Below are 461,373 nucleotides of genomic sequence, written 5' to 3'. Positions count from 1 at the left end.
CTCCCTCGTACAGGTCTGCGGTCACGGGGTTGCGACTGATCGCCTCGAGCGTCGGCAACCCGATGAACTCGAGGGCGGATGCCGTCGGCACGACGTGCACGTCATGCCCGGCCAGCACCAGCGAACGCACCACCTGCACGGCCTTGTAGGCCGCGATCCCCCCGGTGATCCCGACGACGACGCGAAGCGCGCGTCGATCAGTGCTGCTCGTCACGCGACCTCCCCCGCCCGCGCCGGTGGATGACTCAGACGACGGGCTTGAGGACCAGCTTGTCCTCATTGATCTCGTGAAGCGCCACCGAGAGCGGCTTGTCGTCGATCGTCGAGTCGACGAGCGGGCCGACGTTGTCGAAGAGCGAGCCTTCGTGCAGGTCGGCGTAGTAGTCGTTGATCTGGCGCGCGCGCTTCGCGGCGAAGATCACGAGCTGGTACTTCGAGTCGACGCGCGAGAGCAGTTCGTCGATCGGCGGGTCGATGATTCCGGTCTGTCGGTCAGCCAACGGGGTACTCCTTGATCGATGGATCCGCGATCGGCTGAGCCGATCATTCGAGCGGTGGTTGCCGGACGGTGGCCCGGTTCCCCGCGAGAAAAACGGACGCGCTCACACGCCGAGACGGCGCTCAGTCGCGAGGCGCTGCCAACAAGTCTACGACCTCCTGCGCGGCGCGGCCCACCTCGTCGTTCACGACCCGGTAGTCGAACTCATCCTGCGCCGCCAGTTCGATCTTCGCGGTCTCGAGCCGGCGAGCCTGTTCCTCGCTCGTCTCGGTGCCGCGGCCGATCAGGCGGCGGACGAGTTCCTCCCAGCTGGGCGGCAGCAGGAAGACGAGCTGTGCCTGCGGCATGGCCTGCCGCACCTGTCGCGCGCCCTGCAGGTCGATCTCGAGCAGCACATCGCGTCCCGAGTCGAGCGCAGCGTCGATCGGCGGGCGCGGGGTGCCGTAGCGGTAGGCATTGTGCACGGTCGCCCACTCGAGGAACTCGTGCCGTTCCAGCATCCGATCGAACTCTTCATCGCTCACGAAGTAGTAGTGCCGGCCGTGCTCCTCGCCCGGGCGCGGCGGACGAGTCGTGGCGGAGATGCTCAGCAGCACATCGGGGTGGTACTCGCGGATGTGCGCGGAAACGGTGCCCTTGCCGACGGCCGTGGGGCCGGCGAGCACCAGCAGGTTGCCGCGCCGTGCCGAGCGGTCCTCGCGCGCCTCGAGGAAGTTCCGGAGACGGACGCGCTGTCGCACGCCGAGACCCCCCAGCCGCTTCGATTCGGCGATCCCAAGGCGCTCCATGATGCGGGCGGTACGGGTCGGCCCGAGCGTCGGGATGCTGGAGAGCAGTTCACGCACGCGAAGGCTGGCCTCTGCGGTGGCGGCAGGGTCGTTCCAGGCCTTCTCGGCGACCTCGAGCGGGCTGCGGGCGCGCGTCGCGATTGCCCGCTTCACCTCTGCACGCGCACGCCTCGCCGCCACTGCGGCGCGCGACGCGGCGGCACGGTCGACATCGGGCGGCGTCATGCGAGGCATTCGGACACCTCCGCCGAGTGCCTGCGCACCGCTTCCGCGAGACGCTCCGGCCCGACCTGCAGCACGCTGCGCGAGACCGACACGAGCGCGGTGTCGGCAAGCGGACCGAAGAGGCGGCGGATGTCGCTGAACCGCGCGCCCTGATGACCGAACCCCGGCGCGAGCACCGGAGTACCGGCCAGCCGGTGCGGGTCGATCCCATAGGCGCCCAGCTCGACGGTCGCTCCGAGCACGAGCCCGAACGAGCCGGGGATGCGCGCATGATTCCAGCCCGAGACCTCATGCGCGATGGCGGCCGCTACGGTCTCTCCCGTGCCCGGCACGATCGCCTGCTGCAACCCGAACGACTCGGGGTTCGAGGTCGCGGCGAGCACGAAGAGACCCTTGCCCTGAGCGGTTGCCAGAGCCCGCACGGCGTCGAGCGACCCCGCTCCTTGGTACGCGCTCACCGTCATGGCGTCGGCTTCGAGGGGCGAGCCGATGGAGAGCCAGGCCCGCCCGTACGCCTCAACCGTCGACCCGACGTCGCCGCGCTTCGCATCGGCGATGACGATGAGCCCGGCGTCCCGCGCCTCGGCCAGCACGGCCTCCAGCGCGCTGTACCCGGTTGCGCCGTGACGTTCGAAGAACGCCACCTGCGGCTTGATCGCGCACGCCTGACCCGCTGCTGCCTCGACCGCACGCAGACCGAAGTCGCGGACGCCGCGCGCGTCGTCGGGCAGTTCCCACGCCTCGAGCAGCCACGGGTGCGGATCGATCCCGACGCAGAGGTGCCCACGCTCGGCGAACGCGGCGGCGAGCCTGTCGCCGAACGGCGTCACGCCGAGTTGCTGCACGTCGGGCCGGTGCTGGAGCGGGTCAAGCACTGGCCACCTGCTTCTGGCGACGCTGTTCGTAGTCCTGCAGGCTGGTGACCTCGAACGGCTCATTCGCCGTCTCGAGCGAGGCGACCGCCGCGTTGAACTGGGCGATCGTGGTGAAGATCGGCTTGTCGGCCGCCACAGTCGCCATCCGGATCTCGTAGCCGTCGGCACGAGCGCTCCGACCGCTCGGGGTGTTGACCACGATGTCGATCTCGCCGTTGTTGATGAGGTCGACCACTGTCGGGTGGCCGTCTGCGCTGGTCTGCCCCTCGAAATGCTTGCGCACGATGTCGGCATGGATTCCGTGTCGGCTGAGAACCTCCGCCGTGCCTGCGGTCGCGACGATCCGGTAGCCCATCTGCTGCAGGCGCAGCACAGGCAGTGTGACGCCTCGCTTGTCGCGGTCGGCGACGGATACGAAGACGGTGCCGGATGCGGGGAGCCCTCCATAGGCCGCCTCCTGGCTCTTCGCGAACGCCCGCGGGAAGTCGGCGTCGATCCCCATCACCTCGCCGGTCGAGCGCATCTCCGGACCGAGCACCGAGTCGACGATGCGGCCCTCCGGAGTACGGAAGCGCTTGAACGGCAGCACGGCCTCCTTCACCGACACCGGGGTGTCGAGCGGAACGTCGGAGCCGTCCTGAGTCGGAAGCAGGCCCTCAGCGATCAGTGAGTCGATGCTCTCTCCGGCCATGACTCGGGCCGCGGCCTTCGCGAGCGGAATGCCGAGCGCCTTCGAGACGAACGGCACCGTGCGTGAGGCGCGAGGGTTGGCCTCGAGCACGTAGAGCACGTCTTGGCCGATCGCGAATTGCACGTTGAGGAGGCCGTTCACGCCGACGCCTTCGGCGATGCGCTCGGTCGCCTCCCGCACGCGTCGCACCACGTCGCGTCCGAGGGTCACCGGCGGCAGCGTGCACGCGGAGTCGCCGGAGTGGATGCCGGCCTCCTCGATGTGCTCCATGATGCCGCCGACGTACAGCCGCTCGCCGTCGTAGAGCGCGTCGACGTCGATCTCGATGGCGTCGTCGAGGAAGCGGTCGACGAGCAGCGGCTGACCGGGCCCGATGATCGCCTGATCGCCGACACGATCGAAGTAGCCGCGCAGCGAATCACTGTCGTACACGATCTCCATGCCGCGACCGCCGAGCACATAGCTGGGGCGCACGAGCACCGGGTAGCCGATCTCCTCGGCGACCGCGACGGCCGTGTCGACGTCGATGGCGGTGCCGTTGCGCGGGGCGAGGAGCCCGCCTTCATCGAGGATGCGGGAGAACTCGCCGCGCTCCTCGGCCAGGTCGATCGCTTCGGGCTGCGTGCCGAGAATCGGCACGCCCGCGGCCTTCAGCCCCTTCGCGAGCCCGAGCGCGGTCTGGCCGCCGAGTTGCACGATCACACCGAGCAGTTCGCCCGAGCGGCTCTCGGCGTGGATCACCTCGAGCACGTCCTCCAGCGTGAGCGGCTCGAAGTAGAGCCTGTCGCTCGTGTCGTAGTCGGTCGAGACGGTCTCGGGGTTGCAGTTGATCATGATCGACTCGAAGCCGGCGTCGTGCAGTGCGAACGACGCGTGCACGCAGCTGTAGTCGAACTCGACGCCCTGGCCGATGCGGTTGGGCCCTGAGCCGAGGATGACGACCTTCTTGCGCTCGCTCGGCATCACCTCGGTCTCGAGGTCATAGCTCGAGTAGTGGTACGGCGTGAGCGCCGGGAACTCGCCCGCGCACGTGTCGACCGTCTTGTACACGGGACGGATGCCGAGCTCGTGGCGGATCGCTCGCGCCTCGCTCTCGGTGAGCCCGCGCAGCTCGCCCACCTGGGCGTCGCTGAATCCGTGGTCCTTGGCGAGCATGATGGTCGCCTCGTCGAGCTCTGCAGCCTGGCGCACCTGCTCGGCGACCTCATTGATGAGCACGATCTGGTCGATGAACCAGGGGTCGATGGCGGTGGCCTCGAACACCTCGTCGATCGTGGCGCCGGCGCGAAGCGCCTGCTGCACCGTGACGATGCGCCCATCGGTCGGGGTGCGAGCGATGTCGAGCAGCTCGCGCTTGTCGCCGGGTTCGCCGCGCCAGTGGAAGCTCGATCCGCGCTTCTCGAGCGAGCGCAGCGCCTTCTGCAGTGCGGTGGCGTAGTTGCGGCCGATCGCCATGGCCTCGCCGACCGACTTCATGGTGGTCGTCAGGGTCGGGTCGGCGAGCGGGAACTTCTCGAATGCGAAGCGCGGCACCTTGACGACGATGTAGTCGAGTGTCGGCTCGAAGGATGCGGGTGTGACGCGGGTGATGTCGTTGGGGATCTCGTCGAGGCGGTAGCCGATGGCGAGCTTCGCCGCGATCTTCGCGATCGGGAAGCCGGTCGCCTTCGAGGCCAGGGCGCTGGAACGCGAGACGCGAGGGTTCATCTCGATGACGATGACGCGGCCGGTCGCCGGGTCGACCGCGAACTGGATGTTGCATCCGCCGGTGTCGACACCGACGAGCCGGATGATCTCGATGCCGATGTCGCGCAGGTTCTGGAACTCGCGGTCGGTGAGCGTGAGCGCCGGGGCGACGGTGATCGAGTCGCCGGTGTGCACGCCCACGGGGTCGACGTTCTCGATAGAGCAGACGACGACCGTGTTGTCGGCCGTGTCGCGCATGAGCTCGAGCTCGTACTCCTTCCAGCCGAGGATCGACTCCTCGAGCAGCACCTCGGTGGTGGGGCTCTGGTGCAGCCCGTCGGCCACCATGCGCTCGAGCTCCTCGCGGTTGTACGCGAAGCCGGAACCGAGCCCGCCCATGGTGAACGAGGGCCGGATCACGAGCGGGTAGCCGAGGTCCTCGGCGAACTCCACGGCCTGCTCCACCGTGTGCGCGATGTGGCTGCGTGCGACATCCGCGCCCGCCTCGATCACGAGGTCCTTGAAGAGCTGGCGGTCCTCGCCCTTCCGGATGGCTTCGACGCGCGCGCCGATCAACTCGACCCCGTGCTTGTCGAGGATCCCCTCCTCATGCAGCGAGATCGCCGCGTTGAGGGCGGTCTGCCCGCCGAGCGTCGGGAGCACGGCATCCGGCCGCTCCTTCTCGATGATGCGCTCGAGCACCTCCGAGGTGATGGGCTCGATGTACGTGGCGTCGGCGAAGTCCGGGTCGGTCATGATGGTGGCCGGGTTCGGGTTCACCAGGATGACTCGCACGCCCTCCTCGCGCAGCACACGGCACGCCTGGGTGCCCGAGTAGTCGAACTCAGCGGCCTGGCCGATGACGATCGGGCCGGACCCGATCACGAGGACGCTGCGGATGTCGTCGCGCTTTGGCATTACTGGTTGTCCTTCTGGTCGTCGTCCGACGCGGTGCGGTGCACGCGGCTCGCGACGAGGTCGCGGAAGCGGTCGAAGAGGTAGTTGCTGTCGTGGGGGCCGCTCGCGGCCTCAGGGTGGTACTGCACGCTGAACGCCGGGATGTCGAGCGCCTGCAGCCCTTCTACGACGCGGTCGTTGAGTCCGAAGTGGCTCACCTCGACGCGGCCGAACCCGGCCGGGGATTCGACGGTCTCACCGATCGGTGCGTCGACGGCGAAGCCGTGGTTGTGGCTCGTGATCTCGACTCGTCCGGTCTGCTGATCGAGCACGGGCTGGTTGATGCCGCGGTGCCCGAACGGCAGCTTGTACGTTCCGAAACCGAGGGCGCGCCCAAGCAGCTGGTTGCCGAAGCAGATGCCGAAGAACGGCAGCCCGGCGCGCAGCACCCCCTGCAGCACCTCCACCTGGTCGTCGGCGGCGGCCGGGTCGCCGGGGCCGTTCGAGTAGAAGACTGCAACCGGGTCGATGGCCAGGATGTCATCGAGCGTGGAGTCCTGCGGCATGACGTGCACCTCGAAGCCGCGAGCGGTCAAGTAGTGCAGCGTGGAAGCCTTCACGCCCAGGTCGAGCACGGCGAGTCGGCCGAGCTGCTCCCCCTCTGCGGGCAGCACGTAGGTCTCGCGCGTCGAGACCAGCGCCGAGAGGTTCTGGCCGGCCATGCTCTCCGAGCTGGTGACCGCTGCGAGCTGCTCGGCCGGGTCGAGCGCTGCTTCCTCGCCGCTGAAGATGCCGGCGCGCATCGCGCCCACATCGCGCAGGCGTCGCGTGATCGCGCGGGTGTCGACCCCGCGGATGCCGATGATGCCGTGCGCGACCAGGTCGTCGTCGAGCGTGCGTTCGGCGCGGAAGTTCGACACGACGCGGGAGGGCTCGCGCACGACGAACCCGCTGACCCAGATGCGGTTCGACTCCGGGTCTTCGTCGTTCATGCCGGTGTTCCCGATGTGCGGCGCGGTCATCACGACGATCTGGCCGGCGTAGCTCGGATCGGTGAGCGTCTCCTGGTATCCGCTCATGCCGGTGGCGAATACGGCTTCACCGAGCACGCGACCGGTCGCGCCCCAGGCCTGGCCGGTGAAGCGGCTGCCGTCTTCGAGGACGAGTACTGCGGTGTTGGTGGTTTCGATGGTCACTGGGGTCGACTCTCTTGTGCGTCGGATCGTGTGTCCGGGATCAGGGTTCGGATATCGGCGACCACATCGTCGAGGTCGGTGCGGTCGGTGAGGCGGAGGTAGCTCTCCACCGGTGCGCCGCCGAGCAGCCACCCGATGAGCAGCAGGCCTCCCGGCTCGACCACTCGATCGATGGTCCACGTCGCGCGGCCAGCGCCGACGAGGTGGTCAGCGGGGATGAAGACGGGTGCGCTCCCCGCGAGATCCAGCGTGATGCCGGTCTCGAGCACCTCGAGCGCGCCGCGGGCGCGGAACCCGAGGCCGCGGACCGCCACGCGCTCGAGCGGCTTGCTGGCGGCGGTCGTCGCGACATACAGCACGGGCACGGAGCGGAGCGATCGCCCCGGCTCGCTGGGCGCCTCCAGCGGAGCTCCGAGCGCACCCTGCCGGCGCACCCGGTTGCGCCAGCCGAGCGCCATGAGGCCGAGCAGCACCGCGCCGAAGGCGAGTGCGATCCACGCGTACACCCACTTGTCCACGGTTCAGCGCCCCCTCGTGGCAGCAGCCGAGGCCGCGACCCGCTCGACGTCGACGAGCTCGCCGTCGAGCACGGTGGGGTACCCCTGGTGCACCGTCGCCACCACCCGTCCCGGCAAATTGCGGCCGAGGTACGGCGTGTTCACGCTCTTGCCCCGGAGATCGCTCGCATCGAAGACGCGTGACGCTTTCGGGTCGTACAGCGTGAACTCTGCGGCACTCCCCGGCGAGAACGGGCTGTCGTACCCGCTGAGCCGGCCGATGCGAGCGGGCGCCGACGAAAGGACTCGCGCGACATCGCTCCAGTCGAGCAGCCCGGTGTCGACCAGCGACGACTGCACCACAGGCAGGGCCGACTCCAGGCCGACCATGCCGAAGGCGGCCTCATCCCAGGCGCACTCCTTCGCCTCCGCGGGGTGCGGCGCGTGATCGGTGGCGACGATGTCGATGGTGCCATCGGCGACGCCGGAGCGAAGCGCTTGCACATCGTCGTCACTGCGCAGCGGTGGATTCACCTTGTACCGGGTGTCGTAACCGGAGACGAGCTGGTCGGTCAGCAGCAGGTGGTGCGGCGTGACCTCGGCTGTCACCTGAACTCCGCGAGTCTTGAACCAGCGGATGAGCTCGACCGAGCCGGCCGTCGAGACATGGCAGATGTGGATGCGCGCGCCGACGTGCTGCGCCAGGAGCAGGTCGCGGGCGATGATCGCCTCCTCGGCCATCGCCGGCCACCCGACCAGGCCGAGTTCGCTCGAGAGCGCGCTCTCGTTCATGGTCGCGTTCTCGGTCAGCCTCGGTTCTTGCGCGTGCTGCGCGATGACCCCACCGAAGCCCTTGACGTACTCGAGCGCGCGTCGCATCAGCAGCGCGTCTGAGACGCACTTGCCGTCATCCGAGAATACGGTCACGCCGGCTCGGCTGCGGGCCATAGCGCCGATCTCGGCGAGCTGCCGGCCCTCGAGCCCGACCGTCACGGCGCCGATGGGCCGGACGGTCGCGTAGCCGTGCTCGACCCCGAGCGAATGCACCTGTTCCACGACGCCCGCCGTGTCGGCCACCGGGTGGGTGTTGGCCATGGCGAAGACCGCAGTGAAGCCTCCGATCGCGGCCGCGCGCGTGCCCGTCAGCACGGTCTCGCTCTGCTCCGAACCGGGTTCTCGCAAGTGGGTGTGCAGGTCGACGAGCCCGGGCAGCGCCTGCAGGCCGTCGGCATCGATGACGTGCTCGACTGGGGAGCTGAGCAATGAACCGAGTTCGGCGATGACGCCGTCGCGCACCAGCATGTCGGTTCGTGTGCCGTCGGGGAGGGTAGCGGCCTTCACGAGAATCGTCATGAACGCACCTCTCGTTCGCCTGAGAGCACGAGGTAGAGCACTGCCATCCTTACCGCGACCCCGTTGGTGACTTGTTCGAGCACGGTCGACCGAGGAGAGTCGGCAGCGGCGGCGGAGATCTCCAGGCCGCGGTTCATCGGGCCGGGGTGCATCACAATCGTACCGGCAGGCAATCGGGCGGCTCGTTCGTCGTCGAGACCCCACTCCCTCGCGTACTCACGAGCGTTCGGGAAGAACGCGGCGTGCATGCGTTCGGCCTGCACGCGCAGCATCATGACGACATCGGGGCCGTCCTCGATTGCGGCATCGAGGTCGTAGCCGATCTCGACCGGCCAGGACTCCACGCCGATCGGCACGAGGCTCGCCGGTGCGACGAACCGCACGCTCGCGCCCAGTGTGGTCAACAGCCAGAGGTTCGACCTCGCGACCCTCGAGTGAAGGATGTCGCCGACGATCGTCACGGTCAGCCCGTCGAGTCCCTTGCCTCTCGCGGCGGCACCGTGCACCCGGCGCCTCATGGTGAAGGCGTCGAGGAGCGCCTGGGTCGGGTGCTCGTGCGTGCCATCGCCCGCGCTGACGACGCCAGCGTCGATCCAGCCGCTGCGGGCAAGCGTCTGCGGAGCGCCGGAGGCACTGTGGCGGATCACCACTCCGTCAGCGCCCATGGCGGCGAGCGTCTGAGCGGTGTCCTTCAGGCTCTCGCCCTTCGAGACGCTCGATCCCTTCGCACTGAAGTTGATGACATCGGCGCTCAGCCGCTTCGCGGCGGCTTCGAACGACATCCTCGTCCGTGTGGAGTCCTCAAAGAACAGATTCACGACCGTCTTCCCGCGCAGGGTCGGCAGCTTCTTCATCTCACGGTGGGCGACCCCGGCCATGTCCTCTGCGACGTCGAGGATCCCGATCGCTTCGTCACGGGTCAGTTCCCGGGTGGATACGAGGTGTCTCATGATTCGATCACCACCTCGTCGATGCCGTCGGTCTCTTCGAGGCGCACCATGATGCGCTCACTCTTCGAGGTCGGCAGGTTCTTGCCGATGAAGTCAGCGCGGATGGGGAGTTCGCGATGCCCGCGGTCGACGAGCGCTGCCAGCCGTACCGCGCGAGGGCGGCCGTGGTCGCTGAGCGCGTCGAGCGCTGCCCGCACGGTGCGGCCGGAGAACAGCACATCGTCGACGAGCACGACCGTCTTGCCGTCGATGCCTTCCGCGGGGATGTCGGTGGGCGCCGGCACGCGGGTCGGCTGCGATGCGAGGTCGTCGCGGTAGAGCGTCACATCGATCGAGCCGACGCCGAACGGAACGGCTTCGATGCTCGAGATGTTCTGCGCGATACGGCGAGCGAGGGCGACTCCGCGAGTCGGGATCCCGAGGATGACGAGGTCGGCGGCACCCCGATTCGATTCGAGGATCTCGTGGGCGATGCGGGTGAGAGCCCTGGTGATATCGGCGTGCTGAAGCACAGTGCGCGCAGCCATGCCGACCTCCTTCCCCGCCTCACAGGACGGACTTAAAGGACGTCAAATGTTCCGTCGGCCAGTCTACAGGTCTGCTCGAGGCAGCCGATCGGGGCGGACCAGCCGATGGGGCTATTCCGAGTCGACCGCCCCGGAGCTGCGAGCGGGTGCGAGCTGGGCGATTCGCGCCAGCAGCCCGTTGACGAACCCGGGTGAGTCATCGGTGCTCAGCAGCGTCGCCGCCTCGACGGCTTCGGCGATGGCCGCCGTGGTGGGCACCTCGGTGTTGTGCATGAGCTCCCAGACGCCGATGCGGATGATGGCTCGGTCGAGCGCCGGCATCCGGTTCAGGGTCCAGCCGTGGGCGTACGTCTCGATGAGCTCATCGATCTCGGCTTGACGCTCGACGACTCCTGTGACCAGCCGGGTCACATAGCCCCACTCGGCGAGCCGCTCGCGGTGCGCATCGGCTCGGCGCGCGGCGTCGTCGTACGCTTCCGAGATGCTGCGCCCCCGCACATCGGCTTCGAAGAGGATCTCGAGCGCGCGACGGCGCGCTTTCGTGCGAGCTCTCACTAGTCGTTGACGCGGCCGAGGTACTCGCCCGACCGGGTGTCGACCTTCACCTTGGTGCCGGCTTCGAGGAACAGCGGTACCTGGATCTCGTACCCCGTCTCGACGGTGGCGGGCTTGGTACCGCCGGTCGAGCGGTCGCCCTGCAGGCCGGGCTCGGTGTAGGTGATCTCGAGCACGACGGATGCCGGAAGGTCGACGTACAGCGGCAGGCCGTTGTTCATGGCGATGACCACGCTCTGGTTCTCGAGCATGAAGTTCTTCGCGTCGCCGACCACCTCTGCCGGCACCGTGATCTGGTCGTAGTCGGTGGAGTCCATGAACACGAAGCCGTCGCCGTCGCTGTAGAGGTAGCTGAAGTCGCGGCGGTCGACGTTCTCGAGCTCGATCTTCGTGCCGGCGTTGTAGGTCTTGTCGACGGTCTTCCCCGTCACGACGTTCTTCAGCTTGGTGCGCACGAAGGCACCGCCCTTGCCGGGCTTCACGTGCTGGAACTCGACCACGCTCCAGAGCTGGCCGTCGATCTTGATGACGACGCCGTTCTTGATGTCAGCGGTAGTTGCCATGAGTGTTCCGTTCGTGGTCGTGTGATGGGTCGTTGGCCCGCGCGAAGGATCGGTCCGCGCCTCGAGGCCGCGTGCGGAGCCCGGTGGCCGCGCCTGCCGTTGCCCGCATAGCAGTGTAGTGGCAGATCAGGAGCCGATCTCCTGGTAGGCCGCGAACAGCAGCGCTTCCTCGGGCCCAGCGAGCACGCGAGGTCGCCCGATGTCGTCGAGCACGATGAAGCGCAGCATGCCGCCACGAGCCTTCTTGTCTCGCTGCATGGTGGCGAGGAGCGTGCGCCACCTGCCGACCGGGTAGGTGGTGGGCAGGCTCAGCAGATCGAGGATCCGGCGATGCCGGTCGACCACGGCGTCGCTGAGTGAACCGGCGATGCGGCCGAGCTCAGCGGCGAAGACCATTCCGATCGCGACCGCCGCGCCGTGGCGCCACTGGTAGCGCTCGGCATGCTCGATCGCATGCCCGAGCGTGTGGCCGTAGTTGAGGATCTCGCGCACTGATTGCTCGGTGAAGTCTTCGCCGACCACTCGGGCCTTGAGCTCGATCGAGAGCTCCAGCACCCGCCGGAACTGGGGCGCGGCCGGATTCGTCGCAGGTTCAGGGTCGGCCTCGATGATGTCGAGGATCTCGGGGGCGCCGATGAATCCGGCCTTGACCACCTCGGCCATACCGGCCAGCACCTCGTTCCGAGGCAGCGTGTCGAGAAGTTCGAGGTCGACGATGACAGCAGCCGGGGCGTAGAAGGCGCCGACGAGGTTCTTGCCCTCGTTGGTGTTGATCCCCGTCTTCCCCCCGATCGCCGCGTCGACCGCGCCGAGCACTGTGGTCGGGATGTGCACGAGCTTCACACCGCGCAGCCAGGTCGCCGCCACGAAACCACCCAGATCGGTGGTCGCGCCCCCGCCGAGCGTGATCACGACGTCGCTTCTGGTGAAGTCGGTCTGGCCCATGATCTGCCAGCAGAACGCGGCGACCTCGATGCGCTTCGCGCCCTCGGCATCCGGAATCTCGGCGAGCAGCACCTCATATCGCTCGCGCAGGCGCTCGCGCAGGGCCTCCGCTCTCGCACCTAGCGTCGGGGCGTGCACGACGAGGATCTTCTTCACCTGTTGACCGAGGGCTGCGACGAGCTGCTCGTCGAGGATGCCGCGGCCGACCGTGACACGATACGGGTTCGCGCCGCCGACCTCGATCACCGAAGTCGTCTCGGCATTGGCGTCTCCGGCAGTCTCCGGGCGCTCTTCTCCAGGTGCGGTCATCGGGTCTCCTCCTGCTGGAGCCATTCGGCGATCTCGGCAGCGATCTCATCAATCGGTCGCTTCGAGGTGTCCCACGAGCGGGTCGCGAGCGACTCGTACACGGGCGTGCGCTGTTCGACGAGCCGTTTCCACGCCTCGACACCACCGTCCTTGAGCAACGGTCGGTTGCCGCCCTTGAGCCGAGACGCCACGGCCTCCGCCGTCGTCGTCAGCAGCACGACGCGGTGCCCGGCGAGAGCCGCACGGGTCGCGGGATGCATCACCGCTCCCCCTCCGACCGACACGACCGCATGCTCGATGAGCGCCCGGGCCACCTCTTCGCGCTCGAGCTCGCGGAAATGCGGCTCGCCCATGCTCGCGAATATCTCGGTGATCGGCCCATGCACCGCGACGATCCGCTTGTCGGTGTCGACGAAGTCGGAGCCCAGCAGTCGGGCGACGCGCTTGCCGATCTTCGACTTGCCGGAACTCGGTGCGCCGATGAAGATCGCGATCGGGCGCGGGGCCGCCTCACTCACCGGAGACGACATCGGTGCGAAGCGACGCTGGGATCGATTCGAGGTAGGCATGCAGGTTGCGACGCGTCTCAGCGACCGAGTCGCCTCCGAACTTCTCGAGCACGGCCTCAGCGAGCACGAGCGCGACCATGGCCTCGGCCACGACGCCGGCAGCGGGCACCGCGCACACGTCGGAGCGCTGGTGATGCGCGGGGGCCGGGCCGCCTGTCGCCACGTCGATCGTGCGAAGGGCCCGCGGCACCGTCGCGATGGGCTTCATGCCGGCGCGCACACGCAGCACTGTGCCGGTGCTCATTCCGCCTTCGGTGCCCCCGGCGCGATCGCTCACGCGACTGATGAGGCCGCTGTCGTGCACCAGTTCGTCATGCGCGGCGGAGCCTCGACGCGTGGTCGTCAGGAAGCCGTCGCCCACTTCGACGCCCTTGATCGCCTGAATGCCCATGAGGGCTCCCGCGAGGCGCGAGTCGAGTCGGCGGTCCCAATGCGTGAACGATCCGAGCCCCGGCGGTACGCCGTAGGCCAGCACCTCGACGATTCCGCCGAGCGTGTCACCTGCCTTGTGGGCGTCATCGACCTCGGCAACCATTCGCTCGCTGGTCTCAGGGTCGAAGCAGCGCAGCGGGTCGGCGTCGAGTGCTTGGACGTCATCCGGCAACGGCAGAGCGCTTCCTTCAGGAACCCGCACCGGGCCGATCGAGAGCGTGTGGCTCACCAGACGGATGCCGAGCTCTCCCAAGAAGCTCTTGGCCACGGCGCCGAGCGACACCCGTGCAGCGGTCTCGCGCGCGCTCGCGCGCTCGAGCACGGGGCGGGCCTCGTCGAAGCCGTACTTCTGCATGCCGACGAGGTCGGCGTGGCCGGGGCGAGGACGCGTGAGGGGCGCCCCGCGGCCGCCGGTCAGCTTCTCGGGGTCGACCGGCTCGGGGCTCATGACGTCGACCCACTTGGGCCACTCGGTGTTCCCGATGCGAAGAGCGACGGGGCCGCCGAGCGTCTTGCCATGGCGCACGCCACCAGAGATGCTGAGCGCATCCTCCTCGAACTTCATGCGCGCGCCGCGGCCATAGCCCAGCTTGCGACGCGCGAGATCCGCGCGGATCATGGCCGAACTCACCGGTACATCTGCGGGGAGTCCTTCGAGCACGGCGATGAGCTCGGGGCCGTGCGATTCCCCGGCGGTCAACCAACGAAGCATGATCTCAATCCTCCCACAGGCCAGCAGCGCGCCCGGCCGGGCCGCGATGCGCCGCCACTATGACGACAGATGCGGTGCGGTGATCACTGCTCGAGGCCGACGGCCTCGCGCATCTTGGCGAAGACGGCCGGCTCATCCGGAAGAGGCGCCTCGGCATCCCCCTGCACGAAGATGCGCACCTGCACGAGCGCTTGGTACGCGAGCATCTCGAGTCCGTGCAGCACACGACCACCTGCTGCGAGCCACACAGCCGCGATGGAGGTCGGCCACGGCTTGTACGCCACCTCGAACAGGGTCGCCTCGTGGGTCAGCCGCTCGTGCAGTTGCAGGTCGACCGTGGAACCGTTCGGAATGGTGCTGACGACGACATCGCTCTGCACATCGTCGAGCTCCGCGAGCGAGCGCACTTCGAGTTCGACGCGCTGCGCCTCTGCGAGGGGTCGCAGCCAGTCGGCGCGAGCTGGGGTGCGCACGGCGACGGTCACCCGGTCGGCGCCGAGGCGGTGCACCGCCGCGATTGCGCAGGCAGCGGTCGCACCGCCCCCGAGCACGAGTGCGCGGTCGATGTGAGTGAGGCCTGCGTTTCGCAGGGGCTCAGTGATGCCGAACACGTCGGTGTTCCACCCACGCCGCCGCCCGCGGTCGAAGAGCAGGGTGTTGGCCGCACCGGTCAGGTCGACGAGCGGGTCCCTCTCATCGAACAGCGGAATGACCGCCTGCTTCAACGGCATGGTGATCGAGAAGCCGCGCCACTCAGGACCCCGGCTGTCGATGAACTCCTGCAGTGTCTGCTCAGTGATCTCCTGCCGCTCGTACTCCCAATCGAGTCCGAGGGCTCGGTATGCCGCGCCGTGCAGCGCCGGTGACTGCGAATGCGAGATGGGCGAGCCGAGCACGGCGAGCCGTCGTTGTGCCGCGTCCATCAGCATCCCGATCCCGGATTGGCGCGGCACCAGCCACGCAATTGCTCAACCGCGGCTTCGTGCTCGGCGAGCGTCGTGCTGAACACGGTCTCTCCGGTGTTCAGGTCGACCGTGACGAAGTAGAGCCACGAGCCGTCAGCCGGATGCAGGGCGGCCTCGAGCGCGAGATCGCCGGGTGCCGAGATCGGACCGATCGGCAGTCCCGCGTGCACGTACGTGTTGTACGGGTTGTCGTCGGAACGCTCCTCGTCGGTGGTCCAGACGCTCTCACCGGCTGTGCTCTCCCCCGTGCGCCACTCGATGCCGTAGTGCGAGGTCGAGTCGAACTGCAGCGGCATCCCCTCGGCGAGCCGATTCTCGATGACCCGCGAAACCCTCGCGAAGTCCTCTGGCTGTCGCGCCTCGCGCTGCAGCAGCGACGCGATCGTCAGCACACGGTGGCGATCGCCGGGAGCCACTCCGAGCGCGTCGAGGCGTTCGGTCATGGTGCTCACCAGCTGCGCGAGCTGCTCCTGCGCGCCCACACCCGGGTTGAACGTGTAGGTGGCGGGGAACAGGTACCCCTCGAGGCTCGGCAGCGACGCGGGAAGACCGTAGAGCGCGGGGTCTGCGACAGCCTCGTAGTCAGCGACTGGCACGCCTGTGGCTGCGCTGAGCTCGGCGAAGACCTGCCACTGGGTGATGCCCTCGCGAATCGTGGCCCTCGCCTCGACGCGGTTCGCGGGATCTTGCAGCGCCTGAAGGGCGGATGCCGCACTCATCTGCTTCTCGAGCTGGTAGGCGCCGGGAGTGAACGTCGGCTGCTCCTGCAGCAGCAGGCGGTAGAACGCCTCGAACGTCATCGTCACGCCCGCCTCGTGCAGGGTGCGCGCGACATCCTCTCCGATCTCGCCCTCTGCGATCACGACTGTGACGGGTTCGCCGTTGCCATCGCCCTCGTAGTCGATGGGCAGTTCCCAGCCCATCACCTTGCGGACCTGGTCCTCGAACATCACCCAGGTCGCGGCCGCCCCGATCGATCCGACGGCGAGCAGTCCGATGAGCACCCAGAGCCAGGTCAGGCGCCGCCTTCGCGGAGACTTCTGCTGCTGGGCAGGCTCGACGGCGTCGACAGTGCGAGGCGTCCAGAACTCCTCGGGAAGCACAGGCGCAGTGCCATCCGGCTCGGCGGCCGCTGCCGCTGCCGTGGCTGGTGCCGCCGTCGGCACGTCATCGCTGGCGGGCGGCGAACTCGCTTGCTGCGGATGCTCGGGCAAGGGCTCGGGCAGCTCGGAGGCCTCCTGCGGCGGCGCGGAGGGGCTCGCTGGTGTGACGATCTCCGGTCGCTTCGCCCTCAACTCGCCCTGGCGCTCGCGCTCGAGGTCGCGCGCCTCACGTCTGGTCAACGGCTGCGATCGACCATGATCGCGCCCGTGTTCGTCTGTCACTGCTGCTGATCCTCTTCTGGAACCACGACGGTGCCCGGTGGAGCCGGATTCGAGGCCTCGGCGTCCAGTGCGTGCTGCAAAATTATCACTGCGGCGGCCTGGTCGATCACACTGCGCGACTTCTTCGTGTTCTTGCCGACGGTGCGCATGACGGAATGGGCCGAAACGGTCGAGAGGCGCTCGTCGACCAGGCGGACCGGGATGCCCGACTTCGCCAGCGCCAGGGCGAAGCCGCGAGCGTCCGCCGTGGAGGGCGTGTCTCCCCCGCCCAGCGCGATCGGCAGCCCGACCACGATCTCGATCGCGTCTGCATCCCGGGCATGATGCAGCACCGCGTCGATCGCGTTGTCGTCGCGGGGCACGGTCTCGACGGGAGTGGCCAGCATCCCGTGGGGGTCGCTCATCGCCACCCCCACTCGGGCTTTGCCGACGTCGACGCCGAGGCGCCTGCCTGCACGCATCAGACCGGTGCGAGGCCGGCGCGCACGGCATCGAGCGCGGCGGGAACGGCGGACGCGTCGGCGCCGCCGCCCTGGGCCAGGTCGTCCTTGCCGCCACCGCCACCGCCGAGCGCGCCCGCGGCGGCCTTTGCGAGCACACCGGCCTTGATCCCGCGCTCGCGCGCCGCCTCATTGGTTGCGACGATCACGAGCGGCTTGCCGCCGGCGATTCCCGAAAGCGCGACCACCGCGGGCTCACTGCCCAACCGCGAGCGCACGGCCGTCACCAGACCGCGGATGTCATCGCCTGACGACACCGAGCCGAGATGGTCGATCACCGTTGTGACGCCGTCGCTCTTCAGAGCGGATGCCGCGAGCTCTGGCACGCGCGACTGCAGTGCCTGCGCTTCGAACTGCGCGATTCGCTTCTCGGCTGCCTTGAGGCCCGCGACGAGTTCGGCGATGCGGTCGGGCAACTGCTCTCGCGGCGTCTTGAGCGTCGAGGTGAGCTGGGAGACGATCGCGCGCTCGGCCGCCAGTTCGCGGAACGCGTCATGGCCCACCAGCGCTTCGACGCGGCGGTTGCTCGACCCGACGCTGCTCTCGCTTGTGAGGCTGATGAGTCCGACCTGTGCAGAGCTCGAGACGTGGGTGCCGGCGCAGAGCTCTCGTGACCAGGGCCCGCCGATGTCGACCATGCGCACGGTGTCGCCGTACTTCTCGCCGAAGAGCGCCATGGCACCCATCGAACGGGCTTCGTCGAGGGGCATGATCCTGGTGACGACCTCGAGGTCGTCGTGGATCGCAGCGTTGGCGATCTCCTCGATCTCGCTGCGCGTCTCGAGCGAGAGCGCCTGGTTCCAGCCGAAGTCGAGACGCATGTAGCCGGCCTTGTTGTACGAGCCGGACTGGTGCGCCTCATGTCCGAGCGTCTGGCGGAGCGCCGCGTGCACCAGGTGCGTGGCAGAGTGCGCCTGCGCCGCGGCGTGCCGGTAGGCCGGGTCGACGACCGTGGTGGCCGCAGCGCCGACCGAGACCTCTCCAGCGCGCACCTGTACCTTGTGGCTGATCAGCCCCTTCACCGGGCGCTGCACGTCGAGCACCTCGAGGTCGAAGCCGTCGCCGACGATGCTGCCGGCATCCGCATCCTGACCACCGGACTCGGCGTAGAGCGAGGTCTCGCCCAGGATCACCTCGGCGATCTGACCCACCGTCGCCTGGTGCACCGGCGCTCCATCCACGATGAGCCCGAGCACGGAGGACTCCGTCTGCAGGTACTCATAGCCGGTGAAGACGGTCTCTCCCTTGGCGCGGAACTCGCGATACACGGAGAGATCCGCGAGCGACTGCTTCTTTGCTCGCGCATCGGCCTTGGCGCGGGCGCGCTGCTCGGACATGAGCGAATCGAAGGCAGCGCGATCGACGCTGAGACCTGCCTCCTCAGCCATCTCGAGGGTGAGGTCGATCGGGAAGCCGAAGGTGTCGTGCAGAAGGAACGCGGTGTCGCCCGCGAGCCCGCTGCTGCCCTTCTGCTTGGCGTCTGCGACGGCGAGGTCGAGAATGGTGGTTCCGCTGCTGAGCGTGCGGAGGAAGGTCTCTTCCTCGCCGAGCGCGAGCCGGCTCACGCGGTCGTATTCGCGAGCCACCTCGGGATACGCCGTCTGCATCGCGTCTCGTGACGCGGAGAAGAGCTCGGCGAACGTCGGCTCTTCGACGCCGAGCAGGCGCATGGCCCGAATCGATCGGCGGAGCAGACGGCGGAGGATGTAGCCGCGACCCTCGTTGCCAGGCGTGACGCCGTCGGTCATGAGCATGAGCGACGAGCGCACGTGGTCTGCGATCACGCGCATGCGCACGTCATCCTCGTGATCCGCGCCGTAGCGGCGCCCCGACAGCTCGGCGGCGCGATCGAGCACAGGCCTCACCTGGTCGATCTCGTACATGTTCTCGACGCCCTGCTTCAGGAACGCGACGCGCTCCATGCCCATGCCGGTGTCGATGTTCTTCTTGGGCAGTTCGCTCACGATGCGGAACTCGGTCTTCGAGCGCACATCGTCGATGAGGTACTGCATGAACACGAGGTTCCAGATCTCGAGATACCTCGAGTCGTCGACGGCCGGCCCGCCGTCCGGTCCGTACTTCGGACCGCGGTCGAAGTAGATCTCGGAGCAGGGGCCCGCGGGGCCCGGCTGGCCCGTCGACCAGTAGTTGTCCTCTTTGCCGAGCCGCTGAATGCGCTCGAGGGGAAGGCCGGCAACGCGTCGCCAGTAGTCGATCGCCTCGTCGTCGTCCTCGTAGACCGTGACCCAGAGGTCCTTCTCGTCGAACCCCAGCCCGCCATCGCGCTCTGAGGTGGTGAGCAGCTCCCACGCGTAGGCGATCGCCTGCTCCTTGAAGTAGTCGCCGAACGAGAAGTTGCCGTTCATCTGGAAGAACGTGCCGTGGCGGGTGGTCTTGCCGACCTCTTCGATGTCGAGCGTGCGGATGCACTTCTGCACGCTCGTCGCCCGGGGGTACGGTGCCGGCACCAGACCTGTCAGGTACGGGATGAAGGGCACCATGCCGGCGATCGTGAACATCACGGTGGGGTCGTCGGCGATGAGGGAGGCGGAGGGAACGACGGTGTGGCCGCGCTGCCCGAAGAAATCGAGCCAGCGGCGCTGAATTTCAGCGGTCTGCATGGGGTCCTGAGCTGTGGTGTCGAGCGCGCCGGAAGGCCCGGCGTCGGCTCAGCGGCGGGTGAGGTCGGCGATAGCTGCTTCAGCGTCGGAGACGGCGGATCGCAGCTCGGCCTCGCGGGCCTTGTAGCCGTCGACGACGGCGTTGCCGAACGAGCGTGCCTTGGCGTCGACGTCCTCGAAGAAGCGGCGCCCCTCCGGGGTCTTGTTCACTTGGTGTGCGATCACGAACCCGGCTGCGGCGCCGGTGAGCAGCCAGAGAAGCTTGTTCATTTCGGTCTCCCTCGTTCTACGTGGCCGGTTACTCAGCTTACTTCCCGCGGATGCCGGGGAAATGGCGAAGGGGCGATGCGCACGCTGCGCACCGCCCCTTCGGCGTCTGGGTCAGCGACCCGAGTAGTACTCGACCACGAGCTGCACTTCAGCGGTGATCGGCACCTCGGCGCGCTTGGGGCGACGCACGAGGCGCGCCTGGAGCTTGTCGAGCTCGACCTCGAGGTAGCCCGGAACCTTCGGGAGCACCTCGGCGTGTCCACCGGCCGCAGCCACCTGGAACATCTCGAGGCTCTCGCTGCGCTCCTTGACGTGGATGAGCTGGCCCGGCTTCACGCGGAACGACGGGCGGTCGACCAGCTTGCCGTCGACGAGGATGTGGCGGTGCACGACGAGCTGACGCGCCTGCGACGTGGTGCGCGCGAACCCTGCGCGGAGCACGAGGGCGTCGAGGCGCATCTCGAGCAGCTCGACGAGGTTCTCACCGGTCAGGCCGGGGGCGCGGCGAGCTTCGTTGAAGACGAGCCGAAGCTGTGCCTCGCGGATGCCGTACTGGGCGCGGAGGCGCTGCTTCTCGCGCAGACGAACGGCGTAGTCGCTGTCGGTCTTGCGGCGGGTGCGGCCGTGCTCACCCGGGGCGTAGGGGCGCTTCTCGAGGTAGCGCGCCGCCTTCGGGGTGAGCGCAACGCCGAGCGCGCGCGAAAGGCGGGTCTTGCTGCGGTTGCGTGTTGACACGTATTCCTTCTTCTATCGAATCCTGTTGAACACCGGACGGCGGCGGGCACGCCGCGACACCAGTCCGGAACGATGAGGGATTCGCCATGGACGCCGGTCGGCTACAGACCAGCTCCTTCGATCAGGTGTCAGCGCAGCCGCACGCAGAACACCGATTCAGGCAGCGACAATCCTAACAGACACGGCGCACCGCTTCGTGTCGGCGCACGACTGCGCGCGCTCGAGCCGTTCGGCCGCTGTGTCGCGCCTCACCGGCCCCGGATGATGCGGCGCAGCTTCTCCCAACGGGTCGAGAGGTCGCGCTCATTGCCGTGGCTCGTCGGCCGATAGTACTGGCGATCCTTCAGCGGGTCGGGCAGGTACTGCTGTGCGACGACGCCGATCTCAGAGTCGTGCGCGTACAGGTAGCCCTTTCCATGGCCGAGCCGCTTGGCGCCCGGGTAGTGCGCGTCGCGAAGATGCTTGGGCACCCGGCCGAACTCGCCGCGACGAACGTCGGCGATCGCCGCGTCGATGCCCACGTACGCGGCATTCGACTTCGGGGCGGTTGCGAGATAGACGACGGCTTCGGCGAGCGGAATGCGGCCCTCCGGCATGCCGATCAACTGCACCGCATCCGCTGCGGCAACGGCGATCACGAGCGCCTGGGGGTCGGCGAGTCCGATGTCTTCGGCAGCGCTGATGATGACCCGGCGGGCGATGAACCGCGGATCCTCCCCGGCTTCGATCATTCGCGCGAGGTAATGCAGCGCCGCGTCAGCGTCGGAGCCTCGGATCGATTTGATGAACGCGCTGATGACGTCGTAATGCTCGTCGCCCTGCTTGTCGTAGCGGAGCAGCGCGCGGTCGACGGCGGTGGAGACGATCTCAGGGGTGATGACCGGCAACGTGGAGTGCTCGGCATCCTCACCGTCGTCATCCTGACCATCGTCATCCTGACCGTCGTCATCCTCAGCGTCGCTGTCGGAATCCTCGCGGGTCGTCGCGCCCGTGCTGGCCGCGAGAGCGGACGCCTCGAGTGCCGTGAGCGCGCGTCGGGCATCCCCCGATGCGAGACGGATGATTGCGGCACGCGCGTCTGGGTCGAGCTGCACCCTTCCGCCGAGTCCTCGCTCGTCGGCGACGGCGCGGTCGACGAGCACACCGAGGTCGTCGTCGCTCAGCGGTTCGAGCGTGAGCAGCAACGAGCGAGAGAGCAGCGGCGCGATGACGGAGAACGAGGGGTTCTCGGTGGTCGCGGCGATCAGAATGACCCAGCCGTTCTCGACTCCCGGGAGCAGCGCATCTTGCTGCGCCTTCGTGAACCGGTGGATCTCATCGAGGAAGAGCACCGTCGAGACTCCGTAGAGGTCTCGATTGGCGAGTGCCTCCTCCATCACCTGCCGGACATCCTTGACTCCGGCGGTGACGGCCGAGAGTTCGACGAAGCGCCGGCCAGAGCTCTGCGCGACGGCCTGGGCGAGCGTCGTCTTGCCGGTGCCCGGAGGGCCCCAGAGGATCACGGAGACGTTGCCCCGAGCCCCGGTCGAGTCTTCGGCCAGGCTCACGATCGGTGATCCCTGTCCGAGCAGATGACGCTGCCCCGCCACCTCCGACAGTTGCCGCGGTCGCATGCGCACTGCCAATGGCGTCGAACCGGCGCGGATGCCGGGGTGCTGCGTCATATCCGCCATGCTAGCCAGCGGCGCTGACACTCCACGGCGAGCGTGACGCGCGATCGTGCTCACCACTGGCGGTACAGTGCTGCAGGACGAAAGGCGGAGGTGTCATGGCGCGGATCACGAAGGCCGATCGCGAGGCGCGTGAGCGACTTCGCCGGTATCAGGCGCGCAAGCAGTTCCACGCCGGTGTTCAGTCGCGTCTGCGGCGAGACAACCTCATCGCCCTCGTCGGCGGAACCCTCGCCATGGCGGCTCTCGCAGCGCTGCAGGTGCTGTACTTCGCCACGCGCTGACCGACTCCGGGATTCGCCGGGCACTCGTGGCGGATCCGTTGGCGCGCGGCCGCGGTAGCGGCATCATGCTGCAATAGGCTGGGTGCCTGCCGCATAGGCGGCGCAGCAATGAACGATCTTCTAGAGGGTGAACCAGTGGCGAACGAACAGCAGCCGTGGGGGCGCGTCGACGATGACGGCACCGTGTACGTGCGCGAGGGCGACGGGGAACGCGCCGTCGGTCAGTATCCCGACGGCACTCCGGAAGAGGCACTCGCGTACTTCGAGCGCAAGTACACCGATCTCGCGGGCCAGGTAGGACTGCTCGAGCAGCGTGCGCGTCGGGGAGCGCCGGCATCCGACATCGCCAAGGCGGTCAACGCACTGCGTGCGACGCTCGCCGATGCGAATGCCGTCGGCGACCTCGAGGCGCTGCGCAACCGCCTCGCGGCACTCACCGGCACGGTCGACGAACTGACCGAGCAGCAGAGCGAAGCTGCGCGTGCCGCGATGGCCGAGGCGCTCGCGTATCGGGAAGCGCTCGTCGTGGAGGCCGAGCAGCTCGCGGCGTCCGATCCCGCCAAGATGCAGTGGAAGCAGGTGACCGCGCAGCTCGACGACATCTTCGCGCGCTGGCAGAAGCACCAGCAGGAGGGCCCGCGTCTTCGCCGCAACGAGGCCAACGAACTGTGGAAGCGGTTCCGCGCGGCACGCAGCACCCTGGAGCAGCACCGCAAGGCATTCTTCGCAGAGCTGGACGCGGCGCACAAGGACGCGCGGTCGAAGAAGCAGGCTCTGGTCGAGCGTGCGGAGGCTCTGACGTCGAAGGGCGCCGACGGCATCCCGGAGTACCGCCGTCTGCTCGAGGATTGGAAGCGCGCCGGGCGAGCAGGCAAGAAGCTCGATGATGCTCTGTGGGCCAAGTTCAAGGCCGCGGGCGACCAGCTGTACCAGGCGAAGAGCGAGATCGACGCACGCGACGACGAGGAGTACCGGCAGAATCTGGAGCAGAAGCTCGCTCTGCTCGACGGCGCAGAGCCGATCCTCGCGGAGACCGACCGGATCAAGGCTCGCGAGGCGCTCTCTGGCATCCAGCGCAAGTGGGACGAGATCGGCCGGGTGCCGCGCGATCAGATGAAGCAGGTCGAGGAGCGGCTGCGCAAGATCGAGCAGCATGTGCGAAAGCTCGACGACGAGCACTGGGAGCGCAACAACCCGGAGCGCAAGGCGCGGTCGGAGGGTCTCGCCAGTCAGTTGGAGGAGTCGATCGCCTCGCTCCAGGCCGACATTGCGAAGGCAGAGGCGGCCGGCGACGCGAAGAAGGCTGAGGAAGCCCGCGCAGCGCTCGAGACGCAGCGCGCCTGGCTCGCCGCGATCGGCTGAGCCCTCTCCACAGCGGTTCGCTCTCCACCGACTCGTCGGCGACGCCGGGGGGCGGCGCGTGGTCGTTCACACTGGGCGGATGCTGTCACCCGCCCGGTCGCCTCTGCTGCTCCGTTCCGCCTCGATCGCATCGGCTCACGCCATGCCGTTGGCAGAACTCAGCGCCATGTCGCTCGATGGCGAGTTGTATCCCCTTGCCGAGGCATACGCGAGCATCGCCGAGCCCGACACTCCGGCGCTGCGAGCACTGGCGCTCCACGGCATCCTCGGGAATGAGCGGATCATCGCCGATCGGTGGTCGGCGGCGTGGGTCTGGGGAGCACTCCCCCGTCCACCCCGCGTGCACACCTTCTGCACTCGCTCTGAAGCGCGCGTGCAGCATGAACTGCGCCTCGACGTCGCGATCCGCGAGGTCGTCATCGATGACGGCGAGATCGTCCCGTTCGGCAGGGCTCGCGCCACCTCACCGTTGAGGACGGTCCTTGATCTGGCTCGCTCGCAGGAGGCGTACTCGGAATCCCATTACCGAGGCGTGCTCGCCCGGCTCATGCACGAAGCGGGGCTCGGCCTCGAGGCGTGCCTCGCCGCGCTCGATTCGCGTCCGCTGCCATTCACCCGTCTCGCCCGAGAGCGACTGCGGCGGGCTCAGCCCGCGGTCACGCGGTAGACGTCGTACACGGCCTCGATGCGGCGTACCGCGTTGAGCACGCGATCAAGGTGGGTCGTATCACCCATCTCGAAGAGGAACCTGCTGATGGCGAGGCGATCGCTCGAGGTGCTGACGGTCGCGGAGAGGATGTTGACATGGTGTTCGCTCAGCACACGCGTGACGTCTGAGAGCAGCCCTGACCGGTCCAATGCCTCGACCTGGATCTGCACCAGGAACACGCTTCTCGAAGTCGGCGCCCACTCCACGTCGATCATCCTGTCGGGATGCTCGAGCAGCGATTTCACGTTCGTGCAGTCGTCGCGGTGCACCGAGACGCCCTGACCGCGCGTGACGAAGCCGAGAATCGCATCTCCCGGTACGGGCGTGCAGCACTTGGCGAGCTTGACCAGGATGTCTGGGGCTCCGCGCACGAGCACCCCGGAATCGCTATTGCGCTGCGGGCGCACGCGCGACGGCGCGGCGAACGGCAGGTCGACGTCATCGGCGTCGTCCGCCGTCTGCACCGAGGCCAGTACCTTCTCGATCACCGACTGCGTAGAGACGTGCCCCTCGCCGACCGCTGCGTAGAGCGCGCTCACGTCGTCGTAGTGCATCGCCGACGCGACCTCGGTGAACGCGTCCTGGCTCATGAGCTTCTGCAAGGGAAGGTTCTGCTTGCGCATGGCTCGCGCGATTGCATCCTTGCCGTGCTCGATCGCCTCTTCTCGGCGCTCCTTGGTGAACCACTGGCGGATCTTGTTGCGCGCGCGAGGGCTCTTGACGAAATTCAGCCAGTCCTGGCTCGGCCCTGCGTCCGGGTTCTTCGAAGTGAAGACCTCGACGATGTCGCCGCTGTTCAACGTCGACTCGAGCGGTACGAGTCGACCGTTGACCTTCGCCCCCATGGTGCGGTGCCCGACCTCGGTGTGCACGGCGTAGGCGAAGTCGACCGGCGTGGCACCGGCGGGCAAACCGATCACCTTGCCCTGTGGGGTGAAGACGTAGGTCTCTTTCGCCCCGATCTCGAAGCGCAGCGAGTCGAGGAACTCGGATGGGTCTGCGGTTTCGGCCTGCCAGTCGGAGATATGCGCCAGCCACGCCATGTCGGCGCCGGCGCGGCTCGGCTCGTCGCGGCCGCCGTGCATGCGCTCTTTGTACTTCCAGTGCGCTGCAACACCGTACTCGGCGCGCTGATGCATGTCGTGCGTGCGGATCTGGATCTCGACCGCACGACCCTTAGGGCCGATCACCGTGGTGTGCAACGACTGATAGAGGTTGAACTTGGGCGTCGCGATGTAGTCCTTGAACCGACCGGGCATCGGTGTCCAGCGGGCGTGGATCGCACCCAGGACGGCGTAGCAGTCGCGCACCGTGGAGACGAGCACGCGGATGCCGACCAGGTCGTAGATCTCGTCGAACTCGCGCCCTCGCAGAATCATCTTCTGATAGATCGAGTAGTACTGCTTCGGACGGCCGACCACCTGGCCCTTGATCTTCGCGGCCTTGAGGTCGGCGTTCACGGCGTTGATGACCTGGTGCAGGAACTCCTCGCGCTGAGGGCTGCGATTCTTCACGAGGTTGTCGATCTCGAGGTAGATCTTGGGGTGAAGCACTGCGAACGAGAGGTCTTCGAGCTCCCACTTGATCGCCTGGATGCCGAGCCGGTGAGCGAGGGGCGCGTAGATCTCGAGCGTCTCCTGCGCCTTTCGGCGGGCCGACTCGTTCTCGACGAAGCCCCAGGTGCGCGCGTTGTGCAGGCGGTCCGCGAGCTTGATGACGAGCACGCGGATGTCCTTCGACATCGCGACGACCATCTTTCGCACGGTCTCGGCCTGTGCGCTGTCGCCGTACTTGAGCTTGTCGAGCTTCGTCACGCCGTCGACGAGCATTGCGATCTCGTCGCCGAAGTCTCGGCGCAGTGAATCGAGCGTGTACTCGGTGTCCTCGACCGTGTCGTGCAGCAGCGCCGCAGCGATCGTGATCGCGCCGATGCCGAGGTCGGCGAGGATCTGCGCCACGGCGATCGGGTGGGTGATGTAGGGCTCGCCGCTCTTGCGCTTCTGGCCCTCGTGGGCCTTCGCAGCGACCTGGTACGCGCGCTCGATCAGCGCGACATCCGCCTTGGGATTGTGAAGCCGCACCGTCTTGTACAGACGGTCGACCGCGCCTGTGGGCTGGGCGCGGGAGAACAGACGCGGCAGGCGCGCTCGAAGCGTCGCCGTCGTCGTGGTCTCGGTCATTCGCACCTCCGCCACTAATGGTAGACGCGGTGCGCGCGCGGGAGCCTGAGGCCCGCGCTCAGCGGACTGCGCCTTGAACGACCTTCTTCTTCGCCTTGCTGCCCATCTTCTTCACCTCGGGCTCATTCTCGCGCAGGTGCACATAGACCGGTGCGGCGATGAAGATCGTCGAGTAGGCGCCCACGAGGATGCCGATGAACAGCGCGAGCGCGATATCGCGCAGCGTGCCCGCACCCAGCACGACCGCCCCGATGAAGAGGATGGAGGCGACCGGGAGCGCGGCGACGACCGAGGTGTTGATCGAGCGCACGAGGGTCTGGTTCACCGCCAGGTTCACGGCCTGTGCGAAGGTACGGTTCGACCCTTCGGTCGTCTCCCCTGTGTTCTCGCGGATCTTGTCGAAGACCACCACGGTGTCGTACAGCGAGTAGCCGAGGATCGTGAGGAAGCCAATCACCGCCGCGGGCGTGATCTCGAAGCCGAGCATGCCGTACACACCGACGGTGATGATGAGGTCGTGCGCGAGCGCCGACAGAGCGGCGAGCGACATCTTCCAGGTACGGAAGTAGAGCGCCATGAAGGCGGCAGCGAGCACGATGAAGATGATGAGGCCGCGGATGGCCTGCTGGGTGATGTCCTGGCCCCAGCTCGGTCCGATGAAGTTCGCCGTGACCTGGCTCGGATCGACGTCGAAGGCAGCCGCCAGCGAGTCGCGCACTTGATCGCTCTCGGTGCGTTCGAGCTGGTCGGTCTGCACGCGGATGCCGTCGGCGCCCACGATCGTCACGCGCGGCTCGGCAGCGGGCACGGCCTCGGTGACAGCATCCTGCGCACGCTGCTCGTCGGGCTGGGCGACGTTGCTCAGCTGGAACTCGGATCCACCAGTGAACTCGATGCCGAAGACGAATCCGCCGCGCAGGATGGGCACGAGGATCGACAGCAGAATCGCGACGCCGGCGATCGTGTACCAGAGCTTGCGCCGACCGACGAAGTCGATCGACCGCGCGCCGGTGTAGAGGTCATTGCCGAAATCGGTGAGCTTCGCCATCAGGCGTCCTTCCCGCTCGAATCGCGTTCGCCCGCGCCGACGCCGGCTTGCTCAGCGGCCTTGCGCTCGGCGATCGTCTGGCGGCGCTGGGCCTCGCGCGACGATCGTGCGCCGCGGCCGGTGGCTGCCACCGGTGCCCGGAACTGCGCCCGCCCGCGGTACACCGCGCCGAGAGCCTGAGGGTCGAGCCCGCTCCACGGGTGCCCACCGCCGAAGAAGCGCGTTCGAGCGAGCAGCTGCAGCATCGGGTGCGTGAAGAGGGAGACCACGATGAGGTCGATGATCGTCGTGATTCCGAGCGTGAACGCGAAGCCCTGCACATTGCCCACGGCAACCAGGAACAGCACCACCGCGGCGAGGAAGTTGATGGTGTCTGAGGCAAGGACGGTGCGGATCGCCCGCTTCCATCCGGCCTCGACAGCACCCTCGAGGCTGCGTCCGTCGCGCAACTCATCGCGGATGCGCTCGAAGTACACGATGAACGAGTCGGCGATGATGCCGATCGCGACGATCAGACCGGCGACACCGGCGAGCGAGAGCCGGTATCCCTCACGCCACGACAGCAGAGTGATCACCAGGTAGGTGATGATCGCGGCGACGATCAGCGAGGCGACTGTGACGAGGCCGAGGGTGCGGTACTGGAACAGCGAGTAGACGACGACGAGGATCATGCCGATCACGCCGGCGATGAGCCCGCTGTGCAACTGGTTGGCACCGAGAGTGGCGGAGATCGTGTTCGTGCTCTCGACCTGGAATCCGATGGGGAGGGCACCGAACTTGAGCTGGTCGGCGAGTCGCTTCGCTGACTCCTGGGTGAAGTTCCCGCTGATCATCGGCTTGCCGTCGGTGATCACCGCTTGCGTGGTCGGCGCCGAGATCACCTTGCCGTCGAGCACGATGGCGAATTGGTTCTGGGTGCCGGAGAGACCGATGAGCCGCTCGGTGACCGCGCGGAACTCCCGCGTACCGGTCTCGTTGAACGTGATGAACACGCCCCACTCGTTGGTGGTGAACCCGCGAGAGTCAGGAACGAGGCCAGAAGTGGCGTCGGTGATGGTCTCGCCCGAGACCTCGACCGGGCCGAGGATGTACTTGACCGAGCCGTCCTCCTCGCAGGAGATGAACGGCTTGTCGCTCGGCGGCACCTGGGTCAGCTCATCGAGGCTCGAGCAGTCGAAGTTCGCGAATTGCGACTCGAGCTCGGGAGTGATCCAGGCCAGGTCGGAGGCGTTGGTCGGCTGCGGCGAGGGAGTCTCGCCAGCGGCCGGGGTCTCTGGAGCCGCCGACTCGGCGGGCGCGGTCGAGTCCGGGGCCGCTGTGGAGTCGCCGCCGCCGTCGGGCGCGGGTGTCGGCTCGACAGACGCGCCTCCCTGCGGTGTCGGCACGTCGGCGCGCAGCACCGGGCGGAACTCGAGCTTCGCCGATGCCTGGATCCGCTCCATCGTGTCGTTGTCCGGGGTCCCCGGAATCGCGACGATGATGTTGCGGCCGCCCTGGGTCGTGATCTCGGACTCGGAGACGCCCGTCGCATCGACACGCTGCCGAATGATCGCGACCGCCTGGTCGAGCTGTTCCTGCGAGACGGTCTGACCGCTCTCGAGCTGAGGCTCGAGGATGATCTGGGTGCCGCCCTCGAGGTCGAGCGCCAGCTTCGGCGTGAGGCTGTTGTTGCTCCACAGCATGCTGCCGACGTTGAGTGCGACGAGGCCGACGACGATGACGATCAGCCAGATCAGCGACCGCCACGCTTTGCGCACCGGCGAAGTGGTTGCCACGTGAGGAGACTCAGCTTTCTGTGGAAGGTCGCGGGCGGTTCTTCACCCGTCGAAGCGGCGAGCGGTCGCCTCAGCGCTTGTCGGCAGGGCCCTCGCCGGTCTCGCCGAGGTCATTGCCCGGCCGGCGGTCGTCCGAGTCGGCACCGAGCGTCTCATCGAGCGGAGTCGGCTCGGCATCCGCATCGATGTCAGTCTCGACATCCGTGTGCTCGGTGGGCTCGACGACCCGGGCAAGGGTCTGGCGGTGCACCGTGACGACGGTGCCGTCGGCGATGCGGACCTCCGCGGTGTTCGCAGTTTCGTCAACCGACACGAGCGTGCCGTAGAGCCCGAAGCTCAGCATCACGTCAGCGCCGGGAACCATCTTGGTAGCCAGTTCGGCCTGGTCCTTCTGCCGCTTCCGAGAGTTGCGGAACATGAAGAACACGAGGACGGCCAGAACGGCCAGCATCACGAGAGTGAATGGATCCATGGGGTCTGGAGATCGCCTTCCGAGATCGGGATCAGCGGCGCGGAGCGCGCGGCGTCACGGCCGAGGCCTCGACAATCATAGTTCATCGTCCAGGAGCGTCGGCTGTGGCGCGCGCCCCCCGAACTGACGCCATGCGGCCTTCGTCGCCACGCGTCCCCTCGGGGTGCGGCTGAGCAGCCCGATGCGCACCAGGAACGGCTCGACGACCGACTCGATGGTCTCGGCCTCCTCGCCCACGGAGACGGCGAGGGTGTTCAGCCCCACGGGTCCACCGTCGAAGCGATCGATGATCGCGCGCAGGACGGCGCGGTCAAGCCGATCTAGACCGAGCGGGTCGACGTCGTAGAGGTCGAGCGCTGCCCTGACCGACGTCAGATCGGCGTCCTTCGCGTTGACGAGCGCGTAGTCGCGCACGCGGCGCAGCAGCCGGTTGGCGATCCGCGGAGTCCCCCGGCTGCGCCCTGCGATTTCCGTGAGCGCGGCTTCGTCGATCGGCATGCCCAGCAGGCGCGCGGCGCGGCGGAGCACCTCGGTGAGCTCCGCGTCATCGTAGAACTCCAGGTGAGCCGTGAAGCCGAACCGATCTCGGAGAGGATTCGGCAGCAGTCCCGAGCGCGTAGTCGCACCGACGAGCGTGAACGGCGCGAGTTCGAGCGGGATCGACGTGGCGCCCGCCCCTTTGCCGACCATGATGTCGATGCGGAAGTCCTCCATGGCGAGGTACAACATCTCTTCTGCCGATCTCGCCATGCGGTGAATCTCGTCGATGAAGAGCACTTCGCCGGGTAGCAGCGACGACAGCAGCGCGGCGAGGTCGCCTGCGTGCTGAATGGCGGGGCCGCTCGACATCCGCAGCGATCGGCCGTTCTCGTGCGCCACGATCATGGCGAGCGTCGTCTTGCCGAGCCCGGGCGGTCCGGCGAGCAGGATGTGATCGGCTGAGCGTCCCTGCATCGCCGCGGCCTGCAGCAGCAGTTCGAGCTGGCCTCGCACCTTGGTCTGACCGACGAACTCGCCGAGGCTCTTCGGTCGCAATGCGCCCTCGAAGGCGAGCTCGGCGTCTGACTCGGAGCCGGCGTCGAGGATGCCTGCTCCTGCGACGGCGCCGGGGTCGCGGTCCGCGCTCATCGCTGCTCCCTCGCCACTGGCCCGAGCCGGGAGAGCGCGATCCGAAGCAGGGATTGCACGCCGGCACGCTCCGCATCGTCGGCGTGATCCGCGGCATCGGCGACGGCCTGTGCCGCCACCCGCTCGGGCCAGCCCAGCCCGATCAGTGCTGAGATGACGCTGGCGGCGATGGTGCCGTCGAGCGCCGGCACCTGTTCGGGCGCCGTGGGTGCCACGAAGGCGTCGAGCTTGCCCGCGAGCGTCACGGTGATCAGCTTGGCGGTCTTGGGCCCGATGCCGCTGACCTTCCGGAAGGCGCTGTGGTCGTCGTCTGCCACAGCCTGCGCGATCTGGGCCGGAGTCATCGCCGACAGCACGCCCATCGCCGACTTCGGTCCGACACCGCTCACGGTGCGCAACTGATCGAAGACCGCTCGCGAGTCTGCGTCTTCGAATCCGAAGAGACTGAACTCGTCATCGCGCACGATCAGCGCGGTGCGGATGCTCGTCTCGTGGCCGACGCGGAGCGAGTGAGCGTGCTGCGGGGTCAATTGCACGGCGTAGCCGACGCCGGCGACGTCGAGGATCGCAATGGAACCGTCGATGCCGAGCACGGCACCGCGAAGGGAAGCGATCATGCATCGAGCCTACGTGCGGCCGCCGACTTCTCGGCGTCCCGCCACGCGCGCTGGGCCGGCGTCAATGCGCCGCCACCGCCGGGCACCGAGGCTGTGGTCTGCACAGCGGCATCCGCCGCTGGTCCGGCCACTGCGTTGCCGATGCCCCCTGCAGAGCGCCAGGCATGGCAGATCGCCAGGGCGAGCGCGTCGGCGGCGTCGGCCGGTCGCGGAACCTCGGCGAGTCCGAGCAGCCTTGCGACCATCGCACCGACCTGTGCCTTGTCCGCATTGCCGTAGCCGGTCACCGCGGCCTTCACCTCGCTCGGGGTGTGCATACCCACCGCTATGCCGCTGCGAGCGGCTTGATGAAGCACGACCCCGCTCACCTGCGCCGTGCCCATGACCGTGCGCAGGTTGTGCTGCGCGAACACGCGTTCGAGCGCCATGGCATCCGGCCGCCACTGCTCGATCACTTCGCCCAACCGTTCGGCGATGACGAGCAGCCTGCGCTCGAGTGCGAGCTCGGCGGGCGTTGTGACGACCTCGACGTGGGTGAACCCGACTCGCCTGCCCGGGGCGACATCGATGATGCCGATCCCGCAGCGGGTCAGCCCGGGGTCGACTCCGAGCACGCGATGGGTCACGGTCACTCGTCGGAGTCGAGTTCCGCCTGCACCTCGGCAGAGAGCTGGAAATTGGCGAAGACGTTCTGCACGTCGTCGCTGTCCTCCAGCGCATCGATCAGCTTGAACACCTTGCGAGCCGTGTCGGCGTCGAGGTCGACGCTCAGGTTCGGCACGAACTCCGCCTCAGCGGAGTCGTAGTCGATGCCGGCCTCTTGCAGCGCGGTGCGCACGGCCACGAGGTCGGTGGGCTCGGTGAGCACCTCGAAGCCCGCTCCCCTGTCGAGCACTTCTTCGGCGCCGGCGTCGAGCACGGCCAGCAGGATGTCGTCCTCGCTCACCCCGTCGGTCTTGGTGATCGACACCACGCCCTTGCGGTTGAAGTTGTACGCGACGCTGCCCGGGTCGGCCATGTTGCCGCCGTTGCGAGTCATCGCGGTGCGCACCTCGGCAGCGGCTCGGTTCTTGTTGTCGGTGAGGCACTCGATCAGCAGGGCTACGCCGCCCTGTGCGTACCCCTCATACATGATCGTCTGGTACTCCACTGCATCGCCGGTGAGACCCGCACCGCGCTTGATGGCACGATCGATGTTGTCGTTCGGCACCGACGACTTCTTCGCCTTCTGGACGGCGTCGACCAGCGTCGGGTTGCCGGAGAGGTCGGCGCCGCCCTGGCGAGCTGCGACCTCGATGTTCTTGATGAGTTTGGCGAACGACTTGGCACGGCGCGCATCGATCACGGCCTTCTTGTGCTTGGTCGTCGCCCACTTGGAGTGACCTGCCATGCAGTGATTCTATCGAGCGGATGCAGAGCGCCCATTGGCGCGCCGCATCCCGCGCGGCCGGCACCTCGTGGAGGTCTGGGCGATCAGTCCGCTTCGGCTGCGGGCCACGCCGCAGCGAGCTCGGCCCGCACCTCACCGAGAAGCCGCGGCACGGCCTTCGTGCCTGCGATGATCGGGAAGAAGTTCGAGTCGTGCTTCCACCGCGGCACGATGTGCTGGTGAAGATGCGCTGCGATGCCGGCGCCGGCGATCTCGCCCTGGTTCATGCCGATGTTGAATCCATCGTTCCCGCCGGTGCGCCGAAGCACCCGCATGGCGGTCTGCGTGAGCAGCGCCATCTCGTTGGCCTCTTCCGAGTTGGCCTCGTCGTAGCCGGCGACGTGACGGTAGGGGCAGACGAGAAGATGACCCGCGTTGTAGGGGAACAGGTTGAGCAGCACGAAGGCGTGCTGGCCGCGGGCCACGATGAGCGCTTCCTCATCGGACTTCGCGGGTGCGGCGCAGAACGGGCAGTCATGCTCGCTTGGCTGGTGCGAGTCCTTGACGTACGCGAGCCGGTGTGGCGTCCAGAGGCGTTGGAACGCATCCGGCGAGGCCGCGAACTGCTCCCCCGGCTCCGCGTCGGGATACTCAGTGCCGTCGTAGTCCCGCGGAGCGCCCTTCATCAGACCTGAGCCTTCGTGCGAATCGCTTCGAGGATGCGCTCGACGGCGGCATCCACAGACACACCGTTCTCCTGACTGCCATCGCGGAACCTGAAGCTCACGGATCCGCTCGATCGGTCCTCATCACCCGCGATGAGCATGAAGGGCACCTTGAGCTTGGTATGCGTGCGGATCTTCTTCTGCATGCGCTCATCGGACGAATCGAGCTCGGCGCGCACCCCCGCCTTGCGCAAGCGCTGAATGACTTCGTCGAGGTAGTCGTTGTGCTGCTCGGAAACCGGGATGCCGACGACCTGCACCGGCGACAGCCATGCGGGAAACGCGCCGGCGTAGTGCTCGAGCAAAATCGCGAAGAAGCGTTCGATCGACCCGAGCAGCGCCCGGTGGATCATGGCCGGCTGCTTCCGCGTGCCGTCAGCCGCCGTGTACTCCAACTCGAACAGCGCGGGCTGGTTGAAGTCGAGCTGCACGGTCGAGAGCTGCCAGGTGCGGCCGATCGCGTCGCGCGCCTGCACTGAGATCTTCGGACCGTAGAAGGCTGCCCCACCCGGGTCGTCGACGAGTTCGAGACCCGACTCGACCGCCACAGCGCGCAGGGTCTCCGTGGCCTGCTCCCAAAGCTCGTCGGAGCCGACCGACTTCTCCGGGTCCTTGGTCGACAACTCCAGGTAGAAGTCGTCGAGCCCGTATCCGCGGAGCGTCTCGAGCACGAAGTCGAGCTGCCGCGCGACCTCGTCCTTGACCTGCTCTTCAGTCACGTAGATGTGCGCGTCGTCCTGGGTGAGCCCGCGCACTCGCGTGAGTCCGGAGAGCGTGCCGCTCTTTTCGTATCGGTACACGGTGCCGAACTCCGCGAGGCGCAGCGGAAGCTCCCGGTAGCTGCGTCCCCGTGCCCGGTAGATGAGGTTGTGCATGGGGCAGTTCATCGGCTTCAGGTAGTAGTCCTGGCCGGGTTTGGTGACGTTGCCCTCCGCATCGTGCTCCTCGTCGAGGTGCATCGGCGGATACATCCCGTCCTTGTACCAGCTCAGGTGCTGGCTGATCTCGTAGAGGTGCCCCTTGGTGATGTGCGGCGTGTTCACGAGCTCGTAGTCGTGGGCGAGCAGTTGCTCGCGCATGTAGTTCTCGATCTCGTTGCGGATGATGCCGCCCTTGGGGTGGAACACCGCGAGGCCCGGTCCGATCTCGTCTGGGAACGAGAAGAGGTCGAGTTCGGTCCCCAGCTTCCGATGGTCACGCTTGGCGGCTTCCTCGAGGCGGGTCTGGTAAGCGCGGAGCTCGTCCTTCGTTGGCCACGCCGTGCCGTAGATGCGCTGCAGTTGCTTGTTCTTCTCCGAACCGCGCCAATACGCCGCCGCGTTCCGCATGAGCGCATAGGCGTTGCCGATCATGCGGGTGTTCGGAAGGTGCGGACCCCGGCACAGGTCCTTCCACAGGGTCTCGCCGGTCTTGGGATCGATGTTGTCGTAGATGGTGAGCTCGGCGCCGCCGACCTCGACCGACGCGTTCTCGCCGTCGGCATCCGCTGAGCCCTTGAGGCCGATCAGCTCGAGCTTGTACGGCTCGTCGGCGAGTTCGGTACGTGCTTCGTCCTCAGTGACGACGCGGCGCGTGAAGCGTTGCCCCTGACGGATGATGCGGTCCATCTCCTTCTGGATGATCTTGAAGTCATCGGGAGTGAATGGCACTTCGACGTCGAAGTCGTAGTAGAAGCCGTCGGTGATGGGCGGGCCGATGCCGAGCTTCGCTTCAGGGTTGATGCGCTGCACCGCTTGAGCCAGCACGTGCGCCGCGGAGTGGCGGAGGATGTTCAGCCCGTCCTGCGACTCGATCGACACCGGGACCGCATCGTCTGCGGGAGCCACTGTGGCAGCGAGGTCCTTGAGCTCGCCGTTCACCCGCATCGCAACGATCGAACGGTCGGTGAAGAGGTCGAATCCGGTCTTCAGGTCGCTCATTGCACCAATGCTAGTGCGGCGGCGAGACCACTCAGGAACGGGCGAGGCGGATGCCGAGGGCAGCCGCGGCTGGGCATCGCCACTGGCCTCGGAACCGCGAAGGCCCGCCATTCAGGCGGGCCTTCGATGGAGCGGATGACGAGATTCGAACTCGCGACCCTCACCTTGGCAAGGTGATGCGCTACCACTGCGCCACATCCGCATTCGCTTCCCTGGAGAGTTTACGGCATCGGCTCCCTCGCTCGTGCAACCGAGGGTTGGACCGATCGGGAGCGTCCGCTTTGCGTTGCTTTCCAAGCGCTCCAGGGCCATGCTGTGGGCACTCGCGATGCTGATCCGGACCTGCTGGTTCGGAGTCGGGTCGACGTGCCCTCTCCGGATCGAGCACTGGATAGGCGGTGCACATGAGTTTCCAGGAGCTCATCGACGCGGTCGGCAGAGCAATCGATGCTGCCGGGGTGGCCGCCATCGTGGTCGGCGCCGTCGCGGCCTCGCTCTTCGCCTTCGGGCGGCTCGTGCGCCGTGAGCAGTCGATCTACAGCAGATACCGGCGTTCGCTGGGACGCGCGATTCTGCTGGGCTTGGAATTGCTCGTCGCGGCCGACATCATCCGGACTGTCGCGGTGTCCCCCACCCTCGAGAGCATCGCGGTGCTCGCCGGCATCGTGCTGATCCGGACGTTCCTGAGCTTCTCGCTCGAACTCGAGATCACTGGGCGGTGGCCCTGGCAGAAGCGACCCGACCCCGATGCGGAGGAAACCACGCGGGCGTGAACTCGCTGCTCGTGAACCGTGACCGTTGGTTCGGCACTACTTGTGGTGGGCGATACTGGGATCGAACCAGCGTGTCCGCGATGCATGCGGGCACGAGGTCACTGGTTCGGCAGTATTTGTGGTGGGCGATACTGGGATCGAACCAGCGTGTCCGCGATGCATGCGGGCACGAGGTCACTGGTTCGGCAGTATTTGTGGTGGGCGATACTGGGATCGAACCAGCGTGTCCGCGATGCATGCGGGCACGAGGTCACTGGTTCGGCAGTATTTGTGGTGGGCGATACTGGGATCGAACCAGTGACCTCTTCCGTGTCAGGGAAGCGCGCTACCGCTGCGCCAATCGCCCAGGTCAGATCTTTCGGACCTGGAGGTGGAGACGGGATTCGAACCCGCGTATACGGCTTTGCAGGCCGCTGCCTCGCCTCTCGGCCACCCCACCGCGTGCGGACGAACCGCCGGTCCTGGCAGCGGCACCGAAGTGTCGTTACCAGCATCCGGGCTTCTGCCCCACTCGAGCGGATGACGAGATTCGAACTCGCGACCCTCACCTTGGCAAGGTGATGCGCTACCACTGCGCCACATCCGCGTTGGCTCACATTTCTGTGCGCCTTGAAAACCTTAGCGGATGATTCCGCCCAGTACCAAAATGACAGGCCTGTGTTTCAGTCGCTGGCCGCCCTGTCATCCGAGCGCTCCGACATGTGGCAATATTGTTCACGCCGCGGGCGATTGGCGCAGTTGGTAGCGCGCTTCCTTCACACGGAAGAGGTCATCAGTTCGAGTCTGGTATCGCCCACCACTCTCTCATCGACGCACTGGCGTCGGCTCCCCCCTGACCCGCGCCGGCGAGGTCGACGCGCAGTGACTGAAGTCACCGCGGCGGCGGCTCAGAGGCACGTCGAAGGATCGTGAGTCTCAGTGCCCACGCCACGCCGAGCGCCCATGCAAGCGCGAGTGCGACGCCCGTGGCCTGGTCGATGAACCAAGCGGGAGATCCCGTGTGCACCAGCCCAGAGCCGAGCCCGAATAGGCCCAGCAGGAGCGCTGCGACTGCGGGACCGGCGACGAGTGCCGATCCGAGCCGTGCGCTCTCGGCATCCGTGCGCCTCCGACTGATCGCCTTGCCGAGCAGGTGACCGATCGCGCCGCCCGCGACGCCGATCACGATCGCCCATTGCCAGGTGAGCCAGGCAGTCGCGGTTGCAGCCCCGCAGGCACCGGCCAGCACTCCGATGGCGATACCTCTTGCCGTGACGCGGCGATCGGCGATGAGCTCGGCGATCGCCGCTCCAACTCCCCCAGACACCGCGGTGAGCGCACCGCCGACCAGTAACCAGAGGAGCGCGGGGGTGATCACGAGCTCGGCCGCTGCGGTCATAGTCAACACGACGATCGCCCCGTAGGCGGCACCCCACCACGGCACGGAGGTGCGTGTGCGCGAGCGTCGGGAGAAGACGAGCAATGCAGCCCCGAGCGGCAGGGCGAAGATCAGGCCCCCGGCAAAATCACTCGGCGGGCTCAGGGCGGAAAGGCTCGAGAGCTCGACGTCAAGGCTCGGGACGTCGATTGTTCCGAGCAGCCCCAAGAGCTCTGCGCTGAGGCCGAAGAACTCCCACGCGAGCGGCAGACACACTGCGAGCGTCCACACGATCGCGCAGGTGACCGCTTTTCGCCTGCTGAAGCGCCGTTGAAGCCACCGCTCGAGCGCGATTGCGCACGCCGCGGCGACCGCGAGGGTGTAGAGAAGCACCACACCCTCCTGCCCGGTCATCGGCCGATCTCGCACAAGGGTACCGACCGCGCCGCTGGTGCGGCGCGATCGGCACCCGGTGAATCGCGATCAGTGCGCCATCGAGATCACCGCGTCTCGAGCACGTATCCGCTCTCGCCATGGATGGCGAGGTCGATCCCGGCGATCTCTTCGCTGTGGCGAACGCGGAATCCCAGGGTCTTGTCGATGGCGAAGCCGATCACCAGTGCCATCACGAAGGAGTACGCAGCGACCGCGAGCACGCTGATGCCCTGCACGATGAGCTGTCCCGTGTCGCCGCCGGTGAAGAGGCCGGTGCCGTTGGCGAAGAGGCCCAGATAGAGCGTTCCGATGACCCCTGCCACGAGGTGCAGCCCGACGACGTCGAGCGAGTCGTCGTACCCGAGGCGGTACTTGAGGTCGATCGCGAAGGCGCACGCCGCTCCCGAGAGCAGGCCGAGCAGTATCGCAAGCCCCGGTGTGAGGTCAGCACAGGCCGGCGTGATCGCGACGAGGCCGGCGACAGCGCCCGACGCGGCACCGATCGACGTCGGTTTGCCCGACCGCACTCGTTCGACGATCAGCCAGCCAAGGATGCCGGCGGCTGGCGCGCCGATCGTGTTCAGGAAGATGAGCCCGGCCGATGCGGCATCCACCGATCCGTCTCCCACAGCCGCTCCGGCGTTGAACCCGAACCAGCCGAACCACAGCAGCCCGGCGCCCAGGAGCACCAGCGGCACGTTGTGAGGGCGGTGCGATCCCTTCGCGAAGCCACGACGAGGTCCGAGCACCAGGGCAAGCGCGAGCGCAGCGGCACCGGCGTTGATGTGCACCGCGGTGCCTCCCGCGTAGTCGATGACTGCCGGCAGTCCGCCGAGCGAATCACCGAGGTTCTGCAGCCAGCCCCCTCCCCAGACCCAGGCGGCGACCGGAAAGTAGACGAGCGTGCTCCAGAGGCCGGCGAACACCAGCCACGCGCCGAACCGGGCACGATCGGCGATCGCACCTGAGATGAGTGCGGTCGTGAGGATGGCGAACGTCGCGCCGAACGCGATGCCGACCAGGTCCTCACCTGCCATACCGGTCTGTGCGAATCCGTCGAAGGGATTGCCCGCGAAGGCCCACACGCTGTCGACGCTGCTCATCGCGGCGCCGTACAGGATCCACAGCACGGCTACGAGCCCGAGCGCCCCGAAGCTCATCATCATCATGCTCACGACGCTCTGCGCCTTCACCAGCCCTCCGTAGAAGAAGGCCAGCCCCGGAGTCATCAGCAGCACGAGTGCCGCACTGACCAGCATCCAGGCGATTCCACCTGTGTCCATCAGGTTCACCTCTCTGTCGCGACCAGTCCCGGCGGAGAAGCCGCCGGGTGGGTCGTACAGAGACGTTCTCGCGTCAGTGTTTCAGTGAAGAGCGCGATGCGTTTCGCGGTTGTTACGAAGCTGGGCTGCGCGTGAACAGGGTGTTTCGCCGCTTCTGCGACGCCCACAGGCGCCGTGGCGCACGGTTCAGACCCCGCTTCGCAGGTCTCGCTCGAAGTAGTCCGGCACACCGTCGTCGTCGGCGTCGACGCTCTCGGCCTCCCGTTGGGCGCGATAGTGGCGATTGCGCATGCCGAGCATCACCGCCGCGAGGATGGCCGCTGCGAACGATCCGGTGAGCACTCCGATCTTCGCCTCGTCGGCGAGGATGCCGCTGATGCCGAAGCTGAGCTCGGTGATGAGCAGCGACACGGTGAAGCCCATGCCGCCGAGCACCGCGAGTCCGAGTACGTCGACCCACTTCATGCCGGCGCTGACGCCCGGGAGCCGCGTGATGAGCCACGTAGCTCCTGTGATGCCGATCGCCTTTCCTACCACGAGCGCGAGAATCACGCCGAGAGTGAGCGGACTCGCCAGCGCCTCGAGATAGCCCTCGAAGCCGCCGATCGCGACTCCAGCTGAGAAGAATGCGAAGACCGGCAGGGCCACTCCCGTGGAAACCGGACGGAACCGGTGCTCGAATACCTCGGCGAGGCTCGGGCGCTGCGCGAACGAGAGCGAGATCGCGCCGGTCTCCACGCCGATGCGCTCCTTGCGTGTCAGCCGAACGGGAATGGTGAAGCCGAGAAGCACTCCTGCCACGGTCGCGTGGATGCCGGACTGATACATCATCGCCCACACCGCGATGCCGAGCGGCAGCAGCAGCAGCCATGCCGCGGTCGGCCGGTTGCGGAAGAACTCACGGTTCTTCTGCGCGATCAGCGCGTAGAGGGCGATACCGACCATGGCCGCGATGAAGTAGCCCAGCTCGAATCCGCTGGGGTAGAACACCGCGATGATCGCAATGCCGATGAGGTCGTCGACGACCGCGAGCGTGAGCAGGAAGGTGCGCATCGCCGCCGGCAGCCACGTGCCGACGACCGCGAGTACGGCAAGCGCGAACGCGATGTCGGTGGCGACCGGGATCGCCCATCCCCGCATGACTTCGGGATGGCTTCCGGCGTTGAGCAGCGTGAAGATGAGCGCCGGCGCGATCACGCCGCCACAGGCCGCCACGATCGGCACGAGTGCGGCCCGCGGACTCCGAAGGTCGCCGGCGACGAACTCACGCTTGAGCTCGAGCCCGACGAGGAAGAAGAAGATCGCGAGCAGGCCGTCAGCGGCGAGGTGCCCGAGGCTGATCTCCCATTCCCAGTCGCCCACGAGGATGCCGACATGGATGTCACGCAGCCCGAAATAGAAGTCCGCGAGACCGGTGTTCGCCATGACGAGGGCGACGACCGCTGCGATCATCAGCAGCACACCGCCGACCGTCTCCTTGCGGAGGACCTCCTCGATGCGGAGCGATTCATTGAATCGCTCCATCGACGCTGCGGATGCGGTCGGCTTCTGTTCGGTCACCATCGACTCCCGGGACGAAAATTACAACGTGAGAACCCGCCCTGCTGACGGGAACAGGGCAGAGCCGACCAGACTTCCCGGCACACCAGGGAGCGACTCTAGTCGATGGCGACCAGCTGCGCCGCGACCCCTCGCGACATCGGCCGCTGGACGGTACGCCGACCGGGCCTACTGATCCTGGCCGATGGTGAGGGCGATCATGCGAGAGATCGCCCGCAGGTACTTCTTGCGGTAGCCGCCGCTCATCATCTCCGGCGCGAACACCTGATCGAGGGGCACACCGCTCGAGAAGATGGGCACCTGCGCGTCGTAGAGCCGATCCACGAACGCGACGAGCCGTAGCGCGTCGGTCTGGGAGTGGATGACGCTCACGTCGCGCCAGATGACGCCGTCGAGCCCGTCGACGAGTTTCACGTAGCGCGAGGGGTGAATGGTCGCAAGGTGCCGCAACACCTCCGTGAACGAGTCGTCGGTGACGACGCCTGGCTGCTGCGACGGGATGCCGTCGAGCTCGCTGTCGCTGTAGCCGCGCGCGCTGCCCTGCACATCTCGTCGGCGGTAGTCGTGCCCGTCGATCCGGAGCGTGCGGAACCGGTCGGCGAGGCTCTGGATCTCGCGCAGGAAGTCGGAGGCCGCGAAGCGCCCCTCACCGAGCGCGTTCGGCGGCGTGTTGGAGGTCGCCGCGATGCGGCTGCCGCTCTCGACGAGCTCCCCGAGGAGCCTCGTCATCATCATGGTGTCGCCCGGATCGTCGAGTTCGAACTCGTCGATGGCGATGAGCGTTGCACCCCGAAGGAGCTGAACGGCATCCCGGTAGCCGAGGGCTCCGATGAGCGCGGTGTACTCGATGAACGTGCCGAAGTACTTCCTCCCCGGCGCGTTGTGCCACAACGCGGCCAGCAAGTGGGTCTTGCCGACCCCGAAGCCGCCGTCGAGGTAGATGCCCGGCTTCGGAGGCGCCGCCTTTCGACGCGAGAACAGCCCTCCGGAGGGCTTCCACGACGTCAGGAAGCCCCGTACCGCATCGACCGCTTCCGCCTGCGACGGGAATTCGCTATCAGGCCGGTAGTTGTCGAGCGTCGCATGAGAGAACTGCCGCGGTGGCACCAACTGCGCCGCCATCTCAGCGCCGGAGAGCTCCGGCGCTCGATCGATGAGACGTGGCGAGGTGGTCGTGCGGTCGAGTGTCATGCGTCGCCTAGCGTGTGTCAGAGTCTTACGGGAGCCCTGCGACGAGTACGCCGAAGCGCGTAGCGTAGAGCGGCAGGGCTGCACCAGCCTACTCGCCTGTCTTGCGTCACATCTGTGATGACGATCTCCAGGAGGATCCATGTCCATCGGTCACGACCCCGCTCCCAAGTTCGCCGAGTACGCGCACCCTGATCGCCTTGTGAGCACGGAGTGGCTCGCGGAGCACCTCGGTGAGGACGGGCTTGTGGTCGTCGAGTCGAACGAGGACGTGCTGCTCTATGAGACGGGCCACATCCCTGGGGCGGTCAAGCTCGACTGGCACACGGAGTTGAACGATCCGGTGGTCCGCGACTTCGTCGACGGCGCACGCTTCGCCAGCCTTCTGGGATCCAAGGGCATCAGCCGCGACAGCACCGTCGTCATCTACGGCGACAAGAGCAACTGGTGGGCGGCGTACGCGTTGTGGGTCTTCACCCTCTTCGGACATGAAGACGTGCGACTCCTCGACGGAGGGCGCGACAAGTGGATCGCGGAGGGCCGTGAGCTGACCACCGAGGTGCCCGCTGTGACGCCCGTGGACTACCCCGTCGTCGAGCGCGACGACAGCCGCATCCGTGCGTACAAAGAAGATGTGCTCGCCCATTTCGGCAAGCCGCTGATCGACGTGCGCTCGCCGGAGGAGTACACGGGCGAGCGCACCACGATGCCTGCCTACCCCGAGGAGGGCGCGCTGCGCGGCGGTCACATCCCGACCGCGGTGAGCGTCCCATGGGCGCGAGCCGCGGCCGAGGACGGCACGTTCAAGCCCGCTCACGAGCTCGACGCGCTCTACCGCGAGCAAGCAGGCATCCAGGACGCGGATGACGTCATCGCCTACTGTCGCATCGGAGAGCGCTCCAGCCACAGCTGGTTCGTGCTGAAGTACCTGCTGGGCATCGAGAACGTGCGCAACTACGACGGGTCCTGGACCGAGTGGGGCAGCGCCGTGCGCGTTCCGATCGTGACGGGGTCCGAGCCGGGAGAGGCACCCACCTCGCGCTGAGCCGGGAACGTTAGGCTGGGCGGGTCATGACCGCCTTGCCTGATGCTCTCGAAACGATCCGAGGCGACTTCCACGCGCTCGAAGAGCGCGACCGGTTGCAATTGCTTCTCGAGTTCTCGAACGAGCTTCCCGAATTGCCGGAGCGCTACCGCGACCACCCTGACCTCTTCGAGCGCGTCGTGGAGTGCCAATCACCGGTGTACATCTTCGTCGAGGTGACGTCGGGTGATGTGCACGTGCACGCGACCGCCCCGGCCGAGGCGCCCACGACCCGCGGGTTCGCATCGATCCTCGCGCAGGGTCTCGATGGACTCAGCGCCGACGAGGTGCTGGCCGTGCCTGACGACTTCCCGCTCGATCTCGGCCTGACGCGCGTGGTGAGTCCCCTTCGCATGCGCGGCATGGTCGCGATGCTCGGTCGCATCAAGCGTCAGGTCACTGAGAAGAGGACTCCAGCCCCCGCAACCAGTCACTGACCTGCTGCTCCCAGCGGTTTCGGTCGAGGTTCCAGAGCCGCGTGTGCCTGGCTGTGCGCCAGCGACGGTAGGTGACGAGGTCGGGGCGCGATCGGGCCAGTGCCCGTGACGGTGCTGGTGGAACGAAGCCGTCCTCGTCGCTGTGCAGGAGCAACGTCGGCGTGCGGAGCTCCCCTGCCCGCGCCACGAAGTCGAGTGAGTCGAAGTCGATCGGTGCGCTGACACCCGTGAGCCGCGGGGCGAGAGGCGAAGTCAGCAGACGCACTGCGGCGGTGGTGACTGGACGGGGCATTCGCACGAGATCGCCCTGCAGCCGAATGGTGTCGACCCAATCGATCACCGGAGACTCGAGCACAAGGCCATCCACGTAGGAAGCGGCGGGTGAGCGGGTCACGGTCTGAAGGGCGATCGCGCCGCCCATCGACCAGCCCATGATGACGACGCTCCGGGCACCTCGGTCGATGGCAAGGCGCAGTGCAGCGTCGACATCGAGCCACTCCTCAGCGCCGAGCCGCAGTCGATGGTCCCGGCTCTGCGGAGCCTCACCATCGTTGCGATACGAGACGACCAGCGAGTGGTATCCGTGCTCGTGAAAGACCGGCACCGCGCGCAGGCACTCCTGCCGTTGCACTCCGCGGCCGTGCACGTGGATCACCCAGCGTCCCGCGTCGTGCGGCGCGGGGATCAACCACGCCGGCGCCTCCCCCAACTCGGTCGCTACGGCGAGCTCTTCGAAGGGCAGTCCCAATTCGCTCGGATGCCGGTACACCCACGCTCCGAGACGGGCCAGGTCTCCGGGCCGTGGGAGCCGGCCGTGCTCGGCAGACACGGAGCGCGTCACCGAATCCGCGTCGCGCTCGACGATCGGCCCGGCCAAGGCGTGCCTGCGGTCGTCATCGAACCACAGGCTGTACTGGCCGTCGACCGCTGAATCCGGTGTGATCGACAGCCGCACCGTGCCCGCGTCCGCATCCACGCCGAGCACTCGCACATCGGCCCGCCGTCGCTGCGGCGGCAGCACGATCATTCGCGCCATGGTGATCGCAGCCGCGCCGAGGATGCTCAAACCAACCGCGAGCAATGACGCCGCGAAGATCGAGACTGCGGTCAACGCGGCCGAAGGAACCCGACGGCTGCCCCGTTCACGGGTGCTCGCGCTGCGACCGCTCCCCAATCGCCGTCCCCCTTCGTGCTCACGGCGCTGACGGCGGCGAGTCTCTGCTCGAATCGCCGTCGACAACCCTAGTCTGCAAAGCGTGCCTGACTCCCCCGCCGAAGCGCCACTGCCGGACGAGTTCCGCGCAGCGCTCGACGCGGTTCGCGCGGTGTCGGTGCGCAGCGAGGTGACGATCGGCGAGATCCCCTCGCCACCCAGGCTCGCGCCGTATTCCACGGCCCTCGCCGCCGACATCGCCGCACACGGCGTGGAGGATCTCGGCACGGGCCGGTTCGTGCTCCTGTACGACCCGGACGAGCCCGAGGCCTGGGGAAGCCCATTCCGGGTAGTGTGCTTCGCTCAGGCGCCTCTTGAGCTCGAGATCGCGCTCGACCCGCTGACCGCCGACGTCACATGGTCATGGCTCGTCGACGCGCTCGACTCACGCCATGCCCGCTACCACTCGGCATCCGGCACTGCCACGAAGACGCTGTCGACCGGCTATGGGGAGCTGGCTGGAGAGGGCAGCGGCGCGATGATCGAATTGCGCGCATCCTGGTCGCCTATGGACCATGAGCTCACCGCACATGTGGAAGGCTGGTGCGAGTTGTTGTGCATGCTCGCCGGGCTCCCTCCCGGTGACGGAGATGGAGTCAGCCTGTTGGCAGCACGCCGGATGAACCGCGGTGAACGCTGAGCCGCACGCGCGGCCTTACTTGGTGATCGACACCGAGGACGGGTACCGCGCCGCGCTCGAACGCATCGTCGCCGCTACGGGTCCCGTCGCGATCGATGCGGAGCGGGCTTCCGGTTTCAAGTACTCGCAGAGGGCATATCTGATCCAGCTGTACCGGCGGGATGCAGGCACGTTCTTGTTCGATCCACCGGCCATCGGCGACTTCTCGGAGCTCAACCGCCTGCTGGCCGGCGAGGAATGGGTGCTGCACGCCGCCACGCAAGATCTGCCGTGCCTGCGTGAGGTCGGCATCGACCCGCAGCGCCTCTTCGACACTGAGCTCGCGGCGCGTCTGCTCGGGATGCCGCGGGTCGGCCTCGCCACCGTCGTCGAGCAGTTGCTCGGCATCCACCTCAAGAAGGAGCACTCGGCCGCCGACTGGTCGACTCGCCCTCTGCCGCAGCCCTGGCTCGAGTACGCGGCGCTCGACGTCGAACTGCTCCTCGACCTCCGCGACGAACTGGAGAAGCTGCTGACCGAGCAGCGCAAGCGAGGAATCGCCGACCAGGAGTTCGCGTCGACGCTCGCGCGTGATCTTCGCACGCAACGCGCCGAGCCTTGGCGCAGGCTGTCGGGAGTGCACGCCGTCCGGTCGCCACGGAACCTGGCCGTCGCCCGCTCCCTCTGGACAGCGCGCGACGAGTACGCGCGAGAGATCGATATCGCGCCGGGTCGCCTCGTACCCGACGCATCGATCGTCGCTGTCGCACGCGCGCTGCCGAAGACTCGGCAGGAACTCGCCGCGCTCAAGGAGTTCTCCGGCCGAGCGAGTCGCAGCCAGCTCGATCGGTGGTGGGAAGCCGTGCAGGCGGGTCTTCAGACGCAGGAGCTTCCGGCGCAGCGCGCCAATGGCGATTCGCTGCCTCCGCCGCGTGCCTGGAGCGATCGCAACCCTGAGGCGGACCGGCGTCTGAAACGGGCGCGGAACCGCCTCACCGAGATCGCCGAAGCCCTCGGGCTGCCGCTCGAGAACCTCCTCACCCCCGAGACGCTGCGGCGCTTGGCATGGCAACCGCCGGAGCCCCTGACAGCGGAGGCGATCGCGTCGGCTCTCGCAGTATTGGACGCGAGGCCCTGGCAGGTCGCAGCCACCCACGAGGCGATCTTCACAGCCTTTGTTGAAGCGAACCAAGGCGCCGAGGACGCAGAGAGCGACGCGTCGTAGGTTCCGGCAACGGATGCTGGCGGGTCATACGCGTTCTCTACAATCGGCAGATCGACTGATGCAGGAGGCAAAGTGGCCGAGAGAACCGATGTCGTCTTCGTAGACGGGATGCGAACGCCCTTCGGCAGGGCCGGCGAAAAGGGCATGTACTGGCAAACGCGTGCCGATGACCTGGTGGTCAAAGCCATGATCGCCATGCTGGAGCGCAACTCGCAGTTGCCGAAGGACCGCATTGACGAGGTCGCGATCGCGGCGACGACGCAACAAGGCGATCAGGGCCTCACCATCGGGCGCAGTGCGGCGATCCTCGCTGGACTGCCTCGCTCTGTGCCGGGGTACGCGATCGATCGCATGTGCGCGGGCGCCATGACCGCAGTGACTGCGGTGGCCGGAGGAATCTCGTTCGGCGCCTACGACATCGCGATCGCGGGCGGGGTGGAGCATATGGGGCACCACCCGATGGGCAGCGGCGCAGACCCGAACCCGCGCTTCGTCGCCGAGCGAATGGTGAGCCCTGAAGCGCTGAACATGGGCGTCACCGCCGAGCGCATCCATGACCGCTATCCGCACCTCACGAAGGAACGGGCCGACCGCTACGCGGCAGCGAGCCAGCACAAGACCGCAGCGGCGTACGACGCCGGCAAGATCCAGCCCGACCTGGTCCCCGTCGCCATCCGCACCTCAGAGGGATGGGGGCTCGCGACGCGCGACGAGGCCATGCGACCTGAGACGACCCTTGAAGGCCTCGGGGACCTTCGTACCCCGTTCCGGCCGCACGGCCGCGTCACGGCAGGCAACGCCTCGGGGCTCAATGACGGCGCGACCGTGTCGCTCATCGCCAGCTCGGAGGCGGCGCGAGAGCTCGGCCTGGCCGCGAAGATGCGCATGGTGAGCTTCGCCTTCGCGGGTGTGGACCCCGAGATCATGGGTTTGGGGCCGGTGCCGAGCACGGAGAAGGCGCTGCGCAAGGCGGGTCTCTCGATCGACGACATCGGGCTGTTCGAGCTCAACGAGGCGTTCGCCGTGCAAGTTCTCGCCTTCCTCGATCACTTCGGTCTCGACGATGATGACGCACGCGTCAACCCGTGGGGTGGCGCGATCGCGGTCGGACATCCGCTCGCCTCCTCGGGCGTGCGCCTCATGATCCAGTTGGCGCGTCAGTTCGAGGAGCGCCCCGACGTGCGCTACGGCCTCACAGCGATGTGTGTGGGCCTTGGGCAGGGCGGCACGGTGATCTGGGAGAACCCCCACTACAACGGACGGAAGAAGCGATGACGCAGACCATGACCGCTGAGTACGACCGGCTCTCGGGCCTCGGTGAGGACGAGGTCGTGACTCACTCGTTCGTTCGCGATGTGGCGCTGGCGAGCGGAAAGACACTCGCGCTCATCACGCTCGACAACGGACGCGACCACACACGGCCGAACACACTGGGGCCCGCGACCCTCTTCGAGCTCGCCTCGGTGCTCGACACCCTCAGGGAGCGCGCCGACGCCGGCGAGATCCACGGGGTGGCCCTGACCGGCAAGCCGTACATCCTCGCGGCGGGCGCCGACCTTTCGAAGGTGCAGGAGATTCCCGATCTGGAGACCGGGCGCCAGATGGCGCGGCTCGGCCACGCCACGTTCGGTCGCCTCAGCGAGCTGGGAGTTCCATCGTTCGCCTTCATCAACGGTCTCGCCCTCGGCGGCGGACTCGAGATCGCACTGAACGCCGACTACCGCACCATCGACAGCAGCGCTCCTGCGGTCGGGCAGCCCGAGGTCTTCATCGGCCTCATTCCCGGCTGGGGCGGGGCGTGGTTGCTGCCGAATCTCATCGGTATCGAGAACGCGCTGAAGGTCGTGGTCGAGAACCCTTTGAAGAACAACCGGCTTCTTCGCGGTCCCCAAGCACTCGAACTCGGCATTGCCGATGCGATGTTCCCTCCGGCGACCTTCCTCGAGGATTCGATCGCCTGGGCCGACCGGGTGCTCTCGGGCGAGCTCAAGGTGAAGCGCCCCAACGAGCCAGGCATGGTCGAGCGCACCGTGAAATGGGATGCCGCGATCTCCATCGCGCGCAAGACCCTCGAATCGCGCATCGGCACCGTAGCGAAGGCGCCGTACAAGGCCCTCGAGTTGATGAAAGCGGCGAAGAACAGCGACAAGGCGACCGGCTTCGCCGCGGAGGACGAGGCTCTTGCCGAGCTCATCGCGAGCGACCAGTTCCGCGCGAGCATCTACGCGTTCAATCTCGTGCAGAAGCGTGCCAAGCGCCCGGCCGGCGCTCCCGATCCCGCGATCGCGCGTCCCGTCACCAAGATCGGGATCATCGGAGCGGGCCTCATGGCGAGTCAGTTCGCCCTGCTCTTCCTCCGCCGCATGCAGGTTCCGGTGGTGATCACCGACCTCGACCAGCAACGCGTCGACCAGGCCGTGGAGCGGATCAAGGGCGAGCTCGCTGAACTCCGGGAGAAGGGCAAGATCAACCCCGATGAGCTGAACCGCCTCGAGGCGCTGATCACCGGCACGGTGAACAAGGCCGACTTCGCTGACTGCGACTGGGTGATCGAGGCTGTCTTCGAAGAGCTCGAAGTGAAGCAGGCAGTGTTCGAGCAGGTCGAGCCGTTCCTCTCGCCGGAGGCCGTACTCGCTACGAATACGTCATCGCTCTCGGTCGAGCAGATCGGCACCAAGCTCAAGCACCCGGAGCGCCTTGTCGGGTTCCACTTCTTCAATCCGGTGGCCGTGATGCCCCTGATCGAAGTCGTGAAGACTCCTCAGACCGATGACGCCGTGCTCGCGACGGCCATGGCCGCGGCCAAGTCCTTGAAGAAGACCGCTGTGATCACCGCCGACACGCCGGGGTTCGTGGTGAACCGGTTGCTCGCCAAACTGCTCGGCGAGGCCATGCATGCGGTCGATACCGGCACACCGTTCGAGACCGTCGACGAGGCAGTCGCGCCGTTCGGGCTGCCCATGACAGCGTTCGAGCTGCTGGAACTCGTCGGGCTGAAGGTCGGCGCGCATGTACTCGACACCCACCACGCTGCGTTCCCTGATCGCTTCTACGAGAGCGAGAACCTGCACAGGCTAGCGGAGCACGGTCGGATCTTCGAACGCGATTCGAAGGGCAGGATCAAGGGCATCGACAAGGCAGCCCGCAAGATCGTCTCGGGCGGCAAGAGCGCCATGTCGGCTGACGAATTGCGCAGACGCATCGAAGACGGCCTCGCCGACGAGATCAAGCGCATGGTCGACGACAAGGTCGTTTCGGCGGTCGAGGACATCGACTTGTGCCTGCTGCTCGGCGCCGGTTGGCCGTTCCAGATGGGTGGCGCGACTCCCTACCTCGACCGTGTCGGTGCTTCGCAACGCGCGTTCGGCGACACCTTCCACCACCCGCCGATCCGCGGGGTGGCGGGAGACGATAACGCCGACTGAGCCGGCGGCTCCCGCCGGGCGTTGTCAGTCATGCTGGTGCTGCTGCACCGGTTCGACGATCACCGGCGGGAGCGGCCGCGCGAACGGCACCTTGGTGCCGAGCACCTGCGCGACGATATCGCGTGAGATGCGCTGCGCGGTGAGGCCAGCCCGCTCGAGGATCTCCTCGCGCGAGGCGTGCTCGATGAACTCGTCGGGCAGACCGAGCTCGTCCACGGCTGTGTCGACGCCGGCGGCGCGGAGATCTTGACGGATGCGAGTGCCCACGCCCCCGACTCGAATGCCGTCTTCGATCGATACGAGCAGGCGGTGCTCACGAGCGAACTCGATCACACTCTTGGGTACCGGCACGACCCAGCGCGGGTCGAGCACCGTGACACCGATCCCCTGCGCCGCGACGCGTTGCGCGACATCCATCGCCAGCGCAGCCATCGGGCCGATCGCGACGATGAGCACGTCCTTCTGGCTCGCCTCACGGAGCACATCGACCCCGTCGTGCGTACGACGCTCGGCCGAGCTCTCGCCGCCGACGCTGCCCTTGGAGAAGCGCACCACGGTCGGACCATCATCGATGGCGACGGCTTCGCGCAGCTGCTCACGAAGCTGTTCGGCATCTCTCGGCGCCGCGATCCGGATGCCGGGAACGACCTGCAGCAGGGCGAGATCCCAGATGCCGTGATGGCTCGGCCCGTCGGGCCCCGTGACACCGGCGCGGTCGAGCACGAATGTGACTCCCGCGCGGTGCAGCGCGACATCCATGAGCACCTGGTCCAAGGCCCTGTTGGCGAAGGTCGAGTACATGGCGACGATCGGATGGAGCCCGCCGAACGCCAACCCGGCGGCCGACGTCACGGCGTGCTGCTCTGCGATGCCCACATCGAACACTCGGTCGGGGAACCGGGCGGCGAATTTGTGGAGGCCCGTCGGCCGGAGCATCGCCGCGGTGATGCCCACGATGCGCGGGTTCCGTTCGGCGAGGGCCAGCACCTCATCGGCGAACACCGAGGTCCACGACGGGTTGCTCGCCTGCTCGACCGGCTCGCCCGTGATCGGATCGATCTGACCGACAGCGTGGAACTGGTCGGCGGCGTCGGCGAGAGCCGGCTCGTAGCCCCTGCCCTTCTGCGTGATCGCGTGCACGATGACCGGTGCGCGATAGTTGCGCGCTTGCCGGAGCGCCTCCTGCATCGCGCGGAGGTCATGCCCATCGACGGGACCGATGTACTTGATGTCGAGGTTGGAGTAGAGCGCCTTGTTGTTGGTGAATCGCGCGAGGAAGCCGTGCGTGCCGCCGCGGATGCCTCGGTAGAGCGCGCGAGCGGGCTTTCCGAGCTTCGCGACGAGCCGCTCGGACTTCAGGTGCAGCTCGCGGTACGTGGGCTGTGTGCGCACGCTGGAGAGGAACCTGCCGATCCCGCCGATGGTGGGCGCATACGAACGGCCGTTGTCATTGACGACGATGACGAGATTGCGGCTGTTGTCGTCGCTGATGTTGTTGAGCGCCTCCCACGTCATGCCGCCGGTGAGCGCACCGTCGCCGACGACGGCGACGACCCAGCGGCCGTCCTGCCCGGTCATCTCGTAGGCGCGAGAGATGCCGTCGGCCCAGCTCAGCGAGCTCGACGCGTGGGAGCTCTCGACGATGTCGTGCTCCGACTCTGAGCGCTGCGGGTAGCCGGCCAGTCCGCCTGCCTGCCGCAGTCTGCTGAAGTCCTGACGGCCCGTGAGCAGCTTGTGCACGTAGCTCTGGTGGCCGGTGTCGAAGACGATGGCGTCATCCGGGGAGTGGAACACGCGATGGATGGCGATCGTCAGTTCCACGACGCCGAGGTTCGGGCCGAGGTGTCCCCCGGTCTTGGACACCTCGGCGACGAGGAACCGGCGGATCTCTCCCGCGAGCTGTGTGAGCTGCGCGGGAGAGAGTCCGTCGAGATCACGAGGACCGTTGATGGTCTCGAGAAGGGTCATTCGAGAAACCCTAGACGAGGCTCCTGAGCACGTACTGCAGGATGCCGCCGTTGCGGTAGTAGTCGGCTTCACCAGGAGTGTCGATGCGCACGACGGCGTCGAACTCCACGGTCTGCTTGCCGGCCGGTGAGAACTCGCTCGGCTCTGCGACGACGCGCACCGTCTTCGGGGTGACGCCCTCGTTCAGCGCCTCCAGCCCCGAGATCGAGATGATCTCGGTGCCGTCGAGACCCAGCGACTGGACGCTCTCGCCTGCAGGGAACTGCAGCGGCACGACGCCCATTCCGATCAGGTTCGAACGGTGGATGCGCTCGAAGCTCTCGGTGATGACCGCCTTCACGCCCAGCAGGCTGGTGCCCTTGGCCGCCCAGTCGCGAGAGGATCCCGAACCGTACTCCTTGCCGCCGAGCACCACGAGCGGAATGCCCCGCTCCTGGTAGTTGACCGAAGCGTCGTAGATCGACGACTGCGGACCGTCGGCCTGCGTGAAGTCACGCGTGTAGCCGCCCTCGACGCCGTCGAGCAGCAGGTTCTTCAGGCGGATGTTCGCGAATGTGCCTCGGATCATGACCTCATGGTTGCCGCGGCGCGAGCCGTAGGAGTTAAAGTCCTTGCGGTCGACTCCGTGCTCGGTGAGGTAGCGACCGGCCGGGCTGTCGGCCTTGATCGACCCAGCGGGGCTGATGTGGTCGGTCGTCACCGAGTCGCCGAGCTTCGCCAGCACCCGTGCGCCGGTGATGTCCCGCACAGGAGTGGGCTCGAGGGTCATGCCGTCGAAGTACGGAGGCTTTCGAACATAGGTCGACTCCGCGTCCCACTCGAACACTGAGCCCGCCGGCGTGGGCAGCGACCGCCAACGCTCGTCGCCGTCGAACACCGAGGCGTACTGGGTGCGGAACATGTCGGTGTCGATCGACTCGTCGATCGTGCGCTGCACCTCGGAGGCGTCGGGCCAGATGTCCTTGAGGTACACCTCATTGCCATCGGCATCCGTGCCGAGCGCATCACGCTCGAAGTCGAAGTTCATCGAACCGGCGAGTGCGTACGCGATCACCAGCGGCGGGCTGGCGAGATAGTTCATCTTCACATCGGGGTTGATGCGCCCCTCGAAGTTGCGGTTGCCCGACAGCACTGCGGTGACGGCGAGATCGTGCTCGTTCACCGCAGCCGAGATCTCGTCGGCCAGCGGGCCCGAGTTGCCGATGCAGGTGGTGCAGCCGTACCCGACCGTGTAGAAGCCGAGGGCCTCGAGGTCGTCGGTCAGTCCCGCCTTCTCGTAGTAGTCGGTGACGACCTTCGAGCCCGGCGCGAGCGTCGTCTTCACCCAGGGCTTGGCCTTCAGGCCCTTGTTCACCGCGTTCCGTGCGAGCAGGCCAGCCGCGAGCATCACGGAAGGGTTCGAGGTGTTCGTGCACGAGGTGATCGCCGCAATGGTGACCGCCCCATGGTCGATGACGAACTGCTCGCCCGTCGCCAGGTGCACGTCAACCGGTTGCGACACCGTCTTCGGGGCGTGGCTGCGATGCGTGTGCACGTGCTCGCTGTGCTCGTTCTCGGGCGTGTTTCCGGGCGGGTCGGATGCCGGGAACGACTCCGCCACCTCGAGGTCGACGAGATCGTGAACGACGGTCGTGTAGTTGGTGAGGTCGTGCTCGAACTGCGTCTTCGCGTTCGTGAGCTCGATGCGGTCCTGTGGACGCTTCGGGCCCGCGATCGACGGCACCACGGTGCCGAGATCGAGCTCGAGGTACTCGCTGAAGACCGGCTCGACCGCGGGGTCGTGCCAGAGGGTCTGGAGCTTCGAGTACGCCTCGACGAGCTGGACCTGCTCCTCGCTCCGCCCGGTGAGCCGCAGGTAGTCGAGCGTGACGTCGTCGATGGGGAACATCGCCGCAGTCGAACCGAACTCGGGGCTCATGTTTCCGATCGTCGCGCGGTTCGCGAGGGGCACCTGGGCCACGCCCTCGCCGTAGAACTCCACGAACTTGCCCACCACACCGTGCCGGCGAAGCATGTCTGTGATCGTGAGCACGACGTCGGTCGCGGTCACGCCGGCCGGGATAGAACCCTTGAGCTTGAACCCGACGACCTTGGGAATGAGCATCGACACGGGCTGGCCGAGCATCGCCGCCTCTGCCTCGATGCCGCCCACGCCCCAGCCCAGCACGCCGAGCCCGTTCACCATGGTGGTGTGCGAGTCGGTGCCCACGCAGGTGTCGGGGTACGCGCGCAGCGCGCCGTCGACAGTGCGCGTGTAGGTCACCTTGGCCAGATGCTCGATGTTGACCTGGTGCACGATGCCGGTGCCCGGGGGGACGACCTTGAAGTCGTCGAACGCGGTCTGACCCCACCGGAGGAACTGGTAGCGCTCGCCATTGCGCTGGTACTCGATCTCGACGTTGCGCTCGAGCGCGTCGGGAGTGCCGAAGAGATCGGCGATGACCGAGTGGTCGATCACCAGCTCAGCAGGTGCCAGCGGGTTGATCTTCTCGGGGTCGCCCCCCAGGGCCACCATCGCCTCGCGCATGGTGGCGAGGTCGACGATGCAGGGAACACCGGTGAAGTCCTGCATGACCACACGGGCGGGGGTGAACTGGATCTCGGTGTCAGGCTCGGCCGCGGCATCCCACGAGCCGAGAGCCTGGATCTGCTCCTTGGTGACGTTCTTGCCGTCTTCGGTGCGGAGGAGGTTCTCCAGCAGCACCTTCAGGCTGAACGGCAGCCGCTCGTAGCCGGCGACCTTGTCGAGCCGGTACACCTCGTAGTCGGTGGAACCGACGCGCAGGGTGTCCTTCGCGCCGAAACTGTTGATTGCGGACACTGATGTCTCCCTTGCTGACGTAGTCCCGATGGCACCTGCAGCCCTGCCGGCTCAGCACCCTCAAGCCTATTCCCGCGAATGCCGACGCGCCCAGGAGCCGGACGGCATCCATCGATGAAATATCTTGATGTCGAGATAAATCTTAGCAGCCGAGCACGTCAGTCGGCCGCCGCCACACGCTCGTACGCGCGGCGCACGAGCAGCCACGTGATCCACAGCGTCGCCGCGTAGAGCGGCACGCCCATCACGAGCTTGGTGACCGCAAGCGCTTCGGTCTGCGATGTGAAGTAGAGCGGCAGCTGCACCATCAAGCGAGCGGCGAAGACGCACGTCCAGAGCAGAGTCGTCACGGCAGCGACCCGGTACTTCGCCTTCTGCTCACGCCACTGGAGTGCATCGCCGGACAGTGCTCCCATGATCAGTCCGATCAGCGGCCACCGCACCAGCAGGCTCCCGAGCAGCAGCACGATCGCGCCGCCGTTGACGAAGAACCCCAGCACGAAGTTGTCCTCTGCGCGGCCCGACATGAGCGCAACGCCGGCAGAGAGCGCGATACCGACCGCGCCTGCGATAGCGCTGCTCACCGGTGTGCGGGTCACGAGGCGGATGCCGACGAAGATGAGCGCCACGACGAACGGAGCGACGACCGACGGCACCAGTTCCGAGTTCAGCGTGTACACGACGAGGAACATCGCGCCGGGAACGATCGTCTCGATCAGTCCCCGCACTCCGCCTACAGCCGCGAGCAGAGCCCGCGCCGAAGGGGCCTCGCCCGGCTCCACCTTGGCGATGCCGGACTTGCGCGCAGCCGTCTCCAGCGCGGCGGCGACCTGTTCCGGCGTGCTCGCTTCGCTACCGGTGCCTTGGGGCTCGGCGGTCATGCTGGAACGCTCACTCCGTCTCGCCCACCGCGCCGGGAGTCGTCGCCGGCATGTGCAGTGGGATGAGGTCGCGGGGAGGCATGGGGCTGTTGCCGCGCACGACGACGATGCTGCGGAAGAGGTCTTCGATCTTCTCGGCAGCCTGCTCGTCGACCGCGCCTTCTCCCGCGATGACACCGCGGAGGAACCATCGAGGTCCGTCGACACCGATGAAGCGGGCGATGCGCCGGCCGGTCTCGCTGCCGCCGGCGACGATGGGGATCTCGGCGAGCAGTTCCGGGCCGAAGGTGCCCTCGCGCTCGGTCGCCTTGCCGCCCTGCTTCGCGATCTGATCTGCGATCTGCGCACGGATCTCGTGCCAGAGCCCGCTCGACCGGGGTGCGGCGAAGGGCTGCACCTGAAGAGTGGAGCCCGCGTAGTCCAGCCCCACGGCGACCACTCGCTTGGTGCCCTCTTCGACCTCGAGCCTCAACTGCAACTCGGGCCGCGGCACGATCTTCACGCCGCCAAGGTCGACGTAGGGTCGGACCGCGTTGGCCTCGTCGGCGTCGAGCGGGCCCGCGACGCTGCGGTCCTCCGGCGCCGACTTCGAGTGCTCGACGGGAAGGTCCTCGTGCTCGAGCGCCTGCTCCGGGGTGTCGTTCATGCAGTGTCTCCAGTCTGTGCCGAGGCCGCCGAGGCGTAGCCGGTCGAGCCGAACCCTCCCGCGCCTCGCACGCTCTCGGGCAACTCATCGACCCCGACGAAGCGCACGCGCGGCACCGGCATGACGATCAGCTGCGCGATGCGGTCGCCGGGCTCTACCGTGTAGGGCTCGGAGGAGTCGGTGTTCAGCAGTGTCACCTTGATCTCGCCTCGGTAGCCGGCGTCGACGGTGCCTGGACTGTTGACCACCGTGATGCCATGCCGCGCCGCGAGTCCACTGCGCGGCACGACGAACGCGGCGAAGCCCTCGGGAAGTGCGATCGACAAGCCTGTCGGCACGAGCGCCCGCTGCCCGGGCGCGAGCACGAGCCGCTCGGTCGAGATGAGGTCGGCGCCGGCATCGCCCGGGTGGGCGTATTCCGGCATGTGCGAGCCCTTGAAGAGCACATCGACGATTTCTGTCACGCATCGAGGCTAGTGCAGGAGGGGCTTGGCGCACTGCCGAGCAGCGTTCAGCTAGATCTGGTCGAATACCCGTATGACGCTCTACCGAGAACGCCTGTGGCCAAGCGCCTGGATCTACTTGGCCTGCGCGCTCGTCATCCCAGCCACGATCCTGCTCTTCATGCCGATCAACGTTGGTGTCGGTGTGGCGACTGCCGTGGTGCTCTATGCCGGATGCGTCGTGCTGCTCATCGCCGCCTCCCCCACCATCGAGGTCGCCCCAGACGAACTCCGGGCCGGCAGCGCAAGGATCCCCATCTCGCTCACGGGCGAGGTGCGCTCGTTCTACGGTGACGAAGCGACACACGAGCGCGGTCCCGGCTTGGATGCACGGGCCTGGCTGATGGTGCGGGGCTGGGTGTCGCCCGTCGTGCGCGTCGAGGTGCTCGACGAGCACGACCCCGTGCCGTACTGGCTGCTGTCGACCCGGCGTCCGGAGGAAGTGGCCGCGGCGATCGCCGGAGCGAAGACCGCGGCCTGAACGAGCGGCCTGGGATCAGGCCGCGCACTCCTTGCAAATCGGTCCGAGGTCGGTCTCGTGGTCGAGCTGCGAACGGTGCTTCACGAGGAAGCAGTTCACGCAGGTGAACTCATCGGCCTGCGGCGGCAGAACGACGACGTCGAGCTCGACGTCGGAGAGGTCTTGGCCCGCGAGTTCGAAGCTGCCCGGGTTGTCGGCGTCATCGACATCCACAACCCCCGACATCTTGTCGGGCACGCGTTCCTTCAACGCCTCGATCGACTCGGATTCGTCGTCGCTCTTGCGCGGGGCGTCGTAGTCGGTTGCCATTCCCATCCACTTCTTGATCACTGGCCTGCAATAGGGCGGGCACAGTCTGCATCACTTCGCATGCATTTGCAAAACGGCCTGACGGCGCGTTCTGCTGCAGGGGTGAACTCACGGCGCGCCCGCCGTATTCCCGGGTCTGAGGCGGATCGCATGCGATCCTTTCGGGGACGATCCCAGCCGGAGGACACGCCAGCATGCAAGACCTCAGAGTCATCGGAGCCGAAGACGGCTCACTCCTGCTCACCTCGCAGGAAGGCACCCGATTCCGTCTCGCGGTCGATGAAACGCTGCGTTCGCGCCTGAAGCAGGCTTCACCGATTCCACGCCCGTCGCATAACGTCTCGCCACGGGAGATCCAAGCCCACATCCGCAGCGGGCTCTCGGGCCAAGAGGTCGCGGACCTCACCGGTGCGCCGATCGAGTACGTGCAGCGCTTCGAGACGCCCGTCATCGCTGAGCGTCAGTACATCGTCGAGTCCGCCCTGGCCGTGCCGGTTCATACTGCGGAGGACTCGGAGCCCCTCGGCGAAGGGCCGACGTTCGGGAGCGTCATCGCGGAGCGTCTCAACCACATGTCTGCGGAGCAGCCGCGCTGGTCGAGTTGGAAGGAACCAGAGGGCTGGGTCGTCAAGCTGTCATTCACGGTCAAAACGATCGAGCACGACGCGCGTTGGCGTTTCGAGCCCCGGAAGTCGGCGCTCGCTCCGCTGAACAGCGACGCCACAGCTCTCTCGCAGCAGGGCCCGGCACCCGACATGCTCATCCCCCGACTGCGGGCGGTCGGCGCGGACGATCGTGGAACCGACCAGACCCGGTTCGATAGCGCCGCGTTCGCGGTCACACGCCACGAGAGCGACGGCGCCGTCACGATCGAGCCGGTAGCACTGCCCCCGGAGCCGACGCGCCCGCAGCACGCTGCGGTCGCACGGCTCGGAGAACGTCGGGAGGTGCCAAGCGCCTCGACCGCGACTCCCGGCCAAACCGCGGATCTGCTCGAAGCGCTCCGCCGACGTCGCGGAGAGCGAGAGGCAGCACAGTACGAGCCGGAGCCGAGCGAATCGTCGCCCGGCCGCGGCATCCGTCTCGTCGAAGTCGCTCTCGATCAATTCGGAGCGAGCGAAGGCGTCACTGAACCGGCCGACGCCCGGGAAACGCCCTCCGCGAGCGCTTCAGACCCCAATGTGCGCACTCAGACCCAGCCGCTGCCGCAACAGACCGAGGCGGAGCCTTCTGCCCCGCAGCGTCCTCGCAAGGGCCGCGCCGCCATGCCGAGCTGGGACGAGATCGTGTTCGGCGCACGATCCGACGACGATCCCGCCTGACCTCCGGCCGGGAGTCGCCTGCGATCGCTGCCCACCGTCAGCCGGCGAAGGCTCCGAAACGAGCGAGCGGCACCTCGAGCTCCTCCTTGGTGAGCGATCCGTGCTGACCGATCATCGAGCGGCCCCGCATCGAGCGCTCATCGCGTGAGTCGTAGTACGCGACACGCTTTCGTGCTGCGACGAGCACATCTCCGATTCTCGGCAGCACCTCGGCATCCGTCTCTCCGAACCAGCCGGCCCGCACGATCTCCTCGCGTGTGACGACCCAGGCGCGGTCGCCTTCCGCGCTTCGCCACCGTTCGGCCACGGCGGTCGCGTCCTCCCACGGCTCGAGGTAGAGCTGCAGGCATCGGGGCTCTCCCCCGACATGGCGCACGCCGTCGACGAGTGCTGCCTCGGCGTCGAAGAGCACATGCGAGGAGGCGGGCACGTCGATCATCCCGTGATCGGCGGTCACGAGCATTCCCTCGTCCGCGCGAAGCAGCCGCGAGAATCCGTCGAGCTCCGCATCCACCGTTTCGAGCTGCTCCAGCCAGGCGGAGGACTCCCACCCCGACGAATGCCCCAGTTGGTCGAGCTCGGGAATGTAGAGGTAGACGAGGGCTCGGTCGTGGCGATCGAAGAGTTCGCGTGCAGCGTCGAAGCGGCCTCGCAGCGAATCGGAAGCCGCATACTGCGCCCCACGAAGGACCGCCCGGGTGAAGGCGCTCGAGGCGAACTTCCGCGCCCCGATCGCGAACGGCGCGACATGGTGATCGGATGCCGCGGCGAACACTGTGCGGCGGCGCTGCCACGTCGACGGGTCGACCTGGTCGAGGTCGTTGAGCTGGTTCAGCATCCTGTCGTGCTGCGGGTCGAGCACCCGATAGCCGACCATGCCGTGCTGGCCGGCGGGAGAGCCGGTCGTGAGCGAGGCGAGGGCTGCGGCCGTCGTGGTCGGGAAACCGCTCTCGGCGCGCTCGAGCCGCGGCGCACGCGACAGGGTGCGCGCGTGACCCGCCCTCGCTTGCAGCGCCTCGGCGCCCAGCCCATCGATGACGACGACGACCGCTTTGCGCACCGGGAGTGCCGCCAGGGGGCCGGTTCCATCGACGATGGCGGTGAGACACGCCGGAAGGAGATCGGCCAGACGCAGCCGCTCGGAATGCCGCGCCGGTAACATGTTGGCAATCCTATGACTGCCGCCGAAACACCCGAATCCGCCGTGCTCGGCGAACGCATCGAAGACATCGACGTAGCGACGGAGATGCAGACCTCCTTCTTGGAGTACGCATACTCGGTCATCTACTCGCGAGCACTGCCCGACGCTCGCGACGGGCTGAAGCCCGTGCAGCGCCGCATTCTCTACCAGATGAGCGAGATGGGCCTGCGGCCCGACCGCGGCCACGTGAAGTCGGCGCGAGTCGTCGGCGAGGTGATGGGCAAGCTCCACCCGCACGGCGACAGCGCCATCTACGACGCGCTCGTGCGGCTTGCTCAGGGCTTCACCATGCGAGTGCCGCTGGTCGACGGGCACGGCAACTTCGGGTCGCTCGACGATGGTGCTGCCGCCTCCCGGTACACCGAAGCTCGCTTGAATGCGGCTGCACTCCTGATGACCGACGGACTCGACGAGGATGTCGTCGACTTCGTACCGAACTACGACAACCAGCTCACGCAGCCCGATGTCCTGCCCGCGGCGTTCCCCAACCTCCTGGTCAACGGGGCGAGCGGCATCGCTGTCGGCATGGCCACCAATATGGCCCCTCACAACCTCGCCGAGGTGATCGCGGCCGCCCGGCATCTGCTCGAGAACCCCGAAGCCGGGCTCGAGGAGCTCATGGCGTTCGTGCCCGCGCCCGACCTGCCGAGCGGTGGCACCATCGTCGGACTGGAGGGTGTGCGCGAGGCCTACGCTTCGGGCCGCGGCGCGTTCCGAACGCGAGCCCGAGTGTCGATCGAGAAACTCACCGCGCGGAAGACCGGTCTCGTCGTGACGGAGCTTCCCTATCTCGTCGGTCCAGAGCGCGTCATCGAGAAGATCAAGGACGGCGTCAACAGCAAGAAGATCGCCGGCGTCAGCGATGTCACCGACCTCACCGACCGCAAGCACGGGCTCCGTCTCGTGATCGGCATCAAGACCGGCTTCGATCCCGAGGCCGTGCTCGAACAGCTCTACCGCCACACGCCGCTCGAAGACGGGTTCAGCATCAACAACGTCGCACTGGTCGGCGGCCAGCCGCGCACCATGGGGCTCAAGGAACTGCTGCAGGTCTACCTCGACCACCGTCTCGAGGTCGTGGTGCGACGCAGCAAGTTCCGTCTGGCACGGCGGCAGGAGCGCCTGCACCTCGTCGAGGGCCTGCTCATCGCGATCCTCGACATCGACGAGGTCATCCAGGTCATCCGGGGCAGCGACGAGGCGGAACAGGCCCGCGCGCGACTCATGGAGGTCTTCGACCTCAGCCAACTGCAGGCCGAGTACATCCTCGAGCTGCGGCTGCGGCGCCTCACGAAGTTCTCCCGAATCGAGCTGGAGAACGAGCGCGACCGCCTCGCCGCCGAGATCGAGGAGCTCCAGGCGCTGCTCGGGAGCCCGGCACTGATCCGCGAGCGGGTATCCGCGGAGCTCGAAGAGGTCGCCGAAAAGTTCGGCACTCCCCGTCGCACGCTGCTCGCTGAGGCGCCCGCAAAGGCCTCGACGCGCGCCGGCAAGAACGCCCCCTCGGTGCAGATCGCCGACGAACCGTGCCGTGTGTTCCTGTCCACCACGGGAAGGGCGGTTCGGGTCTCGACCGCCGAAGGCGCGCCCGGCATCGTGGTACCCACACGACGCGGCAGGCACGACGCCGTGCTCTCGAGCATCGACACGACCACTCGTGGCGAGATCGCCGCGGTCACGAGCGCGGGGCGCATCATTCGGTTCTCCCCCATCGGGCTCACGGCGGTCCCCGGCAATTCCGTGTCTCTCGCAGGCGGCGACAAGATCGCTGAGTACCTCGCGCTGACCGACAAGCGGGAACGAGTCCTGGCACTGGTCTCGCTCGAGCGCGAAGAGCCGGTCGTGCTGGGCACCGCCCAAGGCGTCGTGAAGCGCATCGCTCCTGGCGGCTTCCCCAACAAGCCTGCGTTCGAGTGCATCTCGCTCAAGGACGGCGATCAGATCGTCGGTGCAGGTCATGCCGCCGACAGCGATGAACTCGTATTCGTCACATCCGACGCTCAGCTCCTTCGCTTCCCGGCCTCGACCGTGCGACCACAGGGCGCGGCCGCAGGCGGCATGGCCGGCATCAAGCTCGCTCCAGACGCAAGCGTCCTCCACTTCGCTTCGATTCCCGCAGAGAGCGCCGCTGACACTGTCGTGGTCACGGTCTCGGACTCCGCCACGACCCTCGATGGCACGGATGCCGGGCGCGCGAAGGTGAGCGCGTTCGACCAGTTCCCGGCGAAGGGACGTGCGACCGGTGGCGTACGAGCACAGTCGCTCCTGAAGGGCGAGAGCGGGCTGCGGCTCGCATGGGTCGGCATCGCTCCCCCGCGTGCGCTGGGCGCTGATGGTGCGACTCGGGCGCTTCCGGAGGCCGGAGCACGTCGAGACGCTTCGGGCACCTCGCTGGATGCCGTGGTCGACTCGGTCGGACGCGCGATCGGCTAGAGCAACGCTCGTGCAAGCGACCGCGAGCTGTGCCCTGCCGGGTCGCTCGACCCCGCGGTTCTTGCCGCTCCGGCGTTGACCGCGGCGCGCTCACTGGGGCCCGCTTCACCGGGGCCCGCTTCAGTGGGGCCCGCTTCACTGGGGCCGCAGAGCAACCTCAGACGTCGATGCGTTCTTTCGAGACGCCGGCGCCGTCGATGATGAACTCCTTGCGCGGAGCGACGTCGTTGCCCATGAGCAGTTCGAAGATCCGGGCGGCTTCTTCGGCATCCGACAGCTGCACTCGACGCAGCGTGCGGTAACGGCGGTCCATCGTCGTGCTCGCGAGCTGTTCTGCGTCCATCTCGCCGAGCCCCTTGTATCGCTGGATGGGGTCCTGATACCGACGCCCGCGGCGTTCGAGATCGGCGAGCACACCCCGGAGCTCCTGCTCCGAGTAGGTGTAGATGGTCTCGTTCGGCTTCGAGCCGGGGTTGATCGCGACGACGCGGTGCAGAGGCGGCACGGCCGCGAAGACCCTGCCGGCCTCGATCATGGGGCGCATGTAGCGGAAGAACAGCGTGAGCAGCAGAGTGCGGATATGCGCACCGTCGACATCGGCGTCGCTCATGATGATGACCTTGCCGTACCGCGCCTGGTCGAGTTCGAAGGTGCGACCCGAGCCCGCACCGATCACCTGGATGATCGACGCGCATTCGGCATTGCCGAGCATGTCTGAGACGGACGCCTTCTGGACGTTCAGGATCTTGCCGCGGATTGGCAGGAGCGCCTGGTACTCGCTGTCGCGGGCGAGCTTCGCGGTGCCGAGTGCGGAGTCGCCCTCGACGATGAACAGCTCGCTCGATGCGGTGTCAGTGGAGCGGCAGTCGACGAGCTTCGCAGGCAGGGTCGAGTTCTCGAGGGCGTTCTTGCGGCGCTGAGTCTCCTTGTGCGCGCGCGCCGAGAGCCGCGACTTCATCTCGGCGACGATCTTGTCGAGCAGCAGCGACGTCTGGGCCTTGTCGTCGCGCTTGGTGGACGAGAAGCGCTCCTTCAGCCCTCGCGAGATCGCGTTGGAGACGATGCTCCGCACGGCCGGGGTGCCGAGAACCTCCTTCGTCTGGCCTTCGAACTGCGGCTCGGGCAGACGAACCGTCAGCACGGCTGTCAACCCGGCCAGCACGTCCTCCTTCTCGAGCTTGTCGTTGCCCACCTTGAGTCGGCGTGCGTTCGCCTCGACGTGAGCGCGCAAGGTCCGGAGCAGCCCTGCCTCGAATCCGGCCTGGTGCGTGCCGCCCTTCGGCGTCGAGATGATGTTCACAAAGCTCTTGGTGACCGTCTCATAGCCGGTGCCCCATCGGAGTGCGATATCGACGTGGGCCTCGCGTTCCACCTCGGTTGGGACCATATGCCCGTTCTCCTGCAGCACGGGCACGACCTCGGTGAACGTGCCGACATCGACGATGCGCCAGGTGTCGGTGAGCGGAGCGTCGATCGCGAGATGCTCGACGAACTCGGAGATGCCCCCTTCGAACAGGAACGTGTGCGTCTCCGGTGCCCCTCCGCGCTCGTCGGTGATGACGATCTCGAGGCCCGGCACCAGGAACGCGGTCTGCCGGGCACGCGCGATCAGCTCGTCGAGCTGGAAGGCTGCCCCCTTGGTGAACACTTGGGGGTCGGCCCAGTACCGCACGCGCGACCCGCTCACACCCTTCTTCACCTTGCCGACGACCCGCAACTCGCTCTTCGAGACGAAGGGCGTGAAGGCGGATGCCGGATCGGGTGCGACGCGGTCTGCGAACACGCCCGGCTCGCCCCGGTGGAACGACATCGCCCACGTCTTGCCGTCGCGGTCGACCTCGACGTCCAGCCGCTCCGAGAGCGCGTTCACGACCGAGGCGCCGACGCCATGCAGGCCCCCTGAGGCCGCGTACGATGTCGAGCCGAACTTGCCGCCCGCGTGCAGCTTCGTGAAGACGACCTCGACACCCGAGAGCCCCGTCTTGGGCTCGATGTCGACGGGGATGCCGCGAGCTCGATCCCGCACCTCGACGCTGCCGTCAGCGTGCAGCACGATGTCGATCCGGTTGCCGTGCCCCGCGAGGGCTTCGTCGACAGAGTTGTCGATGATCTCCCAGAGGCAGTGCATCAGCCCACGCGAGTCAGTGGAGCCGATGTACATGCCGGGGCGCTTCCTGACTGCTTCCAACCCCTCAAGCACTGAGAGGTGTCGTGCGGAATAGTCGGAACTCGCCACTGGCTCTCCTCGGGTCGTGTGGTCGCCCCAGTCGGACTTGGAGTCCGCCGGGTGTCCGCGGTTTCCCGCGGTGACCGAACCAGCGTAATCACCACTCGGCTCGGCATTCGCTCGACACCCTGGACCACGCGCTACGCGGTCAGCGAAACAGCCCCCGTTGAGGCAGGTTCCCAGGGCGCGGCGTGTTTACACTGGTGAACCAAGTTTCCCCGAGTCGTAAGGAGCAGAGGATGTCTCGGATCACCACCGGCGACGCCATCGCGGAGCTGCCTGCCCGGCCGGAACTCACCGCGCTCGATCGCTGCGACAGTTGCGGGGCGCAGGCGTATGTGCGGGTCACGCTCGAGAGCGGAGAACTCTCGTTCTGCGCTCACCACGCTGCGAAGTTCGAGCAGAAGCTCCGTCCTGTGGCGCTCGAGTGGCATGACGAGACCGATCGTCTGCTCGCCGAGGTCGAACAGGAGCGCTGACATTCAGGTCGCTGAACCCGACGTTCACCGACCAGCCGTTCACAGACCAACCGGGATCGAGTCGACGACCGGCCGCGCGGATCACCGCCGGCCGGTCGTCGCGTTCTCGGGCTGGTCGAGCTTGAGGCGTGCGAGTATGACGCGGCGGGCATCAGCAGCGATGGCATCAGCGCGTCGCGCGTGCTCATTGGTCGCGGTATAGCCGTCACCCAGGACCGAGGCGAGCACGTGGTCGGCCACGCCCGGGTTCTTGGCGAGCAGCGGCCCATGCATCGTCGTTGCGATCAGTCTGTCGTTGAGCACGCCTTCAGTGCCGTCGGCGCTGCCCGTCCCGTGCACCACTGCGCCGAGCGCACGCTCGCCAGTGGCCCTCCGGTACGCCCTGCCGTGGTTCTCGAAGCCCACGAGGCGGCCGAACCTCTCAGAGTCGATGACCAGGTCGTCGGTCACACGCTGCTCCAGCGCGGTCGCGCGTCCCGAGAGGATGCCGAGGCCTTCCACCTCGTGACCGGCAACCGTCACTGCTTCTCCGAGCGCATCCAGGCCCGCACCGGCCGCGATGATGAAACAACCGTCTTCGTGCCAGTCGGTGAGCGCCTGCGCCCATTGGCGAAGACGCTCGATGACCTCCGCTGCGGCGGGGTCGCCGAAGGTGCCGATCACCACCGCGTCGGGGCGGCCCTTCGGGAGGTCCTCACCGAGAGCCACCGGAATCAGCTCTGCCGCGAAGCCGGCCCATCGGGCGCGCTGGGCCAGGACCACCGCGTTGCCCGCGTCGCCGTTCACGTTGAGCGGCTCGCCGCCGAGTGCGAGGAAGCGTGCAGACCCGATTGAAGTCTCGCGGCTCATCGCAGCCCCAGGTGAGCGCGGGTGCGCCGCATCGAATCGGCTGTGAAGATCACCGTCTTGATTCCGTTCTCCGGGTCGGGCAGCGCGAGGAACTCGTCGAGCGCGCGACCGAGATCGGGTTCGACACGATCGACTGCGACGCCTTGATACACCAGTTGAAGCGCGATCTCCGCGGCTTTCGATCCTGTGGCGTACTGCACTCGGCCGATGCGGGACGCGTCGACCGGCCAGAAGTATGAGGGGTCGCGCACATCAGACCCCATGGCGATCAGCACCTGGTCGAGCCGCTCGGGCAACTCGTCGACATTCAGCTGGAAGCTCGCCGGGTTCTGCACGAGCACGAACTCCACCTCCCGGCCTCGCACCGTGACGATCTCGCCGCGCCCGAAGACCGGCTGGATGTCGCTCAGCGTCTCAGCCGCCAATTCGGCGTCGAAGCGCTCTCCGAGCAGTGCGCGGGCTGCGGCGATCGCGCCCGCAGCGTCAACGGCGAAATGCACGCCACGGGCCGGCATGGTCGCCATGATCGCCTCGGCGGGCGTGCCGATCGTGGTGTGGCGTCCGTTGACCGCCTCAACGATGGTCCCCTGCTCGATGCGGGCCGGGGTGGTGCGCGTGTAGCCGAGTCCGCGCGGGAGACTCTCGAACACGCGCCGACTCACACCGAAGCGATCGATGCGAGCGCGGATGCCGGGAAGGACCTCCGCCTCGAGCATCTCGTCGTCGCCGTTCGTCACGACGACTTCGGTAGCGCGCTCTGCGATGCGCCGCAGCATCCCGGCCACCTTCTCGGAATCGTGGAACCGGTCGATCTGGTCGGTCATCACGTTCGTCAGGAGCACGAGCCGGGCCTCCAACTGCGGCGCGATGAGCGCCCCGTGGCCCTCGTCCATCTCCAGGACCGCCATGTCGGCGTCGACACGACCGCGCAGATCCGCGCGTTCGAGCAGCGCCGATGTGAGGCCCTGGGTGATGTTCGCCGTGGAGGGATTCGTGAAGACGCGAACGCCGTGCGACTCCAGCAGGGCGACGAGCATCTTTGTGGTCGTCGACTTGCCGCTCGAGCCGCTCACGATCACAAGGCCTTCGGGAAAGCCCTTCAGCGCACTGCGCAGGAATCCCGGTGCGATCCGGTTGACGACGAGGCCGGGCACGGCGGAGCCGCCCCCCGGCTTTCTCAGCCGGGCGAGCGTCCGCACCACGCGACCGATTGCGATCGCGGCGCCATAGCGCACGAAGGCCTACTCCAGGTAGTCGCGCAGCGACTGAGAACGCGACGGGTGGCGCAGCTTCGCCATGGTCTTCGACTCGATCTGGCGGATCCGCTCGCGGGTGACGCCGAACGTGTCGCCGATCTGGTCGAGGGTCTTCGGCTGGCCGTCGCCGAGCCCGAAGCGCATGCGGATCACTCCGGCCTCGCGCTCACTGAGCGAGTCGAGGAGGCTCTCGAGCTGACGCTGGAGCATGGTGAAGCCCACCGCGTCCGCCGGCACGACCGCCTCGGTGTCCTCGATGAGGTCACCGAACTCGCTGTCTCCGTCTTCGCCGAGCGGGGTGTGCAGCGAGATGGGCTCGCGGCCGTACTTCTGCACCTCGACGACCTTCTCGGGCGTCATGTCGAGCTCGCGCGCCAGCTCTTCCGGAGTGGGCTCTCGGCCGAGGTCCTGCAGCATCTGCCGCTGAACTCGAGCCAGCTTGTTGATCACCTCGACCATGTGCACGGGAATGCGGATGGTGCGAGCCTGGTCGGCCATGGCACGCGTGATCGCCTGGCGGATCCACCAGGTCGCGTACGTCGAGAACTTGAAGCCCTTCGTGTAGTCGAACTTCTCCACCGCACGGATGAGGCCCAGGTTGCCCTCTTGGATGAGATCGAGGAACTGCATGCCGCGGCCGGTGTACCGCTTCGCCAACGACACCACGAGGCGCAGGTTGGCGCCGAGCAGGTGGCTCTTCGCGCGCTGTCCGTCGCGGGCGACCCACTCCAGCTCTCGCTTGAGCTTCTTGTCGATGCTGGGCGTGTTCGCCAGCTTGTCCTCGGCGAACAAGCCCGCTTCGATGCGCATGGCGAGCTCGACCTCTTCGGCGGCGTTCAGCAGCGCCACCTTGCCGATCTGCTTGAGGTAGTCCTTCACCGGGTCAGCCGTGGCGCCCGTGATCGCCGCGGAGTAGATGGGGATCTCGTCCTCATCGTCCTTCATCGACAGCACGATGGCGCCGCTGGGGAGCTCCTCGTCCTTGCCGGTCGAGACGGTCTCCTCCGACTCTTCAGCGGCCTCGTCGGTGGTGTCCTCGGCTGCTTCGGCCTCGTCCTCGACCTCGACGGGCTCGATCTCCTCGTCTTCCGCAGGCTCCTCGGAGGCAGCCTTGCCCCGCTTGGCGGCGGGCTTGCGGGTCGCCTTCTTCGGGGTCTTCGCGGCTTCCGTCGCAGCCTTCGCCTTGGGCTTCGCCGCTGCGCGCTTCTTGGGCGCCTCAGCCGTTTCCTCACCTGCGGCGTCGTCGGACGCCGCCTTGGCGGTTCGCTTGGCCGGAGCCTTCGCCTTCGCGGCGGAGGCGCTCTTCGGTGCGGCATCCGCCTGAACCGCGCCCTCAACCGACGCCGCGGCCTCGATCGGCTCCTCGGTCGCCTTGACGGTGGGTTTGGTCTTGCTGGTTGCCATTCGAGCACCTTTCCGGCGTATCAGGGCAGTACTAAGACCCATGTCAAGTCGGCCGCGTTCACGCAGAACACAGGCGCCGGATGACCGGGTCTTCCTTCGATTATTGCACGTTCGGCGGCGCTGCCCCTCCCGCGCCTCCCGCTAGGAGCGGCGGCGACGCCAACGCTCACGAAGTACAACCGGCAAAGGGGTCACGTCTATTCCTTGCCGCCTCAGCTCGGCGCGGGTGCGACGCCTGGTGATCAGCATGAAGACGACGCCGGTGCCCACCACGAGATACTGCACGGCGAACGCCAGTCTGAAGCGCTCGTGGGCATAGAGCTCGCTCGGGATGCCGGTGCCTCCGCTGAGTCGATCGAGCAGGTCGAGCACCAGGCCCACGAGGAACATCGTGGTGAACGTGGCGATGAATCCGCCCACGTTCACCACGCCGTTCGCGGAGCCGAGGCTTCTCGTGGGGTTGAACATGCGCGCGAAGTCGAACCCGATGAGCGAGGCGGGGCCAGCAGCTGCGAGGACCATGACCGCGACCATCACGACCCAGAACGGCGGACTCCCCCAAGGCCAATAGAGCATCACCGACTGCGCTAGCACCATGAGCGCGATCACACCGAAGACCAAGGTGCTTCGGCGCATCGGGTATCGACCGCTCAGGGCACCGAGCACCGGTCCAGAGACCACCGTGGCGGCGACCATGAGGACGAGCAGGGTGGACGCGAGAGTGGGCCCGAACCCGAACCCGACCGAGAAGAGCGGAAAACCCCAGAGCAGCGTGAGCACGTTACCGGGTGACTGCGTTGTGAAGTGCGTCCAGAATCCCAGCTGCGTCCCGGGCCTCCCAAGCGCCTGCACGAGGCGCTTGACGTTGCCGGTGGGCACGCCGATCGAGCCGGTGTCGACCGGCAGCCCCTCGGGCGCGTCCTTGATGACGATCAGCACGAGCACGATGGCGATCACGGACATCGCCGCGGCAGATAGGAATGCAGGGGTCCAGCCCGCTTCCCGCAGCACGATCGCCAGCGGGAACGCAGAGAGAATCTGCCCCGCCGCACCGAGCGAACCGAGCCACTGCGTCGCCTGCGACACCCGGCGCGGGCTGAACCACGACACCAGCAGGCGCGTCACTGAGATGAATGCGCTCGCATCGCCGGCTCCGACGAGCAGTCGGCCGCCCACCGCCAGGGGCAGCGTCTCCGAGACCGCGAGCACCAGCTGCCCGGCGATCATGAGCAGGCCCCCGGCGAGCAGCAACCGCTTCGGCCCGAAGCGGTCGATGAGCACACCGACAGGGATCTGCAGCGCTGCGTACACGATGAGCTGCACGACCGCGAGCATCGATAGTGCTGCTGCGGCGGCCGAGTAGCGCTCGGTCGCCTCGACCCCGGCGACCCCGAGCGAGCTGCGTTGCAGCACAGCGACCATGTAGGCGAAGACTCCTACGGCGAACACTGCCCAGGAACGCCGCGAATCCACCCGGTCAGTCTAGGCCGCGGGCGAGGCGCTCACCCGCTGAGCGGACGCTGCGGCGGTCCCGCCGGCGCCTTCAGCGACCGTGACGGCCCCGGCTCAGCGACCCGACGACTTGCCGCCGTTCTGGTCGTCGCGGCGGCCGGCGAGGAAGCGCTCGAGCTCCGCGGCGATCGTCTCCGCCGACGGAAGCTCACCGGACTCGTCCATGAGCGGCGACGGCAGCGGATTGTCTTCCATATAGCTGTCGTGGCGCACCTCGAGCGTGTGCACGAGTCGCTCGAGCTCGGCGTTGCCGCGCACCTGCTCCTCGATCTTCGACACGAATTCGCGTCCCTCTTCACGCAGGCTGTCGGTGGGGAAGATCAAGCCGGTGCCGGCGCTGATGTTGTCGAGCGCCGCGAGCGCGGCCATGGGGAACTCGGTGTCGGCGAGGTAGTGGGGCACGAGCAGCACGAACCCCGCCACGGAACTGCCGCGCTGGTGGAGCCGGTGCTCGAGCAGGTGCAGCGCCGTCGCCGGCAACTGCGTATGCGGCCGCCAGATCGACAGCGACTCGATGAGATCGGCACGGTTGCCGCTGACGGTCACGCCGATCGGACGCGTGTGCGGCACGGGCATGGGGATGGCGTGCACCCACACCGTCGTGCTGACCTCGAAGCGGTCGGTGAGCTCGAGCACAGCAGCGACGAACGCCTCCCAGTGGAAGTCGGGTTCGAAGCCGGTGAGCAGCAGGAAGGGCGTGTCGAGATCGTCGCGCGCAAGCGACAGGCGCAGCTTCGGCGGGCGGTACGCCGTGAGGTGGTCCTGATCGAAGTACATCGTGGGGCGCCGCGCGCGGTAATCGAGCAACTCGTCGGTGTCGAACTCGGCGATGACATCCGACCGGAGTTCGTTGGTGAGGTAGTCGGTGAAGCCGCTCACCGCTCCCCCTGCGTCGGCGAACCCGGTGAGACCGGCGACCAGCGGCAGACCGGACGGCACATCGCGCGCGCCGTTCGTCAGCTGGTACAGGGTGCCGGGTTCACGCATGCCTCCAGCGTACTGGGCGATGACGCAGCGGCCGGGTGGGGGCGGAGGTTCACAGCATCCGCTCGCCTCGTGTTGATGATTACCATGACTGCCATGACGCTCCCTCGACTTCGCATTGTCTCGGCACCCCTCGAAGACGCCCACGGCGACCTGCTCGTGATCGGCGTGCGCAAGACGCCCGACGGGCCGGTGCTCGCTGCGCCGGCCGGCACCGTGCCGAGCCTCGAGGGCTCGCTGTCGAAGCTCGGGGTCACCGGCGCATCCGATGAGCTCGCGCGGGTCCTGCCATTGCGCGACGGCGGGCCGGCAGTCGCGCTGGTCGGACTCGGCGAGGGACTCGACGAGCCCGCCCTCCGGAACGCGGCCGGCGCCGTGACCCGCCAGGTGCGCGGTCTCGATTCGATCGTGTTCGCTCTGCCGGTGACGGATGCCGCGAGTGCCGAAGCCGTGCTGGAGGGCGCAGCGCTCGGCTCCTACCGCTTCACCGAGTACCGCAGCACCGCCACTGAACCGACCTCGCGCCCCGCGAGTGAGATCACCGTGCTGGCGACGCTCGCCGACGAGGAGGCGGCAGCGGTCGTCGAGGCGGCCGAGACAAGCGCGTCCGCGATCGAACTCGTGCGCGACCTCGTCAACACTCCTCCCTCTGACCTCTACCCCGCGAGCTTCGCTGACCGTGCGGTGCGCGAAGCCGAGGCACTGGGACTCGAGGTCGAAGTGCTCGACGAGGCGGCCCTCGCCGAAGGCGGCTATGGCGGTCTGCTCGGCGTCGGTCGAGGCTCGAGCCGCGGCCCGCGACTCGTGCGAGTTCGGTACGCGCCCGAAGGCGCCCAGCGCCACCTCGCGCTCGTTGGCAAGGGGATCACCTTCGACACGGGCGGCCTGTCACTGAAGCCCGCGGCGTCGATGGTTGGAATGAAGTACGACATGACGGGGGCGGCGACGGCGCTCGCAGTGCTGCTCGCCGTCGCGCGCCGCGAGCTCCCGGTGCGTCTCACGGCGTGGCTCTGCCTTGCCGAGAACATGCCGTCCGGCGATGCGATCCGGCCGAACGACGTGCTCACGATGCTCGGCGGAACGACTGTCGAGGTGCTGAACACGGATGCCGAGGGGCGGCTCGTTCTCGCGGATGGACTCGTCGCGGCATCCGAGGAGCGCCCTGACGCCATCATCGACATCGCCACGCTGACCGGTGCAGCGAAGGTCGCGCTCGGCGACCGCTACACCGCGATCATGGGCGATGACACGCTCGCGTCCGAGCTCGTGGCGGCCGGTGAGGGCTCGGGCGAGTTCTTCTGGCAGCTCCCCCTGCCCGGCTACCTGCGCGAGGTGCTTCGCTCGGACGTCGCCGACATCGCGAATGCCAAGCCTGGGAACACTGCGGCAGGCACGATGCTCGCCGGCGTCTTCCTGCAGGAGTTCGTAGGCGACCAGGGCGAGAACGGCGAGAGGATCCCCTGGCTGCACCTCGACATCGCGAGCACCGCCAACAACGAGGGTTCGCCGCGAGGTCACCTCGGCGCCGGACCGACCGGTGTCGGCGTCCTCTCACTCATCGCACTCGCGGAGCAGGTATCTCAGGCGTAGTAGTGTCGAGTGGGCGACAAACCGCCAACTCTAGACCGCCCGTCGACGCCGGCGAGGCGCTGCAATCCTGACCTCGAGGGAGTGACTGGGTGTCGGAACAGAACTTTGATCTTGTAGTTCTCGGCGGAGGAAGCGGTGGTTACGCCGCCGCGCTCCGGGCGAGCCAGCTCGGCATGAGCGTCGCGCTGATCGAGAAGGACAAAGTCGGCGGCACCTGCCTTCACGTCGGTTGCATTCCCACGAAGGCGCTGCTCCACGCGGCGGAGGTCGCGGACTCGGCCCGCGACGCCGCGAAGATCGGTATCAACGCGACGCTCGAGGGCGTCGACATCAACGCGGTGAACTCGTACCGCGAAGGCATCATCGCGAGCAAGTTCAAGGGCCTGCAGGGCCTGATCAAGGCGCGCGGCATCACGACGATCGACGGCTTCGGCACCCTCACCTCGCCGACCACAGTGCAGGTGGGCGACCAGACCATCACGGGCAAGAATGTCGTGCTCGCCACGGGTTCGTACTCGCGGACGCTGCCGGGCCTCGAGATCGGCGGCCGCGTCATCACGTCGGAGACGGCGCTGAAGCTCGACTGGATCCCTCGCCGCGCGGTGATCCTCGGCGGCGGCGTGATCGGTGTGGAGTTCGCGAGCGTCTGGCGTTCGTTCGGCGCTGAGGTGACGATCGTCGAGGGCCTGCCGCACCTGGTGCCCAACGAAGACGAGTCGATCAGCAAGCAGCTCGAGCGCCAGTTCCGCAAGCGCGGCATCGAGTTCTCCACGGGCGTGCGCTTCCAGTCCGTCACGCAGAGCGACCAGGGAGTGGTGGTGACGCTCGAGAACGGCAAGACGTTCGACGGCGACATCCTTCTGGTCGCGGTCGGCCGTGGACCCGCGACCTCCGGTCTCGGCTTCGAGGAGGTCGGCATCGAGATGGAGCGCGGTTTCGTCAAGACCGATGCGCGCCTGCAGACCTCGGTGCCGGGGGTCTACGCCGTCGGCGACATCGTGCCCGGCCTGCAGCTCGCGCACCGCGGCTTCCAGCAGGGAATCTTCGTCGCCGAGGAGCTCGCCGGTTTGAACCCGGTGGTCATCGAGGATGTCAACATCCCGAAGGTCACCTACTGCGACCCTGAGGTCGCTTCGATCGGCCTCAGCGAGGCGAAGGCGAACGAGCAGTACGGCGCCGACAAGGTCGCCACCTACGACTACAACCTGGCGGGCAACGGCAGGAGCAGCATCCTGGGCACGGCCGGTTCCGTCAAGGTCGTGCGGGTGGTGGACGGCCCCGTCGTGGGCGTGCACATGATCGGCGCGCGGGTCGGCGAGTTGATCGGTGAAGCGCAGCTCGCCGTCAACTGGGAGGCGTACCCCGAAGACATCGCGCCGCTCATCCACGCGCACCCGACTCAGAACGAGGCCCTTGGGGAAGCATTCCTCGCCATCGCGGGCAAACCGCTGCACGCACTCTGACCTCGCGTTCACAGCGCGAACTAAGCTAAGAGCCACTCGAGGGCTAGAAGGAGCATCATGAGCCAATCCGTCAACCTCCCGGCGCTCGGTGAGAGCGTCACTGAAGGCACGGTCACACGCTGGCTGAAGAACGTCGGCGATCGCGTCGAGGTCGATGAGCCGCTGCTCGAAGTGTCGACCGACAAGGTCGACACCGAGATTCCGTCGCCGGTGGCGGGCGTCATCGAGGAGATCCTCGTGCCAGAGGACGAGACCGTCGAGGTCGGCGCACCGCTCGTGCGGATCGGTGACGGATCCGGTGGTGGCGAGAACGCCGCACCGTCTGCTGGCGAGGAGGCTGCAGAGCCGCAGCAGGCGGAGCAGCCCGAGCAGAGCGCGCCGGTCGAGGACCAGCAGCAGACGCAGGAGCAGCCCGCGCAAGCCGAGACCCAGGCCGAGGAGGAGCAGGCACAGGCTGCGCCCGCGCCGACCGCGGAGCCCAGCACCGAGCGCGAGGAGCCGCTTGCGGCTCCGCAGGCCGAGCAGCGCTCTGAGCCGCAGCCCGCCGTTCAGGCAGAGCAGCCGGCCGCACCCGCCCCGCCGGCTCCCCCGGCCCCGCCGGCTCCGCCCGCTCCGTCGGCGGCAGCCCCGGAAGCTCCTTCCGCCGACGAGGGCCAGGCTGAAGAGGTCGTCGCGCCGTCCGGCTCGAACGCGGGCTACGTCACTCCGATCGTTCGCAAGCTCGCGAACGAGCGGGGCGTCGACCTCAACTCGATCACCGGCACCGGCGTAGGCGGCCGCATCCGCAAGCAGGACGTGCTCGATGCAGCGGAGTCTGGCAAGGGCGCGAAGGCCGCAGCGCCGACGAAGCTCGAGGTGTCGCCCTTGCGCGGCACGTCGGCACCGATGTCGCGCCTTCGCAAGGTCGTGGCGGAGCGCGCTGTGCAATCCATGCAGTCCACTGCGCAGCTCACCACGGTTGTGGAGGTCGACGTCACCAAGGTCGCTGCGCTTCGCGACCGCGTGAAGGGCGAGTTCCAGCAGAAGACCGGGAACAAGCTCTCGTTCATGCCGTTCTTCGCGAAGGCGGCCAGCGAAGCGCTGCAGGCGTACCCGATCATCAACGCCACGGTCGACGGTGACAACATCGTCTACCCCGAGACTGAGAACCTCAGCATCGCGGTCGACACCGAGCGCGGTCTGCTGACGCCCGTGGTCCGTGACGCGGCGACGCTGAACATCGCCGAACTCGCCGACCAGATCGCCGACCTCGCGGATCGCACCCGGTCGAACAAGCTGCGGCCGGACGAGCTCGCAGGCGGAACGTTCACGCTCACCAACACCGGCTCGCGCGGAGCGCTCTTCGACACGCCGGTCGTGTTCCTGCCGCAGTCGGCGATCCTCGGCACGGGGATCGTCACGAAGCGGCCGGTGGTGGTCGGCACCGATTCCGGCGATGCGATCGCCGTTCGCTCGACCGTCTACCTGGCTCTGTCGTACGACCACCGCATCATCGACGGGGCGGATGCCGCCCGGTTCCTCGTCGCGGTGAAGAACCGACTCGAAGAGGGAGCGTTCGAGGGCGACCTCGGCATCTGATCCGCTCGGGATCTGATGCAGCTCGGCAGCTGATCCACTCATTCGGACGCGTCGAAGTACGCCCTGAACCGCCATCCGGCCTCGGTCCGCACCATCAGGACCGAGGCCGTTGGTGTTTTCGCGGCGGCTGGCGGCTCCACTGCCTTCAACACATTTCCCGCCCGAAGCGCGACGAGCGCGCTGTCGCCGTAGTCGTCGACCAGCTCGAGTCGTGCCTCCGGAAGCAGTTCCGGCTCGGGCCTGCCGCCGTTGATCACCTGGTCCATCCCGAGCGCGTCTGAGCGTTCGGCCGACGAGCCAGGCTCCACGACGGCGCGCAGGCATGAGCGCTGCGCTTCCCGAAAGCACTCCTGCCGAGCAGCCAGCAGGAGTGCCGCAGCAGCCACGGGGTCGTCTCCCCCGATGATGGGATCCCCCTCGGGCGCCGACGGGACCGGGCTGGAATGAGCATCCGGACCAAGGGATTCGACCGACTGCCCAGCAGAGCTCATGCGCTCTCCGCCCTCGTCGCCAGGTTGCAGCAGAAGAACAGCGGCCGCGAGCGTTGCCGCCGCGCCCGCGACCCCCAAGATGCGAGAACGGCCGGAGAGGGCCATCCAGCGCGCCCGAACGTCGTAGAGCCGCGCCGCGAAGAGCGAGCGGGCGTCGGTGCCACTGGTTTCTCCGCCCTCCCGGTTCGATCGTCGAAACCCGGCGATCGAGTTCCACGCGCGATCCGGCCATTCGAGCAGCGCCCCCAGCAACGACGCCCGTGCACGCGCTTCCTCGCTCTGTGGGGGCGGCACGAAGCTCACTCTCTCGCGCAGCACGGGCTCTACGGGTTGCTGCGCCCGCGACTGCGCCGAGGCGCTGAACGCGGTACGCATCAAGGCGGCAGCCCCGCCGGCATCCGCTCGTTCCGCCATGCCCGCGCCGCCGGGTGCGAACTGCCCGCTGAGCAGGGGATGAGGATGGTGCCCAGCAGCCGACGCATCGACGCCTGGTGCGTGTCGCTCGAAGTCGACGGGCGCCGCCAAGGCTGCCCGGTGGAGCCATGCCCCGAAATCGCCGAGGCTGCGAGGTGGTGGTGAGAGAGACGCGGCCGACTCGGCGTCGATCGACTCCAAGAGGAGAGTGAGGAGCGCATCGCGGTCGGCGAAGCTGCGGTCGCGGTGGTCGATGGCAGCGGCACGGCCGGAAACGACCGTCTGACGACTGCTCCCCCAGCCGAGCAAGTACGGTGCTCCGTGCCGGTCTAACCCGATATGCGTCGCGTCGATGGCGCCGTGGGAGATGCCCAACTCGTGCAGTTCGGCCAGCGCCGCCGCGATCGGAGCGAACACGGTCACCGCTTCACCGAGCGTCAGGTGGCCTCGCACGGCGAGCAGGCCGCTGAGCGTGCCGCGTTCGAGTCGATCGAACACGAGGACCGGTACCCCGTAGTCCAGAGAGCTCACGTCGAGCAGTGGCACGGCGCGCGTGAGAGGTCCATGCCCGAGCACGGCCAGTTCGGCCTCTGCCGCAGCAGCAGCGGCGCGCGTGCGTGGCACCTTCAATGCGACCGGTGCTTCTCCGGGAGCGATGCCCAGGAGCACTTGGCACCGAAGCCCCATGCCCAGCTCGCCGACGACGCGGTAGCCGCCGATGGTGCGAAGCGGCCCGCCAGCAGGCGCACTGAGGTCGAGCACTCCAGGGTTCCCATCCGGCGATCGCATGGAGGCAGTGTGCAGCGAGCGATCGTCGCCTGGACTCACCCCGCTGCGCGAGGCCGCGCTCGGAGGCGGTGACGAACTGGGGAGGAGCCGACCCTGCGGCATTGGAGCCTTCGCGCGCGGCTATCCTTGAAGTCATGGCACGAGCCTCCAAGACTCCGAAAGAACCCGGCCGCATGAAGCAGATGTGGCAGGTCTTCCAGATGACCCGCCGCTACGACTCGAAGGCCGTCTGGTACATGTTGGCGGCGTTCCTGCTGCCGGTCGCCGCCGGCGTCGTCGCGGCGTTCCTGCTGGCGCCGGGCAACGTCGTGGGGTTCATCCTCTACGTCGTCGCAGGCGTTCTCGCGGGTGTGCTGGGTCTGCTCATCGTGCTGGGACGGCGCGCCGAGCGAGCTGCCTACGGGCAGATCGCCGGGCAGCCGGGTGCGGTCGGCGCAGTGCTCAAGAGCTCGCTCCGCCGAGGCTGGCAGGCGAGCGAGATGCCAGTGCATGTCAGTCCACGCACCCAGGATGCCGTCTACCGCGCTGTCGGGCGCGGCGGCGTCGTGCTCATCGGCGAGGGCCCGCGCTCGCGCACCACGCGCATGCTCGAGGACGAGCGCAGGAACATCGCACGCGTCATTCCCAATGTGCCGATCAACTTCCTCTACGTCGGTCCCGATGAGGACTCGGTCCCGCTGCACAAGATCGTGCGCTCTCTCAACCAGTTCAAGCGCGTGCTGAACAAGCCCGAGATCCTTGCGGTCTCCAACCGTCTCAACTCCCTCGGCAAGGGCGGGCTGCCCATCCCGAAGGGCGTCGACCCGTTCAAGGTCCGCGCGCAGCGCCCACGCTGATCGAGCGCTATGCGGTCCGGAACGCAGCGCTCGTCAGACCCGCACCAGCACGGTGCCGGCAAGTCTGTCGTGCATGCCGCGCTGGTCGGAATCCCAGATGACCGCTGGGATGACAACGCAGATGAGCAGCGTTCGAAGCGCCGGCCGGAGCACGCCGTTGTACCGTCCATCGAGTCGCACGACCCTCATCCGCATGATGAGATGGCCGATGCTCCCACCCGCGGTCGCGATCATCGCGATCTGCATGACGGCGTAGATGCTCATCATCACGAAACCATCGCCCTCGAAGAAGGCCATCGCGATCACGTAGGCGAGTGCCCAGTCGATGGCGAACGCCGCGAGGCGCACACCCACCCTGGCGATCGAACGGGACCCGCTTTCGGGAAGCCCCAGGCGTTTTCCGGGCCAATCGGTCGAAGAGAGCATTGCGTCGGACACCGTCTGATCCTAACCGCGGCTCCCCGCGTAACATCGCGGAAACATCTGCGATACGCCGGTGCAACACCGGCTGTCTACCGTCATCAAAGGCCGCGCACGTAGCCACCCCTCCCAGCATCCAGGCAGGAGCAACACCACCATGTTCAGCGACGCATCCGAAGTACTCGCGTTCATCAAGGAGACCGACGTCAAGTTCGTCGACATCCGTTTCACCGACCTCCCGGGGGTGCAGCAGCACTTCAACATCCCCGCTTCGACGGTGGACGAGGAGTTCTTCGAATCCGGTCAGCTGTTCGACGGGTCATCCATCCGCGGCTTCGCGTCGATCCACGAGTCCGACATGCAGCTCATCCCCGATGTGACGACCGCCTACATCGATCCCTTCCGTGCGCAGCGCACGCTCGTGATGGTGTTCGACATCCACAACCCCCGCAGCGGAGAGATCTACTCGCGCGACCCCCGTCAGGTGGCGAAGAAGGCCGAGAAGTACCTGGCATCGACCGGGATCGCCGACACCGCGTTCTTCGCCCCCGAGGCGGAGTTCTACATCTTCGACGACGTGCGCTACGAGGTGAACCAGCACTCGAGCTTCTACGCGGTCGACTCGAGCGAGGGCGCATGGAACTCGGGGCGGGTCGAAGAGGGCGGCAACCTCGCGAACAAGACGCCCTTCAAGGGCGGCTACTTCCCCGTCAGCCCGGTCGACCAGCACGCTGACCTGCGCGACGACATCGTGCTGCACCTCGAGGATGCGGGTCTCCAGGTCGAACGCAGCCACCACGAGGTCGGCACCGCCGGCCAGGGCGAGATCAACTACCGCTTCGACACCATGGTGCGCGCGGCAGACGACATCCTGAAGTTCAAGTACATCGTCAAGAACACCGCCCTCGAGTGGGGCAAGACCGCGACGTTCATGCCGAAGCCCATCTTCGGCGACAACGGCTCCGGCATGCACACGCACCAGTCGCTCTGGAACGGCGGCGAGCCTCTCTTCTACGATGAGGCCGGCTATGGCGGCCTGAGCGATCTCGCACGCTGGTACATCGGCGGGCTCCTGAAGCACGCGCCAGCGGTGCTCGCGTTCACCAACCCAAGCATCAACAGCTATCACCGCCTGGTTCCCGGCTTCGAGGCGCCGGTCAACCTCGTGTACTCGGCCGGCAACCGCTCGGCTGCGATCCGCATCCCGATCACCGGCACGAACCCGAAGGCGAAGCGCATCGAGTTCCGTGCTCCGGATGCCGCTGCGAACCCGTACCTCGCATTCGCCGCGCAGCTGATGGCGGGGCTCGACGGCATCAAGAACCGCATCGAGCCGCACGAGCCGATCGACAAGGACCTGTACGAGCTTCCCGCGGAAGAGGCGAAGAACATTCCGCAGGTACCCGCATCACTCGACGATGCCCTGCGCGCGCTCGAAGCGGATCACGAGTTCCTGCTCGCCGGCGGCGTCTTCACCAAGGATCTGATCGACACCTGGATCGCCTACAAGCGCGAACACGAGATCCTGCCGCTCGCCCAGCGCCCCCACCCCTACGAGTACGAGCTGTACTACGGCGTGTAGCTAGAGTCCGCGGATGTTCGGGCGCTAGTCCGCAATCAGTCCGCAAGAGAGTTCTATGAGAGCCCTTCAGGAGTGACCTGACGGGCTCTCATGCTCGCTAGGCTCCCGCCATGGCGAGCGTAGAGATCCTGATTAGTGACCAGAAGATCCTCGAGTATGTGCGCGAGAAGTACGGGCTCCACGAAGGCGAGAACGTCGGAGTGGAGGTCAGCGTTGAAACTCAGCTGCCCGTTCACAACAGCGTCGTGTCGCACCTCGTGAAGGTGGAGCTGACCTATCCAATGGAGTTCGGCGAGCTAGAACGCCTGGCCGAGTTCTGAAGCGTGAACGCTGCTGCAACTGCAGCGCGAGAGGACTCGTCGCGGTCCGGCCAAAGGTGGCCGTAGGTATCGAGCGTCGTCTTTGCCGACGAGTGCCGGAGCCTTGCTTGCACTGTCTTGATGTCAAGGCCGGAGGCGATCAGGAGGGATGCGAAGTAGTGGCGCAAGTCGTGGATGCGAAACCCCTCCGGGAGCCCTTCCACGGCCGCCCTCGCTTCCCTGAACGCCGTCTCGATCGTGTAAGGAGCGACAGGTCGGCCGAACGCGCCTACAACGAGCGTGTCGCTCCCCCACAGGGTCGGAACCCGGTTGAGCTCCAGCGCCAATTCCTGAGGGATCGGTATGGCGTTTCTCGATGCATCTGTCTTCAACGGCTGATTGGGAAACTGGATCGCCGGCGTGATGATGCCACGCATGAAGTCGACGTCGCTGACGCGCAGCGCCGCGATCTCGGCCACACGCAAGCCCGCGAACGCACCCAGCAGCACCACGGGGCGAAAGTGCTCCGGGAGCGCGTCGTGAAGAGCCCATACTTGCTCTGTGGTGGCCACGTAGGCCCGCTGCTTCGGTGCGCCTGGTGAAGTGCGCCGGCTGACCGGGGACCGAGCGAGGATCCCATCATGAACCGCGTCGGACAGAATCTGCCCCAGGCGACCGTGTAGCGCATAGATCGTGGAGTCCGCCAGCCCCTCCGTCTTGAGGGCGGCCATCCACGCTCTTACGTGAGACGGCTTGATAGCTGATAGTCGACGATCGCCGAAGTGTGCCTTGATGCGCACCAGATGAGTGCGCGCCTGCCGTACCGTACTCGCGCGGTGCACCGAGTACCCTTCGAGCCAGGTGTCGCACCACTCCCCGACCGTGATCCGGCTGGTCTTGGGGTCGACATGGGTGCCGGTGACGAGCTTCGCCGTCTCTTGATCAAGCCAACGCTGCGCGTCAGTCTTACGTTCGAAGTGTGCGGCGTATTCCTTACCACTGTGGTCGCGGTAGCGGGCCCGCCAGCGGCCGTTAGGGCGCTTCTGAATGCTCGCCACGTTCGAACCGATCTAGGACGCGTTTCGAAAACTCATCGTCGGGGAGTGTGGTGAGGTCCCTAAGTTGGAGAGGTCTCCACGAGTTCGCCATAGCCTCACTGAGCAGATCGAGAACACGCGAGTTCTCAAACGGTGTCACACGGCGGTGAAGATGAGCTCGAAGGTCTTCATAGACCTGCCCAATCACCCACGAAAGGTCGGAATTGGTTGACAACAGCTCGTCGAGCATGTCGTAGACGATCGGGTTCACCTTGATGTACTCAGCGGTCGCGATCGCGGCATCTTGAGTGAGTGGCATCTTCATGTCGAGATCCGTGGCAAGCACGAGCTTCTCATGCAGGAGGTCGCCCGCGAGAGTCTTCACAGAGTGCACGAGCTTCTGAAGCCGCTCGTAGCTCTCTCGCAACGCTGCCGAGCGTGAGGACTCTGCGAGGTCTTCCACGCGGTATTCGAGGATGCGCGCAATGGCCAGCGCCTCGGCCAAGCGCAGCTTGCGATCTCCCTTCTCGATTCGCGCGATCGTGGTCTGATGTATCGCCGGAACACCTGCGTCTGTCAACAGCCGCGCAACCTCGGCCTGCGAGAGGCCGGCGCGCTCGCGAGCCTGCTTTATGTTCCGTGCGACCGCCTTATCCACGTCGCTGACGAAGTCTGATTCCTCCATAGTCGCTAACACTCTCACAAACTGGCATTGACACTCAACACGTGACTGCATATGCTCAGACGTGTTCACCAGTAAACACAATGAGAGGAGCTGACGATGGCAACACGCCAAGGCGTGCCCCCACTAGACCGCCTGCTTACCGTTCGGGAGGCAGCCGCTCGTCTGAACCGAACCGAGGCGGCGCTTCGCTTCCAGATCTATCAGGGCACCGCTCCAAGATCCGCGAAAATCGGCGGCCGCCGAATGTTCCGTGAGTCCGATATCGAGTCCTGGATCATCGCCGCGTTCGAAGGACGTGAGGCTCACTGATGCAGCTTCTGAAGTTCAGCCAGAAAGAAGCCGGGGCGGCAACCCCGGCTCCGTGCCCGAAATCCCTGTGAAGGAAACAGACGTGTCAATTCAAGCAGAAACCCCTGACGGATCCCAGGGGGCAGCGGTGAAGCTCGACCCCAGCCATCCGCTGTACAGGCCGGTGAAGCGGCGCTTCACGATGCCGGCTGACCAGCTAGACCTTGAGAAGAGCGTCCACGCGTTCGTTGGCTCGTACGACGCAGGGGGCAACTACGTTGAGGCGGGCAAGGTACCGGCCCCGGCCAGCGCGAATGCCAACTACGCGTACGAAGAGAACGGCATCACGTGGCTCGGTTTCGGAAGGTACTACGTCGAGTCTGTCGAGAACGGCAGAGCCGCCCTTTGCTTGCTCGACAACCTTGCGTGCTCGGCCCACGAATGGTGCACGGGTCACTCAGTGCAAGAGGTGGAGCGTTTCGAGCGGGGCGAACCCGTCAGTGAGATTCACCTGGGCCAGGTTGAGACCCTTCACGAGTTCACTGCGGGGGAAGGCCACCGTGACGGACAGGCGTCCATGCAGAAGGTCGAGAGTCAATCACTTACCGACGCTTTGGCGGTACTGATCGAGATCGATCGCGAATACCGGATGCCACAACTGGCAGACCTCGCGGGTGAGCTCAGGGCGCTCGCCGACAAGCTCGACGCCCTGGCACACGGTGAGGCGGTGAACTGATGCGCACAACCGTTGATGCCCGGTTCGCCGGAGGGCCCATCTTCGTCGACACGGGCGAACTATCACACGCCCCAGAACAGACGATCGTCAGCGTCGATGTCCCCGGGTATGCCTTCCAGATGTTCCCGCACGAGGCGCGGGCGCTCGCTGACGCGCTCCGTGCCGCCGCTGACCATGCGGATGCACCGAAGGTGCTGCGCCGACCGCAACAGATCGATGACGAGCTCCGTGCGCTTGACGAGTGACGACCGGGGCCGACTCGTTCGGGTCGGCCCCTCATACCGAAAGGGGGTGATGCTGTGAGCGACTTCAGGTTCACAGGTCGGTGGTTGAACGACCGCCGCGTTATGACCCTCACAGGCGACGCGTTCAAGACGTTCGTCACGGCCGGCACGTGGATGGTTGAGAACCGCACGGACGGGTTCCTCACCGCAGACGACCTCGAGTTCATCCCCCGCGTGAGCCGTAGCAGCATCGCTCCGCTCGTTGCAGCAGGCCTGTGGGCCGAGGTGCCGGGTGGGTGGCAGATGGTCGACTATCAGGCCACACAAACGACTAGGTCAGAGTTCGAGGCGCTCGAGAATGTCAGGCGTCGAGAGCGGGAGAAGAAGGCCCGGCAACGCGCAAAGAACGACGGCGCTGAGCCCGCGGGCTTCTCACCTAGTCCCGGGGACAATCCCGGGGACGTGTCCCGGGGGTCTACACAGGCAAGGACAGGACAGGAAGGCCAGGCAAGGACAAGCACGGGTTCAGGTTCGGCGCTGACGTGGGATGTCGCACCGATTCCGGGTTCTGCTGCTGCGTGGGGTTGCTCGGTGTGTGGTGATCCTCTGCCTTGTGAGAAGGCGGATCGTGCTCATGCTGCGGTGAGGGCTGCGTGATGGCCCATAGAGACAATCGCGAACTGTGCGATCGGCATGTCGGTGAAGCCTTCGTGCCGCGCTGCTACGACTGCATGTCGCTTGAGCCTCGACGTACCCCGACGGTGAACGGGCGCTGTGCACTGCATCCCGACTACCCGGCGAATGACAAGTTCGAGTGCGCGCGCTGCGCCCGTGACCGGGAGGCAGCATGACCACCTCAAGCGCTATGACCGACCTCCCGCTCGAGGTGCATCTGATCGGTGTGAAGGGCGGCCGTAACCGTGCCGCGTTCATCGCACTACCCGGCGCGGTCCTCATCGTCCGAGTGCGCTACGCCGCATCCGGGGGCATCCGTTGGCGCTGCGACGCGTGCGGACGGTTCCCCACACCTGAATGCGGGCACGCTGCCGCGATGCTCGCCGAACTAGAGAAAGAGAGATCCCACGATGGCTACGGACAACGACCTCGACAGATCCGCTGACACAGACGACGCCGGCACCGTGTCCGGGAACCGTGAAGCGGCGAAATACCGAACCCAGTTGCGTGAAGTCGAGAAGGAGCGCGACCAGCTGCGCGACGAGCTCAGCAACATGCGGCGCGGGCTCGTCGACGACATGGTTCAGCAGGCCAACCTCAAGCCCGCGGCAGTGTGGGCGACTGGTGTGGAGCTCGAGTCGCTCCTGAACGATGACGGCACGATCAACCGTGACGCTGTGCACGCCGCGATCGGCGCGACCCGGGACATGCTCGGTATCCCCAAGCTCCCCGCCGCGCCCTCCGCTGACGGCCAAGGCACCACCGGTGACGTGATCGCCGTCGAGCCAGCCGAAGAGCTGTCATGGAGTGCCGCGATCACGGCGCGGGAAGCCTGAGAATGTCGCACCTGGCCGGTAAACTGCTGATGAGCAGTAACACCGGCCAGGTGCCGGCACAGCTCAGCAAGAAGCTCCAGGTGAGCACGCACGGTTGAGGCAGGGCCTCCCGAGCAGCGCAAGCAGCCACCTCACCCAAGGAGCGTCCCTCATGTCAATGTCAACCGCATCCGCTGCGCTGGCGTTCAAGCCCGAGCAGATCGGCCAACTCATCACCGTCCCGGTCCAGAAGGGATCGATCGCGCTGCAAGTCGCGACCGTGATCCACACCGACCCAAGCCACAAGTTCCGAGTCCCCATCGTCGCCGCCGATCCCGCCGCGGCATGGACCGCCGAAGGAGCCGACATCACCGCGAGCGACGCGGTTCTCGACGAAGCGGTCGCCGAGTACAAGAAGCTCGCCGGGCTCACCATCATCACCAGCGAACTCGCCGACGACTCCAGCCCCGAAGCCGCAGGCATCGTCGGCGCAGGACTCGCCCGCGACATCGCCCGCAAGATCGACGCCGCATTCTTCGGCACCAACGTCACCGACGAAGGCCCCCCGCCCGTGGTCAACGCGAACCAGCCCGCAGGGCTCGAGGATCTCGCGAACGTGAACGCCATCACTGGCCCAGCAGACTGGGCGAACGTGGACCCGTTCACCGAAGCGGTCTACGAGGCCGAATCAGTCGGCGCTACCGTCAACGCGTTCATCGCCCACCCGGCCGACGCTCTCGCCCTTGCCCAGGTGAAGGAGACCACTGGCTCCAACCGGGACCTCCTCCAGCCCGACCCCACGCTCCCCGGGGTCCGCAGGGTCGCTGGCGTCCCGCTGCTCGTCTCACCCGCCGTCACCGAAGGCACCATCTGGGGCATCCCAACCGCGCTCTCACTCGTGGCACTCCGCAAGGACGTGACCCTCGACGTCGACCGATCCGCGTACTTCGCCAGTGATCGTGTCGGCATCCGCGCCACGCTCCGTGTCGGCTGGGTGTTCCCGCACGAAGCCGCGATCCAGAAGATCTCCCTCACACCAGCCGGCTGACCGGTGCCAAAGCTGTCGCGGTCACTGCTTGGGGGCCCTCCTCCCCAAGTGGCAAGCAGTGGCCGCGACTCATTCACCGCAGAGCACCCCCGGTACCCCCTCCCCCCGGGGGTCCTGGAGCGCGGGGAGTTGCTGTGATTCGAGTTATGTACGGGTCTGGGGGATTTCACCTCACGGGCCCCAAAGACGAAAGGAACCATCCGAATGAACCCGTGGGACATCGTCTCCTGGATCGGAGCGATCGCAGTCGGACTGTTGATCATCGCCTTGAGTGTCACGATGCTCACCTCGCTCGTGCGAGGACCTCAGAAGCGAGAAGACCAGTTCGATCGACTCGCAAGGCGACTCGGGAAGGAATGAGTCGTTGGTGACTGTCGATGACGTACTCACCGAGATGACCGCTCGACATGCCGCTGTGGTCACGGCGCTCGCGAAGGCCGAAGAGCGGCCAGCCATCCTCGACCAGATCGATGACCCAGCGACCTTGCGCGCCTGCACGCTCGCGCTGCTCGACATGGTCGACGCGGTCTTCGCAGGAAAGCAGAACACCGCTGCTCGAGCGCGGTTCACGAAGGCTCTGAAGGTCTACCAGCGCCAGTTCGTCGGACTGTAACCGCGCCGCTAACTCAACACATCACCAAGCCCCAGTTGCCGTGGGGCACTCCTCAGGAGGAACCCCATGGCACAAGCGACTCTGTTTGTCGAGATCGTCCCAACGACGACTGGCGTCAAGCGGAACATCGAGAAGGATCTCGACGGCAGCTTCTCGACTGCGGAGAAGAAGGGCACGTCGGTCTTCGGGAAGATCGGCAAGCTGGCCAAGGGAGCCGCTCTCGCGGCGGCTGGCGCAGCGGCCGCGCTCACCGGGCTCGCCATCAAGGGCGGGTTCGAGCGGATGCTCAAGATCGAGGACGCCACCAAGAAGCTGGAAGGCCTCGGTCACTCGACGGCGAACGTCGAAACGATCATGGGCTCCGCCCTTGCCGCGGTGAAGGGCACCGCGTTCGGTCTCGACACCGCCGCGACGGTCGCCGCGTCCGCTGTCGCCGCTGGGATCAAGCCGGGGCAGGAACTCGAGAAGTACCTCCGTCTCACCGCTGATGCAGCAACGATCGCCGGCGTCTCGATGGATGAGATGGGCTCCATCATGAACAAGGTGCAGGCCAACGGCCGCGCCATGACGGAGAACCTCAACCAACTCCAAGACCGCGGCATACCGATCCTGCAGTGGCTCGCTGACGAGTACGGCGTCACAGCGGCAGAGATGTCGAAGATGGTGTCGCAGGGGAAGGTCGACGCCGAGACCTTCAACCGGGTCATCGAAGAGAACATTGGCGGGGCCGCGCTCAAGGCTGGTGAATCCACTCGCGGCGCGTTCGCCAACATGATGGCCGCGATCAACAGGCTCGGCGAGCGAGTCCTACAGGACATCTTCCCGCTCGTGCAGCCGGCGCTCTCCGCGATCACCCGAGCGCTCGACACGATGACCGACAAGGTCGGCCCTGTGATCGAACGCTTGTCCACGGGGTTCCGGGCGCTCAAGGAAGGCATGACGTTCGACGGCGATGTCGACACGCTCGCGCTTGGCCCGTTCCTCAGCACGTTCGTGAAGATCGGCCAGGCCGTCTCCGAGGTCACCGGCGGGTTCCGCGCCATGTTCGAGGCATTCAAAGCCGGAGGACGCGACGTCACGTCGTCTGGCCTTGCCGGGTTCATGGAGACCGTGGGTCTGGGCGCGCGGGCTCTCTTCGACGCGTTCAAGCCCCTGTTCAGCGGTGGCCTGGGGGAACTCCTCGGATACCTGACACCGCTCGGTGCGGTCTTCAAACTGCTCGGCCCGCTGCTGCCGCAACTGGTGGCCCCGCTCGGGCAGATCGCGGAGGTCTTCGCGGGTGCCCTCGCCTCTTACCTGCCCATCGTCGCTGAGGTGTTCGCGAAGATCGGTGAAGTCCTCGGCGGGGTGCTGCTGGCTGTTATCCCGGTCGTGGCCGACATCCTCGGACGGCTGGCAGGCGTTTTCGAACGGATGATGCCGGTCGTGCTCGTCATCGCGGGGATCATTGCCGACGTGCTGGTGTCCGCACTGGATCTGCTGATGCCGGTGGTCAGTGTGGTGCTGTCCTTGCTGGACCCGCTGTTCTCGATTTTCGAGGCGATCATCCCGCCGATCCTCGCGATCGCGCAGGCCCTGCTGCCCGTGGTGGGGATCCTGATGGACGCGTTCGCCCCGATCCTGATCACGGTCGTGCAGATCATCGGTACCGCGCTCGCCCCCGTCCTCGAAACCATCGCCGCGATCCTGACGTTCGTCGGCGGGGTCATCACCTGGCTGGTGCAGAACATTGTGGTGCCGTACTTCACGAAGATCATGGCCCCCGCGATCCGCGTTGTGGGTGACATTTTCACGACCGTGTTCGGTGGGTTGGGGGATTTCTTCGCCGGTATTTGGCGGGGTATCGAGACCGGGTTCAAGGCGTTCGTGAACTTCATCATCGACGGGATCAACGGGTTCATCGACGGACTGAACGGGATGGGCGGGTTCCTTTCCGACATCACGGGCGGGGCGATCGATTTCCGTATCGGGAAGCTGCCCCGCCTCGCCCTCGGCGGTGTCGTTGAGGCTACCCCTGGCGGTGTGGCGGCCGTCGTCGGTGAAGGCCGCTACGACGAAGCGGTCCTCCCGCTCGGTGGTCCTCAACTGGAACGCGTGCGCGCGGCTCTCGGCCGAGGGAGCAGCGACCGCCCGATCTACATGGACGGCACGTTGTTCGGCTGGGTGCAAGAGATCGCCAACAGCGAAGCGAAGTTGGTCGTCAACAAGGACAACCGCGACCAGGCTCGGCGGCTCGACATGGGATGGCAGTTCTAGACCGAGCAAGCCGCGCAGCGGACGGGCGCCAGGAATCCCGATTGACTGGATCGGGTGATTATTCAGTACCAGTTTCCGCCCGCACTGATGACCCGGGAGATCGCGGCGTACTACATCAGCGGTTCCCTCCGCGACGTCGACGAGCTCCGCGCCATGGGCGAGATCACCCCAGTCGGGAATCAGAAGCGCGTGAAGTTCCGCAAAGACGACCTCGACGCGTACATTGCGGCCCTACCGGAGAAGCATTCCCGTCGTTGATGTCTCGAATCGAGTCCGCAAAGAGTCCGCAAGAGCGTCGAAACAGCGCTATCACCCGCAATTACCCACAACCGCGAAACCCGCGGAATCTCGCGGAAGTCAGTCACGCACAACACGCGACAATCACGCGCGAGGAGTACGAGCTGTACTACGGCGTGTGACGACCGAGCTCCTCGGAGCCGCGTCGAGCTGACCGCAACAGCGCGGTCCGCGGAATCAACGACAGAGCCCGCCCGGCGATCGCCCGGGCGGGCTCTGTCGTCGGCAGGGTGCCGAGGAGGATTCGACCGGCGCCGGGAAGATCGATCCTTGCGGCACCGGCCGTTCCCTGAGAGGGTCGCCGCTACTCGCAGGCGATGCCGTCGCCGTCCCGGTCGAGGTGCTTGCCGTACCCAGGATCGCCTGAATAGACGGGTGCAGCGCCCGCCGCACGAGCTGCGGAACAGTTCTTGTAGTAGACGTCGGCGGGAGCCGGGGCGGGTGCTGGCGCCGGCGCGGGAGCCGGGGCGGGTGCAGGCTCGGCAGGGGCCGGGGAAGGTGGGGGCTCCGCGGGAGCCGGCGCTGCCACGACGGGGACCGGTGCGAACGTGGAGGTGACGCCAGGCTCGTTCGGGCACGCGCTGAGCACGCGTGCCATGGCGTCCTTCTCCGCTTGCGTCACCCAGAGCCCGTAGGTCGCCTTGACCGAGATCTGACGCGCCACGTACGCGCAGCGGAACGACTTGTTCGCGGGAAGCCAGGTAGCAGCATCACCGTCGCGCTTCTGGGCATTCGATGCGCCGTCGACCGCGAGGAGGTTCAGGGGGTCGTTCGCGAACGAGACGCGCTGCGCCTGCGTGAGCTGCTGGGCGCCCTTCTGCCAGGCGTCCGACAACGCCACTACATGGTCGATCTGCACGAGGGTCGAGGTGGTGTTCCCCCTCACGAACGACACCGTCTGCGCGGTGTACGGCGAGACGAGCGTGCCCGCCATTACCTTGCACGGCCCCTCCCGGACTACATCGGTCAGATCCCGCGCGAGCATGTCGTTGCGCGTGTCGCAGCCATTGCGATCGACGTCGAGCCAACCGTCACCGAACCGGGCCTCGCGGTCGTACCCGGTCTTCGGCGCGCGGCCCTTCACCGGCAACGACGCCAGCAGTTCGAGCGCAGTACCGTTCGTAACGGATGCATCGGCGACGGTCTGCGCCTCTTCGGCCGGGCTCTTCGCCGTGGCGGGGTCGGCAGGCGCCTCGTCGGTGAACTCGAGTCCGGGGTCGGCTTGCTCTGCGGGCTCGACATCCGGTTCGGTTTCGACGACCGGAGCTGCCTGAGGCGTCGGCGCGCGAGGATGAGTCGCCGCGTACACCGAGCTTCCGAGACCTGTCACGAAGAAGGCACCGACGAGCGCGCCGGCGGCGAGCTTCCTCGACGGCAAGCGCAGCCAAGTCTTGCGCCCCGTCACGAGTGCATAGACCGCGAAGCCTGCGCCGATCAGGCCCAGCATGATCAGAAGGCCGCCGACCCCTGTGGATAACGCTGCTGTCAGCAGGAGAAGCCCTACGATCGGAAGCGTCACCCACTGGATGGTGGTGAGCTTGACTCGGGTGCGGGGTCGCGGGTCTGTCATTCGTCCTCAATCGGGTTTTCGGGAACCTTTCAACGATACGGATCGCAATCGCCCCCGCACGGCCCCCACATCGAGGGTCCCAATCGCGCGCCTTGGAGAGCGGTCGCGCGCGCCGGCATGACCAGTAGGGGCGCGTAGCATTCGCGCATGAGCGACGCACAGCGGCGCACCGTGCCAGCCAGGCCCGATCCGCTGCGCCCGCTCCGCCGCCTCAGTGGCGGGGCCGGCATGCCCTTGGTCGTCGCATCGATCGCCGGAATCGCCGTCGTGGTGTGGTTCGGGATCGCTGTGGCGACGAGTTCAGAGTGGAGCCGGGCGGAGAGCCGAGTTCTCGGGGCGCTGATTCCCCAGCATCGGCCCGTGCCCGATGCCGTTGCCTTGGCGATCGACGCCGTGTTCGATCCAGCACCCGCACTCGCGATCACGATTGCCGTCGCGACCGCCGTCGCGGCAGCGACGCGCGACATCGCTCGCGCTGCCACCTTCGCGCTCACCGTGCTCGTCTCCTGGCGGACCGGTGAACTGGTGAAGCTCCTCGTGCAGCGCGCCCGTCCTGACGTGCTCGACAACTGGCACTCGCATGCCGACCTCGTGAGCTCCACCGCGTATCCGAGCGGACACGTGGGGTTCGCCACGGCGCTCAGCATCGGCATCCTGGTGCTTGCACGCGACCACCGTCGGCGATCGACGATCGTCTCGCCCGCGTGCGTTCTGTTCGTCGCGGTCGTCGCCTACTCGCGCATGTATCTGGGGCTGCACTACCCCACGGATGTGCTCGCGGGCGCAGTGCTCGCCATGTGCGTCGCCGGCGTGTTCCTGGCCTGGTGGCTGAATCGCGCACTCCCGGTGCTCACGATGGCGGCAGGGTGGCTCCGGCCGCCGTCATGGCGACCCTGACCGCTGAACCGCGGACCAGTCACTCGCCGTAGAACTCCCGCTCGAAGACGCGGCGGGCGAGCCGGGTGGCGCGCAGATAGTCGTGCTCGAGCTCTGCCGCGTGGCCAGGCGGGTACCCCATGACGCGAGCCACACCCTCGAGCTCATTCCAGTCGATGGGCAGGATGTCGGATGCGGCCCCGCTCCAGAGGGTCGTGGCCGACCGCGCGCGGGTGGCGATCATCCAGGCATCACGGAGCACGTCGGCATCGGCGTGCTGCACGAGACGCGCGTCAAGAGCCGCGCTGAGGGCATCGAGCGTGCTGGTCGTGCGAAGCGCGGGGAGCCCGTGCCCGTACTGGAGTTGCAGCAACTGCACGAACCATTCCACATCGCTGAGCGATCCGCGGCCGAGCTTCAAGTGACGCGACGGGTCTGCCGCCTGCGGAAGGCGCTCCGCCTCCACACGAGCCTTCACGCGCTTCACCTCGCGCACCTCGTGCTCCGTCAGTCGCGCCGGGTAGCGAACCTCGTCTGCGAGAGCCTCGAAGTCGTCGATCAACTCCTGGTCTCCTGCGACGCCACGGGCGCGCAGCAGCGCCTGAGCCTCCCAGGTGAGCGACCAGCGCGCGTAGTACGCACGATACGAGTCGAGCGAGCGGACGATGGGGCCGTTCTTCCCTTCTGGTCGCAGTGATGCGTCGAGGTCGAGCGGCAAGCGCAAGTCGTCGCTCGCCTCGACAAGCGCGCGCACCAGTCGCTCCGCCATTCGGCGGCTGCCGGGGCCGTCCGCTCCGTCACCGCTGCCGGAGACTTCCGAGCGATACACGTACATCACATCGGCGTCCGACCCGAAGCCCAGCTCTGCCCCGCCGAACCGACCCATGGCGATCACCGCGAACTGGATGCCGTCGACACCGCGCCTGGCGCTCGCGAGTGCGCCCTGCAAGAACGCGGTGTTGATGTCAGCGATCGCGCGGCCCACCTCCTTCGTGCTGATCACGCCGAGCAACGAGGCCAGGGCCACCCTGAGCATCTCTCTTCGTCGAGCGGCGCGAAGGGCGTTCACGGCCGCCCCAGACGACTCGTGCCTCGCGGTGGTGGCCAGCGCTTCGTCGAGCAGCGACTGCGCGGCGCGGGGGCGAAGCTCGCTGTCGTTCTCGAGCCATGCGGCGGCATCCGGCGTTCGCTCGAGCAGTCTCGTGGCGTAGCGCGACCCTGAGAGCACCTGCGCGAGGCGGTGCGCCGCGGCGGTCGAATCGCGCAGCATCCGCAGGTACCAGTACGCCTCGCCGAGGTCTTCGCTGATCCTGCGGAAGGCGAGCAGTCCGTGGTCTGGGTCGGCGCCCTCAGAGAGCCACTCGAGCATGACCGGCAGGAGCGTGCGTTGGATCGCGGCGCGTCGCGAGACGCCGGCCGTGAGCGCCGCGATGTGGCGCAACGCCCCGACCGGGTCAACGAACCCGATCACCGCGAGACGAGCTGCCGCCTGCTCGCCGGAGAGCGCCGCGCCTTCCTCCGGCAGCGCGGCCACGGCCGACAGCAGCGGTCGATAGAACAGCCGAAGATGCAACGAGCGCACCGCTCGCTTCACCCGTTCCCACGCGGCGATCAGCTCGTCGGCATTGGCGAACACGCCGGTGGCCCGTGCGAGCACGCGGAGCGCCTCGGCATCGGTCGGCATGAGGTGCGTGCGCTGCAGCTTCGCCAACTGCAGTCTGTGCTCCAGCAGTCGGAGCAGCCGGTAGTCCTCGGAGAACTCCACTGCCTCCGCCCGCCCCACGTACCCACCCTCCGCAAGCGCCGCGAGGGCCGAGAGCGTCGAGCCCTGGCGGATGCCGCCGTCGTACTGCCCGTGCACCAACTGCAGCAACTGCACGGTGAACTCGATATCGCGAAGCCCACCCGGGCCGAGCTTCAACTGCACATCGCGCTGCTCGCTCGGCACATGCTCGGTCACGCGCTCCCGCATGCCCTGTACCGAAGCCACAAAGCCCTCACGACCAGCACTCGCCCAGACGAGGGGCGCGAGGGTCTCGACGTAGCGCCTGCCGAGGTCGGCATCCCCTGCCAGCGGCCGCGCCTTCAGCAGCGCCTGGAACTCCCAGATCTTGGCCCAGCGCTCGTAGTACGCCAGGTGCGATTCGAGGGTCCGCACGAGCGCGCCGTCCTTGCCCTCGGGACGGAGGTTCGCGTCGACCTCCCACAGCGGCGGTTCGACCGATGGCTCGCTGATGATGGCGATGGCGGATCGTGCGAGCGACGTCGCGATCGACAGCATCCGCGTGTCGTCGATCGCGTCATCGCGGCGCTCGGCGACGAAGATCACATCGACGTCGCTCAGGTAGTTGAGCTCCCGGCCGCCCGCCTTGCCCATGCCGATGATCGCCAGGGAGGTTGCCGCGAGGGCTTCGGGTGCCGCCCGCGAATCGCGCCGGGCCAGCTGCAGTGCGACGTGCAGCGCCGCTCCGGCGAGATCGGCCAGCGCGGCTGCGACGGGCTCTACGGCATCTCTCGGATCTGCCTGCTCGAGGTCCCACGCTGCGAGCGAGAGAACCGCACGTCGATAGGCGACCCTCAGCGCATCCTGTGCCGCGATGCCCGTCGCCTCGGCAGCGGCTGCGGTGAACTCGGTCTCGTATTCGATCTGGCTGCGGGGGCCATGGGCGTCGAACAGCACTTCGGCATGCTCGGGATGCCGCATGAGGAACTGCGCGAGCCCGCTGGAGGCGCCGAGCACTCGGATGAGCCTCGCCGCTGCCTGCTCATCGGCGAGCAGCCGGTCGAACGTCTCAGGGTCCTTGTCGCGCAGCTGCTCCAGTTCGCGGAGCGCCTGATCGGGGTCTGCAGCGCCCGCGAACAGCGGCACCGATTCGTGTGGCAACTCGTGCAGGCGGTCGCGCGCAGCAGAGAGCTCGGTGAACCCCAGCCGCGCGAGTTCAGCGAGCGTGCTCGGGGTGCGAGACATCGTGCTGGGGCTCCGAATCGACTCGGCTCAGAGCAGCGACAGGTTCTTCTCGAGCTCGTACGGCGTCACCTGGTCGCGGTAGTCGGCCCAGTCCTTGCGCTTGTTGAGCAGCACGTAGTTGAAGACCCGCTCGCCGAGCGTCTCGGCGACGAGTTCGGATTCCTCCATCAGCGCGACGGCACGGTCGAGGCTCGCCGGCAGCGGCTTGTAGCCGAGGGCGCGGCGCTCGGCATCCGTCATGCTCCACACGTCTTCGACCGCCTCAGGCGGCAGCTCGTAGCCCTCCTCGATGCCCTTGAGCCCCGCGGCAAGCAGCAGCGCATAGGCGAGGTAGGGATTCGCTGCAGAGTCGATGGCGCGGTACTCGACCCGCGCACTGGTGCCCTTGCCCGGCTTGTAGAGCGGAACGCGCACGAGCGCCGACCGGTTGTTGTGCCCCCACACGACATAGCTGGGGGCCTCATCGCCGCCCCAGAGCCGCTTGTACGAGTTCACGAACTGGTTCGTGACCGCCGTGATCTCGGGAGCGTGCGTGAGCAGGCCCGCGATGAACTGCCGCCCGATGCGGGAGAGCTGGTACTGCGCGCCGGGTTCGTGGAATGCGTTGGTGTCGCCTTCGAAGAGCGACATGTGCGTGTGCATGCCGGAGCCGGGGTGACCGGCGAGCGGCTTCGGCATGAACGTGGCGTACACGCCCTGCTCGATGGCCACCTCCTTGATCACGGCTCGGAACGTCATGATGTTGTCGGCGGTGGTCAGCGCGTCGGCGTAGCGCAGATCGATCTCGTTCTGCCCGGGGCCGACCTCGTGGTGGCTGAACTCGACCGAGATGCCGAGATCCTCCAGCATCCGCACCGACTGGCGACGGAAGTCGTGCGCTGTGCCGCCCGGCACATTGTCGAAGTAGCCGGCCTGGTCCACCGGCACGGGCCGTCCGTCGACGAGTTCGCTCGACTTCAGCAGATAGAACTCGATCTCCGGATGCGTGTAGAAGCTGAAGCCCTGATCGGCCGCCTTCGCGAGCACTCGCTTGAGCACGTTGCGCGGGTCGGCGACGGCGGGCTGCCCGTCAGGCGTGAGCACGTCGCAGAACATGCGCGCGGTGGCGTCGACTTCGCCGCGCCAGGGCAGGATCTGGAACGTCGCAGGGTCGGGCTGCACGAGCACATCGGCCTCGTACGACCTGGTGAGCCCCTCGATGGCTGACCCGTCGATGCCGATGCCCTCGTTGAAGGCGCCCTCCACCTCGGCCGGTGCGATCGCGACGCTCTTCAAGGTGCCGAGCACGTCGGTGAACCAGAGCCGGACGAACTTCACACCACGTTCCTCGATCGTTCGAAGCACGAAGTCGCGTTGCTTGTCCATCTGGCTCCTCGTCGACCACCCCTGGGGAGCCCTCCCCAGCGCTATTAGGGTACTTCGTATGCCCCGCCTGCGCGTCGCACTAGCCCAGTTGAACCCGGTGCTCGGAGACCTCGAAGGGAATTCCGACCGCATCCTCGATGCCGCCCAGCGAGCGGCTGAACAGGGCGCGCAGGTGCTCGCCGTCGGCGAGTGCGCGCTCTCCGGCTATCCGATCGAGGATCTCGCCGGCCGCGCCTCCTTCTTGCGTGCGTGTCGGCAGCAGGTGGAGGAACTCGCCGTGCGGCTGACGGAGCGCGGTCTCGGTGAGCTGATCGTCATTGTCGGGCACCCTGACGGCCCCCACGAAGCGTCAGGGCTCGCGGGCGACCGCACGCCGAGCGCAATCGCACAGAATGCCGCGAGCGTGCTGCAGCACGGCCGAGTGCAGGCGCGCTACGCCAAGCATCACCTTCCGAACTACGCGGTCTTCGACGAGTACCGCACGTTCATTCCTGGCCGCGACCACGTCGTGCTCGACATCGGCGGATGCCGCGTCGCCGTGCTGATCTGCGAGGACCTCTGGCGTGACGCCGGACCGGTGGCGGAACTCAAGAACGCCAAGCCCGGGTTGGTCCTGACCATCAATGCGTCGCCCTTCGAACGCGACAAGCAGCAGGTGCGGCTACCGCTCGTGCAGCAGCGCGCGAGGGAGGCGAACGCGTCGCTGGCGTACGTGAACATCGTCGGCGGTCAAGACGACCTGGTCTTCGACGGCGACAGCCTGGTGGTCGACGCCTCGGGCACCGTCGTCGCCCGTGCGCCCCAGTTCGAGGAGCACGTGCTCGTCACCGATATCGACGTCGTCGAAGCGGCCGCAGACGCTCCCCCGGCGACCGTCACGCTCGAACCGCGTACCGTCGGCGGCGACGTCCTCGAGCCGACGATCAACGAGCCGGGGCCGGTCGAGCAGCAGGTCTGGAACGCGCTCGTGCTCGGCACACGCGACTACGTGAACAAGAACCGGTTCCCCTCGGTGGTGCTGGGGCTGTCGGGCGGCATCGACTCAGCCGTCTGTGCCGTAATCGCGGCCGACGCCATCGGGGCCGACCGCGTCCACGCCATCTCGCTGCCCAGCCGGTACTCGAGCGAGCACTCTCGAACGGATGCCGACGAGCTGGCCGAACGCGTCGGCATCCGGTACTCGGTCGAGCCCATCGCCGACCTGGTCTCCCCCATCGAGCAGCAGCTGAAGCTCAGCGGGGTGGCCGCCGAGAACCTGCAGGCGCGGGTGCGCGCGATCGTGCTGATGGCTGCGTCGAACATGCACGGTCATCTCCTGCTGACGACCGGGAACAAGAGCGAGATCTCTGTGGGCTACTCGACCATCTACGGAGACTCCGCCGGCGGATTCGCCCCGATCCGCGACGTGCCGAAGAGCCTGGTCTGGAAGCTCGCCACCTGGCGCAACGAGCACGCCGCCGCGCACGGCCGCACACCGCCCATCCCGGAGAACAGCATCACGAAACCGCCGAGCGCCGAGTTGCGGCCCGACCAGACTGATCAGGACTCTCTGCCGCCGTATGAGGTGCTCGACCCGATCCTCGACGCATACGTGACCCGCAATCTCGGCGTGGATGAGATCGTCGCGCTCGGATACGACGCCGGGGTCGTCTCGGATGTGGTGCGGCTCGTCGACCACAGCGAGTGGAAGCGTCGACAGGGCGCGATCGGCCCCAAGATCAGCGCCGTCGCCTTCGGTAGGGATCGCAGGCTTCCGATCACGTATCGTCCGTCGCAGTAGGGTGTGCTGCATGACCCAGCAGCCGCCCAAGCGGGTACGAACGCGCCATTTCCAGAACGCCAAGCGCGAAGGGATCAAGATCACCGGGCTCACGAGCTACGACCAGCTCACCGCCCAGATCTTCGACGCCGCCGGCATCGACTTCATCCTGGTGGGCGATTCCGCGGGCAATAACGTGCTCGGGTTCGACACCACGCTGCCGGTCACGGTCGATGAGCTCATTCCGCTGACCCGCGCCGTCGCGAATGCCGTGCAGCGCGCGTTCGTCATCGCCGACCTTCCCTTCGGCAGCTATGAGACGAGCGCGGACGAGGCGCTGCACACCGCCTTCCGATTCATGAAGGAGACCCAGGCTCACGCCGTCAAGCTCGAGGGCGGCGAACGCAGCGCGGAGCAGATCCGGCGCATCGTTCAAGCAGGCATCCCCGTCATGGCTCACATCGGTTTCACTCCGCAGAGCGAGCACGGCCTCGGAGGGCACCTCGTGCAAGGCCGGGGCGAGCAGGTGGAGCAACTGCTGCGAGACGCGCGTGCCGTTGAGCAGGCGGGTGCGTTTGCGGTGGTCCTCGAGATGGTAAGTTCGGATGCGGCTCGCCGCGTGACCGAAGAGCTGCGTATCCCCACCATCAGTGTCGGAGCCGGCCCTCACGCAGACGGGCAGCTCCTGGTCTGGACCGATTGGGCAGGGCTGTCTACGGGGCGCATCCCGAAGTTCGTCAAGCAGTACGCCGATCTCAAAGGCATCTTGACCGACGCGGTGCACGCCTTTCGCGAAGATGTGGCGACCGGGGCGTACCCCGGCCCCGAGCATTCCTACGACGACTGACCAGCGCTCCTCGCGCCGCTGAAGTAAGGCAGATCATGTCCTTGACCCATCCCGCACTGCTCGACGTCTACGAGACTGCCTACTCGCGCAACCCCGGCGAACCGGAATTCCACCAGGCCCTGTACGAAGTGCTCGAATCGCTCGGGCCCGTCATCGACCAGCACCCCGAATACACCGAGGCGGGCGTGCTCGAAGCGCTCGTCGAGCCGGAGCGGCAGGTGATCTTCCGCGTGCCGTGGGTCGACGACAACGGCAAGGTGCAGGTCAACCGCGGATTCCGGGTGCAGTTCAACTCGGCGCTCGGTCCCTACAAGGGCGGCCTGCGGTTCCACCCCAGCGTGAACCTCAGCGTCATCAAGTTCCTCGGGTTCGAGCAGATCTTCAAGAACGCACTCACCGGCCAGGGCATCGGCGGCGCGAAGGGCGGCTCCGACTTCGACCCCCACGGCCGCAGCGAACGCGAAGTGATGCGGTTCTGCCAGAGCTTCATGACGGAGCTCTACCGGCACCTCGGAGAGCACACCGACGTTCCGGCAGGCGACATCGGGGTCGGAACCCGCGAGATCGGCTACCTGTTCGGCCAGTATCGCAAGATCACCAACCGTCACGAGTCGGGCATGTTCACCGGCAAGGGCGTGCTGTGGGGCGGCGCCCAGGTGCGCACCGAAGCGACCGGCTACGGCGCGGTCTACTTCGCGAAGGAGATGCTCGCCACTCGCGGCATGCAGCTCGATGGGATGACCTCGGTCGTCTCGGGTTCGGGCAACGTCGCGATCTACACGATCAAGAAGCTGCAGGAGCTCGGAGCTCGCCCGATCACGGCATCCGACTCCTCCGGCTTCGTCATCGACGAGGCGGGCATCGACCTCGAACTGCTTCGGCAGATCAAGGAGGTCGAGCGCGGCCGGATCTCCGAGTACGCGACCCGTAACCCTCGCGCCGAATTCGTCAAGGGCGGCAATGTGTGGGAAGTTCCGGCACAACTCGCCTTTCCGAGCGCGACTCAGAACGAACTGGATGCCGACAGCGCCTCGTCGCTCGTCGAGAACGGCGTCATCGCAGTCGCAGAGGGCGCGAATATGCCGTCGACACCGGGCGCCGTGCGCGTGTTCCAGTCGAACGACGTGCTCTTCGCACCTGGCAAGGCGGCCAACGCTGGCGGCGTTGCGACGTCAGCGCTCGAGATGAGCCAGAACGCCTCGCGGCAGCGGTGGGGCTTCAACGAGAGCGAAGACCGCCTGCACGAGATCATGGTCGACGTGCACCAGGCCGCCTTCGAGGCCGCTGAGCGCTACGGGAGCCCGGGCGACTACGTGGTGGGCGCGAACTGCGCCGCCTTCGTGCGCGTCGCCGACGCGATGCTCGCACAGGGCGTCATCTAGACGGCTCCTCCCCGCTCGGAGCGCCGCGGAGCGTCACTCGGCGTCTTCCGCGGCCTCCTCGGCGGCCCAGCGGCGAGAGCGCTCAGCGATGATCTCCGGAGCACGGGCCGCTTCCTCGGCTGTCTCGAACGGTCCCGCCCGATCCACCGACGGCGAGAGCTTGCCCTCCTCGACTTCGTGGGTGCGGGTGTTGTACCAGAACTCAGCCATCGTGCTTCTCCTTGCTCGGTAGACTCGATCGTATGCCCAGGGATAAGAACGGACACCTCATCCCCGGGCGGATCTCCCCCCGGCGGACCGTACCATCGTCGATCGACCGCCCGAGCTATGTCGGGAGGCCTGCACCTGAGGCCTACGGCGGCGGCGACCGCTACAGCTCGGAGGAGATCGAACTCGTTCGTGAGTCAGGCCGCATCGCCGCCCAGGCGATCGAGGCCGTCGCTGCCGCGATCAGGCCCGGCGTGACCACCGACGAGCTCGACGAGATCGGCCACGAGTTCGTGGTGGGCCAGGACGCCTACCCGTCGTGCCTCGGCTATCGCGGGTTCCCCAAGAGCATCTGCACCTCAGTGAACGAGGTCATCTGCCACGGCATCCCCGATGACACCGTCCTCGAAGAGGGCGACATCATCAATATCGACATCACGGCCTACAAGAACGGTGTCCATGGCGATCTCAATGCGACGTTCACGGTCGGCGAGCCGAAGGCTGAGGTCGGCGAACTCGTAGAGCGCACGCGCACCGCCCTGCAGCGGGGCATGAAGGCGGTCGCGCCCGGACGCCAGATCAACGTGATCGGGCGGGCGATCGAGAGCTACGCCAAACGCTTCGGCTACGGCGTGGTGCGCGACTTCACCGGGCACGGTGTGGGGCGCGCATTCCACACCGGACTCGTGATTCCGCACTACGACGCAGCTCCGGCATTCGACACGGTGATCGAACCCGGCATGATCTTCACGATCGAGCCGATGCTCACGCTCGGCACCCATGAATGGGATATGTGGGACGACGGCTGGACCGTCGTCACTCGAGACAAGAGCATCACCGCGCAGTTCGAGCACACACTGGTTGTCGGGGAACGAGGCGTCGAGGTGCTGACGCTCCCCTGACGCGGAGCACTCCGCTGAGAGCGCAGCGCTCGACGACAGAAGGAGCGAGGGGATGACCAGAGCGATCGGTGTCGACGTCGGCGGCACGGGGATCAAGGCTGCGTCGGTCGACCTCGAGACCGGCGAACTGGTCTCGGAGCGTCTCAAGGTCGCAACCCCGGAGGGCGGATCCCCCGGAGCGATCGTGCGCGAGGTGGTCGGACTCGTCGAACAGCTCGAGGCGGATCGCGCCACCCCGCTCGGGGTCTGCTTCCCAGCGGTCGTGGTGCATGGTCGCACCATGTCGGCAGCGAACGTGAGCCACGAGTGGATCGGTCTCGAGGCTGAACGCCTCTTCGAAGACCACCTGGGCCGCGACATCCATTTCGTGAACGATGCGGATGCTGCTGGGTTCGCCGAGGTCAAGTACGGCGTCGCGAACCACCCCGGCCTCGTCATCGTGACCACCCTCGGCACCGGCATCGGGTCAGCGATGATCTACAACGGCGTTCTCGTGCCGAACTCGGAGCTGGGGCACCTCGAACTCGATGGTCACGACGCCGAGAAGCGCGCCTCCAACCGCGCACGGGAGAGCGAAGGCCTCAGCTGGGAGGAGTGGGCAGTGCGGCTGCAGCGCTACTACGACCATCTCGAGATGCTCTTCTCCCCCGAGCTCTTCGTGGTGGGAGGCGGCGTGTCCAAGCAGGCCGAGGAGTTCCTGCCATTGCTCACCCTTCGCACTCCCATCGTCGCAGCGAGCCTGCGCAACAACGCCGGCATCATGGGTTCCGCCGCCCTTGCTGCCGGATGGACCGTGCCGCTGAGCTCGGGCCGGACCGGGTGACAGCCCCATCTGAAGCGACGTCACTAGACTGGGTCCGCGAATGGGTCGGCAAGACGGCCGCGTCGATCGAGAGATCGCCGAGGAACGTCCGGGCTCCGTAGAGCAGGGCGGTGGGTAACACCCACCCGGAGCAATCCGCGAGAAAGTGCAACAGAGAGCAGACCGCCTCCGGCCCCGGCCGGCGGTAAGGGTGAAACGGTGGTGTAAGAGACCACCAGGGGCCCGAGTGATCGGGCTCGCTGGGTAAACCTCGCCCGGAGCAAGGTCAGACAGGGGACGATGAGGCGGCTCGCCGAGTCCCCGGGTAGACCGCTAGAGGGCTGCGGCAACGCAGTTCCGAGAGAGATGGCCGTCCAGCATCCGCCTCACGGCTGATGTGAACAGAACCCGGCGTATCAGCCGGCCCATTCGCTTCTCAGGCCCGGCTTCCGGCGCTCTCTGTGCGCGGCACAAGCGGCGGCGCACCCGCGAAGGCGCCGTACACGCCGCCGCCTTCGCTGGCGGCCCATTCGCTTCGCCCCAGCCGTCAGAACCGACTGCCCGTTGAGGCGCGGTGTTGCGGAGTGCAAAAGAATCGGGATTCTTTCGTGTTGGGCCACACGGAAGTCGTAGCATGCCGGCAGTTACGCTTGACGGCAGGCACAACGACGGATGCTTCCACACCCTGAGATCATCCGTCTCGCGACCAGGCGTGACCCCATCCCGTCCTGTCCTCCGAGTCAAGCCGCCGAACAAGGCGCCATCTCGTGAGAGCTCCCGCCTCGCTGTCGCTTCAGCCGCACGACGACGATCGTCGCCGTCCGTCGACGACCCCTTATCGGAGAGGCTTCCCATGCCCCAGACCACGACTTCCGGCCCAGCCACGCGACCCTCGCTCGAGGAGGTGTTCGAAGCGCACGAGGGCGGCAAGCTCACTGCGCTCAGCCGTGTCGAACTGAACTCGATCCGCGACCTGTCGATCGCCTACACCCCTGGCGTGGCCGAGGTCAGCCGAGCCATTGCGGCCGAGCCCGGACTCGCGAAGCGGTACACCTGGACGGGGCGCCTCGTCGCGGTGGTCAGCGACGGCAGCGCCGTGCTCGGCCTCGGAGACATCGGCCCAGCCGCGTCGCTGCCCGTCATGGAGGGAAAGGCGGCGTTGTTCAAGGCGTTCTCGGGCCTCGACTCGATTCCGATCGTGCTCGACACACACGATGTCGATGAGATCGTCGACACGGTCGTTCGCCTGCGACACACCTTCGGCGCAGTGAACCTCGAGGACATCTCGGCTCCTCGCTGCTTCGAGATCGAACGGCGCCTGATCGAAGCACTCGACATGCCGGTCATGCATGACGACCAGCACGGCACCGCGGTCGTGGTGCTTGCCGCGCTGTTCGGGGCCACGAAGGTCGTCGAACGCGAGCTCAGCAGCCTCCGTGTCGTGATCTCGGGCGCCGGCGCCGCCGGCATCGCGTGCGCGAACATCCTTCTTGCTGCGGGCGTCGAGCACGTGGTTCTGGTCGACTCGCGTGGAATCATCCACCGCGACCGACCCGGACTCGATGGCATCAAGGCCGACTACGCCGCGCTCACGAACCCCGACGGGCGCACTGGCACGCTGCAAGACGCACTCGTCGGTGCCGACGTCTTCATCGGTGTGTCCTCCGCCCAGGTGCCGACAGAGTGGCTCGAAGGCATGTCGGACGACGCCATCGTGTTCGCTCTCTCGAACCCGACGCCAGAGGTCGACCCGGATGTCGCGGCGGACTACGCGCGCGTCGTGGCGACCGGTCGCAGCGACTACCCCAACCAGATCAACAATGTGCTCGCGTTCCCGGGCATCTTCCGGGGAGCGCTCGATTCAGGGGCCACGCGCATCACGCTCGAGATGAAGATCGCGGCGGCTCGTGCGCTGGCAGACCTCGCGGAGCCGGATCTGAGCCCCGAGTATGTCATCCCCAGCCCTCTCGACCCCCGAGTGGCCGACGCGGTGGCTGCAGCGGTCGCTGATGCCGCTATCGGTCTTGACTGATCGATCACTTCCACGCGAAAGGGCGGGTCGGATCACTCCGGGCCGCCCTTTCGCATCGATAGTCGAACACTGATCAGTCAGGCGCTGATCAGTCGAGCACTGATGAGCGAAACGCTGATCAGTCGAACGAGGCTCTGAGGTCCATTGCGCGATTGGCGAGCTTGTCGGCGCGAGAGTTCTGCTCTCGCGGGATCCACTCGAAGCGCACGGGTGTGCCGATGAGCAGTGCTCGGGCCTGTGCAGCCAATTCCGCCATGTCCGGATGCTTGATCTTCCAGCGCCCGCTCATCTGCTCGACCACGAGCTTCGAATCCATCCGCACGTGCAACTCGGCATCCGGGTCGATGGCGAGGGCGCGCGTCACTCCGGCGATCATGCCCTTGTACTCGGCGACGTTGTTCGAGGCGACACCCACATAGAGCCCGAGCTCTGCGAGGATCTCGCCGGATGAACCGTCAATGACCACCGCGCCCGAGCCCGCCTCCCCGGGGTTCCCTCGCGAGCCGCCGTCGGCCTCGATGATGAGCGTGCGGCTCACAGCCCTGACTCCGCAGTGCGCACGAGGACCGCGTTCGAGTCCGGGCAGAGCAGCACGTCGTCGGGTGCAGCATTGCGGATCTGCGCCATGTCGGATTCGTTGAGCCGTACACCGCTGGCCGTGGTCACGCCGCCCTGCAGGAGGCTGGCACCGAAGCCGTACCGTTCACGCTGACGCTCGTAGAGCGCGAGCAGCTCAGCAGGCACACGACTCGCGATGGTGGCTCGGTTGGCTGCCGCGTGCTGCAGTTCGCTCTGAAGGCGCGCGGTCTCGGCATCACGGGCCGCGCGCACCTCGGCCGCACGCGCATCAACCGCCGCCAGCTCGGTCGCCACGGCATCCCGCTCCGCTCGCAGCGCGTCGACCCGCTCCATGAGCTCGAGCTCAATGTCCTCGAGGTCGGAACGGCGCTTGCGCAGCGACACCAGTTCATGCTCGAGCCCTTGGGCGTCCTTGGCCGACTGGGTCTGCTGGAGCCGATCCTCATCACGCTTGATCCGGGCCTCCACGAGTTCCACATCCGACTCGGATCGACGCAGTTCCGCCTCGGCGTCTTCGAGCGCGCCGGCGCGCTCGGCGAGAGTTCTGCGCACCGCGTCGCCCTGCTTCGTCACCTCGGCGAGTTCGGCGTGCTCGGGCAGGGTCTTGAGGCGATGGTTGAGCTGCTGCGCTCGCGTGTCGCTCGCCTGCAGGTCGAGCAGCAGCGCCTGCTCATCGGGGCTCGCCTTGATCGTCATCGGGTCTCCTCCTGGTCGGTTGCTTCAGCGGTGACGCGTCAGTGACGCGGCCGGGTGGCGTTCAGTGCTCGGTCGAGCCGACGACGAAATCCCATGGATCGGTGCTCAGCTCGCTGATCGTGACGGTGATTCGCGGGAGTTCGGCCCTCAGTTGTTCGGCTGCGGCAGGCAGCCACAGCCACTCGCTCGCCCAGTGCGAGAGATCGATCAGCGCCGGTCCGCCGCCGATCATCGCCTGCTCCCGTGCCTCTGACGCCGGGTGATGTCGCAGATCGGCCGTGATGTACACGTCGGCTGCGGTGACAGCCGGGTGCGAGAGCAGCGAATCGCCGGCACCGCCGCAGAGCGCGACGGTGCGCACCGGCTGCGTCGCGTCGCCTGCGACACGGATGCCCGCACGAGTGACGGGGATCGCCGAGGCCACACGCTGCGCCAGCTCGCGCAGCGCAATGGGCGCAGGCAGCGTGCCAACACGCCCCAGTCCGGTGTCCTGGCTCCCCGCTGACGGGACGATGGGACGCGTATCGACGAGCCCGAGGGCCTCGGCGAGCATCGCCGATGTACCGCGCTCGACGATGTCGGCGTTCGTGTGCGCGGCGGTGAGCGCGCAACCACCTCGGATGAGTCGAGCAAGGAGAGCGCCCTTGTAGCGGTCCTCGCTGACTGAGGTCACGCCCCGGAGCAGCAGCGGGTGATGCACGAGCAACAGATCGGCGCCCAGCTCAAGCGCTTCGTCGACGGTTGCCGAGACCGCATCGACCGCAAGGTGAACGTGCTCGACCCGCTCGTCGGGTGACCCTGCCAGGAAGCCCGGGGCGTCCCACGCCTCAGCCGTCTCGAGCGGCCACAGCCGATGGATCACTGCGTTCACTTCGGCGGCGGTATAGGGCACCCGCCCAGTCTACGAGCGAGGCTCGAGCTCACCGGCAGCATCCACCTCGGTGAAGGGATCCATGTCGTCTCGGCGCGCCGTCAGTCGAGCGAACAGCGATGCGTAGTCGGACGCCATGCGTCGCCCGCTGAAGCGGACGCGAGCATCCGCCCTGCAGCTACTTCTCGCCAGCGAGGAAGCGCGCTGCAAGGCCTCTGCGAGCTCGTCCGGGTCGCCTCTGATGAACCCGGTTTCGCCCTCGACGACGATCTCGGGTGCCGACCCGCGGCCAGTGGCGACCACAGGCGTTCCGGTGGCGAGCGATTCGATCATTGCGAGACCGAACGGCTCGTCCCACTGAATGGGGTTGAGCAGGGCGCACGAGGAGCCCATCAGCTCGAACTTCTCCGAGGCGCTCAGTTCACCCAGGTACTCCACGCGCGGGCCGAGCAACGGCCGCACGGCACTCTCGAAGTACTCGCACTCAGACGCCTCCCGCATCTTGGCCGCAATACGAAGGCGGATGCCGGCGGACCTCGCTGCGCTGATCGCTTGCACCACGCCCTTGTCCGGGCTCATCCGTCCCACGAAGCAGGCTTCTTCCCCGCCGGGGCCGACGGGCACAGCGTCGACATCGATGCCGTGATGGATCACCTCGGCGAAACGAAACTGTCGTGCTGTGGACGCCTGGTGATGCGAGATCGCGACGAAGGACATGGTGGTTCCGGCCGCGGCGAAGATCTCCTGCAGCCGGGGCACAAGCGCGCCATGAGCAACCGTCACCCCGGCTCTGAGCCGCACGCTCCGCGCGATCACCGGGCCGGCGATCGTGTTGTCGACGACGACATCGACATGTGCCACGGCCTCATATGCCCGAAGCACATGCGAGAGCTCATGGGCCGTATGGCCCATTCCGGCAGCGTCGGCCGCCGGAAAGCCGGGCAGGCGCCGAACAGGACAGGTGCTGTCACCCGATGCCGCGAGCACCACGTCGTGACCTGCTGCGGCGAGTTCCCGTGCCAGCAGGTCGATGAAGTACTCGATGCCCCCGTAGGCGGGCGGAGGGATCGGAATCCAGGGCGGCGCGATGATGCCGATCTTCATGATCGCGTGCCACCTGCCATGCCGAACGCACGTGGACGAGGCTCGCGGCGCAGGGTCAAACCATCCGGCACGCCGGTGATCGATACGCCGCGGCCGGACACCTCAAGCGACACGCGAGACCCCGCCAGAGGGATATCCCGCAACTGCACCGCGCCCAGAGTCTCCTGCACGGTCGGTGCAAGCCAGACCTCCTTCCGCGGCAGGCAGGGATCGAACCGGAGCAGCGTGCGCATCATCATGATGGGTGCTGCCGCGGCCCAAGCCTGTGGCGAGCAGGATGCCGGATAGGGCACCGGCTCGGCATACTCGCTGCGATCGAACCCGCAGAACAGCTCGGGCAGACGGGAGTCGAACCGCTCCGCTGCCTCGAACAGCGCGTAGATGACGCGCTGTGCTTCTTCGACGAACCCGTAGCGCATGAGGCCGGCCGCGATGATCGCGTTGTCGTGCGGCCAAACGGAGCCGTTGTGGTAGCTGGCGGGGTTGTAGGCACCCATGTCGGAGGCGAGTGTTCGGATCCCCCACCCGGTGAACATCTCCCGCGACAGCAGCCTCTCTGCCACTTGCGCTGCCTTATCGTCGTCGACGATGCCGCTCCAAAGACAATGGCCCATGTTTGAAGCGCACGCGTCGACCGGACGCTTGTCGTTGTCGAGCGCGATCGCGAAGTATCCCCGGTCTGGAAGCCAGAATCGGGCGTTGAACTCTGCCTTGAGTGCGGCAGCTCGCTGCTCGAGGTCGCGAGCCTGGGACAACTGTCCGGCGAAGCTCGCGAGTTCCGCCCGCGAGCGGTACGCCGAGTAGACATAGCCCTGCACCTCGCAGAGGGCGATCGGTGCCTCGGCCAGGGAGCCATCCGCGAAGTTGATGCCGTCCCAGGAGTCCTTCCAGCCCTGGTTGATCAGACCGTGCTCGTTGAGCCTCGCGTACTCGACGAAGCCGTCACCATCGCGGTCACCGAATTTCTCCACCCAGTCGATCGCCCGATCCGCCGCAGCCAGAAGGTCGGCGTGCTCCTCCGGGAGCCCACCCCATCGAGCCAGTTCGGCGAGGGTCTCGACAAAGAGTGGAGTCGCATCAATCGAACCGAAGTAGACCGAGCGGCCGCCGAGTGCGAGATTCGTGGTGGCGCCCAGACGCACTTCATGCAGGATGCGGCCGGGCTGCTCTTCTGACGCAGGTTCGGTCTCAGTGCCTTGCAGCTCCGCGAGCGTGCGCAGTGTCCCGAGCGCTAGCGATGGATCGAGCGGAAGAGACATAAGGGACGTGAGCAGTGAATCCCTCCCGAAGAGCGCCATGAACCACGGCACCCCCGCTGCGACTACCTGCCGCTCCCTGTGTAGGGGGTCTTCGATCCGCAGTGCGCCGAGGTCGCGATGGCTTTGCAGGAGAACCTTCTCGATCGCTCCATCTTCGAGCGTGGGCCGCGGAATTCTGGCGTGCCAATCCAAGTATTTTTCAGAGGAGGAGAGCATGTCCGCGATCCCCTCCTGGTGCGGCCGGAACGTGATCTCCTCGCCCGATCGGGTCGGGTTGAGCCGTATCTCCTCCGACCAAACGCCGTGGGGCGGAAGCGTGACGTCGAAGACCACCCGATCTGCGGCGAAGGTCGAGCGTGCCGCCGACACCTCGAGGCCCAACCGCTCGGGGTGGGACGTCGACTCGATCAGCATCCGTCCTCGTGGCCCATGGACCCTCGGCTGTGCGACTCCCGCTGCGCGGCCTTCTTTCACCTCGAAGATGTCGGCGAAGTCAGCCTCCAAGAGGACTTCGACACGACACCTCAGTTCGGTTCTCGAGAAGCTGCGGAGTGTCACGAGTTCATTGAGGTGCCCGTCCAAGCGCCGGTCGCGTTCAACGATGATCGGCGTGTCGGCCTGCCCTGGGACATGTGCCGCTCGGCCTACCATGACCGCGCGGTGCGGGTCGGGCGTCATCGCGGCGAGCGACTCCACAGGCATCCCGTCGACTAACAGGGTCCAGCGCGAGACGAGGCGGGTGTCGCGCACGAACACTCCGTGCGGCAGCGTCGGAACCATGTCGCCATTCGCCGCCGAGATGCAGAACGACGACCCCTCGACGATCGTCACTGCGCCCTTGCCTGCCGGGCGTGCAAGCGTGTCCGCGTTCCATCCAGCCATGAGCGTCCCTTCGGGATTCGCCTCGGCATCGACCGCACACCGCGATCGGTGTGGCACCACGGTAACCACTTCACCGCTCGCGCAGTAGGGGGCTTCCGGCGAACTCGCATCAAGGCGTCACGCGGCGCACACCGCATGAGTGGGAGCGCAAAGAAGACGCGGGTGCCAACCGGAACCCCGCTTGCGATCGAACGGCGACAGGCGTGTGACCCCGCGTCTCTTGTGGGCCCTGAGGGACTCGAACCCCCGACATCCACGGTGTAAGCGTGGCGCTCTAACCAACTGAGCTAAAGGCCCCAGCCGGCGGCGGTGGCCGGCGGCACAATGTTACGGCAGAGCGGAACGGGCTACCGTCCGGGGCGACAAGGCGATCAACTGCCGAGCAGCGCGAGCGCCGCCTGGTACTCCTCGAAGCTCCGTGCTTGGCCCGGTTCGTTGACGAACGATGAGACGATCCGGCCGTCCTGCCCGATGACGAAGCTCCCGCGGGTCGCGATCCCCCTGTCATCGCGGAACACGCCGTACTGCCTCGCCACCTCGCCGTGCGGCCAGAAGTCAGCGAGCAGCGAGAACTCGTACCCCTCGCGGTCGGCGAAGGCGCGCAGTGTCGCCTTCGAATCGACCGAGACGCCGAGAAGGGTGGCACCCGCGTGCTCGAAGAGGGCGAGGTTGTCGCGCAGTTCGCAGAGCTCTTGCGTGCAGATGCCGGTGAACGCCAAGGGGAAGAACACGAGCACAACAGGCGTCTTCTCTAGGACCTCCGCAAGGCTCACCACCTCGCCGAACTGGTTCTCAAGCGAGAAGTCGGGTGCCGTAGACCCGGGAACCGGCACGGTCGAGACGGAAGCGGATGCCGAAGAGATCGTCATGGAGGTCCTTATCGAAGGGGCGGCGTGCAGCGGCAGCCACTCTAGTGCGATGCTGCTGACCGCCGCAGGAGCGGCAACTAGACTCGGCTCTGGGTCGTCTGGCCGCCTTGCGTGAGCGAACCTCCGTGCGGCCACCCGGTTATCCGTCAGCTCCAGAAAGAGGAAGACGTGGCTGTACACGATCAGGATCCGTATTCGAGCAACTACGTCGACTCGGATCCGGAGGAGACCGCAGAGTGGCGGGAGTCGCTCGACGCGGTGGCCGCAAGCCACGGGCGTGGACGCGCCCGCGAGGTGATGCTGAACCTGCTGAAGCGCTCGAAAGAGCTGCAGCTCGGTGTCCCGATGGTGCCGGTCACCGACTACATCAACACCATCGCGCCCGAGAACGAGGCTCAGTTCCCCGGCGATGAGGAGATCGAACGCCGCTACCGCCGGTGGATCCGCTGGAACGCTGCGATCACCGTGCACCGGGCACAGCGGCCCGGAATCTCGGTGGGTGGCCACATCTCGACGTATGCCTCGTCGGCATCCCTCTATGAAGTCGGGCTCAACCACTTCTTCCGCGGCCAGGACCACCCCGGCGGCGGCGACCAGATCTTCTACCAGGGTCACGCCTCGCCGGGCATGTACGCCCGCGCCTTCCTCGAGGGCCGGATGACGGAGGAAGACCTCGACGGCTTCCGCCAGGAGAAGTCGCACTTCGGCGGCGGAATCAGCTCATACCCGCATCCGCGGATGATGCCCGAGTTCTGGCAGTTCCCGACCGTGTCGATGGGCATCGGCCCGATCAACGCGATCTGGCAGGCACAGATCAACCGGTACCTCCACAACCGCGGCATCAAGGACACCTCGCAGCAGCACGTGTGGGCGTTCCTCGGTGATGGCGAGATGGATGAGGTCGAGAGCCGTGGCGCGCTGCAGTGGGCAGCGAACGAGGGACTCGACAACCTCACGTTCGTCGTCAACTGCAACCTGCAGCGGCTCGACGGCCCGGTGCGCGGCAATGGCAAGATCATCCAGGAGCTCGAGAGCTTCTTCCGCGGTGCCGGCTGGAACGTCATCAAGGTCATCTGGGGCCGGGAGTGGGACGAGCTCCTCGCCCGCGACGACGACGGCGCCCTGGTGAACCTGATGAACGTGACGCCCGACGGCGACTACCAGACGTACAAGGCCGAGAGCGGCGCCTTCGTGCGCGAGAACTTCTTCGGCCGAGACCCGCGCACGCTCGAGCTCGTCAAGGACTACAGCGACGACGAGATCTGGGGATTGCGGCGCGGCGGCCACGACTATCGCAAGGTCTATGCCGCGTTCAAGGCCGCCATGGAGCAGACCGGCAAGCCGACCGTGATCCTCGCCAAGACGATCAAGGGCTACGGGCTCGGCGCCTCGTTCGAGGGCCGGAACGCGACGCACCAGATGAAGAAGCTCACACTTCCCGACCTCAAGCGGTTCCGCGACGAGATGCGAGTGCCGATCACTGACGCGCAGCTCGAGGAGAACCCCTACCTGGCCCCGTTCTACCACCCGGGACCCGACGACGAGGCGATCGATTACCTGCGTGAGCGCCGCCGCCAGTTGGGCGGCTTCACGCCGGAGCGTCGTTCGAAGTACACGCACATCACCCTGCCGGAGGTGGCGACCTACGACTCCGCTCGAAAGGGATCGGGCAAGCACGAGGCGGCCACCACCATGGCCTTCGCGCGACTGCTGAAGGACCTGCTGCGCTCGAAGGACTTCGGTCACCGAATCGTGCCGATCATCCCTGACGAGGCACGGACCTTCGGGATGGATGCGTACTTCCCGACGTCGAAGATCTACAACCCGCACGGCCAGAACTACACCTCGGTCGACCGCGAACTGCTGCTCGCCTACAAGGAGAGCCCGCAGGGGCAGATCATGCATGTCGGCATCAACGAGGCCGGCGCGGTGGCAGCGATGACCGCGGTCGGGTCGTCGTACTCGACGCACGGCGAGCCGCTCATTCCCATCTACGTGTTCTATTCCATGTTCGGATTCCAGCGCACCGGCGACGCCATCTGGGCTGCTGCTGACCAGTTGACGCGCGGGTTCCTCATCGGTGCGACCGCCGGCAAGACCACGCTGACAGGCGAAGGCACCCAGCACGCGGACGGCCACTCGCCGCTGCTCGCGTCGACGAACCCTGCGGTGGTCTGGTACGACCCCGCCTACGGCTACGAGATCGCTCACGTCATGCGCGCGGGGCTCGAGCGGATGTACGGCGGCGCCCACCCGGACCCGAACGTCATCTACTACCTCACGGTCTACAACGAGCCGATCGTGCAGCCGTCCGAACCGGACGGGCTCGACGTCGACGGCCTGCTCCGCGGCATCTACCTGCTGAAGAAGAACGACGCGGAAGGCCCGAAGGCTCAGCTGCTCGCCTCCGGGGTCTCGGTGCCGTGGGCTCTCGAAGCGCAACAACTGCTCCAGGACGACTGGGGCGTGTCGGCGGATGTCTGGTCGGTGACCTCGTGGACGGAACTGCGCCGCGATGGTCTGGCAGCCGAGGAGCACAACTTCCTCAAGCCCGAAGCGGAGCCGAAGGTGCCGTACATCACCGCGAAGCTGAAGGGCGCCGAGGGACCGTTCATCGCAACGACGGATTACATGCACGCCGTTCCCGACCAGATCCGACAGTTCGTACCGGGCGACTTCGCCACGCTGGGCGCTGACGGGTTCGGATTCGCGGACACCCGCGCTGCGGCTCGACGGTTCTTCAAGATCGACGGCCCCTCGATGGTCGTCCGCGCCCTCGAACTGCTCGCGCGACGCGGCGAGATCGACGCTTCAGTGCCGGCACGGGCGATCGAGAAGTACCGCCTGCACGACGTCACCGCCGGCACAACCGGGAACACGGGCGGCGAGAGCTGACGGTGACGCCGGCGAAGTCGAAGGAGCAGACGCTCTCCTGGCTCCGGGCGATCTCCGGCGAGCTCGCGACCGCGACGTTGAAACGCCTCGACGAGACGCTGCCCTGGTATGGCGACATGCCTCCAGGGCGGCGCTCGGCCGTCGGGCTCGTCGCCCAGGCGGGAATCACCTCGTTCATCTCCTGGTACGACGATCCGTCGACCACGCCATGGATCGCGGCCGATGTATTCGGAGTGGCTCCGCGCGAGCTGTTGCGTTCCGTCAGTCTTCAACAGACTCTGCAACTGATCCGCGTCGTGGTCGAAGTCGTTGAGGAACGCGTCAACGACAGCCCGTATGAACTGCGAGAGGCGGTGCTCCTCTACTCGCGCGAGATCGCCTTCTCGGCGGCAGACGTCTACGCTCGCGCGGCCGAGGCGCGTGGGCTCTGGGACGCACGCCTCGAGGCGCTCGTCGTCGACTCGATCTTGAGCGGCGAGTACGACAATGAGTTGCCGAGCCGCATCGCCGCGCTCGGCTGGAATGGCCACGGCGAGGTGAGCGTGCTCGTCGGCACGGCGCCGCGCATGCTGGATGTCGACCAGCTGAGGCGCACAGCGCGGCACCTCGACGCCGACCTGCTGATCGGTGTACAAGGCAATCGGCTGGTGGTCGTGATCGGGCGGGCGCAACCCGCGAGCGAAGAGCGCGACGACAGCCAACTCGTGGCGTTCATCGACATCGCCCGCCAGTTGGAGCCGAGCTTCGGCGAAGGGTACCTCGTGCTGGGGCCCGAGGTCGACGGACTCGTCGACGCTTCGAAGAGCGCCAAGGCCGCGCTCGCAGGGTTCGCGGTCGCGCGCGCGTGGCGAAACGCACAGCGCCCGACGCATGCGGACGACCTTCTGCCGGAGCGAGCGCTCGCCGGCGACCCGATCGCACGGTCGGCCCTCGTCGGGCGCATCTATCGCCCACTCAAGAACCACTCGACGGAGCTGCTCACCACGCTCTGGTGCTACCTCGACAACGGCCGCTCGCTCGAGGCAACCGCGCGAGAGCTGTTCGTGCACCCCAACACTGTGCGGTACCGGCTGAAGCGCATCAGCGAGGTGATCGGGTGGGACGCGACCGGGTCGCGAGAGGCGCTCATCCTGCAGACCGCGCTCGTGCTCGGTTCGATCGCCGAGCCTGACGGCCCTCGCGCCGAGCCCGGTAAGCGCGCCGCACAGCGAGGACCTTCGGGCCGCGGGTAGTCGACAAACGACAAACGTTTCGGCGCTATTTTGTGGAACGTTCACCGAGGACACCACGGCTCGATTGCAAGACTGGTTCGGTGATTGTCGTCCTCGCGCCCGGACAGGGCTCTCAGACCCCCGGTTTTCTCGAGCCCTGGCTCTCCGATCCCCGATTCGAAGAGCAGTTGCGGCGCCTTTCGGATGCTGCGGGCCTCGACCTCGTCGAGCACGGCACGGTGTCGGACGCCGAGACGATCAAAGACACGGCCGTAGCCCAACCCCTCATCGTGGCCGCGGGTGTCCTGACCCTGACGGCGCTGCTCCGTGATGGCCGCGACTCGAGGATCGGCGGCATCGCCGGACACTCGGTGGGCGAGATCACTGCGGCGATCGGCGCCGGCGTGCTCGGCGAAGCCGACGGGATGCGGTTCGTCGCCGAGCGGGGCCGCGCAATGGCGCAGGCTGCAGCAGCCGTGCCGACAGGCATGAGCGCCGTGCTCGGGGGTGACCAGGACGTCGTCACGTCGCGTCTCGACGAGCTGGGACTCGAACCCGCCAACTACAACGGCGGCGGCCAGATCGTCGCTGCAGGCGAGCTCGGCGCGCTGGAGACGCTGAAGGCCGAGCCTCCGGCCGGCGCGCGGATCATTCCCCTGCAAGTGGCGGGCGCGTTCCACACCCGGTACATGGCCCCCGCCGTCGAACGACTCACTCAGGTGGCAGAGACGCTGACCCCGGCTGACCCCCGAATCACGCTGTGGACGAACCGCGACGGCAGCCCCGTGGCATCCGGTGCCCGGTTCCTCGATCTCCTCGTGGGGCAGGTGTCGTCTCCTGTGCGCTGGGACCTCGTCATGGAGCAGTTCTCGAACGATGGCGTGACAGGGATCATCGAGCTTGCGCCGGCTGGTGCGCTTGTCGGCCTGGCGAAGCGGGGGCTCAAGGGAGTGCCGTCGGTGGCGATCAAGACGCCGGACGACCTCGCAGCGGCCTACGAGATGATTGACGCATGAATTCCCCGACGCTCATACAGTCCACCGGCGTGCCATTCACGCGCATCTACGCGTACGGAGCGGCCCGCGGCGACCAGATCGTTCCGAACGACGACCTGATCGGCCCCATCGACTCCAGCGACGAGTGGATCAGACAGCGCACGGGCATCGTGACGCGCACACGCGCGTCGGAAGGCATCCTCGCTCTCGACCTCGCGACCGACGCAGCGCGAGAGGCGATCGAACGGTCGGGCGTGCCCGCCGAGAAGATCGATCTCGTGATCGTGGCCACCATCAGCAACGTGCAGCAGACCCCGTCCATGGCGGCGGTGGTCGCCGACCGCGTGGGCGCCAACCCCGCCGCCGCGTACGACACGAACGCGGCGTGCGCCGGGTACAGCTACGCGGTCACCCAGGCCGATGCGCTCATCCGCAGCGGTGCCGCCCACTACGCGCTCGTGATCGGCGCTGAGAAGCTCTCGGACATCGTCGACCCCGCCGATCGCTCGATCTCGTTCCTGCTCGGCGACGGCGCGGGCGCCGCAGTGATCGGTCCGAGCGAGTTCCCCGGGATCGCAGCGCCGGTCTGGGGCTCGGACGGTTCCAAAGCGCACGCCGTGGGCATGAACGCGACGCTGGTCGACTACCGCGACGGCGACGCCCAGTGGCCCACGCTTCGCCAGGAGGGCCAGACGGTCTTCCGCTGGGCGGTGTGGGACATGGCGAAGGTAGCCAAGCGCGCGCTCGAGGTGGCCGGGGTGACAGCCGATGACCTCGCGGCATTCATCCCCCACCAGGCGAACATGCGCATCATCGACGAGTTCGCGAAGCAGTTGAAGCTGCCGGAGAGCGTCGTGATCGCCCGTGACATCGAGACGACCGGCAATACGTCGGCCGCGTCGATCCCCCTGGCCACGCACCGGTTGCTCGACGAGCATCCCGAGCTCAGCGGCGGCCTTGCGCTGCAGATCGGCTTCGGTGCAGGCCTCGTGTTCGGCGCTCAGGTCGTCGTTCTTCCGTAAACTGTCCCTCGGTCACAACGACACCCCCAAGGAGATAACCAATGGCATTGTCCAAGGATGAAGTTCTCGCCGGTCTGGCGGAACTCGTGAACGACGAGACTGGCATCGCCGTCGAGACCGTCGAGCTCGACAAGTCGTTCACCGACGACCTCGACATCGACTCGATCTCGATGATGACCATCGTCGTCAACGCTGAAGAGAAGTTCGACGTCAAGATCCCCGACGAAGAGGTGAAGAACCTCAAGACCGTCGGCGATGCCGTGGACTTCATCGTCAACGCGCAGGGCTGATGTTTCGACCGGTGGGGGCGCGAGCCCCCATCGGCCCCGTCCGGTTCCCCCTTGTTGTGACCACCTGGAGTCGTTGAAATGACCTCGAAGAAGATCGTCGTGACCGGTATCGGCGCGACTACTCCGCTGGGCGGCACCTCGCCCGACAGTTGGCGCGCGCTGCTCGCTGGCGAGTCCGGCATCCGCGCCATCGAAGCGGAGTGGGTCGAGCGGTACGAGCTCCCTGTAACGTTCGCCGGCCAGGCGCGCGTTCCCGCGGCCGAAGTGCTCGAGCGCCCAGAGGCGAAGCGCCTCGATCCTTCGAGCCAATTCGCGCTCGTGGCAGCGCGGGAGGCCTGGGCGGATGCCGGGGCGCCTGACGTCGACCCTGTGCGCGTCGGTGTCGACTACTCGACGGGCATCGGCGGTCTCTGGACCCTCCTCGACGCGTATGACACGCTCAAGGAGAAGGGGCCTCGTCGCGTCATGCCGATGACGATCCCGATGCTGATGCCGAACGCCGCGGCCGCCGCGATCAGCATGAGCATTCCCTCACGGGCATATGCCCGAACCGTGGTGTCCGCGTGCGCCTCAGGCACCGAGGCGCTCGTCAACGCGTATGAGCACTTGCAGGCGGGTCTCGCCGACGTCGTCATCGCCGGCGGCACGGAAGCTGTCGTGCACCCCCTGCCGATCGCTGCCTTCGCGTCGATGCAGGCTCTCTCGCGCCGCAACGACGATCCAGCATCCGCATCACGGCCCTACGACGTGAACCGCGACGGTTTCGTGCTCAGCGAAGGTGCCGGTGCGCTCGTGCTCGAGACCGAAGAGCACGCTCTCGCCCGAGGAGCCCGCATCTACGCGGAGCTCGCAGGCGGCAGCGTCACCAGTGACTCGTACCACATCACCGCGCCTGACCCCGAGGGGTCGGCCGCTGCTCGCGCGATGAAGGCTGCAATCGAGGTCGCCGGTGCAAAGCCCAGCGATGTGACGCACATCAACGCGCACGCGACCAGCACCCCGGTCGGCGACATCGCCGAGTACAACGCCATCCGTCGCATCTTCGGCGATCACACCTCGAACATTGCGGTGTCGGCAACCAAGGCTGCTACCGGGCACCTGCTCGGCGGCACCGGAGCGCTCGAAGCCATCTTCACCGTGCTCGCCCTGAAGGAGCGCACCGCTCCCCCGACGATCAACCTCGACGACCAGGACCCGGAGATCCCGCTCGAGGTGGTGACCTCGCCTCGGGCGCTCGGTGACGGGCCGCAGCTCGCGCTCAGCAATTCCTTCGGCTTCGGCGGTCACAACGCCGTGGTGGCGTTCCGCGACTACCGCTGACCGATCGCTCGCGAAGGCGGCGGGTGGTCAGCCACCCGCCGCTGCACCGGGCAGCCAGCGTCCAGCGGTTACGGTCCGCGCAGGCCAAGCGATCAGCCGCCGGGCTATAGGCCGGATTCAACCGACCTTGTGCAACCAGACCACGGGGCTGCCTTCACCCGCGTGGCGGAACGGCTCCAGCTCGTCGTCCCACGCCTGCCCCAGGGCGAGCCGCAGTTCGCGGTGCAGTTCGAGCGCGTTCGAGCCGGCGACCTCCATCGCCGCGCGAACGCGGTCCTCGGGCACGACCACATTGCCTGCTGAGTCGAGCTGCGCGTGGAAGATGCCGAGATCAGGGGTGTGCATCCATCGCCCACCGTCCGCTCCGTGACTGGCATCCTCGGTTACCTCGTAGCGCAGGTGCTCCCATCCGCGTAGCGCCGAGGCGAGCCGGGCGCCGGTGCCGGCGGCGCCCTCCCAGCTGAACTCGGTGCGAAGGGCGCGCTTCAGCGCCGGCTGATCTATCCAGTCGAAGTTGATGGCACGACCAAGGGCGCGCCCTGCGGCCCACTCGATGTGCGGGCAGAGCGCGCGAGGCGCAGAGTGAACGTAAATCACTCCGCGTGCGGTTGCAGCAGCCACTTTCACTCCATTTCCTCCGATGCGACTTCCCCATCGACCGGTAGAGCCGGAGTTATTGCGACTGACGAGCATTATCGCTGATCTCAGAGCGAATCACAAGCATGTCATTCCCTCGGTCTCAATGCGCTGGCGTGTGTCACACGCTGTGCCGTGCGGCATTGGCGCGATACAGTCTGCTCATGTCCACGCGTTCCGCGCTGCTCGCCGTGCTGAGTCTCGGCCCTGCCTACGGCCACCAGTTGCAGGCCGAGTTGATGGAGCGAACCGGCCGCGATCGCCCGATCAACTCAGGTCAGATCTATGCGACGCTCGACCGGCTGCGCCGCGATGAGCTGGTGAAGGATGCCGGCACGACCGACGACGGCCTGCCGCTGTATGAGCTCACCGAGCTCGGCCAGATCGAGGCAGCCACGTGGCTGACCTCGCCGGATGGTCCCTCCTGGGACTCGATGGTGCAGCAGGTGCTGCTCGCCCGCTCGATCCCTGGCGCTGATTGGCCCGCGCTGGTGCGCGGCTATCGAACGCTCTGGATCACGCAGGGCGCAGAGGCGAGCGGCCTCGCATCAGGGGCGACACGGATCCTCGGTGAAGCGGCGTTGCGCTGGCTGAGCGAACTGCCTCCCGCCAAGGCGTGGGAGTTCCGTGCCGACCGGCCGAAGCGTGGACGGCGCCGGGCTCACTTCGCCTCGTCGTAGCCGTCGACCACCACCGCATTCACTGGGAACGCCACCGCTGATTCTCCGAACAGGAGCCTCCCGGCATCCGCAGCGGTTCGATGCATGAGCTCGCGCACATCCTCCGCGTGGTGTGCGGGAGCGTGCACGATCAACTCGTCGTGCACGAAGAAGACCAGGTGCGGCGACGTCGTGTGATCGGCACCGTACCGCTGGCGCAAGGCACCGCGCAGGAGCGCGATCCATGCGAGCGCCCATTCCGCCGCAGTCGCCTGCACGACGAAATTCCTCGTGAACCGCCCCTGCGAGCGCGCCGCGGAGCGCGCGCGTCTCACCGTGACCGGATCGGGCGACTCGGCGGATGCCGCAGCCTGCAACTCGCGCCACGCCTCGCTCGGCTCGGGCGAACCGCGGCCGAGGAGGCTGCTCACCGGCATCCCTCGCTCTCCGCGCTGAGCCGCCGCCTCGACGAAACCGATGGCGCGGGGAAACGCACGGGCAATTCGCGGAAGAACCTTCGCGCTCTCCCCCGTAGTGCCGCCGTACATGGCGCCGAGCATCCCGTACTTCGCCTGCGCTCTTGTCTCAACAGCTCCGACGTCGACCATGCCCTGGTAGAGGTCTCCACTGGAAGAGGCGCGAGCCATGGCGGAGTCGCCTGACATCGCCGCCAGTACACGTGGCTCGAGTTGCGCGGCGTCGGCGACTATGAGTTTCCAACCCTCGTCCGCTCGCACCGCGGAACGCACCACGGCGGGCAGTTGCAGCGCGCCCCCGCCCTCGCTGGACCAGCGGCCCGAGACGACTCCCGCGGGAACGAAGACGGGGTGGAAGCGGCCCTGGTGCACCCACTGATCGAGCCAGTGCCAACCGTTGGCCGACCAGAGACGCGAGAGCGTCTTGTACTCGAGCAGTGGCGCGATGGCGGGATGCCGCAATCGCTGCAGCTCATGCGAGCGCGTGGTCTCGACCGCGAGTCCAGCAGAGCGCAGGGTGCGAAGCAGTTCTGCCGGCGAATCCAGGTTGATGGTCGGCGCGCCGAGCGCATCAGCCACCGCGAGAGCGAGTCGCTCGAGGCGCTCGGGGCGGTAGCCCTCGGCAGGGCGGGCGCCCAGCATCGACGCAAGCAGTCGTTCGTGCTCGTCGCGCCGCCAGGGAAGACCCGCGTGACCCATCTCCGCCGCTGCCAGCGCGCCGGCGGACTCGGCTGCCACCAGCAGGCGCAGACCGGCAGGCGATGTCTCGAGCGCGCTCTGCTGGCGCTGGAGTGCGGCTACGGGCGCCATGGACGGCGGTGCCGGTTGCTCGAGGTGGAAGAGCGCGGCATCCGCGCTGTCGTGGTGACGTCGTTGCTGCACCGCAGGCAGTGCCGAGTAGCCCGCGGCGGTGTGCGGGCTGTTGCGAAGCAGCGCGTCGGTGAGGCGCAGATCGAAACAGCGCTCGATCGTCACGCCGGCCCGCAGCAACTCGGGGTACCAGACGGCGGTGTCGTCCCAGACCCACCGTGGCGGTTGGGCGTCTGCTCGTTGCTCGGATACCACTGGCTCGGATGCCGCTTCCCCGCGCCCCGCGTGCTCGCGCGCCGCCACGAAGGCGGGCAGTTGCTCGCGGGCCACCCTCTCGATGGCCTTCTCGTTGCCCGTGCCGTCGATCTCGGTCGCCCCGATCGCGCCGCCGTCGAGTTGTTCGAGCACGATCTGCACCAGACAAGTCTGCCGTGGGCCGCCGACATCCACTCCGCAGACGCTCCTCTCAGGTGGGGCTCCTCTCGCAGGCTGCCCCAGGGCGTCGCATGAGACCATGGACTCCATGCCCGCCCAAGCCCTTCCGAGCACGACGGCGCCGCGCCCGCAGGTGCGCCCAACCCCCGAGGGATGGGTGCAGCCGATGGGGCCCGATGGCCGCCCCATGCTGCGCTTCGCCTCTCCGCGCGTGAAGCAGCCGCCGCAGCACTTCGCCGACCTGTCACTCGAGGAACGCCAGGCGAAGGTCTCTGAGTTGGGCCTGCCGGGATTCCGTGCGAAGCAGCTGTCGAAGCACTACTTCGAGCACTACACGGCCGACGCGGAACGCATGACCGACCTGCCGAAAGACGGACGGTCGGAACTCGTCGGCGAACTGTTCCCGACTCTGCTCACCGAAGTGAAGCGGCTCAGCACCGATCGCGGCGACACCATCAAGTTCCTGTGGCGCCTGTTCGATGGAGCGCTCGTCGAGTCGGTGCTCATGCGCTACCCCGGCCGGATCACCCTGTGCGTCTCTTCACAGGCAGGATGCGGCATGAATTGCCCATTCTGCGCTACCGGTCAGGCCGGGCTCACCCGGAACCTCTCGACCGCCGAGATCGTCGACCAGGTGGTGCAGGCGAACCGCGTGATCGCTGCCGGCGAGCTGGGCGGTGGCCGCGGCACGGACGGACCGACCCGCGTCGGCAACATCGTGTTCATGGGAATGGGCGAACCGCTTGCCAACTACAAGCGAGTGATGGCGGCCGTGCACCGTATGGTCGACCCCGCGCCCGCGGGCCTCGGCATGTCGGCGCGCAACATCACGGTGTCGACGGTCGGCCTGGTGCCCGCGATCCGAAAGCTGACCGACGAGTCGCTTCCCGTCACGTTCGCCCTCTCCCTGCATGCGCCCGACGATGAACTGCGCGATGAGCTGATTCCGGTCAACACTCGCTGGAAGGTCGACGAAGCTCTGGATGCGGCCCGCGAGTACTTCGAGAAGACCGGCCGCCGCGTGAGCATCGAGTACGCGCTCATCAAAGACATGAACGACCATGCCTGGCGCGCGCAACTTCTCGCCGACAAGCTCAACGCCCGCGGCCGCGGGTGGGTGCATGTGAACCCGATTCCGCTGAACCCCACGCCCGGGTCGATCTGGACCTCGTCAGAGCGCGAGGTCGAACAGCAGTTCGTCGAGACCCTGCTGGCCAACGGCATCCCCACCACTCTTCGAGACACCCGCGGCAAAGAGATCGACGGCGCCTGCGGCCAGCTCGCCGCCGCCGAGTAGCAGGGCCGAACGGCTCAGTCGCCTGCCGACTCCGATCGGCGCACGACCTCTCGCTCCGACGGCATCCGGAATGCGGCGTAGCCGGCCGTCACGAGCAGGAACAGCACTGCCGTGGCGAACGCCGCCGGGAACGAGACCGCGTCGGCGAGAACCCCGACGACGAGCGGGCCGAGGATCGAACCGATGTCGGATGTCGCCGAGAACACCGCGACAGGCTGACCGCCGCGTCCGCCGGCAGCGTCGCCCACCGCTGCCGCAGGCGCTGTACCCATGAAGGCTGCTGCCGCACCGTAGACGCACAGCAGGGCGATGAACTGCCAGATCTCGCTGGCGAAGGGCATGAATGCCATGCACAGAGCACCCACTGCGAAGGCCATGGCGATCGCAGGGCGCCTGCCGACCTTGTCGACGAACCTTCCCGCAGGCCACAGCATCGCGGTCTGCGCGACAGCGGCGACCGCGAGCGCGATGCCTGTCCAGAGCTCGGTCTTGTGCAGCACCTCGACCACCAGCACCGGGATGAGCGCCGAACGCACGCCGAGGCTCGCCCAGCCCGATGAGAAGTTGGCGATGAGCGCAGCCCGATAGCGCTGATCGCGGAGCACGACTCGCATCGGCAGGATGCCGCTGGCAGCCCCACCGCGACCGGCTCCGTCGCCGCGGTGAAGCAGTACGAGCCCGACGGCACCAGCGACCACGAGAGTGCCCGCGTAGAAGAAGAACGGCGCTCGGATCGAGATCGCCGCGAGCAAACCGCCCACGGCGGGCCCCGCCATCCCTCCGATGAGGAAGCCGCCCTGATACATGCCCACCGCCCTGCCGCGCATGCTGGGCGGCGATGCAGAGATCAGCAGAGACATCGCCGAGATGGAGAACATGGCCGAACCGATGCCGCCAGCGCCCCGCATGAGCAGCACTTCCAGATAGGAGTTGGCGAGCCCGGTCAAGGCCGTCGAGATGGCGACGATACCGATTCCCAGCGACAGGATGATCCGCTCCCCCGTCCGGTCGATCATGCGACCGACGAAGGGACTCGCGAGGAGGCGCATGAGCGCGAACGCCGAGACGACCATGCCGACCTCGAGGTAGCCCACCTCGAACGTCCGCACGAACACGGGGAGCACAGGGATCACGACGCCGAAACCGACCATCACGAAGAACGCGATCATCGCGAGCACGTACACGTCACGGCTGAAGCGCGGCACCGTCTCGCGTTCATGGGTCGGAATCGTCACCACCCCAGGTTAGGCGCGTGCGATGCGACGTCGTTTCCGAGTCGTTACCGAGACATGCGGCATTTGTTCATGATTCGGCCAAGAACGTCTGGTTCCATGTTCGTCATGTCCCTGCGTGAGGCCGAATATCCGCGGCCCGATCACACACTGGTACACATCAGCGACACCCATCTGCTGGGTGGCGATCGAAAGCTCTACGGCTCGGTCGACAGCGAGGAGCACCTTCGCGAGTTGCTGGAGGCGCTCGAGTCGACCGGGCGAAGACCCGATGCGCTGATCTTCACGGGCGACCTCGCCGACCTCGGTGAACCGGAAGCCTACGAGCGCCTCCGCGCGCTCGTCGACCCGGTGGCGGAGCGCCTGGGAGCGAAGGTCATCTGGGCGATGGGCAACCATGACGAGCGCGTCGCGTTCCGGGTGGGCCTGCTCGGCGAAGACCTCAACAGTGAGTCGGCGGATGCCGCGAGTTCGCCCGTCTACCGGGTCGACCACCTGGATGGGCTCCGCGTGATCACGCTCGACAGCACGGTGCCCGACTACCATCACGGCGAGCTCTCGGACGAGCAACTGGAGTGGCTTGCGGAGGAGCTCCGCACTCCTGCCATCGACGGCACGATCCTCGTGATGCACCACCCGCCGGTACCGAGCTTGCTCGACCTCGCGGTCTCGGTCGAGTTGAGGGATCAGGCCCGACTGGCCGAAGTGGTCCAAGGGACGGACGTGCGGACGATCCTCGCCGGGCATCTGCACTACTCGTCGACTGCGACGTTCGCAGGCATCCCGGTCTCCGTCGCTTCAGCGAGCTGCTACACCCAGGATCTTCTCGTGCCCGAAGGCGGCACTCGCAGCCGGGCTGGCGCGAGGTCGTTCAACCTCGTGCAGGTCTACCCTCAGACTGTGCTCCACGCGGTCGTGCCCCTTGAGCAGACCGAGGCCCTTGCCTACGTCGATGCGGAGGAGAGCGAGCGCCGGCTGCGTGAACTGGGCCTGCGCATTCCCGAGTCCGCCACGGCACGGTCGCGCGCCGCTACCCGGCACGGTGGCGAAGACACCATGACTCGACCGCTCGACCTGGTCGGCGCGGGCACCTGACGTAGGCGCTGCCCAGTATCGCCTGCACCAGCCTTCATGCCGGGTTCGAGACAAGCGCAGCACCGCCGACCTGGTGGTCAGGCAGTTGTGGCGGTCGAGGCTTCGAGCTGCCGTTCCCACGGTCCGGGGACTGGAAAGTACCGGTCCAGGAAGCTGGTCACGAGCTCCACGCGCGTCGATTCGTCGAGTTCGGGCTCGCTGCCGTCGTTCAGACAGAACATATCGAAGCGTCGCCCTCTGCGTAGCCCGTTCAAGGCAGACGGGGTCGAGGCGAGCGTCGTCTCCACGTATCGGACCCGTGCGTCGGGCTGCTGCAGCGCGCGCCCGGTGAGCAGGGCGTAGTACGGGTAGAGGGAGTTCGTCACGGAGATATCGGTGGGCGAACGAAAGCGTGAGGCGGCTGTTCGAGCGAAGTCCTGAGGAAACGCCGTCTCGAGTTCGCGCATCACGCTCCTGCGCATCGGTACTGCGCAGTGCTCGAGGTGCCGGGTGATGGTTCTGCCGAAGCGTTTGCGCAGCAGCGCTCGATTCACCCGCATCGCGTTGTCGTGCCCGGTTCGGTCAGGGTGCGTGTCTCCGAGGCCGATGCGGACCGTCGCCTCGACGAACCGCGTGATGCCACCTGGCGAGAAGAACATGGAGGGCGAGACAGGGCGCCCGAAGAACATGTCGTCATTCGAGTAGAGGAAATGCTCTGAGAGCCCGGGGATGCGGTGCAGCTGAGACTCGACCGCATGCGAGTTGTAGGTCGGCAGCACGCTCGTATCGGCGAAGAACTCCTCGCTTCGCACGACGGTGACGTCCGGGTGCTCGGTGTCGAGCCAGGCCGGCGGCTTCGAGTCGGTGGCGATGAAGATGCGCCGAACCCATGGCGCGAAGGCCTTCACGCTTCGAAGGGCGTACTTCAATTCATCGATCTGGCGGTACCGGGTCGCGCCGGCATCCGCCGGGTTCAGTTGGTGCTGTGCAAGGTATCGAGACCGCTCGGCAAGGTATTCGGGATCGGAGCCGTCGACCCAAGAGAACACGATGTCGATCGGAAAATCGACGTCATCGACGTGGTCGTCGAACATACCGGCGAAGGTCGGCCAGGCGTACCCGTCCCGGTCGACGGTGGTCATGACCGCATCCCGACGATCGATGCGACGCCGGGTGAGAGCGTTCGGCCGTGGAGCAAGGATCTCGGTCTCACTGAACGACCACAGCTCTAGGCGCACCGCGGCTTCGCCGATTCGCCAGGCCGCGCGGGACGATCTGGTGCGCCTGCGGTACAACAGGAACAGCTCGTCTTCCTCGTCGCCGGGCAGTCGGCCGAGCGCAAGCAATCGCTCCGACCGCTTGTCGCCATCGAGCCGTGCATAGAACGGCTCGGCCGCGAACTCGCTCGCCAACTGCCGCTCCAGCTCCTGCCTCCTGGAGCGGTCGACCGCGATGATTGGCCGATCGTCATCGCCTCGGACGAGGAGATAGTCGATCGAGACCCGCTCGAGAGCGCCTCGGACGAGCGCGAGATCTGCCACCATCGCGTCATGGCGGTTGATCGGCGGCCCCGCCAACGCCAGTCTGCGCCCTTCGCGAACGATGTCGGTGCGCTGCGCGAGTGCGACTGGCGCTTCGGAGCGCGGCATCGGGCCGCCGTTGAGCGCGCTTCGCAGCGAGTCTTCGATCTCTTGGTACAAATGGCCCCCTTGAACATCGTGTGCGGTTGACGTCGATGAACGAGCAGGCGAGCGACGCCGGGATAGCCGCTGGATGAGCGGGTCGGCGTTGCGCCAGCTGACGCGCCGAGTGACGCGCCTTGCGTCCGAGAGTAGCAGCGCCGGTTCAGAGTTCCCTGTTGTCGTGCGTCAGTCATCAACTACCGCTGCAGGCGAGAAACGTCGCGGCTCGAGACGGCCAATCGGCCTGTTCGCAGCCCGCCTCTGAGCGTAGGGTGCGCTCAATGACGGCCCACCGGGCGTGGTTCAGCGCTACGAGGCCGACCCGATCAGGAAGAAGAACCGATGAAACGAATGGCCATCAGCTGCTTAGTCGCGCTCGGACTTGCCCTCGGCGGTGCGGCAGCAGCACAAGCAGGAGAGATCAACGGCAACGGTGACCCGATCCCGGGCGCCCACAAGGCGAGTTCAGCGTGTGCGTTCTCAGGGCGTGACTTGCCTGACGACCAGGAGAACCAGCCCAACATCCCGGATGACTTCGTCACGGGCGGACACGTGCAGAACTACGGGATGTACGTGAAGGCGGGGCTGAAAGCGATGGTGCCGAGCCCCGGAATGGCGTGCCGAGGCAACGTCTCTTTCGAGGGCTGACGGCAGCGCTTGGCGGGCGCTCTCGCTGCGGGTCTGTCGGTTCTAATCACTGATTCAGTAGAGCGCCCGAACCGCCGACACGTGGAAGGCAGTAGAGCCGATGCTCTCGCCGACCCCGGTCTAGGCAAGAGCAAGCAGCCCTCCGACCTCGCGAGAGTCGGAGGGCTTCTCGCAGTCACGCGCGAAGCATTCAGCCCTCACGAATCTGGCGGCCGACCATCGACTTCTCGACGTCGGAGCCCCAACCCTTGCCGCGCTCACCGAGGATGCCGTGCTTACCAGCGAGCGCGACGATGTCCCACCAACGTTCGATCGACGCTGCCAGGCGCGCCTCCAACTCGTGCACGAAGGCGTCGAATACCTTCGGGTCAGGATTGCCGGACGCGGCCTCGAACTTCGCCTTCATGGCAGGGTCGAGCCGCAGCGCGATGTTCTCTGCCTCGCTCCACATGTGACCGGGGTCTTCGCCGGTCTGCGGACTTAGCGCAAGTTCATCGAGATGATAGAAACGCCCGTTCTGCCCATAGCGCGACAGCGCCGCCATTAGCGCAGGAAGCACCGGGTCGTTCTCGACTCTAAGCAGTTGTGACTCGACGGAGGCACGATGGGTGGCTTTCGGCAGTCGTCGCCGTATGGTCTGCATGAGCGAGTCATGCATGGTGACGATGTTGTGCCGCCAAGTGTCCCGAAAGGTCGCGAGTGGAGGCCACTCGCCCTCCTCCGCAACGTGTGTCAGCCCGAGCGACATCTTCAGCAACTTCTCGACGCCGATAGAAAGCATCGTGAGGATTGGATCGCGCGTCGTCTCCCAGAAACGCGCATTCCGAAGCGCCCAGAGACCGTATCCGAGCAAGTTCCGCGTTGAGGTCGTCTCGAAAATGAGCGCGAAGGCCTGTGTCTGATTGAGCCCGTCCTGAACCTGCGCCATGGGCCGATCCTGTCGCGACCCGCCGACACTTGGAGTGTTTTCGCTTCTGCGACTATCCAGCAAGACACCCTAACTCGCCCGCAATCATTGGTAGGGCGGACGGGACTTGAACCCGTGACCGACGGATTATGAGTCCGCTGCTCTAACCAGCTGAGCTACCGCCCCGCTCCGGCCTCGTCGCTCTCGCGCTCCGGTGCCAGATCGGTGACCGGGTCGGTCACCGTTTCACCACGATACAGTCTCTCGAACGTGTCGATCGTGCGGTCGATGTCGTGCGCGGCGACGATTCTGAGGCTGTGCTTCTGCATGCGCTCACGCTCGCGATCACTGGCGGTGAGCACATCGGTGAGGCGTTGTGCGAACTCTTCGATGTTGCCCGGCTGGTACAGGTAACCGTTCTCGCCATCGTGCACGAGATGGGGCAGCGCCATGGCGTCCGCCGCCACGACGGGCAGCCCGGAAGCCATCGCCTCCATGGTCGCGATGCTCTGGAGCTCGGCGATCGACGGCATTGCGAAGACGCTCGCGCGGCGCAACTGCTCCTTCAGGTACTCCTCGGAGACCCGTCCGGCGAGGTGCACGCGATCTCGGATTCCCAGGCTCACCGCGAGGTCTTCCAAGTGCTTCACCTGGTCGCCGTGACCGACGAGCTCGAGCTTGGCCCCGATCGAGGGGTCCATCGACGCGAACGCCTTGAGCAACTCGTCGAGGTTCTTCTCTGCCTCGATCCGGCCGACGAAGAGCACGACCTTCTCGTCTCGAGGCTCGAGGTTCGGCGTGTAGTTCGAGACCTGCAGACCGCACGAGATGGCATGAACGCCGGTGAACCCGGTCGACTGCTCGAAGAAGTCGGCGGCACGACGAGTAGGGGTCGTGATCGCATCCGCGCGCTCGAAGGTGTTCCGCACTGCCGACCACGCGGCCTTCAGGAAGATTTTGTGGAAGATCTTCGGCACCAGCGTGAACTGCATCATGTTCTCGGGCATCGTGTGGTTGGTGCCGATCACCCGGATGTGCCGTTCGCGCGCCTCGATCGACAACCCGCGGCCGACAACGAAGTGCGACTGGAAGTGAACCACGTCGGGCTTCACCTCGTCGAGCACTCGCGCACTGTTCTTGACGATCCTCCAAGGCAGGGCGAACCGCAGCCACGGGTGCGGATACCAGCGCCAGCTCTTCAGCCGGTGCATGACGAGCGTCGCACCCTCGTGCTCTTCGGTCCACGTCCCTGACCGGGAGTCGGCCGAAGGCGCCATCACATGCACCTCGTGACCGCGGGCCACGAGACCGGCAGCGAGGCGCTCCGCGAACTTGGCGGCACCGTTCACGTCTGGGCCGAATGTGTCGGCGCCGATCAGGATGCGCATCGGTTTCGTATCGGTATCGTCAGGCAACTCAGGCAATTCCTGTTCGTCTGGGCGTGGTGGTGAACAACCCTCCGCAAGGCTACCGCAGGCCGCGTCAACGGTGCGTTTGAGGATGGTGTTTCGCGAGCCTGAATACTCCGATGATGGCGGTCACCGCCGCACTCACGAATAGTGCGGAGGCCCACAGTGGCGCGGTTGCGGCCTCGCCGAGCACGATCACACCGATCGCCACGGCGACCATGGGGTCGATCACGGTGAGCCCGGCGATCACGAGGTCGGGCGATCCGACGGCATACGCGTTCTGCACGAAATATGCCCCGAGGGCCGTGCCGCCGATCAGGATCGCGACGGCGAACAGCGTGAGTCCTTCGAAGTTTCCGTTGACCAGCCGGTTGAGCACGACCTTCGCCAAGGTAGCGACGAAGCCATAGATCACGCCGGCGGCGATGATGTACGAGACCGCCCGCATCCGCCGGCGCAAGACGACGAACACAATCGAGTACACAACGATCACTCCCGCGAGGATCGCGAGGATCGTCGTGAGCTGACCAGCCGTGATGGGGCGCTCAGTGGCAGTGAGCGCGGCCACGGTCACGAACAGACCGATCCCGCCGACGCACAGTGCGATCGCGACGATCGACTTGTGATCGAGTTTGAGGCGACTGATGCGTGCGTTCACCACCGCAGTGATGACGAGCGCGATGACGCCGAGGGGCTGCACGACGATCAGGGGCGCGAATACGAGGCTCACCAACTGCAGCACGATTGCGAGCCCGAGCATGACGGTGCCCACCACCCACGAAGGACGCATGAGCAGCGCCCGCACCTGGGCGATCGACAGTCCCGCCTTCTGCCCCGAGCCGAGGCGGTCCTCGACCTTGTGCACGCCGCGATGCTGGAACTGGGCCCCGAGTGCCAAGAACACGCCGCCGAGCAGCGCGATTGGGATTCCGAGCGCTTGATACGGCGTGAGCGTCACCACCTCGAGCTGCCCGATCACCCTAGAAATCTACCCGCTGCGCCGCCGATATCCTTGACGGATGGCCGTTCTCCCGATCGTGATCACCGGAAATCCAGTCCTGCACACGCCCGCAAAGCCCGTCGAACGGTTCGATGACGAGCTCCGCCGGCTGGTCGACGACATGTTCGAGACGATGGATGAGGCGCCGGGTGTCGGGCTGGCCGCGCCGCAGGTCGGCGTCGGTCTTCGCCTGTTCGTCTACGGCTGGGAAGACGAAGACGGCTACCTGCGCCGCGGCGTTGCGATCAACCCCGAGCTCTGGCAGAGTCCGCTCGACCTAGGGCCCGCCGATGATGACGAGGAGAGCGAAGGATGCCTGTCGATCCCAGGCGAGCGCTTTCCGCTTCGTCGCGCGGAACGGGTGATTCTGCGAGCGGTGGATCTTGATCAGGAACCGTTCGAGATCGTCGCCGAGGGATGGCTGGCGCGCATCTTCCAGCACGAATACGACCACCTCGACGGAGTGCTCTACGCCGACCGGCTCGAGCACGTGCACGCCAAGGCGATCCAGAAGGCCATCAAGAAGAGCGGATGGGGGAAGCCGGACGACTCATGGATGCCTGGCATCGATCACCTGGAGGGCGAGCACCCCGCGCGGGGCTGAGCCCTAGAAAGTCGGCCAGCGGCAGCTCGCCCCTCAGACGGCGCCACCGGCCGCAGGCGGAGCACTCGCATCCTCGCCGTCGTCTCCGACCGCCTCTCGCGCCATGAAGTTCTCGAGGTCGAAGAGGTTGTCGGCCCGTTCCGCGACATTCAGCAGCGTCGTCATGGCGGCGACCTCTTCGACCTGCTCCTTCAGGAACCAGAGCATGAACTGCTCACCCAGCGCGTCGGTCTCTGCGCGTGCCGCCGCGAACAGCGCCTCGATCTGACGCGTGACCGCTCGTTCCTGCTCCAGAGCCAGCGCGATCGGCTCGCGCACATCTACAAAGTCGTTCCGCACTGCCGGAATGCCCGGGATCTCGACACGGACGTCGCGGTCGAGCCGGTATTGCACCAGCATCATCGCGTGGTTGCGCTCTTCGAGCGATTGCCGATAGAAGTGCTTGGCCAACTGCGGCAGATCATGGTCGTCGAACCAGACGGCGATCGCGATGTACTGCTGGGATGCCGCGAACTCGTGCCCGATCTGCTCAGCGAGAAGGGTGTCGAACGTGCTGGTCATGGCTCCTCCGATCGTGCCCGACACAGGATGCCCCGGCCGGTGTGACCAGCGTAGCGAGCACCAGTGACAGGCCGACCGCAAAAACTTTGGTAGAGTTGACTCCGCTGTTCCAGCGATCCTCGATAGCTCAATTGGCAGAGCAGCCGGCTGTTAACCGGCAGGTTGTTGGTTCGAGTCCAACTCGGGGAGCAGCACCGGCCCGGTCTCTTCGGAGACCGGGCCGTTTCCGTTTCGCAGGCTCGGATGCTCGCGACGTCAGTACCCCGTCGCGTGCCGACTCAGTAGCCGTGCTCGGGATCAACCACGCCGATGAAGTCGCCGTCGCCGAGGAACGCGCGTACGTTGTGCTCGATCCGTGCTGCGAGCAACGGCCTGGTCATCTCAGGCGTGTCAGCCGAGTGCATGGTGACAACGGTGTTCGGGGCACTGAACAACGGATGCCCGTGGGGCAGCGGTTCGGGGTCGGTGACGTCGATGCCGGCGCCCGCGATAGCGCCGCGCTCGAGCGCAGCGACAAGTGCGTCAGTGTCGATGAGCGGGCCCCGCGCGATGTTCACGACGACAGCGCTGGGCTTGAGGAGGCCCAGCTCGTGCTCGCCCAGCATCCCGCTCGTGCGCTCCGATTGCGCTGCGGCGAGAACCACCACGTCGGCATCGGGCAAGACATCAGCGAGGTGCTCCCCCGTCACGGTGCGCTCGGCGCCCTCGACAGGTGCATCACGCCGGCGCACCACCGTCACCCGGGTATCGAACGGCGCGAGCAGCCGGAGCAGCTCTTGAGCGATGCCGCCGGCGCCGACGATGACCACATTGCGGCCGTACAGCGAGGTGCCCCGGCGAACCGGATCCCACTCGCTCGCGCGGCTCTTCTGCGGTATGAAGCGCAGCGTGGCCAGCGTCAGCGCGAGGGCGTGCTCAGCGACCGGTTCTGAGTAGGCACCCTTCGCGCTCGTCCAGAGCGGCCACTCCTCCCCCGCGCGCGCCTTGAAGAGTTCAAGGAACGCATCGACGCCGGCCCAGGGCAACTGCACCCAATGGATGTCGGGATGCTCATCGAGCGCCGCGGCCAGGCCACTGCTCTCGCGCGCTGAGAGCCACACGACACCCCGCGTGCGCTCGCTCAGCGGTTCCACGGTGCCGCCTGCCGCCTCGATCGCCTCGACGAAGACCGGATCGGCGTGGGGCAGGACAGCGATCGGTCCGGGTTCGGGGCGACGTCGCGTGTGGTCGCCTTCAACGGGCACGGTGCGGTCGATGTGACCCCTGGCGTTCAACGAGCGACCTCTCCTAGCTTGCGCACGTAGGGGTGCAGAGGCTGGTCGAGCACCTCATCGATATTGCCGAGACCCACGATCGCGCCGCCCTGCATGATGGCGACGCGGCTGGTGAACCGGCGAACCTCCGGCAGATCATGGGCGATGACCACCGCAGTGAACTCGCGGTCGAGCCGAAGCTCGCGAATGGAGTCGAGCAGCGGGCCGCGCACGATCGCGTCGACGCCCATCGTCGGGTCGTCGGCGACAAGCACCTTGGGCTCGAGCACCAGTGCGCGAGCAAGCGCCACCCGTTGCCGCTGTCCGCGGCTGAGCTCATGCGGGAACCGGTCCATGAACCCCAGCGGCAGGTGCAACCGATCGAGCAGCCCTGCGACTGCGGCGCCCGCCTCGCGTCGGTCGAACTTCTGGTCGCGCAAGTAGATCGGCTCGGCGACGTTCTCGGCGATGGTGAGTCGTGGGTGAAGTCGTTCGCCGGCGTCTTGCGCGAGGTATCCGACATCGAACTGCCAGCGTGCGCGTTCGCGCCGGCCGGGCTTCGGGCGGCTGTGGCCGGCCACCCGAAGCGAGCCGCCGTCGACCAGCGGGCTGCTGCTCTTGCGGAGCCCCGCGCGGCCGGCGAGGGCGCGGGCGAGCGTCGTCTTGCCGCACCCGGCTTCTCCGACGATGGCGAGGGTCTGTCCGCGCGGCACCGAGAAGGTGACGCCGGTCACCGCGAGGGTCGACTGGCCCGGATAGCGCAATGCGAGATCGGTGACCTCGATCACTGGCGGGGCAGGGGCGGGGGCGGGGGCGGGGAGTGCTGACGGCTGCGGCATCCGCTCAATCCTCCCTCAATCGACGGCGTTCCTGTTCGAGCTGCACGAGGTCGCGGTTCAACTGCGAGAACCGTTCCGGCTCCGCGGCAGCGTCGGTGCGCTGCAGTGCCCCGAGCAATTCCGTCTTGCGGCGCAGCAGGTCGCGCTCGATCAACCCCGCGGTGACCCCATTGCAGTATGCGACGAGTTGCTCCGCGTGACCGGGCAGCGGTGCCACGCTCAACTGCTGCACCAGCGCGGAGAACGCTCGCGGCGCCTCCTCGCCCACCGCGCCGACCCAGTCCGGTTCTCCGAACCGGTCGAGCGACGCCGCGATGGCGTCGCGCACCACGGCCAGTACCGGGTTGTGGAAGACGCTCGCAACGGTTCTGCTCACGCGCTCGAGACCCAGCTCACCAGGATGCTGCAGCACCGCCATGAGCGCATCCCGCTCAACGCGCGTGACGGGGTCGGCGGGCAGTTGCACGAGGGTGGGCACGGGTGCCGCCTGCGGCATGGCCTGAGCACCGCCCGCGGCTGGTGCGCTCGGCACATCGCGCGACCCGAGCTCCCTTCGCCCGTGCACGCCTCGCGCGGCCTGGTCGGGCCCTTGCCGAGACTGGCTCGGATCGCGGCGCGGGCCGGCGCTTACGCTTCGCTGATCGCCTGCTGCGGCCCGTGCCTCGCTGGCTCGCCCGGCGGCGCTCACGGCTCGGTTGATCTCACCGGGGTCCATGCCCAGCCACTTGGCAAGCGTTCGGGCATACCCGACGGCAAGCGCCCGGTCGCGGATGCCGGCGACGATCGGTGCCGACTGGCGCAGCGCCGCGACGCGCCCCTCGACGGTGTCGAGGTCGTGTTCGCCGAGCGCGCGACGGAGCATGAACTCGAACATCGGCCGCCGGCCAGCGATGAGCTGACGCACGGCATCATCGCCGCGCTCGAGGCGGAGGTCGCACGGGTCGAGACCTTCAGGGGGCGTGGCCACGTAGGTGCGAGCAGCGAACCGCTGCTCTTCGGCGAACGCGCGGCTCGCCGCCTTCTGCCCCGCTTCGTCGGGATCGAAGGTGAAGACGACCTCTCCGGTGCTGCCCGTGTCGGCGGTGTCGTAGTCACCGAGGACGCGGCGGATGATCTTGATGTGGTCGACGCCGAACGCGGTACCGCAGGTCGCGACGGCAGTGGTCACGCCCGCGAGGTGACAGGCCATCACATCCGTGTAGCCCTCGACGATGACCACCTGCTTGCCGCGCGCGATGTCGCGCTTGGCCAGATCGAGGCCGTACAGCACCTGGCTCTTGTGGTAGACGGCAGTATCGGGGGTGTTGAGGTACTTCGGACCTTGGTCGTCATCGAAGAGACGCCTCGCGCCGAAGCCGAGTGTCTGCCCGGTGACGTCTCTGATCGGCCAGACCACACGCCCTCGGAACCGGTCGTAGCTGCCCCGCTCCCCCGAGCTGAGCAGCCCCGCTGCGACGAGCTCGTTCTCGGTGAACCCCTGGGCCATGAGCGCCTTGCTGAGCGCCGAGAACGACTTCGGCGCGTAGCCGACGCCGAAGCGCTCGGCCGCTGCCGGATCGAACCCGCGCTGGCCGAGGAACTGCCTGGCGGGCGCGGCGTCTGCTGTGAGCAATTGCTCGATGAAGAACTGCTCAGCCGCACGGTTGGCGGCCAGCAGGCGCGCCCGGTTCCCGTGGTCGCGAGCCGGACCGCCGCCGTCTTCGTAGTGCAGCTCATAGCCGATCCTGGCCGCCAGTCGCTCGACCGCCTCGCTGAAGGTCGTGTGGTCCATGCGCTGCAGGAAGGTGAAGACATCGCCGCCTTCGCCGCAGCCGAAGCAGTGGTAGAAGCCCACCTGCGGCCGGACGTGGAAGCTCGGGGTGCGCTCGTCGTGGAACGGGCAGAGACCCTTCATCGATCCGACGCCGGCAGACTTCAGCGTGACGTAATCGCCGACGATGTCGGCGATGTTCGTACGAGACCTCACCTCATCGATGTCTGATCGTCGGATGAGGCCTGCCATGACAGCATCCTAGGAGCACCCGCCGTGCCGCAGCCCGCGAGCGGTGATGGCTGTCAGCCCGTGATCCCGCCGTGGAGCACCAACGCCGACTGATCGGTGAGGCTCGCGACCTGATCGACGATGACTCGCCGGCGCTCGGCATCCGTCTGGGCGCGCGCGAAGTCTGCGGCGAAGCCCGTGTCGAGCGAGCCCGGGCCGGCACGCCAGAGACCGTCAGCGAGCTCGGTGAGCACTTCGCGCTGTTGCACGTAGATCGGCTGACGCTGATCGTTGGCCATCACGAAGGCCGCGACGATGCCCTTCAGCACGGCGATCTCGGCCTCGATCTCGCGCGGCACCACCACGCTCGCGGCGAACCGCACCAGGCTGCCCGAGGGGTAGTGCTCACGGGTCGCGCGTGTTGCGGCCTGCGCGAAACGACCGATGAGCTGGCTCGTCAGGTCTTTGAGCTTCGCGAGCGACTTCCGGCTGCCGTCCCACTCGTCGAGCCATTCGTCGAGCGAGTCGAGCCGGTCGAACGCCGCGATCAGCTCGTCATGGCTGAACGCGCCTCCCACCCAAGCCGACATCTGGTCGACAAGCGCGTCGTGGTCGACCCGCGCTCCGAGTGCGTACACGTCGACGTAGCCCGACACGATCGCGTCTTCGAAGTCGTGCACCGAGTATGCGATGTCGTCGCTCAGGTCCATGACCTGCGCCTCGATGCACCGCTGCCTCTCTGGGGCACCCTGTCGCAGCCACTCGAATGCGGGCGTGTCGTCGAGGTAGAACCCGAACTTGCTGCGGCCGCTCGGGTCGGGCACGCCGTACTGCTCGGGCCACGGATACTTGCAGCTCGCGTCGAGGCTCGCCCGGGTGAGGTTCAGCCCGTAGCTCGCGCCGTCGGGTCCGATGACCTTCGGCTCGAGCCGGGTCAGCAGTCGCAGCGTCTGCGCGTTCCCCTCGAAGCCGCCGATGTCGGCCGCCCAGTCATTCAGCGCGCGCTCGCCGTTGTGACCGAACGGCGGGTGGCCGAGGTCATGTGCGAGGCAAGCGGTATCGACCACATCCGGGTCGAGACCGAGGCTAGCGGCGAGCTCACGGCCCACCTGCGCTACCTCGAGGGAGTGCGTGAGTCGGTTCCTGGCGAAGTCCGTGCCGGCCGTCGGGCTCAGCACCTGAGTCTTCGCCGCGAGCCTGCGCAGCGCGCTCGAATGCAGAAGCCGGGCGCGATCGCGCGCGAAGTCACTGCGGCGATGCTCGTGCGTCTCTGGGAACCAGCGCTCGGTATCTGCGGGACCGTACCCGGGGTTGTCAACCACCCGTCGTGTCCGCTTCGGTCTCGGTGAGGTGCGCACGCTGCGCCTCGCCCAGCGAACGGTCGTCGAGCCATCCCTCGGGCAGCGCGGGACGCTTGGGTGACCCTGCACGACCACGGGGGCCTTCGACCGCCTCGCCCGGGTAGGGCATCGACCAATCGAGCGTCGCGAGGAGTTCGTCGATGCGTTCCAAGCTCTCGACCATCGCCAGGCTCGAGCGGAACTCTCCACCGACTGGGTACCCCTTGAAGTACCAGGCGACGTGCTTTCGGATGTCGCGGCAGGCGCGGTCCTCGTCATCGAAGAACTCCACGAGCAGCTCGGCGTGCCGTTTGAAGGCTGACGCCACTTCTCCGAGCGTTGGCTGCGCCTTGCGCTGCTCTCCACGGAACGCCGCGGCGAGATCGCCGAAGAGCCACGGGCGGCCAAGGCAACCCCGACCCACCACGACGCCGTCGCAGCCGGTCTCGGCCACCATCCGGATGGCATCGTCCGCGCTCCAGATGTCGCCATTGCCGAGCACGGGAACGCTCGACACCGCGTTCTTCAGCTCGGCGATCGCGGACCAGTCGGCGTTCCCCGAGTAGAACTGAGCGGCGGTGCGCGCATGCAGCGCGATCGAGGCGACTCCCGCGTCTTCCGCCGACTTCGCCGCGTCGAGGAACGTGATGTGATCGTCGTCGATGCCCTTGCGCATCTTCACTGTGAGGGGCACGCGCCCCGCTGCCTTGACGGCCGACTGCACGATCGACCGGAAGAGGTCGGCCTTCCAGGGAAGCGCCGCGCCGCCCCCCTTGCGCGTCACCTTCGGGACGGGGCATCCGAAGTTCAGGTCGATGTGATCGGCCCGGTCCTCGGCCACGAGGATCGTGATGGCCTCGCTGATCGTCTTCGGGTCCACACCGTAGAGCTGGATGCTGCGCGGGGTCTCCGACTCGTGATGCGTGATGAGCCGCATCGTCTCCGGCGTGCGCTCCACGAGGGCACGGCTCGTGATCATCTCGCTGACGTAGAGCCCCGCACCGTACTCTCGGCACAGGCGACGGAATGCCGTATTCGTGATGCCGGCCATGGGCGCGAGCACGACGGGCGCATCGAGCTCGATCGAGCCGATGCGAAGTGTCGGGGCAGCCGTGAGCGTTGTCATCGTCTCTGATTCTTCCAGATCGGCGTTGCGCTCCTGCTGGACGGGCGCCACTCGGCGTCAGTGGGTCGTGAAGGTGTCAGTCGGTGACGACAGCATCGATGACGGATGCGGTCGCCTGGGCGTCGTCCGCGTCGCGCATGGGCACGGCGCACACGCCGCCCTCACAAGCAGCCGCGTCGGCAGCGCCCAGCATGGTGAAGCCGCCGCTCATCGGGAAGCCCCGTCCGCTGTCTCCGGTGCTGCTGCGATACCGGTCTTCTCGGCCCGCACCTGGTCGAGCACCTGCTTGAACGTCAGGCTCTCCTGCGCACCCGAGACTCCGTACTTGTCTTCGAAGACGAAGAACGGGACCCCGTTGATGCCGTACTGACGAGCCTGATCGATATCGGCCTGCACGGCCGGCAGATACCGCTCATCGCTCAGCGCCTCGAGCACTTCGGCGCGGTCGAGCCCTACCTCAGCCGCAAGTTCGGCGAGCTCCTCGTCGTGGCCGATGTGACGCCCCTGCTCGAAGTACGCCTTGAGCAGTCGCTCCTTCACCTGTGGCTGCACACCGCGTTCCTTGGCGAGGTGCAGCACCTGGTGGGCCTTCAGCGTCTTGGTGTGCCGGAGCGCATCCCAGTCGTAGTCGAGTCCCTCGGATGCCGCGATGCCGCCGACCCGCTCGAGCATGCCTCGCACCTGGTCGGGCGCCATCCCCTTGTGTCCCGCCAGGAAGTCAACCTCGCTGCCCTCGAAGTCGACCGGCGTATCGGGCGCGAGCTCGAACGAGTGGTACTCGATCTCGACCTCGCCGCCGAACTCCGCGACGGCCTTCTCGAAGCGCCGTTTGCCGATGTAGCACCATGGGCACGCGATATCCGACCAGATGTCGACCTTGATCGGGCCGCTGGAGGCGCTCTGAGGAGTGTTGTCGGGCAAGTGCTGTTGATCGCTCACGATCGCTTCAACCTTCCGACCCCCCTGTGTATTCCGCTGGACGCGCTGGATACCACTGGAGGCATGATCGAGCCGGTGACCCGGCGTTCCCCGAGGCCTGCTCAGGCGCCGACGAGCCGCTCAGCGAGGTAGCCGCGCAGCTTGTCGAGCGACACCCGCTGCTGCTGCATCGTGTCGCGCTCGCGCACTGTGACGGCTTGATCCTCGAGAGTGTCGAAGTCGACGGTGACGCAGAACGGCGTGCCAATCTCGTCTTGGCGACGGTACCGGCGTCCGATGGCGCCCGCGTCGTCGAAGTCGATGTTCCAGAACCCGCGCAGCTCGGCGGCGAGGTTGCGTGCCACCGGCGAGAGCTGCTCGTTGCGCGAGAGCGGCAGCACTGCCGCCTTGACCGGGGCGAGCCTGCGGTCGAGACGAAGCACCGTGCGCTTGTCGACGCCGCCCTTGGTGTTGGGCGCCTCGTCCTCGGCGTACGCATCGACGAGGAAGGCCATCACCGACCTCGTGAGGCCTGCGGCCGGCTCGATCACGTACGGCACCCAGCGCTCCTGCTTGTTCTGGTCGAAGTACGAGAGATCGGTGCCAGAGTGCTGCGAGTGCGTGGTCAGATCGAAGTCGGTGCGGTTCGCGATGCCCTCGAGCTCGCCGAACTCGCTGCCCGAGAAGCCGAAGCGGTACTCGATGTCGACAGTGCGCTTCGCGTAGTGCGACAGCTTCTCCTTCGGGTGCTCGAAGAGGCGCAGGTTGTCGGCGTCGATGCCAAGATCGACGTACCAGTTGAATCGCTGATCGATCCAGTACTGGTGCCATTCCTCATCGGTGCCCGGCTCGACGAAGAACTCCATCTCCATCTGCTCGAACTCGCGTGTGCGGAAGATGAAGTTGCCCGGGGTGATCTCGTTGCGGAAGCTCTTGCCGATCTGACCGATGCCGAACGGCGGGCGCATGCGCGCGGCCGAGAGCACATTCGCGAAGTTGACGAAGATGCCCTGCGCGGTCTCGGGTCGCAGGTAGTGCAGCCCCGCTTCGTCGTCGACGGGGCCGAGGAAGGTCTTGAGCAGGCCTGAGAACTCCTTGGGCTCCGTCCACTTGCCCTTGGTGCCGCAGTTCACGCAGACGATATCGGCGAGCCCGTTCTCCGGCGCCCGGCCCTTCTTCTCCTCGTATTCCTCTTCGAGGTGATCTGCGCGATACCGCTTGTGGCAGTTCAGGCACTCGACGAGCGGATCGCTGAAGACCTCGACGTGGCCGGATGCCTCCCACACGCGACGCGGCAGGATCACCGACGAGTCGAGTCCGACGACGTCTTCACGGCCGGTGACCATGGTGCGCCACCACTGCCGCTTGATGTTCTCCTTGAGCTCGACGCCCAGCGGCCCGTAGTCCCAAGCGGAACGCGACCCGCCGTAGATCTCACCCGCCTGGAACACGAATCCGCGGCGCTTGGCCAGCGAGATGACGGAATCGAGACGAGACGGTGCGGCCACGAAAGAGCTCCCTGGGTCAGCCGAGCTGGGTGCCCGGTCGATCGAATACAAACCACGATCCTACCGGCGCTCGCCTTGCATGAGGATTCCTCGCGATTAGATGCCCCCGACTAGGGGCGCAGGGCATGGACCACTGCCTCCACGTCGTCCTCGGTATTCCAGAGATGAAAGGAGGCGCGCAGTCGGCCTGCTCTGCTTGACACTCGGATGCCAACGGCGATGAGCCGATGCAGATCGTCACCCTCGGCATCCGGCCAGGTCACGATCGCCTGATGCTGTTCGGGCAGTTCGAGCGCCTCGCAGAGGGCGGACCCGAGGCTCGCGGTTCGCTGCCACACCTCGTCGAGGTCGAGACCGGCGAACATTCCGATCGACTGCTCGGCGCCGATCCATGCCTGCCAGGCAGGCGACACATCGAAGCGGTGCGCGTCGGCTGCGAGTTCCACTCGCGGCCAGTAGCAGCTCTCCCACACATCAGCACCCGCGTACCATCCGGCCTGCACCGGTGTGAGCAGGTCGGCGAAGCGCTCGCGAAGCGTCATGAAGGCGACGCCGCGCGGACTGCACAGCCACTTGTAGGCATGGCAGATGGTCGCGTCGAACAGCGCGGCGTCGACCGGCATTACCCCTGCCGCCTGAGTCGTGTCGCACAGCGTGTACGCGCCCATCATGCGCGCGGCGCTCAGGACCGATGGCACGTCGGCGATGGCACCCGTCGCCGATTGCACCAGCGAGAACGCCACGAGCCAGGTGCGGTCGCCGATGGCGTCCGCGAGCGCCTCGAGGGGCACGGCTCTGAGGTGAATATCGCTGCGCATGCTGAACGGGGCGACGAGCGAACTGAAGTCGCCCTGGACGCACAGCACCTCGGCCCCCGGCGGCACGGCCGCTGCGATGACGCTCGCCATGACCGAGGTCTGAGAGCCGATCGCCACTCGGCTGGGCGCCACTCCCACGAGCCTTGCGTAATGCTCGCGCGTGCGTCCTACTGCCTCGTCGTAGCCTTGAGGGTCGCGGTCGGCCCTCGCCCACGCATCGAGATCGCGGCGCATCGCGCTGACGGCGTGTCTCGGAGGAATGCCGATCGACGCGACAGCCAGATAGCCGGCGGTGTCTTCGAACTGAGCGATCGCTGACTCGAGCGACGGGGAGAGCTGCAAGGCCGGCATGTCCCCATCGTGGCGCATCGCATAGCCGTTGGCACCGGCGTCGATCGCACGTTCATTGCGCTCGGGCGACATGCACGCCGATCTCTTGCACCGAAGCGACGGCTTGGTGCAGCAGCGCCGCGGCGCGGTCGAGCTCGCGCTCGGTGGTCTCGGCCGAGAACGTGAAGCGCACAGCGGTGTGGGCGATCTCGGCAGGGATGCCCATCGCGGTGAGCACCGAAGACGGTTCCGTGCTGCCGGCCGCGCACGCGGAGCCGCTGGAGCAGATGACCGCCCTGCGCTCGAGCTCGAGCAGCACCGCCTCGCCCGCGGTCCCCTCGAAGCAGAATGAGGCGTTGTTCGGCAGCCGCTGGGAAGGGTGACCGGTCAGTCGGGCGCCGGGCACTGTGTCGAGCACGGTGCGGATGAACCGGTCGCGCGCGCCCGCCAAGCGCTCCGCGTGCTCGACTCGCTCGGCGGTGGCGAGCCGAAGCGCCATGGCGAGCCCGACCGCGGCTGCCACGTCTTCCGTGCCAGAGCGACGGTCTCGCTGCTGGCCGCCGCCGTGCATCAGCGGCTCCAGGCGGATGCCGCGACGAACGAACAGCAGGCCGGCGCCCCGTGGCGTGCCGAGCTTGTGACCTGCGATGGAGAGGGCGTCGACGCCGAGCTCAGGCATGTGGAGAGGCAGCATCCCGGCGGCCTGGACGGCATCCGTGTGCAGGGGGACGCCAAGACGCCTGGTGATCTCTGCCAGCTCAGCGAGGGGCTGCACGGTGCCGACCTCGTTGTTCGCCAACATCACCGAGACGAGGGTGGTTCCGCGAGTCGCAACCTCGCGCAGCCTCTCGGCATCGACGAGCGCATGCTCATCGACCTCCAGTAGCGCGAGGTCGAACCCGTGCATGCGCTGCAGGTAGCGGGCGCTCTCGAGCACCGCGGGATGCTCGATCGCCGTGGTGACGATCCTGCGCTTGCGCGGAGCGGCGAGCGCGATGCCCTTGATCGCCAGATTGTCTGCCTCTGTGCCGCCCGAGGTGACGATGAGTTCGGAGGGGCGGCAGCCGAGCAGCGCTGCGAGCTCTTCGAGTGCCGCGTCCAGGGCACGACGCGCGCGCTCCCCCACGCCATGACGACTCGCCGGATTGCCGAACACCGAAGTGAGGTACGGCCACATGGCTTCGACGACCTCACGACGTGGAGGTGCGGTCGCGGCGGCATCGAGGTACAGCGGACGAGTCTCCGCATCTCGAAGAGCTGACATCGTGCTCCTAGCCGCGGTCGGCGCCTGGCTCGAGCTCGATGTCGAGCCCGAGGTCGATCGCGGGCGCGCTGTGCGTGAGCGCACCGACCGAGATCACGTCGACGCCCGTGGCGGCGATATCGGCCACGGTCTGAAGGCTCACGCCGCCGCTCGCCTCGACCACCGCTCGTCCGCCGATGAGTGCGACACCGCGTCGCAGTTCGTCGAGCGTGAAGTTATCGAGCATGATCGTGTCGGCACCGCCGGCGAGCACCGGCTGGATCTGATCCAGTCGGTCGACCTCGACTTCGAGGTGCGTCGTGTGTCCGAGACGGGAGCGAGCATCGCGCAGCGCTTCGGTGAGGTCACGACCGCCGGCTGTGAGCACGGCAAGGTGGTTGTCTTTCGCGAGCACGGCGTCCGACAGCGAGTAGCGGTGGTTGTGGCCGCCGCCGCAGCGCACCGCGTGGCGCTCGAGCAGGCGAAGCCCGGGGGTGGTCTTCCGGGTGTCGACGATGCGGGCTGAAGTGCCCGACACCGCCTCCACATACTGAGCGGTGAGCGTCGCGATGCCGCTCATTCGCTGCACGAGGTTGAGCGCGATGCGCTCTGCGCGCAGAATCGCCCGCGCGTCGCCCTCGACCGAGGCGACCGCCATCCCGGCGTCGAAGCGATCACCGTCACGGAGGGCGTGCTCCACGACGGCCAGCGGGTCTGTGGCTCGCATCGTCGAGTCGAACACCTGCATGCCGGCGAGTACCCCGGGCTGTCGCGCGGCGAACACGGCACGAGCGCGAGTGCCCGGCGGGATGAGCGTCTCGCTCGTGATGTCTCCCCACGGAGCGTCTTCCGCGAGGGCCATTCGCACGATGCCCTCCACGGCGTGCGGGTCGAGCGGCTGCAGGTGACGGAGCCCGGCCGACTCGGAGCCGGACGCGCTCGGCATGCTCGTGGTGGTGGTTGTCATCAGGCTGCCTCTTGTGGATTGTCGCGTGGGTGGTCTTGAGGGTCGTTTCGCGGTCGACTGCGCCGCTCTTCTTGCCGTGAGCCGCTCGGGTCGTGTCGCGATCCGTCTGCGGTGGCGGACGCGTCGGTGCGGAAATGCGCCCCCAGCGAGCCCTTCCTCGCCATGGCAGCAGCGGTCATCGCCCGCGCCAGTTGCAGCAGGTTTGCGTCTTCCCGCTCCGCGAAGGAGCTCGGCGCCGGGGGCGCAGTCCATGCCGAGAACAGCTCGGCCGCCGACTCGAGGCCGACGACATTCCGATGAAGGCCGACCAACTCCCACATGGCTCGGCGCAGTGCGAGTCGGTCGACCGGTGTGGCAGCGACGCCGGCCGCTGCATCCCCGAGGCTGTCGTGCGGCGGGAGCGGCGTCGCATTCACGGAGGACGGGCTGCCGTGCGGCCATGGTGCGTCGACGGCCGTGGCAGCGCGGCGTGCGAAGACGAGCGCCTCGAGCAGCGAGTTCGATGCGAGCCGGTTCGCTCCGTGCACTCCCGTGCACGCTGCCTCGCCCACCGCGAAGAGCCCCTGGACGCTCGAGCGCCCGTCGAGGTCGGTGTGCACGCCTCCCATGAGGTAGTGGGCGGCCGGGGTCACGGGCACCGGTTCGGACGTCCAATCGAACCCGTGACGCGCGCATGCGGCGGTGAGCCCAGGGAAGCGTTCGACAAGACGATCAGCACCGATCGATGTGGCATCGAGCATCACCGGCACGTCGGGCTGGCGTCGCTGGCACTCGGCGATCGCGCGGGCGACGACGTCTCGCGGTGCGAGTTCCGCGTCGGGGTGCACCTCCATCATGAAGCGACGTCCCGCGCGATCGAGGAGCACGGCGCCTTCGCCACGCACGGCCTCTGAGATGAGCGGCGTGCCCGGCACCGCGAGGGCAGTGGGGTGGAACTGCATGAACTCCAGGTCGGCGAGGACGGCGCCGGCCCGTGCAGCGGCCGCGATGCCATCCCCCGTCGCCCCAGATGGATTGGTCGTGTGCTCGAACAGCATGCCCGCGCCGCCGGTGGCGATGATCACCGCATCGCCCTCCACAGAGTGCTCACTGCCGTCGGGCACAGCGAGCCGGACGCCGCGGGTACGACCGTTCTCGATCTCGATGTCGACGAGGAAGCGCTCCTCGACGAGTTCGATGTTCCTGGCGCGCACAGCAGCGACCAGGGTCTGCACCATCACGCGGCCGGTCGCGTCGCCGCTCGCATGCAGGATCCGTGGGCGCGAATGCGCGCCTTCCTGCGCCCGCGCTAGATCGTCACCGGCTCCCGAGCCGGTGTCGCCCTCGATGGCACGGTCGAACGGCATTCCGAGCTCGATGAGGCGTCGGATGCTGTCGGCGCCCTCCCGGCAGAGCACCTCGACCGCAGCCGAGTGGCACCCGCCGTCGCCGGCCGCGAGCGTGTCAGCGATGTGCGCCGCCGCACTGTCGTCGTGGCCGAGCGCGACAGCGACCCCTCCCTGGGCGAACCAGGAGTTGCTGTCGCCGATGCGCTGCTTCGTGACGAGGGTGACCCTGTGGTGCGCCGCCGCGGTGAGTGCAGCGGTGAGGCCGGCGACGCCGCTGCCGACCACGATGACGTGCCCCATCTCAAGCACGACCGACGGCGAAGGCGACCACGGCAACGGCCGCGCCGCGAGGAGTGCTGCGTACTGCCCCGGCGCGACCAGCCTGTTCGAAGATCATCCGCGGCATCAGCCTTGGGGCAGCGCGGCGAGCATGCGCTCGAGCGCCAGCCGCGCCGGCTCGGCGACTGATTCTTCCACCGTGATGCGGTTGAGCACCTCGCCCCGTTCGAACGCCTCCATGACCCAGGCGAGGTAGCCGGGGTGAATGCGGTACATGGTCGAGCACGGGCAGATGACGGGGTCGAGGCAGAAGATCCTGTGCTGGGGGAATTCGGCGGCGAGTCGGTTCACGAGGTTGATCTCGGTGCCGATCGCGAACGTCGTTGGCTCGGTCGCGGAGGCCACGGCGCGCCGGATGAAGTCGGTCGAGCCGATCTCATCGGCGGCGTCGACGACGGGCATGGGGCATTCGGGGTGCACGAGCACCCGCACTCCTGGGTACTCGGCGCGCGCCTTTTCGATCTGCTCGACGGTGAAGCGGCGATGCACCGAGCAGAAGCCGTGCCACAGCAGTACCTGCGCGTCGAGCAGTTCCTGGGGCGAGTTGCCGCCCAGCGGGAGCCGAGGGTTCCACATGGGCATGCGCTCCAGCGGCACCCCCATTCGCTTGGCCGTGTTGCGCCCGAGGTGCTGGTCGGGGAAGAACAGCACGCGCTGGCCGCGCTCGAACGCCCACTCGAGCACCGTCGATGCGTTCGAGGAGGTGCAGACGATGCCACCGCGTTCGCCGACGAAGCCTTTGAGCGCGGCCGAGCAGTTCATGTAGGTGACGGGAAGGATCGGCATCCGCCCGCGCTCGTCGGTCTCGGTGCCGTACAACTCCTCGAGCTGCTCCCAGCACTCGGTGACCGAGTCGATGTCGGCCATATCCGCCATGGAGCAACCGGCCGCAAGATTCGGCAGGATGACCGCTTGATCGTCGCGGGTGAGGATGTCGGCGGTCTCGGCCATGAAGTGCACGCCGCAGAAGAAGATCGCCTCGGCGTCCGGCTTCGTGAGCGCCGCGTTCGCCAGCTGGTAGGAATCGCCGATGAAGTCGGCGTGCTCCACGATCTCGTCGCGCTGGTAGTAGTGCCCGAGCACCACGGCGCGGTCTCCGAGCCGCTGCTTCACAGCACGGATGCGCTGGTCGAGCTCCTCGGCGGAGGCGGAGCGGTACTCCTCAGGAAGCTGCCCCTGACGCGGGGAGCCGACCGGGATGACATCCCCCATCGAGGCGCCGGGACCGTAGCCCGGTGCCGGGTCGAAGGTCCAAGTGGGCATCGCGAGCTCGGGCGTGCACGACTCGGCTTCGCCGTCGCGCGTCAGCAGAGTGTCGATCGAGGTCACAGGTTGCTCCTGTCGGTCGGGTCATTGAGAGCTGTCGGATCGGTTGGATCGGGGAGGTCTGCGGAGTCGGCGGCGTGCGGCGGCGGATGCTGCGGGATGTCCGTGAGCGGACCGTTGTCGGTCATGTCGACCGCGTCGTTGTAGCGGTAGAGGCGTGGGGGGCGGTGGCGACCGCCGGTCACCACTGAGTCGGTTGCGACCAGAGCACCCGATGCCTCGACCTGTCGCCGGAAGTTCGCAGGGTCGAGAGGCTTGCGCAGCACGGCCTCGTACACCTGTCGGAGTTCGGAGAGCGTGAACGTCTCACCGAGCATCGCGTGCGCGATGCGGCTGTATTCCATCTTGTTTCGCAGGCGCCAGAGCGCGTACTCGACGATCAGGTTGTGATCGAAGGCGAGGCTCGGGAGGTCATCGGCCGCGAACCACCGCACGTTATCATCGCTCGACGTGTCGGTGACGGCATCTGCGTGCACCAGCGCCCAATAGACGACGGAGACCATCCGCCCGGCGGAGGGAGAACGATCCGGGTCACCGAATGCGTAAAGCTGCTCGAGGTAGCCGGGGCGAAGCCCCGTCGTCTGCTGCAGATTGCGGGCGGCGGCGGCACTGAGGCCCTCCTGCGGCAGAAGAGGGCCACCGGGCAGCGCCCAACGCCCCGCGAAGGGCTCCCGGATGCGGCGGACCAGCGGGAGGTGCAGCGACGGGCGCGCTTGAGGTGCTTCGGCGTGCAGCGCGAAGATCACGGTCGACACCGCGAGCGCGATGTCTTCGCTCTTGCCTGCCGCCATGGAAAGCCTCTCCTGGAGTGTCACGGCAAGCAGTCGGACGCTGCTGGATCGAAGCTGTAAAGGTCACCGTGACCATAAGACATTCTAGAGGACGATCACGGCCGCGGTGAACGCCGGCGCGCGGGCCGCTCAGCTTGCGGTGGGCGCGTCGACGGCGCCACCGAATCTGCGGCTGCGTCCGGTGTAGATGTCGATCGCGTTCCACAGATCGACCCGCGTGAAGTCGGGCCACAGCGTGTCGAGGAACACGAATTCGGCGTATGCGCTCTGCCACAGCATGAAGTTGCTGGTGCGCTGTTCGCCTGAACTCCGCACGAAGAGGTCCACGTCGGGAAGCTCCGGAACGTACAGGTGGCGGGCGATGGTCTGCTCCGTGATGCCGCTCGGTTTGATCCGCCCGGACTGCGCGTCGGCCGCGATCCTTCGAACAGCGTCGACGAGTTCGACCCGCCCGCCGTAGTTGATGCACATGGTCAGCGTGAGCACGTCGTTGCCGGCGGTCAGCCGCTCGGCGTACTCCAGCTCGCTGATCACCGAGCGCCACAGGCGTGGCCGTCGGCCCGCCCACCGGATGCGCACTCCCCAGGCGTTCAACTGGTCGCGTCGGCGGTGCAGCACGGAGCGATTGAACCCCATGAGGAATCGAACCTCATCGGGAGAGCGGCGCCAGTTCTCGGTCGAGAACGCGTACACACTGAGGTGCCTCACACCGGCCTGGATGGCACCCGCCACGACGTCGAGCAGCGCCGACTCGCCCGCCTTGTGCCCCTCGACACGGGTGAGGCCACGGAGATTCGCCCAGCGGCCGTTGCCGTCCATGACGAGGGCGACGTGCTCCGGCACCGCACCGGCCGGGTAGGGAGGAGGAGTCAGGCCCGTCCAGTCGAGGGGGCGGTAGTCCACTGCATCCGGATGCGTCTTCTTCATGCCCCGCTCTCGCTCTGCGCTGGGTCGTGCCGAGCCGCCGGGTCGACGTGCTGGAGTGAGCGCAGCCCGCGCTCGAGGTGGTACTGCGTGTAGGCCGCGATCACGCCGCCCGCCTGGGCGCGCGTGCCCTCGGCCGACGCCTCAGCCGTGACCCAATCGCCGGTGAGCAGCGCGCCGAGCAGGGTGAGCGTCTGCTCATCGAGCCGCGGCGTGCCCGGCGGCGCGACCTCGTCGGCGACGACTCCCCCGAGTTGCACGACGAACGCCCGGTGCGGTCCCGGGGCACCGGTCACCGCGCAATCGACGAAGCTCGGGGCCCAACCTGCGATCGACAGGGCGCGCAGCAGATAGGAATCGAGGATCAGCCCCGGGGGGCGCTCGTGGCGAGACAACGATCGCAGCGCGCCGACGAGGAGCAGATACTGCTGCACACTGCTGTCGGCATCCGAGAGCCGATCAGCGGTCTCGACAATGGCGCATGCTGCGGTGTAGCCGGCATAGTCGGTGGCGATCTCGGCACCGTACGAGGCGAGCGATTCCGCTTGCGTCACGGTGTCGAGCGACCGCCCTTCGTAGAGCTGCACATCGGCCACCATGAAGGGCTCGAGTCGTGCCCCGAACTTCGAGGCGGTGCGGCGAACGCCTTTGGCGACGGCCCGGATCTTGCCGTGACGGCGGCTGAGCATGGTGACGATGCGGTCCGCCTCACCCAGCTTGTGGGTGCGCAGCACGACGGCTTCATCACGATAGAGCGGCACACTCGATTATCGCCCGCCGGCCAGCCTGAGGCCTGTGAACCACTCCGTGCGAGCCGCGTCGCGAGAGCCGAGCGGTCAGCCGAGAACAGCCGCCCGCTCGGCGCCCGCGTCAGGCTGTGGCGAGGACCTTGTGCTCGTGCTCGGCCCGGACCGCCCGGTTGACTCCCGACACGATCGCCTTGAGCGATGCGGTCGAGATGTCGGCGTCGATGCCGACGCCCCAGAGCGTGCGCCCGTTCACGTTGAGCTCGACATACGCGGCCGCGAGAGCGTCACCGCTCGCGCTGAGCGCGTGCTCGACGTAGTCGTAGAGCTGCACGTCGACGCCCTGCGCGCGCATGACCTTCAGGAAGGCCGCGATCGGACCATTGCCCACTCCGGAAGCGGACTCGAGCTCGTCACCCACGCGCAGCTGCACGTCGAGCGAGACCTCGCCCGACAGGTCGCTGGCTGTGCGCGTCGACAGGAGCTCGAAGCGGCCCCACTTCTCGTCGGGGCGCTCGGCGGGAGCCGGCAGGTACTCGTCGCTGAAGATCTCCCAGATCTCCTCGCTCGTGACCTCGCCGCCCTCGGCATCCGTCTTCATCTGCACCACACCGGAGAACTCGATCTGCAGCTTGCGCGGCAGGTCGAGGGCGTGGTCGGCCTTCAGCAGATAGGCGACACCGCCCTTGCCCGATTGCGAGTTCACTCGGATGACGGCCTCATAGGTGCGCCCGACGTCCTTGGGATCGATCGGCAGGTACGGAACCGCCCATACCAAATCGTCGACGGTCACGCCGCGTTCCTCGGCCTCGGCGGCCATGGCCTCGAAGCCCTTCTTGATCGCGTCCTGATGCGATCCACTGAACGCGGTGTACACCAGATCGCCTGCCCAGGGGCTGCGCTCTGGAACACGCAGCTGGGTGCAGTACTCGGCAGTGCGGCGCACCTCGTCGATGTCGCTGAAGTCGATCTCGGGATCGATCCCCTGGGTGAAGAGATTCAGCCCCAGCGCGACCAGGTCGACGTTGCCGGTGCGCTCTCCATTGCCGAACAGGCAGCCCTCGATGCGATCGGCGCCGGCCATGTACCCGAGCTCCGCAGCGGCGACAGCCGTGCCGCGGTCGTTGTGCGGATGCAGCGACAGGATGACGTTCTCACGGTGGTTGAGGTGACGGTTCATCCACTCGATGGAGTCGGCGTAGACGTTTGGGGTCGCCATCTCCACCGTCGCGGGCAGATTGATGATGACCTTGCGCTCGGGCGTCGGCTCGAGCACCTCGAGCACCTGATTGCACACTTCGGCCGCGAACTCGAGCTCGGTGCCGGTGAAGCTCTCGGGCGAGTACTCGTAGAACACCTGAGTCTCAGGGATCGTCTTCTCGTACTCACGGCACAGTCTCGCTCCGTGGAGGGCGATGTCGATGATGCCCTGCTTGTCGGAGCGGAACACGACCTCGCGCTGCAGCACGCTTGTCGAGTTGTACAGGTGCACGACCGCCTGCTTCGCGCCGCGGATCGATTCGTAGGTGCGCTCGATGAGGTGGTCGCGCGACTGCGTGAGGACCTGGATCGTCACATCGTCGGGGATCGCCTGCTCCTCGATGAGGGAGCGCACGAAGTCGAAGTCGGTCTGGCTCGCCGAGGGGAATCCGACCTCGATCTCCTTGTAGCCCATGCGCACGAGCAGGTCGAACATGATGCGCTTGCGCTCGGGGCTCATCGGATCGATCAGCGCCTGGTTGCCATCGCGCAGATCGACGGCGCACCAACGCGGCGCCTTCTCGATGCGCTTCGACGGCCATGTGCGATCCGGCAGATCGACCACGATCTGCTCGTGGAACGGGCGGTACTTGTGCACCGGCATGCCTGAGGGCTGCTGGGTGTTCTTCATCGGTCTCTATCTCCTCAAGTCGTGTGTGTCAGCCATCGACGAACTCCGCGACGAGGGAGGCCTTGAATCAAGACTCGTCGCGGCAGCTAAGGAGGAGCAGACCGTGCACCCATCGAGCGTAACACCCGTGACCGCGCATGCGAAGACGAAGCGAACAGGATGCGGGGTGAGGATGCTCGGTGGCCGCGCTCGGTGGTGCGACGTGCAAGACGCGCAGAACGTTGGGTAGCGGTACGCCGTCACGATCGCGCACACTCGTGCCATGAATGATGGCGCAGCTCTTCCCCGTTGGCGCGGCGCGCTCGTCGCCGTCGGCGCACTCGCCCTTGCTCTGGGCATGACTGGATGCCTCGGCGCCTCCGCCCCCGGAGGCCCCGCAGCCGACGGTGGCACGCCGTCGGGTCCGCCCGCGACGATTCCCGCAGCAGATGGTGAGGTGATGGGGCAAGGCACTGTGCTGCAACGCGATGGCGAGACCGCCATGCTCTGCCTCGGCGCCGTCATGGAGTCGTATCCTCCGCAGTGCTCCGGTCCGGAGATCGCCGGCTGGGACTGGTCGAGCGTCGAGGGTGCCGAGAGCGCCTCGGGGGTCACCTGGGGCGCGTACGCCGTGCAGGGCACGTGGGACGGCGTGACGTTCACGTCGACTGCCGAACCGATCATGCTCGCGCTGTACGACCCGATGGTGGAGCCCGATCCCTTCCTCGACCCGGCCAACACGGGGGCATCGAGCGACGATGAGCTCGCCGCGGTCCAGGCCGAGCTCGACAACGCTGAACTCAGCGGACTGCTGAGCTCGTGGCCCCAGAACGGCTACCTGTTCGTGCACGTGGTGTACGACGACGGGTCGCTGCAGCAGTGGGTCGACGGCGCGTACGGCGCGGATGTCGTGCAGGTGCGTTCGGCGCTTCGACCGATCGCAGGATAGCCCGCCGCCGCGTCCGCGGCATCCGGTCAGAAGCCGAGGCGCCCGAGCTGCTTGGGGTCCCTCTGCCAGTCCTTTGCGAGCTTGACGCGGATGCTGAGGTAGACCTGCTGCCCGACGAGCGGCTCGATCTCGGCCCTCGCCCGGGCGCCGATCTGCTGGAGCCGCTGGCCACCCTTGCCGATGATGATGCCCTTCTGGCTCTCACGCTCGACGAACAGGTTGATGTAGACCTCGGTGAGCGCCTTGTCGTCGCGTCGCACGATGTCGTCCACGGTCACCGCGACCGAATGCGGGAGTTCCTCGCTGACCCCTTCGAGGGCTGCCTCGCGCACCAGCTCGGCGATGCGATCCTCCAACTGCTCGTCGGTCACCGCGTCGTCCGGGTAGAGCTGCGGCGATTCCGGCATCAACGCGATCAACTCGCTCACCACCACATCGAGTTGCTCGCCCGTGAGCGCCGAGACGGGGATGATCGCTGACCAGTCGCGCAGCGCGTCGACCGCGAGCAGTTGCGCCGCGACCGCCGCCCGGTCAGTCGTATCGACCTTTGTCACGAGAGCGACCTTCTTGGCCTTCGGGTACGCGTCGAGCTGGTCGTTGATGTAGCGGTCGCCGGGGCCGATCTTCTCCCCCGCCGGAACGCAGAAGCCGATGACGTCCACTTCGCCGAGCGTGGTCTGAACCACATCGTTGAGCCGCTCGCCGAGGAGCGTTCGAGGCCGATGGACCCCGGGAGTGTCGACGATGATCAGCTGCCCCTCCGGACGGTGCACGATGCCGCGGATCGCGCGGCGCGTGGTCTGGGGCTTCGAGCTCGTGATCGCGATCTTCTCTCCGACGAGAGCATTGGTCAGCGTCGACTTGCCGACGTTCGGACGGCCGACAAACGTGACAAAGCCCGCGCGATGGGTCATTCCCGTTCCTCCTCGAGTGACGACAGGCGCTCCGGCGCGAAGGCCGCTTGAGCGTCGATGAGCGCCTGGTCGCGCTCGACACGCACGGTGACAAGCGTCTTGCGCCGTCCCTCGGTGCGGTCGGCGGTCAGCACCAGACCGTTGGTGGTGGCGACAGAGCCCGCTACGGGCAACCGCCCGAGCGTCTTGGTGAGCAGACCGCCGACCGTATCGACGTCATCGTCATCGAGGTCCAAGCCGAACAGGTCTCCGAGCTCATCGATGGGCAGTCGGGCGCTCACCCGGTATGCGCCGCCCTCGAGCTCGGTGATCTCGGCGACCGTGCGGTCGTACTCGTCGGCGATGTCGCCCACCAGTTCCTCGATGAGGTCCTCGAGCGTGACGAGCCCAGCGATCCCGCCGTACTCGTCGACCACGAGCGCGAGATGGTTGCTCTCGAGCTGCATCTGGCGCAGTGCCGCGTCAGCGGGCTTCGATTCGGGCATGAAGAGCGCAGGTCTGAGCAGGTCGGCTGCGGTGACGCCCTCGTGGTCGCGCGGCTGCTCGTAGGCGAGCCGGGCGGCATCCCGAAGGTAGAGCACTCCGAGCACTTCGTCGGCGTCCTTGCCGACGACCGGGATGCGAGAGACGCCCTTGCCGAGGAACACGCTCATCGCGCTGATCACAGGGGTGTCGGCCTCGATCGTGACCATGTCGGTTCGCGGGATCATGACCTCGCGCACAAGCGTCTCGCTGAACTCGAACACCGAGTGGATGAGGGCCCGGTCGTCCTCTTCGAGCACGTCGAGCTCGGTCGCCTCGTCGACCATGCTCAGCAGTTGCTCCTCCGTGGAGAACTGCACGGTACGAGGCCTGCCAGGCGTGACCCGATCGCCGAGCAGCACGAGCACGCGGGCCAATGGCCCGGTGAGCACGCGGATGCCGCGCACCAGCGCCGCTGTGCGACGCACCAGTGCGCGCGGGTGGTCGCGACCGACGCTGCGAGGGCTCGACCCGACGAGCACGAACGACACAGCCGTCATGATGAGGGCCGCGACGAGGAGCACCAGCCACCATGGCTGGAACAACTGGGCGAGCGCGAGCGTGACGAGCACTGCAGCAGTCGTCTCAGCGACGACACGGGTGAAGTTCACCGCATTGACGTGGGCCCCGGCATCGCGCGCAATGGCCTCGATCGACTTTCGAGCCCGCGAGTGCGCTGCGACCTCCTGGAGGTCGTTACGGCTCAAGACCGACAGGGCCGCGTCGACGGCGGCCATGAGTCCACCGAGTGCGACGAGCAGCGCGGCGATGCCGAGGAGCAGTGCGGGCATCATCACCTTCGCCGTTCGGCCAGAGCGAAGCCGACCAGCAGATCGCGCTGCAGGCCGAACATCTCCTTCTCCTCATCGGGTTCGGCGTGGTCGAATCCCAGCAGATGCAGCAGGCCGTGCACGGTGAGCATGAGCATCTCGTCGAGCATGCTGTGGCCGGCCGCTTCGGCCTGCGCCTTGGCCACCTGCGGGCACACCACGATGTCGCCGAGCAGCCCGGGCGGAGTGACCATGTCTTCGGTGCCGGGGCGCAACTCGTCCATGGGAAAGCTCAGCACGTCGGTCGGGCCCGGCTCGTCCATCCACTGCACGTGCAATTGCTCCATGGCGCCCTCGTCGACGAGGACGATCGCGACCTCGGCGTCGGGGTGCACGTGCAACTGGTCGAGCGAGTAGGCGACGACACGCTGAAGGGCGCCCTCGTCGAACTCCACCGACGATTCGTTGTTCACTTCGATGCTCATCGGTGACCTCCACGGGAGTCGTCGCGGTTGTACTGGCGATCTCGCTGCTGGCCCCCGCGCTGCTGGCGATCGCGCGGCTGCCGTCCGGGATGCTGAGGCTCTCGCATCCCCTGCTCGCGCTCGAAGCGCTGCGCTTGCTGCCCCGCGTCGTACTTGGTGTACGCGTCGACGATGCGCCCCACCAGGGTGTGGCGCACCACATCATCGCTGGTGAGGCGAGCGAAGTGGATGTCGTCGATGTCGCCCAGGATCTTCGTCACCAACTGCAGCCCGCTCGCGCCGGTGGGGAGGTCGACCTGGGTGATGTCGCCGGTGACGACCATGCGAGAGCCGAACCCGAGGCGCGTGAGGAACATCTTCATCTGCTCGGGCGTCGTGTTCTGCGCCTCATCGAGCACCACGAAGGAATCGTTGAGCGTGCGGCCGCGCATATACGCGAGCGGCGCCACCTCGACCGTTCCGGTTGCGAGCAACTTCGGCACGAGTTCCGGATCCATCATCTCGTTGAGCGCATCGTAGAGCGGCCTCAGGTATGGGTCGATCTTGTCGGTCAGCGTGCCCGGCAGGAAGCCCAGCCTCTCGCCGGCCTCCACCGCGGGCCGCGTGAGGATGATGCGGTCGACCTCTTTGCGCTGCAGCGCCTGCACCGCCTTGGCCATCGCCAAGTAGGTCTTCCCCGTACCGGCCGGGCCGATGCCGAAGACGATGGTGTTGAGATCGATCGCGTCGACATAGGCCTTCTGGCCCAGCGTCTTCGGGCGGATGCTGCGGCCCCGCGTCGTGATGATCGCCTGCCCGAACAGGTCTGCAGGGCTGCCCTCGCCTCGGTTCAGCACGCGAGCAGAGCTCGCGACATCCGAAGGATCGAGGTCGACGCCCTCCTGCACGAGCCGAACCAGCTCGCTCACGAGGCGCCGCGCTCCAGCGACTTGCGCGGGATCGCCGTCGAGCGTGATCTCATTGCCGCGAACATGCAGCCGGACGTCCGGGTACTCGCGCTCGAGCGTGGTCAGCAGACGATCCTGCGGGCCGAGCAGCCGCACCATGGCGACGCCGTCGATGGTGATCGCCTCGTGTGCCGGGCTCGGTTGACGCCCGGTCTCTTCGCTATCCGGCAAGGGATCCTTCCTCGAGGCCGCCGCCGAGTACGTGCGCGTGCACGTGGAAGACGGTCTGGCCAGCGCGTTCGCCCGTGTTGAATACGAGACGGTACTGCCCGTCCATGTGCTCGTCCGCGACCGCCTGCGCTGTGGTGACGAGCTCCGCGAGCAGATCCGCGTCGCCCGTGGCGAGCTCGGTCACGTTCGCGTACTCCTCGGTCTTCGGCACGACGAGGATATGCACGGGCGCCTTGGGGGCGATGTCGCGAAAGGCGATGAAACGGTCGTTCTCGAGCACGATGTCAGCGGGCAGTTCGCGGGCGACGATGCGGGAGAAGATCGAGGCGGTCATGCTCTCATCTTAAGCCGCGCGCCGTGGCGGACACGGCCGAGATCACCGAGGTCACCATCGCCCCAGGCGTCCGCTCAGCGCTGCGATCGCCGCCGGTCCTGCGGTCGAAGTGCGAAGCACATGCCGTCCGAGCCGTGCGAACTCGGCGCCGGCCTCGGCCAGCGTGCGGAGCTCATCAGGGCTGATTCCGCCTTCAGGGCCCACCACGAGCGCGAGATCGCGACCGTCGGGCTGGACGTCGTCGATCGATGCGGATGCCGTGGGCTCGAGCACCACCAGGCGCTCGGTGCGCCGACTCACGGCGCGGGTGTCGTGCACCGGGTGGATCTCAGGAACCCACGCGCGAAGCGACTGCTTGCTCGCCTCACGCGCGATCGTTCGCCAGCGCGTGACGCCCTTCTCTGCCTTTGGCCCCGCCCAGCGGCTGATCGACCGGGCCGCCTGCCATGGGATGACCGCGTCGACGCCGAGTTCGGTCGCCGCCTGCACAGCCAGTTCGTCACGGTCGCCCTTGGCGAGCGCCTGCACGAGCAGCAGCTTCGGAGCCGGGGCGGGCTCCACGACGACCTCGTCGACCTCGAGCAGCAGCGAAGCGGCATCCGCCTGCATCACCGCACCATGCGCGATGAGACCACGACCGTTGCCGATCTGCAAACGCTCACCGACGCGCACCCGACCGACTGTGACCGCATGACGAGCCTCGGCACCGGTTATCGCAACGTGATCGCCGACGGCAGCGGTGTCGAGCGACTCCGAGAGGTAGAGGTGCGCCACGGCTCAGAGGTTGAGGAAGCGGTCGCGCAGCTTGGCGAAGAGCCCCTGCTGGAAGTGGGCCAACTGGGGCGGGTCGTCCTTGCGCTTGGCTGCGAACTGCTTGATGAGCTCTTCTTCCTTGCGGCTGAGCTTCGTGGGGGTGACGACGTGCACGCCGATGCGGAGGTCGCCGCGGCCAGCGCCTCGGAGTCGGGTGATGCCACGGTCTTTCACTGTGATCACCTCGCCGCTCTGAGTGCCGGGCTTCAGCTCGACGTCCACCGGCCCGTCGAGGCTATTGAGGGTGACGTGCTTGCCCAGGATGGCATCAGCCATGTGCACTTGCAGCGTCGCGAGCAGATCATCGCCGTTGCGGCTGAAGACGTCGTGGTGACGCACCTTGATCTCGAGGTACAGGTCGCCGGCGGGGCCTCCCGCTTGACCGACCTCGCCCTGGCCCGGCAGCTGGATGCGAAGTCCGGTGTCGACGCCGGCTGGGATGTCGACGGGAATGGTGCGACGGGCGCGCACCCGGCCCTGTCCGGCGCACGTGGGGCACGGGTCGGTGATGATCGTGCCGTAGCCGCGGCAGCTGCCGCACGGGTTCGACGTGACGACGTTGCCGAGGAGGCTTCGCACGGTGCGCTGGATGCTACCCGTGCCGTGGCAGATGTCGCAGGTGACCGGCGAGGTGCCCGGTGCGCAGCAGCTGCCGGCGCAGGTATCGCAGAGGACGGCCGTGTCGACCTCGAGATCGCGCTTCGTGCCGAACACGACCTCGTCGAGGTCGACTTCGACGCGGAGCAGCGCGTCTTGTCCGCGCTCGCGGCGGGATCGCGGACCGCGAGCGCCCGCTGCTGCTCCCCCGAAGAACGTTTCGAAGATGTCGCCGAAGCCGCCGAAACCGCCGAACCCCTGTTGCGGGCCGGCGTCGTACTGCTGGCGCTGCTGCGGGTCGCTGAGCACGTCATACGCGTGCGTCACCAGCTTGAACCGCTCGGCCGCGTCGGCGCTCGGATTCACGTCGGGGTGCAATTCACGTGCCAGTCGCCGATAGGCCCGCTTGATGTCGTCCGCGGATGCGTTCCGGTCGACGCCGAGCACGTCGTAATGATCTGCCACTACCTGGTTTCCTCACCGAGCAGCCGCGAGAGGTAGCGGGCGACCGCCCGCACAGCTGCCATGTTGTTCGAATAGTCCATGCGAGTCGGACCGAGTACCCCGAGCCGCGCACTCGACGCCCCCGAGGCCTGATACCCGCTGCTGAGCACCGAGGCATCCGAAAGGCCGAATTCGGCGTTCTCGCGTCCGATGCTGACAGCGACCGCGTTGGGGTCGAGTTCCATCTCGTGGAAGAGCTTCAGCAAGGTGACCTGCTCCTCGATCGCGTCGAGCACCGGGTAGAGGTTACCCGCGAAGTCGTGCTCGGTGCGCAACAGGTTCGCCGCGCCCGACATGACGAGCCGATCCTGCCGGCCGGCAGTGAGTTGCTCACCGATCGCCGACGCGACGGCGCTGACGAGGGCCGCGCGCTCAGGCGTGAAGCGCCCGCCGATGGATGCCAGCTCGGCCTGGGCGTCTGCGAACGACTGACCGGCGAGAGCGGCGTTGAACTTCGCGCGCAGCTCCCCCAGCAGAACCTCATCGACACCGTCGCCGTGCTCGATCACGCGCTGATCGACTCGTCCGCTATCGGTGATGAGCACCGCGAGCAGCCTCGTGGTGCCCATCGGCACCAGTTCGACGTGCTGAACCCGGCGGCCGCCGAAGCTCGGGTACTGCAGGAGGGCGATCTGATTGGTGAGCTGACTGAGCAATCTGACCGCACGGCCCAGCACGTCATCGAGGTCATTCGACGCCCCGAGGAACGTCTCGATCGCGGCGCGTTGCGCTGCGGAGAGCGGCTTGAGATCGGCGAGTTGATCGACGAAGAGCCTGTAGCCCTTATCGGTGGGCACGCGCCCCGATGAGGTGTGGGGAGCGGCGATGAGCTCTTCATCTTCGAGCATCGCCATGTCGTTGCGGATCGTCGCCGCCGAGACGCCGAAGTTGTGCCGCTCGACGATGGACTTCGATCCGACGGGTTCGCGCGATGCGACATAGTCCTGCACGATCACCCGAAGCACTTCGAGCCCGCGTTCCGAGACCATGGTTCACCGCCTTCCGCTTGGTGCTGCGATTGCCGTCGCGCTGCCGCTTGCGACACGGCTGGCACTCCAGCAGCACGACTGCCAATTCTAACGCGCTCCGCCCGATTCGACCTGTGGCTGGGATCGGGTCGTCGCCGTGTCGCCGGTTGACCCCCGAGCCCGCCCTGCTGCGCCCCGAACGCGGGCGGCGCCAGGCGGCGTGTTCGTTGTGCCACGACGGACCCAAGCGATAATTTGTCGCCATCGGCCCGATGTCCGTGCCGGTCGAACCGGGGTGCCCGCACCGCGGCGAAGCGATCGTTACTGAAAGGCTCACCATGACTGATCCGAACGCATACCCGGCCGCTCCGCAGCCGGCCGCTCCGCTGACAGAGTCAGAGGACCGCCAATGGGCATCGTTCGCTCACCTCGGCGGCATCCTGAGCTTCCTGCCCGCGCTCATCATCTACCTGGTCTTCAAGGATCGAGGCGCGTTCACCAGGCAGGAGAGCAAGGAGGCTCTGAACTTCCAGATCACGCTCGTGATCGCCTACGTCGCGATCTGGGTTCTCACTGCCATCATCACTGTGGTCACGTTCGGGCTCGGCGCCTTCTTCGGGCTGCTCACCTGGCTCGTGTGGATCGCGGGCGTCGTCTTCTCGATCCTCGGGTTCGTCTCGGCGAAGGACGGCAAGGCGTACCGCTACCCGGTGAACATCCGCTTCATCAAGTGAGCGTCGTGAGCGAAAGCAGCAGTCGACGCTGATCGCTGCGTAGAACGCACGACGCGCGGGATGCCGGGTAGAGAATTGCCCGGCATCCCCCATTTAATGGAGCCATGACCAACGAATTCCAGCAGCCTCAGCCACTCTCGCCCGCCGACGAGAAGCTCTGGGCCACGCTGGTTCACCTGGGTGGCATCTTCTTCGGCTTCGTACCGGCCCTCATCGGCTACCTCGTGCTCCGCGACCGCGGGCCGTTCGTGCGGGAGCACACGCGTCAGGCGCTCAACTTCCAGATCTCGCTCGCGATCTACGCGGCCGGTCTCTTCGTGCTGACGCTCATCACGCTCGGGATCGGCGGGCTGCTCTTCATCCCCTTCGGCATTGCGGCGCTGGTGCTGATGGTCATCGCAGCGGTCGCCGCCAACAAGGGCGAGTGGTACAAGTACCCCCTCACCATCGAGTTCATCAAGCAGTGAGCGTCAGCACGGTGGGGTTCAGTCCGGGCGCTGCTTCAGTCTGAGAGCAGCGCCCGCACCACCGCATCCGCAAGCAGCCTGCCGCGAAGCGTCAGCACGATCGACCCCTGAAAGGCCGCGCGGGCGTCGATGAGTTCATCGGCGATGAGCGAGGCGACGCTCGTGCGCGCGGCTGCCGTGAGCATCGCGCTCGGCACTCCTTCACGAAGCCGCGACCGCAGCAGTACCTCCTCGACGCGCCGCGTCTCGTCATCGAGTGTCTCGCGGCCCACAGCCGGCGATTCGCCCGCCGCCAGTCGCTGCGCGTATGCCGCAGGGTGCTTGGCGTTCCACCAGCGGACACCGCCGACGTGGCTGTGAGCCCCTGGACCGATACCCCACCAGTCCTGGCCACGCCAGTACGAGAGGTTGTGCCGTGACCGTGAGCTCTCGTCGCGTGACCAGTTGCTCAGCTCATACCACGCGTACCCCGCAGCAGCGAGGGCGGTGTCGGCGAGCTCGTACATCTCCGCTTGCAGGTCGTCCGAGGGCGACGCGACCTCGCCCCTTCTGATCTGCCGTGCGAGTCGGGTGCCGTCTTCCACGATGAGCGCGTAGGCGGAGATGTGGTCGGGCGCCTGCTCGATCGCGGCGTCGAGCGAACGCTTCCAGTCATCGATCGACTCGCCGGGGGTGCCGTAGATGAGATCGAGGCTCACTTGCAGCCCGGCGGCGCGAGCGGCCGCGACGACCTCTGGGATGCGGGCGGGATCGTGCGTTCTGTCGAGTGTCGCGAGCACGTGCGGCACCGCCGACTGCATGCCGAACGAGACGCGCGTGAAGCCTGCGTCGCGCAACTCGTGCAGATAGCGCTCGTCGACCGAGTCCGGATTGGCCTCGGTCGTGACCTCGGCACCGGGTGCGAGGCCGAATCGCTCGTCGACGGCCTTGAGCAGGCCTGCCAGCTGTGCGGCGGGGAGCATGGTGGGGGTTCCACCGCCGAAGAACACGGTGGATGCAGGGCGCCGCTGCACTCGGGCCTCGTGGAGCACTCGTGAGGCCAGGGCCAACTCGCCGACCGCTTGCGATGCGTAGTCTTCGCGCCGTGCACCCCGGAGTTCCTCCGCGGTGTACGTGTTGAAATCGCAATAGCCACAGCGCACCCGGCAGAAGGGCACGTGCACGTAGACGCCGAAGTCGCGTTGCTCCGCTCCTGCGGCGACAGAGGCGGGCAGTGCGCCGTCACGCGGTGCTGGATCGGCGAGCGGAAGAGCGCTCGGCATGGTCACTGGTCTTTCGGGTCGGACGCCGGGCCGGATGCCGAGTCGGAGCCCTCGTCGCCAGCGTTCGCGGCAGCATCCGCCGATTGGTCGGATTCGGCGGCGTCGGTCTCGGCGGTCCTCTGAACCGGCTGATCGCCCGGAGCGGCGGTGGCCCCTCCACCGCTCCGAAGGCCGGCGTTGCGGAGCAGCCCAAGTGTTGGCAGTCCGTCGAGAAGCGGCCGATCGAGCGGCCGGCCGAGCAGGCTGATTCCACCGGTGAGCGGTGAGCCCGTGCGGGGCGCGTCGCCGGATACCTGGTGCTCGGCCTCTGCCGTGGTCTCGGCGGTATTGGCGGTCTCAGCGCTGAAAGGTTCGGCTGCAGCGGCCTCGCGAGTGGCTGCAAGTGCGGCCGCTGCGTCTGCGGCTTCTGGGCCTGGCTCAGGCTGGGGCTCTATTGCGGGCTCCTCCGCGGGCTGCCGCTCAGAATACGGCACCGACTCCGACACCGACACCGACTCCGGCTCCTGCTCCGCAAACTCCGACTCAGCAGGCTCAGGCTCGACGAGCGGCTCGCTCGTCGACTCAGCGAGCGCCACCGGCTCAGCCACGGGCGCAGCAGGCTCGGTCACCGGCTCAGTGAGCACGACCTCCGGCTGAACGACCTCCGCCTCCGCGTGCTCGGCATCCACCGAACCCACAGGCTCGTCTACCGGTTCGATGTCGCGCACCACCACCGGCTCGAACGGAGCTTCGATGGCCGACGGCACGGCGTCGTGCAGCTCGTCGTCTGCGCGGTCGACCATCGGCGCTGCGTCGAAGACGATCGCCGTGAAGTCATCCGTCACGCCGGAAGCAGCGAGCGATTGCGGCTCGATCTCAGGCTCGGCCGGCGGCGACTCCACGAGCACCGGCTCGGGCTCCACCACATCGCCTCGCCGCTCCGCTTCGACCCTCGCGACCTCTGGCTCGGCCGAGTCGAACGGAAGCTCCGAGTATGGAGAAGGCGCCTGCTCGAGTTCCGCTTCCCCGAGACCGGCACCGACACCGGCACCGGCGTCGAGCGACGACGCTGCTGCCACCTCCCGCTCGCCGACGGCCTCTGCGACAGGCGCCTGGGCCGGTGTGCCCTCGGCGCCCTGCTCCGGCTCCGCGGCCTGCACCGCGGCATCCGTCGCCGCCTGCAATGCCCTCAAGTACCGGGCGATGTACCGCTTTCGCAGCAGCGCGATCAGCGGGTAGAACGGCCGCCAGAGCGCACTGCCGGGGCGCCAGAACATTCGCAGGTGAATCCACACCGCGCCGTCTTCACCCTGCTCGATGACGAAACTCTCTTCGCCGGAGAGCGGATGGCCCCGCATGGTGCCGGTTGCGAACCCTTTGCGGTTGGGCTCGTCGATCAGGAAGACCACGCGGGTCGGCAATGAGAACGGGATGCCGAGCACCGGCACGACCAGCGTCGCGGTGGTGCCAGCCACCAGCAGCGGCTCACCCTCTGCCGAGTACTCGACCTCATGGCGCATCGCGCGTTCGCTCGGCGGGATGGGAGCCCCGTCGGCGTCGAAGCTCACCGGCACGTACGAGGTCTCATCGCGCGGAGGCACATCGAGCACTCGCACGCGGATGCCGCTGCGCTGCTGGATCTGCCAGGTCAGCGCCTGCTCGACGGCCGCCCTGAAGCGCTGCTCACCGTGCCCGATGCGAGTGCGGAACTCGGCAGCGTGGAAGCCCTTCGGAGGGTAGGCGAGGAGGTCAGGCGCCTGCGAGGCGCCGATGGCGCCGTAGCTGACGTTCGAGACCTGCCAGGTGGAGCGGGGCACGCTTACTTCTTATCCTTCGCTTTCTCGGTATCACCCGAGAGTGCGGCGATGAACGCTTCCTGCGGCACCTCGACGCGGCCCACCATCTTCATGCGCTTCTTGCCCTCTTTCTGCTTCTCGAGCAGTTTGCGCTTGCGGGTGATGTCACCGCCGTAGCACTTGGCGAGAACGTCCTTGCGGATCGCGCGGATGTTCTCGCGAGCGATCACGCGCGCGCCGATGGCCGCCTGGATCGGCACCTCGAACTGCTGGCGAGGGATCAGCTCCCTGAGGCGCCCCGTCATCATGACGCCGTAGTTGTACGCCTTGTCACGGTGCACGATCGCGCTGAAGGCGTCGACCTGTTCGCCCTGCAGCAGGATGTCGACCTTGACCAGATCGGCCTCCTGCTCCCCCATCGGCTCATAATCGAGGCTCGCGTACCCCGCTGTCTTGCTCTTCAACTGGTCGAAGAAGTCGAAGACGATCTCACCGAGCGGGATCGAGTACTTGATCTCGACGCGGTCTTCGCCCAGGTAGTCCATGCCGAGCAGGCTGCCGCGACGGCCCTGGCACAGCTCCATGATCACGCCGACATAGTCCTTGGGAGCGAGGATGGCGGCGCGCACCATCGGCTCCGTGACGCTGTGGATCTTGCCCGCCGGGAACTCGCTCGGGTTCGTCACGGTCACAGTGTTACGATCTTCGGTCGTGACCTCGTACACCACGCTCGGGGCGGTGGTGATGATGTCGAGGTCGAACTCGCGGCGCAGCCGCTCGGTGACGATCTCGAGGTGGAGGAGCCCGAGGAACCCGCAGCGGAATCCGAAGCCGAGGGCGACCGAGGTCTCTGGCTCGTAGTTGAGGGCGGCGTCGGACAGCTTGAGCTTGTCGAGCGCCTCACGAAGGTCGGGGTAGTCGCTGCCGTCGATCGGGTACAACCCGGAGAAGACCATCGGCTTCGGGTCGGTGTAACCGGGCAGCGGTTCGGATGCCGGCTTCACAGCGTTCGTGACGGTGTCGCCGACCTTCGACTGGCGCACGTCCTTCACGCCGGTGATCAGGTAGCCCACCTCGCCGACGCCAAGCCCCTTCGTCGGGATCGGCTCTGGCGACGAGACGCCGATCTCGAGGAGTTCGTGCGTGGCACGCGTCGACATCATCTGCAAGCGCTCGCGCGGAGTCAACTGACCGTCGACCATTCGCACATAAGTGACCACGCCGCGGTACGAGTCGTACACGGAGTCGAAGATCATGGCGCGCGCGGGCGCGTCGGCGTCTCCCACCGGGTTCGGTACGCGCTGCACCACGCGATCGAGCAGTTCCTCGACCCCCACACCCGTCTTGCCACTCACCCGGAGCACATCGTCGGGGCTGCCTCCGATGAGCCCAGCGAGCTCCTTGGCGTATTTCTCCGGGTCTGCCGCGGGAAGATCGATCTTGTTGAGCACAGGAATGATCTCGAGATCGTTCTCGAGCGCCAGGTAGAGGTTCGCGAGCGTCTGCGCCTCGATCCCCTGTGCCGCGTCGACCAGCAGAATCGCGCCCTCACAGGCGGCCAGCGACCGCGACACCTCGTAGCTGAAGTCGACGTGACCGGGGGTGTCGATCATGTTCAGCGCGTATGCCTGCCCGTCGACCGCCCACGGCATCCGCACGGCCTGGCTCTTGATGGTGATGCCGCGCTCGCGCTCGATGTCCATGCGGTCGAGGTACTGGGCGCGCATGGCGCGCTCTTCGACCACGCCGGTCATCTGCAGCATCCGGTCGGCCAGGGTCGACTTGCCGTGGTCGATATGGGCGATGATGCAGAAGTTGCGGATGAACTCGGGGTCGGTCGACGCCGGCTCAAGGGCGGTCACTGCTCGTGGGCTCAACGGTCCTCAATCGGGGCTGACTCGGGGGATGTCTGACGGGCGGATGCCGCGGCATCCGCATCAGTCGATTGTCCCATGCCGCGCGAGCACCCGTTCCGCCGCGGCGATTATCGCCTCGGCAGTGAAGCCGCGTCTGCGCATGAGTTCGGCGCCGGAGCCGGATTCACCGAACCGGTCGACGCCCAGCACCTCTCCGTCGAGTCCCGCGAAGCGGTACCACCCCTCCGGCGAGGAGGCCTCGATCGTGACCCTGGCCCTCAGCGCGTCGGGAAGCACCCGCTCGCGCCACTCGGGTGACGCCTGCTCGAACCACTCGACGCACGGCATCGACACGACGCGCACGGCGATGCCCCGGTCGGCCAGGGTGCGGGCAGCGTCGACCGCGAGGGACACCTCACTGCCCGTAGCGATCAGGGCGACCGCGTCGCCGTCGCCGTGCTGCCACGCGACGTAACCGCCCTGCTTCACTCCAGCGTCGAGGCCTTGCCGCTCGGGCAGCACAGGAACGTCCTGACGAGAGAGCACGAGCGCGGCCGGCATGCGACGGTCGGTCAGGATGCGGCGCCAGGCGGCCACGGTCTCGGGACCGTCTGCCGGGCGCACCACGGCGAGCCCGGGCATCGATCGCAGCGACGGCACTTGCTCGACGGGTTGGTGGGTGGGGCCGTCTTCGCCGACGGCGAGCGAATCGTGGGTGTAGACGAACACCACGGGAAGCTCCATGAGCGCGGCGAGCCGCACTGCGGGCCGCATGTAGTCACTGAATACGAGATAGGTCGAACCGAAGGGCCGCCAGCATCCGTGCAGCGCGATACCGTTCAGTACCCCGGCCATGGCGTGCTCGCGGATGCCGAAGCGAATGAACTCCCCTGCCGGACGGTCGGCCGAGACAGCCTGCCCCGGCACAGCGACGTTGGTCGACGACGCCAGGTCGGCGGAGCCGCCCCAGAGCGTGCCGCTCGATTGCATGGCCTTGATCACGGCGCCGCTCGCCTTGCGGGTGGCCTGCGGCTCGCCGACTCCTGGGAGCGCGATGTCATCGAGCGGCGCGAGGTCGACCTCGCCGTCGCGCAGTCGCTGCCAGCGACCCGCTTCCTCCGGATCGGATTGACGCCACTCGTCGAAGCGGCGCTGCCACTGCGCCTCGGCTTCGGCACCACGCGCGATCGCCTCGCGAGTGAACGCCAAGACCTCGTCGGGCACGAGATCCTCGAGCTCGGCGTCGCGTGCGAAGCCGAGCAGTTCCAGCACCTCCTGCACCTCTTCTTCCCCGAATCCGCCGTAGTGCGCCTCGGGGCGGCCGGAGTATGCGGGTGAGGGGTCACCGATCACGGTGCGCAGCGCGATGAAGACGGGGCTGCCCCGGTGCTCCCGCGCGGTCTCGAGCGCGGCCTGCAGGGCATCGACATCGCGATGGTCCTCTACGTCGATGACATGCCAGCCGTAGGCCCGGTACCGAGCGCGCACGTCCTCGGTGAACGCTTCCTCGGTGAGCGCGTCGATGGTCACGCGATTGTCGTCCCACACCATGACGAGGTTGTCGAGGCCGAGCGTGCCGGCAAGGCTTGATGCCTCGGCGGAGACGCCCTCCTGCAGGCATCCGTCGCCCGCGACGACCCAGACGGTCGTGTCGAACAATCCGGTGTCGGCGCCGAATTCGGCCGCCTCGCGACGGGCCGCGAGCGCCATGCCGACTCCCATCGCCACGCCCTGTCCCAGTGGGCCCGTGCTCGCCTCGATTCCCTCGGTGTGACCGTGCTCGGGGTGGCCAGGTGTGAGCGAGTCGAGCGAGCGCGCCGCGCGAAGGTCGTCGAGGGTCAGACCGTAGCCGGTGAGGTACAGCTGCACGTACTGCAGCAATCCCGCATGGCCCGCACTGAGCACGAACCGATCGCGCCCGGGCCAGAGCGGATTCGCCGGATTGTGCCGCATGACACGCGAGTACAGCGTGTGGGCGAGCGGCGCGAGGGCCATCGGTGTTCCGCCATGCCCGTGGCCCTTCTGCTGCACGAGCATCGCCGGAAGCGCGATGGCCGCCGCGACCGCCCTGCGTTCCAGTTGTTCGCGCGATGCGTCGTGGCCGGTGCCGCCCGGAGTGGCTCGTGAGCTGGTGTCCATGCCGCACACGGTACTCGCCGCGCCGCAGCTCGGCGCAAGGAAATCGGGGATATCGGGCGAGTCGAGGTATAGGCTCTGCACAACCTGAGATGGCCGAAGTGACTCACGGCTCTCTGGCCGGAGTGGGGGCTCGCATATGGATCTGCTCGATGCGCTGAAGTCGATCGAGACCGGGCAGCACGCCACGAACTGGCGTGAGGCGATACGCCTGGCCGGAAAAGGCCTGGTCGAGAGCGGCGCAACCACCGACGAGTACACCGACGAGATGATCGAGGCCGTCGAGCAGAACGGTCCGTACATCGTCATCGCACCCGGCCTCGCGCTCGCCCATTCACGGCCCTCGCCAGCAGTGCTGCGAGCCGGGTTGAGCTGGGTCGGACTGACTGAGCCGGTCGAGTTCGGTCATGCGACCAACGACCCGGTCCGCCTCATCATCGGTCTCGCGGCGCTCGATCACGACGCGCATCTGGAAGTCATGTCGACGCTCGCGCTCGCCCTGAGCGATGAGACCCGCTTCGAGCGTCTGCTCGGGGCGACCTCGCCCGGTGAGGTACGAGCCCTGCTGGCCGAATCGGCCGGGAACTGAACGGAAAGGCTGTCCATGAAGATCTTGACGGTGTGCGGAATGGGCATCGGCACGTCGATCCTGCTGAAGATGAACACCGAGAAGGCTCTCAAGGCTCTCGGCGCGTCAGCGGACGTCGAAGCGTCTGACATCGGGTCGGCGCGCGGTGCCGCGCGGACCGTCGACATCGTGCTCATCTCGCACGATCTCGCCGAGCAGCTCGGCGATGTTCCCGCAAAGGTGATCGAGATCCAGAACTTCCTCTCGGTCGACGAAATCTCGCAGAAGCTCGCTCCAGAGGTCTGATCGCCCCGAGGGCACCCGCTTCGGCACACCGCGTCCAATCGATTCCGACTACTAGACAAGGAGCCCCACGATGGAGTGGCTGGTTGTAGTTCTGACATTCATCGGGCAGCAGATACTGAACGTGCCCGCATACCTGATCGGCATCATCACGGCGATCGGGTTGATCGCGCTTCGGCGCACACCCGGGCAGGTGGTCGGCGGTGGCCTCAAGGCCGCGCTGGGCTTCCTCATCCTGGGCGCCGGTGCAGGCGTCGTGGTGTCGTCGCTCGATCCCCTCGGCAAGCTCATCCTCGAGGTGACGGGCGCTCAGGGGGTGATCCCGACCAACGAGGTCATCACCGCTCTGGCTGCAGAGCAGTACGGCGCCACCAGCGCCTACGTGCTCGTGCTCGGCTTCATCGTGATGCTGCTACTTGCGCGCTTCACTCCGCTGAAGTACATCTTCCTGACCGGTCACCACATGGTCTTCATGTCGCTGCTCCTGGCCGTGGTGCTGTCGGTCGGCTTCGGCGAGGACCTCGGATGGCTCGTGGTCATCATCGGCGCGCTGTTGCTCGGGGTGATCATGGTCGTCATGCCCGCGTTCGCCCACCCGTGGATGAAGAAGATCACGGGCGATGACACCATCGCGATGGGGCACTTCGGTTCGGCCGGCTACATCGCGGCAGGTGCTGTGGGCCAGGCGGTCGGCCGTCGCAGCCACTCGACCGAGCGCATCAACTTCCCGCAGGGCCTCGGGTTCCTGCGCGATTCGATGGTCGCCACGGCGCTGTCGATGGTGCTGATCTACCTGGTGTTCGCGATCTGGGGCCTCATCGCCCTGCCCGCTGACACGGCACTCCCGATCCTCAACGCCGCTGACGGTGGCGCCTTCATCATGGCGGCGATCATGAACGCGCTGCTGTTCGGCGTCGGCGTCGCGGTGATCCTGTTCGGCGTGCGCACGGTGCTCGGCGAGCTGGTGCCGGCGTTCCAGGGCATCGCCGAGAAGGTCGTGCCCGGTGCACGTCCCGCGCTCGACGTGCCGATCGTGTTCCCCTTCGCTGCGAACGCAGTGCTGATCGGCTTCCTCACCTCGTTCCTCGGCGGCCTCGTCAGCCTCGCCCTCATTGCGATCTGGCTCGGCCCTGCGTTCGGGTTGGCGCTGATCCTGCCCGGAATGGTGCCGCACTTCTTCACGGGTGGTGGCGCCGGAGTCTTCGGCAACGCAACCGGTGGCCGCATCGGCGCCATGGTGGGCGGTTTCGTGAACGGCGTGCTCATCACGATCCTTCCCGCCCTGCTGCTGCTCGTCCTCGGCGAGCTCGGTTTCGCGAACACGACCTTCGGCGATGCCGACTTCGGCTGGTTCGGCACCTTGATCGGAGTGAGCCTGCTCGGCGGACCGGTCATGGGCGTCATCCTGACGGTCGTGATCGGCGCGGTGCTCGTGATCGCGGCGTCGCTGTGGCAGCGTCGGGTCGTCGACACCGGCTGGATTCCAGGAGCGCGCCGCGACGAGTGGCTCGTGGAGCAGGAGGCCGCGGAACGCGCCACAGTCGCCGAGGCTGGCACGGCACGCACCATGGGCGCGACCAGCACGACCGGCACGACCAGCACGACCAGCACCACTGTCACGGACCCGGAGGCCGACACCGGCCGCCACGCGCGCCGCGACTGAGCAGCGCTCGAAACGGTTCGGTGGAGGGCGTCGGTTGGCCGGCGCCCTCCACTGTTGCCTCTGGCTTCACTGCCGCTCATGGGTCGCAAGCCGCTTGACTTCCACCCGCATAGGCGCTGTGCCACGCCGCATCACAGGCCGCGTTGAGCCGACCCACTCGAACTGGTAAAGTTTCCTGTTGGCTTGCACTGTCCCGACGCCTCGCGACGGAACGTGAATTGCGGCCGAGAATCATCATCGGGAGTCCATACCCTCCTCGGCTGCCCGGAACTGTCAACGCAACAAGAAGGTTAACCACGTGGCAAACATCAAGTCGCAGATCAAGCGCATCCTCACCAACAAGAAGGCCCACGACCGCAACAAGGCGGTCAAGAGCGAGGTGAAGACCCACATCCGCTCGGTGCGCGAGGCTGTTGCCGCTGGCGACAAGGAAAAGGCTGTGGCCGCGCTGCAGCTCGCTTCAAAGAAGATCGACAAGGCTGCCAGCAAGGGCGTCATCCACAAGAACCAGGCCGCGAACCGCAAGTCGGCAATCGCCAAGCAGGTCGCATCACTCTGAACTGAACTGCGCCGCTCCTAGCGGCTCGCGAAGGGTCCGTCTCCACAGGGAGGCGGACCCTTCGTCATGTGAGCCGCCATCCGCGCGATCCGCGCGTAGCCTGCTCAGCGGCCGCGGGCGGCGATCACAGTCACGAGGCGCTCGAGGGCGAACTCCGGGTCGTAGGCGGCCCCCTTGACCGCGGCATCCGTTTCGGCAAGCAGTTGGATCACTCGCGCGAGCCCTTCATCGCTCCACCCCTGGAGGTCGCGCCTGGCACGATCGACCTGCCATGGGGCGAGGCCGAAGCGCGACGCGAGCTGCCCGGGCGGCCCGTAGGCGCCGGAGAGCTTCGCCATGGTGCGCACCTTCGCCGCGAACGCCGCGACCAAGGGCACCGGGTCGGCGCCAGTCGCGAGGGCATGGCGCAGCAGCCCGAGCGCCTCGCCCCGGTGCCCGGCTATCGCGGCATCCGCCACTTTGAACGCGTTCGTCTCGACCCGGCCCGAGTAATAGCGCTCCACCGTGCGCTCGGTGATCTCGCCCTCCGAGTCGGCGATCAGCTGCTGGCAGGCGGCGGCGAGTTCGGCGAGCTCTCCGGTGAACGCGCTCACGATGCCGCGGACGGCTCCGGGCGTGACCGAGCGCTGGGCCGACTTGAACTCTGCCATGGCGAAGTCGTAGCGATCGCTGTCCTTCTTGAGCTCTGCGCAGACGATCTCGATCGCGGTGCCGCTCGCGGCGCGGATGGCGTCGAGCAGCTTCTTGCCGCGCTGGCCGCCGGCGTGACGGAGCACGACAACTGTGTCGTCCGCCGGCGAATCCAGATACTCCAGCATCTCGGCGAGGAAGTCATCGGTGCACTTCTCGACGCCGCTCACGCGGATGAAACGAGGCTCTGCGAACAGTGAAGGACTCGCGAGCGTCAGCAACTCCCCCGGCGCGTACTTATCGGCTTCGAGCTCGCTCGTCTCAAGCGCCGGGTCGAGCTCGGCGAGTTGCGACCGTATAGCGCGCGCAGCGCGGCCGGCGAGCAGTTCCTCAGGACCTGTGATCAGCACCACCGGGGCGGGGCGAACACGGTTCCACGGCAGCTGCTCGATCGCAACCTTCGCCTTGCCTCCACGGGCGACACCTCGCGCGGTGGACCCGGCCCCCGAACGCGAACTGGAGCTCGATCGAGCAGAACCTCTCGCCGCCATGTGGCTCCTCTCGACTGCAGAGACTCGATGCGCGCCAGCAGGATCTTGGGGATCGACTGGTCGGGGGTCGGTCTCCTCAAGACTAATCGGCGGCACCGCCACCGCGGGGTTCAGCCTCGCCCCTCGACTCAGGCTCTCGGCCGCCGCCCCGTTCGCGCCAAATGTGGAGGCCGTCGTCCCTCTGAGCGACGAGAATCATTCCGTCAGTATCCGTCCGCGCGATCGCGCTGTCGCTTTCGTCGAACAACTGGAGCACCGCGGGAGCAGGGTGCCCATATCGGTTGTCGGCTCCCACCCCGATCAGCCCCAGCCTGGCACCGATCGCTCGATACAACGGCGGGTGCTGATCGGCCGAACCATGGTGACTCACCTTCACCACGTCGAAGCGACCGAGTCGGGCGGATGCCGAGAGCATCACCTGCGCGTCCTGCCCGAGGTCGCCAAGCCACAACGAGCTCAGGCATCCGTTGGTACAGCCCGGCAGCGGTGTGATCGAGAGGACGACGCTGCCGTCGTTGCCCTTCGAGGGACCGTTCCGGCTCGGCCACAGGACGCGCCACTCGTGCGATTCCAACGTTCCACTTCTGCCTGCCCGCACCTGCTCGACCGTCGCGCCAGCGACTCGGAACGCTTCGAGCAGGCGTGCGTCGGCGTCGTCCTCGGGGTCGCTGGCGATGACGAGGTCGCTGCGGGCGAGCACCGCTTCGGCTCCACCGGAATGGTCGTGGTCGAAATGAGTCAGCACCAGCACGTCGAGGCGTGTCACCCCGAGTCGCTGGAGGCAGTCCGAGAGCAACGCTGGTGAGGCGCCCGTGTCGACGAGCAGCACCTGATCGCCGTCGCGCACCACTGCAGCGTCACCCTGCCTCACATCGCAGAGCGCGATGCGCCAGTCGGAGGGCCGCCCCATCGCGCGGATCGTATCCGCGACCGCCGTGGCGCCCGTCGTCGCCGCGAGGACCACGACCGCGGCGACCGCGAGTTCGCGCCGACGCCGAGCAGACAGCGCCACAGAGAGCACGAGCGCGGTGAGCAGCGCGAGCAGCGCAGCGCCACCCCAGCCCTCCGGCCAGGGCAACCGCGCGAGCGGCAGCGCCGCAGACACGTGTGCTACAGCGGCTATCCAGGCTGAGGGCAGCCAGGCGATCCACGCGAGCGCTCCGGCCAACCAGGGAAGCGTAGGCACCAGCACGCAGGCGAGCGAGCCGAGCACGGTCGCAATCGGTGCGGCCGGTCCTGCGAGAAGGTTCGCAGGCACGCCGTAGAGCGGAATCGACGGCTCGAGCAGAATCAGGATCGGCTGGCAGGCGAGTTGAGCCGCCGTTGGAACAGCGATGATCGCCGCAAGGCGCTCCGGCATCCACCGTGAGAAGACCCGGCCGATCGGCACTGACAGCAGCAGCAGGCCCGCGGTGGCGGCGACAGAGAGCGCAAAGGCGTAGTCGCGACTGAGCCAGGGGTCATGCAGCAGCAGCGCGGTGACCGAGAAGGCAAGCACCGGTACGCCTCGCTGGGGTCGACCGGTGGTCAGCGACACGAGCACGATCGTCGCCATGACCGCTGCCCGCAGCACGCTCGGCTCTGGTGTGACCAGCACGACGAAACCGAGCAGCGCTACCAGCGCTGCGATGACACGCCACGCTCGCGACCACCCGAGTGCCGTGCCGAGTGCGACCAGCAGTCCGGTGACGATGGCGCAGTTCGCACCAGAGACGGCGGTGAGGTGGCTCAGTGAGCTGTCCTTCATCGCTCGATCGAGGTGTTCGCTCACGGCCGTGGTATCGCCGATGGCGAGCCCCGGCAACAACCCTCCGCCGTCGCCGGGCAGCTCCTGCGCGAGGTCGCGGAAGCCTGCGCGGAGTTGCTCGGCAGCGCCGAGTAGTGGAGGCGGAGGCAACAGCAGTTCGAGCGAGCGAGCGCGGAGCAGCATCACCGCTCGGTCACCGGGTTCGGCTTCGCGGGCGGAAGCCGACGACACCGCGAGCACCGCGCCGGGCGCTGTTCCGGCGGGGGGCTTTGCGAAGACTCGCACGGGCAGCGCGGCCATCGGCGCGTCGACGGGCCTGAGCAGCCCGTCGACGCGATCGGGTCGAGCGGTGGTGACTTCGAGTGCGCCGCTCACCTGCACGGGGAGCTGCACCCCGGACGGCAGTGCGCGCGCTTCGTGATGCACGGTTGTCGCAGTCGCCATCGCCGCGCCAGCAGCAAGCAGCAGCACGAAGGAGCGCCAGAAGGCGCTCATGATCAGTGCCCGGCGAGTGCCCCGATCCGCGCGTTGCTCTGCCGTTCGAGCGCCTCTGGCGCGCACCGTTCTGGCCACCAGCAGCACCGACAGTGCGGACCCGAACCCGACTGCACACCAAGCGGCGGCTTGAGGGAGGGCGATCAGCACTCCCGCCGTCAGCCACGCCGATGCGGCCACGATCGGCATGACGAGCGGAGTCGATGCGAATCGCGGACGCATCATGGAGACACGCGCATCAGACCGTCACCAGATCGCGCAGCCCGTCGAGCAGCTTCTCACCGATGCCACTGACGGCGATGAGGTCGTCCACCGTGCGGAACCGACCATGCCGCTCGCGCCACTCGACGATGCGTGCGGCAAGGGCAGGGCCGATTCTCGGCAGCGCTTCGAGTTCCGTCGCGGTAGCGGTATTGACGTTGACCACCGCTCCCCCGGTGCCTCCCGAGGCCGACCCGACGGCCGGCGCGGCGGGCTGGGCTTGCGCCTCGGCCACGGTGAGCACGCGGAGTTGCTCGCCGTCGACCACGGGGCGGGCGAGATTCACAGCGCCGAGGTCGGCATCGGCGGCGAACCCGTGAGCAGCGGCGATCGCGTCGACAGCGCGATCGCCAGGCTGCAACCGGTACAGGCCAGGCGCGTTCACGGCACCGAGCACATGAACGTAGACGACAGGAGCCTCGTCGTCGTAGGCCGCTCCAACGCCAGCGGAAACAGAGTCGCGAGCGCCGTGAGTCGCAGGGGCTGCCGCTTCGGCAGCCGGCAAGACGCTGGTGCCGCCACCCGGTGTCACTGCCACTGTGAACACCGCGACGCCGAGCGCGACCAGCGCCACGACGATCGCGGCACCCACGAGCCTCCGCACAGCGGCGCGGCGCGGATCGGTGAGCTGCGTCATGCCGCGAGGCTAAGCGCGTTCTCGCGGCCTCCGGCGTCAGATCAGCGCCTGCTGTGCCCCGCTCAGCGTTTGGTGGCGATGTTGACGACGCGTGGCGCGCGCACGATGACGTTCGCGATCTCGCGGTCGCCGATCGCGCGCACCACGCCCGACGCTTCGCGGGCCAGAGCCTCGAGCGCCCCGGGTGCGATGTCGGGCGACACCTCGGCCTTGCCTCGTACCTTGCCATCGACTTGGAAGACGGCAGTGACGGTCTCCTCGACGAGCAAGGAAGGCTCGGCATCCGGCAGTCCTGCGAACGCCACAGAGGGCGCGTGCCCCAGCATCTCCCACATCTCTTCGGCGGTGTACGGCGCGAAGAGGCTCAGCGAGATGGCGATGACCTCAGCGGCCTCCCGAACGGCCGGGTCGGCGGCGCCCGCTCCGGAGTCGATCGTCTTGCGGGTGGCGTTCACCAGTTCCATGATGCGGGCGACCGCGACGTTGAACTTGAACGACTCGATGAGACCGGGGAAGTCCGCCAGGAGGTGGTGCGTCGCTCGGCGCAGGCCCGTGTCACCACCCGCCGGAGCCGTACCGGGCTCGCTCGCCACGTCGTTGGCGACGCGCCACGCCCGGGCGAGGAACTTGCTGGAACCCGTGGGCGAGACCTCTGCCCAGTCGATGTCATCCTCCGGCGGGCCCGCGAAGGCCATCGTCACTCGCACAGCATCCACACCGTGCTTGTCGACCTCTTCCGAGAAGAAGACGATGTTGCCCTTCGACTTCGACATCTTGGCGCCGTCGAGGATCACCATGCCCTGGTTGAGCAGTTCCTTGAACGGCTCCTCGAACGGCACGAGGCCGAGGTCGAAGAGCACCTTGGTGATGAAACGGGCGTAGAGCAGGTGCAGGATGGCGTGCTCCACGCCGCCGACGTACTGGTCGACGGGCGCCCACTTCGCCACTTCCGCCGGGTCGAAGGGCTGGTCGGGGTCGTTCGGGCTGAGGAAGCGGAGGAAGTACCAGGAGCTGTCGACGAAGGTGTCCATGGTGTCGGGGTCGCGCTTCGCCGGCGAACCATCCACTGGGTTCGTGGTGTTCACCCAGTCGGTCGCGCCGCCGAGCGGCGAGCTCCCCTTCGGCTGCAGATCGAGCCCCTCGGTGGGAGGCAGCGTCACCGGCAGCTGCTCGTCGGGCACCGGGATGAGCTCGCCGTTCTCGCCGTGAACGATCGGGATAGGCGTGCCCCAGTATCGCTGGCGCGAGATCAGCCAGTCGCGCAGACGGAAGTTCTTGGCCGCACGACCGGTGCCGCGCTCCTCGAGGATCTCGATCGCGCGGGCGATCGCCTGCTCCTTGGGCAAGCCGTCGAGCGGGCCGGAGTTGACCAAGCGGCCGTCACCGACCAGGGCCACGCCCGTCGACTGCGGGTGCACTTCTGCCAGTTCCTCAGCATTCGCGGTCGGATCGACGACGAGTCGCACGGGAAGGTCGAACGCGCGCGCGAACTCGAGGTCGCGCTGGTCGTGCGCAGGCACGGCCATGATCGCTCCGTGACCGTAGTCGGCGAGCACGTAGTCCGCCGCCCACACCGGCAAGCGCTCACCGTTGAGAGGGTTGACGGCATACCGGCCGAGGAAGACGCCGGTCTTGGGCCTGGCGGCATCCTGCCGTTCGATCTCGCTCGACTTCTGCACCTGGGTGAGGTAGTCGGCGAAGGCCTGCTGCACCTCGGGAGCAGCACCTTCGACCAATTCGGCGGCGAGGTCGCTGTCGGGAGCCACCACCATGAAGGTGGCGCCGTAAAGCGTGTCAGGGCGGGTGGTGAACACCGGCACCTTCTCGTCACGCCCCTCGATCTCGAAGTCGACGTCGGCGCCCATCGAGCGACCGATCCAGTTGCGCTGCATCTGCAGCACCTTGTGAGGCCACTTGCCCTCGAGCTGGTCGAGGTCGTCGAGCAGGCGGTCCGCGTAGTCAGTGATCTTGAAGTACCACTGGGTCAGCTTCTTCTTGACGACCACGGCGCCGCTGCGCTCGCTCGTGCCATCGGCCAGCACCTGCTCGTTCGCCAGCACTGTCTGGTCGACCGGGTCCCAGTTGACCCAGCTGTCCTTGCGGTACGCGAGGCCCTTCTCGAACATGCGGAGGAAGATCCACTGGTTCCACTTGTAGTAGGCCGGGTCGCTCGTGTGGAGCACGCGGTCCCAGTCGAAGGATGCCGCGTACTTGCGCATCGAAGCCTTCTGCTGCTCGATGTTCGCGTAAGTCCAGTCGCGCGGGTTCGCGCCGCGCTTGATCGCCGCGTTCTCGGCGGGCAGGCCGAACGAGTCCCAGCCGATCGGGTGCAGCACGTTGTATCCGCGCTGACGCCAGTAGCGCGCGAGCACATCGCCGAGCGCGTACACCTCGGCGTGGCCCATGTGCAGGTCGCCCGACGGGTACGGGAACATGTCGAGCACGTACTTGCGGGGGCGCTCGTCGTCGACACCGAGCGTCGAGAAGGGCTTGAGCTCGTCCCAGATGGCGAGCCACTTCTCCTGAATGCGGGTGAAGTCGTATCCGCGCGCGTCGTCGTGCCGCATGTCGTCGTGCTCTGCCACCGAACTTCCATTCATCGCAAGACCTCGGGCCCGAGACTCGGACCTCAGCGTGGGCGCAGCGATCGCGGATGCCGCGAGCAAGCCCGACAGACAAGCTTAGTGTCGAGCGGCACCGAGGCTCGCGAGCAGCGGCGCCGCCTTCAGCTTCACCTCTTCGAGCTCGGCCGCGGCATCCGAGAGCGCTGTGATGCCGCCTCCTGCGCCCACCGTTGCACCGGCTCCATCGATCACGATGGAGCGGATCACCATGGCGAGGTCGGCGCTTCCATCGGCGCCGAGGTAGCCGAACGCTCCGGAGTAGATGCCGCGCGGCCCGTCCTCGAGCCGGTCGATGATGCGGGTGGCGCTGAGCTTGGGTGCGCCCGTCATCGATCCGCCGGGCAGGCACGCCATGACGACATCGATGACATCGAGGCCTTCCGCGAGGCATCCGCGCACGCGGCTGACGAGCTGGTGCACCTGCGCATAGCTCTCGATCGCGAGCAGCCGTGGCACCGCGACCGAACCGACGCGGCACACGCGCTGCAGATCGTTGCGCATCAGATCGACGATCATGAGGTTCTCGGCGCGCTCCTTCTCGCTGTCGCGAAGCTCGCGATGCAGCCGCTCGTCTTCGAGCGCCGTGGCGCCTCGACGACGCGTTCCCTTGATCGGGTGCGTCTCGACCGAGCCGTCGGGGGTGACGAGCAGGAACTGCTCCGGCGACGCGCTGAGCAACGAGACGCCTCCGATCCGGACGAACCCTCCGTGGTGCGCGGGGCTGGCCCGGCGCACCGCGAGATACCTGGCGACCGCGTCGAAATGCCCGTCGACCGTCGCCTCATTGGTGAGGCACAGCAGGTACGCGTCGCCGGCGCGGATCGCGGCGCGGCACTGCTCGATGAGGTCGAGGTACTCGGCATCCGAATGCCGCCACCGAACCAGCGGGCGGGAAGACGTGCGCGTCGGCACCGGTGGCCCGGCGCGGGCCTTCGAGCGCGAAGTCTCGATGTGCTCGAGCGTCTGGGCTCGCCACTGCGCCAGCTCGGCATCCCACTCGTGCCCGATCGCGACGAGCCAGACGCGGCCGGACTCATGATCGACGACGACAGCGCGGTCGACCCAGAGCAGGGCGAGGGGCGGATGCCGGAGCGCATGGCGCTGCCGCTCCCCCGTCGTCACGGCCCGCAGCTCATAACCGAGCCACCCCACCCAGCCGAGCGGCAGACCCGGCACGTGCAACGCCGTGTCGTCGCGACCAACGGCCGCGAGCGAGGAACCGCGCGGCGACTCGTTCACGTCCGCGCTGCCGTCCTCGGCGCGAGGCACCCGTCGTAACCGCTCCCGAAGCGCCGCGAAGTCGCTGGCGTTCGGCTCAGTGCTCACATACCGGTCAGCAGACCAGCCGAGCACACTTCGCCCAACCGCGGCATCCGGGCCGCTGTCCAGCCAGAACACGTCGTCGTGCGCCTCCGCGATGGCCTCGAAGAGCGCGGCGGAGTCGATGCCGCCGGTGACCTCCCAGGCGAGCAGTGGCGGACGCATACGCTAAGACTATGAGCGCGCCGGAGCACGACCTCTTCGAGTGGACCGGTGACGGGTTCCGCTCCGCGCCGCACCGCGAGCTGCCGTTGCTGGCAGCCGACTCCTGGTTGGTCACCGAAGGGGCAGCGCTGGCGGTCGAACTGCACCGCGAGCGCTTCTCCACCGCTGTGGCGAACGTCGTCGATGCGGTCGAACCGGGCCACCCGCCGCACGGTTCGGAGGAGCCTGCGCTCGACGTCGATGCCTTCTTCGACGCGCTGCTCGAGTCGATTCCTGAGCAGGAGCAATGGTTTCCACGCGTTGAACTCGTCGCCCGCTCGATCGGCCCCGGCGCGGATGCTGTCGAAGATGCCGCGGCGACGCCGGTGTCGGTGTCGGTGGCCGACCTCCGACTCCGATGGCGCCTGCGACCCGCACCAGAGCTGCGACGCAGCGTCGTGCTGAGCACATGGAGCGGAGCCGACCCGAGGATGGCACCGACTGTCAAGGGCCCGGACATCGGTCGGTTGGCAGCGGCGAACGCGGCAGTGCGTGCCAGCGGCGCGGACGAGGCGATGTTCACCGACGCGTCAACCGGCGCCGTGATCGACGGCGCCACCAGCGCGGTGATGTGGTGGCGCGGCGACGCCATGGTGTTCCCCGACCAGCGACTGCCGCGCGTCGCCAGCGTCACGGCCCGAGTGCTGCGCACCGTCGCGGCCGCGCGGGGGGCGGAGGTGCGCGAGGAACTCGCGTCGCCCGAGGAACTCGACGGGCTGGAGATCTGGACGCTCAATGCGCTGCACGGTCTGCGCATCGTGACCGAGTGGCAAGACGGACCTCGCTCAGCCGAACAGCCCGGGCGCCTCGAGGCGTGGCGCGCGGCCCTCGGCTCGTTGCGTCGTCCGCTGCGCCGACCGCCGCAGTAGAGACCGCTGGAGGAGCGATCGCTGCAGCAGAGACCGCTGCCGCGACGATGCGCGCGAGCCCGCTTGAGGCCGCTGTGAACCCGTCCCCGACAGCGGTGGCCGGGCACCTCGCGGGCCCGGCCACCGTTGATCTCGGTGTGGTTCGAGACGTCAGCTCGTGAGGCTGTCGACGTACTCCTGGTTGTCGGCGATCCACTGCTCGACGATGGGACCGAAGTCGCTGCCGTCGTAGTCGACGAACATCGCCTTCTCGAGCGAGTACAGCGTGTCGAGGTCCATCTCGAAGTCGGCGAGCCACTCGGCGAGCTGCGGGAAGTCGTCCGCGAAGCCGGCCTTGCCGTAGGTGTGGATGCTCTCCACCGTGGCGAGTGTGCCTTCCGGGTCCTCGAGGTTGCGGATGGGGAACGCCCCGTACGCCCAGTGCGGCTCCCACAGCGTGACGACGATGTTCTCGCCGTTCGCAATGGCGGTCTCGAGCTCCGTGAGCATCGCAGCGGTCGACGAGGTCATGTACTCCATGCCCTCGAGCCCGTACCCGGGAATGACCCGCTCTTCGGTGGCCTTGGTGAGGCCCGCACCCGGCTCGATGCCGATGATGCGGTTGCCGAACTCGTCTGCGTGCTCCGCCAACTCGGCGAGCGAGTCGATCGGCGCGTCCTCGTTGACCGCGAGGGTCAGCTTGGACTCGTTGTTCCAGGCGCCGAGATCGGCGATCTTGTCGCCGTACTCCTCGAGGTAGCTGGCGTGGGTCTCGGGCAGCCAGACGTCGAACGTCGCGTCGTAGTCGCCCTCCGAGAGTCCGACGAACACCGGCGCCGGGTCGGCGTATTCGAGCGTGACGTCATAGCCCTGCTCGGTGAGGATCGCCTTCCAGAGCTCGGAGACGGCGATGCCCTCGTCCCAGCCGTTGAACACGGCGATCGTGATGTCGGTCTTGTCGCCTGTCTGGCTGTCCGCACCGGGTTCGGTTCCGGTGCCGCTGCTGCTGCAGCCGGTCAGTGCGAGCGCCGTGATGGCTCCCGCTGCGATGAGCGACGTCATGCGCTTCTTCATGGGTCGTCCTTTCTGGCCGTCAGGAGACGGCTTTGGTGACGGTCGGCACGCAGGATCTCTGCGCACACGGTTCACGGATGCCGAGGCATCCGCGAGTTCAAAAGGCGGTGGGGGCGCGCCGCGGCGAGGCGGTCGCGACCTCGACCTCGTCGACTGGCGCTTCGCCGTCCACCACGCGGTCAGCGGGCGCCGAGCCACCTGCCCGCTCGGCGCGGCGACGCTTCGCGGCCGCATCGATGAGCTTGCCGAGCACGGTCTGGTTGGCGCCGAGCGCCGCGGTGAGCCGGTCCAGGAAGATGGCGAGAATCACGACGGAGAGGCCCGCTTCGAAGCCGAGCGCGATGTCGATGCGGTTGAGGCTCGCGACGATCTGACCGCCGAGTCCGCCGGCGCCGACCATGCCGGCGATGACGACCATCGACAGCGCCAGCATGATCACCTGGTTGACGCCGGCCATGATGGTCGGCATCGCAAGCGGCAGCTGGATCTGACGCAGGATGCGCCCTGGCGACGAGCCGAACGCCTGCCCGGCCTCGACCACCTCGCTGTCGACCCTGCGGATGCCGAGCTCGGTGAGCCGCACTCCAGGCGCGAGCGCGAAGATGATCGTCGCCACGATGCCCGGTGTGACGCCCACCCGGAAGAGGATGAGCGCCGGAATGAGGTACACGAAGGCGGGCATGGTCTGCATGAAGTCGAGCACCGGGCGGATGATGCGCGAGGCGACATCCGACTTCGCCGCAAGGATGCCGAGCGGGATCGCCAGCGCGACAGCGATGACACCGGCCACGACGACGAGCGCCAGCGATTCCATTGCGGTGGTCCACTGGTCGACGGCGACGATCAGCATGAAGCCGACCGCTGTGCCGAGCGCGAACTTCCAGCCCTTCACGGCCAGGGCGATCAGCACGAACACCGCGATCACGACCCAGAAGGGGGGCGTCGTGAGCAGCCAATCCAGCCCCTCGTAAAACGCGAGGAAGCCGGTGCGGATGCCGTCGAAGATGCCGGGGACGGCGGCGATGATGCCGCGCACGATCGTCTCGACCCATTCGCCGAGGGGAATCCTCAGGTCGCTCATGCGAGCACCCCCTTCCTGTCGTCACCCTGTTGGTCGGTGGCGAGCACCGCGTCGATCGTGTCGACCGGCACCGTGGGCGGAGGCTCCACAGCGGGGATCTCGCTGGTGTTGCTCGACACATTGCCGAGCGCAGCGAGCAGCGTCACTCGGGGCACGACCCCGACAAGACGGTTCCGCTCGTCGACCACGGCGACGGGCAGAGCGCTCTCGACGGAGGGTTCGAGCAGCGTGTTCAGCGCGGCATCCTGCGTGACGACCGCGTAGTCATCGGTGATGATCGAGGCCAGATCGCTCGAACCGCGGCGGACCAGTCGCATGGCATCGCGATCGCGCACAACGCCCCGAAGCGCTCGGTCTCGCCCGATCACGAAGGCGGCTGAGGTCTGCAGATCGCGCATGGTCTTCAAGGCCACTCGGGGGCCGGCCGTGACCGGCACCACCGACCTCGGCGGCTCCATGGCGCTGGCGGCGGTCAGCACGCGCGACCGGTCGACGTCTTGCACGAATTGCGCGACGTAGTCGTTGGCCGGATCGGTGAGGATCTCCTCGGGTGTGCCGATCTGCACGATCCGGCCCGCGCGCATGACGGCGATCCGGTCACCGAGGAACATCGCCTCGTTCAGGTCGTGAGTGATGAACACGATCGTCTTGCCGAGCTGGCTCTGCAACTCGACGAGCTGCTCCTGCATCTCTCGACGGATGAGCGGGTCAAGAGCGCTGAACGCCTCGTCCATGAGCAGCACGTCGGTGTCCGCGGCGAGGGCGCGGGCGAGCCCGACGCGCTGCTGCATTCCGCCCGAGAGCTGCGACGGCAGCTTCTGCTCCCAGCCGGCCAGCCCGACGAGCTCGATGATCTGCCGAGCTCGCTCGTGACGCTCCGGCCTGCCGATCCCCTGGATCTCCAGCCCGTACGCCACATTGTCGAGCACGGTGCGGTGCGGCAGCAGCGCGAAGTGCTGGAACACCATCGAGACGCGCTTGCGCCGGATGCCGCGCAGTTCGGCGCCGGTAGCGCCGGTGACGCGCTCTCCGGCGATCGTCACGCTGCCCTCGGTCGGTTCGAGCAGCCCGTTGAGCATCCTGATGAGCGTGGACTTGCCGGAACCCGACAGTCCCATCACGACGAAGATCTCTCCGCGGCGAACCTCGAAGCCGGCGTCGATGACGGCGGCGGTCACGTCGCGCAGCTCGTCGCGGGCTACTCCACGGCGAAGCTGCTCGACGGCATCCTTCGGGCGGCGCCCGAACACTTTGTAGAGACCATCTGCTTTCAGGGCGATGTCTTCGGTCACAATGCTCCGTACCGACGCGACGGCGTCGGTGCTGAGTCGGCGGTCCGGGTCAGGACTGCGGCGCACCAGCCCGGAAGAGCAACAGGCAGTGCGTCTAGGGCGCGCATTCGGTAGCGAGCCCGCGCTGTTCCCGACCATACGCACGGCGCGGTGGCACCGGTCGCGGCCTGGGGCGGGTGCTCCTCACCGCGAACCTCTGGTCCGCGCCCGGAGCGCAACCACCGTAGCAAGCCGTTCGAGCGGCCTCTAGTCCTGCCGGATCGGAGCGAACTCTGCCGGATTCCGCATGATTCTGCGGCAGAACAGCTCGTTCTACCGGTAGTGAGCAGGGTTCAAGACGTTACAGCACTGTTACCTGAGAAGGACTCAACTGGCGGCCCGCGCTGGTTCTGGCGCGAAATCGGCTCTGTGACCCGCTCGGATGCCGCCGCTAGGCTCGTGGCGTGAACGACGCCCTCTCGTGGCTGCTGCAGCTCGTCGACAGTGTCGATCCGGTGCTGCGCGTCGTGCTGGCGGGGGTCGGCATCATGCTCGAGACGTCGGTGCTCATCGGGCTCATCGTGCCCGGCGACTCGATCGTGGTCGTCGCAGCGCTCGCGACCGAGAACCCCCTGGTCAACCCTGTGATGTATGTCGCGCTCATGCTGGCGGTGATCGTGGGGGCGCTCATCGGGGAGAGCGTCGGATTCGCACTGGGCCGTTACTTCGGCCCCTGGATCCGCCGCAGCAGGCTCGGCCGTCGAATCGGCGAGTCGAACTGGGTGCGCGCCCAGCAGTATCTCGACCGTCGCGGCGGCATCGCGGTGTTCATCTCGCGGTTCCTCCCGGTGCTGCACTCGCTCATCCCGCTCACGGTCGGCATGAGCACCATGCGATACCGGCGTTTCATGGCGTGGACGACGCCCGCGTGCGTGCTGTGGGCGTTCGTGTACGTCACGGTGGGCGCCACCGCCGGGAACGTGACGCGCGAGCTGATCTCGAAGCAGCTGCACTTCGCGGGCTATGTGCTCGCCGGCATCCTGATCGTCTTCTTCGTCGTCGTCCTGCTCGTGAAGCGGGCGCTCTCCCGAAGTGCGAACCGGCACATGCTCGTGGTGGTCGACCCCGTCACCGGCGAAAGCAAGCCGGTGGGCCAGGCGGATGCCGACACTGCGACAAGCAGCGACTCACCCTCTGAGGAGGATGGTCGGCCGAGTCCCGGGCAAGGGTGATTCAGCAACCGCTCACCGAGCGAGCCGTCGACCGGGTTCAGCGCTTGACAGACCCGCCGAGATGCCGCTGCATCGCCGCTGACATCAGCGTGCGTCCAGCCTCGAGGTGCCGCTTGTCGCCCTTCGGGTCGCGTGCGAACGCACGACCGAGCAGGGCATCGGCCAGAGCGAGGCACACGTGGAAGTCAAAGCGCGCATCGTCGCTGATCGTCAGTCCGAACGATGAGGCGATGCGGTCGAGCGTCTCGTCGGCGATGCGGTCGTAGGCGGTCGCGTCATGGGCGGGCGGGCGCAGATCGAGCACGTCGCCCACGCGCAGCGATGCGAAACTCGGCTCGGTGCGGAACGCGTCGGCGAGGGCGTCGAACACCGCCGTGAGCGCTTCGTCCCAGTCGCCGTGGCCTTCATCGGCGAGCACAGCGTCGAGACGCGCGAGCAGCCTGTCATGGTTGCGCTGCGACAGCGCCTGCAGCACAGCGATGCGATCCGGGAAGTACCGGTACACCGTGCCGATCGAAGCGCCCGCACCCTCGGCCACCATGGCGGTCGTCAGCCGCTCGTACCCGATCTCGTCGACCACGGCGGCGGCCGCGTCGAGCAGCGCGTCCAATCGGGCGGCGCTTCGAGCCTGGACGGGTTCATTCCTGATGAGGGCCTCGTTGCGGGCGGCAGAGGCCTTCTTCGTTCGGGTTTCGACGGAATGCTGTTGGGGCACCGCAGACTCCTATCGTTGTGAGGAAAATATACATCCCCAGTTCTGGGGCGACAGGGGGCTACGGCTGAGAGTTCGAGGCGCGCCACGCGGGTTCGTCGAGCTCGGATCACTCATGCGAGACTTGGGCAATGCCCAGAGCCAGAACGTCGAAGGCGATGCGTGGGCAGCAGGGCCCGATCATGCACTGGGCCGCGCGCATGGAGGACCGGTTCCACCGGTTCCGGCTCCGCCGCGGTCGGCGCCGTGGCCTGGTCACGACGGTGATCCCCTACACCGCGTATGGGCGCACCGCGAACGACCGTCCAGGCTGGGTGCGCGTGCTGTGCCGGGTCGTGCTCACCAGACCGGATGCCGCTGATACCGAGCGCTACCGCAAGGTTCGCGGTTGGCGCGCGTTCTTCAGCATCCCCGTCGGCGACACTCCAGTCATCGTCGACATCGACGGCGTCGAGGTGGAGCTCCTCGCCGACCGCGGCGGCGTGATCGACGCACGGCTCGAATCGACGCTGCAGGCCGGCTGGCAGCAGTTGACGATCAGAACGAACGACACCGAACCGGTGGTGGCACCGGTGTACGTCGTCGACGACCAGGCGCGCCTCGGCATCCTCTCCGATGTCGACGACACCGTCATGGTCACCGCGCTCCCCCGACCGCTGCTCGCGGCCTGGAACGCCTTCGTGGTGCATGAGCATGCCCGTCGCGCGGTGACCGGGATGCCGGTGCTGTATGACCGGCTCGCCCAGGCTCACCCCGAGGCTCCGTTCATCTACCTCTCGACCGGAGCGTGGAACGTCGCCCCGGCGCTCGGCCGGTTCCTCGACCGCAATATGTACCCCCCGGGGCCGCTGCTGCTGACCGACTGGGGTCCGACGCACGACCGGTGGTTCCGCAGCGGCCGTGCGCACAAGCAGAAGAACCTTGAGCGTCTGGCCGAAGAGTTCCCTGACCTCAAGTGGCTCTTGATCGGCGACGATGGCCAGCACGACGAGTCGTTGTACAGCGACTTCGCAGAGCAGCATCCGGATGCCGTGGCGGCCATCGCCATCCGCCGACTCTCGCCCTCCGAGGCAGTGCTCGCGGGAGGTCGGCACAAGAGCGAGCCTCGCGACGACCGCGCCCCCTGGATCTGGGCTCCGGACGGCGCAGGTCTCGCCGATCACCTCGAGGAATTGGGCATTCTGCCGGCAACGCCGAACTGATCGCGTAAGCAGTCATCCCGGCTGGGGTCAGTCCGCCTGGACGACCGCCTCCTGCTGCAACTCGGCCGCGAGAATTCCGGCGGCGTGCAGCAGGTACTCGCGGGGCACCGCATCGCTCAGCGCGTGCGCGAGGAGATGCGTCGCCGCGATGGCCTTCGCGCGCAACGCGAACGACCGGTCTGCCTTGGGCCACCGCCTGATCCAACGCGACGCCAGTTCGGACGCTGTCGCGGCGAGACGCGGCTGATCGCGGTGATACAGGGCCGTGACCACGAGATGGGCGTAGAACGCGGCCGCATCGTCTGCCGGGTCGCCGAGACCCGCCGTATCGATGTCGAGCACGCCGCAGACGTCGCCCCGGCCATCGATGAAGACCTGGCCGATGTGCAGATCGCCGTGCACCGTGACAGGAAGCGCAGCAGGCGTGGCAGCCAGCGTGCGGGCGACCACTTGCCCCACGGTGCCGATGCTCGCGCTGTGCTCCGGCATGAGTGCTGCCAGCCGCTGCTCGTACCAGTCGACGCGAGTCGCGAGGGAGGGTCGGGCGAGCTGGGCGCTTGGAACCGCGGCGATCGCTCGCTGCAGCGCCACGATCTCATCGAGGAAGCGGTCGTGGTCGTCGATGCGGTCAAGACTCGCCGCTGCGGTCGCGCCAGGCAGCGCCGCGAACGCGATCAGGCCTCGGTCGCTCCAGCCCAGCAGCCTCGGCGTAGGCAGGCCCGACTCGTGCCAGGTGGTGTACTTCTCGACGAGAGCGGCGGTCGAGCGCGGGGCGAACACTTTGAGGAATGCGTCCACGCCCTCGGCCTCCGCCCGCACGACAGCGCGCTTCCCCGGCCGGTAGGCAATCAGCGAGAGGGTCAGCTCACGGCACAGCACGCCCATATTGGCCAGCAGCCCCGCAGCCGACTCCGGATAGACCGCGGCAGGAAGGGCGGGCAGCTCGGGATCGCGCGGATACAGCCACACCGCGACCGAGGTGCCGTCGACGTCGCGCAGACTCAGCACGCCGTCGCGCTGCACGGATTCGGGCCGCGTCTCGAGGTACACGACCTGCTGCTGCGTCCCGCCCTCGGGTTGCTCGAGCTCCAGGCGGAAGCCTTCGACGAAGCCGTCTCCGCCGACCTCCAGACCCAGCGAGTGGCCATCGACGAGTCGTCGGCCGAGGGTGTGCGCGATCCGGTCGAGCAGCGGCCAGCGCTCGCTCACCGCGGGGTCGTCGGTCGGCGCGGGTGGCGCGTGGTCGGGGCTTGAGACGCCGCCGGGCGCGGAGTCGCGGAATCCCGCGGGTTCAGTGCTGTGGGTTGGCACCAGCGATGTGGTCCTGATTCGTCGGGTCGGCGTGCGCTGCGAGGCCTCTCAGGCACGAAATGACGGGGCCGTCACTCCATTGTGACCCGAGTTGCGCCACTCGGGATGCCGCGACGCGATCTACGCTGACGTGATGAGCGACGCCCCGGGCTTTGCGAGCACCCTGCGCGCTGAGACGCGCTCCCCTCTGCTGCAAGTGCTGAAGACCTCACTCGCGGCTGTGACGGCCTGGTTGCTGTCGAATCTGCTGCTCGGCCAACCGCTTCCGATCTTCGCGGCCATCGCCGCCCTGCTGGTGGTGCAGCCGAGTGTGACCCAATCGATCACCAAGGGCATCGAGCGCAGTGTCGGAGTGGTGCTCGGCGTGCTCCTTGCATCAGCCGCGGGCGCGCTCTTCGGCGGCTCCACCTGGGTCGTGCTGTCGGTGATCGTGGTGTCGCTCATCATCGCGTGGGCGCTGAAGCTCGGTTCGGGCTCGTCGAACCAGATCCCCATCAGCGCGATGCTGGTGCTCGCGCTCGGGTCGACGCCGGGATACGGGCTCGAACGCGTGGTCGAGACGGTGATCGGAGCGCTCGTCGCACTGCTGGTGAACCTCGCGATCGTGCCACCGGTGGCTACTGAGCCTGCGCACCGCGCCACCACGCGGCTCGTGCTCGCGATCGCCGACTCGCTCGACGACCTCGCTGCGGCCCTTGGCGCACCGCGCACCAGAGACGACGTCGAAGCGATGTATGCGCGGGCTCGGCGTCTGCGCGAGTTGCAGCGCGATGCCGACACCGCCCTGCGGAAGGGCGAGGAGAGCCTCATGCTCAACCCCCGACGCGGACGGCACCGCCGCAGGCTCGAGGAGGACCTCGCCATGCTCACACGCGCGAACCCCCTCGTGACAAGAGTGCTCGGCATGGCCCGAGCGACGCGTGATCACTACGACCGCGCGCTCCCCGAGATACCCGCAGTGCAGGCGATCGTCACTGAGCTCGAACGCGCCGCCCACGACCTGCGCCTGCTCACCACCCCGGCCTCGTCGTCGAGCACCACGATCGAGCTCCCCGCCTTGACCGCGCCGATCGTGGTGCTGCATCCCGATCCTGCGCATTGGATCGTGGTCGGCTCGCTCATGGAAGACCTGCGGCGGGTGCGAGAGGTGATCGTAGGCGCTACCGACGCGGCGTGACGCCTCAGCCGATCGCGCGCCTGCACGACGCGTCGCAGTGCACGAGCACCCCATCGGATGCCGCGAGCCCCCGCCGCAGCGCGAGCACGCGTTCCGCGGCTTCATCGAGCCGCCTCCCGTCGATCGCCCCTGTCTCTGCGGCAGCGATGAGCCCCTGGCGCAGGGTCTGCGGCTCCACGCCGCCGACGAAGAGCAGGAGGTCGGTGCCCGCATTGAGTGAATTGACCGCGTTCGTCACGGCGTCAGCGAACTCCGGGGCGCCTGAGGCGGGCAGCATGTTGAGATCGTCGCTGACGATGACTCCGTCGAAGCCGAGCTCTTCACGCAGCACCTCGTGCCAGCGGGCCGACATCGAAGCCGGTGCGGGGTCGATCGCGTCGAAGCGGAGATGGCCCATCATGACCAGTTCCGCTCCAGCATCGATGCCGGCGGCGAAGGGCTTCGCTGCCGAGTCGCGCCACTGATCAAGCGTGATGCCCGTGGAGGGGATGCTGGAGTGGGAGTCGCCGGCCGCGACGCCGTGTCCCGGAAAATGCTTCAGCGTCGAACGCACCCGGCCCTGCTCCCCCGCGACCGCCCTCGCGACGCGGTCGGAGGCGGCCGTGGGCTCGGCGCCGAGCACCCTTGAGCGGATGAACGAGGAGGGGTCGTCGGTCACGTCGGCGACGATGCCGAAGTTCACGTTGACCCCGAGCGACCGCAGCAGTTCCGCCCGCGCGCGGAAGCTCTCCTCGGTCGCCTCAGGCGGAAGCGATGCGAGCTCCCTAGCAGGCTTTCCGGGGTCCGGCCGCACCCGCTCGACCACACCGCCCTCCTGGTCGATGGCCACAAGCGGAGGCAGGTCGTCGTCTGCAAGGCCAGACGTGACGGTCTGCAGGCCATCGATGGATGGCTCGGGCATGTTGTCGCCCATCAGAATCACGCCCGACAGCTCATTTGCCTCGACGAAATGCGCGAGGGCGGTCTGATCGGTGCCGGGGAGGTGCAGCATCAGCACCGCACCGACCTTTTCTGAGATCGTCATGCGATCGACCGCCTGGCGCGCGAAGTCGGCCGCCGGCGGGGCCGGTCCGTGAGCGGGCTCCGGCACCGGCAGGAGCCCGTGGTGCTCGGTGTCCGAGCCGTTCGACGCGCGAGTCACGTCCGCGTCGTGCGCGGGCGTGCAGCCTCCCAGGACCAGCGCCGTGAGCATCACGGCGATGGACGACACCGGCCAGACAGTCCGGGGGCGACGAGCAACGGGCATCCTGCGAGGGTAGCCGTCAATTCCAAGTGAGCGACGCGAAGTCCTCCGGGCTCAGCCCGAGAGGCTCTGTGCGTGCGGAGACAGTCGCGCGCAAGTCGTCGACCTCGACACCGTCGCGCCGGCAGATGAGAATGCTGTCGGGCAGCGCTCGGAGCTTCGCCATCCTCACCACGATGTGATCGCGGTCGGGGCTGATGCCAGTGATGTGCCAGTGGCCCCAGCGGAACGGGGTCAGGGCTCGCGAGCGTGTGCGGAAGCGGGTGCCCACCCACCGATCCACGCCCCCGATGCGCTTCACGCGGCCGTCGCGCGACTCGACGACGATGAGGTGCCGAAGCATGAGCGGATCGTGCTTGACCACCTCGATCTCGACGCTGAGCCCTGCCGCGTCGGCGCTCACCCAGACCGGGAGGTTGCTGGCGCTCACGTGCCAGGTGCCCGGCAGCACCTCGGCGAGGAGCGCCGGGTCATCGTTGGCCATGCCGACTACCGTACCGGCGCGACGTGCCCGCTTCGCGGACGCCGCGCCCCGAGCCGCTACAGGCGCACGACGGCGACTACCTCGACGATCGCTTCACCTGCGTGATCGCTCTCCGCCAGGTCGACTTCGGCTTCGATGATCCAGTCGTGGTCGCCGACCGGGTCCGCCAGCGTCTGGCGTGCTTTCCAGCGCCCCGGCTCCTCATCGATCGTGATCATGCCCGGGCCGCGGGCGGCGGCATCCGTGCCGATCCAGTCATGCTCTGACCAGTACGGCTCGAGCGCCGCCTGCCACTGCTCGGCCGACCACCCTCGCTCCTCGAGCGCCGCGAGAGCGTCGTACCGCCGCAGCGCCGCCAGCTCGACTCGGCGGAAGAGCTCATTGCGCACCAGCACGCGGAGCGCACGCGCGTTGCTGCTGAGTGCTGGAGGCGCAGGCGGCACGATGGCCTCCTCGCGCGCCGCATGGAGTGCAGGATTCGACAGCTCGGCCCACTCGTCGAGCAGGCTCGAGTCGGTCTGCCGCACGAGTTCGCCGAGCCACTCGATGAGCTCACGAAGCCGCTCACTCTTCAGATTCTCGGGCACCGTCTGGCGCACGGCCCGGTAGGCGTCGCTGAGGTAGCGCAGCAGCACGCCCTCGGAGCGCGCGAGCTGGTAGTGCGACACGTACTCGGTGAAGCTCATCGCACGCTCGGTCATGTCGCGCACAACGCTCTTCGGCGAGAGCTCGAAGTCACGCACCCACGGCTGTGACGCCGCGAAGGTCTCGAACGCCTGCTCGAGGAGTTCGGCGAGCGGTTTCGGGTGCGTCACGTCGTCGAGCAGCTCCATGCGCTCCTCGTACTCGATCCCGTCAGCCTTCATCGCTGCGACGGCCTCGCCGCGGGCCATGAACTGCTGCTGGTTGAGCAGGGCGCGGGGGTCGTCGAGCGTGGCCTCGATGACGCTGAGCTGATCGAGCGCGTATGTCTCGGCATCCGGATCGAGCAGCTCGAGCGCGGCGATCGCGAACGGCGAGAGCGGCTGATTCAGGGCGAAGTCCTCCTGCAGGTCGACGGTGAGGCGGATGCCGTCGGCGCCCGTCTGCAGCAGGTCGGCGGCGCGCAGGGTGCGCGCGATGCTGAGCGCGCGTCGCGCGAGCGCGTACTGCCGGACGGGCGGCTCATGATTGTCGAACACGAGCCGTCGGAGGTGTGCGAGCACGTCGCCACCGCGCGCGATGACGTTGATGATCATGGCGGCTGAGATCCGCATCGAGCTGCGAAGCGGCTCGGGCTCGGCAGAGATGAGCTTCTGCATGGTCTGCTCGCTCCACGACACGAACCCTTCGGGCGCCTTCTTCCGCACCACCCGTCGCTGCTTCTTGACGTCGTCGCCTGCCTTGCGAATTGCCCGCGCGTTCTCGATCTCGTGCTCCGGCGCCTGAACGACCACGGTTCCGGCAGTGTCGAACCCGGCGCGGCCCGCCCGGCCGACGATCTGATGGAACTCTCTCGCGCTGAGTCGGCGTGTCTTCGTGCCGTCGTACTTCGTGAGGCTCGTGAGGAGCACAGTACGGATCGGCACGTTGATGCCGACACCGAGTGTGTCGGTGCCACAGATGACGCGCAGGAGCCCCCGCTGGGCCAGTTGCTCCACGAGCCGACGGTAGCGAGGGAGCATCCCGGCGTGGTGCACGCCGATACCCGCGCGCACGAGCCGGCTGAGCGTCTTCCCGAACCCGGTGGTGAAGCGGAAGTCGCCGATCGCAGCAGCGATCTCATCGCGCGCTTCCCGACCGATGATCCGCGTGCTGAGCAGCGCTTGCGCGCGCTCGACGGCAGCAGCCTGAGCGAAGTGAACGACGTAGACCGGTGCCCGATGGGTCTCGAGCAACTCTTCGATGGTCTCGTTGATCGGGTCGAGCGAGTAACTGAAGTGCAACGGCACGGGACGCTCGACACCGGTCACCAACCCGACCTCGCGGCCGGTGCGGCGCTCGAAATCGTCACTCAGCGCCGTGACGTCTCCGAGGGTCGCCGACATCAGCAGGAACTGCGTCTTCTCGAGCGTGATGAGCGGTACCTGCCACGCCCAGCCCCGCTCGGTGTCGGCGTAGAAGTGGAACTCGTCCATCACGACGACGTCCGCGCCCGCTGCGTCGCCGTGCCGCAGCGCACGATTCGCGAGGATCTCGGCCGTGCAGCAGATGATGGGCGCGTCGGGGTTCACGGCGGAGTCGCCGGTGACCATGCCCACGGCATCCGTTCCGAACAATTCGACCAGGGCGAAGAACTTCTCGCTGACGAGAGCCTTGATCGGAGCGGTGTAGTAGCTGCGGCGTCCCTGCGCGAGCGCGGCGAGGTGCGCACCGATCGCGACGAGCGACTTGCCGCTGCCCGTCGGGGTCGACAAGACCACGTGATCGCTGGCGAAGAGGTGCAGAAGGGCGTCTTCCTGCGCGGGATAGAGACGGATGCCGCGGGCCGAGTTCCACTCGGCGAACCGCTCGAGCAGCTCATCGAGGTCGACGCCGACGCCCTCGCTCGGCCCACCGTCGGCTCGCGCATCACCAGTCTGCTCGGCGGCGGACGAGTGGAGCGAGCGATTCAGCAGGGCGGTCAGCGGCGCGGTTTCGCGGTCGCCGCTGTGGTCGGTCATGATTAAGCGATCATCCCAGAAGGAGCACCACCCCCGTGAATCACTCGCGCCTCAAGTCACTCGCCCTCATCAGCGGCATCCTCGCCTCCACAGGGATCGCGCTGACCCTCGGCGGCGTGGTGTGCGTGATCATCGCCGCAGTACAGGGGTCGTTGCCCTGGGTGATCGGCGGTGCGGCGGCCCTGGTGATCGGCGTCGGCTCGTACGTGGGCGCGCAGCGGCTGGCGTTCAGCGTGACCCGGTCACGCCGGCAGGCACAGGCAGACGCTCGCTGACCCGCGGGTCAGCGCCGGCGGTGCAGCTCGATCAGAGCGCTACGCCGAACCACATCAGCGCGAACTCGCGGTAGAACTTCAGCGCGATCGCGAGGATCACCACGAGATACCAGAGCACGATGATCATCCATCGGTACTCCTGCATCCAGCGGCCGAGACGTCGACCCCTGGTGTTGCCGAAGCGGCCGTACGCGAGCGCGTGGGCGGTCGTCAGCACGATCAGCGGGATCGTCATCGCCCACACCACCATGCACCAGATGCAGAGCGACTCGATCACGTAGAGCGTCTGCGTCTGCAGCCACGTGATGAATACGCCGGCGAGCGTCAGCCCGATCTGCATGCCGATCCAGAACCAGGGACGCAGACGCGCCCCGGCGAGCAGCGCCATGCCGGAGGTGATCATGATCATGAAGCAGGCGACACCGAGCAGCGGGTTCGGGAAGCCGAACAGTGCGCCTGCGGGCGATTCCATGACCGGACCGCACGCCACGAACGGGCTGATGTCGCAGCCGAGTTCGGTGTTCGGGTCGGCGAGCAGGCGATACCGGTCGATCGCAAGAATCATCGAGGCGACGAACGCCACCGCGCCGAGCACGACCCACGCGATCGCGAGTCGGGTCAGCGCGGCTCCGCCGCCCTGTGCCCGCGTTGAAGCTGCTGCTTCTGGGCCCACGGTCAGCCGGCCAGCTCGGCGACCCGCTCGCGGAGGGCGTCCCCGCTCAGCAGCTCAGTGGCCTCGCCGTTGATGAAGAGCGCCGGAGTGCCCTGCACGCCTCGCTTGTTGAGCGCGTCGGCGGTGTTGTCATCGATCCAGCCCATGTACCGGCCGTCTTGGATGCACGAGAGCGTGTCGGCGTCGTCGACGCCCAGGCTCTCGGCGAACGAGCGGAACTCGCCGGTCTTCCAGCCGTCGGTGGACTGGTCGTGGTTCGCGAAGAGCGCGTGGTGCACGGTGTTCCAGAGTTCGGGCTGCCCGGTCGCGACGCAGACCGCGGTGCTGCCCGCGCGCTTGCCGTAGGGCGTGACGATGTTGATCGGGTGGTGCTTCACGACCACCTCGCCACTCGCAGACAGCTCGGAGAACACGTCGCCGACAGCCGCGTCGTAGTCCTTGCAGTGGGGGCAGGAGTAGTCCTCGAAGATGTCGATCTCCACCGGTGCGTCCGGCTCGCCCACCTGAACCGCCGTGCCCTCGATGGCGAACGGCACCTGGTCATTGCCGCCGAGCGACACCGTGGTGTCGACCTCCGGTGTGGCGCCTCCGCCGGCCGGGCGGTTCATGAGCACGACTGCCACGACGATCGCCGCGACGACGAGCACTGCGCCCACCACGACACTGATCTGCGTGATGATGCGCCGGCGGCGCGCAGCTTCTTGCTGCTTGCGGCGCTGCTCATTGACACGCTGCCGTGCCGCGATCTTGTCGTCGTTGCCTGCCACTGCGAATCGCCCTTCGTGTCCCACGAGTCGGATGCCGCGCGCTGCGGCCCGCTCCATCGTATTGGTCGGCGGGGTTACGACTTGCCGAGAACGGCGCGCAAGCGCGCCTCGGCGTCATCACCGGGTGACGCCGCTGCAGCGTTCGACTGCTCGACGGCCTTCACGACCTCGTCGCGTTGAATCCGCAGGCCGCGTGGCGCCTCGATGCCGATGCGAACGCCGTCGCCTCGCGACTCGAGCACCGTGATCACGATGTCGTCGCCGATGAGCACCCGTTCGCCGGGCTTGCGCGTCAGGACCAGCACTTCGCCACCCTATCCCAGCACGCTCGCGGGAGAGCCGGAGGGAGACCCCGAGGGAGACCCCGCTTGTCCGACGGCGATCGCAGCCGGGGCCGCCTGATCATGCACTGGACGTGCGCCCCGCACGACGCCCACGGTCTCGATCGCCACCGAGGCCGACGAGACCTCCTGGTACGAGAGCACCGGCGTACCACCGGCTTGCGCCGCGATGAGGCGCCGCATCGCCGGCCGGAGGGCCGGCGCGCACACGATCGCCGCCGTGTGGTCGCCCGCACCCGATCCGGCCCGTTCGACCGCGCTCCGAACCTCGTCGAGGAAGCCCTCGAGCCGAGAGGGTTCGACTAGCAGTTGGCTTCCGGCATCCGACGGCCGAAGCGACTCGAGCAACTGCTGCTCGAACAGCGGGTCGAGCATGATGACCCGCAGCGTGCGATCGCTGGCATGCGAGGCCACGATGGCCGGGGCGACAGCGGCTCTCGCCGCTTCGGTCAGGGCTTCTGGGTCGGTCGAGGCGCGAGCCCGGAGTGCGATGGCCTCGTAGATTCGCGACAGGTCGGTGATGGCGACCTCCTCAGAGAGCAGATTCTGCAACACGCGCTGCACCTCGGCGAGGCTCAGCGGGCTCGGGGTGAGCTCCTCGACCGCGGCCGGGTTGATGCGCTTCACACCCTCGGTGAGCTGCCTCACGTCTTCGCGGGTGAGCAGTCGGGCCGCGTTGTCGGTGATGACGCGCGAGAGGTGCGTCACGAGCACCGACACCCGGTCGATGACGGTGGCTCCAGCCACTTCTGCCGAGTGGCGGAGCTCATTCGGCACCCAGCGGCCGGGCAGCCCGAAGACCGGTTCCACCGTGGGGGTGCCCGCAAGACCCTCGAGCCCATCCCCAAGCGCGAGCACCGTGCCGCGCGGCGCCGAACCGCGGCCGGCCTCCACGCCGGCCACGCGGATCACGTACTCGGATGCCGCGAGCTCCACGCTGTCGCGGGTGCGCACCGGCGGCACGATGATGCCGAGTTCGAGCGCGAGCTTGCGCCTGAGCGCCTTCACGCGGCCAAGCAGATCATTGCCGGCGCCCGAGACCAGGTCGACGAGATCGGGGGCCAGCAGGATCTCGAGAGGATGCACGCGCATCTGCTCGATGAGTTCCTCAGTGGTGTCGGAGGCCGGTGACGGCGGCGTGATCGCCTCGAGGGCGTCAGCCCGTGCGGCATCCGCCGCCTTGATGCGCTGGGCGGTGAAGATGAGCAGGCCGCCCGTCAGCACGAACGGGAGGATCGGCATGCCGGGGATGCAGGCCATCACGATGGCGGCGGCGCCAGCGATCTGTAGGGCGGTGCGCGATTGACCGAGCTGCGCCGAGGCGGTCGTCCCCAGGTCGTTCTCGGCGTTCGAACGGGTGACGATCATGCCCGTCGCGACCGCCATCAGCAATGCGGGGATCTGGGTGACGAGTCCATCGCCGATGGTCAGCAGCGTGTAGGTGTTGACCGCATCGCCGAGCTCCATGCCCCGCTGCGCCATGCCGAGCGCGATACCACCGACGACATTGATGATGATGATCACGATGCCGGCGATCGCGTCGCCCTTGACGAACTTCGAGGCGCCATCCATCGCGCCGTAGAAGTCGGCTTCCGCCGCGACTTCGGCACGGCGCGCGCGGGCCTGCTCCTCGGTGATCAGCCCCGCGTTCAGGTCGGCGTCGATCGCCATCTGCTTGCCCGGCATGGCGTCGAGCGTGAAGCGGGCACCAACCTCGGCCACGCGCTCGGCACCCTTGGTGACCACGATGAACTGGATGACGACCAGGATGAGGAAGACGACCGCTCCGATCACGATCGATCCTCCGACGGTGATCTGCCCGAACGCGGCGATCACCTGCCCCGCGTAGGCGTCGCCAAGCACGAGCCTCGTCGACGCGACGTTCAGACCGAGCCGGAACAGCGTGGCCGCGAGCAGCAGCGACGGGAACACGGAGAAGTCGAGGGGCTTCTTCGCGAACATCGTCGTGAGCAGAATCACCAGCGCGAGCAGGATGTTGATGATGATCAGCACGTCGAGCATCGGCGCTGGAACCGGCACGATGAGCAGCATCAGGATGCCGACCACCCCGACGGGAACGAGCAGCCTCGAGTAGTTGCGATTCACCTGGTACCTCCGGAAACACGGTCTTCGGCTGGAGCATCGTCTTGCGCAGTAGTGCTTGCGGCGACGTCTTCAGCGGAGTGCTCAGTAGCAGGGAGTGACGAGCCCCGCGGGTCGATGCGGTGCACCCCGCCTTGCGAGCCGCGGCGTTTCAGCGCCATCACGAAGGCGAGCACGGTCGCTACCGCGTTGTACAGCTCGATTGGGATCTCGTCTCCGATATCGCACACTGAGTGCAGCGCGCGGGCCAAGGGCTTGTCGTGCACCATGGGCACTCCGTGCCGCTCCGCCTCGGTTCGGATGCGGGCCGCGATCACGCCTCGACCCTTCGCCACCACGCGAGGCGCCGACTTGCCCTGCTCATAGCGGAGCCCAACAGCGAGGTGCGTCGGGTTCAGAAGCACCACATCGGCCCCCGCGACCGCGGCGATCATGCGGTTGCGGCTCATCGCCAACTGCCTCGATCTGCGCTGCTGCCGGATGAGCGGGTCGCCCTCGCTGTTCTTGTGCTCGTCGCGCACCTCGCGCTTGGTCATGCGTGTGTGCTTGCGATTGCGTCGGGCGACGACGAGCACGTCGACGATCGCGAGCGCGATGCCGGCGATCACAGCCGCCTGGATGAGTGCTCCAATGCCGGATGCCGCAGCATCCAGCAGTGCGGCGATCGGCAGCGCCCCTGCCGACAGCAGGTGCGGCATGAGCCCCTGCACCACCGCGACCAGCACGAGCCCGACGACGGCGGTCTTCAGCAGAGCTTTCGCGCCCTGCCAGAGCGCCTGCGTGCCGAAGACCCGCTTCGTGCCCTTCACGAGGTCGAACTGCTCGAACCGCCCTCGCAGGGGCTTCAGATGCACGCCGCCTTGCACTGCTGCCCCAGCGACGACGACCGCGGCGACCGTCGCGAGCAGCGGCAGCATGATGCTCCCCGTCGCCCCCAAAGCCTCTTCGAACACCGCGAACGCTCTGGCCGGTTCCGGGTTCGCGATCACTCCCCCAGTGCGCAGCACGGAGTCGCCCATCGCTCCGGCTCCCAGCACGACCGTGCCGGGGAGCACCGCTCCCCCGGCGGCGATGCCGAGCCAGGCGGTGAGGTCTTGTGAGCGGCTGAGCTGTCCCTTGCGCCGAGCCTCACGCATCCGTTTCGGCGTGGCTTGTTCGGTGCGCTCCCCGGTGTCGGTCATCGGCCCGCCCCCGGAAGCAACGCGAGGGCGTCACGCGTGAGCGAGTCGATCACATGCGGAATCGCGACGACCACGATCGGCACGAGCATCAGTGTCACGAGGATCTTCAGCGGGAACCCGAGAGCGAAGGCGTTCAGTGCCGGAGCCACCCTCGTGAGCAGTCCGAGCCCCGCATCGGCGAGGAACAAGACGATCAGGAGCGGGCCGGCGATCTGCACCGCGGCGAGGAACAGCTCGGTGACAAGCGTTGCAGCGAGCGCCACCGGGTCAGAGAACTCGACCGATCCTCCAGGCGGCACGGCGGTGAAGCTGCGCGCGAGCCCGGCGAGGATGAGCTGATACCCGCCGGTGACGAAGAGCAGGGCGAGCGCGACGAACTGGAACAGCCGGGTGAATTGCGCGCCATTGACCATCGCCTGCGGGTCGAAGGCTTGCGCGAGTTGGAACCCGCCGAACACGTCGATGAGGTTCCCGGCCGACTGCACCGCGGCGAAGACGACCATGACGAGCAGACCCAGCACGGCGCCCCCCACCGCCTCGACCGTCAGTGCCGTGATGAACTCGCCGGCGCCCGCCGCGCCGGCCGGTGTCGCGAACTGGGGTGACAACGCGAGTGCGAGCCCGATGGCAAGCATCGCCTTCACCCGCGCGGGGAATCCCCGGTAGGCGAATGGCGGTGCGATGACGAGGAACAGGGTCACTCGCACGGCCGCGAGCATGAACTGCTGCAGCCACCCGTAGTCGATCGAGATCGGCATCTCAGCCGCCGAGCAGGGTCGGGATGCGGGCGAACAACTCGTGCGTGAACGAGACGAGCTCGGAGATCATCCAGTGCCCCGCCACGACCAGCGCGATGGCGACCGCGACGGCCTTGGGAACGAATGAGAGGGTGATCTCCTGGATCTGCGTGATCGACTGCAGCAGGGAGATCGCGAAGCCGACGACGAGCGCAGTGATGAGGATCGGCGCAGCGAGCTTGGCCGTGATCTCGAGTCCGCGGAGCGCGATGTCGAGGACCGCCCCGCCGTCCATCAGCGGGCCCCCATGTAACTGCCGACGAGCGCCGTGACGATGAGGCCCCAGCCGTCGACGAGCACGAAGAGCAGGATCTTGAACGGCAGCGAGATCATGACCGGGGGCAGCATCATCATGCCCATCGACATGAGCGCGGCCGCCACGACCAGGTCGATCACGAGGAACGGGATGAACACCACGAAGCCGATGATGAAGGCCGCGCGCAACTCGGAGAGCATGAACGCCGGGATGAGCGTGGTGAGCGCGACGTCGGCAGGGCCTTCCGGGTTCTCGAGGCCTCCGACGCGAGTCATGAGCGCGAGGTCCTCTTCGCGCGTGAAGGCGAACATGAACTCCCGCAGTGGCGCGACGCCGAGCTCGAGCGCCTGCTCGAAGGTGATCGCGCCGTTCATATAGGGCTGTGCGGCGACGTCGTTGATCTCGCCGATGACCGGCGCCATCACGAATAGCGACAGGAACAGCGCGAGCCCCGCGAGCACCTGGTTCGGTGGAATCGAGGGCAGCGACAGGGCGTTCCTGGCCATGGCGAGCACCACGAAGATCTTCGTGAACGACGTCATCATGAGCAGCAGCGCCGGCGCGACTGAGAGCAGCGTGATCGCGATCAGGGTGACGACGGCCGCCGAGGGTTCGCCATCGGGCCCGTTGATCTCGACGCTGAAGCCGTTCCCCGTGCCTGGGTCAGCGGGGGCGGTGGGCGGTGTCGGAGCGATCGGCTCATCCGGGTCACCGGGCGCGGCGTACGCGGCCGGCACTGCTCCCGCCAACAGCAGAAGCAGGGTGATCGGCAGGATGCCGGCGAGCAGCACCCCGGCACGGCGAAGTGTCATCGACCTTGCCGTCATCGCCCTCGCCGTCATCGCCCTCGCGCCACTCGGAGCAGTTCACCGCCGTATGCGCGCCAGCCGACGGTCTCGGGCGTGATGCGTCGGCGGTTGTTGCGCGGCCGGCGCAGCGGCTCTGCCTCCGCCTGCTGAGCGGTGGGCTGCGGGGCTCCACGGTTCGCGGCAGCTCCATCGCGGTTCGCGGCAGCTCCATCGCGGTTCGCGGCAGCTCCATCGCGGTTCGCGGCAGCTCCATCGCGGTTCGCGGCAGCTCCATCGCGGTTCGCGGCAGCTCCATCGCGGTTCGCGGCAGCTCCATCGCGGTTCGCGGCAGCTCCATCGCGGTTCGCGGCCGCTCGGGCCAGCGCGGCTTCGAACGATGTCACATCCGCCAGAGCGGGGGGAAGCTCGGCGTCCGGAGCGTCGGATGCGGCGAGGTCGGATGCGGCGACGGAGGGTGCGAGCGTCAGTCGGGCTCGTCTCGCCACATCGCCGGCGGACGAAGCAGTCTCAGCGGGCGGTGCATCGGCATCCGCGTGCAGCACTGTCACGGAGTGCTCGGTCACGCCGAGCAGGAGCCGACGGCCATCGGCCTCGATCATCACCGCTTGGGCCTTCGGGGTGAGCGCCTGCCTGCTGACCACCGCGATCGCAGGCGCTTCACGCTTTGCCGCTTGGCGCCTGGCGACCCGTCGCTGCACCCACCACAGCACGGCGAGCAGGGCCGCCAGGGTGAGCAGCACGCGGAGTGCGAGCAGAAACTCGTCCAATGCGGCTCAGCTCAGCGTCTCGGCCGTATCGAGGATCTCGGTCACCCGAACGGCGTAGTCCTGATCGATGACGACGATCTCGCCGCGCGCGATCAAGCGGCCATTGAGCAGCACATCCGCCGGTGCGCCGGCGGAGCGGTCGAGTTCGACCACCGCTCCGGGTTCCAGGCCCAGCACGTCGCGCACCGACATCCGCGTGCGCCCGATCTCGACAGTCAGCGCCATCTCGACGTTGTGAATGCGGGCCAAGCGATCGAGCGATGGCACCGCTCGCACAGGCGACGGAGATGGCTGCTCGCGCAGACGAAGAGCGAACCAGCCCGCAGGCCGTCCTGCGGCTGCCAGCTCGAAGAGCACCGTCTGGGGGTCTGCGATGAGGTCGGAGGCGTCCCCGCTCGCCGGCTCACCGAGCACACCTTCGCCGAGCACCGCCGCCGCCGCCTCGAGCGCGGGACGCACGACATCGGCGCTCGACACGAGCGGTGTCGTCGTGCCGGCGATCGCTGCAAGGTCGCCCTCGGGAGCGAGCACGATCGCAAGCCTTGCCGATGCCGTACCGACGAAGTCCGCGGTGATCGCACTGGCTGCGCGCTGGGTCACGAGCCCGCGGTCGTCGACCGGGACGGCCTGCAGGGGCACAGTGCTCGGAAGCAGCCGGACGAGCGCGTCAGCCGCGTCATTGTGAAGGGTGAGCGTGGGACTCATGCGGGGTTCTCCACTCGTGTGTTCTCTTCGGTGGTGACGACGATGCAGGCGAGCCGGGTGCCGCTGCGGCCCACTGCCGCGGTCGCGAGGGGTTCGCCGTCGACGGCGAGCCTGAGCGGGCGGTGCTGCGGATGGGGCAGGCGCAGGACATCGCCCACCGCGAGCGAGAGCACCCGCTCGGGTGTGATCGTGACGGGGGCGAAGCGGGCACCGACCGTGACCGGCACCTCGCCGAGCTGCGACCGAAGCGCGGCGTGCGATTCGGCCTGGTTCACCGCGATGGCGGCTCCCCCCAACTGCGGCAGGATCGTGTCGGCCGGGATCGCGACCGTCGCAGGCGCGAGGTTCTCCCCGACTCGGATGAAGAACCGGGCAACGATCATGAGCTCTGCCGTAGGCGCCGCCTGGGCGAATTGCGAGTTGTAGTGCACCTTCTCAACCGCGAGTGCAGCCGGAAGGAGCGCCCCGAGGCTGTAGCCGAGGTCTTCGAGCGCTTGCTCCATCACCTTGCCGAGCAGCGCCTGCTCGACCGCGGTGAACTGCCGCTCGGGCACCGCTCCGGTGACCGTGCCGCCGAGCATCGAGCCGATCCACGAAAGCCCGGCGGAGGTCGGGAACTGCACGACGGCCTTCGACTGGTGCCCCTCGATGGTGCAGAGCACCATGGCGGTCGTCGGCGGCAGGGATGCCGCGTAGTCGTCGTAGCGGGTCATGATGACCTGCTCGCAGCTCACCTGTGCCATCGCGCGCACGCGGCTCGTGAGTTGAGTGCCCCATTGGCGTGCGAAGGTCTCGAACGCGAGCTCGAGCACGCGACTGTGCTCTCGGGCGAGGGTCGACGGGCGCCGGAAGTCGTACAGCTCAATGCTGCGCAAGGGGCTTGCGGGCACGCCGCCGCCCACGTGTTCCTGGACCGTCACATGCGCGACTATCGGCCGCCGAGCGGCGTTGGTTAGCCGCGGCATCCGCTCGATCGGCTCCACCGGAGGGCGTCGGCTCTGGATGCGCGGAGCCGACCATGAGGCGGCGGTCAGTCGAGGAGCGCCGGGATGAGGTTGCGGACCTCTTCCGACTCGTCGGAGAGCACGACGATGTCGACACGGCGATTCAGTGAGCGGTCGGCGGCCCCATCGGTTTCCACCGGGCGTGCCGAGCCGTAGCCGATCGAGCTGACCCGAGTCGCCGCGATCGACAGACGCTCGACCATGTGGCGAAGTACTTTGGTCGACCGGTCGGCGGAGAGCTCCCAGTCGGTCGCGTACGGCCCCGAGTCGCCCTCGGGCTCGGCGTGCCCCTCGATCGAGACCTGGTTCGGGATGCCGGAGATCGCCGGTGCGATCACTCCGAGCACGTTCTGCGCGAGCGGCCGGAGCGCCGCGCTGTTGCCGTCGAAGAAGGTCTCAGCGCCGACGAGCCGAATCGTGAGGCCGCGGGAGTCGATGTCGAAGCGCACGTTCTCGGCGATGCCGTGCCTGGTGAGGTCGGCGCTGATGCGGTCTCGCAGGGCGATGAGGTCGTGAAGCTCGCGCTCAGCGGCTGCGCGGAGCGCCTCCTCGTCGTCCTCCACTGTCTCCGGGATCACGGTCGTCACCGGGATCGCGTCGGGATCGTCGCTCTCCTCGATGCCGAAGCCGTTCTGCAGCGACGCGCGCAGTTCCTCGTACTTCTCCTGGTCGACGGTGGACATCGCGAAGAGCACGATGAACAGGCACATGAGCACGGTGACCATATCGAGGTACGAGGCCATCCAGCGCTCGTCCGGTCCGTCGTGGCCAGCACCTTCTCCGCCGTAGCGGCGGCGCGTGCGCCCCGGCTTCCCCGCACTCCGCTCTCGGCGCACGGTCACGCCGCTTCTTGCAGGCTGCTCTGCTTGGCGGGCGCCGCGGAACTGCGCTCGGGCGCCATGGCGCGCAGCTTCTCACCGAGAAGCCTCGGCTGGGCGCCCGCCTGCACGGCCATGACGCCTTCGAGCACCAGGCTGAGCTGGTCGAGCTCGAGGTCGGCCAGGCGACTGAGGCGTGTGCCGATCGGCAGCCAGATGAAGTTGGCGGAGAGCAGGCCCCACAGGGTCGCGACGAATGCGGTGGCGATGGCTGGACCGAGCGTCTCTGGCGACTCGAGGTATTCGAGCACGTGGGTGAGCGACACGACCGTGCCGATGATGCCGATCGTGGGCGCGTACCCGCCCATGACGCTGAAGAACTTCGCCGCCGTGCGGTTCTTGCGGTCGCGAGTGTCGAGCTCGTCTTCGAGGGAGTCGCGAAGCTCTTCGGCATCCGTGCCATCGGCGATCTGCTGCAGTGCCCGCTTCAGGAAGGGGTCGTCGACGCTCTCCGCCTCTCGCTCCAGTGCGAGCAGCCCCTCGCGACGAGCGACCTCGGCAAGGTGCACCAGCTGCTCGATGAGCGCGTCGTTCGAGGGCAGCTTGCCGCGGAAGGCGTGCGGCAGCGCCTTAACCGCGAGGATGCTGTCGCGAATCGTGGAACTCGCGATGGCGACCGCGATCGTCGCACCGAAGACGAGGATCATCGGCGCTGGGATGAGCAGCGAGGTGACGCTCGCTCCCTCGAGGAAGATCATCGCCAGCAGCGAGCCGAAGGCGAGTGCGAGACCGATGATCATCGCGGGATCCATCAGCGCACCCCCTCTGGAGCGGACTGAGCTCCGAAGGACTGAGCTTCGAAGGACTGAGCGCCGAACGACTGAGCGCCGAACGAGAGCGCGCGCGCAAGCACGCGGGCCCGCTGCGCTTCGGCGCGGTCGATCACCTCGGCCACGGTCTCGGCGACGATGTATCGCGAGCCGTCGATCATGACGATCGTCGTGTCGGGCGCGGCGTGCACCCGTTCGATGAGGTCAGGGTTCAGCGCGAACCGACTCCCATTGAGCCGCGTGACCTCGAGCATGCCTCTTCTCCCGCAGGGCGTGGAACGTAGCCGCCCGGCACTCCCTACTCTCGGTCGCTGAGCACGGAGCGTTAGCAGGAACTGTCGTCAAGGCAGCAGCGGCGCGCAACCGAGGATGGCGTGACCACGTTCGTCGAGGTGATGACGACCCTGCGGGCTGTCGGAGTGCTGGGCTGCCCCGCCGTCGACAGACCAGAGCATTCCGTCGAAATCGTCACTCGTGGCGTCGCTGTCCGTGGACCATATTCCAAGAGCACCTTCGCCCGCGCCTGCAGGGCCCGTGTACGCCCCGACAATGAACCAACTCCCCGTTGCAGCGTCGTGGCGAGCAAGCGCCGTTTGCAAAGAGTTACGGGCATCCCGCTTGGCAATCGAGGTGTTCAACGCGGCCAGCGTCGTTTGGGACACCACAACGCACGGCTCGGCCGCAGGCTTCTCGGAAGGTGGCCTCGGACCTGAGTGCCCACCTTCATCGTGGACCGCACCTCTGGCACAGCCGGACAAGAGCACCACGAGCATCAAGCTCAGCGCGACCCGCATGCCGTGATGCTAGCGAAGAAGCGATGCCCGAGCGGGCAGTAGGGCACGGCCCTCCATCGGCTTTCAAAGGCGAGCACGAGGTAGCGACCGACGTCCGGTCAGCCTGCGAGGCTGGAACGCAGCTCTACACGGTCACGTCGCGCGTGCGGGTATCGCGGTTCAGCAGGAGGCCGAAGAGCAGCATGGTGACGGCGAGGATCAGGTGCAGCCAGTTGTCCGCGTTGTTCAGGGGCACGAAGTTTGCGACGTGCTCGCCCTGGAAGAACAGGCCGTAGAGCCACAGCACCGCGTAGATGACGCCGCCCCAGATCAGAAACCCGCGCGAGCCGGTGACACTCCGTGCGAACGCGAGGCCCGCGATGCCGAACAGAATGTGGACGATGTTGTGCAGGATCGAGACTTGGAACAGGCCGAGCAGCAAAGCTTCGGAGTCATGCCCCGCGAACTGCATCGTGTCGTAGTTGGTGGTGATCCCGGGGATGAACCCCGCGATGCCGACGACCAGGAAGACGATTCCGTAGATCATCGACACTTTCTGCACTGCGGTTTCCGCGTAACCGTACGCGACATTGGTAGCCATGATGAGCTCCTCCGTGTTTGGGCACATTGAACCCCCCGCACGGGAGCCTCGCTAGAGACCAACGAATCTTTATCCCAGATCAGAAGGCGCTTCTCCCACTTCCCGGCGCTTCGACGCCCTCTGAGTCTCCGCTCACGACACCGCGGACGCGCTTGCAGCCGCGACGCTCGTTGAGCGAGGCGCTGTGGGATTTGCTTCAGAGGACGATGAACGCTCGTCTCCTCTCATGTTCGCATTGCGATGCGGATGCGGGATTTGGTGCTGGGTCGCCAGGTGCCGGTCGGGTCGAGCCATGGCGGGGGTTTCACCCATGGGGTGCCGTGGCGCATGCTGATCCGCCAGCCGCTGGTGTCGATGGTGCGGTGGTGGAAGTAGCAAAGGCTCACCCCGTTCTCGACGCTGGTTGGTCCGCCGTGGCTGGCGGGCGTGACGTGGTGGAGCTCGCACCATGCAGCGGTGATGCTGCAGCCGGGGATCACGCACCCGCTGTCGCGGAGGGTGATCGCCCGTCGTTGCTGCGGGGTGAACACGCGTTGCGGGCTGCTGAGGGAGATGATCCCGCCGTGCGTGTTCATGATCGCCTGTTGGATGCCGCCGTCGCAGGCGTAGGCGCGGGCCTTGACCATGCTCACCGGCTCGCTGATGCCATCGACCATCGCCGCCCCGCTGCCCCGGTCGAGGTCGCGGTGCTGGACGGCGACGATCACCGTCGGCGGTGCCCCACCGATGGTCGGCGCGTCGGCGGCGCGGGCGGCGGTATCGAGAATGCTGGCCAGCACATCATGCCGGCGCTGATCGAAGGACCGCGGATCCGGCTTCACGAGATCGTTCGAACCACCGTAGACCGGGGCGCCACCAAGATCGGACGCGACCGTCACCCCCGCTCCGACGCCCGCTGCAGCCCCGCCGGCACGGTTGGCGCCCGAGGCAGCCGCAGGATCCGAGGCCGCCCACGCCCCTCGCTGTCCCGCCGTGCTCGAGACGCACAAACTGTCGGCATCCGCGCCCGAAACCGAATCGGAGTGCTCGAACGCGACTTGGCGTCGCGGTGACAGGTGCGCATCCAACTGCCGTTGCAGGGACGCGGCGACCTCGGGCATCAGCATCCCGGTGATCGGGATCAACCCGCCCTTGGCCCGACCCAACCGCAAGAACCGGCGCGCCATCGCCTGCTCATCCGAGATGAGCGCACCGTCAGGGTCGATCGCGGCCCGCCACACCTGCGCCTGCACCCGCACCTCATCAGCATGGAACTCGCCCGCCGAGCCGGTGACCGCCGCCTCCGCCGCGACGAAGTCAACCTCGAGCACACCCCCGGCGGGCACCAGGTCACGATCCTCCACCGGCGTCACACGATCCAGCAGCGGCCCGAACGTGGTCACGATCGCCGTCGCTGCATCAACGCCGATCCGACCCTCCCGCAGCGCCGCCCCGACGGTCGGAAACGCCGGCGGCACCGTCTCGCCGGTGAGCGTCGTCTCTGGCGTGAGCCGCTCGCCCAGCCGCAGGCGGCGCTGCGCGGTCACCGCGCTGACGCCGGTGACGCGCTGCACCAACTCGACCGAGGTGCGACAACCGTGACGTCTCGCCATCGACTCCCCGCCAAGGCTCGAACGAGACCGATGACCAATCTCACCAGCGACCGAGACCCGAAGCGAGTCAAGAAGCCGGCCGGCGCGCTCCGCGACCTCGAGCAGCTCGATCAGCCCAGCGTCATCCGCGCTCTCGATCCGAGCGTGCTGCGCCTCAACGAACGCCACCAGCCCCGCAGGCAGCAGCGCAGCATCGACCGCGCCTGCCGCAGCGGCGGCGCCAGAAGCCGCGTCGCCCTCGCCCGATCGGTGAACCATGACCCGATGCTGTCACCAGCCACCGACATTCAAGATCCGCGAAAAACCCAGATCAGCAGCCGCTTTCCTGTGGAGAAGACGACCCCTGTGGAGGAAATGTCGCACGCCGGCTCAGGCCCGCCGCCCAAGCGTAGAACTACCGCTTGAGGTTCGTGAGCTCCTGCAGCACCTCGTCCGACGTGGTGATGATGCGGGCGTTCGCCTGGAACCCGCGCTGTGCGACGATCAGGTTGGTGAACTCCTGCGAGAGGTCGACGTTCGACATCTCAAGCGCACTACCGAGCACTAGCCCGAGACCCTCACTACCTGCCGTGCCAAGCGCCGCGGCACCCGAGTTCAGGGTGGCGCGGTACGACGATGCTCCGGCCTTTTCGAGCCCCACAGGGTTGACGAAGTTGGCCAGCGCGAGCTGCGCGAGCACCTCGGTCGCTCCGTTGCTGAACGCGCCAACGATCGATCCGTCTTTCGCGAGCGAGAAGGATTCGAGTGTGCCTGCGTTGCGGCCGTCCTGCCCAGTGACCGTGGCCGTGGTGAGCCCCGCGTAGCCCGTCACCGCACCGAAGTCGACCGCCACACCGCCGATGGTCATGGCCGGCGCAGCGTCCAGCACACCGTCGGTGAACGTCAGTGAGGCGGTGACCGCGCCGCTGCCGTCGTCGCCGCTCACGTCCCAGCCCGCGGCCGATTTGGTGAACGTGAAGCTCAGCATCCGGCCGTTGCCCGCCGCGTCGAACACCTCGACCTCGCGAACGAGCTGGTCGCCCACGGTTGCATCCGAAGGCAGGTTGCCGCCGAGGCTCGCTGTGGTGGTCGCGACCGCGGGCGCGATCGCCCCGAGCGGCAGCGTGATCGGGCCGGCCGGGCCACCAGCGCTGACGGTGCCACCCGCGGCGGCCCACCCCTGCACGAACGCGCCGTCAGCCGTCACGAGCCGACCCCGCGCATCGAAGTCGAACGCGCCCGAACGCGTGTAGAGCGTCTCGGTGCCCTGCCGCACGACGAAGAAGCCGTCTCCGGCGATCATCATGTCAGTGCTGCGGCCGGTCATCTGGGCCGAGCCCTGCGAGAAGTTCGTGGTGATGCCGGCCACCTGAACACCGAGGCCGACCTGTGCCGGGTTGGTGCCACCCACGTTCGCGGCGGGGCGACCCGCGCCCTGCACGAGCTGCGACAGCGTGTCCTGGAACTGCGTGGCGGATCCCTTGAAGCCGGTGGTGTTGACGTTTGCGATGTTGTTGCCGGTCACATCGAGCATGGTCTGGTGCGAGCGCAGTCCCGAGATGCCGGAGTACAGGGAGCGGAGCATTGTGGTGCCCTTTCGGTCGAGTTTCGGAAGTTCGGAGGTGGATGCCGCGGCATCCGTCGGTTCGTGGAGGCGGTCGCGCGGTCTACGCGGCGCCGGGCGCTGCGCCGGGCGTGCTGCCGGGGACGGGTGGGATTGCTGTGACCGCGTCGAGTACGATCGACCTGCCATCGATCACGAGCGCGGGCACCGCGCCGGCGAACGACACGGACGACACGAGCCCTGAACGAGCCGCGCCGTCAGCGTCGAGATACTCGACCGTCTGACCGATCAACGCCGCCGCAGTGCTGCGCATCTGCAGCGAGAATGATTCCTCGCCGGTGCGCGCCAGGGCCGTCAGTTGCTCCATCATCGCGAGCTGGGTGCTCTGCGCGATCATCTGATTGGTGTCCATCGGCGAGCTCGGGTCTTGATTGCGCAATTGCGTGACGAGCAGCTGCAGGAACACCTCGCTGTCGATGGTCTGCTTGCGCTCGACCGGGCGGCCGCTGCCGGCGTGCACGCCGGAAGCTCCGCCGAGTGCGTCGATCGTCATCTTGTGGCTCCGTTCAGCAATCCGGTCAGGTCAACAGGTCGATGGTCGCGCCGAGCCCAGTCAGTGAGACCGGCAGTGCAGTGGGTCGCGCCTCGGTGACGGGCAGCGCCGAGTCGGATGCCGCGAGCTCCGCGGCCGCGCGATCAACAGGGGCCCCACTGCTCGCGTGGCCATGCTCACCCGTTCCTGCATCGCGCGACTCGCCGTTCAACGATCCGGCCGCCGACCCGGCGTCGCGGGCAGCGCTGCCCTGGCCGCCGCCATTCGAGGTGGAGGCATCGGCGAGGTCGAGTCGCGCTCCGGCGTGCAGCATCCCGAGTTCGCGTCGAAGATCGCCCAGCATCCCCCGAAGCGCTTCCCGGCCCTGGTCCGGTGCGAGGAGTTCGATGCGGATGCCGTCGGTGCCGATGTTCGCGCGCACGGTGACCGGTCCGAGCTGCTCGGGCTGCACGCTGAGCGTCACGGTGTGCTCACCGGCCCCGCGCGAGGCGAGCGCGAGGATCGGCCGACCCAGCTGTTCTGCAAGCGTTGCGTGCGCGCCCCTCGGGGCAGACGTGGCCTGGGCCTCGGCAGGCGCATCAGGCGCGGGCGCTGCGAAGGTCGGCGTTCCCGCGGCAGCTGCGGCGGCGCCGAGCAGGGACCCACCCGCAGTGCCCGCGTCTCGCATCAGCGGGGTCGGCGCAGCGCCGAGAGTCGATGTAAGACGCGCCGCCTCTGCTGCCGCATTTCCCGCCGGCGAGCTCGCGCTCATGAGCGAGGCGAATCCGTCCACGGGTGCGCCGAAACCGCTACCCCCGGCCGCGCCGGGCATCGCGCCGAGCACCGAGGCGACGGCCGCCGCGGCATCAGCGGTGGTGGCAGGGCCGCTCACGAGCGGCAAGGCGGCAGGCGCGGTCTGCACGGGTGCCGCGCCCGGCACGGTTACCCGCCTGATGGTCTTGATGTCGGCATCCGTGAGGTAGTTGGGCTGCAGAGACACCGTGCGGCCCGCATACGGCGCGTGGATGATCTGCCCGTCTCCGGCATAGATGACGATGTGGTCGGCGTTGTGCGTCACGATGAGGTCGCCCGGTTGCGCATCCGCGAGCGAACTCACCTCAGTGCCGAGATGCTGCTGGTGCCGCACGAGCCGTGGCACGTCGATGCCGAGATCGGCGAACACGCGCTGCACCAGCCCTGAGCAGTCCATCCCGCTCCGGTCTTCGCCCCCGAACACGTACGGCACACCGAGGTATCGCTTCGCCGCCGCGACGATCGCCTCTCCTCCGCCTGCCCCGTGCGCACCATCGACGGCGAGCCCGACCGCCGAGCTCGGGTTCGCGCCGAGCGCGCGGGCGAGCGAGCCGGCGAAGGCGCTCTCGGTCGGTCCTGGCGTGCCGCGCGAGTGCACTCGGTCGAGCAGCGTGCGCAGTTCTGATACGCGCGATTCGATGGCGCCGATACCGGCGGATGCCGGTGCGATCTGCGGCACGGTCATACGACTCCCCCTTCGTCAGCCGCGCGGAGCGCGCCTCGCAGCCCGGCCACCTCGTCGAGGCGCAGTTGCTCGGCGTGCTGCGCTGCCTGCTCGGCCTGCCGAGCATGTTCCTCGGTCACCCGCTCGAGTGCGCGGCTGCGCTGGAGAGCAGCTCGGTGCTCCGCCTCCGCTTCGCCTACCGAGCGATTCTGTGCCGCGCTCGCCGCGGCCAGGGCTGCCAGCATGCTGCTCATCGCCGCCCGCGACGCTGCCAGCGCTGCGAGCGCGTGCGGCGATGTGGGCTCCAGCGGCAGCAGGCCCAGTTCGTGCTGCAGGGCGGCGGACCTCGCCTGCAGCTCCTCGGACCGCCGTCGGCGGGCGGCGAGTTCCTGCGCGGCGCGATCAGCCTCGGACCGGCGCAAGCGCAGCAGCGAGAGCAGGGGCGACGCGGCCTTCATGCTGCGGCCCCGAGAAGCGCGGCGAGTCCCTGCAACTCAGCCCAGGCCCGGTCGGCCGGAACGAGTTCGTCGAGGCGCTGCGTCAGGAATGCCTCAATGGCATCGGAGTGCCGCAGCGCGGCATCGATGCGGGGATTCGTTCCAGCGTGATACGCGCCGACGTCGATGAGGTCGCGGGAACCGGCGCGCGCGGCGAGCACGCGTCGCAATGCGGTCTGCGCGGCGCGCTGCTCGGCATCCGTCAATCGACTGGACAGTCTCGACACCGAGGCGAGGGGGTCGACCGCAGGGAAATGCCCTGCGACGGCCAATTCGCGGGTGAGCACGATGTGGCCGTCGAGGATCGACCGCGCTGCGTCTGCGACCGGCTCATTGTGATCGTCGCCGTCAACGAGCACGGTGTAGATACCGGTGATCGAGCCGCTCTTGGCGGGCCCGGCGCGCTCGAGCAGGCGTGCGAGCATCGAGAACGTCGACGGCGGATAGCCGCGCGTCGCGGGCGGCTCGCCTGCCGTGAGCCCGATCTCGCGCTGGGCGGCCGCCGCACGGGTGAGCGAGTCCATCATGAGCACGCAGTCGGCCCCGTCGTCCCGGAAGGTCTCGGCGATGCGGGTGGCGAGGAACGCGGCGCGCAGGCGCATCAGCGCGGGCTCGTCCGAGGTCGATACGACGACGACCGAGCGTGCGAGCCCCTCTGGGCCGAGGTCATGCTCGAGGAACTCGCGAACCTCGCGACCGCGCTCGCCGATCAAGGCGATCACCGTCACCTCTGCCGTCGAGCCCCGCGCGATCATCGACAGCAGCGACGACTTCCCCACCCCTGAGCCTGCGAAGAGCCCGAGGCGCTGCCCGCGTCCCACCGGTGTCAGGGTGTCGAGCACGCGCACGCCGAGCGGCAGCGCGGTGGCGATGGGGGTGCGCTCCAACGGTCCTGGCGGGTCATTGGTGAGCGACACCCACGACGAAGGGCGCAGTGGGCCGAGACCGTCGATGGGGCGACCGAGACCATCGAGCACGCGTCCGAGCAGAGTGGCACCGGTGGGCACGAGCGAGGGATGCGCCTGCCGGCGCGCCGGTGCGCCGACCCGGAGCGCGGACGGGTTGGTCAGCGGCATGCATCGCACGCGACCAGTGGATGCCGCGACGACTTCTGCTGCGACGGGCGCCGCATCGTCGATCATGATGACTTCGCCGATCGCCGCGTCGAGCCCCGTGACCTCGAGGCTCAACCCGACCATCGACGACAGCCGCCCCACGCGGTGCGGAGCCGCCGAGCGTCGGGCGCGGTGGAGCGCCGCTTCAATGGCTGGTCGCATCCCTGAGGCGGATGCCGCTCGCGTCGCCGGCATCACGGCGTCATCTCCTCGAGGCAGGCCTTCGCACGTTCGAACGCGAAGCGGAGCCTGGCGTCGATCCACCCCTCGGGCAGATCGGCGATCGCGTCACCGCGATCGAGCGATGCATCGTCCACGATCGGCGGCAACGACTCGGCCGATCCCGCTCTCAGGAGCGCCGCGTCGACGGGGTGCATGCGGATGCCCACCGCCTCGCCGGCATCCGGATGGGCCAGCACACGACTCAGGGCCGCCCTCGCCGCGTGCTCACCATCGCGCAGCTCGGTGCCGAGCACCGCTTCGCTCAACTCGACGGTCGCTCGCAGGAGCAGGCTTTGCGCGTCTCCCGTGAGCTCCGCGGCGCGTTGCCGCAACACCTCGGAAGCGGTGGTCAGGGCAGCGACACGCTGCTCCTGCGCCTCCGCCATCGCGCGGGCGGACGCCTCCGCCTCCGCTTTCACACGGGCCAATTCATGTTCAAGCTCGGCTCTCGCGGCGCGCATGCCGGCCGTGTACCCCGCCGAGAACCCCTCCGCGACCGCCCCTGCGGCACGACGCTTGTGCTCGGCATCGTGCACCGCGGGGTACTCAAGTCGAGCGAAGGCGATGTCAGTAGACATACTCCTCCTCGTCGCCGCGCTGCACGGTGATCGCCTCCTGCGCTTCGAGGTCCCGAATCGTGCGCACGATCTCCGCCCTGGCCTCTTCGACCTGCGAGAGCCGCACGGGCCCGAGCAATTCGAGCTCGCCGTCGAGCACCTCGCGGTTGCGCTCAGTGAGGTTCGCGCGAATCACCGACGAGACGGCTTCGGGAGCGCCCTTCAGCGCGAGCGCCAAGGTCGCGGCGTCGACGCCTCGCAGCACCAGCTGCGCATCGCGCGGTTCGAGCCGTGTGATGTCGGCGAAGGTCAGCATGCGGGACCGCACGGCCTCCGCGAGCTCCGGGTCACGCTCGTCGAGTTCGCTCAGCAGAGACTTCTCGATCGTCACATCGGCGCGGTTGATGATGTCGACGAGCGGCTGCACGCCGCCGACCGCCTCGGCCTCGCGCAGCGCCGCGACCGCCCCCACGCGCAGCTTCATGGTGTCGGCCACGAGTTGCACGGCATCCGGTGCTGCAGATCCCATAGTGGCGAGGGCCTGCGCGACATCGGCACGAGCCTCTTCGGGCAGCACCCCGAACACCGAGCTAGCCCGGTCGGGACGAAGGTGGGCGAGCACGAGCGCGACGGTCTGAGGCAGCTCGCTCTCGAGCAGCCCTGCGACCTGCGCCGGATCGAGGGTTTCGAGGAACTCGAACGACTTGCCGGCAAGACTCGACGCCACCCGGTTCATGACTCCCGCGGCACGCTCAGCACCGAACGACGCTTCAAGGAGCCCTGCTGCCACATCGTGGCCACCGCGCGACGCGACCCGACCATGCCGCGCGATGTCGTGGAACTCGCTGAAGGCCCGCTCGACCGCCTCAGGGGCGACCCGTCCAAGGCGGGTGATCTCGGCGGCGATCTCTTCGGCTTCAGCCTCGGTGAACTTCGACATGACCTGCGCAGCGGCGGCAGGGTCGAGGTTGAGCAGCACGATCGCCGCCTTCTGTACTCCGGTCAGCTGCTCGGCAGCCGTGATGACTGCTGTCGTCATCTGGCCGCCTCGATCGGAGTCGTCGGCACGGAGGCGGTCACCGCCGCGGGTTCGCCCACGGAGAGTTGCGGCACGGCGGTGAGTGAAGGTTGCTCTGCCATGAGCCCGCGGAGGAAGTCGGCCGTGCGCTCAGGGTCGCGCGCGGCGAGCGACTCGATCTCGGCACGGCGGCGCGCGGCCGAAATCACCTCGGGAAGCTCCGGCTCATCGTCCACGGGCGGCGGCACGACCTCCTGGTAGTCGAGCGGCGCGGTGGGCGGCGCCTCAATGGCGGCCGGCACGGCGACGTGGCGCCCGCGCCCGCGGCGCTTCATCATCACCACGGCGAGCAGCAGTGGCAGGAGGATCGCCAGGGCGATCATGACGATCGTCGCAATGCGCCAGAGCTGTTCCTGAAAGGCCGCGTCTCGCGCAGCCTCAAGCTCTGCGGCGGCCTGCTGGGCAGCGGCCTGGCTGAAGGGCACGAGTTCGACGGTCACCGAATCGCCACGGTCGGTGTCGATCCCAGCAGCACTGGCGACGAGCGCCCGCAGGTCTGCCGCGCCGATCCCTTCCGCCGCGGCACTATCGACCGCGACCGAGACGCTCTGGCGCACGAGTTCGCCCGCCGGTCGCACGGTCGACTCGGTCACTCGGTTGAGCGCGTTGTTCCTCGTGCTGGTCTCCGAGTTGTACGCGCCGCCCTGCGCATTCCCGGGCACCGCGATGTTGTCGGGGCCGAGCACGCCCGCAGCGGTGTCGCCGTTGCCGGTGTACTGCTCGGTCGTCGTCGATTCGTTGATCGCGGGTGCGCCCTCGGGGTTGGTGTAGGTCTCCTCGAGTCGCTCACCGGTAGAGAGGCTGAGCTCTGCCGCCACGACGACCGTCGCGTTGCCTGTGCCGACGACGCGGTCGAGCATCGCCTGCACCGCGGTGCGAACGCGGCTCTCGTAATCGCCGGCGCGCTGGTCGGCGGTTCCGGCCGTGCCCGTGCCGACGGCCGACAGCACCGTGCCGTCGGCGTCGATGATCGCGACGTTCTCGACCGGCATGCCCTCGACGGCCGCCGAGGTGAGATGCGCGATCGCCTGCACCTGTTCGTTCGAGAGGGTCGTGCCCTGCGAGGTCTCGATGAAGACACTGGCCGTGGGGTCGGCCTTCTGCGCAACGAATACCGTCTCTTCTGGAATCGCCAGTCGCACGGATGCCGTGCGCACGCCCTGCATGGCACCGATCGTCGCCGCGAGCTCACCCTCGAGCGCACGCTTGTAGGTGACCGATTGCTGGAACTCGGACGCTGTCACGCCCATCTGGTCGAGCAGCGAGTACCCGCTGGCGCCCGCGCTCGGCATCCCCGCCGCCGCGGCCTTCAGCCGCTGGTCGTAGACGTGCGCCTCAGGCACGAGGATGGTCGACCCGCCGGCCTGCAGTTCATAAGGCACGCCCTCAGCACGCAGTTGCTCGACGATCGCGCTCGCGTCCGCGGCGCTCAGCCCGGTGAACAGTGGGGAATAGGCGGGACGCAACAGCCACGATCCGAGCGCGACGATGCCGAGCGCGAGCACGGCGATACCGATGAGCGCGATGGTGCGCTGCGCAATGCTGAACCCGGCGACCACCGCGCGGGCGCGCTGGAACAGGGAGGTGACGGCCTGGGGCATCAGGCCTGCATCCGCATGATCTCGTTGAACGCATCGACGCCCTTGTTCCGGATCGCCGCAACCAGCTCGAGGGTGACTTGGGCCCGGCTCGAGGCGATGGTCGCCGCGTGGATGTCGGTGAGTTCACCCGTCACCGCCTTGATGGCGAAGGTCTTCGACTCGGCTTGCAGCGCTTGGGTGCCGTCGACGGCGCGGCCGAGCGCCGCCGCGAACCCCTCGCCCGACGCACCCTCGGTGCCGCGAACGGCGTCCGTGGCGCGCATTCCGGGCATCGCGGGCATCGCGGCGATGCCGGGCAGCGCGTCACCGATCGCGCCGATGGGTAACGTCATGCCTGCCTGCCGATCTGCAACGCCGCCTCGTAGCTCGACCGCGCGCGCTCGATCACCGCGGCGCTGGCCTGGTACCCGCGCTGGGCGAGGATGAGCTGGCCCATCTGCGCCGCCATGTCGATGTCTGGGTATCGCACGTAACCGGCTTCGTCCGCGAGCGGGTGCTGGGGGTCGTGCACCATGCGCCCCTCCGGGTCGCCCCAGGCTGCGCCTTCGACGTATACGCCCGACCCGTCTGCGCCTTCGCGCGCGATGAGGTATCGGGCCTGGAACGCCGCCCCGTCTGTGGGCCGGGCCGTGTTGATGTTCGCCAGATTGTCGGCGACGGCGTCAAGCCACTTCCGGTGCACCGTCATGCCTGTGCCTGCGATGCCGAGCGCGTCGAAGGTCACGAGTTGCTCCTCATCGCGGCGCGGATCGAGTTGAAGCTGCCGCTGATGGCCTGCGTCGCGAACTGGTAGCGAAGCACGGTGTCGATATTCGACAGTGTCTCGGTCTCGAGGTTCACATTGTTACCGTCGAGACGCGTCGGCTCGAGCGAGCGGCCCTCGCTTGCCGCAGCGCGTCCATTGCCTGCGGCCACCGAGGAGGCGAGGGCCGATTCGAACTGCACACGCCTGGCCGTATAGCCCGGCGTGTTGACGTTTGCGATGTTGTTGGCGATGGCCCGCTGGCGCTGCGCGAGCCCGTCGAGTGCGCTGCTCAGCGCATTGAAAGACACGGATTCGAACACTGCAGTTCCCGATTCGGCGTTGTATGTCGAAGGGCGGCCGATCCATGGCCTGGCATTGAGCGATCCGTGCTCGATTACAGCTATCGGCAGTCGACCGCGAAGCGTTAGCGAGCGCCGTTTCTTGCGTGCACTGCGGCGGCGGACGGCGTGCGTCAGCCTGTGACGTCGAGGAACACTGCCGCGTGCTCCTTCGCGGGCGGCACGGTGTTGAGCGCGCGCAGGTGCTTCTTGACGTCCTCGGCGCGCGTCTGCAGTTCAGACAAGCGTTGCTCCTGACGCGCCAGCAAGCGCTCGGCACGTGCCCGGAGCGATTCCGGGATCGGGACCAGGGATGCCGGGGGCTCCCACCCCGAAAAGAGACCATGCTCGTCGTCGAGCGAGCGTTCCAGACGCTCGAACTCGGTGACCCAAGCGTCGAGGTCGGTGCGGGCAGCGCCCGCTTCCCGCGTCTCGGAGGAGTCAGGCGACACCGAGCACGCCGCCCTGCTCACTGGCCGACGTTGAGGATGGGGGCGCGACAGACCTGCCTGCCAGCACCTCGTGCCAGGCCGACTGCAACGGCTCGAGCAGCGCGATGCACTCGATCACAGCTTCGGCGTCATGCCGGATGTTGGCGTGAATCAACCTCGACTGCACCCACTCGTACACGGCTGCGAGCTGGGTGCCTTCGGCCCATCGGCTGGTGTCGAGCGACACCGCCAGTTCCTGCACGATCCGCTGGGCGTGGAGGAGTTGAACAGAAGCCTCTGCGAAGTCGCCTCCGGCTTGAGCGCGCTTCGCGCGATGGAGATCGACGAGCAGCCGGTCGTACAGCATCGTGACGAGTTGCGCGGGGCTCGCCGAGAGCACGGCGTCGCGCTGGTACTGGTTGAGGCCCGTGGTCATCGCTTGCTCCCCTGCCCAGTGCTGAGACCCGCCAACTGTGAGCTCAGCCATGACGACTGCGCGTTCAGTTGACCCATCGCCACCTCGAGTGCTGCGTAGGTGCGCTGCAGGGTCGTGCGTCGCTGCTCGAGCCGTGCATCCCACTCGAGCACCTGGTCGCTCAAGCGTTTGACCGTCGACTCCTGACCGGTGATCTTCTGAGTGAGGATGCCGTCGTACTTGTCTGAGACGAGGTCGCTCGCCGATGCGATGCGTTCCGCGATGACGGTGATCGCTCGCTGGGCGAAGGCGGCGTCGTCTGCCAGCGCGGCGGTGAACTTCTCCTCGTCGAACTCGATCGCACCCTGTCGAGTGATGGTGATGCCGATCTCGGAGGGCGAGCGCCCATCGACCGGGCCGATCGCAGCGTCCGTGAGTCGGCTTCGCACATCGCGGACCATGCTGTCGCCGGTGAAGATGCCACCCTTGGTGGTGCTGCCTCCGGCGCCGTTCGACACCGTCACCGCTGAGTTGGTCGCGATGTACTGCACGAGCTGGCCGATCATTCCGGCGAACTCGGTCACCGACTCGGTGATCGTCGCGTCATCGCGCGCCACGTCGATGGTGACGGCATCGGTCGAGGTCTCCCGCACGGTGACATCGACACCGGGCAGCAGGTCGGTGAAGGTGTTGCTCGACGAGGTGATGACCTGCTCAGCACCGGTGCCCGCCCACAGTCGCACCTGAGCGTCACGGGCCGGCACCACATCGGTGAAGCCGCCCGCCGAGACCGTGAACGCGCCCTCGGTTCCGGATGTCGCCGACGTGAGCTGCAATCGCGCAAGGCCGCCGCCCACCGACACCTTCGTCGCCGAGACGCCCGCGCCGCTCGCGTTGATCGCAGCGACGAGGTCGTCGAGAGCACCGCTTGCCGGGTCGACGACGACACTTCCGGCAGCGGTCGAGATGGTGAGCGGCCCCGCAGTCCATTCGCTCATCGCTGCTGAAACGCTGCTCTGCCGCGACGCCAGCTGATCGACGATGATGTCGATGCTCCCGGCAGCGGTGCCGGGGCGGGCGGTTGCGGTGACGGCATCCGAACTGCTGCTGGCTGCAGCGGGAGCGAGCGCCTGTGGCTTCAGCAGTTCCTTGGCTCGTTCGCCAAGGGCCGCGACGCGCGAGTTCAGGTTCTGCAGGGCGCTCAGGGTTGTCTGGGTCGAGGCGACTTGCCGCTTGAGCAGGGTCTGAGGCACCGCCTCGATCTGCATCAGGGAGTTGATGAGCGCAGTGGTGTCGAGCCCGCTCGCGAGACCGTCGACAGCGAACGCCATGCGAAGCCTTTCTGATTGGGGCCGGAACGAGTCGGGGTTCGGGATCCTGTTCGGGATGCCGGTGGTACTACGAGCCCGGCGACGGCGCGAGAGGTCCAGTTCTCGCACCGCCGCCGGGTCGTTCAGGCTCAGCCTGTTCCGTGTCGCTGCCCTGGGTCTCCGGGCGCGCGACGGCCGGATCAGCCGAGCAGCTGGAGCACGCCCTGGTTCGCGGCGTTCGCCTGGGCGAGCATCGCGGTGCCCGCCTGCGAGAGGATGTTCGCGCGGCTGAAGTTGACCATCTCGGCAGCCATGTCGGTGTCGCGGATGCGCGACTCTGCGGCCGAGAGGTTCTCGCGCGCCACGTTGAGGCTGTTGATGGTCGACTCGAAGCGGTTCTGCGCCGCACCGTAGCCCGCGCGAGCGGTCGACACTGCTGCGATCTCGGTGTCGATCGAAGCGATCGAGGCGAGCGAGTTCGCCGCCGAGTCGACAGTGAGCGCCTTCACTGTGGCGCCGAGTCCCGAGAAGTCCGTCAGGGTGACGGCGATCTGGTCTTCGGCTGCCGTGCTGCCCGCACCGACCTGGAACGTCAGAGTCGGCACCGATCCATCCATCAGCTTGATGCCGTTGAAGTTGGTCGAAGCCGCGATACGGGTGAGCTCGTCGCCGAGGGCGTCGATCTCGGTCTTGATCGCTGCGCGCGAGTCAGCGTTGTTCGAGTCGTTGCCCGCCTGAACAGCGAGGTCGCGAACACGCTGCAGGATCGAGTGCACCTCGGTCAGCGCACCTTCAGCGGTCTGGATGACCGAGACGCCGTCCTGTGCATTGCGAGCGGCGACAGCCAGACCGTTGACCTGCGCACGCAGACCCTCGGAAATGGCCAGACCCGCGGCGTCGTCAGCAGCACGGTTGATGCGCAGACCGCTCGAGAGCTTTTCGAGCGACTTCGACAGGTCGTTCTGCGTGTTCGACAGGTTGCGGTGAGCGTTGAGCGCCGCAACGTTGGTGTTGATCTGCATACCCATGGTGATTCCTCCGTGACTGGGTGTGGTGACACCTGCCCATCCGTGGGCCGGCTATCCAGACCTATCGGCAGCACGTGACCCGCCGTTAGCAATCGCTCTCGCAGCCGCGCTCGGCAGCCCTCAATCCAGGTGCTCGTCGATCGCGGCGAGGAGCAGCGGATCCGCGAGCAGCCGGAAGTGCCCAACGAGGGGCAGTTCGACATTCAGCGCGCCCTCGAGCAGGCTGCCCTCGGGGATGTGCGGATCGATGCGCGGATAGATCGAGACGATGCGCGAGTTCGCCTCCTCCTCTGCGGCGAGCGCGCGGAGCGAGGCATTCGCGGGGCGGAACGCTCGCAAGCTCGGAGCGATGAAGTAGTCGGCGTACCGGGAGCCGGCAAACGGCGTGGCGATCGCGATCAGCTTGTCAACCCGATCGGGGGCACTCAGCAGCATCCGCTTTCCGATGAGTCCGCCCTTGCTGTGCGCGACGATGATGACGTGCTCCAGTGACGCGCGCTTCAGGTACTCGGCGCCGAGCTCGGCCGACTCGTCGATCGGGCGCAGGTTGAAGCCGAGGCCGGGAAGCGTGTGAACGCGGTGTCCACGCTCGCGCAAGTGCTGCTCGAGCGCGCCCAGAAACCCTGACGTCTCCCACACGCCTGGGATCAGCAGCACCGGATGTCGTGACGGATCCCCCTCGTTCACAAGCGGCCTCGGTGCGCGCGCGCTCATCGCCTGCTGGCGGATCGCCCAGCGGTAGTCGCGGGCCAACTCACGCAGCGTGGCGCGTCTCGATCCGTTCATCGAGCGGTTCCCATTCCCGCTCGCGTCCCGAGTGCCTCGTGTCCGCCGTTCATCGCTGTGTCGCGTGCCCCGCGATGAGCCTCGCGGCGCGCGCAGGGTCGGTGAACATCATGACGTGCGCCCCTTCGACCTCTTCGAAGCGGCCATCGGGGGCCAGCTCAGCCAGTCGCCGCGACCAGGCCGCCGGAGCGATCGGGTCGCGGTCGCCACGAAGCACGAGGGTTCGAGCGGTCAGCAGCGGCATCCGCCTCTCGATGCGGTCATCGAGCAGGTGCGGCAGCTGCCGGAAGTAGTACACCGGTCCACAGCGGACGATGTAGTCCCATACGACGATGGCGTTGGTCAGCGGCGGCTCACGCAGAAGGTCGTGCCCCAGTCGAAGGCTCGCCCGAAGGAAGCTGCGTGCGGCCGGATCCATCGTGGGACCGATCAGCACGAGGCGATCGGTGACATCGGGACGGTCGACTGCGAGACGGCTGACGATCTGCGTCCCCATGGAGTGCCCGACCAGCACCGGGTCGACGAGTCCGAGTGCGTCGAGCAGTTCGGCGAGCACTGCTGCGTGCTCACCGAGGCTGACGTCTCGTCGAGCGCTCGGTGCCGCCCCGTATCCGGGCAGGTCGATGAGGTACACGGGGCCGTACTCGGCGAGCGCTACCGCCAGGGGGTGGAAATAACGCGATGAGACACCGATGCCGTGCACGAGCACGAACGGAGGGCCCGAGACCGTGGAGGGGAAGCGTTTCGCGAAGACCCCGAGGTCGCGGAGGCGGGCTCGTCCGCTCCAATAGGTGGTGCCGCGCCACACGCGCGCTCTGAGGCCTTCTTCGATCGCGCGCCCGGTCACCTCGCCAGCCTAGGCTGGCCGCTGCTGATCGAGCAGGGCTCTGTGGCGACTTCGACCGTGGGCAGGAACGGGAGCGGGCAGGAGAAGCGCGGGATCAGGACAGCATCAGGACGCGACCGACTCGGTGAGCGACGGCCTGCGCAGCAGCGGGTGCGCCGCCATTCTCGCGAGGTAGGCGATGCGCTTTGCAGCCGCGGGGCCGGTGACCTCGCTGACGCTCGGTGCGCCGACGTGCTGGCCGGCTGCGCTCCGCAGCCCTCCAGGTGACGAGGCGGGCGCTCCGGATGCCGAGAGCGCTTCGTCGGAGTCGGAGTAGTGAGCGGCGAGCCCCTCCCTGAGCAGCTTCACCGCTGCGGAGCGCTGCTGCGAGACCGCTGAGTGGGTGATGCCCAACTCGCGGGCGATCTCTGAGACGCTCTTGTCCTGGAAGTAGACCTGCTCGATGACTGCCCGCTGTCGCTCCGGCAGTGCCTCGACGGCCGCTCGCAGATAGGTGAGGCGTTCCTCGACGAGCAGGGTCTCGCCGGGCGCCTCGGCGTCGGAGGCCAAGCGGTCGGCGACCGTCTCATCGAGCGGCTGCACCGTGCGCGCCGCGTCGTTCAGGGCCTCCACCACGGCGGCGCGATCAAGACCTGTCGCCGAGGCGAGCTCCTCGACCTCGGGAGCGCGCCCCAGCGCATTGGAAAGCGTCTCGCGCGTGGAGGTCACGGCCTTGATGCGTTCACGAGCTCCGCGCGTAGCCCAGTCGGCTGCGCGCATCTCGTCGGCGAACGCGCCCATGATGCGGCGACGTGCGAAGGCGCCGAACGGCACCCCGTAGGCCGGGTCGAACGAATCAGCTGCCGTGACGAGCGCGAGGGCACCGGCCGCCGCGAGATCGTCACGGGACAGATGCGACGCGCGAGCCCACACCTCGGAGACGAGGTAGCCGACGAGCGGAAGATTCTCCACCACGAGCCGATTGCGTTCGGCTCTCGCCGCCGCCGGATCGTCGGTATCCCGGTCTGTGATCCCGATCGAAGTCGGTGCCGAACTGGTCTCGGACAAAGCCACTGCGTTCTCCCCCTGAGCGCTGCCATGTCATGTGCTGACGCACATCTGCTGAACCTATTTGCTCGGGTGGCGGCTCCAGTTCGGGTTGTCGGGGGCCTGGGTCGGCGGCCCCGCGACGCTGCAGCCTGTGTTGAGGCTAGCTCAGTGGTCTCGGGCCACAGCGCTCCCCCGATGCCCCACTTCTGGGCCCTCCCGAACGGGTCACGTGGGCCAGCCGCACGGGCGCAACCACGGGGTTTTCCCTTACCGCGCGGGCCGGACCGGGAGACGCCCACGACTTCGCCCTCGCGCCGCGCTTACGCGGCCGCACGGGCGGCCGAGAGTAGTCTTCGAACCGGATCGGCGCTCCAGCCGGCGCGAAGCCGGCGGCATCCCCCCGAAGTTGCCGGTGTCTCTTGGAGGAAGCGTGGGCTCGAACGAACTGTCGGCCGTGCTGTGGCGCGAGCGAGAACTGCTCGAGACCGTGCTGTTCAAGCTCGAGACTCAGCGCTTGCTGCTGACCGCCGGCGAGAGCCGCTGGCTTCCGCTCGCGACGCGTGAACTGGAGCATGTGCTCGAGAAGCTCCGCGGCGCTGGGCTCGGCCGCGCAGTCGAGGCATCGGCGGTCGCTGAGGCGTGGGGCGCCCCCGAGCAGGCCACCCTGCGTGAGCTCATCCAGCACGCACCGACCCCCGCGTGGCGCGAGATCCTCACCTCGCACTTCGACGCGCTCAGCCAGCTGACGAGCGAGGTCGCGGCACTGCGCGATGGCAACACGCGCCTGCTCGAGACGGCCTCGCGCGCCGCACGAGAGACCCTCGACGGCATCGGACGGGATGCCGGCACTTACTCGGCCGACGGCAAGCCGCAGCGCGACGAGGGTTCGAGCCGTCTGCTGGACACCTCACTATGAGGCACCGCGCGCGAGTCCTACGCAGAGGCCTCGGGCCCGCCGCGCCTTCATGGCATGAGCGATCCCCACTGACGAACGGAGACACCCCTTGAGCACCTTCGGCGCTCTGAACACGGCTTGGAGCGGGCTCGCGGCGGCCCGCCGCGGTGTCGATGTGGTCGGTCAGAACATGGCGAACCTCAACACACCCGGATACACACGCCAGCGCGTCACTCAGGCGGCCTTGCCGCCCGCGTCGAGCTTCGGATTGCTGCAATCCGGAGCGCCGACGCCCGGACTCGGCGTTTCGGTGCTCGGTGTCGCTCGAATCGGTGACGAGTGGGTCGACGCCCGCGTGCGCACGGCGTCGGCATCCTCGGGCTACTGGGACGTGCGGGCCGACGTGCTCTCGCAGATCGAGAAGTCGTTCAACGAGCCGAGCGAGCACGGCCTTGCTGCTCGCCTGCAGGCGTTCTGGTCGTCGTGGGAAGACCTCGGGAACCGGGCCGGTGAGGCGGCCCCCGCAGCGGCGCTTCTCGAGACGGCGCGCACCCTCACGACCTCGATCGCTGAGGGCTACCGGAGCGCTGCGACCCTCTGGCAGCAGACTCGTACGAAGGCCGACGCGCTCGTCGCCGAGGTCAACACCGCCGCTGCCCAGGTCAGCGACTTGAACGCCCAGATCCGAAAGAACCTCGCTGCGGGCACATCGCCGAACGAACTGATCGATCAGCGAGCCCAGTTGATCGAGCGGATCGCCGCGATCACGGGCGCGGAGTCCCGCCCGGCGGCTGACGGCACCGTGGAGGTGCTGGTGGCCGGCAATCCACTCGTGAGCGCCGACCGCACCTATCCGCTCGCGCTGACCGGGGATTACGTGCTCGGTGGCGCGGCCGTCACGCTCGGATGGGAGCGCGGTGGCGCTCCCGTCGGCCTCGAGGCCGGCGAGCTCGCCGGAACACTGGCGGCGCTCGCCCCGGCGACCGCCGGCGGCACCGGCGGCCTGATCGCTGAGACAGCGGAGACCTACAACCGCCTCGCGACCGCTCTCGCGGCTCAGGTGAACGCCGTGCACCAGACGGGCGAAAGCGTGACCGGCGCCTCGGGCCTCGACTTCTTCTCGCTCGATGCGGCCGCGCCGCCAGCGCTCGGGCTCGGCGTGGCGGCGACGGGCGTTGCGGATATCGCCGTCGCCGCACCGGGCGCCGGCTCGCTGGACGGCTCGATCGCGGATGCGATCGCTCAGCTTCGCAACGGACCGGGGAGCGTGGACGCCACCTGGTCGACCTTCGTCACCGGAACGGCAGTGGCATCCCGGAGCGCAAAGCAGCAGTCGACCCTTTCGGCGCTGGCCCTGGATGCGGCCCGCGACCAGCAGGCCTCGGTCGGCGGAGTCGACCCTGACGAGGAGACGTTGAACCTGATGATGTACCAGACCGCCTACCAGGGTGCGGCCCGAGTCATCTCGACGATCGACGAGATGCTCGACACGCTCATCAACCGCACCGGTCTCGTCGGCCGATAGAGGAGGAACGGTGATCAGCAGGACCCCCGGCTCGTTGATGGCGAGCAACGCGCTCATGAACCTCAACTCCGCGCGCGCCGAACTGGCGCGGCGCCACGAGCAGGCCAGTTCGCAACGCGCGCTGCTGGCGCCCTCAGACGACCCGGCCGCCACCGCGACGGCGATGCAGGTGCGCTCTGCGATCTCGTCGAACGCGCAGCACGCGCGGAACCTCGACGACGCGAAGGGCTGGCTCTCGACCGTCGATGGAGCGCTCGCGTCGACGACCGGCATCCTGCAGCACGTGCGCGACCTGACCGTGCGTGGTGCGAACCAGGGCGCTCTGTCGTCAACGGCGCGCGAGGCGATTGCGGCGGAGCTCGACGGGCTCGCCGACGACCTGCTGGCGCAGGCCAACACCCAGTACCTCGGCCGGTCTGTGTTCGCTGGCACCTCGGGCGCTGGAGTGGCCTTCACTCCCGCGTTCGCTCACACGGGCACCGGCGCGCCAGTGGAACGCCGGATAGCCGACAACACGACGGTGCGGGTGGATGCCGACGGTGCCGCCATCTTCGGCACGGGCACCGGCTCGATGTTCGCGCTGGTGCGGAGCATCGCGGACGACCTCCGCGCGGGAACGCCGGTCGGAGCGCATATCGGCGCCGTCGACAGCCACCTCGACAGTGTGCTCGAGCACCACGCGGCCGTGGGAGCGCGACACAATCAGATCATGCGAACGGAGGGGCTCAATATGGCGGATGCCGTGTCGCTCGAAGCTGCGCGCTCAGGGGTCGAAGACGTCGACCTGGCGGAGGCGATCATGAACCTGCAGTTGCAGCAGACCTCCTACCAGGCGGCGCTGCACGTGACGTCGAGAGTGCTGCAGTCCACGCTGATGGACTTCCTGGCATGAGCCGCCGGCTTCGACTGCTCGAGCCGCTGCCCGGTCTCGACGGGCAGGTCGACTACCTGCTCGACCAGGTCGAGGGCGCCATCGGACTCTACGCACTCCGCTCCGCGTCGCCGGGGCAGACCTCGTCCGCTGCCGAACCGGCGCAGAGCGGCGGCGGTGCCCGATTGTTCGTGCTCGATGCGGGCGAGTGCCTGCCGTCGTACTCGCCAGAGCTCAACGACGAGGCGGCCGACGCCCTCGGCATCCGCACGCCCGACGCCGCCGAAGTGCTCGTCGTGGTGAACCCGGCGGACGAGGCGACGACCGTGAACCTGCTCGCTCCCATCGTCGTGAACAAGGCAACTGGGGCCGCTTCGCAGGTGATCCTCGACGATGCGTGCTGGCCGCTCAAGGCGCCGCTGGCCGAGCTGCTCGGATAGCACCCGAACCCGCGGCTGCTCGGTGACGTGCGCCCATCGACTGCGCGCCCGCGCGCCAGCCGCTGACAGGCGCCCCTCCCGCCGATACCCTTGAGGCAAGCGTGTCCATCAGACATGCGTGCGCTCGGCGCACGGACACCGCCGTCGAATGCCCGAACAAGGAGAACCATGACGTATGCCGTGACCAACCCCCTCACCGGGGAGACCGTCAAGACATTCCCCACCATCTCTGACGACGACCTCAAGGCCGCCATCGCCGCCGCCCACGAGGCGCACCGCACCTGGTCGCGCACCACCTCGGTCGCCGATCGCGCCGCGCTCGTGCGCCGCGTGGCCGAGCTGCACCGGGAGCGCCGTGAGGAGCTCGCCGAGATCATCGTGCGCGAGATGGGCAAGCCCCTTGAGCAATCGCTCGGTGAGGTCGACTTCAGCGCCGACATCTACGAGTACTACGCCGACAACGCCGAAGAGTTCATGGCCGACGAGCCGATCAAGCTCATGGCCGGCAGCGAGGGCTCGGCCGTCGTTCGCAAGGCTTCGATGGGTGTGCTGCTCGGCATCATGCCCTGGAACTTCCCCTACTACCAGGTGGCGCGTTTCGCGGGGCCGAACGTGATGATCGGCAACACGATCCTGCTCAAGCACGCGGAGCAGTGCCCCGAGTCGGCGGCCGCGATCGAGCAGATCTTCACCGACGCGGGCGCACCGAAGGGTGTGTACACGAACATCTACGCCTCGCACGCGCAGATCGAGACCATCATCGAGGACCCGCGCGTGCAGGGTGTCTCGCTGACCGGCTCCGAGCGCGCCGGTGCCGCAGTCGCGGAGATCGCCGGCCGCAACCTCAAGAAGGTTGTGCTCGAGCTCGGGGGCAGCGACCCCTTCGTGCTGCTGTCGACCGACGACCTCGACGCGACCGTGGCCGACGCTGTGGCCGCACGCGTCGACAACACCGGGCAGGCGTGCAACGCAGCCAAGCGCTTCATCGTGATCGATGAGCTGTACGAGCCGTTCCTCGAGAAGTTCACCGCCGCCATGAAGGAGGTCGACGCCGGCGACCCGGCAGCCGATGCCGACATGGGCCCGCTGTCGTCGACCGCCGCTGCCGACCGGCTCGAGCAGCAGGTGGGCGCGGCAGTCTCGGGTGGCGCGCAGGTGCTCACCGGCGGCTCGCGAGACGGCAACCTGTTCGACTCCACGGTGCTCACGAACATGAGCCCCGAGAACCCGGTGTACCGCGAGGAGTTCTTCGGGCCCGTGGCTCAGGTGTTCAAGGTGTCGAGCGAGGAGGAAGCGGTCGAGCTCGCGAACGACACGCCCTACGGCCTGGGCTCCTACGTCTACACCACCGACTCCGCCCAGGCGGCGCGGGTCGCCGACCAGATCGAGGCCGGCATGGTGTACGTCAACATCGTGGGTGCCGACAGCCCTGAGCTGCCCTTCGGCGGCATCAAGCGCTCCGGTTCGGGACGTGAGCTCGGCAAGTACGGTGCCGACGAGTTCGTCAACAAGAAGCTCATCCGCATCGCCTGACGATCTCGCGGGCTTCCCGCACCGCTGCGGCGCGGACTCGACTCCGGTCGGGCCGCGCCGCTGTCGTCTGCCCTGCAGCACTCAGGCGCGCGCGCCAGGAGCACGTTCCAGAATCAGCTTCGTGCGCGGCCCTCGGCCAGGAAAGCGAGACGGCGAAGCGTCTCCGAGTTCCTGAAACGGATGCCGGGCTGCCTCAGTGCGGCCGGAATCTTCGCCATGGGGCCGGCCGCGGCATCCTCGCCCATTCGCACCACACAACCACGCGGGTGCTCACGCACGTCGAACCGTACCGACGCCTCACCGAGCGGCCAGCCTCGAGCCTTCAGGATCGCGTGCCGCGGCGGGTCCCACGCGACCATGACGGTGACGTCGTCGACCACGGCGGGCCACAGGCCGAACGAGTGGTGCAGCTTCGCGCCCGGCGCGGGCCAGGTCTCATCCACCCCTCGAATTCGACTCGTGCCCACCACCCAGGCGGCGTAGTTCCACCCGTCCGCGAGCACGGCGAAGACGTCCTCGGGTCGACAGTGGAAGAGCCTGTAGTTGGTCGCCATCGTGGCGCCATGGTGACACACCCCGGCGGTGCGCGCCGCACCGGAGAAGTCGCGGTCAGCCATCTTGCCGACCGTCCGGGCGAGCGTACTGTCTGAGACGCAGGCGTGACGAACACTCAGTGCCCGTTCACGGTTCCACGCGAGGACCTGCAGCCGGTGCGACGAGGAGGTGGCCCCACGCTCTGAACGCACTGGCGCTCGTATTCACGGAGGAGGTTGTCATGCGTTTGGCCTTCACGAGTTGGCTGGTCGTCATCGGAGCGGGCCTCGTGGCTATGCTCACGATCGGGTTCATGGGCCGGTGACCGCGATGAGCATCAACCGCATTCCGACGGGCGTCCGGAACCACGCGCTGAGCTTCGCGTTCGGCGTGATCTTCCTCGCCGCGCTCATCGCGCAGTCGATCGTCGGTCATATCGACCACAACGAGATCCAGGTCGCGCACGGCATGCCCGAGGTCTCCTACTGGCATTTCATCACCTCGAGCAGCTTCGCCGTCGACGTGGCGGAGAACTGGCAATCCGAGTATCTGCAGTTCTTCCTGTTCATCCTCGGCACCATCTGGTTCGTGCAGAAGGGCTCGCCCGAGTCGAAGAAGCCGGGCGACGAGGGTCCGCAGAGCGATAAGGACCAACTCGTCGGCGAGTACGCGCAAGAGGACTCGCCCAAGTGGGTGCGCATGGGAGGGTGGCGCGAGAAGGTCTTCTCCAACTCGCTGCTGCTCGTGATGGGTGCGATCTTCCTGCTGTCGTGGTGGGCGCAGTCGGTCACGGGCGTGGTGGCCTACAACCAGGACCAGGCGATGCACGGCGACCCGGCGATCGGCTGGCTCGACTACATCGCGTCGGCCGACTTCTGGAACCGCACCCTGCAGAACTGGCAGAGCGAGTTCCTGGCGGTGGGCAGCATGGCCGCGCTCGCGATCTACCTGAGGCAGCGCGGTTCAGCGGAGTCCAAGAAGGTGGGTGCGCCCCACCTCGATACCGCTGACGCGGGCGAGTGAAAGGCAAGACCATGGTGCAGAAAGCAGTCATGCCCTCGGATATCTCCGCCCATGTCGGGTGGTTCGATCGCTTCGCCGCGCGCGTTTCGGAGCTGACCAGCCGTGCGTGGTTCTTCGCGTTCTGCGTGCTGCTCGTCATCGTCTGGGCGCCTTCGATCGTGTTCCTGCGGAACATCGACACGTGGCAGCTGATCATCAACACGCTCACCACGATCGTGACGTTCCTGCTCGTGGCTCTGCTGCAGAACAGTCAGACGAGGGCAGACCTCGCGCTGCAGCACAAGCTGAACGCGATCGCCGACTCGCTCAGCGACCTGATGGAAAAAGAGGGCCTGCACAAGGATGCCGCTGAACTGCGCGACGCGGTCGGCCTCGAGGATCGCGAGAGCAGCAGCGGCAACACGACCGACGACCGCAAACGGAAGCTCGAGCGCAAGGAGCGCAACTACCCCATCGACCGCTGACGGCGCAGTCGCGGTGGCTCGCCGGGTTCCGGACGGCGAGCCACTTGCGGTCGCGGTTTTCGCACGCGCTTTCGGCTCGGCAACGACCGGGTTCCACCCGGCCCGTAGGTGCGGATTTGCTTGTCCGCCGAGCGATCCATGTGGCGAAACCATGGCGCTGACAGTCAGTTCCTTCGGAATCAGTCGAGAGCCGGTTCTTCCCTGGACCGCTGGCCGAGAAGATGCGAGACACGCGCGTCAAGGTTGACCGGGATTGGGAAACCTGGCTTGAATGGCCAGACGAGCGATGATGCTTCACGACCCAGGAGGTGTCGATCAGTGACGATCGAGGCAACCCAGAGCGCCACCGCAACGCCGCCAGAGAGCGGCACCGATGCCTCGGGCGCTGTCGTCCTCGAGGGGCTGGTGAAGCGGTACAGCGGCGTGGTCGCGGTCGACGGTCTCTCGCTCCGCATCGAACCGGGTGAGTTCATCTCGCTGCTCGGGCCCTCGGGTTGCGGCAAGACCACCACGCTCCGCATGATCGCCGGCTTCGAGCAGCCGGACGAGGGCGACATCCGCATCTCGGGCCGCTCGGTGCTCGGGCAGCCGCCCTACCGCCGGAATGTGAACACCGTGTTCCAGGCATACGCGCTCTTCCCGCACATGAGTGTCGCCGAGAACGTGGCCTACGGGCTTCAGCAGCACCGCACACCACGATCGGAGCTGCGAGAGCGGGTCGCTTCCGCGCTCGAGCTTGTCAAGATGCGCTCGTTCGCAGACCGCAAACCCATGCAGCTCTCGGGAGGACAGCAGCAGCGGGTCGCGCTGGCCCGCGCCTTGGTCAACCGGCCTTCGGTGCTGCTGCTCGATGAACCGCTCGGCGCGCTCGACCGGCAACTCCGCGAGGAGATGCAGCTGGAACTCAAACTGCTGCAGGCGAAGCTCGGCATCACCTTCGTGTTCGTCACGCACGATCAGGGCGAGGCGCTCTCGATGAGCGATCGCATCGCGATCATGCGCGAGGGCCGCATCGAGCAACTCGCCGACGCCTCGACGATCTACGGCCGTCCGGCCTCCGCGTACGTGGCGGCGTTCGTCGGGCAGCAGAACTTCCTTCGCGGCACCGTGGCAGATGGTGGCCTCGCGGTCACGACGCCGTCCGGGGTGGTGCTTCGCGCCGGTGAAACAGCACTCGTGGGTCATACCGAGGGACAAGCGGCGGTGCGTCCGGAGTCCGTGAGCATCGAGCGAGCGGATGCCGCCGCCACCCGCGGCGAGCGCGGCAGCGTGAATGCGGCATCCGGAACCCTGCTCAGCATCTCGCACCAGGGCGAGACCATGCAGTACCTGGTCGAGATCGGTGAGGCCACGAGCCTCATCGTCAGGCGACCGACACCGACTGCGCCGCAACTGTCCGCCGGCGACCCTGTCCTCTGCACCTGGGCCGCCGAGAACGTGCAGCTCTTCCCCCTCGACGACGCTCCCGAAGACGCCGGATACGTCCCACCGCCCACCGCCTGACCCAGAGGGTGTCTGCTCCGGCCGTCGGCCGGCAGGCGCCGCCGTGACACTCACCTTCCGCTGTCCCTGCCGACCGACTGCAAGGAGTTCCAGATGAACGCATCACGCTCCCCCATCCGCATCCTGGCGAGCGCGAGCGCCGCGCCGATCATCCGCCGTGAACTGAACCGGCGCAACTTCCTCGCTCTGGCCGGTGCCCTCGGCGTCACCGGCGCCCTCGCTGCCTGCTCCCCCGGCGGCGGGGAGACACCGAGCACCGAGGCGACCGGCGGACCCCTCGAGAAGGAACTTTCGATCTACACCTGGGGCGACTACGACAACCCCGATGTGCTGTCGGCGTTCACCGACGAACTCGGGCCACGCATCACGCTCGACTCCTTCAACTCCAACGAGGAGCTCATCTCGAAGCTCGTCGCCGCGAAGGGCACCTCCGGCTACGACATCGTCGTTCCCACGGGCGTGTTCATCCCGCAGATGATCGAGAACGGCCTTCTGCAGAAGCTGAACCGCGACCTGATCCCGAATCTCGAGCACATGGATGCCGACTACCTCGGTCGCGCCTGGGATCCGAACAACGACTACTCCATCTGCAAGGCATGGGGCACCACGGGCTTCGTGTACGACAAGACCAAGATCACGCGCGAGCTGAAGACTTGGAACGACTTCATCGACGCCGCCCAGAACGAGGCAAGCGGCTCGACTTCGGTGCTGGACGACCCGGCTGAACTCACCGGGCTCTACTTCTGGGCCAATGGCATCGACTGGAACACAACGGATCAGGGCGATCTCGACGCCGCCGAGGACTTCCTCGTCAACACCCTCGCCCCGCACGTGTCCGCGTTCGACTCCTACCCCGGCGGCGCGGCGATCCCACAGGGCACGCACGCGCTCATGCAGGTCTGGAACGGCGATGCCCGGATCGGCATCCTGGAGAGCCCCGACCCCGACCGTTGGCAGTGGGTGCTCGGCGCTCCCGCCACCGAGATCTGGATGGACAACTGGGCCATCGCTGCCGGCGCACCGAACCCCGAAGCCGCCCACGCGTTCATCGACTACGTGCTCACCCCCGAGAATCAACTGCTGCAGGTCGACTACATCGGCTACCACACGGGCGCCAAGGGCATCGAAAGCGCCGCCGAGGATGCCGGTCTGCCGATGCTCGACCTCGTGTTCTTCAGCTCGGAGCAGGTCGCCACGATGCACGAAGGCGAGGTGACCGAAGCGCAACAGCGCATCGTTGAGATCTGGAACAAGATGAAGGCGGCCGCAGGTGCGTAGAGCCCCCGGCATCGCGCTCGCGATCCCTGCCTGGGCGTGGCTGCTGATCTTCTTCGTGGCGCCCGTGGGCATGGTCATCTGGTTCAGCTTCGGCTACAAACCGGGCATCTTCGGCACGCACGCCAATGACGTCCTCTCGTTCGACCGCTACGCCGAGGCGATGTCGCCCACCTTCTTCGCGACCTTCCAGAACACGCTGTGGGTGGGTATCGCGGGCACGCTGCTCTGCCTGCTGATCGGTCTGCCCGCGGCGTACTGGATGGCCGTGAAGGCCCCGCCATCCAGGCGCGGCCTCCTGCTCGCGCTCGTCATGGTGCCGTTCTGGACCAACTTCCTCGTGCGGACGATCGGTTGGCAGGTGATCCTCGCCCCAGAGGGCTGGGCGTCGACGCTGCTGCAGTCGATCGGCATGCTGAACGGCCCGCTCGACATCCTCTACACGCGCACAGCGGTGCTCATCGGCGTCGTGTACAACTACCTCCCGCTGATGATCCTTCCCCTGTTCGTCGCGTTCGACCGTGTCGGGCATTCCCTGCGCGAGGCTTCGAAGGACTTGGGCGCCGGTCGATGGAGCACATTCTTCCGGGTGACGCTTCCGCTGGCCCGACCCGGCGTGATCGCGGGGGTGCTGCTCGTGTTCATCCCGCTCATGGGCGACTACATCACCGCGACAGTCCTGGGCGGGGCGAAGGGCAATATGGTCGGTCAGCTTGTCGCGAGCCAGTTCCAGACCGCGCAGAACTGGGCGCTCGGCTCCGCCATGGCGGTACTCCTCATTCTCGTCATCATGGCGACCGTCGCCGCGGGCGCCGTGCTCGTGTGGTTGGTCACCTGGCCACTCCGCGCGCGCCAACGGCTCGTGCTCGACACGAAGGAGGCAGTGCGATGAGACCCCCGACCGGCAGCACCGCCACCCAAACGCTCGCAGCGCAGCGCGCACGAACGAGCGGCAGCGGTGTCAGGCGGCGCTCGCGCGGCCCGAGGCGCTCGTGGACGGACGTCGGCTTCACCGTCTGGGGCATCGCGGTGTTCGTCTTCCTGTTCGCCCCGATCATCGTGATCATCGTGTCGTCCTTCAACGTCGGCCGCCTGCTCGTCGCCTGGCAGCAATTCGGCTTCGACTCCTTCCTCGCACTGGTCGAGAAGCCCGCCATTCGAGACGCGGTGTGGGTGTCGGTGCAGACGGGATTCATCGCCGCGGTGCTCGCCACGCTGCTCGGAACCCTTGCCGGAATCGCGATGGCCCGGCATCCCGGCAAGTGGGCCTACTGGTTCCTCGGACTCCTGCTGCTCGTCTCGGTGACGCCCGAGATCGTCGACGCCGTTGCGCTCCTCCCCTGGCTCGTGCTGCTCGGGCAAGACCTCGGGCTCGGCATCTTCAATGACGGCATCGTGCGGCTCGTAGTGGGCCACTCGCTGTTCTCGATCGCTGTTGTCTCGTACATCGTCCGCGCCCGCCTCATCGGTCTTGACGCGCAACTCGAGGAGGCGTCGAGCGATCTCTACGCCCGCCCGCTCACGACGTTCCGACGGGTGACCTTGCCGCTGGCGATGCCGGCCGTCCTCGCCGGATTCCTGCTCTCGTTCACCCTGAGTCTCGACAACACGGTCATCGCGGCGTTCGTACAAGTGTCAGGCACCACACCCTGGCCTGTGTATGTGCTCAGCGCCCTGCGCAGCGGCTTGCGCCCCGAGATCGCCTCGGTCTCGACCGTCATGCTCGTGCTCACGCTCGCCGCGTTGGCGCTGGTCGCGGTCGTGCTCAGGCGTTCGGGCGACTCCGCAACGCAGATCGCTCGCACCATGACCGGAAACTGACGCCCAGGCGACTCGACTGCGGCTTAAACCCCAAGGAGGCCCCGTGACCCAGGCGGATCTCGTATTCATCAATGGACCCGTGTTCACCGCCGACGCGCAACGGCGTCGAGCGAGCGCTGTCGCGGTCGCCGGCGGGCGCATCATCGCGGTCGGCCACGACGAACTGCGTGACCTGGTGGGCACCGGCACAGAGGTGGTCGATCTCGCCGGTCGGATGCTGGTGCCCGGATTCCAAGACGCGCATGTGCACCCGGTCTGGGGCGGCCTCGATCTGCTGCGCTGCGACCTCTCCGAGTTGAACTCGCAAGACGACTACCTCGCTCGCATCGCCCGGTACTCGGCCGAGCATCCGGATGACCAGTGGGTGCTCGGAGGCGGCTGGTCGATGTCGGCATTCCCGGGAGGCACGCCCACCGCCGCGGCGCTCGATCGGGTGGTCCCGGACCGTCCGGCGTTCCTTCCGAACCGCGACGGTCACGGCGCGTGGGTGAACTCGGCGGCACTCCGCCTGGCGGGCATCGACCGCGACACCCCCGACCCCGCCGACGGTCGCATCGAGCGGGATGCCGATGGGAACCCGACCGGCACGCTGCACGAAGGGGCGATGACGCTGGTGAACCGGCATCTGCCCGAGACCTCGCTCGCCACGCTGGTCGACGCGCTCATGCTCGGGCAGCAGTACCTGCACGAGCGGGGCGTGACTGCTTGGCAGGATGCGATCGTCGGCGGCTACGGGGATGCCGGCGACCCCGGTCCCGCGTACCTCGCAGCAGCCGAGCAGGGGCGTCTGACGGCCAGAGTCGTGGGTGCGCTCTGGTGGGATCGAGGCGCCGGCCTCGAGCAGATCCCCTCGCTCGTGGAGCGCCGTGAACGGTTCCGCGCCGGCCGTTTCGCCGCGACGAGCGTGAAGATCATGCAAGACGGAGTCGCTGAGAACTTCACCGCGTCGATGCTCGAGCCATACTGCGACGGCCACGGGCACCCGACCGATAACTCCGGCATCTCATTCGTCGACCCCGAGACCTTGCTGCCTGCGGCCGCCGAGCTCGACCGTCTCGGCTTTCAACTGCATTTCCACGCCATCGGCGACCGAGCAGTGCGCCAATGCCTCGACGCCGTCGAGCACGCGATCTCGCGGAACGGCCGCAGCGACCACCGCCATCACATCGCCCATCTGCAGGTCGTGCACCCCGACGATGTCCCTCGCTTCCGCCAGCTCGACGTCGCCGCGAACATGCAGTCGCTCTGGGCGTCGCTCGAACCGCAGATGGTCGAACTCACGCTCCCCTTCCTCGGCGAACCTCGCAGCAGTTGGCAGTACCCGTTCCGAGACCTGCAGCGAGCCGGTGCAGTGCTCGCCGCAGGGAGCGACTGGTCGGTGTCGACCCCCAACCCGATGGCGGCGATCCATGTCGCGGTGAACCGGGTCGCCGCACCCGGTCTCGAGGAGGGCGACTACGAGGCCTTCCTTCCGGAGCAGTCGCTCGATCTGGCCACCTCGCTCGCCGCGTACACGGCCGGTTCCGCGTACGTGAACCACCTGGACGAGGTGACCGGAACCGTGGAGGTCGGCAAATTCGCAGATCTCGTGGTGCTCGATCGCGATCCTTTCGCCGGGCCTGCCAACGAGATCGGCGAGACGCGCGTGCTGCAGACGTTCGTGCAGGGCGAGCGAGTGTTCGCAGCCTCCGACGCCTGAGGTCGACATCCGACAGCAGCGCCGCCATTCAACACCCAGCCCGCAAATGGAGTGATAGCAATGGAGACCACGGTCTTCGAACGACGCCGACCATCGGCATCCGTCATCGAGCATTCGCTCGAAGGCACCCGGCAATCCGTCTTCTGGCTCGACGACATCGGGCAAGAGGGACAGGCGACTCGCCAGGCTCTGAGCGGAGTGCGCCGAGCCGACCTCGCAATCGTCGGCGGCGGCTACACCGGTCTCTGGACGGCGTTGCTCGCGAAGCGACGCGACCCCGCGCTGAAGGTCGTGCTCGTCGAGGCCGGGATGGTCGGCTGGGCCGCCTCGGGCCGGAACGGCGGGTTCTGCGAAGCAAGCCTCACTCACGGCCGAGCCAACGGGGAACGACGCTGGCCGGAGGAGCTCGACGAGCTCGAGCGCTTGGGGCTGGCGAATCTCGATGCCATCGAGACCGACGTCGTCGCTCTCGGGCTCGACGTCGAGTTCGAACGCACGGGTGTGCTGTCTGTGGCGACCGAACCGCATCAGGTCGAGTGGCTGCGCGACGAGTTCCAGAGCGCCGCTCGCCGAGGCGACCATACGATCCGGTTCCTTGACCAGGATGCGGCCCAGGCCCAGGTCGCGTCGCCCACCTACCTGGCCGCGACCTGGGATACGCACAGCGCCGCGCTCGTGCATCCGGGAAAGCTAGCCAGCGAGCTGGCCCGGGCGGTCGAAGAGGCGGGCGTCGAGGTATTCGAGCGCTCGCCCGTGCGCAGGCTCGAGACGAGCGACGGGGGCGCTCCAGTGCTGCTCGAGAGCGGCAACGGCCGGATCATCGCCGAGAAGGTCGTGCTCGCCACCAACGCATTCCCCTCGCTGCTGAAGCGCAATCGGCTGATGACGGTGCCGGTGTACGACTACGTGCTCATGTCTGAGCCGCTGAGCCAGGCGCAGCTCGCCGATGTCGGCTGGTCGGAGCGTCAAGGCATCGCAGACCTCGCGAACCAGTTCCACTACTACCGATTGACCCGAGAAAACCGCATCCTCTTCGGCGGGTACGACGCTATCTATCACTACGGCGGTCGGGTGCGGTCGAAGTACGAGCGCCGCGCGGCGAGCTTCGAAAGGCTCGCGAGCCACTTCTTCACCACGTTCCCGCAACTCGAGGGGCTGCGATTCACCCATCAGTGGGCGGGCGCGATCGACACCTGCACGCGGTTCTGCGCGTTCTTCGGCACCGCTCGCGGCGACCGCATCGCGTACGCGACCGGATTCACCGGGCTCGGCGTCGCCGCCACCCGGTTCGCCGGCGAGGTGATGCTCGACCTGCTCGAGGGTGCAGACACCGAACGCACCCGATTGCGGATGGTGCGCGAGCGCCCATTGCCGTTCCCTCCTGAACCGGCCGCCTCGATCGGCATCAACGCCACCCGCCGCGCGATGGACCGCGCCGACCACCGGCGCGGCCGACGAGGCCCCCTCCTCTCCATGCTCGACGCGGTCGGCCTGGGGTTCGACTCATGAGCGCCCCTCGCCTGCATGCGGGCGCAGCCTGCGACTCCTTGAGGATGCCGCTGGACCTCGAGCCAGTGTCCGCTGCGGACGTCGTGGAGGGCTCACCGCGCGCGGGCCACGTCGACCTGGACGCGACCGAACTGCGGTGCATCGGGGTCTGGGAGATGACCCCCGGCACGGCGCGCGACGTGGAGAGCAGCGAGGTGTTCGTCGTGCTCAGTGGCGAGGCGACCGTCGAGTTCGATGACCCCCATCAGCCCGCGATCGAGCTTCGCGCAGGCTCCTTGGTGCGGCTTCGCGCCGGGATGCGCACCATCTGGACGGTGCGAGAGACCCTCCGCAAGGTCTACATCGCCCCCTGATGCCCGTGCAGCCCGGCCCACCCAGATGTTCTCAGCAGGTCGCGAACGACGCGCGCGATGTGCTGAGCGGAAGCGAGCGGGCGCATGGGCGGTGAGCCGGCAGGAGGGGGCGCGGCGAGGCGCTTGCTGTTGGCTTCGCTCTGGGTCGGTGTGTGCGCGACAACGGCTACCGTGCAGTTCCTGCGGGGCGCGATCGTCGACAGCGTGCTCTTCACCCTCGCCGGAGTCGCCCTGCTGCTCGATGCAACGGGACGGATGCCTGTCACCGGCCGTCTGCCCCGCCCGTCCGCCCGCGTGATTGCGCTCGCCGCGGTTCCGTGCGCCATCGGGCTGATACTCGCCCCGCGTCACACGGTGCAGATGGGGCTGATCGTCATTCTCGTGGGGATTGGGGTGTTGCCGTTCGCGTGGGCAGGAACTCGGCCGAGATCGCGAGCCGCCTCTGACTGCAGCACACGGCAGCGGAACACGATCATCGGGCAGCGCTCACCGAGCAGCACGACAGCCAGCAAGCGCCGGCGCACCAGCTGGGCGTGGGCCGGAGTCCTCGTGGTCATCTCGCTCGTGGAGCTGAGTTCGTGGGTCATCGGCCGCATCGACCCGCTCGCAGCAGCGACAGCTCCATCGATCTCCGAGCTGCTCGACGGGCCACTCGATTCCTGGCGGAACCGAGCGGTGTTCGTGGTAGTCTGGCTCGCATTCGGGGTCGTGCTCTTCCGCCGCGGGTCCGAGCGTGCGTAGCGTCACCGAGTTCGTCTACCTGGCCTGCTTGATCGCGGCCGTCGCGCTCATGCTCGATGGCCAACGTGAGCGTTCAGCCCTCATGCCCGCTGCGCAGTTCTTCGACACGCTCATGCACGATCGCGCTCCACGGGTCACGATCCTCTTGTTCTGGTGGTGGCTGGGCTGGCACTTCCTTGTCGCCGATACCCTCGCCGGTTGAACTGTCAACGAGCAGGTGTCACGAGCGATTCGTCGGCAGTGCCCCCGCAGCCTCAGCCTGCGCTCGGCCGGACCTCGTACACCAAACGCGCGAACTGACCGACAGCGGATGCCGATACCAGTCGCAACCGATCGGATTCGATCCGACGCGGCAGCAGCGGAGCACCACCGGTCAGTGCTACGGGTGCCACCGAGAGGGCGAGTTCATCGAGCGCGCCGGCATCGAGGAATTGCCCAGCGAGGTCTCCGCCGCCGACCACCCAGATGTCGCCGCCTGATGCTGCCTCACGGATGGCGGGCAGCGCGTCGATGACCGGCCCCGAGACGAAGCGAACATCGGCGCCCGCAGGCACCGGCAACCTACGGGTAGTGAACACGAATACCGGCTTCACACTGTGGAACTCCGCCCACTTCTCGGGGTGCTCGAGCAGCCGCTGTTCGCGCAGCAGCCACTCGTACGTCGACGCGCCCTCCACTAGGACGCGCGCGTCAGCCGGGTACAGACCCTCATCCGGGGTCTCCCCGTTCTCGACGGCGAACAGCCATTCCAATGAATGCTGCTCGTCGGCTATCCACCCGTTCAGGCTCGTCGCGGTGTCGAACACGATGCGTCCCATGCGCCGACACTACGGGCGCGCCGGCGCTCTGATCACTATCCTGGTCGCGACACGCCATGGGCGCTGTAACGTGCGGTGCGCGGGCACCGCGTGGGAAACCGGAGTCTCTCAATGACGCGAGTACTGGTAGTCGAGCACGAGGCCAATGCAGGCGTCGGCCTGGTGGGAGAGCGGATCGCGGCGGCCCGCGGCGAGGCGGTGATCGTCGGCCCCGACACCGGCATCCCCATTCCCGAGTCGGCGGTGGGATACGACGCCGTGGTCGTGCTCGGCGGCACCCCGGGACCGACTGACGACGAGGAAGCGCCGTGGCTGCCACCGGTGCGTGCTCTCATCGCGGACTGCCTGGCGCGGGAAGTGCCATATCTGGGCATCTGCCTTGGAGCACAACTGCTCGCCGTGGTCGCCGGCGGCACGGTCGGCCCTGCGCGCAAGGGCGCGGAGATCGGCGTGACGACGATCATGAAGACGGATGCTGCAGCCGACGACCCTCTGCTCGCCCACGTGCCCTCGAACGCGCGGGCCCTGCAGTGGCATTTCCTCGAGGTGCGGACCCTTCCGCCCGGCAGCCGATCGCTCGCGTTCAGCTCGCAATGCGAGAACCAGGCGTTCCGCGTCGGCCCCGCGGCGTGGGGCCTGCAGTTCCACCTCGAAGCACTCACAGCGACCGCCGAGACCTGGGCGTCCGAGGGCGACCATGAGCTCCGCTCGCTCGGGCTCACCGCCGAACAGGTCATCGCGCCCGTGCGGGAGCAGGAACGCGGGCTGCGCGACACGTGGTCACGGATCGCAGACCGCTGGATCGCTTTGGTCGCCGGCGCACGCGAGCGGGCCTCGAAGCCTGCCGAAGATGCGGCAGAAGCCGGTGCTCCCGCACGCTAACCCGCGCGAGTCGCTCCGCCAGATCTGCGCAGCATGATCCACACCCGCGGGGCGCTCGACTCATATTCCAGTTCCGCCACCGTGCGAAAGCCGAACGCCCTGTAGAACTCGAGGTTCGATTCAGCGGAGGTCTCGAGCAGGCAGCTCTGTCGCGCCTTGTCGAGCTCGTCCAGACCCGCTTGGAGCACGGCCGATCCTTTTCCGGACCGCTGCACTCGGGGATGCACCGCTATGGTCGCGAGCACGCGATCATGTGCCGGCCGGAGGCTCCGAGCGCGCGCCTCGTGCCGGAGAGCCAGCGGCGTCCCCGCGCCGTGGAGTCGGCGGATGCGGTCGACCACTGACGGCGCGGGTGGCGGCATCTCCCCCGGCACCAATGCCGCCACCGCGTCTCGATCGCTCGTCGTCCAGACCTCTCCATGGGTCAATGCCTCCGTGAGATAGAGCGCTTGCAGTTCTCGCAGTCGTTCTTCCCGATGGCGTCCCGGCACCGTCCAGTCGGTCCAGGCGTATCCGGTGAACGCACTCGCGAGCACCTCTGCAAGCGCAGGCACGTCGCTCGCCTCAGCTCGTCTACAGGTGAACACCTCACCTCACCAGCTGCCGCAGCGGGCGATCCGCAGGTGCTGCGAACGTACGCCGCGGGCTGCCGTTGCGACGCAGTCCGGGGAACGTACCGAGGGCGACGAGCACTGCAAGCGCAGCGGCTATCGCGGCGGCCAGGTGCGCTGCCGAGAGCCCCGCCTGAGAGGCCGTGAGCGCGCTCTCGCCGGCTTCGAGGGCCGCTGCGCGCGCGGAGGTGTCGATCGCTCCGAAGACGGCCAAGCCCACAGCGCCGCCCACTTGCGCGCTCGACGAGGCGAGGCCCGAGCCGACACCGGCGTTGCGCGCCGCGATTCCCTGGGCGATCACCAGCGTGGTCGGGGTGAAGCTGGCGGCCACGCCGAAGGCGGCGAGCAGCAGTGCCGGCAGCACATGCTGCCAGTACGGCGTCTCTGGCGACACGTTCGAGAGCATGATGTGGGCCACGCAGACCGATGCGAGTCCGGCGATGGTGACCCGCTCGGGCCCGAAGGCTGCGAGCAGTCGCGGCAGCACGAGGGCGCTCACAGCGAACCCTGCGATCGACGTCGGCAGCATGGCGAGGCCCGCCGACTCCGGTTCGAGGCGCATCACCTGTTGGAGCACCATGGCGACGAGCACGAAGCATCCGATCCTCGCTGCACCGCCGAATGCGTTCGCGGCAATCCCGCCCGCCACGCGGGCATCGCGCAGCAGCGTGAGCGGCAGCACGGGGTCGGCTGCTCGGCGTTCAGCCGTGACGAAGACGGCGAAGCAAACGCCCGCTGCCACCGAACCGCCAAGGGTTTGGACGGAGACCCAGCCGTAGCGGGGTACCGAGAGCACGGCGAACACGACGCCGATGGCGGCGCCGGTGAGCGCGAGCGCGCCCATCACATCGAACGAACGGCGGGCGCGGTCCTCGTCTGGAGGAAGTGTCTTCCAGGCGGCGAATGTCACTAGCGCCGCGACCCCCGCGGTGAGCACGAAGACCGACTGCCACCCGAGCGCACCCGTGACGAGCCCACCTGCCGTGACGCCCACGGCACCGCCGGCGGTGGATGCCGCGCCCCACGCGCTCATCGCCCCGGCTCGCGCTCGTCCGTCGAAGCGGGCGAGGATGATCGCCATGGCAGCTGGGCTGAGGAGCGCCGCACCGGCCCCCTGTATCAGCCGAGCGGCGAGGAGCACTCCTTCGGCGCCGGCGACGACGCCGAGCAGGGATCCGGCGAGCAGCGCCGCCGCACCGATCATGAACATTCGCCGGCGGCCGAAGACATCCGCTGCCCGTCCGGCGACCAGCAGCAGGCCGCCAAAGGTGAGGAAGTAGGAGTTCAACACCCAGGCGGCACCGACACTGTCGAGGCCAAGGTCGCTTGTGAGGGATGGCAGCGCGACGTTGAGGATCGATGAGTCGAGCATCACGAGGAACTGCGCGGCGACCACTGAGAGGAGGAGACCGGTTGTGCGCGACTCAGTCATGCGAGATCGCCTCCAATGCGGGCAGCGCGGCCGCGCGCCGCGCCGGTGCGAAGGCGGCGAGCAGACCGGCGAAGGCGACAGCGGCGCCTAGCCACGCCAGTTGATCCAGCGGTACCACGAGTGGCAGCGGCGCGATGGTGCCGAGCGCACCGACGGCCGCGAACGCTGCCGCAGCGCCGAGGACTGTTCCGATCACCACTGCGGTCGCAGCGACGAACACGGCCTCTGATTGGACCATCGCTCCCACGTGCGCCCGGGACATGCCGAGGGCGCGAAGCAGGCCGATCTCGCGTGTGCGCTCGACGATCGACAGGGCGAGCGTGTTGGCGATGCCCAGTACGGCGATGAGCAGTGCGAACGCGAGCAGAACGGTGACGAGGCCGAAGAGCTGATCGATGATCTGCGTGCGCCCCGCGATCACCGCGGCCTGGTCTCGCACTTGCACGGTGGGGTGGTCAACGAGTTCGCGTTCGAGCGCGGCGGCCAGCCGGTCGGCGCTGACGCCGGCGGCTCCCACAACGAACACACTGGCATCCATATCTTCCGTGAAATGCTGCGCGTACGTGTCGAGCGAGACCAGGAAGTCGGTCTGCAGCGCGCGCGCAGTGGTGTCAGCGACGACACCTACCACCGGCAACGCCTTTTCTCCGGTGCGGGCGAACGTCATGGTGAGCTCGTCGCCGACACCGAGGTCACGCTCCTCCGCGACGCGCTGTGCGATCACCACACCCCCGGGCGTCGCGAGATCCGCGATCTCGCCGTCGATCATTCGGATCACGGCCACTTCTTCGATGGCGTCTGGGTCGACGGCGCTCAGCGCGCTCATCATGCCGGCGTCGCGCCAGTGGCCGTACTTGAGCCGGGTCGCTGCACCGACCTCATCGACTCCGAGCACCTCGTCGAAGACGGCGGCGTGCACGCCCCCGAGCATCTCCTGACCGGCACTCTCGACCACGACATCCGCTTGGATCACCTCGCGGTACTGCTCACCGGTTGCCGTCTTGACCGAAGCGCCGACGATCGCGGCGAAGCTCATGAGCGCAAGGCCGAGCGCGAGCGCCATCACGGTTGCCGAGGTGCGCCGCGGGGCGCGCTCTGCAGACTCCTGCGCCAGCCGCACAGCCACTCCCATGCGTGACAGCGGGGCACCGATCGCACGGACCATCGGGCGGATCACCACCGGAGCTATGAGAATCACGCCGGCGAGCGCGATGCCGAGACCGACAGCGAGCATGGGCATGTCGGCGCCGAAGGATGGCATCGCCGCGAGCACCGCACCGACTGTGAGGAGAGCTGCTCCGACTGTCGTCCGCGCGCGCGACACAAGCCTCGCCTCCGCTGCGCTCTGACGCATTGCGGCGACCGGCGAGATCGCTGCTGCCCGGCGAGCCGGGCCGATCGCGGCGGCCAGCGTGACGATCACTCCCACGCAGACGGCCACCAGCACGGTGCGCGGTTCCACGACGAGGTCGCCATCTGGGATGGTCACTCCCGCGCCGCGAGCCAAGGCCCGCAGCCCGATCGCCCCGCCGATGCCGACCATCGTGCCGATTCCGGAGGCTGCCATGCCGACGACGAGGGCCTCGCCGAGCACAGAACGGAGGATCTGCGCGCCGGTGGCTCCGGTCGCTCGAACCATGGCGAGCTCGCGGGTGCGTTGCGACACGACGATGGCGAAGGTGTTGCCGATGAGGAACGACCCCATCAGCAGCGCCGCGACCGACATCGCGACGAGCACGATCTGGAGCATCTCGAGATTCGAGGCGGCGGCTTCGGCGCCCGCGGTCGCGAGGTCCTGAGCAGTGGCGACCTGGTACGAAGCGCCGAGGACCTCGCCGAGCACCGGTTGAAGCTCGTTCACAGCGAGATCGGTGGTGATCATCAGCTCTGATACCGCCGCGCCCAGCCCCAGCGCCTCTTGCGCGGTACCGAGAGAAGCGATCACGGCAGTTCCCACCGGAGGGCCTTCGGCATCGCCGAAGCCCACGAGGCCGACGATGCGAACCTCAATGCGCTGATCGGCGACGAGCGTCAGCCGATCGCCGATGCGAAGGCCGAGCGTGCCGGCCGACGCGACATCGAGCGCGACTTCGCCTGCCTCGACCGGCGCGGTGCCGTCGCGGAGAGGAAACGCACCCACCGGTTGCGGAATCCACGAGGTGAGCTGCGCGGCACCCAGATCGACCTCGCGGTCTTCGAGCCGCACGGAGCCTTTCGCAACGGCAATCGCTGCATCGACGCCGTCAATGGCCGCGACCTGTTCGACCACATGAGCAGGGAGCGGGTCCCGTTCGACTTCGACACCCATGCCCGAGTCGAACGCAGTGGCGGTGCGAACGGTCAGGTCTGCACCGGCGGATGCCGTGCGGAACTGCTCGTCGAAGAGCCGCTGCGCGGTGTCGTTGAGCACGAGGCTTCCGGTTACGAAGGCCACGCCGAGGATCACCGCGATGACGGTGAGAGCGAGCCTGACGCGGTGAGCGATGAGTTGCGCGAGCGTGAACCGGATCATGCTGCCACCTCCTCTGCGACAGCATCGAACCGTGCCATGCGATCGAGCACGGCCTGCGCGGTCGGGTGGTCGAACCCGTCGACGACCTGGCCGTCGGCGAGGAACTCAACCCGGTCGGCGAACCCGGCGGCGACCGGATCATGAGTGACCATGACGATCGTCTGGCCGAACTCGCGCGACGCCCGCTGAAGGAACGCCAGAAGGGCGCGACCTGCGCGGGAGTCCAACGCACCGGTGGGCTCATCCGCGAAGACGACTTCTGGACGCGAGGCCAACGCTCGCGCCACAGCGACGCGCTGCTGCTGGCCGCCAGAGAGCTCGTTGGGACGATGCGACAGACGCTCCTGAATGCCGAGCGTCGTCACGAGCTCGTCCACCCACGCCGAGTCGGCTCGCTTGCCGGCCAGCCGCAGCGGCAGCTCGATGTTCTCAGCCGCGGTGAGGGAGGGCACGAGGTTGAAGCTCTGGAACACGAACCCGACCTTGCGGCGGCGCAGCACAGTCCGCTCGCGTTCGCTGAGTTCCGTCAGCTCGACGCCGCCGAGTCGCACTGTCCCCGAATCGACCGAGTCGAGCCCCGCCATCACGTGCATCATGGTCGACTTGCCGGAGCCGGAAGGGCCCATGACCGCGGTGAATCGTCCCGCAGCGATTGAGAGAGTGGCATGGTCGAGGGCGTGCACGGCCGCGGCGCCCGTTCCGTACGTCTTGACGAGTCGCTCTGCGACGATGATCGGGGCAGGCGCGGCCGGTCCGGTTGACGGGTTCATTGGAGGAGTCCTTTCGCGAAGGCTGTGGTGGGTGTGAAGAGCGCGATGGCTGAGGCGTCCGCCATCGTCACGAAGCGGTCGTCGATCGCGATCGCCTGGTCGACCGCCACGACGCCGAGGCCGGCGAGTTCATCGCGGAGCACGGGCGGTGCCGCCACCGTTCGGCCCGATAAGAGCCCCGCTGATGCGGCGATCAACGAGCCGTGCGACACCGACATGAACAGCCCCGCATCCGCTGCAGCATTGCGGAGCCACCGGTGCAGCGTTCCGTTCTCGCGGAACAGCGCGGCGCCGACACCGCCAGGGAGCGCGATGATGTGCGGCCGAGGCAGTTCGTGGAGAGCCGCATCCGCGGTCAGTTCGACGCGACGCGACTCGTCTCGCACTGGCCCGACCGTCTCGCCGATGAACGTGGCCTCGGCTTCGGGCAGCCGGCTGAGCGTGTCATGGAGCGACACTGCGTCGAGCGAGGCGAACCCGTCGAAGAGAAGGATGGCGATCTGCATATCCCTATGCTTTTCGCCAGGGTCACCGGGCCGCACCGGTGAAACCACCAGGTTCCTGGGTGCATCGCCCGCTCGGCGCTCCAGCTGTCAGGCGACGTTCAGGGCCTGCGACGCTGCCTGCGATCTCGGCGCAGTGGAAAGCAGCCGCCGGTGCCGATGGGGCCCTGTGTTGTCAGGCTGCAGGGTCGAGCGGCACGTTGGCGAGCGCGGCGCGTGAAGCGATGCCCAGCTTCGCGAAGATATTCCGCAAGTGGAACTCCACCGTCCGGGGGCTGACGAACAGGCGCGCAGCGACCTCGCGATTCGAGAGCCCCTCCTGCACGTGGCGCGCGACTTGCAGTTCCTGCGCTGTCAGCGACGGAAGTTCGGCTCCGGTCGCGTGGCGTCGCATGGTCTCACCAGACGCACGGAGTTCGTCGCGGGCGCGGTCGGCCCAAGGCGCCACCTTCAGCTCGTCGAACATCGACGCTGCGATGCGGAACTGCTCGCGCGCGTCGACTCTGCGGCGAGCACGACGCAGATACTCGCCATACGCGAGCCTTGTGCGCGCGTGGCTCAACGGTCTCATCGACGAGGCATGGTGCTCCAGCGCTGAACGAAAATAACGCTCCCGTTCCTCGGTCTGCGCACTGAGCGCCTTTGCATGTTCGACGATCGCGTGTGCCCACGAGTTGCCTGTCGCCGCCGCGAAGCCGGCGATCTGCCCGGTCGACCTCGCCACGGCATCGGCATCGCCACTGCGGACTGCGACCTCGATGAGGTCGATTGCCGCCGCCTGAGCGATTCCACGGTGCTGCACCGCTTGGAAGCAACGAAGCGCTTCCCGGGGATCGTCGCGGGCCGCTTCGATGCCGCGCGCCCACCTCGTGAGGTCGAGCGTGATGGCTTCGAGCACGCCGGAGGGATGGGAGCGAGTGAGCTGCTCGACCTCGTCGGCACGTGCCGCGACGCCAGGAGCGCCGCGGTATGCGTCGATGACCAGCAGCTGTGCGAGCGGGAGCGCGAGCTGATTCTCGTGGCCCGCGGCTCGCGCGAGATCCAGCACTTCTTCGCCGGCGGCGCGGAGCTCGCTCCAACGCCCGGCGGGCAGCTGCACCAGTGCCCGCCGGGTGAGCGCGTGGAGCGTCTCCTGCACCGACGAATTGGCGCGCGCAGCGTCGAGTTGACGATCGTGCCAGCGGAGAGCTGCCTCGTCATCTCCGAGCGTCAACGCGGCAATGCCCAGGTTCGTCAGCAGGTCGGTGTGCGGCAGTCCCTCGCCGAGCTCGAGCGCACGGCGCAGTTCAGCAGCGCCGTCGGCGAGGCGATCATGAAGCATATGGTCCATGCCGAGTAGCAACGCGGTGAAGCACGACGCCGAGCGCCCGGTCGTTCCCGGTTCGAGAGCCGCAATGGCCCGCACATCGATAGTCGCCCCGGATTCCGCACCGAACGCCGCCAATGCCGTCGCGATCATGCCGAACCGTCTCGCACGCTCCGCGTCGCTCGCCGCGAGGGCCTCGCCGGCCGCGCCAGCAAGGATGCCGTGCGCCAGGCGAACCGAGCCGTAGTTCATCTCGACGAAGGCACGGAGTCGATCGGCTTCGGCCTGCAACTCACGACTCGTGGCTGTTGCTCGCACTCGTTGCGCGAGCACGCGCGTGCGCTCCGGGTCTCCGGCGAGCCAGGCCGAGTTCGCTGCGTCGAAGAGCCGCTGCTGCATCCGATCGCCGTTCTCTGAGAGCTGTGCGGCGCGCTCGAACGCGGCCGATGCGGCCTCATGACCCCCGTGCAGCCGAAACCGCTCGGCCGCCTGTGCCAACAGCTCGGCCGTCTCCTCCTCGGGCCCATCGACGGCAGCTGCGCGGTGCCAGATCGCCCGATCGAGATCGCCGTACAGTTCCAGGGCGTTGGCGAGTGCGGCGTGAACGCGCCGGCGCTCCCCGAGCGAAGCACCCCAATGCAGCGCGGATCGAACGAGGGGATGCCGCATCTCAAGCGTCGAGCCGGTCACGGCGATCAAGTCGGTGTGCTCAGCGGCGTCTGCCTCCGCCTCAGCAACGCCGAGCAGCTCAGACGCGCGACGGATGACTGCGGCGCTTCCGGTGTCGTCGATGGCGGCGATCAGCAGGTGGGTCTGCGCTCCGGCTGGCAGCCGTCGCACACGGTCGAGGAACACCCGCTCGAGGTGGTCGGTGAGCGGCAGGTGACCAGAGAGCGGCGAGAGACCCGCCACCTGCGACTCGGTCAGCGCACGCGGAATCTCCATCAGTGCGAGAGGGTTGCCGCCCGTGCGGGCGATCAGGTCACGCCGAACGGCAGGTGCCAGCTCGTACCCCGCCGCGCTGTGCTGAAGCAGAGCCTCCGCCGCGCCCGGTTCGAGCCCTTCGAGGCGCACGCTCGGCAGATCCGCCGCGTCGAACCGGCGAGCGTCGCCGTCGCGCGCCGCGAACACCATGGCCACTGGAGAGACATCGATGCGGCGCGCGATGAACAGCAGCGCAGCCGCAGAAGCGTCATCGAGCCAGTGGGCGTCGTCCACGAGGCACACCAGGGGCGCATCCTCAGCGGCGTCAGTGATGAGCGTGAGCGCCCCCAGGAACACCAGCACGCGCTCATCGCTTCCGACCACCGGTCCGTGGCCCAGCATCTGCGCCGACAAGGCTCGCGCCTGTGGTGGAGGCAACCTGTCGAGTCGATCCAGCAGCGGCAGCAGCAGGCGGTGCAGCGCTGCGAATGCGAGCGGGCTCTCGCTCTCGATGCCCTGCGTTCGGAGCACACGCATGCCGGCGGCGTCAGCATCGAGCAGAGAGGTCAGCAGCGCTGACTTTCCGATGCCCGCCTCGCCCCGGAGCACGAGCGCCCCTCCGCGCGACTCGCGGGCCCCGTCAAGCGCGTCGAGAAGCGCCCTTCGCTCGCGCTCGCGCCCCAGGATCACGCGCCGATCCTATCGAGCGCGTGCCGATCGCGGCGAGAACCGATCCTGCCCCGCGATCACGCGCCGCGGTTCGCCAATCGCACGCGCCGTGGTGCCCTGCCTCCGAGATACGAGGCGGCGGGATCGACCAGGAAGCCCTGGCGGAGCGCTTCGCGGCCGATGAGCATGCGGAACCCCATCTCGTCGCGGTTCGTCAGGGTCGTCTCGGCGGTGACGAGACGACCGGCGAGACGAATGTCGAGCAGCACCACGATGCGCTCCTCGCTGTGCCCGGAGGAGCTGCGCACCGTGCGCCGATCGTGCACATCGCACTCGACGTCGATCGCCCCGTCATCGCTGGCTTGCCAGGGATGGACTTGGAAGCGGACTCGCTTGCCATCGGGCGACTGCTCGAGATCGAAGGCGTGCAGTGCGGAGCTCCGGGCGCCGGTATCGATCTTCGCCTTGATCCACGGCACCTGGATTCCCGGCAGGCTCGCCCATTCTCGCCACCCCACGAGGGTGCTTGAATGGATGTCGCTGTTCACTCGATCATCTTGGCAGGAACCCCACTTGAAGCTCGCCATCCTTTCGCGCGCCCCCCAGGCGTATTCCACGCAGCGGCTTCGGGCGGCGGCCGTGCAACGGGGGCATCGCGTGAAAGTGCTCAACACTCTGCGCTTCGCGATCGACCTGTCGGGTCCTGAGCCCGACCTGCACTACAGGGGCAAGTTCCTCTCGCACTACGACGCGATCCTGCCTCGGATCGGCGCCTCCATCACGTACTTCGGCACGGCGGTCGTTCGCCAGTTCGAGCAGATGGATGTCTACACGCCGAACACCGCCAACGGCATCATCAACTCAAGGGACAAGCTTCGAGCCACCCAGATCCTGTCGCGGCACAACATCGGAATGCCCGCGACGGCCTTCGTGCACCACCGCGGTGATGTGCGTCTCGCGATCGATCAGGTCGGCGGCGCCCCGGTCGTGATCAAGCTGCTCGAGGGCACGCAGGGCATCGGCGTGATCCTCGCACCCGAGGTGAAGATCGCCGAGGCGATCATCGAGACGCTGCACTCGACGAACCAGAACGTCCTGATCCAGAGCTTCATCGCCGAGAGCCGGGGCCGCGACATCCGCGCCCTCGTGGTCGGTGATCGGGTCGTCGCCGCGATGCGGCGCACCGCCAGCGGCGACGAGTTCCGCTCGAACGTGCATCGCGGAGGCACCGTCGAGGCGATCGACCTCCCGGCCGAGTACGAGCAGGCCGCCGTGCGCTCGGCTCAGATCATGGGCCTGCGCGTCGCCGGCGTCGACATGCTGGAAGGCAACGAGGGCCCCTTGGTCATGGAGGTGAACTCATCCCCCGGCCTCGAGGGCATCGAACGCGCCACCGGACTCGACCTGGCCGGCGCCATCGTCGACTACATCGGCAATCAGGTCGCCTTCCCAGAGATCGATGTGCGTCAACGGCTGAGCGTGTCGACCGGGTACGGAGTCGCAGAACTCGTCGTGCACGCGAACGCCGATATGGTGGGCCGCTCGCTGCGAGACTCGGGACTGCGAGAGCGAGACATCACCGTGCTCACCCTCCACCGCGGTGCCAATGTGATCCCGAATCCGAAGGATGCCGTCGAGCTGGAGGCCGGCGATCGGCTGCTGTGCTTCGGCAAGCTCGAAGAGATGCGCTCGATGATCCCGGAGCGTCGGCGCCGTCGCCCTCGCGTTCGCAAGCTCCCCAAGGAGGCGACCGCGGCCGAAGGGTAGCTCCTCGCAGCAGGTGCAGCGCAGCCGCGCCCAGGATGACCGGCGTCGGATGACGCTATCGGCCGAGGCCGAGTTCCTCGACGACACGGGCGACACGGCGGCGGTCCGCATCGCCAAGGCCCTTGATCGGCAACGGCAGGCAGTACGGTCGCGCCAGGTCCAGGTGCTCCGCGATCGCTGCCGTGACACGGAGACTGCCGTGCTCGGCGAAGAGTTCCCAAAGCGGTGCCAGCCGCGCCGACAGCGCCGCGGCTTCGTCGGCTCGGCCGGCCTGAGCAGCGCGCGTGATCGCGAGAGCGGGCTCAGGCAGCGTGCCGGCGATGACCGAATACCACGCATCGCAGCCCGCAGAGAGACCGGTCGCCGCAGAGGCGTCGCCCGACACACCGATCGTCACATGGGCGGGCAACACCTGGCGCAGACGCTGCACGCGGTCCGCAGCCGCTGCTGAGTCGGCGGGCAGCGCAGGGATCTTGATCGACGTGACTCTCGGGAGACGCGCGATCGCCGCATACAGCTCTTCGGTGAAGGCGAAATGCGTGGTGCCCGGGTTGTCGTAGAGGATGACCGGCAGCGACACTGCGCTGGTCACATCGTCGAACAGCCCATAGACGTCGTCGGCGGTGAGCGCCTGATAGGTCATGGGCGCGAGCAGCAGCGCCGCAGCGCCCGCGGCCTCAGCATCCGCTGCATGCTCGAGCACATGCTCGGTGCGAAGCGCACCGATGCCCACGACTACGGGCGTCGCGCCCGCGTGCTCGACCGCGAGGGCGGCGACCCGCGCGCGTTCGGCTCTCGTGAGATACGCGTAGGAACCGGTGGACCCGAGCGCGGTGATGGTGTCGACGCGAGCTGCAGCGAGACGGCCCACGATCCTCGCGTAGGCGGTCTCATCGACGCGGTGGTCGGCGATCGGTGTGAGCGGGAACGCGCTGAGTCCGCGCAGCGGTTCAGCGGCAGAGTTCGCGGACTTCATGCTTCGGATGCTCCTGACTGATTCGAGTTCCTTGTTGTGAGAAGAAACACCGTGACCATACCGGCGAGCAGCACCGCGGCGGTGACCGCCATGGCGGCTCCGATGCCCGGCATTGTTTGGGCAATCGCTGCATCCGGTTGCCGGGCCAGCACATTGGCGCCGATGATCGCGCCGAGCGCGGCGACGCCGAGGGTGGATCCGATCTGGCGGAAGGTGTTGTGGAGGGCCGCGGCGGTCGACGAGTCGGCCGGATCGGCATCCGCGACCGCGAGGCTGCTCATCGACGAGCTCATGAGCCCGGACGCGACGCCGACGACCGCGAGGCGCCATGCGAGATCAGCCGGACCCGATCCTTCAGATTGCACTGCCAGCAGAGCGCATCCCGCTGCGCCCAGCCCCAGACCGGTGATCAGCACGGGTGCGATGCCGAAGCGAGCAGCGAGGCGGCCGGCGATCGGCCCGAATGCCGCCGTGCTCAGCATCATGGGCAGGAACAGCAACCCGGCGGTGAACGGGTCGTGACCGCGGTATTCCTGGAGGTCGATCGAGTAGAAGTACGAGGTGCCGAAGAACATGAAGAAGTAGGCGAGCCCTGCGACGCTGGCCGCGATCACTGCCGGCGACTGCCAAAGCGAGGGCGGGATCAAGACGACCCGATCGTGACGGCTGCGCGCCCGCTGCCTGATCAGGAACAGCGCAATCGAGGCGGTGCCGACTGCGAATGCGCCCAGAACCAGAGGTGAGGCGAATCCCTGGAGGGGCAGTTGCAGCAGGCCCTCCACCAGGCCGCCGAGGCCGACGGCACCGATCGCGGCACCGACCCAGTCGACGCGGACTCCGGCCGCCGGCCGCCCGTGCGCGGCGGGCGGCACACCGCGCGCGCCGAGGATGAACGCGGCGATCGCCAGCGCAGCAGAGAGCACGAACCCCAGCCGCCAGCTTCCCGCCGCGAGAATGACCCCACCCAGTACCGGCCCAGCGCTCAATCCCAGGCTCGCGACCCCGGCCCAGAGCCCGACCATTCGAGAGCGCTGCGCGGCATCATCGAACTCAGCACGCAGGATTGCGAGGGTCTGAGGGAGGAGCAGCGCGACGCCGACTCCCTGCAGGGCGCGTCCGAGGAGAAGCACGACCAGGTCGGGCGCCAGAGCGCAGGCGACCGACGCGGCGGTGAATACGGCGGTACCCGCAAGGAACGCCGCACGACGGCCGAATGCGGTGCCGATCGCTCCGCCGATCATCAGAAGGGCGCCGTAAGCGAGCGTGTATGCGGCGCTCACCCACTCGAGGCCGACTGCGGGTACTCCGAACTCGCCGCCGATCGCCGGAACCAGGAGGTTCACGAGGGTGGTGTTGAACATCGAGATCATGGATCCGATGCACATCGCCACGACGAGTAGCGTCCGCCCGCGGAGCCCAGTGGCGACCCCGTGACGCCTCGCTCCGCTCATACCGTTGGCAACCTCGTTCACCGAGAACCGATCATCCGAAGAGGGACGTCAACCGGTTCTGTCTCTTCCGGGGACGAGCCTAGTGGGAACACGCTCGCGAGATCGTCGCCGACGTGGCGCGGGCTGCTCGACCACGGGGCAACCGCGGGGCCCAGGTGACAGCGCTCATGACGCCTTCCGAGCGCCGCGTCGCAAGCGGAGCTGCTTGCGTGCATCGAGCGACGGATCGGGCTTATCCCAAACCTTCACGATCGCCCACCCGACCGCGGCGATCGGCACTGCGAGCACAGCGCCCGCGATCCCGCCGAGGATCGTGCCGACCGTCAGTGCGACGAGGATGATCAGCGGGTGCAGCTTGAGCGACTGACTCATGACGATGGGCTGCAGCAGATCGCCCTCGAGTTGATTCACGACGATCACGATCAGCACCACGATCAGCGCCACGACCGGGCCGTTCGCTACCAGCGCCACGAGCGCAGCGAAGACACCGGCAACGGTGGCGCCGACGAGGGGGATGAACGAACCGAGGAACACGATGACTGCGAGCGGAAGCGCGAGCGGCACCTGCAAGATCGCAAGGCCCACGCCGATGACCAGAGCGTCGACCAGGCCAACGATGGCGGTGCCCCGTATATAGCCGCCCAGCACATTGACGGACGTGTCACCGATGCGACGTCCGCGCTCCAGGCGGGCTCCGTCGAAGGGGCGCAGCAGGAAGGCCCAGATCCGGTCCCCGTCCTTCAAGAAGAAGAACAGCACGACGATCACCAGCACGGTGCCGGTCACGAACTCCGTCGCGAGCGAGACGCCTGCGATCGCGCCGGCGCCGAACTCGGCGCTGGTGACGAAGTCGACGATGGCATCACGGGTCGCGGTTATCTGGGCCTGGTCGATAGGCAATTGCAGGTCGGCCAGCCAGCGCTGCAGGTCTTCGAATCCCTCGGTCGCCGACGCGACCAACTCGTCCCACTGGTTCCGCACGGCGAAGACGATGAGCGTGACGATTCCCCCGAACACGGCGAGGCCGCCGAGCAGCGTGATCCACGCGGCCAACATGGGCGGCATCCACCGGCGCAGCCGCACGATGACGGGGCTTGCTGCCGCCGCGAGGATGATGGCGATGAGCAGCGGGATCACCACGAGCTTGACCTGCACGAGCGCCCAGATCGTGAGCGCGCTCAGCGCGATGATCAGCAGAAGCTGCAGGCTGCGCACCGACCAGCGTCCGAGCCTGTCCCCCCACAACGAGCTCGACAGCAGGCCCCGCGTCGGCGCGATGGTCTCCACGCCTGCCGAGGGAGCCGTCACTGAGCGGGTTTGCGGATCTCGACGCGTGAAGAGCCCCATCGCCCCAGCCTATGGAGCGGAGCAGCAGCCGCAATGGCTCGGCCGGCGTGAGCTCTCGACCGTCGATGCGAACTCGACAAGAGGAGCGATCGGTACGGCCGGTTACGGCCACGTGAACCGAGCCCTGAAAACCGACTCGAACAATGGTGGATCTGAGGGGACTCGAACCCCTGACCCCCTGCATGCCATGCAGGTGCGCTACCAGCTGCGCCACAGACCCGTTTCGGTCGACCTCCTCGCGGAGGCGACTCATCTACTTTACTACATGCCCCGGCAGCCGCTGACCACCGTGCGGACTTCGCTCGCCGGCTTCGCACCGTGACCGGGCTCGAGGCGCGGCCGTGCCGAGCCGGTACGGCAAGCGCCCGACCCCCGATAGACGGGAGCCGGGCGCTCAGCCGTGCATGGCACTGCCGGGATCAGCTCACTTGGTGACCGGGATCATCTGGTCGCCGAAGGTCTCCTCCATGTAGGCCTGAGTCTCGTCAGAGAGCAGGAGGTCGTAGAGCTTCTGCACGCGCTCGTCGTTCTCGAGCTCCGGAGTCGTGGCGAGCACGTTGAAGAACTTGCTGCTCTCACCCTCGACAAGGATGGCGTCCTCGAGCTTGAGGCCGGCGGGCAACGCGAACGAGATCGTCACGAACGCGGCGTCGACGTCGGGAAGTGCCGCGGCGAGCGAGGCGTTCTCGATCTCGACGAACTCGAAGTCGTTCGGGTTCGAGGTCACGTCGTTGAGCGTCGAGGGGTTCTCGGTGGTCTCGATCAGGCCCTCGGCGGCGAGCATCTCGAGTGCACGCCCCTCGTTGGTCGGGTCGTCCGGGATCGCGATCTTCGCGCCCTTCTCCAGGTCGGCGATATCAGTGATCTTGTCGCTGTAGAACGCCGCGACCGGCAGGTAGATCTCGCCCACGCTCACGAGGTCGCTGCCGGTGGCCGTGTTGAAGTTGGCAAGGAAGGTCGTGTTCTGGAACAGGTTCGCGTCGACATCGCCATCGACGAGGGCGGTGTTCGGCGTGTTGTAGTCGGTGAACTCGATGTACTCGATGTCGAGGCCGGCGTCGGCGGCCAGGTTCTCGTCGACCCACTGGAGCAGTTCCCCTGCTGGGATCGCGAGCGCGCCGACCTTGATCGTCTGCACGTCGCCGCTACCGGCGTCAGTGCTGCCGGCGTCGCTGGCCGCACCGCAGCCGGCAAGGCCGATGGTGAGGGCGGCGGCGAGACCGACGCCGGCGAGGCGCTTCGGAGAGATGAACGTCATGGTGTTTCCTTTGCTTTGCTGTGGTTTCAGGCGTGGTGAAGCCGTCGGTCCTCCGGACGCTGACGCGAGAGCCCGGAACTCGACGGTGAGAGAGATTGCATCAGGGTGGAGCGGATGCGGTCGGCTTCAGACTGGCTCAGCCGCCGGCGACGCTCTCGAACATTCGCTTGCGCTTGCCGGTGTCGCCGCTGCGGTGGGTGAGTCGGCGCGCGCCCCAGGTGGCCAACCACTGCAGCACCATCACGATGATGAAGATGATGATGATCACGATGATCATGTGGATGACGCTGTAGCGCTGGTAGCCCCAGCGGATCGCTACCGACCCGAGACCGCCACCCGCCACGACGCCGACCATCGCCGAGAAGTTGATGATCGAGGTGACCGTCGTCGATAGACCGAGGACCATTGGCGCCAGAGCCTCGGGCACCAGCACCTTCGACACGATCTGCCAGCGGGTGGCGCCGAGCGAATGCGCGGCCTCGATGAGCCCGGCATCCACCTCCTTGATGGCGATCTCGACCATGCGGGCGAAGAAGGGGATCGCGACCAGCGAGAGCGGCACGATCGCCGCCGTCGCACCGATCGAGGTGCCGACGAGGAACCTCGTCACGGGGATCAGCGCGACCATGAGGATCACGAACGGCACACTGCGGCCGAGGTTGACGATGAAGTTCAGCACCCAGTTGATGACGGCGCTGAGCCGGCGTGAGCCGAGCACCCGCTCGAAGAGGCCACCGCGCTCGGTGCCGACGACCGCAATGCCGAGTGGCAGGCCGAGCAGCACCGTGAAGATGAGCGCGACGCCCACCATGTAGAGGGTCTCCCCCGTGGCGACGAGCATCAGCTCCCAGAGCTGGGGCCAGAAGTTCGGGTCGTTGACGTCGATCATGAGACACCTCCCGCTGCATCGGCGGAATGCACCTCGACGAGCAGCCCCTGGTCTCGGAGGTCGTCGACCGCAGCGGCGTTCTGCGCCGGCGTGCCCGGAAGCTCGAGGCGAGTGCGACCCGCCTGGCTGCCGCCGATCGACTCGATGACGGCGCCGAGGATCGACACGTCCAGCGAGTGATCGCGCGCGAGCTGTGCGATCACGGGCCGATCAGCCGACCCGCCGCTGAACGTGATGTCGATCACAGTCGTGCCGGGCGCGGGTGTCGCGTCGCCGAGCGGGAACAGGTCTGCAGCAAGGCGCGAGCCGGGCGTCGAGATCAGTTCGACCAGTCCCCCGGTCTCGACCACTCGGCCGTGCTCGAGGAGCGCCGCAGAATCGCAGATCCCCTTCACGACGTCCATCTCGTGCGTGATCAGCATGACGGTGAGGCCGAGCTGCTCGTTGATCGTCTTGAACAGCTCGAGGATCGATCGCGTCGTCTCGGGGTCGAGTGCGGAGGTCGCTTCGTCTGAGAGCAGCACCCTGGGTTCAGCAGCAAGGGCGCGAGCGATGCCGACGCGCTGCTTCTGCCCGCCCGAGAGCTGAGACGGAAACGAGCCGGCCTTGGCGCCGAGACCGACGAGGTCGAGGATCTCCGACGCACGCCGTTTGCGGTCGCGGGAGTCGGTGCCCGCGAGCTCGAGCGCGAGCTCGACGTTGCCTTGCGCGGTGCGGCTCTCGAGCAGATTGAAGTGTTGGAACACCATGCCGATGTGCTGGCGAGCTCGGCGAAGCGCCGAGTCGCTGAGCGTGGTGAGTTCCTGCCCGTCGACGATGACGCTTCCGGTGTCGGGCCGCTCGAGCAGGTTGACGGTGCGGATCAGGGTCGACTTGCCGGCACCGCTCTGGCCGACCACGCCGAAGATCTCGCCAGGCGCCACCTGCAGGCTCACATCGTCGAGCGCGGTCACCGCGGCGTCACCCGACCCGAAGGTCTTGGAGACATGGCTGACAGTGATCACAGGCGGAAGCGCTTCCTGGTGAGAGGACGGCGGCATCCAGAGATCGTTCTCGATGGATGCCGAGGCGCCGCTCGGGCGCCCTTGGGTACCCGACAAGCCTAATCAGCCGTTGCTTGGTGTTCAGTCAGGATGTCGCATTCCGCAACATTCGCAGCGCGCCTCAGCGAGCCGCCTGTCAGACGCCACGACCACGGCGGTGTTGAGGAACCGATCAGGCCGGTTCGCTGGGCCCGTCGATCTGTACCGGGATCACCGGGCAATCGCGCCACAGCCGCTCGAGCGCGTAGTACACGCGCTCCTCCTGATGGAACACGTGCACCACGAGGTCGCCGAAGTCGAGCAGCACCCAGCGGGCTTCGGACCGTCCCTCGCGCCGAAGCGCGTGCGTGCCGTGCTCCGCGAGCTTCTCTTCGATCTCGTCGGCGATCGCGAGCACCTGACGCTCGCTGCCCGCGCTCACGAGGAGAAACGCGTCGGCGAGCGGAAGTGGCTTCGACACGTCGAGCGCCACGAGATCTTCGCCGCCCTTCGCATCGGCCGCTTTCGCGGCGATCGCGACGAGCTGCAGTGCGTTCTCGGACGCCGTCACGCGGCGCACCAGACGTTGCTCAGCGGAATACCGCCCACTAGAAGACTCCGTTCAGCACGCCGATGACGAGCAATGCCACGACTCCGACCGCAAGGCCGGATGCCGTGATCGCCAGCCCGGTGAGCAACTTGTTGCCCCGGGGCTTCTTGGTCTGGATGACACCGCGCGTCGCGCTGCTCGTGCTGATGGCCTTCGAGGCGCGCACCGGCTGCGAATCGCTGACGGCCTGCGACGCGGCGCGGTCGTCGGCATCGAGCAGCCGGTCGAGTTCGATGCCGTCGAGCCCGGTGCTGTGGCTGCCAGTGGCGGCCAGACCGCCCGAGAGCCTGATGCTGTCGGTGATGATGATCTCGCCGGTGCCGTCGAGGGCGCGCGGCAGATCACTGTGACCAGGCACCGACGGCAGCACGAGGGCCGCGGCGCTGACCGTCGAGCCACCGGCCTCAGGGCTGACCATCGAGTCGAAGGCGGTGCTGCGCTCACGCAAGTCCGTGTCGTGCGCGGCATCCTGCTCTCCCTCGGAAGCAGCGGCGCTCGGTGCGTCCGCCTCGGGGGCAGTCGATTCCGCTCGCGCGAACGGGCTGCGCTCGACGATCTCTGGAACAGTCTCGTTCGCCGGGGCCGCCGCCTGTCGCGCGTCGGAGGCGAACGGCGTGCTCTCGATGAGCTGCTGCGACTCAGGCGTGGACGATGGCTGAGGCTCGATTACGGGCGCCTCCGCGGATGCCGCAGACTCGGTCGACCTCGCGAAACCGGCCGACACGGCGGACGGGCGGAGCCGATCACGCCGGCGAACCGGAGCCTCGCCGGCGTCGGACGGCCCCGCCTCAGCGCCACTGGTGACTGATGCCGCTGCGTCGGCGGTTCCTGCGTCGGCGGCGCCTGCAGCAGCACGCTGGGGGCTCGTGTTCGAAGGCCGGGACGTGACCGGGGCGGGCATCACCGGTGCGCTGCCGGTGCTGACGTTCGGCACCTCGGGCAGTTCGACCGGGGCGAGCGGACCACGGGCAGCCGGCTCATGCTCGCCGGGTTCGACGAGCGGCGGCACCGCGCCGGCCTCCTGCGCCCTGCGCAGCTCGCGGAGCTGCCGACGCGTCATCGGCTGGCCGTTCACGAAGAAGGGAGCCGACGCCATCGACATCGGTGCTCCGGCGCTCGCAGCCGTCGATGGAGCGGTCGAGTCCTGCAGCACGGACGGTCGAGCCGCCTCGCCAGAGGGAGCGGACGGCGCCACCGACGCTCGATCGGTCGACTCCGCCTCTGTCGGCGCCGAGGCGGGTGCGCTGCTCGGCTCGCTCGCGGAACCAGCGTCGGAGGCGCTGCTGACCTCGCGCTGCTCGATCGCCTCACGCAGTTCGCGTTCCGCGGCGAGCTTGCGCTCATACTCACGCGCCTCGCGCCGGCTCATGTGCTGGTGCTGTCTTGCGCTCACGGTTGCTTGCTCCGATAGAGGTGGTACTTCGAGATGTACTGGACGACGCCGTCTGGAACCAAGTACCACACCGGGTACCCCCGGCTCACCCTCTGCCTGCAGTCGGTCGACGAGATCGCCAGCGCGGGAACCTCCAACGAGCTTACGCGGCGCGCTGGGAGTCCGCTGATGCTCAGTGCGTGGCCCGGTCGCGAGACGGCCACGAAGTGAGCAAGTTCCCACAACTCCTCGACGTTCTTCCACTCGAGGATCTGGGCGATCGCGTCGGCGCCGGAGATGAAGTAGAAGTCGGCTTCGGGCCGCAGTGCGCGGAGATCGCGCAGCGTGTCGATGGTGTACGTCTTGCCGCCTCGCTCGATGTCGACACGGCTCACGCCGAAACGCGGGTTCGACGCGGTAGCGATGACCGTCATGAGGTAACGGTGCTCGCTCGGCGACACATCGCTCTTCATCCACGGCTCGCCCGTGGGCACGAAGATCACTTCATCGAGGTCGAAGTGCTGCTGCACTTCGCTTGCGGCCACGAGGTGCCCGTGATGGATGGGATCGAACGTGCCGCCCATCACACCGATGCGCGGACGACGCCCGGTCACCTCGGCCATCAAGGGAGGCGCCGCCTACTGCTCGTCGGCGGGCTTCTCGACGCGCGCCTCGGCCGCCTTGCGGTGGTAGCCGAGACGGTTGGTGACATCGCGGTAGCTGAACGTGACCGCGGCACCCGCGATGAACAGCACGGCCATGACGCCTGCGATGACCGGCGCCGGCGCGATCAGGGGAGCCAGCTCGTGGCCGCCCTCGGACGCGGCAAGCACAGCGGTGATCAGCGACATAGGTGGTTCTCCATTCGAAAGTCGTCTACGAGTCTAGCTGCGAACCTGACCGGAGCCCCGCACGACCCACTTCGTGCTCGTCAGCTCGGCCAACCCCATCGGTCCGCGAGCGTGCAGCTTCTGGGTCGAGATGCCCACCTCGGCTCCGAAGCCGAACTCGCCTCCGTCAGTGAACCTCGTCGAGGCGTTCACCATGACCACCGCGGCATCGACCTCTGCGAGGAACCGCTCGGCGTTGTGCAGGTCGTTCGTGATGATCGACTCGGTGTGTCCGGTGGTGTAGTTGCGGATGTGGGCCATCGCCTCGTCGATGGAGTCGACGAGCTTCACGGAGAGGTCGAGCGAGAGATACTCCGAGGCCCAGTCGGCATCGGAGGCGGGCACGGCATCTGCGAAGAGCTGGATGACGCCCTCGTCGCCGTGCACTGTGACATCGGACTCTCGGAGCGCCTGCAGCACGCCCGGCAGCAGCCGGTCTGCCGCCGCGCGGTGCACGAGCACGGTCTCGACCGCGTTGCACACGCTCGGGCGCTGCACCTTGGCGTTGCGGACGATGTCGACGGCCATCTGCTCGTCAGCGCTCTCATCGATGAAGATGTGCACCACGCCGGCGCCGGTCTCGATGACGGGCACGGTCGACTCGTTGACCACGGTGCTGATGAGCGAGGCGCTCCCCCGAGGAATGAGCACATCGACGAAGCCGCGAGCGCGCATGAGCTGCTTCGCGCCATCGCGCCCGAACTCATCGATCGTCTGCACGGATGCTCGCGGCAGCCCAGCCGACTCGAGCGCGTCCTGGATGATCTCCACCAGCACGCCGTTGGTGTGCTGGGCCGCCGACCCGCCGCGAAGCACTGCGGCATTACCGCTCTTCAGCGCCAGCGCCGCGATGTCGATCGTGACGTTGGGTCGCGCCTCGTAGATCGCGCCGATGACGCCGAACGGCACTCGCACCTGATTGATCGAGAGACCGTTCGGCAGCACTGAACCGCGCACGGTCTGCCCAACGGGGTCGGTGAGGGCGATGATCTGTTCGACGGCCTGCGCGAGCGCCTCGAGTCGTGGCTGGTCGAGCTTGAGACGGTCTTGCAGCCCCAGGCTCATGCCGCTATCGCGGCCGTTTGCGAGGTCGAGCTCGTTCGCGGGAACAATGCGTTCGATGCCTCCCCGAACGCCGTCGGCGATCGCCTGCAGCGCAGCGTTCTTCTGCGCGGTAGTGATCGTGACGAGGCCTCGGGCGGCGTCCCGCGCCGCCACGAGCTTGTCGTGGAACGTGAGCGTAGCGGTGTCAGGCATGACCCGAGTCTATTGGGTCACCATGCCTGCACGCTGGGCGCTAGCGGGTGGCTCGAGAGGTCGGAACGGGTGCCGTGAGGGCGAAATCCGGGGTCTTGGCAGCGAACCAGGTGCCGGTGCGTCGGCCGCTCACAGCGGTCATGACCTCGTCGGCAGAGGTGAGCAGCACGGGGATGCCGTGCGCCGCCGCGTACCGTGCAGCACCGACCTTCGTGCCGGCCCCGCCTGTTCCCACGCCTGCTGCGCCGGTGCCGCCGATCTCGACCTCGGCCAGAGCGTCGCCGAACGGGACCTCGGCGATGTGCTCGGCGCCGGGGCGCTCGGGAGGCATGGTGTAGAGCCCGTCGACGTCGCTCAGGAGAATCAGCACATCAGCACGCAGCAACTGCGCGACCAGCGCCGCGAGACGGTCGTTGTCGCCGAAGCGGATCTCATGAGTCGCGACCGTGTCGTTCTCGTTGACGATCGGAAGGATGCCCAGGGCGAGCAAGCGGTCGATGGCACGCTGCGCGTTGCCGCGCGACGTGGCGTTCTCGAGGTCGCCGGCCGTGAGCAGCACCTGCCCGGCGATGATGCCGTATCGGCGAAGGCTCTCCTGGTAGCGCACCATGAGCACGTTCTGGCCGACGGCCGCGGCCGCCTGCTGCGTTGCGAGGTCGCTCGGTCTCGCATCGAGCTTCAAGAAGGGGATGCCCGTCGCGATCGCACCCGAAGAGACGAGAACCACTTCGCTCCCCCGGGCATGCGCCACCGCGAGGGCATCGACGAGGGGCGCGATCCGCCCCGCGTTGTGGCCGCTGATCGATGACGACCCCACCTTGACGACGATGCGGCGGGCGGTGGCGATCCCGGCGCGCTCGCTCAACGGCATCCGCACCCCGCCGTGCGGGGTCTCGACGCCAGAGCTCACGACTGAGATTCTTCCGTATCGGCCTCACCGGCATCGCCATCGGGGGTGGTGGCGCCGCGGTCGCGTCGCACCTCGAAGCCTTCGTCATCGCGCCAGATGCCGGCAGCGCGCTCTCGCGCAAGCTCTTCACGCGCCGCCGCCTTCGCGTCCATGCGCTCGAAGTACGCTTCACGCCGCTCGGCGCGAGTCGCACGGGCTCCCCCGCTGATGCGCTCGTCGAGCCCGCGGGGGCTCGTCACGAGCTCAGCAGTCGACGTGAGCGTCGGCTCCCAGTCGAACACGATGCCGTCCTCTCCGCCGATGACGACGGTGGCTCCCGCAACCGCGCCGGCCTTGAACAGCCCCTCTTCGATGCCGATCTTGGCGAGCCGGTCGGCGAGGTAGCCCACCGCCTCATCGTTCTGGAAGTCGGTCTGCTCGACCCAGCGCTCTGGCTTCTCGCCGCGCACACGGTAGACGTTGCCGTGCGTTCCGCCCTCGACCGTGATGGTGAACGGAGCCTCGTCGACGGGTCGGGGGCGCATCACGATGCGCGGAGCCTCGGGCTGCGCGAGACGTTCGAGACGCGCGGCTTCGACGATCTCGGCCATGGCGAACGAGAGCTCACGCAGACCGGCGCGACTCACCGCGCTGACCTCGAACACGCGATAGCCCCGCTGCTCGAGCTCCGGACGCACCATCGCGGCAAGGTCGGTGCCGTCTGGCACATCCGTCTTGTTGAGCGCGATCAACTGCGGGCGCTCGAGCAAGGGCGTCTCCCCCTCGGGAACCGGATATGCGGCCAGTTCGCCGAGGATGACCTCGAGGTCGGTGATGGGGTCGCGCTGAGGTTCCAGCGTGGCGCAGTCGAGCACATGCACCAGCGCAGCGCAGCGCTCCACGTGGCGGAGGAACTCGAGCCCGAGTCCGCGCCCCTCGCTCGCGCCCTCGATGAGGCCGGGCACATCTGCGACCGTGAAGCGCATGGAACCGGCCTGCACGACGCCGAGATTGGGGTGCAGTGTGGTGAACGGATAGTCAGCGATCTTCGGCTTCGCCGCCGAGAGCGCGGCGATGAGGCTCGACTTGCCGGCGCTCGGATAGCCGACGAGGGCGACATCCGCAACGGTCTTGAGCTCGAGGCGCACGTCGCCCTGCCAGCCGCGCGTGCCCAGCAACGCGAAGCCGGGCGCCTTGCGCTTCTGGCTCGCGAGAGCGGCGTTGCCCAGCCCGCCGACGCCTCCCGGCGCGACGACGAAACGAATGCCGGGCTCGTCGAGGTCGGCCAAGATGCTGCCGTCGACGTCCTTGACGACCGTGCCGACCGGTACGGGGAGTTCGGTGTCGGCGCCGTTGTGGCCCTCGCGGTTGTCTCCCATGCCGAAGCCGCCGTTCTCGGCGGTGCGGTGCGGCCCGCGGTGGTAGCTGAGCAGTGTCGTGACCTGGGGATCGCTGACGAGCACGATGTCGCCGCCCTTGCCCCCATTGCCGCCGTCGGGCCCGCCGAGGGGCTTGAACTTCTCACGGCGCACCGAGACGCAGCCGTTGCCGCCGTTGCCGGCGCGCAAGTGCAGCACCACGTCGTCGACGAACGTCGCCATGGTTCGCTCCTCTCTGCCCTGAACCCTGCCCTGAAACACCAAAGGCGAGCCGAAGCTCGCCCCTGGAGTGATGTCTGACTTAGCCGGCAGCCACGATGTTGACGACCTTGCGGCCGCCCTTGGTGCCGAACTGCACTGCGCCTGCTTCGAGCGCGAACAGCGTGTCGTCGCCGCCACGGCCGACGTTCACGCCGGGGTGGAAGTGCGTGCCGCGCTGGCGGACGATGATCTCGCCGGCGCTGACGACCTGGCCGCCGAAGCGCTTCACGCCGAGGCGCTGGGCGTTCGAGTCGCGACCGTTACGGGTGGACGATGCTCCCTTTTTGTGTGCCATTGCTGCGCTGCCTTACTTGATGCCGGTGATCTTGACGCGAGTGAGCTCCGAGCGGTGGCCCTGGCGCTTCTTGTACCCGGTCTTGTTCTTGTACTTCTGGATGACGATCTTCGGGCCGCGCAGGTCGCCGAGCACCTCAGCGGTGACCTTGACCTTCGCGAGCGACTTCGCGTCGTGCGTGATGGTGTCACCGTCGACGAGCAGCACGGGGGCGAGCTCGATCTTGCCGTCCTTGTCTGCCGCGATCCGGTCGACGACGAGAACCGAGCCGACCTCGACCTTCTCCTGCCGGCCGCCGGCGCGCACAACTGCGTAAACCACTTGTAACCCTTACTTGTCAGAGGAAATCTCTTGGCACCTCGCGCGGACCGAAGCCGGCGCACGCCAACGATCAAGAATACTTGACCGGCACATGCACGGTCAAACCGCTGCGAGCGGCATCCGTGGCGCACTGCGAGGTGACCAGGCGTTCGATTCTATCAGCAGCGGGACGGATGCCGTGACGGCACCGCTGCGACCAGCGTCGGCGCCGTGAAGTTCGCCCCGCCCGGCCGGGAGTCGGACGAGCGGTGGCGTCGCCCGAAAGCAGGCATAGGCTCGGCGCATGGCCGTGCTGATCGATCCGCCCGTCTGGCCGGCGCACGGCACCCTGTGGGCTCACGTGGTCAGCGACACCTCGCTGGAAGAACTGCACGCGTTCGCCGAGTCGGCTGGGATTCCCAGTCGCTCCTTCGACCACGACCACTACGACGTGCCCGAGCACCGCGTCGCCGAGCTGATCGCACTCGGCGCAGAGCCCGTGAGCGGCAGTGAGCTCGCGCGCCGACTCATCGGAAGCGGCTTGCGAGTGCGGCAGCGCGACAAACGGCCACGCGCCGGTTGATCCAGACGCAATCGGTCAGGATGCTCGACGCGCGGCCGCTCAAGACGTCGCTTCGTGGGTGGCGTCAGCCGATCTGCTCGGGCGCTCCGCCTGACGACGAGGCACGCCGCGAAGACCGGCCCTGACCGGGTCGCTTCGGCTCGGGCAGTGCGTCGAGCACCGATTCGAGCAATTGCTCCGTCGCACTGAGGTCGACGCTGCGCTTCGCGCGCTGGGCGTTCGAAACCGGCAGCGGGATGTCGAGGATCGACACCGGCGCCTCCTCGCTCTTCGCGGCCTCACCCTCGCGGCTCACGACATCACCGAGGACATCGCCATGCGACTTCGAGGGCGGGTACTCCGCAGCAGCCTGCGGCGCAGCGGCACGGCCGCGTCGATTCTTCGCGCGTGCCTGCGGCGCGGCCGAGTCGGCGCGGGGAGAACCCTGGTCGGCGGCCGGACGGTCCTCGAGAGGGACCGACGGGGCGTCTGCCGCTCCCCCGGCATCCGTCACGGCTGCTTTGACTGATTCCTCGGCGGTGTGGGCCACTGTGCTCGCGGCAATCTGCGCGAGCGCGTGACGGGCGTCCTCGGTGATGGAGTGTGTTCCGTTGCCGTTGGCCTTCTGCGCCGCTGGCTGCTGCCCACCGCCGTTGCCGCCCTTGCTCCGGCGCCCGCGACCGCTGCCGCCCGATTCCTGCTGGGGGCGGTGCTTGAACACCGGCTCGTGGTGCACGATGATGCCGCGCCCGGCGCAGGTCTCGCAGGGCTCGCTGAACGACTCGATGAGCCCGAGGCCCAGCTTCTTGCGGGTCATCTGCACGAGGCCCAATGAGGTGACCTCTGCGACCTGATGCTTGGTCCTGTCTCGGCTGAGGCATTCGACCAGGCGACGCAGCACGAGATCGCGATTCGACTCGAGCACCATATCGATGAAGTCGACCACGATGATCCCGCCGATATCGCGCAGCCTGAGCTGCCGCACGATCTCCTCAGCCGCCTCGAGGTTGTTGCGGGTCACCGTCTCTTCGAGGTTTCCGCCCGAACCGACGAACTTGCCGGTGTTCACGTCGACCACCGTCATGGCCTCGGTGCGGTCGATCACGAGCGAGCCGCCGGAGGGCAGCCACACCTTGCGTTCGAGCGCCTTGTCGATCTGCTCGCTCACGCGATACTCGTCGAAGCTGTCGCGTTCGCCCTCGTAACGCTCGACCCGCTCGAGCAGGTCGGGCGCCACCGCGCGCAGGTAGCGGTCGATGGTCTCCCGTGCGTCGTCGCCCTCGATCACGAGCTTCGTGAAGTCCTCGTTGAACACGTCGCGCACGATCTTCACGAGGAGGTCGGGCTCGGAGTGCAGCAGCGCGGGGGCCTGCGCCTTCTCGACCTGGCGAGTGATGTCCGCCCACTGCGAGGTCAGCCGCGTGACGTCCCTGGTGAGCTGCTCCTCGGTGGCACCCTCGGCCGCGGTGCGGACGATCACGCCGACGTTGTCGGGCAGCACCTCCTTGAGAATCTTCTTCAGGCGCGCGCGCTCGGTGTCGGGGAGCTTGCGGCTGATGCCGTTCATCGAGCCGTTCGGCACGTAGACCAGGTAGCGGCCGGGCAGGCTGACCTGGCTCGTGAGCCGCGCGCCCTTGTGTCCGACCGGGTCCTTCGTGACCTGCACGAGCACCTTGTCGCCGGGCTTCAGCGCGAGCTCGATGCGGCGCGGCTGGTTCTTGCCGTCGCCCTCCGCGTTGGCGGCCGCTGCCTCCCAGTCGACTTCGCCCGAATAGAGCACGGCATTGCGGCCACGGCCGATGTCAACGAACGCGGCCTCCATGCTGGGAAGCACGTTCTGCACGCGGCCGAGGTACACGTTGCCGATGAGCGAGGCGTCCTGGGCCCGTGCCACGTAGTGCTCGACGAGCACATCGTCTTCGAGCACGGCGATCTGGATGCGGCCATGCTTCGAGCGCACGACCATGACCCGGTCGACGCTCTCGCGGCGGGCGAGGAACTCAGCCTCTGTGATCACTGCCCGGCGGCGGCCCGCATCGCGGCCGTCACGGCGGCGCTGCTTCTTCGCCTCCAGGCGAGTCGATCCCTTGATGCGCTGCGGCTCGGTGATGAGTTCCTGGGGCTTGCGTGCCTGGCGCACGCGCACCACCGTGCTCGACGGCTCCTCGTCGTGGTCCGCGTCAGCGCCGCGGCGCCGGCGACGACCGCGCGCAGCACTGCTTGGCTCATCGTCGATGTCATCGCGACGAAGTGCGGGAAGCGGAGCCGCGATCTTCGGCGCGTGGAAGATGAGCGAAGTCGTCGACGTGGCGACCGGGCGTGCCGCCTCATCGTCAGACGCCTCGGCGTCGGCCTCGGCTCCCGCCTCTTCTTCTCGTGATTCCGGTGCTTCGGCTGCTTCGGCGGCCTCGGCCGCATCGATCGTGGCACCGGCCTGCGGCGTCTGCGCCGGCGTGCCGGTCTGCTCGCCCTCGGCCACGTCGTCAGCACCCGCGCCGGCAGCCGATGCACGCGCTGACGGAGTCAGGGGCGCGTCAACGCCCGCCGCGTCGGCGGGACGGGCCGCGACAGCATCCGTCGGCGCTGCATGCGTCGGCATTGCATCCGTCGGCGCGGCATTCGTCGGCACTGATCCATCGGCCATCTCGGAGGCCGTACGAGCGCCACCGTTCCCGGTCGATCCGTTCGTCCCTCGTTCAGCCGCGCGTCGGCGCACGCCGAAGATGCGCGTTCGTCTTCTCGGTGTCTCTTCGTTCTTCTCCACCATCGGTGGTGCACTCCCTGCCCGGTGCGGGGTACCGCGCACCCACTCCGGGAACTCTTATCGTGCGGTCGTCGCCTGCGGCGACCTGCCGCGAATCCTTCACTCTGCTGACGGCTCGCATCCTCTGCGATCACCGTCGCGTGCCCTCTCACGGCACTCACGGAACTGGCTATCCGTCACCGCGGCGAACTCTCGCCCTGCGCGTGGCCCGGTTCTCTGCCCGGTAAGCCTTCTCTGGCGCCGATGCGGGCGCGGCCCGCTCGACTGCTCTCGATTATCGCATGCCCCAGCCAGAATCGGCTGTGCGGGCGCGCCAAACGTCACCAGCGTGGCCTCGTCTGCCGTTCGCTGCGCGGCGCAGCGCCGCGCGCTAGCGGAACCAGAGGTCGAGCTCGCGCGCTGCGGTCTCGGGCGAATCGCTGCCGTGCACGAGGTTCTGCTGCACCTTGAGGCCCCAGTCGCGGCCGAGATCGCCGCGAATCGTGCCGGGGGCAGCGGTGGTGGGGTCGGTGGCCCCCATGAGCGCTCGAACACCTTCGATGACGCGTTCACCAGCGACTCGAATCGCGACCACGGGCCCCGACTCCATGAACTCCAGCAGGGGTTCATAGAACGGCTTGCCCTCATGCTCGGCGTAGTGGCGCTCGAGCAGATCGCGCTCCGCCTGCACCAGGCGAAGGTCGACAAGGCTGTAGCCCTTGGACTCGATGCGGCGCAAGATCTCGCCGGTGAGGCCCCGCGCCACCCCGTCAGGCTTGACGAGCACCAGAGTTTCTTCGACGGCCATTACTCTCCTTCTGTTTCTGCGTCCGCGCGCTCGCTCTCGAGTCGAGCACGGAACCGTTCATTGCGGCGATCGAGCTGGCGCCCTTTCGCGAAGTAGTACCCGTACATCGCCGCGAACCCCACGCCGATCAAGAACATGATCGGCTCGAGGAATCCGCAAGCGATGAAGATCAGTTGCAGCGCAGCGCCGACCCAGGGGCCCCACGTGTAGCGCAGCATCCGAGTGGCGATGACGAGCAGCACCACGACCAGGATGCCGCCGAAGAGCGCTTGCAGCGGTTCGAGCTTGCGCAGCCCGTAGAAGACCAGCGCGACGAAGAACACGAGCATCATCTCGAGCCCGAGCACCACGGACAGCAGCGACTCGGTGGCCCCCCGACGACGACGCGGCGCCCTGAGAAAAGGCTGCTGCTGGTGGGAGGCGGAACTCATCGGCGTATCGTCCTCAGGAACGTGCTGGGTCATGACTGCTTCCACTGCTCCTGCTCCGCGAGGTCGATGACATCGCCGGCGAGCGTAACCGACCCGGTGACGATCACGGCACCGCGCTCCGACTGCGCGGCGTCATCCCGGGCATCGTCCAATGCGGTGGGGAGATGCGGTTCCACCCGAACACGATCGCTGCCTGCGACGGCGACGACGGTGGCCGCAAGCTCATCGGCGTCGATGGCCCGATCCGAGCTCGAGGCCGTGACCACGAAGCGCGAGACGACCGGATCGAGCGCCTCCACGATTCCGCGGGCGTCTTTCCCGTGGAGGATGCCGATGACGCATACGACCTCATCGAAGTCGAAGTACGCGGTGAGCGCGCTGGCGAGGGCGCCTGCGCCGTGCGGATTGTGGGCGGCATCCACGAAGACGCTCGGCTCGGTGCCGACGAGCTGAAGCCGTCCTGGTGAGGTGACCTGACCCAGCCCCTCTGCGACGAGGTCGGCGTCGAGCGACCTCGAGCCCTCGCCGAAGAACGACTCGACCGCTGCGACTGCCAACGCGGCGTTCTGAGCCTGGTGGTCGCCGTACAGCGGCAGGAACAGGTCGCGGTACTCTCCCCCGAGGCCGCGAAGCGTGATCAGCTGGCCACCGACCGCGACCGTGGTGCTCTCGACGGCGAAGGCCGTTCCCTCGACGTCGACGCTCGCCTCGTTCTGCGATGCCCGAAGGCGCAACTCGGTGATCGCCTCCGGGTCTTGCAGTGCTGACACCACCCGCGCCGCGGGCTTGATGATCCCGGCTTTCGTCCTGGCGATCTCTTCGAGAGTCGAACCCAGCCGGTCGGTGTGGTCGAGCGCGATGGGTGTGAACACGGCGACCGCGCCATCGGCGATATTGGTCGAGTCCCACTCGCCGCCCATGCCGACCTCGATGACCGCCACATCCACCGGAGCATCGGCGAAGCTAGCGTAGGCGAGCACCGTCAGCGCCTCGAAGAAGGTCAGCGGCGGTTCTCCGTTGGCGGCGAGTTCGGCGTCGACCATCAGCAGATACGGCTGGATATCGGCCCAGTTGTCACTGAGGGCGGCGTTGCTGATGGGCCGCCCGTCGATGACGATGCGCTCGTTGAACCGCCGCAAGTGCGGGCTCGTCAGCATGCCCGTGCGCAGCCCGTGCGCACGCAACAGGCTCTCGATCATGCGGCTGGTGGACGTCTTGCCGTTCGTGCCGGTGACGTGCACGATCGCGTAGGCGGTCTGCGGGTCGCCGAGCAGCTCCGCCACCCGACGCGTCGGCTCGAGCCTGGGCTGAGGATTCGCCTCCCCGACGCGCTCCAGCAGCTGCGCGTACACCGCGTCCGCCGCGTCACGGTACTCGTTGTCGTCGAACGCGGCGTCATCCCAGGCGCCCGCCTCGTCGAAGATGTCGTCGTTATTCATGCCGTGGCGTCATCCAACCGGAGCATCGTTCATACGGGCAAGGGTCACGGTCATCGACGAGCCGTCGCCGATCTTGACGTCGCCCCCCTCAGCCTCGATCACCTCGAGTTCGACCGCAAGGGTCTCGGCCGCGATGAGGCCTCGATGCGACTCGAGCTGAGCCGCCGCATTCGAGGTGAGCACGAGGCGGATGCGGTCGCTCACATCGAGCCCCGCCGCCTTGCGGGCCTCCTGCACGCCCCGGATCGCGTCTCGCGCAGCGCCTTCGGCCTCGAGCTCGGGCGTCGTGGCCGTGTCGAGCAGCACGAATCCGCCTCCGTTGAGGAACGCGATGGCGTTCTCAGCGTCGGCCGACTCGAGCACGAGCTCGAATTCGCCCTCCTGCAGTGCGACCCCGCCGACGGTGACGCCGTCTGCGTCCTGCTGCCAGTCGCCGGACTTCGCCGCCTGAATGACCTGCTGCACCTGCCGGCCGATACGAGGCCCGGCCGCGCGAGCGTTCACCGTCAACCGGTGCGTGATGCCGTACTCCGCGAGGCTCTGCTCACCGAGCGCCTCGGCGACGACGGCCTTCACATTCAGCTCGTCGCGCAGGATGTCGGTGAACTCTGCCAGACGCTCGGCATCCGCGGTCACGACACGCAGCGACGCGAGCGGCAGACGTACGCGCAGCTTGCGCGCCTTTCGCAGCGCGAGCCCTGCCGACGCGATCTCGCGCACCCGATCCATGGTCGCCACCAGCACGTCGTCGGAGGGGAATGCATCTGCATCCGGCCAGTCCTCCAGGTGCACGCTGCGCCCGCCGGTCAGTCCGCGCCAGATCTCCTCAGTGATCAGCGGCAGGAGCGGTGCCGCCACCCGAGTGACCGTCTCGAGAACGGTGTAGAGGGTGTCGAATGCCTGGCGGTCGTCACCGTTCCAGAATCGATCGCGACTGCGCCGCACGTACCAATTCGTCAGCACGTCGGCGAAGTCGCGGAGCGCGGCAGCGGCGAGCGGCCCGTCGAGCCGTTCGAGGTGCCCGGTGACCTCGTCGATGAGATCGCGCGTCTTGGCGAGCAGGTAGCGGTCGAGCACATCCGTGGAGTCGGTGCGCCACTCGCCCTCCACCCCAGCGGCGTTGGCGTACAGCGTGAAGAAGTAGTAGGTGCTCCACAACGGCAGCAGCACCTGGCGCACCCCCTCACGGATGCCCTCCTCCGTGACGATGAGGTTGCCGCCCCGGATGACGGAGCTCGACATGAGGAACCAGCGCATGGCGTCGGCGCCGTCGCGGTCGAACACCTCGGCCACGTCGGGGTAGTTGCGCAACGACTTCGACATCTTCTGCCCGTCGCTGCCGAGCACGATGCCGTGGCTGATCACGTTCGAGAAGGCGGGGCGGTCGAACAGCGCGGTGGCCAGCACATGCATGGTGTAGAACCAGCCGCGCGTCTGGCCGATGTACTCGACGATGAAATCCGCAGGATTGTGCGAATCGAACCACTCGCGGTTCTCGAACGGGTAGTGCACCTGCGCGAACGGCATCGAACCGGAGTCGAACCACACATCGAGCACGTCATCGATGCGTCGCATGGTGGATGCGCCCGTCGGGTCGTCAGGGTTCGGCCTCGTGAGCTCGTCGATGTACGGACGGTGCAGGTCCGGCTCGCCGTCGGCGTTGCGGGGCAGCGTGCCGAAGTCGCGTTCGAGCTCGTCGAGCGAGCCGTAGACGTCGATGCGCGGGTACGCCGGGTTGTCGCTCTTCCACACGGGAATCGGCGACCCCCAGTAGCGATTGCGCGAGATGGACCAGTCGCGCGCGCCCTCGAGCCACTTGCCGAACTGGCCGTGCTTGACGTTCTCGGGCACCCAGTTGATCTGCTCGTTGAGCTCCAGCATCCGCTGCTTGATCACGGGGACCCGCACGAACCAGCTCGAAACGGCCTTGTAGATGAGCGGCTGCCGGCAACGCCAGCAGTGCGGGTAAGGGTGCTCGTAGCTCGCCTGCCGAAGCAGCCGGCCCTCGGCCCGCAGCGCCTGTGTGATGGGCTTGTTCGCCTCGAACACATGCTGGCCGGCCCACGGTTCCACTGCGGGCAGGAAGCGGCCTCCGTCGTCGACCGAGAGGATGACGGGGATGCCGTAGCGCGCCGTCGTGACCTGGTCGTCCTCACCGTAGGCCGGGGCCTGGTGCACGATGCCAGTGCCCTCCCCGGTCGCGACGTAGTCGGCGACCAGCACCTGCCACGCGTTCTCGTTTCCGTAGGCCTCGTCGGCGTAGAAGTCCCAGAGGCGGTCGTACTGCACGCCCTCCAGTTCGGCACCTCGCACGGTGCGCAGGACTGCGGCTGCCGCGGCATCCGCGCTGTCGTATCCGAGGTCCTTCGAATACGCGGCGACCGTCTCGGTCGCGAGCAGATACAGCGCTACTCCCTCGGCCGAACCGTCGCCCGCTCCGAGCGGACCGCTCGGCAGGACCGCGTACTCGATGTCAGGGCCGACGGCGAGCGCGGCGTTCGTGGGCAGCGTCCACGGAGTGGTGGTCCAGGCCAGGGCACGCACCGCGGTGAGTCCCAGGGCCTCGGCCTTCTCGCCGACGAGCGGGAACGTCACCGTGACGGTCTGGTCCTGCCGCGTCTTGTAGACGTCGTCGTCCATGCGCAGTTCGTGGTTCGACAAGGGGGTCTCGTCGTTCCAGCAGTACGGCAGCACCCGGAAGCCCTCGTACGCGAGCCCCTTGTCGTAGAGCTGCTTGAACGCCCAGATGACGCTCTCCATGAAGGTCGTGTCGAGCGTCTTGTAGTCGTTCTCGAAGTCGACCCAGCGGGCTTGCCGGGTCACGTACTCCTGCCACTCCTGCGTGTACCGCAGCACCGATTCGCGAGCAGCGCTGTTGAAGGCGCCGACGCCCATCGCGTCGATCTCGTCCTTCTTGGTGATGCCGAGCTGGCGCATGGCCTCGAGCTCGGCGGGCAGTCCATGCGTGTCCCAGCCGAAGCGGCGCTGCACCTGTTTGCCCCGCATGGTCTGGAATCGCGGGAAGAGGTCTTTCGCGTAGCCGGTGAGGAGGTGTCCGTAGTGCGGTAGGCCGTTGGCGAAGGGCGGGCCATCGTAGAAGACCCACTCCTCGCAGCCGTTGCGCTGCTCGATCGACGCCTTGAATGTGTCGTCGTTCTTCCAGAACGCCAGAATCCGCTCTTCGATGGCGGGGAAGCTCGGCGAGGGGCTGACGCCCTGGCCATCGTCGTCTCGGCTGTTGCGAGGGTAGCTCATGTCACTCCTGGCAGTTCTTTCGGCTGCACGAGGACGCTGCGCGATTCGAAATCGCACACCGCGGTACCACCCCGCTTGCCGCCTTGCGGCGACCGCTCTTCCTTGGCTGTGACGGGCCAGCCCCGTTCAGTTCTACTTGGCCTTGCGTCGCCGCGTCGGCTGTTCTTCTGAAGGCTCCCCGGTGATTGCCGGATCAGCGCCACTGAGCGTCGATCTTACCGGATGCCGTCCCTCGCGCCCGGCCGCCCGACGAGGGCCGGTCGGCGACTCCTGCACCTCCGGCGGGCGCCGGGACGTCTTGCGCCGCTTGCCAGCAGACGCGGTCACCGCGCCGAATGGCGTCACCAGCACCGGCAGCGTGCGTGGCAGGCTTGGAGCATGCCTGTCGCCGCCGAGCCGCTTGATCGTCTGCGTCGCCGCACGAGCGTGAAATGGGGAGCGTATCCCGACGACGTTCTTCCGCTGTGGGTGGCCGAGATGGACCTGCCGCTGGCGGAGCCGATTGCGCAAGCCCTCCACGACGCGATCGACCGCTCCGACACCGGCTACCTCAACGGCCGTGGCGCCGTGCCCGAGGCCTTCGCCGGCTTCGCGGCCCGCCGACTCGGGTGGGAGGTGTCGCCCGCGGCGGTGCGCCTCACGATCGACGTGAGCTACGGGCTCGTGGAGGTGCTGCGCCGAACGATCGCTCCCGGCGACGAGGTGGTCGTCACTCCCCCGGTCTACCCGCCGTTCTTCGAGATCGTGCCCGAGGCCGGTGGGCGTGTGGCCGAGGTGCCGCTGCTCACGGACGGGGCCGGCACGCCGGCGCTCGACCTCGGCGGCATCGAGCGGGCCTTTCGAGCCGGTGCGCGCGCCATGCTGCTCTGCAATCCGCATAACCCGCTCGGTCACCCTCACACGCGTGAGCAGCTCGAAGCGCTCGCCGTCCTGGCTGCCGCACATGGCGTGTCGATCGTGAGCGATGAGATCCATGCGCCCCTCACGCACTCCTCCGCGACGTTCACGCCGTTCCTCGAGGTGTCGGATGCCGCACGCGAGTGCGGCTTCTCGGTCACGTCGGCGAGCAAGGCGTTCAACCTGGCGGGCTTGAAGTGCGCGGTGATGGTCGCGGCGAGCGACCGCGGCATCCGCGCATTCGATGCGATGCCCGAGGAAGTCTTCTGGCGAGCCAGCCAGTTCGGCGCGATCGCCACGGCGGCCGCGTTCGCGTCGGGTGACGAGTGGCTCGACGGCGCGCTGCAGACGATCGAATCGAACGCGCTGCTCGTCGAGCGGCTCGTCGCCGAGCGGTTGCCCGGCGTGGCATATCGCCGCCCGCATGCCAGCTACCTGGCGTGGCTCGACTTCAGCGGAACGGCGTGGGCGGCCGACCCGGCTGGAGCCGCGCTCGAGCAGGCGCGGGTCGCGCTGAACCCCGGCGGCGGCTTCGGCCGGCAGGGCGCAGCGTTCGCGCGACTGAACTTCGGAACCTCACCCGAGATCATCGAGGAGGCTGTCGGCCGGATGGCTGAGGCGCTCGCATCGGCGACAGCCAGTCGAGCGGCGGCCGGCACAACGCCGCGAGCCTCCTCCGTGTCTCGTTCCGCGTCGACTCCCGAGGAGTGAACAGGGAATGCATCTGAATGGATCCTCCGCGCTCGTGACGGGCGGGGCCTCGGGCCTCGGCTTCGCGACAGCCAGCCGTCTCGCGGAACGCGGCGCCAAGGTGGTGATCACCGATCTCGAGTCGAGCCGCGGCGCGGATGCGGCCACACGCATCGGCGCGGAGTTCGTGTCGGCAGACGTGACCGACAGCGCGCAACTCGAAGCCGCGGTCGCCCGTGCGGTGGAACTCGCACCCTTGCGCATCGCGGTGTGCTGCGCAGGCATCGCGACACCGGGCAAATTGCTGGGCAGAGACGGGCCGTTGCCGCTTGAGCAGTTCGAGCGCGTGGTCGCGGTCAATCTCACCGGAACGTTCAACACCGTGCGCCTCGCAGCCAATGCCATGGTGTCGTCACATGCGGTGGATGGAGACCGCGGCGTCATCGTCATGACCGCTTCTGCGGCCGCGTTCGAGGGACAGATCGGGCAGCCCGCGTACTCGGCTTCGAAGGGCGGAGTGGCGTCGATGACGCTCCCCCTCGCCAGAGAGCTGTCGCGCTTCGGGATCCGCGTGGTGAGCATCGCTCCCGGCATCATGGCGACGCCATTGACGATGGGTCTCCCGCAGTCGGTGCGCGACTCGCTCGGGCACCAGGTGCCGCATCCGTCGAGGCTCGGACGTCCTGAAGAATTCGCTTCGCTCGTCGAGCACGTGGTGACGAACGGGTACCTCAACGGCGAGGTGGTGCGGCTCGACGGCGCGATCCGCATGGCGCCGCGCTAGCGCCGCAGACGCACAGGCGCGTCGGCGCGCGGTGCTTGGGCTGGAGGCAGCGGTGTCACGGGCTGGGCAGACGCGGAGCGGCATCGAGCAGCTCGCGCGTGAACGGATGCTCGGGGTGACGCAGCACCTCGCGTGCGGTTCCCTGTTCGACCGCACGCCCGTCGCGCATGACGAGCACGTGGTCGGCGAGTCTGCTGACGACCGCGAGGTCGTGAGAGATGAACACCATGCTGAGCCGTCGCTCGTCGCGGAGCCGTTCGAGGAGTTCCAGCACTTGCGCCTGCACCGAGACATCCAGCGCTGAGACGGGCTCGTCGCAGACGAGGACGCGAGGCTCCCGAGCGAGCGCCCGCGCGATCGCAACCCGCTGGCGCTGGCCGCCCGAGAGCTCGTGCGGGCGGCGGCTCAGCAGACCGGTCTCGAGCCCGACCTCGGCGAGCAGCGCGCCGGCACGTTCGACCCGGTCTCGTGCTCCGGCGCGACCGCCGTTGCCAGTGTCATTGAGCCGCAATGCCTCGTGGAGCACGTGGGCGATGGTGAAGCGAGGGTCGAGCGAACCGAAGGGATCCTGATCGATCAATTGCAGAGCGTGACGTCGAGTACGGCGGCGACGCTCGGGAAGCACCGACCACGGCGCGCCTTCGAGCAGCACTTCCCCGTGATCGGGTCGCTCGAGAGCGAGCAGAACGCGCGCAAGGGTGCTCTTGCCCGAGCCGGACTCCCCAACGATGCCCAGGGTCTGCCCTCGCCGCAGCTGCAGCGAGACCCCGTCGACGGCCCGGCGGACGCCGCGGCCCGGGGCCGGATAGCGCTTGCTGACCGAACGAGCTTCGAGCACCACCTCGCCGTCGCCCGCCTCCGCACGAACATCCGGCCGCGGCACGGCGTCGAGCAGCATGCGCGTGTAGGGGTGCTCGGGCGCTGAGAGCAGCTCCCGCGTCGGCCGGGATTCCACGATGCGCCCGTGGTGCATGACGGCGATGCGGTCGGCCAGCTGGGCGACCGCCGCGAGGTCGTGGCTGATGAGCAATAGTCCGATGCCCGAACGTTTCAACTCGGCGAGGAGTTCGAGCACACGTCGCTGCACCGTCACGTCGAGCGCGGTGGTCGGTTCGTCTGCGACGAGGAGCACCGGATCGCCGGAGAGCGCGGAGGCGATCAGGGCGCGTTGACGGAGCCCGCCGGAGAGCTCGAGCGGGTATTGCCGCGCACGAAGCTCCGGTTCGGGGACAGCGACCCGACGCAGCAGGTCGATCACCCGCGAGCGGCGCATCGCGGCATCCATCCGGGCACGCCCGGGCGCCGCATGCACCTCGAACGCCTCGATGACCTCCGCGCCGACGCGCCGCAGGGGGTCGAGGGCGACCAGTGCGTCCTGGGCGATGAGCCCCACGCGTGAGCCCCGCACGCGCCGCCAGTCGCGCTCGGTGTATCGGCGGGCGTCGAGTCCCGTGACAGTGAGCTCGGTGGCCTCCAACGCGGCCCCGGGCGGTGCGAGACCGAGCAGAGCCCGGCCGGTGAGGGTCTTGCCCGAGCCCGATTCCCCGACGATCGCGAGGCACTCGCCAGCAGCGACGGTGAACGCGACGTCATCGACGACGACGGCGTCGCCGAAGCGGATGCTGAGCCCTCGCACCCGAGTCACTGTGCGACCGGCGCTGCCCATCGGCGTGCCGCTCATGCGACCGCCCCGCCGGTCTTCAGATGACGGCCGACCGTGCCAATCGAGACGACCGCGGCCATGATCGCAAGGCCTGGGAAGACGGCGACCCACCACGCGGTCGAGAGGGTGTTGCGACCCTCGGAGAGGATCACTCCCCACTCGGGCGATGGAGGCGCCGGGCCAAGACCGAGGAAGCTGAGTCCCGCGGCCGAGACGATCGCGGTGCCCACGCCGAGGATCGCCATCACGAGCAGAGGGCCGAGCGTGCCCGGCACGATGTGGCGCAGAGCGCTGCGCCACGGGGGCACGCCGAGCACGGTCGCTGCGCGAACGTAACCCGCGTTCCGCACGACAAGGGTCTGGTTGCGGGCGACGCGCGCGTAGGCGGGCATCGCGGCAGAAGCCACCGCCACGAGCAGCCCGGTCTCGCCCGGGCCCACGACCGCGATCACGACGAGTGCGAGCAGGAACTCGGGAAACGCCATGAGCACCTCGATGGAGCGTGATACTGCTGCATCGATCATCTTCGGTGCGAGCCCGGCCACCACGCCGATGATCAGGCCGGCGACGAGCGCGAGCGCTGTGGCGCCGAGGCCCACTCCGAGCGAGGCGCGCGCGCCGTGCACGACCCGGGCGTACACATCGCGACCCGCTCGGTCGGTGCCGAACCAGTGCTCGGCGCTCGGCGCGTCGAGGCTTGCCGACGCGTCGGCGCGGAGCGGATCGAGGGGGGAGAAAAGACTCGGAACCAAGACGGCGGCCATCAGTACGACGAGGAAGAGGGATGCCGCGATCACCCCCGGCGTCGGCAGCCACCCCCGCGGCCCACGGCCTGGCCTCCCACGTCCGCGCTGGGACTCGCCGCGCGTGCGCCACTGCAGAAGCGTCATCCGGCCATCCGAACTCGAGGATCAATACGAGCGACCAGCAGATCGACCAGCAGATTGATCACGGCGAACACCGCCGCGGCGAGCGCGATCAGAGCGAGCACCATCGGCAGATCGCGCCCGAGGATCGCACGCACCGTCACCGCGCCGAGTCCCTGTCTCGCGAACACCGTCTCGACGAGCACCGCTCCACCGAGCAGCGAACCGACGAGGTACCCGGAGAGTGTCAAGGTCTCGCCAGCGGCATGCCTCAGGCTGTGTCGGCTCAGCAGGCGGACATCGCTGATGCCTCGGGCCCGAGCGGTGAGCGCGAAGGGTTGAGATTCCGCGTGCCCGATGCCCTGCCTGAACACCTGACTCACGATGCCGGTGAGCGGGAGCGCGAGGGTGAGCGCCGGCAGCACGAGGGCGGGCAGTCCTGCGCTCGCGGCCGTCGGGAACCATCGCAGCTGATACCCGAAGACAGCGAGCAGCACGAGACCGATCCAGAACGTCGGTGAAGAGACGAGTGCGAGCTCGAATGTCGACACCATGGGCCGCAACGCCGGCAAGCGTGCGAGCAGGATGCCGACGGTCGCCAGCCCGAGCGCGAACACCAGGGCCAGCCCGGTGAGCTGCAGGGTCGGCATCGCTTGATCGGCGATCACCGTCATCACCGGCTGCCGCAACTGGTACGAGTCGAGCTCTCCGGTGACGAGGCGCCCGAGCACCGTGAAGTACTGAACGACGGGAGGCTCATCGAGCCCCCACTCGACGCGGATCTGCTGGCGGACGGACTCTCCGACACTGGCCGTGACACCGAGCATCACGTCGACGGGATCGCCCGGGATCGCCCGGAGCGCGATGAACCCCGCCGTGGTCGCGCCCCACATGACGAGCAGCATGCCACCGAGGCGGCCGAGCGCCCTCGCCACGAGGCTCGTGGGAGGGGCGCTCAGCGATGTCTGGGAGGCAGAACGGCGAGTGTCGACGCGCTTCGCGGCTCGCCCGCCGTCAGGGCTGCTCGGCGGCATCCATCGCCCTCGGCGTCAGCGCTCCACGGTCGCGCCGTAGAACGAGGCGCGGCCGTAGAGGTCGAAGGTGAGCCCCTTCACCGAGGTGCTCGCGACCGTGATCTCCGACGGCACGACAAGGGGGACGATGAGCACCTGCTCATTGTTCCAGCGCTGCACCTCCTGGTACAGCCGCTCGCGCTCGGCCGGATCGCTGGTCGCGACCGCCTGGTCGAGCAGTTCGTCGATCTCGGGCTTGCTCACGGTCGACACCGTCTGGAATCCGCCCGTGCGCAGGTGACTGCGCAGCACATCTGCGTCGGGGCTGGAGAAGCCCCAGTCGGTGAGGTCGAACGCGCGGGTTGCGTAGAGCTCGTTGTACTGAGCGGGCTCCACCACCTGACGTGCGAGCTGGAAACCGATATCGCGCAGGTCGCTCTGAATGATGTCGGCGAGTGCGGCACGGTCATCGGGAACGGGCGTCCACGCTGTCCAGACCGCCCCGAGCCTCACGCCGTCCTTGGTGCGATACCCGTCGGCATCCCGCTCGGTCCAGCCTGCCTGGTCGAGGAGTGCGTTGGCCTTGTCGGTGTCGTACGACCACGTTCCCTCGACCGCGGGCTCGTAGGAGTTCGGCGTGGTGGGGGCGAGAACGCTCCACGCTCGTGCGTACTGACCGTCGTAGACGCCCTCGACGGCCGCATCAAGGTCGAACCCGAGCCGGAACGCCTGGCGCACCAGCGGGTCGGCGAAGACGCCGTGCGCCTCGTTGATGTAGAGGGAGTACGGGATGCCGGGCAGTTCGACCGCGGTGACGTCGAAGCCGTCGCCGACCTCCTGGACCATCGTCGGCGTCACATCGGCGATCACATCGACTTCGCCGCTGTTCAACGCGCCGACGCGCGACGCGGATTCGGGCAGCACCCGGATGACGAGCTCATCGGATGCCGCGCGTCCCTGGTGCTCCGTGCCCTCCGCCGGCCACGCGTACTCATCGTTCGCCGTGAAGCGCAACTCCTGATCGGGGGTGTACTCGCTCAGCACGAACGGCCCGGTGCCGACGGTTACGCCCGGCCCGCCGGCCTTCAGGTCGTCTTTGTGCTCCGCGAGGGCCTTCGGTGAGTAGAAACCCAATTGCGGGAGGCTCAGACCCTGCAGGAACGGCGCATACGGCTGGCTGAAGTCGACCCTCACCGTGTACTCGTCGAGCACTTCCGTGCCGACGTAGTAGCCGTCCTCTTCGGCGTACCCGATGAGACTCGCGGCCTGGGCCGACGCCGTCTCGGGGTCGACGATGTGGTCGAAGTTGGCCTTGACCGCCTCGGCGTTGAACGGTTCGCCGTCATGGAAGGTGACGTCTTGGCGCAGCGTGAACGTGTACTGCAACTGGTCGTCGCTGATCTCCCAGCTCTTCGCAAGCCACGGCACGAACTGGCCGTCTGCCGTCTGCCCCACCAGCGAGTCGAAGACGTTCCTGAGCACGAGCGAGCTCACGTCGAGCTGCGTCGAGTGGATGTCCATGTGGCCGGAGCCGAGGTTCGCCCCTTCGATCCCGAACGTGACGGTGTTCGTGTCGTCATCTGCGGCTGGTGCTGCGGCACACCCGGCAAGCAGCGCTGCGGCCGCGGTGAGCGCCATCGCGGCACCGAGGCGGCGGCGTGGGGCTCGCTGGGGCAGCTGGGACTGTGAGCGTTCGGCTCGAGTGGTTGGCATGCGGGAGTTCTCTCTGAGATGGATCGGATGCAGGGGCGGCCGAGCGAGGGGCCGCAGGCCAACTCTAGTGATATTTGGACTGCGTCTAACAAATAGCGGTCGGGACTGCGGCCCGCCTTCCTGATTCGGATCGGTTGCTGGAAGGATGACGGGGTGACTGAGCGTGCGGCGAACCGAGGGCGTCCTCGAGCCGTCTCTCGCGGGATGCTGCAGGAGGCGGCGTTCGAGCTGTTCCTCGAGCAGGGGTATGACCGCACGACCGTGGACCACATCGCCACGCGTGCCGGCGTGAGCCGCGCGACGTTCTTCAACTATTTCGGGGCCAAGAGCGACGTCTTCTGGGTCGACGTCGACGATGCGCTCGACGCGCTCGCCGACGCGTTCGGGCAGCTTCCCGCATCCGCGGGCTCCGACCCGATCGCAATCGCCTCGAACGCCCTCGTCTCCATCGCAGCGGAGTTCGGCGCGGCCCGGGTGCCGTGGGTGCTCACGCAGTACGACGCGATCGGGGGCGCAGGCGAACTCCAAGCGTCGGCCATGTCGAGGCTGTCGCGATTCGCCGGGCTGCTCGAGCGATTCATCGAACGGCAAGGGGACCGATCGGCGTCTCGGCCTCCTGTCGACCGGGCCGCCCCGCCGCACTCCGCCTCGTTCCCGATTCCCCGGGCGGCCGCGTACTCGCTCGCGGGCGCGGTGGTCGCGGCAGCGCGCGAGTGGGCGGATGCCGGTACTGGCCGTGGCGGGCTCCAGCAGTACGTGCACGCCGCCGTCGGCCCCCTCGCTGCCGCCTTCGCCGCAAGCGGCTCACGGTAGGATCGATCGGACGGTTTTCGCCACACACTCAGGCACCCGCACACGGCGATCGGGCACTCCTCGACCGCCCGAGAACACAGACTCGGTGCCGCACATATCGAATCGGAGCTCCATGTCTGCCGCGCACGTGCCTGCCACCCCGCACGCCATTCCCGAGAAGCCCGCGCTCGAAGGCCTCGAGCCGAAGTGGGGCGAGCGCTGGGAGGAGCACGGCACATACCGGTTCGATCGCGCCCGGCTCGACCGCGAGTGCATCTACTCGATCGACACACCGCCGCCGACCGCATCCGGCTCACTGCACATCGGCCACGTGTTCAGCTACACGCACACCGATGTGATCGCGCGCTACCAGCGCATGCGCGGCAAGAACGTCTTCTACCCGATCGGCTGGGACGACAACGGCCTGCCCACCGAACGGCGCGTGCAGAACTACTACGGCGTGCGTTGCGACCCGACGCTGCCCTACGACCCCGACTTCACGCCGCCATTCGAGGGCGGCGACAACAAGAGCTCGAAGGCCGCCGACCAGCAGCCGATCAGCCGCCGTAACTTCATCGAGCTGTGCGAGCGCCTCACGGTCGAAGACGAGAAGCAGTACGAAGATCTGTGGCGCAAGCTCGGCCTGAGCTTCGACTGGTCGCAGACCTACCGCACGATCGCCCCCGAGGCGCAGGCGGTCGCCCAGCGCGCGTTCCTTCGCAACCTCGCCCGGGGCGAGGCGTACCAGGCCGACGCGCCCACGCTCTGGGATGTCACGTTCCGCTCGGCGGTCGCGCAGGCCGAACTCGAGGACAAGGACGTGCCCGGCGCGTTCCACACCATCGTCTTCCACGGGCCCGAGGGCGATCTGAAGATCGACACCACGCGCCCCGAGCTGCTGCCTGCCTGTGTCGCACTGGTCGCGCACCCGAGTGACGAGCGGTATCAGCACCTCTTCGGCAAGACCGCGACGAGTCCCGTGTTCGGTGTCGAGGTCCCGATCGTCGCGCACCATCTCGCCCAGCCCGACAAGGGCACCGGCATTGCCATGATCTGCACCTTCGGTGACATGACCGACGTCATCTGGTGGCGGGAACTCGACCTGCCCAACCGGGCGATCATCGGCTTCGACGGCCGCGTCATCGCAGAGGCGCCGGCCGCCATCACGTCGCCGACCGGCCGCGCCGCGTTCGAACAGCTCGCAGGCAAGACGGTCTTCAGCGCCAAGCAGGCAGTCGTCGAGCAGCTGCGCGCGACGGGAGAGCTCATCGGCGACCCGCGCCCCATCACCCACCCGGTCAAGTTCTTCGAGAAGGGCGACAAGCCGCTCGAGATCGTCTCGACGCGCCAGTGGTACATCAAGAACGGCGGCCGCTCCGAGGAGCTCCGCACGCGCATGATCGACCTCGGCAAGCGCATCGACTGGCACCCCGATTTCATGCGCGTGCGATACGACAACTGGGTCGGCGGCCTCAGCGGCGACTGGCTCATCAGCCGCCAGCGCTTCTTCGGCGTGCCGATTCCGGTGTGGTACCGGCTCGACGAGCAGGGCGAGCCGGTCTACGAGAATCCCATCGTGCCCGACGAGTCGGCACTGCCCGTCGACCCGTCGTCCGACGCGGCACCGGGGTTCGACGAGTCGCAGCGCGGCGAACCGGGAGGGTTCATCGGCGAACTCGACATCATGGACACCTGGGCGACCTCATCTCTGACACCCCAGCTCGCGGGCGGGTGGGAGCGCGATGCGGCCCTGTTCGATGCCGTGTTCCCGTACGACCTGCGCCCGCAGGGCCAGGACATCATCCGCACCTGGCTGTTCTCCACGGCCCTGCGCTCCCTGCTCGAGCACGACGGCCAGGCACCCTGGCGCAATGCGGCCATCTCAGGCTTCATCGTCGACCCCGACCGCAAGAAGATGTCGAAGTCCAAGGGCAACGTCGTCACGCCGGCCGGACTGCTCGACGAGCACGGATCCGACTCCGTGCGGTACTGGGCCGCCTCGAGTCGCCTCGGCACCGACGCGGCGTTCGACCCGCAGAACCCCAAGCAGATCAAGATCGGCCGCCGGCTCGCCATCAAGGTGCTCAACGCCGCGAAGTTCGTGTACTCCTTCGATGCGGATGCCGCGACAGCCGCCGGCGCGTCGGCCACCGAGGCACTCGACGCCGACCTCTTGGCGCAGCTCGCGCAGGTCGTGCGCGAAGCGACCAAGGCGTTCGAGCAGTACGACCATGCACGGGCGCTCGAGCTCACGGAGCAGTTCTTCTGGACCTTCTGCGACGACTACCTGGAGCTCGTGAAGGAGCGCGCGTACGGCGCTGCGGGTGAGGCTGGGCAGACCAGCGCCGTCTACGCCCTCCGCACGGCCATCGACGTCATGCTGCGCCTGTTCGCGCCGTTCATCCCCTATGCCACCGAAGAGGTCTGGAGCTGGACGCACGAAGGCTCGGTGCACACAGCTTCCTGGCCCACGCCCGAAGAGGTCTCCGACGCAGAGGCCACCGGACTGCTCGACCACGTCAGTGCTGCGCTCATCGGCATCCGTCGCGCCAAGACGGACGCGAAGGTGTCGCAGAAGACGCAGGTCGAGCATGCCGTCATCGCGGGCCCGGCGCTGCTCAGCGACGCCGCAGAAGATCTACGAGCGGTCGGCCGGATCGATCGGCTCGAGGTCGTCGACGGTGATGAAGTCGAAGTCCGCGAAGTGACGCTCCGCGAAGCGGAGGCGTGATGCAGCTCGGCACTCGCTGGCCTGTCGGAGGGGAGTCCCCTGCCTCGCTGCCTGCCGAGGTGCATGCCGCGATCAGCGAGGTCGAGGCGCAACTGGTGGGCATCGACACGGCCCTTTGGCGGTGGACCCTCACCTGGCTCGAACGCCGCCCGGTCGTCGACCTCGATGACGGTACGCGCATCACGGTGGACCGGTCGGGCGCGGTGCGCATCAGCCCGCCCGACGAGTCGACCTCAGACGAGGACGAACTGGACTTCTGAGCTTGGCCGGCCGCGTGCCGCCGCGACCCGGCCCGTGTCACTACGCGCGGATGCCCGGCCCTCGCAGCTGATCGACGCGACGCTCGTGAGCGAGCAGCGTCCGCTCGCGGACGATCGCTCGCTCATGCTGCGAAGCGTTGGGCAACGAGCGCGCTGCGAGCGCAGCACCCCAACGGATCATCGTGCGGCCGACGCTCGAGGCGAGCCGATCGGTGCGACTGCGGCGTCGGCGCAGCGCTTGGCTGACCGTGACTGACATGGCTGACTCCTGAAGAATGTGTGCGGGCGCTGCTGCACGCAGCGCGACCGGATCGCCGGCACAGGCCAGCGCGGTGACGGCGGTCATCGCGACCCCGTCTCGGTTTCCGCCCCATCGGCCTCATCAGCCTTGGGGACGGGGGCGTCCTCGGTGTGCTCGACACCATCGAGCACGGGGAAGCCGTTGTACTGAATCTGCACCGGGCGCATGCCGGGCACGGACTGCCCCCGATAGCGCTCGAGGTGCTTGCCGACCAGCTCGGTCACCTCACGATTGAGGCGCCCGAGCTGCTCGCTTGTGAGTGAAGCATTCGAGGTGTGAACGATGCTCGCCTCGTTCCAGCTCTGCGCGAGCTCATCGACACCGCGTTCGAGGAAGTCGTGGAGCAGTTGTTCCCGGTGCTTCGACCACTCGCGCACGACCAGCCGCGACGCCGAACGCCCGGCCGGGCTCCTCATGAGTTCGGCTGACGTCAGCGAGATCGGCCCGGGACGACGCTCCCACCAGCGCTCTCGACCGGTTCCGCGGCCATCGACCTCGCGGACGAGGGAATGGCGGGCCAGCTGCCGAAGGTGGTAGCTGGTTGCGCCACTGGACTCCCCCAGCCGATCAGCCAGACCGCTCGCGGTTGCCGGCCCGTAGGTGCTGAGCAGGTCGAGGATCTTGACGCGCAGCGGGTGCGCGAGGGCCTTGAGCGTCTCGAGGTCGAGCTCGCCGGTCTCCTCAGGTGCGCGCTCGCCCGTGCCCTCGGCAGCGGCGGTCGCCTCATCGGCGCCAGCGGCGGGCGCGAGGCCCTCTTCAATGCCGTCTGCGTGCCTGCTCATGATGCAAAGATATCATTGCAAAGAGGTCTTTGCAATCATTTCTTTGCATTGGAAGCTTTGCAAGGTTCTCTTTGCAACGCTTTGTTTGCACACCGGCAAGCCGTTCCCTGCAAACGGATGCTGGGCACTCTCCATCTGCGAAAGCAGCGTGCCGTCACACTGCGCAACCGCGCGGCAGCGCGACCATACGGCTCGTGGTTCTGCGCCTCCGTCAGCCGCGGCAGAGCACCCATCCGTGCGGCAGCGACAGCCATCCGTCCGGAGCCGCCGCCCAGTCTCGCCACGCCTGCGAGATGCGCTCGAGGTCCTGCTGGGTCGCAAGGCCCTGCTCTATCGCGTTCGTGGCGAAGCCCGACTTCACGGCGCGGTCGGCCCACAGCCCACCCCACCACTCCCGCTCATCGTCGCTCGTGTAGCACCACATGGCGCCAGAGGCCTCGACCTCGGTGAACCCCGCCTGCAGCGCCCAGGACTTCACGCGCCGCCCGGCATCCGGATCACCGCCGTTCGCGCGGTGCACACGCTGGTAGAGCGTCATCCACTCGTCCAAGCCTTCCAGCTGGGGGAACCAGAACATGCCGTGATAGTCCGCTTCCCGAGCGGACACGACTCCCCCGGGCTTGCACACTCGCCGCATCTCGCGCAGCGCCGCGACTGGATCCACCAGGTGGTGAAGCACCTGATGGGTATGCACGACGTCGAAGGTGCCGTCGTCGAACTCCAGTTCGTAGACGTCGCCGACGGCGAACTCGAGGTTGGAGCCTCCCAGCCCGCGAGCGTAGCTCTCGGCCTGATCGAGCACTTCGCTGGATGCGTCGATCCCCACGACGCGTCCAGGTGATACCCGGGCCGCGAGATCGGCGGTGATGGTGCCGGGACCGCAGCCGACGTCGAGCAGACTCATGCCGGGCGCCAGGTGCGGCACGAGGTGATCCGCCGAGTTCTCAACGTTGCGCCAGGTGTGGGAGCGCAGCACGCTCTCGTGGTGGCCATGGGTGTATCGCTCGTGCCGTGATGCCATGCTGCGAGCGTAGACCCGTCGCGCGCGGCCCGGATATCGTTGCCGGATGGTGAACCCCCTGCTTGATGACAGCGATCTCGACTTCGGCATGCCGCACTTCGAAGCACTGCGTCTCGAGCACTTCGCTCCCGCGCTGGATGAAGCGATGGCTCGTCAATCGACGGCTGTCGAGCGGATCGCGACCGACCCCACACCTCCGACGTTCGAGAACACGATCGAAGCGCTCGAGCAGAGCGGCGCCTTGCTCGACCGGGTCACCGCCGTGTTCTTCAACCAGCTCGACAGCGACGCCTCACCGGAGATCGACCGCCTCGATGCGGAGTACTCGCCGAGACTCGCCCGGCACCGCGACTCGATCACCCAGCATCCGGGCCTCTTCGAGCGAATCGAGGCGGTATGGCAAGCACGCGCCCAACTGGACGAAGAAGCGAGATTCCTCACCCAGCGGTACCGCACTGAGTTCATGCGTGCCGGTGCTGCGCTGGATGATGCCGCTCAACAGCGTCTGCGAGAGATCAACGCAGAGCTCGCTGAGCTCACCAGCCGCTTTGACGCTCATTTGCAGGCCGATACGAACCACCTGGCTGTCGAGTTCGACGACCACGACGAACTCGCGGGCCTCGGTCCTGGCGAACTGTCGACCGCTGAAGCGGCGGCGCGCGAACGGAACAGCGCGGCGCGCTACGTCGTCGCGCTTCCCCTGCCCACAGGACACCCGTGGTTGTCCCTGCTCGAACGGCCGAGCACCCGCGAGCGCATCATGTCGGCCTCCCGCGCGCGGGGGTCTCGGCCGGGGGCGAACGACAATCGACCGTTGGTGCGGAGGATCGCCGAATTGCGAGCCGAGCGAGCGGGGCTGCTGGGCTTCGATGATCACGCCGCGTGGGTGACGGCTGATGAGACCGCGGAGTCACCTGCGCGCGTCAGAGAACTGCTGCAGCGGCTCTCGGCGGCCGCAGCTCGCAACGCACGCATGGAGCAGAGTTCGCTCGAGACGCTCGCCGGACACGACATCGCAGCGAGCGATTGGTCGTGGTACGACGAGCAGTTGCGGCAGGCCGAGTTCGATTTCGCCGCGAGTGAGCTGCGCCCATATTTCGAAGCCGACCGCGTGCTCCACGACGGCGTCTTCTTCGCCGCGAACCAGCTGTACGGCATCACCATGCACGAACGCGACGATCTTCCCGCGCATCACGCCGATGTGCGCGTGTACGAGGTGCGCGACCACGACGGCGCCCGCCTGGGGCTCTTCCTGTACGACGCCTACGCCAGGCCCTCGAAGCGAGGGGGCGCGTGGATGAACGAATTGCGCACCGGTGCCTCGATGCTCGGCGGCGACGCCATCGTGGTCAACACCCACAACATTCCGAAGCCCGCGGCGGGCGAGCCGACGCTGCTCACCTACGACGAGGTGAACACGCTCTTCCACGAGTTCGGTCATGCACTGCACGGCCTGCTGTCGTCGGCCAGGTATCCGAAGCTCTGGGGCACGAACGTTCCCCGCGATTTCGTCGAGTTCCCGAGCCAGGTGAACGAGATGTGGATGCTGTGGCCCGACGTGCTGGAGAACTACGCCGCGCACTACGAGACGGGCGAGCGGATGCCGCAGCGGCTCGTCGACAAGCTGCTCGCCGCCCGGAAGCACGGCGAAGGCTTCGCGACCAGCGAATATCTCGCCGCCGCGCTGCTCGACCAGGCCTGGCACTCACTCAAGCCCGGCCAGCGGGTCGACGACGTCGCGGTCTTCGAGGCTGCGGCGCTGGCCGACGCGGGGCTCGACAACCCTGCCGTCCCGCCTCGGTACTCGAGCACGTATTTTCAGCACGTGTTCGGCGGCGGCTACGATGCCGGCTACTACTCCTACATCTGGAGTGAGGTGCTCGACGCCGACACCGTCGAATGGTTCAAGGAGAACGGCGGACTCACACGCGAGAACGGCGACCACTTCCGGCGCACGGTGCTCTCGGTCGGCGGTTCCAAGCCGGCGCTCGAAGCCTTCCGCGAATTCCGCGGCAGGGACGCCGAGATCGAACCGCTCCTGCGTCGGCGCGGCCTCGAGTAGCTAGGCCGACTTCTCCTGCCGACGCGGCTTGATCGGCACGATGGTCGGCGCCGCGTTGTTCTCGACGGCTTCACGCGTGACGACCACTCGGGCCACGTTGCTCGCTGAGGGCACATCGAACATGATCGGCCCGAGCACCTCCTCGAGAATCGCGCGAAGCCCACGAGCGCCCGTCTGACGGACCACCGCGAGATCGGCGATCGCCTCGAGCGCCTCGGGCTCGAAGTCGAGCTCGACGCCATCGAGCTCGAACATGCGCTGATACTGCTTCACAAGCGCGTTCTTCGGTACCGTCAAGATCTGCATCAGCGCCTCGCGGTCGAGCTGGCTCACCGTGGTCACCACCGGCAGACGGCCGATGAACTCGGGGATGAGCCCGAACTTGTGCAGGTCTTCTGGCAGCACCTCGCTGAAGAGGTTGATGTCGTCGCCCTTGCTGTGCAGCGGGGCACCGAACCCGATGCCGCGCTTGCCGGCACGGTTCGAGATGATGTCTTCCAGCCCCGCGAACGCACCCGCGACGATGAACAGCACGTTCGTGGTGTCGATTTGGATGAACTCCTGGTGCGGATGCTTGCGCCCGCCCTGCGGCGGCACCGACGCGACCGTGCCCTCGAGGATCTTCAGCAGCGCCTGCTGCACACCCTCGCCAGAGACATCCCGCGTGATCGACGGGTTCTCGGCCTTGCGCGCGATCTTGTCGACCTCGTCGATGTAGATGATGCCGGTCTCAGCGCGCTTGACGTCGTAGTCGGCCGCCTGGATGAGCTTCAGCAGAATGTTCTCGACGTCTTCGCCGACGTAGCCGGCCTCGGTGAGGGCGGTCGCGTCGGCGACGGCGAAGGGCACGTTGAGCCGCTTGGCGAGGGTCTGCGCGAGATAGGTCTTGCCGCATCCCGTCGGGCCGATGAGCAGGATGTTGCTCTTGGCGATCTCGATGTCGTCGGCGTGCACATCGGCGGCATGCAACTGGTTCGCCGCCCGCACGCGCTTGTAGTGGTTGTACACGGCCACTGCCAGTGCGCGTTTCGCAGCGTCTTGCCCGATCACGTACTCGCCGAGGAAGTCGAAGATCTCGCGCGGCTTCGGAAGATCGAACTCGCTCGACGCCTCTTCGCCCGCCTCGGCCAAGCGCTCTTCGATGATCTCGTTGCACAACTCGACGCATTCGTCGCAGATGTACACGCCCGGCCCCGCGATGAGCTGCTGCACTTGCTTCTGGCTCTTTCCGCAGAACGAACACTTGAGCAGGTCGGCGCTCTCACCGATGCGAGCCATTCGCGGCCTCCCTCGAAGCTGGAGTTCGTGATACCGAGCCTAACCCGAGCGGCCGACACTCGCGTGCAGTCGGCGGCGGGTCGGCCACATGTTACGAGGCCTTCCAGGCTCGATCACTAGGGTGGGTCGCGGCCGAATCGGCCGGAACATCCTTGAACGCCGGAGGCACCCGCATGTCACGCCTGTCCCGTCCGCTCGCCGTCGCCGCGGCATCCGCCGCCCTTCTGCTCCTCGCAGCCGGCCCCGCCGCAGCCCACAGCACGGTCGTCGACTCGACGCCGTCTGAGGGCGAGGTGCTCACGACTCTGCCCGACCAGTTCTCGGTGACCGCGGATGAGGAACTGCTCGACCTGGGCGGCGAAGGGAATGGCTTCGCCATGGTGGTGCAGGATGCTGAGGGCCTGTACTACGGCGACGGCTGCGCCACCATCTCTGGCGACACGATGACAGCACCGGCACTGCTCGGCGAGCCGGGCGAGTACACGCTCACGTACCAATTGGTGTCTGGTGACGGACACCCTCTCTCGGGTGTCATCGGCTTCGAGTGGGCACCGGACGGCGATTTCGAGGCTTCTGCCGGCTCGCAGACGGCCGGTGCTTGCGTGGGCTCGAACGGCGACCAGGCAGACGACCAGCATGGCGAACAGGCCGACCAGCAGGACCCCGCCGCGGAGGGCGATGCCGCTGCACCCTCGACGCTGCCATTCTTCGTCGCCGGCGGTGTGGCGCTCCTCTTCATCGCGGGAGGCATCACCTTCGCACTGGTTCGACGCTCCGCGTCGAAGCGCTGACGCGCGCCGCGTCTTCCTCGGGCGAATAGCTCGAACAGCAGACGGCCGCCGGAGTACTCTCCGGCGGCCGTCTCGTCTGTCAAGCTCGTTCGACGATTGCTACTGGTTGATGGCCAGCGGCCCGCTCTTGCGGCTCGTGAGCACCTGGTCGATGAGCCCGTACTCGAGCGCGTCTTCCGCGCTGAGGATTTTGTCGCGGTCGATGTCCTTGTTGACCTGGTCGACGCTTCGGTTCGAGTGCTTCGACAGGGTCTCCTCGAGCCAGGTGCGCATGCGCATGATCTCGTTGGCCTGAATCTCGATGTCGGACGCCTGACCGCGGCCCGCCTCGCCCATCGCGGGCTGGTGGATCAGGATGCGGGCGTTCGGCAGCGCGAGCCGCTTGCCGGGCGTTCCCGCTGCGGTGATCACGGCGGCCGCCGACGCGGCCTGACCCAGCACGACGGTCTGGATCTGCGGTCGGATGTAGAGCATCGTGTCGTAGATCGCCGTCATCGCAGTGAACGATCCACCGGGCGAGTTGATGTACATCACGATGTCGCGATCTGGGTCCTGGCTCTCGAGCACGAGCAGCTGCGCCATGACGTCATCGGCCGAAGCGTCATCGACCTGCACGCCGAGGAAGATGATGCGGTCTTCGAAGAGCTTCGCGTAGGGGTCCTGGCGCTTGTAGCCGTACGCCGTGCGCTCCTCGAAGCTCGGCAGGATGTAGCGCGAGTTCGGCAGCGTGCCTGCGGCTCGGAAGGTTGGGGTTTCCATCTGTGTGATCTCTCGCCTTCCGTTACTTGTTGTTGTCGGTGTCGGTGCCGCCGCCGCCGATGACATCGGAGGCGGACGCCCGGATGTGATCGACGAAGCCGTAGTCGAGCGCCTCTTCGGCCGTGAACCACCGGTCACGGTCGCCATCGGCATTGATCTGCTCGACCGACTTGCCGGTCGCCGCAGCGGTGATCTCGGCAAGACGCTGCTTCATGTTCAGGATCAGCTGGGCCTGGGTCTGAATATCGCTCGCGGTGCCCCCGAAGCCGCCGTGAGGCTGGTGCAGCAGCACGCGGGCGTTGGGCGTGATGTAACGCTTGCCCTTGGTGCCTGCCGTGAGCAGCAACTGGCCCATGGATGCGGCCATACCGATGCCGACCGTCACGATGTCGTTCGGCACGAACTGCATGGTGTCGTAGATCGCCATGCCTGCGGTGATCGAGCCGCCGGGCGAGTTGATGTAGAGGTAGATGTCCTTCTCGGAGTCCTCGGCGGCCAGCAGCAGCAGCTTCGCGGCGATCTCGTTGGCGTTGTCGTCGCGCACCTCGGAGCCGAGCCAGATGATGCGGTCTTTCAGCAGTCGGTCAAAAACACTGGGTTGCAGTGTCGGTTCGGCCATGGGAGAAGCTCCATTCGATCGTCGCTTGCTTCGAATCTATCGACTCCAACGCGCGTGCTCCGCCGTGTTCGCCCAAGGCAAAGCGACGAGTCTGATTGAGTCTCTTCCATGGATGACGCATGGGAGCGCCGCATAGCCGAGGTCTGGGCGTCGGCCGACGGCTTGAGTGACGAGGAGGTCGTCACCAGCGTCGACGCGCTGGCGGCCCTGCACCCAGGCGAGCCTCGTGCCTGGTTCGAAGGGGCCGGCGCACGCGACTTCGCGGGACGCGAGGCCGAGGCCGAACCGCTCTATCGACGCGCCCTCGAATCGGGGCTCTCGGAGCCATTCTGCGCCAGGGCGGTTGTGCAATTGGCGAGCACGCTTCGCAATCTCGGGCGCACGGATGCCGCCGCTGAACTGCTCGAGCGATTCCTCGCCGAGCACCACGATCACGAACTCGCCGACGCAGCCAGGGCCTTCCTTGCCTTGTGCCGCGTCGACCAGGGCGCGGCCGTCGAGGCGACGCAGCTCGCCCTCACCGCGCTGGCGCCGCATCTGCCCAGGTATTCAGGCGCAGTGCGGTACTACGCGTCGACGCTCACGCTGTGAACGTCGCGTCGAGCGCCGCCGAGATGTCTGCAATGAGATCTTCGGGGTCCTCGAGGCCGACGGAGAGCCGCAAGTGCCCATACCGCTTGAACGGCTCGGGGTAGGCGCTGACACGGGGGCCATCGGTTCCCACGTGCACGATGAGTGTCTCGTCGTGGCCGAGCGACACTGCCGAGGTGATCACCCGCAGGTTCGAGACGAACCTGTTCTGAGTGCCGGAGTCGCCGTCGACAGCGAACGCGAGCATCGCTCCCCCGCCGTTCGGCAGCACCCGCTTCGCGAGCTCGTACTGCGGATGCGACGGCAGCCCCGGGTATGCGACGAACGCCACGCGAGGGTCGGCGTCGAGGAACTCGGCGACCCGCTGCGCGGAGGCGACATGCTGTCTCAGCCGAAGCGGCAGCGTCACTGACCCCCGCACGATGAGCCAAGCGTTGAACGGACTGATCACTCCCCCGACATCGACCATGGCATCGGCACGAACTCTCGCAACGAGCTCGCCGCGGCCGAGCACCGCTCCGCCCATCGCGTCGCCGTGACCATTGATGTACTTCGTCAGCGAGTGCACCACGAGGTCGGCTCCGCCGGCGAGCGGTCTCGCGAGCGGCGGCGGCGTGAACGTCGAGTCGACCGACAGCAGTGCTCCGGCCTCGTGCGCGATGGTGGCGAGCGCGCCGATGTCGGCGACGCGCGTCGTGGGGTTGGCGATCGTCTCGGTGTGGATGAGACGGGTGTTCGGCCGGACGGCCTGCCGCACGGCATCCAGATCGCTGGTGTCGACGAAGGTCGCCTGAATGCCGTACTTCTCTGGGAGCAGCTCGGTGAACAACCGCCAGGTGGCCTCGTAGCTCTGATCGGTGACGATGACGTGGTCGCCCGAGCGCAGGAAGGTGAAGAACACGGCGTGCAGAGCCGCGACACCGCTCGCGAGCGACACGGCGGCCTCCGCGCCTTCGAGGAGCGCGAGCTTCTCCTCGAGCGCCTTCTGGTTGAACCCGCCGTTGCGCGTGTAGAGGGTGTGCTCGGGCGACGACCAACTGATCGAGCTCGGATCGTCGGGCAGCGCGTACGAATTCGCCATCACCAGCGGGGTTCGAACGGCACGAGTGCCCTCGTCGATGCGGTTGCCGGCGTGCACCGCCTGAGTGAGCGCGCGAAGGGATGCCGGCGCGTGCTTATCGGGGCGTTCGGCGCCGGAGGGCGCGCTCGGTGTGGCAGTCATCACTGGAACACTACGCCGAGCGGATGCCGCGGCATCCGGTCATGACGCATCGTGACGGCTCGCGGCGGCTGCGAGGCCGAGAACGGCGAAGGCGGCCCGGAAATGCCCCGGACCGCCTCGCGATGTTCGATCTACGAACGGATCAGTGCTCGTGACCCTCGTGGTCGTGACCCTCATGCTCGTCACCCTCGAACTCGGAGGCGTCGATGACGTCGTCCGGGTTCTCGGTGGCCGCCGCGGTGAAGACCGACAGGTCGACGGCCTCGCCCTTGTCATCGACGACCTTGACCTTGCTCAGCACGACCGAGAGCGCCTTCGAACGGGCCAGCTCACCGACGAGCGCGGGAATCTGGTTGTTCTGCGACAGCGCCTGCACGAACTCGCTCGGCTCCATGCCGTACTGCGCCGCGCTCTGGATGAGGTACTGGGTGAGTTCGGCCTGGCCGACCTTGACCTCTTCCTTCTCGGCGATGGCGTCGAGCAGGATCTGGTTGCGGAACGTCTTCTCGCTCGACTCGGCGACCTCGGCGCGGTGCTCGTCGTCTTCGAGTCGGTTCTCCTGCTCGAGGTGACGGTGCACCTCGTCTTCGATGAGCTTCTCGGGCACGGGGATCTCGACCAGCTCGAGCAGCTTCTCGACGAGCTGGTCGCGTGCCTGGGAGCCCTGTCCGAAGGTCTTCATCGACTTGGCCTGCTCGCGCAGGTCTGCCTTGAGCTCGTCGATGGTGTCGAACTGGCTCGCGATCTGCGCGAAGTCGTCGTCGGCCTCGGGAAGCTCGCGCTCCTTGACGGCGTTGAGCGTCACGGCGATCTCGGCGGTCTTGCCGGCGTGGTCGCCACCGACGAGCTTCGACTCGAAGGTCGTGCTCTCTCCGGCGGTGAGCGAGTCGAGGGCTTCATCGATGCCTTCGAGCAACTCGCCCGAGCCGAGCTCGTAGCTGACGTTGTTCGCGGTGTCGACCTCGGTGCCTTCGATGGTTGCGACGAGGTCGACCTGAACGAAGTCGCCGCTCTTGGCCGGGCGGTCGACGGTGACCAGGGTGCCGAAGCGGGCGCGCAGCGCGTCGAGCTCCGACTCGACATCGGCGTCGGTCACCTCGACGGAGTCGACCTTGAGCTCGATCGAGTCATACGAGGGCAGCTCGAACTCGGGACGCACGTCGACCTCGACGGTCACGATCAAGTCGCCGGAGAAGTCCTTCTCGTTCGGCCACTGGGTGATGTCCGCCTCGGGACGACCGAGGGTGCGCAGTTCCTGCTCGGCGACGGCGTCGCGGTAGAAGCGCTCCAGCCCCTCGCTGACGGCGTGGTTCAGCACCTCGCCGCGACCGACACGCTGATCGATGATCGGGGCCGGCACCTTGCCCTTGCGGAACCCGGGGATCGTCACCTGCTCGGCGATGTGCTTGTACGCGTGGTCGATGCTCGGCTTGAGCTCTTCGGGCGTGACAGTGATGGTGAGCTTCGCGCGCGTGGGGCTCAGCTTCTCAACCGTGGTGTTGGCCAATGCGGGTTCTCCTGTGTCTAGCGAAAGCTGGGTTGGTCGGGGCGACAGGATTCGAACCTGCGGCCTCCCGCTCCCAAAGCGGGCGCTCTAGCCAAGCTGAGCTACGCCCCGGCGCCGGTGCTGCTGGCGATCCACGGCGCTGCGCCACGCTTGCGACTGCACCACCCGAAAATCGGCCTCGGCAAGTCTAGCGGAGGAGCGCGAATGAGCGCGCCAGTCCATCTTGAGCCGAAATATGATCTCGGCCGGATGCTGTCATGGGCCGTCGAAGCGAGGCCCGGCCATGCAGTAGGCTTGCCTTCGCACTTGCGCGGAGACGCGCTGCGAACGAAAATCGAACAAAATTCGGGGCTGTAGCTTAATGGTAAAGCCTTAGTCTTCCAAACTAATGACGCGGGTTCGATTCCCGTCAGCCCCTCCACACTGAGGAAGGTCGCCCCTATGGCGGCCTTCGCTCGTTCAAGACCTCGCTCTTTCAAGACCTCGCTCGTTCAAGTGCAGCGGAGATCGACCGCACCGAACTCGGCGAACAGAGTGCAGGCTCGCGGCATCCCTGGAAGGACCGAAGGTTCTGGCGGGTTTCAGGGTGGGCGCTTACCCTACGAGCGACACCCGGGATGTCGAGGAGGCGCCCTCATGGTTCAAGTTCGTGTAGTCGGCGTCGCAGTGGATGTGAACGCGCAGCCCGTCGTCCTCTTGCAGCCTCTGACGTCGGTCGACGACGAGGAGAGGTTCTTGCCGATCTGGATCGGAGCGCAGGAGGCGACGTCGATCGTCATCGCCGCGCAGGGCGCCGAAGCGCCTCGCCCTCTCTCACACGACCTCATGAAGAGCATGCTCGACGCGCTCGACGCCTCGGTGGAGCAAGTCGAGGTGACGCGGATCGACGCGGGCACGTTCTACGCGGAAGTGACCCTCGAGGGCCCAGCCGGTCGGCAGATCCTCGACGCCCGCCCCTCCGATGCCATCGGTTTGGCGCTGCGCACGGGCGCCCTGATCTGGGTGGCGGATGAGGTCTTCGAAGAGGCGAGCATTCCCGCAGACGCCGCGCGCGTCGAGAGCGAGGAAGAGAAGCTTGCGGAGTTCAAGCAGTTCCTCGAAGACGTCGACCCCGAGGACTTCCAAGGCTGACCCGCAAGCGGGCTTCGCGCGCGACCCGCTCTTGATACCGCCTCGGCCAGAGTTCGCCACGCTAGGGACAGCAGGAACTCTCGCCAGCGATGGCAGAACTGGCCGGCGTGCGCGCACTACCAAGCCCAGACGGCCTGCGCCCCAGGCGTCGACGCGCCCCCAAGCCGAGAAACCGGCAACTCACCCGATTCGGGATACTGAGCGATTTTCGCTTGTTTCTCTCACATGGTGCATGTTCTGTCTTGCAATGCGAGAACAGTCGCATAGAATCGTCGGAGCGTAGACCGGAATCAAGGAGGATCTGGGTGACGGCCAGTGGCATCTTCGCTGAAGGAATCGATATGACCTTCACGCGGAATCGTATGACTCATCATGTGCTCTCAGCAGTGGACGTCGATATCGCGCCGGGCGGTTTCGTCTCACTGCTCGGACCCTCCGGCTGCGGCAAGAGCACGCTGCTGAAGATCCTTGCAGGGCTCCAGGATCCGACCGCCGGCACCGTGCTCATCGGCGGCACTCCCGTCGCCCGCGCGGTCGCCGAGGGCCAGATCGGCCTGGTGCAGCAGAAGCCAGCGCTCCTTCCGTGGAAGACCGCGCTCGAGAACGCCGCGTTCCTCATCGAGATGACCGGCGACCGCGCCACAAAGCGCACGGCGAAGGAACGCGCCGCTCAGGCTCTCGAGCTCGTGGGGCTCAGGGGCGCCGAGAACAAGCTTCCCCACGAACTGTCGGGCGGTATGGCGCAGCGAGTCTCGATCGCACGCGCACTGGCGCTCGACCCCAGCATCCTGTTCATGGACGAGCCCTTCGGAGCGCTCGACGCGATCACGCGCGACCAGATGAACGAGGCGCTCTACGACATCTGGACCCGTACCCAGAAGACGGTCGTGTTCGTCACTCACTCCATCCCCGAGGCCGTGTTCCTGTCGCAGACGGTGCACGTGATGAACGCGAACCCCGGACGCATCTCGCTCAGCGTCGACATCGATCTGCCCGGGCCGCGTTCGACTACGAGTGCGCAATTCCTCGAGTACGAACGGGTGCTGCACGAAGAGCTCGACCGCAACGTTGAGGAAGCGAGGATCTCCGCATGAGCACCGACACCGTCACCATCGCCGTGCGCCGCTCCGCTCACGGGCCGAGCGCGGGGCAGCGCATCGCCGAACGCTGGTCGGCGCTCTGGCCGAGCGTCACGCTCTTCGCGGCCGTCCTGATCGCGTGGGAAGCGATCGTCGTGATCTTCGACATCTCGAGCTTCATCATCGCGAAGCCGAGCGAGATCGTCATGGAGACCATCGCGTCGTGGGATCTCCTCATGGAGGCCAGCTGGGTCACCACCCAGGAGATCGTCTACGGCTTCGTGCTGAGCATTCTGCTGGGCGTCGGCCTCGCGCTCCTCGTCGTCCGCTTCAAGTGGCTCGACCGCGCGCTCTACCCGCTGATCGTGCTCTTCCAAGTCGTGCCCAAGGTGGCGCTCGCGCCGATCTTCATCCTCTGGTTCGGCTACGGCCTGACGCCGAAGCTCTGGCTGATCGTCGTGATCGCGTTCTTCCCGATCACGCTGAACATGATCGTCGGCCTCAAGAGCTTCGACCCGGATCTGCAGTTGCTGACCAAGTCGGTCGGCTCGTCGCGCAGCCAGTTCCTTGCGAAGGTGCAGTTCCCGACGTCGCTCCCCTATCTCATGGCCGGACTTCGCATCGCGATCACTCTGTGTGTGATCGGCGCTGTCGTGGCCGAGTTCTCGGGGGCGTCATCGGGGCTCGGGTACCTGATCCAGTTCGCATCGACCCAGCTCGACACCCCGCTGATGTTCGCGGCACTCGTCGTGATCTCGGTGCTCGGGCTCGTGCTCTACTACGCGATCTTCTGGCTCGAGCTGCTCGTCGCACGCTTCTACCCCCACGTGCGCACCACCCAGGTCCAGTAGCGAATAGCACCCATCCAGCAACACCCCTCACCATCACCAAAGGAGACACCTATGTCACGACGCCTCATCGGCAGCCTCGCCGCCGTGGCGCTCAGCGGCCTCGTTCTGAGCGGCTGTGCGGCATCCGACCAGGGTTCAGCGGAGAACCCTGACGCCGCGAAGGAGATGGACCACGTCACGGTCCAGCTCGACTACGTGGTGCGCGGCAACCACGCGATGTTCTTCGTCGCCAAAGACCAGGGCTTCTTCGAGGAAGAGGGCATCGTGGTCGACGACATCATCAAGGGCACCGGCTCGCCCGACGCGATGCGCATCGTCGCGGGCGGTCAGGCCGACTTCGGCTTCGGCGACCTCCCGACGCTCGCCACGGCCAACACGCAGGGCGCTGAGGTCACGGCGCTCGCCGCCGTGAACCAGGTCTCGCCGCTGTCGATGTGCTCGCTCGCCGACAACCTCGAGCTGAACAGCGTCGACGACCTCAAGGGCAAGAACATCGGTGTTCACCCCGCGGGATCGACGTACATCTTCTGGCAGGCGCTGCTTGCTGCGAACGGCCTGACCAAGGCCGACGTCAACGAGCTGACGGTCACCCCTCCCTACGAGAGCTACCTGCTCACCAAGCAGGTGGATGCGGTGATCTGCTACATCGACGCGGAGGTGCCTGAGCTCGAGGCCAAGGCCGGCGGCGAGGGCAGCCTCAGCATCTTGCACGGCTCCGAGAACGGCTACGACGTCTACGGGTCTGGCATGTTCACCAGTGCCAAGCTCATCGATGAGAACCCCGATCTGGTGCAGCGGTTCACCAACGCCTACCTGAAGGCATTCCAGTGGGTCATCGACAACCCGGAGAAGGCCGCCGAGATCACCGCCGCATCGTCGAGTGAGCTGAAGGGCAAGACCGACATCTTCCTGAAGCAGCTCCAGGCCGACATCGACTTCACCTTCGAGAGCGCGGAGACCGATGAGCTCGGACTCGGTGCTATGAACGCCGAGAAGTGGCAGAAGACTGTCGACATCCTCGCCGATCAGGGAGTGATCGAGAGCAAGCCTGAGATCAACGCGATCTTCGACAGCAGCTTCGCGGAGAACGCGGCCAAGTAGTCGAACGTCGACCCGCTTACTGGAGCGGGAGCCAGCGCCCCAGGTTCCGCACATGGAACCTGGGGCGCCCTCGTTTCGCACTCTCGCGGACAGGACCGTTCGGCACTGGACGGACCGGCTGCGCGCGTGCAGGCTGAGTTCGGTGGAGGAGGCAGACGCCCCCTGCCCGGCCGAAGGGACCAGCCATGGGCATCATCGTCGCGAACATGTTCCTCACGCTCGACGGCGTGTACCAAGCGCCAGGCGGCGTGGACGAGGACCGGGAGGACGGGTTCGAATACGGAGGTTGGCAGGCGCCATTCGCCGATGAGGCCTCGGGCGAGTCGATCGGGGAGCAGATCCAGCGGCTCGACGCGCTCCTGCTCGGCCGCAAGACGTACGACATCTTCGCCTCGTACTGGCCGAAGATGAGTGATGACCACCCAGTTGCCGCGAAGTTCAACGCGGTGCCGAAGTACGTGGTCTCAACGACACTCGGCGAGCCGGAGTGGGCCGGGACGACCGTGCTTCCGCATGCGATGGCCGCGGCGCACCTTCGGGAGCAGTACGACCAAGTCCATCTCTTCGGCAGCGGTGATCTGCTGCGATCACTCTTCACGGAAGACGTGGTCGACCGACTGAACCTGTGGCTGTATCCGATCACGCTCGGCCAGGGAAAGCGTTTCTTCGGAGCCGGCACGATCCCGGCATCCTTCAGCCTCGTGGAACCGGCCCGCAGCTTCGACAAGGGAGCGGTGTCGCTGAAGTACCAGAGATCGGGCGAGGTCGAGACCGGCGATATGGACGACGTCGACGCTCGCAGCTCGGTGGAGTAGCGCTCCCACTTCGCGTTCCCCAGCGCGACCTCGCGGGCCCCGTGCCACTCGCCCTGCCGCTAACGTGATGGCGGACGTGACGTCGCGAATGGGGGGATCGAGTGACCGATCCGCACGGCTTCGAGCGCTTTGCCGCGCCGTTGACGATGCCGAGCAGCCCCGAGCAATTGCGTGACACTGCCAGTTGCCCGGCCTGCTTCAATCGCTTGCAGGGACCGCTGTGTCGCGCATGCGGGCTCGACCTTGCGCACCCCGCCGCCCGTGACCTCCTCGAGGCGTCACAGGATGCGGCGGCGGCGCTGGACCGCCGTGCCGGAGTGATCGGCCGCATCCGCTTCGAGACCTCGCAGCGAATGACCGCTGCCGCGTCGCCGCTGCCCGCCGCTCCGACGGCGGCGTTCTCGGTCGCGATGCCGGAGAGCGAGATGCCAGCTGCTCCTGCCTCGGCCGCCGGGGCGCCCACGGCCCCGCCGGTTGCCGCATCAGCCGCAGCGAGCGCGGCGCCGACGTTCACTCCCCCGGCCGGGTTCGCCGTGCCGCCGCAGCCCCTCCCTCGCATGCACAGCGCTCAGGATGCGGAGCGCCCCCGCCGCTCGAGCGTGCAGGTCGCCCTGCTGGTCGTCGGCGTCACGCTGCTCTCGATCGCGGCGATCTTCTTCCTCGTCTACGCGTTCATCAACTTCGGGCTCGTGTGGCGCAGTGTGATCGTAGGCGGTCTGACGCTCGCCGCATTCGCGATGTCGCATGTGCTCGCGAGACGTGGACTCTCGGCCACAGCAGAGGGCATCGCCGCGTTCGCGCTGGTGCTCGCCTATCTCGATGCCTGGGCGATACGCGAGAACGACCTCTTCGGCACTGCAGCCTCAGACGGGTTGCAGTACTGGGGCACCTCGCTCGTGATCATCTCGGCCGCCGCAGTCGTGTGGAATCGACTGTCAGGCTTGCGCGTGCCGAGCCTCGCCGGATTCGCATTCCTGCTGCCCGGTGTCGCGCTGCTCGGCCTCGGCGTTGACTTCACCGATTTCCCGGACCGTCTGTTCGCCGGCTCGATCGTCGCAGCGGTCGCCGGGTTCGCGTGGACGCTCACGCCGAAAGCGATCGAGCGCACGATCGTGCTCGGGCAGACGCTGCTCGCGGTGGTGGTCTCAGCGATCAATGCTGCCTTTGTGGGCGATCCGCACTACACACCCTTGGTCGCGCTGCTCGCTGTCGCCGCCGTGTCGGCTGCGCACACCGTCGTCGCGCTGCGCTTCAGCGACGCTTCGACGGTGACTCCGAGCGGCCCCGCGTCAGAGTCGTCTGGGGCGTCTGGATCGTCTGAGGTGTCTGAGGCGTCTGAGGCATCGGCGAGCGGCAGCGATATCGCGGAACGACGGAAGGCGAAGCGGCGGACAGGAGCGCAGATCGTGCGCGCCTTCGCCTTCGCGTTCGGCGCGGTGGCCGGCGCCGCCGTCGCGGCATCCGCGCTGCCGCCGGATACCGGCTGGGCGCCCTACCCGCTCCTCGTGCCGCCCCTGCTCGCCGTCATCATCGCCCTCGCGCTCGATACGGTGGCCGGAACGCGTCACGGAACAGCGAGGCGCATCTTCGCCGCGGCATCGATAGCCGCGACAGTGGTCGCGGGTCTCGCTGCGATCCAGCCGATCGGCACCGCAGTCCTGGAATCGTTGTGTGCCGCGGCGCTCGGTCTTGCCTTCCCGTGGCGCGAGCCCGCCGACGTCGTGATGAGCGGTCCCCTCGAAGACTTGGCGTGGTCGCTGCTCTTCATGCTCGGCTCGCTCACGATGGCGGCGGTCCTGTGGCGGCTCACGGGGGCGCTCCAGCACCGGTTCCCCCTGGTGCTCTGGTGGGGCGCCCTGCTCGCTGTGACCGCGGTGCCGATCGCCGAACCGCTCTGGGCGAGGCTCGCGGGCTGGTCGACCATCGCGCTCGCATCGCTGCTCGCCGCTCCCCTCTGGAGGCGCGAGGCCTCGTGGCGCATGCCGCTCATGGCGATGGCGATCACAGCGACGGCCCTGGCCTATGCCGCATCCTGGTCGAGCCGCGACACCTGGTGGGTCCAATCGGTCGTCGTGCTGCTCGTGCTGCTCGGCATCCGCTGGCGCACGCAGTCGAACTGGGCACCGCCGATCGTGACCGGTGTCGGTGTCGTCTTCCTGGTCGGCAGCGCAGCCATGGCGGCGGCGCACCTCGCATTCGGTGAAGCGCTCCTCCCTGGTGTGGATGCGGTCGATCGTCTGCGCTTCGCCAGCATCATGGCCACCCTGCTCTTCGGCCTCGGGGCGGCGTGGATGCCGGGCACCGCCGATCGGCGTGTCGTCTTCTGGCTGGCGGGATCCTCTGCGGCGGTGACGACCTCCCTTGCGACAGTGATCTCGCACTCCTTGCCTCAGGCGGCACGCGAAACGTTGATACTGCCCGAGCCCGGCGTCGGACTCGTTATCGCACTCGCGCTGATCGCGGCCATCTTGGTGTGGCTTCGTGGAGGAGACCGCACCCAACCGGAGCTCCGTCCCGAGCGGCTCGCGGCATCGATCGCCCTGGCGCCGGCACTGGCACTCGCTGCCGGCGAGTTCGCCCGGCTCATGCCTGAAGCGGTGTTCTTCGAGACGATCGCACCGAGCAGCGCTGCGCTCGTCGCCGCGGCCGGGTCGCTCGCCGCGCACACGCTTGGGCGAGAAGCTCTTCCCCGCTGGTCGAAGGATGCCGGTGTCGCGATCGTCGCGCTGCCGGCGCTCGCGGCTGCTGCAGCTGCAGGCTCGAGCGCCCTGTGGCTGGTCCTCGTTCTCAGCGGCGTCACCGTGCTCTTGCTTGCGATCGATCGCGACGGCCTCTTCGCGTCGGCCTCGCAACGCCGCCATCTCGGATGGCTGGCGATGGCGCTCACCCTCGCTGGGATGTGGTGGCGCCTCCGAGACGCTCACGTGGCCGCACTGGAGCCATATCTGCTGCCGCTCGCGGGGTCATTGATCGCCGCCGGCGTGCTCATCGCCCGGCGCCGCGGCGCGCACCGCGCGGGTGCCCTGATCGCGTTGGCCGGAGCGCTCGTCGGCATCCTCCCGCTCGCAGCCGACTACGCCGACGGCGCGGCGCTGCCGGCCATCGTGCTCTTCGGTGTGAGCGGGCTGCTGCTCCTCGCGGGCTCGGCGCTGCAGGGCGTCGTGACCGAGTGGCACGCTGCCGCACTGGCGGCCGGCGCGGCCGGCGCGACCTCGACTGCGCTCGCGCGGGCGCTCCTGTCCCATCCGGCCGACCTCGAGCGAGACTGGTGGCTGCTGGCGCTCGTGGCGGTGCTGGTGCTCGCATCACTCGCACTCGCTCAAACGCTCGACCTCGCGACCGACAGGGAACGAGTCGGCCGGGACGACAAGATCGCCGCTGTTCACCGGCTCTCGATCGGGAGGCCGGTCGCAGCATCCGGACTGCTGGTGCTGGCGATGGTCGCCGCCACCATCGGTGAAGCGAGCGCATTCGATGCCTCGGCCGGGGACGCTCGCGCACTCCTCCTCGTGTCGGCGCTCGGGGCGGTGCACGTGCTCTCCGTCGTTCGCGACCGCGCCCCCTTCGAACGCTGGGTCGGCTGGCCCGCGATCGGCCTGGCTGCCGTCACGGCAGTGATCGCGCTCGTCGTCGTCGAACCGATCGAGCTCGTCACCGTGCCGCTCGGAACGGCGCTCCTGCTCGCGGGCGCGGTGCGAATGCGTCGCGATCCGGAAGCGGGTTCGTGGCCGTGGCTCGCGCCAGGGCTGCTCGCGATTCTCGTGCCCTCACTTGTCGCGACGGTCGATGATCGCCCATTGTGGCGGCTGGTGGCCATCGGAGTGATCGCCGTGGCGGCGATCGTCGTCGGGGTCACCCGCCGCCTGCAGTCGCCGTTCGCCATCGGAGTCGCGGCCGCGCTCGTGCACGGCATCGCGACGTTCCTGCCGCAATTGCGCACCGTATACGAAGCAGTGCCGTGGTGGCTGTGGCTCGGCGCCGGCGGCGTTCTGCTCATCGTGCTCGCGGCGCGCTACGAGCAGCGGCTCAACAACCTGAAGTCGATGGCCCTGCGCTTCGCGGCCCTTCGCTGACAGGCGACCCCATCGCCTGGACGCCCTAGAGCGAGTTCACGGGCTCGATCAGGCTCGGGCCGTCGCCGCTCAGCGGAGCGACCTCGTGGGCGATCAACTGCTGCGCTTGTGCCTGCGACATCCGCACCGCCTCGTCGACCATGCGCTGGTCGCCGGGTGCTGTCGGGTCGAGCCACCAATCCCAGGCCTCATGAGGGAGCGGCATCGGGTTCCGAGGGTGGATCCACTCGAGCTGATCGCTCGCGGGCATGGTCAGGATCGACGCGGTGAGCTGCCACTCTCCGGTGCCCTTCCACCACGAATAGAGCCCGGCGAAGGCGATCGGGTGTTCCGGATGCCGGATGAAATAGGGCGTCTTGCGCTTTCCCTCGGTCTTCCACTCGTAATAGCCGGCTGCGGGCACGAGCGCCCGTCTGCTCACGACCGAGTCTTTCCAGATGGATTGCGAGCCGGCCGTTTCCGCCCTCGCATTGAACGTGGGGAACTTCAGCTTTCCGTCGCGTGACCACCCGGGGATCAGCGACCACCGCGCCGCCTCTGCTCGACGTATGACCGCGCTCGCCGGGTCGTGCCGATCGGCCAGGGTCTCCACCAGTACCGGAATCTGCTGCGTCGGTGCGACGTTGTACGAGGAGACCCAGCCGGGGCGCCAGTCCTCCGGCCTCGCGCCGGTCTGCCAAACGAACTCGGCGATCATCTCGTTGACCTCGTCATCGACTGCGAAGCGGCCGCACATGGCATCAGCGTACGCAGTTCCGGGGCCGCGTCGAGGCACCGCGACACGCCGATGAGATGTTGTCGAGCGCTCGACTTCGGATCTACTATTGGAGCAACATTCACGTTGTGTTTCCCACCCGAACACCGTGAAGCCCGAGAGCGGTACCCGCCGCTCGCACTCGCAAGACCGCACCCACCCCTGGTCACGCGAGATTCACCCGAAACACCCGCCCCATCCCGAAGACCGGCACACCCCCGAGCCGGTCAGATGATCGAACCCGAAATACCCGCATCCGCGGTCTCACCCTAGGAGCCCGTCATGTCTTCGGACGCACCCGTTTCCACCGTCCCCGCAGGTTGGTATCCCGACCCGCTGGGCACGTCATTGCTCCGCTGGTGGACCGGCGTCAGCTGGTCGGAACGGCTTGAGCACCGTCGCCCCGAGATCCATCTCGCACCTGGCGCCGTCGACCACTACGAGGGCGACGACCTGCCGGTGCGCATGCGCGAATTCGCCTGATCCGCGGCTGCGGCAGCAAGACGGCATCCCTGCTCAAATCTGGCAGGTTCAGGTCTGGCAGGTTCAGGTCTGGCAGACAGGACACCAGTAGAGCTTGCGCCCGGCCACGAGTTCCATCGCGATGTTCGTGCCGCATACCCTGCAGGGCAACCCTGCGCGGTGATATACCCAGTGCCGGTCATCCCGGTGCACGAGCGCGCGCCGATACGCCTCTTCGTCGAGTCCGTCCATGGTCATCATCTGACCGACGCGCACGCCGTCGACCAAGAGCCTCGTCCAGTCGCGCCACAACTCCCTGACCAAGTCCTCGGGCACCTGCTTTCCCGGGGTGTGCGGGTCGAGGCCGGCACGGAACAGCAGTTCCGCGCGATAGATGTTGCCGATCCCGCTCACGATCGACTGGTCCATGAGCAGCACGCCGATCGGGGTCGCTCGCCTGCGAACGGCGGCGGTGAACCGTTCCTCGCCCTCCTCGGGGCTGTCGACGAGCGGGTCGGGGCCGAGCCGAGCGATCACCGCTGCCACCTCATCGGCCGTGATGACCTCGCAGGCGGTCGGTCCCCGGAGGTCGGCACACGACGACTCGGTCAGGAGTCGCACGCGAACCTGTCCGATCGGCTCGGGCGGGAACACATCGATGTCCTCGCCCTGCTTCTCGCGCTCCGCCATTCGCAGCCGCGTGCGTCGCGGTGCTCCGATGCTGTGCAGCGAGTCCTCTGCAGCGGCGTCGATGATGGGAGAACCAGCGGACCGATCGGGCGACCCGTCACCGGAATCGTCGTCAGAGCGTCCTTCGGCACCCTCCGCATCGTCGTCAGCCAGCGTTGCCGTGGCAGACACCGTGACGTCGCCCGTGAAGTCCCAGGCGCCGTACATGCCCAGGTGCACCCTGAGCCAGTCGCCGCCCCCGAACTCCAGGAACATGTGCTTGCCGACCGCTCGGGCATCGGTCATCACTCGCCCATCGATCTTCGCCGCGCCGGCGGCGAACCGCCCTTGCGGCGACGAGGCGCGCACAGTGTGCCCGACGAAGTGCTCGGCGAACTGGCGGGCGATGCGGTGTACGGAGTGACCCTCGGGCATCAGTGGATCTCGTGGCCCGCTATCGCGCCCGTCGTCTCGTATTCGGCGAGCTGCGCGATGCGGCGCGCATGGCGCTCCTCCCCGGAGAACGGGGTCGCGATGAAGGCGTCGATGAAGAGCACCGCCTCATCGATCGAGTGCTGCCGGGCACCGATCGAAATGACGTTGGCATCGTTGTGCTCGCGGGCGAGGCGAGCCGTGTCGTGGTTCCAGACCAGCGCGGCGCGCGCGCCTTCGACTTTGTTCGCTGCCATCTGCTCACCATTGCCCGAGCCGCCGAACACGACGCCCAGCGCCTCGATGCCCGCCCGCTGGTCGGCGACCACGGCGCGCGCCGCGTTGATGCAGAACGAGGGGTAGTCGTCGAGCGGGTCGTACTCCTTCGGCCCGTGATCGATCACCTCATGCCCTTCACGCTCGAGGTGCTCTTGAAGATCGCGGCTGAACTCCAGACCGGCGTGGTCGGTGGCGATGTGGATGCGCATGGGCCCAAGTCTATGCAGCGGTACCGGGCGAGCCGGCTGCTCCGGATGCCGGGGCGCACCGCTCGCGATCCCTCTGCGTTCGCACGTCGGCATCACTCGCGGAGCCGGTGAGCACACGGAGATCACACAGCGAACTGAGGCCGAGAACCATTGATCTTGGCCCCCGAAAGGAGCACATTGGTATGACGCACACGCCCCTAGCGGAGGTGGCTCAGATGAACCCGACAACGATGTCACCGCTCATGCCGATTCTCTCGGCCGGTCGACACAGGAATCCGCGCCGCGGCGCGTGCTTCATGGAGTTCGCGTCGTACCTTGCGGGCGAGCGATGGAGCGATCATCCGAAGTGCACGCACGCGGGGCTCGCGAATCTTGCGCGCATGGTCAATGACTGCACGAGCGACGCCGCCCGCAATGAGTTGGCGCCCATGATCCCGTCGGTCATCGGCTTGACGACCGACGATGTGCGGCTCGACATGCTGCTCGCGCTCGAGGCCTCGGCAGCAGCGCTCCCGGTGGCATTCGAAGAGCGGCAACGCTCGCTCGCGGTCGGAGCGCTCGTGTTGGAGGCAACGCTGGATGCGCAGGGCGGCATGCCCGACGACATGCGTGGCCGGCTTCACGCTGCGTTCAGCTCAGCTCCAGCGGCCGAGCGGTGGGCGCGCGGTTTCCTTGGCCGGTACTTGCGCAAGCTGCCCCGCGAAATGTCGGCGCGCCATTGCCGGTGCCTCGTGCAGAGCGCGGTCGACGGCATCGCGCTGGCCTGTGTCGATGACAACGATGCCCGACTCCGCCGACTTCTGAAGCGCGGCATCGAACTCGCGCACCAGTTCGTCGATACCGAGCGCGTCGCCGAGCAGACCGCATCCGCGGCAACCGCCCCGAGCGGAACGGTCAGTCGAACTGCGGACCGCGAGTACGCGAGCGCTTGAGCTCGAAGAAGCCGTCGTAGGAGGCTGCGGCGACGACGCCGTCCCAGAGACGCAGCGCGTCGTCGCCCCGCGGCGCCGGTGAGATCACAGGGCCGAAGAACGCCACCCCGTCCACCGAGATGATCGGCGTGCCCACGTCCTGACCGACGCGACCGATGCCCTCGGCATGGCTCGCCCTCAGTTGCGCGTCGAACTCGTCGCTGTCTGCGTACCGGGCGAGCGCGGGGTCGAGTTCAAGCGCCTCCAGTGCACCGGCGATGACGGCATCCGCGTCGACGGACTCACCCGGGTGGATTCGCTCGCCGAGCGCGTCGTAGAGCGGCTTCACGAGCTCGCGACCGTGGAGCTCTTGCACTGCAGTCACGAGCCGCACGTAACGGATGGCCCGGTCGAGCATGGTCCGGTAGTCGTCGGGAAGCTCGTTGTTCTCGTTCAGCACCGTCAGGCTCATGATCCGCCAGTCGATCTCAACCTCGCGGTGCCGAGCCACCTCGTCGACCCATCTGCTGGCCATCCAAGCCCAAGGGCAGGAAGGGTCGAACCAGAAATCAACGCGAGTCGGAGCAGCCATGCCGTTCACGGTACCCGAGGCGTCTGAGCACTCCGGCACCCCCGATCTCGGGTGCAGGCGTGAGGTAGGTCCGGCGCTTCTGCTGGAGGGTCCGACTCGCGGGCTAGGCTTGATCATCGCGGCGACACGCCGACGCGTCGTCTCGCTCGAAGCCGTCAGTCGAAGCCGTCACTCGACGTCGTCCACCGAAGGAGCAGGCACGTGCCAGGAGAGAACCTCACCCGTCTGGAAGCGCAGGAACGACAGCGCCTCGTGGAGGTCGCGAGCTACGACGTGGCGCTCGACCTGACGGTCAGCGACGAGGTGTTCTCTTCGGCGACCACTGTGCGGTTCTCCGCCGAACCCGGCGCTTCGACCTTCATCGATCTGATCGCACGTCGAGTGCACAAGGTGGTGCTCAACGGTCGTGCCCTCGACCCCCGCACGGTGTTCGCCGAATCTCGCGTGCAACTCGACGGCTTGCGCGAGCAGAACGTGCTCGAGATCCTCGCGGATGCCGAGTACACGAACACGGGTGAGGGCCTGCACCGCTTCGTCGACCCCGTCGACGGCGAGGTCTATCTGTACTCGCAGTTCGAAGTGCCCGACAGTCGCCGCATGTTCGCCGTCTTCGAGCAGCCTGATCTCAAGGCATCCTTCCGCTTCACGGTGACGGCGCCCGCCCGCTGGCAGGTCGTCAGCAACTCGCCGACTCCCGAGCCGGTCGTGAGCGGCGATATTGCGACGTGGTCGTTCGCGCCGACACCGCGCATCTCGTCGTACATCACGGCGCTCGTCGCGGGGCCGTACGACGTCGTGCGGAGCGAGCTCACCAGCAGCGACGGCCGTACCATTCCGCTCGGCGTGTTCTGCAGGGCGTCGCTGTCGGAGTACATGGACGCCGACTACGTCTTCGAGAAGACGCGGCAGGGATTCGCGTACTTCGAGGAGCACTTCGACTACCCGTACCCGTTCGAGAAGTACGACCAGCTCTTCGTGCCCGAGTTCAATGCCGGCGCGATGGAGAATGCGGGCGCGGTCACGTTCACGGAGACCTATGTCTTCAGGAGCAAGGTCACGGATGCGGTCAAGGAGCGCCGCGTCGTGACGATCCTGCACGAGCTGGCTCACATGTGGTTCGGCGACCTCGTGACCATGAAGTGGTGGGACGACCTCTGGCTCAATGAGTCGTTCGCCGAGTGGGCTTCGACCATCGCCACCGCCGAGGCGACCGAGTGGCACGAGGCGTGGACGACGTTCCAGGCGATGGAGAAGACCTGGGCGTATCGCCAGGACCAGCTCCCCTCGACGCACCCGGTTGTCGCCGAGATCAACGACCTCGAGGATGTGCTCGTCAACTTCGACGGCATCACCTACGCCAAGGGCGGCAGCGTGCTCAAGCAACTCGTCGCTTGGGTCGGCCGCGATGCCTTCTTCGCCGGCGTTGCCGCGTACTTCAAGAAGCACGAATGGGGCAACACCGAACTGCGCGATCTGCTCGTGGAGCTCGAGGCGACCAGCGGCCGCGAGCTCGGCGAGTGGTCGAAGCTCTGGCTCGAGACCGCCGGCGTCAACACCCTTCGAGCCGAGATCGAAGACGACGGCGAGACCATCACCTCGTTCGCAGTGCTCCAGAGCGCCCCTGACGACTACCCCACCATCCGGCCGCACCGCCTCGCAATCGGCTTCTACAACCTGCGCCACGGCAAGCTCGTGCGCGAGCACCGAGTTGAGCTCGACGTCGACGGCGAGCGCACCGAGGTGCCCCAGCTCGCCGGCATCCGCCGTCCCGACCTGGTGCTGCTGAACGACGACGACCTGACCTACGCGAAGATCCGCCTCGACGAGCGCTCGCTCGAGACCGCGCTCGCGCACCTGAGCGATATCGATGAGCCGCTCGCCCGGGCGATCGTGTGGGGCGCGGTATGGGATGCGACGCGGGATGCCGAGACTCGCCCGAGCGACTACGTGCGCCTCGTACTGCAGAACATCGCTGCGGAGACGGAGTCGACGACCATCCGCACCACGTTGAATCAGCTGGTGACGACGGTGCGACTGTATGTCGATCCGGCAACGCGCCAGGGAATCCTCGAGCAGGCGGCGACAGACCTCTGGCGTCTCGCCGAGCAGGCCGAAGCGGGAAGCGACGCCCAGTTCCAGTTCGTCAAGTTCTTCGCGGGTCTCGCCTCGACCGCTGAGCACGTCGACACGCTCCGCGGATTGCGCGATGGCGCCATCGCGCTCGAGGGCCTCGCGATCGATACCGACCTCGGATGGGAACTGCTCGAGGGGCTCGTGCTCAACGGTGCCGCGGGCGAAGCCGAGATCGCGAAGGCCCTTGAAGCCGACAACACAGCGAACGGCCAGCAGGCCGCAGCCCGAGCGCGCGCGACGATCGCCACTGCAGAGGGCAAGCTCGCAGCGTTCGAGGCAGTGATCAACGACACTTCGCTGCCCAATGCGATCGTGCGCAACGCCGCGCTCGGCTTCCAGCACGCGAACGACGCGACGCTGCTCCAGCCGCTCGTGGAGCGCTACTTCGACCAGATCGCCGCGGTGTGGAGTGAACGCAGCTACCACATGGCCGAGACGATCATCGTCGGTCTGTACCCCGCGCCACTCGCCTCGCGCGAACTGGCCGAGGCCACTCGCGCCTGGCTCGAAGAGAACCCTGAACCGCCAGCGCTGCGGCGACTCGTGATCGAGGCGCTCGCCGGAGTGGAGCGCGCGCTCGCCGCGCAGGACCGCGACCGGCGGTGATCGTCATCCCGAACTGGTGCCCGCCAGAAGCTCCGGCGAGGGTTGCGCCGGTGCACGGACCGCGTTCACGCTGAGGGATGCGCATGGAGGAGTTCACGACGTTCTGGGCCGGCCTGGCCGAGTTCTACGAGACCTGGCGCATTCCCATCACGGCAGTACTGGTGATCGTCGGCGCCGTCGTCGTCCGCCTGCTGCTGCACGCGGTCATCAGGCGGGTCGTGCATCGCATCGTGACCGGCGTCAAGAAGCGCAACCAGGTCGAAGACACCCAGGCCCTGCAGGCGTCGCCGCTCGCCGCGGTTCGGATCGTGCAGCGCACCCGGGCGCTCGGCGGCGTGTTCAACAGCATCGTCACCGCAACGGTCATCGTCGTCACCACGCTCGTGCTCATCGCGATCCTGCTGCCGAACGCGACCGCCGCGTTCGCCGTCATCAGCGCCGCAGTCGGTGCGGGCCTCGGCTTCGGCGCGCAGAACATCGTCAAGGACATCCTCAACGGCCTGTTCATGGTGAGCGAAGACCAGTTCGGCGTCGGCGATGTGGTCGACCTCGGTCCCGCCACGGGCGTGATCGAGCACGTCGGCATCCGCATCACGCATGTGCGCGATGTGAACGGCACGCTGTGGTTCGTGCGCAACGGTGAGATCGTGCGCGTGGGCAATATGTCGCTCGGGTGGGCGCGCGTGATCACCGACCTTGCAGTCCCGTATGAGCACGACATCGACCAGGTGCAGCAACTGGTGTTCGACGCCGCGAATGACATGGCCACCAATTCGAAGTGGCGCACGCGCATCCTCGAGCGGCCGGAAGTGTGGGGCATCGAGTCGATCTCGGATGAGGCCGTGATCGTGCGAGTCGTCGTCAAGGCGCGATCATCGAGCCGTGACGACGTGGGCCGTGAACTCAGGGCGCGCCTGAAGCGCGCGCTCGACGATGCCGGCATCCGACTGCCCTCGCTGAATAGCGTGGTGCTCAGCGGATTCGAAGGGGCGACGAGTGTGATGGGTTCACGGCCCCCGCAGACGGCTCCCCTGCCCACTCGCAACACCGCGCCGAGGCGCAAGGGCGTGCTGCGCATGCAGAAGAACACGGGCGCCGACGACGCGCATCGCCCGAACGACCCGAAAGACACGAAGGACCATGGCTGATCTGACCCTCCGCACCGGCGAGCACGGCGATGCGGCGCTCGAGACCTTTTGGGCTCAGGTCGGCGGACGTGCGACCTTCGAGCGGCTCGTTCGACGCTTCTACGAGGGCGTGCGCGGCGACGAGTTGCTCTGGCCCATGTATCCCGAGCACGATCTCGAAGGGGCGATCCAGCGACTGACGGGCTTTCTCGAGCAGTACTGGGGCGGACCGGCCGACTACAGCCGGGAACGGGGCCATCCTCGCCTGAGGATGCGGCACGCGGCGTACAAGGTGAACCCGGCCGCGCGCGATCGCTGGCTGCATCATATGCGCGTCGCCGTCGACTCACTGGAGCTGCCGCCGCTGCAGCACGAGACGCTCTGGGACTATCTCGAGCGCGCAGCGCACTCACTGGTCAACACCTTCGACGAGTGATCGCACCCCGGGCCGTCCGGCCATAGGACGAATCCGGGGCCTACAGAAGACCGAGCATGAAGATCGCGGGGGCGAGCGCGAGCGCGGCGGAGCCGGCGAGCACCGCGCTCCGAGCCGCGGGCGAGAGCGGTCGGTTCCCGGGCTCCAGTCGCTCGGCGCGGCGCTGCACCGCGACGGCGTCGGGCACGTAGCCGGTGCCCGAGGCATCCGGGGATTCCCAGGCACTGCCGACTCGCTTGATGGCGCGGGCGAGCGTCTCCCCGCTCACCGTGCGCCGTGCTTCGTCGTCGGCGAGCATCTCGACCAGTTCCGCGACTGAGCGCTCTGCACGATTCGCGATCGGGAACCACGGCAGCGCAGCGTTCCACGCTTTGAAGGCGAGCAGCACGAGGTGGTGCTGCTGCCGCAGGTGCGTGCGCTCATGCGCCAGCACCGCCTCGAGCTCGTCGTCGGCGAGCAGCTCGATGAGGCCCTGCGAGAGCACGGTGATCGTGCGCACGCCGGGCAGGCAATAGGCCACAGGCGCGGGATGATCGAGCATCCGAGCCCCTGGTTGCGACGGGATCGGGGAGCTCAGCAGGCCGACCAGCTCGCGGTGCCGACGGCGCTGACGCTCGGTCACGGCAGCCGTGCGTGCGAGATTCAGCAGCAGATGGATGCCGAGGATCACCGCGGCGCTCAACGCCAGCCCTTGCGTGACACCCACCGCAGCCGGCAGCGGCCCGGCGAACAAGGCCCCTGCGAACACGGGCACAGCCTCGACGAGCCCGAGCCCGGTGGGCAGCAGCCCGTAGCCCAGCAGCGATCCGATCATGGCGAGCCCGCCGCCGAGCGCGATCGCCTGCCAAAGAGCGAGCGCAACCGCCGGCGATCTCGTGGTCCAGCGAGCGCGTGCCAGCACCACCGGCACGGGCCACGCCAGCAGCACCGCGAGAAGCGCGATCGCTGCGCAAGCGATTGCCATCGGCTCAGCCGAGCAGTCGTCGGAGCGTGTCGGCCTCTCGGGGAGTCACCGTGTCGACGAACCGCGCCAGTGCGGCCTCTCGATCCGAAGCGCTGCCGAGCACCTCGAGCATGAGCTCGGCCGTGTGGTCGGCACGACTGCGGCGAGCGCTGAATCGTTTGGGGCGGCGATCGCCGTCAGCCGCCACGAAGCCCTTGGCCTCGAGCCGGCTCAGCACGGTGAGCATCGTGGTCTGCGCCAGCGCGCGCTCGGCGAGGCAGTCGCGCAACTCATTCGCGGTGAGCGGCGCCGAAGCATCCCACAGCGCGTCCATGACTGCGCGTTCGAGTTCTCCAAGCCTTGCCATGGACCCCAGTTTAGCTGCACCACGGGCGATGCTCTACGCTCAGTAGAAGAAACTTCTACGCCCTGTAGAGAACGGACGGAGCGCGTGAACGAACTCCTCGACCCGCTGCTGCTCGCGCGGTGGCAATTCGGGCTCACCACGATCTACCACTTCCTCTTCGTACCCATCACGATCGGCATGGCGACGACGGTGGCGATCTTCCAGACGGCGTGGGTGCGCACCGACAAGGTCGTCTATCTGCAGCTCACTCGCTTCTTCGGCACCCTCTTCCTCATCAACTTCGCGATGGGCGTCGTGACGGGCATCGTGCAGGAGTTCCAGTTCGGCATGAACTGGTCGGAGTACTCCCGATTCGTCGGCGACGTGTTCGGTGCACCGCTCGCTCTCGAGGGCCTACTCGCCTTCTTCCTCGAGGCGACGTTCATCGGGTTGTGGATCTTCGGCTGGGACAAGCTCCCCCGCCGTCTTCACCTTGCGACGATCTGGATCGTGGCCGCCGGAACAGTGCTGTCGGCGTACTTCATCATCGCCGCGAACGCGTTCATGCAGAACCCGGTCGGGTACGCCATCAACGAGGCGAAGGGCCGAGCCGAGCTCGTCGACATCTGGGAGCTGCTGACGAACCCGGTCGCGCTCGCGGCCTTCCCGCACACGATCTTCGCCTGCTTCATGGTGACGGCCGGCCTCATCATCAGCGCTGCCGCGTGGCATCTTGCCCGAGGACAGCACCGCGAGAGCATGCGACCCGCGCTCCGGCTGGGACTGTGGATGATGGTGATCGCCGCCGCGCTCACCACGTTCTTCGGCGATCAGCTCAGCCTCTCGATGGTGGCGACGCAGCCGATGAAGATGGCGGCTGCGGAGGCGACCTTCAACACGGTATGCGGAGCGGATGCCTCGTTCTCGGTGTTCACGCTGGGCACACCAGATGGATATACCGAGTTGTTCTCCATTCGCATCCCATATCTGCTGTCGCTGCTGTCGACGCACAGCCTTGACGGCTGCGTCGAAGGCATCATCGATCTGCAGGGCCAGTACGAATCGCTCTACGGGCCTGGTGACTACACGCCCATCATCTGGATCACGTACTGGTCGTTCCGCTGGATGATCGGTCTCGGCCTGGCGCACGCGGCGATCGCCGCCGTCGGTCTGTGGCTCACCCGGGGCGGCCGCGAGCCGAGGCTCTTCCGCATCCCTCCGCGACTCATCTGGGGCGTTGCGATCTGGTCGTTCCCGCTGTCGCTCGGTGCCATGATCGTCGGCTGGATCTTCACCGAGATGGGACGGCAACCGTGGCTCGTCTTCGGGCTCCTGCCGACGGAGTCGGGCGTCTCGCCGAACGTGAGCGGCCTTGAAGTGCTGATCTCGCTGGTCGCGTTCACGCTCGTCTACGGCACCCTCGCGGTCGTCGAGTTCCGACTCATCGTGCGAGCGATCCAGAAGGGACCGGCCACGCCCTCGGTCGACGAGCAGACCGGACGCGCCGAACCCGCCACGACGGTCTACTAGGAGGACCCCATGGATCTTGCAGGATTCGATCTCCCAACCCTCTGGTTCTGGATCGTCGCGGCGCTGTTCATCGGCTACTTCGTGCTCGACGGATTCGACTTCGGCGTGGGGATGACGTTGCAGTTCCTCGGACGCGACGACGTCGACCGCCGCGTGCTGATCAACACCATCGGGCCGGTGTGGGATCTCAACGAGACATGGGTCATCGTCGCGGGCGCCGCGCTCTTCGCGGCGTTCCCCGAGTGGTACGCGACGCTCTTCAGCGGCTTCTATCTCGCTTTGCTCGTCATCCTCCTCGCGCTCATCGCGCGCGGCGTGTCGTTCGAATACCGCCACCAGCGGCCCGAGGCCAGCTGGAAGGCCCGCTTCGATCTGATGATCATCATCGGCTCGGCCGTGCCCGCCATGCTGTGGGGCGTCGCCTTCGCGAACATCGTGCAGGGTGTGCCGCTCGATGCCGAGCACAACTACATCGGAACCTTCTTCGACCTGCTCAGCCCATATGCGCTGCTCGGTGGTCTCACGACGCTCATGCTGTTCTTCACGCATGGCGCGGTGTTCGTGACGCTGAAGACAGCCGGCGAGATCCGAGAACGGGCGCAGCGATTGGCCGCACGGAGTGGAGCGATCACAGTCGTGGTCGCCGCGGCGTTCTTGCTGTGGACCGGGTTCGCGCACGGCGCGGGCTGGTTCTGGCCCCTGGCCGCCGTTGCGGCGGCATCGCTCGTGGCAGCACTGCTGGCGAACCTGCGCGGTGCCGAGGGCGTGTCGTTCACGTTCATGGCCGTATCGATCGCCACCGCCGTGGCCGCGCTCTTCGCGGCCCTATTCCCCGATGTGATGCCGGCATCGAACGACGCCGCGAACGGCCTGACGATCGAGAACGCCGCCAGCTCGCCCTACACGTTGACGGTCATGAGCTGGACCGCGCTGATCTTCTTGCCGCTCATCCTCGCCTACCAGGGATGGACGTACTGGGTCTTCCGGAAGCGGATCACCAGGCAGACGATCGAGAACGCCGAACTCGACCAGTCGGCAGCTGAAGAGGCGGCGCGCTGAGCACCATGCGCCCATTCGACCCTCGGCTGCTCCGCTTCGCCCGCTCCGCCCGGCTGCTCCTCGCGTCGGGCATGTTGATCGGCATCGTGCAGACCGCAGCGATCGTCGGTTTCGCATGGGCGCTCGCTGGCCTTGTGACCGGTTTCATCGAGGGCAGACACGCCTTCGAGCTCCGCGGTCTCATCGCGCTCTTCGCCGCGAGCGTCGTGGTCCGCGCCCTCGCCGCCTGGCTCTGGGAGCTCACGGGTCTTGCGGGTGCGGCTCGCGTGCGGCAGGAGCTGCGCAAGCAGGTGCTCGCGGCGGCAGCGAGCCTCGGGCCAGATCGGCTCCGCGACCGCTCGAGCACTGAGCTCGCCACGGTGGCCGGCGCGGGCCTTGATTCGCTCGACGGCTACTTCGCGCGCTACCTGCCGCAGCTGCTCCTCACCGGCATCGCGACGCCGCTGCTGGTCGTGGCCATGTGGTCGGCGGACCCGTTGAGCGGTGTGATCGTCGCGCTCGCGCTGCCGCTCATCCCCGTCTTCATGGTGCTCATCGGGCTCGCGACGAGCGCCGTGCAGCGTCGCCAGTGGGAAGCCCTCCAAGAGCTGGCGCGGGCGTTCCTCGAAGTCGTCGGCGGCCTCGCCACCTTGATCCTGCACGGCCGTCAGCACCGGCAGGTCACTCGCCTCCGCGCCGTGACGCACGACTACCGTCGTCGCACCATGCGCGTGCTGCGCGTGACTTTCCTGAGCGGGTTCGTGCTCGAACTCGCGGGTTCGCTCTCGGTCGCCCTGGTCGCGGTGACAGCCGGGCTCCGCCTCGTCGACGGCACGATGGACTTCTTGCCGGCGCTGTTCGTGCTCGTGCTCGCCCCCGAGGTGTTCCTTCCGGTTCGCAACGTCGGTGCGCAATTCCACGCATCGGCCGACGGCATGGCGGCAGCCGAGAGCGCGTTCGCCATCATCGAAGAAGCAGCGGATCACAGAGCGCAGTCGGAGCCGGGCGACACGGATGCTGCGAGAGTCGATTCGCTCTCTGCAGCGGCGCCCGCTCCCCCGGGACTGCACGTGCGCGGTCTCACCGTGCAGCGCGGCGACCAGCGCATCGTCGACGCGTTCGACATGGATGCGGCAAGGGGCCAGGTCTCCGCGATCGCCGGCGAGAGCGGCGCGGGCAAGAGCACGGTGCTGGACGCGCTGCTCGGCTTCGCCCCGGCATCCGGCCTCGTACTGCTCGACGGTGCGCCGTTGACTCTCGATCGCATCGCATGGGCGGGTCAGCGCCCACAACTGGTCGCGGGCCCCATCATCGACAACGTCACGCTCGGTGCGAGGCGCATCGACACCTTGCTCGTGCAGCGCTGCTTGGCGCTCACAGGCCTCGCAGGGCTGCCCCTGGAGCGCACTCTGGGTCCCGGAGGCTCTGGGCTCTCTGGAGGGCAGGCGCAGCGCCTCGCGGTGGCCCGCGCCCTCTATCGCCTGCTCGAACGGGATCTGCCGTTGCTGCTCCTCGACGAGCCGAGCTCGGCGCTCGACGAAGCCGCCGAGACCGCGCTGATCTCCTCTCTCCGTGAGCTCGCGGCAGAGGGTCGCATCGTGGTCGTCGTCGCCCACCGGGAGTCGGTGTTGCGGCGCGCCGACGCGGTCGTGCGGGTAGGAGCGCTCGAACATGTCTGAACCACGCTTGTCGCAGGCAGCTCGCGCGGTGCTCGGACTCGCTCGCCCCCCGCTTCACCGCCTGCTACCGGCGATCGCGGCCGGAGCGCTCTCCGCCGCGAGCACGGTCGCGCTGCTCGCCTGCTCGGCGTGGCTCATCACGCGCGCCTCTGAGCAGCCGCCCATTCTCTTCCTTTCGCTCGCAGTCGTCGGGGTCCGCGCATTCGCGCTCTCTCGTGCGGTGTTCCGCTACCTCGAGCGCCTGCTCGGGCATGACGCCGCGTTCCGTGAACTCGCCGAACTGCGCACCGGCATCCTTTCTCGGCTCATTCCGATCGCGCCTGACGGCACCCGAGCGCTGCGTCGCGGAGAGCTGTTGAGCCGGCTCGTGCACGATGTCGACGACCTGCAGGAGCATCCGCTGCGTGTGATCCAGCCGCTCGCCAGCACCCTGGTCGTGCTGACCGCTGCGGTCACCGGCATCGCAATGCTCGACGCCTCGGCGGCCGGAGTGCTGCTGGCGTGCCTGATCGTGGGTGTGGTGCTCGCCGTCACGACGCAGTCACTCGCGGCCGCACGCGCCGAGCGCACGATCGGCCCGCTGCGCGGTGCCCTCGCCGATGCGCTGCTCGATCACTTCGGCGCCTTCGAGACCCTCCGGGCGTTCGACGCTGAGGGAGCCAGTCGCGAACGCGTGCTCGCACTCGGGAACGCACTGCAGCGGGCGAGCGCGCGTGCCGCTGCGGGCGCTGGTCTCACCGCAGCCGTCATGGCGCTCGCGAGCGGGGCGGCAGTACTGGGATCGGTGCTCGTGGCTGCGCCGTCCCTTTTCGCCGGTGACATCGGCGCACCAGCGTTCGCGGTCGTCGCCATGGTGCCTCTCGCGGTGTTCGAGGTCGCCGGTGCGGTGCCCCTCGTGATGCAGGCGAGGCGGATCGCACACGCCGGGGCCGAGCGCGTGGCCGGCGCCGTGCCGGCGGAGGCTCCAGCGGGCGTCCCAGTCGCACCCGCTCGACCGGCATCCGTGCCGGCCGGAGCGCCGCACATCGCCCTGCGGTCGCTCAGCGCGCGCTGGCCCGGGTCGGATCGGCCGGCGATCAAGGACGTCGACCTGACCCTTGCACCAGGAGAGCGTGTGCTGCTGCAGGGTCCCAGCGGGTCGGGCAAGACGACGCTCGCGCATGTACTGGTCCGCTTCATCGACTATCAGAGCTCGTACCGGATCGGCGGCATCGAGGCGCGCGAGCTGCATCCCGATTCCGTGCGCCGCATCGTGGGGCTCTGCGAGCAGACCCCGTGGCTGTTCGACATCGATCTCAGGCAGAATCTGGTGTTCGCGAAGCCGGAGGCCGACGACGAGGAGCTTCTGGCAGTGCTCGAACGCGTCGGTCTCGGCGACTGGGTGCGGGCGCGGGGTGGGCTCGACGCTCCTGTCGGAGAGCGTGGCGCACTCGTCTCCGGTGGTCAGGCCCAGCGCATCGCCCTGGCGCGAGCGCTGCTCGCCGACGCCCCGGTGCTGGTGCTCGACGAGCCGACGGCGAATGTCGACGGCGCGCGCGCCGAGACGCTGCTGCGGGACCTGCTGGCGGCATCCGGCGATCGGACGGTGCTCCTGATCTCCCACACCGGCGCTCCCACGGAACTCATCGATCGGATCATCGACCTCGAGCCCACGAGGGAGACGGACGACACGCCCGCCTCAGCTTGACCCGTTCCGCGAGCGCGCGATCCCGGGCGTTCGCTAGGTTGTCTGCACGGATGCCGGTGAGGCGGGTCACTCTCAGCACACCCCGGCCGAGCGTCCGCGCCGCGATGGAGCGGAGCGAGGGAGGCGCGCGATGGGGCGACACACGGGATCGTACGAGCAGCCCGATGCGATCGTGATCGGCTCCGGCCTGTCGGGGCTCGTCGCCGCGTGCGAACTGCTCGAACGAGGCAGACAGGTGCTCCTGCTCGACCAGGAGTCGGAGGCGAACTTCGGCGGTCAGGCCTGGTGGTCGTTCGGCGGGCTGTTCCTCGTCGATTCGCCGGAGCAGCGCCGAATGGGCGTACGTGACAGCCATGCGCTCGCGCACACGGACTGGCGCGACACTGCCGGCTTCGACCGCGCAGAGGACTCGTGGGCGCGCGATTGGGCCGAGGCGTATCTTCGATTCGCGGCGAGCGAGAAGCGCGAGTGGTTGCGAGACCACGGCATCCGTTTCTTCCCAGTGGTCGGCTGGGCCGAGCGCGGAGGCCACGGTGCCGCGGGCCCCGGTAATTCTGTACCGCGATTCCACATCGTCTGGGGCACGGGCCCGGGCCTGCTCGAACCGTTCGCTCGCAAGTTCTGGGCGGCTGTTCGGAAGGGTCGCGCCCAAGTGCGCTTCCGGCACCGCGTCGACGGATTGCTCATCACCGATGGTCGGGTCGGCGGCGTGCACGGCACCGTGCTGCGCGACGACGAAGCCCTGCGCGGTCGGGCAACGAACCGAGACCCGGTGGGCGTCTTCGAAGCCCACGCGAGGGCCGTGGTCATCGCCAGCGGCGGTATCGGCGGCAACCACGGAATGGTGCGGGCGCAATGGCCGCCCCGCCTCGGCCGACCGCCGGAGCGCATGCTCACCGGTGTCCCCGCATTCGTGGACGGGCGGATGCTGGGCGCTGCCGCCACGGCAGGCGCGCGGTTGGTGAACGGCGACCGCATGTGGCACTACGTCGAGGGAATCGAGAACTGGCATCCCGAGTGGCCGGGGCACGGCATCCGCATCCTCCCCGGCCCTTCATCGTTGTGGTTCGACGCGACCGGGAAGCGCTTGCCGGCGCCGCTATTCCCGGGCGCCGATACGCTCGGTACGCTCGCGCACCTGCGCGCCACGGGGCACGACCACAGCTGGTTCGTGCTGACGCAGCGGATCATCGAGAAGGAGTTCGCGCTGTCGGGGAGCGAGCAGAACCCCGACCTCACCGGCAAGAGCGTGCTCAGCCTGCTGCGGCAGCGGCTCGGACGCGGCGCGCCCATCCCGGTCGAGCAGTTCAAGCGGCAGGGCGCAGACTTCGTCGTCGCCGACACCCTCGATGATCTCTTGGCGGGCATGCTGCGGCATTCGCCGGAGGCGCCGCTCGACACCGCCAACATCCGCCGGGAAGTGGAGCTGCGCGACGCCCAACTCGAGAACTCGTTCGGAAAGGACCCTCAACTCGCTGCGATCCGGGCTGCGCGCGCATACCGCGGTGACCGACTTGTGCGTGCTGCCCGCCCGCACCGGTTCTCGGACCCGGCGAACGGCCCTCTGATCGCGGTCAAGCTGCACGTGCTCACTCGGAAGAGCCTCGGCGGCATCCAGACCGACTTGTCGGCTCGGGCGCTCCGAGACGACGGCACGCCACTGCCCGGCCTCTACGCGGTCGGCGAGGCGAGCGGATTCGGCGGTGGCGGCATGCACGGGTACCGGGCGTTGGAGGGCACGTTCCTCGGTGGATGCCTCTTCACCGGGCGCACCGCGGGAAGGGCGATCGCCGACGAGCTCGATCTGGCCGAGCAGACTGGGGCGCCGCTCAGCGCACCGTCGGACCGCGCCCCCGGCGCCGAACCAGAACGTGGCCGCGCGTGGTCGTGAGGCGCGTCCACGGCGCGGCCTCGAGCACGCGGACAGGGTCATCGCCGAGGAAGCCCAGACTGTATGCCGCGAACGCGGCGCCGGCGGGGATCTCCGGCGTTTCGGGCATGGGTTTCCCCCACACCTCACTACGCACACGGTGCACGAGCGATTCGCCGAGCGATCCGGGAACGGCCGAGGCGACTTCGTCGATTCCCGTCTTGGCGCGCTCTTCGAGGGTCTGCGGTGCGAGCGTCGCAAGGCTGTGCCAGCCGCCGCGCGGCGGTGAGATCGCAGCCCACGTGACGCTGTGGACCTCGTGGGGAACACTCACCTCGACTACTGCCTCGGCATCCGCCGAGTCATCACCACGCAGCCATTCCAGCCGCTGGATCAACGACCGCACCGGCACCACGACGTCGAAGTCGGCGTGCTCAGCGAGCGCGAAGGTGCGGAGGCCGAGCACTGTGGGCGTCTCATCGAGCAGCCCCACCGGGTAGAGCACCGCAGCGTAAACGGCGAGCACTCGGCCCGAGGCGATGAGCCGGATCGACCCCTCTTCGACGCGGGCGGCTCGACCCGCGAACACGAGGAGGTCTGCCAGCGACTGGCGGTCGACGAGAGAAAACGTGGGGCTCATTCGGCTCTAAACTACCTGAATGGCGCCTGAGCATCGTTCACGGATCGACGGTCTGCTCCGAACCCTCGAATTGACCGACACCGGCGCGCGCACGAGCGCCGACATCTTCACCGGGCCGAGCCACTGGATGCCCAACGGACGCGTCTTCGGTGGGCAGGTGCTTGCGCAGGCGATTCGCGCAGCCTCGTACACGGTCGCCGAGGGCCGCGAGATCCACTCGCTACACGGGTACTTCGTGCGGCCGGGCGACGCTGCGCTGCCGATCACGTTCAGCGTCGACCGCACGCACGACGGGCGCTCGTTCAGCACCCGCCGGGTGCAGGCCTACCAGCACGGGCTGCCGATCCTGTCGACCCTTTGCTCATTCCAAGACGATGACCCGGGGCTCGAGCACCAGGCCGAGATGCCGGCCGACCTTCCCGAGCCGGAGACGCTCCAGAGCGCCCATGAGTTCCTCGGTGCGAGCGACTTCGAGGCCATGCGCCGTCTCGCCTCGGAGTTCCCCTTCGACCTCCGACACGTGCCGAACAGCATCTACTTCACGGTCGACGATGAACAGGTGGCCCACCAGGCGGTCTGGACGCGCGCACTCGGCGAGATGCCCGACGACCAGGCGATCCATCGGGCCGCCCTGGCCTACGCGAGTGATATCGGCATCCTCGAGCCGATCTTCCGTCGCCATGGCATCGCGCTCACGACGCCGGGCGTGAAGACGGCGAGCCTCGATCACGCGATGTGGTGGCATCGCCCGTTCCGCGTCGACGAGTGGCTGCTCTTCGTCACAGAGTCGCCCAGCGCAAGCGGCGGGCGCGGACTCAGCCTCGGGCACTACTTCACGCGCGACGGCGTGCTTGTCGCCACGGTCGCTCAAGAAGGCATGGTGCGACATCCCCGGTTCGCTCCCCCGCGCTCCTGAGCAGCTGCTCGGGGGACGCTCCCTAAGGCGCTTCCCTGCAGCAGGGCTCAGGAAACCGAGTCTTCGCTAGGCGCGGCTGAAGGCGACGGGCTCACCGACGTACGGCTCCCAAGCGGCCCGCTCGTAGTCCCGCAGGCGGCGCGGCCGGCCGGTCGGGCCGTGCACGACGACGAGCGTCGAACTGGCTCGCGTCGTGAGACCCGCTGAGCTGAACACTTCGTACGCGATCTCGAAGCTCGCCCCGCCGATGCGCTGCAGCCACAGTTGCACGTCCAGCGGCTCGCGCTGGTAGTCGATGGGCTTCAGGTACTCGACCCGGTGCGATGCGATGAACGTCTGCGAGTCGTCTCCCGGCTGGAACACGGCTGTCGGCAGACGAGGTTCGTCTGCCGCGGCCGGAGCCCAGAATGCGCGCACGCGAGCCTCTTCCAAGATCCGCATGAGCGCCACGTTGTTGACGTGGTTGTACGGGTCGAGGTCGCCCCAGCGCACCTGCACGGGGATGCGCACACGAGCGGATTCCGCAGCATCCGCCCGCGCAGGCACGCCGGCCGGGTCAGTCACGCGTGAGCTTGCGGTACGTCGAGCGGTGGGGCTTCGCCGCGTCCGGGCCCAGTCGCTCGATCTTGTTCTGCTCGTAGGCCTCGAAGTTGCCCTCGAACCAGTGCCAGTTCGCCGGGTTCTCCTCGGTGCCCTCGTAGGCGAGGATGTGCGTGGCGATGCGGTCGAGGAACCACCGGTCGTGAGTGATCACGACGGCGCAGCCCGGGAACTCCAGCAGCGCGTTCTCAAGGCTCGACAGCGTCTCGACGTCGAGGTCGTTGGTGGGCTCGTCGAGCAGCAGGAGGTTGCCACCCTGCTTGAGCGTCAGCGCAAGGTTGAGGCGGTTCCGCTCGCCGCCCGAGAGCACACCGGCGCGCTTCTGCTGGTCCGGTCCCTTGAACCCGAACTTCGAAACGTATGCGCGCGAGGGGATCTCGGTCTTGCCGACGGTGATGATGTCGAGGCCATCGGAGACGACCTCCCACAGCGTCTTGTTCGGGTCGATGCCCGCGCGGCTCTGGTCGACGTACGAGATCTTGACCGTTTCGCCGACCTTGAGATCGCCGCCGTCGAGGGGTTCGAGGCCCACGATCGTCTTGAACAGCGTGGTCTTTCCGACACCGTTCGGGCCGATGATGCCCACGATGCCGTTGCGCGGCAGACTGAAGCTCAATCCGTCGATGAGCACGCGCTCACCGAAGCCCTTGTTGAGGTTCTTGGCCTCGATGACCACGTCACCCAGGCGAGGACCGGGCGGGATCACGATGTCTTCGAAGTCGAGCTTTCTCGTGCGCTCGGCCTCGGCCGCCATCTCCTCGTAGCGAGCGAGACGCGCCTTCGACTTCGCCTGGCGTCCCTTCGCGTTCGAGCGCACCCACTCGAGTTCGTCAGCGAGGCGCTTGGCGAGCTTGGCGTCCTTCTTGCCCTGCACCTCGAGGCGCTCGGCCTTCTTCTCGAGGTAGGTGGAGTAGTTGCCCTCGTAGGGGTACAGGCGGCCGCGGTCGACCTCGGCGATCCATTCGGCGACGTGGTCGAGGAAGTACCGGTCGTGCGTGATCGCGATCACGGCGCCGGGGTACTTCTGCAGGTGCTGCTCAAGCCAGAGCACGCTCTCGGCGTCGAGGTGGTTCGTGGGCTCGTCGAGGAGGAGCAGGTCGGGCTTCTCGAGCAGCAGTTTGCAGAGCGCGACGCGGCGCTTCTCACCGCCCGACAAGTGAGTGATCTCGGCGTCGCCGGGCGGGCAGCGCAGCGCGTCCATCGCCTGCTCGAGCTGAGAGTCGAGGTCCCAGGCATCCGCCGCGTCGATCTCTTCCTGGAGAGTGCCCATCTCGGCGAGCAAGGCGTCGAAGTCAGCATCGGGTTCGGCCATGGCCGCGGAGATCTCGTTGAAGCGGTCGAGCTTGCCCTTGATCGCGCCGACGCCCTCCTGCACGTTCTCGAGCACGGTCTTCGACTCGTCGAGCTCGGGCTCCTGCATGAGGATGCCGACACTGAAGCCCGGCGTGAGCTTCGCCTCGCCATTGCTCGGCGTGTCGAGGCCTGCCATGATCTTGAGGATCGTGGACTTACCGGCACCGTTCGGGCCGACCATACCGATCTTCGCCCCCGGCAGGAACGCCATGGTCACGTCGTCAAGGATGAGCTTGTCGCCGACCTTCTTGCGGGCGCGGACCATCGAGTAAATGTATTCTGCCATGGCTTCAAGCCTAGCGTCGGCGAGGCACGCTCTCTGTGGGGCCCGTCGGTGTCCGCCTCGGCACCACGAGCGGCGTTGCCGCGCGCTTCACCAGTCGATGGCGCGGGTCACGCCGACGAGGCAATTGCCCCCTGCCAGCACGGGCGCGACCGCGCTCGAATAGCCTTGCTCGCTCACCTGCCCGAGCAGGCAACGGTCACCAAGGCGTGCGGCGAACTGCACCGCGTCTGCGCGATGCCCGTCGGGCGTCGTATCGGGGGTCACTTCCAGCACCTCGACGCCGAGCCCGTGCGCCCGCAGTCCGTCGATCACGACCTGACCGCCGGGGATGGAGTCGTCTCCGATCGATTGCCGGTTCACGTGGTCGAAGAACCTCAGGTTCTCCTCGACGCTCGCGTCCGGGTCGAAGCTGCCTGGAGACGGCGTTTCGTCGTCGGGCGCGGGCTTCGACGCTGTTGCGCTCGGAGCAGGCTGGACCGCGCCTTCCGGCGCGCACGCCGTGAGCAAGAGCGTGAGGGCCGCGCCGACCAGCGCTGCCCTCGGCGCGACCAGACGACCTCGGCGTGCGTTCACGACTGCGAGTCTAGGCTGCCATCGGCGAGCCTGACTTGGCGGGCGCTCGGCGGTCGAGCGGAAACAAGCGTCAGAACGGAGTCGGCACCGGCTCGCGTTCGGAAGCCGGAACTGTCGAAGGCCAATCGGAGATCGCGGCGTCAGCATTACCCACTGCTGCTTCTTCTGCAGCAGACGGAGCGGACTCGGAACGCGAGATCGCTCGCGTGAACGTGCTGGTGCCGAATAGCAGGTCGTGGCCGACAGCATCCGCGTCGATCTCGACCGCCATGCCGGTCTTCTGCCCGTTCTCCCATTCGCGGATGCGCAACCGGCCCATGACGATCACACGCTCGCCTTTCCGGATCGACTCTTGCGCGTGCCGAGCGAGCTGGCGGTAGGCGCTCACGGTGTACCAATTGGTGTGACCGTCGATCCACTCGCGCTTCTCGCGATCGAAGCGGCGAGCGGTCGAAGCCAGCCTGAAGCTCGTGATCTCCAAGCCCGCTGTCGTGATCGAATGCCTCGGCTCGGTTGCCACGGTGCCGGTGATGCAAAGAGTGTCGTTCATGGTGATGTCCCCTTCGTGGAATGAAGGGACCCCGGCGAGCGTCTCGTGCCGGGTGATGCGCCACCGGGGTCCGTACGAGCAGCATCGGCCCACGGCATGACCCGCGGTCGGACGCTGCACCGAAAGGGGCAGAAGCGCAGCGCCACACGTTTGGGGAGGAGAGGACGCCGATCCGCCCCGACGCTCAGTGCTCGCGGAACTCGGGCCGTGCTGACCCGGGCGGCAGCGCCGCCATGAGCGCATTCTTAGCGGCCTCGAGCGAGTCGTAACGACCGCGCAGCTCGCCATCGCTGAGCAGCTTGAAGGTGAAGGACCCTTCGACCCGATGCACGGCTCCGACGGCCCCGGCAGGGCCGATGGCGACCCAGGTTTGGTCGAACACGCCTTCGTTCATCGTCGAACTCCCTTCGTCGTGCTTCGGAGCGTACGCCGTGCGCGCCGATCGTTCAGCAGCAGCGGCGGGATCGCGCATCAGAAGGCCGACCTCCAACCGAAGGACGCCGGACGTGAGACGCCCGCCCGAAGCTCGCTCAGGCTGCCTTGATGTACTTCGCGAACGCGGCACGCACCTTGTTCACCTTCGGCACCGCCACGGCCAGGCAGTAGCCCTGGTCAGGATTCTTCGCGAAGAAGTCCTGGTGGTGCTCCTCCGCTCGGTAGAACTCGCCGAGGGGCTCGATCGTGGTGACGATGCCGCCCTCCCAGTACTCGTTCGCTCGATCGCGGGCGGCTTCGAAGAGCGCTTTCTGGTCTTCGTCTGCGTAGAACATCGAGGAGCGGTACTGGGTGCCGATGTCATTGCCCTGGCGGTTCATCTGGCGCGGGTCGTGAAGCGTGAAGAACACGTCGAGGATGGTCTCCGCGGGGATCACCTGCTCGTCGAAGGTGACCGCGACGACCTCGGCGTGATTCGTGGTGCCCGTGCACACGAGTTCATAGCTCGGGTCGGCGACGTGGCCCCCCGAATAGCCGGAAACGACATCGGTGACGCCTTCGAGCGTGCGGTACACCGCATCCAGGCACCAGAAACAACCACCGGCGAGCACGAACGTCTGCATGATCACAGCGTACGCGCGCAGGCTGGGCATGAGACTTGAAGAAGCAATCTGGCGTAGCAATGCCTGTCGCCCGGGCAGCGGCGACGCACCGCTGTAGGGTGCGAACCATGCAGTGGTGGAACGACCTCGTTGACTGGATCACATCAGACGAAGGCTGGCGCGTGCTGACCACCGCCGTCTTCCCCTTACTTGCGATCGTGATCGCCGGCCTCATCGCGGCGTGGATCGGGCGCGCATCGGCCCGGAGGCTGCTGGCGTTCCAGGATCGCGAACTCAAGGCATCCGCGATCGCCACCTTGATCGGGGTGGGACGCAAGGCTGCCACATGGAGCAGCCTCTCGACCGTGGAGCAGCAGCACTACGACACGCTGATCAGCGAGGCGGATGCGCGCATCCGGCTTCTGCCTGTCTCTGGTTCGACCATCGCGGCTGATTGGGCCGCGCACCAGATCGCCGAGATGAAGAAGAACTCGGCCATCTTCAGCTTTCAGGCCGAGCAGACGCTGGAGGAGTTCCGAGACCGGCTCATCGAGTGGCAGCACAAGCCGGCGCGCGCTCGCAAGGTCTTGAAGTACGACCTCGAGCAGTGGAAGTTCCAGGCACCGACGCCTGAGCAGGACCTCTCAGTGAAGCAGCAGGAGTGGGCGAAGGCGCACGAGCCCGGCCCGTTGCACACTTCGGGTGCAGGTGCAGGTGCCGGCGCTGCGCACCCCGAGCGACCCGCGGATGCACGGACGGCGGATGCACGGACGGCGGATGCCGCTGACGCCGTGAGCGCACCGAGCACCGGCCGGACGACCGTCATCGCCGCCTCCCCCGTCGAGGCTGCAAGCCCTGCGTCGCCCGCCGCGAGCACACCAGAGTCCGAGCCTGTGGTGGAGTCTCCGGTCTCGGGGCCCATCGCCACTCCTCCCGCCGGGGCCGGTCACGGCGACGGCTACGCACCGCCCGTCACCGCGAGCACGGTGCGTCAGCGCACGAACCCGCCGACCGACGACTGACACGCTGAGAGCTTCCAGCCGAGCAGCATCTCCGCAGCGCGCAGCGACAGTGGGGCAGACCGTTCAGTCGCGGTGCAACTCGGTGATGCCGAGGTAGTTCTCGGCATTGCTCCGCAGACGCTCCACCTCATCGTCGCTGAGCTGGCGGCGCACCTTCGCCGGCACACCGGCGACGAGCGAGCGGGGCGGTACGACGGTGCCCTCGAGCACCACCGAGCCTGCGGCGACGAGACTCTGTTCGCCGACGACCGCTCCGTTCAGCACTGTCGCGCTGATGCCGATGAGCGCTCCGTCGCCGATCGTGCACCCGTGCAGCATCGCCTTGTGGCCCACCGACACGAACGAACCCACGGTGACGGGCTTGCCGGGGTCGCAGTGCACGACGACGCCGTCTTGAAGGTTGCTCGCCTCGCCGATCTCGATGCGATCGCGATCGCCCCGCAACACGGCCCCGTACCAGATGCTCGTCTTGGGCCCGAGGTGCACGTCGCCGAGCACCGCCGCTGTTGGCGCAATCCACGCGGTCTCGTGGATCTCAGGAGTGTGCCCGTTGATGCTCCGCTGCATGGTTCCCGATGCTAGTCGGCTCTGAGCAGGCGCTGCAGAGCAGCGGCAGTAGGCGTAGTAGCCTCTTGAAGTTGGCCCCCATAGCTCAATGGATAGAGCAACGGCCTTCTAATCCGTAGGTTGCAGGTTCGAGTCCTGCTGGGGGCGCGATCGAATCAGTGCTCGTTGCGCTCGTCGGGGTCTTCGATGGCGTCGCTGTCGGCGGCGTCCCACACATAGGTCACCTGAAGCTGATCGCCGAGCCGCCGTGCGGACTGGAATTGATAGGCGAGCATCGTGTCAGTGCCATCCACGAGCGTCATGACGTTGATCTCGTCATCCCAGCCGTCCTCGGTGGCGATCCGCCGATCGGTCTGGCCGTCGTACGCCCCGCCACGGTAGAACACGACGTACTCTTCACCGCGGGCGATGGTGGGAAGGTTCTCGCTCATGCCCCATTCTTACCAGACCAGGATGCTCGCGGCACCGGCGGCGGCACAGTGTTCCCGCCCCTCCCGCAGGCAAGGACGGAGGCCGTCGATACACTGAGCGGATGGCAAACGGATCTGATCGGCTCGTCTGGATCGACTGCGAGATGACGGGACTCGACGTCGAGATCGACGAGTTGCTCGAGGTCGCGGTCGTCGTCACCGACTCGCAGCTCGAGCCCCTGCACCCCGGATTCTCCGTGGTCATCAAACCCGATCCGTCCGCGCTCGAGCAGATGGGCGACTTCGTCCGCGATATGCACCGCACCAGCGGTCTGCTCGACGAGCTCCCCCGCGGTGTATCGCTTGCAGAGGCTGAATACCAGGTGCTCGAGTACATCCTCAAGTACGTACCGAACGAGCAGCACGCTCCGCTCGCCGGCAACACGATCGGCACCGACCGCACCTTCCTCGCCCGGTACATGCCCCGGGTCGACGGGCACCTGCACTACCGCAGCGTCGACGTCTCGTCGATCAAGGAGCTGTGCCGGCGGTGGTTCCCGCGGATCTACTTCAACGCCCCCATCAAGAGCGGCGGACATCGTGCGCTCGCCGACATCCTCGAATCCATCCGGGAACTCGACTACTACCGTCGTGCGGGCTTCGTGGCTGAACCCGGGCCCACCTCCGAGGAACTGCAGCAGACGTCGGCGGCCATCGTGGACAAGTGGGCCGCGCGGATGTAATAGACTCTTCGTCGGTGCCGATCTTCGAATCGGCCCCATGGTGGGCGTAGCTCAGTTGGTAGAGCGCTGGCTTGTGGTGCCGGATGTCGCGGGTTCGAGTCCCGTCGCTCACCCCACACGAGGCTCGACCTCCGGCCAAGGCTCCACCCTTGGCCGGGGCTCGAGCCTCGTTCTTGTCTGCCTGGGAGTGTTCCCGAGATCGTGGGCGCAGCAGCATCCGCTTAGCGTTCGAAGGCCGAACCTGCAAGGCTGGAGCAATGCTCCACACCCTCGACGATCCTCAGCTTGACGAGCAGCTCCTGCTCGACCAGCCGTGGTCGACCGTGGTCTGGAACGACCCGGTCAACCTCATGTCGTACGTCGCATTCGTCTTCCGCAGTTACTTCGGCTTCGACGCCCCTGAGGCGGAGAAGCTCATGCTGCAGGTGCATAACGAGGGCCGGGCGACCGTCGCGACAGGTCCGCGCGAGGCCATGGAGGTGCACGTGCAGGCGATGCACGGCTACGGACTGTGGGCGACTGTCGAGAAGGTTCCGCAATGATGCTCTGGCATTGGGACGGGCACGCATTCGCGGCGGAGTTCAGTGATATCGAGCGAGCGATCCTGGCAGAGCTCGCCGGCCAGCTCGCCCGGCTCGTCGAAGATCGCGACCGCCGTGATCCCGCGGTGGCGCGGCTGCTGCCGGATGCCTATCGCGACGACGAGGGGTCGGCATCCGAATTCCGTCGACTCACGCAGGGCGAGCTCGCGGAGAACAAGATCGCAGCTGCCCGTGGGCTCGCGGTCCGCATGCAGGACGAACGCGTGCGGCTGGACGAGACCGAGGCCTGGAACTGGCTGCGGGCACTGACCGACCTGCGCCTCGTGCTCGCTTCACGGCTGGGTCTCGATGAGGGCGGAGGCCCTCAGGCGACATCGAACGGATCGGCGCCGGCGAGACCCGTCGAGGCGACCATGGATGCCGCAGAATACGACGCCGGTGCGGAGGGCGATGAGGAGCGGCAGTTCTTGCGCAACGCATTCGAATGGCTGGCCTATGTGCAGGAGTCGCTGATCGCCGCCATGGATCGTCGCGGATGAGCCTGGAGCTCGACGAAGAGTCCTTCGAACGGCTCGTCATCGAGGAGCTGGATGCACTGCCCGACGACATGGTCGACGGCCTCGAGAACGTCGTGTTCGTTGTGGAGGACCGCCCGGAGGACGGATCGCTCGACTTGCTCGCGGTGTATGAAGGGGTCGCGCTCACTGAACGCGGGCAGTACGGCTTCGGTGAGCTCCCTGACCGCATCGTGCTCTACCGAGAGGCGCTGCTCGAGCTCTGCGACGATCTCGAGACGCTGCGGCAGGAGATCCACGTCACGCTCGTGCACGAGATCGCGCACTACTACGGCATCGACGATGAGGAACTGCACCGGCTCGGCTGGGCTTGAACCTCCAGCCGGACCAGATCGTCCGTGGGCTGGACGCGGGTGCTTTTCAGCCCTTGAGGAACGAGAGCCGCTAAGCGAGCGCCGCGGCGAGCGTTGAGCCCATGTGCGCGCCCACTTCGGCCGAGTTCTCGCCGTGGATCACGATGTCGACGAGCGTGTGCGGCTGCTCGCGCGCGATGAACCGCTCTTCCTGCGCTGCCCACATGTCCCAGTGAGGTGCGAACCAGTCGCCGTCGCGATCGATGGCGCGCTTGTGGCGACCAGCATCCGGGTAGGTCACCCACGCAGCGAAGTGCGCCTTCGGACGACTCAGCCGCGAGACGGCGCCTGCGCCCTCGATGACGATCGGGAGGTCAGGGTCGAGCATGCGCCATTCGTCCGCCAGCGCGAGCGTCTCCCAGTCCCAGGGCAGCCAGCGCGGGGTGGAGCTGAGCAGTTCTTCCGCAACCTGCACGCTCCCCTCATCAAGCCCGCCCCAACCCGGGTAGACGTAGTCGAGGGAGACGAGCTGTGCGCCGGGGAGCGACGCGACGAGGGCGCGTGCGAACTCGGTTTTGCCTGAGCCCGCGCGGCCATCGATGAGCATCCGCAACGGTTCGCGGATGCTCAGCAGACGATCGAGCTGCTGCTCGATCTCGCGCTGATAGACGGAGGCCTCGGCCGGTTCAACTAGCAATGAAATTCCATGTCCCTGCGAGCAGTGATGATGCAATGCTCAGGATACCGACCAAGAATCCGAGAAGCATGACCGTGACGTCGCGTGACCCGAGCGTCGAGGGGCGCGCCCAGGAGCGCTCCTTGGAGCTTCCGAACGCTCTCGCCTCCATCGCCGTGGCCAGCCGACTCCCCCGGCGGATCGCGATGACGAGCAGTGAGAAGGCCTGACCGGCCAGCCGTCTCAGGCGTCCCGTATCTCCCACGCCGCGGGCGCGGCGAGCGAGTTCGAGCGAGCGCCAGTCCTCGACGAGCAGACCGACGAGGCGCAGACCCGCGAGCGCGCCGAGCACGAATCTGGCCGGCAGGCGCACGATCTGCGCCAGCCCGTCAGCGAGCCGTGTGGTGTCGACGCCGATGAAGAGCACGACGGAGGGCAGCGCGATCGCGAGCACCCTCAGCATGGTTGCAACGCCGAGGGAGATCGATCCATCGCTCACTCGCGCGAACAAGAACTCGAACCACACACGACCAGAGGTCTCGCCGTACAGCACGATCGTGAGCCCGGTGAGCGGAGCAGCGAGCCATACGGGCCAGGTACGGCGCCAGAACTGTGCGGGTCGGATGCCGAGAAAGGGCAACAGCGCCAGTTCGAGCGCCAGCGCGGTCGCGGCCGACACCCAGTCGATCGTGAGCACGAGGCACAGCGCGATGGCGAACGCCGCCCCGAGGCGCGCAATGGGATTCACACTCGTCCACCACGAGCTCTGCGCTGACGACTCGGCGTCGTGGCGTGCGATCACGTGAGGGGCGGTCATGGCCGTGCTCGCGATCCGTCGTCGATCGCGGCACCTGCTGTCGCGAGGGACCCCTCGTTCCTGTCGAGGTGCAGCACGTCGTCGGCGAGCGCCGCGACGAAGCGCTCGTCGTGCGTGATGGCGACCACCGCGGTGCCGGCGTCCAGGAGTTCGCGCAAGAGACTGACGAGTTCCCTCCACGTCGCGGCGTCCTGCCCGAACGTCGGCTCGTCGAGCACCAGCACCTGTGGTCGGGTCGCCAGCATGGTGGCGACGCTCAGCCTGCGCTTCTCCCCGCCAGAGAGCGAGAAGGGGTTCGCTTCGGCAAGGTGCTCGAGTCGAAGGCGCTTGAGGAGTTCGGTGACCCTCGCATCGGCCTCTGACTTCGGCATCCGCAACGCCTTCAGACCGACCTCGAGCTCGGCGCGCACGGTCGTCGAGAGGAACTGGTGCTCCGGGTCTTGGAAGACCACACCGACCCGAGTGAGGAGCTCTCGACTGCGCCAACGGTGCGGTTGCGCGCTCGCTCCCTGGCGCAGCCCTTCGCTCGCCTGCACCAGGCCGTCTTCGGGTGGCAGCAGGCCGGCGAGGGTCAACCCGGTCGTCGACTTGCCACTGCCATTCGGCCCTGTGATCGCGAGGCACCGGCCTGCTCGCACCTCGGCATGGATTCCGCCGCGAACCGCTGCCCCAGGCGTTCGCGAGACCGTCAGGTCATCCGCCGCGAGCAGTGGTGGGTGATCGCCAAGCGCGCGCGGCGCGTTGCCCGGGCCCATCGGTCGCGCGGCGCCCTGTGAACCGTTCAGGCCACTGGAAGCAGGCGTCCAGATGCCGAGCTCACACAGCTGGTCGGCGTGATCGGTGAACACTGTGGCGGCGGGGGCGTCGATCGCCACGCCGCCGCCCGCGATCACGATCACACGGTCGACCAGATCGTGCCAGAGCTCCACCCGGTGTTCGACTACCACGAGCGTGACAGGGTGCTGCGCCACAACCTCGCCAACGGCCCGTCGCACCTCTTGCACGCCCTCCGGGTCGAGGTTGGCGGTCGGTTCGTCGAGCAGCAGCAGCGCGGGACGCATCGCGAGCACCCCAGCGAGCGCGAGGCGCTGCTGCTGCCCACCGGACAGCGCGGATGTCGGGCGGTCGAGCGGCACGTCGAGGCCCACCTCGTCGAGCGCCGCCCGCACTCGCGGCCAGATCTCCTGCCGTGGAACCGCCAGGTTCTCGAGGCCGAAGGCGACATCGTCGCCCACTCGCGAGAGGATCACCTGACTCTCGGGGTCCTGCAGCACCAGTCCGCGAGTACCGCCTTCGACCTCGAGCGAGCCGCCGGCGTCGCCTTCGTCGTCGCCGAGCAGCCCGGCGAGCGCCTGCAAGAGGGTCGACTTGCCAGAGCCCGAGGCGCCGAGCAGCAGAACACGCTCTCCCGGCTCGATGACCAGGTCGATCGAGCTCAGTGCCGGGGCTCTGCGCGTCGCGTGCCGCCAGCCGAAACCGCGCAGCACGACACGCGCGCCCCGAACGGTGGCCGTCATGATCAGACCGCCGCCTTCACCTCTCGGCCGGCGGCGAACCGATCCAGCACCCCTGTGCGTGCCAGCGCCTTCGCCAGCAGCCAGGCGAGCAGTCCTGCCAGCAGCACGCCACCCACGATGGAAGCGATGGTGTACACGGTGCTGAAGGTCGCGCCCGCTCCCGCGTACCAGAGCACGAGGTCGGTGATGGCCATGGTCAGACCCGATGCGGCACCGGCGAGCAGTGCCGGGATCAGCCTGAAGTTCGCGTAGGCGAAGATCGCGAAGACCAGTTCGGCGCCGAGCCCCTGGGTGAGCCCCGAGACCAGCGTCAGCCAGCCCCACTGGTTGCCGACGACCGCCGAGACGACCGCCGCGAGCAGTTCGCCATAGAGAGCGGCGCCCGGCTTGCGGATGATGATCGCCGTGAGCACGCCGGCGATCAACCACATGCCATGCGAGAGGCCTTGCAGTCCTGGCAGCAGCGCTTTGAGCGGATCGCCAATGACGTTGTCCGCGACGTTCCAGACGACGAACAGCACGCCGCAGGCGACGCCGATGACGCTGGCCACGACGATGTCGACGACCCGCCAGCGGAGCGAGCGGGTAGGACGGATGGATTGCGTGGTCACGATTCGTGCCCTTTCCTCAGAGGTTTCGGAATGGCACGGGAAGGTTGAGAAGTCACTCCCTGCGCTGGCATTACCCAGATCAGGTTCGACGGTCGAAGCTTGGAGAAGCTTCCTCTCAGCCCGGCTCACCGGACTCCCGTGTTCAGCAGCGATTCTACTACTGAATGCCGGCGCTCTTTGATGCAAGCCGCTGCTTGAGGGCCGCTCCGCCGCCGTCGACGGCTACCGGAGTTCCGCGAACCCCGTCGGAACGATCAAGCGAGGACCGCACCGAAGGCGAGCCCGAGCACGTAGGTGACGGCCGCAGCGCCGAATCCGATCGCGAGCTGACGCAGCGCCCGCGCAAGCGGCGAAGCGCCGGAGAGCACGCCGACGATCGCCCCGGTGATGAGCAAGGCGACACCGACGAGGGCCGCTGCGATGATCACCGCTGAGAAGCCGGAGAGGCCGAACAGATAGGGCAGCACCGGGATGATGGCCCCCGAGGCGAAGAACAAGAAGCTCGACACGGCGGCCGCCATGCCGGATCCGACCGCGTCGTGGCCGGCGACGACGAGCGGCACCGGTCCGGTGGCACCGGTGGTGTGGCTCGCGATCACCTGCCGCGCGCGCAGCTCGGCGTCCTCGGGCGTCATGCCGCGTGCCCGGTACACGAGGGTGAGTTCGTTGGCATCGACGTCCAGCCTCGGCACGACGCCCTCAGCGTCGTCATGCGGTTCGCTGGAGCGGAGAAGCTCTCGCTGAGAGCTGACCGAGACGTACTCCCCCGCACCCATCGACAGGGCGCCGGCGAGAAGACCCGCGATGCCGGTGAAGAGCACCGTCTGCGGCGACACACCCGTGGCACCGATACCCAGCACGAGGGCGAGATTGCTGACGAGGCCGTCGTTCGCGCCGAACACGGCAGCCCGGAAATTGCCGGCGAGCCTTGTGCGCCCCTGGGTCGCGAGCGCCCGGACCACTTCCTCATGGATGCGCTCGTCAGCCGCCATCGCCGGGGTCGCTGCATGCTCGGTCGCGTATGGCGAGCGCGATTCAGCGCGTTGCGCGAGTGCGAGCACGAACACTGAGCCGAAGCGCCGCGCGAACCAACCGAGCAGCCGAGTGCGCAGAGCGCCCTTTCGTGCGGGAGCGGCGTGCTCGCCGAGCAGGCTCAGCCAGTGGGCCTCGTGGCGCTGCTCCGCCGCTGCGAGCCCGAGCAGGATCTCGCGCTCCTCCCCTGTCCGGCGTTCGGCGAGGTCGCGATACACCGCACCCTCGGCGCGTTCGTCTGCGAGGTATCGCCGCCAACGGCGGATCTCGGCAGCGGTTGGCGTCGCCGGAGGTTGCTCGACATGGGGCGAGGGGGTGGAGTCCTCGCCCGGGCGCGATTCAGGGCTGTGGCTCACAGCATCCATCCAAGCGCATGCGCAGCGAGGATGCGGTCAGGCCACGGGTCAGGCGTTGACCTTGCTGCGCAGGAAGGTGAGCGGGTCGAGGCGGCCGTCAGCGGCGTCCCAGAGCTCGAGGTGCAGGTGCGGCCCGGTGCTCTGGCCGGTGCTGCCCACCCGTCCGAGCTGCTGTCCGGCGGTCACCTGCTGCCCCACGGCGACACTCAGCGACCCGAGCTGCATGTGCCCGTACACCGAGGTGTAGCGAGCACCGTCGATGACGTGCTCGATCATGGCGTACACGCCCAGACCGCCGGAGGGGTTGCCCACCTCGGTCACGACGCCGTCCGCCAGCGCTGCGACGGGGGTGCCGGCGCCTGGAGTGAAGTCGACTCCGTCATGGTTCGTGGAGCAGCCGGCGCACGGTGCCGACCGTCCGCCGAAGCCGGAGCTGATCTTGCTGCCGGCGGGCACGGGCCACTTGACGAGAGCGAACTTCGTGACACCGTAGTCATCGCGCTGAGTCGGCGCCGGAACGGAGGCCGCTTCGACCTCCAACTCCTGGACCGTTTCGATCTGCTGCGCAGGCGCCTGCTCAGGTGCCGCTTCCGCGGGCAACGAGCTGTTGAACATGAACGCGCCGACCATCATGGCGGCGGTCACGGCGAGTCGGGTCTGCGAGTTGCGGGCGCTCAGCGACTTGACGAGGTCGAAGGCATTCGGGGCATGGGGGAACAGGGGCACAGCGTTTCTCCGGTCGTGGCACTCGGAGCAGCCGAGCACGAACTGAATGGCGCATGTCATCGCGCGGAAGCGCCGCCCAGGACGGCGACGCGAGCCAGCGCAACATGTCGGAAACGACTGGGCCGGCCCTGCAGCGAAAATCGCTACCGCAATAGTGTGCGGGTTGTTATCTTGGCGTTACCTGAACGTGATAAATGAAAAGTGCTGATCGGACGCCGGAGCGCGTCGCTTGCGCCGGCTACAGCAGTCCGCCGGGCACATCGAGCGAGCGAGTCAGTTCGCTCAGCAGCGCTTCGATCTGCGGTTCCACGACCTCGTGCACCGCCTGCTGGATGCGGGGGCGGAACGTCATCAGCTCCAGGCACACATCCATCCCGACTCGCGTCGCCTCATCGTCGGCGAGCGCCATCTCGTATCGCAGCGAGGTCTTCGCCTCATCGCTCAGCGGCGCTGGATCAGGCAGTCGGTGCTCGGCAGCCGCGTCATCGGCGAGGTCTGCGAGCGTGAAGAGGAACGGCTGACCGGGTTCGGGCTCGGGGTCGAGCTCGAGACCCTGATACTCCGGAGCGAGGCCATCGGCGGGCCGATATGGCCGCGCGCGCTTTCGTGCTTCGGCATCACGAAGCTCGCGCCAGAGCAGCGGCAGGTTGCGTTCGGTGTACGCGTCGACGGAGTGCTCGACGATCGCGTTGAGCCGCATGATCAGCGCGTGCTGCACGGCATGCGGCACGTCGGGCCCGAATCCGGCAGCCTCAGTGAGCGGCGAGCCGAAGCAACGTCGGCACACCCTCGCGCGGGATCGATGGGTCGGCGGCTGCCAGCCCGGAAGCCAGCGGAGCCACGCCTCGACGGCGTTGCGCACGCGCGTCTCGATCGAGTGGCCCATGTACGCAACGCTACTCCAGCATCTCGGGATGCCGGGCGACGCCGCCCCGCGACTTCCGTGCTCAGCCGGCGCTTGGCGCCTCGCGCAGCACCACGCGTCGCGCAGCGAAGACGATCACGAAGGCAAGCGCTACTCCGAGCCCCGTCTCCACGAACCGGTCGACGAAGAGCGGATACCAATCGCGACGCTCAGCCAGGTTCGCCGTGCCGAGCGCCAAGGGAGTGATGAAGAGCAGCGCGATGTCATAGCGCCGCGCCACGAACATCTCTGCACCGAACGAGCACAGCGTGAGGATCGCGACCATGAGCCAGATCGGCGGCCCCCAGACGAAGAGCACGGCCGCCACCACCACGCCCGCCGCCGTTCCAACGAAGCGGTGCCACATGCGCGCATAGCCCGTCAGCGCAGCGAGCGTGGGCATCACGGCGGCCACAGCCACCGACGCCCAGTATGGGTGACCGACGCCGAACGCCAGGGCGATGATCCAAGCCCCGACTATCCCGATCACATTGATGCCCGCGAGGTACCAGTAGGTGCGAGTCCTCACCGGCGAGAGCGCCCGCACCGGGCGCCGCTGCAACGGCCAAAGGAACAGCTCGCCCTGGTGCTGCGGCAGCACACGCCGAAGCAGCCAACCGCTCATGCCGAGAAGTATCGAGAACCCGGCTGTCGCCGCTGCAACCGCGACGGCTTCGGGTGCTCTCGCTGCCTCGAGCGATTGGTTCGCCATCACCATGAGCGCGAAGACGAAGAAGATCGATCCGCGCGGCACCCAGTTCATCACCTCGCTGGTCGCGATCCCGAACACCACGGTGACCGCGAGTGCCAGACCGACCACCCACTGCGGCGGGTCGGTGACCGCCAGTGCGATGCCGCCGCAGATCGTCGCCCACAGCGAGATCGCGGCAACCGACAGCGTCACGAGGCGAGCGCGATAGGGCTCGTTCCTGCCGTACAGCGCCGTGAACGCACCGAAGGCCGCGTAGACGGAGAGGTCCGTTCGACCCACAGCGGTCAGGACGACGAGCGGGACGCACAGCGCCACTGCCGCCCGCGCGGCAGCCGCGAAGTCGCGCCGGCCGAGCTCATCGAAGCCACGACGCCAGCCCTTGCTCACCATCACTGCATGCTCACCGACTGGTCCGCTCCTGCGGGGCACCGCTCAGCAGACGCCTCTGCTCATGCAGAGCCTGGCTCCGTGACGAAGTCGATGAGCTGCTCCACGCGGCCGAGCAGCGCGGGCTCGAGGTCTGCGAAGCTTCGCACTCGGCCGAGGATGGTCTGCCAGGCCCGCGCGATGTCGGCCTGGTCGTCGGCAGCCCAGCCGAGCGAACGGCAGATCCCACGTTTCCAGTCGGTGCCGCGGGGTATCACGGGCCAGGCCTCGATACCCAGGCGAGAGGGCTTCACTGCCTGCCAGATGTCGATGAAGGGGTGCCCGACCACGAGCACGGCATCGCCGAACGGGCCCGCAGCGACGGCATCCGCGATGCGCTGCTCCTTCGACCCCGGGACCAGATGATCGACGAGCACACCGAGGCGCTTGGCAGGTGACGGGTCGCGCTCAGCGATGAGATCCGGCAGGTCGTCGATGCCCTCGAGGTACTCGACGACGACGCCCTCCACGCGGAGGTCCGCGCCCCAGACCTTCTCGACCAACTCGGCGTCGTGACGCCCCTCCACGAGGATGCGGCTCGATCGGGCGACCCGCGCGCGAGTCTGCTCGACCGCGAAGGAGCCGGAGGCGGTGCGCGCCCGCGCGGTCGGCGCGGCGGTCGGGAGAACGAGCGCGACCGGACGGCCATCGATGAGGAAGCTCGAATCGAGGGGAAAAGCGCGTACCGCACCGAAGTAGTCCTCGAGCTCGACGAGCCGTCCTTCGACGCGTGTGATCGCGCCGCAGAAGCCGCTCGCGGCGTCTTCGACGACCAGGCCTTGCTCTGCCGCCACCTCTGGTGGACGAGCGATCGGTCGGGCGCGCGCTGCAGCCAGCACATCGGTTCCGTATGGGTCGAAGTCCATCGATCGAGGGTACCTCCCAGCCGGCATCCGTCGGCCGGGTCGCTCAGGGCGCGGTGCCGTGTCGTCCGATCAGGGGCACGAACACGACCGGCATCAACCGATCGCGCAAGAGCTCGTCACCCTGGAGGGTGAGCCGGATCAATTGCTGCCCGAAGCGCGGTTCGCCCACGGGAATCACCAGGCGACCGCCCTCGCCGAGTTGCTCGACGAGCGGCTCCGGCACATCGGGTCCCGCAGCGGTGACGAGCACAGCGTCGAATGGCGCGCACTCGGGAAGGCCGAGCGTGCCGTCGCCCTCGTGCACATGCACATTGGGCCACGGCTGAAGGGCTCGCGTCGCAGCTCGAGCGAGTTCACTGTGCCGCTCGACGGTGTGCACCTCGGCCGCGAGCTCGCCGAGAACAGCGGCCGCATAGCCGGATCCTGTGCCGATCTCGAGCACACGGTCACCTGCTCGCACCCGTGCCGCCTGGCACATGAGCGCGACGATGTAGGGCTGCGAGATGGTCTGGCCGTTCCCGATCGGAAGCGGGTGATCCTCATAGGCTGCGGCCGCTTGGCGTGGCGTCACGAAACGGTGGCGCGGAACGGATCGCATGGCCGCAAGCACGCGCGGGTCGTCGATGTCCCGCCCGGCGAGCTGCTCGTCGACCATTCGCGCACGCTCGCGCTCGAACTCGGCCATGGCTTCAGTCTGCGGCGGCTGCCAAATGGCCGCCATGCGCTCGACCGCGACGCTATTGCTGACGGAGAGAGGGCGGTTGCGGCGAGCAGGCAGCGGCTGCGGTCAGCAGCGAACGCGGCTGCGGCCGGCAGGGAAGGCGAACGGCGTTGCGCTCGTGCAAATGGTCAGCGCGCCTGAACCTGCGCCTCGATGCGTCGGCCGCCACGACGGGGGCGGTCTGCGGCGCGTCGGCCGCGAGCTGCAACGGCAAGAGCGATAAGCCGCCAGCCGAGCAGGAACGCGGCGAGCACTAGCCCCGCGACGAGCACGAACGACGGCTGCACGCCCTGACCTGCGACACTGCGTAGGACCATCCCGATGCCCAGGGTCACTCCCCAGATGAGCAGTCCCGGCAACAGGACCCCGGAAGGACGGCGCCACGCGAGCGACAGTGCCCACCCGAGCAGGAGTGCTGCGAGGAAGGGCCAAAGCGCTGATGCGAAGCCCGCGAGATCCGCGGTCTCGGCATGGCTCCGGCGACCGATGGCAACGAAGGAAGTGACCAGGAGCGCGTCGACGATCAGGGCGATCGCGCAGATCCGCACGGTTGACACGGCGAAGACCTTACGCCTGATCAGGGCTGAAAGTCCAAATGGGCTCGGCGCGGCGCCGACCGCCGGCCGGCGCCGCCTCCCCCGCTCACTCCTGGAACAGGCAGAACGGATGACCGGCTGGGTCGAGGTACACGACGAAGTCGGCGCTGAGCGGGTCGACAGAGGGGTCGGCCTGCCGAGCACCGAGCTCGAGCGCTCGGTCGTGCGCTCGCTGCATATCGTCGACTTCGATGTCGAGGTGCAATTGCTGGGGCACGACCTGCCCGGGCCACTCCGGAGGCCGGTAGCCCTCCACACGCTGGAACGAGAGGCGAGCACCGTTTCCAGTGATGCTCACCCACTCGTCATCCGTCGAGTCGACGGCGAGCGCGAGCAGGCCCGCGTAGAACTGCGCGAGCGCGGACGGGTCGGGGCAGTCGAGGACGACGGCTTGCAGTCTGCCCACGCTTGGCTCGTTCATGAGTGCACCGTAGCGGCATCCGGAAGTTCGAGGAACCCTGTGAAGATCGCTTCCCGCAGACGCGGCAGCACCGAGGCGAGCACTGCGTCAGAGTTGACGTCGAGCAACTGGCCGATCGCGGAGCAGATCGCGGCCACGCTCAGGCTGCCATCACAGGCGCCGATGGTTGCGGCGAGCGCGGTGTCGAGCGGGATCGCTCGCCCGAATCCGCTGCCCTGCCGCAGCAGCATCGCGGTGGGGTCGTCATCTCCCGGCCAGTAGTGACGTTCCTCCGTGACGCTCGCCGCCACGCGCAACTGCAGGGCGGCGACGCTGTCGTCGTCGAGCCGGGAGAGGGCGTCGTGCGCGACCAGCGACTGCAGAAGGTGCGCTCCGAGCCCTCCCACCGTCTCGCCCAACTGATGTTGCAGCCGCTCGAAGCGGCGCAATCGCTGCCCCGGGTGCGGCTCCTGCGAGTGGGCGGGCCGGGGCCGGCGCATGGTGATGTAGCCAAGACCGACCTGCGACACCCCCCGCAGCTCGAAGTCCTCCAACCACCGGCGTTCGAGGTCGTCGAACACCGGGCCCGGCCGGGTTCCGCCGTCTCTGATCCACGTCTCGGCGTACTCGGCCGGGTCGAGCGCTTCTCGCTCGACGACCCAAAGGTCGATCGCAGCGTTCGCGACCCATTCCTCGACTCGATCGAACGCGGAAGCGCCCCCGTGATACTCCCAGTTGCCGAGGAATTGGGCCACGCCGCCGTCGGCCAGATGCTCAGCCCCATGCACGAGCATGTGCCGCACGATGTCGTCGCCGACCAGTCCGCCGTCGCGGTACTCGTACTCTGGAACCCCTTGCCGCCGCGGTGTGATCACGAAGGGAGGGTTCGAGACGATCTGCTCGAAGCGCTCCCCTTCCACGGGCTCGAAGAGGCTCCCCTGACGGAACTCGATCGATCGGATGCCGTTGAGCATCGCGTTGAACCGCGCGAAGGCCAATGCCCGCGCCGAGATGTCGGTCGCGACCACGTGCTCGGCATGCCGCGAGAGGTGCATCGCCTGAATGCCGCAGCCGGTGCCCAGGTCGAGCGCTGATGCCACGGGGCGCTGCACCATCAAGCCGGTGAGAGTCGTGGAGGCGCCGCCCACACCGAGCACATGGGACTCGTCGAGTTCGTGCTCACGGGCGAGTTCGCCGAGGTCGGATGCGATCCACCATGCGCCGGAGCCGCGCTCGTCGACGAAGGAGTACGGGCGGAGGTCGACGCTTGGAGTGACGAAGCCGGATTCTGCTCGCGCCACCAGCCCCAGTGTGATCGCGCCGCCAACCCCCAGTGCGGGCAGCGCTTCTGCCAATTCGGTCTCTCGCACCGGCAGACCGAGCACGAACACGGTGGCGAGCGTGGCGAGCGGACGCGGCTTCGAGGCGATTGCGCGAAGCGCGGGCGCACGGTGACCTCGAAAGAGCGCCCCGTCAGCAGCCGGGCCCCAGAGCTCCGAGAGTGCGTCGACCGAGAATGTCGCCGCCTCGAGGTCGCGGGCGAGCAGAGCGATCGAGGCCGCGTCGGCGGTCGGTGGATGCGGCTCGCTCATCGTTCGAGCAGCAGCGTCTCGATCTCGGCTCGACCGAACTGGCGTGCGATCGCCAGGGCGGGCTGATGCCCGGCTTCCGGGTCGGCTCCGGCATCAAGCAGGGTTTGCGCGATCTCAGCGTTGCCTCGGAACGCCGCGCAGGAGAGCGCCGTCTGCCCCATGGCGTTCTCCGCGTCGATGGCCGCGCCGCGCTCGATCAAGGCGCCGACCGTGCCTGGCTGTTCGGCGTACGCGGCGACGATCAGCAGAGTGTCACCGCGCGCGTTCGCGAGGTCGAGAGGGAAACCCGAGTCGAGCATCTCGAGCAGCTCGGATGTTCTCCCGCCGCGTGCGAGGTCGAACACTCCCTCGATCACAGCGAGCTCATGCTCGCTGTACTGATGAGGCTGAGGCTGATCGCTCACTTCTTCAATGCGCGGATGATGCGGCCGAGCGCCATGCCGATGGCGCAGACGAGCGGTGCGGCGACCGCCGCGAGTGCGACCACGTTGGGCTCGAAGCGCGGTCCGCCCGCTCCCTCGACGATCATGCCGACCGGCACACTTGCACCGCCGCCTCCGCCGCCGCCCTGCTCGCTCTCGTCGCTGCCTCCGCCGAACCCGAACCACACGAGCGACACGGGCACCACTTCGGCCCCGCCGATCGTCTGCTTCTCGCCGTAGTTGACGCGGGCTCCGACCGAATCGGTCACCGACTGCGCGATCTTCTCGATGAGGTTCGTCATGTTCCGACCCTACCGGCGGAAGCGCGCAGCGTCACCGCCCCGGCGGGCGAGAATCAGCGCACGAAGCTGTGCCTGACGGGCTCACGCGAGCGCTTCGCGCACCGCGGGGACCACCTCGCGGGCGTAGAGCGCGATCGAGTTCATCGAGAGCTCATGCGGCACGGTGCCGGCGCTGTACTTGAGGTCAAAGCGGTCGAGTCCGAGGGCCCGCACCGTGTCGACGATCTTCGCCGCGACCGTCTCAGGCGAACCGACGAAGAGCGCGCCGTCGCGTGTCTCCTGCTCGAAGTGCGCGCGGGTCATCCTGCCCCAGCCGCGTTCCCGTCCGATGCGCTCGACCATGGCCGCGTAGTGCGGGAAGTACTCGTCGCGGGCTTGCTCATCAGTGGCGGCGATGTAGCCGGGGATGTGAGCGCCGAGCGGCTGCGGCCCGACCTCGAAGCGCTCGAGCGCTTCGAGGTAGAGCTGCGCGAACGGGGCGAAGCGCGCGGGCGCGCCGCCGATGATGGCGAGCATCATCGGAAGCCCGTAGCGCGCTGCGCGCACCACCGACTGCGGACTGCCGCCCACCGCCACCCACGCTTTGAGCGCGCCGTGCTCGACTGGCGGGTACACGGATTGCTCGCGCAAGGGGGCACGAGTTGTGCCGCTCCAGGTGACCGGCTGCTGCTTGAGCAGCTCGGCGAAGAGCTGCAGTCGTTCTTCGAACAGGGTCTCGTAGTCGGCCAGGTCGAAGCCGAAGAGCGGAAACGATTCAGTGAACGACCCGCGGCCCAGCATGACCTCGGCTCTTCCGTTCGAGATCGCGTCGACGGTGGAGAAGCGCTCGAACACCCGAACCGGGTCGTCGGAGCTGAGTACCGTGACCGCTGAGCCGAGGCGGATGCGTGACGTACGGGCCGCGATCGCCGCGAGCACCACTTCGGGCGCCGACACCGCGAAGTCGGCGCGGTGGTGCTCCCCCACGCCGATGAAGTCGAGGCCGAGCTCGTCGGCCAGCTCGGCCTCGGCGATCAGGTTGCGGATGACTTGGGCATGCGAGAGCGGAGCGCCCGACGGGCCGAGGGTCACGTCGCCGAACGTATCGAGTCCGAACTCCACCTGCTCCGGCATCCCTGCTCCCTGCGAGGTGTCTGCGGGGTCTAGCGCTCGGGTCGGTTCAGCAGCTGCGTCGGGATGAGCACGGAGAACGTCACGGCCAGGATGCCGCCGAGGAACATGATCAGCTCGAGGCCGGGCGTGTCGAAGGCGTAGCCCATCAGCAGCAGACCGCCGATGAAGATGATGATCGAGACGATGGCGATGAGGATGTTCATTGTGACCCTTCTTTGATGGAGAGCTTAGTCGCTGGTGTGCTTGGCGAATGGCTGCGCGGCGGCGCCTTGCACCGTCAGGCGCCTGCCCGCTCGAGCACGAGTTCGCGCACCCTGGCTGCGTCGGCTTGGCCGCGCATGGCCTTCATGACGGCGCCGATGACGGCACCGGCGGCCTGCACCTTGCCGGAGCGGATCTTGTCGAGCACATCGGGCTGTGCGGCGAGCGCCTCGTCGATGGCCGCGATCAATGCGCCGTCGTCGGAGACGACCTTGAGCCCACGTGCTTCAACGATCTCTTCCGGCGTGCCCTCGCCGGCGATGACGCCCTCGAGCACCTCGCGTGCGAGGCGGTCGGTGAGGTCGCCGCTCTCGACCAGTGCGATCAGCTCGGAAACCTGGTGCGGTGTGACGAGCGACGAAGGCTCGACGTCGCGCGCGTTGGCGATACGGAGGATCTCGCCCATCCACCACTTGCGCGCCTGGAACGCGGCCGCGCCCTGCTGCGTGGTCTCGAGCACCTCGGTGAGCAGTCCGGCGTTGACGATGTCGCGGAACTCCTGGTCGTTGAATCCCCAATCGGCCTTGAGCCGGCGGCGCATCGCGACGGGCTGTTCAGGCAGCGCGGCCCGCAGTTCCTTGATCAGTTCGGCCGACGGCACGACCGGCAGCAGATCGGGCTCCGGGAAGTACCGGTAGTCGTCGGCATCGCTCTTCGGGCGCCCCGCTGAGGTGGTTCCTGTGTCTTCATGCCAGTGGCGGGTCTCCTGCACGATCGTGCCGCCCTTGGCGAGGATCGCCGCCTGACGTTGGATCTCGTACCGCACCGCGCGCTCGACCGAGCGCAGCGAGTTGACGTTCTTCGTCTCAGTCCGGATGCCGAGCCGTTCCTGACCCCGAGGCCGCAGCGACACATTGGCGTCACAGCGGAGATTCCCCCGCTCCATGCGAGCGTCGGAGATGCCCAGGGCCCGCACGAGGTCGCGGATGGTGGAGACGTACGCCTTCGCGAGCTCCGGCGCCCGGTGCTCCGCGCCGAAGATGGGCCGCGTCACGATCTCGACCAGCGGCACACCGGCACGGTTGTAGTCGACGAGCGAGTACTCGGCTCCTTGAATGCGGCCAGTGCTGCCACCGACGTGCGTGAGCTTGCCCGCATCCTCTTCCATATGCGCCCGCTCGATCGGCACGGTCACGAGTGTGCCGTCTTCGAGCTCGACCTCGATCGAGCCGTCGAACGCGATGGGCTCGTCATACTGGCTGATCTGGTAGTTCTTGGCGAGGTCGGGGTAGAAGTAGTTCTTCCTCGCGAACCGGCTCGACTCGGCGATCTCGCAGCCGAGCGCGAGCCCCAGCGAGATCGAGTAGCGCACCGCCTGCTCGTTGACCACCGGCAACGAGCCCGGCAGTCCGAGGCACACCGGCGTGATCGCGGTGTTCGGCTCGGCGCCGAAGATGTTCGGCGCGTCGGAGAACATCTTGGTCTTGGTCGAGAGTTCGACGTGCACCTCGAAGCCGAGCACCGGTTCGAAGAGCTCCAGCGCCTTGTCGAAGTCCATCAGATCGGTCTTGGCCATCAGACGGCACCCTCCGTAGCAGCGAGCATCTCTCCGAGCGACAGGTCGGGCGCCTGGCTGATGAGCGTGTGACCCCACGCCTGCTCGAGCAGCGACTCGAGCGCGGCACCGACCTCGTAGAGGCGCGCGTCGGCGCGCTGGGGGGCCATGAACTGGATGCCGACGGGAAGGCCGTCCTCTGGAGCAAGCCCGATCGGCAGAGCGATGCCGGGGACGCCGGCGAGGTTCGCCGGGATGGTGGTGAGGTCGTTCAGGTACATCGCGAGCGGGTCGTCGACGCGCTCGCCAAGCTTGAAGGCGGTGGTCGGCGCGCTCGGAGACACGAGCACATCGGCTTGGCGGAATGCGGCGTCGAAATCGCGCTGAATCAGGGTGCGCACCTTCTGCGCGCTGCCGTAGTACGCGTCGTAGTAGCCGGCGCTCAGCGCATAGGTGCCGAGGATCACCCGGCGCTTGACCTCGTCGCCGAAACCGGCTGCGCGCGTCGCTGACATGACGTCCTCGACGGTGCCGCCGCCCTCAGGCGTCACGCGCAGGCCGAACCGCACCGAGTCGAACTTCGCCAGATTGCTCGACGCCTCGGCCGGGAGGATCAGGTAGTACGCCGCGATCGCGTACTCGAAGTTCGGGGCGTCGACCTCGACGATCTCGGCTCCGGCGTCGCTCATCGCGGTCAATGCCGCCTCGAATCGCTGGGTGACGCCCGCCTGGAATCCCTCGCCGCCCGACAACTGCTTCACAACGCCCACGCGCAGGCCCTTGAACGCCTCGGCGCGTGCGCCCGCACGGGCGGCCTCGGTGAAGCTCGGCCACTGGTCGGTGAGCGAGGTGCTGTCGCGCGGATCGTGTCCGCCGATGATGTCGTGCAACATCGCCGAATCGAGCACAGTGCGCGAGACCGGGCCCACCTGGTCGAGCGATGAGGCGAGCGCGATGGCACCGTATCGTGAGACACCGCCGTAGGTGGGCTTCATGCCGACGGTGCCGGTGACAGCGGCCGGCTGCCGGATGCTTCCACCGGTGTCTGAGCCGAGCGCGATCGCGGCCTCGAAAGCCGCGACTGCGGCGGACGATCCCCCGCCGGAGCCGCCGGGGATGCGCTCGAGGTCCCAGGGGTTGCGAGTGGGCCCGTACGCCGAGTGCTCGGTCGACGATCCCATGGCGAACTCGTCCATGTTGGTCTTGCCCAGCGGCACAAGGCCGGCCTCGCGCAGACGCGAGACGACCGTGGCGTCATAGGGCGGCACCCACCCCTCGAGGATGCGGGACGCGGCCGTGGTCGGCATATCGGAGGTGCAGAGCACGTCCTTGATCGCAACCGGCACGCCCGCCAGTTCTCCAACCGCCTCGCCCGCCGCGCGCCTCGCGTCGATCGACTCAGCGACCTCCAGTGCGCGCTCGTTCACGTGGAGGAACGCGTGCACCTGCTCGTCGACAGCGGCGATGCGGTCGAGATGAGCAGCGGTGAGCTCCCGGGCGCTGACCTCGCGGTCGGCGAGCAGCCGGGCCTGTTCGGATGCGGGCATCCTCGTGAGCTCGTTCATCACTGCTCCTCCCCCAGGATCGCCGAGACCTTGAACCTCGACCCGTCGTGCTCTGGCGCGCCTGCGAGGGCGGCCTCCGTACTGAGCGTGGCGCCGACCACATCCGGCCGGAACACGTTATGGAGGGCGACGGGATGGCTGGTCGCTGGGATGTCGCTCGTGGCGACCTCCGTCACCTTCTCGACCGCGTGCACGATCTGAGCGAGTTCACCGGTGAGGCGCTGCAACTCCTCGGGAGTCAAGTCGATGCGTGCCAGATGAGCCAGGTGCGCGACCTGCTCCGCTGTGATGTCAGCCGTGCTGCTCTCAGACATACTGCTCCCAGGAACGGGGTGAGGGGGACCGCCTCAGTCTACCGATCGGGAGCGCTCACTCGGCCGGCCGGCACTCGCTCTCGCCCTGCAGCGTCATCCCGTTGGGCGAGAGCCGCAGGATGAGGCTCTCGAAGCGGCTCTCGTGGGCTTTGAGCTCGACGGCGCCGCCGACGCTGCTCACCTCGACGCGGTAGCCGAGCTCGCGCCACAGCTGGGTCACCTCCTCGACGATCTCGTCCCGCTCGTCGCTGCCGTCGGGAGCAGGCGCGAGTCGCAGTGCGGGGTACCGCTGCCCTTCGGCCCAGAGCGGCACGGTGCAGCTGCGGGGTGTCGGATCGTCCTGGCGCTCCCAGGTGCCGCCGGCGACGGACTGCGTGCGGTCGATGACGTCGAGGAACGCGTCGCGTGCCTCGGTCGGACTCAGTCCGCTGCCCTCGCTGAGCGCACACCCCGCGAGAAGGGCGCAGCACGCGAGGGCCGTGAGCGCTGCGAAGGCCCTGCTCGTCGGTCGGTGCCGGGAGGGAGAGGAATGGGGCGTTCGGATGCTGAGCTCATCTCTTGGGTCGGGTGGTGTGCCTGTGGGTTCAGGCACGGCCTTCGCGAACGAGGGCGAGCGTGCGCATGGCGTCTTGCGGGGTGCCGTCGGTGACGAGGCCTCCGCGCCCGATGCCGATCAGGGCGAGGTTGCGCAACGATTCGGTGCCGGGCTCGAAGTAGGCGTTGTGTCCGCTCGAGGGGTCGAGCTTCTCATTGGTGATCGCGTCAATGCCGCCCGCGACGCTCATCACGCGCGCACCGAACCCGCTCGCGCCCGGGTCCGCGCCGAAGAAGGAGCTGTTGGGGATCGGGTCCCACACCGCTTCCCCGACGAACACGTTGCCGCGCGCTACGGCCAGGTCTTCGACGGACGCGGCCTCGCCTCCTGGCGATCCGACGAGCGCGAGCGCATCGACGGCGCACTCACCGTTCGAGAGCGCCATGAGCGCGGCGGTGGACCCGTACGAATGGGCGAGGACCGAGACATGAGGCTCGCGATCGGCTCGAACCGTCTGCAGGCCCAGGATGCTGCGGCTCAGCGCCGCGCTGCCCTCGCGTGCCAGGTCGAGGGCCCCGACATTGAGCAGGTCAGGGGTTTGGTAGCCGATCCACGCGATCGTCGCCACGTCCTGACGACCGGCGTTCGTATCGGCTTCTGCGAGCACTCGCAACCAGCTTCGCTGCTCGTCGTAGAGGCGCGCGGCGGTGTCTGTCCACTGCACGAGCTGGGTGCGAACCCCGAAGAACATGCCGGGCACCAAGTAGCTGACGAAGTCGGCGCGGTCGAGGTCGCCGAGCGCGATCGCCGCTGTGGGCTCCCCCTCGTCGGGGATTTGCAGGGCGATCAGGCTGCGGCGCGGGTTCGCATTCGGCTCGCCGAGCGCTCGTTCGACGGCGGAGAGCGCGTCCAACCGCTGTTGAATGCCGGCACGAGCGCTCCGGCCGGCCGCGGTGAGCTCGCGCTGCAGGCGCTCGACCGACCGCTCCAGCGCGACGTGGTTGGCGAGGTCACGCGCTGCGTACGGGATGCCGTCGAGGTTGCCGACGACGTGCGGTGCGCCCGCGAGCAGCACTGCCCGCGAACCCGCCGTGAGCCCCTCCCACCACGCTGCCACTGCCACGGCGGGCGGCGGCGCGATGAGCAACCTGTCGACGAGACGAGGGTCGGCGGCGAGCCGCTTGGCGAGATCAGCGGGCGGGGCGCTCGCGGCGGCGTCCAGCATCCATTCGGCATCGAGCGCCTGTTGCTTCCGCTCGGGTGCCGCTCTGGGCAACTCCCGCGCCTGCGTGGAATCCAGCAGCTCGGAAGCCGCCGCAGGTCGCTCGGCGGGCATGGCGGCGACCTCGACGGGCGTGATCGCGGTCGAGGTCAAGAGGAGCGCTGCCAGCAGCACGAGCAACGGGGGTTCCCTCGCCTTCCGGTGGCAACCGAGCATCTGTCACCACCGCGCTGCCAGTTTAGGGCGGGAAACGGCCGCGAAAACAGCGTTAAGCGATATTCATCAGGGGGAAACCGGAGCGTCGCTGTCTGTTGGCGAGCCGCACTCGAGCGCGACGCGCGCCAACCGTTCGGCACCCCGAGCAGTCTGCTGCCGGCCCGAGACTCACCCCTCGAGAGCTGCCGGCCCCTCGCGGACCAGCACCGCGAACTGTGCCGCGTCGATGATCCGAACGCCGAGTTGCTCGGCCTTGGTGAGCTTCGATCCGGCGCCGGGCCCCGCTGCCACGAAGTCGGTCTTCTTGCTGACGCTCGACGCGGCCTTGCCGCCGGCCGCGATGATGGCCTCCTGCGCCCCCTCACGTGTGAAGCCCTCGAGACTGCCTGTGGCAACCACGGTCAAGCCGGCGAGGACGCCCGAGGCCGCTGCCTCAGCGGCCGCTTCAGGGCCGAGGTGCCCGGGTGTGCTGAACCGCACCCCCGCCTTCGACCAGCGCTCGATGATCTCGACGTGCCAATCGAGTTCGAACCACTGCCGCACCGATTCGGCGATGATGCCGCCGACCCCCTCGACCCCCGCCAGCTCCTCGGGCGATGCCGCCCGGATCGCGTCGAGGGAGCCGAAGTGGTCGGCGAGCGCGCGTGCTGCGACGGGACCCACGTTCCGGATGTTCAGGCTGACGAGCAGGCGCCACAGCGGCTTGGTCTTCGCCTTCTCGAGTTCGCTGAGCAGCGTTAGCGCAGCGGATGACGGCTGAGGACCGGTGAGCCCGTCGCGCTTCTCAGCGGCCGTGGGGTTGCGCCGGAACGGCGTGCGGCGTTTGGCGCTGCCATCGGCGTCGAGCTTTGGCAGCCCCGTCTCGGCATCGCGCACCACGACCTCGATGGGCAGGAGGTCGTCGACCGTGAGCTCGAAGAGCGCCGCCTCGGTGACGAGCGGCGGAGGCTGGGGAACATCCGGCTGAGTCAGCGCCGCAGCGGACACCTCGCCGAGTGCCTCGATATCGAGCGCCCCGCGGCTGCCGATGTGCTCGACGCGTCCCCGGACCTGTGCCGGGCAGCTCCGGGCGTTCGGACAGCGGAGGTCGATGTCGCCCTCTCGCATCGGACGGAGCGGGGTGCCGCATTCCGGGCACCGCTCGGGCATGACGAAGGCGCGCTCGCTGCCGTCGCGAAGCTCGACCACAGGCCCCAGCACCTCTGGGATCACGTCGCCGGCCTTGCGGAGCACAACGGTGTCGCCGATGAGCACGCCCTTCGACTTCACCACGTCCTGGTTGTGCAGGGTGGCCTGCCGCACGACGCTCCCTGCCACGCGCACCGGCTTCATGACAGCGAATGGTGTGGCACGTCCGGTGCGACCCACGCTCACCACGATGTCGAGCAGCTTGGTGTTGACCTGTTCCGGCGGGTACTTGAAGGCCGTGGCCCACCGTGGCGCGCGGCTGGTCGCACCGAGTTCGTCATGCAGTGCCAGTTCGTCGACCTTGACGACCACGCCGTCGATCTCGTGCTCGACGCTGTCGCGATGCTCGCCGAAGTACTCGATGAACTCGGCAGCGGCCTCGATCGAGGGCACGACCTTGAAGTGGGAGCTCGTGGGAAGTCCCCACGCGGCGAGCAGGTCGTAGACCTGCGACTGCGCCGCGACCGGCGGGTTCGCCCATGCGCCGACCCCGTGCACCAGCATCCGCAACTCCGAGATCCTTGCCCGCATGAGTTCGAGCTGGGCGGGCGACTTGCCTTCGGCCTTCTGCCGGAGACTGCCGGAAGCCGCGTTCCGCGGGTTCGCGAACACGCGCTCGCCGGCTTCCGCCTGGGCGGCGTTGAGCCGGTGGAACGCCTCCACGGGGAAGAACACCTCGCCCCGAACCTCGACGAGCGGGGGGTGCCCTTCGCCGGCGAGTCGCTTCGGGATGCTGTCGATGAACGCGATGTTCTCGGTGACGTCTTCGCCGGTGACCCCGTCGCCGCGCGTCGCCGCAGTCGCGAGGCGACCGTGCTCGTAGCGGAGGTTGATGGCGAGACCGTCGATCTTCAGCTCGCACAACCACTGCACGTCGCGTGCTGCATCGCGCTGCACCCGCGCCGCCCACGCCTCGAACTCGGTGATGCTGAAGACGTTGTCGAGGCTGAGCATGCGTTCGGCGTGCTCCACCGGATCGAACAGGGTCTGAGCGCGGCCTCCGACGGTCTGAGTCGGGCTGTCCTGCCCCTGCAACTCGGGGAAGGCGCGCTCGATCGCCTCGAGACGCCGCATCATCGCGTCGTACTCCTCGTCGGAGACGAGGCTCTCGTTGCGTCCGTAGTAGGCGTCGCGGAGTTCGAGGATGCGAGTCGTGAGCGCGTCGGCCTCCGCGTGCGCGGCGTCGAGCTCGGCGCTGGTGTTGGTCTCTGCCACGATTGCCAGTCTAGGAACGACCGGCGACGCTCGCCCGGCGACCGTCAGGCGCCCTGCCCGAGAGCGATCGGGCGCTCAGTGCACCGGTATCGCGGATCTGGTGCGGTCGATGGTGCACTGACCGAGCACGCGCTCGCCCACATACACGACCGCGGTCTGCCCAGGGGCGACGCCGTTGAGCGGTTCTCTCGGAACGATGCGCATCTCGTAGGAGGCGTCGGTCTCGTTCATCCGCGAAGCGGAGATCGCGGCGGAACCGTCGGCATAGTCGGCGGGGTCGATCGGGCGCACGCTTGCCGTGGCCGGTACAGGCTCGGCGTGAGCGCGGATCTGCACGTGGCATTCGAACTCGGCGCAGCCCCCCTCTGAGGCTTCTGCGATCCCCGACTCGATGGGGCCGAGACCCGCCCAGCTGTACTTGCGTCCCGCGATCAGGGCGACGTCGAGCGCCTCTCTGGGGCCGACGACGACCTCGTTGGTCTTCGGCCTCACTTCGAGAACGAAGCGAGGACGCCCATCGGGTGCGGGGAACCCGATGCTGAGTCCCTTGCGCTGACCCACCGTGTAGGCGTGAGCACCGGGATGGGTGCCGATGCGCGCTCCCTCGCGGTCGAGGATCGCCCCGGGCTCCGCACCCACTCGCTCCTCGAGCCAGCCTCGTGTATCGCCATCCGGAATGAAGCAGATGTCGTGACTGTCCGGCTTGCTCGCGACGCTGAAACCGCGCGCCGCAGCCTCAGCCCGCACCTCGTCCTTCGAGGGAGTGTCGCCGAGCGGGAACATCGCGTGAGCAAGCTGCTGCTCGGTCAGCACGCCGAGCACATACGACTGGTCCTTGGCCCAAGCAGCCGCCCGATGCAGCTCTCGGCGCCCGTCGGCACCCGAGACCACCTTCGCGTAGTGCCCGGTGCACACGGCGTCGAAGCCGAGCGCCAGGGCCTTCTCGAGCAGTGCCGCGAACTTGATCTTCTCGTTGCAGCGCATGCACGGGTTGGGGGTCCGGCCTGCACGGTACTCGTCGATGAAGTCGTCGACGACGTCGAGCTTGAACCGCTCGGAGAAGTCCCACACGTAGTACGGGATGCCGATCAGATTCGCGGCGCGCTGCGCGTCCATCGAGTCCTCGATGGTGCAGCATCCGCGACTGCCCGTGCGCAATGTGCCCGGCATCCGGCTGAGCGCCAAGTGCACCCCGACCACGTCGTGCCCGGCGTCCACGGCGCGCGCAGCCGCTACTGCGGAGTCCACTCCCCCGCTCATTGCCGCCAGTACTCGCACGCGACGATTGTACGAGCCACGACTGAGCACGGAGTGCGAGAGCTGAAGACGAGCCACGTCCGTGGAACGGGTACGCGCACCCAGTGCGCCGCGAATCGGCGAGGGGGCAGATCAGCGCCCGAGCGACGGCGCGCGGTCGGCGAGTCCAGCGGCGCGCGCCTGCTCGACCGCAGCCGGGAGCGCCCGCACGAAGTGAGCGAGCTCGTCCTCCGTCGTCTCCGGCCCGAGCGTGATGCGCAAGGCACCTCGCGCCTCGGATTCCGGAACGCCCATCGCGAGCAGCACGTGGGAAGCCTCCGGTACGCCGGCCTGGCAGGCCGAGCCGGTCGAAACGGAGAAGCCGGCCATGTCGAGGAGGAAGAGCAGGGAGTCGCCCTCGCAGCCGGGGAACGTGAAGTGCGCATTGCCCGGGAGCCGGAGCTCCGGGTGTCCGCGCAGCACGGCATCGGGCACCGCCGCCTGCACGTCGGCGATGAGGCGGTCGCGGAGCGCTCGCATGCGCGCCGGGTCGTAGAGGTCGCAGCGCTCAAGACGCGCGGCAGCGGCTGCGAAGGCGGCCGCGCCGGCGGCATCCTGCGTCCCTGACCGGGCTCGCTGCTGGTTGCCGCCGTGCAAGAGCGCCTCGACCGACGCCGTCCGCGAGAGCAGCAGGGCGCCCACACCGACGGGCCCGCCGATCTTGTGGGCCGAGACGCTGAGCGCGGCGAGGCCGCTCGAGTCGAAGTCGATCGGCACGTAGCCATAGGCGGCCACGGCGTCGCAGTGAACCGGCACGCCGTACTGTGCCGCGAGCGCGACGACCTCATCGATGGGCTGCAGCGTGCCGACCTCGTTGTTGGCCCAGAGCAGCGTCACGAGGGCGATATCGTTCGCGCGCGCTCGCAATGACTCGGCGAGCGCGTCCAGTCTGATCCGCCCGTGCTCGTCGATGGGCACCCACTCGACCTCGGCGCCTTCGACGCGCTCGAGCCACTCGGCGCTGTCGACCGTGGCGTGATGCTCACCGCGCGCCACCAGCACCCGCCGCCGCGGCGAGCGCGCCCAGAAGAGCCCCTTGATCGCCAGGTTGACCGACTCGGTACCGCCGGAGGTGAACACGACCTCGACCGGTTCCGCGCCGAGCGACGAGGCGACCTGCTCGCGCGCCGACTCGAGCGTGTGCTTCGCTCGCTGTCCCTGTCCGTGGATCGAGGCGGGGTTCCCCACGAGACGAAGGGCATCGGCGTACGTCGCGAGCACGTCGTCGGGCATCGGCGACGTGGCAGCGTGGTCGAGATAGACGGTCATGGTGGTGGCGCGCTCGGAGCGCTGACTTAGTCTAGATCGCATGTCTGGGGCCGATCCGCTACGCGCGCTCGGCGTGCGCAGCGGCCCCGACGGCGGCAGCATGCGTGTGTGGAGCGGCAGCGCCTCGGCGGTCGAGTTGCGGCTGTTCGATTCGACCTCGAGCGACGCGGCGTCGAAGGTCATCCCGCTCGAGCGCGACGCCGAGTCGGTCTGGACAGCGGATGCCGAAGAGCTCAAGCCCGGGGCGTTGTACGCGCTCGGTGTGCGCGGCGACGACGGCACCCGAGGTCGCTTCGATGCGACCGCGAACCTGCTCGACCCTTGGGCCCGCGGCATCGTGCGCACTCCAGCCGGGTTCATCGCCCAGGTGCCGGATGAAGCGTTCGATTGGCAGGGGGTGGCGAAGCCCAAGCGGCGCCTGCGGCACACCGTGGTCTACGAGGTGCATGTGAAGGGGTTCTCGCAACTGAACCCTGCGGTGCCGGAGCAGCTGCGCGGCACGTACGCCGGCCTGTCGCATCCGGCGAGCATCGACCACCTGCTGGCCCTCGGCGTCACCGCGGTCGAACTGCTGCCGGTGCATCAGTCGACGACCGAGGCACGCCTGAGGCGCATGGGGTTCAGCAACTACTGGGGCTACAACACCGTGGGGTTCTTCGCGCCGCATGCGGCCTATGCCACCCGCGCGGCGCAGGAGGCCGGAGCCACGGGCGTGGTCGCGGAGTTCAAGGGGATGGTGCGGGAACTCCACCGCGCGGGCATCGAAGTCGTACTCGACGTCGTCTACAACCACACCGCGGAGGAAGGCCCCGAGGGGCCGACGTTCAGTTGGCGGGGCATCGACGATGCGACCTATTACCGGCAGGGCGATGACGGCGAGTACATCGATACGACCGGGTGCGGCAACACTCTCAACACGGCGCATCCGGTTCCGCGGCGCATGGTCCTCGACTCGCTGCGCTATTGGACGGAAGAGATGCAGGTGGACGGGTTCCGCTTCGATCTGGCCGTCGCACTGGCACGGGATGCCGACCACGGGTTCGACCCCCGGCATCCGCTGCTGACCGAGGTGCTCGCCGACCCGGTGCTGGCGCGCTCGAAGCGCATCGTGGAGCCCTGGGACCTCGGCATCGACGGCTGGCAGGTGGGATCGTTCCCGGCCGGCTTCGTCGAGTGGAACGACGGCTTCAGGGATCGGATGCGCACCTTCTGGCTGCGCGACGCTGCGGATGCCGCACGCGGTGGTGCGGCGAATCATGGCATCGGGTCGTTCACCCGCAGGCTTGCCGGTTCGGCGCGTGTGTTCTCGTCTGCGCGCGGACCAGTGGCGAGCGTCAACTTCGTCACAGCCCATGACGGATTCACCCTCGCTGATCTGGTGTCATACGACCGCAAGCACAACCTTGGGAACGGCGAGGCGGGGCGCGACGGAGCCGATGAGAACCGGTCTTGGAACCATGGAGCGGAAGGGCCCACGCACGACCGAAAGGTGCTGGATGCCCGCCGCCGGTCGATGCGGAACCTGCTCGGCTCGCTGCTGCTGAGCGCGGGCGTGCCCATGATCACCGCGGGCGACGAGGTCGGCCGAAGCCAACGCGGGAACAACAACGCGTACTGTCACGACGACGAGACGAGTTGGCTGTCATGGGACTGGGAGCCGTGGCAGCGCGAACTGCTCGAAGTGACGAGGACCTTGCTGCGACTGCGTCGTGACAATGCGGCGGTCCGCCCCGTGCGGTACGGCCGCTTCGGAGAGACGGTCCGCGGCGCCACTCAGATGGATTGGTACAACAAGCAGGGGCTCTCGATGACGTGGGAGGAGTGGGACTCTCCCGCCGAACGAACGGTGCAATACCTCGCTGCGACCGCTCACGAGTCTGAGCGGCTGAACCGGATCCTGCTGGTGGTGCACGGCCTCGATTCGCCCGTCACGGTGACCCTTCCCGAGCATGAGGGAGTTCACTCGTACACCTTGCTGTGGGATTCCGCGCGCGACTCGCTCGACCAGGCGCCCATCGATCACGGCTCCGGTTCAGAACTCGAGGTCGCGGGGATGTCGATGCAACTGCTGCTCGCGCACTGAGCGTTTCCTCGACTGACTCCATGGTGACGGGCGATTCTCGGGCGCCCAGCGAATAGCTCCTGCTGAGCTACCGGCCTTGGAGGACTACCGGCCCACCGGCACCAGAAGGGGCCGCAGGCAGATCACGCCGCGGCCCCCGCATGGTCGTGCACGGCGATCCCGATTCGCTGATGCCCAGGGTGTGGGTAAGCGACATCCTGAGCCGGGTGATCAGTGAATCGGTTTCGGGTTTCACCGTATGCCCTCATCATATGGGTCCACCGCGATGAGGACACGGCGTGTACCCCGATTGACGCACCCCCAGTGCGGGGTACAGGTCCAGGTCCACCGAAATGTGGACAAGCGCGCAGCAGTGGGTCAACTGGAAAAGCCGAGAGACAGGGGCTGGTCACGCATGCCCGCACGCGCAGATCGCCGCCCGCCTTCGGGTAGGCGATGCGGCGATCGTGCAGCGTAGCAGGGGCGCAGGCGGCGGGTTCAGGGACCGCCCGCGCTGGGGTTGTTACCTGAGGCGACGACGCGCATTGGGGGGCCGCCGTGACCTCGCTGACGACAGTAGCGGTCCCCCATTCGGCGGACAAGCGCCGACGCGGATTTCGCTTTCACCCAAAACGAGGCACATTCACTCTTGGGAGCGCGCAGCTACCGTGCGGGAAGCCCTCGCGCTACCTTCGAGGCGTGGCCAGACGCGATGCTCCGACGACCGCCACGAGCGCTGGCGCCGACACCATCGGACGCATCCCGATCAGGTTCGTGCGCCCCGCCCAACCGGAACAGCGATGGCCTCCGAAGGCGTTCTCGGGCGAGGTCGTGCCGTTCAGCGCGACGGTCTTCAAAGAGGGCCACGACGTGCTCGGCGCCGAGGTCGAGCTGACGGATCCCTCCGGAGGCACGGCAGTGCACAGGATGCATGCGCCCGTGGCCGGCACCGACCGCTGGGTCGCGCAGGCGAGGCTGGACGCCGTCGGCGACTGGCGCTTCCGCATCCGGGCCTGGTCCGATCCCTGGCGCACCTGGCTCAGGGCCGCGGACGCGAAGCTCCGCGCCGGACAGGACGTCGAACTCGTGCTCGCGGAAGGCGCCGCGCTGATGCGGCGCGCGGGCCGCGCGACCGTCCTCGACGACGCGGCCTCCGCGATGCTCGACGATGCGCTGACGGCCGCCGAGCGCTGGGGAATCGCGCAGAATCCCGCGGTATCGACGGCAATGGCTTCGAACGCTCCCCGCGAACTGGTCACCGAGTCGAGCGAGCATCTTCTCCGGGTGGAGCGCGCACGGGCGGGCACCGGGGCCTGGTACGAGTTCTTCCCTCGCAGCGAGGGCGCCGTACGCCTCCCGGGCGGCGGCTGGCGAAGCGGCACCTTCGCCACCGCGGCGGGGCGGCTGCCGGCCATCGCCGCCATGGGTTTCGACGTGGTCTACCTGCCGCCCATCCACCCGATCGGCACGACGCATCGCAAAGGACCGAACAACTCGCTGCACGCCAGCCCGCACGACCCCGGCTCCCCATGGGCGATCGGAGCGGCTGAAGGCGGCCACGACGCTATCCACCCCGACCTTGGCACAGTGGGTGATCTCACCGCCTTCCTCGGCACCGCCCAGGAACATGGGCTCGAGGTGGCGCTCGACCTGGCTCTGCAGTGCTCGCCCGACCACCCCTGGGTGAAGGAGCACCCAGAGTGGTTCTCACGGCGAGCTGACGGCTCAATCGCATACGCGGAGAACCCGCCGAAGCAGTATCAGGACATCTATCCGCTCAACTTCGACAACGACCCTGACGGCCTTCGCCGTGAGGTCTTGCGCATCGTGGAGCACTGGGTCTCGCTCGGCGTGCGCATCTTCCGCGTGGACAACCCTCACACCAAACCGCTGGACTTCTGGGAATGGCTGCTGGGGACCATGCGCGAGCGGCACCCCGACGTCGTCTTCCTGGCCGAAGCCTTCACGCGACCCGCGATGCTGCGCTCGTTGGCAGGCGCGGGGTTTCAGCAGTCGTACACGTACTTCACCTGGCGGAACACGAAGCGCGAACTCGAGGACTACCTCAGCGAACTCGCCCATGAGACGGCCGACTACCTGCGGCCGAACCTGTTCGTGAACACGCCCGACATCCTCACTGAGTACCTGCAATCGGGCGGCGAGCCGGCGTATCGGGTGCGGGCCGCGATCGCGGCGACAGGGGCTCCCGTCTGGGGCGTGTACTCGGGGTTCGAGCTCATCGAGAACGTGGCGCGCCCCGGGTCTGAAGAGAACATCGACAACGAGAAGTACGAGTACAAGCCCCGCGACTGGGCGGCAGCGGAGGCTCGGGGAGAGTCGCTCGCGCCGTACTTGACCGCGCTCAACGGCATCCGGCGAGCGCACCCCGCCCTGGGTCAACTGCGCAATCTCACCGTGCAGTGGAGCGACGACGATGCCGTGCTGGTGTACAGCAAGCATCTGGATGCCGAGCACTCCCCCACCGGCGAAGACGACACCATCATCGTGGTCGCCAACCTCGATCCTCACGCGGTGCGGGAGACGACGGTGCACCTCGATGTCACGCGGCTCGGGCTCGCCCTCGACAGCCGCTTCATCGCGCACGATCTGCTGAGCGATGAGCGCTACGACTGGGGAGCGGACAACTACGTGCGGCTGGACCCCCGCCGAAACCCTGTGCACATCCTGCACGTCACCCCTCGGAGCGACGCGAGCGCCACATCTGCTGACGCATCTGCTGACGCATCTGCTGACGCATCTGCTCAGAGCAGGCAGCCGACAGACCTGCCTGAGCCGATCGGCGGCCGCAGTGGCTCCTGAGCGAACCGCTCCCGTCGCACGGGAGGGCGGCGACCGGCTGCTGCTCGGCCCGCTCGACGTGCACCTCTGGTCGGAGGGGCGTCACGAGCGCGCCTGGACAGTCCTGGGCGCGCACCCGCTGCGTCATCGCGGCGTCGACGGCGTGGCGTTCGCGGTGTGGGCTCCGAGCGCCCTCGAAGTACAGGTCGCCGGCGACTTCAACGACTGGGACGGTTCACGCACCCCGCTCCGACGGGTGGACGCGAGCGGTCTCTGGGAGGGGTTCTCCGATACCGCCTGTGCCGGAGCGCGATACAAGTTCCGGCTGCGCACCGCGGACGACCGATGGGTCGACCGCGCCGACCCCATGGCACGGTACGCGGAGACGCCGCCTGCGACGGCATCCATCGTGTTCGCGAGCCGCCACCAATGGCGCGATGCCGACTGGATGGGACGTCGTGCCGCGTCCGACCCGCTCTCCTCCCCCATGAGCGTCTACGAGGTGCACCTCGGCTCGTGGCGGCCGGGGCTCGGCTACCTCGAGCTCGCAGACGAGCTCATCGAGCACGTCACCCGCCTCGGCTTCACGCATGTGGAGTTCCTCCCGGTCATGGAGCATCCGTATGGCGGCTCCTGGGGGTATCAGGTGAGCGGCTACTACGCCCCCACCAGTCGCTTCGGCGACCCCGACGAACTGCGCGAGCTCATCGACCGCCTGCACGGGGCCGGCGTCGGCGTCATCCTCGACTGGGTGCCCGCGCACTTCCCGCGAGACGAGTGGGCGCTCGCACGATTCGACGGCGAACCCCTGTACGAGCATTCCGATCCCCTGCGCGGCGAGCACCCCGACTGGGGAACCCTGATCTTCGACTTCGGACGCCCCGAGGTGCGCGGGTTCCTCGTGGCGAACGCCCTGTACTGGTTCGAGGAGTTCCACGTCGACGGACTGCGGGTGGATGCCGTCGCATCGATGCTCTACCTCGACTACTCGCGGGAGGTCTGGCACCCGAACGTGCACGGCGGGCGCGAGAACCTCGAGGCGATCGCGTTCTTGCAGGAGTTGAACGCCACGGTCTCCCGGCAGCACCCGGGCGTCGTGATGATCGCCGAAGAGTCGACCGCGTTCCCCGGCGTGACGAGACCCACCAGCGAGGGAGGCCTCGGATTCGGGCTCAAGTGGAACATGGGGTGGATGCACGACTCGCTGCACTACATCGAGCGCGATCCGGTGCACCGTGCGCACCACCACCGCGAACTGACGTTCAGCTTCGACTACTCGCACAGCGAGCACTATCTGCTGCCGATCAGTCACGACGAGGTCGTGCACGGCAAGGGCTCGCTTCTGGAGCGGATGCCGGGTGACGAGGCCGCGCGATTCGCGAACTTGCGCGCCTACCTCGCGCTGATGTGGGCGCACCCCGGCAAGCAGTTGCTCTTCATGGGCCAGGAGTTCGCTCAACCAACCGAATGGAGCGAGCAATACGGCCTCGACTGGGATGCATCGGCGGGCCCCCGCAATCGGGGCGTGCAACTCCTGGTGGGCGAACTCAACCGGATCTACCGCTCCCATGCCGCCCTGTGGCGATCAGATGATGATCCGCAGGGAGTTCGGCTGCTCGTCGGCGACGACTCAGCAGGCAATTCGCTCGCCTTCCTCCGATTCGGAACGGGCGGCGCGCCGGTGCTCGCGCTGTTCAACTTCAGCGGGGTGGCGATCGACGGGTACCGGGTCGGCGTGCCCTCCGCGGGCCGGTGGGACGAGCTGCTCAACACGGATGCCGAACCGTTCGGCGGTGAGGGGCGCGGCAATCTCGGCGGAGTCGACGCTCGCGCGAACCACTTGCATGGGCTGCCCGCCTCGCTCGAAGCGTACTTGCCTCCGCTTTCGGCGCTCTACCTTTCGCCAGCCCAGTAGACGTGCCCCTAGTTGACCCGCGCTCTAATAGAGCAGAGCCGTGAGGCGGCGCCGCGCTGCCATGACGCGGGGATCGTCATTGCCCACGATCTCGAAGTACTCCACCATGCGCTCGCGTGCCCGGTTCTTGTCGGGCTGACGAAGCGTCGGGAAGATCTCGAGGATGCGGTCGAAGGCATCGTCCACGTGCCCGCCGCTGATATCGAGGTCGGCGACTTCGAACTGGGCGTGCACGTCGCCGGGGTGCTGCGCCGCAGCGACGCGGATCGCGTTCGGCGACTTGCCATCGAGCCGTTGCAGGAGCGCGACCTGGGCCCGCCCCGCCACCGCGGCCTGGTCACGGGGGTCTTGTGCGATGGCGGTGTCGTACGCGCGCAGCGCCGCCTGGTAGTCGCCGCGCTGGATGGCGTCGAACGCCTCCTGGTGCGCGGGCGAGAGCGGTTCCTCGACCGGCTGCTCGGCGGCATCCGCGTCTGAGGTGGTCAACTGTCCGGTCACACCGTTCTGCGCGGCCAGCTGCAGCACCTGGTCGAACACCTGGCGGACCTGCTCATCTTCCGGGGTGCCGACGAACAGCGGCAGGGGCCGGCCTGCGACGACGGCGGATGCGGCCGGCACCTGGCCGACCTGGAACGCCTGCGCGAGCTGGGGGTTCGCGTTGCCATCGACCGTCGCGAGCGCGAGTCGGCCGCCATAGCTCTCGACGATCGGGCCGAGCGCCGGCTGGAGCCCGGCTCCGTAGAACTCGACGATCACGGGGACCCGGTTCGAGAGTTCGAGCACCCGCCCGAAGTCGCGGTCGTCGCTCTCGAAGACGACGCTGTCAGTCGCCGCGGCCGATCCATCGGCCGGCCTCGCGGCGAGCGATGAGAGATCGACTGCGCCCCTCAGGTTCGGCCCTGTTGTCGCTGGATTACTCAATTGACCTCCGCTGCCCCGATCAGGCCCTGGCTGTAGCCGAGCAATACGATCTGCTCTCCATCATCACCGAGTCCGGGCACATAGAACAACAATTGCATGCCGTAGATCGCGGTGAATCCCTTAGTGCTCTGATCGCGCCCGGAGAGCGCCTTGATCGCGCCGACGGAGTTCACCGCCGCACCAGCAGTACTGGGTTTGACGGTCTCGGTCTCATTGAGATTGACCGCGACGATGGCGCCGAGGTCGTTGGTGGCGAGCACATAGGGATCGCCCGAACCGGCGGCCGAGGTGTACGTGATCGCCGCGTTGGCCTCAGCGAGCGTCGCAGCACGCTCCGCCTTCTTCTCGGCACCGTAGGCGGCGATCACGGGGTCGCCCTCGATCTTGACCATGTCGGCGTATTCGCTCTCAGCGCCCTTCTGCAGGATGTCCGCGTACATCGGCACGACCTGAGCCGGGTCGATCGCAAGCAGTTTGCTGTCGAGCGGCAGTCGAGCGGTGCCGAGCGACGCGGGAGCGAGCTCTGGCAGATCCGAGGTGAGCGTCATCGCGTAGTGCACCTTGTACTGACTCCGCGGGCTCTCCTGCACGAGCATGAGCGCAACCGATGGGGCAGCCGGGGTCTCCTCGCTCGGCTCCGTGGGCTGGGTCTCGCCTGCGTCGGTGCCGTCCCCGGGGGCCTGGGTGGGCTCCGGCTCGGGCGGCGCTTCACGCGTCACAGTGAACACGACGCGGGGCCAGGTATCGGTCTGCTGAGGAAGCAGCAACTGGATCGGATTGTCTGCGATCGCAGGCACCACGGGCGCGATGGCCGAGTCGATCGCGCGGGCGGAGTAGTTGGCCTTGCGAAGTTCGAGCGCGGGCCCTGCGAGGCGCGTCGCCGCGAGATCGGCGTTGAGCTCGGCATCCGCCTGAGTGACCGCCGTGCCGACCTGCGTGATGATGCGATCGGCCTGACGCTCGGTGAGCGCGACAGCGGGCGGGGCCTCTTGCTGCTCCGCGTCGCCGGTTCCAGCGGCATCCTTCGGGCTGGAGGTCTGCAGCGGCACATCGCCCGTGATGAAGTCGGGCAGTTCCGAGGGCGCACACCCGCTGAGCAGAAGTGCGGAGATCACGAGCGGAACACCGGCGACCATGGGCCGGATCGCGCGGCGGCCGCTCTGGCGAAGGGGCGGAACCGCGGCATCGGCCTTCGGCTTGAACCGGCCGATGCGCGGGGGCGTCGGGTCGTCAGGGTCCTTGGGCTGCGAACGGCGAGGACCGCGCGACCTGCGGAGGTGCACGATCGCCCAGAGCAGCAGCAACAGCCCGACGAGCAGCAGTGCCGCACCGCCGATGATGAGCGGGCCCGACCACGGTTTGCTCACGGTCATCGGCCAGACCACGCGCACGTCTGTGGGGGCCGGGTTCGTGCCGTCTGTCGCGACCAGCAACGACACATCGTCGGGCAGGCTCACTGCCAGCGAGATCTCGTTCTCCTGCTTGAACTCAGCCAGCCAGAGGTCGGAGCCGAACGGGTTGGGCACGGCGGCCTCGTCGCCGGCGTGGAACACCGTGCGGAACTCCTGCGCGTCGGCATCCCATTCGATGCTGTTATGGGCGGCATCGCCGATCCAGGCCATGACATCTGAGGTGCGGCCGTATGCGGCGAACAGCGTGCCCTCGCCGCCGACCTTGATCGTCTGACGACCGTCGAAGGTGTTCAGGGCCGCTCCATCGACCAGCAGCAGTGGCGCAGGCTCGGTCACTTCTGCGACGGCCGCGACCGTGTCGGGACCGGCGAAGATGGTGCGCTGGGCGACGCCCACGGCGATCATCAGCGCGGCTACCACGAAGGCGACGATCGCGAACACGAATCGCACTGGCGGGTACTCCTTCCGTGCTGCCCGGCAGCGACGGAACGGATCGATCGTCGTGCACTCGACCGCATTCGGTCGGCAAGGTCTGCACGCGGCAGCGGACAAGACGTTCAAGGGTACCGAACGCGCGGCGGATCAACCAGGGAGCGTCCTGAGAGGCCGATCAGTGTCGCCTGAACGGTCGCTCGTCGGCTCACGAGGCGGCAGCCCGACCGTCGCTGACTACACTCTGAATGTTCGCCAGTTCGAAAAGGGAGCAACCGTTGGCAGCTGACGATACCGGGTTCGCCACAGAGCTTCGCGGCTACAAGAAAGACGAAGTCGATCGCGCCGTGCAGGAGCTTCGCCGCGAGCTCATCAAGGCGAACACCGACAAGGCCGAGCTCAGCAAGGACGTGCACCGTCTGCAGGCGGCGTTGGAAGATCTTCAGTCCGAGCTCGATGAGATCGGAAGCCCCACCTATGCCGGTCTCGGCACGAGACTGGAGAGCACCCTCCGTCTCGCGGAAGAGCAGTCGACGAGGCTGATCAGCCAAGCCGACATCGACGCAGAGAAGCTGCGAGCGCAGTCGCGCGCTGAGAGCCAGAAGATGCTCGCCGATGCCAAGGCCGAGTCGGAGCGGATGCTGCAGGACGCCCGCGAGACGGCAACCCGCGCGCTCGACGCCGCGCGCGCCGAGGCCCACGACGTCATCGCCGACGCCCAGGACACCGCTGAGGCGACCACGCAGGACGCGATCCGGGAGGCCGCCGCGGTGAGGGCAGCCGCCGCTGCAGAGGCGAGCGAGGCCCGGGCCACCGCGAAGCGCGAGGCCGCCGCATTCCGCGCGGATGCCGAGCGCGAGGCTGCCGAGCTGAAGGCACTCGCTGTGAGAGAGGCTGCTGAGGCGAGAGAGGCAGCCGCGGCGCTGGCGCGCGACACGGAGAAGGGCCGCGCTGACCTCGAGAACGAGAGCAGCACGCGCCGCGCAGAGCTCGAGCGCGACCTCGAGCAGCAGCGCAGCGACGTGGAGCGCGAGGTGAACCTCCAGCGCGAACTGCTCGAACGCGAACGCAAGACCGTGACTGAGTCGCTCGCCCAGGAGACAGAGACCACGCGCGCGGCACTCGAGAACGAGGCGCGAACCACCCGGGAAGCGCTGGCTGCCGAGATCGACGGCGCCCGCGCGGCGCTCAACGCGGAGATCGAGCGCGAGACCGCGCGGCTCGCCGAAGAGCGCGAGCGCACCATCGCAGACCTCGAACGCGAGACCACTGAGCGCCGGGCAACGCTCATGGCAGAGGAAGACGCGCTTCGAGAGCGCCTCGACCGCGACCAGCGCTCGATGCGCGAAATGCTCGAAGCCGAGCTCACCGAGGCTCGCACGGCGCTCGCGCTCGAGCGCGAGACCATCGACAACGACCTGCGCCAGCGGGTGGAGCGCACGCAAGCCGATCTCGACGCAGAGGTGCAGCGCCGCAGGGACGCGCTCGAACGCGAGGTCGCCGAGACCCGTGAAGCGCTCGCGAGCGAGACCGCACAGGCGCGCTCGGCTCTGGACGCCGAACTCGCCCGCAAGCGACTCGAACTCGACGAGCACGTCGAGCGGACCACCACCGAACTCGCCGCCGAGGTGGCCAGGACTCGCGCCGAGCTCGCTGCCGATGTCGATCGCACCACCGCAGCGCTCGCCCGAGAGAGCGAGGAGACGCGGGCGCAACTGGCTGCTGAGGTCGAGCAGACTCGGGAGTCGCTGCAGCGCGAGATCGAAGCAGCGCGGGCTCAGCTCGAGGCCGAGATCGCGCAAGCGCGCACGGCGCTCGAGGCGGAGACGCGCAGCATCCGCGCCGAATTGGAGACGCACGACCACGCCACCAGGGCTGCCCTCGCGGCCGAGGTCGAGAAGCAACGCGCCGACCTCGCCCGTGACATCGATGCTCAGCGAGCCGAACTCGCCTCCGAGGTGCAGTCGGTACGTGCACAGCTCGCGCACGAGACGGATGCCGCCCGCTCGGCGCTTGATCAGGAGGTGGAACGCTCCCGTGCCGAACTGCACGAGGAGCTCGCCGCCGAACGCGACGCTGCCGAGCGCGAACTGCTCGAGCGCCACCGCTCGGCGGTGGCCGAGGCGCAGACCCATCTCGACGAGGCGAACGCTCAGCTCGCCGATGTCAGCAACCGTGCCGCAGAGCGCCGCGAGGAGCTCGAGCGACTCGAGGCACAGGCGAAGATCGACGCCACGGCGGTGCGCGAACGCGCGGAGAGCGACGCCAAGCAGCTCATGCAGCAGGCAGAGGCCAAGGCGAAGGCCCTCGTGACCGAGGCCGAAGAGCGCACCTCACAGCTCGTGCAGGAGGCCGATGACCGTCTCGCCGAACTGCGCATCGAACGAGACGCCGTGGCGAGCTACTTCGCGAACCTCCGCGGAGTACTCTCACAGGCAGAGCAGTTGACGGCCGGGCAGTGGGCCCAGCAGTCGTCGGCTGCGAGCGATCAGTCGACGAGCGACGAGTGAGCGGGGGCCGCGCTTGAGGATCCACAATGCGTTCACGCTGGGGCTCTTCGGCGGGCTCGGCGTGCTCGTGGCGATCGCGATCGGCGCGGCGATCAATCAGCTCGCGGTCATCCTCACCTATGTCGGCGCTGCGCTCTTCATCGCGCTGGGGCTCGACCCGGTGGTCAGCTGGCTGGAACGCCGCGACGTGCCGCGATGGCTCGCGATCCTGCTCACACTGGTGGCAGTGATCGGGGCCTTCGCCGGGCTCGTCTTCGCGCTGGTCCCGGTGCTCGTCACGCAGACGTCGAAGCTCATCACGCAGGTGAGCGACTGGGCCAACAGTCTCACCTTCTCCGATTTCATCGCGAATGTGCAGTCGCTCATTCCGAAGGAGATCCTCGATGTCGACGCGACCATCGGCGCCGCCGTCAACGCGCTGCTCGATCCCAAGAACATCGCCGGCATCGGCGGCGGGGTGCTCACTGCGGGCGTGAACATCGCCAGCGGGGCCTTCGGCGGGCTGATCGTGCTGATCCTCACGCTGTACTTCGTCTCGTCGATGCGGCAGCTGAAGCGCGGCATGTACTCGCTCGTGCCCGTTTCAAGACGCGAGCGCTTCATCGAGATCTCCGAGCAGGTGACCGAATCGGTCGGTCGCTACGTTGTCGGTCAGGTGTCGCTGGCGCTCTGCAACGGTGTGCTGAGCTTCGTCTATCTCTCGATCATCGGCGCTGCGTACCCAGTGCTCTTCGCGTTCGTGGCGTTCCTGTTCTCGCTCGTGCCGCTCGTCGGGACGATCTCGGGTTCGGTCGTGATCGTCGTGCTGCAGCTGATGTTCAACCCCGAGTCGATCAGCACCGTCATCGCGGCCGCGATCTGGTACCTCATCTACATGCAGGTCGAGGCCTACGTGCTCAGCCCCAACATCATGAACCGGGCGGTCAAGGTTCCCGGAGTGCTCGTGGTGATCGGGGCGCTCGCCGGCGGCACGCTGCTCGGGATCCTCGGTGCGCTGGTCGCGATTCCGGTGACCGCTTCCATCCTGATCATCGTCAAGCAGGTGTTCATTCCGCGCCAAGAAGCGCACTGAAGCGCACTGAAGCGCACTGAAGCGCTAAGAAGCGCACTCGGCCGTCTAGAAGCCCACTCGACCGAAGGGCACCGGGCCACGCCCTCACCGACTGAGGTCGATGAACGGCATTCCCGCAAGGCCGAGACGGTGCGGGAGTCAGCCTCTGATGCTCCAGCAGTGGCGGTGCCAATGCCGACGGTCGGCGAGATCGTGGGCGTCGCCCATCAACCCATCCGCGCGCCACGCAACAAGGTGCGCGACCCCGGGATCTATCGATCCCCCGCACCCCGGGCACGTGTAGCTCTTCAGAGCGGATGCCGCTCCCACCGGCTGCACATTCCACTCACCGTCGCGCTTGTGCTCGGTCCGCCGCATACCGGCGACGAAATGCTCGAAGCGCAACTGACGTTCGTCATCCGGCGGGTGAGACTGCCGACGGTGCCGCCGAGCACTATTCGAACGCGGCAACGCTGTGGCCGATCAGTACCAGCCGCTCGCCTGAGACTTCGCCCAGGCGCCGCACGGCGTTCCGTAGCGGCCCGAGATGTAGCCGAGGCCCCAGGTGATCTGCGTCGCGGGGTTGGTCGCCCAGTCGGCGCCGGCCGTGGCCATCTTGCTGCCGGGCAGCGACTGCGGGATGCCGTAGGCGCCGCTCGACTTGTTGTGCGCGTAGACGTTCCAGCCGGACTCCTTGTTCCAGAGCGCGACCAGGCAGTCGTACTGGCTCTGGTCCCAGCCGCGGGCCATGACCATGTCGTAGGCGATCGCCTTCGCAGTGCCGGGATCGGGAGTGCCGGCCGCGGGGGCACCGCGGTAGACCGAGGAGACGCCGGCCGACGCCGCCGGCTTCGGCGGTGGCGGCGGAAGCTTCACGACCTTGTAGTCATCCCGTGCGACCGCTTCGACGATCTCGCCGTCGAGCACATGCGTCTGCGCGCGCAACGTCTGGTTCCCAGCCGTCTGCTCCCCACCGTCCGCGGCATACGTCATCGTCGTCGGCATGGCCGACAGCGCGATGAAGCCGAATGCGGCGGTCGATGCGAGCACCGGGACCACGGAGCGGAGCCGGTTGCGGAGGGTCTGGCGACGCCCGCGAGGGGTCTTCCCTGCGATATCTGCGTCCGAGTGCTTACCCACGATCACAGAAGCATAACGGAGAGGTCGCGCGATACGGGCATCCGCACCGCATCGTGGAGAAAACTGCCAGGTCGCATCACCGCATCGACATGGATGAGCCCGCTGGTAGCGGCACCGATGCGTCGTTCTGCATGCACCGGAGCGGTCGCAGGCGGTGGATGAGCGCCGATCAGCGCACCGCGAGCATGGTGCGCACGACCTCGTCGAGCAGAAGGTCGACCTGCCCCTCGTCATACCCTCGCTTCGCCGCGCGGAACACGACGGTGCGCACCTCGGTGACGGTCAGCGGCGTGCCCAGCTGCAGGAAATCAGTGATTCGCTTCGCGAACGCATCGACATCGCCGACCCGATACCCGGTGGTCAGCAGCCCGACCCGACGGAAGCGCTTCCCTGCGGGACGCGAGAGCCTGTCGAGCACTTCCTGCGCCGCGCCGCGCGCCTGCTGGTCCCAAGCGGAGCGGCCCTCGCGCTCGAGCGCTCGCTCCCGCTCGCGCGTGGCGAACGCATCCTCGAGGCGCTCGAGCGCTGCGTCGACCATCGCGGGGTCGTAGCCATCGCGCACCAGGCCGAAGGCCGTGTGTCGGATGCTGTCGGAGGTGACGTCGTGCGTCGCGTCGCCGTCGGCGAGATACGCCTCGCGCGCTGCGGCGAGGAATCGCTCGACCTCGTCGACGTCGTATCCACGCGCGGATCGGCCGGTGCGTGGAAAGGTGCTCACGCTCCCATTGTGCCTTACGAGTTCACGGTGCCGTACGAGTTCACGCCCTCACGCGTGCGGCGCGTCTGCGTCGCCGCCGCGGCTGGTCCGCGCGTCAGGCGAAGATGAGGTAGAAGACCGTGGCGGCGACAGCGGAGGGCAGCACCGAGTCGAGCCGGTCGAGGAACCCTCCATGCCCTGGCAGCCATGAACTGATGTCCTTGATGCCGAGGTCGCGCTTCAGCATGGACTCCGCGAGGTCGCCGAGCGTGCCGGTGGCGGTCAGCACGATGCCGAAGAGCACCCCGACCCACCACGGCTGATCGATCATGAACAGCGCGAGGAGCACGCCGGCGATGATGGCAGCAGCCACGGAGCCGGCGAACCCTTCCCACGTCTTCTTCGGGCTGATGCGCGGAGCCATCGGATGCCGGCCGAAGGTCAGTCCCGTGGCATAGGCGCCCGTGTCGCAACTGACCACCACGATGAGGAAGGCGAGCGTCCACCACTGCCCGTCTGGCTGGGCGGCAAGCAGCACCGCGAAGCTGCCCAGGAACGGCACATACGTGAGCACCATGAGCCCTGCGCCGAGGTCGTGGAGCACGTCGCGGGCCGGTGCGCGCCGGAATCCCCACTCGACGAGCCGCCACACGGTGACGAGCACCATGCCGGCGAGCGCGGCGAGCCACTGCCCCGCGGCGCCGAGGTAGAACGTCGCGGGCACGATGGCGATCGCCGAGATCACGACAGGCGCTCGCGGCACGTCGCGCCCTGAGAAGCGCAGGGCGCTCGCGAGCTCGAAGGCGGTCAGGCACAGCAGCGCCGCCGCGAAGAGCATGAAGAGCTCTTTGAAGACGAGCAGGCTGAACAGCAGCAGCGCGCCCAGCGCCAGGCCTATGAGGATGGCCATGATGAGGTTGCGGCCGGTGCGCTTCTCGATGCGCTCCTCGATGGCCTCGTAGTGCGCGCGGGCCTCGGCGAGATGCGACTCGAGTTCTGCGCGAGCGTCGTTGGCGAGCGCTTCGAGGTCGGTGCGTTTCCGTGCGCGTCTGCGCGTGGGCGGATCCCCGTCAGGGCGCCGCATCAGACCTCGAGCAGTTCCGCTTCCTTGCGCTTCAGCGCCTCGTCGATCGCATCGACGAACGACTTCGTCAGCGTCTCCAGCTCCTTCTCGCCTCGGGCCACCGCGTCGTCGCCCAATTCGTCCTTCAACGCGTCGAGGTCGTCCTTCGCCTTGCGCCGGATGTTCCGGACCGAGACGCGTGCTTCTTCGGCCTTGTTCTTGACGATCTTCACGTATTCCTTGCGACGCTCCTGGGTGAGCTCAGGGAGGATCGCCCGCACGATGGTCCCGTCGTTCCCCACGCTCGCACCGATGTGCTGCGCGTTGGCCACAGCCTTCTCGATCTCTCGCAGCGCCGACTTGTCGAACGGCGTGATGATCAGCATCCGCGCTTCGGGGTTCTGCATGGTCGCAAGCTGACCGAGCGGGGTCGGCGTGCCGTAGTAGTCGACCAGGATCTTCTGGAACAGGGCGGGGTTGGCACGGCCGGTGCGGACATTGGCGAAGTCGTCCTTGGCGACTTCGACGGCCTTGTTCATCTTGTCTTTGGCGTCGGCCAGCACGTCGGCGATCACAGCGGCTCCTTGGCGTTGCGTTGTGGTGTGAGCACCAGCTTAGTGTCGGGCCGCCTCGGCTCCTGGCGCCGAATACGGCCGAGGCGCGCCGCTTCAGCGCTCAGGCGATCTTCAGCGACTCGGCAGACAGGTGACGGGCGAGCTGCAGCGCCGTGGTGCGCAGCGCCGCCGTATAGCGGGCCGGGTCGGCGTCAGCGGGGATGCCGGTGACCGCGACAGCTGCGAGCGGTCGCCGCTCGTCATCGAGCACCGGTGTTGCGATGCACGCGGTGCCGGCTGCCGTCTCACCGCACTCATAGGCGACGCCGGTGCGGCGCACCTGAGCGAGCTGCTCGAGGAACCGCCCAGGCTGGGTGACTGTTTGCGCCGACAGCCGCGGCAATCCCCTCGCCAGCACGCGCTTGGTCAGGTGCTCGGGCGCGAATGCGAGCAGTGCCCTGCCGAGCGCCGTGGCGTGGGCTGGCAGCCGTGAACCCGGTCGGGTCAACGGCGCGGCGCCGGCGCGACCTCGGGCGATCGCGACGCACACGACGTCAGCGCCCTCGAGCGTCGCGAGTTGCACCGTGTAGCCGGTGGCCGCCTGCAGGTCGGCGATCGCCTGCTGCGCTCCCTCCTGGAACGGCTGCGGGCGCGCCGCGCGTTCTCCGAGCTGCACCAGCCGCTCGCCAAGCCGGAATCCCTCCGGGCGGCGATCGAGGAACCCGTGGCGGGCGAGCCCCGCTGCGATGCGCGCTGCCGTCGACTTCGGCAGCGCCGTGCGTCGTGCGAGCTCACTCACTCCGAGCACATCGCCTGGTTCTCCGAACGCGTGCAACACCGAGATGATGCGGTCGATGACGGAGACGCCGACGTTGTTCTCGTTGGTGCGCATGCTGGGATTATCGGCATTCGGTGCACAGACTGCAAGCGTTTTCGGAATCGTGTTCCAAAAATCACGGCTCGTGCTCGCCCCGTGGCCGGGGCCTCACGCTCCCGAGAACCGACCCCCGGTGAGATCGAAGACCTGCCCCGTCGTGTAACTGCACTCGTCCGAGAGCAGCCAGGCGGCGAGCGCGGCGAACTCCGAGGGGTGGCCGACTCGCCCCATCGGCACCCTCGACAGGAGCATCGCGTTGCGTTCAGGACTCAGGTCGTCGAGCAGCCGCGTCTGGAACATCGAGGGCGCGACCGCGTTGACGACGATGCCCGAGTCGGCGACCTCCTTCGCCACCGACTTCGCGAGCGAGATGACGCCCGCTTTCGATGCCGAATAGGCGCTCATCGAGGCATTGCCCTCGCGGCCCGAGATGGAGGCCAGCAATACGACCCGGCCTGCGCGCTGCTGCCTCATCACGCCCATCACCGTGTGCAGCGCGAGGAACACTGAATCGAGGTTGACGCTCAGCGTGCGCCGCCATCCGTCGTAGGGCACCTCCTCGATGGGTGCTTCAGGGCCCTGCGCGCCGTGGGCGACCAATAGACCGTCGAGGCGGCCGTAGCGCTCGAGGACGCGATCACGGAGCTCGACCCACTGGTCCTGATCGGTGACGTCGAGGCGCACGCGCGCTCCTTCGTCACCCCAGTGCTCCTCTTCGATCGAGAGGTCGGCGACGAGCACGACGGCCCCCTCCGCCGCGAGCCGCTCGGCAGCCGCGCCTCCGAGGCCGCCGGCCCCACCGGTCACGAGCACGACCCGCCCCCGGTGTCGCTCGGGCCAGACGTCGGAGACCTCGACGGATGCTTCGCTCATCGCTTGACTCGCGTCACCTGGCGCGACGCGTGCGCCTCGTCGATCGCCGTCGCGACCGCGAGGGTGTTGTACCCGTCGCGCGCCGAGATCACCGGCGCCTCCCCCTGCTGCACCACTCGCACGAGGTGCTCGAGCTGCGTGATGTACGGGTTCACTTCCACACGATCGATGGTCTGCTTGGTGAACGGCAGCTGCCAGTGGTTGCCGCCCTCGTGGCGGAACACCGTGAGCGACGGCAGGGCGATCGACGCCTCGGTGCCCGAGATGAAGTAGGCGTCCCCGGGCGTGGTGGGGAAGTACGCGCCGTAGCCCATGAGGTCCCAGTTCCACGGCGAGGCCGCCGCGTCGCTGAGCATTGCGGTGCCGATCGCCCCATTGGCGAACTCCAGCACGGCCCCTACTGTCTCCGGAACCTCGAAACCGCGCACCTTCGACGAGCCGAGTGCCGTCACGGTGTCGATCTCGCCCGCGAGGTAGCGGATGACGTCGATGTCGTGGATCAGGTTGATCAGCACGGGCCCGCCGCCGCGTCGCCGGCGCCACTCGATGTCGAAGTACTCGTCGGGTTTGCGCCAGGTGCTCATGAGCGAGACCGCCACGATCTCACCGATGCCGCCCGACTCGATGAACTTCTTCGCTGCTGCCACATCCGGCGCGTAACGGCGCTGGTGTCCGACCAGCACCGGCACTCCCCTGCGCTCCGAGGCGTCAACGATGCGCGAGGCCTGCTCGAGCGTGTCGGCGATCGGCTTCTCGACGAGCACCGCGACGTCGCGGTCGATGGCAGCTACGGCCGCATCGGCGTGCATGGCGTTCGGAAGCGCGACGATCACAGCGTCGACCTCGCCGGCCTCGAGCAGCGATGCGTAATCGTTATAGTGCCGGGCGCCGAGTTCGGCCGAGAGTTGCTTCGCGGCATCCGTGGGGTCGGCGACGGCGACGAGTTCGACGCCCTGCGCCTGCTGTGCGTATTGCGCGTGCTCGCGGCCGATCAGGCCGGCGCCGAACAATCCGAGTCTGAGTTCTGACACTCGTTCACTCCGGTTCTCTCAGGTCATTGACGATGCGTTCGGCGAGCAGCTTGCAAGGCGCGGGGCCACCTCGCCCACGCGTGTACCACCCGATGGCACGCCTCACCTATCAAGGTTCTTCGGGCGACAATTCCGCCGTTATGCTCCCTGCTGACTATTCTGTCGGAATACCGTTCCATTATTCGAAGGCGAACTAATCGGCGCGAGCACAGCGGGCCCACCGGTGGGATATGTCGTCTGGGGCATTGAGCCGCGCCGAGTATGCTCGCCGGGGCCCTGCGGATGCCGCAGCAACGATGCAGCGCAGCGCTTGCACCAAACCGCAATCACGAAAGGCAATCGATGAACCGATCGCTCATCGTTCCCTCCCGGCATGCCGGGGGGACGAATCGCACGGATGCGCGAGAGAGGACAGCGGGAGATGACTGACTCCTCACCCGAGAACGCGAACGCGGCGTTCGAGAACCCCTCAGCGGGGCCCGCTCCGAAGGAGAGCGCGTTCTTCCGCTGGTGGGGGAACATCGAGCTCTCGCTGGCGGCGCTCTTCTTGCTCACGATGTTCATCGGCGTGCTGTGGCAGGTGCTCGGCCGCTATGTGCACGAGCTCAACTGGCCGGGCGCTGGTGAGATCGCCCGTTACTCTCTGACGGGCATCACGTTCATCCTCGTGGGCTATCTCATCGGCAAGAACGGCCAGATCACCGTCGCGGTGATCGACAACATCGCGAAGGGCCGCGCGCAGGTGGTCGTGAAGGCAGTCGCAGCGCTGCTGCTCGCCGTGATCTGCGCCCTGCTCGTGTGGGAGGCCTGGGCGATGTTCCAAAGCGGCTTCAGCCGCACCACGACGGTGCTGCAAGTGCCGCTCGCGTACGTCTTCGCCCTACCGCTCGTCGGTTTGGTGTCGGGCACCGTCCGGGCCGTCATCAAGATCTTCCACGCCAAGTACGACGAAGCGGATTCGCTCACGCTCGAGGAAGCAGAGGCATAAGTCACATGGAACTCGCACTCGTCGCCATCGGCATCCTCGTTCTGCTCTTCCTGAGGGTGCCCGTCGCCTTCGCGATCCTCGGCCCGTGCCTCATGTACTTCATGGTGAACGGGTACTCGACGGGTCTCGCACTGAAGACGGTGTTCGACGCGACCAACAGCTTCCCGCTGCTGGCCGTGCCGCTGTTCATCTTCGTCGGCGTCATCGCGAACAAGCTCGGTATCGCCGAGCGTCTGTTCGATTTCTGCCTCGCCGCAATGTCGCGCGTTCGCGGAAACCTCGCCTACGTCAACGTCGGCACCAGCGTCGGCTTCGCCTGGATGAGTGGTTCGGCGCTCGCCGACGCCGCAGGGCTCGGCAAGGTGCAGGTGCCAGCCATGACGCGCGCCGGCTACCCGTTCCGCTTCGCAGCGGGCCTCACGGCGTCATCCGCGCTGATCTCGCCGGTCATGCCGCCGAGCATCCCGGCCGTGATCTTCGCCTCCGTGGCGACGATCTCGACGGGAGCGCTCTTCGCTGCATCCGTGGTTCCCGCACTGCTCATGGCACTCGGCCTCGTCGCGTACATCTTCTTCTGGGTGCGGAAGCGCCCGGAGTTCGCGAGCCAGCCGTTCGACTCGCGCAAGTTCTGGCGCGCGACCCGCCGGGTGCTGCTCCCCCTCGGAACGCCGGTGATCATCCTCGGCGGCATCGTGGGCGGAATCTTCACGCCCACCGAGGCTGCAGGTATCGCGGCGCTGTACATGCTCATCCTCGGCATGTTCAACCGCACGCTCAATCTGCGCGTGCTGTGGGAGGCCGCCAAGGAGACCGTGTTCCTCACCGGCGGGATCATGATCATCATCGGTGCGGCCGGCATGCTCGGCCAGGTGCTCGCCCGGGAGCGCGTCGCTCAGGGCGTCGCTGACTGGATGACCAGCGTGACCGACAACCCGATCGTGTTCCTCCTCATCGTGAACGCCATTCTGATCGTGCTCGGCATGGTCGTGGACGCGACCGCCGTCATCCTGGTCACCGTCCCCGTGCTCATGCCCGTCGTGGTGAGCTTCGGCATTGACCCGGTGCACTTCGGTGTGATCATGATCGTGAACCTGATGATCGGTCTGCTCACTCCCCCGGTCGGCAGCGTGCTCTACGTCATGAGCTCCGTGACGAACCGCTCGGTGGACGAGATCTTCCGCGGCATCCTGCCGTTCCTCGTCCCGCTCGTGAGCGTGCTGCTGCTCATCACGTTCTTCCCGCAGATCGCGATGTTCGTCCCCAACGCGCTCGGGTTCTAGTCGACGACTAGTTCCTCGGCGCACACCGAGACGGCGTCGGAACGGTCCGACGCCACGAAGTAAAGGAAAAACCAATGATCCACAGCAATCGGATCCGCCGCGGCGCCCTCTCGGCGCTCGCGCTGACCGCCGGAATCGGCCTCCTCGCCGGTTGTGCCGGCTCGGGCGACACCGGTGCGGACGGCAAGGGCGACGCCGCCGAAACCATCACGCTCGAGTTCGCCAGCAGCCAGTCGGAGCAGACCCCGAACTACTTCTGCGGCATGGAGCTCTTCAAGGAGCGCGTCGAAGCAGCCGACCTGGGCATCGAGGTCGACCTGTTCCCCGCCAGCCAGCTCGGCCCCGACACCGAGCGCGTCGCCGCGATCCAGTCGGGCGACATCGCCATGGACCTGCAGGAAGCCGGCCTCGCGTCGGTGTACCCGCAGGTCGGCATCCTCGGTGCGGCCTACGTGTTCGATGACGTCGACCACGCATTCGACTGGATCGACAACAACTCGGAGGAGTTCCGCACCGCGTTCAACGAGGCCACCGACATCACCATCATCGATGGCTGGTACTACGGTTCGCGCACCTTCAGCTCCAACGACCCGATCCACGGGCCGGAGGACCTCGCAGGCATGCAGATGCGCTTCCCCGACACCCCGCAGTACCTCGCCAACGCGAAGGCTCTCGGCGCGAACGCCGTGGCGGTCGCGTACGAAGAGGTCTACGTCGCGCTGCAGCAGGGCATCGCTGACGGGCAGGAGAACCCCGTCGTCGGTACCAAGACGGCCAGCTACGACGAGGTGCAGAACTACGTCTCGCTGAACAACCACCAGGTGAGCATCCACTGGGTGACCATCTCGGACAAGGTGCTCGACAAGATGAGCGACGAGCAGCGCGAGCTGGTCTTCGACACCGTGCGCGACATCCGCGCCGAGAACCGTCAGTGCGTCGAGGAAGAGACCGAGAAGATCCTCGAGGACTGGCGTGCGAACGGCCCGGTCGAGGTCATCGAGACCGAGGACATCGACGTGCAGGCCTTCATCAAGGGCGCCGAGGAGTACTTCCAGTCGTACTACAAGGGCGACGACCTGGCGTTCTACAACAGCATCCGTGAGACCGCCAAGTAGTCTCTAGGACACGCGAGAAGGGGATCGGCTGGCGTCGGTCCCCTTCTTCGTTTCTCAGTTCATGGCCTCGGCCCCGAGCGCGAAAAAGAGGGGGACCGCCAAGTGAGCGGTCCCCCTCTTCGCGATGAATCGGTCAGTCGCCGTTGCTCACGAGCGTGCCGAGCTGTTCGCCGAGGATGGCGCGCGTGATGTTGCCGGCGGGTTCCATGCCGAACACGAGCATCGGCATCCCGTTGTCCATGCAGAGGCTGAACGCTGTCGAGTCGACGACCTTGAGGCCCTGCACCAGCGCCTCCTGGTAGGTCACACGGTCGAGTTTGACGGCGCCGGCATGCTTGCGCGGGTCGGCGTCGTACACGCCGTCAACGCCGTTCTTCGCGACCAGCACCACATCGGCGCCGATCTCGAGAGCGCGCTGGGCCGCGACAGTGTCGGTGGAGAAGTACGGCAGGCCCGCTCCCGCGCCGAAGATGACGACGCGGCCCTTCTCCAGGTGCCGCTCGGCACGCAGCGGGATGTAGGGCTCGGCGACCTGTGTCATCGAGATCGCGGATTGCACGCGCACCTGCGCGCCCGCCTGCTCGAGGAAGTCCTGCAGCGCGAGCGCGTTCATGACGGTGCCGAGCATGCCCATGTAGTCGGCTCGCCCGCGATCCATACCCCGCTGGCTGAGCTCTGCGCCGCGGAAGAAGTTGCCACCGCCGACCACGATCGCGACATCGACCTCGCGGGCCGCCTCGGCGATCTCGCGGGCGATGGCGCTGACGACATCAGGATTCACCCCGAGGGAGCCCGCACCGAACGCCTCCCCTGACAGCTTCAACAGCACTCTCCGTCGGCGCACCTCGGTCACATCGTCTCCTTCACAACGGGGTTGGTCATCACACTATGGCGGGGTGCCCGCTCATGGAAATGGGGTCCGAGACCGCAGTCTCGGACCCCATCACGCAGCGGTCTTACGCGCCGACCTTGAACCGGGCGAAGCCCGTGACCGTGATACCGGCGCTCTCGGCGACCTGCTTGACCGTCAGCTTGTTATCGCGCGCGTACTCCTGGTCGAGCAACGCGACCTGCTTGAAGAAGGCGCCGAGGCGACCCTCGACGATCTTCGGCAGCGCCGCTTCCGGCTTGCCCTCGCCGCGGCTGATCTCCTCGACGATGCGACGCTCGTTCTCGACCTCTTCGGTCGGGACGTCTTCGCGCGTGAGGTAGCTCGGGTTCGCGAACGAGATGTGCTGGGCGATGCTGCGCGCCGTGTCTGCGTCGTCACCGCTGTAGCCGACGACCACGCCGACCTGCGGGGGCAGGTCCTTGTTGGTGCGGTGCAGGTAGATCGCGAACTTCTCGGCCTCGACCGAGGCGACACGCCGCAGTTCGACCTTCTCGCCGAGGATCGCGGCCTCGTCGTTGATGAGGTCGGCGACGGTCTTGCCGTCGGCGGGAGCAGCAAGTGCCTCCTCGACGGTCTTCGCGCCCGCAGCAGCAGCGGCTTCGAGCACCGCGTTGCCGAGACCGACGAACTTCTCGCCCTTGGCCACGAAGTCGGTCTCGCACGCGAGCTCGATCATGGTGGTGACGGAGCCGTTCTCCTTGGCTGCGACGAGCCCCTCGCTGGTGGAGCGGTCGGCACGCTTCGCGTTGCCCTTGGCACCCTTGAGCCGGAGGATCTCGGTGGCCTTCTCGACATCGCCCTCGGCTTCGACGAGCGCGTTCTTGGTGTCGATCATGCCCGTGCCGAGTCGCTCGCGCAGGGTCTTGATGTCTTCGAGGCTGACGTTAGCCATACAAGCCGTCCTTACTTGGTCTCGTCGTTGGCGGGAGCGCCGGCGGCTGCCGGAGCCTCCTCGTCGGCGGGGAGAGCCGCTTCCTCAGTGGGAGCGAGGTCGCCGGGGACTTCCTGAGCGGTCGCCTCGACAGCGGGAGCCTCCGACTGCGCGGCAGCGGCGTTCGACTGCTCGAGCAGTTCGCGCTCCCACTCGGCCAGCGGCTCGACGGCCGACACGTTGCCGGCCTCTTCGGGCTTCTGGTGGCGCTGGATGAGGCCTTCGGCCGCAGCGTCGGCGATGATGCGGGTGAGCAGGCTCACCGAGCGGATCGCGTCGTCGTTGCCCGGGATCGGGTACTGCAGCAGGTCGGGGTCGGCGTTGGTGTCGAGGATGCCGATCACCGGGATGCCGAGCTTGGTGGCCTCGTCGACCGCGAGGTGCTCGCGCTTGGCGTCGACGACCCACAGCGCCGAAGGGGTCTTCGACAGGTTGCGGATGCCGCCGAGCGTCTTGTGGAGCTTGTCGAGCTCGCGGCGCTTGATCAGGAGCTCCTTCTTGGTGAAGCCCTTGGTGGTGTCCTCGAAGTCGATCTCCTCGAGCTCCTTCATGCGGGCGAGGCGCTTCGAGACGGTCTGGAAGTTGGTCAGCAGACCGCCGAGCCAGCGCTGGTTCACGTAGGGCTGGCCGACACGCGTCGCCTGCTCGGCGATGGACTCCTGCGCCTGCTTCTTGGTGCCGACGAAGAGAATGGTGCCGCCGTGCGCGACGGTCTCCTTGACGAAGTCGTAGGCCTTGTCGATGTAGGCGAGCGACTGCTGAAGGTCGATGATGTGGATGCCCGAGCGCTCGGTGAGGATGAAGCGCTTCACCTTCGGGTTCCAGCGGCGGGTCTGGTGCCCGAAGTGCACGCCGCTGTCGAGCAGCTGGCGGATGGTGACGACGGCCATGGCCGTTCTCCTTGTCTTGCGCGGTTGCGCGATCTCAGTTGTCTTCCGGAGCCGGTCGGCTCGGAACCTGGTGCCCGGTGCGTTCCCGCCGCTCACCGCGACGACCGTGGTCGACGTGCGAAGGACTGAGTGGGAGCGTTGACCGAATGGGCACGCGAAGTCACCCGTCGATGACGGATGCAGGTGTAATAGTAGCAGCCGAGTCGCTGCACGCTCGCTCGGTTCGGCGACGGCGACGGCGCTTCGCCGCTCCTCCCCGAGCCGCATTCGCCCATGATGCTGCCCCAGTACGGCTGCGGTCGCACCGCGAGCGGGGTGGGCTCGAGAACGTATGCGAATGCTCCGAGGATCCGGCCGTCGATGTGGGTGGCGCCGTGCCGCACCTCGCGCGCGAAGAGCGCTTGCGGGCATGCTCCCGCTCGTGCTCGCGGCGGTGCTCGCCTCAACGCCCGCCGGTTCCTCCGCCGGTGCGGAACTGGGCTTGTCCTCCTTACCCTCGCCCCGGTGGAACGCGGATGCCCGCAACAATCCGCTCTGGGCATGGCCCGTACGCGCTGCGGCTGCCGTGGCGCGTGACTATCTCGCCCCGCCGACTCCCTACGGGCGAGGCCACAGAGGCGTCGACTTGCATGCCCCCGAGGGGACTACGGTGCTCGCGCCCGCAGCGGGAACGGTGCACTTCGCGGGGTGGGTGGTCGACCGACCGGTGCTGTCGATCCGCCACGAGGGCGGCCTGCTCTCGAGCTACGAGCCGGTGGAGTCCGAGCTCTCGACGGGTGATCGGGTCATGAAAGGAGAAACGATCGGCACTGTCGTGGCCGGGCACTGCAGTGACGTCGGCTGTCTGCACTTTGGCGCGCGGCTGCACGGGGAGTACATCTCCCCGATGCTGCTGCTGGGCACCGTCCCTCGTTCGGTGCTCCTGCCCACACGGCGTTTGCCCTAGTGCGAGGGGCGGCCTAGGCGCGCGGGTGCGCGTTGCGGTACGTGGCCTTGAGTCGCTCCGCCGAGACGTGCGTATAGATCTGCGTCGTGCCGAGGCTCGCGTGCCCGAGCAGCTCCTGCACAGCACGCAGATCTGCTCCGCCGTCGAGCAGGTGGGTGGCCGCGGTGTGCCGGAGGGTGTGCGGGCCGGCGGGACCGCTATCGAGGTCACCCAGGAGCCGGGACATCACGCTGTGCACGGCCCTCGCTCCGAGCCGTCCGCCTCGAGCGCCGAGGAACAGTGCGTCATGCTCCGGCGACCGGCCTGCCCCGGCGAGCAGTTCCGGCCGGCCGCGATGCAGGTAGTCGTCAAGAGCGCGCTGGGCCGGGATGCCGTAGGGAATCACACGCTGCTTGGCGCCCTTCCCCATCACGCGCACGGTGAGGCGTTCACGGTCGAGGTCGCCGAGGTCGAGGCCGACAAGTTCGCTCACGCGAAGAGCAGAGGCGTAGAGCAGCTCGACGACGGCCAGGTCGCGAAGCGCGACCGGGTCACCGGTGGCGGCACGATCAGCGAGATTCTCGAGCAACGCCGCTGCCTGCGGCTCTGTCAGCACCCGCGGCAAGTGCCGGGCGGGTCTCGGCGAGCGCAGGCGCAGGCCGGGGTCGGCGGGCGCCGGCAGCTGTTTGGCGAGCCACTTCGTGAACCCGCGAACCGACGCCGTCCTTCGGGCCAGACTCGACTTGGCCATGCCTCGATTCGATTGCTCCCACAACCAATCACGCAGCAGTTCCAGATCCAGCTGATCCGCCTCGACGATGCCGGCGCGCTCCGCGAACGCCGCGAGACCAGCGAGATCCGCTCCATACGCACGGAGCGTCTGCGCGCTGAGGGCGCGCTCGGTCTCCAGGTGGGCGAGGTAGGCGTCGATGGCCGTGTCGAGGCGCATCGCTCAGCCCTCCCGAGCCACGGCGGCCGACGCATTCATCGGTTCAGGATAGGCCCGACCCAGAGGCCTTCCGCCAACCTCGTTCGCCAGACACGACCGCCCCCTCGAGTTCGAGCGCTCCGAGGATCGCCTGGACCCGTGCAACCGCGAGCCCGCTCCGCCGCGACACCTCGAGCGTGTCGCGCGCCGCTCGGCTGCTGAGGGCATCGAGCAGGCGCAACTGCTCGGGGTCGTGCGATGTGAACAGAGCCTGCTGCATCTCTGCTCCCTCGGGGTGCAGGGCGATCACCTCCTCTGCGTTCGTGACGCACACCGCGTCGTACTCCCTGATGAGGCGGTGACAGCCGGCGGAGGCGGCGCTGGTGACGGGCCCGGGCACGGCACCGAGCGCGCGTCCGAGTGCAGCAGCATGCCCGGCCGTGTTGAGCGAGCCGGATCGACGGCCGGCCTCGACCACGACCGTCGCCTGGCTGAGCGCGGCGAGCAATCTGTTTCGCTGCAAGAACCGCCATTTCGTGGGCGGGCTTCCACAGGGCACTTCAGACAGCACCACGCCGTGCTCGACGATGCGATGAAGCAGACCGTCATGCCCACTCGGGTAGAAGCGGTCCACGCCTCCCGCGAGCACAGCCGCGGTGACGCCGCCACGAGCGAGGGCCGCCCGGTGCGCGGCGCCGTCGATGCCGTATGCGGCGCCCGAGAGCACCGCGAAGCCACGGTCGCAGAGGACCGCAGACATCTCGATGGCAACGCTCTCCCCGTATGCAGTCGCGGCGCGCGCCCCGACCACCGCGATCGAACGCGCGAGCGACACCAGCCGCCCAGGGTCTCCGCGCAACCACAGCGCCGATGGGGCGTGCGGGCCGAGGTCATCGAGACCCATCGGCCACTCCTCATCGCCAGGACACAGGACCCTCACGGCCTGCCGCGCGGCGCTCAACAGAGTCGAGTGCACGTGCCGAGCGACGGCACGGGGGCGCCACCTGTCGAGCGCCGCGCGAAATCGGGAGATGGCCGCTTGCAGATCATCAGGCTCTTCAAGCGCTTCACCAGTGGCGTCGTGGAGCCGGCGCACCAGCTCTGTGGGAGTCGTGCCATCGATCACCGCCTCCAGCGCTCGCACCCCGCCGAGCGCTCCAGTCAGCGTGCCTGCGTCGCGATCACCGGGTTCGGCGATCATGCTCCAAACGATGGCTGCGAGCAGGTGTTGGCGGCCATCGTCGTCGCGTTCGCGAAGCGCCACGCGATCGAGCAGCGGACGCAACTCGCGTTCATCGAGCCCGAACAGCGGTGCCGTCGCGCGCCCGGGCTGCGACCCATCGATCAACGGTCGGGCATGGGGGCTCAGGGTCATGAGGAGAGGGCCTTTCGAAAGTAGAGAGCACGACCGAGGTGTTCTGCGGTTGGAGAGGACGAACCGGCTAGGTCCGCTATCGACCAGGCGACGCGGAGCACTCGATCGAACCCGCGCATCGAGATCGCTCCTCGCTCCAGCGCGCGGTCGAGCGGAGCCGTGACGGCCGCAGGAAGGCGATGCCGCGTGTCGCGCAACCACGACCCGGGCACTTCGGAGTTGGTGCGCCACGGTGTGCCCGCAAGCCGCTCGCGTGCCGCCGCGCGCGCTGCGGACACGCGCTCACGAGCCTCGGCGGACGTCAGTCGGGCGTTTCCCGAGGCCGCGGTGAGTTGCGCTGCGGTGACGCGAGACACACGAAGCTGGATGTCGACACGGTCGAGCAACGGACCCGACAATCGCGCGAGGTAGCGACGCCGTGCGTACGGAGCGCAGCCGCAGTCGGCGTCGGCGTCGGGCGCACCGTGCTGGCCACAGGGGCACGGGTTCGCCGCGAGCAGCAGCTGGAACTTGGCGGGGAACGATGCCACAGCGTTCGCCCTGTGAATCGTGATGCGTCCAGATTCCAGCGGCTGCCGCAGCGCGTCGAGGGCGACGGCCGAGAACTCGGCCGCCTCATCGAGGAACAACACGCCGTGGCTGGCTCGAGCGGCGGCGCCCGGTCGGATGATCCGGCTCCCGCCTCCAACGAGCGCGGCCGGAGTCGCCGTGTGATGCGGCGCTTCAAGCGGCGGCCGGGTGGACAATCGGCCGGTGACCGGCTCCCCTGCCAATGAGCGCACCGAGTTCACCTCGAGCGCCGCGTCCGTGTCGAGCTCAGGAAGGATGCCGGGAAGCCTCGCCGCAAGCATCGTCTTGCCCGCGCCCGGTGGTCCGAGCAGGAACATGTGGTGCCCGCCCGCAGCAGCGGCAAGCATTGCCTCGATCGCATCGTCGTTCCCGATGACCTCGCAGAGATCGGCATCTGCATCTTCGACAACGCGGGGCGCGGCCGGCATGATGGGCTCCACGTCGAGCAGTTCCAATTCGGCGCCGTGCCAGACCGCCGCCTCCCGGAGTGAGGCCACACCGACCACTCGCACACCCGGCACAAGGGCCGCCTCGGCCGCGTTGCCTGCCGGCACCATCACGGTGTCGAAACCGGCCCGCGACGCCGCCAGCACTGCCGGGAGGATGCCGCTGATCGGGCGGAGCCGTCCGTCGAGGCCCAGCTCCCCCAGGTGCGCGAGCCGCTCGACGGACGCGGGGTCGACGACCCGGTCGGCAGCGAACGCGGCAAGTGCGATGCCGAGGTCGAACGCGGTTCCGTGCTTCGGGAGTCCCGCCGGCGAGAGGTTGATGGTGAGGCGCTGCCTGGTGAGAGGGCACCCCGAGTTCATGGCTGCCGCTCGCACACGATGCTGAGCCTCCCCCAGCGCGGCATCGGGCAATCCGACGAGCACGGTGGCGGGAAGCCCGCTGGAGATGTCGGCCTCGATCTCGACGATCGCCCCGTCGATGCCGAGCAGTGCGACCGAGTGGGCGCGAGATACCGCCATCAGCACACCGCCCGCAGATGCTCGATGGCGGCGGCGCCGTCGTTCGACCGCAGCACGGCGACCGCGTCGATTCTGATCGCCCCCGTGCCTGGATGCGCTTCGCGCCACAAGCCGGCGAGCCTGCGCAAGCGCGACTGCTTCGCAGGTGTGATCGCAGCGAAAGGATGCCCGAAGGCCTCGCTCGACCTCGTCTTGACCTCGACCAGGACGAGCTCTCCCTGGTGCTCGGCGACGATGTCGACCTCGCCAGAGCGGCAGCGCCAGTTGCGTTCGACGATCGTGTACCCGCGACGTTCGAGATACTCAGCGGCGAGAGACTCCCCCTCGCGGCCGAGCCGGTCTTTCTGTGCCATGTCGTCCGCCCTCCTGGAACGAGGGTGGAGGGTCTGTGCAGAGGGAATCGGCGGCCCACCCGAACCTGCTCATCAGGCAGTTCGGTTCGCGGGTGTTGAGGGCGCGCGAAGACGGCGCCACGAGCCGCTCAGGGAACGGGCTCGACCGAGCTACTCGTCGAGCGCGAGCTCCTTCGGCAGCTTGAACTCTCGCGTGCTCAGCTCCTCGATGTTCACGTCCTTGAACGTGAGCACCTTCACCGACTTCACGAAGCGGTCTGAGCGGTAGACATCCCACACCCAGACGTCGTGCATGACGAGCTCGAAGTAGAAGTCGTTCGCCGTGTCGACGCGGGTCTGAGTGACTTCGTTCGCGAGGTAGAACCGCCGCTCGGTCTCGACGACGTACTTGAACTGGCCGACCACATCGCGGTATTCGCGGTAGAGGGCGAGTTCGACCTCACGGTCGTAGTCGTCGAAGTCGTCGTCATCCATGCTGCACCAATCCTAGGCCGGAATATCGGGCGCGGTTCTCAGCCAGGTGCGCCGGTGCATGGCGCTGGCGCCGTGCTCGGCGAGCGCCGCGAAATGCGCTGCACTCGCGTAGCCCTTGTTGCTGAGCCAGTGATACACCGGCTGCTCGTCGTGCGCACGGATCATGAGGCTGTCGCGATGCACTTTCGCGATGACGGATGCCGCGGCGACCGAGCCGCAGTCGCGGTCCGCCTTCGCGCGCGTCACCACGCGGAGCGGCGCCCGCAGCACCGGTGAGAGCCAGTCGTGGGTGCCGTCGAGGAGGACGACGCTCTCAGTCACGGGCACGCCCGACCGGTGCAGCTCTTCGAGCACGCGTCGAGCCGCGAGCCCTAACGCGGCGATGATGCCGTCCTGGTCGACCTCTGCGGCAGACGCCAGCCCCACCCCGCACGCCTCCGCCCACGCGCGCGCGTCGGACTCGACCCCGGAGCGCTTGGCCTCCGGGATGAGCTTCGAGTCGCGGAGCCCCTTGGGCACCGCTGAGACCTTCGCCGCGATGACGGCAGCGCCGACGGCCACCGGCCCGGCGAGCGCGCCCCTGCCGACTTCATCGAGCCCGATCACCAGACGCGACCCGCCCGCGAAGAACGCCCGCTCAACCGAGAGATCCGGTTCGACGACCGCCATCATCGCCTTCAGCGCTCCACGTCGACGCCGCGGAACACGGTCTCGTAGTTGTCGAGCCAGGTCCAACGATCGATGGGCCACGAGATGACCACAGCCCGCCCGACGACATTGCCCATCGGCACGAAGCCATTGCCCGGCTTGTCGCGGTTGTAGCGCGAATCGGCGGATGCCCAACGATTGTCGCCCATGACCCAGAGGGCGCCCTCCGGCACGGTGACCTTGAAGTCGTCGGCGGAGACCCTGGTGGCGCCGGCAGGCAGGTTCACGTACGGCTCGTCGAGCGGCACGCCGTTCACCGTCAGCTGACCGAACTCATTGCAGCAGGCGACGGTATCGCCGGGGAGGCCGATCACGCGCTTGATCAGGTGCTCGTTCGTGTCGTCCGCCGCGAGCCCCACCAGCGAGAGCACCCAGTCAGCCGCTGCCGCGATCGGCGCCTTCTCAGGCTCCGGCGACGGGGTGAGCCAGCCCCCTGGGTCCTCGAACACCACGATGTCGCCACGCGCCACTGGCACGAGCTCCGGCGTCAGTTGATTGACGATGATGCGGTCATCGCGGTGCAGCGTGTCGAACATCGACTCCGACGGGATGTAGAACGACCGGATCAGAAACGTCTTGATCAGGAACGAGATCACCAGAGCGGCGACGAAGATCACGAGCACGTCGCGGAGGAACGACCGCCATCCCCCACGCCTGCGCGGCGCCCTGCGAGATTCCGCCCGGCGCGCAGGCTGCAATGCATCCGTCATTAAACCCCTGAGCTCCCCGACCATCCTAGATGTGCGGGGAGCTCAGTCGAATCGGTGAGAGCCAGCGTCAGCTCTCGCGCTTCTCGCGAATCTTCGCCTTCTTGCCCGTGAGGTTGCGCAGGTAGTACAGCTTCGCGCGACGCACGTCACCGCGGGTGACGACCTCGATGTGGTCGATGACGGGCGAGTGCACCGGGAAGATGCGCTCGACGCCCACCTGGAAGCTCACCTTGCGCACGGTGAAGGTCTCACGCACGCCGTGGCCCGAGCGAGCGATCACGACGCCCTGGAAGACCTGGATACGCGAGCGCTGACCTTCAATGATGTTGACGTGCACCTTGACGGTGTCACCGGCCCGGAACTCGGGGATGTCGGTGCGAGTCGCAGCCGCATCGACGGAATCGAGGATGTGCATGGTGGTTCGCTCTCTGCGGCCGCCGCTGGTCGGCTCGCGGTAAGGAAGAATGGTTGTCAGTGGTGTGCCGTTGTGATCGTCGGTTCCCCAGAGGCAGAACCGGCTCAAGGCACAGCTATCAATTCTGCCATAGAGTCGAGCAGGCTGCGAACGAGTCGAAGGAGGCCGGTGACCCAGACCCAGGATCTGTTGCGACGGATCATCCGCACCGCCCCAGTTCAACAGCGCAGCAGTGAGCGAATCGAGCTGCTGCTCGATGCTGCTGCCGCGATCATCGCCGAGACGGGCGTCGACGGGCTCACGACGAGCCTCGTCGCGGCGAGGGCTCACTCCTCTGTCGGGGTGGTCTACCGCTACTTCCCGAACATCGGCTCGCTCCTGCAGGCGTTGACGGTCCGGAACATCGAACGCTACGTGGGCCGCCTGGCGTCCGCGCTCCGCCCCGGTCTGGAGGGCTGGGCGCCGGCGCTCGACGCGACCCTCGACATCTTCGTCGACATGATGCGCAATGAACCCGGGTTCCGATGGCTGCGACTCGGCGATCTCGTGCCGGAGCGGCTGCTCGATACCGATGGAGCGAGCGGCGGAATGCTGGCACAGCTGTACCTGTCGATGCTGAGCGAGCACTTCGAGGTGCAAGCGACCCCCGAAGCGGTCTTCAAGATCGAGGTCGCGGTCGAGATCGCCGACGGACTCATGCGCCGGGCCTTCGCGTACGACGCACACGGCGACGAGCGCTTCATCGAACGAACTCGGGAGCTCATGCACGCCGAGTTGGAACCCATCCGAGCGATGATCCCACGGTGACTCCCGCACGGCGGTGACTCTCGAACGGCAGGGCCTCCCGCGGCAGTGTCTCTCGAACGGCAGGGCCTCTGGAAGAGCGGTTACTGCTGGGCGCTGTACCGGCCCGGCTGCGGCTCAGCCGGGCAGCAAGTCTGGCCGCACCTGGCGCGTGCGCTCGAGCTGCTGCTCGTGACGCCATGCAGCCACGGCCGCGTGGTTGCCGCTCAGCAGCACCGGCGGAACGTCGAAGCCCCGCCAGCTCGCGGGCTTGGTGTAGCTCGGGTACTCGAGCAGCCCTGACTCGTGGCTCTCCTCGACCAGGCTCTCGGGGTTGCCGACCACGCCAGGGATGAGCCTGCCGATCGCCTCGATCATCGCCATGGCTGCCACCTCGCCGCCGTTGAGCACGTAGTCGCCGAGGCTCACGAGGCGCACCCTCGCGCGAGTGGCGGTGTGCTCGACCACGCGCTGGTCGATGCCCTCGTACCGGCCGCAGGCGAAGACCAGGTGCTGCTCCGCGGCGAGTTCCCTCGCCATCGCCTGGTTGAACTGCAGGCCCGCAGGCGAGGGGAAGATGACGAGAGGGCCGGATGCAGCAGCATCCTGCTCCGCCTCACCGCCGGGGTCGCCGATGATCTCATCGAACGCCTCGCCCCATGGCTCCGGCTTCATCACCATCCCGGCGCCGCCGCCGTACGGTGTGTCGTCGACAGTGCGGTGGCGGTCATGCGTGAAATCGCGGAGATCGTGCACGCCGAGCTCGATGAGTCCTGCCCGGCGCGCCTTGCCGAGCAATGAGATGTCGAGCACATCGAAGAACTCGGGAAAGATCGAGACGATATCGATGCGCACGATATCGACCCTAGACTGCCCGGTCGTTGCGCGGGTACACGGCAGCGTGCCGGGGCGTCACTCTGCGGCGTCTTCGAAGAGCCCGGAAGGGGGCGTGATCTCGACGAACCCAGCCTCGATATCGACCGACGGCACGATGGCCTTCACGAATGGGACCATCACTTCGCGATCGCCGGTGTCGACGACGAGCAGGTCTTGTGCGGGCAGGTGCTCGACTCGCGCGACGGTGCCGACCGGGGCTCCGTCGCGGCGCACCTGCAGACCGACCAGCTGGTGGTCGTACCAGGCGTCTTCCTCGGCGGGCAGCTCATCGCTGCTCTGGTCGATCCACAGGATCGCACGCACGAGAGTCTCAGCCGCGGTGCGATCGGTGACGCCCTCGAAGAAGGCGACCGGCTGGCCGTTGTACCAGCGGAGCTCGGTGAGCTCGATCGTCTTGCCATGCCACGGCGAGGTGCTCGGCACCTGGAGCGTGAAGGAGGCGCCCGGCACGAAGCGTCGCTCGGGCTCGTCGGTGTACAGCTCGAGCTTCAGCGCGCCCTTGAGCCCGTGCGCTTTCACCAGCCGGCCGACGCGAAGCTGCGTGCGGTCGGGCTTCTTCGATGACGCCGCCACGACTAGGAGTCGGTGTCGATGACGTCGACACGCACACGACGACCATCGGCGAGAGCGGCCACGAGCGTGCGCAGCGCCTTCGCGGTGCGCCCGCCGCGGCCGATCACACGGCCGAGGTCCTCGGGGTGCACGCGCACCTCGAGGACCTCGCCGCGCGGTGAGCTCTTCGACGCGACCTGCACCTGATCGGGGTGGTCGACGATCCCCGAAACGAGGTGCTCGAGCGCAGAGGACAGCACTGGACTAGGCCTGGCCCTCTTCGGTGCCCTCGGCCGCGGGCACCTCAGCGGCGTCGTCGGCTGCGGGTGCCTCGGCCTTCGGCTGCTCAGCCTTCTCGCTCTTCGGCTTGAGCACGGCCTTCTTCTTCTCGTCGGCGACGAACTGAGCCTTGGCCTCGACGGGCTTGATGGAGCTCTTCGCGTCCTTCTCGCCCTTGAACTTGCCCCAGTCGCCGCTGAGCTTCAGCAGCGCGAGCACCTGCTCGGTGGGCTGAGCACCGACGCCGAGCCAGTACTGGGCGCGCTCCGAGTCGACCTCGATGAACGAGGGCTCCTCGGTGGGGTGGTACTTGCCGATCTCTTCGATCACGCGACCGTCGCGCTTGGTGCGCGAGTCTGCGACGACGATGCGGTAGTACGGCGCACGGATCTTTCCGAGGCGCTTGAGACGGATCTTGACAGCCACAATTCTCCTGAGTATTTGCGTGGTGTGAACTGGAGCCGCAGGCGTGGGGGCACTCTCGGCGAAAGCTCGTGGTGCTGCGGGCGCCTGATAGAGGGTCGGGCGAGCCGCAACTCGGCTATCCATTCTGCCAGATCCAGCGGGCTGCGGCGAACCACGACGTTCGCCGCCCGATGCGGGTGGCCCAGTCGGAGAAGAGACAGTGCAGTCGCATGGCCACCGGCATCCGCCCACGTCACAATCGAGTGTGGCAGTGACCTTCGCGAGTTCAGAGCGTTCGACCATCGGCATCGAGTGGGAATTGGCCTGCGTGGATGCCGAGACCCGGGAGCTCAGCCCTCTCGCGGCAGAGTTGCTGCGGCGCACCGAGGGGTACGACGGCTATCCGCGCCTCACGACGGAGTTCCTGACCAACACCATCGAATTGGCGAGTTCGGCGCACCGCCGGGTGCGGGATGCGGTCGCGGATCTGGTGTCGCTCATCGACCGCGCGCAACCGGTGGCGCGTGAGCTCGGTGTCGAGCTCGTCTGCGGCGCCACGCATCCGTTCAGCCGCTGGGACCGGCAACAGGTCACGCCCGGTAAGGACCGCTACCAGCGCGTGCTCGATCGGTCGCAATGGTGGGCTCGGCAGATGATGATCTGGGGCGTGCACGTGCACGTCGGCGTCGACCGCGCAGAGGCGGTGATACCCGTCATGAACGTGCTCATCGACCACTTCGCACACTTCCAGGCGCTGTCCGCGTCGAGCCCGTTCTGGCAGGGCGACGACACCGGCTACGCCTCCAACCGGGCGCTGATCTACCAACTGCTGCCGATCGCTGGGCTGCCACCGCGCTTCGAGCGCTATGAGGAGTTCGAGCGGATGGTGGAGGATCTCGTGGGCTGCCAGGCGATCGAGGACTCCAGCGAGCTGCGCTGGGACGTGCGCCCCTCGCCGAAGCTCGGCACCGTGGAGAACCGCATCCCCGACGGGGTCGCGACGATCGAAGAGGTGGGCACCATGGCGGCGCTCACCCAATGCCTCGCAGAGGAGACGATGCGACGACTCGACGCCGGAGAGACCGTGGAGCCGTTGCCCCATTGGTTCTGGCGCGAGAACAAGTGGCGCGCCGCCCGCTACGGACTCGACGCGAACATCATCGAGGATGCCGCCGGGTCGAGCCGGCCGGCACGATCGGCGATCGCGGCGCTGTGCCAGCGTCTGGCGCCGATCGCCGAGGAACTCGATTGCGCAGACGAGCTCGCGGGCGCAGAGCGGATCATGCAGCGGGGTGCCGGCTACGAGCGGCAGCGCCGGGTCGCGACCGACAGCACCGACCGCGGGCGGTCGGTCGTCGACTCGCTCATCGAGGAGTTGCGCGCAGGACTGGCATGAGCCCGGTGCGCCGGCCGACGATCACCTGCGGCACCGGAGGGGACCAAGCCGCGCCCCGCCCAGCCGCGCGGGGAAGCCGACTCAGCCGCGCGAGCGCTCGTCGCGCCAGCGGAGCCAGCGAGCGACCTTCTCGAAGTCGTACTCGGGGCCGCGGAGGCCGATCGTGAAGAAGGTCGCACCGAGGTCGAGCAGGGCGTCGGCATCCGCATCGCTCGCCCGCCGCAGTTCGACGGAGACCTCGATCTCCGAGACATCCCGACCGACCGCGTCGGCGTGCATCCGAAGCACCTGCAGCTTCTCAGCGAGCACCTCAGGGCTGCTGAAACTGTGCCAGATGTCGGCGTGCTCGGCCACGATTCGAAGCGTCTTGCGCACTCCCCCGCCACCGATCAGCACCGGGATGCGGCGAGTCGGCGGCGGGTTGAGCTTGGCCCAGCGCTGCTCGATCACCGGCATGTCGCGGGCGAGGGCATTCAAGCGCGAGCCCGGGGTGCCGAACTCGAAGCCGTACTCGTCATAGTCGCGCTCGAACCATCCGGCTCCGGTGCCGAAGATGAACCGACCCTGGCCGCCGTCACGGGCACTGATGTGGTCGATGGTGCGCGCCATATCGGCCTGCAGATTCGCGTTGCGGTACGAATTGCAGCTCACAAGCGAGCCGAACTCGACGCGCGACGTCTGCTCGGCCCACGCGGCCACCATCGTCCACGCCTCGAAGTGCAATCCGTCGCGGTCTCCAGTGAGCGGAAAGAAGTGGTCCCAGTTGAAGAGCACATCAACGCCCATGTCCTCGAGGCGAGCCACCGCGTCGCGGATCGTCGAATACCGGGCGTGCTCAGGCGCGAGCTGCACCGCGATGCGAAGCGGACGATCGGGGCGCGCTGCCTCACGGATGCCGTTGCTCATCGGCTCTCGATGCTCAGCTCTCGACACTCAGCTTTCGACACTCAGCTTTCGACACTCAGCGACCGAGGAGCTTCTGCAGCGACTCGAGCTCTTCGGCGCTCGGCCCGCCAGCACCCGCCGCGCCCCCGAGGCCGAAGCCGGATCCGCCTCCTGCACCCGGGGTCACGCCGGTCGCGCGGGCTGCTTCTTCGGCTGCGCGCTTCGCCGGGTTCCCCGACCGCGAGCCGCCCTTCTTCTTGCCCTTCGCCTTCGCGGCCTTGCCGCGCCCGCCGCCGAATCCCCCGGGGATCGGCCCCATTCCCGGCACCTGCGGCACCCCGCCGCGGGCGACGGTCTTCATCATCTTCGCGGCCTGCTCGAAGCGTGCGACGAGCTGGTTCACATCGGTGACCGTCATGCCGGAGCCCTTCGCGATGCGAAGCCTGCGGGAGCCGTTGAGGAGCTTGGGGTTTCGTCGCTCGGCGATCGTCATCGATTGGATGATCGCCTCGGTGCGCGTGATCTCGCGCTCATCGAAGTTCTCCAGCTGCTCACGCATGCCCTTGGCCCCGGGCAGCATGCTGAGCATGCCCTTCAGCGAGCCCATCTTCTTGACCTGCTGCATCTGGGCGAGGAAGTCTTCGAGCGTGAAGGTGTCGCTCGCGAGCTTCTCGGCGACCTTGCGCGCCTCTTCCTCGTCGAACTGCTTCTGCGCCTGTTCGATGAGCGTGAGGATGTCACCGAGGTCGAGGATGCGGCTCGCCATGCGGTCGGGGTGGAAGGGCTCGAAGTCGCTCAGCCCCTCACCGGTCGAGGCGAAGATGATCGGGCGCCCGGTCACACTGGCCACCGAGAGGGCGGCACCGCCGCGTGCGTCGCCGTCGAGCTTCGACAGCACGACGCCGGTGAAGTCGACGCCTTCCTGGAACGCCTTGGCCGTGGCCACGGCATCCTGACCGATCATGGCGTCGATGACGAAGAGCACCTCGTCTGGATCGATGGCCTTGCGGATGTCGCGCGCCTGCTTCATCATCTCGGCGTCGACGCCGAGCCGGCCCGCGGTGTCGACGATGACCACGTCGTGCTGCTTGTCGATCGCGTGCTTGATCGCGTTCTTCGCGACCTTCACCGGGTCGCCGACGCCGTTCCCGGGCTCCGGCGCGAACACGGGCACGCCCGCCTGCTCACCGACGATCTGCAACTGGGTGACCGCGTTCGGCCGCTGGAGGTCTGCTGCGACGAGCATCGGCGTGTGCTGCTGCTCGGCCAGCCACTTCGCGAGCTTGCCGGCGAGCGTCGTCTTTCCAGCACCTTGCAGGCCGGCGAGCATGATCACGGTGGGCGGGTTCTTCGCGAACTCGAGCCGACGCTGCTGACCGCCGAGGATCTGGATCAGCTCGTCGTTGACGATCTGCACGACCTGCTGGGCGGGGTTGAGCGCGCGGTTGACCTCGTCGCCGAGCGCGCGTTCGCGCACGCGGGTCGTGAACGCCTTGACGACGTCGAGGGCCACGTCGGCGTCGAGGAGGGCGCGACGGATCTCGCGCACCGTGCCGTCGACATCGGCGGCGCTCAGCTTCCCCTTACTGCGAAGGTTCTTGAACGTATCGGCGAGCCGGTCGGAGAGCGTGCCAAAAACAGCCATGATGCAGCCAGTCTACGGGAGCGGGCATCGGCGGATCGGGAACCGGACCAGGCTGCGGGCCGACGTCTCCCCGCGGCGCTTCGGGCGGTTCGGCGTGCAGTACGGTGACACGCATGCCTGCACCAGCGCTCACGCGCACCGAACGTCTCGATCGTCTTCCGTTCACCAGCCGGCATCGCCGTCTCCTTGTCGGCTCGGGCATCGGCTGGGCGCTCGACGCCATGGATGTCGGGCTGCTGTCGTACGTGCTGGTGGCACTGGCCGCCACCTGGCAGATCACTCCTGGCGAGCAGTCGTGGATCGCCACCGCGAGCGCCGTCGGCATGGCGATCGGCGCGAGTCTCGGCGGTCTCCTGGCCGATCGACTCGGCCGGCGGCAGGTGTTCGCGCTCACCCTGCTGGTCTTCGGGATCGCGACGGGAGTCAGCGCGCTCGCCTGGTCGGTGGCGCTGCTAGTGGCTCTCCGGTTCATCGTCGGTCTCGGCCTCGGCGCCGAGTTGCCGGTGGCCTCGACCCTGGTGAGCGAACTGGCGCCCGCCCGCATCCGGGGTCGCGTGGTGGTGCTGCTCGAAGCGTTCTGGGCCGCGGGCTGGCTCGCCGCCGCCCTCATCGGAGCGTTTCTCGTGCCCTCGAGCGACGACGGCTGGCGTTGGGCGCTCGCGATCGGAGTGGTGCCGGCCTTCTACGCCATCGTCGTGCGGTGGAGGCTGCCGGAGTCGGTGCGATTCCTCGAGACGCGGGGTCGTCACGAGGAGGCAGAGGCTGTCGTGCGCTCCTTCGAGGAGTCTGCAGGTGTCGGGCACGAAGCGGATGCGGCAGCCGACCGCGGCACACGCCTCAGCGTTGCCGAGCCGAACGCCGTGACGAGCAGCGCGGATGCCGCTGATGCGGCGGATGCGCACTCCACCATTGCCCACTCCACCGATGCGCGCTCGGCCGGTGTCGGGCCGGGCGCCGCGACTCAGACGACGCGGCTCGGTGGCCTGTTCAGTCCGGGCATGCTCCGCCGCACGGTGCCGCTCTGGGTCGTGTGGTTCTGCGTGAACTTCTCGTACTACGGCGCGTTCATCTGGCTGCCGACGATCCTGTTCAACTCGGGCTTCTCGCTCGTCCGCTCGGTCGGGTTCACGCTGATCATCACGCTCGCTCAGCTGCCGGGCTACGCCGTGGCTGCCTGGCTCATCGAGGTGTGGGGGCGGCGAGCGACGCTCACCGTGTTCCTGGCCGGCTCAGCGGCATCCGCCGCACTGTTCGGCACTGCGACCACCGACGTTTGGATCTTGACGTTCGGCTGCCTGCTGTCGTTCTTCAATCTGGGCGCGTGGGGTGCGCTCTACGCGGTGACGCCGGAGCTCTACCCGACCCGGCTGCGGGGAACGGGTGCCGGCTGGGCGGCCGGTGTCGGGAGGATCGGAGCGATCCTCGCGCCGCTGTCAGTGCCCCTGCTCAGCGCGGCCGGCGGATCGCCACTGCTGTTCGGGGTCTTCGGAGCGGTGTTCGTGATCGCGGCTGTGGGCGCGCTGCTGCTGGCCGAGCGAAAGGGGCGGCCGCTCGAGGACTGACCCAGTGGGTCTTCGAGCGACCGCCCCTTGCAAGCGGCGCCGTAACCGGCGCGGATCAGAACCCGGCGGGGACGACGGGCGTGAAGATCGTCTTGTAGTGCAGATAGGCGGTGATCGCCTCTGCCCCGAGTTCGAACCCGACGCCGGAGTCCTTCCGCCCGCCGAACGGCGCTCCGATGTCGAAGTTCGCCATGTTGAAGCCGACCGTGCCTGTCTCGAGGCGACGCGCGGAGTCGAGCGCGAGCGATTCGTTCTCGCTGAACACCGCGCCGGAGAGCCCATAGCGCGAGTCGTTCGCGATCGCGAGCCCCTCCTCCACATCGCCGCTGTACTTCGTGATCGAGACGGCGGGACCGAAGAGCTCCTCGCGGAACATCGTCATCTCGGGCGACACATCGACGAAGACCGTCGGCTGGACGAAGAACCCGGTGCCCTCGGCCGAACCGCCACCGATCGTCGCCCGGGTGCCCTCCGTCTTCGCGATCTCGTAGTACCGCTCGATCGACGCCTTGTGCGCGCGGCTCACGACAGGGCCGACGACCGTTTCGCGGTCCATCGGATGGCCGACCGGCCATGACCTTACGGTCTCGGTGACGGCGGCCACCACATCGTCGTAGATCGCGGCGGGCACGATCAACCTGGTGTTGTTCGTGCAGGTCTGCCCGTTGTTGGCGAAGCTCAACTCGTGCAGGTGCTCCACGAACTTCTCGATGGATGCGTCTTCGAGCAGCAGTGCCGCCGACTTGCCGCCGAGTTCGAGTGTCACCGCCTTCAGGTGCTGGCCGGCCAGCCCGCCGATGTGACGCCCCACATCCGTGGAGCCCGTGAACGCCACCTTCTGCACGCCCGGGTGAGTGACGAGGTGGTCGCCAGTCTCGCGGTCGGTCGGCACGATGTTCACGACGCCGGCAGGAACGCCGGCCTCTGCCGCCGCCTCAGCGACGAGGAAGGAGTTCAGCGCGGTCATGGTCGCCGGCTTGACGACAGCGGTGCAGCCAGCCGCGAGTGCTGGCGCCAGCTTGAAGAACAGCGTGCTGAGCGGGTAGTTCCAGGGTGCGATCATGGCGACCACACCGATCGGCTCCCGCCGGACGAGTGAGTGGCCGACGCCTGCGGGGCGCAGATCCTCGACCGGCGATCGCTCGATGACGTCGGCGTAGAAGCGCAACAGCGCCGCGGCGGTGTCGGCGTTGGCGCCGCGGGCGCGTCCGAACGGCGTGCCGACCTCCCGTGTGATGAGCTCGCCGAGCGCGTCGCGCCGGCGCTCGATCGCGTCGGCGAACCGGCGCATGACGGCCGCTCGTTCGGCCGGCCCGTAGCCGCCCCAGCCGTCCCTGTCGTTCAGCGCGGCGTTCGCGGCGGCGACGGCTCGATCCACATCCGCTCGCCCCGCGACCGCGTATGAGCCGACCACTGCCTCGGTGGTCGAGTCCACGATCTCGTGGCGAGCGGAAGTCTCTGGTGCGGTCCAATCGCCGCCGATGTACAGCTCGTCGCGTTCGACGATGCTCAGCGTGGCCTCAGGCATGTGCCACGACTCCTCTCAGGTTCTTGCCCGCGCGCAGATCGGCGAAGCCTTCGTTGATGTCTTCGAGCGCGTACTGCGCCGAGACGAGTTCGTCGAGCTTGATGCGGCCCTGCGCGTACAGGTCGAGGATGATCGGGATCTCGTGGCGCGGGTTGCACGAGCCGTAGATGGTCCCCTTGATCGTCTGCTCCTTGAAGATGATCTGGGTGCCGGGCAGTTGCACGTTCTTGTCGAACACGTCTTGCGACATGCCGGCGAGGACGAGGCGCCCGCGCTTGCCGAGCAGGCCGTACGCGGCCGTGACGATCGGTTCGGTCGTGTTGCCAGTGGCGACGATGACGACATCCGCCCCATCAGCCACCGGGTTCACGCTGCGCACGAAGGCGCCGGCTTCATCGGTCGAGGTGAACTCGGCCGTGGCGCCGAACTGACGCGCGAACTCGAGCTTCGCAGGGTTCATGTCGATCATGACGACGTGCCTGGCCCCGGCGAACTTCGCGCCCTGGGCGGCGTTGATCCCCACGCCGCCCGCACCGATCACGACCACCGTGTCGCCGACGCGCACCTCGGCCGAGTGCACTGCGGCGCCCCAGCCGGTGAGCACGCCGCAGCTCACGACCGCCACGACCTCGAGCGGCACGACCGGGTTGACCTTGACCATCGTCTTCGCCGACACCACGGAGTAGCGTGCGAAGGTTCCCAGCCCGCAGTTCGCGGGAACCGGTTCGCCGTCGTGCGAGAACCGGAACGTCGCCGGGTCGGCCGTACCGGGGCTGTTCGCGGCGCTCGAGCAGAGGTTCGAGTGGCCTGTCACGCACCAGTCGCAACGCCCGCACGCCGGGATGAACGAGGCCGCGACGTGGTCGCCGACGGCGAGGCCCGTCACGCCTTCGCCGACCTCGCGGATGATGCCGGCGCCTTCGTGCCCGCCGACGGCCGGCAGGTCTCCGAGCCCTCCGTGGCGGAGGTGCTCGTCTGAGAAGCACAACCCGGCATGGGTGAACTCGACGAGCACTTCGCCGGCCTGCGGTGGCGCCAGGTCGATCTCAGTGACCGTCCAGTCCTCCCCCGGCGCCAGCATGAGCGCTGCTTGGGTCTTCATGGTGCTCCTTATTGCTTGCTGGTGACGAGCTCGTGGGCCGGCCCCGCCGCCGTGGCGGTCGCGTCCTCGCCAACGGCGGTCTGCTCGGCATCGGCGGTCTGCTCGGCATCCTCGGTCACCGGGCGCGCAGCACCGGCATCCGCCGCAATGCGCTCCCCCGCGGCGGCACCAGGGAGCGCCGCACCGGCGACCCCGGCCGCGCGATCGGCGGCGTCGAGCGAGAGCGAGGCAGGCGGGAACGCACGGGCGAGCAGCCAGTGGATCAGGAGTCCGCTGATGAACGCGACAGCCCAGTTGTAGTCGTACAGCGGCTTCAGCAGCGGGATGAGCCCCGCCTCAGGGAACGGACCGCCGGTGCCGCCAGCGGAATAGGCGCCGCCGACCGAGAGCAGCAGCGCGATCGCCATCGCCGTCAGCGCCCGCCAGTTGAAGCCGCGACGGTACTCGTAGCGGCTCCCGCGCTGGTACAGCTCTTCCACGGCGAGGTAGCGGCGCCTGATGATCCAGTACTCCGCGACCAGGATGCCGGCGACCGAGCCGAGGAACGCACCGGTGAGACCGAGCCACACGAAGATGTAGAGGTTCGGGCTGGCGAGCAGGTTCCACGGCTGCATCAGGATCGCGATGACGCCCGTGATGATGCCGCCCATTTTGAACGAGACGTAGCGCGGGAAGGCGTTCGAGAAGTCGTAGGCAGGGCCGACCGTGTTCGCGGCGACATTGACCGCCACCGTGGCGACGATGATGCAGAAGAGGCTGAAGAGCACGGCCAGAGCGTTCGGGATGAGGCCGACGAGCTCCACCGGATCCCAGATCGGACGTCCCCACACCTCGACGGTCGCAGAGGTGGTGAGCGCCCCGATGGTGGTGAACGCGACGATCGTCGGCGTGAGGCCCACGGACTGACCGACGACCTGCGCCTTCTGGCTCTTCGCGAAGCGAGTGAAGTCGGAGATGTTGACCGACATCGTGGCGAAGTACGCGATCATGCCCATCAGCGCGCCAGGGAAGATCGTCCAGAAGCCGGCGCCCCATCCGAGCTCCGATGGCGCCGATGCCATCGGACCGAGGCCGCCGGCGAGGTTCATGACCCAGACCATGAGGATGCCGGCGACCACGAGGATCAGCGGTGCGGCGAAGTTCTCGAGCTTGCGGATCGACTCGATGCCGCGCAGCACGAGGGCCATCTGCAGCAGCCAGAACACCGCGAACGAGAGCCAGAGGGTCCACGGGTGCCCGCCGAAGCGCTCGGCATCCGACCACCACGATCCGAAGAAGACACCGCACAGCGTGTGGATCGCCTGACCTCCGACCCACGTCTGGATGCCGAACCATCCGCAGGCCGAGATGGCCCGGATGAGCGCAGGCACGTTGGCGCCGAGCGCTCCGAAGGCCGTCCGCGCGAAGACCGGGAAGGGGATGCCGTACTTGGCCCCGGCATGGCTGTTCAACAGCAGCGGGATCATCACGATGAGATTGCCGAGCCCGACGGTGATGACCGCCTGCACCCAGCTCATGCCCATATCGATGAGCCCGCTTGCGAGGTAGTACGTCGGGATGCCGTGCGCGATGCTCATCCACAGCGCGGCGTAGTTGTAGGTGTGCCACGTGCGCCCCTTGAACGGGACTGGCGCGAGGTCGTGGTTGTACAGCTTGCTGACCTCGATATTGGCGGTCGTCGTCAGCTCGACGCGGCCGGCTTTGTCTTCAATGATCGCCTTGTTCGTCCCCATCTCAGTCGAATGACCTCACCGGGCGTGCGATCGTCCCTGCGCGACGCAGCATCGAATCCTCCTTGACTCTTAGGTTCAACTAGCGAACCACTGGTTCACTTTTCACGCAACTTGACACGCACGCGTCGGGAAACCGTGCATTCGCGCGGGTGCCCGGGCTGCGGGAGAGACTCCTCGGGCTCCGCGATCGCTGCCGCGAGGCAGGTCGATGCGGCCGAATGACGGATTCCGCGGCCTTGAACTTCGGGCGGCGCCATGAGCAGCGCGCTGTGCAACGGGCGGGCCACAACGAACGAGACGCAGCGGCAGCAGCAGCAGCAGCGAAAGCGGCCGAGCTCAGCCGACGAGCTTCTGCGCGTACACGTGAGGAGTGAAGCCGGTGAGGTCACCGATGCCCTCACCCTGGCCGATGAGCTTGATCGGGATGCCGGTCTTCTCCTGCACCGCCAGTACGAACCCGCCCTTTGCTGAACCGTCGAGCTTGGTGATCACGAGCCCGGTCACGCCGGCGTGCTCGATGAAGGCCTGCGCCTGTGAGACGCCGTTCTGCCCAGTCGTGGCATCGAGCACGAGCAGCACCTCCGCGATCGGCTCGAGCTTCTCGACGACGCGGCGCACCTTCGAGAGCTCGTCCATGAGGCCGGCCTTCGTCTGGAGTCGACCGGCGGTGTCGATCAGCACGATCTCGGCTCCGGTGGCGCGGGCGCGTTCAACCGTCTGGTAGGCGACGGATGCCGGGTCCTGCCCTTCGTGCTGCGGTCGCACGATCTGGGCCCCGGCCCGCTCGCTCCATGTCGCCAGTTGCTCCACCGCCGCGGCGCGGAACGTGTCGGCGGCGCCCACCAGCACGCTCCGGCCATGCCCGACGAGGAACCTGGCGAACTTGCCGATCGTCGTGGTCTTGCCCACGCCATTGACGCCGACGACGAGCACGACGGCGGGGCGGTTGCTGAGTGTCAGAGTGGTGTCGTATTGGGCGAGGCGTTCCTCGACGGTCTCGCGCAGCATCCGCTTCAGGTCTGCCGGGTCGGTCGTGCGGTACTTCGCAACCTGCTCTCGAAGGTGCTCGACGATCGCCTCGGTGGTGTCGGGGCCGAAATCGGCGCCGATCAAGGCGTCTTCGAGTTCCTCCCAGGTGTCGTCGTCGATGGTCTTGCGGGCGAACATGCCGCGCAGGGCACCGGACAGCGACCAGGGGGTGCGTTCAGCCATGCGTCCAGGCTAGGGCAACGCTGCCCCTGGTCTCGGCGTCCGGAACCGAGCGCCGAGACGGCGCTCGGACAAAGCGAGGATCAGAAATGATCCTCGCTTTGAGCTCCAACGTCTGGAACCGAGCGCCGAGACGGCGCTCGGCACTGGCGTCGCGGCGAGGATGAGAAATGATCCTCGCTTTGAGCTCCAACGTCTGGAACCGAGCGCCGAGACGGCGCTCGGCACTGGCGTCGCGGCGAGGATGAGAAATGATCCTCGCTTTGAGCTCCAACGTCTGGAACCGAGCGCCGAGACGGCGCTCGGCACTGGCGTCGCGGCGAGGATCAGAAATGATCCTCGCTCCTAGCTCCAGCGTGCTGACCGATCGTTCAGGCCGCTCGGGCATCATGGAGGCATGATCATCGCCCTTGTTCGTCACGGCCAGACCGATTGGAATGCCGAGGATCGGATGCAGGGCTCCAGCGACATCCCGCTCAATGAGGTCGGCCGCGCCCAAGCGGTGACCGCTGCGGAGGTTCTCTCGGATGCCGCCGCATACGGCGCCTCGGCGTGGTCGACCATCATCAGCTCGCCCCTGCAGCGGGCCCACGAGACTGCAAGCATCATCGCGTCGCGGCTCGACGTGCCCCTCGGCGAAGACATGCCCGAATTGGTCGAGCGGCACTACGGCGAGGCCGAGGGGATGACAATCCGAGAGATCGACGCGAAGTGGGCGCGCCGCACCATGATCCCCGGCGTCGAACCGGTCGACTCGGTCGTCACGCGCGGCGTGGTGGCACTCGACCGGATCGCCGAGCGCCACGACGGCTCCGATGTGGTCGTCGTCTGCCACGGCACGCTCATCCGGTTGACGCTCGGCGAGCTCGCAGGACACCCGGTGGGCCGGGTGCACAACGGCGTGCTGTCGACGGTCGAGTACCGCGACGGCGATTGGGTCGTGCTCAGCGTGAACGGCCTGCCCCTCGGCGACCCGCGAGTGCCCGCACACATCGAGTCGTTCTAGCCGCGGCATCCGCAAGCGCAAGCCGGGCGCCCCGGCCAGAGTTCACCACAACGGCCGGGGAAGCAACTCTCTCCGAAGCGGTGAACGCGCGCCGGCACGCGCCCGGGCCGGCGGTCAGGCGCTGCGTTCTTCGACGCGGACGCGCTGACCGACGACTGCGGAGACTCCGTCTTGCCGCATCGAGACGCCGTAGAGCGCGTCGGCGATCTCCATGGTGCGCTTCTGGTGCGTGATGACGATGAGCTGCGACGACTCGCGCAGGTCCTCGAAGATGGTGAGCAGGCGGCCGAGGTTCGCGTCGTCGAGCGCGGCCTCGACCTCGTCCATGATGTAGAACGGGCTCGGACGCGCCTTGAAGATGGCGATCAGCAGCGCGACCGCCGCGAGCGACCGCTCGCCGCCGGAGAGCAGCGAGAGCCGCTCGATCTTCTTGCCGGCGGGCTTGACCGTGACCTCGATGCCGGTGGTGAGCAGGTCGTCGGGGTTGGTCAGCTGCAGGCTTCCGGTGCCGCCGGGGAAGAGCACCGGGAACACTTCGTTGAACGCCGTCCGCGTGTCTTCGAACGCGGCCTCGAAGATCTCCTGCATCTTGCCGTCGAGTTCGTCGATGATCGCGAGCAGGTCCTTGCGGGTCTGTGTGAGGTCGGCGAGTTGTTCGGTCAAGAACTTGTGCCGCTGCTCGAGTGCTGCGAACTCTTCGAGCGCGAGCGGGTTCACTCGCCCCAGTTGCTGATATTTGCGCTCCGCCGCGGCGAGGCGGCGCTGCTGTGCGGCGCGGTCGAACGCGACGACCTCACGTTCAGGAGCGGCACCACCGTCGGCGCTTCCATCGCTCGACCGGGCATCGCCCGCCTGTGCATCGCCCGCCTGTGCATCGTCCGCCTGGGCGTCGGCCTCGCGCTGGAGCGTCGACACAGCGGCATCCGTATCGCCCGGCGCCTTGTCGACCGGCACCGGAACATGCGGTCCGTACTCGGCGACGAGCACGTCTTCCACCAATCCCAGCTCGTCCCCCGCGCGCTCCAGCAGCGACGAGAGGTGCAGCTTCTTCTCGTACAGCTGCATCTCGAGCCCGTGCACCTGCTCGCTCGCGGCGTGCAGGCGCTCTCGCAGTGCGCTCTCGGTTCGGCGCAGCTCGGAGAGCTCTTCGTTCTGGGCGGCTCGCTCCGCCTCCGCCGCGGCAAGCCGCACGCGTGCATCGGCGACCGAGCGATCGACCGAGTTCAGCACGGGCGGCAGCGCCTCGATGACCGAGGCCGCAGCTGCGATCTGCCGCTGGCGCAGCACCGCGAGTCGAGCCTGCTCCCGGGCGGCATCGCGCTCCGCGTCGAGTTGGCGCGAGAGCTCGTCAGCGCGCTGCTGCTCGGCACGCACCCGCTCACGGGCGGTTTCGAGCTCGACGCGCGCCTGCAATTCGGCTGCGCGCGCCCGGTCGAGCTCGGCGACCATGCCGTCGCGCGCCGACACGTCGAGGATGGGGCGCGGCCGCGCCGCGTACTCCTCATGCTCGGCCCTCGCGCGGTCGACGGCGGCCTCTGCCACGCGCGCTGATTCCGCCGCACGGTCTCGTGCCGCCTGCAGGCGTTCGCACTCGGCCTCCGCTGCTTCGAGCTGCACACGAGCGCGCCCGAGCTGTTCGGTATGCGCGGCGAGACGCCGGTCACGATCGCGCACGGCCTCGGCAGCGGCCGCGGCTCGCTGCTTCGCGGCGCTCAGCGCCTCACGCAGCGCGTCGACCTCGCTTCGACGCTGCTCGACGGCCGCGGTGACCTCGACGAGTCGTTCAGCGGCGGCATCCCTCTCAGCCAAGAGTTCGATGCGTCCTTGCGACCCCCCGGAGCCACCGCGCAGCACGTGCTCGGTCAGCACATCGCCGTCGCGCGTCACCAGCGTGACCGGCACCGTGCCGAGCGCTTGCCGCAGCAGCGGCACCGCCTTCCGTGCAGCACCCAGATCATCGGCGATCGTGACGTGCCCGAGCACACCAAGCACGCCGCTCGGAGCCGTGACGACGGATGCCGCCGGCTGCAGCCCCGCCACCTCGGGCCACTGCGGCGCGTGGGCCGCGGCATCCGCCACGACCAACTCGACTCGGCCGAGGTCGTTGGCCGCGGCGTGCTCCAGCGCGGCGTGCGCGGCACCCGCGTCGGAGGCGAGGAGCGCCTCGGCGAGCGTGCCGAGCGCTGCGGCCACCGCAGCTTCGAAGCCGGGCTGCACCTGCACGTGGTCGGCCACCGGGCCGAGGAGACCGGGCAGGTCGGCATCGACCAGTCCCCCGGTCGCACTGCGTGAGTCGAGCGCGCGAGAGAGCGCGCTGCTTCGCGCGGCGAGCGCGTCGCGTTCCCGCTCGTCGGCATGCAACGCCTCGCGCGCGGTCTCCAACTGCGACTGCAGCGCGACCACCTGCTCCTCGGCGGCCGACTGGGTCTCGTCGAGCTCGGCATCCGCCGGCTCCTGATCGGGATGCCGCTGGGCTTCGAACTCGTCGTATCGGCCGCGCGCGTCCTTCAAGCGCTGCTGGGCCTGCTCAAGACTGTGCTCGTGGCGAAGCGATTCGCCTCGCGCGGCGGCGAGCGACGACTGGGCGACCTCGGTCTTGCTCGCGAGCCGCGCGAGCTCCAGATCGTGCTGCGAGACGAGCGCGCTCTGCGCGCTGATCTCCTCATCGAGCGAATCGAGGGATGCCTTGGCTGTCGCTGTCGCGGCCGCTGCTCGTGCGACGGCGCCTTCGGCCTGGGCGATGTCGCCGCGAAGGCGTTCCGCCTCCGACCGCGCGTCATCGACCATCTGCTGCGAAACCGTCGATTGCATCCCCGGCAGCTCAGCCTGCTGCCCGAGCAGCGCGAGCTTCTGGTTCGCGAGCGAGTACAGGCTGCGCAGGCGCTCCTGCACCTGCTCGAGCGCGAAGGCGACACGGCGGGCGGCGTCGACGGCATCCCCGCTCATCGCCTGCTCCAGACGGTTCTGGCGCAAGCGGGCTTGATCTGCCTGCTCCTGCAGCACGATGCGCTCGCTCTTGCGCTCGTGCTCGGTGCGACTGAACTCGGTGATCGCAGCCCGCAACTGCACGACCTCGTCGGCCAGGAGCCGCGCCCGGGCGTCGCGCACGATGGCGGCGATGGTCTGCGCCTCGCGCGCGATCTCGGCCTGGTGCCCGAGCGGCTTGAGCTGTCGGCGCAGCTCGCCGGCGAGGTCGTTCAGGCGCGTGAGGTTCGCCTGCATCGCCTCGAGCTTTCGGAGCGTCTTCTCCTTGCGGCGACGGTGCTTCAGGATGCCGGCAGCCTCTTCGATGAACCCCCGCCGTTCCTCGGGGCTCGCGTGCAGCACATTGTCGAGTCGGCCCTGACCGACGATGACGTGCATCTCGCGGCCGAGCCCCGAGTCGCTGAGCAGCTCTTGCACGTCGAGCAGACGGCATCCTTCGCCATTGATGGCGTATTCGCTGCCTCCATTGCGGAACAGCGTGCGGCTGATCGTCACCTCGGAGTACTCGATCGGCAGGGCGCCGTCGGAGTTATCGATGGTAAGGGTCACTTCCGCTCGGCCCAGCGGCCCGCGTGTGGACGTGCCGGCGAAGATGACGTCCTCCATCTTGCCGCCGCGCAGGGTCTTCGCTCCCTGCTCGCCCATCACCCAGGCGAGCGCGTCGACGACGTTGCTCTTGCCCGACCCGTTGGGGCCGACTACACAGGTGACGCCGGGTTCGAATGCGAACGTGGTGGGTTGCGCGAAGGACTTGAACCCCTTGAGGGTCAGACTCTTCAGATACACGCAGCCGCCTGTCGTCGCTCGGTCTCGCTCGGTCTCGCACGGCGCCGACGCACCGGTCGAACGCTGCGACAACGGTACCCGACCGTGCGGCCGTGACCTCGACAGCAACGCGGTGCCGCCATAGGCTGTACTGCTTCCCGCAGGAGGACGAGGTCACGCGGGACCGCGGGCACGACCACGACGAGGAGGGGACGACGATGGCCGGGTTCACGATCGAGGAGCTCAGCATCCCTCGACGGCTCGACGACGAACACGGACCTGCCTTCATCGAGATGACGGCCGTGCGGAACGCGGTCGAGGCAGACATCGTCGGTAACGACGATCTGAACTACTCCCCCGAAGACCTCCTCCCCCACTGGCACGACCCGTACTCGCCGATGCGAGCGCTCATCGCCAGGGTTGACGGCCGGATCGTCGCGCGCGGCGTGTTCGAGTGGCAGGCCGAGGACGAGCACGTCGGGTTCTTCGACATCGGAGTGCTGCCGGAGTTCCGGGATCGCGGCATCGGCCTCGCGCTGCACGAGGGGATCGTCTGGTTCGCCCGCGAACAGCAGGTGACGACACTGCAGGCGTTCGCCCTTCACCGGCTCAACGCAGGAGGAGCGAAGATCGTGCCGCCCACAGGGCAGGGCGCCGTGTGGTCGAAGGACGACGGCGTGCGGTTCTTCCGCGGCTTGGGCTACCGGCTGGAGCAGGTGACCCGCATCAGCCGCTTGGCGCTCCCGGTGGACGACACGACGTTCAGGGTGCTGGAGCAGCGGGCACTCGAAGCGGCCGGCGATGAGTATCGGATCGTTCGCTGGCAGGGCCGCACGCCGGATCGGTGGATCGATGACTTCGCGCATCTGCGGCAACGCATGAGCGTCGACGCTCCGAGCGCGGGCATCGAGTTCGCCGAGGAGCAGTGGGATGCCGCGCGCATCCGCGACGCCGACGACCGCGCCGCCGAGAGCACGCGCACCATGCTCACCGTCGCGGCCGAGCATGTGCCGACCGGGCGTCTCGCGGGCTTCACCGAACTGTCGGCACCGGTCTCGGTCGATCGCGCCGTCGACCAGGGCGACACACTGGTCACGCGTGAGCACCGCGGCCACGCGCTCGGCATGCTGCTGAAGCTGGCGAACCTCCGCCACCTTGAAGAGGTGAAACCGGGGCATCCCTCGGTCGTGACGTTCAACGCCGAAGAGAACCGGTACATGCTCCGCGTCAACGAAGCGGTCGGCTTCGTGCCCGTCGGCATCGAGGGCGCCTGGCGCAAACGTCTCGACGACGCATCCTGAGCGGCGCATCGCGCGCCCGCACACGAAGTCACTCGCGGCGGAGTCGCTGGCAGCGCGGGCAGAAGTGGCTGCCGCGATTCATGAACTGTTCTCGGCGCATGACGGTGCCGCATCGCGGGCAGGTCAAGCCGTGTCTGCCGTACGCGTTGAGCGAGTGCGCGAAGTAGCCGGCCTGGCCGTTGACGTTCACGTACTGCGAGTCGAAGCTCGTTCCGCCCTCATCGAGCGCCTTCTCGAGCACTCCGCGGAGCGCCGCGAGCAGTTCCCCCGCCTTGCGCCGGCTGATGCTCGATGCGGGTTGATCGAAGTGCAGCCTCGCCGCCCACAGCGCTTCATCCGCGTAGATGTTGCCGATGCCGCTGATCAGGGTCTGATCGAGCAGCACGCGTTTGATGCCTGAGTCGCGACGCGCCATGCGGGTGAAGAACTCTCGGGCTGAGAACGCGGGGTCGAGCGGGTCACGGGCGATATGGCTCACCTGGGAGGGAACCGTCGCGTCCGTCGAACCGGCGCCTCCCGGCGCACCGTCCGACGTGGGCAACAACTGGTCGAGCGCCATGGCGCCGAAGACGCGCTGGTCGGCGAAGTGCACGGCCAGTTCGCCGTGGTCGGGATGGTCGACGAGCAGACGGATGCGCGTGAACCGATCATCCGGCGCGTCGGCCGCTCGGAGCAGTAGCTGGCCGCTCATCCCAAGGTGGGCGACGAGCGCCTCATCGGCGCGGTCGCCAGTCACCGCCGGATGCTCGAGCGGCAGCCAAAGGAACTTGCCGCGTCGCACTGCGGCGACGATCTGGGCACCGACCAGACGATCCACGAACTCTTCCGCAGGGCCAGGATGCCGTCGCAGCGAACGGATGTCGCGCACGTCGACCGCGCGAACTGTGGCCCCGCGAACGGCCGGTTCCAGTCCGAGCCGCACGACCTCGACTTCAGGGAGTTCGGGCATGCTCGCCCTTGTGCTTCGGATCGTCGAGTGCGTTCACTTGCGCGACTGCAGCACGGTCCACGCCTCGAGGGCGGCTGCCATCTCGGCCTGCTTCTTGCTTGTGCCGACACCCGTGGCGATCAGCTCGTCGGCCACCACCACCTCGGCGGTGAATGTCTTGTTGTGATCGGGCCCCGTGCCGCTCACACGGTATGCGGGGGCGCCGAGATCGCGAGCGGCGACGAGCTCCTGGAGGCTCGTCTTCGGGTCCATCGCGGCACCGAAGCGCTCAGCATCCGCCATGAGCGGCTCGACCAGACGCAGCACCAGGGCAGTCGCTGATTCGGGTCCGGCGCCGATGTAGACAGCGCCGATGATCGCCTCGACCGTGTCTGCCAGGATGGACGACTTGTCGCGACCGCCGGTCATCTCCTCGCCGCGGCCGAGGCGAAGATGCTCGCCCAGCTTGATCGCTCGGGCGATCTCTGCGAGGGCGACACTCGAGACGAGGCTTGCCCGTCGCTTGGCGAGCTCTCCCTCGTCGAGGTCGGGGTACTCCCTGAAGAGCTTGACGGTGACGGCCTGGCCGAGGATCGAGTCACCGAGGAACTCGAGCCTCTCGTTGTGCCGCCCACCGTGCTCATACGCGTATGAGCGGTGCGTCAGCGCCACCGCGAGCAGATCGGCATCGATGTCGATGCCGATCCGACTGCTGAGGTCGCTCAGACCCGCATCGCGCTCTGGACCAGCGAGCACGGGCTTCAGCGCCGGCTCAGGCGTCCGCGACCTTGCGGCCCTTGTACTCCATGAAGAGCGGGGTGCCGGCAGCGTCCTCGACCACGCGCGCGCGGTGGGGAAGGCTGTAGGTGACCTTGCCGTTCTCGATGGTCTTCACCAGCTGCACCGGAGTCGCCTTCCACTGCGAGCGGCGGGCACGGGAGTTGGCACGCGAGAGTCTCCGCTTGGGAACGGCCATGGCTATCTCTTCTCTCTCTCGGCACCGGGCTCGGTGCCTTCATCGTCAGTTGCGGCTGCCTGAAAACCTTCGAGCGCAGCCCATCGCGGATCGATCACTGCTTCGGGTTCCGAGGCGGGCATATCAGCGAGGCGCTCACCCGTGACCGGGTCGAGGCCTGGGCAATCCGGCCGGCACACCGGCTGGAACGGCAGCGACAGCACTACCGCATCTCTGACTACGGGTTCAAGATCCACGTGGTCGTCGTGAACCTCATAGTCGAAGGCTTCATCGGAAGAATACGCGAAAAGCTCTTGGAATTCGACTTGAACGGGCTGCTCGATGTCGATGAGGCAGCGCACGCAGACACCCGTCGCGCTGCTGCGGATGTCACCGGAGACGAGGATGCCCTCGTGCAGCCCTTCGAGCCGCACGTCGATGTCGAGCGGTACGCCGGGCTTGACCGAGATCATGCCCTCGCCCAACTGCTCCGGAGCGGGGAAGCTGAGTTCCCGCTCGCGCATCTGCCCAGGGCGGTGCATGAGCTCGTACACATCGAGGATGTACGGCGAATCGGCTGGTCTGGACATGAGAGACGATCCTACCGTCGGGGGCTGTGCGCTCCCTTTGCGCCCCGCCTGCAGTGGCGAGCACCGCTGCAGGCGGGGCGCCCGGGCCGCGCGGCTCAGTCGACCGCTGCGGTCAGCGCCTCGAGGTAGTCGTCCAGGCCCCAGGTGAGCGAGAGCGCGGTGGGCGGAGACACGGCGGCGATGAGCTCCGTTCCAGTGACCGAGGCGACGTGCCCCTCGTTCACCGCAGGGATGAGCGCGGCGTACGGCTGCTGGAGGAAGCGCTCGGCATCCGCCTCCGCATCTGCGAATGCGACGAGCACATCGCTGTCGAGCCGGTCCAGCTGCTCATAGCTGAGCGTGTAGTAGAACGTCGAGTCGCCGCTCGCGAGCTCGTCGACGGCCGGCGCGTTCTCGAGACCGAGATCGAACAGGAACTGCACGCGCGCGTCGGCCGACTTGTACACGTAGAACGTGCCGCCCACGTCCCACACCGCCGCAACCGTCTTGCCGTTGAGCTGTGGGTGCGTCTCGGCCGCATCGGCGATGGTCGCGTCGATGTCGTCGAGCAGGGCCGCCGCCTCGCTCTCGAGCCCGAGCGACTTGCCCACGATGCCGATGACGTCGCGCCAGGGGGTTGCCCAGGGCGCATCGGGGTACGCGACCGTCGGTGCGATCTGAGAGAGCAGTGCGTACTGCTCCTCTGTGATCCCGGAGTAGGCCGCGATGATCAGATCGGGCTCGGCGGCGGCGATGGCCTCGTACGCCGGCGCATCGACTTGCTCGGGGATCAGCGTCGGCAGTTCGGCATCGGCATCCTTCACCGCCTCCTCGACCCAGGGCAGGTAGCCGTCTGCGTTGGCGCCGTACGACTGCTGCTCGATCGCGACCGGTACGACCCCGAGCGCGATCGCCGCGTCGGTGCTCCCCCAGCCGAGCGTCACCACGCGCTCGGGGGCGCCTTCGATCGTCGTGGTGCCGAAGGCGTGCTCGACCTCGATGGCCCCGGCGTCGCGGGACGGGCCGGAGCTCTCGCCGGTCGCGGGCGCGCCGGCGCTGCAACCGGCGAGCAGGAGTGCACTTGCGGCCGCGAGCACGGCTGCGCGAATGAGTCGTCTGGACATAGGGCTCCTTAGTGGGTCAGGAACGAGTGGCAGGTCGGTTGTCGTTGGTCGAAGGCCGGATGGCTGCGGGATGCCGGGGGTTGTGGGCCACGCCTCATGCGACGGCGCCGTGAGTGCGACTGATGGGCACCACCATCGGGGCGCCGCACACGGGGTCGTCGACGATGCGCGCATCGAGGCCGAACGCCTCGCGCACGAGTTCGGTGCTGATGACGTCTCGAGGAGCGCCCTCTGCGAGCACGCCTCCCCCGGCCATCACGACCAGCCGATCGGCATACCGGGCCGCGAGGTTGAGATCGTGCAGCACCATGACGACAGTCGTGCCGCGCGTGCGGTTCGCCTCGTGCAGCAGGTCGAGCACTTCGAGCTGGTGCATGACGTCGAGGAATGTGGTGGGCTCGTCGAGCAGCAGGATGTCGGGGTCCTGTGCCAGCGCCATCGCGATCCAGGCGCGCTGGCGCTGCCCGCCCGAGAGCTCGTCGACGCGGCGGTGCGCGAGAGGCTCGAGGCCGGTGGACCGCAGCGCGGTCGCCACGGCGGCGGCATCCGCGCTGCTCCAGGTCTGCATGAAGCGCTGATGGGGATGCCGTCCGCGCGCCACCAGATCTCGAACGGTGACGCCCTCGGGCGCGACGGGCGATTGCGGCAGGATGCCGAGCACGCGCGCCAGGCGCCTGCCGGGCTCGCGGCGGAGCTGCCTGCCGTCGAGGCGCACTTCACCGGCGACCGGCTTCAGCAGACGAGCGAGTCCTCGAAGCAGAGTCGACTTGCCGCATCCGTTCGCACCGACGATGACTGTGACCGCTCCCGGTTCGATGGTGAGGGTGAGCTCCGAGATGACGGGGCGCCCGTCGTACGCGAGGGTGAGGCCTTCGGCGCTCAGTTCGTGGGCCGGCTTTCGCGTCATGAGCTTCCTCCACGTCGGGTGGCGAGCAGCCACAGCAGGTACGGGGCGCCGATCAGGCCGGTTACGATGCCCGCGGGCAGTTGCGCTCCGGGGATGGCGTACTGCGCGACGAGGTCGGCCGCGAGCACGAGGGCCGCACCGAACAGCGCTGTGGGCACGAGGGCGAGTGAGCCGTCGCCGAGCAATCGCCGCACGATCGGCGCCGAGATGAAGGCGACGAAGACCATCGGTCCCGCGAAGGCGACCGCGACCGCGGCGAGCGCGACTCCTACGGCGAGCACCATCGGGCGCGCGCGGTCGGCTCGCACGCCCAGCCCGGCCGCTGCGTCGTCGCCGAGTTGCAGGATGCGCAGCGGCCGCGCGGTCAGCGCCGCAGCGGTCACGAGCACGGTGAAAGCTCCGGCGAGCACTGCAACGTCGGGCCAGGCCGCGCCCGAGAGCCCGCCGACCATCCAGACGAGCGCCTGCTGCACCTCGCGCACCTCACCGCGAGTGAGCAGGAAGCCGGTGCACGCCTGCAGGAAGAACGCGGCGCCGACGCCGGTGAGCACGAAGCGGTAGCCCGCCGCGCGCCCCCGCCCGGCGATCAGGGAGATGGCGGCCGCGACCGTGACCGCACCGGCGAAGGCCATCAGCGCCAGCGGCGCTCCGCTCAACCCGAACAGCAGCATGCCTGCGGCGGCCGCCGCGACAGCGCCCTGGCTGACTCCGATGATGTCAGGGCTCGCGAGCGGATTGCGCAGCACGGTCTGGAACAGGGCGCCGGCGAGCGCGAGCGCGGCACCGACCAGCGCGCCGAGCGCGAGCCGCGGCATCCTCAGCGTGACGACGACGAACTCGGTCGCGCCTGACGCTGCGCCAGTCACGAGCCGGAGCAGTTCTTCGATGCCGACCCCGAACGGACCTGCCAGCAGGCCTCCGACGGTGAGCGCGATGAGCAGCAGGGCGAGCACCGCGGTGACGGTGCTGTGGCGTCTGCTTCGGTGTCGGCGCTCACCATCAGCGGGAGCGAGAGCAGCTCTAGCGACGCTCGCGGTCACAGCCGAACCGCCTTGGAGGTGCGCACCACGGCGATCATCACCGGGGCCCCGATCGCCGCGGCGACGAGGCCGGCTTCGAGCTCGCCGGGCGCGGCCACGATGCGGCCGATGACGTCGGCGAGCAGCAGCAGTGCGGGCCCGAGCAGACACGCCCAGGCCAGCATCCAGCCGTGCGAGGCACCGACGAACGGCCGAACGATGTGCGGGATCACGAGCCCGATGAAGACGATCGGGCCGGCCAGTGCGGTGGCGGCGCCGCACAGCAGCACGATCGCGAGGGTGGCCGTGATGCGGGCAAGTGCCAGGTTCTGGCCGAGCCCGCGGGCGAGGTCGTCGCCCATCGCGAGCAGATCGAGCGGCCGAGCGCAGATCGCCGCGAGCACGATCCCCGCGAGAAGGAAGGGCAACAGCGTCGCGAGGTCGCCGAGCTCACGCGCTGCCAGCGAGCCCACCGACCAGAGGCGGTACGCGTTGACGGTGTCGAGCCGGGTGATGAGCAGCACGGAGATGATCGAGGTGATCCCGGCCGTCAAGGCGGTGCCGGCGAGCGCCAGGCGCATCGGCGTCGCGCCCTCCCGGCCCGCGGATCCAACGGCGTAGACGAGTACTGTCGCAGCTGCCGCGCCGGCGAAGGCGAACCAGACGAACGCGGCGGGCGAGGTGAGGCCGAACAGCGTGATGGCGAGCACCACGAAGAGCGACGCTCCCGCGTTGACGCCGAGGAGCCCAGGATCGGCGAGAGGGTTGCGGGTGAGTCCCTGCATGAGGGTTCCGGCGACGGCGAGCGCGGCTCCCACCGCGATGCCGATGACGGTTCGAGGAACCCGCAGCTCTCGCACGACCAGGTGGTCGACGGATGCCGAGGAGGGATCGGTCAGCGCACCGATGACCGTCGCGGGGTCGAGTGAACGCGAGCCGACTGCGAGGCTCAGCCAAACGGCAGCGAGCAGCACCGCGCCGCAGGCCGCGAGCCCGACTGTTCGGCGCACGGAAGAATCGGTGCGCGACCGCACTCGGCCGTGCACCGCCGCTACCGCGGGGAGTGCCGCAGCCATGCGCTACTGCGCCTCTGCCTTTCCGAGGCGCCAGTAGCCCATGAACGCGACCCGGCGGCGGTCGATGCCGGTTTCGGAGACGAGCAAGCGTCTGAGCGACTTGATGACGCCGGCTTCTCCGGCGAGCCAGGCATAGAAGCCGTCACCGTCGAGCCTGCCGGGCGACTCCCATAGCAGTTCGGAGTCGACGTCGACCTCGTTGATTCGCTGTGGCGCCGAGGCGAGCCCGGTGGCGAAGGTCTCGGGATGCCGCGTCAACCACGCCCGGACGGCCGGCTCGAGCAGCGCGCCCGTGGGCCGGCCCTCGCGCGGCAGCCAGGTGATCCGGTGCTGGTCGGGTGCCACAGCGATCGGAAGCGCGTCTCGCGAGTCGGGCACCTCGATGAACGCCGTCGCCCGGCGGTCTGCGGGCAGCTGCTCGAGCACGCTGCAGATCGCCGGGGCGGCGGTCTCGTCGCCCGCGAGCAGCAGTTCGCGGGCGTCGCCGGGCTGCCAGTCGATGCCGATCGCACTGTGGATGCTGCCGGCGTCGGGGCCGATGAGCACGAGTTCGTCGCCGACGCGTGCCTGGGCGAGCCAGCGCGCGGCCGGCCCGGCAGACGTGCCCGGCGCGGTGGGGTGCCGCACGAGGTCGACATCGACCTGCCCGGCACCAGGCCGCACGGCGCGCACGGTGTAGGTGCGGAACGGGTTGCGAAGCTCATCGGGAAGCGCTCGCCACCTGGCGTACCAATCGCCATCGGCAATGGTGCGGGGATCGTCGAACCCGAAATCGGAGATCCCGATTCCGGGCACGCCCAGCAGCGGGAACACCAGCTTCACCCGCTGGTCGAGACCATCGGTTCCGAAGCGGTCGAGCTCCGGTCCCGTGAACGTCGCTCGCACGAAGCTCGGAGTCAGGGGTGTCAGCGCGGTCAACCGAACACGGTACGGCCGGTAGCCCGGCGAGTCGGTCTTCGACGGAAGCTCTTCGAAGCGCCGCGCCCTTGGGGCATCCGCCTCGACGAGGCTATGCTCGCGCGTTAGCAGCGGAGCGTCGGGCGCGAAAGGAAGCATTGCCTAAGTATGGCATGCCTTACCTAAACTCCGCGAGTGCTGTCTTGCCTATTCCGCCTCGACCGCGGTGAACGCCTCGTCGAGCATGGCGAGGCATCGAGCGACGTCCGCGGGCGACATCGTGCACGGCGGCACGACGTGGATTCGGTTGTCGGCGGTGAACGGTAGCACCCCTCGCTGCATGAGCTCATCCTTCAGCCGGCCGACGATCGTGGGCGACACCGGTTCTCGAGTCTCACGGTCCACCACGAGATCGAGCGCCCAGAACACGCCCAAGCCGCGCACCTCGCCGATCAGCCGGTGCTGCTCCTGGAGCGCCGCGAGGCCGGGCCCGATGAACTCGTCTCCGAGCATGCGCGCGTGCTCGACGACCCCCTCATGCTCCATCGCGTCGATGGTGGCGACGATCGCGGCCATGGCGAGCGGATGCCCGGAGTAGGTCAGCCCTCCAGGGAAGACGCGATCGTCGAATGCGCTCGCGATCGCCTCTGAGAGCACCACACCGCCGGCGGGCACGTAGCCGGAGTTGACACCCTTGGCGAAGGTGATGAGATCGGGAACGACATCGAACCCCTGGAACGCGAAGCACTCGCCGGTGCGCCCGAACCCGGCCATCACCTCATCGAGGATGAGCACGATGCCGTACTTGTCTGCGAGCGCACGCACGCCCGGCAGGTAGCCGGGCGGCGGCACGATCACCCCCGCGGTGCCGGGAACCGTTTCGAGAAGGATCGCAGCGATCGACGCCGGCCCCTCTGCCTGGATGACTCGCTCGAGGTGGTGCAGGGCGCGCTCGCACTCCTGCTCCACCGAATCGGACCAGAACTCCGATCGGTACAGGAAGGGACCGAAGAAGTGCACGTGGGAGCGCGCGTACTCGTTGGGCACGCGTCGCCAGTCGCCGGTCGCCGCGATGGCAGAGCCCGTGTTGCCGTGGTAGCTGCGATAGGTGCTGAGCACCTTGTCGCGCCCCGTGCTGAGGCGGGCGAGCCTGATGGCGTTCTCATTCGCATCGGCCCCGCCGTTGGTGAAGAACACCTTGCTGAAGATCGACCCGGCCCGCGCGAGGATGCGCTCGGCCGCTTCACCGCGCGCCAGGTTCGCGTGAGCCGGCGCCACGGTGACGAGTCGGTCGGCCTGACGTTTGATCGCCTCGATCACCGCGGGATGCTGGTGACCGAGGTTCGTGTACACCAGCTGGCTCGACATATCGAGATAGCGATTGCCGTCGTAGTCCCAGACCGTCGACCCCTCTCCCCCGGCGATCACCAGCGGTGAGAGCGACCGCTGCGCCGACCAGGAGTGGAACACACTGCCGCGGTCGAGCGAGTACGCCCGGGCTCCTTCTGCGGCATCCGGTTGCGTCATCCTGTCTCCCATCCTCACCAGTTGCTCACACTGGCCGCGGTCATGCTTTCGCGAGGGTGTGCTCTGCGAGCGCGGGCATCACCGTTTCGCCGTACACGCGGAGGGTCTCCTCCTTGTTGTCGTGCTGCAGGTACCCGGCGAAGTGGTCGACGCCGAGCGCCTTGAGCGCCTTGAGCTTGTCGATGTGCGCGGCTGCGTCGCCCAGCACGCAGAATCTGTCGACGATCTCATCGGGAACGAAGTCGGTGTGCGTGTTGTCGGCCTTGCCGTGCTCGTTGTAGTCGTAGTCGACGCGGCCGGCGATGTACTCGGTGAGCGCTGCGGGAACAGCGCCCGTCGTCCCGTACCGCGTGACGATATCCGCGACATGGTTCCCCACCATGCCGCCGAACCACCGGCACTGATCGCGCATGTGGTCGACGTCGTCGCCGATGTACATGGGCGCAGCAACGCAGAACTTGACCGAGCCGGGGTCGCGGCCCGCCGCGGCAGCGGCATCCCGCACCTGGCCGATCATCCACTGGGCGATATCCAGGTCGGCGAGCTGGAGGATGAACCCGTCGCCGATCTCACCCGCGAGAGCAAGGGCTTTCGGCCCATACGCGGCGATCCAGACCTCCAGCCGCGATTCCTCCGCCCATGGCAGCCGCAGTGTTGCGCCGCGATGCTCCACCGGGCGGCAGTTGGCCAGTTCCCGGATGACGTGCACGGCCTCGCGGAGCTCTCCCAGGGTCGTGGGCTTGCCGTTGGTCACCCGGACCGCCGAATCGCCACGGCCGATGCCGCAGATCGTGCGGTTGCCGTACAGCTCGTTGAGCGTGGCGAAGATCGACGCGGTGACGGTCCAGTCTCGTGTCGCCGGGTTGGTGACGAACGGGCCGACCCTGATGCGATGCGTCTCGGCGAGGATCTTGCTGTAGATCACGTACGGCTCTTGCCAGAGCAGATGCGAGTCGAAGGTCCACGCCGTGGTGAAGCCGTACTGCTCGGCGAGCTTCGCCAGGTGCACGGTGCGGGATGCCGGAGGGTTGGGCTGCAGCACGATTCCGAAGTCCATGAGGCTCCTCAGATCAGGTACTGGCTCAGATCGCGGCGAAGGAATCGGCCGTCGCCCTTGGCGCCCAGGTACTGGCCGCCGTCGATGACGCGTTTCCCTCGGGCCAGCACCGTGTCGACGTGGCCGTCGATCTCGTACCCCTCCCACGCCGAGTAGTCCATGTTCATGTGGTGGGTCTTGTTGTAGCCGATCGACGTGTGACCATTCGGGTCGTACACGACGATGTCGGCATCCGCGCCGGGTGCGATCACGCCCTTGCGGCCGTAGAGGCCGAACATGCGCGCCGGGGTGGTGGAGGTGATCTCGACCCAGCGCTCCAGACTGATGCGGCCCTCTACCACGCCTTGATAGAGCAGGTCCATGCGGTGCTCGATGCTGCCGATCCCGTTCGGGATCTTCGAGAAGTCACCGAGCCCGAGCTCCTTCTGACCCTTCATGCAGAACGGGCAGTGGTCCGTCGACACCAGTTGGAGATCATTGGTGCGAAGGCTCTGCCAGAGGTAGTCCTGATGGCCCTCGTGCTTCGAACGGAGGGGGGTCGAGCACACCCACTTGGCGCCCTCGAAGCCCGGCGCTCCGAGGTTGTCCTCGAGTGAGAGGTACAGATACTGCGGGCAGGTCTCGCCGAACACGTTCCGGCCGCGGTCGCGGGCAGCCGCGAGCTGCTCGACGGCCTGACGAGCGCTCACGTGCACGACGTAGAGCGGGGCCCCCGTGAGGTCGGCGAGCATGATCGCTCGATGCGTCGCCTCCTCCTCCAGCTGCCAGGCTCGGGCGATGCCGTGGTAGTAGGGGTCGGTCTTGCCCTCAGCGAGCAACTGCTGCACCAGCACGTCGATCGCGGGGCCGTTCTCAGCGTGCATCATCGTCAGCATGCCGGTGTCGGCGGACACCTGCATGGCTCGAAGCACCTGCGCGTCGTCGCTGTAGAACACCCCGGGGTAGGCCATGAACAGCTTGAAGCTCGTGATGCCCTGGTCGACGAGCCCCCGGAGTGCTCGAAGCGACTCGTCATTCACGTCGCCCACGATCTGGTGGAAGCCGTAATCGATGGCGCACTCGCCCTCTGCCATCGAGTGCCACTTCGCGAGGCCGTCCTCGAGGCGCTGGCCGAAGGTCTGCACGGCGAAGTCGATGATGGTCGTCGTGCCGCCCCAGGCCGCCGCGCGCGTACCGGTCTCGAACGTGTCGGATGCGGCGGTGCCCCCGAACGGCAACGACATGTGCGTGTGCGCATCGATACCGCCCGGGATGACGTACTTGCCCGCGGCGTCGATGACGACATCCACGTTCTGCTCGATGTCGAAACCGAGCAGCACCGAACCGGGTGCGAGCACCGCGGCGATCGTCTCGCCGTCGATGAGCACATCAGCAGGCTGCCGCCCGGTGGAACTGACCACCAGGCCGTTCTTGATCAGAGTCTTCATCGTCGCCTCCAGCCTTCGCCCGCGCCTACGGCGCCACGATCGGGCCGTAGGCGTCAGGACGCCGGTCGCGATAGAACTGCCAGTCATTGCGCACCGAGCGCACGAGCGACAGGTCGAGGTCGCGGATGACGAGTTCCTCGGTGGAGTCTGAGGCCTTCTCCCCCACGAAGTTGCCCCGGGGGTCGACGAAGTACGAGGTGCCGTAGAAGTCGACCGCGTCGTCGCCGTACTCGTTGTCCTCGCGCCCCACCCGGTTGGGGACGCCCACGAAGTAGCCGTTCGCGCCGGCGGCAGCGGGCTGCTCGAGCTCCCACAGCCGGTTGGAGAGCCCGGGCTTCGAGGCATTCGGATTGAAGACGATCTGGGCGCCGGCGAGGCCGAGCACGCGCCATCCCTCTGGGAAGTGGCGATCATAGCAGATGGTCACACCGATGCGGCCGACCGCGGTGTCGAACACTGGCCAGCCGAGGTTTCCCGGCCTGAAGTAGAACTTCTCCCAGAAGCTCGGAAGGTTCGGAAGGTGGTTCTTGCGGTACTTGCCGAGCACGCTGCCATCGGCGTCGATGACGACCGCGGTGTTGTAGAGCACGCCCGGCTGCTCCTCCTCGTAGATCGGCAGCACCACCACCATCGAGTGCTCGCGCGCCAGGGCTTGGAACCGCTCGACGGTCGGGCCAGGGATCGGCTCGGCGAAGTCGTAGTACTTCTGGTCCTGGGTGATGCCGAAGTACGGGCCGTAGAACAGTTCCTGGAAGCAGATCACCTGTGCCCCCTGCGCGGCAGCATCGCGCAGGAACCCCTCGTGCTTGACGATCATCGATTCCTTGTCGCCGGTCCACGTGGTCTGCGTGATCGCCGCTCGTACAACCGTCATGCCACTGCCTTCCTGTTCATCGGCAGTGGTGCCCTGCACCCGCCGAGGAGTTGGGTACATCTCAGACGTCGTCGTCTTGGAGCCGCGGGGCGCGCCAGGCACTTCCGCTTGGCGCAAACCTAGACGCCGCCGGTGACAGTGGCAAGACTTCGCGTGTTGTAGGTTGGTGTCGACTCCACCGCGCTGTGCTGGCGCGGAGCGCCGACCGGTGTTCTCCGGCGGCCGGATCGCTCGCGTGCCACTCATGCCCGCACGTCCGTGGTTCCGCCGCGCTGGTGAGCGCAGCATCCGTTCTTCTGGAGTCTCAATGCCGCTTCTCCCATCCTTCGACCGATCGTTCACTCCCCGAGGTCGCAGGGCCTCTGGGCTGCTCGCGCTTGCCTCGCTGATCGCCCTGACAGCCGGGTGCGCGTCCGCGCCCGCGCATTCGAACCCGGACGCAGGCGACGCCGCAGCGCCCGCAGTCACCGACAACTGCGGCGTTGAGGTCGCACTCGACCATCCACCGCAGCGCGTGGTGACCATCAAATCGACGACGACCGAATTGCTGCTGGCACTGGGCCTCGGCGACCGCATCGTCGGCGCCGCGTTCCTCGACGGTCCGGTGCCCGAGCAGTGGGCCGACGATGCCGCGGGCATCCCAGTGATCAGCGACTTCGCGCCCAGCCAAGAGGCGGTGCTCGACCTGGAACCCGATTTCGTGTTCGCGGGCTGGGAGTCGAACCTCACCGCCGATGCGGCGGGCGAACGAGCCACGCTCGCGAGCTTCGGAGTCGGCACCTACGTCGCCCCCTCGGCGTGCAAGGCGCCCGAGTACAAGCCGGAGAAGCTCACCTTCGACGTGCTGTTCGACGAGATCGCGGAGGCCGGCGACGTGTTCGGTGCAGAGACGGAGGCCGCCGAGCTGATCGATCAGCAGCGCGAACGGCTCGCTGACATCGAGCCGTCGACCGCCGGCCTCACGGCGCTCTGGTACTCATCGGGATCGGACACCCCCTATGTCGGTGCCGGAATCGGCGCGCCACAGCTCGTGATGGAGACCGCCGGCCTCGAGAACATCGCAGCGGGCATCGAGGACACCTGGACCTCACTCGGCTGGGAATCCGTCATCGAAGCCGATCCCGACGTGATCGTGCTCGTGGATGCCTCGTGGAACACCGCGGCGAAGAAGATCGAGCTGCTCAAGTCGAACCCGGTGACCGCTGAACTCACCGCGGTCAGGCGGGACCGCTTCGTGGTGGTGCCGTTCGCGGCCGGGGAGGCGGGAGTGCGGTCGGTGGAGGCAGTCGCCTCGGTCGTTGCGCAACTCGGCGAACTCGGCATCGGCTGAGCGGATGAGGTCGGCCGCCCGGATGCCGAGCGCCCGCCGCGACCGCGGTCTGGCGCTTGCGTGGGGCATTGTGCTGCTCGTCGCCCTCGCCGGTTCAGTGGTGACAGCGATCTGCTTCGGCGCGGCTGATCTTCGCCCCGACGAGGTGCTTCGAAGCGTGGCCTCGCACCTGGGCCTCGGTGACAGTCCGCTCAACGCGCTGCGCGACGGCATCGTCTGGGAGCTGCGACTGCCTCGGGTGCTGACCGCGGCTGCGGTGGGCGCGGGCCTCGCGATCAGCGGCACCGTGATGCAGGCGCTCACTCGAAACGCGCTCGCCGATCCGTACCTGCTGGGGCTCTCATCGGGTGCCTCGCTCGGCGCGGTGGGGGTTCTCTTGCTGGGCCTCGGCATCCTGCTGCCCGTGGCGGCCTTCGCAGGCGCGTTCGCAGCGCTCATCGCGACCCTGCTGCTCGCCGGCGCCGCCGGCGGCGTGACGCCGACACGCACGGTGCTCGCCGGGGTCGCGGTCTCGGCCCTCGCGTCGGCGGTGACGAGTCTTGTCATCTTCTGGTCGGCGACGGGCGACTCCTTTCGCGAGATCCTCGCCTGGCTGCTCGGCTCACTCGCCGGCTCGACATGGACGACTGTCGCGATCGCGGGCGTCGCGCTGCTCGTGGTGGGGGTTCCTGTGCTGTTCTCGGGCGGAGCGCTCGACAGCTTCGCGTTCGGCGACGCGACAGCATCCGCGCTCGGTGTCAACGTCACCGCGACTCGGTGGGTGCTGCTCGCCGCCACCGCGCTGCTCACGGGCGCGATGGTGTCGGTCAGCGGCTCGATCGGATTCATCGGACTCGTGCTGCCCCACGCGGTGCGGCTGCTGACGGGCTCGCGCCACCGCGCACTCCTGCCGCTCTCGGCGCTCGCGGGGGCGATCGTGCTGCTCTGGGCCGATACCGCGGCGCGCACGCTGTTCGACCCGCGGGAATTGCCGGTGGGCATCGTGACCGCCATCGTGGGCGCGCCCGTGTTCGCCCTGCTGCTGGCCAGGCGGCGTTCGGCATGACGTCTCGAACGGATGCTGCGAACCGTGGGTCGAGCAACGCCTCGGTCGAAGGCGCTCGCCTCGAAGTGCGCGATGCCACGGTGGTGCTCGGAGGGCAGCGAGTCGTCGAAGGCGTGAGCTTCACCGCCGCGGGCGGCGTGACCGCCCTGATCGGACCGAACGGTGCGGGCAAGTCGAGTCTGCTGCGCGGGATCGCGGGAATCGTTCCGCTCGCGTCGGGTTCGGTGCGCTTCGATGGCGCCGATCTGCTGGGACAGGGCCGTCGTGCGCGGGCGCGCGCGGTCGCCGTGGTGGAGCAGGAGCTGAGCTCGGAGGTGGCGCTCTCGGTGCGAGCCGCGGTCGAACTGGGTCGCACCCCTCACCGGTCGCTGCTCGCGACCGCCACCGCGGCCGACGACGAGATCGTCGCGAGCGCCCTTCGCACTGTGGGCATGGAGGGCTTTGCAGAACGGCCGTTCGACTCGCTATCAGGCGGCGAGCGGCAACGCGTGCACCTGGCACGCGCCCTCGCCCAGCAACCCCGCCTGCTGCTGCTCGACGAGCCGACCAACCACCTCGATATCCGCGCGCAGCTCGCGACGCTGGGTCTACTGCGCCGACTCTCCGCTGAAGGAGTCACCGCGGTTGCCGCGTTGCACGATCTCACGCTGGCCGCCGGGTACGCCGACCACGTCGTAGTGCTCGCGGGCGGACGCACCGTTGCCGAGGGAGACCCCCGGTCGGTGCTGACCGCTGACCTCATCCACGAGGTGTACGGGGTCAGCGCGACGGTGCTTCAGCATCCGCGATCCGGGCGTCCCCTGATCGCATTCGACACCGAGGAGACGGCATGAACGCCGGGCACAGGTCGGAATCGGTGCCGAACGCCTCGAGGCTCAGGATCGCCGTGCTCGCGGGCGGAGTGGGCGGCGCCAAGTTCGTGCGCGGCCTGCGCCAGGTCGCACCTGAGGCGACGATCTCCGTGATCACGAACACCGGAGACGATCTGTGGCTCGCCGGGGTGCGGGTCTGCCCCGACCTCGACTCGATCATGTACGCCCTCGCCGGGGTCAACGACGCCGAGCGAGGATGGGGACGCGCGGGTGAGAGCGAGCGCGTCTCGGCCGAGCTCGCCGCCTACGGCGCCGGATGGCCGTGGTTCACGCTCGGCGATCTCGATCTCGGCACGCACCTCGCCCGCACGAGCTGGCTGCGCGAAGGCGCGACGCTCACCGAGGCGACCGCGCGCCTGGCCGCGCGATGGGACCTCGGGGTATCGCTGCTGCCGATGAGCGATGATCCTGTCGAGACGCACGTGGTCACCGAGCAGGGCACCATGCACTTCGAGGAGTGGTGGGTGCGCCACCGCGCAGCGCTTCCCGCCCTCGCCTTCGAGCAGGTCGGTGCCGACCGTGCTCGGCCGACTCCGTCGGTGCTCGGCGCGCTCGCGTCAGCCGACGCCGTGCTGCTCGCTCCCTCGAACCCGGTCGTGTCGATCGGCACCATCCTCGGTGTGCCTGGGCTGCGGGATGCCGTCGTGTCATCCTCCGCGCGGATCGTCGGCGTCTCCCCCATCATCGGCGGTGCCGCCGTGCGAGGCATGGCCGCGCAGTGCCTGGCAGCGGTCGACGTGGACGTGTCGGCTGCCGCGGTGGCGCGACACTACGGCGCCCGCGTCGACGGCGGGTTGCTCGATGGTTGGCTCGTCGACACCGTCGACTCCGCCGTCGTGCCCGAACTCGATTCGGAGGGAATGCGCGCGGTCGCCCGGCCGCTGTATCTCAGCTCGCTCGAGCAGTCGGCGGCGATCGCGCGCGACGCGCTTGCGGTGGCGCTCGGCTGATCGCGGTCAGCTTGCGAGCAGCGGGCCTTCGGGCGTGATCTCGGACGGCTCGAACGAGCCCTGCGCTGAAGGTGCGGCCGTGGGCGCGGTGACGCCGGAGAGCGACGAGAGCACCGCTCGGGTGTGCACGCCGGCGCGGAGGGCGACGGCTTCCAGGTCGGCCAGGTCGTCGACATCGCGGCGCAGGCCGGATGTCGGCGACACATCGAGCTCGAGGTGTCCTGCCGAGTTGTGCGCGCGGCGCGATCCCTTGCCGAACCGCGGCACGAGCGCGTCTGCGCGCAGAGCCGTGGTCAGCGTCGTGCCGGTGCCGGCGGCATCCGGGACCATGGCGAGGGGATGCTTCGAGGCCGCCTCGAGCGCGCTATCGAGCTCGCCGGGCGCTAACGCCGGCAGATCCGCCAGGAGCACAGCGGCGGGCCGCCGGCCTTCCAGCGCTTCAAGACCCGCCCGGATGGCCGCGTTGAGCCCGGTCAGCGGGTCTTCGACCACCTGGACTCCGCGCAAGGCCCCACGCAGGCGGGCATCGGCGCTCACGACGACGATGCGCTCCACCTGACGCGCAGCGGATGCCGCGGCGATCGTGTCGAGTGCGAACGCGACCGCGAGCCGTGCGCGTGCCCCGGGGTCGTCGAGCAGCAAGCGCGACTTGCCGAGCGAACCCTTGACCGGCAGCACGACGGACCACGTGCACATGAGGCAAGAGCCTAGTCGCCGCCTCCGGTGCTCATCGACACACTCGAGGGTGGGGCGACCGAAGCACCGGAACGGCCTCTGAGCACCGAGAGCGGTGCGATCATCGCGAGCACGCGCCGACCGGGTCGAAGCGACTCACGGATGCCGGAGACCACCGCTCGTGCCGCCCCCTGCAGCTCGTCGACATGCGCCGCGGGTGCGACATGACGCCCGAACCACCGTCGCTCGGCCGCCTCGAGCAGGGCGTACGTCGCCGATGCGGGTGCACCGCCGTGCTCGACGAGCCGCGCGCAATAGGCCCTCGGTGTCTCGACCACGCGCGGCGCGATTCCGGCGTCCTCTGCGGTCGCGCAGATCTCATGCCAGAGCGTCACCGGATCCGCACTGCGCAAGCGGCGGCGTCGCAGCACGCCCCGCACGACGCCCGGTGCGCAGGCGAGTGCCAGAATGACCGCGAACACGGCCCCGGTGAGCACAACGCCGGTGACGTCGTCGCTGAGGTCGGCTGCCTCGGTCACGTTCTCGTCGCGCGGATCGAGCGTGGGGCTCGCCGAAGGACCGCCTGGGACCGCCGCATCCGGCGGCTGCGGCCGCGACTCGTCGACATCTGGCGTGCTGGGGTCATCGACGACAGGCGCTTCGAAGTCCGGTGCGACACCGCGTCCAGGAGTCGGTTCGAATGCGACCCATCCCACTCCGTCGAAGTAGAGCTCGGGCCACGCGTGCAACTCGCTGGAGAGCACGGTGTAGCGCTCATCGCCGATCGTGGGGTCGTATTCAGCGGTGCCGGGCAGGAACCCCACGGCGATGCGCGCGGGGATGCCGGCGACACGAGCCATGACGGCCATCGCCGACGAGAAGTGCACGCAGTACCCGCTCTTCTCCTCGAGGAACCGGCTGATGACATCCAGCCCTGAGCCGTCGTAATCGCGGTCGACCGGCGCCTCTTCGGAGTACACGAAGCCGCCGCTTCGGAAGTGCGCCTGCAGCGCCTCCGCGCGCTCATAGGCGGAGGTCAAGCCGCTCGTGATCCGCATGGTCTCGTCGACGATGTTCTCCGGAAGGCGCGCGCGGTCGAGTTCGAGGTACGCGCGCACCGACCGAGGCACCGAATTGCCCGCGGCTCGCAACTGCGCGGCCGTGGGCCGCACCCAGTCGCTGACGACGGTGTACTCCTGCCCGCGGATGAACGTATCGGCGCCGCGCACCGCGTGCCCGCGCTCCTCCCAGTACCAGCGGCCGATCAGTCCGTCGACCTTGCGCGGCGCGTACGGCAGCGGCAGCCACCTGGCCACGACGGATCCGATTCGGATCGTGGTGGTGACCTGCTCCGTCACCACGTCGGCGCCGGTCCCTGGCGGCTCCGGTATCGCATCGACGGTGTTGGACGAGTCGATGATCACACCAGCCGGCACCCACTCGTGGCCCTCGATGCGGTCGAGGGTCGCCATGCGCAGGTAGGTGCCGGTCTCGAGTGTGGTCGTGTAATCGAGCGCGGTGATCTCGACGTCTCGGCGCAGGTCAGTGCCGAGGTCGATCAGGGGATTCACTCCGACCTGCAGGCCGTTGAACCCGGTGCCATTGCTGCGCGGCAGAGCGAACCCCATCAGGCTCGGCCCGATCACCAGGGTGCCGGCGAGCACGACCGCACCGATGGTGAGGGCCTGCCGGGCGCGGGCGCGGGCGCTATGCAGCCAGAGCGCGAGGAGCCAGCATCCGCTCGCGACCATGAACGCGAGCCACGACGTTGTGCCAGTGACGACCACCCCTGGGATGCCGAGCACGGCCAGCAGCGGGATCGCGGTCGCGGCGGGCAGCCGGAGCGCTCCCCCGAGCACGTCGATGCTGATGGCGACGAGCCCGAGGCCCAGCGTGAGCAGCAGCGCGATACCGGGCGAGGCGACTGCGGGGATCGCCTGCGAGGCGATCGAGAGCTGACCCTCCACGGCGAGGTCGACGAACCGGTCCACCGTGGCAGGTGTCGGCACGATGCCGGCGATGGCCGTGTCGGGCGCGTGGAGAGGAACGTTGATCGCCACCAGCACTGCGACCGCCGCAAGGGTCGGCGCTGCTGCGCGAAGCCCCCGCAGGCGTACTGCCGTCAGCCCGGAGCCGCGCTCCGTCACCGCCGGCGCCGCCGGCGCCGCGCCGAATCGGGCCCTCACGAGCACAGCCGCCGCGGTGGTCGCGACGACGACGAGCAGCGACTGAGGCACCCAGGCCGACGGCTGAAGCACAGGGAACAAGCCGAACACGGCTGCCACGAGCGAACCAGCGAGGGCAGCGCTCGCCGTCCATTCACGCTGTGCGGGCGCGCGGCTCCAACGGCCAGCGGTGGGCCTTCCGGGCGGCCCCGCCTCCCGCTTCGGGGGGCGCTGCCGCTCTGGGGCGGGCGCAAGATCAGACGTAGCCATACGCGTTCCCGACGTCGTCGATCGCAGCCTGCCAGGCGTCGGCCGCTCCCTCGCCGGCGTCCACCTCGACGCAGCGCCACCCCTGCGCGGCGAGCACCTCAGTGCTCTCCGGTTGCGTGTGGGGCTCGTCACCCACGAACACGAACGCGATCGCGACGTCGAGCGCCGTCTCGTTGGAGGCGATCCATTCGAGCGCGTCGGACGCCGGCGCCGACAGCACCGCGAACACCGGTCCTCGCGCGACGGCGGCAGGTTCGACATCGGCCACCCGCGCTGACCGTTCGACGACCGGTGCGGCGAGCGCGAGGCTCGAAAGGAACGCGGCGTCGCGCACCCCGGTCGGCCGCGATCCCGGCGGTCTCAGCTGAGCCCGGCCGGTTTCGAGCAATTGCACGTGGTAGCCGGCGTCGGCGAGGTGCACTCCGAGCGAGGCGACGAGCGAGAGCGCGGCCTCGAACTCGGGGCTCGTATCAGCACCATGGCGGTGGACGCCTGGCCATCCCTCGCGCAGGGTGTCGACCACGATCCGCGCCTCGGGAACGGAATGCTGCTCCTCCTGCCGCACCATGAGCTCGCCCTGTCTGGCCGAGGCCCTCCAGTGAACGCGACGCAGCGGGTCGCCCTGCCGGTACTCACGCGTGGTCAGGTCGTCATCCGATACCGATGTTCTCCGCTGCACCGGCCGCGAAGACCCATCGCCCTCGGCGGGCCAGAGTCCCGCGTCTGTCAGCGGCTCGATGGCCGGCACCACCAGGAGTTCCTCTTCGACTCCCACGGGCGAGCTCGCGGTGAGCAGCGCGAAGGGATCGCGCCAGGCGGTCTCGAGCGGGCCGAGCGCTGTGCGTCCGCGCGCGCCCGGTGTGAACTGGTAGCGCAGCGTCGCCGCGCCTCCAGGCGGCAGCGAGGGCAGCGGCAGCGAAGGCGGAGGTTCCTCATCGAGTGCCGCGGGCGCGACATCGCGCACGACGATGGGCGCGGAGGTCGAGGTCGCGACGTTCTGCACGTGGAGCGCGACGGATGCCGTCTCGCCCACCGCCGGCATCGCGGGCTCGACCCGCCGGCGCACCGTGAACGGCGCCTGCCGGCCCATCACCGCGAGGAGTGCCGCGACCAGCAGCAGGGCGGCGAACGCGGCGAGAAAGAACAGTTCAGAGCGGGCGGTCACCACTCCGCCCCACGCGCTGGCGAGCACGCAGGCCAGCACGCCCCACCCGCGCGCAGTCGGCCGCACCGATCTCAGGCGACGCGAGCGCTGGGGCATGAGCGGTCAGCGCAGTCCGGTCGGCACCGGTGTCTCTGCGACGATCCGGGCGAGGATCGGCTCGACCGCCGTCACCGAGGCGTTGGCGGTACGACCGGCGGCCAGCACGCGATGAGCGAAGACCACGGGCACGAGGGCGTCGATGTCGTCGGGCAGCACGAAGTCGCGGCCATCGCGCGCCGCTCGAGTCTTGGCCGCGCGGGCCAACTGCAGCGAGGCTCGCGGGCTTGCGCCGAGCCGGAGCTCGGGGTCTGACCGTGTCGCCTGTGCGATCGCGACCAGGTACTGCTCGACCGAGGAACTCACGAAGACCCCTCGAGCTGTGGCGATGAGCGATCGAAGCTCTTCGATGCCGACCACCGCCTCCAGGCTCTCGATCGGGTCATCGACGTCGCGGCTGCGGAGCAGCGCCGCCTCAGCCGCGGCATCTGGATAGCCGATCGAGATCCGCGCCATGAACCGGTCGCGCTGCGCCTCGGGAAGGGCGTAGGTGCCCTCCATCTCGACTGGATTCTGCGTGGCGATGACCGTGAAAGGCGTCGCCAGAGGATAGGTGTGGCCGTCGACGGTGACCTGCCGCTCCTCCATGCTCTCGAGCAGGGCGCTCTGGGTCTTCGGACTGGCCCGGTTGATCTCATCGCCGATCACGAAGTTCGCGAACACCGGCCCCGGTCGGAACTCGAACTCGCGGCGCGACTGGTCGTAGACCGAGACGCCGGTGATGTCGCTCGGCAGCAGATCGGGTGTGAACTGAATGCGCGAGACGGAGCAGTCGACGCTTCGCGCCAAGGCTCGCGCGAGCATCGTCTTGCCGACGCCCGGCACGTCCTCCACCAGCAGGTGGCCCTCCGACAGCAGCACGGTCAGGGCGATCTCGATGGCTTCGCGCTTGCCGCCGATCACCGTCTCAACGGCGCGCACGATGGAATCGCTGACCTGTTGGAAGTCGCTCATCGGGTACGCATCATCGGGCACGGTGCCGAAGGATGCCGGCAGACTGCTCACATGCCGAGTCTGCCCGTCACAAAGCGGTAACGCCAGACTTGCAGGCATCCTCTCGGCAAGTCATGGAGTGACTCCGGCGCGTCGCAGCCCTTCGGCGACGCCGGCCTCGAACGCCTCGCGCGTGCCGAGGCTGAAGAGGTCATCTGCCGAGGAGCGCACGATCGAACGGGCACCGGGCGCGTCGAGCTCGGTCACGACTTCGGGGAGTCCTCGCACGACCGCCACTGGGCGGCCGGAAGTCTTGCCCTTCACGAGATCTGTGGCTGCAGCGAGTTCATCGGCGGTCGCGGTGATGGTCACCTCGAGCGTGCGGCCGGCGCTGTCGGTCCTGCCGCGCAGATCGTCGAACACGTGCACGCCGGCGGCCCCGATCGCGAGGTCGATCTGCCCGAGCCGCCAGGGGCGGCCGAGCGTGTCACTGATGATCACGCCGACGCGTTTGCCGGTGCGCTCTCGCAGCCCTGCGGCGATCGCCCGGGCTGAGGCGTCGGGGTCTTCGGGCAGGAGCAGCACGGTTCCTTCGGGAGTGTTGCTGGCGTCGACCCCCGCTGCTGCGAGCACGAGCCCCTGCGGGTTCTCGACGATGCGGGTGACTCCGGTGCCGTGCGCGTGCGGTTTGCTCGCGACCAGGCGCACCGTCTGCTCGGTGATGGCCTGCTCGCGGTCGGGCGCGCGCACAATGCGCCCTTCCGCCTTCGAGACGATCTTCGACGTGACCACGAGGATGTCGCCGTCGATGAGCGCGCCGGCGGCGGCGCCCGCGATGATCGCCGCGAGGTCGTCGCCCGGGGCGATCTCGGGGATGCCCTCCAGCGCGAAGATGCTGATCATGGGTTGCGGCTCCTCATCGCTGAAGCTGCGGCAGCACATCCCGGCCGAAGCGGGTGATCCACTCGCGCTGGTTGCGGCCGACGTTGTGCAGGTAGATGCGGTCGAACCCGAGGTCGATGAACCGCTGGATGTGCGCGCGGTGCCGGTCAGGGTCGCTGGAGACCAGCATCCGTCCGTTGAAGTCCTCGGGCCGCACCATTCGAGCGAGCTGCTCGAACTCATAGGGCGAGCGGATGTCGCTCTTCGCGAAGGGCATCGCCGCCATGGGCCACTCGGCGAGCGCGTTGCGCATGGCCTCCTCGTCGGTCTCGGCCCAGGAAAGGTGCAGTTGCAGCACCTTCGGCATGGCCTCGGCTCGACGTCCGCCCTCGCGCGCGCCGGCTGCGAAGCGTGCGAACAGATGCTCGATGCGCTCGCGAGGAGCCTCAACGGTGATGAGCCCGTCGGCCACGCGACCGGCCCGACGAGCGGTCACCGGGCCCGAGGTGGCGATGAAGATCTCCGGCGGCGTCTCGGGCATGGTCCACAACCGGGTCGTCTCGAGCTTGTAGTACTGGCCCTGGTGCTTGACGTCTTTGTGCTGGATGCCGGAGGCGAAGAGCTTCTTGATGATGTCGACGGCCTCGAACATGCGACCGATGCGCTCGTGCGCCTCGGGCCAGTACTGCCCGACGATGTGCTCGTTGATCGCTTCCCCCGAGCCGATGCCCAACCAGTGCCGCCCCGGGTACATCGACGCGAGCGTCGCACTGGCCTGCGCCACGACGGCGGGGTGCACGCGGTAGGTCGGCGCGGTGACGCCGGGCCCGATGTCTCCGGTGGTGCGCTCGGCGAGAGCCGTGAGCACGTTCCACACGAACGGGCTCTGCCCCTGCGCGGGGAGCCAGGGCTGGAAGTGATCGGCCGCCATGACACCGGAGAAGCCGTGCTGCTCGGCGAACGCGCCGAGCTCGACCGCTTCCGCGGGCGGGAACTGCTCGAGCATCGCCGCGTAGCCGATGGCGCAGCGGCCGAGATCTCCCGATGAGGAGACCCGCGACTCAGTCGCCACGTTGGTTCTGAAGGTAGTCGGCGACCGCGGCCGGCACATACGGCGAGATGTCGCCGCCGAGTCCCGCCACCTGGCGCACGAGCGAGCTCGACACATGTGCGTGGGAGGGGTCGGGCAGCAGGAACACCGTCTCCACCTCGGCGAGGTTGCGGTTCACGATGGCCATCGGAGTCTCATAGGCGACATCGATCTGCGAGCGGATGCCCTTCACCAGCACGCTCGCCCCCACGTCGACGCAGTAGTCGACGAGCAGCCCCATGCTCCAGCTGGTGACGAGCACGTGATCGGGGATGCCGGCCTCGCGAATGGCGCGGTCGATGAGGGTGACGCGCTGCGCGATCGGCAGCAGGGCCGACTTGTCGGGGTTGTGCACGACGAGCACGTGCACCTCGTCGAAGATGCGAGACGCCCGGTCGATGACGTCGAGATGGCCGAGGGTGATCGGGTCGAACGACCCGGGGACGACGGCGATCCTGCTCATGCCTCAAGCCTAGTGATGGTGCCGTAGTGATGACTCTCGGGGGCGCAGCCGGGCGCAACACCGCGACGGCGATCGCGACGGCGATGCAGTCGTTGCGACTCAGTTCTTCGCGAGGAACGTCTGTGCGGTCTCGTCGAGGCGCCGCTGGAGGGCTCCACGCAGCGCGGGGTGCGCGTCGAGTTCGGGGTCGTCGGCCAGCACGCTCTCGGCCGCGGCCCGCGCCTCGCCGATCAGCTCGCCGTCGTGCACAACACGCAGCAGCTTGAGACTCGAGCGTCCTCCGGATTGCTCGCTGCCGAGCACGTCGCCCTCGCGACGGAGTTCGAGGTCGATCTGCGCGAGCTCGAACCCGTCGAGCGTCGAGGCCACCGCATCCACCCGCTCTCTGGCGACGGTGCCGAGGGGCGCGCGCGTCACGAAGAGGCAGAGGCCGGGGACGCCGCCTCGCCCCACTCTCCCCCGAAGCTGGTGAAGTTGCGACACCCCGAAGCGGTCGGCGTCGAGGATGACCATGGTCGACGCGTTCGGCACGTCGACGCCCACTTCGACGACCGTCGTGGCCACGAGCACATCGATCGCGCCACGGGCGAACTCTCGCATGATGCGGTCTTTGTCATCGCTGGAGAGCCGCCCGTGCAGGGCTTCGATGCGGCGGCCGTGCAGCGCTGGCCCTTCGCGCAGCAACTGCGTGACCTCGAGCACGTTGGCGATGCGCGCCGCAGCGGCCTCGGTCTGGGCGCTGTCTCCTTCGCTGACCTCGGCGCGGTCATCGTCGACGACCTCGTCACCCGTATCGTCGAGGGCGCCCGGCTCGATCGCCGGGCAGACGACGAACGCCTGGCGCCCCTGGTCGAGCTCCTCACCGATGCGCTCCCATGCTCGCGTGAGCCAGCCGGGTCGCTCGGCGAGCGGCACGACATGCGACGTGATCGGTGTGCGCCCTGCGGGGAGCTGCGTGATGGTCGACACGTCGAGATCGCCGAAGACCGTCATCGCAACGGTTCGCGGGATGGGAGTGGCGGTCAGGACCAGCACATGGGGCGCTTGTGATCCTTTGAGCCGCAGCGCCTCACGCTGATCCACGCCGAACCGGTGCTGCTCGTCGACGACGACCAGTCCGAGATCGGCGAAGGTCACATTGTCGCTGAGCAGCGCGTGCGTGCCGACGATGATGCTCGATGAACCGGCTGCCGCTGCGAGCAGTGCCTTGCGCCGCTCAGCGGTGCTGAGCCCACCGGTGAGGAGCGTGGGTCGCAGCGCCGCCGCGAGGTCGGGGCCGAGCGAGGCGACGATCGAGCGCAGATGCTGGGCGGCGAGCACCTCTGTCGGTGCGAGCAGCGCGGCCTGGCCGCCGGAGTCGGCGACCGCGAGCATCGCTCGGAGCGCGACGAGCGTCTTGCCCGAGCCCACCTCGCCCTGCACGAGACGGTTCATCGGTACGCCTGAAGCGAGGTCTGCCTCGATCTCGGCGCCGACCCGCTGCTGGTCGTCGGTGAGCTCGAACGGCAGGTGCGCGTGGAACTCGGCCGAGCGCCGACCCGGCGTGCGCACTGCGGCGGCGTGCTCGCGCCGCTTCGCCCGCTCGCGCAGCAGTGCCGTCTGCAGCACGAACGCCTCCTGATAGCGCAGCGCGTCGCGCGCTCGCCGATGGTCTTCGTCGCGCTCGGGACGGTGCACAGCGTCGAGAGCCTTCGCGTAGTCCATCAGCTGCTCCCGACGGCGGATGCTTGCAGGCACCGGATCGTCGAGCGGTGGCAGCGTGTCGAGCACCACGCCGATCGCGCGCTGCAACTGCCAGGAGGCGACAGTGGACGTGGCCGGGTAGATGGGAATCGGCTGCATCGCCCAGCGCGCTGCGTCGGGCGAGGCGGCATCCGCCTCTGCTGGGGAGCTCGCCCCGACGCGGCCGTCGGGGTCGCGTTCGAAGAGCTCGTAGTCGGGGTGCGCCAGCTGGCGCGTGCCCCGATACTCCCCCACCTTGCCGGCGAAGATGCCGCGCGCACCGGGCACCAGTTCGTTCTTGCGCCAGGCCTGGTTGAAGAAGGTGAGCGTCAGAATGCCGCGGCCATCACTGATGGCGACCTCGAGGATCGACCCGCGTCGCTGCTGCATGCGGCGCTCGCTCGTGCGCAGCACCTCGGCGACGATCGTGACGCTTGCGCCCACCTCGAGCTCGTCGAGCGCGGTGAGCTCGCCCCGCCGGGCGTACCGCCGCGGGAAGTGGTGCAGCAGGTCGCCCACCGTGCGAAGGCCCAGCGCGCGCTCGAACGCGCCCGCGGTGCGACCGCCGAGCGTGTTCGAGAGCTTGGCGTCGAGCGGAGAAGGCACGCTGCAACGCTACCTGCGAGCGCTGACAGTGCAGGGACGGCGCGGCCGCGGCACTACCCTCGAACGCATGACGCGCATCATCGCGGGCTTCGCCGGCTCACTCACGCTGGCGGTTCCCCCGGCCGGCACGAGACCGACCAGCGATCGGGTGCGCGAGGCGATCTTCAGCGCGCTCGATGCGCGCGGCGCGTTGCAGGGCGCGAACGTGCTCGACCTCTTCGCCGGATCGGGCGCGCTCGGACTCGAGGCCGCCTCGAGGGGCGCAGTGAGCATCACGCTGGTCGAACGCGCCCGTGCGGCGGCCGCGATCTGCCGGCGGAATGCGGCAGTGGTGGCGGATGCCGCGCCCCGAGGCCGCGCGCCCCGCATCACCGTGAGCGGCTCCCCCGCACGCACCTTCGTCGCCGGCGCGGCCGAGCAGTTCGATGTGGTGCTCATCGACCCGCCCTACGACCTCGGAAACCTCGAACTCGAGCACTTGCTCGAAGCGCTGGTCCCCCGGCTCGGCGACGACTCGATCGTGGTGCTCGAGCGATCGTCCAAGGCCCCGCAGCCGATGCTCCCCGAGGGTCTCGAACTCGAGCGCCGCAAGGACTACGGCGACACCGCGCTGTACTGGCTCACGCCGACATCCGGAGACTGACCGCGCTGCTGCCCGTCGGGTTCCGGGTTGCGGCCTCGTGGATGCGGGAGGCGCTCAGGAGCGCCGGTCGGCGAGGTCGAGGCACCACGCGGCCACATCGCGCAGCGGTGCGGCGGTGAGTTCGACGACGGTGGCGGTGCCTCTGCGGCTCGTCGACACGAGGTCGAGCTCGCGCAGCAGGGTGATGTGCTGACTCACCGAGGGCTGCGCGATGCCGAGCTCCGCGGCGAGTTCGCCCACGGTTCGGGGCCGCTCGCCCAGCAGCTCGAGCAGCGCACGGCGGCGCGCGTCGCCGATCGCGTGGAAGAGGTCCTTGCCGCTCATGCGATCACCTTCGATTCTCTGCTCGTGCCGTCGCTCTTGCCGTCGCTCTTGCCTTCGCGATCGATCATCCTCGCGCTCCGTCCCAACCCCGGTACGGATCCCAGCCCGAGGGTCGCTGCCATGGTGCACCGTCGAGCAGCAGACCGGCGCCGGCGACCACCCGGCCGATGGCTCTGAAACCACCCGGCAGCGCTGTGCCGGCAGCGAACGTCGCGAGCAGGCTGTGGGCCTCCCCGCCCTCGAGCGCGAGCAACGGGTCGGCTCCGAGCGCCACCGAGTCGAGGTCGATCGCGATGCCGCTCGCCGCCGCGACGCGGCGCGCGTCGATCGCGAGCCCATCGCTGAGGTCGATCATCGCGTGAGCACCCGCGAGTGCCGCGAGCCGGCCGTCTGCGATCGGCGGCTCGGGGCGCAGCTGTGCCGCGACGGACTCGGGATGCCGTTCCCGCGCGGAGGCCGCGGCATCCGCGTCGGGCATTCCGTAAGCATCGACGCCCTCTGCGAAGAGCACCGCAAGCCCTCGTCCCGCTTCGCCGAGCACACCCGAGACCGCGACGACATCGCCCACGCGCGCTCCTGATCGCAGCACCGGCGAGAGCCCGCCGAGGTCGCCGAGCGCGGTCACCGCGATGGTCAACACCTCGCTGACCGAGAGGTCGCCGCCGACGACTCCGCAGCCGGGGGCGAGTGCGTCGCAGGCTGCGGCGAGCCCATCAGCGATGCCCTCGAGCACCGAGACCTCCAGCCCGCGAGGCGCGGCGATCGACACGGTGAGCGCCGTGGGCGTGGCACCCATCGCCGCGACGTCCGAGAGGTTGGTGGCGGCGGCCTTCCACCCGAGGTCGAACGGGGTCGACCAGGCGAGCCGGAAATCGGGTCCGTGCACCATCATGTCGCTCGTCACGACGAAGCGGCCGTCCGGAGCTGCCACGACGGCGCAATCGTCGCCCGGACCCAGTTCCGCCGCGGCAGCGGGCGTCAGCCGAGGGAGGACGCGTGACAGCGTGGCGACCTCGCCGATCGCTCCGAGGGTGTCAGATTCACTCACCCGCACCACGGTAGCCTGGCAGTGATGACTGCACTGCACCTCCGTTCGCAGTCCCGGATGCCGCGAGCCCGAGCCGCCATGACCCCCGCGCCGTGGCGCTCGCTCACCCGGGCTGCTGCTGCGGCATCCGTGGTCGCAGCGACCGTGCTGCTGACCGGATGCGCCGCCACGGTCGTGATGGAGCCCGCCGCCGATTCGAACAACCCGGCATGCGCGGGTGTGATCGTGCGGCTGCCGGAGTTCGCGGGCGACCTCGAGCAGCGGGAGACGAACGCGCAGGCAACCGCGGCATGGGGCGACCCGGCATCCGTCTTCCTGAGCTGCGGCGTTCCCGTGCCCGCGCCGTCGGAGATGGACTGCGTGGAGGTGCGAGGCATCGACTGGCTGCGCGACGCCACCGAGGAGCCCCTCACCTACTTCACGACCTACGGCCGCGACCCTGCGATCACCGTCGCTATCAACGGCGCGACCGTATCGGGCCGCGCGGTGCTCGAGGACCTCGCGAACTCGGTGTCGACCGTGCCGCAGGAGCGCAGCTGTCTCTCGCGCGTCGACGCGCTGAACGAACAGTAGGCCTTAGCCCGCATCCGCGTCTGCGCCACTCACGGACAAGCGCGCCAGGGAGACGTGGCGCAGATGTCTGCAGGTGGCGCAGACAGGCGGGGGGCGGATGCCAAACGGTTGATGCCGACGGGCCCCACTCCGAGCGGCCGGAAGCCGAGCGGCGAGCGCGAGCCGGACGCCGAAGGCCGGCGTCGTGCGGGCTGGGCTACCGCGCGGTCTCGAGGCCGAGCGTGATCAGTTCGTCGATCAGCTCCGGGTACGAGACTCCCGAGGCGATCCAGCACTTGGGGAACATCGAGATGGGGGTGAAGCCCGGCATGGTGTTCACCTCGTTGACGACGAAGCCGTCGTCAGTGAGGAAGAAGTCGACGCGCGCAAGGCCCGCTCCCCCGATCGCGTCGAACGCGGCGGCGGCGACCCGGCGCATCTCTGCCAGCTCGGCGTCGGACAGCACCGCCGGGCACACCAGCTCGATGCCTGGCGCGTCGAGGTACTTGGCCTCGAAGTCGTAGAAGTCGCGACCGGTAACGACGATCTCGCCCGCGACGGAGACCCTCGGCGCACCGCCGTTGCGACCGGCGAGCACCGCGCACTCCACTTCGCGGCCGACGAGGGCCCGCTCGACCAGCACGCGGGAATCCTCGGCGAACGCGGCGTCGAGCGCAGCGTCGAGCCCCTCAGGAGCGGCGACCCGCGTGACGCCGACGCTCGAGCCGGCTCGCGCGGGCTTGACGAACAGCGGCCAGCCGAGCGGCTCCAGCTCCTCGACGAGCCCTGGTCGACGGGACTCGCGCTCGCCCGCCGTGATCGTGACCCAATCGGCCACTGGGATGCCGGCGTGCTGCAAGAGGCTCTTCGTGAAGTGCTTGTCCATGCCCGCAGCCGATGCCAGCACGCCGGCGCCGACGTACGGGATGCCGAAGAGCTCGAGCATGCCCTGCACGGTGCCGTCTTCGCCGAAGGGGCCGTGCAGGATGGGGAAGGCCACGTCGACGGTGCCGAGCGATGTGGTGGCGCCGGCGGCATCCGTCACCGTCCACTCCGATGACGCAGCCGAGTCGGGGAGCCGCACCCGCGTGCCGTTGTCGATGACCTCGGGCAGGTCGCTGCTGAGCGCGAAGCGGGCCGGGTCATCCGGCTGCAGTGTGAAGGCGCCATCGCGCGTGATGCCGACCGGGATCACGTCATAGCGCTCGCGGTCGATGGCGCCGAGCACGCCGCTCGCCGTCGCGCAGCTGATCGAGTGCTCGGAGGATCGCCCGCCGAAGAGCAGTGCAACGGTCAGTCGCGAACGGGTCGCTTCCGAACCGGGGTGTTCCGATCCGGCCGATTCGCCGCTGTCAGCCGTCGGCTCGATGTGCTCCGCCACGGATCATTCCCCCTGTGGTTCGTCGGTGTCGGTGAGATGCGGTGCGAGGTCGCGAGGTGCGAGCGTACCCGAGAGCACCTGCTGCACCTGCGACACGATGGGCATCGTCACGCCCTTCGCCTCCGCGAGCTCGAGCACGGGTGCCACTGAGGCGAGCCCCTCGGCCACCTGGTTCATCTGGCGCACCACATCGGCGAGCGCGTATCCCTGCCCGAGCAGCCGACCGGCCGTGTTGTTGCGCGAGAGCGGCGAGCCGCAGGTCGCGATGAGGTCTCCGAGGCCGGCGAGCCCCGCGAGCGTCTCGGGCCGCCCTCCGAAGGCGACGGCGAACTCGGTCATCTCGGCGAGCCCGCGCGTGATGATCGAGGCCTTGGTGTTCTCGCCGTAGCCGACGCCGTCGACGATGCCGATCGCGACGGCGATGAGGTTCTTGAGCACTCCGCCGAACTCGGTGCCGATGACGTCGCTGTTCACGAAGCAGCGGAAATAGGGGTTGGTGGCCGCCGACGCGACCTCCGCTGCGGTCTGAGCGCTTTCGCTCGCGACCACGGCGGCGGTCGGCTGACGCTTCGCGATCTCGAGCGCGAGGTTCGGGCCGGATGCCACGGCGATGCGCCCCGAGTCGAGTCCGAGCTCCTGGCAGATCACCTCGCTCATCCGAAGCGCGGTGCCCTTCTCGACGCCCTTCATCAGGCTCACGACCGGCACGTCAGCGGGGATCAGGTCGCGCACCTGGGCGAGCACCTCGCGCAGGCTCTGGCTGGGCACCGAGAGGTACACCTGCTCGGCGCCGTCGAGCACTCGCTCCACGGAGCTGTCGGCGACGAGGCTGATGGGCAGGTTGATCCCGCGCAGGTAGTCGGAGTTGCGCTTCGTCTCACTGATCTCGCGCGCGAGCTCGGGCCGCCGCGCCCAGAGCACCACGTCATTGCCGCCCTCGGCGAGCACCTTCGCGAAGGTGGTGCCCCAGCTGCCGGCTCCGAGCACTGCGAGCCGACGCCGTTGACCGGCGACCGCGAGCGTGCGAAGCGCCTCGGTGTTCAGTGGCCCGGGGGCGGGTGCGCGCTCACTCAAAATCGTCCGGTCTCCGATTGGTTGTTCTTGCTGGGGTCCCACAGCTCGGCCGGCGGAGTCTCGCCGCGCAACCGCCCGAGCAGTTCAGCGATGGCAGCCATCAGGTCTGCAGTGGCCTCGTTGAGCACCTGAGCGTCGAGCGGACGGCCCTCGTACTTCGAGAGGTCCACTGGGTCGCCGATGATCACCGAGACCGGCTTGCGCGGCGGCCAGATGCTCACGCGCTTGCCATAGCGAGGAAGGATCGCCTGGGTTCCCCAGTGCGCAGCTGGGATCAGCGGGATGCCGGCCTGCAGCGCCATGCGCACCGCTCCGGTCTTGCCCCGCATGGGCCACAGGTCGGGCTCGCGTGTGAGGCTGCCTTCGGGGTAGATGATCACGGCGAGGTCGTTCTCGACGAGCGTGCGCGCCGCCGCCATCGGGTCGTTCTCGCGCGTCGAGCCGGCACGCTGCACGGGGATCTGGCCCGACTTGGTGAGGAGCCAGCCGAGCACCGGCACCTTCCAGAGCGACGCCTTGGCCATGAAGCGCGGCACGCGGCCGAGCTTCCACACCGCGATGCCCATGATGATGGGGTCGATCTCGGAGTAGTGATTGGGCGAGAGCACGAACGCGCCCTGCTTCGGCAGCTTGTGTCCGTCGATGAAGCTGAAGCGCGCCAGCAGCCCCATCACCGGAAGGATCAGCGTTGCGAGCAGGTTCCAGATCCACCCGCGCTCGGACCGGGGCTTGGGGTGCGATGACACCTGAGGATTTTATCCTTCGGCCGAGAAGTCGGCGCCCAACTGCTCGAGCTTCTCGATGAAGTGCTCGTACCCACGGCTGATGATGCCGACGTTGCTGATCGTCGAACGGCCCTCCGCGGTCAGCGCCGCGATGAGGTGGCTGAATCCGCCTCGAAGGTCGGGCACATGCACATCGGCGCCGTGCAGCGGCGTCGGTCCCGTGACCACAGCAGCCTGCTCGAGCGGCCGGCGCGGCACTCGGCGGGTGACGTTCGCCAGCCCGTCCTTGTGCACGACGATGTCGGCGCCCATCTTGTTGAGCGCCTCTGTGAACCCGAACCGGTTCTCGTACACGGTCTCGTGCACGACCGACACGCCCTCGGCCTTGGTGAGCGCGACCACGAGCGGCTGTTGCCAGTCGGTCATGAAGCCCGGATGCACATCGGTCTCGATGACCACCGGCTTCAGCGGTCCGCCCGGGTGGTAGAAGCGGATGCCGTCCTCGTGAACGTCGAAGGCGCCGCCGACCTTGCGGAAGATGTTGAGGAACGTCATGAGTTCCTCCTGCTTCGCGCCCTCGACGTAGATGTCGCCCTCGGTCGCCAGCGCTGCGCTGGCCCAGGAGGCTGCTTCGTTGCGATCGAAGATCGCCCGGTGCTCGTAGCCGCGCAGCGAATCGACACCCTCGATGAAGATGACGCGGTTCGGCTCGACCGAGATGATGGCACCCATCTTCTGCAGCACCATGATCAGATCGGTGATCTCCGGCTCGATCGCCGCGTTCTTGAGTTCGGTGACGCCCTCGGCGAGCACAGCGCTCAACAGCACCTGCTCGGTCGCCCCGACGCTCGGGTAGGGCAGCTCGATGTTCGCACCGTGGAGCCCGTTGGGCGCCTTGAGGTGGATGCCGTTCGGCTGCTTGTCGACGATCGCCCCGAAGGCGCGCAACGCGTCGAGGTGGAAGTCGATCGGCCGGTCGCCGATGCGGCATCCGCCCAGATCTGGGATGAACGCCTCACCGAGCTGATGCAGCAGAGGACCGCAGAACAGGATCGGGATGCGGCTGGAGCCGGCGTGCGCGTCGATCTCGGCGAAGTGCGCGCTCTGCACATTGCTGGGGTCGAGCAGCAGCTCGCCTGGGTTCGGCTGCGTGACGCGCACTCCGTGCACCTCGAGGAGCCCCTTGACGACCTGGACATCGCTGATGTCGGGCACGTCTTTGAGCAGGCTGGGAGTGTCACCGAGCAGCGATGCGACCATCGCCTTCGTCACGAGGTTCTTGGCGCCGCGCACCTGCACGCGCCCACGCAGCGGTTTGCCACCGTTGATGACGATCTTGTCGGACTTGAGACCGACGCGTTCTCCCGCCTTCTGGGCGTCTGTGAGGAGCGAATTCAATATTTCACCGGCAATGTCTTGGGCCGCCAACTCTCGCGACGGGCTTCGAAGGCTGTGATGGCGGCCTCGTCGCGCAGGGTGAGCGCGATGTCGTCGAGGCCCTCGAGCAGTCTCCAGCGAGTGTAATCATCGATCTCGAACCCGGCCTGGAAATCGCCGCAGCGAACCGTCTTCTGCTCCAGATCGACGGTGACCTCGCGCGTGGGCTCGGCCTCGACCAACTGCCACAGCGTCTCGGCGGTCTCCTCGCTGATCACGCCAGTGAGCAGGCCCTGCTTGCCCGAGTTGCCCCGGAAGATGTCGGCGAACCGCGGGCTCAGCACGACCTTGAACCCGTAGTCGCGCAGCGCCCACACGGCGTGCTCTCGGCTCGAGCCGGTGCCGAAGTCGGGTCCGGCGATGAGCACCGTGCCGCGGGAGTAGGGCTCCCGGTTGAGGATGAAGTCGGGGTCCTGCCGCCAGCCGGCGAAGAGCGCGTCTTCGAACCCGGTCTTGGTGACGCGCTTCAGGTAGACAGCCGGGATGATCTGGTCGGTGTCGACGTTCGAGCGGCGCAGCGGCACGCCGATGCCAGTGACGGTCGTGAACTTCTCCATCAGTTGCTGCCCTCCGCTTGTGCGCCCGTTTGTGCGCCCGTGTGCGCAACCGCGAGTTCGGTGTCGTGCTCGAGATCCCACGGGCTCGACAGGGTGCCACGCACAGCGGTCGCCGCCGCGACCAGGGGCGACACCAGGTGCGTGCGCCCGCCCTTGCCCTGACGCCCCTCGAAGTTGCGGTTCGAGGTCGAGGCGCAGCGCTCGCCCGGGGCGAGCTGGTCGGGGTTCATGCCCAAGCACATGGAGCAGCCGGCGAAACGCCACTCGGCCCCGAACTCGGTGATGATCTTGTCGAGCCCCTCGGCCTCCGCCTCGAGGCGCACGCGCGCCGAGCCGGGAACGACCATGACGCGCACTCCGTCGGCCTTCTTGCGACCCTTGATGATCGAAGCGAACGCGCGCAGGTCTTCGATGCGGCTGTTGGTGCACGACCCCATGAAAACCGCATCGACCGCGACGTCCTTCAACGGCGTGCCGGCCTCGAGGTCCATGTACTCGAGCGCTCGCTCGGCTGCGGCGCGCTCGTTGGGGTCGTCGAACGACTCCGGCGACGGCACGGTGTCGCTCAGCGACACGCCCTGGCCCGGGTTGGTGCCCCAGGTGACGAACGGCTCGAGCTCGTTGGCGTCGATGAACACCTCGGCGTCGAACTCCGCGCCCTCCTCGGTGGGCAGCGTGCGCCAATAGGCGACGGCGTCATCCCAATCGGCACCCTGCGGCGCGTGCGGACGGCCCTTCAGGTACTCGAACGTCGTCTCGTCGGGCGCGACCATGCCCGCTCGCGCACCGGCCTCGATCGACATGTTGCAGATCGTCATCCGGCCCTCCATGGAGAGCGCACGGATGGCGCTGCCGCGGTACTCGAGCACGTAGCCCTGGCCGCCGCCGGTGCCGATCTTCGCGATCACCGCGAGAATGATGTCCTTCGCAGTGACACCCGGCCGCAACTGGCCCTCGACGTTGATCGCCATGGTCTTGAAGGGCTTCAGCGGCAGCGTCTGGGTCGCCATGACGTGCTCGACCTCACTGGTGCCGATGCCGAATGCCATGGCACCGAAGGCGCCGTGCGTCGACGTGTGGCTGTCACCGCAGACCACCGTGATGCCGGGCATCGTCAGGCCCAACTGCGGGCCGACGACGTGCACGATGCCCTGCTCCTTGTCACCCAGCGAGTGGATGCGCACGCCGAACTCCTCGGCGTTCTGGCGGAGCGTCTCGATCTGCAGGCGGCTCGTCGGGTCGGCGATGGGCCGGTCGATGGCGAGGGTCGGCGTGTTGTGGTCTTCGGTCGCGATCGTCAGGTCGACGCGGCGCAGCGGCCGGCCCGCCTGCCGCAGCCCGTCGAACGCCTGCGGGCTCGTGACCTCGTGCACCAGGTGCAGGTCGATGTAGATCAGGTCGGGATTGCCGTTCTCGCCGCGCACGACGACGTGGTCGTCCCAGACTTTCTCCGCGAGCGTGCGAGGGCGCTGTGCCGATGCATTCATCAGTTGAGTGTTTCCTTCGTCAGTGTGCCGTTGTAGGGCACTGTGCCGGAAGCGGCACGGTGATCGGCCAGCACGGAACCCCGCGACGAGGGAGGCCAGAGATCAGGACTCGTCGCGGCAACCGAGGAGAAGGCGACCGAGGAACATCTGCTCAGAATACCACCCGCGGGTACCGGTCACGCCGATACGACCCTCAACTCGAATCGGCCGAGCGATACGACGGCGGCATCCGGCACCACTTCGGGCTGCCCCGGCACCACCGGCTGGTCGCGCCCGTCAGCGCTGACGACGACGCCGTTCGTCGAGTCGAGATCGAGAACCGTGAGCACACCGTCGCGAACCTGGAACAGCGCGTGCGTCTTCGAGACGCTGCGCTCGGGGTCTACGATCGCGAGTGGGAGCGCGCCAGCACCGGCTGCGCTCCCGAGACCCTGTGGATCGGGGTTGCGGCCCACGACCACTGCAGGGTCGACCGGATGCCGAGTGCCATCGCCCAAGGCGAGCACCCAGCGGCGCACCGCCACCGGCGCGGTCTCGGTCGCGCTCAGGGTCGAGCGCTCCCCCTCGTCGACCGCTGTCGGCTCGACTGCCGGTGTGACCGCGCGTTCGGCTGCGGGCTCGGCTGCGGGTCCGGCCGCGGGGATCGGCGCGGCCGGCTCGGAGACCGGCGCGCTCCGCGGAGGTGCGGAGGGAAGCGGCGAGCCGGGGCCGAGCGATATGACGGGCCCGCGCGGTCCGGCCCCCGGCGTTGACGGTGCCTGCTCCGGCGGTGGCCCCGACGGTTTCTGGGGCTGGGGCAGCTTGCGGGTGCCGGAGTTGACGTCGGGCTCGGCCTGCGGGATGAGCCCTGGCGGCACGGAGATCAGGTAGCGCTTGTCATCCGGCATCCGGAGTGCTCCTTCCGTCGAGTCGGTCCCCATTGTCCACGCCTCCGTCGGGTCGACCCCAGTGGGCTCGATTCCCGTGGCCCCGATCCCGAGCGTCGACGCGTGCCCGGTCGACAACGGTGCCAGCCCATCGCCGCACCGAGCTCAGCCGGTAGCGGCTGAGGATCCGGCGACCGCGCGACACCGCGCGGCGAGCGAGCTCGACCGCGCCGTGCGCCTCGTTCCACACGCTCTCGCGCTCGGCGTCGGGCACCTCTCGCCCCGAGAACACGGCGTCGTCGGCGAGCGCGGCGATACCGAGCACCCGGCCCGTCGCGTGCTCGCCCACCTGCTGCTCGAGCGACGCCGCGGCCATGGTGCGCGTCACGCGCGTGGGCACATCGAAGCCGAGTTCGCTGTAGCGATCGAGCAGTTCCTCCCAGGCGCCGGCGATCGACGCGTCAGCGGCTGCCGCGCCGCGGCGGCGTCGAAGGCGCCGAGACTTCAGCGCCGTCACGATGAGCATCGGCACCAGCACGATGATCAGCACCGCCACGATCGAGAGGCCGCCCACGATGACCCAGCCGGGGATGCCACCGAAGGGGTCTTCGTCGTCGGTGTCGCTGTCGTCGATGTCGACCGGTGTGAGCAGGTCCTTGGTCTCGTTCTCGCTTCGCGGCGGCTGCCGCACCTGCGGCTGGGGCTCTGACTGCGGTTGCGGTACTTCGTCCTGAGGAACGTCGGTCTGCTCGGGCGTCGGCATGAACGGCAGCCATCCGACGTCTTCGAAGGCGACCTCGGCCCAGGCCGTCACATCGTCGCCGACGACATCGACGGATACCGCGCCTTCCGCCACCTCGGGCGCGAAGCCCATGACCACCCTCGCCGGGTAGCCGAGACTCCTCGCCATGAGTGCGAACGCCGACGCGTACTGCTCCTCATCGCCCACCATCTGCGAGCGCTCGAACAGCTCCACCATGCGGTCGGCACCGTGGCCAGCACGGGAGGGCGCAGAGTCGGAGGCAGCGCCATGGCTGAGGAAGCCGGTGGTGGCCATCGTCTGCTCGATCGCGCGCAACTGCTCGATCGGTGTTGTCGCCCCACCGGCGAACTCGCCGGCCTTCGCCACGACGATGTCGGGAATGGTGCTGACCGGCGGCAACTCGACGTTCGCGGTGGGCACCTCGAGCAGCTGCTCGGTCGCCGGCACGAGCTGCGTCTGGGCGGTGAGCCTGTACGCATCGCCCTCGGCGAGGCCGTCGATCAGCACCGCACTGCCCGTCGCGGCGTTGTAGCGCAGGCCGTGCTCTCGTGCTCGTGAGTCGTCGCCGTCGAGCGACACCTGGCTCGGATAGCCGACGCCCGGGATCCATACGTCTCCGTACTCGGCGACGGTGACCTCGAGCCGGGCTTCGGCGCCGGGCGTGAGCAACTGCGGCTCTGGGAACGTCGTGCCCACCATCGTGAAGCTGCCCGAGCCATCGCGGGCCTCATGCACGCCCGCCACGTTCCAGAGCACGCCGTCGTAGCTGTCCATGGTGGCGAGCCGGATCCGCTGCCCCGGTTCGAGGCCCCGCACGGAGAACAGCACTGTGTCGGTGAGGTCCTTCGTGTACTTGCGGAATCCGGCGAGCGGGCTCGGGAAGTCCAATTGCTCGGACGGCGGCACGATCTCGTCGCGGAGCACGAACCGGTCATCGGCCGACGGGGTGAGGAGCATGCCGCCGCCGAGTCCGAGGACGGATGCCGCGACGACGAGCACTGTTGCGCTGGCGAGGTTGCGGCGCAGCATCCCCCTGCGGAGCGCGATGTCCGCGCCGGCGGAGTGGAATCGGTGCCACGCGATCCACCCGAGCGCGATGGCGGTGAAGCCGACGCCGCGCACGGCCGCCAGCACGGGCTGCTCGGTGCCGAACAGCACGCTCAGCGCATAGAGCGAGAGAGGGCCGGCGAGCAGCAGCGCGTGGGTCCAGACCGTGCGTCGGCGGTGCTCCATCCAGCGCACGACGAGCAGCGCGCCGATGAGCCCGACCAGCCACGCCGCCGCATACGGCACGGCGGTCACGTAGTCGGGCAGCTCGACAGGGGCTCGCAGGGTGAGCAGATCGGCCCAACCGAAGACCGCACCGATCGCGAGGCTGGCAATCGATGACAAGGTGGGAATGACGGCGTCGACGCCCTCTTCCGGTACCGCGAACGCCGTGCCGAGCACGAAGTACCCCGCGATCGCGAGGATCACCGTCGCGAGCGCGCCGAGACCGAGACGCGTGCCGAGCACCGCCGCGCCGACGCCGACGATGAGACCTCCGACCCCGGCGAGCAGGAAGCCCGCGTCGTCGAAGGCGGCACCGAAGCCCGCGATCGCGATCACGCTGAGCACCACGACGAGTGCCAGGTCGAGCACGCCCCGGCCACTCACCACGCGGCGCCGGACGGCACCGGCTCCTGAGCTCGCGAATGCACGCCGCAGGTTCGTATCGCTCTCGCGCCGGGGCGCCGCACGCCGGCCGCGGCCACGACGATTCGCCATCACCGGACCCTCCTGGCAAGACCGGAGAGGTCATCGAGCGTGTTGAGCGACACCACGGCGAGGCCTCCCACCGACATGATGCGCGAGGGGTCATCGAGCGCGGCCCGGAAGCCGAGCGTCTGGGTGTCGCTGCCGAAGAGCCGCTCGATGGCGCGGAAGTCGCTCAGCGGCATACCAGATCCCGTCACGATGAGCACCACGCTCGGTGGTGGCAGACGCAGCGTCGCGGCACGGGCGAATTCGCGAGGGCTGTCGAACCGCGAGGCCACCGGGTCGAGGCGGCAGGAGTCGTCGAGCATGGCGGTGACGGTGCGCGTACGGAGTGCTCGCTCCTCGCTGACGATCGAGAGTTGCGTACCGTCGCGGATCACCTGCGAGCCGAGCGACGCGAGCACCGAGACAGCCAACTCGTACTCGTCTTGATCGCGGTAGTACCGACGATCGGCCGGGTGCACGATGGTGAGTTGCGAGCGCCGGGTCTCCTCGAACTGCCGAACCATGAGCGTTCCGCTCCTCGCGGATGTGCGCCAGTGCACGTGCCGCAGATCGTCGCCGGGCTCATAGGGCCGCAGCGCATGGAACGAGATGTCGCTGTTGGTGATCTTCTTGGTGACCTCTCCCTCGATATCGCGCACGAGACCGGCCGCGCTCGGCGAGAGCCGCCTCGTGAGCGGATGCACGAAGAGCTCGACAGGCTCGCTCCAGCGCAGCGTTCGCCGCAGCAGTCCGAGCTGATCGCCTCGAACCGAGAGCGCAGGCCCGGCATCGATGACGGCGCGGCGCTGGGTCGGCACGGCGAAGAGCTCCTCGTGCTCCGCCCCGGGGTCGAGCCCGGGGATCATGAACTCCGCGACTCCGCTGCCCACTGGCAGCTCCATGCGGGTGGGCGACGACCGTTTCTGGGCGCGGTTGACGACAGTGATCCGGCCCATCGCCCGCTCGCCCGCCACGACCCGCCGCGGGGTCAGGTCGATGCTCACCTCGAAGCGGTGGCGCCCGAACACGAACGCCGCCGCCATGAGCAGCGCTGCCGCAGCCGTGGTGCCGATGAAGACGAACTCCGCCCAGCCGAACACGACCGCGAGCGTGAGCGCGACGAGTGCGCAGCACAGCACCAGCCACCCCGCGGCACTGACGACCTCGAGCGCGGGCTTGACGCGTGCCCAGCCCTCTCGTGTCAGGTACCGGGCGATGGCCAGCGCGTTCCTCATGCGGCGCGGTACGCGGGCGGCTCGATGCCGAGGAGGATGCGCTCGATCACGGCATCCGCCTTCACCCCGGCGAAGTCGGCCTCCGGATCGATGATCATTCGGTGTGCCAGCACCGGTGCCGCGAGGGCGCGCACGTCGTCGGGCGTGACGTACGTGCGCCCGTGCGCGATCGCCCACGTCTTCGTCGCCCTGGCGAGAGCGAGCGCGCCTCGCATGCTGACGCCGAGCACGACATCGTCGGCTTCGCGGGTGCCGTGCACGATCTGGTTGAGGTAGCCGGCGACCGAGCCGTCGACGTGCACGTCGCTGGCGAGGGCCGCCATCGCGGTGATCGACTCCGCAGCGATGATCGGGCTGATCTTGTCGGCGCGTGCGCGATTGGACGAGTCGAGCAGCAGTGTCACGGCGGTGTCGTGGTCGGGGTAGCCGAGGGAGGTCTTGATGAGGAACCGGTCGAGCTGGGCCTCCGGAAGGGAGTAGGTGCCCGCCTGCTCGACCGGGTTCTGCGTCGCGATCACCATGAAGGGGCTCCCGACGGGATGCCCGACGCCATCGATCGTAACGACGCTCTCCTCCATCACCTCGAGCAGCGCGCTCTGCGTCTTGGGGCTCGCGCGGTTGATCTCATCTGCGAGCACGATCGAGGCGAAGATCGGGCCCTTGTGGAACTCGAAGCGACCCTGCGCCTGGTCGTACACCGTGACGCCCGTGACGTCGGAGGGCAGCAGGTCGGGCGTGAACTGAATGCGCGAGTTGCTGCCGTCGATGGTGTGCGCGAGTGCTTTGGCGAGCACGGTCTTGCCCGTGCCGGGGAAGTCCTCGAGCAGCACGTGGCCGCTGCTGAGCAGCGCCGTCACGACGAGTTCGATGACGTGACGCTTGCCCAGGATCGCCTGGTCGACGTTGTCGACGAGCTTGCCGAAGGCGTCGGCGAACCAGTCGGCCTGTTCCTGAGTCACTGCCATGCGGTGGTTCCTTTCGTGGGGCGGGAAGGAGCGAGGCGGATGGATGCCGCGGCTGGAAGGATCTCGGGGCGGAGGCTCATCGGCATCCGCTCGTCGAGTCGGAGGAGCGGTTCCGCGCTCCGAGGTTGTTCCACTGCTCACCCGAGATCGGGGTGCTCCAGGTCACGGTGCCGGTCGCGACCGCGACGAAGCGCACCCTGATGGTGCTGTCGCGACGCACGCCCAGGCTGTTGTGGATGGCGAGTGCGCCGTTCGCGCCCATGCTGTAGCGGCACTCGGAAAGGCCGGATGCGCCGTCGAGGAAGGTCGTCACCCAGTAGTCGCCTGGCGTCCAGTTCGAATAGTCGACGCCCACGTACCGGCACCCGCTGCACGAACTGGGCGAGATCGCGCCCTTGAAGATCGTGGCGCTGGCGCTCGGCGGCGGAAGAGTGTCGAGCGGCGTCGCGGTGTTGGAGCGAGCAGACCACGGGCCGGCGACGCCGTTCGTGACGGCGCGAACGATGAAGTTGTAGCCGGTGTCGAAGTTGCCGGTGAAGGTGTGGCGTGTGCCGTTCACGTTCACGGTGCTCTCCGAGCCGTTCGAGGTGTTGCGGATTCGAACCTCGTAGCGGTCCACCGCGTCTCCATTGGAGTTCGCCGCGTTCCAGGTCAGCGTCACGGTGCGGTCGCCTCGGCTTCCGGTGCTCGCGCTCGCTCCGCCGGGTGTGCCCGGGGTGGGAGTCGCGGCCGCCGACTGGCCCGACCAGCCGCTCGCGCCCCCGGGGCCGATCGCCTGGACTCGGAATGTGTAGGCGCGGCCGACGGTCTGCGCCGATGCGGCGCTCAGCGTGGTGCCGTTGGTCTGACCCGAGGCGACCTGGCTGCCGCCTTGGAACAGTTGCCACTGATAGTTCTGAACATCGCGCCCGTTGCCGCTCGAAGCGCTCCAGCTCATGGTCACCCGGCCATCGCCCGAGGTGCTCGCGGTCATGCCGGTGGGTTGCGGGACCGTCGGCTTGCCGAACGGGCGCACCGCGGCGCTCTGTGAGGATGGCGCGCCCGACCCGAGCATGTTCCGCGCGGTCACCGTGAATCTGTAGTCCACGCCGTTGGTGAGCCCCTGGACCGTGTACTCGGGCCCCGCCTCGCTGACCACCATCTGCCCGCCACCGCCACCGGTCCAGCGGATCGTGTAGTCGATGATCGGCTCGCCGTTCGTCGCGGGCGCGCTGAACGTCACGAATGCCTTCTGATCACCCGGGGCGACCGTCGGCGCACTCGGCTGGTCGGGAACGTCGCGCACCGTCAGCTGAAGGCGCCCCTGCACCTGCCGGTCGGGGTCGCGGGTGCCGTCCTCGATCACGTAGATCACGCTCACCACGCCGATGAACGCTGAGCCGGGGCGAACCGTGACGTCCGAGCTCGTGCGGCTGACGCTCGCCTGAGACTCGGCGTCGTTCTCGATCCAGGCATCGATGATGCGAAGCGGCTCGCCCTGCGCGGCGAACGGGTTGAAGTCGTTGGCGAGCACATCGACGGTCTGAACGACGCCGCGCTGCCCCTTCGCCTCATCGGCGGTGGCTCGCGCAAACGGCCGCGTCGATGCGACGACGCGCACCTCCACCGTGCCAGGAACGCTGAACTCGCCGTACGTGACGTTGAACCGGAGCGTCGTCGACGCGCCCTTCTGCGTGCCGAGCGGCGAACTGAGGCGCACCGTCGAGCCGTTCTGCTGGGCCGAGATCTGATCCGTGCCGCCCACGAGGTCGCGGTACTCGAGCTGCGCGAGGATGCCGGGGTTGGGGTGCGAGCTGGAGGCGCGAAGGTCGATCTCGAGCGGGTCCTCCCCCGCCTCGATCGTGACGTGCTGCGGCGTGAAGGTCGGCGGCACGTCTTCGAAATCGGGATCACCCACCGTGATCGGCAGCGTGATCCAGGCCTTGTTGCCATTGAGGTCGTTCGCGTCGGTGCCGTCGGTCACCTCGAACACGATGGAGGCGCCACCACGGTAGTCGGTGGCTGGTTCGAAGCGCAGGGTCGTGCGGTCGACGTGATTCGAGGTGCCGTTGCCGTTCGTGCTGCGCACCGTGGCAACGTCGGTGATGACGGCTGGACGCCCGGAGGGCACGACGAGGATGTCGTCGAGCCGCCAGGTGCCCTCGCCGTTCATGCGCACGATCTGCTCGGGCAGGTCGGGGCGCAGGTACGGCGGCGGCGACCAGTTCGCACTCACTGCGGGAGGGACGATGATGAAGGCGGATGCCGAGAGCCCATCGATCTCGTTGGTCAGCGTGTACGCGATCGCGATGCGCGTGTCACCGGGCCGCACCCGCACCTGACCGTTGTCGAGCACCTCGGCGTTCCCGCGGTTCGGCCCGACTGCTTCGACGATCAGGTCTTCGATGCGCCCGCCGGGGTTCTCGGCGGTCGCCAGCACGTCGACGTCGACATAGTCGGCATCGACGACCTCGTCGACCTCGATGACGTGATCGCTCGCGCTCGGGTGAAGCGGGGCGGCATCCTCGGTCACCTCGATCTGAAGGAACGCGGTGTCGACGCCCCCGTGGCCGTTGCTGATCTCATAGCGCACGGTGTACGCGGCCTCGACCTCGGGAACCTCGACGATCACCCGCACGCCGTCGGTCTCAGCGGTGATGCCCTCGTCGACCTCGGGCACGCCACTGACCTTCAGCGCGTGTCCCGCGGGGTCCGAGTCGTTGAGCAGCACGGGCACTGAAGCCGTTCTGCCGGGTTTCATCTGGATGCTGTCGTCGACCGCGTTCGGCGGATCCGCTTGCGCGGGCGGCGGGATGACGCCCACATCGATGGTGCCGATGGCCCGCGCACCCCAGATGTCCTGGACCTCGTAGCTGAAGGTGTCGGTGCCCGCCGAGGTGGCGAACGCCTCGTAGACGAACGAGGTGCTCGTGGCCTCCACGATGCGACCGAGCGATGGGGCGTCGCGCATGCCCACGACCATGACGGAGTCGCCGTCAGGGTCGATGCCGTGAAGCGGCACCTCGATCCGCACGGTGTTGCCGGCGAAGACTCGCCCGGTCTGAGGAGCCGGCTGCGGCGGCTGGTTCGACTCGAGATCTCGTGGGGTGACGACGAAGTGCACGCGCGCGGTGGCCGTCTCGCCGAACTGGTCGGCGATGCGATACACCACGCTGTACTCGCCCGCCTCTTCCGGCGCCTGGTAGCGAACCGCGTCGTCGCTGACGAATGCAAGGCCTCCGCCGTCGTTCTCCGTCTCGATCAGTTCTCGCTCGAGGCTGATAGCCGCGTTGTCGGGGTGAAAGTCGTTGTCGAGCACTGCGGCCGTGACGATGTCGCCGGCGCGCACGCTGTAGCGATCGTCGGCGGCGACCGGCGGCTGCCGGTTCACCAGCGGCGGCACCGGCACCACGGTCACTCCGGCGACCGCGGTGTGGATGCCGTCTGAGACGGTGTAGGTGAACTGGGTCTGCGCGGTGAGCGCGGCAGATGCGGTGACCCGGATGACAGTGTTCCGCAGCAGTTCGACCGAGAGCGCGGCATCCGTGCTGCCGGTGTCGACCGATTGCACCGCGAGCACCCGCCCGCTCGGCGACACATCATTCGCCAGCACGCTCACCGTTGTCGGCTCGCCAGGGCGCAGGAACGCGGTGTCTTTCACCGGCACGGGCGCCGCGTCATCCGCGGGGGCGTCGATCGCCTCAACCCGGATCAGCCCCACCGTGGTCTTCGCGCCCGCTCCGAGCGAGTACTTGAAGTAGTGCGCTCCCGGTGTGGAAGCGCGCACCGCGATCGTGCCGCGCTCGAGGTTCAGTTCGGTCTCGAGCGCGTCGGGAAGCTCGTCGATGCCGAGGAGCCGCAGCGGCTGACCCGACGGCGTGAGGTCGTTGGCCACCGGCTCGACGACGACCGTCTCGCCGACGAACGCGGTCGCGAAGTCGGGCGTCGCGATGGGGTTGAGCGACCCGGGCTCCACCACCTCGACCTCGAGGGCGCCTACGGAGGTGAGCGCGCCATCCGACACGACGAACTGCACTGTCTTCATGCCGAGCTCGGTGCTGCGGCTCTCGAACGTGACGAAGCCGTCGGCGGTGTGGCGCACGATGTCGGCGCTCGTGGGCGATGCCGAGGCCAGATAGATGTCGTCGCCGTCTGGATCGACCCAGTCGGCGAGCACGTTGTGGCTGATCGACTGGCCGGGCTCGACCTTCAGCGCCGTCACGCGCTTGGCGACGGGCGCCGCGTTAAGCTCGCCGGGGACGATGCGCATCGAGACTTGAGCCTGCGCCGTGCCTCCGCGGCCGTCGTCGACCGTGTACCGGAACGAGGCGCCTCCCACGGCATCCGGAGCTGGTGTGAACTGCAGAGCCCGCGCGCCGTCGATCGCATCGATCGCCCCGAAGCTCCCGGGCACCTCGCCGATGCCGGTGATGGTGAGCACGTCACCGTCGGGGTCGGTGTCATTGTCGAGCACCGGCAGGATCGTCGTGCGGCCGGGACGGATGCCGTAGTCGTCATCGACCGCGATGGGCGGTCGGTTCTGCTCGGTGCGCTCCGCGAGCGTGTCTTCGAACGATTGCGTCGTCGACTTGTCGCCGCCCTCATCGCTCTCCGTCTGCTCGGGCGGAGTGACCTCTTCCCAGTTGTCGACGAGGCGCATGTTTGCGTCGATGAGCCAGACATTGCCGGTGCTGAGGTCGTTGAGGGCGACCACGTCGCGGTTCACGCGGAACCGGAACTCGGAGCCCTGCGCCGGCGTGTCGATCTCCTGGCTGACCGCGTCGGCATCGTCGCACCAGCGCTGATAGCGCTGCGAGTCGGCCCAGGCGCCGTGAGCGCACCCGTTCAGCCACACGGGTGCCGCGACTCCCTCTGAGCGGGCGGATGCCGCGCCTTCCAGCACGGCGTGCTGCACCTCACCGCCGTCAAGCGGCACCCGCAACAGTCCATCCGCCGCAGCGACGAGCACCGATGCGGCCTCGTCTCCCGGCAGCTGGAGATGGATGCCGGGCACCGGCAACTCGGTCGAACCTCCGTCTCCGGTCAGCACCGTGTCGCCGTCGAGGTCGAGCACCACCGCCCGATCTCCAACGGCGGTGAGCTGGTGGTTCAGAGGCACGTCGAGCGAGCGTTCCGTCGGCTCGCTGTCGGCGCCGTCGAAGCGATAGAGGAGCCCCTGACCTGGCGAGGTCGCGTAGACCGCTCCATCGCGGGTGACGGTGACCTCGGCGTTGCTGCCGAGTTCGGCAGCCGGCTCCATCGTGATGGGGTCGAAGCTCAGCTCGTTCGCGACATCCGTGACCCAGAGCGAACCGGCGCGGGGCTCGAGGATCGCCATGGTCGTTCCGCCCAAGCGCACTTCGGCTCCGGCCGGCAATTGGGCTTGCTGCACGAGGTCGGTGAAGGCGGGGTCGATGCGTTCGACGGTGCCCAGGTCGTCGTCGACGAGGAACACGTGCTCACCGTGCTGCACGATGTCGAGGGCCGCGGACATGGCGTGGACCGAGGCGTCGAGTTCCTCGATCTGCCGGTTGAGCCTGCCGGCGAGCAGGTCTTCACCGTTGGTCACCCACACCGTGCGCTGGTCGAGGTCGACGTCGGTCACCGGGAAGCCGTCGTGAAGCACTGCAGCGCCGACGAGCAGCGAGGATCCGAGGGCCAGAACGGTGGCCGAAGCGATGGACTTTCGCCGCATCCGCTTCAGATCGTCCGCCGACACGCTGCGTGAACCCCACCCCCGGCCCGCCCGTGAGGGAGGGCATCGTTACTCCGACCGATCGAAACTAACACAGTCTCGTCTACCCCAGAGCGGGGGATGCCGGTGGCGCCGTCTCAGAGGCGTCGAGCAGTTCGAGATCGTCCGGGCCGACAAGTCGGCTGGCCACCGCGTACTCGACGAGTCGAGCCCGGCGGTTGGTGGCGAGCCTGCCCCGCCCGCCCCGCAGCCCGTGCACGCCGATCTTGTCGAGCTTCTCGCAGACGTTGTCGAGCTTGCGGTTGAACGTCGTCAACGACCAGCCGAGCCGAGCGGCGGCGTCGGCGGAGCTCGGGATCTCGCCGCGGCCGGGCACCCCCTGACGCAGCACGTGCTCGGCCAGGGCGACGACCAGCATCCGCTGCGACGTTGTGAGCGTGACCGGCATCATGGTCGTGCTGCCGGCGCTGTTCAGCGTGATCGCTGAGGTGTTGAAGTGGTCGCCGTCACTGTGCAGCGTGAAGTCGTACGTCGTGGATCCGGCGCTGAACATGACGTGCATGGTCTCGAACACGATCGGCAGGCGCGCACCGGGCGCGAGCCACGCCTGCACCTGACCGGTGCCGTCGGTGACCGTGGCCGAGAGAAGGCTGCCCACATTCGCGATCCACCACATGCCGAACTCGTACCCGATGGCGAGGAACCGGCGATGCAGATACGGGTTCTCGTCGATCACGAGGTCGCCCTCGCGGCCGATCGTGAACTCCGCTCCGGGATCGAGTTGATGACGCTCGCCGCAGAACTCGAGCGCGAGCGCCGACGCCGCGGGGTTCGCGGGAGACGGCTCCTGGATCGGGCTCATGACGGGAAGCACATCTCAAGAGGATCGGCCGAGAGCTTGCCGGCGCGAAGCACCGACACCTGTATGCACACGCGACCGCCGTCGAGCGGAACGACGAGTTGCGGGTCGTCGACGCGAGTCTGCTTCGCCGGCTGTGACGCGTACGCCCAGCTGAAGCGATCTCCCTCCTGAGCGGACGGATGCTGCCACACGAAGGTCACGCTGCTGCCGTCCGCGCTCGGAGTGGCTGAGACGAAGTCGGGAGTCGGGGGCGAGGTGACCACGATGGCGTCATCCGGTTCGACTGCGCGCGTCGGGGCGGGCGACGACTCGCGAACATCGCCGCCGGCGAGCACGACCGCGGTCGCAACTCCCCCGCCGAGCAGCACGACGGCGGCGACAGCGAGGGCGACGATCAGCGGGCGACGTGGTGACTTCGACGCTGACGCGTGGCCCGCTTCGACCTGTGTCCCGACGCGGTCGTCGCCTGGCTCGGCGGTTGGGTCGGCTCGGTGTTCGGCGCCGGGGTGTTTGGAGCTGGAGGTGTCGCCGGGGGTGGCTGGGGGGCGCAGCACAGTGTGGTCGGCTTCGCCTGAGGTCGCCCAGTCACCGGGCGCTGCCGGCGGGATCGAGGGCGCAGAGCTGCTGCCTGGAGGCGAGGCGCCGCGCACGACGGTGCGATCATCAAGCACGCTCGATTGCGGCGCGGCGCGCTCCGCGGGAACGGCTGGCGCCTGCGGCGAGGGCCCCGGCTGCGGCCGCGGCTGCGGCTGCTGCGGTTGCACAGTGACGATCTGCTTGACGCGGGTCTCGTCAGCATCCGGCCCGCCGTCACCCGCCGGGTGCTCAGGGCGAGAACCCTCTGGGATGGCGGATGCGGGAACGTCGAACGCTGTGGCCGAGTAGCCGAGCTCGAGCTCGACGCGCTGCAACGCCCGTGCGAGCTCGGCGGCGGTGCGGTAGCGGTCCGCGCGCTGTTGCGCCATTCCCTTCTGCAGCACAGCGAGCAGCGATCGCGGTACGTCGTCGCGACCGATCGGAGTGATGGCGCCCCGCTCGATGCGGCCGATGAGATCGAGCGTCCCGTTCGGCCCGCCGGGGACCTCGAACGGCGTGCGACCGGCCAGCAGGGTATGGATCGTCGCGGCCAGTGAGAAGACATCCGATCGCACATCGGGCTGCGGGTCGTCGTCGAAGAGCTCGGGCGGCGACCAGGGAACGCTCAGGCCGATGGCCTGCGAACCGGTGCCGCTTCGGCCGCTTCCATCGGTGCTGTCTCCAGCGGTGCTGTCTCCGCCGGCGCTGTCTCCGCTGTGAGCCGCTGCGGTGTGCAGTGGCAGTTGACCGTCGAGCGTCGACGAGATGCCGAAGTCGGTGAGCGCCGGCCAGCCGTAGTCGTTGGTGAGCACGTTCGCCGGCTTGATGTCGCGGTGGAGGATGCCGGCCGCATGCGCAGTCGCAATGGCGCTGGACAGCCGCAC

The 461,373-nt window shown here is 67.8% G+C and carries 425 protein-coding genes, 13 tRNA genes, 1 other RNA gene, 2 pseudogenes and 1 riboswitch (2 of these 442 only partly in view); of the genes and pseudogenes, 136 read left to right on the top strand and 305 right to left on the bottom strand.

From position 1 onward, the window contains the following. The 22 genes from coaBC to QF206_RS03630 all read right to left on the bottom strand — a co-directional run. Positions 1–214: the start of a bifunctional phosphopantothenoylcysteine decarboxylase/phosphopantothenate--cysteine ligase CoaBC gene (gene coaBC, locus QF206_RS03735; RefSeq protein ID WP_281487842.1), read on the bottom strand. The gene continues 992 nt to the left of window position 1, outside the view; only the first 214 of its 1,206 coding nucleotides appear in the window; its start codon is at positions 212–214; its stop codon lies beyond the left edge, outside the window. Between the two features lie 31 nt (positions 215–245). Next, on the bottom strand, positions 246–500 hold the full coding sequence (gene rpoZ / locus QF206_RS03730; RefSeq protein WP_281487841.1) for a DNA-directed RNA polymerase subunit omega: 255 nt from the start codon (positions 498–500) through the stop codon (positions 246–248). Positions 501–621: 121 nt separating this feature from the next. Beyond that, positions 622–1,521 (bottom strand): guanylate kinase, encoded by a 900-nt coding sequence (gene gmk, locus QF206_RS03725; RefSeq protein WP_281487840.1) that lies wholly within the window; start codon positions 1,519–1,521, stop codon positions 622–624. Further along, the gene (pyrF, locus tag QF206_RS03720) at positions 1,509–2,387 is read right to left on the bottom strand and encodes an orotidine-5'-phosphate decarboxylase (protein ID WP_281487839.1); all 879 of its coding nucleotides are present in this window, start codon (positions 2,385–2,387) and stop codon (positions 1,509–1,511) included. The genes gmk and pyrF overlap by 13 nt, the downstream gene beginning before the upstream one ends. Further along, positions 2,380–5,682, bottom strand: a complete 3,303-nt coding sequence (gene carB, locus QF206_RS03715; protein WP_281487838.1) for a carbamoyl-phosphate synthase large subunit — start codon at positions 5,680–5,682, stop codon at positions 2,380–2,382. The genes pyrF and carB overlap by 8 nt, the downstream gene beginning before the upstream one ends. Then, on the bottom strand, positions 5,682–6,857 hold the full coding sequence (gene carA / locus QF206_RS03710; RefSeq protein ID WP_281487837.1) for a glutamine-hydrolyzing carbamoyl-phosphate synthase small subunit: 1,176 nt from the start codon (positions 6,855–6,857) through the stop codon (positions 5,682–5,684). The genes carB and carA overlap by 1 nt, the downstream gene beginning before the upstream one ends. Continuing rightward, positions 6,854–7,375 carry a PH-like domain-containing protein gene (locus tag QF206_RS03705; protein ID WP_281487836.1) on the bottom strand — a complete coding sequence of 174 codons (522 nt, stop codon included), beginning with the start codon at positions 7,373–7,375 and terminating at the stop codon, positions 6,854–6,856. The genes carA and QF206_RS03705 overlap by 4 nt, the downstream gene beginning before the upstream one ends. Positions 7,376–7,378: 3 nt before the next feature. Then, positions 7,379–8,707: a dihydroorotase gene (locus QF206_RS03700; RefSeq protein WP_281487835.1), complete on the bottom strand. Its 1,329-nt coding sequence runs from the start codon at positions 8,705–8,707 to the stop codon at positions 7,379–7,381. Beyond that, positions 8,704–9,657, bottom strand: a complete 954-nt coding sequence (locus QF206_RS03695) for an aspartate carbamoyltransferase catalytic subunit (protein WP_281487834.1) — start codon at positions 9,655–9,657, stop codon at positions 8,704–8,706. Before QF206_RS03695 ends, QF206_RS03700 begins: the two co-directional genes overlap by 4 nt. Then, the gene (pyrR, locus tag QF206_RS03690; RefSeq protein ID WP_281487833.1) at positions 9,654–10,184 is read right to left on the bottom strand and encodes a bifunctional pyr operon transcriptional regulator/uracil phosphoribosyltransferase PyrR; all 531 of its coding nucleotides are present in this window, start codon (positions 10,182–10,184) and stop codon (positions 9,654–9,656) included. Before pyrR ends, QF206_RS03695 begins: the two co-directional genes overlap by 4 nt. Positions 10,185–10,295: 111 nt before the next feature. After that, positions 10,296–10,739, bottom strand: a complete 444-nt coding sequence (nusB, locus tag QF206_RS03685) for a transcription antitermination factor NusB (RefSeq protein ID WP_281487832.1) — start codon at positions 10,737–10,739, stop codon at positions 10,296–10,298. Further along, positions 10,739–11,302: an elongation factor P gene (gene efp / locus QF206_RS03680; RefSeq protein WP_281487831.1), complete on the bottom strand. Its 564-nt coding sequence runs from the start codon at positions 11,300–11,302 to the stop codon at positions 10,739–10,741. Before efp ends, nusB begins: the two co-directional genes overlap by 1 nt. 126 nt (positions 11,303–11,428) lie before the next feature. Next, a complete protein-coding gene (gene aroB / locus QF206_RS03675; RefSeq protein ID WP_281487830.1) occupies positions 11,429–12,556 on the bottom strand; it encodes a 3-dehydroquinate synthase in 1,128 nt (375 codons plus the stop codon). Beyond that, entirely contained in the window at positions 12,553–13,086 is a 534-nt protein-coding gene (locus tag QF206_RS03670; protein ID WP_281487829.1) for a shikimate kinase, read from the bottom strand. The genes aroB and QF206_RS03670 overlap by 4 nt, the downstream gene beginning before the upstream one ends. Continuing rightward, positions 13,067–14,269 (bottom strand): chorismate synthase, encoded by a 1,203-nt coding sequence (aroC, locus tag QF206_RS03665; protein ID WP_281487828.1) that lies wholly within the window; start codon positions 14,267–14,269, stop codon positions 13,067–13,069. The genes QF206_RS03670 and aroC overlap by 20 nt, the downstream gene beginning before the upstream one ends. A gap of 83 nt (positions 14,270–14,352) precedes the next feature. Then, positions 14,353–15,222, bottom strand: coding sequence for a shikimate dehydrogenase (locus tag QF206_RS03660; RefSeq protein ID WP_281487827.1), 870 nt, complete (start codon positions 15,220–15,222; stop codon positions 14,353–14,355). Next, positions 15,192–16,619, bottom strand: coding sequence for an endolytic transglycosylase MltG (gene mltG / locus QF206_RS03655; protein ID WP_281487826.1), 1,428 nt, complete (start codon positions 16,617–16,619; stop codon positions 15,192–15,194). Before mltG ends, QF206_RS03660 begins: the two co-directional genes overlap by 31 nt. Beyond that, complete coding sequence (ruvX, locus tag QF206_RS03650) at positions 16,616–17,080, bottom strand: Holliday junction resolvase RuvX (RefSeq protein WP_281487825.1); 465 nt, start codon at positions 17,078–17,080, stop codon at positions 16,616–16,618. The genes mltG and ruvX overlap by 4 nt, the downstream gene beginning before the upstream one ends. Continuing rightward, positions 17,080–19,740, bottom strand: a complete 2,661-nt coding sequence (gene alaS, locus QF206_RS03645) for an alanine--tRNA ligase (RefSeq protein ID WP_281487824.1) — start codon at positions 19,738–19,740, stop codon at positions 17,080–17,082. Before alaS ends, ruvX begins: the two co-directional genes overlap by 1 nt. Positions 19,741–19,788: 48 nt before the next feature. After that, positions 19,789–20,010, bottom strand: a complete 222-nt coding sequence (locus tag QF206_RS03640) for a hypothetical protein (protein WP_281487823.1) — start codon at positions 20,008–20,010, stop codon at positions 19,789–19,791. A 111-nt stretch (positions 20,011–20,121) separates the two neighbouring features. After that, on the bottom strand, positions 20,122–20,745 hold the full coding sequence (rpsD, locus tag QF206_RS03635; RefSeq protein ID WP_281487822.1) for a 30S ribosomal protein S4: 624 nt from the start codon (positions 20,743–20,745) through the stop codon (positions 20,122–20,124). Between the two features lie 248 nt (positions 20,746–20,993). Next, a complete protein-coding gene (locus tag QF206_RS03630; protein WP_422785346.1) occupies positions 20,994–22,409 on the bottom strand; it encodes a replication-associated recombination protein A in 1,416 nt (471 codons plus the stop codon). Positions 22,410–22,513: 104 nt separating this feature from the next. Here QF206_RS03630 and QF206_RS03625 point away from each other — a divergent pair, with 104 nt between their 5' ends. The 3 genes from QF206_RS03625 to QF206_RS03615 all read left to right on the top strand — a co-directional run bounded on the left by QF206_RS03625 (position 22,514) and on the right by QF206_RS03615 (position 24,728). Further along, positions 22,514–22,699, top strand: coding sequence for a hypothetical protein (locus tag QF206_RS03625; RefSeq protein ID WP_281487820.1), 186 nt, complete (start codon positions 22,514–22,516; stop codon positions 22,697–22,699). Positions 22,700–22,807: 108 nt separating this feature from the next. Then, positions 22,808–24,061 carry a DUF349 domain-containing protein gene (locus QF206_RS03620; RefSeq protein WP_281487819.1) on the top strand — a complete coding sequence of 418 codons (1,254 nt, stop codon included), beginning with the start codon at positions 22,808–22,810 and terminating at the stop codon, positions 24,059–24,061. Positions 24,062–24,140: 79 nt separating this feature from the next. Next, the gene (locus QF206_RS03615) at positions 24,141–24,728 is read left to right on the top strand and encodes a hypothetical protein (RefSeq protein WP_281487818.1); all 588 of its coding nucleotides are present in this window, start codon (positions 24,141–24,143) and stop codon (positions 24,726–24,728) included. On the opposite strand, the gene QF206_RS03610 is transcribed toward QF206_RS03615, so the two are convergent. From QF206_RS03610 to QF206_RS03560, 11 genes are all read right to left on the bottom strand, one after another. After that, the gene (locus tag QF206_RS03610) at positions 24,707–26,950 is read right to left on the bottom strand and encodes a RelA/SpoT family protein (RefSeq protein WP_281487817.1); all 2,244 of its coding nucleotides are present in this window, start codon (positions 26,948–26,950) and stop codon (positions 24,707–24,709) included. The two genes, QF206_RS03615 and QF206_RS03610, sit on opposite strands and share 22 nt — an antisense overlap. Positions 26,951–27,008: 58 nt before the next feature. After that, positions 27,009–27,998 carry a protein translocase subunit SecF gene (gene secF, locus QF206_RS03605; RefSeq protein ID WP_281487816.1) on the bottom strand — a complete coding sequence of 330 codons (990 nt, stop codon included), beginning with the start codon at positions 27,996–27,998 and terminating at the stop codon, positions 27,009–27,011. Then, a complete protein-coding gene (secD, locus tag QF206_RS03600; protein ID WP_281487815.1) occupies positions 27,998–29,773 on the bottom strand; it encodes a protein translocase subunit SecD in 1,776 nt (591 codons plus the stop codon). Before secD ends, secF begins: the two co-directional genes overlap by 1 nt. A gap of 70 nt (positions 29,774–29,843) precedes the next feature. Beyond that, a complete protein-coding gene (locus QF206_RS03595) occupies positions 29,844–30,245 on the bottom strand; it encodes a preprotein translocase subunit YajC (RefSeq protein WP_281487814.1) in 402 nt (133 codons plus the stop codon). 75 nt (positions 30,246–30,320) lie between these two features. After that, positions 30,321–31,373 (bottom strand): Holliday junction branch migration DNA helicase RuvB, encoded by a 1,053-nt coding sequence (gene ruvB / locus QF206_RS03590; RefSeq protein WP_281487813.1) that lies wholly within the window; start codon positions 31,371–31,373, stop codon positions 30,321–30,323. Then, entirely contained in the window at positions 31,370–31,990 is a 621-nt protein-coding gene (gene ruvA, locus QF206_RS03585) for a Holliday junction branch migration protein RuvA (RefSeq protein ID WP_281487812.1), read from the bottom strand. Before ruvA ends, ruvB begins: the two co-directional genes overlap by 4 nt. Continuing rightward, positions 31,987–32,616 carry a crossover junction endodeoxyribonuclease RuvC gene (gene ruvC / locus QF206_RS03580; protein WP_281488120.1) on the bottom strand — a complete coding sequence of 210 codons (630 nt, stop codon included), beginning with the start codon at positions 32,614–32,616 and terminating at the stop codon, positions 31,987–31,989. Before ruvC ends, ruvA begins: the two co-directional genes overlap by 4 nt. Before the next feature lie 2 nt (positions 32,617–32,618). Then, positions 32,619–33,380: a YebC/PmpR family DNA-binding transcriptional regulator gene (locus QF206_RS03575; protein ID WP_281487811.1), complete on the bottom strand. Its 762-nt coding sequence runs from the start codon at positions 33,378–33,380 to the stop codon at positions 32,619–32,621. Positions 33,381–33,463: 83 nt separating this feature from the next. Beyond that, positions 33,464–34,045 (bottom strand): HIT family protein, encoded by a 582-nt coding sequence (locus QF206_RS03570; protein WP_281487810.1) that lies wholly within the window; start codon positions 34,043–34,045, stop codon positions 33,464–33,466. Further along, positions 34,045–36,003, bottom strand: a complete 1,959-nt coding sequence (gene thrS / locus QF206_RS03565; RefSeq protein WP_281487809.1) for a threonine--tRNA ligase — start codon at positions 36,001–36,003, stop codon at positions 34,045–34,047. Before thrS ends, QF206_RS03570 begins: the two co-directional genes overlap by 1 nt. Positions 36,004–36,130: 127 nt before the next feature. Then, a tRNA-Gly gene (locus QF206_RS03560) sits at positions 36,131–36,205 on the bottom strand. Positions 36,206–36,407: 202 nt separating this feature from the next. Here QF206_RS03560 and QF206_RS03555 point away from each other — a divergent pair. Next, complete coding sequence (locus QF206_RS03555; RefSeq protein WP_281487808.1) at positions 36,408–36,776, top strand: DUF1622 domain-containing protein; 369 nt, start codon at positions 36,408–36,410, stop codon at positions 36,774–36,776. A gap of 271 nt (positions 36,777–37,047) precedes the next feature. Here the strand turns inward: QF206_RS03555 and QF206_RS03550 are convergent. From QF206_RS03550 to QF206_RS03540, 3 genes are all read right to left on the bottom strand, one after another. Continuing rightward, positions 37,048–37,122 (bottom strand) — tRNA-Val (locus tag QF206_RS03550). 19 nt (positions 37,123–37,141) lie between these two features. Then, positions 37,142–37,215, bottom strand: a tRNA-Cys gene (locus tag QF206_RS03545). Between the two features lie 75 nt (positions 37,216–37,290). Further along, positions 37,291–37,362, bottom strand: a tRNA-Gly gene (locus QF206_RS03540). A gap of 137 nt (positions 37,363–37,499) precedes the next feature. Here QF206_RS03540 and QF206_RS03535 point away from each other — a divergent pair. Further along, positions 37,500–37,575 (top strand) — tRNA-Val (locus QF206_RS03535). 72 nt (positions 37,576–37,647) lie between these two features. Here QF206_RS03535 and QF206_RS03530 read toward each other — a convergent pair. The 4 genes from QF206_RS03530 to zapE all read right to left on the bottom strand — a co-directional run bounded on the left by QF206_RS03530 (position 37,648) and on the right by zapE (position 42,602). Further along, positions 37,648–38,526, bottom strand: coding sequence for a hypothetical protein (locus tag QF206_RS03530; protein ID WP_281487807.1), 879 nt, complete (start codon positions 38,524–38,526; stop codon positions 37,648–37,650). A gap of 107 nt (positions 38,527–38,633) precedes the next feature. Continuing rightward, positions 38,634–39,851: an ammonium transporter gene (locus tag QF206_RS03525; RefSeq protein WP_281487806.1), complete on the bottom strand. Its 1,218-nt coding sequence runs from the start codon at positions 39,849–39,851 to the stop codon at positions 38,634–38,636. A 186-nt stretch (positions 39,852–40,037) separates the two neighbouring features. After that, positions 40,038–41,414, bottom strand: a complete 1,377-nt coding sequence (nhaA, locus tag QF206_RS03520) for a Na+/H+ antiporter NhaA (RefSeq protein WP_281487805.1) — start codon at positions 41,412–41,414, stop codon at positions 40,038–40,040. 165 nt (positions 41,415–41,579) lie between these two features. After that, positions 41,580–42,602 carry a cell division protein ZapE gene (gene zapE / locus QF206_RS03515; RefSeq protein ID WP_281487804.1) on the bottom strand — a complete coding sequence of 341 codons (1,023 nt, stop codon included), beginning with the start codon at positions 42,600–42,602 and terminating at the stop codon, positions 41,580–41,582. Positions 42,603–42,741: 139 nt separating this feature from the next. Here zapE and QF206_RS03510 point away from each other — a divergent pair, with 139 nt between their 5' ends. Both QF206_RS03510 and QF206_RS03505 read left to right on the top strand, forming a co-directional pair. Further along, complete coding sequence (locus QF206_RS03510) at positions 42,742–43,644, top strand: sulfurtransferase (RefSeq protein WP_281487803.1); 903 nt, start codon at positions 42,742–42,744, stop codon at positions 43,642–43,644. Positions 43,645–43,670: 26 nt separating this feature from the next. Beyond that, complete coding sequence (locus QF206_RS03505; RefSeq protein ID WP_281487802.1) at positions 43,671–44,120, top strand: SufE family protein; 450 nt, start codon at positions 43,671–43,673, stop codon at positions 44,118–44,120. Here QF206_RS03505 and QF206_RS03500 read toward each other — a convergent pair. Continuing rightward, positions 44,080–45,231 carry an alpha/beta hydrolase family protein gene (locus QF206_RS03500; RefSeq protein ID WP_281487801.1) on the bottom strand — a complete coding sequence of 384 codons (1,152 nt, stop codon included), beginning with the start codon at positions 45,229–45,231 and terminating at the stop codon, positions 44,080–44,082. The two genes, QF206_RS03505 and QF206_RS03500, sit on opposite strands and share 41 nt — an antisense overlap. 145 nt (positions 45,232–45,376) lie before the next feature. On the opposite strand from QF206_RS03500, the gene QF206_RS03495 reads away from it, so the two are divergent. From QF206_RS03495 to QF206_RS03480, 4 genes are all read left to right on the top strand, one after another. Continuing rightward, a complete protein-coding gene (locus tag QF206_RS03495) occupies positions 45,377–45,973 on the top strand; it encodes a DUF3000 domain-containing protein (RefSeq protein WP_281487800.1) in 597 nt (198 codons plus the stop codon). A gap of 22 nt (positions 45,974–45,995) precedes the next feature. Beyond that, entirely contained in the window at positions 45,996–47,177 is a 1,182-nt protein-coding gene (locus tag QF206_RS03490) for an HRDC domain-containing protein (protein ID WP_353987896.1), read from the top strand. A 72-nt stretch (positions 47,178–47,249) separates the two neighbouring features. Continuing rightward, on the top strand, positions 47,250–48,452 hold the full coding sequence (locus QF206_RS03485; protein WP_281487799.1) for a thiolase family protein: 1,203 nt from the start codon (positions 47,250–47,252) through the stop codon (positions 48,450–48,452). Continuing rightward, the gene (locus QF206_RS03480) at positions 48,449–50,602 is read left to right on the top strand and encodes a 3-hydroxyacyl-CoA dehydrogenase NAD-binding domain-containing protein (protein ID WP_281487798.1); all 2,154 of its coding nucleotides are present in this window, start codon (positions 48,449–48,451) and stop codon (positions 50,600–50,602) included. Before QF206_RS03485 ends, QF206_RS03480 begins: the two co-directional genes overlap by 4 nt. A 24-nt stretch (positions 50,603–50,626) precedes the next feature. Here QF206_RS03480 and dxs read toward each other — a convergent pair whose 3' ends face one another. From dxs to dut, 5 genes are all read right to left on the bottom strand, one after another. After that, positions 50,627–52,570, bottom strand: coding sequence for a 1-deoxy-D-xylulose-5-phosphate synthase (gene dxs / locus QF206_RS03475; RefSeq protein ID WP_281487797.1), 1,944 nt, complete (start codon positions 52,568–52,570; stop codon positions 50,627–50,629). Positions 52,571–52,580: 10 nt separating this feature from the next. After that, positions 52,581–55,391 carry an aconitate hydratase AcnA gene (gene acnA, locus QF206_RS03470; protein ID WP_281487796.1) on the bottom strand — a complete coding sequence of 937 codons (2,811 nt, stop codon included), beginning with the start codon at positions 55,389–55,391 and terminating at the stop codon, positions 52,581–52,583. 158 nt (positions 55,392–55,549) lie between these two features. After that, entirely contained in the window at positions 55,550–56,272 is a 723-nt protein-coding gene (locus tag QF206_RS03465; protein WP_281487795.1) for a DUF3159 domain-containing protein, read from the bottom strand. A 10-nt stretch (positions 56,273–56,282) separates the two neighbouring features. Further along, positions 56,283–56,918: a DUF3710 domain-containing protein gene (locus QF206_RS03460; RefSeq protein WP_281487794.1), complete on the bottom strand. Its 636-nt coding sequence runs from the start codon at positions 56,916–56,918 to the stop codon at positions 56,283–56,285. Next, positions 56,915–57,343 carry a dUTP diphosphatase gene (gene dut, locus QF206_RS03455; RefSeq protein WP_422785354.1) on the bottom strand — a complete coding sequence of 143 codons (429 nt, stop codon included), beginning with the start codon at positions 57,341–57,343 and terminating at the stop codon, positions 56,915–56,917. The genes QF206_RS03460 and dut overlap by 4 nt, the downstream gene beginning before the upstream one ends. Positions 57,344–57,455: 112 nt before the next feature. On the opposite strand from dut, the gene QF206_RS03450 reads away from it, so the two are divergent. Next, positions 57,456–57,902, top strand: a complete 447-nt coding sequence (locus QF206_RS03450) for a DUF3093 domain-containing protein (protein WP_281487792.1) — start codon at positions 57,456–57,458, stop codon at positions 57,900–57,902. A 15-nt stretch (positions 57,903–57,917) separates the two neighbouring features. Here the strand turns inward: QF206_RS03450 and QF206_RS03445 are convergent, their stop codons facing one another. Next, positions 57,918–58,211, bottom strand: a complete 294-nt coding sequence (locus QF206_RS03445; RefSeq protein WP_281487791.1) for a DUF4193 domain-containing protein — start codon at positions 58,209–58,211, stop codon at positions 57,918–57,920. 194 nt (positions 58,212–58,405) lie between these two features. On the opposite strand from QF206_RS03445, the gene sepH reads away from it, so the two are divergent. After that, the gene (sepH, locus tag QF206_RS03440) at positions 58,406–59,533 is read left to right on the top strand and encodes a septation protein SepH (protein WP_281487790.1); all 1,128 of its coding nucleotides are present in this window, start codon (positions 58,406–58,408) and stop codon (positions 59,531–59,533) included. A 37-nt stretch (positions 59,534–59,570) separates the two neighbouring features. Here sepH and QF206_RS03435 read toward each other — a convergent pair whose 3' ends face one another. Further along, positions 59,571–60,695, bottom strand: a complete 1,125-nt coding sequence (locus QF206_RS03435) for an alkaline phosphatase family protein (RefSeq protein WP_281487789.1) — start codon at positions 60,693–60,695, stop codon at positions 59,571–59,573. Positions 60,696–60,707: 12 nt separating this feature from the next. Here QF206_RS03435 and QF206_RS03430 point away from each other — a divergent pair, with 12 nt between their 5' ends. Next, positions 60,708–63,167, top strand: coding sequence for a DNA gyrase/topoisomerase IV subunit A (locus tag QF206_RS03430; protein WP_281487788.1), 2,460 nt, complete (start codon positions 60,708–60,710; stop codon positions 63,165–63,167). Between the two features lie 29 nt (positions 63,168–63,196). Continuing rightward, positions 63,197–63,313 (top strand): annotated as a pseudogene (locus QF206_RS12460) (pentapeptide repeat-containing protein); the annotation flags it as partial. Positions 63,314–63,324: 11 nt separating this feature from the next. On the opposite strand, the gene QF206_RS03425 reads toward QF206_RS12460, so the two are convergent. Then, the gene (locus QF206_RS03425; RefSeq protein ID WP_281487787.1) at positions 63,325–65,403 is read right to left on the bottom strand and encodes a DNA gyrase/topoisomerase IV subunit B; all 2,079 of its coding nucleotides are present in this window, start codon (positions 65,401–65,403) and stop codon (positions 63,325–63,327) included. A 230-nt stretch (positions 65,404–65,633) separates the two neighbouring features. Between QF206_RS03425 and QF206_RS03420 the strand changes: the two genes are divergently transcribed. Further along, positions 65,634–65,873, top strand: a complete 240-nt coding sequence (locus QF206_RS03420; RefSeq protein ID WP_281487786.1) for a DUF7455 domain-containing protein — start codon at positions 65,634–65,636, stop codon at positions 65,871–65,873. A gap of 81 nt (positions 65,874–65,954) precedes the next feature. Here QF206_RS03420 and QF206_RS03415 read toward each other — a convergent pair whose 3' ends face one another. The 5 genes from QF206_RS03415 to QF206_RS03395 form a co-directional block, all read right to left on the bottom strand. Beyond that, complete coding sequence (locus tag QF206_RS03415) at positions 65,955–66,722, bottom strand: hypothetical protein (protein ID WP_281487785.1); 768 nt, start codon at positions 66,720–66,722, stop codon at positions 65,955–65,957. Then, positions 66,719–67,957 (bottom strand): Mur ligase family protein, encoded by a 1,239-nt coding sequence (locus QF206_RS03410; protein WP_281487784.1) that lies wholly within the window; start codon positions 67,955–67,957, stop codon positions 66,719–66,721. The genes QF206_RS03415 and QF206_RS03410 overlap by 4 nt, the downstream gene beginning before the upstream one ends. Positions 67,958–67,963: 6 nt before the next feature. Next, positions 67,964–69,424: an RNA polymerase sigma factor gene (locus QF206_RS03405; RefSeq protein ID WP_281487783.1), complete on the bottom strand. Its 1,461-nt coding sequence runs from the start codon at positions 69,422–69,424 to the stop codon at positions 67,964–67,966. Positions 69,425–69,523: 99 nt separating this feature from the next. Further along, positions 69,524–70,855 (bottom strand): MFS transporter, encoded by a 1,332-nt coding sequence (locus QF206_RS03400; protein ID WP_281487782.1) that lies wholly within the window; start codon positions 70,853–70,855, stop codon positions 69,524–69,526. A 93-nt stretch (positions 70,856–70,948) separates the two neighbouring features. Then, the gene (locus QF206_RS03395; RefSeq protein WP_281487781.1) at positions 70,949–71,881 is read right to left on the bottom strand and encodes a proteasome assembly chaperone family protein; all 933 of its coding nucleotides are present in this window, start codon (positions 71,879–71,881) and stop codon (positions 70,949–70,951) included. 93 nt (positions 71,882–71,974) lie between these two features. On the opposite strand from QF206_RS03395, the gene QF206_RS03390 reads away from it, so the two are divergent. The 3 genes from QF206_RS03390 (at position 71,975) to sucB (ending at position 76,509) form a co-directional block, all read left to right on the top strand. After that, a complete protein-coding gene (locus tag QF206_RS03390) occupies positions 71,975–73,468 on the top strand; it encodes a leucyl aminopeptidase (RefSeq protein WP_281487780.1) in 1,494 nt (497 codons plus the stop codon). Between the two features lie 89 nt (positions 73,469–73,557). Then, complete coding sequence (gene lpdA, locus QF206_RS03385; RefSeq protein WP_281487779.1) at positions 73,558–74,931, top strand: dihydrolipoyl dehydrogenase; 1,374 nt, start codon at positions 73,558–73,560, stop codon at positions 74,929–74,931. 57 nt (positions 74,932–74,988) lie between these two features. Further along, a complete protein-coding gene (gene sucB / locus QF206_RS03380; RefSeq protein WP_281487778.1) occupies positions 74,989–76,509 on the top strand; it encodes a 2-oxoglutarate dehydrogenase, E2 component, dihydrolipoamide succinyltransferase in 1,521 nt (506 codons plus the stop codon). Positions 76,510–76,547: 38 nt separating this feature from the next. Here the strand turns inward: sucB and QF206_RS03375 are convergent, their stop codons facing one another. Then, positions 76,548–78,203 carry a serine/threonine-protein kinase gene (locus tag QF206_RS03375; RefSeq protein WP_281487777.1) on the bottom strand — a complete coding sequence of 552 codons (1,656 nt, stop codon included), beginning with the start codon at positions 78,201–78,203 and terminating at the stop codon, positions 76,548–76,550. 134 nt (positions 78,204–78,337) lie between these two features. On the opposite strand from QF206_RS03375, the gene QF206_RS03370 reads away from it, so the two are divergent. Further along, on the top strand, positions 78,338–79,039 hold the full coding sequence (locus QF206_RS03370) for a DUF4191 domain-containing protein (RefSeq protein ID WP_281487776.1): 702 nt from the start codon (positions 78,338–78,340) through the stop codon (positions 79,037–79,039). Between the two features lie 33 nt (positions 79,040–79,072). On the opposite strand, the gene QF206_RS03365 is transcribed toward QF206_RS03370, so the two are convergent. After that, complete coding sequence (locus QF206_RS03365; protein ID WP_422785345.1) at positions 79,073–79,477, bottom strand: RDD family protein; 405 nt, start codon at positions 79,475–79,477, stop codon at positions 79,073–79,075. A 139-nt stretch (positions 79,478–79,616) separates the two neighbouring features. On the opposite strand from QF206_RS03365, the gene glnA reads away from it, so the two are divergent. Then, a complete protein-coding gene (gene glnA / locus QF206_RS03360; RefSeq protein WP_281487775.1) occupies positions 79,617–81,041 on the top strand; it encodes a type I glutamate--ammonia ligase in 1,425 nt (474 codons plus the stop codon). 110 nt (positions 81,042–81,151) lie between these two features. Then, positions 81,152–81,361 carry a hypothetical protein gene (locus QF206_RS03355; protein ID WP_281487774.1) on the top strand — a complete coding sequence of 70 codons (210 nt, stop codon included), beginning with the start codon at positions 81,152–81,154 and terminating at the stop codon, positions 81,359–81,361. On the opposite strand, the gene QF206_RS03350 is transcribed toward QF206_RS03355, so the two are convergent. Both QF206_RS03350 and QF206_RS03345 read right to left on the bottom strand, forming a co-directional pair. After that, positions 81,316–82,398 carry a tyrosine-type recombinase/integrase gene (locus QF206_RS03350; RefSeq protein WP_281487773.1) on the bottom strand — a complete coding sequence of 361 codons (1,083 nt, stop codon included), beginning with the start codon at positions 82,396–82,398 and terminating at the stop codon, positions 81,316–81,318. The two genes, QF206_RS03355 and QF206_RS03350, sit on opposite strands and share 46 nt — an antisense overlap. Next, on the bottom strand, positions 82,373–83,062 hold the full coding sequence (locus QF206_RS03345) for a helix-turn-helix transcriptional regulator (RefSeq protein WP_281487772.1): 690 nt from the start codon (positions 83,060–83,062) through the stop codon (positions 82,373–82,375). Before QF206_RS03345 ends, QF206_RS03350 begins: the two co-directional genes overlap by 26 nt. A gap of 96 nt (positions 83,063–83,158) precedes the next feature. Between QF206_RS03345 and QF206_RS03340 the strand changes: the two genes are divergently transcribed. The 10 genes from QF206_RS03340 (at position 83,159) to QF206_RS03295 (ending at position 89,975) form a co-directional block, all read left to right on the top strand. Then, positions 83,159–83,371 carry a helix-turn-helix transcriptional regulator gene (locus QF206_RS03340; RefSeq protein WP_281487771.1) on the top strand — a complete coding sequence of 71 codons (213 nt, stop codon included), beginning with the start codon at positions 83,159–83,161 and terminating at the stop codon, positions 83,369–83,371. Between the two features lie 127 nt (positions 83,372–83,498). Next, positions 83,499–84,086, top strand: coding sequence for a hypothetical protein (locus QF206_RS03335; RefSeq protein WP_281487770.1), 588 nt, complete (start codon positions 83,499–83,501; stop codon positions 84,084–84,086). Continuing rightward, positions 84,086–84,331 carry a hypothetical protein gene (locus QF206_RS03330; protein WP_281487769.1) on the top strand — a complete coding sequence of 82 codons (246 nt, stop codon included), beginning with the start codon at positions 84,086–84,088 and terminating at the stop codon, positions 84,329–84,331. The genes QF206_RS03335 and QF206_RS03330 overlap by 1 nt, the downstream gene beginning before the upstream one ends. A gap of 54 nt (positions 84,332–84,385) precedes the next feature. Continuing rightward, complete coding sequence (locus QF206_RS03325; protein ID WP_281487768.1) at positions 84,386–84,967, top strand: hypothetical protein; 582 nt, start codon at positions 84,386–84,388, stop codon at positions 84,965–84,967. Between the two features lie 428 nt (positions 84,968–85,395). After that, positions 85,396–85,821: a hypothetical protein gene (locus tag QF206_RS03320; RefSeq protein ID WP_281487767.1), complete on the top strand. Its 426-nt coding sequence runs from the start codon at positions 85,396–85,398 to the stop codon at positions 85,819–85,821. A gap of 94 nt (positions 85,822–85,915) precedes the next feature. Next, positions 85,916–86,848 carry a phage major capsid protein gene (locus QF206_RS03315; RefSeq protein ID WP_281487766.1) on the top strand — a complete coding sequence of 311 codons (933 nt, stop codon included), beginning with the start codon at positions 85,916–85,918 and terminating at the stop codon, positions 86,846–86,848. Positions 86,849–87,052: 204 nt separating this feature from the next. Beyond that, complete coding sequence (locus QF206_RS03310) at positions 87,053–87,208, top strand: hypothetical protein (RefSeq protein WP_281487765.1); 156 nt, start codon at positions 87,053–87,055, stop codon at positions 87,206–87,208. A gap of 7 nt (positions 87,209–87,215) precedes the next feature. Further along, complete coding sequence (locus tag QF206_RS03305; RefSeq protein WP_281487764.1) at positions 87,216–87,461, top strand: hypothetical protein; 246 nt, start codon at positions 87,216–87,218, stop codon at positions 87,459–87,461. A gap of 66 nt (positions 87,462–87,527) precedes the next feature. After that, positions 87,528–89,717, top strand: a complete 2,190-nt coding sequence (locus QF206_RS03300) for a tape measure protein (RefSeq protein ID WP_281487763.1) — start codon at positions 87,528–87,530, stop codon at positions 89,715–89,717. Between the two features lie 54 nt (positions 89,718–89,771). Continuing rightward, positions 89,772–89,975, top strand: a complete 204-nt coding sequence (locus QF206_RS03295; protein WP_281487762.1) for a hypothetical protein — start codon at positions 89,772–89,774, stop codon at positions 89,973–89,975. Positions 89,976–90,318: 343 nt separating this feature from the next. Here QF206_RS03295 and QF206_RS03290 read toward each other — a convergent pair whose 3' ends face one another. Then, entirely contained in the window at positions 90,319–91,584 is a 1,266-nt protein-coding gene (locus QF206_RS03290; RefSeq protein WP_281487761.1) for a GmrSD restriction endonuclease domain-containing protein, read from the bottom strand. Between the two features lie 147 nt (positions 91,585–91,731). Here QF206_RS03290 and QF206_RS03285 point away from each other — a divergent pair, with 147 nt between their 5' ends. Further along, entirely contained in the window at positions 91,732–92,481 is a 750-nt protein-coding gene (locus tag QF206_RS03285; RefSeq protein WP_281487760.1) for a phosphatase PAP2 family protein, read from the top strand. 19 nt (positions 92,482–92,500) lie between these two features. On the opposite strand, the gene QF206_RS03280 is transcribed toward QF206_RS03285, so the two are convergent. Together QF206_RS03280 and QF206_RS03275 are read right to left on the bottom strand one after the other, a co-directional pair. Further along, on the bottom strand, positions 92,501–95,428 hold the full coding sequence (locus QF206_RS03280; protein ID WP_281487759.1) for a bifunctional [glutamine synthetase] adenylyltransferase/[glutamine synthetase]-adenylyl-L-tyrosine phosphorylase: 2,928 nt from the start codon (positions 95,426–95,428) through the stop codon (positions 92,501–92,503). Positions 95,429–95,455: 27 nt separating this feature from the next. After that, positions 95,456–96,793 (bottom strand): glutamine synthetase family protein, encoded by a 1,338-nt coding sequence (locus QF206_RS03275; protein ID WP_281487758.1) that lies wholly within the window; start codon positions 96,791–96,793, stop codon positions 95,456–95,458. A gap of 58 nt (positions 96,794–96,851) precedes the next feature. On the opposite strand from QF206_RS03275, the gene QF206_RS03270 reads away from it, so the two are divergent. Genes QF206_RS03270 through gdhA form a run of 3 tightly spaced genes read left to right on the top strand, consistent with a single transcriptional unit; the run spans position 96,852 to position 100,781 of the window. Then, positions 96,852–98,573: an NAD+ synthase gene (locus QF206_RS03270; protein ID WP_281487757.1), complete on the top strand. Its 1,722-nt coding sequence runs from the start codon at positions 96,852–96,854 to the stop codon at positions 98,571–98,573. 10 nt (positions 98,574–98,583) lie between these two features. Next, positions 98,584–99,399: a 3-methyl-2-oxobutanoate hydroxymethyltransferase gene (gene panB, locus QF206_RS03265; RefSeq protein WP_281487756.1), complete on the top strand. Its 816-nt coding sequence runs from the start codon at positions 98,584–98,586 to the stop codon at positions 99,397–99,399. Between the two features lie 35 nt (positions 99,400–99,434). Next, the gene (gene gdhA, locus QF206_RS03260; protein ID WP_281487755.1) at positions 99,435–100,781 is read left to right on the top strand and encodes an NADP-specific glutamate dehydrogenase; all 1,347 of its coding nucleotides are present in this window, start codon (positions 99,435–99,437) and stop codon (positions 100,779–100,781) included. Between the two features lie 33 nt (positions 100,782–100,814). Here gdhA and QF206_RS03255 read toward each other — a convergent pair whose 3' ends face one another. Next, the gene (locus QF206_RS03255; RefSeq protein WP_281487754.1) at positions 100,815–100,991 is read right to left on the bottom strand and encodes an SPOR domain-containing protein; all 177 of its coding nucleotides are present in this window, start codon (positions 100,989–100,991) and stop codon (positions 100,815–100,817) included. 32 nt (positions 100,992–101,023) lie between these two features. On the opposite strand from QF206_RS03255, the gene map reads away from it, so the two are divergent. The 4 genes from map (at position 101,024) to QF206_RS03235 (ending at position 104,724) form a co-directional block, all read left to right on the top strand. Beyond that, on the top strand, positions 101,024–101,890 hold the full coding sequence (map, locus tag QF206_RS03250) for a type I methionyl aminopeptidase (protein ID WP_281487753.1): 867 nt from the start codon (positions 101,024–101,026) through the stop codon (positions 101,888–101,890). 52 nt (positions 101,891–101,942) lie between these two features. Next, complete coding sequence (ppgK, locus tag QF206_RS03245) at positions 101,943–102,713, top strand: polyphosphate--glucose phosphotransferase (RefSeq protein ID WP_281487752.1); 771 nt, start codon at positions 101,943–101,945, stop codon at positions 102,711–102,713. A 41-nt stretch (positions 102,714–102,754) separates the two neighbouring features. Next, positions 102,755–103,124, top strand: an RNA gene (gene rnpB / locus QF206_RS03240) — RNase P RNA component class A. A 421-nt stretch (positions 103,125–103,545) separates the two neighbouring features. Next, on the top strand, positions 103,546–104,724 hold the full coding sequence (locus tag QF206_RS03235; protein WP_281487751.1) for an NAD(P)-dependent malic enzyme: 1,179 nt from the start codon (positions 103,546–103,548) through the stop codon (positions 104,722–104,724). A gap of 118 nt (positions 104,725–104,842) precedes the next feature. Here the strand turns inward: QF206_RS03235 and QF206_RS03230 are convergent, their stop codons facing one another. From QF206_RS03230 to QF206_RS03200, 7 genes are all read right to left on the bottom strand, one after another. Next, on the bottom strand, positions 104,843–105,262 hold the full coding sequence (locus QF206_RS03230; RefSeq protein ID WP_281487750.1) for a reverse transcriptase-like protein: 420 nt from the start codon (positions 105,260–105,262) through the stop codon (positions 104,843–104,845). Further along, positions 105,259–105,999, bottom strand: a complete 741-nt coding sequence (locus tag QF206_RS03225) for a zinc ribbon domain-containing protein (RefSeq protein WP_281487749.1) — start codon at positions 105,997–105,999, stop codon at positions 105,259–105,261. Before QF206_RS03225 ends, QF206_RS03230 begins: the two co-directional genes overlap by 4 nt. A 61-nt stretch (positions 106,000–106,060) precedes the next feature. Continuing rightward, positions 106,061–106,891, bottom strand: a complete 831-nt coding sequence (locus QF206_RS03220; RefSeq protein ID WP_281487748.1) for a Nif3-like dinuclear metal center hexameric protein — start codon at positions 106,889–106,891, stop codon at positions 106,061–106,063. Between the two features lie 9 nt (positions 106,892–106,900). Beyond that, positions 106,901–107,974 (bottom strand): glycosyltransferase, encoded by a 1,074-nt coding sequence (locus tag QF206_RS03215; RefSeq protein ID WP_281487747.1) that lies wholly within the window; start codon positions 107,972–107,974, stop codon positions 106,901–106,903. Further along, positions 107,971–110,115, bottom strand: coding sequence for an amylo-alpha-1,6-glucosidase (locus QF206_RS03210; RefSeq protein WP_281487746.1), 2,145 nt, complete (start codon positions 110,113–110,115; stop codon positions 107,971–107,973). Before QF206_RS03210 ends, QF206_RS03215 begins: the two co-directional genes overlap by 4 nt. Before the next feature lie 223 nt (positions 110,116–110,338). Beyond that, positions 110,339–110,412: transfer RNA gene (locus QF206_RS03205), tRNA-Val, on the bottom strand. Between the two features lie 74 nt (positions 110,413–110,486). After that, the gene (locus QF206_RS03200; RefSeq protein WP_281487745.1) at positions 110,487–110,984 is read right to left on the bottom strand and encodes a peroxiredoxin; all 498 of its coding nucleotides are present in this window, start codon (positions 110,982–110,984) and stop codon (positions 110,487–110,489) included. Between the two features lie 168 nt (positions 110,985–111,152). Here QF206_RS03200 and aceE point away from each other — a divergent pair, with 168 nt between their 5' ends. The 6 genes from aceE (at position 111,153) to fabF (ending at position 118,717) form a co-directional block, all read left to right on the top strand. Continuing rightward, positions 111,153–113,879, top strand: a complete 2,727-nt coding sequence (gene aceE, locus QF206_RS03195; protein WP_281487744.1) for a pyruvate dehydrogenase (acetyl-transferring), homodimeric type — start codon at positions 111,153–111,155, stop codon at positions 113,877–113,879. A gap of 2 nt (positions 113,880–113,881) precedes the next feature. Continuing rightward, complete coding sequence (locus tag QF206_RS03190; RefSeq protein ID WP_281487743.1) at positions 113,882–115,111, top strand: PucR family transcriptional regulator; 1,230 nt, start codon at positions 113,882–113,884, stop codon at positions 115,109–115,111. A gap of 80 nt (positions 115,112–115,191) precedes the next feature. After that, positions 115,192–116,106: an ACP S-malonyltransferase gene (locus QF206_RS03185; RefSeq protein ID WP_281487742.1), complete on the top strand. Its 915-nt coding sequence runs from the start codon at positions 115,192–115,194 to the stop codon at positions 116,104–116,106. After that, positions 116,103–117,107, top strand: a complete 1,005-nt coding sequence (locus QF206_RS03180) for a beta-ketoacyl-ACP synthase III (protein ID WP_281487741.1) — start codon at positions 116,103–116,105, stop codon at positions 117,105–117,107. Before QF206_RS03185 ends, QF206_RS03180 begins: the two co-directional genes overlap by 4 nt. Positions 117,108–117,148: 41 nt before the next feature. Next, the gene (locus tag QF206_RS03175; protein WP_281487740.1) at positions 117,149–117,397 is read left to right on the top strand and encodes an acyl carrier protein; all 249 of its coding nucleotides are present in this window, start codon (positions 117,149–117,151) and stop codon (positions 117,395–117,397) included. Between the two features lie 78 nt (positions 117,398–117,475). Then, a complete protein-coding gene (fabF, locus tag QF206_RS03170) occupies positions 117,476–118,717 on the top strand; it encodes a beta-ketoacyl-ACP synthase II (protein ID WP_281487739.1) in 1,242 nt (413 codons plus the stop codon). Between the two features lie 117 nt (positions 118,718–118,834). On the opposite strand, the gene QF206_RS03165 is transcribed toward fabF, so the two are convergent. Further along, positions 118,835–119,338, bottom strand: a complete 504-nt coding sequence (locus tag QF206_RS03165) for a DUF3145 domain-containing protein (protein WP_281487738.1) — start codon at positions 119,336–119,338, stop codon at positions 118,835–118,837. Between the two features lie 179 nt (positions 119,339–119,517). On the opposite strand from QF206_RS03165, the gene QF206_RS03160 reads away from it, so the two are divergent. Then, a complete protein-coding gene (locus tag QF206_RS03160) occupies positions 119,518–120,033 on the top strand; it encodes a PadR family transcriptional regulator (protein WP_281487737.1) in 516 nt (171 codons plus the stop codon). On the opposite strand, the gene QF206_RS03155 is transcribed toward QF206_RS03160, so the two are convergent. Then, entirely contained in the window at positions 120,015–121,715 is a 1,701-nt protein-coding gene (locus QF206_RS03155) for a bifunctional 3'-5' exonuclease/DNA polymerase (RefSeq protein WP_281487736.1), read from the bottom strand. The two genes, QF206_RS03160 and QF206_RS03155, sit on opposite strands and share 19 nt — an antisense overlap. A gap of 106 nt (positions 121,716–121,821) precedes the next feature. Between QF206_RS03155 and rlmN the strand changes: the two genes are divergently transcribed. Then, on the top strand, positions 121,822–123,030 hold the full coding sequence (gene rlmN / locus QF206_RS03150) for a dual-specificity RNA methyltransferase RlmN (protein ID WP_281487735.1): 1,209 nt from the start codon (positions 121,822–121,824) through the stop codon (positions 123,028–123,030). A 14-nt stretch (positions 123,031–123,044) separates the two neighbouring features. On the opposite strand, the gene QF206_RS03145 is transcribed toward rlmN, so the two are convergent. Further along, positions 123,045–124,265, bottom strand: a complete 1,221-nt coding sequence (locus QF206_RS03145; protein WP_281487734.1) for an MFS transporter — start codon at positions 124,263–124,265, stop codon at positions 123,045–123,047. Positions 124,266–124,370: 105 nt separating this feature from the next. Between QF206_RS03145 and QF206_RS03140 the strand changes: the two genes are divergently transcribed. Then, the gene (locus tag QF206_RS03140; RefSeq protein WP_281488117.1) at positions 124,371–125,357 is read left to right on the top strand and encodes a phosphodiesterase; all 987 of its coding nucleotides are present in this window, start codon (positions 124,371–124,373) and stop codon (positions 125,355–125,357) included. 77 nt (positions 125,358–125,434) lie between these two features. Here the strand turns inward: QF206_RS03140 and QF206_RS03135 are convergent, their stop codons facing one another. Beyond that, complete coding sequence (locus tag QF206_RS03135; protein WP_281487733.1) at positions 125,435–127,036, bottom strand: stealth family protein; 1,602 nt, start codon at positions 127,034–127,036, stop codon at positions 125,435–125,437. Positions 127,037–127,360: 324 nt separating this feature from the next. On the opposite strand from QF206_RS03135, the gene QF206_RS03130 reads away from it, so the two are divergent. Then, positions 127,361–127,666 carry a hypothetical protein gene (locus tag QF206_RS03130; RefSeq protein WP_281487732.1) on the top strand — a complete coding sequence of 102 codons (306 nt, stop codon included), beginning with the start codon at positions 127,361–127,363 and terminating at the stop codon, positions 127,664–127,666. Between the two features lie 190 nt (positions 127,667–127,856). Here QF206_RS03130 and QF206_RS03125 read toward each other — a convergent pair whose 3' ends face one another. The 4 genes from QF206_RS03125 to QF206_RS03110 all read right to left on the bottom strand — a co-directional run bounded on the left by QF206_RS03125 (position 127,857) and on the right by QF206_RS03110 (position 130,961). Next, positions 127,857–128,594 (bottom strand): hypothetical protein, encoded by a 738-nt coding sequence (locus QF206_RS03125; RefSeq protein WP_281487731.1) that lies wholly within the window; start codon positions 128,592–128,594, stop codon positions 127,857–127,859. Between the two features lie 88 nt (positions 128,595–128,682). Continuing rightward, a tRNA-Ile gene (locus tag QF206_RS03120) sits at positions 128,683–128,759 on the bottom strand. Next, a complete protein-coding gene (locus QF206_RS03115; RefSeq protein WP_281488116.1) occupies positions 128,750–129,961 on the bottom strand; it encodes a glycosyltransferase in 1,212 nt (403 codons plus the stop codon). The genes QF206_RS03120 and QF206_RS03115 overlap by 10 nt, the downstream gene beginning before the upstream one ends. 94 nt (positions 129,962–130,055) lie before the next feature. Beyond that, on the bottom strand, positions 130,056–130,961 hold the full coding sequence (locus QF206_RS03110; protein ID WP_281487730.1) for a DMT family transporter: 906 nt from the start codon (positions 130,959–130,961) through the stop codon (positions 130,056–130,058). Positions 130,962–131,001: 40 nt separating this feature from the next. Here QF206_RS03110 and def point away from each other — a divergent pair, with 40 nt between their 5' ends. Then, positions 131,002–131,586: a peptide deformylase gene (gene def, locus QF206_RS03105; protein ID WP_281487729.1), complete on the top strand. Its 585-nt coding sequence runs from the start codon at positions 131,002–131,004 to the stop codon at positions 131,584–131,586. A 33-nt stretch (positions 131,587–131,619) separates the two neighbouring features. Here the strand turns inward: def and QF206_RS03100 are convergent, their stop codons facing one another. Continuing rightward, positions 131,620–132,147 (bottom strand): ferritin, encoded by a 528-nt coding sequence (locus QF206_RS03100; RefSeq protein WP_281487728.1) that lies wholly within the window; start codon positions 132,145–132,147, stop codon positions 131,620–131,622. Positions 132,148–132,263: 116 nt separating this feature from the next. On the opposite strand from QF206_RS03100, the gene QF206_RS03095 reads away from it, so the two are divergent. Then, positions 132,264–132,336 (top strand) — tRNA-Asn (locus QF206_RS03095). A gap of 89 nt (positions 132,337–132,425) precedes the next feature. Here the strand turns inward: QF206_RS03095 and QF206_RS03090 are convergent. The 17 genes from QF206_RS03090 to leuA form a co-directional block, all read right to left on the bottom strand. Continuing rightward, positions 132,426–133,421: a D-isomer specific 2-hydroxyacid dehydrogenase family protein gene (locus tag QF206_RS03090; RefSeq protein ID WP_281487727.1), complete on the bottom strand. Its 996-nt coding sequence runs from the start codon at positions 133,419–133,421 to the stop codon at positions 132,426–132,428. Next, positions 133,418–134,239, bottom strand: a complete 822-nt coding sequence (locus QF206_RS03085) for an ATP-binding cassette domain-containing protein (RefSeq protein WP_281487726.1) — start codon at positions 134,237–134,239, stop codon at positions 133,418–133,420. Before QF206_RS03085 ends, QF206_RS03090 begins: the two co-directional genes overlap by 4 nt. Positions 134,240–134,243: 4 nt before the next feature. Continuing rightward, entirely contained in the window at positions 134,244–136,241 is a 1,998-nt protein-coding gene (gene dnaG / locus QF206_RS03080) for a DNA primase (RefSeq protein ID WP_281487725.1), read from the bottom strand. 53 nt (positions 136,242–136,294) lie between these two features. Further along, complete coding sequence (locus QF206_RS03075; RefSeq protein ID WP_281487724.1) at positions 136,295–137,542, bottom strand: deoxyguanosinetriphosphate triphosphohydrolase; 1,248 nt, start codon at positions 137,540–137,542, stop codon at positions 136,295–136,297. Next, complete coding sequence (gene dusB / locus QF206_RS03070) at positions 137,535–138,686, bottom strand: tRNA dihydrouridine synthase DusB (protein WP_281487723.1); 1,152 nt, start codon at positions 138,684–138,686, stop codon at positions 137,535–137,537. Before dusB ends, QF206_RS03075 begins: the two co-directional genes overlap by 8 nt. Before the next feature lie 76 nt (positions 138,687–138,762). Continuing rightward, entirely contained in the window at positions 138,763–138,897 is a 135-nt protein-coding gene (locus tag QF206_RS03065; RefSeq protein ID WP_281487722.1) for a hypothetical protein, read from the bottom strand. After that, positions 138,894–139,625: a DsbA family oxidoreductase gene (locus QF206_RS03060; protein WP_281487721.1), complete on the bottom strand. Its 732-nt coding sequence runs from the start codon at positions 139,623–139,625 to the stop codon at positions 138,894–138,896. The genes QF206_RS03065 and QF206_RS03060 overlap by 4 nt, the downstream gene beginning before the upstream one ends. A gap of 101 nt (positions 139,626–139,726) precedes the next feature. Then, entirely contained in the window at positions 139,727–141,112 is a 1,386-nt protein-coding gene (locus QF206_RS03055; RefSeq protein WP_281487720.1) for a glycine--tRNA ligase, read from the bottom strand. Positions 141,113–141,222: 110 nt separating this feature from the next. Next, the gene (locus QF206_RS03050) at positions 141,223–142,353 is read right to left on the bottom strand and encodes an aminotransferase class V-fold PLP-dependent enzyme (RefSeq protein WP_281487719.1); all 1,131 of its coding nucleotides are present in this window, start codon (positions 142,351–142,353) and stop codon (positions 141,223–141,225) included. Then, a complete protein-coding gene (locus QF206_RS03045; protein WP_281487718.1) occupies positions 142,334–143,524 on the bottom strand; it encodes a cysteine desulfurase family protein in 1,191 nt (396 codons plus the stop codon). Before QF206_RS03045 ends, QF206_RS03050 begins: the two co-directional genes overlap by 20 nt. 7 nt (positions 143,525–143,531) lie before the next feature. Further along, a complete protein-coding gene (gene nadC, locus QF206_RS03040) occupies positions 143,532–144,470 on the bottom strand; it encodes a carboxylating nicotinate-nucleotide diphosphorylase (protein ID WP_422785344.1) in 939 nt (312 codons plus the stop codon). Next, a complete protein-coding gene (gene nadB, locus QF206_RS03035; protein WP_281487717.1) occupies positions 144,470–146,134 on the bottom strand; it encodes an L-aspartate oxidase in 1,665 nt (554 codons plus the stop codon). Before nadB ends, nadC begins: the two co-directional genes overlap by 1 nt. Before the next feature lie 69 nt (positions 146,135–146,203). Beyond that, a complete protein-coding gene (gene nadA / locus QF206_RS03030; RefSeq protein ID WP_281487716.1) occupies positions 146,204–147,466 on the bottom strand; it encodes a quinolinate synthase NadA in 1,263 nt (420 codons plus the stop codon). Next, the gene (locus tag QF206_RS03025; protein WP_281487715.1) at positions 147,463–148,254 is read right to left on the bottom strand and encodes an NUDIX hydrolase; all 792 of its coding nucleotides are present in this window, start codon (positions 148,252–148,254) and stop codon (positions 147,463–147,465) included. Before QF206_RS03025 ends, nadA begins: the two co-directional genes overlap by 4 nt. A gap of 129 nt (positions 148,255–148,383) precedes the next feature. Further along, positions 148,384–149,181: an isoprenyl transferase gene (locus QF206_RS03020; protein WP_281487714.1), complete on the bottom strand. Its 798-nt coding sequence runs from the start codon at positions 149,179–149,181 to the stop codon at positions 148,384–148,386. Beyond that, positions 149,178–149,939: a DNA repair protein RecO gene (recO, locus tag QF206_RS03015; RefSeq protein WP_281487713.1), complete on the bottom strand. Its 762-nt coding sequence runs from the start codon at positions 149,937–149,939 to the stop codon at positions 149,178–149,180. The genes QF206_RS03020 and recO overlap by 4 nt, the downstream gene beginning before the upstream one ends. 109 nt (positions 149,940–150,048) lie before the next feature. After that, on the bottom strand, positions 150,049–151,815 hold the full coding sequence (leuA, locus tag QF206_RS03010; protein WP_281487712.1) for a 2-isopropylmalate synthase: 1,767 nt from the start codon (positions 151,813–151,815) through the stop codon (positions 150,049–150,051). Between the two features lie 262 nt (positions 151,816–152,077). Here leuA and QF206_RS03005 point away from each other — a divergent pair, with 262 nt between their 5' ends. Then, on the top strand, positions 152,078–152,743 hold the full coding sequence (locus QF206_RS03005; protein WP_281487711.1) for a hypothetical protein: 666 nt from the start codon (positions 152,078–152,080) through the stop codon (positions 152,741–152,743). Positions 152,744–152,769: 26 nt separating this feature from the next. On the opposite strand, the gene era is transcribed toward QF206_RS03005, so the two are convergent. From era to hrcA, 8 genes are read right to left on the bottom strand one after another with little or no spacing between them, the layout of a single operon-like run. Further along, positions 152,770–153,657, bottom strand: coding sequence for a GTPase Era (gene era / locus QF206_RS03000; protein WP_281487710.1), 888 nt, complete (start codon positions 153,655–153,657; stop codon positions 152,770–152,772). After that, complete coding sequence (locus QF206_RS02995; RefSeq protein ID WP_281487709.1) at positions 153,654–154,973, bottom strand: hemolysin family protein; 1,320 nt, start codon at positions 154,971–154,973, stop codon at positions 153,654–153,656. The genes era and QF206_RS02995 overlap by 4 nt, the downstream gene beginning before the upstream one ends. Then, positions 154,973–155,434 carry an rRNA maturation RNase YbeY gene (gene ybeY, locus QF206_RS02990; protein ID WP_281487708.1) on the bottom strand — a complete coding sequence of 154 codons (462 nt, stop codon included), beginning with the start codon at positions 155,432–155,434 and terminating at the stop codon, positions 154,973–154,975. Before ybeY ends, QF206_RS02995 begins: the two co-directional genes overlap by 1 nt. Then, positions 155,431–156,552: a PhoH family protein gene (locus QF206_RS02985; protein ID WP_422785343.1), complete on the bottom strand. Its 1,122-nt coding sequence runs from the start codon at positions 156,550–156,552 to the stop codon at positions 155,431–155,433. Before QF206_RS02985 ends, ybeY begins: the two co-directional genes overlap by 4 nt. Then, positions 156,542–156,886: a histidine triad nucleotide-binding protein gene (locus QF206_RS02980; RefSeq protein ID WP_281487707.1), complete on the bottom strand. Its 345-nt coding sequence runs from the start codon at positions 156,884–156,886 to the stop codon at positions 156,542–156,544. Before QF206_RS02980 ends, QF206_RS02985 begins: the two co-directional genes overlap by 11 nt. Positions 156,887–156,937: 51 nt before the next feature. Continuing rightward, entirely contained in the window at positions 156,938–157,660 is a 723-nt protein-coding gene (locus QF206_RS02975; protein ID WP_281487706.1) for a 16S rRNA (uracil(1498)-N(3))-methyltransferase, read from the bottom strand. Positions 157,661–157,663: 3 nt separating this feature from the next. After that, the gene (dnaJ, locus tag QF206_RS02970) at positions 157,664–158,761 is read right to left on the bottom strand and encodes a molecular chaperone DnaJ (protein WP_281487705.1); all 1,098 of its coding nucleotides are present in this window, start codon (positions 158,759–158,761) and stop codon (positions 157,664–157,666) included. Further along, positions 158,761–159,789 carry a heat-inducible transcriptional repressor HrcA gene (hrcA, locus tag QF206_RS02965; protein WP_281487704.1) on the bottom strand — a complete coding sequence of 343 codons (1,029 nt, stop codon included), beginning with the start codon at positions 159,787–159,789 and terminating at the stop codon, positions 158,761–158,763. The genes dnaJ and hrcA overlap by 1 nt, the downstream gene beginning before the upstream one ends. A 317-nt stretch (positions 159,790–160,106) precedes the next feature. On the opposite strand from hrcA, the gene QF206_RS02960 reads away from it, so the two are divergent. Continuing rightward, on the top strand, positions 160,107–160,502 hold the full coding sequence (locus tag QF206_RS02960; protein ID WP_281487703.1) for a DUF4870 domain-containing protein: 396 nt from the start codon (positions 160,107–160,109) through the stop codon (positions 160,500–160,502). A gap of 104 nt (positions 160,503–160,606) precedes the next feature. Beyond that, a complete protein-coding gene (locus QF206_RS02955; protein WP_281487702.1) occupies positions 160,607–160,969 on the top strand; it encodes a DUF4870 domain-containing protein in 363 nt (120 codons plus the stop codon). Between the two features lie 35 nt (positions 160,970–161,004). On the opposite strand, the gene hemW is transcribed toward QF206_RS02955, so the two are convergent. The 4 genes from hemW to tkt are packed head-to-tail and all read right to left on the bottom strand — an operon-like array spanning position 161,005 to position 168,001. Next, positions 161,005–162,231, bottom strand: coding sequence for a radical SAM family heme chaperone HemW (hemW, locus tag QF206_RS02950; protein WP_281487701.1), 1,227 nt, complete (start codon positions 162,229–162,231; stop codon positions 161,005–161,007). 2 nt (positions 162,232–162,233) lie between these two features. Next, positions 162,234–164,027: a DUF1990 family protein gene (locus tag QF206_RS02945; RefSeq protein WP_281487700.1), complete on the bottom strand. Its 1,794-nt coding sequence runs from the start codon at positions 164,025–164,027 to the stop codon at positions 162,234–162,236. Positions 164,028–164,029: 2 nt separating this feature from the next. Beyond that, on the bottom strand, positions 164,030–165,883 hold the full coding sequence (lepA, locus tag QF206_RS02940) for a translation elongation factor 4 (RefSeq protein ID WP_281487699.1): 1,854 nt from the start codon (positions 165,881–165,883) through the stop codon (positions 164,030–164,032). Between the two features lie 60 nt (positions 165,884–165,943). Further along, positions 165,944–168,001, bottom strand: coding sequence for a transketolase (tkt, locus tag QF206_RS02935; protein WP_281487698.1), 2,058 nt, complete (start codon positions 167,999–168,001; stop codon positions 165,944–165,946). 136 nt (positions 168,002–168,137) lie between these two features. Here tkt and QF206_RS02930 point away from each other — a divergent pair, with 136 nt between their 5' ends. From QF206_RS02930 to rpsT, 4 genes are all read left to right on the top strand, one after another. Then, on the top strand, positions 168,138–168,587 hold the full coding sequence (locus QF206_RS02930) for a PTS sugar transporter subunit IIA (RefSeq protein WP_281487697.1): 450 nt from the start codon (positions 168,138–168,140) through the stop codon (positions 168,585–168,587). Positions 168,588–168,602: 15 nt separating this feature from the next. Then, positions 168,603–168,872 carry a PTS sugar transporter subunit IIB gene (locus tag QF206_RS02925; RefSeq protein WP_281487696.1) on the top strand — a complete coding sequence of 90 codons (270 nt, stop codon included), beginning with the start codon at positions 168,603–168,605 and terminating at the stop codon, positions 168,870–168,872. Between the two features lie 70 nt (positions 168,873–168,942). After that, a complete protein-coding gene (locus QF206_RS02920) occupies positions 168,943–170,532 on the top strand; it encodes a PTS ascorbate transporter subunit IIC (RefSeq protein ID WP_281487695.1) in 1,590 nt (529 codons plus the stop codon). 298 nt (positions 170,533–170,830) lie between these two features. Continuing rightward, positions 170,831–171,091, top strand: a complete 261-nt coding sequence (rpsT, locus tag QF206_RS02915; RefSeq protein WP_281487694.1) for a 30S ribosomal protein S20 — start codon at positions 170,831–170,833, stop codon at positions 171,089–171,091. Positions 171,092–171,195: 104 nt separating this feature from the next. Here rpsT and holA read toward each other — a convergent pair whose 3' ends face one another. From holA to QF206_RS02890, 5 genes are all read right to left on the bottom strand, one after another. Further along, positions 171,196–172,272, bottom strand: a complete 1,077-nt coding sequence (holA, locus tag QF206_RS02910) for a DNA polymerase III subunit delta (protein WP_281487693.1) — start codon at positions 172,270–172,272, stop codon at positions 171,196–171,198. A gap of 82 nt (positions 172,273–172,354) precedes the next feature. Further along, positions 172,355–174,703 (bottom strand): ComEC/Rec2 family competence protein, encoded by a 2,349-nt coding sequence (locus QF206_RS02905; protein WP_281487692.1) that lies wholly within the window; start codon positions 174,701–174,703, stop codon positions 172,355–172,357. A 49-nt stretch (positions 174,704–174,752) separates the two neighbouring features. Continuing rightward, positions 174,753–175,412: a ComEA family DNA-binding protein gene (locus QF206_RS02900; RefSeq protein WP_281487691.1), complete on the bottom strand. Its 660-nt coding sequence runs from the start codon at positions 175,410–175,412 to the stop codon at positions 174,753–174,755. Positions 175,413–175,474: 62 nt separating this feature from the next. Further along, a complete protein-coding gene (leuS, locus tag QF206_RS02895) occupies positions 175,475–177,979 on the bottom strand; it encodes a leucine--tRNA ligase (protein ID WP_281488113.1) in 2,505 nt (834 codons plus the stop codon). Positions 177,980–178,093: 114 nt separating this feature from the next. Further along, a complete protein-coding gene (locus QF206_RS02890; RefSeq protein WP_281487690.1) occupies positions 178,094–179,521 on the bottom strand; it encodes an anthranilate synthase component I family protein in 1,428 nt (475 codons plus the stop codon). Positions 179,522–179,532: 11 nt separating this feature from the next. Here QF206_RS02890 and QF206_RS02885 point away from each other — a divergent pair, with 11 nt between their 5' ends. Further along, positions 179,533–180,429, top strand: a complete 897-nt coding sequence (locus QF206_RS02885; RefSeq protein WP_281487689.1) for an aminotransferase class IV — start codon at positions 179,533–179,535, stop codon at positions 180,427–180,429. Positions 180,430–180,579: 150 nt separating this feature from the next. Here QF206_RS02885 and QF206_RS02880 read toward each other — a convergent pair whose 3' ends face one another. The 3 genes from QF206_RS02880 to QF206_RS02870 form a co-directional block, all read right to left on the bottom strand. Then, entirely contained in the window at positions 180,580–181,482 is a 903-nt protein-coding gene (locus QF206_RS02880) for a glycine betaine ABC transporter substrate-binding protein (protein WP_281487688.1), read from the bottom strand. Between the two features lie 97 nt (positions 181,483–181,579). Continuing rightward, complete coding sequence (locus QF206_RS02875) at positions 181,580–182,563, bottom strand: ABC transporter permease (protein ID WP_281487687.1); 984 nt, start codon at positions 182,561–182,563, stop codon at positions 181,580–181,582. Then, positions 182,560–183,855 (bottom strand): quaternary amine ABC transporter ATP-binding protein, encoded by a 1,296-nt coding sequence (locus QF206_RS02870; RefSeq protein ID WP_281487686.1) that lies wholly within the window; start codon positions 183,853–183,855, stop codon positions 182,560–182,562. The genes QF206_RS02875 and QF206_RS02870 overlap by 4 nt, the downstream gene beginning before the upstream one ends. Positions 183,856–184,298: 443 nt before the next feature. Here QF206_RS02870 and QF206_RS02865 point away from each other — a divergent pair, with 443 nt between their 5' ends. Continuing rightward, positions 184,299–185,066 (top strand): DedA family protein, encoded by a 768-nt coding sequence (locus tag QF206_RS02865; protein ID WP_281487685.1) that lies wholly within the window; start codon positions 184,299–184,301, stop codon positions 185,064–185,066. A gap of 37 nt (positions 185,067–185,103) precedes the next feature. Here QF206_RS02865 and QF206_RS02860 read toward each other — a convergent pair whose 3' ends face one another. Next, entirely contained in the window at positions 185,104–185,781 is a 678-nt protein-coding gene (locus QF206_RS02860) for a TetR/AcrR family transcriptional regulator (protein WP_281487684.1), read from the bottom strand. A 128-nt stretch (positions 185,782–185,909) separates the two neighbouring features. Between QF206_RS02860 and QF206_RS02855 the strand changes: the two genes are divergently transcribed. Then, positions 185,910–186,980, top strand: a complete 1,071-nt coding sequence (locus tag QF206_RS02855) for an App1 family protein (protein ID WP_281487683.1) — start codon at positions 185,910–185,912, stop codon at positions 186,978–186,980. A gap of 27 nt (positions 186,981–187,007) precedes the next feature. Here QF206_RS02855 and QF206_RS02850 read toward each other — a convergent pair whose 3' ends face one another. Beyond that, the gene (locus QF206_RS02850; RefSeq protein ID WP_281487682.1) at positions 187,008–188,291 is read right to left on the bottom strand and encodes a phosphotransferase family protein; all 1,284 of its coding nucleotides are present in this window, start codon (positions 188,289–188,291) and stop codon (positions 187,008–187,010) included. Between the two features lie 133 nt (positions 188,292–188,424). Between QF206_RS02850 and QF206_RS02845 the strand changes: the two genes are divergently transcribed. Further along, the gene (locus tag QF206_RS02845; RefSeq protein WP_281487681.1) at positions 188,425–189,468 is read left to right on the top strand and encodes an FUSC family protein; all 1,044 of its coding nucleotides are present in this window, start codon (positions 188,425–188,427) and stop codon (positions 189,466–189,468) included. A 4-nt stretch (positions 189,469–189,472) separates the two neighbouring features. Here the strand turns inward: QF206_RS02845 and QF206_RS02840 are convergent, their stop codons facing one another. The 3 genes from QF206_RS02840 to QF206_RS02830 are packed head-to-tail and all read right to left on the bottom strand — an operon-like array spanning position 189,473 to position 193,837. Continuing rightward, positions 189,473–190,678, bottom strand: a complete 1,206-nt coding sequence (locus QF206_RS02840) for a glycoside hydrolase family 3 N-terminal domain-containing protein (RefSeq protein ID WP_281487680.1) — start codon at positions 190,676–190,678, stop codon at positions 189,473–189,475. A gap of 52 nt (positions 190,679–190,730) precedes the next feature. Continuing rightward, positions 190,731–191,195 (bottom strand): hypothetical protein, encoded by a 465-nt coding sequence (locus QF206_RS02835; RefSeq protein ID WP_281487679.1) that lies wholly within the window; start codon positions 191,193–191,195, stop codon positions 190,731–190,733. Positions 191,196–191,251: 56 nt separating this feature from the next. Next, positions 191,252–193,837, bottom strand: a complete 2,586-nt coding sequence (locus QF206_RS02830; RefSeq protein WP_281487678.1) for a DEAD/DEAH box helicase — start codon at positions 193,835–193,837, stop codon at positions 191,252–191,254. Between the two features lie 35 nt (positions 193,838–193,872). On the opposite strand from QF206_RS02830, the gene QF206_RS02825 reads away from it, so the two are divergent. Beyond that, positions 193,873–194,112 carry a hypothetical protein gene (locus QF206_RS02825; protein ID WP_281487677.1) on the top strand — a complete coding sequence of 80 codons (240 nt, stop codon included), beginning with the start codon at positions 193,873–193,875 and terminating at the stop codon, positions 194,110–194,112. A gap of 31 nt (positions 194,113–194,143) precedes the next feature. Here the strand turns inward: QF206_RS02825 and QF206_RS02820 are convergent, their stop codons facing one another. From QF206_RS02820 to QF206_RS02650, 35 genes are all read right to left on the bottom strand, one after another. Next, positions 194,144–194,785 (bottom strand): vitamin K epoxide reductase family protein, encoded by a 642-nt coding sequence (locus QF206_RS02820; RefSeq protein WP_281487676.1) that lies wholly within the window; start codon positions 194,783–194,785, stop codon positions 194,144–194,146. A 2-nt stretch (positions 194,786–194,787) separates the two neighbouring features. Beyond that, the gene (locus tag QF206_RS02815; RefSeq protein ID WP_281487675.1) at positions 194,788–195,552 is read right to left on the bottom strand and encodes a DsbA family protein; all 765 of its coding nucleotides are present in this window, start codon (positions 195,550–195,552) and stop codon (positions 194,788–194,790) included. Between the two features lie 74 nt (positions 195,553–195,626). After that, the gene (locus tag QF206_RS02810) at positions 195,627–195,857 is read right to left on the bottom strand and encodes a carbon storage regulator (protein WP_281487674.1); all 231 of its coding nucleotides are present in this window, start codon (positions 195,855–195,857) and stop codon (positions 195,627–195,629) included. 9 nt (positions 195,858–195,866) lie between these two features. Further along, on the bottom strand, positions 195,867–197,945 hold the full coding sequence (locus tag QF206_RS02805) for a flagellar biosynthesis protein FlhA (RefSeq protein WP_422785353.1): 2,079 nt from the start codon (positions 197,943–197,945) through the stop codon (positions 195,867–195,869). A 50-nt stretch (positions 197,946–197,995) separates the two neighbouring features. Further along, a complete protein-coding gene (locus tag QF206_RS02800; protein ID WP_281487672.1) occupies positions 197,996–199,177 on the bottom strand; it encodes an EscU/YscU/HrcU family type III secretion system export apparatus switch protein in 1,182 nt (393 codons plus the stop codon). Next, entirely contained in the window at positions 199,174–199,935 is a 762-nt protein-coding gene (locus QF206_RS02795) for a flagellar biosynthetic protein FliR (RefSeq protein WP_281487671.1), read from the bottom strand. The genes QF206_RS02800 and QF206_RS02795 overlap by 4 nt, the downstream gene beginning before the upstream one ends. 1 nt (position 199,936) lies before the next feature. Beyond that, positions 199,937–200,209 (bottom strand): flagellar biosynthesis protein FliQ, encoded by a 273-nt coding sequence (fliQ, locus tag QF206_RS02790; protein ID WP_281487670.1) that lies wholly within the window; start codon positions 200,207–200,209, stop codon positions 199,937–199,939. Then, positions 200,209–201,042, bottom strand: coding sequence for a flagellar type III secretion system pore protein FliP (gene fliP, locus QF206_RS02785; protein WP_281487669.1), 834 nt, complete (start codon positions 201,040–201,042; stop codon positions 200,209–200,211). The genes fliQ and fliP overlap by 1 nt, the downstream gene beginning before the upstream one ends. Before the next feature lie 26 nt (positions 201,043–201,068). Further along, positions 201,069–201,806: a flagellar biosynthetic protein FliO gene (locus tag QF206_RS02780; RefSeq protein WP_281487668.1), complete on the bottom strand. Its 738-nt coding sequence runs from the start codon at positions 201,804–201,806 to the stop codon at positions 201,069–201,071. A 6-nt stretch (positions 201,807–201,812) separates the two neighbouring features. Beyond that, entirely contained in the window at positions 201,813–202,511 is a 699-nt protein-coding gene (gene fliN, locus QF206_RS02775) for a flagellar motor switch protein FliN (protein WP_281487667.1), read from the bottom strand. Further along, a complete protein-coding gene (locus QF206_RS02770; protein WP_281487666.1) occupies positions 202,508–203,431 on the bottom strand; it encodes a flagellar motor switch protein FliM in 924 nt (307 codons plus the stop codon). The genes fliN and QF206_RS02770 overlap by 4 nt, the downstream gene beginning before the upstream one ends. Before the next feature lie 110 nt (positions 203,432–203,541). Then, positions 203,542–204,357, bottom strand: a complete 816-nt coding sequence (locus QF206_RS02765; RefSeq protein ID WP_281487665.1) for an OmpA/MotB family protein — start codon at positions 204,355–204,357, stop codon at positions 203,542–203,544. Beyond that, complete coding sequence (locus QF206_RS02760) at positions 204,354–205,145, bottom strand: motility protein A (protein WP_281487664.1); 792 nt, start codon at positions 205,143–205,145, stop codon at positions 204,354–204,356. Before QF206_RS02760 ends, QF206_RS02765 begins: the two co-directional genes overlap by 4 nt. Then, complete coding sequence (locus QF206_RS02755) at positions 205,145–205,417, bottom strand: flagellar FlbD family protein (protein ID WP_281487663.1); 273 nt, start codon at positions 205,415–205,417, stop codon at positions 205,145–205,147. Before QF206_RS02755 ends, QF206_RS02760 begins: the two co-directional genes overlap by 1 nt. An 87-nt stretch (positions 205,418–205,504) precedes the next feature. Further along, entirely contained in the window at positions 205,505–205,957 is a 453-nt protein-coding gene (locus QF206_RS02750; RefSeq protein ID WP_281487662.1) for a hypothetical protein, read from the bottom strand. Positions 205,958–206,081: 124 nt separating this feature from the next. Then, positions 206,082–206,537, bottom strand: a complete 456-nt coding sequence (locus QF206_RS02745) for a DUF4383 domain-containing protein (RefSeq protein WP_281487661.1) — start codon at positions 206,535–206,537, stop codon at positions 206,082–206,084. Between the two features lie 224 nt (positions 206,538–206,761). Next, entirely contained in the window at positions 206,762–208,387 is a 1,626-nt protein-coding gene (locus tag QF206_RS02740; protein ID WP_281487660.1) for an HNH endonuclease signature motif containing protein, read from the bottom strand. Positions 208,388–208,523: 136 nt separating this feature from the next. Continuing rightward, positions 208,524–209,693 carry a flagellar hook protein FlgE gene (locus QF206_RS02735; protein ID WP_281487659.1) on the bottom strand — a complete coding sequence of 390 codons (1,170 nt, stop codon included), beginning with the start codon at positions 209,691–209,693 and terminating at the stop codon, positions 208,524–208,526. 82 nt (positions 209,694–209,775) lie between these two features. Next, complete coding sequence (locus tag QF206_RS02730) at positions 209,776–210,225, bottom strand: flagellar hook capping FlgD N-terminal domain-containing protein (RefSeq protein ID WP_281487658.1); 450 nt, start codon at positions 210,223–210,225, stop codon at positions 209,776–209,778. Between the two features lie 25 nt (positions 210,226–210,250). Next, positions 210,251–211,702, bottom strand: coding sequence for an NlpC/P60 family protein (locus QF206_RS02725; RefSeq protein WP_281487657.1), 1,452 nt, complete (start codon positions 211,700–211,702; stop codon positions 210,251–210,253). Beyond that, on the bottom strand, positions 211,699–212,139 hold the full coding sequence (locus QF206_RS02720) for a hypothetical protein (RefSeq protein ID WP_281487656.1): 441 nt from the start codon (positions 212,137–212,139) through the stop codon (positions 211,699–211,701). The genes QF206_RS02725 and QF206_RS02720 overlap by 4 nt, the downstream gene beginning before the upstream one ends. Beyond that, a complete protein-coding gene (locus tag QF206_RS02715) occupies positions 212,136–213,488 on the bottom strand; it encodes a FliI/YscN family ATPase (RefSeq protein ID WP_422785342.1) in 1,353 nt (450 codons plus the stop codon). Before QF206_RS02715 ends, QF206_RS02720 begins: the two co-directional genes overlap by 4 nt. After that, complete coding sequence (locus QF206_RS02710; protein WP_281487655.1) at positions 213,488–214,093, bottom strand: FliH/SctL family protein; 606 nt, start codon at positions 214,091–214,093, stop codon at positions 213,488–213,490. Before QF206_RS02710 ends, QF206_RS02715 begins: the two co-directional genes overlap by 1 nt. Then, positions 214,083–215,111 carry a flagellar motor switch protein FliG gene (gene fliG, locus QF206_RS02705; RefSeq protein ID WP_281487654.1) on the bottom strand — a complete coding sequence of 343 codons (1,029 nt, stop codon included), beginning with the start codon at positions 215,109–215,111 and terminating at the stop codon, positions 214,083–214,085. The genes QF206_RS02710 and fliG overlap by 11 nt, the downstream gene beginning before the upstream one ends. Further along, positions 215,108–216,751 (bottom strand): flagellar basal-body MS-ring/collar protein FliF, encoded by a 1,644-nt coding sequence (gene fliF / locus QF206_RS02700; protein WP_281487653.1) that lies wholly within the window; start codon positions 216,749–216,751, stop codon positions 215,108–215,110. The genes fliG and fliF overlap by 4 nt, the downstream gene beginning before the upstream one ends. Then, complete coding sequence (gene fliE / locus QF206_RS02695; RefSeq protein WP_422785341.1) at positions 216,751–217,083, bottom strand: flagellar hook-basal body complex protein FliE; 333 nt, start codon at positions 217,081–217,083, stop codon at positions 216,751–216,753. The genes fliF and fliE overlap by 1 nt, the downstream gene beginning before the upstream one ends. Beyond that, positions 217,080–217,475 carry a flagellar basal body rod protein FlgC gene (locus QF206_RS02690; RefSeq protein WP_281487652.1) on the bottom strand — a complete coding sequence of 132 codons (396 nt, stop codon included), beginning with the start codon at positions 217,473–217,475 and terminating at the stop codon, positions 217,080–217,082. The genes fliE and QF206_RS02690 overlap by 4 nt, the downstream gene beginning before the upstream one ends. Further along, on the bottom strand, positions 217,472–217,816 hold the full coding sequence (gene flgB / locus QF206_RS02685) for a flagellar basal body rod protein FlgB (protein WP_281487651.1): 345 nt from the start codon (positions 217,814–217,816) through the stop codon (positions 217,472–217,474). The genes QF206_RS02690 and flgB overlap by 4 nt, the downstream gene beginning before the upstream one ends. A 152-nt stretch (positions 217,817–217,968) precedes the next feature. Beyond that, entirely contained in the window at positions 217,969–218,286 is a 318-nt protein-coding gene (locus QF206_RS02680; RefSeq protein WP_281487650.1) for a hypothetical protein, read from the bottom strand. Then, entirely contained in the window at positions 218,276–218,701 is a 426-nt protein-coding gene (gene fliS, locus QF206_RS02675; protein ID WP_281487649.1) for a flagellar export chaperone FliS, read from the bottom strand. The genes QF206_RS02680 and fliS overlap by 11 nt, the downstream gene beginning before the upstream one ends. Further along, the gene (gene fliD / locus QF206_RS02670; RefSeq protein WP_281487648.1) at positions 218,698–220,011 is read right to left on the bottom strand and encodes a flagellar filament capping protein FliD; all 1,314 of its coding nucleotides are present in this window, start codon (positions 220,009–220,011) and stop codon (positions 218,698–218,700) included. The genes fliS and fliD overlap by 4 nt, the downstream gene beginning before the upstream one ends. A gap of 179 nt (positions 220,012–220,190) precedes the next feature. After that, entirely contained in the window at positions 220,191–221,018 is an 828-nt protein-coding gene (locus tag QF206_RS02665) for a flagellin N-terminal helical domain-containing protein (protein WP_281487647.1), read from the bottom strand. A gap of 120 nt (positions 221,019–221,138) precedes the next feature. Then, positions 221,139–221,804: an esterase/lipase family protein gene (locus tag QF206_RS02660; protein ID WP_281487646.1), complete on the bottom strand. Its 666-nt coding sequence runs from the start codon at positions 221,802–221,804 to the stop codon at positions 221,139–221,141. Positions 221,805–221,853: 49 nt separating this feature from the next. Continuing rightward, positions 221,854–222,651: an alpha/beta fold hydrolase gene (locus QF206_RS02655; protein WP_281487645.1), complete on the bottom strand. Its 798-nt coding sequence runs from the start codon at positions 222,649–222,651 to the stop codon at positions 221,854–221,856. A 105-nt stretch (positions 222,652–222,756) separates the two neighbouring features. Next, positions 222,757–223,704: a sigma-70 family RNA polymerase sigma factor gene (locus QF206_RS02650; protein ID WP_281487644.1), complete on the bottom strand. Its 948-nt coding sequence runs from the start codon at positions 223,702–223,704 to the stop codon at positions 222,757–222,759. Positions 223,705–224,110: 406 nt separating this feature from the next. Here QF206_RS02650 and flgN point away from each other — a divergent pair, with 406 nt between their 5' ends. The 5 genes from flgN to QF206_RS02625 all read left to right on the top strand — a co-directional run bounded on the left by flgN (position 224,111) and on the right by QF206_RS02625 (position 228,944). Continuing rightward, entirely contained in the window at positions 224,111–224,596 is a 486-nt protein-coding gene (flgN, locus tag QF206_RS02645; RefSeq protein ID WP_281487643.1) for a flagellar export chaperone FlgN, read from the top strand. A gap of 88 nt (positions 224,597–224,684) precedes the next feature. Next, positions 224,685–226,100 (top strand): flagellar hook-associated protein FlgK, encoded by a 1,416-nt coding sequence (gene flgK, locus QF206_RS02640; RefSeq protein ID WP_281487642.1) that lies wholly within the window; start codon positions 224,685–224,687, stop codon positions 226,098–226,100. A 10-nt stretch (positions 226,101–226,110) separates the two neighbouring features. Next, positions 226,111–226,992 (top strand): flagellar hook-associated protein FlgL, encoded by an 882-nt coding sequence (gene flgL / locus QF206_RS02635; protein WP_281487641.1) that lies wholly within the window; start codon positions 226,111–226,113, stop codon positions 226,990–226,992. Further along, on the top strand, positions 226,989–227,411 hold the full coding sequence (locus QF206_RS02630; RefSeq protein WP_281487640.1) for a flagellar assembly protein FliW: 423 nt from the start codon (positions 226,989–226,991) through the stop codon (positions 227,409–227,411). Before flgL ends, QF206_RS02630 begins: the two co-directional genes overlap by 4 nt. Before the next feature lie 168 nt (positions 227,412–227,579). Next, positions 227,580–228,944, top strand: a complete 1,365-nt coding sequence (locus QF206_RS02625) for an NAD-dependent succinate-semialdehyde dehydrogenase (protein WP_281487639.1) — start codon at positions 227,580–227,582, stop codon at positions 228,942–228,944. 113 nt (positions 228,945–229,057) lie between these two features. Here QF206_RS02625 and QF206_RS02620 read toward each other — a convergent pair whose 3' ends face one another. Beyond that, entirely contained in the window at positions 229,058–229,561 is a 504-nt protein-coding gene (locus tag QF206_RS02620; RefSeq protein ID WP_340309581.1) for an SRPBCC family protein, read from the bottom strand. 247 nt (positions 229,562–229,808) lie between these two features. Between QF206_RS02620 and QF206_RS02615 the strand changes: the two genes are divergently transcribed. The 11 genes from QF206_RS02615 (at position 229,809) to QF206_RS02565 (ending at position 240,068) form a co-directional block, all read left to right on the top strand. Then, the gene (locus QF206_RS02615; RefSeq protein WP_281487638.1) at positions 229,809–230,501 is read left to right on the top strand and encodes a DUF6766 family protein; all 693 of its coding nucleotides are present in this window, start codon (positions 229,809–229,811) and stop codon (positions 230,499–230,501) included. A 29-nt stretch (positions 230,502–230,530) separates the two neighbouring features. Continuing rightward, positions 230,531–230,965: a low affinity iron permease family protein gene (locus QF206_RS02610; protein ID WP_281487637.1), complete on the top strand. Its 435-nt coding sequence runs from the start codon at positions 230,531–230,533 to the stop codon at positions 230,963–230,965. Between the two features lie 318 nt (positions 230,966–231,283). Beyond that, positions 231,284–232,468 (top strand): ABC transporter ATP-binding protein, encoded by a 1,185-nt coding sequence (locus QF206_RS02605; protein WP_422785340.1) that lies wholly within the window; start codon positions 231,284–231,286, stop codon positions 232,466–232,468. Between the two features lie 93 nt (positions 232,469–232,561). Then, positions 232,562–233,746 (top strand): extracellular solute-binding protein, encoded by a 1,185-nt coding sequence (locus QF206_RS02600; protein ID WP_281487636.1) that lies wholly within the window; start codon positions 232,562–232,564, stop codon positions 233,744–233,746. Next, a complete protein-coding gene (locus tag QF206_RS02595) occupies positions 233,739–234,635 on the top strand; it encodes an ABC transporter permease (RefSeq protein ID WP_281487635.1) in 897 nt (298 codons plus the stop codon). Before QF206_RS02600 ends, QF206_RS02595 begins: the two co-directional genes overlap by 8 nt. Then, positions 234,632–235,564: an ABC transporter permease gene (locus QF206_RS02590; RefSeq protein WP_281487634.1), complete on the top strand. Its 933-nt coding sequence runs from the start codon at positions 234,632–234,634 to the stop codon at positions 235,562–235,564. Before QF206_RS02595 ends, QF206_RS02590 begins: the two co-directional genes overlap by 4 nt. 43 nt (positions 235,565–235,607) lie before the next feature. After that, positions 235,608–237,263 (top strand): amidohydrolase, encoded by a 1,656-nt coding sequence (locus QF206_RS02585; protein WP_281487633.1) that lies wholly within the window; start codon positions 235,608–235,610, stop codon positions 237,261–237,263. A 60-nt stretch (positions 237,264–237,323) separates the two neighbouring features. Continuing rightward, positions 237,324–238,772, top strand: a complete 1,449-nt coding sequence (locus tag QF206_RS02580) for an NAD(P)/FAD-dependent oxidoreductase (RefSeq protein ID WP_281487632.1) — start codon at positions 237,324–237,326, stop codon at positions 238,770–238,772. Then, complete coding sequence (locus tag QF206_RS02575) at positions 238,769–239,125, top strand: cupin domain-containing protein (RefSeq protein ID WP_281487631.1); 357 nt, start codon at positions 238,769–238,771, stop codon at positions 239,123–239,125. The genes QF206_RS02580 and QF206_RS02575 overlap by 4 nt, the downstream gene beginning before the upstream one ends. Before the next feature lie 129 nt (positions 239,126–239,254). Continuing rightward, positions 239,255–239,866, top strand: a complete 612-nt coding sequence (locus QF206_RS02570) for a hypothetical protein (protein ID WP_281487630.1) — start codon at positions 239,255–239,257, stop codon at positions 239,864–239,866. After that, the gene (locus QF206_RS02565) at positions 239,859–240,068 is read left to right on the top strand and encodes a DUF6186 family protein (RefSeq protein WP_281487629.1); all 210 of its coding nucleotides are present in this window, start codon (positions 239,859–239,861) and stop codon (positions 240,066–240,068) included. The genes QF206_RS02570 and QF206_RS02565 overlap by 8 nt, the downstream gene beginning before the upstream one ends. Before the next feature lie 52 nt (positions 240,069–240,120). On the opposite strand, the gene QF206_RS02560 is transcribed toward QF206_RS02565, so the two are convergent. Further along, positions 240,121–240,684, bottom strand: coding sequence for a dihydrofolate reductase family protein (locus tag QF206_RS02560; protein WP_281487628.1), 564 nt, complete (start codon positions 240,682–240,684; stop codon positions 240,121–240,123). 111 nt (positions 240,685–240,795) lie between these two features. Here QF206_RS02560 and QF206_RS02555 point away from each other — a divergent pair, with 111 nt between their 5' ends. Further along, complete coding sequence (locus tag QF206_RS02555) at positions 240,796–241,566, top strand: type 1 glutamine amidotransferase (RefSeq protein WP_281487627.1); 771 nt, start codon at positions 240,796–240,798, stop codon at positions 241,564–241,566. On the opposite strand, the gene QF206_RS02550 is transcribed toward QF206_RS02555, so the two are convergent. From QF206_RS02550 to QF206_RS02520, 7 genes are all read right to left on the bottom strand, one after another. Further along, a complete protein-coding gene (locus tag QF206_RS02550; protein ID WP_281487626.1) occupies positions 241,563–242,120 on the bottom strand; it encodes a GNAT family N-acetyltransferase in 558 nt (185 codons plus the stop codon). The genes QF206_RS02555 and QF206_RS02550 overlap by 4 nt on opposite strands. Positions 242,121–242,154: 34 nt before the next feature. After that, positions 242,155–243,609 (bottom strand): MFS transporter, encoded by a 1,455-nt coding sequence (locus QF206_RS02545; RefSeq protein WP_281487625.1) that lies wholly within the window; start codon positions 243,607–243,609, stop codon positions 242,155–242,157. Continuing rightward, positions 243,602–246,121, bottom strand: a complete 2,520-nt coding sequence (locus QF206_RS02540) for an ABC transporter permease (protein WP_281487624.1) — start codon at positions 246,119–246,121, stop codon at positions 243,602–243,604. Before QF206_RS02540 ends, QF206_RS02545 begins: the two co-directional genes overlap by 8 nt. Continuing rightward, on the bottom strand, positions 246,118–246,891 hold the full coding sequence (locus tag QF206_RS02535) for an ABC transporter ATP-binding protein (RefSeq protein WP_281487623.1): 774 nt from the start codon (positions 246,889–246,891) through the stop codon (positions 246,118–246,120). The genes QF206_RS02540 and QF206_RS02535 overlap by 4 nt, the downstream gene beginning before the upstream one ends. After that, a complete protein-coding gene (locus tag QF206_RS02530; RefSeq protein WP_281487622.1) occupies positions 246,888–247,397 on the bottom strand; it encodes a DJ-1/PfpI family protein in 510 nt (169 codons plus the stop codon). The genes QF206_RS02535 and QF206_RS02530 overlap by 4 nt, the downstream gene beginning before the upstream one ends. 172 nt (positions 247,398–247,569) lie before the next feature. After that, the gene (locus tag QF206_RS02525; RefSeq protein ID WP_281487621.1) at positions 247,570–250,314 is read right to left on the bottom strand and encodes an ATP-binding protein; all 2,745 of its coding nucleotides are present in this window, start codon (positions 250,312–250,314) and stop codon (positions 247,570–247,572) included. A gap of 56 nt (positions 250,315–250,370) precedes the next feature. Next, positions 250,371–250,841, bottom strand: a complete 471-nt coding sequence (locus tag QF206_RS02520; protein WP_281487620.1) for an ATP-dependent zinc protease family protein — start codon at positions 250,839–250,841, stop codon at positions 250,371–250,373. A 25-nt stretch (positions 250,842–250,866) separates the two neighbouring features. Here QF206_RS02520 and rimK point away from each other — a divergent pair, with 25 nt between their 5' ends. After that, complete coding sequence (gene rimK, locus QF206_RS02515) at positions 250,867–252,060, top strand: 30S ribosomal protein S6--L-glutamate ligase (RefSeq protein ID WP_281487619.1); 1,194 nt, start codon at positions 250,867–250,869, stop codon at positions 252,058–252,060. A gap of 55 nt (positions 252,061–252,115) precedes the next feature. On the opposite strand, the gene QF206_RS02510 is transcribed toward rimK, so the two are convergent. The 16 genes from QF206_RS02510 to rplU all read right to left on the bottom strand — a co-directional run bounded on the left by QF206_RS02510 (position 252,116) and on the right by rplU (position 266,277). Beyond that, the gene (locus QF206_RS02510) at positions 252,116–253,036 is read right to left on the bottom strand and encodes a dihydrodipicolinate synthase family protein (RefSeq protein ID WP_281487618.1); all 921 of its coding nucleotides are present in this window, start codon (positions 253,034–253,036) and stop codon (positions 252,116–252,118) included. Next, positions 253,033–254,421: an MFS transporter gene (locus tag QF206_RS02505; RefSeq protein ID WP_281488108.1), complete on the bottom strand. Its 1,389-nt coding sequence runs from the start codon at positions 254,419–254,421 to the stop codon at positions 253,033–253,035. The genes QF206_RS02510 and QF206_RS02505 overlap by 4 nt, the downstream gene beginning before the upstream one ends. Positions 254,422–254,652: 231 nt before the next feature. Further along, positions 254,653–255,834 (bottom strand): AI-2E family transporter, encoded by a 1,182-nt coding sequence (locus tag QF206_RS02500; protein ID WP_281487617.1) that lies wholly within the window; start codon positions 255,832–255,834, stop codon positions 254,653–254,655. Between the two features lie 144 nt (positions 255,835–255,978). Next, a tRNA-Ala gene (locus QF206_RS02495) sits at positions 255,979–256,054 on the bottom strand. Between the two features lie 204 nt (positions 256,055–256,258). Next, positions 256,259–257,092 carry a MetQ/NlpA family ABC transporter substrate-binding protein gene (locus QF206_RS02490; protein ID WP_281487616.1) on the bottom strand — a complete coding sequence of 278 codons (834 nt, stop codon included), beginning with the start codon at positions 257,090–257,092 and terminating at the stop codon, positions 256,259–256,261. Between the two features lie 136 nt (positions 257,093–257,228). Further along, positions 257,229–257,981 (bottom strand): methionine ABC transporter permease, encoded by a 753-nt coding sequence (locus QF206_RS02485; RefSeq protein WP_281487615.1) that lies wholly within the window; start codon positions 257,979–257,981, stop codon positions 257,229–257,231. Further along, positions 257,978–259,021 carry a methionine ABC transporter ATP-binding protein gene (locus QF206_RS02480; protein WP_281487614.1) on the bottom strand — a complete coding sequence of 348 codons (1,044 nt, stop codon included), beginning with the start codon at positions 259,019–259,021 and terminating at the stop codon, positions 257,978–257,980. Before QF206_RS02480 ends, QF206_RS02485 begins: the two co-directional genes overlap by 4 nt. A 175-nt stretch (positions 259,022–259,196) precedes the next feature. Further along, a complete protein-coding gene (gene rsfS / locus QF206_RS02475; protein ID WP_281487613.1) occupies positions 259,197–259,574 on the bottom strand; it encodes a ribosome silencing factor in 378 nt (125 codons plus the stop codon). Positions 259,575–259,611: 37 nt separating this feature from the next. After that, positions 259,612–261,006 carry a hypothetical protein gene (locus tag QF206_RS02470; protein WP_281487612.1) on the bottom strand — a complete coding sequence of 465 codons (1,395 nt, stop codon included), beginning with the start codon at positions 261,004–261,006 and terminating at the stop codon, positions 259,612–259,614. Continuing rightward, positions 261,003–261,608 (bottom strand): nicotinate-nucleotide adenylyltransferase, encoded by a 606-nt coding sequence (nadD, locus tag QF206_RS02465; protein WP_281487611.1) that lies wholly within the window; start codon positions 261,606–261,608, stop codon positions 261,003–261,005. The genes QF206_RS02470 and nadD overlap by 4 nt, the downstream gene beginning before the upstream one ends. A 15-nt stretch (positions 261,609–261,623) precedes the next feature. Continuing rightward, a complete protein-coding gene (locus QF206_RS02460; RefSeq protein ID WP_281487610.1) occupies positions 261,624–261,836 on the bottom strand; it encodes a hypothetical protein in 213 nt (70 codons plus the stop codon). Between the two features lie 33 nt (positions 261,837–261,869). Further along, positions 261,870–263,132, bottom strand: a complete 1,263-nt coding sequence (locus QF206_RS02455) for a glutamate-5-semialdehyde dehydrogenase (RefSeq protein ID WP_281487609.1) — start codon at positions 263,130–263,132, stop codon at positions 261,870–261,872. Positions 263,133–263,172: 40 nt separating this feature from the next. Beyond that, entirely contained in the window at positions 263,173–264,003 is an 831-nt protein-coding gene (gene proB / locus QF206_RS02450; RefSeq protein WP_281488107.1) for a glutamate 5-kinase, read from the bottom strand. 35 nt (positions 264,004–264,038) lie between these two features. Next, positions 264,039–265,622, bottom strand: coding sequence for a GTPase ObgE (gene obgE, locus QF206_RS02445; protein WP_281487608.1), 1,584 nt, complete (start codon positions 265,620–265,622; stop codon positions 264,039–264,041). A gap of 79 nt (positions 265,623–265,701) precedes the next feature. Continuing rightward, the gene (gene rpmA, locus QF206_RS02440; RefSeq protein ID WP_281487607.1) at positions 265,702–265,956 is read right to left on the bottom strand and encodes a 50S ribosomal protein L27; all 255 of its coding nucleotides are present in this window, start codon (positions 265,954–265,956) and stop codon (positions 265,702–265,704) included. Between the two features lie 12 nt (positions 265,957–265,968). Next, a complete protein-coding gene (gene rplU, locus QF206_RS02435) occupies positions 265,969–266,277 on the bottom strand; it encodes a 50S ribosomal protein L21 (protein ID WP_281487606.1) in 309 nt (102 codons plus the stop codon). A gap of 283 nt (positions 266,278–266,560) precedes the next feature. Between rplU and QF206_RS02430 the strand changes: the two genes are divergently transcribed. After that, positions 266,561–266,839, top strand: a complete 279-nt coding sequence (locus QF206_RS02430; protein WP_281487605.1) for a DUF4031 domain-containing protein — start codon at positions 266,561–266,563, stop codon at positions 266,837–266,839. Positions 266,840–266,903: 64 nt separating this feature from the next. Here the strand turns inward: QF206_RS02430 and QF206_RS02425 are convergent, their stop codons facing one another. From QF206_RS02425 to ileS, 5 genes are all read right to left on the bottom strand, one after another. Next, positions 266,904–269,462 (bottom strand): Rne/Rng family ribonuclease, encoded by a 2,559-nt coding sequence (locus tag QF206_RS02425; RefSeq protein WP_422785352.1) that lies wholly within the window; start codon positions 269,460–269,462, stop codon positions 266,904–266,906. Positions 269,463–269,952: 490 nt separating this feature from the next. Continuing rightward, a complete protein-coding gene (gene ndk / locus QF206_RS02420; RefSeq protein WP_281487603.1) occupies positions 269,953–270,369 on the bottom strand; it encodes a nucleoside-diphosphate kinase in 417 nt (138 codons plus the stop codon). Further along, positions 270,369–270,833, bottom strand: a complete 465-nt coding sequence (locus QF206_RS02415) for a DUF4233 domain-containing protein (RefSeq protein WP_281487602.1) — start codon at positions 270,831–270,833, stop codon at positions 270,369–270,371. Before QF206_RS02415 ends, ndk begins: the two co-directional genes overlap by 1 nt. Then, positions 270,830–272,239 (bottom strand): bifunctional folylpolyglutamate synthase/dihydrofolate synthase, encoded by a 1,410-nt coding sequence (locus QF206_RS02410; RefSeq protein ID WP_281487601.1) that lies wholly within the window; start codon positions 272,237–272,239, stop codon positions 270,830–270,832. The genes QF206_RS02415 and QF206_RS02410 overlap by 4 nt, the downstream gene beginning before the upstream one ends. Before the next feature lie 9 nt (positions 272,240–272,248). Further along, complete coding sequence (ileS, locus tag QF206_RS02405) at positions 272,249–275,494, bottom strand: isoleucine--tRNA ligase (RefSeq protein ID WP_281487600.1); 3,246 nt, start codon at positions 275,492–275,494, stop codon at positions 272,249–272,251. Between the two features lie 378 nt (positions 275,495–275,872). Between ileS and QF206_RS02400 the strand changes: the two genes are divergently transcribed. After that, positions 275,873–277,102, top strand: coding sequence for a MalY/PatB family protein (locus QF206_RS02400; RefSeq protein WP_281487599.1), 1,230 nt, complete (start codon positions 275,873–275,875; stop codon positions 277,100–277,102). A gap of 7 nt (positions 277,103–277,109) precedes the next feature. Then, positions 277,110–277,865, top strand: coding sequence for an SDR family NAD(P)-dependent oxidoreductase (locus tag QF206_RS02395; protein ID WP_281487598.1), 756 nt, complete (start codon positions 277,110–277,112; stop codon positions 277,863–277,865). Positions 277,866–277,920: 55 nt separating this feature from the next. Here QF206_RS02395 and QF206_RS02390 read toward each other — a convergent pair whose 3' ends face one another. Genes QF206_RS02390 through QF206_RS02375 form a run of 4 tightly spaced genes read right to left on the bottom strand, consistent with a single transcriptional unit; the run spans position 277,921 to position 283,045 of the window. Continuing rightward, positions 277,921–279,546: a dipeptide ABC transporter ATP-binding protein gene (locus QF206_RS02390; RefSeq protein ID WP_281487597.1), complete on the bottom strand. Its 1,626-nt coding sequence runs from the start codon at positions 279,544–279,546 to the stop codon at positions 277,921–277,923. Further along, on the bottom strand, positions 279,543–280,418 hold the full coding sequence (locus QF206_RS02385; RefSeq protein ID WP_281487596.1) for an ABC transporter permease: 876 nt from the start codon (positions 280,416–280,418) through the stop codon (positions 279,543–279,545). The genes QF206_RS02390 and QF206_RS02385 overlap by 4 nt, the downstream gene beginning before the upstream one ends. Next, on the bottom strand, positions 280,415–281,428 hold the full coding sequence (locus tag QF206_RS02380) for an ABC transporter permease (RefSeq protein ID WP_281487595.1): 1,014 nt from the start codon (positions 281,426–281,428) through the stop codon (positions 280,415–280,417). The genes QF206_RS02385 and QF206_RS02380 overlap by 4 nt, the downstream gene beginning before the upstream one ends. 15 nt (positions 281,429–281,443) lie before the next feature. Next, complete coding sequence (locus QF206_RS02375; RefSeq protein WP_281487594.1) at positions 281,444–283,045, bottom strand: ABC transporter substrate-binding protein; 1,602 nt, start codon at positions 283,043–283,045, stop codon at positions 281,444–281,446. 228 nt (positions 283,046–283,273) lie between these two features. On the opposite strand from QF206_RS02375, the gene QF206_RS02370 reads away from it, so the two are divergent. From QF206_RS02370 to QF206_RS02360, 3 genes are all read left to right on the top strand, one after another. Then, entirely contained in the window at positions 283,274–283,933 is a 660-nt protein-coding gene (locus tag QF206_RS02370; RefSeq protein WP_281487593.1) for a TetR/AcrR family transcriptional regulator, read from the top strand. 112 nt (positions 283,934–284,045) lie between these two features. Further along, the gene (gene valS, locus QF206_RS02365) at positions 284,046–286,643 is read left to right on the top strand and encodes a valine--tRNA ligase (protein ID WP_281487592.1); all 2,598 of its coding nucleotides are present in this window, start codon (positions 284,046–284,048) and stop codon (positions 286,641–286,643) included. Further along, on the top strand, positions 286,643–286,903 hold the full coding sequence (locus QF206_RS02360; protein WP_281487591.1) for a hypothetical protein: 261 nt from the start codon (positions 286,643–286,645) through the stop codon (positions 286,901–286,903). The genes valS and QF206_RS02360 overlap by 1 nt, the downstream gene beginning before the upstream one ends. 40 nt (positions 286,904–286,943) lie before the next feature. On the opposite strand, the gene QF206_RS02355 is transcribed toward QF206_RS02360, so the two are convergent. The 3 genes from QF206_RS02355 to QF206_RS02345 all read right to left on the bottom strand — a co-directional run bounded on the left by QF206_RS02355 (position 286,944) and on the right by QF206_RS02345 (position 289,007). Next, positions 286,944–287,162 carry a hypothetical protein gene (locus QF206_RS02355; protein ID WP_281487590.1) on the bottom strand — a complete coding sequence of 73 codons (219 nt, stop codon included), beginning with the start codon at positions 287,160–287,162 and terminating at the stop codon, positions 286,944–286,946. An 83-nt stretch (positions 287,163–287,245) separates the two neighbouring features. Further along, entirely contained in the window at positions 287,246–287,986 is a 741-nt protein-coding gene (locus QF206_RS02350) for an ArsR/SmtB family transcription factor (RefSeq protein WP_281487589.1), read from the bottom strand. 211 nt (positions 287,987–288,197) lie between these two features. Further along, positions 288,198–289,007 carry a class I SAM-dependent methyltransferase gene (locus QF206_RS02345; RefSeq protein WP_281487588.1) on the bottom strand — a complete coding sequence of 270 codons (810 nt, stop codon included), beginning with the start codon at positions 289,005–289,007 and terminating at the stop codon, positions 288,198–288,200. A 46-nt stretch (positions 289,008–289,053) separates the two neighbouring features. Here QF206_RS02345 and QF206_RS02340 point away from each other — a divergent pair, with 46 nt between their 5' ends. Beyond that, positions 289,054–291,069, top strand: coding sequence for a M3 family metallopeptidase (locus QF206_RS02340; protein ID WP_281487587.1), 2,016 nt, complete (start codon positions 289,054–289,056; stop codon positions 291,067–291,069). On the opposite strand, the gene clpX is transcribed toward QF206_RS02340, so the two are convergent. Beyond that, positions 291,070–292,347 (bottom strand): ATP-dependent Clp protease ATP-binding subunit ClpX, encoded by a 1,278-nt coding sequence (clpX, locus tag QF206_RS02335; RefSeq protein WP_281487586.1) that lies wholly within the window; start codon positions 292,345–292,347, stop codon positions 291,070–291,072. It lies immediately after the preceding gene. Between the two features lie 173 nt (positions 292,348–292,520). Here clpX and QF206_RS02330 point away from each other — a divergent pair, with 173 nt between their 5' ends. Continuing rightward, the gene (locus tag QF206_RS02330; protein WP_281487585.1) at positions 292,521–293,138 is read left to right on the top strand and encodes a copper resistance CopC family protein; all 618 of its coding nucleotides are present in this window, start codon (positions 292,521–292,523) and stop codon (positions 293,136–293,138) included. Positions 293,139–293,237: 99 nt separating this feature from the next. Here the strand turns inward: QF206_RS02330 and QF206_RS02325 are convergent, their stop codons facing one another. Further along, positions 293,238–293,897: an ATP-dependent Clp protease proteolytic subunit gene (locus tag QF206_RS02325; RefSeq protein ID WP_281487584.1), complete on the bottom strand. Its 660-nt coding sequence runs from the start codon at positions 293,895–293,897 to the stop codon at positions 293,238–293,240. A 22-nt stretch (positions 293,898–293,919) separates the two neighbouring features. Continuing rightward, positions 293,920–294,516 carry an ATP-dependent Clp protease proteolytic subunit gene (locus QF206_RS02320; protein WP_281487583.1) on the bottom strand — a complete coding sequence of 199 codons (597 nt, stop codon included), beginning with the start codon at positions 294,514–294,516 and terminating at the stop codon, positions 293,920–293,922. A 108-nt stretch (positions 294,517–294,624) separates the two neighbouring features. Between QF206_RS02320 and QF206_RS02315 the strand changes: the two genes are divergently transcribed. Further along, a complete protein-coding gene (locus QF206_RS02315) occupies positions 294,625–295,107 on the top strand; it encodes a tetratricopeptide repeat protein (RefSeq protein ID WP_281487582.1) in 483 nt (160 codons plus the stop codon). Here QF206_RS02315 and QF206_RS02310 read toward each other — a convergent pair. The 3 genes from QF206_RS02310 to QF206_RS02300 all read right to left on the bottom strand — a co-directional run bounded on the left by QF206_RS02310 (position 295,097) and on the right by QF206_RS02300 (position 297,947). Continuing rightward, positions 295,097–296,329 carry a trans-sulfuration enzyme family protein gene (locus QF206_RS02310; protein WP_281487581.1) on the bottom strand — a complete coding sequence of 411 codons (1,233 nt, stop codon included), beginning with the start codon at positions 296,327–296,329 and terminating at the stop codon, positions 295,097–295,099. The genes QF206_RS02315 and QF206_RS02310 overlap by 11 nt on opposite strands. 142 nt (positions 296,330–296,471) lie before the next feature. Continuing rightward, positions 296,472–297,836 (bottom strand): trigger factor, encoded by a 1,365-nt coding sequence (tig, locus tag QF206_RS02305; RefSeq protein ID WP_281487580.1) that lies wholly within the window; start codon positions 297,834–297,836, stop codon positions 296,472–296,474. Between the two features lie 33 nt (positions 297,837–297,869). Then, positions 297,870–297,947, bottom strand: a tRNA-Pro gene (locus QF206_RS02300). 236 nt (positions 297,948–298,183) lie between these two features. Here QF206_RS02300 and QF206_RS02295 point away from each other — a divergent pair. From QF206_RS02295 to QF206_RS02265, 7 genes are all read left to right on the top strand, one after another. After that, positions 298,184–298,257, top strand: a tRNA-Gly gene (locus QF206_RS02295). Positions 298,258–298,472: 215 nt separating this feature from the next. Further along, positions 298,473–298,967, top strand: a complete 495-nt coding sequence (locus tag QF206_RS02290) for a bifunctional nuclease family protein (RefSeq protein WP_281487579.1) — start codon at positions 298,473–298,475, stop codon at positions 298,965–298,967. Between the two features lie 305 nt (positions 298,968–299,272). After that, entirely contained in the window at positions 299,273–300,061 is a 789-nt protein-coding gene (locus tag QF206_RS02285) for an ABC transporter ATP-binding protein (protein ID WP_281487578.1), read from the top strand. Further along, complete coding sequence (locus tag QF206_RS02280; RefSeq protein ID WP_281487577.1) at positions 300,058–300,897, top strand: ABC transporter permease; 840 nt, start codon at positions 300,058–300,060, stop codon at positions 300,895–300,897. Before QF206_RS02285 ends, QF206_RS02280 begins: the two co-directional genes overlap by 4 nt. Before the next feature lie 51 nt (positions 300,898–300,948). Next, positions 300,949–301,998 (top strand): ABC transporter substrate-binding protein, encoded by a 1,050-nt coding sequence (locus QF206_RS02275; RefSeq protein ID WP_281487576.1) that lies wholly within the window; start codon positions 300,949–300,951, stop codon positions 301,996–301,998. Positions 301,999–302,183: 185 nt separating this feature from the next. Then, on the top strand, positions 302,184–302,813 hold the full coding sequence (locus QF206_RS02270; RefSeq protein ID WP_281487575.1) for a dihydrofolate reductase family protein: 630 nt from the start codon (positions 302,184–302,186) through the stop codon (positions 302,811–302,813). 101 nt (positions 302,814–302,914) lie between these two features. After that, positions 302,915–306,886, top strand: coding sequence for an SCO7613 C-terminal domain-containing membrane protein (locus QF206_RS02265; protein ID WP_281487574.1), 3,972 nt, complete (start codon positions 302,915–302,917; stop codon positions 306,884–306,886). A 25-nt stretch (positions 306,887–306,911) separates the two neighbouring features. Here the strand turns inward: QF206_RS02265 and QF206_RS02260 are convergent, their stop codons facing one another. After that, on the bottom strand, positions 306,912–307,622 hold the full coding sequence (locus QF206_RS02260) for an SOS response-associated peptidase (protein WP_281487573.1): 711 nt from the start codon (positions 307,620–307,622) through the stop codon (positions 306,912–306,914). A 300-nt stretch (positions 307,623–307,922) separates the two neighbouring features. Between QF206_RS02260 and QF206_RS02255 the strand changes: the two genes are divergently transcribed. Beyond that, positions 307,923–308,123: a DUF2510 domain-containing protein gene (locus QF206_RS02255; protein WP_281487572.1), complete on the top strand. Its 201-nt coding sequence runs from the start codon at positions 307,923–307,925 to the stop codon at positions 308,121–308,123. A gap of 63 nt (positions 308,124–308,186) precedes the next feature. Here QF206_RS02255 and QF206_RS02250 read toward each other — a convergent pair whose 3' ends face one another. Both QF206_RS02250 and QF206_RS02245 read right to left on the bottom strand, forming a co-directional pair. Then, positions 308,187–309,206, bottom strand: coding sequence for an Fpg/Nei family DNA glycosylase (locus QF206_RS02250; protein WP_281487571.1), 1,020 nt, complete (start codon positions 309,204–309,206; stop codon positions 308,187–308,189). Continuing rightward, the gene (locus QF206_RS02245) at positions 309,206–309,691 is read right to left on the bottom strand and encodes a ribose-5-phosphate isomerase (protein ID WP_281487570.1); all 486 of its coding nucleotides are present in this window, start codon (positions 309,689–309,691) and stop codon (positions 309,206–309,208) included. Before QF206_RS02245 ends, QF206_RS02250 begins: the two co-directional genes overlap by 1 nt. A gap of 215 nt (positions 309,692–309,906) precedes the next feature. Here QF206_RS02245 and QF206_RS02240 point away from each other — a divergent pair, with 215 nt between their 5' ends. Further along, positions 309,907–310,623, top strand: coding sequence for a hypothetical protein (locus tag QF206_RS02240; protein WP_281487569.1), 717 nt, complete (start codon positions 309,907–309,909; stop codon positions 310,621–310,623). On the opposite strand, the gene QF206_RS02235 is transcribed toward QF206_RS02240, so the two are convergent. Then, on the bottom strand, positions 310,586–311,194 hold the full coding sequence (locus QF206_RS02235; RefSeq protein WP_281487568.1) for a mycothiol-dependent nitroreductase Rv2466c family protein: 609 nt from the start codon (positions 311,192–311,194) through the stop codon (positions 310,586–310,588). The two genes, QF206_RS02240 and QF206_RS02235, sit on opposite strands and share 38 nt — an antisense overlap. Before the next feature lie 201 nt (positions 311,195–311,395). On the opposite strand from QF206_RS02235, the gene pepN reads away from it, so the two are divergent. The 3 genes from pepN to QF206_RS02220 all read left to right on the top strand — a co-directional run bounded on the left by pepN (position 311,396) and on the right by QF206_RS02220 (position 315,496). Further along, complete coding sequence (gene pepN / locus QF206_RS02230) at positions 311,396–313,933, top strand: aminopeptidase N (protein WP_281487567.1); 2,538 nt, start codon at positions 311,396–311,398, stop codon at positions 313,931–313,933. Positions 313,934–314,016: 83 nt separating this feature from the next. Continuing rightward, the gene (locus QF206_RS02225; protein ID WP_281487566.1) at positions 314,017–315,081 is read left to right on the top strand and encodes a mechanosensitive ion channel family protein; all 1,065 of its coding nucleotides are present in this window, start codon (positions 314,017–314,019) and stop codon (positions 315,079–315,081) included. Then, positions 315,074–315,496, top strand: a complete 423-nt coding sequence (locus tag QF206_RS02220) for a globin (protein ID WP_281487565.1) — start codon at positions 315,074–315,076, stop codon at positions 315,494–315,496. Before QF206_RS02225 ends, QF206_RS02220 begins: the two co-directional genes overlap by 8 nt. A gap of 40 nt (positions 315,497–315,536) precedes the next feature. Here the strand turns inward: QF206_RS02220 and QF206_RS02215 are convergent, their stop codons facing one another. Together QF206_RS02215 and QF206_RS02210 are read right to left on the bottom strand one after the other, a co-directional pair. After that, the gene (locus tag QF206_RS02215) at positions 315,537–316,460 is read right to left on the bottom strand and encodes a M56 family metallopeptidase (RefSeq protein WP_281487564.1); all 924 of its coding nucleotides are present in this window, start codon (positions 316,458–316,460) and stop codon (positions 315,537–315,539) included. A gap of 4 nt (positions 316,461–316,464) precedes the next feature. After that, entirely contained in the window at positions 316,465–316,806 is a 342-nt protein-coding gene (locus QF206_RS02210) for a BlaI/MecI/CopY family transcriptional regulator (RefSeq protein ID WP_281487563.1), read from the bottom strand. Between the two features lie 84 nt (positions 316,807–316,890). On the opposite strand from QF206_RS02210, the gene QF206_RS02205 reads away from it, so the two are divergent. The 5 genes from QF206_RS02205 (at position 316,891) to QF206_RS02185 (ending at position 324,610) form a co-directional block, all read left to right on the top strand. Beyond that, entirely contained in the window at positions 316,891–318,315 is a 1,425-nt protein-coding gene (locus QF206_RS02205) for a cytochrome ubiquinol oxidase subunit I (protein WP_281487562.1), read from the top strand. Positions 318,316–318,324: 9 nt separating this feature from the next. Beyond that, on the top strand, positions 318,325–319,374 hold the full coding sequence (gene cydB / locus QF206_RS02200; protein ID WP_281487561.1) for a cytochrome d ubiquinol oxidase subunit II: 1,050 nt from the start codon (positions 318,325–318,327) through the stop codon (positions 319,372–319,374). A 5-nt stretch (positions 319,375–319,379) separates the two neighbouring features. Beyond that, positions 319,380–321,032 carry a thiol reductant ABC exporter subunit CydD gene (gene cydD / locus QF206_RS02195; protein WP_281487560.1) on the top strand — a complete coding sequence of 551 codons (1,653 nt, stop codon included), beginning with the start codon at positions 319,380–319,382 and terminating at the stop codon, positions 321,030–321,032. Further along, a complete protein-coding gene (gene cydC, locus QF206_RS02190) occupies positions 321,025–322,719 on the top strand; it encodes a thiol reductant ABC exporter subunit CydC (RefSeq protein WP_281487559.1) in 1,695 nt (564 codons plus the stop codon). Before cydD ends, cydC begins: the two co-directional genes overlap by 8 nt. Before the next feature lie 130 nt (positions 322,720–322,849). Beyond that, positions 322,850–324,610, top strand: coding sequence for an FAD-binding dehydrogenase (locus QF206_RS02185; protein ID WP_281487558.1), 1,761 nt, complete (start codon positions 322,850–322,852; stop codon positions 324,608–324,610). On the opposite strand, the gene QF206_RS02180 is transcribed toward QF206_RS02185, so the two are convergent. Continuing rightward, entirely contained in the window at positions 324,549–325,229 is a 681-nt protein-coding gene (locus QF206_RS02180) for a DUF8185 domain-containing protein (RefSeq protein ID WP_281487557.1), read from the bottom strand. The genes QF206_RS02185 and QF206_RS02180 overlap by 62 nt on opposite strands. Positions 325,230–325,248: 19 nt before the next feature. Here QF206_RS02180 and QF206_RS02175 point away from each other — a divergent pair, with 19 nt between their 5' ends. Continuing rightward, the gene (locus QF206_RS02175; protein ID WP_281487556.1) at positions 325,249–326,145 is read left to right on the top strand and encodes an acyl-CoA thioesterase; all 897 of its coding nucleotides are present in this window, start codon (positions 325,249–325,251) and stop codon (positions 326,143–326,145) included. 66 nt (positions 326,146–326,211) lie between these two features. On the opposite strand, the gene QF206_RS02170 is transcribed toward QF206_RS02175, so the two are convergent. From QF206_RS02170 to msrA, 6 genes are all read right to left on the bottom strand, one after another. Further along, positions 326,212–326,709: an acyl-CoA thioesterase gene (locus tag QF206_RS02170; RefSeq protein ID WP_281487555.1), complete on the bottom strand. Its 498-nt coding sequence runs from the start codon at positions 326,707–326,709 to the stop codon at positions 326,212–326,214. Further along, positions 326,702–328,384, bottom strand: a complete 1,683-nt coding sequence (ettA, locus tag QF206_RS02165) for an energy-dependent translational throttle protein EttA (RefSeq protein ID WP_281487554.1) — start codon at positions 328,382–328,384, stop codon at positions 326,702–326,704. The genes QF206_RS02170 and ettA overlap by 8 nt, the downstream gene beginning before the upstream one ends. Positions 328,385–328,471: 87 nt before the next feature. Then, positions 328,472–328,957, bottom strand: coding sequence for a DUF6993 domain-containing protein (locus QF206_RS02160; protein WP_281487553.1), 486 nt, complete (start codon positions 328,955–328,957; stop codon positions 328,472–328,474). Between the two features lie 70 nt (positions 328,958–329,027). Next, the gene (gene ssb / locus QF206_RS02155; protein ID WP_281487552.1) at positions 329,028–329,507 is read right to left on the bottom strand and encodes a single-stranded DNA-binding protein; all 480 of its coding nucleotides are present in this window, start codon (positions 329,505–329,507) and stop codon (positions 329,028–329,030) included. A 184-nt stretch (positions 329,508–329,691) separates the two neighbouring features. After that, complete coding sequence (locus QF206_RS02150; RefSeq protein ID WP_281487551.1) at positions 329,692–329,901, bottom strand: methyltransferase; 210 nt, start codon at positions 329,899–329,901, stop codon at positions 329,692–329,694. A gap of 136 nt (positions 329,902–330,037) precedes the next feature. Continuing rightward, positions 330,038–330,565 (bottom strand): peptide-methionine (S)-S-oxide reductase MsrA, encoded by a 528-nt coding sequence (gene msrA, locus QF206_RS02145; RefSeq protein WP_281487550.1) that lies wholly within the window; start codon positions 330,563–330,565, stop codon positions 330,038–330,040. Positions 330,566–330,672: 107 nt separating this feature from the next. Between msrA and QF206_RS02140 the strand changes: the two genes are divergently transcribed. Next, positions 330,673–331,566, top strand: coding sequence for a hypothetical protein (locus tag QF206_RS02140; RefSeq protein WP_281487549.1), 894 nt, complete (start codon positions 330,673–330,675; stop codon positions 331,564–331,566). A gap of 63 nt (positions 331,567–331,629) precedes the next feature. Here QF206_RS02140 and QF206_RS02135 read toward each other — a convergent pair whose 3' ends face one another. Further along, complete coding sequence (locus QF206_RS02135; protein ID WP_281487548.1) at positions 331,630–332,133, bottom strand: gamma carbonic anhydrase family protein; 504 nt, start codon at positions 332,131–332,133, stop codon at positions 331,630–331,632. Positions 332,134–332,207: 74 nt separating this feature from the next. Between QF206_RS02135 and QF206_RS02130 the strand changes: the two genes are divergently transcribed. Next, positions 332,208–332,280 (top strand) — tRNA-Arg (locus tag QF206_RS02130). A gap of 8 nt (positions 332,281–332,288) precedes the next feature. Here QF206_RS02130 and QF206_RS02125 read toward each other — a convergent pair. Further along, a complete protein-coding gene (locus QF206_RS02125) occupies positions 332,289–332,564 on the bottom strand; it encodes an oligoribonuclease (RefSeq protein WP_281487547.1) in 276 nt (91 codons plus the stop codon). 101 nt (positions 332,565–332,665) lie between these two features. Between QF206_RS02125 and orn the strand changes: the two genes are divergently transcribed. From orn to QF206_RS02100, 5 genes are all read left to right on the top strand, one after another. Beyond that, positions 332,666–333,286 (top strand): oligoribonuclease, encoded by a 621-nt coding sequence (gene orn, locus QF206_RS02120; RefSeq protein ID WP_281487546.1) that lies wholly within the window; start codon positions 332,666–332,668, stop codon positions 333,284–333,286. Positions 333,287–333,326: 40 nt separating this feature from the next. Continuing rightward, positions 333,327–333,402: transfer RNA gene (locus tag QF206_RS02115), tRNA-His, on the top strand. Positions 333,403–333,543: 141 nt separating this feature from the next. Next, a complete protein-coding gene (clpS, locus tag QF206_RS02110; RefSeq protein WP_281487545.1) occupies positions 333,544–333,828 on the top strand; it encodes an ATP-dependent Clp protease adapter ClpS in 285 nt (94 codons plus the stop codon). Continuing rightward, the gene (locus QF206_RS02105; protein ID WP_281487544.1) at positions 333,825–334,367 is read left to right on the top strand and encodes a DUF2017 family protein; all 543 of its coding nucleotides are present in this window, start codon (positions 333,825–333,827) and stop codon (positions 334,365–334,367) included. The genes clpS and QF206_RS02105 overlap by 4 nt, the downstream gene beginning before the upstream one ends. After that, positions 334,364–334,717, top strand: a complete 354-nt coding sequence (locus QF206_RS02100) for a metallopeptidase family protein (protein ID WP_281487543.1) — start codon at positions 334,364–334,366, stop codon at positions 334,715–334,717. The genes QF206_RS02105 and QF206_RS02100 overlap by 4 nt, the downstream gene beginning before the upstream one ends. 70 nt (positions 334,718–334,787) lie before the next feature. Here QF206_RS02100 and QF206_RS02095 read toward each other — a convergent pair whose 3' ends face one another. From QF206_RS02095 to QF206_RS01975, 25 genes are all read right to left on the bottom strand, one after another. After that, positions 334,788–335,393, bottom strand: coding sequence for a nucleoside/nucleotide kinase family protein (locus tag QF206_RS02095; protein ID WP_281487542.1), 606 nt, complete (start codon positions 335,391–335,393; stop codon positions 334,788–334,790). Continuing rightward, complete coding sequence (locus QF206_RS02090; protein WP_281487541.1) at positions 335,383–336,189, bottom strand: energy-coupling factor transporter transmembrane component T family protein; 807 nt, start codon at positions 336,187–336,189, stop codon at positions 335,383–335,385. Before QF206_RS02090 ends, QF206_RS02095 begins: the two co-directional genes overlap by 11 nt. Beyond that, positions 336,186–337,706, bottom strand: coding sequence for an ABC transporter ATP-binding protein (locus QF206_RS02085; protein WP_281487540.1), 1,521 nt, complete (start codon positions 337,704–337,706; stop codon positions 336,186–336,188). Before QF206_RS02085 ends, QF206_RS02090 begins: the two co-directional genes overlap by 4 nt. Positions 337,707–337,708: 2 nt before the next feature. Beyond that, a complete protein-coding gene (locus QF206_RS02080) occupies positions 337,709–338,317 on the bottom strand; it encodes an ECF transporter S component (protein ID WP_281487539.1) in 609 nt (202 codons plus the stop codon). A 39-nt stretch (positions 338,318–338,356) separates the two neighbouring features. Continuing rightward, positions 338,357–338,467, bottom strand: a riboswitch (TPP riboswitch). 104 nt (positions 338,468–338,571) lie between these two features. Beyond that, positions 338,572–339,714, bottom strand: a complete 1,143-nt coding sequence (locus tag QF206_RS02075) for a VIT1/CCC1 transporter family protein (RefSeq protein WP_281487538.1) — start codon at positions 339,712–339,714, stop codon at positions 338,572–338,574. Positions 339,715–339,753: 39 nt separating this feature from the next. Then, positions 339,754–340,431: a M23 family metallopeptidase gene (locus tag QF206_RS02070; protein WP_281487537.1), complete on the bottom strand. Its 678-nt coding sequence runs from the start codon at positions 340,429–340,431 to the stop codon at positions 339,754–339,756. A 238-nt stretch (positions 340,432–340,669) separates the two neighbouring features. After that, a complete protein-coding gene (locus QF206_RS02065) occupies positions 340,670–341,317 on the bottom strand; it encodes a spermidine/putrescine ABC transporter substrate-binding protein (protein WP_281487536.1) in 648 nt (215 codons plus the stop codon). A 61-nt stretch (positions 341,318–341,378) separates the two neighbouring features. Then, complete coding sequence (locus QF206_RS02060) at positions 341,379–342,437, bottom strand: FUSC family protein (RefSeq protein ID WP_281487535.1); 1,059 nt, start codon at positions 342,435–342,437, stop codon at positions 341,379–341,381. A 59-nt stretch (positions 342,438–342,496) separates the two neighbouring features. Beyond that, positions 342,497–343,339, bottom strand: coding sequence for a DUF3097 domain-containing protein (locus QF206_RS02055; protein ID WP_281487534.1), 843 nt, complete (start codon positions 343,337–343,339; stop codon positions 342,497–342,499). 43 nt (positions 343,340–343,382) lie between these two features. Then, the gene (locus tag QF206_RS02050) at positions 343,383–344,024 is read right to left on the bottom strand and encodes a protein-L-isoaspartate(D-aspartate) O-methyltransferase (RefSeq protein ID WP_281487533.1); all 642 of its coding nucleotides are present in this window, start codon (positions 344,022–344,024) and stop codon (positions 343,383–343,385) included. Between the two features lie 164 nt (positions 344,025–344,188). Further along, positions 344,189–344,617, bottom strand: a complete 429-nt coding sequence (locus tag QF206_RS02045; RefSeq protein ID WP_281487532.1) for a DUF3054 domain-containing protein — start codon at positions 344,615–344,617, stop codon at positions 344,189–344,191. Between the two features lie 85 nt (positions 344,618–344,702). Further along, the gene (locus QF206_RS02040; RefSeq protein WP_281487531.1) at positions 344,703–345,077 is read right to left on the bottom strand and encodes a VOC family protein; all 375 of its coding nucleotides are present in this window, start codon (positions 345,075–345,077) and stop codon (positions 344,703–344,705) included. After that, positions 345,074–346,648, bottom strand: a complete 1,575-nt coding sequence (locus tag QF206_RS02035) for a DUF7059 domain-containing protein (RefSeq protein WP_281487530.1) — start codon at positions 346,646–346,648, stop codon at positions 345,074–345,076. Before QF206_RS02035 ends, QF206_RS02040 begins: the two co-directional genes overlap by 4 nt. After that, positions 346,645–347,052 carry an ankyrin repeat domain-containing protein gene (locus QF206_RS02030; protein WP_281487529.1) on the bottom strand — a complete coding sequence of 136 codons (408 nt, stop codon included), beginning with the start codon at positions 347,050–347,052 and terminating at the stop codon, positions 346,645–346,647. The genes QF206_RS02035 and QF206_RS02030 overlap by 4 nt, the downstream gene beginning before the upstream one ends. Continuing rightward, positions 347,049–347,372, bottom strand: coding sequence for a hypothetical protein (locus tag QF206_RS02025; RefSeq protein ID WP_281487528.1), 324 nt, complete (start codon positions 347,370–347,372; stop codon positions 347,049–347,051). Before QF206_RS02025 ends, QF206_RS02030 begins: the two co-directional genes overlap by 4 nt. 81 nt (positions 347,373–347,453) lie before the next feature. Beyond that, positions 347,454–348,485, bottom strand: coding sequence for an LLM class flavin-dependent oxidoreductase (locus QF206_RS02020; protein ID WP_281487527.1), 1,032 nt, complete (start codon positions 348,483–348,485; stop codon positions 347,454–347,456). A gap of 29 nt (positions 348,486–348,514) precedes the next feature. Next, a complete protein-coding gene (locus QF206_RS02015; RefSeq protein ID WP_281487526.1) occupies positions 348,515–348,688 on the bottom strand; it encodes a hypothetical protein in 174 nt (57 codons plus the stop codon). Positions 348,689–348,762: 74 nt separating this feature from the next. Then, the gene (gene gatB, locus QF206_RS02010; protein ID WP_281487525.1) at positions 348,763–350,262 is read right to left on the bottom strand and encodes an Asp-tRNA(Asn)/Glu-tRNA(Gln) amidotransferase subunit GatB; all 1,500 of its coding nucleotides are present in this window, start codon (positions 350,260–350,262) and stop codon (positions 348,763–348,765) included. Next, the gene (gene gatA, locus QF206_RS02005; RefSeq protein WP_281487524.1) at positions 350,262–351,806 is read right to left on the bottom strand and encodes an Asp-tRNA(Asn)/Glu-tRNA(Gln) amidotransferase subunit GatA; all 1,545 of its coding nucleotides are present in this window, start codon (positions 351,804–351,806) and stop codon (positions 350,262–350,264) included. Before gatA ends, gatB begins: the two co-directional genes overlap by 1 nt. Beyond that, a complete protein-coding gene (gatC, locus tag QF206_RS02000; protein WP_281487523.1) occupies positions 351,806–352,120 on the bottom strand; it encodes an Asp-tRNA(Asn)/Glu-tRNA(Gln) amidotransferase subunit GatC in 315 nt (104 codons plus the stop codon). Before gatC ends, gatA begins: the two co-directional genes overlap by 1 nt. Positions 352,121–352,175: 55 nt before the next feature. Further along, a complete protein-coding gene (locus QF206_RS01995; protein ID WP_281487522.1) occupies positions 352,176–352,712 on the bottom strand; it encodes a hypothetical protein in 537 nt (178 codons plus the stop codon). Beyond that, complete coding sequence (locus QF206_RS01990) at positions 352,705–354,051, bottom strand: alpha/beta hydrolase (RefSeq protein WP_281488106.1); 1,347 nt, start codon at positions 354,049–354,051, stop codon at positions 352,705–352,707. The genes QF206_RS01995 and QF206_RS01990 overlap by 8 nt, the downstream gene beginning before the upstream one ends. A gap of 210 nt (positions 354,052–354,261) precedes the next feature. Beyond that, the gene (gene ligA, locus QF206_RS01985) at positions 354,262–356,499 is read right to left on the bottom strand and encodes an NAD-dependent DNA ligase LigA (protein ID WP_281488105.1); all 2,238 of its coding nucleotides are present in this window, start codon (positions 356,497–356,499) and stop codon (positions 354,262–354,264) included. A gap of 72 nt (positions 356,500–356,571) precedes the next feature. Then, positions 356,572–357,774 (bottom strand): tRNA 2-thiouridine(34) synthase MnmA, encoded by a 1,203-nt coding sequence (gene mnmA / locus QF206_RS01980; RefSeq protein WP_281487521.1) that lies wholly within the window; start codon positions 357,772–357,774, stop codon positions 356,572–356,574. Positions 357,775–357,885: 111 nt separating this feature from the next. Next, complete coding sequence (locus QF206_RS01975; protein ID WP_281488104.1) at positions 357,886–359,061, bottom strand: cysteine desulfurase family protein; 1,176 nt, start codon at positions 359,059–359,061, stop codon at positions 357,886–357,888. A 40-nt stretch (positions 359,062–359,101) separates the two neighbouring features. Here QF206_RS01975 and glgX point away from each other — a divergent pair, with 40 nt between their 5' ends. The 3 genes and pseudogenes from glgX to glgB all read left to right on the top strand — a co-directional run. Further along, the gene (glgX, locus tag QF206_RS01970) at positions 359,102–361,144 is read left to right on the top strand and encodes a glycogen debranching protein GlgX (RefSeq protein ID WP_281487520.1); all 2,043 of its coding nucleotides are present in this window, start codon (positions 359,102–359,104) and stop codon (positions 361,142–361,144) included. A 678-nt stretch (positions 361,145–361,822) separates the two neighbouring features. Continuing rightward, positions 361,823–363,943 carry an alpha-1,4-glucan--maltose-1-phosphate maltosyltransferase gene (locus QF206_RS01965; protein ID WP_422785339.1) on the top strand — a complete coding sequence of 707 codons (2,121 nt, stop codon included), beginning with the start codon at positions 361,823–361,825 and terminating at the stop codon, positions 363,941–363,943. A 43-nt stretch (positions 363,944–363,986) separates the two neighbouring features. Beyond that, positions 363,987–365,837, top strand: a pseudogene (glgB, locus tag QF206_RS01960) (1,4-alpha-glucan branching protein GlgB); the annotation flags it as partial. Between the two features lie 24 nt (positions 365,838–365,861). Here the strand turns inward: glgB and QF206_RS01955 are convergent. Together QF206_RS01955 and QF206_RS01950 are read right to left on the bottom strand one after the other, a co-directional pair. Beyond that, positions 365,862–366,758 carry a co-chaperone YbbN gene (locus QF206_RS01955; protein ID WP_281487519.1) on the bottom strand — a complete coding sequence of 299 codons (897 nt, stop codon included), beginning with the start codon at positions 366,756–366,758 and terminating at the stop codon, positions 365,862–365,864. Next, a complete protein-coding gene (locus tag QF206_RS01950; protein ID WP_281487518.1) occupies positions 366,755–368,620 on the bottom strand; it encodes a DUF8094 domain-containing protein in 1,866 nt (621 codons plus the stop codon). Before QF206_RS01950 ends, QF206_RS01955 begins: the two co-directional genes overlap by 4 nt. Positions 368,621–368,880: 260 nt before the next feature. Between QF206_RS01950 and QF206_RS01945 the strand changes: the two genes are divergently transcribed. After that, positions 368,881–371,112, top strand: coding sequence for a hypothetical protein (locus QF206_RS01945; protein WP_281487517.1), 2,232 nt, complete (start codon positions 368,881–368,883; stop codon positions 371,110–371,112). A gap of 13 nt (positions 371,113–371,125) precedes the next feature. After that, positions 371,126–372,184 (top strand): AI-2E family transporter, encoded by a 1,059-nt coding sequence (locus QF206_RS01940; RefSeq protein ID WP_281487516.1) that lies wholly within the window; start codon positions 371,126–371,128, stop codon positions 372,182–372,184. Positions 372,185–372,646: 462 nt separating this feature from the next. Here QF206_RS01940 and QF206_RS01930 read toward each other — a convergent pair whose 3' ends face one another. From QF206_RS01930 to QF206_RS01900, 7 genes are all read right to left on the bottom strand, one after another. Continuing rightward, positions 372,647–373,303 carry an aggregation-promoting factor C-terminal-like domain-containing protein gene (locus QF206_RS01930; protein ID WP_281487514.1) on the bottom strand — a complete coding sequence of 219 codons (657 nt, stop codon included), beginning with the start codon at positions 373,301–373,303 and terminating at the stop codon, positions 372,647–372,649. A gap of 169 nt (positions 373,304–373,472) precedes the next feature. Continuing rightward, entirely contained in the window at positions 373,473–374,021 is a 549-nt protein-coding gene (locus tag QF206_RS01925) for a DivIVA domain-containing protein (RefSeq protein ID WP_281487513.1), read from the bottom strand. Between the two features lie 94 nt (positions 374,022–374,115). After that, positions 374,116–375,084: a phosphatidate cytidylyltransferase gene (locus QF206_RS01920; RefSeq protein ID WP_281487512.1), complete on the bottom strand. Its 969-nt coding sequence runs from the start codon at positions 375,082–375,084 to the stop codon at positions 374,116–374,118. After that, the gene (gene frr, locus QF206_RS01915; protein ID WP_281487511.1) at positions 375,084–375,638 is read right to left on the bottom strand and encodes a ribosome recycling factor; all 555 of its coding nucleotides are present in this window, start codon (positions 375,636–375,638) and stop codon (positions 375,084–375,086) included. The genes QF206_RS01920 and frr overlap by 1 nt, the downstream gene beginning before the upstream one ends. 100 nt (positions 375,639–375,738) lie before the next feature. Then, a complete protein-coding gene (locus tag QF206_RS01910; RefSeq protein ID WP_281487510.1) occupies positions 375,739–376,509 on the bottom strand; it encodes an IclR family transcriptional regulator in 771 nt (256 codons plus the stop codon). Between the two features lie 93 nt (positions 376,510–376,602). After that, on the bottom strand, positions 376,603–377,367 hold the full coding sequence (locus tag QF206_RS01905) for an SDR family NAD(P)-dependent oxidoreductase (protein WP_281487509.1): 765 nt from the start codon (positions 377,365–377,367) through the stop codon (positions 376,603–376,605). Then, positions 377,364–378,398 carry a Gfo/Idh/MocA family protein gene (locus QF206_RS01900; RefSeq protein ID WP_281487508.1) on the bottom strand — a complete coding sequence of 345 codons (1,035 nt, stop codon included), beginning with the start codon at positions 378,396–378,398 and terminating at the stop codon, positions 377,364–377,366. The genes QF206_RS01905 and QF206_RS01900 overlap by 4 nt, the downstream gene beginning before the upstream one ends. 421 nt (positions 378,399–378,819) lie before the next feature. Here QF206_RS01900 and QF206_RS01895 point away from each other — a divergent pair, with 421 nt between their 5' ends. The 3 genes from QF206_RS01895 (at position 378,820) to dctP (ending at position 381,781) form a co-directional block, all read left to right on the top strand. Beyond that, positions 378,820–379,386: a TRAP transporter small permease gene (locus QF206_RS01895; protein ID WP_281487507.1), complete on the top strand. Its 567-nt coding sequence runs from the start codon at positions 378,820–378,822 to the stop codon at positions 379,384–379,386. Positions 379,387–379,391: 5 nt separating this feature from the next. Next, positions 379,392–380,666 (top strand): TRAP transporter large permease, encoded by a 1,275-nt coding sequence (locus QF206_RS01890; protein ID WP_281487506.1) that lies wholly within the window; start codon positions 379,392–379,394, stop codon positions 380,664–380,666. Between the two features lie 74 nt (positions 380,667–380,740). Beyond that, on the top strand, positions 380,741–381,781 hold the full coding sequence (gene dctP, locus QF206_RS01885) for a TRAP transporter substrate-binding protein DctP (RefSeq protein ID WP_281487505.1): 1,041 nt from the start codon (positions 380,741–380,743) through the stop codon (positions 381,779–381,781). A 133-nt stretch (positions 381,782–381,914) separates the two neighbouring features. Here the strand turns inward: dctP and pyrH are convergent, their stop codons facing one another. The 3 genes from pyrH to rpsB all read right to left on the bottom strand — a co-directional run bounded on the left by pyrH (position 381,915) and on the right by rpsB (position 384,494). Then, entirely contained in the window at positions 381,915–382,634 is a 720-nt protein-coding gene (gene pyrH, locus QF206_RS01880) for a UMP kinase (protein WP_281487504.1), read from the bottom strand. Between the two features lie 103 nt (positions 382,635–382,737). Beyond that, positions 382,738–383,565 (bottom strand): translation elongation factor Ts, encoded by an 828-nt coding sequence (tsf, locus tag QF206_RS01875; RefSeq protein ID WP_281487503.1) that lies wholly within the window; start codon positions 383,563–383,565, stop codon positions 382,738–382,740. Between the two features lie 11 nt (positions 383,566–383,576). Beyond that, positions 383,577–384,494, bottom strand: a complete 918-nt coding sequence (rpsB, locus tag QF206_RS01870; protein WP_281487502.1) for a 30S ribosomal protein S2 — start codon at positions 384,492–384,494, stop codon at positions 383,577–383,579. 409 nt (positions 384,495–384,903) lie between these two features. Between rpsB and QF206_RS01865 the strand changes: the two genes are divergently transcribed. Continuing rightward, entirely contained in the window at positions 384,904–385,440 is a 537-nt protein-coding gene (locus QF206_RS01865; RefSeq protein WP_281487501.1) for a M23 family metallopeptidase, read from the top strand. Positions 385,441–385,453: 13 nt separating this feature from the next. Here QF206_RS01865 and QF206_RS01860 read toward each other — a convergent pair whose 3' ends face one another. From QF206_RS01860 to rplS, 8 genes are all read right to left on the bottom strand, one after another. Next, positions 385,454–386,368 (bottom strand): tyrosine recombinase XerC, encoded by a 915-nt coding sequence (locus QF206_RS01860; RefSeq protein WP_281487500.1) that lies wholly within the window; start codon positions 386,366–386,368, stop codon positions 385,454–385,456. Between the two features lie 43 nt (positions 386,369–386,411). Further along, on the bottom strand, positions 386,412–387,722 hold the full coding sequence (gene dprA, locus QF206_RS01855) for a DNA-processing protein DprA (RefSeq protein ID WP_281487499.1): 1,311 nt from the start codon (positions 387,720–387,722) through the stop codon (positions 386,412–386,414). Next, positions 387,719–389,260, bottom strand: a complete 1,542-nt coding sequence (locus tag QF206_RS01850; RefSeq protein WP_281487498.1) for a YifB family Mg chelatase-like AAA ATPase — start codon at positions 389,258–389,260, stop codon at positions 387,719–387,721. Before QF206_RS01850 ends, dprA begins: the two co-directional genes overlap by 4 nt. Then, positions 389,260–389,613 carry a YraN family protein gene (locus QF206_RS01845; protein WP_281487497.1) on the bottom strand — a complete coding sequence of 118 codons (354 nt, stop codon included), beginning with the start codon at positions 389,611–389,613 and terminating at the stop codon, positions 389,260–389,262. The genes QF206_RS01850 and QF206_RS01845 overlap by 1 nt, the downstream gene beginning before the upstream one ends. A gap of 150 nt (positions 389,614–389,763) precedes the next feature. After that, on the bottom strand, positions 389,764–390,087 hold the full coding sequence (locus QF206_RS01840) for a DUF2469 family protein (RefSeq protein ID WP_281487496.1): 324 nt from the start codon (positions 390,085–390,087) through the stop codon (positions 389,764–389,766). Between the two features lie 12 nt (positions 390,088–390,099). After that, a complete protein-coding gene (locus tag QF206_RS01835) occupies positions 390,100–390,756 on the bottom strand; it encodes a ribonuclease HII (RefSeq protein ID WP_281487495.1) in 657 nt (218 codons plus the stop codon). An 8-nt stretch (positions 390,757–390,764) separates the two neighbouring features. After that, the gene (lepB, locus tag QF206_RS01830) at positions 390,765–391,505 is read right to left on the bottom strand and encodes a signal peptidase I (RefSeq protein ID WP_281487494.1); all 741 of its coding nucleotides are present in this window, start codon (positions 391,503–391,505) and stop codon (positions 390,765–390,767) included. 67 nt (positions 391,506–391,572) lie between these two features. Next, positions 391,573–391,920 (bottom strand): 50S ribosomal protein L19, encoded by a 348-nt coding sequence (gene rplS / locus QF206_RS01825; RefSeq protein ID WP_281487493.1) that lies wholly within the window; start codon positions 391,918–391,920, stop codon positions 391,573–391,575. Positions 391,921–392,088: 168 nt separating this feature from the next. Between rplS and QF206_RS01820 the strand changes: the two genes are divergently transcribed. Further along, positions 392,089–392,727 carry a TetR/AcrR family transcriptional regulator gene (locus QF206_RS01820; protein WP_281487492.1) on the top strand — a complete coding sequence of 213 codons (639 nt, stop codon included), beginning with the start codon at positions 392,089–392,091 and terminating at the stop codon, positions 392,725–392,727. Positions 392,728–392,841: 114 nt separating this feature from the next. On the opposite strand, the gene trmD is transcribed toward QF206_RS01820, so the two are convergent. Genes trmD through rpsP form a run of 4 tightly spaced genes read right to left on the bottom strand, consistent with a single transcriptional unit; the run spans position 392,842 to position 394,857 of the window. Continuing rightward, the gene (gene trmD, locus QF206_RS01815; RefSeq protein WP_281487491.1) at positions 392,842–393,558 is read right to left on the bottom strand and encodes a tRNA (guanosine(37)-N1)-methyltransferase TrmD; all 717 of its coding nucleotides are present in this window, start codon (positions 393,556–393,558) and stop codon (positions 392,842–392,844) included. A gap of 57 nt (positions 393,559–393,615) precedes the next feature. Further along, positions 393,616–394,173 (bottom strand): ribosome maturation factor RimM, encoded by a 558-nt coding sequence (gene rimM / locus QF206_RS01810; protein WP_281487490.1) that lies wholly within the window; start codon positions 394,171–394,173, stop codon positions 393,616–393,618. A 2-nt stretch (positions 394,174–394,175) separates the two neighbouring features. Beyond that, complete coding sequence (locus QF206_RS01805) at positions 394,176–394,412, bottom strand: RNA-binding protein (protein ID WP_281487489.1); 237 nt, start codon at positions 394,410–394,412, stop codon at positions 394,176–394,178. A gap of 4 nt (positions 394,413–394,416) precedes the next feature. Next, positions 394,417–394,857 carry a 30S ribosomal protein S16 gene (gene rpsP / locus QF206_RS01800; protein ID WP_281487488.1) on the bottom strand — a complete coding sequence of 147 codons (441 nt, stop codon included), beginning with the start codon at positions 394,855–394,857 and terminating at the stop codon, positions 394,417–394,419. A gap of 250 nt (positions 394,858–395,107) precedes the next feature. On the opposite strand from rpsP, the gene QF206_RS01795 reads away from it, so the two are divergent. Then, positions 395,108–396,232, top strand: coding sequence for a glutamate--cysteine ligase (locus tag QF206_RS01795; protein ID WP_281487487.1), 1,125 nt, complete (start codon positions 395,108–395,110; stop codon positions 396,230–396,232). A gap of 81 nt (positions 396,233–396,313) precedes the next feature. On the opposite strand, the gene QF206_RS01790 is transcribed toward QF206_RS01795, so the two are convergent. Beyond that, positions 396,314–397,138 carry an LLM class F420-dependent oxidoreductase gene (locus tag QF206_RS01790; protein WP_281487486.1) on the bottom strand — a complete coding sequence of 275 codons (825 nt, stop codon included), beginning with the start codon at positions 397,136–397,138 and terminating at the stop codon, positions 396,314–396,316. Positions 397,139–397,193: 55 nt separating this feature from the next. Continuing rightward, positions 397,194–398,762 (bottom strand): signal recognition particle protein, encoded by a 1,569-nt coding sequence (ffh, locus tag QF206_RS01785; protein ID WP_281487485.1) that lies wholly within the window; start codon positions 398,760–398,762, stop codon positions 397,194–397,196. Between the two features lie 113 nt (positions 398,763–398,875). Between ffh and QF206_RS01780 the strand changes: the two genes are divergently transcribed. Next, on the top strand, positions 398,876–400,324 hold the full coding sequence (locus tag QF206_RS01780; RefSeq protein WP_281487484.1) for an MFS transporter: 1,449 nt from the start codon (positions 398,876–398,878) through the stop codon (positions 400,322–400,324). Between the two features lie 55 nt (positions 400,325–400,379). Here QF206_RS01780 and QF206_RS01775 read toward each other — a convergent pair whose 3' ends face one another. The 4 genes from QF206_RS01775 to ftsY all read right to left on the bottom strand — a co-directional run bounded on the left by QF206_RS01775 (position 400,380) and on the right by ftsY (position 405,899). After that, positions 400,380–401,852, bottom strand: coding sequence for an aldehyde dehydrogenase family protein (locus tag QF206_RS01775; protein WP_281487483.1), 1,473 nt, complete (start codon positions 401,850–401,852; stop codon positions 400,380–400,382). After that, positions 401,845–402,954 (bottom strand): alcohol dehydrogenase catalytic domain-containing protein, encoded by a 1,110-nt coding sequence (locus QF206_RS01770; protein ID WP_281487482.1) that lies wholly within the window; start codon positions 402,952–402,954, stop codon positions 401,845–401,847. Before QF206_RS01770 ends, QF206_RS01775 begins: the two co-directional genes overlap by 8 nt. Positions 402,955–402,962: 8 nt before the next feature. Then, positions 402,963–404,687, bottom strand: a complete 1,725-nt coding sequence (locus QF206_RS01765) for an NCS1 family nucleobase:cation symporter-1 (protein ID WP_281487481.1) — start codon at positions 404,685–404,687, stop codon at positions 402,963–402,965. A 336-nt stretch (positions 404,688–405,023) separates the two neighbouring features. Further along, entirely contained in the window at positions 405,024–405,899 is an 876-nt protein-coding gene (gene ftsY, locus QF206_RS01760; RefSeq protein WP_281487480.1) for a signal recognition particle-docking protein FtsY, read from the bottom strand. A gap of 394 nt (positions 405,900–406,293) precedes the next feature. Between ftsY and QF206_RS01755 the strand changes: the two genes are divergently transcribed. Next, a complete protein-coding gene (locus QF206_RS01755) occupies positions 406,294–406,902 on the top strand; it encodes a histidine phosphatase family protein (RefSeq protein ID WP_281487479.1) in 609 nt (202 codons plus the stop codon). Positions 406,903–407,016: 114 nt separating this feature from the next. Here the strand turns inward: QF206_RS01755 and smc are convergent, their stop codons facing one another. Next, positions 407,017–410,673, bottom strand: a complete 3,657-nt coding sequence (smc, locus tag QF206_RS01750; RefSeq protein WP_281487478.1) for a chromosome segregation protein SMC — start codon at positions 410,671–410,673, stop codon at positions 407,017–407,019. A 92-nt stretch (positions 410,674–410,765) separates the two neighbouring features. Here smc and QF206_RS01745 point away from each other — a divergent pair, with 92 nt between their 5' ends. Beyond that, complete coding sequence (locus QF206_RS01745) at positions 410,766–411,953, top strand: GNAT family N-acetyltransferase (RefSeq protein WP_281487477.1); 1,188 nt, start codon at positions 410,766–410,768, stop codon at positions 411,951–411,953. A gap of 28 nt (positions 411,954–411,981) precedes the next feature. On the opposite strand, the gene mutM is transcribed toward QF206_RS01745, so the two are convergent. The 13 genes from mutM to QF206_RS01680 form a co-directional block, all read right to left on the bottom strand. Continuing rightward, positions 411,982–412,902: a bifunctional DNA-formamidopyrimidine glycosylase/DNA-(apurinic or apyrimidinic site) lyase gene (gene mutM / locus QF206_RS01740; protein WP_281487476.1), complete on the bottom strand. Its 921-nt coding sequence runs from the start codon at positions 412,900–412,902 to the stop codon at positions 411,982–411,984. Between the two features lie 33 nt (positions 412,903–412,935). After that, the gene (gene rnc, locus QF206_RS01735; RefSeq protein ID WP_281487475.1) at positions 412,936–413,637 is read right to left on the bottom strand and encodes a ribonuclease III; all 702 of its coding nucleotides are present in this window, start codon (positions 413,635–413,637) and stop codon (positions 412,936–412,938) included. 16 nt (positions 413,638–413,653) lie between these two features. Further along, positions 413,654–413,857, bottom strand: coding sequence for a 50S ribosomal protein L32 (gene rpmF / locus QF206_RS01730; protein WP_281487474.1), 204 nt, complete (start codon positions 413,855–413,857; stop codon positions 413,654–413,656). Between the two features lie 2 nt (positions 413,858–413,859). Next, complete coding sequence (locus QF206_RS01725) at positions 413,860–414,426, bottom strand: YceD family protein (RefSeq protein WP_281487473.1); 567 nt, start codon at positions 414,424–414,426, stop codon at positions 413,860–413,862. Between the two features lie 95 nt (positions 414,427–414,521). Next, positions 414,522–415,529, bottom strand: a complete 1,008-nt coding sequence (locus tag QF206_RS01720) for an iron-siderophore ABC transporter substrate-binding protein (protein ID WP_281487472.1) — start codon at positions 415,527–415,529, stop codon at positions 414,522–414,524. Between the two features lie 94 nt (positions 415,530–415,623). Beyond that, entirely contained in the window at positions 415,624–416,436 is an 813-nt protein-coding gene (locus QF206_RS01715; RefSeq protein WP_281487471.1) for an ABC transporter ATP-binding protein, read from the bottom strand. Continuing rightward, positions 416,433–417,476 carry a FecCD family ABC transporter permease gene (locus QF206_RS01710; RefSeq protein ID WP_281487470.1) on the bottom strand — a complete coding sequence of 348 codons (1,044 nt, stop codon included), beginning with the start codon at positions 417,474–417,476 and terminating at the stop codon, positions 416,433–416,435. The genes QF206_RS01715 and QF206_RS01710 overlap by 4 nt, the downstream gene beginning before the upstream one ends. After that, positions 417,473–418,531: a FecCD family ABC transporter permease gene (locus QF206_RS01705; protein ID WP_281487469.1), complete on the bottom strand. Its 1,059-nt coding sequence runs from the start codon at positions 418,529–418,531 to the stop codon at positions 417,473–417,475. Before QF206_RS01705 ends, QF206_RS01710 begins: the two co-directional genes overlap by 4 nt. Before the next feature lie 3 nt (positions 418,532–418,534). Beyond that, positions 418,535–419,587 carry a siderophore-interacting protein gene (locus tag QF206_RS01700; protein WP_281487468.1) on the bottom strand — a complete coding sequence of 351 codons (1,053 nt, stop codon included), beginning with the start codon at positions 419,585–419,587 and terminating at the stop codon, positions 418,535–418,537. 48 nt (positions 419,588–419,635) lie between these two features. Then, a complete protein-coding gene (locus QF206_RS01695) occupies positions 419,636–420,955 on the bottom strand; it encodes an aspartate aminotransferase family protein (protein ID WP_281487467.1) in 1,320 nt (439 codons plus the stop codon). Positions 420,956–420,995: 40 nt separating this feature from the next. After that, a complete protein-coding gene (locus tag QF206_RS01690) occupies positions 420,996–422,012 on the bottom strand; it encodes a TIGR03842 family LLM class F420-dependent oxidoreductase (protein ID WP_281487466.1) in 1,017 nt (338 codons plus the stop codon). An 8-nt stretch (positions 422,013–422,020) separates the two neighbouring features. Then, positions 422,021–423,439 carry a dihydropyrimidinase gene (gene hydA, locus QF206_RS01685; RefSeq protein ID WP_281487465.1) on the bottom strand — a complete coding sequence of 473 codons (1,419 nt, stop codon included), beginning with the start codon at positions 423,437–423,439 and terminating at the stop codon, positions 422,021–422,023. A gap of 25 nt (positions 423,440–423,464) precedes the next feature. Next, a complete protein-coding gene (locus tag QF206_RS01680; protein ID WP_281487464.1) occupies positions 423,465–424,313 on the bottom strand; it encodes a nitrilase-related carbon-nitrogen hydrolase in 849 nt (282 codons plus the stop codon). Between the two features lie 307 nt (positions 424,314–424,620). On the opposite strand from QF206_RS01680, the gene QF206_RS01675 reads away from it, so the two are divergent. The 4 genes from QF206_RS01675 to cofD are packed head-to-tail and all read left to right on the top strand — an operon-like array spanning position 424,621 to position 428,510. Next, positions 424,621–425,643, top strand: coding sequence for a putative F420-0 ABC transporter substrate-binding protein (locus QF206_RS01675; protein WP_281487463.1), 1,023 nt, complete (start codon positions 424,621–424,623; stop codon positions 425,641–425,643). A gap of 4 nt (positions 425,644–425,647) precedes the next feature. Next, positions 425,648–426,688 carry a putative F420-0 ABC transporter permease subunit gene (locus tag QF206_RS01670; protein ID WP_281487462.1) on the top strand — a complete coding sequence of 347 codons (1,041 nt, stop codon included), beginning with the start codon at positions 425,648–425,650 and terminating at the stop codon, positions 426,686–426,688. After that, positions 426,685–427,521: an ABC transporter ATP-binding protein gene (locus QF206_RS01665; RefSeq protein WP_281487461.1), complete on the top strand. Its 837-nt coding sequence runs from the start codon at positions 426,685–426,687 to the stop codon at positions 427,519–427,521. The genes QF206_RS01670 and QF206_RS01665 overlap by 4 nt, the downstream gene beginning before the upstream one ends. Then, positions 427,518–428,510: a 2-phospho-L-lactate transferase gene (cofD, locus tag QF206_RS01660; RefSeq protein ID WP_281487460.1), complete on the top strand. Its 993-nt coding sequence runs from the start codon at positions 427,518–427,520 to the stop codon at positions 428,508–428,510. The genes QF206_RS01665 and cofD overlap by 4 nt, the downstream gene beginning before the upstream one ends. Before the next feature lie 6 nt (positions 428,511–428,516). Here the strand turns inward: cofD and cofC are convergent, their stop codons facing one another. The 8 genes from cofC to QF206_RS01620 all read right to left on the bottom strand — a co-directional run bounded on the left by cofC (position 428,517) and on the right by QF206_RS01620 (position 438,577). Next, entirely contained in the window at positions 428,517–429,206 is a 690-nt protein-coding gene (gene cofC / locus QF206_RS01655; RefSeq protein ID WP_281487459.1) for a 2-phospho-L-lactate guanylyltransferase, read from the bottom strand. A gap of 11 nt (positions 429,207–429,217) precedes the next feature. Beyond that, positions 429,218–431,470, bottom strand: coding sequence for a transglutaminase TgpA family protein (locus QF206_RS01650; RefSeq protein WP_281487458.1), 2,253 nt, complete (start codon positions 431,468–431,470; stop codon positions 429,218–429,220). 136 nt (positions 431,471–431,606) lie between these two features. Then, a complete protein-coding gene (locus QF206_RS01645) occupies positions 431,607–432,851 on the bottom strand; it encodes a DUF58 domain-containing protein (protein WP_281487457.1) in 1,245 nt (414 codons plus the stop codon). Between the two features lie 36 nt (positions 432,852–432,887). Continuing rightward, positions 432,888–433,835, bottom strand: a complete 948-nt coding sequence (locus QF206_RS01640; RefSeq protein WP_281488102.1) for an AAA family ATPase — start codon at positions 433,833–433,835, stop codon at positions 432,888–432,890. 111 nt (positions 433,836–433,946) lie between these two features. Continuing rightward, the gene (locus QF206_RS01635; RefSeq protein ID WP_281487456.1) at positions 433,947–434,717 is read right to left on the bottom strand and encodes a coenzyme F420-0:L-glutamate ligase; all 771 of its coding nucleotides are present in this window, start codon (positions 434,715–434,717) and stop codon (positions 433,947–433,949) included. 13 nt (positions 434,718–434,730) lie between these two features. Continuing rightward, positions 434,731–435,768 carry a TIGR03557 family F420-dependent LLM class oxidoreductase gene (locus tag QF206_RS01630; RefSeq protein ID WP_281487455.1) on the bottom strand — a complete coding sequence of 346 codons (1,038 nt, stop codon included), beginning with the start codon at positions 435,766–435,768 and terminating at the stop codon, positions 434,731–434,733. Next, a complete protein-coding gene (coaD, locus tag QF206_RS01625; protein WP_281487454.1) occupies positions 435,758–436,249 on the bottom strand; it encodes a pantetheine-phosphate adenylyltransferase in 492 nt (163 codons plus the stop codon). Before coaD ends, QF206_RS01630 begins: the two co-directional genes overlap by 11 nt. A gap of 99 nt (positions 436,250–436,348) precedes the next feature. Continuing rightward, positions 436,349–438,577, bottom strand: a complete 2,229-nt coding sequence (locus QF206_RS01620) for an ATP-dependent DNA helicase RecG (protein ID WP_281487453.1) — start codon at positions 438,575–438,577, stop codon at positions 436,349–436,351. 67 nt (positions 438,578–438,644) lie between these two features. On the opposite strand from QF206_RS01620, the gene rsmD reads away from it, so the two are divergent. After that, positions 438,645–439,220 carry a 16S rRNA (guanine(966)-N(2))-methyltransferase RsmD gene (rsmD, locus tag QF206_RS01615; protein ID WP_281487452.1) on the top strand — a complete coding sequence of 192 codons (576 nt, stop codon included), beginning with the start codon at positions 438,645–438,647 and terminating at the stop codon, positions 439,218–439,220. Positions 439,221–439,274: 54 nt separating this feature from the next. Here rsmD and QF206_RS01610 read toward each other — a convergent pair whose 3' ends face one another. Further along, positions 439,275–439,544 carry an ArsR/SmtB family transcription factor gene (locus tag QF206_RS01610; RefSeq protein WP_281487451.1) on the bottom strand — a complete coding sequence of 90 codons (270 nt, stop codon included), beginning with the start codon at positions 439,542–439,544 and terminating at the stop codon, positions 439,275–439,277. A 64-nt stretch (positions 439,545–439,608) separates the two neighbouring features. Further along, a complete protein-coding gene (gene thiL, locus QF206_RS01605) occupies positions 439,609–440,598 on the bottom strand; it encodes a thiamine-phosphate kinase (RefSeq protein WP_281487450.1) in 990 nt (329 codons plus the stop codon). Positions 440,599–440,616: 18 nt separating this feature from the next. On the opposite strand from thiL, the gene QF206_RS01600 reads away from it, so the two are divergent. After that, positions 440,617–441,165: a DUF3515 family protein gene (locus QF206_RS01600; RefSeq protein ID WP_281487449.1), complete on the top strand. Its 549-nt coding sequence runs from the start codon at positions 440,617–440,619 to the stop codon at positions 441,163–441,165. Between the two features lie 196 nt (positions 441,166–441,361). On the opposite strand, the gene QF206_RS01595 is transcribed toward QF206_RS01600, so the two are convergent. The 13 genes from QF206_RS01595 to QF206_RS01535 all read right to left on the bottom strand — a co-directional run. Continuing rightward, complete coding sequence (locus tag QF206_RS01595) at positions 441,362–442,429, bottom strand: D-alanine--D-alanine ligase family protein (protein WP_281488101.1); 1,068 nt, start codon at positions 442,427–442,429, stop codon at positions 441,362–441,364. Between the two features lie 99 nt (positions 442,430–442,528). Further along, positions 442,529–443,569 (bottom strand): NAD(P)H-dependent glycerol-3-phosphate dehydrogenase, encoded by a 1,041-nt coding sequence (locus QF206_RS01590; protein WP_281488100.1) that lies wholly within the window; start codon positions 443,567–443,569, stop codon positions 442,529–442,531. Positions 443,570–443,595: 26 nt separating this feature from the next. After that, positions 443,596–444,345: a lysophospholipid acyltransferase family protein gene (locus tag QF206_RS01585; protein ID WP_340309580.1), complete on the bottom strand. Its 750-nt coding sequence runs from the start codon at positions 444,343–444,345 to the stop codon at positions 443,596–443,598. A gap of 9 nt (positions 444,346–444,354) precedes the next feature. Continuing rightward, entirely contained in the window at positions 444,355–445,722 is a 1,368-nt protein-coding gene (gene murA, locus QF206_RS01580; RefSeq protein WP_281487448.1) for a UDP-N-acetylglucosamine 1-carboxyvinyltransferase, read from the bottom strand. Next, positions 445,719–446,318, bottom strand: a complete 600-nt coding sequence (gene leuD, locus QF206_RS01575) for a 3-isopropylmalate dehydratase small subunit (RefSeq protein ID WP_281487447.1) — start codon at positions 446,316–446,318, stop codon at positions 445,719–445,721. Before leuD ends, murA begins: the two co-directional genes overlap by 4 nt. Further along, entirely contained in the window at positions 446,318–447,805 is a 1,488-nt protein-coding gene (gene leuC / locus QF206_RS01570) for a 3-isopropylmalate dehydratase large subunit (protein ID WP_281487446.1), read from the bottom strand. The genes leuD and leuC overlap by 1 nt, the downstream gene beginning before the upstream one ends. A 176-nt stretch (positions 447,806–447,981) precedes the next feature. Then, on the bottom strand, positions 447,982–448,692 hold the full coding sequence (locus QF206_RS01565; protein WP_281487445.1) for an FHA domain-containing protein: 711 nt from the start codon (positions 448,690–448,692) through the stop codon (positions 447,982–447,984). Next, positions 448,682–451,201, bottom strand: coding sequence for a transglutaminase TgpA family protein (locus tag QF206_RS01560; RefSeq protein WP_281487444.1), 2,520 nt, complete (start codon positions 451,199–451,201; stop codon positions 448,682–448,684). The genes QF206_RS01565 and QF206_RS01560 overlap by 11 nt, the downstream gene beginning before the upstream one ends. Next, positions 451,201–452,412, bottom strand: a complete 1,212-nt coding sequence (locus tag QF206_RS01555; RefSeq protein WP_281487443.1) for a DUF58 domain-containing protein — start codon at positions 452,410–452,412, stop codon at positions 451,201–451,203. Before QF206_RS01555 ends, QF206_RS01560 begins: the two co-directional genes overlap by 1 nt. Beyond that, positions 452,409–453,377 carry an AAA family ATPase gene (locus tag QF206_RS01550; RefSeq protein WP_281487442.1) on the bottom strand — a complete coding sequence of 323 codons (969 nt, stop codon included), beginning with the start codon at positions 453,375–453,377 and terminating at the stop codon, positions 452,409–452,411. The genes QF206_RS01555 and QF206_RS01550 overlap by 4 nt, the downstream gene beginning before the upstream one ends. Positions 453,378–453,453: 76 nt before the next feature. Continuing rightward, positions 453,454–459,051 carry an Ig-like domain-containing protein gene (locus QF206_RS01545; protein WP_281487441.1) on the bottom strand — a complete coding sequence of 1,866 codons (5,598 nt, stop codon included), beginning with the start codon at positions 459,049–459,051 and terminating at the stop codon, positions 453,454–453,456. 103 nt (positions 459,052–459,154) lie between these two features. Further along, on the bottom strand, positions 459,155–459,913 hold the full coding sequence (locus QF206_RS01540) for an FHA domain-containing protein (RefSeq protein ID WP_281487440.1): 759 nt from the start codon (positions 459,911–459,913) through the stop codon (positions 459,155–459,157). Further along, positions 459,910–461,373 carry the 3' portion of a serine/threonine-protein kinase gene (locus tag QF206_RS01535; protein ID WP_281487439.1) on the bottom strand. 354 nt of this gene lie beyond the right edge of the window, so 1,464 of the gene's 1,818 nt are visible here — the last part of the coding sequence; the start codon falls outside the window, past its right edge; it ends in the stop codon at positions 459,910–459,912. Before QF206_RS01535 ends, QF206_RS01540 begins: the two co-directional genes overlap by 4 nt.

It is taken from the genome of Ruicaihuangia caeni, assembly GCF_029952955.1.
Taxonomy (GTDB): Bacteria; Actinomycetota; Actinomycetes; order Actinomycetales; family Microbacteriaceae; genus Ruicaihuangia; species Ruicaihuangia caeni.
This window is presented reverse-complemented; position numbering and strand designations above follow the sequence as displayed.

Bases quoted from the DNA above. Each gene is read 5' to 3' on its own strand.
- gmk (WP_281487840.1), bottom strand. From the start codon at position 1,521: ATGCCTCGCATGACGCCGCCCGATGTCGACCGTGCCGCCGCGTCGCGC.
- carB (WP_281487838.1), bottom strand. From the start codon at position 5,682: ATGCCAAAGCGCGACGACATCCGCAGCGTCCTCGTGATCGGGTCCGGC.
- QF206_RS03700 (WP_281487835.1), bottom strand. From the start codon at position 8,707: ATGACGATTCTCGTGAAGGCCGCTACCCTCCCCGACGGCACACGAACC.
- QF206_RS03695 (WP_281487834.1), bottom strand. From the start codon at position 9,657: ATGAGACACCTCGTATCCACCCGGGAACTGACCCGTGACGAAGCGATC.
- pyrR (WP_281487833.1), bottom strand. From the start codon at position 10,184: ATGGCTGCGCGCACTGTGCTTCAGCACGCCGATATCACCAGGGCTCTC.
- efp (WP_281487831.1), bottom strand. From the start codon at position 11,302: ATGGCAACTACCGCTGACATCAAGAACGGCGTCGTCATCAAGATCGAC.
- aroB (WP_281487830.1), bottom strand. From the start codon at position 12,556: ATGACCGCACCTGGAGAAGAGCGCCCGGAGACTGCCGGAGACGCCAAT.
- QF206_RS03670 (WP_281487829.1), bottom strand. From the start codon at position 13,086: ATGTCGTCTCCGGTGAGTGAGGCGGCCCCGCGCCCGATCGCGATCTTC.
- aroC (WP_281487828.1), bottom strand. From the start codon at position 14,269: ATGCTTCGTTGGTTGACCGCCGGGGAATCGCACGGCCCCGAGCTCATC.
- ruvX (WP_281487825.1), bottom strand. From the start codon at position 17,080: ATGCGTGCAGGCAGGCGCCTCGGCGTCGACGTCGGCAAAGCCCGAGTG.
- alaS (WP_281487824.1), bottom strand. From the start codon at position 19,740: ATGCAGACCGCTGAAATTCAGCGCCGCTGGCTCGATTTCTTCGGGCAG.
- QF206_RS03640 (WP_281487823.1), bottom strand. From the start codon at position 20,010: ATGAACAAGCTTCTCTGGCTGCTCACCGGCGCCGCAGCCGGGTTCGTG.
- QF206_RS03630 (WP_422785346.1), bottom strand. From the start codon at position 22,409: ATGACGCAGCACCCCGGCATCCGCGCCGGTTCGACGCCATTGGCAGTG.
- QF206_RS03625 (WP_281487820.1), top strand. From the start codon at position 22,514: ATGGCGCGGATCACGAAGGCCGATCGCGAGGCGCGTGAGCGACTTCGC.
- QF206_RS03620 (WP_281487819.1), top strand. From the start codon at position 22,808: ATGAACGATCTTCTAGAGGGTGAACCAGTGGCGAACGAACAGCAGCCG.
- QF206_RS03615 (WP_281487818.1), top strand. From the start codon at position 24,141: ATGCTGTCACCCGCCCGGTCGCCTCTGCTGCTCCGTTCCGCCTCGATC.
- QF206_RS03610 (WP_281487817.1), bottom strand. From the start codon at position 26,950: ATGACCGAGACCACGACGACGGCGACGCTTCGAGCGCGCCTGCCGCGT.
- secF (WP_281487816.1), bottom strand. From the start codon at position 27,998: ATGGCGAAGCTCACCGATTTCGGCAATGACCTCTACACCGGCGCGCGG.
- QF206_RS03595 (WP_281487814.1), bottom strand. From the start codon at position 30,245: ATGGATCCATTCACTCTCGTGATGCTGGCCGTTCTGGCCGTCCTCGTG.
- ruvB (WP_281487813.1), bottom strand. From the start codon at position 31,373: ATGAGCGCGGACCGCGACCCCGGCGCCGTCGCAGGAGCAGGCATCCTC.
- ruvA (WP_281487812.1), bottom strand. From the start codon at position 31,990: ATGATCGCTTCCCTTCGCGGTGCCGTGCTCGGCATCGACGGTTCCATT.
- QF206_RS03575 (WP_281487811.1), bottom strand. From the start codon at position 33,380: ATGGCAGGTCACTCCAAGTGGGCGACGACCAAGCACAAGAAGGCCGTG.
- QF206_RS03570 (WP_281487810.1), bottom strand. From the start codon at position 34,045: ATGAAGGGCGCTCCGCGGGACTACGACGGCACTGAGTATCCCGACGCG.
- thrS (WP_281487809.1), bottom strand. From the start codon at position 36,003: ATGAGCGACCTGAAGACCGGATTCGACCTCTTCACCGACCGTTCGATC.
- QF206_RS03555 (WP_281487808.1), top strand. From the start codon at position 36,408: ATGAGTTTCCAGGAGCTCATCGACGCGGTCGGCAGAGCAATCGATGCT.
- QF206_RS03525 (WP_281487806.1), bottom strand. From the start codon at position 39,851: ATGGACACAGGTGGAATCGCCTGGATGCTGGTCAGTGCGGCACTCGTG.
- nhaA (WP_281487805.1), bottom strand. From the start codon at position 41,414: ATGGTGACCGAACAGAAGCCGACCGCATCCGCAGCGTCGATGGAGCGA.
- zapE (WP_281487804.1), bottom strand. From the start codon at position 42,602: ATGACACTCGACCGCACGACCACCTCGCCACGTCTCATCGATCGAGCG.
- QF206_RS03510 (WP_281487803.1), top strand. From the start codon at position 42,742: ATGTCCATCGGTCACGACCCCGCTCCCAAGTTCGCCGAGTACGCGCAC.
- QF206_RS03505 (WP_281487802.1), top strand. From the start codon at position 43,671: ATGACCGCCTTGCCTGATGCTCTCGAAACGATCCGAGGCGACTTCCAC.
- QF206_RS03480 (WP_281487798.1), top strand. From the start codon at position 48,449: ATGACGCAGACCATGACCGCTGAGTACGACCGGCTCTCGGGCCTCGGT.
- dxs (WP_281487797.1), bottom strand. From the start codon at position 52,570: ATGACCCTTCTCGAGACCATCAACGGTCCTCGTGATCTCGACGGACTC.
- QF206_RS03465 (WP_281487795.1), bottom strand. From the start codon at position 56,272: ATGACCGCCGAGCCCCAAGGCACCGGTAGCGAAGCGAGCACGCCGGAA.
- QF206_RS03460 (WP_281487794.1), bottom strand. From the start codon at position 56,918: ATGAACGACACCCCGGAGCAGGCGCTCGAGCACGAGGACCTTCCCGTC.
- dut (WP_422785354.1), bottom strand. From the start codon at position 57,343: ATGCCGGAATACGCCCACCCGGGCGATGCCGGCGCCGACCTCATCTCG.
- QF206_RS03450 (WP_281487792.1), top strand. From the start codon at position 57,456: ATGACGCTCTACCGAGAACGCCTGTGGCCAAGCGCCTGGATCTACTTG.
- QF206_RS03445 (WP_281487791.1), bottom strand. From the start codon at position 58,211: ATGGCAACCGACTACGACGCCCCGCGCAAGAGCGACGACGAATCCGAG.
- sepH (WP_281487790.1), top strand. From the start codon at position 58,406: ATGCAAGACCTCAGAGTCATCGGAGCCGAAGACGGCTCACTCCTGCTC.
- QF206_RS03435 (WP_281487789.1), bottom strand. From the start codon at position 60,695: ATGTTACCGGCGCGGCATTCCGAGCGGCTGCGTCTGGCCGATCTCCTT.
- QF206_RS03430 (WP_281487788.1), top strand. From the start codon at position 60,708: ATGACTGCCGCCGAAACACCCGAATCCGCCGTGCTCGGCGAACGCATC.
- QF206_RS03420 (WP_281487786.1), top strand. From the start codon at position 65,634: ATGTCTCGGATCACCACCGGCGACGCCATCGCGGAGCTGCCTGCCCGG.
- QF206_RS03415 (WP_281487785.1), bottom strand. From the start codon at position 66,722: ATGAGCCGCGAGACTTCAATCGGGTCTGCACGCTTCCTCGCACTCGGC.
- QF206_RS03405 (WP_281487783.1), bottom strand. From the start codon at position 69,424: ATGGGTCTTAGTACTGCCCTGATACGCCGGAAAGGTGCTCGAATGGCA.
- QF206_RS03395 (WP_281487781.1), bottom strand. From the start codon at position 71,881: ATGCGTGAACCCGGCACCCTGTACCAGCTGACGAACGGCGCGCGCGAT.
- QF206_RS03390 (WP_281487780.1), top strand. From the start codon at position 71,975: ATGACGCTCCCTCGACTTCGCATTGTCTCGGCACCCCTCGAAGACGCC.
- sucB (WP_281487778.1), top strand. From the start codon at position 74,989: ATGAGCCAATCCGTCAACCTCCCGGCGCTCGGTGAGAGCGTCACTGAA.
- QF206_RS03375 (WP_281487777.1), bottom strand. From the start codon at position 78,203: ATGCGATCGCCGGATGGGAACCCTGGAGTGCTCGACCTCAGTGCGCCT.
- QF206_RS03370 (WP_281487776.1), top strand. From the start codon at position 78,338: ATGGCACGAGCCTCCAAGACTCCGAAAGAACCCGGCCGCATGAAGCAG.
- glnA (WP_281487775.1), top strand. From the start codon at position 79,617: ATGTTCAGCGACGCATCCGAAGTACTCGCGTTCATCAAGGAGACCGAC.
- QF206_RS03355 (WP_281487774.1), top strand. From the start codon at position 81,152: ATGGCGAGCGTAGAGATCCTGATTAGTGACCAGAAGATCCTCGAGTAT.
- QF206_RS03345 (WP_281487772.1), bottom strand. From the start codon at position 83,062: ATGGAGGAATCAGACTTCGTCAGCGACGTGGATAAGGCGGTCGCACGG.
- QF206_RS03340 (WP_281487771.1), top strand. From the start codon at position 83,159: ATGGCAACACGCCAAGGCGTGCCCCCACTAGACCGCCTGCTTACCGTT.
- QF206_RS03330 (WP_281487769.1), top strand. From the start codon at position 84,086: ATGCGCACAACCGTTGATGCCCGGTTCGCCGGAGGGCCCATCTTCGTC.
- QF206_RS03320 (WP_281487767.1), top strand. From the start codon at position 85,396: ATGGCTACGGACAACGACCTCGACAGATCCGCTGACACAGACGACGCC.
- QF206_RS03310 (WP_281487765.1), top strand. From the start codon at position 87,053: ATGAACCCGTGGGACATCGTCTCCTGGATCGGAGCGATCGCAGTCGGA.
- QF206_RS03300 (WP_281487763.1), top strand. From the start codon at position 87,528: ATGGCACAAGCGACTCTGTTTGTCGAGATCGTCCCAACGACGACTGGC.
- QF206_RS03290 (WP_281487761.1), bottom strand. From the start codon at position 91,584: ATGACAGACCCGCGACCCCGCACCCGAGTCAAGCTCACCACCATCCAG.
- QF206_RS03285 (WP_281487760.1), top strand. From the start codon at position 91,732: ATGAGCGACGCACAGCGGCGCACCGTGCCAGCCAGGCCCGATCCGCTG.
- QF206_RS03280 (WP_281487759.1), bottom strand. From the start codon at position 95,428: ATGTCTCGCACCCCGAGCACGCTCGCTGAACTCGCGCGGCTGGGGTTC.
- QF206_RS03275 (WP_281487758.1), bottom strand. From the start codon at position 96,793: ATGGACAAGCAACGCGACTTCGTGCTTCGAACGATCGAGGAACGTGGT.
- QF206_RS03270 (WP_281487757.1), top strand. From the start codon at position 96,852: ATGCCCCGCCTGCGCGTCGCACTAGCCCAGTTGAACCCGGTGCTCGGA.
- panB (WP_281487756.1), top strand. From the start codon at position 98,584: ATGACCCAGCAGCCGCCCAAGCGGGTACGAACGCGCCATTTCCAGAAC.
- gdhA (WP_281487755.1), top strand. From the start codon at position 99,435: ATGTCCTTGACCCATCCCGCACTGCTCGACGTCTACGAGACTGCCTAC.
- QF206_RS03255 (WP_281487754.1), bottom strand. From the start codon at position 100,991: ATGGCTGAGTTCTGGTACAACACCCGCACCCACGAAGTCGAGGAGGGC.
- map (WP_281487753.1), top strand. From the start codon at position 101,024: ATGCCCAGGGATAAGAACGGACACCTCATCCCCGGGCGGATCTCCCCC.
- ppgK (WP_281487752.1), top strand. From the start codon at position 101,943: ATGACCAGAGCGATCGGTGTCGACGTCGGCGGCACGGGGATCAAGGCT.
- QF206_RS03235 (WP_281487751.1), top strand. From the start codon at position 103,546: ATGCCCCAGACCACGACTTCCGGCCCAGCCACGCGACCCTCGCTCGAG.
- QF206_RS03225 (WP_281487749.1), bottom strand. From the start codon at position 105,999: ATGACGATCAAGGCGAGCCCCGATGAGCAGGCGCTGCTGCTCGACCTG.
- QF206_RS03215 (WP_281487747.1), bottom strand. From the start codon at position 107,974: ATGAAGATCGGCATCATCGCGCCGCCCTGGATTCCGATCCCTCCGCCC.
- QF206_RS03210 (WP_281487746.1), bottom strand. From the start codon at position 110,115: ATGGCTGGATGGAACGCGGACACGCTTGCACGCCCGGCAGGCAAGGGC.
- QF206_RS03200 (WP_281487745.1), bottom strand. From the start codon at position 110,984: ATGACGATCTCTTCGGCATCCGCTTCCGTCTCGACCGTGCCGGTTCCC.
- QF206_RS03180 (WP_281487741.1), top strand. From the start codon at position 116,103: ATGAATTCCCCGACGCTCATACAGTCCACCGGCGTGCCATTCACGCGC.
- QF206_RS03175 (WP_281487740.1), top strand. From the start codon at position 117,149: ATGGCATTGTCCAAGGATGAAGTTCTCGCCGGTCTGGCGGAACTCGTG.
- fabF (WP_281487739.1), top strand. From the start codon at position 117,476: ATGACCTCGAAGAAGATCGTCGTGACCGGTATCGGCGCGACTACTCCG.
- QF206_RS03160 (WP_281487737.1), top strand. From the start codon at position 119,518: ATGTCCACGCGTTCCGCGCTGCTCGCCGTGCTGAGTCTCGGCCCTGCC.
- rlmN (WP_281487735.1), top strand. From the start codon at position 121,822: ATGCCCGCCCAAGCCCTTCCGAGCACGACGGCGCCGCGCCCGCAGGTG.
- QF206_RS03140 (WP_281488117.1), top strand. From the start codon at position 124,371: ATGTCCCTGCGTGAGGCCGAATATCCGCGGCCCGATCACACACTGGTA.
- QF206_RS03130 (WP_281487732.1), top strand. From the start codon at position 127,361: ATGAAACGAATGGCCATCAGCTGCTTAGTCGCGCTCGGACTTGCCCTC.
- QF206_RS03125 (WP_281487731.1), bottom strand. From the start codon at position 128,594: ATGGCGCAGGTTCAGGACGGGCTCAATCAGACACAGGCCTTCGCGCTC.
- QF206_RS03115 (WP_281488116.1), bottom strand. From the start codon at position 129,961: ATGCGCATCCTGATCGGCGCCGACACATTCGGCCCAGACGTGAACGGT.
- def (WP_281487729.1), top strand. From the start codon at position 131,002: ATGGCCGTTCTCCCGATCGTGATCACCGGAAATCCAGTCCTGCACACG.
- QF206_RS03100 (WP_281487728.1), bottom strand. From the start codon at position 132,147: ATGACCAGCACGTTCGACACCCTTCTCGCTGAGCAGATCGGGCACGAG.
- QF206_RS03085 (WP_281487726.1), bottom strand. From the start codon at position 134,239: ATGCCGCAGCCGTCAGCACTCCCCGCCCCCGCCCCCGCCCCTGCCCCG.
- dnaG (WP_281487725.1), bottom strand. From the start codon at position 136,241: ATGGCAGGCCTCATCCGACGATCAGACATCGATGAGGTGAGGTCTCGT.
- dusB (WP_281487723.1), bottom strand. From the start codon at position 138,686: ATGACAACGCTCACGGCTGCCCCGACACTTCGCATCGGCTCGATCGAG.
- QF206_RS03065 (WP_281487722.1), bottom strand. From the start codon at position 138,897: ATGAGCGGCGGCTTCACCATGCTGGGCGCTGCCGACGCGGCTGCTTGT.
- QF206_RS03050 (WP_281487719.1), bottom strand. From the start codon at position 142,353: ATGTCGCCCGAGCGCAATGAACGTGCGATCGACGCCGGTGCCAACGGC.
- QF206_RS03045 (WP_281487718.1), bottom strand. From the start codon at position 143,524: ATGTCAGCTCTTCGAGATGCGGAGACTCGTCCGCTGTACCTCGATGCC.
- nadC (WP_422785344.1), bottom strand. From the start codon at position 144,470: ATGACAACCACCACCACGAGCATGCCGAGCGCGTCCGGCTCCGAGTCG.
- QF206_RS03025 (WP_281487715.1), bottom strand. From the start codon at position 148,254: ATGGCGGCAGGCAAGAGCGAAGACATCGCGCTCGCGGTGTCGACCGTG.
- QF206_RS03020 (WP_281487714.1), bottom strand. From the start codon at position 149,181: ATGAAGAAGACGCATCCGGATGCAGTGGACTACCGCCCCCTCGACTGG.
- leuA (WP_281487712.1), bottom strand. From the start codon at position 151,815: ATGAAGAACACCCAGCAGCCCTCAGGCATGCCGGTGCACAAGTACCGC.
- QF206_RS03005 (WP_281487711.1), top strand. From the start codon at position 152,078: ATGAATGATGGCGCAGCTCTTCCCCGTTGGCGCGGCGCGCTCGTCGCC.
- era (WP_281487710.1), bottom strand. From the start codon at position 153,657: ATGACCCATCGCGCGGGCTTTGTCACGTTTGTCGGCCGTCCGAACGTC.
- QF206_RS02995 (WP_281487709.1), bottom strand. From the start codon at position 154,973: ATGATGCCCGCACTGCTCCTCGGCATCGCCGCGCTGCTCGTCGCACTC.
- ybeY (WP_281487708.1), bottom strand. From the start codon at position 155,434: ATGAGCATCGAAGTGAACAACGAATCGTCGGTGGAGTTCGACGAGGGC.
- QF206_RS02980 (WP_281487707.1), bottom strand. From the start codon at position 156,886: ATGACCGCCTCGATCTTCTCCCGCATCGTCGCCCGCGAACTGCCCGCT.
- hrcA (WP_281487704.1), bottom strand. From the start codon at position 159,789: ATGGTCTCGGAACGCGGGCTCGAAGTGCTTCGGGTGATCGTGCAGGAC.
- QF206_RS02960 (WP_281487703.1), top strand. From the start codon at position 160,107: ATGACTGATCCGAACGCATACCCGGCCGCTCCGCAGCCGGCCGCTCCG.
- QF206_RS02955 (WP_281487702.1), top strand. From the start codon at position 160,607: ATGACCAACGAATTCCAGCAGCCTCAGCCACTCTCGCCCGCCGACGAG.
- hemW (WP_281487701.1), bottom strand. From the start codon at position 162,231: ATGCCGAGCGCTCTTCCGCTCGCCGATCCAGCACCGCGTGACGGCGCA.
- tkt (WP_281487698.1), bottom strand. From the start codon at position 168,001: ATGGACACCAGCTCACGAGCCACTCCGGGCGGCACCGGCCACGACGCA.
- QF206_RS02930 (WP_281487697.1), top strand. From the start codon at position 168,138: ATGGATCTGCTCGATGCGCTGAAGTCGATCGAGACCGGGCAGCACGCC.
- QF206_RS02925 (WP_281487696.1), top strand. From the start codon at position 168,603: ATGAAGATCTTGACGGTGTGCGGAATGGGCATCGGCACGTCGATCCTG.
- QF206_RS02920 (WP_281487695.1), top strand. From the start codon at position 168,943: ATGGAGTGGCTGGTTGTAGTTCTGACATTCATCGGGCAGCAGATACTG.
- holA (WP_281487693.1), bottom strand. From the start codon at position 172,272: ATGGCGGCGAGAGGTTCTGCTCGATCGAGCTCCAGTTCGCGTTCGGGG.
- QF206_RS02905 (WP_281487692.1), bottom strand. From the start codon at position 174,703: ATGCCGATCGTGGCCGCATCGGCGTGGCTGACGGCGGGAGTGCTGATC.
- QF206_RS02900 (WP_281487691.1), bottom strand. From the start codon at position 175,412: ATGACGCAGCTCACCGATCCGCGCCGCGCCGCTGTGCGGAGGCTCGTG.
- leuS (WP_281488113.1), bottom strand. From the start codon at position 177,979: ATGCGGCACGACGACGCGCGCGGATACGACTTCACCCGCATTCAGGAG.
- QF206_RS02890 (WP_281487690.1), bottom strand. From the start codon at position 179,521: ATGCGTCCGCCACTGCTCGCCTGGGAGGTCACCGGCGGCATCGACTCC.
- QF206_RS02885 (WP_281487689.1), top strand. From the start codon at position 179,533: ATGAGCGCGCCGGAGCACGACCTCTTCGAGTGGACCGGTGACGGGTTC.
- QF206_RS02880 (WP_281487688.1), bottom strand. From the start codon at position 181,482: ATGAAGAAGCGCATGACGTCGCTCATCGCAGCGGGAGCCATCACGGCG.
- QF206_RS02875 (WP_281487687.1), bottom strand. From the start codon at position 182,563: ATGAGCGACCTGAGGATTCCCCTCGGCGAATGGGTCGAGACGATCGTG.
- QF206_RS02855 (WP_281487683.1), top strand. From the start codon at position 185,910: ATGCCCAGAGCCAGAACGTCGAAGGCGATGCGTGGGCAGCAGGGCCCG.
- QF206_RS02845 (WP_281487681.1), top strand. From the start codon at position 188,425: ATGAGCGACGCCCCGGGCTTTGCGAGCACCCTGCGCGCTGAGACGCGC.
- QF206_RS02835 (WP_281487679.1), bottom strand. From the start codon at position 191,195: ATGGCCAACGATGACCCGGCGCTCCTCGCCGAGGTGCTGCCGGGCACC.
- QF206_RS02830 (WP_281487678.1), bottom strand. From the start codon at position 193,837: ATGACCGACCACAGCGGCGACCGCGAAACCGCGCCGCTGACCGCCCTG.
- QF206_RS02805 (WP_422785353.1), bottom strand. From the start codon at position 197,945: ATGCTGCTCATCGTGCCGGTTCCAGCGCCGATGCTCGACGTGCTGATC.
- QF206_RS02800 (WP_281487672.1), bottom strand. From the start codon at position 199,177: ATGACCGACACCGGGGAGCGCACCGAACAAGCCACGCCGAAACGGATG.
- QF206_RS02795 (WP_281487671.1), bottom strand. From the start codon at position 199,935: ATGCCGATCTCGATCGACTACGGGTGGCTGCAGCAGTTCATGCTCGCG.
- fliQ (WP_281487670.1), bottom strand. From the start codon at position 200,209: ATGGACGGCGGGGCGGTCCTCGACATCGCGCTCCGCGGACTCGAGATC.
- fliP (WP_281487669.1), bottom strand. From the start codon at position 201,042: ATGACACTTCGCCGTGCCGGGGTGCTGCTCGCCGGCATCCTGCCGATC.
- fliN (WP_281487667.1), bottom strand. From the start codon at position 202,511: ATGAGTCCCACGCTCACCCTTCACAATGACGCGGCTGACGCGCTCGTC.
- QF206_RS02760 (WP_281487664.1), bottom strand. From the start codon at position 205,145: ATGGATCCCGCGATGATCATCGGTCTCGCACTCGCCTTCGGCTCGCTG.
- QF206_RS02755 (WP_281487663.1), bottom strand. From the start codon at position 205,417: ATGCTCGAGGTCACGCGGCTCAATGGGAGTCGGTTCGCGCTGAACCCT.
- QF206_RS02750 (WP_281487662.1), bottom strand. From the start codon at position 205,957: ATGCGGGTCGCGCTGAGCTTGATGCTCGTGGTGCTCTTGTCCGGCTGT.
- QF206_RS02745 (WP_281487661.1), bottom strand. From the start codon at position 206,537: ATGGCTACCAATGTCGCGTACGGTTACGCGGAAACCGCAGTGCAGAAA.
- QF206_RS02740 (WP_281487660.1), bottom strand. From the start codon at position 208,387: ATGGTTCACCGATCGGGCGAGGGCGACGCGGCTTCTGGCGCCGCCGCT.
- QF206_RS02735 (WP_281487659.1), bottom strand. From the start codon at position 209,693: ATGCTCCGCTCCCTGTACTCCGGCATCTCGGGACTGCGCTCGCACCAG.
- QF206_RS02730 (WP_281487658.1), bottom strand. From the start codon at position 210,225: ATGACGATCGACGCACTCGGCGGAGCTTCCGGCGTGCACGCCGGCAGC.
- QF206_RS02725 (WP_281487657.1), bottom strand. From the start codon at position 211,702: ATGACCGTGCCGCAGATCGCACCGGCATCCGCCGGTATCGGCGCCATC.
- QF206_RS02720 (WP_281487656.1), bottom strand. From the start codon at position 212,139: ATGAAGGCCGCGTCGCCCCTGCTCTCGCTGCTGCGCTTGCGCCGGTCC.
- QF206_RS02715 (WP_422785342.1), bottom strand. From the start codon at position 213,488: ATGCCGGCGACGCGAGCGGCATCCGCCTCAGGGATGCGACCAGCCATT.
- QF206_RS02710 (WP_281487655.1), bottom strand. From the start codon at position 214,093: ATGTCTACTGACATCGCCTTCGCTCGACTTGAGTACCCCGCGGTGCAC.
- fliG (WP_281487654.1), bottom strand. From the start codon at position 215,111: ATGACGACAGCAGTCATCACGGCTGCCGAGCAGCTGACCGGAGTACAG.
- fliF (WP_281487653.1), bottom strand. From the start codon at position 216,751: ATGCCCCAGGCCGTCACCTCCCTGTTCCAGCGCGCCCGCGCGGTGGTC.
- fliE (WP_422785341.1), bottom strand. From the start codon at position 217,083: ATGACGTTACCCATCGGCGCGATCGGTGACGCGCTGCCCGGCATCGCC.
- fliS (WP_281487649.1), bottom strand. From the start codon at position 218,701: ATGACCACGGGCCTCAACCAGTACCAGCGCGACGCCGTGCTCTCGGCG.
- fliD (WP_281487648.1), bottom strand. From the start codon at position 220,011: ATGGCGTTCGCTGTCGACGGTCTCGCGAGCGGGCTCGACACCACTGCG.
- QF206_RS02665 (WP_281487647.1), bottom strand. From the start codon at position 221,018: ATGGGTATGCAGATCAACACCAACGTTGCGGCGCTCAACGCTCACCGC.
- QF206_RS02660 (WP_281487646.1), bottom strand. From the start codon at position 221,804: ATGAACGGATCGAGACGCGCCACGCTGCGTGAGTTGGCCCGCGACTAC.
- QF206_RS02630 (WP_281487640.1), top strand. From the start codon at position 226,989: ATGAGCCGCCGGCTTCGACTGCTCGAGCCGCTGCCCGGTCTCGACGGG.
- QF206_RS02625 (WP_281487639.1), top strand. From the start codon at position 227,580: ATGACGTATGCCGTGACCAACCCCCTCACCGGGGAGACCGTCAAGACA.
- QF206_RS02620 (WP_340309581.1), bottom strand. From the start codon at position 229,561: ATGGCTGACCGCGACTTCTCCGGTGCGGCGCGCACCGCCGGGGTGTGT.
- QF206_RS02615 (WP_281487638.1), top strand. From the start codon at position 229,809: ATGAGCATCAACCGCATTCCGACGGGCGTCCGGAACCACGCGCTGAGC.
- QF206_RS02610 (WP_281487637.1), top strand. From the start codon at position 230,531: ATGCCCTCGGATATCTCCGCCCATGTCGGGTGGTTCGATCGCTTCGCC.
- QF206_RS02600 (WP_281487636.1), top strand. From the start codon at position 232,562: ATGAACGCATCACGCTCCCCCATCCGCATCCTGGCGAGCGCGAGCGCC.
- QF206_RS02590 (WP_281487634.1), top strand. From the start codon at position 234,632: ATGAGACCCCCGACCGGCAGCACCGCCACCCAAACGCTCGCAGCGCAG.
- QF206_RS02580 (WP_281487632.1), top strand. From the start codon at position 237,324: ATGGAGACCACGGTCTTCGAACGACGCCGACCATCGGCATCCGTCATC.
- QF206_RS02575 (WP_281487631.1), top strand. From the start codon at position 238,769: ATGAGCGCCCCTCGCCTGCATGCGGGCGCAGCCTGCGACTCCTTGAGG.
- QF206_RS02560 (WP_281487628.1), bottom strand. From the start codon at position 240,684: ATGGGACGCATCGTGTTCGACACCGCGACGAGCCTGAACGGGTGGATA.
- QF206_RS02555 (WP_281487627.1), top strand. From the start codon at position 240,796: ATGACGCGAGTACTGGTAGTCGAGCACGAGGCCAATGCAGGCGTCGGC.
- QF206_RS02545 (WP_281487625.1), bottom strand. From the start codon at position 243,609: ATGACTGAGTCGCGCACAACCGGTCTCCTCCTCTCAGTGGTCGCCGCG.
- QF206_RS02540 (WP_281487624.1), bottom strand. From the start codon at position 246,121: ATGATCCGGTTCACGCTCGCGCAACTCATCGCTCACCGCGTCAGGCTC.
- QF206_RS02535 (WP_281487623.1), bottom strand. From the start codon at position 246,891: ATGAACCCGTCAACCGGACCGGCCGCGCCTGCCCCGATCATCGTCGCA.
- QF206_RS02530 (WP_281487622.1), bottom strand. From the start codon at position 247,397: ATGCAGATCGCCATCCTTCTCTTCGACGGGTTCGCCTCGCTCGACGCA.
- QF206_RS02510 (WP_281487618.1), bottom strand. From the start codon at position 253,036: ATGAAGTCCGCGAACTCTGCCGCTGAACCGCTGCGCGGACTCAGCGCG.
- QF206_RS02505 (WP_281488108.1), bottom strand. From the start codon at position 254,421: ATGTGCATCGGATCCATGATCTCGATGTTCAACACCACCCTCGTGAAC.
- QF206_RS02500 (WP_281487617.1), bottom strand. From the start codon at position 255,834: ATGGGGCTCTTCACGCGTCGAGATCCGCAAACCCGCTCAGTGACGGCT.
- QF206_RS02490 (WP_281487616.1), bottom strand. From the start codon at position 257,092: ATGACGTTCATCTCTCCGAAGCGCCTCGCCGGCGTCGGTCTCGCCGCC.
- QF206_RS02485 (WP_281487615.1), bottom strand. From the start codon at position 257,981: ATGATCGACGTCAACGACCCGAACTTCTGGCCCCAGCTCTGGGAGCTG.
- QF206_RS02480 (WP_281487614.1), bottom strand. From the start codon at position 259,021: ATGCCGCCGTCCTCTCACCAGGAAGCGCTTCCGCCTGTGATCACTGTC.
- nadD (WP_281487611.1), bottom strand. From the start codon at position 261,608: ATGGCCGAGGTGACCGGGCGTCGTCCGCGCATCGGTGTGATGGGCGGC.
- QF206_RS02460 (WP_281487610.1), bottom strand. From the start codon at position 261,836: ATGTCGCTGATCACCGCTGTGCTTGCCGCGTCCGAGGGCGGCCACGAG.
- QF206_RS02455 (WP_281487609.1), bottom strand. From the start codon at position 263,132: ATGCCTGACACCGCTACGCTCACGTTCCACGACAAGCTCGTGGCGGCG.
- proB (WP_281488107.1), bottom strand. From the start codon at position 264,003: ATGCCGTTGAGCGAGCGCGCCGGGATCGCCACCGCCCGCCGCATCGTC.
- obgE (WP_281487608.1), bottom strand. From the start codon at position 265,622: ATGGCGACGTTCGTCGACGACGTGGTGCTGCACTTGCGCGCCGGCAAC.
- rpmA (WP_281487607.1), bottom strand. From the start codon at position 265,956: ATGGCACACAAAAAGGGAGCATCGTCCACCCGTAACGGTCGCGACTCG.
- QF206_RS02430 (WP_281487605.1), top strand. From the start codon at position 266,561: ATGGCCGTGCTGATCGATCCGCCCGTCTGGCCGGCGCACGGCACCCTG.
- QF206_RS02425 (WP_422785352.1), bottom strand. From the start codon at position 269,462: ATGGCCGATGGATCAGTGCCGACGAATGCCGCGCCGACGGATGCAATG.
- ndk (WP_281487603.1), bottom strand. From the start codon at position 270,369: ATGGCCGTCGAAGAAACTCTGGTGCTCGTCAAGCCTGACGGGGTGGCG.
- QF206_RS02415 (WP_281487602.1), bottom strand. From the start codon at position 270,833: ATGACCCAGCACGTTCCTGAGGACGATACGCCGATGAGTTCCGCCTCC.
- QF206_RS02410 (WP_281487601.1), bottom strand. From the start codon at position 272,239: ATGAATAACGACGACATCTTCGACGAGGCGGGCGCCTGGGATGACGCC.
- ileS (WP_281487600.1), bottom strand. From the start codon at position 275,494: ATGAGCTACCCTCGCAACAGCCGAGACGACGATGGCCAGGGCGTCAGC.
- QF206_RS02400 (WP_281487599.1), top strand. From the start codon at position 275,873: ATGCCTGTCGCCGCCGAGCCGCTTGATCGTCTGCGTCGCCGCACGAGC.
- QF206_RS02395 (WP_281487598.1), top strand. From the start codon at position 277,110: ATGCATCTGAATGGATCCTCCGCGCTCGTGACGGGCGGGGCCTCGGGC.
- QF206_RS02390 (WP_281487597.1), bottom strand. From the start codon at position 279,546: ATGAGCGGCACGCCGATGGGCAGCGCCGGTCGCACAGTGACTCGGGTG.
- QF206_RS02385 (WP_281487596.1), bottom strand. From the start codon at position 280,418: ATGACGCTTCTGCAGTGGCGCACGCGCGGCGAGTCCCAGCGCGGACGT.
- QF206_RS02380 (WP_281487595.1), bottom strand. From the start codon at position 281,428: ATGCCGCCGAGCAGCCCTGACGGCGGGCGAGCCGCGAAGCGCGTCGAC.
- QF206_RS02375 (WP_281487594.1), bottom strand. From the start codon at position 283,045: ATGGCGCTCACCGCGGCCGCAGCGCTGCTTGCCGGGTGTGCCGCAGCA.
- valS (WP_281487592.1), top strand. From the start codon at position 284,046: ATGTCTGCCGCGCACGTGCCTGCCACCCCGCACGCCATTCCCGAGAAG.
- QF206_RS02360 (WP_281487591.1), top strand. From the start codon at position 286,643: ATGCAGCTCGGCACTCGCTGGCCTGTCGGAGGGGAGTCCCCTGCCTCG.
- QF206_RS02355 (WP_281487590.1), bottom strand. From the start codon at position 287,162: ATGTCAGTCACGGTCAGCCAAGCGCTGCGCCGACGCCGCAGTCGCACC.
- QF206_RS02350 (WP_281487589.1), bottom strand. From the start codon at position 287,986: ATGAGCAGGCACGCAGACGGCATTGAAGAGGGCCTCGCGCCCGCCGCT.
- QF206_RS02345 (WP_281487588.1), bottom strand. From the start codon at position 289,007: ATGGCATCACGGCACGAGCGATACACCCATGGCCACCACGAGAGCGTG.
- QF206_RS02340 (WP_281487587.1), top strand. From the start codon at position 289,054: ATGGTGAACCCCCTGCTTGATGACAGCGATCTCGACTTCGGCATGCCG.
- clpX (WP_281487586.1), bottom strand. From the start codon at position 292,347: ATGGCTCGCATCGGTGAGAGCGCCGACCTGCTCAAGTGTTCGTTCTGC.
- QF206_RS02330 (WP_281487585.1), top strand. From the start codon at position 292,521: ATGTCACGCCTGTCCCGTCCGCTCGCCGTCGCCGCGGCATCCGCCGCC.
- QF206_RS02325 (WP_281487584.1), bottom strand. From the start codon at position 293,897: ATGGAAACCCCAACCTTCCGAGCCGCAGGCACGCTGCCGAACTCGCGC.
- QF206_RS02320 (WP_281487583.1), bottom strand. From the start codon at position 294,516: ATGGCCGAACCGACACTGCAACCCAGTGTTTTTGACCGACTGCTGAAA.
- QF206_RS02315 (WP_281487582.1), top strand. From the start codon at position 294,625: ATGGATGACGCATGGGAGCGCCGCATAGCCGAGGTCTGGGCGTCGGCC.
- QF206_RS02310 (WP_281487581.1), bottom strand. From the start codon at position 296,329: ATGACTGCCACACCGAGCGCGCCCTCCGGCGCCGAACGCCCCGATAAG.
- QF206_RS02290 (WP_281487579.1), top strand. From the start codon at position 298,473: ATGGTTCAAGTTCGTGTAGTCGGCGTCGCAGTGGATGTGAACGCGCAG.
- QF206_RS02280 (WP_281487577.1), top strand. From the start codon at position 300,058: ATGAGCACCGACACCGTCACCATCGCCGTGCGCCGCTCCGCTCACGGG.
- QF206_RS02275 (WP_281487576.1), top strand. From the start codon at position 300,949: ATGTCACGACGCCTCATCGGCAGCCTCGCCGCCGTGGCGCTCAGCGGC.
- QF206_RS02270 (WP_281487575.1), top strand. From the start codon at position 302,184: ATGGGCATCATCGTCGCGAACATGTTCCTCACGCTCGACGGCGTGTAC.
- QF206_RS02260 (WP_281487573.1), bottom strand. From the start codon at position 307,622: ATGTGCGGCCGCTTCGCAGTCGATGACGAGGTCAACGAGATGATCGCC.
- QF206_RS02255 (WP_281487572.1), top strand. From the start codon at position 307,923: ATGTCTTCGGACGCACCCGTTTCCACCGTCCCCGCAGGTTGGTATCCC.
- QF206_RS02250 (WP_281487571.1), bottom strand. From the start codon at position 309,206: ATGCCCGAGGGTCACTCCGTACACCGCATCGCCCGCCAGTTCGCCGAG.
- QF206_RS02245 (WP_281487570.1), bottom strand. From the start codon at position 309,691: ATGCGCATCCACATCGCCACCGACCACGCCGGTCTGGAGTTCAGCCGC.
- QF206_RS02240 (WP_281487569.1), top strand. From the start codon at position 309,907: ATGAACCCGACAACGATGTCACCGCTCATGCCGATTCTCTCGGCCGGT.
- QF206_RS02235 (WP_281487568.1), bottom strand. From the start codon at position 311,194: ATGGCTGCTCCGACTCGCGTTGATTTCTGGTTCGACCCTTCCTGCCCT.
- QF206_RS02225 (WP_281487566.1), top strand. From the start codon at position 314,017: ATGGAGGAGTTCACGACGTTCTGGGCCGGCCTGGCCGAGTTCTACGAG.
- QF206_RS02220 (WP_281487565.1), top strand. From the start codon at position 315,074: ATGGCTGATCTGACCCTCCGCACCGGCGAGCACGGCGATGCGGCGCTC.
- QF206_RS02215 (WP_281487564.1), bottom strand. From the start codon at position 316,460: ATGGCAATCGCTTGCGCAGCGATCGCGCTTCTCGCGGTGCTGCTGGCG.
- QF206_RS02210 (WP_281487563.1), bottom strand. From the start codon at position 316,806: ATGGCAAGGCTTGGAGAACTCGAACGCGCAGTCATGGACGCGCTGTGG.
- cydB (WP_281487561.1), top strand. From the start codon at position 318,325: ATGGATCTTGCAGGATTCGATCTCCCAACCCTCTGGTTCTGGATCGTC.
- cydD (WP_281487560.1), top strand. From the start codon at position 319,380: ATGCGCCCATTCGACCCTCGGCTGCTCCGCTTCGCCCGCTCCGCCCGG.
- cydC (WP_281487559.1), top strand. From the start codon at position 321,025: ATGTCTGAACCACGCTTGTCGCAGGCAGCTCGCGCGGTGCTCGGACTC.
- QF206_RS02185 (WP_281487558.1), top strand. From the start codon at position 322,850: ATGGGGCGACACACGGGATCGTACGAGCAGCCCGATGCGATCGTGATC.
- QF206_RS02180 (WP_281487557.1), bottom strand. From the start codon at position 325,229: ATGAGCCCCACGTTTTCTCTCGTCGACCGCCAGTCGCTGGCAGACCTC.
- QF206_RS02175 (WP_281487556.1), top strand. From the start codon at position 325,249: ATGGCGCCTGAGCATCGTTCACGGATCGACGGTCTGCTCCGAACCCTC.
- ettA (WP_281487554.1), bottom strand. From the start codon at position 328,384: ATGGCAGAATACATTTACTCGATGGTCCGCGCCCGCAAGAAGGTCGGC.
- ssb (WP_281487552.1), bottom strand. From the start codon at position 329,507: ATGAACGACACTCTTTGCATCACCGGCACCGTGGCAACCGAGCCGAGG.
- QF206_RS02150 (WP_281487551.1), bottom strand. From the start codon at position 329,901: ATGAACGAAGGCGTGTTCGACCAAACCTGGGTCGCCATCGGCCCTGCC.
- msrA (WP_281487550.1), bottom strand. From the start codon at position 330,565: ATGCAGACGTTCGTGCTCGCCGGTGGTTGTTTCTGGTGCCTGGATGCG.
- QF206_RS02140 (WP_281487549.1), top strand. From the start codon at position 330,673: ATGCAGTGGTGGAACGACCTCGTTGACTGGATCACATCAGACGAAGGC.
- QF206_RS02135 (WP_281487548.1), bottom strand. From the start codon at position 332,133: ATGCAGCGGAGCATCAACGGGCACACTCCTGAGATCCACGAGACCGCG.
- QF206_RS02125 (WP_281487547.1), bottom strand. From the start codon at position 332,564: ATGAGCGAGAACCTTCCCACCATCGCCCGCGGTGAAGAGTACGTCGTG.
- orn (WP_281487546.1), top strand. From the start codon at position 332,666: ATGGCAAACGGATCTGATCGGCTCGTCTGGATCGACTGCGAGATGACG.
- clpS (WP_281487545.1), top strand. From the start codon at position 333,544: ATGCTCCACACCCTCGACGATCCTCAGCTTGACGAGCAGCTCCTGCTC.
- QF206_RS02105 (WP_281487544.1), top strand. From the start codon at position 333,825: ATGATGCTCTGGCATTGGGACGGGCACGCATTCGCGGCGGAGTTCAGT.
- QF206_RS02100 (WP_281487543.1), top strand. From the start codon at position 334,364: ATGAGCCTGGAGCTCGACGAAGAGTCCTTCGAACGGCTCGTCATCGAG.
- QF206_RS02090 (WP_281487541.1), bottom strand. From the start codon at position 336,189: ATGACCGCCCCTCACGTGATCGCACGCCACGACGCCGAGTCGTCAGCG.
- QF206_RS02085 (WP_281487540.1), bottom strand. From the start codon at position 337,706: ATGACGGCCACCGTTCGGGGCGCGCGTGTCGTGCTGCGCGGTTTCGGC.
- QF206_RS02075 (WP_281487538.1), bottom strand. From the start codon at position 339,714: ATGGATGCTGTGAGCCACAGCCCTGAATCGCGCCCGGGCGAGGACTCC.
- QF206_RS02065 (WP_281487536.1), bottom strand. From the start codon at position 341,317: ATGGGCCACTCGATCGAGACGCGCGTGCGCAACGCCGTCGAGGCGTGG.
- QF206_RS02060 (WP_281487535.1), bottom strand. From the start codon at position 342,437: ATGGTGAGCAAGGGCTGGCGTCGTGGCTTCGATGAGCTCGGCCGGCGC.
- QF206_RS02055 (WP_281487534.1), bottom strand. From the start codon at position 343,339: ATGGACTTCGACCCATACGGAACCGATGTGCTGGCTGCAGCGCGCGCC.
- QF206_RS02050 (WP_281487533.1), bottom strand. From the start codon at position 344,024: ATGGCCGAGTTCGAGCGCGAGCGTGCGCGAATGGTCGACGAGCAGCTC.
- QF206_RS02040 (WP_281487531.1), bottom strand. From the start codon at position 345,077: ATGAACGAGCCAAGCGTGGGCAGACTGCAAGCCGTCGTCCTCGACTGC.
- QF206_RS02035 (WP_281487530.1), bottom strand. From the start codon at position 346,648: ATGAGCGAGCCGCATCCACCGACCGCCGACGCGGCCTCGATCGCTCTG.
- QF206_RS02025 (WP_281487528.1), bottom strand. From the start codon at position 347,372: ATGACGAACCTCATCGAGAAGATCGCGCAGTCGGTGACCGATTCGGTC.
- QF206_RS02020 (WP_281487527.1), bottom strand. From the start codon at position 348,485: ATGCCGGAGCAGGTGGAGTTCGGACTCGATACGTTCGGCGACGTGACC.
- QF206_RS02015 (WP_281487526.1), bottom strand. From the start codon at position 348,688: ATGAACATCCTCATCGCCATCGTCTCGATCATCATCTTCATCGGCGGT.
- gatB (WP_281487525.1), bottom strand. From the start codon at position 350,262: ATGGCCAAGACCGATCTGATGGACTTCGACAAGGCGCTGGAGCTCTTC.
- gatA (WP_281487524.1), bottom strand. From the start codon at position 351,806: ATGAACGAGCTCACGAGGATGCCCGCATCCGAACAGGCCCGGCTGCTC.
- gatC (WP_281487523.1), bottom strand. From the start codon at position 352,120: ATGTCTGAGAGCAGCACGGCTGACATCACAGCGGAGCAGGTCGCGCAC.
- QF206_RS01975 (WP_281488104.1), bottom strand. From the start codon at position 359,061: ATGACCGTCTATCTCGACCACGCTGCCACGTCGCCGATGCCCGACGAC.
- glgX (WP_281487520.1), top strand. From the start codon at position 359,102: ATGTCTGGGGCCGATCCGCTACGCGCGCTCGGCGTGCGCAGCGGCCCC.
- QF206_RS01920 (WP_281487512.1), bottom strand. From the start codon at position 375,084: ATGCGGCGCCCTGACGGGGATCCGCCCACGCGCAGACGCGCACGGAAA.
- QF206_RS01910 (WP_281487510.1), bottom strand. From the start codon at position 376,509: ATGCGCACCAACGAGAACAACGTCGGCGTCTCCGTCATCGACCGCATC.
- QF206_RS01905 (WP_281487509.1), bottom strand. From the start codon at position 377,367: ATGAGCGAAGCATCCGTCGAGGTCTCCGACGTCTGGCCCGAGCGACAC.
- QF206_RS01895 (WP_281487507.1), top strand. From the start codon at position 378,820: ATGACTGACTCCTCACCCGAGAACGCGAACGCGGCGTTCGAGAACCCC.
- QF206_RS01890 (WP_281487506.1), top strand. From the start codon at position 379,392: ATGGAACTCGCACTCGTCGCCATCGGCATCCTCGTTCTGCTCTTCCTG.
- dctP (WP_281487505.1), top strand. From the start codon at position 380,741: ATGATCCACAGCAATCGGATCCGCCGCGGCGCCCTCTCGGCGCTCGCG.
- tsf (WP_281487503.1), bottom strand. From the start codon at position 383,565: ATGGCTAACGTCAGCCTCGAAGACATCAAGACCCTGCGCGAGCGACTC.
- rpsB (WP_281487502.1), bottom strand. From the start codon at position 384,494: ATGGCCGTCGTCACCATCCGCCAGCTGCTCGACAGCGGCGTGCACTTC.
- QF206_RS01865 (WP_281487501.1), top strand. From the start codon at position 384,904: ATGCTCCCGCTCGTGCTCGCGGCGGTGCTCGCCTCAACGCCCGCCGGT.
- QF206_RS01860 (WP_281487500.1), bottom strand. From the start codon at position 386,368: ATGCGCCTCGACACGGCCATCGACGCCTACCTCGCCCACCTGGAGACC.
- dprA (WP_281487499.1), bottom strand. From the start codon at position 387,722: ATGACCCTGAGCCCCCATGCCCGACCGTTGATCGATGGGTCGCAGCCC.
- QF206_RS01850 (WP_281487498.1), bottom strand. From the start codon at position 389,260: ATGGCGGTATCTCGCGCCCACTCGGTCGCACTGCTCGGCATCGACGGG.
- QF206_RS01845 (WP_281487497.1), bottom strand. From the start codon at position 389,613: ATGGCACAGAAAGACCGGCTCGGCCGCGAGGGGGAGTCTCTCGCCGCT.
- QF206_RS01840 (WP_281487496.1), bottom strand. From the start codon at position 390,087: ATGGATGACGACGACTTCGACGACTACGACCGTGAGGTCGAACTCGCC.
- QF206_RS01835 (WP_281487495.1), bottom strand. From the start codon at position 390,756: ATGGCGGTCGTCGAACCGGATCTCTCGGTTGAGCGGGCGTTCTTCGCG.
- lepB (WP_281487494.1), bottom strand. From the start codon at position 391,505: ATGACGGATGCATTGCAGCCTGCGCGCCGGGCGGAATCTCGCAGGGCG.
- rplS (WP_281487493.1), bottom strand. From the start codon at position 391,920: ATGCACATCCTCGATTCCGTCGATGCGGCTGCGACTCGCACCGACATC.
- QF206_RS01790 (WP_281487486.1), bottom strand. From the start codon at position 397,138: ATGAGCAACGGCATCCGTGAGGCAGCGCGCCCCGATCGTCCGCTTCGC.
- ffh (WP_281487485.1), bottom strand. From the start codon at position 398,762: ATGGCTGTTTTTGGCACGCTCTCCGACCGGCTCGCCGATACGTTCAAG.
- QF206_RS01780 (WP_281487484.1), top strand. From the start codon at position 398,876: ATGCCTGCACCAGCGCTCACGCGCACCGAACGTCTCGATCGTCTTCCG.
- QF206_RS01775 (WP_281487483.1), bottom strand. From the start codon at position 401,852: ATGCCTGAGGCCACGCTGAGCATCGTCGAACGCGACGAGCTGTACATC.
- QF206_RS01770 (WP_281487482.1), bottom strand. From the start codon at position 402,954: ATGAAGACCCAAGCAGCGCTCATGCTGGCGCCGGGGGAGGACTGGACG.
- QF206_RS01765 (WP_281487481.1), bottom strand. From the start codon at position 404,687: ATGGGGACGAACAAGGCGATCATTGAAGACAAAGCCGGCCGCGTCGAG.
- ftsY (WP_281487480.1), bottom strand. From the start codon at position 405,899: ATGGCTGAACGCACCCCCTGGTCGCTGTCCGGTGCCCTGCGCGGCATG.
- QF206_RS01755 (WP_281487479.1), top strand. From the start codon at position 406,294: ATGATCATCGCCCTTGTTCGTCACGGCCAGACCGATTGGAATGCCGAG.
- mutM (WP_281487476.1), bottom strand. From the start codon at position 412,902: ATGCCCGAACTCCCTGAAGTCGAGGTCGTGCGGCTCGGACTGGAACCG.
- rpmF (WP_281487474.1), bottom strand. From the start codon at position 413,857: ATGGCCGTTCCCAAGCGGAGACTCTCGCGTGCCAACTCCCGTGCCCGC.
- QF206_RS01725 (WP_281487473.1), bottom strand. From the start codon at position 414,426: ATGTCCAGACCAGCCGATTCGCCGTACATCCTCGATGTGTACGAGCTC.
- QF206_RS01720 (WP_281487472.1), bottom strand. From the start codon at position 415,529: ATGTCCAGACGACTCATTCGCGCAGCCGTGCTCGCGGCCGCAAGTGCA.
- QF206_RS01715 (WP_281487471.1), bottom strand. From the start codon at position 416,436: ATGACGCGAAAGCCGGCCCACGAACTGAGCGCCGAAGGCCTCACCCTC.
- QF206_RS01705 (WP_281487469.1), bottom strand. From the start codon at position 418,531: ATGGCTGCGGCACTCCCCGCGGTAGCGGCGGTGCACGGCCGAGTGCGG.
- QF206_RS01700 (WP_281487468.1), bottom strand. From the start codon at position 419,587: ATGCTTCCTTTCGCGCCCGACGCTCCGCTGCTAACGCGCGAGCATAGC.
- QF206_RS01695 (WP_281487467.1), bottom strand. From the start codon at position 420,955: ATGACGCAACCGGATGCCGCAGAAGGAGCCCGGGCGTACTCGCTCGAC.
- QF206_RS01690 (WP_281487466.1), bottom strand. From the start codon at position 422,012: ATGGACTTCGGAATCGTGCTGCAGCCCAACCCTCCGGCATCCCGCACC.
- hydA (WP_281487465.1), bottom strand. From the start codon at position 423,439: ATGAAGACTCTGATCAAGAACGGCCTGGTGGTCAGTTCCACCGGGCGG.
- QF206_RS01680 (WP_281487464.1), bottom strand. From the start codon at position 424,313: ATGACGGTTGTACGAGCGGCGATCACGCAGACCACGTGGACCGGCGAC.
- QF206_RS01675 (WP_281487463.1), top strand. From the start codon at position 424,621: ATGCCGCTTCTCCCATCCTTCGACCGATCGTTCACTCCCCGAGGTCGC.
- QF206_RS01670 (WP_281487462.1), top strand. From the start codon at position 425,648: ATGAGGTCGGCCGCCCGGATGCCGAGCGCCCGCCGCGACCGCGGTCTG.
- QF206_RS01665 (WP_281487461.1), top strand. From the start codon at position 426,685: ATGACGTCTCGAACGGATGCTGCGAACCGTGGGTCGAGCAACGCCTCG.
- cofD (WP_281487460.1), top strand. From the start codon at position 427,518: ATGAACGCCGGGCACAGGTCGGAATCGGTGCCGAACGCCTCGAGGCTC.
- cofC (WP_281487459.1), bottom strand. From the start codon at position 429,206: ATGTGCACGTGGTCCGTCGTGCTGCCGGTCAAGGGTTCGCTCGGCAAG.
- QF206_RS01640 (WP_281488102.1), bottom strand. From the start codon at position 433,835: ATGAGCGACTTCCAACAGGTCAGCGATTCCATCGTGCGCGCCGTTGAG.
- QF206_RS01635 (WP_281487456.1), bottom strand. From the start codon at position 434,717: ATGATCAGCATCTTCGCGCTGGAGGGCATCCCCGAGATCGCCCCGGGC.
- coaD (WP_281487454.1), bottom strand. From the start codon at position 436,249: ATGAGCAGGATCGCCGTCGTCCCCGGGTCGTTCGACCCGATCACCCTC.
- rsmD (WP_281487452.1), top strand. From the start codon at position 438,645: ATGACGCGCATCATCGCGGGCTTCGCCGGCTCACTCACGCTGGCGGTT.
- QF206_RS01610 (WP_281487451.1), bottom strand. From the start codon at position 439,544: ATGAGCGGCAAGGACCTCTTCCACGCGATCGGCGACGCGCGCCGCCGT.
- QF206_RS01600 (WP_281487449.1), top strand. From the start codon at position 440,617: ATGACTGCACTGCACCTCCGTTCGCAGTCCCGGATGCCGCGAGCCCGA.
- leuD (WP_281487447.1), bottom strand. From the start codon at position 446,318: ATGGAGAAGTTCACGACCGTCACTGGCATCGGCGTGCCGCTGCGCCGC.
- leuC (WP_281487446.1), bottom strand. From the start codon at position 447,805: ATGAATGCATCGGCACAGCGCCCTCGCACGCTCGCGGAGAAAGTCTGG.
- QF206_RS01565 (WP_281487445.1), bottom strand. From the start codon at position 448,692: ATGCCGGATGACAAGCGCTACCTGATCTCCGTGCCGCCAGGGCTCATC.
- QF206_RS01560 (WP_281487444.1), bottom strand. From the start codon at position 451,201: ATGGCGAATCGTCGTGGCCGCGGCCGGCGTGCGGCGCCCCGGCGCGAG.
- QF206_RS01555 (WP_281487443.1), bottom strand. From the start codon at position 452,412: ATGAGGAACGCGCTGGCCATCGCCCGGTACCTGACACGAGAGGGCTGG.
- QF206_RS01550 (WP_281487442.1), bottom strand. From the start codon at position 453,377: ATGGCAGTGACTCAGGAACAGGCCGACTGGTTCGCCGACGCCTTCGGC.
- QF206_RS01545 (WP_281487441.1), bottom strand. From the start codon at position 459,051: ATGCGGCGAAAGTCCATCGCTTCGGCCACCGTTCTGGCCCTCGGATCC.
- QF206_RS01540 (WP_281487440.1), bottom strand. From the start codon at position 459,913: ATGAGCCCGATCCAGGAGCCGTCTCCCGCGAACCCCGCGGCGTCGGCG.